The sequence below is a fragment of the Rhodococcus sp. SJ-3 genome (genome assembly GCF_051918125.1).
Classification (GTDB): Bacteria; Actinomycetota; Actinomycetes; order Mycobacteriales; family Mycobacteriaceae; genus Rhodococcus.
The window spans coordinates 1432117-1893489 of record NZ_CM123306.1 but is presented as its reverse complement, the minus strand read 5'-3'; the positions used below and the strand labels follow the sequence as shown (position 1 = coordinate 1893489).

The following is a 461373-nucleotide window of genomic DNA, read 5'->3' as shown; positions in this document are numbered from 1 at the left end:
CCCGTTCTGGTAACTCTCCCTGCAGGCGCCGAGCTGTGGCGGATACACCACAACAAGTACGCGGCGAATGCGATGAATCCGACTCCGCAGCCCACAATTCCTGGCGGGGCCCGATTCGACAGCCTCGCCGGTGACTACGCTTATACCTACGTCGGCGATTCACCGGAGGCTGCCGTTGCGGAGACACTGTGTAGGGGCTTGGCAGTGACGGCCCGTCCCAGACTGGTACCGCGGGTCCAGATTTCAGGCCGTGTCTTGAGTCGGCTCACCGTAACGACCGACCTCACCGTGATAGCCTTGTACGGCCCGCACCTGTCCGCCGTCGGTCAGGACACCTGGCTCACCAAATCAGACCCCTCCGATTACGTGCAGACCCGAACGTGGGCACGAGCACTGCTGACAGCAGCGCCCTCGGCCGGCGGTCTGACATACCGGTGCCGCCACAACGAAGACCGCTTCGCATGGATGCTTACTGCAGACCCTTCCCATGCCCACCATCCCGAACTTGCCGTCGACAGCAAAGACTCACTCCGTCTCGATAGCCCGTCCGGCCTGGTGCTCGTTGAACGAATGCTCGCGCGTTACAACGCCGTTCTGTCATCGACGATGTGATCAGATCCTGCCCACATGTTCATAGGCATTGCTGATGGGTTGAATCGGCGATGTGTCTTTGCGTCATGGTGCCGTGAGGTGTTGAACTGCCTGAATCCTCAGGTTCGCGAAACTCGGACCCGTTCTCGACACCGGGTCGTTCGATTGGAGTACTGCCGATGCGCATCGGAACGATGATCACCTACAGCGGTGGGTTCGCCGAGACCGTCGAGGAGGCAGCTGATCTCGAACTCGCCGGACTCGACATCATCTTCATGGCCGAGGCGTACTCGTTCGACGCCGTCAGCCAGCTCGGCTACCTCGCAGCGAAGACCAAGACGGTGCAGCTGGCGTCCGGAATCTTCCAGATCTACACACGCACCCCGTCGCTGATGGCGATGACGGCGGCGGGCCTCGACTACGTGTCGGACGGCCGGTTCGTGCTCGGCATCGGCGCATCAGGTCCGCAGGTGATCGAAGGCTTTCACGGCGTGCCGTACGACTCGCCGCTGGGCCGCACACGCGAACTCGTCGACATCTGCAGGCAGGTGTGGCGACGTGAACCCGTCCGCCACGACGGCAAGCACTACCAGATTCCGCTTCCTCCGGAGAAGGGCACCGGCCTCGGTAAGCCGTTGAAGCTCATCAACCATCCGGTGCGCGAGCGCATCCCGATCGTCATTGCCGCACTGGGACCCAAGAACGTGGCGTTGACGGCAGAGATCGCGGAGGGCTGGCAGCCGATCTTCTACCACCCCGAACGGGCACACGATGTGTGGGGCGAGTCGTTGGCGAAGGGTGCGGCGCGTCGCGATCCGTCTCTCGGTGATCTCGAGGTCTACGCCGGACCGGCGCTCGCAATCGGAGACGACGTCGATCACCTGCTCGACGTCGTCAAACCGCACCTGGCGCTGTACATCGGCGGAATGGGTGCGCGAGGCAAGAACTTCTACAACGACCTCGCGTGCCGATACGGATACGAAGCGGAAGCCAAGACCATCCAGGATCTGTACCTGGACGGGAAGAAGGAGGAAGCTGCCGCGGCCGTGCCCGACGACCTGGTGCGCGCGATCTCGCTGATCGGGCCCGAAGGCTACGTGCGCGAACGGGTCGCGGCGTTCAAGGAGTCGGGTGCGACGACGCTGAACGTCAGAGCTCTCGCCCCCGACGCGGCGGGACGTGTCGCGCAGATCGAGAAGCTGCGCGCCATCGTGGATGCGTGACGGGTAGGCAGATTATCTTCCGAGTAGCTGGGCGATCATGTGGTGCCCCTCGGCCTCGAAGGCCTCGTCGCCCACTTGAAATGCCCACACTGCATTTCCAATGGCGGCGCGAATACGTTGCCGGAACCAGGCGTTCGGCTCGCGTGGGTCCGTTCCGTAGCCGCCCAGGAATGCAACTTCGGCTCCTGGGATACGGACGAACTCCCGCGCCGCCAATCTGTCGAAGTCTTCGATAGCGGGTCGACGATCCGCTCGCCCGAAGTCGATCACCCGGACGGTCCCGTCGTCGATGATCCAATTTCGGCTGTGCCAGTCGCCGTGTGTCGGTACCAGCGTCGCGGCAGGGGTCGGCCACGCCCGGATCATCGCGCGCAGACGTTCGGCGACGTCGGGTTCGATGCGGTGAGGCGCTGCGAGCCAGCGCAACGATTTGTCGTTGGCGCGCCGCTCGTACCCGTCGTCCTCGACGCTTTCCTGTGCATGAAACGCAGCGAGGATCCGGCCCGCCTGCGCGTACGTGTCGAGGCTCGACATCGCGGCGTCGTCCTGGACGAGCCGTCCCGGTAGGAACTCGGTCACCACGAGCTTGGCGTCGCGATCCGAGTGGACCATCCGAACAGCATGGCCGGTCGCGACCCACTGGCCCGTCCAGGTTTCGTGAGCCCGAATCTCGCGGGCGATGTGATGATCGGCAGCGCCGCCGGCCTTGACGACGAACCGCCCCTCGGGCGTGGCGATCCGCAGAACGGTGGTCTCGACGAGATTCCAGCTCATGTCGGCGACCACGTCGAACTGGGGTAATCGGCCACGCAGTGTTGCCTGTTGCGACTGGGTCAGGCGGTCGAGTGCGGAGGGCATGTGCATCCACTCTACGGAACTCGCAGACTGCAGGACCGCAGCGTCAGGTGATGGCGTAGCCGAGCTGATGGGCCGCGCTGTCGATCGGCCCGGACAACCCGGGATGTGACAACGGGAGCGACACCGCTGGCAGCGCGGGGAACGCATCGGCGGCCGGTTCGGTGATAGCGATGCAGATACTCCCGGCGCACCGACCGCGATAGACGATGCCGTCGAGATCGTCGTGGGCGCGGTGAATGGTGCGGGCCCAGTGCTGGGTTCGGCCGTGCGCTGCGGAGTCGAGGGCATGGTTACCGCCGACCCGGGTCGCCCACGTCCCCTCGCCGATGCCGGACACATCGAGCAGGCTCAGCGGGCGGGTGAATCGCAGCCCGGTCAGATACGGGCCGCCGCGGTGGCGGTCGATGACACGGGAGCTTTGGAACGCCTCGGCCAGCCCGCCGCGAGGACTGGAGGCGCCGTACCAGACGCCGTAGCCGGGATGTTCGGCGCGCGGGGGCGGGTGGTGGTCGAACCTCAGGATCGGGCCGAACGTGCGCATGCTATTCCACGGCAGCACATTGGTTCCGGTGGTGCGATGCACCCGCCACACGATTTCGGTCGGTTGCCAGGCGAACACTTCCTCGGGGCGCACGCCCGCACCACGAAGGTCCGCAACAGTCGGTGGTGCGGGCAGCATCGACCCCATCTATGCCGATTCCCATTCGGCGGCGGTGATCACGCCTCGAGCCTGTTCGATATCGGCGGCAGCTCCGGCGCTGCCGGACAGCCATGCCGCGATCGACGCCGGCCGGCCCTCCACGGTCAGGGACGGTTGGGGGAGGGTCAGCAACGCCTGCACGGTCAGCGGGTGCAGATCCTTCGCCAGCAACGGCACCACCTGGTCGAGGTACGGCACCGCCCCGGTGTCAGTGAACTGGGCGGGCGGCAGCAATCGGTTACGGCCCGACGTAAACGCCCACAGGGTGCCGTCTCCGAGGCGTTGCCGGATCCGGGCCGCGGTCACCCCGAGACGGTCCGCCGCCTCAGCGATCGACAGTGAATTGCGGATCAGTTCCTGCATGCGAATGTCGCGACCCACCCGTACGGTCGCCGCCGCGGCCGGGTCTTCGACGAATCCGGCCTGATCGAGCAGGGCCGCGTCGTGGTCGGACAGCGGCGGTGCTGCCGGGTTCCGGTCGGACAGGTTGTGCAGGATCTGGGCGAAGAACTTCCGACCGACATCGGTGCCGGTCACCTCTCGCAGCGCATCCTCGAAACCGAGATCACCGCGCAGGTAGCGGGCTTCGGTGCTGGCATCCGCGGCTTCGTTCATCACACCCACTCTCGCTTTCGCTAATTATCAGGAACAAATTCATGATAGCGCGAAGCTGGGGGGACGCTACCGTGCTGGTGCCGCCGAACCGTAACCGGCCATCAGGCGTAGCACCGATGCGGGGAGTGGCGCGTCGTCGGATATCCACGGAGCCGGCACCGGGCGCTCGGCGACGGTGCGTAGCGGTACCACCCCGGCCCACGGCCCCGGCGCGTCGGTTCGGGTCGGCGGCGCATTTCGTTCCTTCACGGTCCATTGGCCGGGCCGGATCGTCAGCGCCAGCGCCGAGGTGCCCGCGAGTTGCTTGCCGGTCGGGCCGGGAACCTCGGTGCTGCGGTCGGGAATCAAATTGTCGGACAGGATGTTCAGGGCATCGAGCGCCTCGTTCCCGCTGAGTTGCTCGATGGTGCCGCGGACCACAGCCGAGCGGTAGTTGGCCGACGAGTGATACAGATCCTCGGCGACGACGATGCCGTCGAGAAGCATCACGCTCACCGCACCGGGCGACCCGGCCGCGACGTGGCGCAGCGCGCCGGCCCCGGTTGAGCCGTGCAGCAGAATCCGGTCGCCGTCCCGGGCGTAGAACATCGGCACCAGCCACGGCTGTCCGTCGAGCACAGTGGCGAACGTGCAGGTCGTCGCGGCATCGAGCACTCGATCGAGGTCTTCGCGGTCGGTGCGGGCGCGGTCGGGGTAGCGAGTCAGCGTGTCCATGACATCAACCCTGCCGGCTATCTGGACCGGAGAACAGATCCGCATTCCAGCAATACTGGCAGACCAGTATTCTGGCAGCCGTGCCACGCGTATCCCCTCCTGTCCACCTGCCGTTGGCAGTGCCCGACGGGAAGGCGCCGCTGCGACACCGCATTGCCGAAGTGATCGTCGAGCAGATCCGACTCGGCCACTTACGGGTCGGCGATGCCCTCCCGTCGTCGAGGGTGCTTGCCGCCGAGTTGGGAGTGGCGCGAGGTGGAGTTGTCGAGGCATACGACGAGCTTGCCGCTTCAGGATTCGTTGTTGCAGTGCCCGGATCTGCTACCCGGATTGCCCCCGGGGCCGACATCGCTGCCCGCGCGCACACGCGACCCCATCCGGTCGCGCCCGACGCCGCACCGGTACCGCCGGCCCGAACCCGCCCCGCTCCGGCAGTCGTCGACCTCCGCCCCGGACTCCCCGACACGGCACTCATCGCCGAACCGTCGTGGCGGCGGGCTTGGCGCCGAGCTGCGAGTGCACCTCGGGCCACGGGTAGCGTCGACCCGCTGGACCACCCCGAACTTCGGCGTTCACTCGCCGTGCACCTGCGCCGTACCCGCGGAATCGCGGTGAATCCAGATGATCTCGTGATACTTCCCGGCGTTGCCGCGGCTACGCGTGTCCTTGCGGTGGCTGCCGGACTCGGCGCACGTGACGTCGCCTTCGAAGAACCCGGATACCATCGGGCCCGTCGCGCGCTGATCACCGAAGGTGCTCGTATCCGACCGGTTCCTGTCGACGACGACGGACTGCCTCCGCAACTCCTCGCCGACACCGATGCCGCCGTCTACTGCACACCCGCACACCAGTATCCGCTGGGATCGCGCATGCCCGTCGCGCGTCGCGCCGAGCTGGTGGACCGAGCGACAGCTACCGGAATGCTCGTGATCGAAGACGACTACGACGGCGAATTCCGGTACGACGTGTCGGCTCTGCCTGCTCTGCGCAGCGTCGACGGCGGACGCGACTGTGTCGCCTATCTCGGGACCGCGTCGAAGATCCTGTCGCCGACGTTACGGCTCTCCTGGCTGATACCGCCGGAGCCACTGCGCGCCAACATTTCCGAGGCGGTATCCGTGTGCGGTGAGGGGGCGAACGCGATGTCGGCACTCGCACTGTCCGCATTTATCGACGACGGATCCCTGACCCGGCATCTCGCGCGAACGGCGCGCACGTACCGGGCTCGCCGCGCCGCATTCGTGGACGCGCTCCGACGACGGACCGGCGACTTGGAGGGGGTGCGTGTGGTGGGCATCGATGCAGGACTGCACGTGGTGTTGCGCCTGCCCGATGGCCTCGACGACGTGGCGGTCGCGGTAACTGCCGAGCAACTCGGGGTCCGTACGACCCCGGTGTCGGTGCAGCTCGCCGGTGAGCAGGGACCGCGCGGACTGGTGTGCGGTTATGCCTGCCTACCCGAATCCGCAGCTGAGGAGGTTGCGACGGCCATCGCGACCGCGGTGCGGCAGACAATCGCCGGATAGGGAGACCACGCTGGTCCGATGAGGGTGTCGACCCGTGAGCAGGACCGGGCAGATGTGACGACGTCGTGGGTAACGGCGTGGTGATCGGACTCGATTTCCTCTGCGAGGCCGCGCCGACCATGTGCGTGTGGCCCGGGTAGTCGGAGGAGCACACTTGAAGCCCTACCTGAGGGTTCTTGCGGGGATGTTCGCGGGCATCACGCTGTGGCTGGCGATCGTGGAATTGATCCATGGCAATGCCGGGCCTACCCTCGTCCAGCTGATGTTCACTGTCGGTCTCGCTTACCTCGCTGTCGGCAAGCTGATACGAGAGCATCACTCGCGGGTCGAGGCCGAGCGCGACGCGCTCGCTGCCCGAGCAGAGGCAGGGCACCGCGCGTTCTTGGCTGGGCATCCGGCCGCATTCGCGCCCCCGCCTCCACTACCGCCTCCGTCGAAAGCGCGTCGCGGTGTCGTGATCGCCGTGGTTGTGGCAGCGTTCTTCGTGCTCATCGGGATCATCAGCGACATCTCCGACGGGCTCGATGCGCCATCCGAGGAGGGCGCGGTCACGACGCCGCAGTCGTCGGCTCGTGCAACCGCATCAGCTCCGCTGACGGTTCCGATGTCGACGGAGGCGGCGACGACGGCGCGCACTGTAGCGCCGGCGAGCACGGTCGCTGCCACGGCGAAACCTGCGAGCGCGTCGACCGCGATCATGCCGAACGTGATGTGCATGGACCTCCAGGCAGCGCAGGACGCGATTCAGGCTGCGGGCGTGTTCTATTCGAGAAGTATCGATGCCACGGGTGAGGGTCGAGCGCAGGTGTGGGATCGGAGCTGGATCGTGATCGAACAGGCGCCGGTGTCGGGTGCGGTGGTCGGTGAGGCGGATGCGGTGCTGTCGGTCGTGAAAGACGGCGAGTACAGCGGGTGCCGCTAGATCACGATCCGGAGATGCGCCGGATCTGACGTTGTGAATCTCCTGCCGATATTCGCCCGGAACGGGTGAGTCGGTGGTCGCTCGCCCCGGTTACGGTCACTGATTGGCGACCGCGTCCGATCCACGTCGATCGCGACCTAGCAGAGGAGTGCTGATGCCCGCTGATTTCTCTGACCGCACCGACTTCGACAATGCCGGTCGGGGCCTGGTTGCGGTGTTGGATCCCGCTCAGGTCCGTGCCGACGATGGTCGTGTGGTCTATGACGCCCAAGGGTTCGCCGCCGCCACCACAGGGGACTGCCCCGACACGGTGAACCCGAGTTTGTGGCGCCAGGCGCAGCTCACCGCCATCCACGGATTGTTCAAGGTCACTGAGGGTATCTATCAGATCCGCGGCTACGATCTGTCGAATATGACTCTCGTCGAGGGTGATACCGGTGTGATCGTGATCGATCCGCTGGTCTCTGCCGAGTGCGCCGCTGCAGGTCTGGCGCTGTACCGCGAGCATCGAGGTGACCGTGCGGTCACTGCCGTCGTCTACACGCATTCGCATATCGATCATTTCGGTGGCGTGCTCGGTGTTGTCACTGCTGACACGACTGTGCCGATAATTGCGCCGGAGCACTTCCTCGAGCACGCAGTTTCGGAGAACGTCTATGCCGGTGGTGCAATGCTGCGACGCGGGATGTACCACACCGGGATCGTCCTCCCGGTTGGCGCGACCGGCACCCTGGGCGCGGGACTCGGGCCGAGCACGTCCAGCGGAACTGTCGGGCTTCTCGCACCCACGTTGGACATCACCCACACCGGGCAGGAAGAGACGTTCGACGGCGTGCGGATGGTTTTCCAGGTCACTCCCGGCACCGAGGCGCCGTCGGAGATGAACTTCTATTTCCCCGACCGTCGCGCGCTGTGCTTGGCAGAGAACGCAACGCACAACCTGCACAATCTGCTCACCCTACGAGGCGCAGAGGTGCGCGATGCCCGTAACTGGTCGCGATATCTCGCCGAGGCGATCGAGATGTTCGCTCACGACTCCGATGTCGGATTTGCCTCGCACCACTGGCCCACTTGGGGCACCGAGAATCTGGTCGGGTACCTCAACGAGCAGCGTGACCTCTACGCTTACCTTCACGATCAGACACTGCGTCAACTCAACCAGGGGCTCGTCGGCAGCGAGATCGCCGAGAACTTCGAGATGCCGCCCGCACTGGACGCCGCCTGGCATACCCATGGATACTACGGTTCGGTCAGCCACAACGTGAAGGCCATCTACCAGCGCTATCTCGGGTGGTACGACGGCAATCCGGCGCACCTGTGGCAGCACCCGCCGGAAGAGGCCGCCACCCGCTATGTCCGCACGATCGGCGGCGTCGACGTCACTGTGGCGAAGGCGAAGGAGTTCGCCGACGAGGGCGACCTCCGGTTCGCCGCAGAGCTCGCAAGCCACGCGGTCTTCGCCGAACCCGACCATGCCGGCGCGAAACAGGTGCTCGTTGATGTTCTGACACGACTCGGCTACGGCTCCGAATGTGCAACGTGGCGCAACAACTATCTCGTTGGGGCAAGTGAAGTCACCGGTCCTGCACACCCTGCCGAGGTCAGCGCGGCAGGCATGGCTGCCGCACTCACCATCACCCAAGTCTTCGACAGTGTCGCCATTTGTATCGACGGTCCTCGGGCGTGGGATGTGAATGCAACGATCCGCTGGCATTTCACCGATCTCGATGAGACGTATCGGATGGAGTTGTCGAACGGCGTGCTGATCCACTACCCCACACGCCGGTCCGACCCTGCGGAGTTGGTGGTGACCCTCACCAAGCCCCAGTTGCTCGGACTTCTGGCCGGCGTCGACACTGACGGTGTCGTGATGGACGGCGACTCCACGGTCATCGCCAGGATCGTCGCGCTGACCGATCGAGCCGATCCCGGATTCTCGATCGTTACCCCGTAACGGACGCAGGACATGTGACGGTTCAGTATGTGTGGGAAATCGAACTGCGATGATTGCGCTGCTGTCACAGCGTCGCTACCGGATAATGACCTTCGTGAAGGCTGGTACATCTGACGTGACCGAGGGACGAAATCCAATTCCCGCGGTGCGCGCGTTCGTGGTGGCGGCGATCGTTGCTGCGATCGCCGTGTTGTCGAGTCCGGCTCTTGGCTCGGCGGATCCGAATATCCGCTACGTCGCGCTCGGCGACTCGAGAGCGGCCGGACCGTATCTCGACGCTGCAGCCCACGCCAACGGGTGCTCGCGGTCGAACCTCGGATACCCCGCGGTCGTGGCGCAGATACTCCATCCGGAATCGTTCACGAACGTGTCGTGCACCGGGGCTCGGACCGAGCACGTCACGTCGGTGCCGCAGCCGACGTCGGCCGGTCCGGTACCGCCGCAGCTCGAATCGCTTGCGCCGGACACCACGTTGGTCACCGTCAGCATCGGTGGAAACGACATTGCCTGGCCCAACCTGGTTTCCGCGTGCTACACCGATGCACCCGGCGTCGACGCGAACTGCAGGAACGATCCGGCAGTGGCCTCTCGCATGGACGCCGCGCTCGGCGCGCTCGGCCCGAAAGTGACCGCCACCCTCGGGGCGGTTTCCAGGAAGGCGCCGAATGCCCGAGTTCTTCTCGTCGGGCACGGCGGCATATTCGGCACCCGCGGATGCTGGCCCAACATCCCCACGAGCGACCCCGACGCCGCGTTCGTCAACGGTTTCTTCACCAGGATGAATCGTGTGCTGGCGGGCGCTGCTTCGGGTGCCGGAGCCCAGTTCGTCGATGTCACTGTCGGGGCAGAGGGGCACGACGCATGTGCCCTGCCCGGTTCCAGCTTCTTCGAAGGACGGTACTCGTTGTCGCTCGCTCGGCAACTGCATCCCACCGAAGCGGGAATGCGGCACATGGCCCGGCGGGTGGTGGATGTCCTGCACCGGGCCGGGTAAGGGGTACGGCGCGACCTGATGCGGGAAGGCGTTGTTACGGTGCGCCGTAGCCGTAGGTGTATTCACCGCTGGTCCAGTTCATCGTCGCGTGATACGTGCGACCGCGCATGCGACCGTCGCCGAGGTCTTCGGTGCCCACGAAGCACTCGAAAACGGTAGTGGTTTCACTCAGGTTGTCGGTTGAGCCCCCGTTCACCGGTGAACAGTTCACCGACAGAATCGGGCCGTCGTACATCCCATCGTTCACGTGCTCGACGGCCATTTCCTCGACGCTCGATTCGATGCTCGTCACACTCACCGAACGTGAGAGACGCTCGGCTGCATCAGCGGCTTCCTGCGTGGCCTTCTCCTGCGCGATACGCGCGGCTTCACGCTCTGCGGCTTCCTCTGCGGCGGCCACCTGAGCGGCGACCTGGGCGTCGTGATCGACCTTCCATGCAACCGTCCCACCCACGGCCGCGAGGACGACGATGACAAAGGCCACTAAGATCGGCTTCTTGCGAATCTTCCGTCTCGGCTTGTCGCTCGAATCAGGGTCGGGCAGGTCGAGCCAGGTGCTTCCGTCCCAGTAGCGCTGCCCGCCAACGGGATTCGGGTACCATCCGGCGGGAGTCGAGGAGTTCTTGATGGGCATCGGCGTGTTCCTTTCAGAAAACCTGTGGGGTGCGCCGGTGCGCCCGACCCCTCGTCGGGCGCACCAGCAGGGAATGGCGGAGTTACCTCAGCGAAACGGTCACTCCACCGGAGAACATGGAGTCGTGCAATTCGACCGCCGTGGGAACCGCCCCGACGGGCATGTCGAATACGAGGGGCATCGTGACGGTGTTGCCGGGGTTGATTTCATCCCAGAACGTCACGTCCGAATCGAGATTCAACGCAGCAGCCGTGTCGGGGCTGAAGGTGCGGCCCTGGTCGTCGATCAGCTCCTGGTCACTCGGGCTCAGACCCTTGGGCGCATCGGAGATGTTGCTGACCGTCATCGTGACGATCACGAACTGTCCCTGTGCTTCTTCGGCAAGAAACGGGTTGTCGCCCAGAGATGTCAGGCCGGCCTCGACTCCTGTGACCACGAACTCGAACTTGCCATCGCGCACCGGCATGTTCATGGAGGCCGCGGACTCCTCAACAGCGGTGGGTGACTCCACCTCCGGGGCAACGCCGGCAGGGGCACCGGCTTGCGGTGCCGAGGATGCGGGATCGGCAGCGCCGGTGGGTTCGTCGTCGCCGCCGCCCGATACCGAGACGATGACTGCGAACGCGACGAACGCCCCGACGATCCACGGCCACTTCTTTTTCTTCTTCGGTTGCGGAGCCGGTGCGAATCCGCCGGACTGTTGCCACCCGGTGGGTTGCGGGGAGTACTGCTGGGTGGGCGGCTGGATCCGCGGATCAGGCTGGTTCGGCATCGTCATGACAGGCCTCGTTTCATAGGGGGGCGAAATGTGGATCAGTGGCCGAGAGTGAGGTGCACTCCGGATTCGGCATCGGATTCGTCGTACGAGACGGATCCGCGATGCGAGATCTCCACGTCGTAGTACGACGCACCGCGTGGTACGTCGGAGACGGTGAAGAAGAACGTGCAGAAGTCGCCTTCGCTCACGCTGTAGGTCAGTGCTCCCGTTGCAAGCAGTGCGCCGGCGTCGTCGGAGACCCGCACTGCAGTGGAAGGCGAGATGTCGTCGTAGCCGTGGTCGCCTTCGCACTCGAATCCCGGCACAGTGCTGTCGGCGGCACCATCGATGAGCGTGACGGTGCCGCCGATCTCGAACAGGGGCGCGTCCGACGCGCGATCCGCAATGAGGGAACCGGTCGCGAGAAGAGCGCCGGTCATCGCCGCGGCGCACAGACCCACCGAGAAGCCCGGCCAGAACCGAGTGCCGGCTCCGCTGGCCTCGGTGAGAGGATCGGAATCGGCGGTCGGGGGAGCGAACTGAATGGTCACGGCGATCTCCTGATCGAGCAATCGGAACGCTCGAATCGTGCGTCCGAACCGAACCCGTGAACCACTTTCCTTCCGATAACCCGTATTATCGGCAGTCTGCCTCGCTCGTATCTGCGCGAGCTTCTAAATTGTGTGCATGGCAGACATTCTGGATTTCCCCGGCCGTCTCAACGAATCGGCATGGGAGCAGATGGCACTCGAGACGCTGGGCGAGCTCGGATGGCGATACATCCACGGCGGCGACATCGCTCCCGGATCCGGAGAGCGCACTTCGTGGGACGACCTCCTCGTGCCCTCACGCTTGCGATCCGCCATCGTCACACTGAACCCGCATGTACCTGCCAGCGCTGTGGACGATGCCGTCGCGCTCGTGGCAACAGCAGGCTCGACCGACGCCATCGCGGAGAACCGGGCCATCCACGAGTACCTCACCGACGGTTTGCGCAAGATCTCCTACACCGACGACGCCGGCGTCGAGGTCACGCCCACCATCCGTCTCGTCTCCGTCGACCCCGACGACAACGACTGGTTCGTCGCCAACCAGGTCACCGTGATCCGCGGAGACTACGAGCGCCGCTTCGATCTCGTGCTGTACATGAACGGAATGCCGGTCGCTGTCGTCGAACTGAAGAATGCCGGTAGCGAGTACGCAAGCCTGACCGATGCACATGCTCAACTGCAGACGTATCTGCGCGAATTCCCGCTCGCGTTCCGATACGCGGTGATGGCATTGGTATCGGACGGCGTCACCGCGTCCTACGGCACTCCGTTCACGCCCTTCGAGCACTTCTCCCCGTGGAACGTCGACGACGACGGCGCGCCCGTCGAACCCAGTGGCGAGCATCATCCACTCGACACCGCACTGTTCGGCCTGTTCAACCAGGAGCGCTTCCTGCAACTGCTCCGCAACTACACAGCATTCGACGAGAGTGAGAACGGCCTCGTCAAGCGAATCGCGAAACCTCACCAATACTTCGCGGTCACCAAGGCCGTGGGGTCGACCGTCGTTGCCGTCGGCTCCGGGGGTAAAGCCGGAGTGGTCTGGCATACGCAGGGATCCGGCAAGTCCATGGAGATGGAGCTCTACGCGAACCAGGTCATTCGCCATCCTCAGCTTGCGAACCCGACGATCGTGGTGATCACCGATCGCAACGAGCTCGACGGCCAGCTCTACGAAACCTTCGCGCGGTCGCAATTGCTCCCGGAGCATCCCAAGCAGATTCGACGGCGGGAAGAACTGCGCCAGGAATTGTCCGGTCGCACTACCGGCGGCATCTATTTCACGACGCTGCAGAAGTTCGGGAAGAGCCGCGAGGAACGCGAGGCAGGGCTCGGTCACCCCGAGCTGTCCGCTCGTCGCAACATCATCGTCGTGGTCGACGAAGCTCACCGGAGTCATTACGACGACCTCGACGGATACGCCCGCCACCTGCGTGATGCGCTCCCGAACGCAACGCTCATCGCATTCACCGGAACCCCGATCTCGTTCGACGACCGCAACACCCGGGCGGTCTTCGGCGACTACATCGACATCTACGACCTCACCCGCGCGGTCGACGACGGAGCCACCGTCCCCGTCCATTTCGAGAGCCGTCTGGTGAAGGTCGCGTTCGCCGGAGAGATCACCGAAGAGCAGATCGACGCCTCCGCAGACGAACTCACCGTCGGCCTTGACGACACCGAACGAACCCGCATCGAAAAGTCCGTCGCAGTGATCAACGCCGTCTACGGCACGCCAGCACGATTGCAGATGCTCGCGGAAGACCTTGTCGCACACTGGGAGAAGCGACGCTCCCAGATGGCGAAGTTCGTAGGCTCGGAAGAGAATCCGACCGCACCCGGTAAAGCGATGATCGTGTGCGCGACACGTGAGATCTGCGCCAACCTCTACAGCGAAATCGTCGCACTCCGCCCCGGCTGGCACTCCGACGATCTCTCGTCCGGGCGTATCAAGGTGGTGTACTCCGGAGACGCGACAGACCAGCCGCCGATCAGCGACCATGTGCGCCGTGATTCCGAGAACGCCGCAATCAAGAAGCGGATCAAGGATATCGACGACGAACTCGAACTCGTGATCGTCAAGGACATGATGCTCACAGGTTTCGATGCGCCGCCCCTGCACACCCTGTATCTCGACCGACCGCTCAAGGGTGCCTTGCTGATGCAGACGCTCGCCCGTGTCAACCGCACCTTCCGGGGGAAGAGCGACGGTCTGCTGGTTGCATATGCACCCGTGGCGGAGAATCTGGCCGATGCGCTGGCCGAGTACACGGCCTCCGACCGAACTACCAAGCCGCTCGGGCGACCGGTCGACGAAGCCGTCGACGCCGTCAAGAACTGCATGACGATCCTCGACAACATGCTGCACGGATTCGATTGGAGGGCGCACCGCAATGCTCCGGGGCGGCGTGCCTGGCTCGACGCGGTCCTCGCGACCGTCAACTTCGTGCGGGACAAGCAGAACCCACAGAACAAGGTGTCAGAAGGGGAGAAGACCCTCGCTGCTCGTTATCGCGAGCACGCGTCGCAGCTGTCGCGGGTGTGGGCGATCTGCAGTACCCACGAGGACGTTCAACCCCTGGCCCGCGACGCACGCTTCTTCGAAGAGGTCCGGGTGTATGTAGCGAAGTTCGATGCTGCCGAACGGCAAGCGAACGGTGTCGCAGTACCCGAGGACGTCAAGCGCGCATTGCGCGCCCTCATGGCTGCGTCAGTGGAATCCGGTGAGGTGCTGGACATCTACGACGCAGCAGGCATGCCCAAGCCGTCACTGGCCGATCTCAACGCGGACTTCCTCGAGCGCACGCTGCAGGCGAAGAACCCGGCCTTGGCGATCGAGGCGCTGCGCAAACTGGTATCGGAGGAATCCCGCAAGGTGTCGCGCCACAATTTGGTGCGGCAGCGCGCGTTTTCCCAGAAGCTCCAGGATCTGATGATCAAATACACCAACAGCCAGCTCACCTCGGCCGAGGTGATTGCGGCACTCGTCGAGGTCGCGAAGGAGGTGCAGGCCGAAGCGCAGCGTGGGCAGCGATTCGATCCGCCCCTGGGTGATCACGAGTTGTCCTTCTACGACGCGGTTTCCCAGAACGAGTCGGCGTTGGATGGGATGGGAGAAGACGTTCTCGCCCAGATTGCCCGGGAACTCGTCGGTGTCATGCGGCGCGATGTCAAGACCGACTGGAAGGTGCGTGAAGACGTCAAAGCCAAGTTGCGGTCGCAGGTGAAGCGTCTGCTGACTCGCTACAAGTACCCGCCGGACCGGCAGACCGGAGCGATCAAGTTGGTGCTCGTGCAGATGGAGGCGATCGCCCCGACGATGGCTGCGTGACCGGGCTCCGCTGCCCCGCAAGGCGGTTGGTCGGCACTTCAGGATCCGAGCATGTCCTGCAGGTCGTCGAACACCAGCATCGCGCCGGTGGGGCCGAGGCCGAGGAACCAGGTTTCGTCGCTGACCCGCTCCACTCGACCGTCCTTGACGGCCTCGATCTGGTTCCAGAGCGGCCCCGAGACGACGGTGGCCTCGTCGGTGCTTTCGGGCCGGCCGTAACTCGTGTAGAAGATCTGGTCTCCGTCGGCTTCCATGATCGTCTCGGGGCTCAGCTCCACCGCGAGCTCGTCGATGTCCTGGATTGCAGGTCGGGGGAGTCCGGCATCCTGCAGAATCACGCCGATGAACGACAAGTTCCCGTACAGACGGATCTTTCCCGACATGAACCGAACGAGTGAGATCGTGGGGTCACCATCGATCGATGCGCGGACCTCGTCGGCGCGCGCCTGGTAGTTGTTGAGAACTTCCATGGCCTCGTTCTCGTCGCCCACGGAATCTGCAACAAGCAGGAAGTTCTCCTTCCACGGAAATCCGGGCCTGATGCTGAACACGGTCGGTGCAATCGACGAGAGCTGCGGGTAGAGCTTGTCTGCGCGCAGCTGGCTGCCGAGAATCAGGTCTGGTTGAAGGGCGCTGATCGCTTCGAGGTTGAGGTTGTTGATCGTTCCGACATCGGCGACGCCGTCGAGCTTGTCGGCCAGGTAGGACGGCTGTCCGGAAGCGCTTTCCGGGCTGGCCAGGCCGACCGGCGTGATGCCGAGCGACAGGACGTCGTCGAGCTCACCGCTGTCGAGCACGATCACCCGTTCGGGTTTGCTCTCGATGACGGTCTCGCCGAGAGCATGAGTGACGGTGCGCGGAAACACTCCGGGTTCGGCGTCGCTGCCGAGCCTCGCCGTTTCGGTGTCTGCCGTGCTGAACCGTTCCCCGCCGGTCGCGACATCGGCATTTCCTGCAGCTTGCCCGGCAGTATCGTTCGAGCCGCAGGAAGCGAGCAACACAACTGTGAGCGCTGCGACGCCGACGCGAGACCAGGATCTGAGCATGTAGGTGAGGCTAACTTATAGCTTTCGATCTTGGTGGGGTGAGTCACGGTGTGCGAAACCAATTTGCCGTGCGAGGGAACCAAAACACGATTCGACGCATCCAAGTATGTGACGGGGGCGGTGTGCCTCCGCGCTAGTAGACGCACACGGAGGCACGATGACCCAGCAGTTCGCGCAGGCAGGTTTCCAGTACGGCCCGGCAGCCGCTCCCTCGCGACCGGCGCCGCCCGCGCAGAACACAGGTTGGGCGGTTGCCGCACTCCTCTTCTTCTGGCCGCTCGCATTCTCGGCGTTCGACAACTCCTCCAAGGTTTTCCCACTGTGGATGATGGGTGACTACGAGGGTGCCGACCGTGCGTCGGCGCAGGCGAAGAAACTCGGCAAGATCGCGCTGCTCGTCTGGGCAATATTCATGGTTTTGCTCATCGTGCTCTACGTCGTCATTTTCGCTGTGGCGATGGCCGGCGTCGAGGCAGTGACGGAGTATCCGTCGTATCGGTGAGTTGTTCGGCCCGGACCGTGATGTGGTGTGACAGCACGGCCATGCTGAACAGGCCGACCGCGAGGTTGGGCAGCGCACCGAATCCTGAGGTGGCGAACTCGGCCAGCGCGTTGAGAGCAGTGAAGATCAGCGCCGCGGTGCGCAGGGCGCGAAGCCCGCGCAGTGAGTCGGTGCGATGCACCGCGATCATGGCGGGTAGTGCCATTGCCAGCGTGATCGTCGCACTTGCGAACAGGATGCCGCTGGTGATGCTCATCCTGTCGATGTCGATCCGGGTGTCGGCGGTCCCGAGATGTACTCCGCCCGTCACGATCTGCACGACGCCGAGTGCCACGCCCGCAGCGGCGGCCAGCACCATGAGCCATCCGACGACCGGAACCCAGCGTGGGCTACGGAACAGCTTCGGGATCATGCGGCCCGCCAACCGCTGACCTGCTTCGAGACGATCATCGCGGTGTTCTGCTGAGTCGAGTACCGCGCGCACACCCTCGATCGTGTGCGTGTCGCCACCGAGCATTCGTGCTTGATCGAGCATGAGTGCGGCGGCCTCGCGTCGGTGCGGTGGGATGCCACCGGCGAGTCCGTCGGCGGCGATGGCAGCAGCGTTGGCGAGGTATTCCTGTGCAGTCGGAGCGCGGGCGATCCGAACCAGTCGGTTCGCCACGAGGACGACGACGATGAGTACGTACATGATTTCTGCGGACGGACCGTAGAAATAGTCGTTGTCTTTCGTGACGAACTTGCCGATCTCGTCGAGAAACAGGCCGAAGCCGATGCCGCCGACGACAACTGCGAGCAGTCGTGGCCCGAACCCGAGGAAGAGCCAGCCGATCAGAAGTGCCGTCATCATTGCAGCCCCGCCGTAGAGCGCGTGTGCGATGTGCAGTGTCTCACCGCCCACCTGCGGGTAGCCGGTCAGTTCCAGGTAGAGGCGGGTGACGAGAATCGTGATGATGGCGATGACGAGAAAGGCCTCTGCGTAAGTGCTGCCGTAGGCGGTGCGCAGCACGTGCCGCTTCGCGTTCCCGGATCCGTCCGTCACGGAATCTGATTCAACCGGATCGGCGGCGTTTCAGCCGGAGAACTGGCGTCGGTAGGAGCTGGGTGTGGTTCCGAAGGCCGACGCGAAGTTCTGCCGGAACGTCACAGTGCTCCCGAAGCCGCACGTGGACGCGACAGCGTCGATGCCCCAGTCGGTGGTTTCGAGCAGGACTCGCGACTCGTGCAGGCGACGCTCGAGTACCCATTGTGCGGGGGTCGTGCCGGTGGTGCGCTGAAAGTGGCGCACGAAGCTGCGCCGGCTCATCTTGGCGTGTTCGGCGAGTCGTTCGACGGTGAGCGGCTCGTCGAGGTGGGTTTGTGCCCAGTCCATGGTGTCGGTGATCGCGGTGTCGCCCGCAGGCCGGCGGAGGGGGCGCTCGATGTACTGGGCTTGCCCGCCTTCGCGGTGCGGAGCGACGACGAGGCTGCGTGCCACTCGTGTGGCGACCGCCGATCCGAGATGTTTGCGCACCAGATGCAGGCACGCATCGATCGACGAGGCGGTGCCCGCCGACGTGATGACGTCGCCGTGGTCGATGTACAGCACGGATGCGTCGACTTCGGTACCGGGATGTCGTTCGGCGAGCTGGGGCATCATCGTCCAGTGGGTGACGGCTGGGCGGCCGTCCAGGAGTCCGGCTTCGGTGACGGCGAACGCGCCGAGGCACAGTCCCGCGATCGTCGCGCCACGCTCGTGTGCGTCCCGCAGCGCCGATGACAGTGCGGTGCTCACCGGTATGAGCGACTGAGGCCAGGACGGAATGATGACGATGTCGGCCCAGTCGACGGTCTCCGGGCCAGCGAGTTCACCCACCGGGTATCCCTCGACGGTGCGAATCGATTCCGAGTGATCGGACCAGAGCCGGGTCTCCCAGTCGGAGGCGAGACCGAGTCGTCCGAGCTCGCCGAACACCATCAGCGGGGCCGCGAGGTGGAACATCGTGATGCCGTCGAACGTGTAGATCGCGATCTTCATTGGATCTCCAAGGCTGGCCCGAACTCATCGGAAGTCGGCATATGTGCCACTCGTGGACAGCGTAGACCTATCGAACAATCGATGGGCAGGCGCACATCCGGAGCGCACCACACAACCCGAGGAGCCCATCGTGACCACACCCCGCCGTGCACTCGTCGTCGTCGACGTCCAGCAGGAATACTTCGACGGCCCGCTCGAAATCCAGTACCCGCCACGTGACGAATCGTTGGCCAACATCCTCAGCGCGATGGATGCCGCGTCCGCGGGTGGTGTGCCCGTGATCGTCGTGCAGCACCGAATGCCCGAGGGTGCCCCCGTATTCGTCGAAGGTTCGAAGGGCTGGGCCCTTCATCCGGAGATCGAACAGCGTGCAGGCACGGCGACGAAGCGGGTGCACAAGGATTACGGAAGCGTATTCGCCGGAACCGACGTGGCGGAATGGTTGCGCGCACGCGACATCGACACGATCACGATCGTCGGATACATGACGAACAATTGCGACCTCGCCACCGCTGTCGAAGCCGAAGGATTGGGCTTCGCCGCCGAGATCCTCTCCGATGCCACCGGCGCGATTCATCTGGCCAATGAGGCCGGAAGCGTGTCGGCCGAGTCTCTCCACAGCGCACTGATGGTCTTGCTGCAATCGAACTTCGCTGCCGTAGCGACGACCGGGGACTGGGCCAAGGCGGTGGAGTCCGGCGCGTCACTGCACAAGAGCAACCTGGTCGAGTCCGCCCTGCAGGGGCGCTCGGCGGCAGGCTCCGCCTGACCGCGGATTCCGGGTCCGATGGCGTGAGATGCGCCTCATGCGCTTTCCTGGATTCGGGGATGGCCTCGTCCGCTTCCTACTCTGAACAGTTGTGGCGAACGGAGCGGATGGTCAGCAGGCGGTGGCCACTGATCTCCCCATCCCCGCTCCGGGCTCGCTGCGGACGGCGATGCTGGCAGTGCCGCCTCACGGGCGGCGCTGGCCGGGTGCGGCACGTGCCGCACTGACGGTTGCATTACCGGGGTTCATCGGTGTCGCGATGGGGTTGGGTTCGGTTGCGGCAGTCGCCACCCTCGGCGCATTTGCCGTCGTCTACGGCGAAGGAAGGCCCTACCGGAAACGGTGGCGAGTCATCGCGATCGTCGGGCTGGTTCTCGTCGCGTTGGCAGGGGTCGGCGCAGCCATCGGGTCGGAGGTCCATCGTGTCGTGAGCGCGGGGGGATCCGCGTGGTGCACGATGGCGGTGGTACTCGCGATGACGGTAGTGGTGGCGGTATGCGCATTCGTCGTCGATGCGCTGCGTCTCGGCGCGCCCGGAGCGTTCCTGCTGCTGTTCACCCTGGAAATCGCATCCTTCCTGCCTGCCTCAGGTGTGTCCGTCGCGTCGGTCGTCACGTGGACTGCGATCGGCGCGGGCACGGCGCTCGTAGTCGGGATGTCCGGCGTGCTGGTCCGGCCGCGCACCCCGGAACGTATCGCGGTCGCTGCCGCGGTTGCCGCTGTCGACGCCGTGATGGCGGAGAACTCGGCGATGCGTCGCCGCACCGCGGTCCACGATCTGCACGCCGCGTGGCAATGCCTGCACGATGCGGGGCTCGCCGAATCGGCGGGAAACGCCGATGCGGAGACCTTCCCGGACCATCCGCTGACACAAGAGTTGTATGCCGCCCATCTGCGCTGTACCGCAGTTCTCCATGCGGGCCACCACGATGAAGCCACCCCTGCGGACCACCTCAGGCCGCAGATCCCGCTGCGCAGGCCCTCGGTGCGTTACCGGCTTGCTCGTGCGGCGCACCTTCGAGCACGGTCGACGACCATTGTGGTGCGGCTGCTTGTCGCATGCCCGGCGGCCGGGGCGATCGCCGTCGCGCTGGGAGTCGGCAGGTCGGATTGGGCGGTCATCACGGCTGCGATGATCCTGCACCAGGGACCGGACCGGATCCTCGGCACGTACCGGGCAGTTCACCGGTTCGTCGGCACGGTGCTCGGTCTCTCATTGCTCGCCGGACTGGTGTGGTTCGATCTGCACGGCGCTGCGCTCGTGGCCGTCCTGGCTTTGGCGATGGCCGGGACGGAGAACTTCCTGGTGCGCAACTACGGACTGGCGATGGTGTTCATCACCCCGCTCGCGATGATCCTCGGTGTACTCGGAACGCCGGGCGATCTGGCAACGGTTGCTCAGGACCGATTCCTCGAAACGGTGGTCGGGGTGACTGTGGCGGTGGTTGTCATGTGGTGTGTGCTGCCGCGCGCGCATCGCAGGCACCTCACATTCGCGGATGCGCGGATCCGTGACCGCATCTCGGAAATGACAATCGCGACCGACGGCGAGGACCTTCCCGAGCTGCGTCGCGACCTCGAGTTCGACCTGCACGCCTCCACCGCCGCAGCCATCACGGCCGCTCACACCGAACCTGTATGGGCCCGCGATCATTGGCCGGAGCACCGTCGTCTGCACGAACTCGGCTACCGGATTCTGACGTCCTCCGGTGGTCTCTGTCGCGGATGAAGGCCGGGGGCCGGTAAATGGCTGGTGGGACGCTGCCGTCGGGTGTTAAAGTCGTGCGTCCGAGTTCGACGTGGTTCTAGAGATCGGGAGGTGAGTTGATGATTGCGGCGAAGACCGCTGCGCTGTGCAGCGCCCGGATCATCCTTACTTCCTGGGCTCCGGTCTGATCGATTCCCATCGTCGATAGCGGCGCGAACCGTATCGGCTTGTAGCCTCGATGGTTTCGGTGCTCGAGCGGGGCCCCTCACCCAAGGGTCTCACCATGTATTCATCTCGACCTTCCTCGTCCCCGTCTCCGCTGTCCGCACTCGGCTGGGACGACTCGTTCGAAGCGCTGTTCGCTGAATATGCGGCCGCTGGTCTGGTTCCGGCTCGCGTCGTGCGGGTCGACCGCGGGCGCTGCGACACCTTGACCGCATCGGGTCCTGTCCGCGCAGCCAGCGTTGCGGTCGCCTCCCTCGACCCCGTCCTGTCCGTATGCACGGGCGACTGGGCAGCGCTGCGCCCAGGTCCGGAACCGGAACTGGTGGCACTGCTGCCACGGCGCAGCGCAATCACCAGGGCATCATCGGATCGCACATCCCACCAGCAGGTTCTGGCAGCGAATGTCGATTCCGTCGTCATCGCGGTATCGCTCGCGGCACCGCCCAATGAGGGCCGGATCGAACGCCTCCTCGCGCTGGCCTGGGACAGCGGCGCCAAGCCCGTCATCGTTCTCACGAAAGCCGATGTCGCCGACGACCCGGGAGCAGCGCGGGCCGGCGTCACTGCCTTGGCTCCCGGCGTGGACATCGTCTCCACCAGTTCCACCACAGGTGCTGGTCTGGACGTCCTGTCGGAGGTGCTGACCGGGACCACGGTCCTCCTCGGCCCGTCAGGAGCAGGGAAATCCACCCTCGCCAACGCGCTCCTCGGAAGTGAGCAGATGGGCACCGGCGAAGTGCGGGCCGGCGACGGCAAGGGCCGGCACACCACCGTGCACCGCGAGTTGCTGCCGTTGCGGGGCAGCGGAGTGCTCATCGATACCCCGGGTCTGCGAGGTATCGGATTGCACGATGCCGCAGGCGGGGTCGAGCGGGTGTTCTCCGAGATCGAGGCCTACGCGCACGACTGCGCTTTCCGTGATTGCCAACATCGCAGTGAACCCGGCTGCGCCGTGCAGGAAGCCATAGTCGACGGCAGGTTGGATGTAGGCCGACTCGATCGATACCGCAAGTTGTTACGCGAAAGCGAGCGGGCCGCCACCCGAGGCAACGCCGCTCGTGCGGCGAGCAAGAGAAGCAAAATCCAGAAGCAGATCACGCGCGACCTTCGCGCGACCTATCGATTCCGCGACCGCCAGCGATAACCCCGACCGTGACGCTATCGCTGTGCCACTTACCATCTCGAACGGAGACGAACGCTTTGAGCACTCATACCGACTGGATTTCTCGCGCCGAGACCGACGCCGAGATCCCTGCAATCCGCGAGATCAACCTCGCAGCATTCGATACCGCAGAGGAAGCTGACCTTGTCGACGCCCTACGCGCCGATCCTGCCTGGATAGACGGCCTGTCCATCGTCAGTGCGGGACCCGACGGCAAGCCCGTCGGGTACGCGCTGCTGACTCGCTGTCACGTCGACGATACCCAGGCACTGTGCCTGGGGCCGTGCGCGGTCCTGCCCGAACACCAGAACACCGGGGCGGGTGCCGCTGCGATCCGTGCTGCTCTCGAGGCCGCGGAGCAGGCGGGTGAGAATTTCGTGATCGTTCTCGGACATCCGAACTACTACCCGCGGTTCGGGTTCACCCGCGCTTCCGAATACGGCATCCGGCTCAGTATCGATGTCCCGGACGAGGCATTGATGGCGTTGAGCCTCAGCGCCGAACCGCTGCCCAGCGGCACGGTCCGCTACGCAGCTCCCTTCGGCATATAACCGGAGCCGGAAATGCTCCGCGGACGGACGGAATCTGACGATAACAAATATTGTTATCATGGAATTCGTGACCGCAACATTCAGCGACTTCCTACGAGCTCGCAGGGGCATTCTGGGTCTTACCCAGCGTGATCTTGCGACTCGTTCCGGCGTCAAACAGCCATTGATCGCCGCGTTCGAGACCGGGCGGCGCGTGCCGTCCGAAGCGGCACGGACGGCGTTGATGGACGCGCTTGTCCTGCGACCGTCAGTAGCGTTGGAGATGCGGCGTGACGAGGTGAAGAAGCTCTTCGCGCGGGCGAATCTACCCGAGCCACAGATATTCGGGTCAGTGGCTCGGGGCGACGACGAACCGTCGTCCGACCTGGACCTGATCGTGGACTTCACCGATGGGCATGACATTGTTGATCTGCTGGCGCTTCAGGGCGATCTCGAAGACCTGCTGACGGTGCGTGTGGAGGTCATCGACGGCAGGAGCGCCGGGAAGGTCATCGGAAGTGCGCGAGCGGAATCTGTTGCGCTGTGAATGAACCCGAATCAGGGCGCAACGCACGTGTGTGCCGCCGACTGGAGGATCTCTCGGAAATCGCAGCTGATGCCGCCTATACCGTCGGCCTCGGATTGGATGCGTATCTGGAGGACAGTGCGCCGGGGAGAGTTCTCCGCAACAACGGTCGGCATATCCTGATTCAGGTGGCCACCGTCGTCGAGAAACTGCCGGACGCATACAAAGCAGCACACCCCGATATCGAGTGGGTGGCGATCGGCCGGATGCGGAACCTCATTGCTCATCACTACGACAAGGTCAACGATCGTCTCATCTTCACTACCTTGGCGACACGGATACCTGATCTCGTCGGAAAACTCGGTCTGGTCGACTGAATGGGACGACCCGGCTGCCCCGAGCGAAGCCTCCACTGAGGTCTTCCTCGGGGCCACCGGGCGCCTGTGCCACTCCGCCGACCGACGAATGTGGTCGCTGTGAGCTTCATGGTCTCCCCTTCCGAAGGTGTCTTCAAGGGGGCAGACCTGCCGGCTATCGGAGACTCATGGCCTTGGTGCTGCGACGGTGGAGAACCGTGCACGCACCGGCAATGGCAGCCGTGAGGGCGCCGGTCGCGAGCAACTGGGTGCGGGCGGCGCTGTCGAAAAGCGCCAGCGCCACGATGCCGGCGAGCAGGCCGAGCGTCGCGTACGACAGGTATGGAAAGCCCCACATCTTCAGCGGCAGAGCATCTTCGGTGCCGTTGCGTCGAGCGCGACGTCGCAACACCATGTGCGACACCGCAACGAACGTCCACAGCACCAGGATCGTGGAACCGACCGCGTTGAGCAGCAGCGGGAGAACCTTGTCGGGGTAGGCGTAGTTCAGTCCGACGGTGACGAACCCGAACGCGACCGACGCGAGCACCGCGTTGCGGGGCACCCCGTTCTTCGAGGTGCGCCCGAATGCGGGGTGCGCCGACCCTCGGTGCGACAGCGAGAAGATCATCCGCGACGCGCTGAAGAGCATTGCGTTGAGTGACGACAGCAGGGCCACCACCACGATCACGGTCATCACCGCGGCTGCACCCGGCACGGCACCGGCCTGCAGCACCGCGACGAACGGTCCTGTGGCGAGGTCTTCCGACGTCCACGGCAGGATCGTCACCATCACCAGTACGGAGCCGATGTAGAACAAGAGGATTCGCCAGACCAGGGTACGTACCGCACGGCCGACATTGCGTCGCGGATCGGATGTTTCCGCGGCGGCGATCGCGATGATCTCGGTGCCACCGAAGGCGAAGACGACGATCAGCAGTCCCGCGGCGATGCCGGCGATTCCGGTGGGCGCGAAACCGCCGTGTGCTGTGAGGTTCGCGAACCCGGTGGTGTCGAACGTGGGTACCCAACCCGCGATCATGGCGATCCCGATCGCGAGGAACGCGACGATCGCGGTGATCTTGATTGCGGCAAACCAGAATTCGACCTCACCGAAACGCTTCACGCCCACGAGGTTCACGCCCGTGAGGACGATCATGTAGAACAGGGCCGACGCCCACTGCGGGATGCCGGGAAGCGCCACCGCGGTGATCGCTGCTGCACCAGTCGCTTCGGCGGCGATCACGATGATCACCTGCACCCAGTACAGCCACCCGATCGTGCGTCCGGCGACCGGGCCGAGCGCGGCCTCGGTATGGGTGGAGAACGCGCCGCTGGCCGGGTTCGCGGCTGCCATCTCGCCCATCATCCGCATGATGAACACGACGAGCACTGCCGCAACCAGGAACGAGATCAAGATGGCCGGGCCCGCGACCGCAATTCCCGCGCCGGACCCGACGAACAGTCCGGCACCGATCGCGCCGCCGAGGCTCATCATCACGAGCTGGCGCGGCTTCATCGCGCGATGCAGCCCGGCCGGTTCGGCGGTCGTGGTGGGCGCCGCGACGAGAGTGTCAGTCATCGATGCGCTCCCCGGCGGGAACAAGCTGGTCGAGCGCGATCTCGAAGGCGGTCGCGGCGAGGCCGGTGTGCTCGGCCGAGCGATCGTGGCAGCGTCGCAGCGCGGCTTCGATCGTGCCGGACACATCGCCGAAGATCGCGGCGTCGGACACCTCTGTCTCGCCTTCCATGAGCTGAGCGAACGCGCGGGCCATACCGCAGTTGGCGATGAAATCCGGGATGACGGATAACGATTTGTCGGCGTGCTCGTAGGTCGGGCCGTAGAAGATCTCGTCATCGGCGAACGGAACATTCGCGCCGCTCGCAATCACCTCGAGTCCTGCGGCGGCCATCCGGTCGACCTGCTCTCGGGTGACAAGACGGCTTGCGGCGCACGGGAGGAAGATTTCGGCGCCCAGATCCCAGATCTTCTCGTTCACCTCGGCAAAGGGCTGCATGCGGTCGCTGTTCAAGGCGTTGCCGTTGCGGGTGAGCAACAGGGTGCGGATCTCGTCGAACGACAAGCCTTCGGGCTCGAGGATTCCGCCGTCGCGGTCGATGATGCCCACGATCCGGGCACCGGCCTGCGCGAGATAATAGGCGGCAGCGGCACCGACGTTGCCCCATCCCTGCACGATGACGCGCTTCCCCGCAAGATCATCACCGGGATACAGGCGCTGGTGGTGGCGTACCGATTCGGCGACACCCCATCCGGTGATCAGATCGGCCACGGTGTATTTCGCGTCGAGCGCCGGTGTGAATCGCGGATCCTCCACAACCTTCGCGACGCCGAGCCGCAGCTGCCCGACGCGCTGAATGCGCTGGCGCTCGTCGTTGCCGAAATGCCCTGTGACAACGCCTTCCTGGGGGTGCCAGAGGCCGTTGGCCTCGGTGATCGGGACGACCTCGGCCATCTCGTCGACGTTGAGGTCCCCTCCGGTGCCGTAGTAGGCGCGCAGCAGCGGTGCGACGGCGGCGAACCAGCGTCGCAGGACGCCGTCCTTGCGGGGATCTGACGGGTCGAAATCGATGCCGGACTTCGCGCCACCGATCGCCGGGCCCGACACGGTGAACTTGATCTCCATGGTCTTCGCGAGCGACTCGACTTCGCGGCGATCCAGTCCGCGCCGCATACGGGTGCCGCCGCCGGCGGCCCCGCCGCGCAGTGAGTTGATGACGACCCAGCCGCGGGCGGTGGTGTCGGTGTCGTGCCATTCGAAGACGATTTCGGGGGCTTTGTCTTCGAATTTCGTCAGCAGGTTCTTCATAGCGAAGAACTGTGACGGCAGTAACAATCAGCCCGCAACTGCGGCTCAGGCAACTGTGCACGGTGCGGAGGTCCGGAGCTGCCCCGGCCGGATTTTCTGTGCAATCCGCACAGTTGTATCGATTCCTGCTGGTGAATCAGGTCAACGACGGTATGCCGGCGCCTTCGCCGATCGTTCGGGCTCGAGTGTTCGCAGCAGTGGCATCGCGCGGTAATGCACCACTTCGGACAGCACCATCACGCTGGTCGACCGAGCGACGATCGACGACCTGTTCAATTCGATGAGAGTCTGCTGTAGCCCGATGTGTGAATCGGCACCGATGCGGCACAGAATGTCGCCTGCTCCCGTCGTAGCGAATGCTTCGAGCACTCCGGGAATCGCCTCCAGTACTTCGGTGACCGCCTCGAGTGCGCCTTGAACGATCTCCATCGTCACGAAGGCCTGAACTTCGAATCCTGCTGCAGCCAGGTTGATTCGGGGCTCGTATCCGGCGATGACGCCGGTGTCCTCCAGTCGCTTGAGGCGTGCAGAGACCGTCGCGCGCGCGACCGTCAGGCGACGTGACAATTCGAGTGCACCGATCTTCGGATCGGCGTGCAGCGCGTCGAGCAGCGCAAAATCCAACTCGTCCAGTTGTACGGGCTCGCGCATGGCGGGTCCTTCCCATCGAGCCGCAAATTCTATGCCGATTGTATAGCTGTACGTCCACTCTCCTGTGGATTCGAGCCAACACGACCAGTTGGGAAAGGGGACGTTGCGCGACCCCGTTCGATGGGTTTCTCCTGGTGATACACGACACATCGACCGGTGCCGCAGACGGCGGCAGGAGGTTCACGACATGACGCTCGAATACACCCTCACCGACAGCGAGAAGCTCGCTCACCTCGACGCCGACGAGCTGCATCGACTCGTCGGGCTCGTCGAATACGACAGCGACAGTGACCCGTTCCCCGTGAGCGGCTGGGATGCGGTGGTGTGGGTGGTCGGTAATGCCACCCAGACCGCGCACTACTTCCAGTCCGTCTACGGAATGGAACTCGTCGCCTATTCCGGTCCGAACACCGGAAACCGTGACCATCACGCATACGTATTGCGCAGCGGGGCTGTGCGATTCGTGGTCAAGGGCGCGGTCGACCCGGGCAGCGCGCTGATCGAGCATCATCGACGCCACGGCGACGGTGTCGTCGACATCGCGCTGCAGGTGCCCGACGTCGACAAGTGCGTCGAACATGCCCGCCTGCAGGGCGCGACGATCATCGAGGAGCCCCGAGACATCGCCGACGAGCACGGCACCGTGCGTACCGCGGCGATCGCGACGTACGGCGACACCCGCCACACCCTCGTCGACCGGTCACGCTACAACGGGCCGTACCTGCCCGGGTACGTCGAGCGCACCTCCACCTTCCGCAAGCGTGACGGTGCCCCGAAGCGGCTGTTCCAGGCCCTCGATCACGTGGTCGGCAATGTCGAGCTGGGCCGGATGGACGAGTGGGTCGATTTCTACAACCGGGTCATGGGATTCACGAACATGGCGGAGTTCGTCGGAGACGACATCGCCACCGATTATTCGGCGCTCATGAGCAAGGTCGTGTGCAACGGCAACCACCGCGTCAAGTTCCCGCTCAACGAGCCGGCGATCGCCAAGAAGCGTTCGCAGATCGACGAGTATCTCGACTTCTATCAGGGCCCGGGCGCGCAGCATCTCGCACTCGCCACGAACGACATTCTCACCACAGTGGATTGGTTGCGGGCCGAAGGCGTCGAATTCCTCGCGACCCCCGACGCGTACTACGAGGACCCCGAACTGCGCGCGCGGATCGGTGAGGTGCGGGTCCCGATCGAGGAACTCCAGAAGCGCGGGATTCTCGTCGATCGGGACGAGGACGGGTATCTGCTCCAGATCTTCACGAAGCCGATCGGTGACCGCCCGACAGTGTTCTTCGAACTCATCGAACGCCACGGGTCGCTGGGATTCGGTAAGGGGAACTTCAAAGCACTGTTCGAGGCGATCGAGCGAGAGCAGGCTGCGCGAGGCAACTTCTGATCGTGTTCTGATCGCGCGATGAGTTCCTCACCTCGGGCCGGTCTGCACTGGCAGAAACTCCGAGTGAAGGGACCGGCCGATGCCGAAGTCTGCACATCCGTATGTTGCCGGGGAACGGCGAGACCTCCTCGAGGTACTCGACCGACTCGACGAGCAGCAGTGGGCCACTGCGTCGCTGTGTGAAGGGTGGCGGATTCGAGAAGTGCTCGCGCACACCACCGCAGCGTTTCGCTACAGCATTCCGAAGCTCGTTTTCGCGATGGTGAAGGCGCGAGGTGACGTCAACCGCGCGTCCGACGCGTGTGCCCGTGCCGACACTCGTGCATTGTCGGACGCAGAACTACTCGACAGTCTGCGGATGAACATCGAGCATCCGTGGCATCCTCCGGGAGATGGGCCGGAGGCAACACTGTTCCACGAAGTGATTCATGGTCTCGACATGACCGTCGCGCTCGGCATCGACCGAACGGTGCCGAGCGAGCGCATCGAGATGATGACCGGATCACTGAAGCCCAAGGCCATCGACTTCTTCGGCGCCGATCTGACCGGTGTCCGATTGGAGGCCGACGATCACGACTGGTCGTTCGGCGCTGGCTCTACGGTCACCGGATCGGCTCAGCATCTCCTGCTGGTCCTGACCGGCCGGACGCTTCCGCCGGGTCTGTTGTCAGGGGAGCAGAGCGGACGGTTCACCGCAGGGGTGTGAACCTGTTCGCGGGGTGTCAGGCGAGTTGCGTGAGACGGGTGCGCAGCGCCTGCTCGGTCTGTCGTACGGCCGTGCCCACGATCGGCTCGATGAGTTTGCCGAGGGCGCGGCCGGCGAGGCCCCCGGGAAGTTCGTAGCCGAAGATGACGTCCAGGCGGGCTTGCCCGCCGTCGAGTTCGGTGAACTTCCACGACGATGACGTCCGGAAACCCGAGACCGACGACAACACGATGACCTTGCTGTGTTCCCATTCGACGATCTCGACGCGGGAATCGAGGTTCTTCGGGCCGACCCGCATGGTGGCGTCGAACATCGCGCCGAGGCCCTGGATCTGTGCTCCGACCGGTTCGAATCGGACGACGCCGAACATCCACTCGGGGACGGTGCGATGGTCGTCGACGTAGTCGAACGCGACGTCGACAGGAACATTCGCGACGGCGCTGTGGCGGACCTCGATCATGGTGAGTAGATCCCTTCGACACTTGTTTCTGTTACGTAGGGTAGCTATTACTTTTCGGTGCGGGAAGAGGCGCGTCCGAAGTTCTCTCCCGAAATGCCGGAAAACCTGTTTCACTCTGCGGTAGATCGCGTGGTTCCCATCGCATAGGAGGCTTCGGTGAAGGTCAAGGCGGCAGTGGTCAAGGGCGTGAACCAGCAGTGGGAGATCGAGGAGATCGATCTCGGCGACCCGGTGGCGGGTGAGGTGCAGGTCAAGCTCGCGGCGTCCGGGTTGTGCCACTCCGATGAACATCTGCGTACCGGAGCGTCACCACTCCCGTCGTTCCCTGCGCTCGGTGGTCACGAGGGTGCGGGCGTCGTCACCAAGGTCGGTCCGGGCGTGACCTCGGTGGCGGAGGGCGACCACGTCGTACTCGCGTTCATCCCGGCATGCGGACGGTGTCGCTCGTGCGCGAAGGGACTGCAGAACATCTGCGACGAGGGCGCCGGACTCCTCACCGGAAAGGCGATTTCCGACAAGACCAACCGGGTGACGCTGGACGGCGAGCCGGTCATCCAGATGTGCCTGCTCGGTACTTTCGCCCCGTATGTCACGGTCAACGAGGCCTCGGTCATCAAGATCGAGAAGGATATCCCGCTCGAGAAGGCTGCGCTTCTCGGTTGCGGTGTCGCGACCGGCTGGGGATCGGCGACGGCAATCGGCGGCACCAAGGTCGGTGATGCGGTGGTCGTGATCGGCGTCGGTGGCGTCGGTATCAACTCCGTGCAGGGCGCGGCCCACGCCGGTGCGCGCTTCGTGATCGCGATCGATCCTGTCGAATTCAAGCGGGACAAGGCCAAGGAATTCGGTGCGACGCACACCTTCGCGTCGCTCGAGGAGGCCGCGCCGGTGATAGGTGAGATCACCTGGGGCGCAATGGCAGACGTCACGATCATCACCGTCGGTGAGATTCACGGCGACATGATCGCGCCTGCGCTCGCGGTGACCGCGAAGGGCGGCCAAGTCGTGGTCGTCGGTATGGGTGACGCGCGGGATACCGAGGTCACCATGAGTCTGTTCGAGCTCACGCTGCTGCAGAAGCGGGTGCAGGGCGCGATCTTCGGCGGTGTCGGGCCGCGTTCGCAGATCCCGAAGCTGCTCGAGTTGTACCGCAACAATCAACTCGAACTCGATGGTCTCGTCACCAAGACCTACAAGCTCGAAGACATCAACGAGGGCTATGCCGACATGCTCGCAGGCAAGAACCTGCGCGGGGTCATCGTCTACGGCGACGACGACTACTGAGTCTGTATGGGATGGCCGTCCTTTACCGTGATGTCCATGGACACGCGTGAGGATCAGGTCTCCGGCGACACCGGGTCGTGGCGAGATTACGGCCCGGTGTCGTTACCGAAACCTCTGGCTGCCGCACTCGACGCGTTCGCCGAGCGAGGCTACGACGGCACCTCCATCCGGGAGATCGCCGCGCGCGCGGAACTCTCCGTCCCCGGTCTCTATCACCATTACCCGTCGAAGCAGGCGCTCCTGGTGTCGCTGACGACGGCCGTGATGAACGAGTTGCTGGACCGCAGCCGTCGTGCCCTCGCAGAGGCCGGACCGACGCCGTCCGAGCGGTTCGACGCGGTGGTCGAGTCGCTGTTGCGGTTCCACATGTTCCGCCGCGACCAGGCATTCGTCGCTTCCACGGAGATGCGCAGCATGGAGGCCGAAAGTCGCGAGGCATACGTCGCGCTGCGCGACGAGCAGCAGCGCATGATCGACGACATCATCGAAGCGGGAGTCGAGTCGGGGGAGTTCACGACGCCGTTTCCCAAGGATGCGGGACGCGCGGTGGCGACGATGTGCATCGGGGTGGCCGATTGGTATCGCCCGGATGGCGCGCTCACCCCCGATGAGCTCGTCCGGCGGAATCTCGCCATTGCGCGCAGTGCTGTAGGGGCGCGCTGAGCTTCCGCTCGTCTTGACCGGACCGGCGCGGATATGTCACGGTATCCGTAACCGAGCGATCGATCGGTCGGTGTGGAGAGGGAGTGATCATGGCAGTCGATCTGTCGTATTCGGATCAGGTAACCGGCCTGGTCACGAAGACCGAAACATTCATCCGCGACCACGTGTTGCCCATCGAGGACGCCAACGGTGGTGACATCACCGCTGCGGGCGGCGACGCCATCCGTGCGGACCTGCAGAAGGCCGCGAAGGATGCGGGAGTCTTTGCACCCCACGCCCCCGTCGAGTACGGCGGACACGGTCTCGGCATGTCCGACCGCGCACCCGTCTTCGAAGCGGCGGGCTACTCGCTGTTCGGACCTACCGCACTGAACATCGCCGCGCCCGACGAGGGCAACGTGCACATGCTGGCGCACATCGCGAGCGACGAACAAAAACAGCAGTTCCTCGCCCCGCTCGCGGCGGGCGATGTCCGCTCCGCGTTCGCGATGACCGAACCCGCCCCGGGCGCAGGTGCCGATCCCAACGCGCTCAACACCCGCGCCGAGAAGGTCTCGGGTGGATGGAAAATCAACGGCCGCAAGCACTTCATCACCGGAGCCGATGGTGCCGGATTCTTCATCATCATGGCGCGCACGTCCGGTGAACCCGGCCAGCGCGGCGGCGCCACCATGTTTCTGGCCCCGGCGGACACCCCGGGCCTGACGGTCGGCAGGCACATCGGCACCCTCGACAAGTCCATGCTCGGCGGTCACTGCGAGGTGACGTTCGAGGATCTGTTCGTCCCGGACTCCGCCGTGCTCGGTGAAGCCGACCAGGGCTTCGCCTACGCGCAGGTCCGGCTGGGCCCGGCGCGCATGACCCACGTGATGCGCTGGCTCGGTGCTGCCCGCCGTGGTCACGACGTCGCCGTCGGATACGTCTCCGAGCGTGAAGGCTTCGGCTCGAAGCTCGGCGATCTCGGCATGATCCAGAAGATGGTCGCCGACAACGAGATCGACATCGCCGCCACCCGTGCTCTGCTCACGCAGGCATGTTGGGAGCTCGACCAGCGCTCCCACGCCGCCAACGCCACCTCCATCGCCAAGACCTTCGCGGCCGAGGCGATCTTCCGGATCGTCGACCGCTCGGTGCAGATGTGCGGCGGTCTCGGCGTATCGGAAGATCTGCCGCTCGCCCGTCTCTCGCGTGAAGTCCGTCCCTTCCGGGTGTACGACGGGCCGTCCGAGGTGCACCGTTGGGCCATCGCGAAGCGCACCGTCGGGGCCGCCCGTAAGGCTGCCGCTGCGAAGGCAGCCACGTCATGACCACGGTGCACCACGAAGGCCTCGATCTTCCTGCCCTCCAACGATTCCTGTCGGAATCCGGGGTAGGCGTCGAAGGTGAACTGCGTGCGGAACTCATCGCAGGCGGCAAATCCAACCTCACCTACGGCATCTTCGACGACACATCGAAGTGGGTACTCCGCCGTCCTCCCACCGCCGGTCTGACACCCTCTGCGCACGACGTGGCCCGTGAATTCCGCATCACGTCCGCGCTGCAGGACAGCGGAGTGCCGGTAGCGCGGACGATCGCGTTGTGCGAGGACGACGCAGTGATGGGCGCACCGTTCACTGTTGTCGAGCATGTCGACGGACGCGTCATCCGCAGCAAGGACGACCTCGACACTCTGACCGACGACGAGATCGCACGCTGCACCGACGAACTCGTCCGCGTCATCGCAGCCTTGCACAATGTCGACTTCCGTGCCGTCGGCCTGGGCGAACTCGGCCGCCCCGATGGGTACGTCACCCGGCAGGTGAAACTGTGGGCGAGCCAGTGGGGCCGGGTCAAGACACGTGAACTTCCGGACCTCGAACGTCTGCATGCGTCACTCACCGATTCGATTCCCGAATCGCCTGCACCGTCGATCGTGCACGGCGACTACCGCATCGACAACACCATCCTCGACCGGAACGATGTCGGAACAATTGCGGCAGTGGTGGACTGGGAACTGTCGACACTCGGCGACCCGCTCACCGATCTCGCGCTGATGTGCGTGTATCGGCATCCGGCACTCGACGATGTGCTCGGATTCCCTGCCGCGTGGACGAGTCCGCGCCTGGCTGCCAATGACGATCTGGTCCAGCGATACGCGGTGGCCTCGGGTCGCGACATCGCGCACTGGGACTTCTACATGGGGCTCGCGTACTTCAAGCTCGCCGTGATCGCCGAAGGCATCAACCACCGGTGGCGAGTCGGCGCGACCATCGGAGACGGGTTCGACAAGGCAGGCGAAGCAGTTCCCGCCCTTGTCGCAGCCGGTCTCGACGCAATGAAGGGAGCAGACTCGTGACGGCGAGTGCACTGGTGACCGGGGCGTCACGCGGCATCGGGTTCGGTGTCGCGGTGAGGCTCGCCGAGCAGGGATATGCCCTCACGATCTCGGCACGCGACGAGGAGCGGCTCGAGAAGGCCGCCGGTCGACTGCGTGAGGCGGGTGCCGCAGAAGTACGCGCGGTCGCCGCCGATCTCGCCGATCCCGAAGTGGCGGCACGGGTGGTCGGTGCGCACGAGGAATCGTTCGGCACGATGCGGGCCCTGATCCTCAACGCCGGTGTCGGCACCGCGGGCGCGATCGCAGAATTCCCGGCACGGCGCTTCAACAAGACACTCGCGGTGAACCTCGCCGCACCGTTCGCGTTGCTCCAGGCATCGCTGCCGCTGTTGCGGGCAGCTGCTGCAGCAGACCCTGCCCGAGGCGCGAAAGTGGTGGCCTTGTCATCCATCACCGGCGTGTATGCCGAAGCCGGGCTTGCGGCCTACGGCGCGACGAAGGCCGCGTTGATCTCTCTGATCGAGACCCTCAATCTCGAAGAATCCGGCAACGGAGTCTCCGCGTCGGCGATTGCGCCGGCCTATGTCGACACCGACATGTCGGACTGGATCAAGGAGAAGATCCCCGCGGAGACGATGCTCGAGGTCAACGACGTCGTGGAACTGGTCGACGCGCTGCTCAAGTTGTCGTCGCGCGCGGTGCTGCCGCGGCTGGTGCTCAGTCGTGCCGGCTCGAGCATGTACGAGGCGTGACGGCCCCTGCGGTTGTGGCCGAACGTCACCTTCATGCAGTTCAACGGCATGAAGGTGACGTTCGGTCAATGAGGCGTCAGTCGTTCTGGGGCTTGTCCTCGCCGCGGCGGAACAGGAAATTGAAGCCGGGCATTCCGGTGATGGCCTGACGCACGTCCTTGGCGACCTCGAGCAGTTCGTGAAGTTCCGGCCCGACGGTCTCGAGGGTCGCCAGGACCGGCATCAGGCCGACCATTCGCTGGGAGAGTTCCGGGAACTGATCGAGCATCAGAATCGCCGCGTGCACTTCGTCGGGCGACAGTTCGTCGAGGAATTGCGACGCCAGCGGTGCTGCCTGCTTCGCGAGCGGCGCGTAGGTATCGAGCAGTTCACCGGCGACGTCGGTGCTGGCACCCGCCGACTCGATGACCTGCTTCGCGTGGGCAGCGGTACCCGCAGCTTCCTCGACGACCAGCGTGGTCGCCTCGATCACCGCGGCTGCGCGTGCAACGGCTGCGGCAGCGTCGGTGACGACACCGTCGACACGTGCGACGAGCGATTCGCTGGTGTCGAGCAGTACTTCGACGCGAGCGGGAATCGTTGCGGCGAAAACAGCCGTGGCGACCGTGCCCTCGACGAGGGTGCGTGCTGCACCGGTGATCGATCCGACGAGGGGCAGCGGTGGCAGCGAGATCATCTGCCCATAGTGCCCGAACCGGGCACCTCACGTTTTCGCCGCCCCGTGCGTCTACCCAATGTAGACCTTGCACCGGATGGAAGGATCGAAGCCGTGACCGCATCACGTACCCATACTGTGATCGGCTCGCCGATCGGCGAGCTGACCCTCGTGAACACCGACGGAGTGCTGTCGGGCCTCTACATGCCCGATCACCACCCTGCCCCGGATCGCGACGGCTTCGGACCACAGAGCACTGCCGGGTTCGAGGTCGCCACCGCCCAACTCCGCGAGTACTTCGACGGCACACGCACGACCTTCACGATCCCGCTCGCGCCGGCGGGTACCGAGTTCCAGCACACAGTGTGGGCAGCGCTTCGAGCCATCGAATTCGGCACCACCTCGACCTACGGGGAAGTGGCAGCCGCGATCGGTCGCCCCACCGCGGTTCGGGCGGTCGCGGCGGCCAATGCACGGAACCCACTGAGCATCGTCGTTCCGTGCCACCGCGTCATCGGCAGCAGCGGCAAACTCACCGGATACGCCGGGGGAGTAGAGCGCAAACTGTTCCTCCTCGAGCAGGAGAAGCGGATAGCCCATGCCCCCACACCGGCCTGAGACACATCTGCCACCGTTCGAACGGGTCGTGGCCGAGCACGGTCCGACGGTGCTCCGGGTGTGCCGCGCCATGCTCAGCGCCGCCGATGCCGACGACGCGTGGTCGGAGACGTTCCTCGCGGCACTGCGTGCGTACCCGGATCTGAAGCCGGACGCCAACCTCGAGGCGTGGCTCGTGACCATCGCGCATCGAAAGGCCATCGACGTCCACCGCGTGCACGGGCGCACACCGATACCTACCGAGGTGCTACCCGAGCGGGCATCGACCACCGACCTTCCCGGCGCCGGCGACGACGAACTGTGGGGCGAGGTTGCGGCCCTCCCGTTCACCCAGCGCGCCGCGCTGGTCTACCACTACATCGGCGGACTGCGGTACGCGGAAATCGGTGAACTGCTGGGCAACACCGCAGAAGCTGCACGTCGTGCCGCATCCGACGGCCGTGCAGCATTGCGTCGTCACTACAGCACCGAGACAGGGAGCGTGTCATGACCTTTCCGACGCCACCGGTCGCGAAGTCCGATCTTGCGTGGCTGCATCGACAACTCACGATCGATGCCGAAGCCGCCGGCCTCCTCGACGTCGCCTACCGGACCGTCGACACCACGGTCGGTCCTCTGCTGCTCGCTGCGACCGACGCCGGACTCGTTCGCGTCGCGTACGTCGCCGACGGACAGGACGACGTGCTGGACGACCTCGCGGCGCGGATCAGCCCTCGCATCCTCGAAGCGCCGCGCCGACTCGACATCGTGGCGACGCAGCTCGACGAGTACTTCGAGGGCAATCGCGCATCGTTCGATCTGCCGCTCGACCTCCGGCTCGCCACCGGGTTCCGGCGCGATGTGATCACGCACCTCCCCGACATCGCTTACGGGCACACCGCCAGCTACGCCGAAGTCGCGGCGGCGGCAGGCAGCCCGAGGGCTGTGCGTGCAGTTGGTACTGCCTGTGCGAAGAACCCTCTGCCCGTGATCGTTCCCTGCCATCGGGTGGTGCGCAGCGACGGCGGGATCGGGCAGTACGTCGGGGGTATCGAGGCGAAACAAACTCTGCTGAGCCTCGAGACCGCGGCATGACGATCCTGCAACTGCCAGTGACACCGCCGTTCGCTGCGTCCGCGATGCTCGATGCACTGCGGAGCCACACGGTCGCGGGTTATGAGCGGCACGACGCACAGACCCGCACGCACAGCCGCGCGGTCCGGGCTCGCGGTGGCCCCGCGGTGGTGTCGGTGACGTTCGCGAGCGATTCCGAAGCCTTTCATGTCACTGCACGGATCGACGCCGCCGACGATCGCGACGTGCCCGAACTCGAACAGCGCATCCGCACCTGGCTGGACCTCGACGCCGAATCGACCGTGATCGACGCGGCGCTGGGAGCAGACCCGATCCTCGCACCCCTCGTATCGGGAAGGCCTGGCCTGCGCGTGCTCGGCGCCACCGACTGGTTCTCCACCGCTGTGCAGACAGTGCTCGGGCAGCAAGTGAGTCTTGCGGCGGGCGCGACGTTCACGGCGAGACTCGTTGCAGCATACGGAGAACCCGATTTCGACGGGTTGCGATGTTTCCCGACGCCGCAGCGTCTCAAGGGTATCGATCCGGACGAACTGAAGACGACGGTTCGAATCACTGGGGCGCGCTCACGTACGGTGTATGCGCTGGCGAACGCTGCAGCCGACGGACTCGACCCGGCATCGAGCTCCGAGTTTCGTGACGACCTACTCGTGCTGCCGGGAATCGGACCGTGGACCGTCGACTACCTGTCGTTGAGGGCCCTCGGCGACCGCGACGCCTTTCCCTCCGGCGACCTCGTGCTGCGCCGAGCATTGGGAGGCATCACTGCCGGTGAAACGACCACGCGCGCAGAATCATGGCGGCCGTGGCGCGCCTACGCCGTATCTCACCTGTGGACACACGCCGCCTACCGTGTGGCAGGTGGCCGACCTGATCGCGGACAGTAGGTTCACCGGCGCACTGGGGTACGGGATTTCTCCTCGGCTGCATCGAGCGCCGGCGCCAGGAGGGAAAGTGCCGCACGGAGCTCGTCGGCAAGTGCACCGGACACCATGATCAGGCCGGTGCCGGCGAGGGGCTCGGTGGCCGGTCGCAGCCACCGGTCGAGCGCGATACGGACCGCGGCCGTCACGCTGGCAGCGAGTACGCGGGCTGCGCGCTCGTCGGTGTCTTCGAGGCGGTCGGCGATTGCGTCGGCCAGGGGGTGCTCCATCGCGCTCGTGGAGCCGAGGAACACCTCTCGAAGGGCCGGGTGGGTGGTGATCAGCAGCAGTGCGTCGCGGTGATGTTCGCTCGGGGCCGTGTACTGCTCGACGATCGCATCGGTGATGGCATCGACAAGCCGGGTGGCCGACGGGTGCGCTGCAATTGCTGCCGCGACCTGGGCCTCCCGCTCGGCGGTGACGGCGGCCACGATCGCGTGCTCGCGACTGGGGAAATAGTTGTTGTAGGTCCTGGGTGAGACACCGGCCGCCTCGGCGATCTCTTCGACGCGCACGTTCTCGGGTCCGCGTTCGCGCGCGAGCTGTAGTGCTGATTCGCGTAGTGCTCGGCGTGTGGCCTGTTTCTTTTTCTCTCGCCATCCCTGTGTCGTCGTCACGACACCAGCATGACACTGTAGGTGCGTGCACGCAATATTGCGTGCACGCATGTTGATGCCTACTGTGGGCGATCGAAGCAGCCAGCGGACGAAAGGGACGGGTAGATGCGCGGCAAGGGCATGACATACGACACCGGCTTCGTCCGGAACGGCAAGACCTCACGTGAGGAGTTCGCCCCCGAGGTGGTCAGGCGCGAACTTGCCATCATCCGGAACGATTTGCACTGCACCGCAGTCCAGATCACCGGCGGTGACCCCGCTCGACTCGAACTCGCCGGCCGTTATGCCGCGGAGTTGGGGTTGGAGGTCTGGTTTTCCCCCTATCCACTGGAACTGACTCCCGGCGAGATCGTGACCTTGTTCGCCGACTGCGCCGAGCGAGCCGAACGGATACGACGCTCGGGCGCCGAGGTCGTATTCGTCGCCGGTGTCGAGCTGAGTATCATGAACCGCGGATTCACCTCTGGTGAAAGCACTTCCGAGCGTCTGGACCACCTACTCGGAGACCCTGAATTCCGGTCTGCCCGGTTCGCCGAGGTGAGCACCCGTCTCAACGACTTCTTCTGTGAGGCACTGCCGATCGTTCGCGCACACTTCCGGGGCAAAGTCACATACGCATGCATACAGTTCGAGCACGTCGATTGGGCGCCGTTCGACTATCTGTCGATCGAGCTGATTCGCTCGGCAGAGGTGGCCGACCGTTTTCGTGAGGGTGTGCGCACGCTGGTCGCACAAAGAAAGCCGGTGGCCGTCACCGGATTCGGAACAGCAACGTGGCACGGAGCCGGCGACATGGCGCCGCGCAGCATGGATATCGTCGAGTACGACGAGCACGGTGACCCGATCCGGTTGCAGGGGCACTACAGACGTGACGAGGCAGGCCAGGCCGACTATCTGCGCGAGCTGTTGGAGATCTTCGACACCGAGGGCGTCGACGGCACCTTCGTGTTCCTCTTCGCGCTGTACAACCACCCCCATCGCCCGGACGGCGACCCGCGTGATGATCTGGATCTCGCCAGCTTCGGGATCGTCAAGGTTCTCGAGAATCACCGCGGGCAGACGTACCCCGATATGGCGTGGGAGCCGAAAGAGTCGTTCACTGCGGTGGCCGAGCACTACCGACGCTGATGCCCGCCGCCTGGTCGAACGCGCACATCGACAGCGTCGGCGACGGTACGGCCCTCATTCGTGCAGGCCGTCCTGATCTCGGATTCCACGCCATGTGCGCAGGTGGGAACGCGCCGGGTTACTGCTGAGGATTTCGTTCTCGGCGATGAGGACGGCGAGTTGGTCGTGCAGGATGCCCCATCGCGTGCGCTTGCTCGACGGTGAAGGTCTCGCCCTGCAGGCAGGTGCGGGAGGCCACGGGCTGTCCCCACGCGTAGGTGAGCGGCACGGTGTGACGCGGATACGTGAACAGTCGAACCGCTGGTCAGCGGGGTGTGTTCGTCTTGTCGGGTGGCCTGCGGTCGGCGCCTTCGAGCACATTGACTTCACGTTTGTGGCTACCCGGCCCGACATGCGCCTCCGCGCGCATCCGCTCCGACATGTGCGGGTAGTGCAGCTCGAACGCGGGCCGTTCGGAGCGGATGCGCGGCAGTTCGGTGAAGTTGTGGCGCGGCGGCGGGCAGGTGGTGGCCCATTCGAGTGAATTGCCGTAACCCCACGGGTCGTCGACGGTGACGACCTGCCCGTAGCGGTAGCTCTTGAACACGTTCCACACGAACGGCAGCGTCGAGGCCCCCACGATGAACGCCCCGATCGTGGAGATTGCATTGAGCGTGGTGAACCCGTCGGACGGCAGATAGTCCGCATAGCGACGCGGCATGCCCTCGTTTCCCAGCCAGTGCTGCACCAGGAACGTGGTGTGGAACCCGACGAATGTCAGCCAGAAATGCCACTTACCGAGCCGCTCGTCCATCATCCGGCCTGTCATCTTCGGGAACCAGAAATAGATGCCGGAATACGTCGCGAAGACGATGGTGCCGAACAGCACGTAGTGGAAGTGCGCCACCACGAAGTAGGTGTCGTGAACGTGGAAATCCAGTGACGGGCTCGCGAGGATGATCCCGGTCAGTCCGCCGAACAGGAAGGTGATGAGAAAGCCGAGGGCGAACAGCATCGGCGTCTCGAACGTGATCTGCCCTCGCCACAACGTGCCGATCCAGTTGAAGAACTTCACCCCGGTCGGTACCGCGATGAGGAAGGTCATGAACGCGAAGTACGGCAGTAGCACCGCTCCGGTCGCATACATGTGGTGCGCCCACACCGCGACCGACAGAGCGGCGATCGCGATGGTCGCGTACACCAGGCCGGTGTACCCGAAGATCGGTTTGCGGCTGAAGACCGGGAAGACCTCGGTCACGATTCCGAAGAACGGTAAGGCGACGACGTAGACCTCGGGGTGCCCGAAGAACCAGAACAGGTGCTGGTAGAGCAGCACACCACCGGTCGCGGGGTCGTAGATGTGTCCGCCGAGGACCCGATCGACGAACGCGCCCATGAACGCCGCGGTCAGGAGGGGAAACACGAGCAGGACCAGGATCATGGTGATGAAGATGTTCCAGGTGAAGATCGGCATCCGGAACATGGTCATGCCCGGGGCGCGCATGCACACGACGGTGGTGATCATGTTGACGCCGCCGAGGATCGTGCCGAGGCCGGTGACCGCCAAGCCGAGAAACCACAGGTTCGCGCCGACGCCGGGTGTGTGGATAGCGTTGGCGAGCGGCATGTAGGAGGTCCAGCCGAAGTCCGGCCCACCACCGGGGGTGATCAGGCTGGACAGCACCACCACGGCACCGAACAGGAACAGCCAGTAGCTGAATGCGTTCAATCGTGGAAATGCGACGTCGGGTGCGCCGATCTGCAGCGGGAGGATGTAGTTGGCGAAGCCGAACACGATGGGTGTCGCATAGAGCAGCAGCATGATGCCGCCGTGCATGGTGAACAGCTGGTTGTACTGCTCGTTCGACAGGAATTGCAGTCCCGGCACGGCGAGTTCGGTGCGCATCAACAGTGCCATCAGACCACCGGCAAGGAAGAAGCCGAAGGCGGTGACGATGTACATGATCCCGAGCGTTTTGGGATCGGTGGTGGTGATCAGCCGGTACAGCACCGACCCTTTGGGGGCGTACCGCTGCGGATACGGTCTCGTCGCTTGCGCTTCTACTATCACCGGTTCCATGGGATCTCCTCGGAGGAGCTGTGCTTTCACCAGTGGATGGCCTGTGGTGCACAGGTGATCGTTGCCGGAATCCACCAGTGTTCCGAGCGTAAGCCGCGGGTCGTTCGGCCACTGCGGATCTACTGAATTCAGACCTCAGGTACGCGTTGGTGGAGGGTCATGAGCAGATGATCGAAGGTGCTGCGACTTATGGCCTCTGTCGCGGAACCGCTGGTGACTTCCCGCACGAGTTGTTCTGCGAGTGCGCGCAATTTGATGTTGGTCTCCTGTGATCGCCACGCGAGCACCTCGAAGGCGCGTTGCGCCGAGATGGCATAGACCGCCATCAGCATCCCCTTGGCCTGGTCGATGACGGCTCGGGTTTCGGCGAGTGCCGCCACCGCGTCGTCTACGCCGCCTCGGACCTCGTCCTCGATCTCGTCGGTCACGTCGAGATAGAACCCGGTTGTGCCCAGTATCTCGCCGTGGTCGCCCCGCAATTGGCTGCCGACCACCGCAACGTGCTTGACGGTGCCCTTCGTGTCGATGATGCGGTGCCGGCTGCTGAACGGTGCGCCCGACATCCGCACCGCGGTGAACAGTTTCGCGAGCTGTTCCTTGTCGTCGGGGTGCTTGTGCTGCAACATCAACTCGACGGTGGGATGGACCGTGCCCGGTTCGTAGCCGTGCAGGATCGCCACCGCGTCGGACCATTCCCATGTGTCGTCGGCGAGCAGGTACCGAAAGCTCCCGATGTGGTCCCACGACCGGTGGGCGACCAGATCGATCTGTTCGGGTGCGTCGCCGGCACCTGAAGCGTGGTCCGTCATACGAGCGATTATGCGACAGTTCTCGACGAAGGCGACGCAAGCCGTAGAGTCCTTCTCAGGCCATCGCCATCGGGTGTTGTCAGCTGGGTCACGCCGATCACGTCGACACCGGCCGACCTGTACACCGTTGAGGTCGACTACGCCCGCAGCAGCACTACCACCCACGCCGAAGCCCATTTTCATGCGCCGCGTCCGGCTGCGCTGTCTGGCCAATCCTGTCGGACTGTTCGTCGCCGACTCTCGCGGCCACAGCCCCCGGAAGAACCGCGCCGGTCACGTTCGGCACGTGTAGGGCCGGTCGCCAGGTACGTGCAACAGAAATCGGCGTCATCCGGTCCCCGCTGACCGAACCTGCCAGACTGACGAAGATGGACACGCCCTCTCCCCGTAAAGCGGCAACAGACCAGGACCTCGGCGGGGAAAGTATGCGCACCGTGCTCATCGCATTCGGCGCGAACTTTGCCGTCGCACTGGCCAAGACGGCCGCTGCATTGTTCACCGGATCTGCCTCCATGGTCGCCGAAGCCGCACACTCCTGGGCCGACACGGGCAATCAGATCTTCCTTCTGATCGCCAACCGTAGAAGCGCACGTGCTGCCGACACGAACCATCCACTCGGCTATGGCCGAGAAGCGTACGTGTGGTCACTGTTGGCTGCGGTCGGCCTTTTCGTCGCCGGCTCTGCGGTGTCGGTTTGGCACGGCATCACCGAACTGATCCACGAGAGCGCGGGCGGTGAAAACTATGCGATCGGCTACATCGTGCTGGCCGTCGCGTTCGTCCTGGAAGGCATCTCGCTGCTGCAGGCCACCCGCCAGCTCGGCGGTGAGGCCGACCGCGCAGACCGGGACATTCTGGATTACGTGCTCGAGACGTCGGATCCCACATTGCGGGCGGTATTCGCCGAGGACAGCGCTGCGCTGATCGGAATCGGCATTGCCTTCGTCGGAATGGCGTTGCACCAACTCACCGGCAACGCGCTGTGGGACGCCATCGGATCGATACTCGTCGGCGTACTGCTCGGCGTGATCGCGGTGATTCTCATCGATCGCAACCGGCGGTTTCTGACGGGCGAGCCGGCCTCTGACGCGTTGCATACCGCGGCTGTGGCACGCATCGAGAACATGCCCGAGGTTGCGGCGGTGCGGTTCGTCCGCCTCGAATACGTCGGGCCGAAACAGGTGTTCCTCGTCGCCAGTGTCGATCTGATGGGAGACTACGCCGAGTCGCGTATCGCCCCCACCCTGCGCAAGCTCGAACGAGACCTCGAACGCAATACGCACGTCGTCGACGCAGTACTGACGGTCTCGATGCCCGACGCCGAATAACCGCCACGCGGTACCGATGTCGTTTGGGCCGTGCCCTGCAGTGGAATGCGAGACCACATCACACCGCTCCGACAAGGGGACCAATTGGTGAACTCGACCTGAGTGGTATCGAGTGGCCGTGCGGGCGCGAGGACACCCTCGGCCCGGTCGTCGAAGCTGCCCACAAGGAAGGACATAGGGCAATGCTGCTCGACTCGCCTGCCGAATGGTGGCAGCTGCTTGTCCTGCTGAGTGTGGCGTTGGTGCTCTCCACCGCGGTCGGTGTGGAACGTGAAATCAAGCAGAAGTCGGCCGGCATGCGCACCCACACTCTCGTCGGACTCGGTGCTGCGCTGTTCATGGTGATCAGCAAGTACGGGTTCGACGACGTCGCCGAGGAAGGGCTGGTCACCCTCGACCCGTCCCGGGTGGCTGCACAGATCGTCTCCGGGATCGGTTTCATCGGCGCCGGCCTGGTGTTCGTACGTCGCAACAAGGTCCGGGGACTGACCACGGCCGCGTCGATCTGGCTGACTGCCGCCATTGGATCTGCTGCCGGAGCAGGCCTGGTGGTGCCGGCAATATTTGTCACCGTCAGCCATTTCCTGATCGCGTACCTGTATCCGGCCATCGTCCGGCTCACCGGTATGAGGCGTTCGCAGCAGAACATCGTGCGGGTGCGTTATCTGGACGGGACCGGAGCGTTGCGTGGAATTCTGCACACCTGCACCGAGCAGGGTTTTGCAGTGGACGGTTTCTCCACCCGCGGATCAGTAGCCGAGCATGGCGGTCTGCTGGGTCGGCTGGCCGACGGTCTCGATCCCGCCACCCTTCCCGCCGCTCAGGTGGAGGTGGAACTCGAAGTCGAGGGGGCTGGACCGCTATCGACCTTGGTGACCCGGTTGTCGGAGTTGGCGGACGTGACCCGCGTTCAACTCGATGATCCCGTCGAATAGCCGGTAGCCGCGTCTTGCTGCTCGGACACCACCGGGGGAGCATCGACGCCGATATGTGGCCAACACGGGGCCCCGCGCAGCCGTGATCGCTGCACAAGAGCACATACGTTTACCTTCGTCGACGGCGGGCACCCGAATCACAACCGCGACACATCGAGAGGGGAAGCCGTGCATGCCGACCGTTTCGCAGAGTTCACCACCGAGAAGGGGCCGTTCGCTTCGGTGTACTACGAGGATTCACACGCATCGGAGGACGCGGCGCAGATCGCGGAACTGACATGGCGTTCGATCCGCGAGCAACTCGAACAACTCGAGGCCCCGCCGCCGGTACTCGACAACATCGAACGCGCGTTGGCGGAGGCGCCGACAGCGATCGGCCGCGGTGGACGCGCGATCGTGGCCAACGGGGCAAGGTGCTCGTGCACGAGCGGCTCGTCCGTCCGCCGCTGCGCACTGAAGTGAGGGTTTCCGAGCTGCCCTACCTCCTGCCGTTGGTGGAACACGGCGCGAGCGGCCGGCCGTATCTCGTGGTCGCCGTCGACCACACCGGCGGTGATCTGACGGTCTACGACCAGCAGGGCACTGCGCTCGATGAAGAGACAGTCGCCGGGGAGGGTTATCCGATCCACAAGGCCTCCGGTGCACAGACGCCCGGCTATGGAGACCCCGAACCTCGCGTCGAGGAGCAGCGGCACCGCAACATCGCCGCCCTCGCCGACCGCCTCACCGAGCTCGCCGACGAGCACCGGTGTGAGCCGGTGTTCGTGATCGGTGAAATTCGCTCTCGCAGTGATTTGGTGGAGGCGTTGCCGCAGCGCATCAAGGAGGTGTCGATGCAGCTGCAGACAGGCTCTCGGGGTGAGGGTAGCGACCGGGAACGCACCGGTGAGCACATCGAGCAGGCACTGGCGCAGCAACGTCTGACTGAAATGGACGAGACGGCGGAGCGTTATCGCGCCGGAGCCGGCACAGGACTGGCCGTCGAGGGATTGAGCGAGGTGACAGCAGCGTTGCGTCAACGCCGCGTCGACATGTTGATCCTGGGGGATCTCGGCGACGTCACGGTGTTGGTGGGTGACGATCCTTCCCTTGTCGCCGCCGATTCGGGTGCGCTGTCGGAGATGGGTTCGGGCAGTGAGCGGATCCATCGTGCGGATGAAGCCCTGCCGTTCGCGGCGGTGACCAGCGGCGCAGCCATGCTGCGGATGGACGAACGGTTGACCCCGGCGGATGGGGTGGCCGCATTGCTGCGCTACTGAGCGCACCGTGTTCGTCCACAAGGTGTCGAGGAGCACGCCTCTACCGAGCAACCTCCGTGTCTGGACTCGCGTGACGATGATCGACCGGCGACTTCGGGGTACTCGCCCTGCCGAACACGGGCCATCAGTTGATCCAGATGTTCTCGGGAAGCGGTGACCCCAGGGTGTAGAGGACCACACCCTTGACGGTATCGCCGTAGATAACCGATGGGACGGCCCGTGTGTAGAAGATGCCTGGCGTGAGTGCGACGAGGCGCTCTTGAACAATGTTGTAGGCCTCTTTGCGCGCTTCCAGCGATATCTCGAGACGACCGGCGTCGAGTGCTGCGTCGAGTTCGGGGTCATTGGTGCCGACGAAGTTTCCTTTCGATTCGGAGTGGAATGCATTCCACAACGGATAGTCGGGGTCCTGGATGACCGCTGACGAGATGATCATGTCGAAATCGCGGTCGGTTGCCCGCGCGCCTGCAGCAGTGGCATCGACCACCTCGACATTCACATCGACGTTGTCGAAGGCACTGAGTTGAGTCTGGACTGCTTCCGCAAGAGTGCGGCTCTCGGTCGTGGGATAGGAAACGAAGTTGAAGTTGACGGGTTTCCCTTCTTGCGCAAGCTCGTTGAAAAGCTGTTGGGCTTGCTCTGCGTCGGTCTCGTTCAACGGGACGTCTGTATAGAAGGGACTTTGCTGGTCGAACAGTGTATTAGGGAAGATATTCTCGCCTTCATACACGATGCTGTTGATGATAGCGAGGTCAAGCGCCAAAGAAACTGCCCTGCGGGCTCGTTCGTCGTCGAACGGTGCTCTACGTTGGTTCATGGCCATCATCTGTCCACCTCCGGTGGGCACGATTTCGCCTATGAGCCCGGCAGCCTCCGCTTTTCGGATGCTTGCCATGTTGGTCTCCGAGGCCAGATCGGCTCCGCCGGTAATCATGGAGTTGAGCCGGGTATTGCTGTCGGCGACAACCTGGATGGTCAGGCCGTCCAGATAGGGCTTGGGGGCCTCGTAGTACCCGGGATTCTTCGTCAGCTCCATCTTTGCCTGCCTGGTCCAGCTCACCAGAGTGAACGGTCCTGCCCCCACGGGCGCTTGATCGAACGATTCGCGACCCTTCTCCAAGGCCGTGGGAGACGCGATCCAATTCAGGGCACTGGAGAACACCGAAACACCGTAATGCGGGTTGGGGGCAATCAAAGTGATTCTCAGTGTGGTGGGGTCGATTACTTCGGTGTGGGCGATCTGGGAGGCTTGGCGGATCGAGGACGAGCCGAGGGCAGGGTCTTTGAGACGGTCCCAGTTGAACTTGACCGCTGCAGCGTCCAGCGAGGTGCCGTCCGTGAACGTGAGCCCGGGCTGGAGCGTGAGGGTAAATGTTGTGCCGTCGTCTTCGGTCGAGAAACCGGTGGCCATCTTGTATTCGGTCTCGAGGGTGTCGACGTTGTTGATCATCAGAGTGCCGTAGAGGGCATTGCCGAGTACGGGGTGGTGTGCCCAGGTGTTCGACAGAGCTGCCGGATCGAGCGAACGTGGCTCAGCAGTCTGCAGCACTCGGGCAATTCCGCCGGGTACCGGGTCACCTTCGTCCCTCGGTGCACCGTCGCTCGCGGTGTTGTTCCCGCTGCCGCATGCGGCGACCGTCAACAGCAGTACGACCGAGAAGGCGACTGCCAACGCCTTGGGAAGGTACTTGTGTCGGATCATGATGGGCCCTTTCGGTCCGAGGCTCGATTTGGCAACTGAAGGCAGCGGTGTCCCAACTCGTCGAACTGGCGTGTTCGCCGGCGGCATGGGTGAGGAGGTCACCGATCTCACAGAACTGACACCGAATTGGTGGAGTGAACATTTGAGCGCACGGGCTGTGACGGAGACTTGTGTTCGGGAAGGAGAACACGCGTCGAATCTATTTCCGCTGGACCGGAAAAGTTCTCTCCTCGAATTATCGGCCTCGACGAGTCCTGACGGATCCGCGTGGCAGGCTACGCCAGGTGACTACCGGCGGACATCGAGGTGATGTCCCCACGTAGCCAGCCCTGGAACATGTCGATGAAGGCACCCGGATACTCGGCAGGCATCTCGCTGAGGCGGTCCAGTCGTTCGACGATCTCGACGGGTAGATCGAGGCCGAGGGCAGAGAGGTTGTCGTCGAGCTGTTCTGGCGTCCGTGCGCCGAGAATCGTCGACGTGATCGGACGGGTCCGCTGCCATGACAACGCCAACCTCGCGGGACTGCAACCGAGTTCGGTAGCGATCGCACGAACTTCGGCCGTGATTCGGAAGCCGCGCTCATTCTTGACCAGCTTGTCGACAGTCACCTCTCGTTGTCCCAATCGGGTACCGGCGTTGCCCGCGTCGGGGGTGACCTTTCCGGTGAGCATCCCGGCGGCCAGCGGACTCCAGCCGACGAAGCCGAGACCTTCCTCGCTCAGCAGTCCGAAGTGCTCCCGTTCGAGCGTCCGCGTGATCAGGTTGTACTGCCCTTGGAAGGCGACGAACCGTTGCGCGCCGATCCGGTCTGCGATCGCGAGCGCCTTCATCAACCGGTAGGCGCGCATGTTCGACGCTGCGACGTAACGAATCTTACCGGCGTGAACGAGATCATCAAGTGCGGAGACGGTTTCTTCGAGGGGCGTGGCCTCGTCGTCGAGATGCAGCCAGTAGACGTCGATGTAATCGGTGCCCAGCCGCCGCAGGCTCCGCTCGCATGCGGAAACAAGGTGCAGGCGACTGGTACCGCGGTCGTGTGGGCCGCGGCCTGTCGGCAGCCCAGCTTTGGTCCCGAGCACGACCTGTGAGCGTTTGCCCTTGATCGCACGCCCGACGATTTCCTCCGAACTACCGTAGGCATCCGCGGTGTCGAGGAAGTTTCCACCGGCATCCAGGTATCGATCTACCAGATCGATGGCGGTCTGCTCGTCGCAGCCCCAATCCTTCATCCCGAAGGTCATGGCTCCCAAGGCAAATTCGGATACGACCAGCCCGCTGCGTCCGAGTCGGCGCAGTTGCATCGAACTCATCGTAGGTCTACCGATTGGTCGATCACCCAACGCACGGACCGGCGCAGCGGCTCGGTGCCGTCGTGGGGCAGGCGGCTGGTCTGCTCGGGATCAGAACTTGCCTGTGCCTTGAGGTCTACGCCGAGCGGCAGGGTGCGTTGGACACCGTGGAGGGCGAGGTCGTCGCGCAATTGTTCACGCAAGGTTTCCGGATAGATCCCCACAGTCTGAGTTGCTTCACTGACCCAACGGGGGACACGAGTGATATCGGCGATCGGGACGAGATTGACTACTCGATTGGTGAGACTATCGGCAAACTCCACCGGTTCGTCGGTGCGCGAGACGACGACACCTGCCGAGGAGGTATCACCGATGACTCGGTAGAACTCATCGTCGAGCGCGACGGCGCGTAGTTCGTCCTCGAGCTCCGGCGCCGGTGATTTGGGGGCGGTCGACTCGTGCTCGGGCAGACCTAGAAATGCCTGATGGACCGCCTGGCCGAACTGTTCGAGAAGGGTGAGGTCGTCCTCGTCGGTGGTGCACTGGACGTAGACCACGCGAGTGCTCGAGCAAGCGGTCTGGTTCATCCGTCCGGCCATCAACGCGACTCCGAGCGCGGCCTCCTGCATCGCCTCGGCGGTTTCAAGTGCTTCGTGACCGACAATCGAGATCGACAATTTGGGGTTCATCGCGATCAGCTCGATACCCGGCACCAGGTACTTCTGGATGTGGGTCATCGACGACATGCCGCCCCAGGCGGTGAGCTTCTCGATCCGGGACGGCCGGTAGACCTGTCGCTCGATCTGGGTGTCGCCGCCTTTCCAGTACGCCACCGCAAAATGTTTGGCGACTGGATGGTCGGGGTCGATCTCGATCATGGTGCGTACGATCGCTGCGGCGGTGAACGGATCGTTGGAGGGGGTCTTGATCAGGCAGTCGCTCTTGGTGAATGCCGCATTCAGTACGGTCAGTGCCGCGGTGATGGGCACGTTGCCCGCGATGATGTGCATCTGCCGGGTACCGATGGCCCGCATCCGCATGGTGGACGCGCCGGGACTGCCCAGTTCGACCCACCCATCGAGGTAGGCCTTGCCCAGCTTCCCCTCTACCTGGCGGCTCATCCGGTCACGGTCGAACATGGCCGGCATCTGATCGTAGATCGGCCGTAGTACCGGCGGTGTGAGCTCCCCAGCATCCAGGCACAGGTCGAATGCTGTTTGCATCAGTGGATTCCGGTCCATTGCCAGGCGGGGTCCGAGCTCGGCGAGAAAGTCGAGGATCTCGTCGATCGGCGTGTTGTGCAGGTCAGTGAGGTCGCTCGCGTCTCGCAGAACCAGGTCCGCGGCGTACGCGCGCGCGTCGGGTGTCCGGAATCGTGCGCCAGTGCGTCCACCGAACTCGATCGAGTTGTTCTCATCGGGTTCGATGATGCGTCCGCGCAGGACCAGCGGGATGTCCAGCACGGTGGTCTCGGCCGGAGAGGTAGTGAGTGTCATGTCAGCCCTCGCTCACGTAATCCATGAAGTCGTTGTACGCCTGGGCCGTACCGGCGCAGGTGATCTTGTCGTCGCCGCCCTCCATCTCGCCGAAGCGTACGATGTTGCGATCGATACGGGGTCCACCCCAGCCGCATTCGCACGTCAGGTCCCAGTGGATCGTGACCTGGTCTCCGGAAATGAAACCACCCCAGTATGTTTCGGCCAGCAGATCGAACAGGGCAAATCGTCCGGTCTGTATGCCTCGGCGTGGCAGCGGTCTAGCGTCCTCGTCGAGCACGAGCGGAATCGTGAACGGAAGGAAATGGAAGTACCCGGCACTGCACAGGGGTGCCGTACCCATGCATTCCGACATTCCGTACATGCTGCGGATCCGGTCGATGCCGAAGAAGCTTTTCAGTAGGTCTTCCCAGTCAGGGGGCGCGTCCCTGAAACCCTTCATGCCGCCACCGGCCATGAGAATCGAGTCCGGTGCGAAGGAGCATTGCACGCCGGTTTCACGGCCCTTGAGGGCGATACGGACCAGGTCGGCAGAGGTTCCACCGATACGTACCCGCTCTCCACGGAAGTCTTCGGCGAGCGCAGCGAACCACTTCTGGAGGTCGTCGTCGCGGTGCCGATTCGCTTCGATCAGGGCCCTGCGTTCTTCGAGCAGTTTGGGATCGAACTCGAGTGTGTCCAGCTCGCCGCTCTCCTCGGCTGCCTGGAGCCGGCCTGCAAGGGACAGCAGATCCGAGGACAGTGGGTAGTCGTAGAGCATGTGGCGTGCTGTCTCGCCTCCGGCGGATGCCTCGGCGAACAGCTTGCCCATCTTGGTCATCATCTGGTGCCCGGCACGGTAGCCGGCAGAGAATGTCGGGATTTGCACGGCCTTGGTGTCGAAGCCGACTGCGGCCCGCATCGCTTCGAAATAGGCGTTCTGCCAGGCCGGCCATTCGTTGCGGGACCGTGGAATGAAGCTGAGCTTGCCGGTGGTCCCTGTGGAGTGCCCGATGATCATCCCGTGTTCATCGAGCCGGTCGAGCCATGCATCCACCGAATGGAGGCCCTCTAGCGGGATGGTCGTCAGATCATGAGTGGTCAACCGGTCCAGCCAGGCGGTCAGGCGGTCGAAGCGTCGCTTCTCGATCAAGCTCAGCGGATAGCTCTTGTAGACCCGATGATCGAATAGCAGTGGTACGACGTCGTCGATGCTGTCGACGTTCTCGATCTCCTGCCGAGTGGCGAGCTTGTCCAGTGCGGAGATCTGCGGCCTCAACGTCTTGAATCGGTCGATCAATGCCGACCGTTGTGCTTCTTCGACTTCGGAATACGGCAGCGCCAGCAGTTCCTCGAAGGGCTTCTGCGTCCAGGAAACGATAGAGCTGGGATCGAGGACGCTTGTGGTGGTTTCAGTCATGTTGTCCATTCCCCGAGATACGGAAGACGTACAGAAAGTAACCTCATTGGTATACTTAGATGTGGAATGTAGTCCCGTCCGTATACTTCTGTCAATGACGACTACGCCTAAAACTTCGCGGACACGGACCGGGCGCCCGACGCAGGCCGAAGCTGCTCAACTCAGTGAACGGATGCGAGAGGCTGCGCTCGGAGTATTCCTCGATCGTGGTTTCGATCGGACCACGATGGAAGCGGTGGCAAAGGCCGCGGGAGTCACCAAACGTACTGTGTATGCGCGATATCCGGACAAGAATGCTTTGTTTGCCGGAGTCGTCACGTGGGCGTTGTCTCGGTGGAACGAACCATTGCCGGACGTCGCCACAGACGACCTCGAGCAGGGCTTGCTGGCCCTCGGTCGGCCGATGCTGGCGAGGGCGGTGGACCCCGACATCGTCAAGCTCAATCGGATTGCAATGGCCGAGGCGGAGAGGTTCCCCGAGTTCGCTCGCAATACCCAGTCGCTGACCTGGTCGCCACGCATGCAGGCGGTGATGGAGTTGCTCGAACGTCACATGAACGCAGGCACGTTACGTATCGATGACGTGGAATGTGCTGCAGAGGATTTCCTTGCTCTGGTGACGCTCATGCCGGCACGGCTGGCGATGTTCGGTATTACTCGATCACCCGAGCGCGAGGAGGCCCATCTGCGCCACGCGGTGTCGTTGTTCCTGCATGGCGCACTCTCTCGTGGTGCCGACCAATCGTAGAACTGGCCGGGCTCTCAGTGAGGATTGCATGGGCCCGTCGTAGATCTATAGCGTCGATTCTGTCATGACGAGGGAACGGACCCAGGAGCCCCAGTGGTGGATACGTTGCCACATCAGTTCCCGAGTTCCGGCGAAGTTGTGCATGTGTGCCATTCGCGGGCAGACGAACAGATCTACTGAACTCGACGATACGTAGGCGCGTGCTTCCCCTTTCGGGTCTACTACAGTGTCCCGTTCGCCCATGGCAACCAGCACCGGTGTGGTCACTGCCGCCGCCTCCGGTGCCACGACGCCCGGGGTCAGCACCGATGCGGTGACACCTCGCGGATACGTTGTCGAGCGCCATCCGTCGTTCTCGATCGCCGCAGGATCGACGTCGTCGTAGTGGAAGAACCACTGATTCGTCTTCGAGGAAATCTCCAACGGCCGTGCGCTGTGCAGATGCATCTCGATGCGAGTCCGGTTGAGGACCACCTCCCGTTCGTGGGCGGATGGGTCACGTAACCGCCAGGGGTGGACGATCGGATCAGTGCCCGGCGGTGCTACCGGATGGGAGTGCACCGCGCTGTAGCCGAGCACTGCCAAGCCGTGGTAGTCGTGATACCGCCCCTGTTGAGTGATGGCAAGCGCACCACCCATCGAATGCCCGATGCCGAGCAATACTGGATCATTCAGTTTCGGATACCCGTGCAGCACAGTACCTTCGACAAGCATGCGGGTCACAGCCTGCTCGGCTGCATGGTTGGCCGCACTCACTACTCCGAAGTTCAGGAGCATGTCGTCATGATGCGTGGTGCTCGCCCCGGCCCCGAGGTGGTCGAGTGCAACGAATACCCAACCTCGCGCGGCGTGCCATTCCGCCTGGCTTACGGACTCGGCTCCGGATGAAGAGCGGAAGTAGTAGCCGCGGGTGGCGCCGGCCCCAGGCTTCGCGAAGCAGATTACCGGAACCGCGCCCAGCAGTTCCGGTAGCGGTAGTTGGATGGTGACGGCAATCTCGGCATGTTCGCCCAAGCTTGCCGCATCGGTGACATCGATACGTAGTCCGATCGACTCCATTGATCACTCCTCGCGGTGAGTGCATGGCGGCAGCACTTGTGAGCCATAGGGCAACACATTACTCAGTAAGTGACCACGCAAGTATACTTAACGATGAATATCCGGTTCACTGCGCCTTTGTCAATATCTGATCTACAACCCGGACGGGTCCTATGCCCGGATGCGTCGAGGCTCGTCCTCCCCCGTATTCACGAGTGCATGGTCGTGCGAGGTTCACGGGTAGGCGAAATCTGTTGGAGCGCAGCATATCCCTGGGATGGGATTCAATTGGTTCGGAACGCGGTAGGGCATTTGCAGAGGTGAAATCGTACTCGGACCGATGTGGTGTCAGCTCGCGGTGGCAGGCCGACGCGAGGGTGTTTCGTTCCCCTTCGGTGCTCTGCCGGACCGTTTGGTCCCGCCGGGGGCGCCTGGGGCGGCGGGGGCGATCGCACGCAAAAACAGCTTCACTGCGTATTGCAGGTGACGTTCCGCTTGTTCTTCGCTACGGAAGACGCCGAACTCGGCTAGTCGAGTGGGGAGTGCTTCGACGAGAGCCAGGAAGTGTTCGGCTGCGAGTTCGAGTTCGTCATCGTCGATTTCGATCTCACCTAGGTCTATGTGCCGCTGTAGCAGCTCCATCACCGCGCGTAAACGTGCCGACCACAGCATCGTTTCGCCGCTAACGGCGAACTCGGGGAACCGTGCGGATTCGTTCATCGCGATCCGCTGCAAGCGCACAGTTTGCGGATCGGTGCTCCAGGCCAGTGCCTTGCGCGCGACATCGATGAGCGATTCGCGTAAGTCGCCGCTGTCCGTCCGGGGCAGGGTGTCGCCGGGATCGTGACGCGACATGGCCCAGGGGATCACATCTGCGAAGAGTGCGCGCTTGTCGGGGTAGCGCGAATATAGAGTTTGCTTCGTGATGTGGGCGGCCTTGGCGACGGCCTCCATCGACGTTCCGTCGTAACCGTGTTCGAGAAATGTCGCCACGGCAACATCCCGCAATTGCTCGTCGAGCTGTGCAATCTCGGCTCGAGTGGGCCGTCCGGGCCGTCGGTTCGTGGTCGCCATGGTGCTTCAGTGTATCGAAATGGGCAGGTCTGCACGGAGCCTGTCCAGCGTGCGCTGGGGCGGCACGAATGTGCGTCAGCGGGCAGGGGCGGCACCGTCGAGAGTCGGGGGCGGCGCCGACGGGACCCAGTGTGGTAGCACGCCCATTGACACAACGATACGGACGCGTTTACTTTTAATTCTACGTGTCCGTATGATTCTGGGATCCGCTGACGGGAGGCGCGCCGTGGCAACAGTGCGGCCCGATTCGCTGGGTGGCGCCCCGGTTATCCGACCGCGGTGATCGCCGCGCCGCACCGAGCCCTGGTTGCACGCGCAACCCATATCTGCAGGAGGAATCCATGTCTGAGCTTTCGGGGGACAAGGTCGCTGTCGTTACCGGGGCCGCGTCCGGCATCGGTCTGGGTATTGCTCAACGTTTGGCCGCGGACGGTGCCAAGGTTGCGATATTCGATCTGAACACTGCCGCGGCGGAAGAGGCGGCGGCAAAGATCAGTGCCACCGGCGCGACCTCAATCGGGATCGGAGTCGATGTATCGGACCGAGACCAGATCCAAGCCGGTATCGATATTGTGCATGAGGTGTTCGGACCGGTCGCGATCCTGGTCAACAATGCCGGAATGGAAGGGTTCCGTCCCTTCCTCAAGATCACCCCGGATGTGTGGAACAGACTGCTGGCGGTCAACCTCACCGGTACCTTCCACTGCTGTCAGCTCCTCATCCCCGACATGATGGACGTTGGCTGGGGCCGGATCGTCAATATTTCTTCATCCAGCACCCACAGCGGACAACCCTTCATGACCCATTACGTGGCCTCCAAAACCGGCGTGGTCGGACTGACCAAATCGCTCGCTCTGGAGTTCGGGGAGCACGGCATCACCGTCAACACCATCCCGCCGGGCTTTATCGACACCCCGATGACCCGGCGCAACGAAGCCAAGGGTCGTCTCGGTGGCAGCGTCGAATCGCACGCTGAACGGACCCCGGTACGGCGCCCCGGCCGACCCGAGGACATCGCCGCAGCCTGTGCCTTCCTGGTCTCCGATGAAGCCGGATACATCACCGGCCAGATCCTCGGCGTCAACGGCGGACGCAACACATAAGCAACCTGTTGCACCCACCACTACCTCGACCGTGGTGGGAAGCATTCACACCTCTCACCGTCGGAAGGGACAACCACGATGGCAGTAGCTACGGCGCTCCGCCCCGCTTTCGGGGCGGAGCTGACGATATCCAGCGTCGATGATCTGCGTGACCCCACTGTTGTGAGTCAGTGCCGAGAAGCATTGCGCTGGCGCGGTGTGGTGTTGGTGCGCAACGCCCATCTCGACGACGATGCACAGGTCGAACTGAGCGAGGCGTTCGGGTCGGTCCTCGCCCCAGGCGGGCAACAGATCTTCCCGGTCACACTCGACCCCAAGAAGAATCGCTCCGCCCAGTACCTGAAGGGCACGTTCAACTGGCATATCGACGACACCACCAGTGCGGTGCCGGCCAAGGCCACGATGCTCACGGCCCGGCACGTGGCGATGATCGGTGGTGGCACCGAATTCGCCAGCACCTATGCCGCATACGAGAATCTGCCTGAGAGCGAACGTGAACGCTGTGAGGGTCTCCGAGTGGTGCACAGCTTCGAAGCTTCTATGCGCCTGATCCACACCGATCCGACAGACGAGGAAGTGGCCAGTTGGCGCCGACTGCCCACCCAAGAGACCTCACTGGTGTGGGAGCGCCGCGATGGGCGTCGCTCGTTGGTCGTCGGCGCCACTGCCGACCACATCGTCGGGATGCCGAAAGCGGAGAGCCGCGCATTACTCGATGAACTCCAGTCCTGGACCACCCAGCAACGCTTCACCTACACCCACGAGTGGCAGGTCGGTGATCTGGTCATGTGGGACAACACCGGGATCCTGCACCGAGCGTTGCCGTACGAGGAGTCCTCGGGACGCACCATGCACCGCACCACCATCCAAGGTGAAGAACCCTGGAATGACCGCTGACCGCATAGCCTCATGACATAGGCAGGCAATCGATGGACCAACACACATACGACACCGGGCAAGCGATCCGCACCATGGTGCTCGGCCAGTCACACGTCACCACTGCCAACGCGAACGCATTCTCGAAACCCATGCAGGATTTGGCCACCGAATATTGTTGGGGCGCAGTGTGGGGGCGCGAAGTGTTGACCAATGCAACGCGGAGCATGCTCAACCTGGCCATGCTCTCGATCCTCGACCGGCCCCGAGAACTGCGGACCCACCTCAAAGGAGCGCTCAACAACGGCGTCAGCCGCGACGAGATCTGCGAAGTCTTCCTGCAGGTCGCGGTGTATGCCGGCGTGCCGGCCGGGATGAACGCATTCCGCGTCGCTGAGGAAACCTTTGCCGAACTCGATGCTGCAGCAGAGCGGTAGGCGATCATGGACATCGGATTCATCGGCCTGGGACAAATTGGCTTTCCTATCGCAAGGCGCTTACTCGAGGCCGGCCACACTGTCGTCGCATACGACACTCGACCCGAGGCGCAACAACGGTTGGTTGCCCTGGGCGCACGTCCGGAGACAAGTCCCCGCCGGATCGCGGACAGGGTCGAGACCGTGTTCACCAGCCTCCCCTCCCCGCAGGCATGTCTGGAGGTCGCACTCGGAGCTGGGGGGCTCGTCCACGGTTCCGCCATCAGCACCCTGGTGGATCTGTCGTCTTCGGGACAGCAGGTCGCCCGCCGCATTCATGCGGTACTCGCCGAACGGCAGATCGCGTTGATCGACAGCCCGGTCAGCGGCGGAGTCGTCGGCGCGGAAAAGGGTTCGCTCGCGGTGATGGTGTCCGGCCTCCACGAGCGCGTGCAGGCAGTGCTCCCAGCACTCGAGGTGCTGGGAAGAACCTTCTATCTCGGCGAGATCCCCGGCGCAGCGCAGACCATGAAACTGATCAACAATATGCTTTCCGCGACGGCACTGGCCGCAACAGCCGAAGCCCTCGCGCTCGGGGTCAAATCCGGACTCGACGCACAAAACATGATCGACGTCCTCAACGCCGGCTCGGGTGCCACTACCGCCAGCCTCGACAAGTTTCCCCGATCGGTGCTCACGGGCACCTTCGATTACGGATTCGCTACTGGGCTGATGGTGAAGGACCTCCGGTTGTATCTCGAGGAGGCGCACGAGTTGCACATGACGTTGTCTGTGTCGGAATCCGTTGAACAGCAATGGGGTAAGACGCTCGACCGGGAGGGCGCAGAGTCCGACTTCACGTGCATCGTCAAACCCATCGAGGACGCGGCCGGCGTGAAAATTCGAGCACAGGGGCTTGGTCGATAGTTGGCGCAGTTGCTGCACCGCGGCGAGCTCAGTGCTGTGGAGTCGCCAGTTCTTGGGCATCCTCCACCTGGGCGGGCGCGTCGGCGTCTGTGGGAGATGCAGGCTCGATCTTGGATCGACGCGGGATAAGCAGGGCAGTAACGGAGGCAGCGAAGCCGCACCCACGCCGATCAGGAAGCAAGCGTGGAACGAGCCATGACTCGGAATGCTGTACTCGCTTCCCGAAACTGCGGAAGTCTGGCTGGTGACGACGATTGGCCATGACAGCACCGGCCACCGTAGGTCCCATCGATCGCGAGGCCGATTGCCCCAACGGCATCGTGTCGAGCCGGGCGTGCATCGAGCAGGAGGGGAGAGTAGTCGCGGTCAACGCTGTCATGACTGCGGGTCAGTGCGACAGAGGCCCAGAACAACACGTGCCAGTTGTAGCTCTCGGCGATCCATGCGGCGAGTGGCGGGCCGAGTGCGCCGTCCACGCCGAGTGTGGCACTGATGCCAGCCGTCGCACTGCTGACCATTTCGACGGGGCGACCTCGCCGCAACCTCTGCGGTAGCGCTCGAAGCCCAGGGCTGAGTTGCGTCCGTCCCGTGCCGCCGCAGCGCTGTTGGAGTTCGAAGTGCTCGCGCCCCTCGTGGAGATGAAGCCCGGCGTCAGTTCTGAACTGCTGTTTCGCGTGCATCGGATTGCATCGCGCATAGGTTCCAGGACGCCGAAACATTCTGGCGCGTGGATGAGTTGACTGCCGTTCCGGATTTTCGGTGACTGCGTGTAAGTGAACTCGACAGTTGACCACACGGTCATCGTTGACAAAATCATACGGCTCCGTGTAATAATTAAATACACGCCGTCGTCTAGTTAAAGGGATGGCGTCGCATCGACTCGACCCATCGGCCACGCACGGCACACCTTCTCAGGGGACTCCACAAGAAAGGTTGACTCTGTTGACAACTCACTTCGCCAAACCCGATGCCGGGAGTTGGACCCAGCATTGGCCCGAACTGGGCACAGCGCCGGTCGACTACACCGACTCGATCGACCCGCAGTTCTACAAGGATGAGCAGGAAGCCATCTTCAAGAAGAAGTGGCTCAACGTCGGCAGGGTGGACAAGGTGCCCAAGAAGGGCAGCTACTTCACCAAGGAGATCGCCGCGGCGGGCGAGGGCACGTCGGTGATCGTCGTTCGGACCGACGACCAAACGGTCAAGGCCTACCACAACGTATGCCGCCATCGCGGAAACAAGCTGATCTGGAATGACTTTCCCAATGAAGAAGTTTCGGGCAGCTGCAAGCAATTCACCTGCAAGTACCATGCGTGGCGCTACAGCCTCGATGGCGATCTCACGTTTATTCAGCAAGAACACGAGTTCTTCGACGTCGACAAGGATCAGTACGGACTCCTGCCGGTGCGCTGCGAATTGTGGCGCGGTTTCATCTTCATCAACTTCGACAACGATGCCGCACCGCTCCAGGACTTCTTGGGTCGGCTGCCGAAGTCCATCGAGGACTACCCCTTCGAAGAGATGACCGAGGTCTGGTCGTACCGCTCGGAGATCAATGCGAACTGGAAGCTGTTCATCGACTCGTTCGCCGAGTTCTACCACGCACCGATCCTGCACGCGAAGCAGTCGGTGAAGGAAGAATCCGAAAAGCTCATCCAGTACGGATTCGAGGCACTGCATTACGACATCGACACCCCGCATTCGCTGATCACGTCGTGGGGTGGGATGAGCCCACCGAAGGATCCGAACATGGTCAAGCCGATCGAGCGGATCCTGCGTGCCGGGCTGTTCGGGCCGTGGGACAAGCCCGACATCGAGGGCATCAACCCGCCGCCGGCGGGTGTCAATCCGTCGCAGCACAAGCAGTGGGGCTGCTCGTCGTTCGAATTCTTCCCCAACATGACGCTGCTGATCTGGGAGCCCGGGTGGTTCTTGACGTACCACTACTGGCCCACGGCGGTGGACAAGCACATCTTCGAGTGCAATCTCTACTTGGTCCCGGCCAAGACCTGCTCGCAGCGGCTCCGGCACGAGATGACCGGCCTTGCGTTCAAGGAATACGCACTGCAGGACGCCAATACCCTCGAGGCGACCCAGACCATGATCGGCACCCAGGTGGTGACCGAATTCCCGTTGTGCGACCAGGAAATTCTGCTCCGGCACCTGCACAAGGCTGTCGGCGATATCGTGGAGGAGTACCGCAATGGCTCACACTGATAAGCTTCCCGCCGAATTCGCTGAGCTGGAACGGTTCCTCGATTGGGACCTGGCGACCGAAGGAGAGCGCTACGCGAAGCGACTGGCGTCGGGGATGCCTGAGATGCAGGCGCTCTACGACGCTGCGTTGCCCCGGCTCGCCGACGCGATGGTCTACTGCGACAAGTTCCCGTTGGACGATCTGCCCGAGGACGTGCGGTCGTTGATGCACATCATGCAGTCGCTGATCACCATCTCGTTTGCCATCGAGGTCTGGAAGCAGGCCAGGGTGCCCGACAGCGGCGCGTCCTACGTCGAGTGCATCAAGGAGCCGGTGGTCTGAGTCGTGGTCACCCTCAGAGCTGCCGGTTTGCTCGACATCGACACCGGCGACATCATCCGTCCCGGCGTAATCACCGTCGACCGGGACCGCATCGTCGGAGTCGGCCAGCAGCAGGTGCAGCAGGGACAGGTCATCGATCTCGGTGATCTGGTCCTGCTGCCCGGTCTGATGGACATGGAAGTCAACCTGCTGATGGGCGGCCGCGGGGACACCGGCGGTATGTCCAGTGTTCAGGATGACCCCCCGACCCGGTTGTTGCGTGCGGTCGGTAATGCCCGCCGTACGCTGCGTGCGGGCTTCACTACCGTGCGTAACCTCGGGCTGTTCATCAAGACGGGTGGCTACCTGCTCGATGCGTCACTGGGGAAGGCGGTCGACGCGGGATGGGTCGATGGGCCCCGCATCGAGCCTGCCGGGCATGCGATCACACCGACCGGCGGGCACCTCGATCCCACGATGTTCGTCGGACTCGCACCGCACGTACTTCCTGTGACGGTCGAGGAAGGTGTCGCCGACGGGGTGGCAGAGGCGCGCAAAGCGGTGCGCTACCAGATCAAGCACGGAGCCAAGCTCATCAAGGTGAGCGCCTCCGGCGGTGTGATGTCTCTGTCGGGAGACCCCGGCGCACAACACTATTCCGACGAAGAGCTATGTGCCATCGTGGGCGAGGCCCATCGGCGCGGACTGCGCGTCGCTGCACATTGTCTCGGCGCCTCGGCCGTCAAGCACGCCATCGCGGCGGGCGTCGACTGTATCGAACACGGCTTCCTGGTCGACGACGAGGCCATCGCCATGATGGTCGAACACCGAACCTTCCTCGTTACCACACAGAGCCTGGTCGACGGCATGGACGTATCCAAAGCTGCGCCCGAACTGCAGGCCAAGGCAGCGGTCATCTTCCCGCAGGCACGTGAGGCGATCGTGCGCATGCACGAGGCGGGCGTGAAAATCGCCATCGGCAGCGACGCCCCGGCGATCCCCCACGGCAAGAACGCCAACGAACTGGTCACTCTGGTCCAGCGCGGATTGCCGCCGATCACGGTGCTGCGCGCGGCGACGGTCAATGCCGCCGAACTGATCAACGCACCCGACCGAGGGCGGCTGGCAGCCGGCCACCTCGCCGACATCATCGCCGTACCCGGCAACCCTCTCGACGACATCACCGTCACTCAGAACGTCCAATTCGTGATGAAGGGAGGAAAGATCGTTGTCCACCGATGAAGCGAACGAACTGTTGTTCATCAACGGCTCCTGGATGCCTGCTGAGAGCGGGGCATTGTTCGCAGTCACCTCGCCGCACACTGAGAAGGTCATCGCGAGGGTGGCTGCCGCCGGCCCTGAAGACATCGATCGTGCTGTCGGTGCTGCCCGCACTGCGTTCGACAGTGGACCGTGGCCGAAAATGACGCCGGCCGAACGCGCCGCAGTCCTGATCCGATTCGTCGAACTCTACAAGCAGCATCGCGGGGGGATGGCCTCACTGATCTCAGCGGAAATGGGTGCGCCCATCACCTTCGCCACACGAGCGCATGTCCGAATTCCGATGATGATGACATCGGCGTTCTGCACGATAGCCGCCCGGTACCCGTTCGCCGAATTACGACCCGGACTGTACGGCAACGACATCGAGGTCCGGAGGGAACCGGTCGGGGTCGTTGCCGCGATCGTGCCATGGAACATGCCACAATTCCTGATCACTGCGAAAGTTGTACCCGCCCTGCTCGCAGGGTGCACTGTCGTCCTGAAATCGGCGCCTGAAACGCCTATGGATGCATTGTTGTTTGCTGAACTGATGCAGGAAGCAGGTCTGCCCGCCGGCGTCCTCAATGTCGTATCGGGCGGAGCCGAGGCCGGGGATGCCCTCGTACGCAACGGCAACGTCGACAAAGTCACCTTCACCGGCTCGACTGCTGTGGGACGCCGGATCGCCGAGGCGTGCGGGCGCGATCTCAGACCTGTCAGCCTCGAGCTCGGCGGGAAATCGGCGGCCATCGTGCTCGACGATGCCGACCCGGTAGCCGTGGCATCCGCAATTGTCACCGCAAGCCTCGCCAACAGCGGCCAGGTCTGCAACGCGCTGACACGCATCCTGGTACCTGCGCGTCGTAGTGCCGAATTCGTCGATGCCCTCGTCGCCGCGATCAACTCCCTTCGCATCGGAGACCCGGCTGATCCTGCAACCGATATCGGGCCGCTGGTAACCCGAAAGCAGCAAGAACGCGTTGCCGGCTATATCGGCCTCGGCCGACGCGAGGGCGCCCGCATCGTGACAGGCGGTGCAACGCCGCCGAAGGGGTTGGCCAGAGGTTGGTACGTTCAGCCGACGCTGTTCACCAAAGCCACCAACGCGATGCGCATCGCCCGTGAGGAGATTTTCGGCCCGGTACTCACCGTCATCGACTACCGCGACGAGGAGGAGGCCATCGCGATTGCCAACGACTCCGACTACGGGTTGGCCGGATCGGTGTTCACCGGCGATCTCGACCGTGCAGCTGTTGTCGCGTCGGACGTTCGGACGGGGACCTTCGGCATCAACCACGGCTACGTCATGGACCCGCTTGCTCCATTCGGCGGTGTCAAATGTAGTGGATACGGTAGAGAGCTCGGCCGCGAGGGAATTGTAGCCTACACGACTACCAAATCCATCTCCAGGGCCTGATACGACAGCGTAATAGTTCGCTGTGCAGCGATCGATTCCAGCCCGTTGTTCTGAGTGCACCCCCGAGTTCATCGGTCGAGTCAGCGTGAGATCGATCAGGGTCCTACGGCGCCGTCGGCGCGGCGTCGAGCCGGTTCCGTAGACACGCACACCTTGCGCACAATTGTGACGGCCCCGACGAGAGTTTGACACCAGAGCTTGGTGCCCAATAGTTTTCGATCGCTGCGACCTGACACCACTGAGCGTTCTTCGACGATTTCGTGGCATACGGTGTAGTGCGTATCGGTAGGTGCATGACACTCGCCGACCTCTGGACCGTCTGAAAAGTAGAAGATTCTATCTTTGTCGCGGCATTTACCGAGCATCGCGTTCATGTGTCGGGCCATCGAGGTTCGACACTGATGCGATCACAGTCAAGGAGATCCTCAATGTTGTTCCACGTTCGTATCGATGTGCACATCCCGCCCGATGTTTCCTCCGAAGCCAGAGGAAAGCTCGTATCCGAGGAGAAGGCATACAGCCAGAGGTTGCAACGCGCAGGAAAATGGCTGTACCTATGGCGGATCGTGGGCGAGTACTCCAGTTATTCGATCTTCGATGTCGAGTCCAACGAAGAGCTGCACCAGCTTCTGTCGGAGCTACCGCTGTTTCCCTACATGGCCATCAACGTCACACCACTGGCACCTCACCCTTCGCGTATCGAGGTTGTCTCAGAGTGATTCTGGACAGCGAGTCGCGGAGAGGACATCGCTGCTGCGTGATCGTCACCACCTGGACACTTGCCTTCGACCCGAAGCTCACAATTCGGGAGCGTCGCGCTCGTCGGCGTAGCAGTTCCGGATCGACGTCGACATGGGGAATCGAACTTCGGTGTCGCCGAACATCAACCGAGTCGCTGCCTCGACCGAAGCTTCGATGTGCGCGGCCGCAGCATCGGGGTTCCGGGTGTGTACCACCACCTCATCGTGCTGGAAGAACACCAGCTCGCCGTCGCGACCATCCGGAGCCGCTGCGAGCCGGCGACGAAGCTCCGCCAGCACGCACAGCGCCCATTCCGCCGCCGTGGCCTGGACGACGAAGTTTCGGGTGAATCGTCCGCGTGCGCGCACATCCCCCTGCGAGAGAAAGCCGGGTTCGGATGGGGGACAGGCACGCCCGAGCCACGACTGCACCACCTCTCCGCGTTCCCCGGTGCGGGCTGCGCGTTCGACGAACTCCACCGCATCGGGAAAACTCTTGCGCAGCACCGCCAGCAGCGCGCGGGAATCTCCGGAGGTCGCGCCGTACAGGACGCCGAGCACCGCGACCTTCGCCTTCGCGCGGTCGCCGCCGAATGCTGTTGCCGCCACCGGGGCGTACAGGTCATCGCTCCCTGCGGCCCCGACCATGCGGGGATCTCCCGACATGGCGGCGAGGATGCGGGGTTCGAGCTGCCCGGCGTCGGCGATGACGAAAGTATGCCCGGGGTCGGCGATCACGCTCGACCGCAATGCCTTGGGGATCTGCAATGCACCACCGCCGCGGCTCGCCCACCGTCCGGAGACCACTGCTCCCGGCACGTAGATGGGACGGAAGCGGTTGTCGTGCACCCAGGTGTCGAGCCAACTCCACCCGTTGGTGCTGTAGAGCTTCGACAGGTCGCGGTGTCGCAGCAGCAACGGCACCGCGGGATGGTCGAGTTCGCGCAGCACGTACTTGCGGGTCGACGTGAGCTCGATGCCCTCGCGGCGGAAGGCGTCGAGCACCTCGACGTGCGACGCCGGATTCACGGGCCGACCGAACACGAGCTGGATCTCCGCGACCACCTCGGCGATCCGCGAGGGAAGTTCGTAACCGAGTGGACGTCGACCGAGGGTGCGCTCGAGCAGTGCGCGGTGCGCTTCGGCGGAGAAAGGCAACCCATCGAAGCTCATTTCGGCGGCGGTGAGCGTGCCTGCGGATTCGGCTGCCACGAGCAGGTCGAGGCGACGATCGACGGCGGTACGTCGTCGCTGCTCGACGAATCGCTCGATCACGGCGGCGATGTCGGTGGCGGGCGCCGCGTCGAACAGTCCCGGCCGTTCATCGGCCGGTTCTTCGATGGGTTCTGGTGGGATGCCGTCGCGCGTGTTCAGGATCGCGGCGGTGGTCGCGAGGTCGTGACACCGCTGTACCCGAACACCGGCGCGCAGCAGACCGGGGTACACGGTGGCAGTGGAGGTCCACACCCAGCGCGGGCTGCGGGCCGATTCGATTTCCGCGACGGTCGCGGCCAGATCGCGACAGTCTCGCGCGTCGCTCACCGGGGTGCCCGCGTCGTCGACCAGGGCGATGGTGCCGCCGCGTACACCCCCGATCTCGGAGGCATGGGGAACGACGACGGCACGCACCGACCTAGTCTGCTCTATCGGCCGAAGACGCGGTGCTGCCCGCCAGCAGTTCGATGGAGCGGTGGAATCCTCGACGGTCGTACAGCCACGTCACGATTCCGCCGAGCGCCACGCCGACACCGAGCCCGACGAACGTCATCGCGACTCCGTGCGTCAATCCCGCAGCTCCGTGGCCGTCGAAGTAGAGGATCGCGCGGGTCGCGATGTAGATCTGATGCATCGGCTCGAACGTCGACAGCCACTCGAACAACTTGGGCATCGCTTCGATCGGGACCGTGCCGCCGGACGAGGGCAACCCGAGCACGATGAAGATGAACAGGTTCACGAGCAGACCTGCGGATCCGAACACGGACATCACCGACACCGAGGTGATGCCGACCGCGCTGATCGCGAGCGCCCCGTACTCCCACATCAGCAGGGCGCGCGCCACCGGCATGCCGAGTGCCGTGCCGATCCACAGATACAGTGCGGACACGATCAGGGACAGGACGACGATGATTCCCCACTTGATGAACAACACAGTCAAACGGGACATCCGGGTGGTCTCTCTGTTGATGTAGAGCGGTCCGTATTCGGTGGGGATGAACCCGAGAGCGGTGTCGACGAGGGTGTTGACGATCGTGGCGCCGGTGAACCCCGCGAGGATCAGCAGCAATGTGAAGTAGAACGCGGACAGACCGGCGCCGGTGCCGTCGGGCAGCGGTTTGTGTTCGACGTTCAGGACGTTGATCGGATCTTGGAGGGTGAGGAGGCTTCCGCCCGACAACTGCAGGTCGGGTGCGGTTTCGGCGAGGGTGCTCGTGACCTGCGTGGTGAGTTGCTCCCCCACCGTTTCGTTGACCTGGGTCATGGCGGTGTCGCCGATGATGCCGACGATGCCGGTCGAGAACGTCCCGGTCCGGGGATTCGAGTAGACCGTGATGACGGGCTTTTCGATGTCGCCGGGCACGACGCTGCCCTGCGCGAGAATCGATGTGCGTTTGGTGAAGTCGCTGGGGATCACGATCGCGCCGTACAAAGACCCGTTGTCGAGGCCGGAGTTGGCTGCGGAGATACCCATCTCCTGCATGTCGATCTCTTCCGGATCCAGGCCGTCCAGGATCGCCGCGGTGATCTCGTTTCCGAGGTTCCGCGGTTCTTCGTCGCCGGGCATCACGTCCCCGACGTCCTGGTTGACGATCGCCATGGGGAACTCGCGCAGGTTCTCCGATGGATTGACCATGCTCGCGAGGTAGAAGTAGCCGAGCGCGGACATCACTGCGGTGACGACGACGAGCGGTGCGAGCCAGAATCGGGGGCTCCGCAGCGTCTTGCGGTGGGGATCGGTCACGGTACCTGTTGAACTCACCCATTGATTGTGCACACGCGTGTGCGAATTTGTGTCCGATGAATGGGACGAAGTGCTCGAGGGCACGACGACGGGACGGCTGGGTCGGGGCTCACGTCGGCCGGTAGGGTCGAGCAACGGAACTGCTGTCGACCTGGGGTACTCGATGACCGAAGTCCTGCTTGTCCTGCTGATCGTTGCCCTCGTCGTGGCCGTTGTCGTCGTGGTGATCCGCACCCGTAAGCCGTCTGCACCTGCAGCGCGGGTGGATCCGCTCACCGACTACCCGGAAGTGTGGGATCCCTACGCGATCGGTGTCGGCGACATCATCACGTATGCGGGTATCGACCACGTGGTGCGCGGCACACTGACCCTCGACGAGGAGGGCTATCGCTGGCACGAGCACCTGCTCGACGGTTCGACCGGTCGCCGCTGGCTCACCGTCGAGAACGACGAGGGCGAACTCGAGATGACCTTGTGGATGCGACGTGAGGGCACCGGCCTCGAGCCCGGAGGAGATGTCGTCCTCGACGACCGCGTCCACCGTCAGCTCGAAGCGGGCACCGCCCGATTCACTGCGGAAGGAACGACCGGCACGGCGCCGAGCGGCACCATGGACTACGCGGATTATGCAACCGCAGACAGCACCGGCCTGATCGCGTTCGAGCGGTGGTCTCGCGGCGGGTCGTGGGAGGTGTCCACGGGACGTACGGTCACGCGCAGTGAGCTGACCGTCATCCACGCGGGCCCCGCCCGATGAGCCACCACATGCTGGATATCGCTCCGCGTGACGTGTCCGCCGCGGCGCTGGGACTTGTCCTCGATGCGCCCGTGCCCACGCCGTTGGTGTCCGAGCAGCTGACCGATTCTGCCGCGGGCACACTCACTCTCGGCGTACTGGGGGCATCGCACGTGGTCACTGCTGTATCGGGCGAACACATGCTCACCGAGCAGGTTTCATGCGATGCCGTAGATTCGGGGGGCCGCCTGCTCCCCGATCGTGAGGATCGCGGAGGTTACCGCTTCCGGAGCCGGGCAATCACGGTGCGGCGCGACGAATTGGCCCGGCGAGCCGAGGAACTCCGCGACGCGGCGTCGTCGGGGCAGGGCTGGTTGTGTGCGGGATTCCCGGGGGACGGCGACGCGCTCACCGTGCTCACCGGTGCCGCCGATTCGGGCGAATGGCATTGGTGCACCTGGCATCTCTACCCCCACGCCGACTCGAGTGTGATCGTCGAAACCGAAAGCCGGTGGCGGCCGTGAGACGGATGGCAGCCGGATTCGCGCTCGTTGTCGCTGTGCTCGCGACCGCGGGGTGCGGCAGTCAGGTGCACGATTACATTGCCGACACCTACGAGCACCGTGGCAGATCAGGGGATGTCGACACCTACTACTCGCCCGATCCGGTGGGAACCACGGTCTCCGATATCGTCGCGAACGACGATCCCGCGGCGCGGAAGGCGGACGGTGGCAACGAGTATCTCCGGTACAACGACGACATCGTCACCGTCGGCGCTGCGTCCGGGGGAGGCAGCACCATCACTGTCGAGGATCTCGACGGCCGCTACAGCAGCGGCGGATTCGTGTTCCTCGGGCCGGGTTTCACGCCCGGTTCACCGGCGGCAGGAAACACCTCCGGTGGATCGGGGAGCGCGAAATGACGAACGAACTCAGCAGATCGGAACCTTGACGATATGAGAGTCACCTTGCTGGCGGCCGACCTCGAACTCGGCACCGTCGACCCGTCCCTGCTTGTGCAGGGGGTGGTCGGGACGCTGATCTACTTCATCATCGGCGTGGGTGTTCTGGCGCTCGGATTCACCGTGCTTGACGGTCTGACCCCTGGGAACCTGCGTCATCAGGTGTATGTGGACCGCAATCCCAACGCCGCATTGCTGCTCGGCGCAAACCATCTGGCACTGGCCATCATCGTGGTGACCGCGATCGCCACCAGTGCCGACGGGTTCGCGCAAGGGATCACCGACTCGCTCGTCTACGGCCTGGTGGGTGTGCTGTTGCAGGCGGCGGCGTTGCTCATCATGAACCGTGTGCTGCCGGGGAGGATCACGGCACTCGTCGCCGAGCCGCACATGAGCGGTGCCGCGTGGGCTGTGGCGATCACGTTGCTGTCGGTGGGGCTGGTCAACGCGGTCGCGCTGTCGTGAACCGGTGGCTACTCGTGATCCTGCAGCCGAGGTGACCACTGTCGCCGTGGATTCGAGCGGCCCGGCCCTTGGTCGCCGGACCCGCGTGATACTGCTCGTGGCGGTGGCCGCATGTGCCGCGTGCGGTCTGGTGTACGAGCTTGCACTGCTTACCCTCTCGGTGAGTTTGACCGGCGGCGGCATCACCCAGACTTCCCTGATCGTGGCGGGATTCGTCGCTGCCCTCGGATTGGGTGCGCTCGCCGCCAAACCGTTGTTGCCGCACGCCGCACCGGCATTCATCGGAGTGGAAGTCGCGCTCGGCCTGATCGGCGGACTGAGCGCAACTGTGCTGTACGTGGCGTTCACGTTCGTCGGGTCGTCGACGTGGGTGCTCGTCGTCGCAACAGCGGCGATCGGAATGCTCGTGGGCGCCGAAGTGCCCCTGCTCATGACCTTGATGCAGACCGGCCGTACTGCAGATGCTCGCGACACCGGGAAGGTGCTTGCGAATCTCAACGCGGCAGACTACGCGGGCGCGCTGATCGGTGGCCTGGCGTGGCCACTGTTGTTGCTACCCGCGGCCGGGATGATCCGCGGTGCAGCGCTGACCGGGATGGTGAATCTGGCTGCGGCGGCCGTCGCGGCGTTGTTCCTCCTGCGGGGGCACCTGCGACCGGTGACCCGGGCGTTGTCGTTGGTGGTGCTGCTGCTCGCCGCCACCGTGCTGGCGATCCTGCTGCTGCGCTCGTCCGATATCGAGACCACATCGCGGCAACGGCTCTACCCTGATCCGGTGGTGTATGCGCAGCGCTCGCAGTATCAGGAGATCGTGCTGACCGAGCGCGGCAACGATGTGCGCCTGTATCTCGATGGTGATCTGCAGTTTTCGAGCCGCGACGAGCATCGCTACACGGAGACCCTGGTGTATCCGGCGCTCGCACGCGACCCCGCCCGTGTCCTCGTTCTCGGGGGCGGCGACGGTCTCGCCGCGCGGGAGATCCTGCGCCATCCGCATGTGCAGGAGGTCGTGCAGGTGGAACTCGATCCGACGGTCCTCGACCTCGCGAACACCCGGCTGGTCGCGCTCAACGGTGGGGCGCTGCTGGATGACCGGGTGGAGGTGGTCGTCGACGATGCGTTCCGGTGGTTGCGCGAGTACACCGGTCCCGGCTTCGACGCGATCGTCGTCGATATGCCCGACCCGGACACTCCCGCGCTGGGGCGTCTGTACTCGATGGAGTTCTACGGACTGGTGGCGTCGGCGCTGAACCCCGACGGCTTGATGACGGTGCAGTCGGGGAGTCCGTTCTCGACTCCGCACGCCTACTGGAGGACGGTCTCGACGGTGAGATCGGCGGGTCTGGGCACCACCCCCTATCACGTGCACGTGCCGAGTTTCGGTGACTGGGGATTCGTCGTCGCTCAGGCCGGTCCACCTCCGATACCGGCGCTGTCGGCGAATGCTGCGCCGCGGAGGTTCCTCGACTCCGCGACCCTCGCGGCGGCGTCGGCGTTCCCGCTCGATCGACAACCTCGCGAGATGGAGCCGTCGACGTTGGATCGGCCGCGGATCGTCGACGACGTCCGCCTCGGATACCAGTTCTGAGGAATGCCTTTCCGGGTCGGGGTCTGTGTCCGTTGCGATAGTGTGCGACACACACTATCGTGTGACGTGTGATCGACCCCGAGATCTCCACCGGCCACAGCCAAGAAGTGCGACGAGGTTCCGTCGTCGTCGCGAGCCTTCTGATGTTGCGCACCCCCGGCTACGGCTACGGCCTGCTCGAAGCGCTGGCCGCTGCGGGCGTCGCCGTCGATGCCAACACCCTCTATCCGTTGTTGCGGCGCCTCGAGAAGCAGGGCCTTCTCGTCAGCGAGTGGAACACCGATGAGGCGCGTCCACGCAAGTTCTATCGGACCTCCGAGGCAGGGGGGCGGCTTGCGGGGGTTCTGCTCGACGAGTGGACCGCTCTCGGGCGCAGCCTGAGGACGATCGATTCCCACACCGAAGGAGATGCGCGATGACACTCACCGATCGTTATGTCGCTACGACGTTGCGCAGAATCCCCGCCGGCAAGCGCGACGACATCGATCGTGAACTGCGCGGTTCTATCGCCGATGCTGTCGATGCGCGGGTCGAATCCGGCGCCGACCCGGTGGACGCCGAGACCGAGGTGCTCACCGAACTCGGCGATCCCGACCGGTTGGCGGCCGAATACCTCGAGCGCCCGCTGTATCTGATCGGGCCCGGTCTCTACCTCGACTGGAGACGGCTGCTCTCGGTTCTGCTGTGGATCGCGCCGATTCCCGGTGTCGTCGTGCTGGTCCTCGACCTACTCGACGGCGCATCCCCGGGGGAGGCGATTGCATCGGGTATCTGGACAGCCGCGGTGGTTGCGCTGCAGATCGTGTTCTGGACGACGCTGGTCTTCGCCGTCCTGGAGCGCAACGGTCATCGACGCGGACACCTCACCGGCGAATGGACGGTCGAGAGGCTTCCGGAGACGGACACGAACCGTGGCGTGTCTCTCGGCGACACCGTGTGGACGATTGCGTTTCTCGTCGTCGGGCTCGCGGTAGTGTTCCTGCAGCGCAACTTCTCGGCCTACAGGTACGCCGACGGATCCTCGATCCCGATCCTCGACCCCGATCTATGGTCGTTCTGGCTACCCGCGCTTATCGCGGTGCTCGTGCTCAGCGCCGTGTTCGAGGTCGTCAAGTATGCAGTGGGGCACTGGACCGTCACGCTCGCTGTCGTCAACACCGTGCTCAACCTGCTGTTCACCATCCCGCTGGTCTGGCTGGCGTCGGTCGACCGGCTGTTCCAGCCGGACTACTTCGAGGCGGCGTTCGGCGACACCGGCGACTCGATGCGCGCAGCGAACACCATCGTCATCGTCGTTGCCATCGGGGTGGCGGTGTGGGAGATCGGCGACGGTTGGTGGAAGGTTCTCCGCTCTCGCTGATCGCTCATTCCTCGACGGCAGGGACGACGGTCGCGGGATCGTCGTCGGTCGCCGCTACGAGCGACGGGAGTACTGCGTCGATCAGGTACGGCAGACTGAGTGGGCTCGCGAATCCGAGCGCCGCAGGCGCGGTGGTACCGAACTCGCCGAGGTAGACGGTACGGTCGGAACTCACCACGTCCAGCGATCGGAAGAGTTCGTCGTCTGCCAGCGTTTCGGCCGTCGCGCCCACGACGATGAGGTTTTCCTGGTCGAGCAGGTCGTAGCGTTCGGGGCCGACTTCGCCGGTGACCGCTGGGGTCGCGAAACCGAGATCGGAGAAGAACCGATTGCGCGGGTCCCCGGCCTCGAGGATGTAGAACGATCCGTCGTCCATGTGCAGCGCAACAGCGGCAGTACGACCCTCGAACCGGGGGTTGGCTTCCACCGCGTCTCTGAAATCCTGTTCGACGTCGGCGCGGAGTTGCTCGGCTTCTCCACGCGCGCCCATCGCGTCGCCGATCGCCGCGAGTTGTTCCTGCCACGACGGAGTGGAGGTGCCGTCGCTGGCTTCGAGATCGCCCACCATCGGTGCGATCTGGGACAGCGTGTCGTACTGGTCCGGTTCGAGCACCGAGTAGGTGCCGAGGATCAGGTCGGGATCGAGCGCGGCCACCTGCTCGGCGTTGACCTCGAGCCCGCCGACCTCGGGAATCTCCTGCCCGTCGAGCTGCTCCTGAGCCCACGGGCGGTTCTGATAGTCGAATCCCATGTATTCGCGGGTGCCCACCGGCACCTGGCCGAGTGCGAGGACGAAGTCTTGGTCGTTGAAGCCCACCGTCACGATCCGTTCGGGCTGTTCCTCGATGGTGACGGTGCCGTATTTGTCGGTGACCTCGACAGGAAAGGCGCCCTCCGCGCCGTTGCCCGACTCGGGGCCGGTCGATTCGTCCGAGGTTCCGCAGGCGGTCAGAACCAGTGCGGCAGCAGTGGTGAGTACGAGTGCGACGCGCATGCGCGATATCCCTTCGTCCGCAGATCGCGACATCATTCCGGATACGGGCAGCGTACTCATCGTGTCTCAGTGCAGGAGCTCTCCGAGAGATCTCGCTGATGCCGCCACCGCGGCACCGATCCGTGCTTCGTCGGTGGCATCGAAGACCGAGACACCTACCGCTGCCTGTGCCCCGCCGACGCGGCGAGGGACACCGGCGGAGATGCCGATGGTGGTGGAGACGACCTCGACGGATTCACCGCCGCCGCGGCCGAACGGATCACGGCCGCGCCGGTAGCGCACTTCGACGAGACCGGATTCCGCGCCGCCGGCAGGCTGCACTGGCTGCATTCGGCCTCGACGTCGTTGTTCACCCTGATGACCTGCCACCGTCGGCGCGGCCGCGAGGCGATGGACGCTACCGGGGTCCTGCCCGCGTTCACCGATGTCGCCGTGCACGACGCGTTGGCCTCGTACACACCTACCCGCAGTTCACTTCCGTCGCACCAGCGCACGCGTCGTGACCAGCAGGCCGAGCGCCGTCCAAAGCGCCAGAACAAGGAGGTCGCGTCCCTCGGCCGTGAAGACTTCGGACGCAATCCCGGCCCGCAAGAGATTTGCGGCGGGCTGGATGGGCAGGATGACGTGCAACGTTTGGAACCAGTCCGGCAGCTGGCTTGCCGGGAATGTGATCGGCGAGAACAGCAGGACGAAGAACACCAGCACCTGTGAAACGAGTTGAGCCAGCATCGAAGGCAAGGTCACCGCGATCGCGTGCCCCACGGCGGTGGCCATCGTCGTCACCAACAGCGAGGCAAGGATGAGCAACGGCCAGTCGAAGGAGAAGGTCAGGTCGTAGCGCACTGACGCTACGAGGAGCCCGATCGCTACCCCGGGTAGCGCGATGAGCGTCCACACCGTGAGGTCGACAATCAGCAGCAGCGGCCGCGAAACCGGTAGTGCGCGTTGATAGTCCAACGCGCCGGTAGCCCTGGCGCGGGAGACTCCCTGCGGAACGATGACCAGACCGATGGTCAGCAGCAGAATCGTCGGCGCGCCGGAGGACAGGAAAAGTGCGCTGTCGGGAGAGATGTCGGGAATCAGGAAGCCGAACCCGACGACGATCCCGGCGGCAAGCATGGATTGGATGATGACGATGAGCGGCAGCATCGCTCCGATCGATGCCAGTGACCAGCGCATCATGGTGCGAAAACTGTTCCACAGGCTCACCTGGACCGGAGCGATCGGCCCGAGTTGCAGATCGGGGGCCATCGTTGGGGCGGCGGTTGTCTCATGCATCGGTTGCCTCCTGGCCGGTCGGTGTGGCATTGGGGATGGTGTCGGTTGCACGGCCAGGTTGTGCTGTGAGGGCCAGGTACGCGTCCTCGAGTGTCGCCGGCGCGAGCGAGAAACCCTCGATCCGGTCGTTGGCGCGTTGGGCGGTGGCCCATGCGACGGCATTCGCCGCCTCGTCTGCAGCAACGGTGAGCAGTATGCGCCGTCCGGTTCTGACCCGGCGCAGCACCGGCAGGGGCAGGTCCTTCTCGGTCGGGTCCGTTCCGTCAGGCGTCAGCTGCAGTTCCAGGCGCAGGTCGCTGTCCTGGGTTCCCCTCAGACGCCCGGGCGATCCGTCGGCGACCAGCCGGCCTCGATTGAGGATGACCAGCTCGTCCACGATCCGCTCGGCCTCGGCGACGTTGTGAGTGACCAGCAGGACGCCGCTGCCAAGATCGCCGCGGCGGCGCACTGCATCCCAGAGCAGGCGCCGCCGGGAAGCGTCGATGTCATTGGTGGGTTCATCCAGGATGAGGAGCGGGGTGGGTTTCGCCACGGCCATGGCGAAACCCGTCAGTCGCCGGATCCCGCCGGACAGGCCGCCACCCTCGGGCAGGGCACGCTGGTCCAGCCAGGGGCCGATATCGAGCTCCTCGGCCAGGTCGGTGGCGACCGCACGGGCATCGCGGGATGAGAGCCCGCGGATGCGGCCTGCGATTTCGATCGCCGAACGCGGGGTGAGTCCGTCGATGGGTGCTTGTGCCTGCGGTTGCAGGGCCACGTGCCTGCGTGCGGCGCCCGGATTCTGCACAGCGTCGGTGTGTCCCACCCGGATCTCGCCGACGTCGGGTTTCAGCAGACCGACCACCTGGGAGACCAGCGTGGTCTTGCCCGCGCCGTTGTGGCCCAGCAGGCCCACGACTTCCCCGGAGCGGATGCGAAGTGAGATGTCGTCGTTCGCGGCGATGTGTCCATAGCGTCGCGTGAGACCGGTGATGCGCAATACGTCGGCATTCATACAGCTCCTCGGATACCGTCGGAATATCAATACTGACGGTATTGGGATACTGATGGTATGTCAATCGTGTCCGCGTTCTACTCTTGGAGGCATGACACAACTTCGCGTCCCACTCTCTCGGCGGGATCGACAGCAGCAGACGCGCGAGGCGCTGATCTTCGCGGCGCGCGGGGTGTTCGCAGAGGACGGCTATCACGCGGCGAGCCTGGATCGGATCGCGCGCGAGGCCGGGTTCTCGAAAGGCGCCGTGTACTCGAACTTCGACGGCAAGTCCGCCCTGTTCCTGGCAGTCATGGATCAGAACCTGGAGCTGGCAGGAGCCGACTCGAGAAATCCGTTCGAACAGCCGACCAACCCGGCCTCGACCGGCATGGAGCTGGCGGAACGAGAGGGCTACCCATTGCAGGCAACGCAGGGTTTCGCGCTGGCCACGCTGGAGTTCATCGCCAGCGCCGCCCGTGACGAGGCGCTCGCTCCGCAGCTGCATCAGCGCCTCACGGCAGTCCTCGGCCACTACGATGCGATTGCTCAGGAGGCCCGTCCCGAGGGAGAGGCGCTTGCTGTCTCGGATGTCGGCAAGCTACTGGCTGCGCTGGATCAAGGCGCCGGTCTGCTCCTGCTTGCCGGAGACCTCATGCCGGATGCCGCAGTTTTCAATGCAGGAATGCGCCGCCTGGTCGATCCGGCACGAGCCGCTACCGAGGGCGACTCGGAGGCGTGACGCTGGGCCATGCGGGGCACGCGTGCCCCGCAGCCCGACCGACAGTCGGACATCGCTGATGGTGGATACAGCTCAGCGCAGGATGTCCCCGAGTGATTTCGCTGCCGCCGCCACCGCTGCGCCGATCCGCTTCTCGTCGGCCGCGGTGAACACCGAGACGCCGACCGCGGCCTGCGCCCCTCCGGGGCGACCCCGTACGCCGGCGGAGATACCGATGGTGGTGGAGACGACCTCGCCCGCCGAGACCGCATAACCGAGCCGGCGTGCCTGCTCGACCTCAGGGCGCTCGTCCGGGGCAGGCGGTAGCGATGCCAGGATCGCAAGGCCTGCGGATCCGCGATCGACAGGATGGACCTGTCCGGGTCGAAAAGCGATGTGGACCTGTGATCGTCGCGGCTCGATCACCATCATTGCTCGGACGGTGGTATCCGATTCGCGGACGACGAGGTGCGCGGTGGCCTCCACGGTGTCGGCGAGATCCTCGAGGATCGGACGTGCGAGCGTGCGGAGATCCTGCTCGACGGATTCGGAGAGCGTGACCAATCCGGCTCCCAGTGAGATCCGCTTGTAATCGTCGCGTCGGCACAGCCGATGAGCCTCGAGGGTTCGGATCAATCGGTGGGCGACGGTTCGGTGGACACCGATGCCCTCGGCGATCTCGCTGACCGACAACCCGTTCGGGTGCGCTGCCAGCAGTTCGAGGATTTCGAGCCCGTTGTGCAAGGTCTTCGACATGCCCGAATCGGGTTCGACTCGCGGCAAGTCGATCCCTCGTGTAGGCGCAGCCTCATCCTGCATTTGGGTCATCTTTCCCGGTACCTCCTTGACGTCTGTGAACTGTAACACCTAGCATTACCATTAATCGCACATTGAGTGCGATTATCGCACAGATACGAATGGGTTCCCACTACATGACACGCATTGACAACGGTGTCGACGCGGCGCTGCTCGCGCAGATCCACCAGCTCTACGGACGGCAGAGCCATCTCATCGACGGTGGCTCGGCGCGGGCGTGGGCGGAGACGTTCACACCCGACGGTGAGTTCTGCTCGCCGAGCTATCCGGCACCCGTCTGCGGCACGGACGACCTCGAAGCATTCGCCGGCCGCTTCTACGTCACGGCTGCCGAGGCCGGCGAGGTGCATCGCCACGTCGTCACCAACGTGGCCGTCGACCGAGTCGACGACGACACCCTGCGTGCCCGGGCGTACCTGCAGATCGTCGCCACCGCGCGCGGCGGACAATCGCGGCTCGTTCGATTCACCACGATCGACGACCTGCTCGTACAACTCGAGGGCTCGTGGCTCATCCACCGCCGCACCGTTACTCGCGACGACGCCTGAGTCACTGCGTCGCCGGCACCGTTTTCAGATTCGCACCAACGGAGGAATTCCCTTATGTCCGCTGATACCCAGAACCCGGGTCGCACCGTCACCGCGCAGATCGTCGCGCAGTACCCGGAAATGGCAGGCAAGGTCGCTGTCGTCACCGGTGCCGCACGCGGAATGGGCGCGCAGTTCGCCCGCGGACTCGCGTCGCGCGGCGTCAACGTCGTCGGCGGCGACATAAACGACGTCCAGATGAAGGAGACCGCCGAGCAGATCAATGCCGAACTCGCAGCCGAGTCCCTCGCCGCGACCCCCGGCATCGTGGTCGGTGCGCGCATCGACGTCACCGACCCGGCCGAGCACGAGGCGCTCGCTCAGGTTGCGCTGCAGGAATTCGGCTGGATCGACTTCTGGATCAACAACGCGGGCATCTTCCCGTTCGCGCTCGCCGACGAGATCTCGAAGGAGCAGATCTCGGCAACGCTCGACGTCAACGTCGAGGGTGTGCTCTTCGGTGCGCAGGCCGCGGCGCGGCACATGCAGCCGGGCAGCGCGATCGTCAACATGTCGTCGGTGTCGGCGTTGCGCGTGCGCAAGGGTCGCGGTGCCTACTGCGCGTCGAAGGCTGCCGTCGCGCACCTCACCGAGTCGCTCGCAGTCGAATTCGGCGACAAGGGAATTCGTGTCAACTCGATCGCTCCGGGCTACATCGACACCGAGATGACCCGCTGGGTGCAGGAGGATCCGGCAGCGCTGAAGCACGCACTCGACGTCGTGCCGCTGCACCGTCTGGGCTCGCCGGAAGAGGTCTTCGGGCCGCTGCTGTTCCTGCTGTCCGACAGCGCCCGCTACGTCACGGGCCACTCGATCGCGGTCGACGGTGGCTCACGCCATGTCTGATCCGGTCCTGGAAACCGTGACGTACCCGTCGGTCGTCCTCATCACCGGAGCAGCTGCGGGCATGGGTGCCAACCACTCCCGTGTGCTCGCGGCTCGCGGCGCCCATGTGTGCCTGGCCGACGTGGCGGATACCTCGGCGGTCGTCGAGGAGATCGAAACTGCGGGAGGCTCGGCGTCGGCCCACACACTCGACGTCGCCGACCCGGCATCGTGGGCCCGGGTGGTGGACGAGATCCGTTCACGCAAGGGCACACTCGACGGACTGGTCAACAACGCGGGGATCTCGCGGCGGCTCGAGTTCATGGACACCCCGGACGACGTCTGGGAAGCCACGATGCGCATCAATCTGTTCGGTCCCTTCTACGGGATGAAGGCTGTAGCACCCCTCATGCGCGACAGCGGCGGTGGATCCATCGTCAACATCTCCTCGATTTCCGGGCAGATCGGTTACTTCTCCCCGGCCTACTCTTCGAGCAAATGGGGAGTGCGGGGCCTGTCCAAATCGGCCGCAGGCAACTTCGCGAAGTGGGGAATCCGAGTGAACTCGGTGCATCCAGGGCTCGTCGGAACGTCGCTGCTGGGAGGTGCCGACGCGTTCGTCGGCGCCGCGCTGGATAGCGTTCCGTTCGGGCGGATGGCGACGGTCGACGAGGTCACCGACGCTGTCATGTTCCTGCTGTCCGACCGGTCCACCTACATGACCGGCAGTGAAGTCACCGTCGACGGCGGAATGACCTCCAACGGCCTCTACCACCGCATCATCGCGGAGACGGGAGATCAACTGTCATGAGCGACGACATCATCGACGTCGTGGTGATCGGCGGCGGCGGGGCAGGGCTCGCAGCGGCGGTATCTGCCGCCGAGGCAGGGGCGAGTGTTCTGCTGTTCGAATCCGAAACCGAACTGGGCGGGTCGACGCAGTTGTCGGCCGGGCTCTTCACGGCGGCGGGAACCAGCGTGCAGGCCGGTCTCGGCATCGAGGACTCCGCCGACAAGTTCTTCCAGCATTACATGGATCTCAACCACTGGATCCTCGCGCCGGGCCTGGTTCGGGCGTTCTGCGAGAACGCAGGCCCCACCCTCGAGTGGCTCCTGGAACTCGGGGTGGAGATCCCTGCGCGGGTGTCGTCGAATGCGCACATGCCGGGTCTGTGCCAGGCCGGTGTGGAGGACGTGTGGCGCGGCCATGTGCCGAAGGACCAGGGATACGGGCTTGTGCAGACACTCGATCGAGCGCGTCGCTCGCACGGGGTCGAGGCGATCCTCGGCACCCGGGTGCAGCGTCTGCTCGTCGAGGACGGCCGGGTCGTCGGTGTTGTCGCCGACGACATCGAGGTACGGGCCCACGCGGTCGTCGTCGCCTCGGGAGGATTTGCGCAGAACCCGGAATTGCTCGAGCAGTACTATCCGTATCCTCTCGCCGCACGCGATTCGTTGTTCGTCGTCGCCGCGGCCGGCAGCCGAGGCGATCACTTCGGGTTCGGCGAGCAGGTCGACTCCGCGGTTGTCGGCGAGAACTGGGGCTTGACCATGCCCACCGCCTATTTCCAGCGTTACCACCACTGGCAGGCGGGTTTCCCGCCCAAGTCGCGGATCTACGTCAACAAGGCGGGGCGCCGGTTCATGGACGAGGACGCGTCCTATGCCGTGTCCGGCGGCCTGATGGACGCGCAGGACGGGCCCGTGTGGGCGATCTTCGATGAGAAGGCGCGCACCGAGCTTCCCGCCGGTTACGCGGACTGGGATGCCGACCGCATCGCAGCGGAAGCCGACGCGGGGCGTACTGTGCGCGCCGACACCCTCGAGGGCCTCGCAAAGCTGATCGACGTACCTGGTGCTGCGTTGGTGGCCACGGTGGACCGGTGGAACGCCCAGCTTCCCCACGGTGTGGACGACGATTTCCTTCGTCACCGGACACTTGCGAACAAGGGCTCGACCTCCGCCCCCGACCCGGTCGCTCGCGGACCGTTCTACGCGGTGCGTATGCTGCCCGCCGAACTGGTCTGTACGCACGCGGGGCTCGAGATCAATCAGAACGCCGAAGTTCTCGACACGATCGGGAACGTCGTCCCCGGCCTGTATGCGGCCGGAGAAGCGGGAGCCGGGATCCTCGGCCTCCGCTATGTGGGTGGCGGAAACGCCGTCGCCAACGCATTGACCATGGGGCGCATCGCCGGCCGCAACGCGGCACGGGCGTCCTCCGTCGGCTCCACGCCGCCGTCTGAACTCGGGACAGCCGGCGTCTGACGCCCGCCTGTCCCCCCGAACCACTAAGGACACACCATGCTTGGATCCGACGCGGCAACGGCCGCGGAAAGGCCGCCGCACGCAGACCCCGCACCGAAGACGCAGTCGACGGCCACGGTCATCCGCGCGGCGGTCGTGGGCACCATCGTCGAGTACTACGACTTCGGTATCTACGGCTACATGGCAACGATGGTTGCCACGCTGTTCTTCGTCTCGGAGAACGACACGGCCGCTCTGCTGGGGACCTTCGCAGCCTTCGCGGTGGCCTTCTTCCTGCGGGTGCCCGGCGGCATCGTCTTCGGTCACATCGGCGACAGGTACGGACGTAAGACCGCCCTGTCGTGGACCATCCTGCTGATGGTGGTGGCGACGGCGGCCATGGGCCTGATGCCCACCTACGCCACCCTCGGCGTGTGGGCAACCGTCCTGCTCGTACTGGCCCGCTGTCTGCAGGGCTTCGCAGCGGGTGGTGAGCTCGGAGGTGCCAACGCGTTCGTGTCCGAGTCCGCGCCGGCACGGTGGCGTGCGACGCAGACCTCGATGGTCAACTCCGGCACGTACCTCGGTTCACTGATGGCATCTCTCGTCGCACTCGGTATCACGTCGACCTTCTCGGAGGAGCAGATCCTCGAGTGGGCTTGGCGCATCCCGTTCCTGCTCAGTGTCGTGATCGGTGTCATCGGTGTCTGGATCCGTAATCACCTCGAGGACACCCCGCAGTTCGAGGAGATGGCGGAGAATGGCGAAACGAAGAAGCTGCCCGTCGTGGAACTCCTGAAGACGTCGGGCGGAAGCGTCGTCAAGATCATCATGCTCGGGGCACTCATCGTCGGCGGCTATTACGTCGCGTCTGTCTACGCGGCGACGTACTTGCAGACCGAAGGTGGACAGACGTCGTCGGCGGCGTTCCTGTCGACGTCCCTCGCGCTGGTCCTGGGCGTGATCACCCTGCCGATCTCCGGTTACATGGCCGACAAGTACGGACGTAAGCCGGTGTTGTTCGCCGGTAGCCTCGCTGCGGCGGTGCTCGGCGTCCCGATGTTCATGCTGATGGCGGGCGGAACCCTGTGGCAGGCCGTTCTCGGTCAGTCGGTGTTGTTCATCTGTGTGTCGGTCGTCAACGGCGCCTCCTTCGTCGTCTATGTCGAGATGCTGAAGGCGTCGGTGCGGTACAGCGGTATCGCACTCGGTAACAACGTCACGAACATGTGCCTGGGCGGCACCGCACCGTTCATCGCCACGTGGCTGATCGATGTCACCGGGAACTCGCTGGCTCCGGCCGGGTACTTCGTGTTCACGGCGCTACTGACCTTGGTGGCGGTCTTCCTCATCAAGGAGACCAAGGGCATCGAGTTGCCGACCGACTGACGTCGGACATGTTCCGAGCGAGCGCCGGCACCCGATGTGGGTGTCGGCGCTCGTTGTTCAGCAGATGATAAATGTGTGAACAAGCTCGCGGTCTGCGGTACTGTGGCCGCATGTCCGCACCCCGCGACCTCGACTACTGGTCCTTCGTCGAACTCGCGCAGGAGCGTCTGAACAGCAAGTTCGGCGACCATCACCGCAGCGCGACCGAAGTGTTGCTCACGTTGAACCGGGCGTCGGACATCGTCACCTACGACCTCGAATCGAGCGTGCACCGCCCGCGCGGACGCTCGTGGTCGGCGTATCGCCTGATGTTCGTGATCTGGCTGGCCGGTCCCATCGAGCCGAACGTGGCGGCGAGGCTGACCGGGATGAGTCGTGCGGCCGTGTCGAATCTCGCTAAACCACTGGTCGAAGCCAATGTTCTGGAGAAGACGCCCGTCAGCCACGATGCGCGTTCGGTGCAGCTGTCGCTGACCAAGGCCGGCGAGAAGGAAATCGTCGAGGCCTTCGGTGCGCAGAACGAGCGCGAACTCGCGTGGGTGGACGTCCTCAGCGACGCTGAGCAGCAGATTCTCGTGATGCTGCTGAACAAGCTCATCACCAACCGGAGCCAGTTCGACGTGCGCGGACGCAACTGATTCACGACAACTCGATCCCTGTGGTTGCGCTCACGCTCTCCAATTAGTTAATGTATTTACTAACCCCGGCGGCGGCAGAGACCCCGCGCAGCCCGATTCATCATTTCCGAGGAGCTGAACTATGGCTTTCTACCGACAGCTCGGCGTCATCCCGCCCAAGCGTCACACCCAGCACCGCGACGACAACGGCAACCTCTACTACGAGGAGCTGATGGGTGAGGAAGGTTTCTCGTCGGACTCCGCGCTGCTGTACCACAAGTACATTCCGTCGGCGATCGTGGACGCCACCGAGTGGAAGGTCCCGGACCAGACCACGACGCCGAACCATCCGCTCAAGCCGCGGCACCTGAAGCTGCACGATCTGTTCCCGGAGAGCGTCTGGAACGACACCGATGTCGTCACCGGCCGCCGCATGATCCTCGGCAACTCCGACGTGCGCATCTCGTACGCCGTGTCCAAGAAGCCGTCGCCGCTCTACCGCAACGTGGTGGGTGACGAAATGGTCTACGTCGAGTCGGGCACCGCGAACGTCGAAACCGTGTTCGGCACGCTCGAGGCCGAGCCCGGCGACTACGTGCTGCTGCCCATGGCCACCACGCACCGCTGGGTACCGACGGGCGACGAGCCACTGCGCGCCTACACGATCGAGGCAAACAGCCACATCGTGCCGCCGAAGCGCTACCTGTCGAAGTTCGGCCAGTTCCTCGAGAATGCCCCCTTCTGCGAACGCGACCTGCACGGCCCCACCGAGCCGCTGATCGTCGAGGAGGAAAATGTCGAGGTGCTCGTCAAGCACCGCACCTCCCACGGCATCGTCGGTACCCGCTACCTCATGCCGAACCATCCGTTCGACGTCGTCGGATGGGATGGCTGCCTGTACCCGTACACGTTCTCGATCCACGACTACGAGCCGATCACCGGCCGGGTGCACCAGCCGCCGCCGGCGCACCAGTCGTTCGAGGGCAACAACTTCGTGATCTGCAACTTCGTTCCCCGCAAGGTGGATTACCACCCGCTGTCGATCCCGGTGCCCTACTACCACTCGAACGTCGACTCCGACGAGGTCATGTTCTACGTGGGTGGCGACTACGAGGCCCGTAAGGGTTCGGGTATCGGACAGGGTTCCATCTCGGTCCATCCCGGCGGCCACGCTCACGGCCCGCAGCCCGGTGCGTACGAACGCAGCATCGGGGCCGAGTTCTTCGACGAACTCGCTGTCATGGTCGACACCTTCCGCCCCCTCGAACTCGGCGAAGGCGCCCTCGCGTGCGAGGACGCCGCGTATGCCGGCAGCTGGAACCGCAACAGGGAGGCATCCAAGTGACAACATTCGGCCCTCTGCTCACGCAGTTGTGTGACGACGCCGCACTCTTCCCACCTGGAAATGCCCCGATCGCGGACGCGGTCCCTGCGCACGCCGTCCACACTGCTGCCGATCACGCGCCGCTCGTCGGGTCGTTCGTGTTCCCCGCCGGGCGTCTCGGTGAGCTCGCCGAGCTGCTCGCGCAGGAGCCGTATACCGGAGAGCTCGAGCTGAGCCTGACGGTGCCCGCCGGCACCGATGCGGTCGCACCCGCCCTGGCGAAGGCCGCGACACTCGATTCCGTGTCTGTCACTGCTCTCGAGATCGCCGTCCCCGCTGAACAGACGGTCGACGAACTCTTTGCCGCGCTCGGCGAGATCTCTTCGGCCAACCCGGAACTCAGCGTATTCGTCGAGGTGCCCCGCGACGAGCGTCGCCCGGACATCCTGGCTCGCCTCGCACAGACGCCGTACTCGGCGAAGTTCCGTACCGGAGGCATCGTTGCCGAGGCATACCCGGACGAAGCGGAATTGGCCGACGCGATCCGCACGGTTGTGTCCTCGGGTGTGCCGTTCAAGGCCACCGCGGGACTGCATCACGCGGTGCGCAACACCGACCCCGAAACCGGTTTCGAGCAGCACGGCTTCCTGAACATCCTTGCTGCGGTCGCCGTAGCGCTGGGCGGCGGAGACAACGCAGCCATCGCCGAGGTGCTCGCCGACCGTGACGGTGCCGCGCTTGCGTCACGCCTGAAGAACCTGTCCGAGGAGCGCGCCGCCGAGGTACGCAGCATGTTCCGCTCGTACGGAACCTGCAGTATCGCCGACCCGCTCACCGACCTGCTCGACCTCGGCCTCGCACCGTCGACCGTATCCCCGATCAGCGAAGGAACGCACGAATGACCACCATTGCAATCCCGGACGACTCGCTCTTCGGACCCGACAACCTGCCCTACGGCATCTTCTCCACCGCTGATTCGGAGCCGCGTGTCGGTGTGCGCGTGGGGGATTCGGTTCTCGACCTGAGTCGCGTGTTCGAAGACGATGTTGTCTTCGCCGAGCCGACCCTCAACGCCTTCATGGCACAGGGACGTGCGCGCTGGGACGAGGTGCGCGCCACCATCAAGCAGACGATCGCCGGCGATATTGCCGACGACGCCGTCTTCCCGGTTACCGACGTCACGCTGCACATGCCGATCGAGGTCGCCGACTACGTCGATTTCTATGCGTCGGAGAATCACGCATCGAACCTGGGCCGGTTGTTCCGTCCCCAGAACCCCGACCCGCTCATGCCGAACTGGAAGCACCTGCCGGTCGGCTACCACGGTCGCTCGTCGACCGTCGTGACCTCGGGTGTCGATATCGTGCGTCCGTGCGGTCAGCGCAAGGGCCCGAATGACGAAGCGCCCGTGTACGGCCCGTCGATCCGGCTCGACATCGAAGCCGAGATGGGCTTCATCGTCGGTACAGGCTCGAAGATGGGCGAACAGATCGCTCCCGACGACTTCGCCGAGCATTGCTTCGGTGCCGTGATCCTCAACGACTGGTCGGCACGCGACATCCAGGCATGGGAGTACGTGCCGCTCGGACCGAACCTCGGCAAGTCGTTCGCGACGTCGATCTCACCGTGGGTCGTGCCGATCGCCGCGCTCGAGGCCGCGCGCATCGACACCCCGGTTCAGGACCCCGAACCGCTGCCGTACCTGAAAGGCGCCGAGAAGTGGGGGCTGGACATCGATCTCGCGGTCGAGTGGAACGGACACATCGTGTCGCGGCCGCCGTATGCGCAGATGTACTGGTCGCCCGCGCAGATGCTTGCGCACACCGCGGTCAACGGTGCCGCGACCCGCACCGGCGACCTGTTCGGCTCCGGCACCATCTCCGGCACGGAGAAGGATCAACGCGGTGCGTTCATCGAACTCACCTGGGGCGGAGCAGAACCCGTCCAGGTCGGTGACGAGACTCGCACCTTCCTCGAGGATGGCGACGAAATCTCCATCTCCGCTACCGCTCCTGGACCGAACGGTTCGCGTATCGGTTTCGGTGAGGTGCGCAACCGCATCCTGCCCGCCACAGGGGACAGCAAGTGAGCAAGGTTTTCGCTACCGCGGACGACGCGGTCGCCGATATCCCCTCGGGTGCGTCGCTCGCCGTCGGCGGCTTCGGTTTGTCGGGTATCCCCGATGAGCTGATCAAGGCGATCGCTGCGGGTGACGCCACCGACTTCGAGGTGTTCTCCAACAACTGCGGCGTCGACGGGCACGGACTCGGAATTCTTCTCGGCGAGAAGCGGATCAGCCGGGTCACCGCGTCGTACGTCGGTGAGAACAAGGAGTTCGCGCGGCAGTATCTCTCGGGTGAGCTCGAGGTCGAGCTGACACCGCAAGGCACCCTGGCCGAGAAGCTCCGTGCCGGTGGTGCCGGGATTCCGGCGTTCTTCACTCCCGCGGGGGTCGGCACGCCGATCTCCGAGGGTGGTCTGCCGTGGCGGTACGCGGCCGACGGCTCCGTGGAGATTGCGTCGCCCGCGAAGGAGATCCGCGAGTTCCGCGGCAAGCGGTACGTGCTCGAAGAGTCGATCAACGCGGATTATTCGCTGGTGCACGCGCTCAAGGGCGACACCGAGGGCAACCTGGTGTTCAACAAGGCTGCGATGAACTTCAATCCGCTGGCGGCGATGGCGGGCAAGGTGTGCATCGTGCAGGTCGAGGAGCTCGTCGAACCGGGTGAGATCGATCCGGCGCAGGTGCATCTTCCGGGGGTCTTCGTCAGCCGCATCGTCCATACGGGTATGCAGGACAAGCAGATCGAGAAGCGCACCGTCAGCGCCGGAAAGGTGGTCTGAGCATGACTGCTGTTGTGGAGACGCTCGGCTGGTCGCGTACCGAGATGGCGGCGCGTGCAGCGCAAGAACTGTCGCCGGGCGAGTACGTCAACCTCGGTATCGGCCTGCCGACCCTGATCCCGAATTACCTGCCCGAAGGTGTGCGGGTGACTCTGCATTCGGAGAACGGGATTTTGGGCACCGGCCGGTATCCGACCGAGGACGAGATCGACCCGGATCTGATCAATGCGGGCAAGGAGACCGTGACGGTCAACCCTGGTGCCGCGTTCTTCGATTCGTCGTTGAGCTTCGGCATGATCCGTGGCGGCCACATCGACACTGCCGTGCTCGGTGGTATGCAGGTCTCGGCCACCGGTGATCTGGCGAACTGGATGGTGCCGGGCAAGATGGTCAAGGGCATGGGCGGTGCGATGGATCTGGTGCACGGTGCCCGCAAGGTGATCGTGCTGATGGAGCACACCGACAAGCAGGGTAATCCGAAGCTCGTCGAGAAGTGCTCGCTTCCGCTGACGGGTGAGGGTGTGGTGCAGCGGATCATCACCAATCTTGCCGTCATCGACGTGACAGACAATGGTCTGGCCCTGCGTGAGTGCGCGCCGGGCGTGACCGAAGAGCAGGTCCGTGCAGCAACAGGAGCGCCCCTGGCTTGATAGCCGGACCACGCAGCGATGCCCGGGACCCACAAGGTCCCGGGCATCGCCGTGTGTACGTCACTCGACCGAAAGTAGCTCTCCCACAGAACAGTTCAGAACCCTGCAGAGTGCGGTGAGAGTCGAGAAGCGAATGGCGCGCGCCCGCCCGTTCTTGAGCACAGAGAGATTGACGACGCTCACCCCCACCTCGTCGGCCAACTGCGCCAACGTCATACCTCGGTCGGCGAGCAGTGTGTCGAGGTGGCAGCGGACGGCATGCTCTGTTTCGGGGGGCATCAGATGAGGCCCTCGTTGTCCCGGGCCATGCGGCTTCCGATGCGCAGCGCGATGGCCACTGCCGAGAGCGCCATGCAAAACACGTAGCCGTACCAGAATTCAGGCCCGAGCCCTGCGAAGTCGAGCATGTCCCGAGCCTCCACATCGCGCAGCAACATGTTGGTGCCGAGAGTCCGGGGCATCTGAGGAACGAGGATCGCGGCGATTCCGGTGAGGGACGCGATCCAGACGAGTCGAACTGCGAGACGGTCGAACATCCGGCCCCGCACGAACCGCGCCACCATCCAGCTCAGAAGCGCCAGTATGGCCAGATAGCCGAGCGTCTGCAGTCCCTCTGCACTGCGGAGGAAGCCCACGGTGACGGGGGAGAGCGCGTCGGTCGGCACTTCGAGGGTGGACGGGGACCCCAGTTGCATCGCGACACCCCCTAGCGATGTGAGGGTCTGGGGTTCATCGAACTCGACACGCGCTGTGACGATCCCGGCGTTCAGTTCGTGGAGTAGCCGGGTGACGTAGGTGTAGAGGACGACGCCGCCGGTGAGGGCGAAGACCGCGATCGACGCCCACAGGTCGCGGCGATCCTTCTTCGACGTGTCGGTGGGGGTGATCGGTCCGGTGTCGGTCGTGTCCATGTCGTCTCCCATGCCTCTCGGCGGACGTATCGATAAACGATGTATCGATAATCGTTATACCCATCGACAAACGATATGTCCAGCCTCGTGGTTCACCACTGCGACATCTGCAGACAGAAACAACCCGGCCGTCGGCGGTTTCTGTCTCGAAAATGCGCGCCTGGGCTCAGGCGGCCGTAATCTCCACCGGATCGCCGCAGCGCACGGTGCCCGTCTCGCGGACCTGCGCATACACGCCGATGCACGGCGCTTCCTTGCCGCCTTCGCGGGTCATTACGCGATTGCGTGACATGACGGTGCGCAGCATCTCGCGCCGAGCCGGGATCTCCTGATGGTCCAGGGTCACCATCACGCACCGATCCGTACGCTTGTTCGGTTCGATGACGACGTCACCGAGCGCGAGCCGAACAGCCAGCCAGTCGTTCTCGACGAACCCGTCCATGCCTTCGGTGTCGACGACGATCGTGGGACGGAACCGGCGGACTGCGACATCGAACGGGTCGCCGGTCTCCAGCGCGTCGACCGACGACGTCGTGAGCACATGAAGATGGGCCGCGTCGTAGGTACGGGCTCTGCCTTCGAGCCGGACGGCGTGCCCCGTCAGATCCGACAACATAACATCGACGCCCTGGTCGTCGCCGCTCACCACGGTGCCGTCGGGGAAGGTCAGCTCCAGCGACGCCGGGTCGCGCGGCTCGGTGTCGTCCGTCAGCCGTGCGCCGCACGTCAGCAGCACCCCGAACCGACGGAACTTCTTCGCAGTCGCCACTGCTCCGGACTCGGCGTCGACGACCGCCCACACGTGATCGCCGCGCAGGCCGTCGGCTTCGATGGTCGCCGCTGCCAGCTGTTCGCCGCCGAACGACTTGACCGGATACCGCCACAGCTGACCGATACGCACAAATCCCCAGCATACGGATGCGGTGTGACCCGCGGGAACGTGCTCTAGGGTGACGGCCATGACGGATACCGAGCAAGCGAACGAAGCGACGGGACGTGCCACACGACGGTGGGGGCTGACAGTTCCCCTCGACGGCATCCCCCTGGCCGATCAGCGCAGTCTCATCGAAGAACTTCCCGACCTCGGCTACACCGACGTGTGGTCGTCCGAAGCGAATGTGGCCGACGCGTTCACGCCGCTCGCACTTGCGAGTGCGTGGGCGCCCACGTTGCGGCTCGGTACCGCCATCGTTCCCGTCTACACCCGAGGCCCGGCCACACTCGCGATGTCGGCCGCGACCCTGGCTTCCGCTGCTCCGGGCCGGTTCGTGCTCGGCGTCGGCACGTCGTCGAACGTCATCGTCGAGAAATGGAACGGCATCCCCTTCGACGAGCCCTACAAGCGCGCCCGCGACACACTGCGTTTCTTGAAGTCGGCATTGGCCGGTGACAAGGTGACCCAGCAATACGACACCTTCTCTGTCGACGGGTTCCGCGCCGGTATGGTCGCGGACCCCGCTCCGCCCGTGCTGCTCGCGGCACTGCGACCGGGAATGCTGCGGCTCGCCGGACGGGAAGCCGACGGGGCGATCGTCAACTGGCTGTCGGCGGACGACGTCCGCACTGTCGCGCCTTACGTCCACGAAGGCGGTGAGGGCAAGGAGATCGTCGCCCGGATCTTCGTGCTCCCCGGATACGACACCGACACCGCCCGTGCGATGGGCCGGCGCATGATCGCCGCATACATGAACGTGCCCGTCTACCGGGCGTTCCACGAATTCCTCGGACGGTCCGACGAGTTCGAAGGCATGTGGAGGTTGTGGGCGGAAGGCGATCGTAAGGCCGCGCTCGACGCGATCCCCGACAGCGTCGTCGACGATCTCATCGTGCATGGACATCCGGATGCATGCCGTGAGCACATCGAGCGGTACACGGAGGCGGGGGTGACCACGCCGGCGATCCTGCTCGTCGCGCCCGGTGATCCGACACCGATGGTGAGGGCGCTCGCACCGCGCTGACGTCCTTGCGAGTAGTCACGATCCGGTTGCGGCGGTTAACGGAAGGGAACGCGGAGACGAATAATCGGGCAGGTCTCTGCAAGGAGTGTTCATGCCCGATTCACCTTCCCGGTTCACCGTCGCGGCCGACGACGGTGTGCCGCTCGTCGCGTATGTGGATGGTCCGGCCGATGCCGAGCTCACGGTTGTGTTCGTTCACGGCCATTGCCAGGACTCGTCGTGCTGGGACGGTGTCGGAAACCGATTGGGTGCGCCCGGGATCCGGACGGTGAGCTACGACCAGCGTGGCCACGGCCGCTCCGGGATCGGCGACGTCGAGTCGTTCACCTTCGACCAGTTGGCGCGCGACCTCGACTCGGTGCTTCGTGCGCTGGTGCCGCGTGGTCCCGTGGTATTGGCCGGATACTCGATGGGCGGCATGGTGTCGCTGGCCTACGCCCGGCTGCACCCAGGTTCGATCGGAACCCGGATCGCGGGTTTCGCATTGGTGTCGACCGCCGCGGGTGGACTTACCGACGGAGGCGTCGGCCGGTACCTGACGCATCCTGCCGCGTCTTTCCTGCATCGCGCGGTACTGCGCGCGCCACGAACCATGGAACGGTCGAAGCGCGCAGGCGGCGCGGTGTGCACGATGCTCGGGCGTCGCCGTCCGGCGGAATCGTGGCTGCGCATGCTCGGAATGGTGCTGGCGAACGAGACATCGGTCGTCACCTGGTCGCGGCTGTTGGCGGCGTTCGCGGTGCTCGACGAATTCGATGCAATCGGTGCACTCACCGGCGTCCCCGTCGTGGTGGCGGCGGGGACGGCGGATCGGTTCGTGCCCATCGCACATTCGGAAATGATCGCCTCACACCTGCCCGGAGCCGAGTTGGTCCGGATCCCAGGCGCGGGACACCGCGTGCTTTCCGAGAGCGCCGGCATGGTCGCCGGGGCTCTCGACAGCCTGCTCGAGCGGGTTCGCAACGCTACGCTCTTTGCTACAGGTTGACGTGGATGACCCGCACCCCGACCGGGTTCATCGCCGGGATCGGCTACGGACAGCGATGTGTTCGACGCCGCGCTCCTACCTATCGGGAGGAGGAGTTCACGTCCGTGCTTCGATGGGCGATCCCGTTGCGGCATGTATCCGCCCTATGGCCAGGCCCGCACACATCAACGCGGCAACTGCAGCGAAGCACACACCGAATCCCAGGTGCGGGGCAGCGAGCGAGATGACGAACGGCACCGCGAAACCGAGATAGATCAGGCAGTAGAAGACCGCCACGCTCTGCGCCAGCTCGTCGGCCGGAGCGATGTGCTCCACCGCGACGAGACCTGAGATGAGCAGGATGCCGTAGCCCGCACCGAGGAGAACAGCTGCGACGACGATCACGACGACCGCCCACAGCCCACTCGCATATGCGGTACCGGCACCCGCGGCGAACCCGAGGACTCCGATCCCGATCCCGATCCGCACCCCGAGACTCTCGTCGTGCCGGGCGATGCGTCGCGCCAAGGGCTGGATCAATGCGCCGGTGAGCAGAGTGAGCGCGGCGATCGTGCCGGTGAACGCAATGGATACTTCGCTCACCGTATCGGACACGAGCGGCGGAAGCGTCACGAAGGAGACCGTGGCACACCCGAACACCCACGGAGCCCACGGCACCACACCCCACCGGAACCGCGGGTTCGACAAGATGGACAACCGCCACGAACCCTGCACCGTGCGCGGCACGTGGTCGTCGGGCACCGACCACACCAGCACCAGGGCCACTGCCATGAGCACGATGTGCACGACATAAGCCAGCAATTCGGGCGCGGGCAGCCATTGCGCGATGAGCCCGGCGAACAGCGCTCCGCAGCCGAAGCCTGCCGACAGCGATACCGCGGCGCGACGTGCTCCCACCCCCGCACCTGCGTCAGCGCTGAGCTCCTTCATCCAGGCGGTGCCTGCGCCGAACGCCATCCCCGACGCCAGGCCCGCGAGGACCCGGCCCAGATACAGCAACCCGGGTAGCTCGGCGCCGAGGAGCAGCACCACCGACGACGCGATGCTCACCGGGACCATCGCGAGGATCACCGGACGTCGGCCGATCCGATCGGCGACCCGGCCGAAGTACAGCAGCGCGGGAATCAGCCCCAGGATGTAGGAGCCCAGCATGGCGGTGAACGACCCACTGCCCAGACCCAGATGCTCGCGGTAGACGAGCTGCATCGGAGCGAACTGATTGGCGCCCCAGCTCACCGCGAACACGGCGAACGACAGACGAGCCCACGGCGCAAACATGGACCGATCCTGTCAGGTGTCTCCCCGCGCTGACGTATCAACTGTTCACAGTGCGACCGCCGCGATCCTGTGGACACTGGACGTTGGCGGCCCGGCCCACCCGCACCTAGCGTTCACGTCCATCGGAACGAAGGAGGATGCGTGGAGACGAGCGGTCGTGTGGCGGCGGGTACCTGGGTCGGAGCGGACGCCCACACGATTGCCTGTGCGGTGCGCCGGCGAGAGACCTCGGCGCGTGCAGTCGTCGAGGAACATCTCGCGCACATCGAGGACCGCAATCCGAGGCTGAACGCACTTGTCACCGTCGCGGCCGGGCAGGCCCGGCGCGACGCGGATGTGCTCGACGACCGGATCGCGCGCGGTGAGCGGACCGGCCCGCTGTCCGGGGTCCCATTCACCGCGAAAGATCTGATCACCACAGCCGGGGTCCGCACCACGGCAGGGTCGCGCGCTCTCGCACAGAATGTGCCCTGCGCCGACGCGCCGGCTGTCGCGGCGATGAAGGCGGCGGGGGCCGTTCTGGTCGGGAAGACCAACACCCCCGAGTTCGGTACGTCCGGTCTCACCGACAACGAGCTGTTCGGACCGACGGTGAATCCTTTGGGAACCGCTGATCTGCCGCGTTCCCCGGGCGGGTCGAGTGGCGGGGAAGCGGCAGCGATCGCCTCGGACATGAGCGTGCTCGGACTGGGTACGGATTTCGGTGGATCGGTACGGTGGCCCGCGCACTGCACAGGGCTGACCTCGATCCGCCCGACCGCAGGCCGGGTATCCGGGGACGGTCAGTACCCCGGTGTGCGGTCCGGCGATCATGTGCTGGCGAATCCCCACACGGTCCACGGGCTACTCCAGACCATCGGCCCGATGGCGCGCAGCCTGAACGACGCTGCCCTCGTGCTGCGGACGGTGTCGGCGCCGCACGTCGCGTGGCTCGATCCCGCGACGGTCGACGTCGGCGAACTCGACATCACCTGGGCGCCGGGGGAGGGCACCGTGCCGGTCGCCGCAGACATCGTGGCGGCAGTGGTGGAGACGGCAGGCCGACTCCGTGCTCGTCGCTACCGCGGGTCGGCGCTGAGCGAAGGCAACGCCCTGTTCGGGAGGTTGCGTGCGACGCAGACGCACACCGACATCACGGCCCTCGCTGCTCCGGGCGAGTTCGGCGCATGTATCCAGGAGATATTGTTCGCCAAAGTATCTCCGCGCAGCATCGATGTCGAAGACCTGTGGGCTGCGCGTACCCGGCTCGTGCACAGGTTGCTCGCCGAGATGGGCGATCTGCTCGTGCTTCCGGTCGCGTCGATCGGTGCTCCCCTCCTCGGCCGTGACCGGTTCGACGTCGACGGTCGTTCCCTCACGTGGCAGGAGGCGCTGGCGAGCTGCCGCACGATCAGCGTCGTAGGCTTCCCGTCGGTGGTGGTGCCGGTGGGACAGACGAGCGACGGCATGCCGATCGGTGTGCAGCTCGTCGCCCGCCCTTTCCACGAACACATTGCGCTGGCAGCGGCAGCGACACTGTGAGGAGGCTCCGGATCAGATGACCCCGGATCGGTGAAGGGATTCGAGCTGGTCACCGGAGACCCCGAACTCGGCGAGCACCGCGTCGGTGTCTTGCCCCAGGATCATCGGCGGGGCGTTCCGAATCGGCAGCGTTTCGGAATCGACCCAGAACGGTCCGCGCATCAGGGGCAGTTCCTTACCGTCGGGCGTAGACACGTTCTGAACCATGTTCAGAGCCTGCACTTGCGGATCTGCGAACGCCTGATCGACGGAATGAACGGGACCACAGGGTATTCCGGCATCCCGCATGGCCGATACCCAGTCGGCTGCCGATCTGTGTGTCAGTAGTTCGTGAAGTTCCTTCGTGAGCCTGTCGCGGTGCTCGAGGCGGGACTTGCCGGTGGCGTACTCGGGGCGCGCCGCGAGATCGGGGTCGCCGAGTACCGAGCAGAGAGCTTCCCAATGCTTGTCGGAACCGGTTGCGATGATGATCGGATAGTCGGCGGTGTCGAAGCAGCCGTACGGGGTGATGGTCGGGTGGGTATTGCCGTTGGCTTCGGAAACCCTTCCCGTGCTGAGATAGTCCTGCGCCTGGAAGGTCATGATCGACAATGCCGATTCGATCAGTGAGGTCTGCACATGGTGGCCCTCGCCGTCGCGCGACCGAGCGACGAGCGCGGCTGTGATACCCAGTGCCGCATAGATTCCCGACACCGTATCGATGATGGGTATGCCCACTCGCATGGGTGTGTTGTCACCTGCGCCGGTGACGGACATGAGTCCTGACATGCCCTGCGCGACCTGATCGAGTCCCGGCGCGAACTGGTCGGGTCCGGTGGGCCCGAAGCCGCTGACGCTCATCACGATCACGCCGGGGTTGTCGCGTCGAAGTGATTCCTGGTCGAGCCCCATCGCGGCAAGGACTCCGGGCCGGAAGTTCTCGACGACCACATCGACCTCAGAAGCCATACGGCGAAGCAGTTCACGCCCTTCGTCGGACCGCATGTCGAGCGCGACAGAGCGTTTGCTCCGGTTCACCGATGCGAAGTACAGGCTGTCGGATCCGTCGAACGGAGGCCATTGGCGCGAACTGTCGCCCCCGCTGATGGATTCGACCTTGATGATGTCGGCGCCGAAGTCGGCGAGCAGTGACGTGCACAGGGGGCCGGCGAGGGCTCGGGACAGATCGAGAACGCGGACGCCGTGGAGTAGAGGCTTCATCGTCACGACGATGGTCGAGAGGGATGCCTCACCGCGACGGCGACAATGTACAAGTGGGTGCGTACGATTTCGGCGCAATCTGTGGCTGGTGTTCCGAAGGTCGGCGTCTAACGTCGAGGATCGACCACGCTCTTGTCGGGTGTCGGTGTTGACGGCTCCGTCCCGGGGAATCTATGGTCATGGTCTCGCGCCCGGCGGGATGGACGACTGGCAGGTGAGCGGGTGTTGCTGTGATGGTGCGGAAGACGAATGCCTCCCAGAACGGCGACTCCGGCGCCCATCGGACGACCGTCGACTCCCCTTCGTTCGCCGACGTCGTTGCATCGGGACTACTGGTCGACCCGACGGTGATCGCGGGCGACCCGGCGACCGCACGCGACATCACCGCCGTCGCCGTGATGATGCTTCCGGAGATCGGGCCGTGGTTGCGTCCGAACCAGCTTCTCGTCACCTCGACCACGGTGCTCGCGCGCCTCTCAGGAACGATCGGCGATTTCACGGCGCGGTTGGGTCGGAACAAGATCGCAGGCCTCGTGGTTCGGCTCGACGAAGGCTGTGAGCTTCCGGGCGGCATCGCGGATGAGGTCGCCTTTCCGATCGTGACGACCTCCGATGACATCGTCGCCGGACACGAGTTCGCTCAGGGCCTCGCGGAGATGGCGAAAACGCAGGTCGATTCCGTCCTGAGAGCCGATCATCTGCGCCGAGGGCTCCTCGAGATCGTGATGGCGGGCGGGGGATACAAGGCGCTTGCCGACGCTGTCGCGCAGAGGCTCGGCGGTGCGGTACTGATCACCACGCCGGACGGCCGCCAGACCTGTCGTGCCGGAGCCGACGCGGACTTCTGCTGGCTGGCGTCGACCGCTGCCCTGGACTCGACGGGCCGGGTCCGCACGGATGCCCTCGACGGCGGGCTCGGGTTGCACCGCTTCGACGACGAGTACGTGGCGATCGCAGCGATTTCGGCGAACGGCATCGACCACGGCCGTCTCGTACTGTTCTGTCCGGGAAGCACTCTCGCGTGTGAGGATCTGTACCTCGTCGAGCAGGCCGCGACGGTATGTGCGCTTGTGGTGAGCAGGGAACTGGCGGTCTCCGCAGTCGAGGAGAAACACCGCGCCAACTTCGTCCGCGACTTGTTGCGCGGGCGCGGTGGCGACCCCGAGCAGGTCATCGTGCACGCGCAGATGTTCGGCTGGAATCTCGACCGGAACATCGTGGTGGTCGCGGTCGAACCGGACGTCCTGGACGACGATGCGCCGACTGCGCCCGCGCGCCTGCCTGTCATCGAGCGGCAGGCGAGGGCCTTCGTCGGCGCTGTCGCCGGACGTGATCCAGGAGCGGCCGTGACCGCGCTCGCGACGGAGATCGTGATCGTCATGGGCGAAAGCAGCGACACCATGACGCTCGTCCACGAACTCGTCGCCCAGGTGCGCGGCGCCGGAGGCGGTGGTCGTCTGCCGTTCGGAGTGGGGGTCTCGCGGGCGGCGTCGTCGACCGTCGACCTGCCCGCGCTCTACAGCCAGGCCAGGACCGCGCTCGAGGTGGGGCGCAAGATAACCGGGGCGTGGGCCGTCACCCACTTCGACGATCTCGGTGTGTATCGGCTGCTCAGTCTCGTCGAGGACACCGACGAACTCGAGTCGTTCGCGCGGGAGACGCTCAAAGACCTCACCGACGAAACCGCAGAAGCGCAGGACATGCGTCGCACCCTCGAAGTGTTGCTCGCGACGAACATCAACATCGCAGAAACCGCGCGCCAGTTACATTTTCATTACAACACGTTACGCTATCGGGTCGCGAAGCTCGAGAAGATGTTGGGCCCGTTCACCGCGCATCCCGAGCTGCGTCTCGACCTCTCGCTCGCCCTCAAGATCATCGCGATGCGCGGGATCAATTCCTGATATTGCCAATATCTGCCGTCCCGCACTGGCAGATTGTTCCCATCCTCGAACGTCCCCACTCAATTAACGTTTGCGCCTATCCGGGTGCATGTGTGAGCGGCAACACAACCGTAACAATCCACGTCGACTCTCTTGGCACCACACTCTGCCTGAAAGGTCCGCCATGGCCATATGGACGTTGCACGGAGACGGAAAGACCATCGAACCGGGAGGGGTGGTCGCACCGAACGAAAGGCTGAGCTGGGGCCGCACCATCGGGCTCGGCGGTCAGCACGTGGTGTCGATGTTCGGTGCCACCTTCGTCTTCCCGATCATCATGGGCCTCAATCCGCAGCTTGCGGTGATGCTTTCAGGGTTCTGTACGTTGTTCTTCCTGCTCGTCGTCAAGGGCCGCATCCCCAGCTATCTCGGGACCTCGGCGGCATTCGTCGGCGGCATCGCGGCGATCCACGCGCAGGGCGGCACCAGTGCGGAAGTCACGGGCGCGATCATGGTGTCGGGTCTGGTGCTCGCGGCGATCGGCGTCGCGATCCACTTCCTCGGTGGTTCGGTGGTGTTCAAGGTTCTGCCGCCGGTCGTCACCGGCGCGGTCGTCATGCTCATCGGATTCAATCTGGCTCCGGTCGTGGCGGGCACTTATTGGCCGCAGGATCAGTGGGTGGCGCTGATCGTGATGATCGTGCTCGTCATTTCCAGCGTCGTCCTCCGCGGTTTCCTCGGCCGGGTCGCGATCTTCCTGTCGTTGCTGTTCGGCTACGCGCTGTCGTGGGTGCTCGACCTGGTCACCGGACCGATCACCTCGTACGACGCGACTGCTGACGCGGTGACCGAGCACTTCCGGGTCAACTGGGACGGTGTCGCGTCGGCATCGTGGTTCGGGCTGCCGCCGTTCACCGACGAAGCGAACGGCATCGTCGGCATCCACGCGCCGTCGTTCAGCCTCACGTTCATCGTGCTCGTCCTGCCCGGGGTGATCGCCCTGATCGCGGAGAACGCCGGCCACGTCAAGGCCGTCGCGGAGATCACGAAGACCGACCTCGATCCGATGATGGGGCGCGCGCTCGCCGCGGACGGCCTCGCCACCGCCATGGCCACGGGCGTCGGCGGCTCGCCGACCACCACCTATGCGGAGAACATCGGTGTCATGGCAGCGACGAGGGTGTACTCGACCGCCGCCTACGCCGCGGCAGGCGTGATCGCGCTGCTGCTCGGGTTCTCCCCGAAGTTCGGTGCCGTCATCTCGGCGACACCGGGTGGAGTACTGGGCGGTATCACCGTCGTTCTCTACGGCATCATCGGCCTGCTCGGCGCCAAGATCTGGAAGGAGAACGGCGTGGACTTCGGTAATCCGATCAACCTCATGCCCGTCGCCGCGGGCCTGATCATCGCGATCGGCGACACGTCACTGCAGTTCACCGACACCTTCTCGCTCAGCGGCATCGCGCTCGGCACCATCGTCGTCATCGTGCTCTACCACGTGTGCCGCGCGATCGCGCCGAAGGACAACCCGGATGACACCGATGACGGTATGGGCCTGCATCGCGAACCGGACGCAGATCCGGACGGCGGCACCGCGAGGAGCCGAGTCGAACAGCCGGCGTGACCACTATTACTTTTGACAGAGCGAGAGCGTGAGCGTTGTCACTTCTTCACGACACACCGATCACACGATGCGGGCAGGATCTACAGAATGAAACCGTCGCCACTCACTTATCACCGGCCCCGGTCGATCGACGAGGCCTGCGAAATCCTTGCGCGGGTTGCCCCTGAGGGCAAGGTGCTCGCCGGTGGTCAGTCGCTGGTTCCGCTGCTGTCGATGCGGCTCGCCGCGCCCGCACACGTCGTGGACATCGGGTCCATACCGCGCTTCGCCGCGGTGACGGCTTCGCCGGAGCTCGGTGTCACGTTCGACGCCCTGGCGACACACAGCGTGCTCGAATCCGACCCGGGGGCGGCGGCAGTCCAGCCGCTCCTCGGCCGGGCACTGCGGCTGGTTGCGCACCCGACCATCCGTAACCGCGGCACCACGGTGGGGTCCATCGTCCACGCCGATCCTTCCGCGGAGATGCCGGCCGTGCTGGCGTTGCTGGGTGGCACACTCACGGCACGATCGGTGCGCGGGGTCCGGGAGATCGAGGCCGACGCCCTGTTCGCCGGTCCGCTCGAATCCACTCTCGAGCCCGACGAGATCGCGACAAGCGTCACGGTGCCATCTGCCCGCCCCGGCGTCGGCACCGCGATCGACGAGATCGCCCGCCGCCACGGCGATTACGCCCTCGTCGGGGTGGTGGCACAGGTGAAGGTCGAAGACGGCCTCGTCGTGGGCGCTCGGATGACCTATGTGTCCGCCGGGGAACTCGGGCAGGTCGTCGACTACAGCGACGCCCTGAGCGGAGCATCGGCAACGGACGACCGCGATCCCCAGTGGCAGCAACTCGCGGAGGTCGCACGCGAGAACGTCGAGACCGACGCCGATATCCACGCGACCGCCCGCTACCGGTCGCAGCTGGTCGCGGCACTGACCGCACGAGTCGGCTTCGCCGCCGCACAGGACGCCGCACACGACGGGATCAGAATGCCGATGCCGACAGGAGGAATGTCATGACGAGCACGATGCCGCGTGGAAGCCGAGGCCGCGCGCCGGAACGCACACTCGACGAACAGGTGAGCGAGCTGGAGGCCGAGACCGGCGAACAACACGTCGCGGTGACGTTCACGCTGAACTCGGTGACACAGACGGTGGTGCTGCCGTCACGGACGCTCGCCTCCGACGCGATCCGGCACCACCTGCGCCAGACCGGCACCCACGTCGGATGCGAGCACGGCGTGTGCGGAGCGTGCACGGTCCTGCTCGACGGCAAGCCCGTGCGCTCGTGCCTCGTGTTCGCGGCGAGCCTCGAAGGGCGTTCGGTGACGACGGTCGAAGGACTCGTCGAACCCGACGGCACGCTGCACCCCGTGCAACAGGCATTCATCGACTGCCACGGTCTGCAATGCGGCTTCTGCACACCGGGTTTCGTCACCACCATCGCCGCGTACCTCGAGGAGAATCCCTCGCCCACCCGGGAAGAGGCGACCGAGGCGATCGCGGGCAACCTCTGCCGGTGCACGGGATACCAGAACATTCGGGCAGCGGTGCTGCGCGCCGCGGAGATCACCAGGGAACGCGCAGGCGGCTCACCGCTCGGACCCGACGACGACGCGGCGCGCGCGTCACTCGACGACAAGGTCCGCGGCACCACCGGCCCGGTAGGTGGAAAGGCAGGACGAGCATGACGAGCACCACCGACGCTTCGACCGGCACGGCCCCGGAGCTGGCGCCGCACGGCGTCGACAGTGTCGGGGAGTCGGGTAGGTCGTTCGGCACCCCGATCCCGCGCAGCGAGGACCGCAGACTGCTCAGCGGCGAGGGCCGGTACCTCGACGACCTGGGGCGAGGCGCCCTCATCGCAGCGTTCGTCAGATCACCGCACGCCCATGCCCGTATCACCGGCATCGACATCGACGCAGCCCTCGAGGTGCCCGGGGTGCACGCTATCTACACATACGACGATCTCGTCGACGACGGACCGCAGATGGCGGAGAATCTGCCGCTGCTGATTCCGCATCCGGCGATCACCGCCCCTCGCAACGGGTATCCGCTCGCGAAGGACGAAGTCAATCATGTCGGCGAAGCCATCGCCATGGTGGTCGCCGACAACCGATACATCGCAGAGGACGCGTGCGCCCTCATCGACGTCACCTACGAGACACTGCCCGAGGTCGTGGGCATCGACGTGTCCCGCCGCGCTGAGCGCAGCGTCCACCCCGATGTGCCCGACAACGTCGCCGCACACCTGCAACACGGATTCGGCGACGTCGACGCAGAACTCGCGGCCGCACCGCACCGTCTGACGCTGAACCTCGAGATCGAGCGGTCCGCCTCGATGCCCATGGAAGGCAAAGGTGTCTACGCGCGCTGGGACGACGACGAGAAGGCCCTGACCTTCTGGACTTCCACACAGACTTCGACTTCCGCACGCGCCGCGATCGCCGCGCGGCTCGGCATGGCGCACAACAAGGTGCATTGCATCGCCCCCGACGTCGGCGGCGGCTTCGGCGTGAAGATCGTGCACCCGTGGCCCGAAGAAGTGATGGTGACGTGGGCTGCTCGCAGGCTCGGCCAGGCAGGCATCTCCAACGAGGTGAAATGGGTCGAAGACCGTCGTGAACACTTCATCTCGAGCGCGCACGAGCGCGGACAGCTGCACGAGGTCACCGTCGGGTTCGATGACGAGGGACGGCTGCTGGCCTTCGATTTCTCCATCTGGCACGACAACGGCGCCTACCTGCCGTACGGCATCATCGTGATCCTCAACACCTCCACTCAGGTGCTCGGCCCGTACAAGCCGAAATCGTTCCGGGTGGATGCCTATTCGCTGTACACCAATACCGTCATCGTCACTCCGTATCGAGGTGCAGGCCGGCCGCAGGGTGTGTTCGCGATGGAACGATCGATGGATGCGATCGCGAAGTACCTGGGCAAGGACGTCATCGCGGTGCGGGAGGCCAACCTCATCCGGCCCGAGGAGATGCCGTACGACTTCCACCTCACCTTCCAGGACGGTCGCCCGCTCATCTACGACACCGGCAACTACCAGGCCGGCATCGACAAGCTCAAGGAACTCATCGACTGGGACGGTTTCGCCGAGTACAAATTGCAGGCGAAGGCCGAAGGACGCACCGTCGGAATCGGTATCGGCGCCTACGTCGAAGGAACCGGCCCCGGGCCGTACGAGGGCGCGCATGTGCTCGTCGAGACGTCGGGCAAGGTGAAGGCTGCGACCGGCCTGACCACCCAAGGCCAGGGTCACCAGACGTCGTTCGCGCAGATCGTCGCCGACGATCTCGGCGTTGCCGTGTCGGATGTCGAGATCGTGACCGGTGATACTCGCCGGTTCGGATATGCGGTAGGCACTTTCGCGTCGCGCGGCGCGGTGATGTCCGGCTCGGCGTTCCACGTGGCGGCACAGATGGTTGCCGAGAAGGCGAAGAAGATCGCCGCCGAGCACTTGCACATCGACCCTGCGAATCTCGAGCTGCGCGGCGGGCACGTGTGCGTCCTCGGCACCGAACCCGGGGCGGAGGGCACATCGATCCCGCTCGGAGTCGTCGCGGTGCTGTCCAATCCGTTGCGTTACGCGTTCGACGACGCCTCCCGGCAGGCAACAGGTTTCGCCAAGGCCGATACCGATATGACGGTGCCACCCGTCCGCGAAGGAGAGCAGCCCGGACTCGAGGCCACCGGATACTATTCGCCGCCCACCTCGACGTTCGCGTCGGGTATACACGCGGCGATCGTCGAAACCGACCCCGTCACCGCGGAGATCCATGTGCGGAAGTATGCGGTGGTGCACGACTGCGGCAACGTGATCAACCCGCGGATCGTCGAAGGCCAGGTGATCGGTGCAGTGGCCCAGGGCATCGGCGGCGCACTGTACGAGCGGATCGTCTACGACGAGCACGGCCAGATGCTCAACGCGTCCTACATGGACTTCCTGATGCCGTTCGTCACCGAGATGCCGGACTCACTCGAGATGGATCACACGGTGACTCCGTCCGCACTCAACCCCCTCGGAATGAAGGGCGCGGGGGAAGCGGGCGTGATCCCGACGTCGGCCGTCATCGCCGCCGCGATCGAGGACGCGGAGGGCATCCCGATCACGTCCATGCCGATTTCCCCCTCGGAGTTGTTCGAGCTGCGTCTGACTCACGCGGCAACCCGGAGCAAGGAGAACGAATGAGAATCGCCGGTACCGCGCAACTGCTGGCACCGCCGGAGGTCGTGTACGACAGCCTGCAGGACGGCCGTGTTCTCGCGGCCACCATCCCCGGTGTGCAGTCGCTCGAACAGGTCAGCGACAACCACTACAAGCTGTCCATCACCGCGGGGGTGGCGTCGATCAAAGGCACCTACGACGGTGAAGTCGTTCTTTCCCAGCAGAACAGGCCCGACTCGTTCGTGATGACCGCATCGGGTTCGGGTGCGCCGGGAACGGTCAAGGCCGATGTGACGGTCAGACTCGAAGAGCGTGACGGCGGCACCGTCCTGAGTTACGACGCCGATGCAGTCGTGGGCGGCATGGTCGGTGGCGTGGGCCAGCGGATGATCACCGGTGTCGCGAAGAAGATGGCGGGGGTGTTCTTCAACGGCATCGACGGAGTGATCGCCAACGGCATCCCGGAACCCGCAGCGGGCGGATCCGTTGCCGATACCGCGCCCGCCGGAACCGTGAGCGCAGGCGCCGAGAGCGTAGGAGCGGTGGTTGCCGCGGCCGGGGGCGCCCCGATGCCGGTGGCTGCCGCGTCGCAGCACACGGCTGCCGGTATGCCGGTTGCCACTGTCCTGGTCTCGGCCGCGGTGGGTGCGGGTATCGCGCTCGCCGGTGTCGTGCTGGGCGGGATTCTCGCCCGAAGGTAGGGCTGCGCGACACGAACGGAAATCGGCACCCCGGGCCTGCTGGCCCGGGGTGCCGTCGTCTGTACAGCGGCCGATGCAGAACCCCCAACAATCCGGAGAGAGTTCGGCGAAATGTGACAAAGAAACAGCGTCGCGCAGCGGGTGGAATGGCAACAAGCGTCAGGGAAGAACCGGCGAGACGAACCCAGGAGGAAGCGTGGGATCCAGGAAGATTCGGGTCGGTATCGATACCGGCGGAACATTCACCGACATCGTGGCAGTGGACGACGAGTCCGGTGCGATCGTCACGACGAAAACCCCGTCGACCCCGGCAGACCCGGCGGTGGGATTTCTCGCCGGCATCGAGAAGGTGCTCGCGAAACTCGGTGAGACCGGCGACGCGATCGGAGCCGTCAGCCACGGCACCACCGTTGCGACCAACAAGCTGCTCGAAGGCAAGGTCGGCCACCTCGGATTCATCACTACCGAGGGCTACGAACACGTACTCGAGATCGCCCGCCAGTCCGTCCCCGACGGCTACGGCAACTCCTATTTCTGGGTCAAGCCCGACCGCATCGTGCCTGCCGACCGGGTCAAGACCGTCGGAGGTCGACTCAACTTCGAAGGCAAGGAGATCCGCCCGCTCGACGAGGACGATGTCCGTGCCGCCGCCCGGTTCTTCCGGGAGAGCGATGTGCGCACCATCGGCGTGTGCCTGATGCACTCGTACGCGAACCCGGACCACGAGCGCCGCGTTCAGGAAATTCTGCTCGACGAGTATCCCGAGGCGACGGTGAGCATCTCGAGCGAGGTGCTGCGCGAGTACCGTGAGTACGAGCGGTCCATCACGACGCTTGTCGATGCCTCCGTCAAGCCCAATATCCGCAGCTACGTCGGCAACATCGCGAATCGCCTGCGCGAGTTCTCCTCGCTCGACGGCGAATCACGCGACATTCCGTTCTACGTGATGAAGTCGAATGGCGGTGTGCTGTCGGCGAAAGAGGTTGTGAATCAGCCGATCACAACCGTCCTGTCCGGTCCCGCTGCCGGTGCGCTCGGAGCGGCGCTCATCGCGGGTGTCGCGGGAGTCGATCAGGTGCTCACATGCGATGGCGGCGGCACCTCCACCGACGTCACCGTGGTGGTCGGCGGCGAGCCCGCTCTGACCACCGAGGGCCGGGTCGGCGTGTACCCGTCGAAGATCCCGATGATCGACGTGGTCACCGTCGGTGCCGGTGGCGGTTCGATCGCGTGGATGACTCCGGAAGGCACCCTCCGTGTGGGCCCGCAGTCGGCAGGCGCCGATCCCGGCCCGTTGTGCTACGGAAAAGGTGGCGACGAGCCGACCATCACCGACGCGCACGTGCTGCTCGGCCGCATTCCGCCCCACCTGCTCGGCGGCGAGATCCCCCTCGACACCGAACTCGCCCGCAAGGGTGTCGAAGAGCTCGCCCACCGGCTTGGGCTCGAATTCGAAGCCTGCGCCACGGGCATCCTCGAAGTATCGGCGTGGAACCAGGCCAATGCGTTGCGGCAGGTCACCGTCAAGCGGGGGCTCGACGTCCGAGACTTCACGCTCGTCACCTTCGGCGGTTCCGGCTCGTTGCTCGCGTGCCGGCTCATCGACATCCTCGGTCTCAAGGATGTCCTGGTCCCGCTCAATCCCGGCAACGTCTCGGCGTTCGGCCTGCTCACTGTCGACGTCCGCAACGACTACGTGCAGACGCACGTGAGCAGGCACGACCGGTTGCAGGTCGCCGAGCTGCAGACCGGACTCGACGCGCTCGCGGTGGAAGCCGAGCGCGCGCTCGCCGATGAAGGTTTCGCTCCCGACGAGCGTCGCTACGCACGCTCGGCAGACCTCCGGTACCTCGGACAGGCCTTCGAGGTGCGAGTACCGCTCGGCGACGGGCCGGTCACCCAGGAGCTGATGGACGAGGCAGCCGCACGGTTCCACGAGGCCCACCGGGAACTCTACGGATACGACTTCTGTGGCGATCCGCACCAGCATGTGGAGTGGGTCAATCTCCGGGTCAGTGGTATCGGGCCCATCAAGCGTCCCGAATTGAAGGAGATCGCCGCAGGCCGCGGCGCCCACGTCGCGATCACCGGCACCCGCGAGGCGTACTTCGACGAGTGGGTCACCACCGAGGTGTACGACCGGACCCTGCTCGGTGCAGGCGACGAGCTGGACGGGCCCGCCGTGATCGAGGAGTTCAGCTCCACCATTCCCGTCCACCCCGGATTCCGCGCGCGCGTCGACGCGTTCGGGAACATCCGCATCACCAAGACGTCCGACTCGAACGGAGCGAACCGATGACCGCGATCCTCGATTCCGCCGCAGCCCAGGCGGCGAAACCCTATCGGCTGACCGACGCCGGGGGAGCAGCACCCGATCCGGTGCTCGTGGAGATCGTCGCCGGCTACCTCGCGAGTGTCGAGATGGAAGTGGAGACCTCCATCTCGCGGACCTCACGGTCGCCGATGATCCGCGACGCCCACGATTTCCGCGCAGGAATCCACGACCGGAACCTCCGCAAGCTCACCGGCCGTTCGTATTCGGCGCTCGTGCACCCCGTCGCGCGCGACTTCCCGCTCGACACCATGAAGCCCGGCGACGTGTTCTTCCACAACGACGTCTACCTGTCCGAAGGTGGCATCGGCCATCTGCCGGACCTGTGCGTCACGGTGCCGGTGTTCGCAACCCGCCCCGGTGAAACGGAACCGACGGTCGTTGCGTTCGTGCAGGCGTTCGGCCACCACGACGACATCGGTGGTTGCTGCCCGGGATCGATGCCGTCGGGTGCGACCACGGTGTTCGAAGAGGGCCTGATGGTTCCGCCGATCAAGTTGTGGGACCAGGGTGTTCCCAACGAGGCAGCGCTGCGCATCATGACCCGCAACTCGCGGACACCCGACGCGCTGGCCGCGGACCTCGACGCCGAATGCTCCGCGTGCCTCATGGGTGCGCGGCGTCTCACGGAACTGTTCGAGCGGTACGGCGTGGAGACCGTCGAGTCCTGCTTCGACGCGATGATGGACGCCACTACGGAGACCTACCGTCGCGAGATCCTCAGCAAGATCCCGAAGGGTGAATACACCTGGGAGGACTACGCCGAGCATGACGGCGTGGACGAGCCGATGCTGCACGTTCAGCGGATCACCCTGACGAAGACGGGGCCGGAGGACGAGGGCGGGGAACGCCTGATCCTCGACTTCAACGGCACCGGTCCACAGGCGAAGGGACCGATCAACCACTGCGGCGACTACGCCGACGGCAACTTCCTCATCAAGTGGCTGGCCCCGATCCTCCGCAATCTGGCGGACACCCCGGAACGCATGGCCGAACTCGACGTCAATGAGGGCGTCGTGCCGTTGATCGAGATGAAGTTCCCCGAAAAGGGCACGCTCATCACGCCGATCTTCCCGGCGCCTACCAATGCCCGCACATTCGTGATCCTGCGTCTGCTCGGTGTGCTGGCCGGTGTGGTTGCGAAGGCCGTCGACGGCAACATGCCCGCCGACCAGGAGACCATCCGATACACCGGTGTGTACGGCGAGGACTTCGAGGGCCACTCGTACCTCATGCGTGAGGTACTGGGCGGTGGCTCCGGTGGACGCAACTACGCGGACGGCGAGGACACCATCCATGTGGTTCCCGACTCGCGCAATCTGCCGACGGAGTTCACCGAGAGCCGGTTCCCATTCATCGTCGAAAAGCTGGGTCTGGCCGTCGATTCCGGTGGAGCGGGTCGGTACCGCGGCGGCCTGGGATACGAGAAGCACATCCGGATGCTCAAGGACGCGCACTTCATGTCCATCGCCGACCGATCGATTCTGTCGTGCTGGGGAGTCAAGGGCGGTAAGGCGGGGCGACCGTTCTCGGTGGTGCTGAATCCTGGCGCCCCCGACGAACGCGAATTCGACGCGCTCACCGACGCCGAGCCCATCAAGGCAGGCGAAGTGGTCCGGATTCGCACCACTGGTGGCGGCGGTTGGGGCGACCCGCTCGACCGGCCCGTTGACGAGGTGGTACGAGATGTGCTGTGGCGCAAGGTGTCGGTAGACGGAGCGCGTGCCGATTACGGTGTCGTCCTGAAGGATGCCCCCGTCGACGCGCCGGTCGCGGACATCTCGGCAACCGAGGCATTGCGCGAGCAGATGCGCTCGGAGCGCGCTGCGGAGGAGCCGTTCTTCGATCGTGGTCCCGGTTACGAAAGGCTCTCCGGGGGAGCCAAGTTCGCCGAGTACGACTTCATCGGGAACTGACTCGTGGTTGCCTTCATGTCCGGCGGCGCTGATCTTGCAGTGATCGGCGCCGCCGGGAAGACGGGAGCCGCCGTCGTGGCGGCACTCGAGGGGAAGGCTTCTGTTCGCCGGGTGGTGCATACCGCCCGGCGGGCGGGCGATCGGGCCGTCGACCTCGAGACCGGAGCCGGTCTCGGCGAGGCCCTTTCGGGATGCAGTGGTGTGTATTTCATCGCCCCCAACGTGCATCCCGATGAGCCGGCGTTGTTGCGCCGGGCGCTCGCGGCTGCTGTGGAGGAGGGTGTCGACCACGTCGTCTATCACTCCGTTGCGTGGCCGTATTCGCCCGGGATGCCGCACCATCTGGACAAGGCACGATGCGAGGACGAACTGCATACGTTCGGCGGCGTGCGGTGGACGGTGTTGCAACCGTGCGCGTACGCGGAGAACTTCGCCGCGGTGCTCGAAGGGTCGGTGCGCACACTCGAGGTGCCGTACGACCCGGATGCACGGTTCTCGTTCGTCGCACTCGCAGACGTCGCATCGGTTGCCGCCCGTGTCCTCGGCGAGGGCGCCGACGTCCACCACGGTGCTACCTATGAGCTCGGTGGTCCGGAGTCGCTCAGCGTTCGGCAGTTGTGTCGTCGAGCGCGTGGGCCGGTGATGGTCTCGCAGGTGCCGGTGGCCGAATGGATGGAGCGGCACGGGCGCGGACTCACAGACGACGCACGTGCACGCCTGGCCGCGATGTTCGACTTCTACGACCGGCACGGATTCGTTGCCGGTAGCGCGCAGTTACACGGGCTTCTGGGTCGTCCACCTGCCCGGATCGGCGCGGTGGTGTAGTAAGGGGACTGTGACGGATCACCACGCGAACGGCCGCTCCGCCGACGAGTCCATGCCCGCGTCCGTGCTCATCGCGGTCGACGAAACCGCCGAGATCGGTGTGCTCACCCTCAACCGGCCCGACCAGCGCAATCCATTGTCGGTCGCTGTCATGCGGGAGGTGACGCTGGGGCTGAAGGCGCTGTCCGCGGAGCCCGCGGTCCGGGTGATCGTGATCCGGGCGGAGGGGCCGGTGTTCTCGGCCGGACACAACCTGCGCGAGATGATCGGCCGCACCCTCGACGAGGAGCGGGCCGTGTTCGATACCTGCACCGAGATGATGCAGACGGTGCAGGCGATCCCGCAGCCCGTGATCGCCTCGGTGCAGGGCACGGCGGTCGCGGCGGGGTGTCAGCTGGTAGCGGCATGCGATCTCGCAATTGCGTCGTCCGCCGCGGTGTTCGGTACGCCGGGTGTGAAGATCGGACTCTTCTGCTCGACGCCGATGGTGGCGGTGAGCCGCGCGATCGGGCGCAAGCGTGCGCTGCAGATGTTGCTTACGGGCGAAACGATCAATGCGCACACCGCCGCAGACTGGGGTCTGGTGAACTTCGTCGTCGACCCGGAAGAACTGGAGATCGAGACGGCGACGTTGGCGGCGAAGATCGTCGGTGCCTCTCCCGCGACGGTCAAGATCGGCAAGGAGGCGTTCTATCGCCAGATCGATCTGCCCCAGGACGAAGCGTACGAGGCGATGGGCGAGACGATGGCCCAGAACGCGATGATCTGCGATGCGCAGGAAGGCATGACTGCCTTCGTGGAGAAGCGGACCCCGGTGTGGCAGGGCCGTTGAGAGGCTTCGGCACCCGGTCGATCCTGGGTCTGGACCGATTGTTGGACGCCCTATAACCTCGTCGATATGAGTCCCGATCCTCGCTCGAGCACTGTCGATGCCATCGTCCGCCGCTCTGCCGGACGCTTCCCCGATCGTGTCGCATTGCGGTTCGAGGCCCGCACCGTCACCTACCGCGAACTCGACGACGCAGTGTCCCGCGCTGCTGCACACCTGCTGTCGCTCGGTCTCGGCCCGGGCGATCGGGTTGCTGCATACGGCACCAATTCCGACGCCTACGTCATCGGGTACCTCGCCGTCGCGCGTGCAGGGCTCGTGCACGTGCCGATCAACTACGCGCTCCGCGGTGAAGAGCTGGTCTATCTGCTCGGGCAGTCGGGTGCGCGGGCGATACTCGTCGACCCGGCGCTCCGGGAGAACATCGACGCGGTGCGCTCGGATGTGCCTGCCGAGATCGTCCTGCCCCTGCGCGACGAAGACGGGTCACTCCTCGCCATCGCTGAAACCGGCGACGTCCCCGCTGTCGATTCTGCCGCGACCGACACCGATCTCGTGCAGCTCCTCTACACCTCGGGCACCACATCGAAGCCCAAGGGCGCCATGATGACTCATCGCGCGCTCGTGTTCGAATACACCTCGTCGATCGTCGCGCTCGATCTCGCAGCCGACGACAATCCGCTCATCTGCATGCCGCTCTACCATTCGGCGGCGATGCACGTGTTCATGCTCCCGTATCTCGCGATCGGCGCAACGATCCGCTTGTTGCCTGCCCCCGACATTCCGCAGGTGCTGCGCCTGGTGGAGGAAGAATCGATCGGGTCGCTGTTCCTCGCACCGACCGTGTGGGTGCCGCTCGCCAACCACCCCGACCTCGATACCCGCGACCTGTCGTCGCTGCGCAAGGCTCAGTACGGTGCGTCGATCATGCCTGTCACGGTGCTCAACCGATTGCGCGAGCGCTATCCGGACCTGGATTTCTACAACTGCTTCGGCCAATCCGAGATCGGTCCGCTTGCGTGCGTGCTGCGCCCCGAGGAGCACGAGGAGCGTCCGTCGTCGTGCGGAAAGGCGATCCTGTTCGTCGAGACCCGCGTGGTCGATGCCGAGGGCCACGATGTTCCCGACGGGGAATCGGGTGAGGTGTTGTACCGGTCGCCGCAACTGTGCATCGGCTACTGGGACAATCCCGAGGCGACGGCAGAAGCGTTCCGCGACGGATGGTTCCACTCCGGCGACCTCGTCACGCGCGACGCCGAAGGATTCATCACGGTGGTCGACCGCATCAAGGATGTCATCAACACCGGCGGCATTCTGGTTGCCTCGCGCGAGGTCGAAGACGCGATCTACACGCACAACGCGGTCGCCGAAGTTGCAGTGATCGGAATGCCGGACGAGAAGTGGATCGAGGCCGTGACCGCGGTGGTCGTGCTCAAGGACGGCGAGACCGTCACCGAGAGTGAACTCGTCGATCACGTGAAGCAGCGTCTGGCGCCGTTCAAGGTTCCCAAAGCGGTTCGGTTCGTCGAAACCCTGCCGCGAAACCAGAGCGGCAAGCTCCTCAAGCGGGAGCTGCGTTCGGAATAGTCCATCGCCCTTGCCTGATTGGCCGAATGTCACCTTCGGTCACTTCAACTAACCGAAGGTGACATTCGGCCACAACGATCGGAACAGTCCATGGTGAACAAGCACGTCCCCGCATGGTACGACGACGAAGTGAGCGCCGTGCGCGACCTCGCGAACGACTTCTTCGCGCGCGAAGTCATGGCTCATGCCGAGAAGTGGGACGCTCAACGGCGCATCGACCGTGAGGTGTGGTTCAAGGCGGGCAAGCTGGGGCTGTTGCTGTGCTCGGTGCCCGAAGAATACGGCGGCGGCGGAGGGACATTCGCGCACGACCTTGCAGTATTCGAAGCTCAGGGCTATTCCGGCGATCTCGCATTCGGAGTCTCGGTGCACAGCGGCATCGTCGCGCATTACATCCTCGAATACGGCACCGAAGAACAGAAGAAGACGTGGCTGCCGGGAATGGCCACCGGTGAGATCCTCGGCGCGATCGGCATGACCGAGCCGACCGCTGGATCCGACCTCAAGGCGATCAAGACCAGTGCGATCCGCGACGGCGACCACTACGTCGTCAACGGCAGCAAGACGTTCATCACGAACGGCTCCTCGGCGGACGTGATCGTCCTCGCCGTCAAAACCGATCCGAAAGCAGGCGCCAAAGGCGTCTCGCTGCTCATAGTCGACCTGCGTGACACTCCGGGGTTCACGGTGGGCCGCGTGCTCGACAAGGTCGGCCAGCACGCGGCCGACACCTCTGAGTTGTCGTTCGTCGATGTACGAGTGCCGGTATCGAACCTGCTCGGTGAGTCCGAAGGTCTCGGATTCGGCCAGCTCATGGCGCAACTCGTGCAGGAGCGGCTCATCATCGGCGCGCAGGCCGCAGGCGCGATGGAACGTGCGGTCGAGGAGACCGTCCGCTACACCAAGTCACGGGAGGCCTTCGGGCACAGTCTGTTCGAGTTCCAGAACACCGCATTCGAACTCGCCGAGTGTCAGACCATCGCGCGCACCAGCCGGGTGTTCCTCGACTACTGCATCGAGAAGCACTTGCGATCGGAGCTGGATGCGTCCGACGCCGCGATGGTCAAGTACTGGCTCACCGACAAGCAGTGCGAAGTGATCGACCGGTGCGTGCAGCTGCACGGTGGCTACGGGTACATGCGCGAGTATCTGATCGCGCGGATGTACGAGGACGCACGCGTCCAGCGGATCTACGCAGGTGCGAACGAAGTAATGAAGTCACTCATCGCGCGGTCGTTGTAGAGGTTGCCGAGGTCGAACGATTCAGTCGTTGCGGGTGTGATGCCCCACCAGCTTGGTGAGCATCGCAGCCAGCTGGGCGCGTTCGTCCGCATCGAGTGGGGCGAACGCCACGTCCTGTACTGCGGTGAGCGTGAGCTGGAGGTCGAAGTGCCGGTTCCGCCCTCGACGGGTGAGACTGATGATGTTCCGGCGTCCGTCGCTCGGATCGGGAGCACGTTCGACGAAATGACGATCGACCAGTTCGTCGAGAACGGACACGACGTCGCTGCGATCCAGACCGCACCGGCGTCCCAACTCGACCTGGCTGGACGGCCCGTACTCGTCGAGCGCGGCGAGGACGCGGTAGTGGTGTCCGCGAGCATCGGAGGCGTCGAGCCGGTCGAACACGACGCGGTGGACGTGTCGCGCAGCCTGACTGAGAAGGAAGCTCGGAAGGAGCTCGAGTCGGGCCGGACCGGTTGGGGCATCGGTGGCGGGCATGCGACGGAGTCTACGTTCGGCCATGTCCGTGAAGCGAGTTTCGTGCGGTGCGCCACGCTCAGCGTCCGCGGTGATCGGTGATCGCCGTTCTGGGTCCGCGTTTCGGGATTCGGGAGTACCCGCCGGATTCGGTGATCAAGCGCACCGCTCGATAGCGATGAGGGCGTAGCGGTTCGAGATATTCGACCATTCCCGCGTCGTCGAGAGGTTCTCCGAGCAGCGACCAGCCGATGACGTTCGACAGGTGATAGTCACCCACGGAGAGGGCGTCTGCGTCGCCGAATGCGCGCTGCGCGATCTCGGCAGCAGTCCACACCCCGATCCCCGGAAGCGTCCGTAGTTTCTGCTGAGCTCGGTCCGGCGCGTCGTCGCACAGGCGTTCCAGGCGGTCGGCGAGCTGCGCGCACCGCACGATCGTGCGGGCCCGGGCCGGGTCGACGTTTGCCTTGTGGAACTCCCACGATGGGACGCGGCGCCACACCTGCGCGCTCGGTGGCACGCGCATACCCGCCGGTGCGGGGCCCGGTGCCTGGTCGCCGAAACGGGTGACGAGACGACGCCACGATGCGAACGCGGCTACGCCGTGCACTCGTTGTTCGAGGACGGCAGGGACGAGCGCTTCGAGGACGCGTCCGGTGCGTGTGATCCGCAGTGCGGGGAGTCGCCGGTGGGCTTCGACGAGCGCGGGATGCTCGGGTGCGAAGCCGGACGGGTCGTCGTGCGCACCGAGCAGGGCGGGGAGTTGTTCCTGCAGTTCGGCCGAACCCGGTCCCCACAGTTGGGCGCGTGCTCCGTTCGGGCCGTCCTGGGTCAGGCGGTAGGTCACCGGCCCGGATTCCATTCGCGACACCCGCCACACCGCGGTGCCGTCGGTGCGGTGACATGGATCCCACGCGCCACGCTGGAGAGGTCGGAGGGTCGACACGAGGTCGACCGGCCATGGCACTCTTATACGGGTGTCCATGGTGAACGTGGACGCGGGCACCGAATCACCGTACGCCCGTGAACGAAACTCGGGTTTAGACGGTGTCGGAGGGAAAGGCTATGGTTCGCGCATGATCATCGTGAGCACCGACGGATCCTGCTTGCGCAATCCCGGTGGCGCTATCGGGTGGGCGTGGGTCAATCACGAAGGCCCCAGCGCGTCGGGTGGTGATCGCTCCGGTACCAATCAGATCGCGGAGCTGCGGGCGCTGCTCGAAGCGCTCCGTGCTCATCCAGGACCGGACCCGTTGCTCATCGAATCCGATTCCCAGTACGCGATCAAGTGCGCGTCCGAGTGGCTGCCCGGCTGGAAGCGCAAGGGCTGGAAGACAGCAGCCGGCGCCCCGGTGAAGAACCTCGACCTGGTTCGCGACATCGACCGGGAGATCTCCGAGCGTAAGGGTCCGGTGCGCTTCCGTTGGGTGCGTGGGCACGTCGGCAACCACTTCAACGAGGTCGCCGACAAGCTTGCCGGTGAGGCTGCGCGAGAGGCCGCGGCCCGACCGGGCCCGATCGAGGTGCCGACGGTCGCGCCTGCCGTGGTCAAGCCCAAGAAGACGGCCCCCGCCGCCGACGTCGAGATGACGCTGTTCTGAGTCGGTGAACCGCTCGGATCAGTAGTACACGGCGAGGCGGCCGTTCGGCCCGTCGACACAGGTGACGGGGGTGTCGAACACACCGGTGAGGACCTCGTCCACCAGGATCTCGTCGGGGGTTCCGAACTCGACGACCTTGCCGTCCTTCATGGCGCAGATCCGGTCGGCGTAGTGGCCGGCGAAGTTGATGTCGTGGAGCACGATGACCACGGTGCGCCCGAGCTCGACTGCGACTTTGTGGAGGTGCTGCATCATCTGGACCGAGTGCTTCATATCCAGGTTGTTCAGCGGTTCGTCGAGCAGGATGTAGTCGGTGTCCTGGCACAGCACCATGGCCACGTAGGCGCGCTGCCGCTGCCCGCCGGAGAGCTGATCCAGGTAGCGGTGTTCGAGGTCGGTGAGTCCGAAGAACTCGATGGCCTGGGTGATGGCCTCCTCGTCCTTGCGGGTGAGGCGGCCCTTCGAATGCGGGAAGCGACCGAAGCCGACGAGCTGACGAACCGTCAACCGGGTGACGAAATGGTTCTCCTGGCGGAGCACCGAGACGATCTTCGCGAGGTCTTTCGACTTGGTGCTCGAAACGTCGTAACCGGCGATCTCGATGGTTCCGGCGTCGGCACCGAGCAACCGTCCCACGATCGTCAGCATCGTCGACTTGCCTGCGCCATTGGGCCCGACCAGGGCGGTGATGCCGCCTTTGGGGATTGTGAGGTCGATCTCGCCGATCGTGACCGTGCTGCTGTACTCCTTACGGAGTCCCTTGATCTCGATCACAATCTGCCCTTCCGGAGGATCACGTAGAGGAAGGCCGAACCGCCGACGGCCTCGATGATGATGGACACGGCGCCCTCGGCGTAGAAGATGTTCTTGAGCACGAAATAGGCACCGCCGAGGATGACGAACCCGGTCAGGATCGCCACCGGGAACACGTAGCGATGCTCGTGAGTGGTCGCGAACTGATAGGCCAGGGTGGCGACGAGGAACCCGAGGAATGTCAGGGGACCGACCAGCGCGGTTGTGGTTGCCATGAGCACCGACACGAGAAACAGGATGAGGATGATCTCGCGGCGATGGTTCAGGCCGAGGTTCGTGGTCACGTCCTTGCCCAACGCGATGATGTCGAGCCTGCGCGCACGCCACCACAGGATCGCTGCCGACACGACGCACAGCGGGACCGCCAGAGGGAGGTAGGACGAATCCGCATTGGACACCGACCCGAACAGTTTGGCGGTGAGGATGTCGAACTCGCTGGGGGTGAGCATGCGTTGCATGAACGTCGCCACGGAGCCGAGACCGCCACCGAGGACAATGCCGACGAGCAGCATCACCTGCAGGTTTGCGTACTTACCGGACAGCAGCCAGCCGTAGAGCATCAGGGAGAAGCCCACCATGAGCACCACCATCAGGGCGAACTGCGCGACCCCCTGGAACAGCGTCACCCCTACCGCGCCGAGGAAGAAGACGGCGGCGGTCTGGATCGCGACGTAGAGGGCTTCGAACCCCATGATCGACGGCGTGATGATGCGGTTGTTGGTGGCAGATTGGAACGACACCGTCGCGACGGCCTGACACACGACGACGAGCGCGATCACGAGGAGGCTGCCCGCACGCATCTGCGTGATCCGCCAGTATCCGGCGGTCCCGAACGGAACAGGGTTGTTCCAGGTCACGATGCCCACGGCGATCAGAACCGAGAGAATTGCGAGGGCGCCTATGAGAATCCAGTAGCGACGTTGCTGCCGCGCGGTCGCGAATGCTCCGGAACCGGTGTGCCCGGACTCGACCGAGGGGACGGGGGCGGTGACAGGAGCGATCGATTCGACGGTTGTCTCAGGCATTGCGGCGGCTCCGGAGAAGCAGAGAGATGAAGACGACGGAACCGACGACGCCGAGGATCAAAGACACGGGGATCTCGAACGGCATGATGATCGTGCGCCCGATCAGGTCGCACACGGTGACGATGGCGATGCCGAGCAGGCACACCCAGGGGAGGTTGCTGCGCAGGTCGTCGCCGCGGAACATCGAGACGATGTTGGGGACGATGAGCCCGAGGAACGGAAGGGCACCCACCACGACCGTCACGACTGCGGTGGCGATGGCGATGAGCCCTGTTCCCAGCAGGATGATGCGGTTGTAGTTCAGTCCGACGTTCGTGGCCACGTCCTCACCGAGACCGGCGACGGTGAACCGATCGGCTACGACGAACACGAGCAGCGCGACGATGGCGACGATCCAGAGCACTTCGTACTGGCCCTTGATGATGGACGTGAAACTCCCGGCGAACCAGATGCCCAGGCTCTGAAGTTTGTCGGTGGCGAGGGCGATGTAGGTGGTGATGGACCCGACGACAGCACCGAGCATGATGCCGACGATGGGGACGATCAGCGACGACGACAATTGCACCCGCCGCAGGAACAGGAAGAAGACCATCGTTCCGATGAAGGCGGCGACGATGGCGCCGATCATCCTGGGCATGAGGCCCGCGGTGGGGAAGACGATGAGCATGATCAACAGGCCCAGGCTCGCCCACTCGGTGGTGCCGGTGGTGGTCGGTTCGACGAAGCGGTTCTGAGTGAGCAGCTGCATGACGAGGCCGGACATCGCCATCGCCGCACCGGCCAGTACCAGCGCTATCGTGCGGGGGATCCGGGTGATGCTGAACATCTCCCAGCCGAAGTCGCCGCCGAAGATGTCGAACACACCGGTGAACAGCGACGCGATCAGCAGGACGCCGACCCCGAGGAAGCCCAGGAGGAGTTTCCAGTCGAAGAGCGTGTCCCGAGTCCGGGCGAGTGGAGCTTGCGTGGTCATGTCGTTCTCTGCTCTGTAATCACGTCGGCCGTGTGCCCGGCCGCGGGCCGGGCACACGGCGTTCGACGCTGTGACTCAGTTGTTCTCTGTGCTCGGTGCCGCGTTCTTCTCGAGCAGGTCCGCAAGCGAGTTGAAGAATTCCGTGTACGTCTGGATGCTCTCGTTGGTGTAGGTGTCGGCGGGCAGGTAGATGATGTTGCCTTCCTGGACCGCAGGCACGTTCTGCAGTGCGGGGGAGTTCTCGAGCACGGTCGCGGCGGGCTGGTAGCCGGCCTCATCCGAGGCGACAGCGGCGTCGCGATCCATGACGATGATCAGGCCCGGGTTGGAGGCGGCGATGGCCTCCACGGAGATGTCGTCGCCCTGGTGGTCGTCGGTTCCTTCGGGAACTTCGAGCGCAGGGGTGAGACCGAAGATGTCGAACATGGGACCGATGGTGCGGCCGGTGCTCGGGGCGACATAACCGATTTCGCCGCCGGAGACGATCAGGCCCATGACGCTCTGCTCGGGAGAGTAGGCGGCCTTGACCCGCGCGATCGACTCGTCGAACGCATCGCTCAGTGCCTGTGCCTCGTCCTGCTTCGAGAAGATCTCACCGAGGACCGTGACGCCGCGCTTGAGCTCGGTGTCGAACGCCTCATCGTCGCGAGGAGCGACCTCGACGATGGTCGCGTCCGGTGCGAGTTCCTGGAACTTCTCGCGGTACTGCCCGTAGCGGCCGCCGTTGATGATCAGGTCGGGTTCGACGGCGACGACGGCTTCGAGGTTGGGCTCCCGGTGGGAGCCGAGATCGATGATGCTCTCGTCCTCCGTGTAGGAGATCGTGTCCGGCATCAGGGTGACTGCGCCTGCGGTGAGAGGGATGCCCCACGTGTCGAGGGTCTCGAACGTGCTGTTGTCGGTGGCGACCACGGACTGCGGGGGCACGGTGACCGTCTGTGTGCCGAAGTTGTCCTCCACCGTGATGGTGGTTGCGGCATCGTCGGTGGTCTCGGTGGCGGGATCACTCGAACATGCAGTCAGGGCCAGGGCAGCCAGTGTGCCGAGGACGGCACCTCGGTACAGGCGGGATGCGTTCATCAAACTTCCTTGCTGCTTGCTTACAAAGGGTTGGGTAAGGCCTTTGGGACACCTTATAAAACGGTTAGCATAACCTAACCCAGAAACTTTGCTAGTCCGGCTTCGGATCCGCCCCTGAACTCGTGCTTTCGGCCGGTGGTGGGTGCGCGGGCGGAAGCCTCAACCACCGCGGTACGGTCGCTGAGTGAACGAGGTCGAGGAAATTGCGCAGTTCCGTCGGCGGCACGGCATCGATGAGCTCATCGATGTCCACACGCACTTCATGCCGAAGAACGTGATGGACAAGGTCTGGGAGTACTTCGACACGGCAGGGCCGCTCGTCGGACGGACCTGGCCCATCACCTACCGGCACACCGAGGAGGAGCGCGTCGAGCGACTGCGCGCGTTCGGTGTCCGGTACTTCACGTCGATGCTCTACCCGCATCGGCCGGAGATGGCGGCGTGGCTCAATGCGTGGTCAGCCGATTTCGCCGCCCGCACCCCGGACTGCCTGCACACCGCAACGTTCTATCCCGAGGACGGCGCGGCATCCTATGTTGCCGATGCGATCTCGTCGGGTGCGGTCGTGTTCAAATCCCACATCCAGGTCGGCGACTACACACCACTAGATCCGCAGCTGGAGGACGTGTGGGGCCTGCTCGAGGACGAAGGGCTACCGATCGTGGTGCATTGCGGGTCGGGGCCGGCGCCCGGCACCCACACCGGACCGGGACCGATGGCCGAACTGATGCGCCGATACCCGAACCTGGCAGTGATCATCGCCCACATGGGGATGCCGGAGTACGAGGCATTTCTCGACCTCGCGGACGAATACCCGCGCGTGTACCTCGACACGACGATGGCGTTCACGGACTTCGTGGAAGCCGACATGCCGTTTCCGGAGGCGGCACTGCCCAGGCTCGATGCCTTGCGGTCGCGGATTCTTCTCGGCACCGACTTCCCCAACATTCCGTACGGCTACCTCCACCAACTCGAGGTGATCGAGCGGTTCGCGCCGGATTCCGCGTGGGTACGTCAGGTGTGCCACGACAACGCCGCCGCACTGTTCGGCCTGGGATAGCAGCGCCCGCCCGATACAACGGGAAAAGGCAGATACAGACCTTCCGGAGTTCTGTATCTGCCTTTTTCTCTTGTGAAGACGTTCGGTGGTGCGACCCGACCGATTTCAGACGCTGAGGTCGCGCCGAATGATCTTTCCGGTTGCGTTACGCGGCAGCAGATCTTGTGTGACCCTCCAGGTCTTCGGGACCTTGAAGTAGGCCAGACGTTCCTTCAGGAAGTCCCGAAGATCGTCTTCGGTGGCATCGCTGCCTGCGTGAAGTACAACCACCGCACCGACCTCCTGTCCGAGGTCGTTGTCGTCGACACCGATGACCGCGCATTCCTGGACATCGGGATGCTCGTCGAGGGCCTGCTCGATCTCGGTCGGGTACACGTTCTCGCCGCCACGCAGGATCAGATCCGAGCGTCGGCCGGTCAACCGGAGACGGCCGTTCTCCAGCGTTCCGAAGTCGCCGGTGCGCAGCCAGCCATCGGCAGTGATTGCGGACGCGGTGGCGGCGTCGTTGTCCCAGTAGCCGAGCATCACGAACGGGCTGCGGACACAGATCTCACCCTCGACACCCTCGTCGACCTTCTCGCCGAACGGGTCGCGGATCTCCATGCTCACCGTGAGGATCGGACTGCCGAGCGTGCCGGGAAACGCTTCGATCTCGGGTGCGGTTGCCACTGCGATGGCGGTGCTGCACTCGGTCAGGCCGTAGCTGTCCACCAGTGCTTGCTGAGCGAAGGGGAACTTCTCCTGCAGCCGCTTCTTGAAGGCAGGCGACGACGGCGCCGATGCCAGCGCGAATGCACTCAGTGACGACAGGTCGTACTTGTCGGTGTTCTCATGGTCGAGCATGCGTGACGCCATGGTCGGGACGGCGCCCCAGTTGGTGACCTTTTCGCGTTCGATCAGGGAGAAGACCTTGTCGACGTCGAAGGCGCCCTCGGTCATGACGAGAGCGCTACCCGTGGCGAGCCGGGGAACAGCGAGATTGTGGAGGCTCGCGATGTGGAACAGCGGCGAGGTCAGAAGGTAGCGGAGGTCGCTCGGCGTGGAATCGTCGTACGGGCGCCCGTACATGGCCGACATCATCGCATCGTTGAAACGGTGGTAGTCGATGACGGCGAGCAGATTCCGCTGGGAGTGCACGGCGCCCTTGGGCCGGCCGCTCGTGCCGCTGGTGAACAGAATGACGGCGGGATCGTCTTCGGCGACGTCGGCTGCCGGGAGTTCGGCGCCGGATGCCGCGGCGACGATGCGAGGCACGTCCTCTTCCATCGAGAGCAGCTCGAACCCGGACACTTCCGCCTTGGCGAGCAACGCGGCGCGTTTGGCGTCGGCGACGATCACCTTCGGTTTCACGAGGTCGACACCGTAGGCGATCTCGGCGGGCACCCACCACGAGTTGAGCCCGACAGAGATCGCGCCGAGGGCCTGTGCCGCCCAGAACGCGACGATCCACTCGGGAGAATTGGCTCCGAGGAGTGCGACACGATCGCCCTTGCCCACGCCGTAGTCGTCGCGCAGGGTTGTGGCCAGCGCAGCGACCGCGTCGGCGTGCTGCGCGAAGGTCATGCGTCGATCTGCCGTGACGATGTAGTCGCGGTCGCCCCACTCCTTCGACTTCGCGATCACATCGCTGATGCGCCGGTCGCGATTGACCATCACCGGGATGCGATTACCACGAACTTCCTCCACAGCGATCTCGAACCGTCCGCCCGGTCCTGTCAGCTGGGATACGACCTTCTGCAGCATCTGTTGGACGTCCGCTGGTGCTGTCACTTCGATCGCCTTTCGTTGGTGTCGCCGTGGGGGTTGAGCAACTTTTGCGGAGCGACGATCTCACGCTCGGTGTCCAGTATGGCGTGATCGCTACCACTGACCGGGAGTGGGCTGTGGTGACGATCACTTCGGAGTCTCACTCACCGGGAGTCCGGGATGTCCGTTGCATGACGCTGGTTACTTTCGCCGCACCGACATGCCGCCGCGAGGTCCCGATCCTCGCCATTCTCGGCGCGCGCCCCGGACGAAGGAGCTCCACATCGTGAAACGAAGTACTGCGGCCAAACTGGTGGCAGGTTTGGCCGCCACCATGGCGGTGACCTCGGCCTGTGCGTCGGATCGAGGGACGGATCCGGCTGCTGCCGGCATGGCCCCGGTCGCCGCTGCGGAAGCGGCGTCCGCGCCGTCGGAAGTGAAGTTCGGAACTCTCGAGTCCCCCTGTGGTGCAGGAGATGCCGCCGGATCGACCGATCAGGGCGTCACCGACACGGAAATCCGTATCGGCTACGGCGACGACAGCGGCTACACCAAGAGCCCGGGCCTGAACAAGGAGATGGGCGACGCTGTTTCCGCGATGATCGACTGGTGCAACGAGCAGGGCGGCATCAACGGTCGGCAAATCGTGGGCACCTACTACGACGGCGCGATGACTCAGGCGAACGCCGTCATGCAGAACGCCTGCGGCGCCGAGTTCATGCTGGTCGGGCACGGTTTCGCTATGGATCAGACGTCCGAGCAGACCCGTGTCGCCTGCAACCTTGCGGCGGTCCCGGCGTTCACTGTCTCGCCGGATGCGGCGAACGGGCCGATGACCTTCCAAGGTGTGCCGTTCCCTGTGGACTTCGCCAACGGGTCGCAGTGGTTCCAGATGGCCGAAATGCACCCCGACATGCTGAACGACTTCGACGTCATCAATTCCACGATGCCGACGATCATCACCTCGACCACCAAGACCCGCTCGATCGCGGAGGCGGCGGGCTTCCGCCTGAAGGACTGCGGCGTGACCCTCAACTACGAGGGTGAGTCCAGCTACGTCCCGTTCGCCGAGAAGTACAAGGAATGCGGCGTCAAGGGCCTGTGGACGTCGAGGTCGCCGGTGCCCGCCGAATTCAACTTCGTCAAGGCTCTCGACCAGGTCGGAATCGATCCCATTCTCATGGGTGAGGCCACCTGGTACGGCGACGCTGCGCGCGAGTGGAACGGTGCGAACGGCGGTCTGCTCGACAACCTCAATGCCGGTATGACCTTCCAGATGATCGAGTCCGCCGACACTGTTCCTGCTGTGAAGGACTACGTCGACATCATCAGTGAGAAGGGCGGTAAGACCGCGCTGCTCGGCATGCAGGCGACCTCGTCGTTCCTGCTGTGGGCGACCGCCGCGGAAGAATGCGGCTCGGACCTGACTCGCCAGTGCATGGTCGACGAACTGTCGAAGATCCACGAGTGGGACGGCGGCGGACTGCACGCGGTGACCGATCCGGGTGCCAACATGCCGGCCAAGTGCGGCCTGGTCACCACGATGACAGGTGCGGAGTTCTCGCAGGCGTTCCCTGCGGAGGCGGGCACCTTCAAGTGCGACGACCGTTACCTGGTTGCCACCGACGCGAGCACGTGGGGAACCGAGCTCGGCCCCGACCGCATCGCAACGAAGTACCTGAATCCCAACATCATCAGGCCGGTTTCCTGATCCGATGACGACCGGTGCCGGCGGCGTACGCGCTGCCGGCACCGACGAGCAGAGGTTTTCGTATGGACACCTTCTTGACCTTCACAGTTCTGGGATTGGTGCTCGGATCGGTATATGCGATCGCAGCATCGGGCCTTGTTCTCACCTACAACACATCGGGCATCTTCAACTTCGCGCACGGCGCGCAGGCGATGCTCGGGGCCTTCGCCTATTGGCAGTTCAAAGTCGGCTGGGGCCTTCCCACCCCCGTCGCACTACTCATCGTGCTCGGCCTCCTCGGCCCGCTCATGGGCCTGTTCCTCTACACGGTCATCATGCGCGGAATGCGTGACACGGCCGAGGTGACGAAGATCGTCGTCACCGTCTCGATCCTTCTCGGCATGGTCTCCATCTCGCACTGGTTCTGGCATCCGGAAGAACCGCGCACCATGGCGATGTTCTTCGGTGACCAGAGCGGAATCGAGATCCTCGGCGTCGGCATCCGCTACCACGAACTGATCTGCATCGCCGTCGCAATTCTCATCGCAGTGGGCTTGCGCATCATGTTCACCCGGACCCGTACGGGCGTGGCGATGCGTGGCGTCGTCGACGATCCGGATCTGTTGCGGCTCAACGGACACGACCCTGATCGTCTCGCCGCGCTGTCGTGGGTGTTGGGATCGACTCTCGCGGTACTCGCCGGCATCCTGATCACCCCCATCAATGGCGGCACTCTCGAAGCGAACATGCTGACGCTGCTCGTCATCGACGCTTTCGCCGCAGCGATGTTCGGTCGCCTGCGCAGTATTCCTCGGACGTTCGCCGGAGCGATCTTCCTGGGTCTGGCGGCCACCTACGTACTCGCGTACTTCCCGACCTCCTGGAACTGGACGTCGAATTTCCGTGTATCACTGCCGATGATCGCGCTGTTCGTGGTGCTGATCGTGCTGCCTCAGGATCGTCTGCGCGGCGCGGTCACCCGAACCCGCGAGCGCTACCACGTGCCGTCGGTACGGAAGGCGGTGGCGTGGGCTGTGGCGCTGGTAATCATCGTCTACGCGATCCGCCTGCTCATGGTGACTTCGGCGGTGACGACGATGACGATCGGTATGACATTCGCGATCATCGCGCTGTCGTTGACGCTTCTCACCGGATACGCAGGCGAGATGAACCTCGCGCCGGTGTCGTTCGGCGCGATCTCCACGATCGTCGCGTTCCACTTCGGTATATCGGGTGCCGGACTCGCCGCCCACCTCAATTTATGGGGCGTGGCGCTCGGCGTCGCCGCGGCGGCGGTGATCGGTGGTTTGATCGCGTTGCCTGCGCTGCGGCTCCGCGGCCTGTATCTGGCATTGGCGACCATGGCATTCGGTGTGTTCCTGTCGAACATGGTGCTGCGCGACACCACCCAGCGTGAACTCTTCGGTGTCCAGTTCTCGATCTTCACCGACGGCAACATCGCGATCCCGCCATTGAAGGTCGGACCACTCGATCTGCGCAACGAGACCGTGTTCCTCATGACCATGACGGTCCTCTTCGCCGTGCTCGGCGTGGGCGTGATCGCCCTGCGCAACAGTGGCTACGGCCGGCGTCTGGCCGCGATGAAGGACAGCCCCGCGGCGTCCGCGATGCTCGGGCAGAGCCTCGTCCGGCTCAAACTCGGCGTCTTTGCGCTGTCGTCCGGCATCGCCGGTCTCGGAGGACTCTTCATGGCGAGCGCGATGGGGTCGGTGTCGAACGAGAGCTTCTCGATCATGGTGAGCCTGTCGTTGTTGATGCTCACCGTCGTGGCGGGCATCGGCTACGTCTCGGGCGCCTTGTTCGGCGGCCTGATGTCGGGTATCGGTTTCGCGGTCATCATGACCACCTTCGCGAACCTCGCGACGGCGCAGCCCGGGCACGCCGACATGTGGACGTTCTTCGGCAACGTTGCCGCGGTGAGCCCGGCGCTGATCGGTATCGGCGTTGCGCTCAACCCCAGCGGTAGTGTGCACCAGGTGATCGAGGGGTACCGCACCCTCGCGAACGCGAAGCCGGTACTGGCCGGTGGAGCGGCCGTGGTACTGGTCTCGTATCTCCTTGCGCTCGTCGGTGTGTTGGACAACTGGTGGTTTGCGTCGATCACCATCGCGACGGTGTTCATGCTCCCTGTCGTCGGGCAATGGCTGATGCCCGAGGCCGTACTCGGAGCAGAGGAAGCGAAGCGCCGTGAGCCACTGGTACCGGAGCGTGTGGGTGTGGACGAGCCCTACAGCGAGCAGGTGCGCGACGAGATCGACCACGAACTCGGCATCGCGGAGTACCTGTCGACGCCTCCCACACGGAGCGATAAGGAGCTGGTCACCAATGGCTGACACGCCGATCCTCGAAACACGAGGTGTCACTGTTCAATTCGGTGGTCACAAAGCAGTCAAAGATGTGAGCATCCAGATTTCGAACGGGACGATCACCGGACTGATCGGCCCGAACGGTGCTGGCAAGACCACGTTGTTCAACACCATCACGGGGCTACAGAAGCCGACGGCAGGCAAGGTGTTCCTCGATGGCCGCGACATCACCTCCGCGCCGCCGTACAAGCGCGCCAGGCAGGGCCTTGCCCGCACCTTCCAGCGACTCGAACTGTTCGTGTCGCTGTCGGTGCGGGACAACCTGCGCGTGGCAGGCGACATCCACAACGCCAATTCCCGGACGCGTATCGATGTGGAATCCGAGACGGACCGGCTTCTCGAGCTCACCGGACTCGCCGATATTGCAGACAAGGATGTCTCCGACATCCCCACCGGACGTGCTCGCGTGGTGGAGGTGGCGCGAGCGCTGATGACGTCCCCACGGGTTCTGTTGCTCGACGAGCCCGCATCCGGCCAGACGGAGCAGGAAACTGACCAGTTCGCCGACCTGCTCACCGGTCTTGCAGAGCAAGGCCTTTCGATCTGCCTCGTCGAACACGACATCCCTCTGGTGATGAAGCTGTGCTCGACGATCCACGTGCTCGACTACGGCGCGATTCTGGCCAGCGGCGACCCGGACGAGATCAAGAACGATCAGGCAGTGATCAACGCGTACATCGGAACCGAGGAGGAGGCGGTATGAGCACCGAACCGTTGCTCGAACTCGTCGATGTGCGAGCGGCGTACGGATCGATCGAGGTTCTCCACGGCGTCGACATAGTCGTGGAACCGGGAGCTGTCGTCGCGCTGCTCGGGCCCAACGGCGGTGGTAAGACGACAACGCTGAAGGTGTGCTCCGGAATTCATCCGGTGGGTTCGGGAGAGTTCCGGCTGGCCGGAAGCGTTGTCAACGGCGCGTCCGCGGCAGAATTGGCACGCCTGGGAGTCTGCTCGATCCCGGAAGGGAGAGGGGTCTTTCCGAACCTGACGGTGCGGGAGAACCTGTGGATCGCTACCGGAACCGGTGTTTCGCTCCCCGATCTCGAAGAGGTTGCGTACACCCGATTCCCGATTCTCGGTGAGCGGAGAACCCAGCTCGCGGGCTCGATGTCGGGTGGCGAGCAGCAAATGCTCGCTCTGTCGCGCGCGTTGGGAACCAACCCGACCGTGCTGCTGCTCGACGAACTGTCGATGGGCCTTGCCCCTCGAATCGTCTCGCAGATCTACGACATCGTCGGTGAGCTCGCAGCCGAAGGTGTTTCGATTCTCGTCGCGGAGCAGTTTGCGCGGGCAGTGCTTCCCATCGCGACCAGTGCCGCACTGATGCTGCAGGGTCGAGTGGTTCGCACCGGTGATCCGGCGGAGATCGAAGAAGCACTGTCTACCAGTTATCTAGGAGGATGACCATGACTCTCGTCGACGAACGGCGTGAACAGTTCAAGAAGGATGTTTCGTCGCTGGGTCTTGATTCGGCCGGCGCCGGATCAGGTGGGGCGAAGAGCAAGTACATCGGCCTGGCGCTGATGATCATCGGTGCGGTGGCCACCTTCATCGTGTACATCGCGTCGCTGACGCTGTCGGATTCGCGCGACCTGCTCTCGTACCAGCTGTTGAGCATCGGTTTCGTGACGATCACATTGATCGGTATGGCGGTGTACCTCGCGGCGGCGGTCACCCGCGTACTGAGCCTGTGGCTCGTCCGGCAGCTGCTCGAAAGCAACGCTCAAGCGGAGAGGATGGCGGAGGCGCTCGCGCCCAAGACATCTTGACGGCGTGACGGCGATGCCGGTCAGCCCGGGTCCTCGACGTGTTGCGCTTGTGGTTCTGCAGCATCGTCGGGGTCCCCGGGCTTTTCGGATCTGTCCGGGTCGGACGTGTCGGGGTCCGGCTCGGGTTCGGAGGCGTCGGACGAATCGCCGATCAGCGCATCGACCCATCGCGTGGACTGGTCGATATCGATGAGCAGGGCCTTCACCAGCAGCGTCAACGGCACCGCCAGAAGTGCTCCGAGTGCCCCCAGTACCCACGACCAGAACACCAGTGACAGGAATGTCACTGTCACGCTCAACCCGACGGCGTCGCCGACGAACTTCGGTTGGATGATCGACTGGATCACGAAGTTGATGACGCTGTAGACCACGATCACCCACAACATGAGTTCCGGCCCGCCCTCGAGCAATGCCAGAAGCGCGGGAGGAACGAGTCCGATGATGAAGCCGATGTTCGGGATGTAGTTGGTGATGAACGACAACAGCGCCCAGAGGATGGGCAGTGGCACACCCAGCAGCCACAGCGCGGCACCGTCGAACACCGCCACGATGAGACCGAAGACCGTGGACACGATCAGGTACTTGCGCGTGCCGCCGACGAAAGCAGAGAGCGCGTAGGAGATGTCGGGACGCATCCGGTCGACGACGCGCATGCGGCGCCCGATGGTACTGCCATCGATGGCCATGAACAGCAGCAGAGCCATGATGAAGACGACGTTCGACACGACTCCGAGGAGTCCTGCCAGCAGGTCGTCGAGCAATCCGACGAGTTTCCCGAGATCGAGACTGCTCAGCGCGCTGGCGATGCGGTCGTCGTCGACTCCGGCATTGCTCAACTGCGCATGTGCCCCGTCGAGCAAGTTGTTCAGGCTGTCGGTGTACTGCGGCAGCTCTGTGGCAAGTTGGGCAACGGACAGGAGGAGTGCGCCGATCAAACCGAGCAGGATGGCGTACACGGATGCCAACGCGGCCAGCATCCCTGCCCATACGGGAATCCCCCGTCGCGCGGCCCATGTCTGGATCGGCTGCACCGCAATGGTGAGCATCAGCGCCAGGAACAGCGGAGCGAGCAGGCCTGACAGTGCTCTTGCCCCGGCAACCGCAACGACGGTGGCTGCCAGGGCAAGGAGAACGATCAACCCCCGAGGAATCGTCCAGGGCAGCGGTGCCGATTCTGTGTTCACAGGTGTGTATCGGGAGCCCATCCGGATTCCTCCTGGTCGACGCTGTGTTACTCGGCGAAGACTTCGCGCAGGGCTGCTTCCTGATCATGGGACAGGTTCGTCGAGATCAATTCGGCCTTCTGCCCCTTGAACTCGTCGTGAACTCGATCGAGGGTCGCGTCGGAGGTCAAGACGAACAGGGCAGACGTGCCCGGAGTGATCTTCTCCTTCAACTGCTTGATGAAGCTGTCGTCGATTCCGACATCGGTCAGAGAACCGCTCAAGGCTCCGATCCCAGCTCCGACTGCAGCACCGATGAGAGGAATGAAGAAAAGAATTCCGAACAGCAGCCCCCAGAAGGCGCCGCCCAGAGCGCCGATCCCGGCGAGGTTGTTCAGCTGTCGTGTCTTCGGCTTCTTCGCTCCTTCGGCCCAGCTGACCACGGCGGCATCGTGCACGGTGATGAGTTCCTGACGCTGCAGGTCTTTCAATGTCTCGACGGCAGTGTCGGCGCCGGTTTCGGTATCGAACTTCCATACGGTCAGGGTTCCGGCCATGGGTTTCCTCGATTCGGTGACGTGGTGATTCTGTCGGACTCGACGCTATGGGGCCGCGGGCATCGGGTCTTCATACGGCGAGGGTGAGATCCTGCGGGACTGGTCAGTCCGTGTCGGTAATCGGGTCTGCGCCGGCAACGGCGGCACGGACGGTCGGATAGACCGCGATCGGTGTGACCTCCGAATTCGAGTGGGCCAGCACATCACCGAATTGTCCGATGTCGCGTGCGATACGCAGCGTGATGCAATTGCCGGCGAGCGTGTCGCGTAGTTCGTACAGCATCTGTGCGGCGCTGACGTCGATGAACGGGGACGTTTCGGCATCCAGCACGACGATCCGGGTCTCGGCGGTGCAGCGGGCCTCGATCTGCTGGTGCACGTAGTCGGAATTCGCGAAATAGAGGCCGGACTCGACCCGGAGCACGAGAACGTCGAACCTTCTGGCGGCATGGCCGCTCGATGGGAGCGCGGTGGCATCCACCCACCGGTCGCCCTCACGAACCAATGACGCAACGTGCGGTCGTGATGATCGATACAGCAGCAACAACATCGACACGCCGATGCCGATCACGAGTCCGGGGAGAGTATCGAACAGCAGCACGCCGAGCATCGCGGCGATCGCCGCAGCGAAATCTTCTCGCGCGGCAAGGCCGTAGATGCTGCCGAGCCGGTCGGTCCACACCCGGTAGAGGCGCCGCAGTGCAGCGAAATCGACGAGTTCGATGACTGCGGCGATCACGATCGCGGCGAGCGCCGCGTCGGGCAGTTGTTCGAACAACCCTGTGAGGAACAGCAATGTCAGCACGACAAGCGCGGCGACGACGAGGCCGCTGACCTGGGTCTTGGCGCCGGCCCCGCCGTTGACCGCGGTCTTGGACAGGCTGCCGTTGACCACCATGCCCGACCCGAATCCGGACCCGAGATTGGCGAGCCCGAGCCCCAGCAGTTCGCGATTTGGGTCGACGGTATACCCCTGTTTGACCGCGTACGTCTTTGCGGCGCCCAGTCCTTCGGCAAACCCGATCAGAAGGACACCGACGGCAGGTCCGAGAAGGTCGATGTAGTCGTGAAACCCGATCCCGGCAGGGAGACCGACGCTCGGTAGACCGGAATCGATGTGCCCGACGATGGCCACGTCCTTGTCGGCGAGATCGAAGACGATGACGGCGAGGATGCCGACAACCACCGCGATGAGCGCGCCGGGAATCAGTGGGAGCCAACGCTTGAAACCCAGCACGACCATGAGACAGACGGCTCCGACAGCCAGCGTGCGCCAGTCGGTGTCGCCGAGACTCCGGATCACGCCCCAGGCCTGGACGAAGAAGTTCCCATCGGTCTTCTCGATTCCGAAGAGCTTCGGCACCTGGCCGATGATGATGGTCAACGCGAGGCCGACGATGAAACCTTTGAGCACAGGCTCGGAGATGAACGATGCGACGAATCCGAGGCGGGCGAACCCGGCGATCAGGCCGACAATTCCGGTGGCGATTGCCAGCGCTGCCGACAACGCCACGAACTTGCCGTCGTCGGTACCTGCGATCGGTGCGATGATCGCAGCAGATAGTGCAGCGGTGGCCGACATCGGACCGACCACGAGGTGTCTCGAACTTCCGGCTGCCGCATACAGAATCAGGGACGGTATTGCCGCGTAGAGGCCGATCACCGGCGGCACCCCCGCGATCGTCGCGTAGGCCAATGCCTCCGGTACGAGTACCGCCCAAACAGTCAGCCCGGCAACTATGTCGGGACGGAGCCACGACCTGCGATAACCCTGCAGGGAGCCGAAGAGAGGCCAGGCAGTGCCGGCCGGGTGGTTCATCACAGTCCGCCGAGGCCTTTGCCGACGACGGTCACGCCCATGATCAGCAGCACAATGGCCATCACCATGTGGTTGTTGGCCTGCAGCCAGTTCTTGGCGGAGTCGAGTGCCCCGCTCAACTGTTGCGCCGCCACTGCAAAGCCGATGACGGGCACCAGGACCGAGCAGGCCGCAAGGATCGTGAAGACCAGCCACACGACCATCGCGTTACCGGAAGATAGACCGGCAGTTCCGATTGCCACACCTGCCGACACGCACAGCAGCAGGTTCTTGGGATTCACCGCAGACAAGAGGAGCCCGAGACCGGCAGCCTTGGCGAACGTGAACTCGTCGATGGCCTGCATCCACTTGGGTGGGGTGGTGTCGGCGCGGGATTGCCACTGCTTGACAGCAAGGACGATCAGGAGGATGCCGAGGACCACCTTGACCCAGCCGGTGGACGATCCGCCTTCGTCGTCCGGTGTGATCGAACCGGCCAGGAGAATGACGATACCGGTGACCACAAGGATCCCGGCAATCCAGCCGAGACCGAATCCCGCGCTGGTCGCCCGCGCATTGCGCGACAACAACATCAGGATCACGGCCACGATGGGTATCGGTGATATCGCTACACCCACGGCCAAGGGAAGAACTTCTCCGATTGTGGCGCCCATGACGGTAAGTCAATCAGTGCTGTGACGCGGCCCGGATCACCTGTATCGGATGAATCTCATCCGAGCAGTTGCTTTTTGGCTGCAGCGAACTCGTCATCGGACAAGACACCGGCGGTGTGGAGTTCGCCGAGTTGCTTCAGTTTCGAGACCAGATCGTCCGACGATGCGGGCGGAGCGGGAGGAGCCGGGGCAGGATAGTCCTGTGGTGGGGGAGGTGCCTGCTGCTCTGTGTAGGCCTGCTTCTCGGCTGCGCGCTGCTGACCGCGCCGGTTGATGGCGTTGGATGTGGCGGTGGCGGTGCCCGAGATGACTGCGGTGCGCGCGACGGTGCCGAGAAGACCCGGACGACCGACCCGTCCTCTGCGGAAGACCATGGGATTGCCTTTCTCTACGTTGCCGACAATGCGGCCTCGACCGCATCCCTCGGTACCTGGACATGCAGTTCGACCTCGCCCCCGGCCTTGCGGACCTCGCCGGCCAGTTTGCGTGCCCACGTCTCCTCGTACACGATGACCACCGCCGACGTGCCGGGCTCCATCGAAGAGCGGACGACGTCGAGGTCTTCATCGCTGACCAGACCGAGCGGGTCGACGGTGAGACCGTCGAGTCCGGTCTCGGAGAGGGGCTCGTCGATCTCGATCTGGGTGATCGAGCCGTCGTCGTCCTTGGCCAGATAGATGAGGTCGAGCACCGTGGCATATCCGCGGTCGACCACTTCGGTGAACGCTGCGGTCACTGCGGTATCGATCCGCGTTCCGGGGAACGACAGGACGACCATTTCGACGGGTCCGATGGCGGCTGGCTGCGTCATGAAATCGATGGTCCCGCGGATATCCACGCCGCGCTTCACCCGATCCGGATGAGGTTCTACCGCCGGGTGATCATGGGCGGAATCCAAGCTCCGTCGGTGATCGCTACCTTGCCGCCGTAGGCCCGCAAACAAGCGAGAACGCGTCCGGTGGTGCAGGCAGCCAGTTGCTCTGCAGTTCCACGTGTTCTTGGTGCCGAGTGAGTAGGCGTCGCAGATCATTGGGGTGGAAGCGGTGGGTCTCGTTGGGGCGGTTCTCGAACACGCTGGGTGTCGATGTCGCGGTCCGGCTCTCTTACGGTGTCACGATGGCAAAGTCCGGATCGGGTGAATCGAGATATCCGACCAGTTCGGACAATGCGACGACATTGCCGTCGGCCACGACCGACCCGTCATCGATCATGGCACTCAGATCCGTGCCGCCGAGCAGTGCTTCGTGCAGTGCACGACTCGTGAGGGTGAAGGTGGCATCCGGTGCCGGGAGATCGGCGTCCCCGACATCGAAGTGGACGAGCAGCCCGTTTCGCAGCTGAGTCCGATGGATGGCCGATTGATCGCTCACTCGCCAGTCGATGGTGATCTTCGCATCCCACGCCCGGGGGCCGTCGACCCGCAGTGCCAGTGCATCGAAGAGTTGTTCGACGGTGAGGGCGCTGGAGATGTCGGTAGACGCAGTGACCGTTGGTGTGCCGATACCTCCGTTGCGGAGTTCGTATGCGCCCATCAGGAAGAAGTTCCTCCAGGTGCCGTTCTCGGAACCGTAGCCGAGTTGCTCGAGGGTGTCGGCTTGCAGTGCCTTCGCCTCGGTGTTGTCGGGGTCGGCGAAGATGACATAGTTCAGTACCTGTGCTACCCAGCGGAAATCACCCTCATCGTACGAGCGGCGTGCTTTGGCGATGACTTCCTGCGCGCCGCCCATGAACTCGACGTGTCTCTTCGCGGACGCGACCGGCGGATGCTCCCACAGATTCGCCGGGTTCCCGTTGAACCAACCCATGTAGCGCTGATAGATGGCCTTGACGTTGTGGCTGACCGAACCGTAGTAGCCGTGTGTGTGCCAAGCCTTCTCGATCGCCGGTGGCAAATCGATGTCCTCCGCGATCTCGATACCGACGGAGCCCTTGTTCATGGCTCGAAGAGTCTGGTCGTGTAGGTATCCGTAGAGGTCGCGCTGAACCGACAGGAAATCGGTGATGCGTGGGGTGTCCCACGTGGGCCAGTGATGCGACGCGAACAGCACATCGGTGCGGGATGCGTATCTGTTGATGGATTCGGTCAGGTACTTCGACCACACGTGCGGGTCGCGGACCAGGGCCCCGCGCAGTGTCAGGAGGTTGTGCAGCGTATGGGTCGCGTTCTCGGCCATGCACAACGCGCGTTTGTCAGGGAAGTAGAAATTCATCTCCGCGGGTGCTTCGGTGCCCGGCGTGAGCTGGAATTCGATCCGGACTCCGTCGACCACCTCCGACTGTCCGGTGTGGTCGATATGGACCGTCGGGGGGATGAGAGTCGGCGTGCCGGTCGACGTGGTGGCGCCGAGACCTGCGCCGATGGAGCCCTGCGCGCCGCGCGGAAGCGCAGCCCCGTACATGTAGGCCGCACGCCGTGCCATCGCGGTCCCCGCATACACGTTCTCTGCCACCGCGTGTTCGACGAATCCGGTGGGTGCCAGCACAGGACAACGCCCGGCCGCGACGTCCGCTTCGGTGGTGACGCCTTTGACGCCTCCGAAGTGGTCGATGTGGCAGTGCGAGTAGATGACACCGACGACGGGCCGTTCGCCTCGGTGCGCGCGGTAGAGACCCAATCCTGCGGAAGCAGTTTCCGACGAAATGAGTGGATCGATGATGATGACGCCGGTGTCGCCTTCGACGATGGTCATGTTCGACAGATCGAGCCCGCGGATCTGATAGATACCGTCGGTGACCTCGTAGAGCCCCTGTATCGCACAGAGTCTCGATTGACGCCACAGGCTGGGGTGAACTGTGGGCGGGCATTCCTCGTCGAGGAAGGCAAAGGCGTCGCTGTCCCACACGATGTTTCCGGACGCGTCCTTGACCACGCCGGGCTGGAGTGAGGCGATGAACCCGCGCTCGGCGTCGGAGAAATCCTGAGTGTCCGAGAACGGAAGGGTTCGCTGTGTTTCCGAATTCTTGTTCGACACAGTGGTGGTGGCGTCCTGCTGTTGCGTCATGAATTGATCGTGCGGGTGGCTCGATGCGGGTGCCATCACCTATAGCAGGTGAATTCGCCTTTGCCTCTCATCGACCGATAGGTCGAGAAATCGTCGCCGACCGTGCGACACCCGACAGCAGCGACACGATTGCGGTGCCGACGACGAGGTAGAGCACGGCGCTGCACACCTTCGAGGCCAGGGTCGCGTCGAACATGAAGGGCCACAGCGCCACGGCGACGGTCGCGAGAGTGCAGATCCAGCCGAAGAAGCTCGTGGCACGCGGAGTCGACACAATGAGCAGGTGTAACAACCCTGTCGCGATCAGAGCCGCAACAGCCGCGAACACCGCAAGATTGGCGGCCTGGGATCGACCGAACAGTATTTCCGGCGTGATCACCGGGACGTCGAGCAGTTCACGAGCTACGAGTAGCCCCACTACGGCGGCGAGTGCGGCAACGACGGCGGTCGCAAGGCCACCCGACCACAACTTCCTGGCATCCACCGTGATTGTCGCAGGCTCCGGGTTGTACTGGGTCATCCAGAATCCTTTCTCGATCAGTCGGGAAGACGGCTCATTTCGATGAGCGTGAGGCCCAGGGCATCGAATCGTGCCAGTACCCCACGTAGCTCGGTCTGACTCGCGATCGAGCCGTAGAGCATGGTGTATGCACCGGGAATGTCGGACACCTTCAGTTCCGGAAACGCTGTGAGTGCGCGTTCGGACAGCGTACCGGCGACGGTGAACGAGTATCGCACGCCCTTCGGCCACGAATCTGGCTGCATCGCCGCTCCTCTCGTGGTGCACACCAGGATGTCGCACTGATTGACGATGCGCTTCACCCGTACGCGGTGAACTTCGAGAGATCACCTCTGATGGGCGATGTGGGATTACTCGGGAACCGCGTGCAATAGAGCGTGCCGGACCGTGTCCGGGTCCGCATCACACATGAAGGGAATCGGTTATGTCTTCGTCCGGTGGAGGCGTCAAACAAGGTTTTGCGGCAGGTACATCGATCGCGGCTGCGCTCATCCTGCTCGTCGTCGGCGTGGTGTCGATCCTGCAGGGGATCTCTGCCATCGCCACCGACGAACTGTTCGTGGTCGGCGCCGAGTACATATTCGAGCTGAATACGACAACGTGGGGCTGGATCCACCTGATTGTGGGCATTCTCGTGGTGATCACGGCCTTTGCGCTGATATCGGGGGCCACATGGGCACGCTTCACGGCGATCGTCCTGGCCTGTCTGTCGATCGTCGCCAACTTCCTGTGGCTGCCGTACTACCCGATGTGGTCCATCCTCATCATCGCCTTGGACATCGTCGTGATCTGGGCAGTGGCGACGTGGGATCCCGACCGCTGATCTCCTGTCCGGTGTCTCGGGCTGACCGGTAGGGCTGTACTACTAGAGCAGGCCGGTCAGCCGAGCGGCTGTGATGGCATCTCCCCGAGACGACACGCCCAGCTTCCCGTACACGCCTCTCAGATGTGTCTTGATGGTGTTGACGGATAGCGCCAGCGCGTGCGCGATTTCCTGAGTGGTCTGGGGAGAAGGTAGCTGCTTGAGCACGCGCACTTCGGCGGGTGTGAGGACGACGTGCGTCGAGGCGTGCGGCGCGTCGGGGTGCGTCCGGATGCTCTCGACGAACGGATCCAGCCGGCCGAACCGTCCGCTGTGAGTATCGAGCAGTGCCATTGCCCCACCGATGGTGAGGAACGGCCGGACCAGATGCTCGGGCTCGGCGAGGGCGAGCGCAGCCTCGAGGTCGTCGTATGCTCCGAATTCGTGGTCGGACGCTGCACGGAGGACCGCTCGCAGTAGATGGGCTTCGACCTGGGCGACCCCGGGAACGGGTCGATCCCCCAGGGCGGAATCCAGAAGTTCCCGGGCACGCGCAGAGCGTCCACGAGCGTGTTCGACCGTTGCCGCGGCGAGATCGAAAAGGGGGTGCCGGCCCAGAACTCTTGTTGCCCCCTCGATGATCCGCTGGGCCTGATCGAGTTCGTGGAAGGCCACGAATGACTGAGCTGCGAACGGGATGATCGGCGCCGATCTGGCACCCATCCGGGAATCGGTCAGAGCGGTAAGGACCACGTCGGTGATCTCGCGGGCAGCTGCCGTCTTGTCTGCGGTCCGGTGAAAGGCAATGAGCTGAGAGATCGCGTAGCTGTCCCAGCCGGCGTAGGGCGACGAAAGTCCATCGATGCCGACGGACATTGCGAGCGGCCGATCGATCCCTTCCGGCGGTTGCGTTCCACAAAGAAAATGGTGGTAGCGGCACATCACCGCACACCGGTCGGCATCCCCTGACCCCGAAAGCCCTACTTCCCGCGCGTATTCGACGCCTATCAGAGCGCGCGCGTTCATCGCCGACAGGCGCCCGCGAACCCCTTCGTTCAATGCGAGCAGCATCAGAGCTTCCAGATGGGGGCGGACACTGTCGGCGTGCTCGGCAAGGCTGACGGCGGCCAGAAGACGATCGGCAGTACCTCGATGACCGGCCGTCATTTGGCACTTGGCTTGCTGGACCGCGATGTAGGACTCGATATCGCGATGGTCTCCGGAGGCTGCCGGTACAGATACCTTGTCGATTTCTTCTCCGAGTGCGCTACGGACATCGATTTCGACAGCGTGATGAAAACGATCGAACGTTACTGCAGGACATATGGAAGACGAGCGGGCAGATGCGGCACGGAGAAACGTATCGGCTTCGACCGGAACACCGAGAGCCAGCGCGTGCACGCTGCGCAAGAGGTGGACGAACGGGTCGTCGGCGATGTCGGAGGGCGCGGAATCGAGGACTTTCAGAAAGCCAGCACCGTGTATTCCGAACACTGCTTTCGGACCTAGGTCGAGGACGCATTTCGACAGTGCATATCGATTGTCCGCGGCGCTGAGATAGCGGGCGGCCTGTACCGGGTCCCCGCTCCTCGAATACCAGCCACCGACCTCGAGCTCGAGCCTGCGCACCCCGTCGCGACCGAGCATCCGGTCGAGCTCGGCCTTGAGATGTGAACGCATGAGCGGGTGGTAACTGTAGATTTCCGCCCCGGTGGCTCCCGTGTGAGATATCGGGAAATACGCGGCGACGATCTCCGCGAGTACTCGTGCTGCTTCAGGTCCCGCGAGTTCGGTGGCAAGATCTACATCGAACGACTCGGTGACCGCGGTCCGTATCAAGAATTCGCGCTGTTCCGTGCTGATGCTGTCGAGTAGTTCACCCACCAGAAAATCGGATATCGCCGGATGTTCCGATGCGGTGGCCGATGCGAGGATCTCTCTGCTGTTGCCGCGGGCCGACAACACGAGCGTGATGAACCGGACCATGGCGACCCACCCGTCGGTGAGCGCGACGACCGCGTCGAGTTCGTCCTCGGTGACCGCCACATTGCCCGCACTGAGCACCTGGCGGGTCTCTTCCCGGCCGAACGCCAGGTCGACCCCGTCGAGTCGTACCAGGGCTCCGGTCAGGTCCAGTTGGTGCCACGGTATCGGGGGTGGGAATCTGGAGGTCGACACCACGGTGACGTGGTCGGGCAGAATCTCGAGAAGGTGCGCCAACCCGGACAGGGTCAGCGGGTCGTGGATTACATGAGCGTGGTCGAGAATGAGGACGGCAGGATCCTCGATCGTGTCGAGCCACCGCACGAACATCTCTGCCCGCGTCCTCGGCGCCTGCTCGCCGTGGCAGGGCGGGGAATCGCCGAACGACCGATGCAGTTCGTCCCAGAACGCTCGGGGATTGTTGTGCTCCTCGGAGAGCGTCGTCCACGCCACCTGAGCGGGTGAGGCGGGCAGACGAGTGCAGCGCAGCCACTCGGTGACCGCTACGGTCTTGCCGGTTCCGGCCATGCCGCACACGAGCGCGACACCTCCGCCGAGCTGCCGGGCCCGTTCGAAGTGGCCGCACAATTGATGTCGGTGTACGGGCTCGGTTGCGAGGCGGGGAATCGACCGAGCGCCTCGTCCGGCCGTCCTGGTGGAACTGTCGTCGCCGTTGATGAGCAGCACCGCGGCTCCCATTCAAGAAACTGTCAGATGTGTTCTCCTAGGCTCTGCCCCCCGCGGACGAATTTATCGCAATCGAGCTGACCTCGGGGGATGAACGGGACGAGCCCACACGTTGCAGCCAGGATTCGCAACGTACGTTTTCATCCGCGCCGGGTGAGCCGCGACGAGCATCACCGTCTCTACAGTTGTGTTCGGTGCCATTTTCGCGATCGATGCGACTTATCCGAAGGATCTCGCGCTCGAGATCGGGCTGTTCGTGGTCAATCCGGTCGATCTGTCTCATGATTCGAGGGGAGGGACCCACAGGCCACTGATGCGACTACGTATGTGGATTGCAATGCATACGAGGCTTGTCAATGTCGCTCTGCTCGTGCTGCTCGCAGTGATGCAGTTCGATAAGGCGTTGAACACCTTGTGAATTCGTCATCCCAAGAGAGCGGGACTCGGCCATGAACATTCTGGTTCCGGACAGTCAGCGGCGGGCGCTCGACGAACTCGTCGACCGCCTCGATCTCAGTGCGGGGGAGTCTGCATCGAAACGATCGGCCTTCTGGATCATGCTGACATTGTCCGCGGTGATCGCTGCGTCGGGTGTAGCGGGTGATTCGACCGCGACGGTGATCGGCGCCATGATCGTTGCACCGCTGTCGGTGCCGATCCTCGGTGTGGGACTCGGAGTCGCGACGGGCCGTGGAGAGCTTATCGTGCGGAGCCTGCTGCTGGTTCTCGCGGGAATCGTGCTGGTGGTGGCAGTGGGATTCCTGGTGTCGCAGTTACTTCCCAATCCGACGAATGTGTTGTCGAACTCGCAGGTGGTCGGCCGAACGTCCCCGAAACTGATGGACCTCACCGCCGCGCTGGCAACCGGGCTGGTGGGCGTCGTTGCTATCACGCGGCGCGACGTCGGCGACGTGCTCCCGGGTGTGGCAATCGCGATCTCGTTGGTGCCGCCGCTTGCGGTGGTGGGCGTCTGTCTCGGCTCGGGGGCACCGGGGCTCGCGTTCGGTGCGTTCGTGCTGTTTGCTTCCAACATGGTGGCCATGATCGTCACCGCGACAGTGGTGCTCGTCATCGTAGGGTATGCCAGGGAAGCCGGGGCAGGTGAAGCACGACGCGGGCGCGCGTACGCCGTCCTTGCCGTCGCACTGATCATCGTCGCCATTCCGATGGTGGTGAATTCGCTGTCGTCGCTCTGGGCAGGCCAGATCGCGGAGGCCACCGAGATCTGGCTCGGGGACGACGAGAATTCTCAGGTCACCGACGTTTCCCTGCAGCAGAATACGGCGACGATTCATGTCCTGGCACCCGACGGGCTACCTCCGGTGGACGAACTCCAGCAGACAGTTGACACCCTCGTCCCGTGGCATCTCGATGTCGTCGTCGTGCATACGGTCGGTGGCCGGGTCACGCCGTGACGAACGGGGCCGGGGACGGACGCTCGGTGCGTGCCCTCCCCGGCCCGTGTGCACGAGTCTGCCGGATCAGCTTCCTGCGGCCTCGAGACCGACGGTGATATCGGCGAGGATGTCGTCGATGTGCTCGATTCCGACGGCGAGGCGGACGAGTCCGGGAGTGACGCCGGCTGCCAGCTGTTCCTCGGCGGACAACTGCGAGTGTGTGGTGGATGCCGGATGGATCACCAGTGACCGCACGTCGCCGATGTTGGCCACGTGGCTGTGCAGCGTCAGCGCGTTGACGAACTTCTTACCGGCGTCGATGCCGCCTGCGAGTTCGAACACCACGATCGCGCCGGCACCCTTGGGAGCCAATTGCTGGGCGCGGTCGTACCAGGGCGACGACTTCAGGCCGGGATAGGCGACAGAGCTGACCTCGGGACGCTGCTCCAGGAACTCCGCGACCTTCTGAGTGTTGGCGACGTGGCGCTCCATTCGCAGGCTCAGGGTTTCGAGCCCCTGCGAGATGAGGAAGGCATTGAACGGTGATACCGCGGAGCCGAGGTCGCGCAGGAGTTGGACACGCGCCTTGAGGGCGAACGCGGGTGCGCCGAGGTCGGCGTAGACCACACCGTGGTAGCTGGGGTCGGGGGTGGTGAATCCCTCGTGGCGACCCTGTGTCCAGTCGAACGTGCCACCGTCGACGATGACGCCGGCGATCGCCGTGCCGTGTCCGCCGAGGTACTTGGTGGCCGAGTGGACGACGATGTCGGCGCCGTGCTCGAGCGGGCGGATCAGGTACGGGGTGGCGACGGTGTTGTCGACGATCAGCGGCAGGCCGCTGTCATGCGCGACACCGGAGATGCCGGGGATGTCGAGGATGTGGTTCTTCGGGTTGGCGATGGTCTCGGCGAAGAACGCCCGGGTGTTGGGGCGGATGGCTGCGCGCCACTGCTCGAGATCGTCCGGATCCTCGACGAAGGTTGTCTCGATGCCGAGTTTGGTGAGCGTGTAGTGCAGCAGGTTGTAGGTGCCGCCGTACAGGTAGGGGCTCGCGACGATGTGGTCGCCTGCCTGGGCCACGTTGAGGATCGCGAAGGTCTCGGCGGCCTGACCTGAGGAGAGCAGCAGCGCAGCGACGCCACCTTCGAGGGCGGCGATGCGCTGTTCGACCGCATCCTGTGTGGGATTCATGATGCGGGTGTAGATGTTCCCGGTCTCGGCGAGGCCGAACAGCGCGGCAGCGTGGTCGGTGTTGTCGAAGGTGTAGCTTGTGGTCTGGTAGATCGGAAGCGCCCGGGCTTTGGTGTCGCCACCTGCGGGCTGTCCTACGTGGATCTGCTTCGTCTCGAAGTTCCAGTCGGCGGCCGGATCGACAGCGTCGGGCGTGGTGTCACTCATGGGTTTCGGGCTCCGGTTTTCTCGGGTGGTTCTGAAGGCTCGTGATTTCAGAGGATGTGCCGACCTTGCGGTCCGCGACCCTGCGCAGCGATCTTCGAGCCGGCCGGGTCGTGGGACCGGAGGGTGTGGGTGCGGGCGGTCAGCGGGCCTGGCACCCGCAGATACACAGTTTCCGGGCATGGACATGCGCCGACGGATGTCCCGGCGACTGTTCGTACGTCCTGCTCACGATCGTGACGATAGTCGTAATCGACGACCTCTACCAGTGCGCAGGCAAACGCCCTGCGACGCGCCGATGTATTTGCATCCGTAGCGCACATACACTCTGTGTGCTCTACTTCTCGTCAGGGGGCGATCCTTGCGTCTATCGTGCAGTAACCAATTTCAGTTCTGCTCGTGTTCCGCACCCCACCACTAGCAATGGAGGGCACGTTGACTGTCATCGATTCGGAATTCGCGCAGACCGACGCAACGATGCTGCGCACCCCACCACCCTCGATGGTCGAGCGGATGACACGCATCCTGGAGGCCTTCGACGCAAGCATTGCGCGGCTCACCCTCGAAGAGGTGACCTTCCGATCAGGACTTCCCCGATCGACCGTGCACCGAATCCTCGAACAGCTCGTCCGCCTCGACTGGCTCGAACACAGTGCACTCGGCTACGGACTCGGCTCCCGCGCACTCGGCCTCGGCGGCGACATCGACCGCGACCGCCTCCGCGAATGCGCGGCACCGCACCTCCACGAACTGGCTATGCAAACCGGTGGTGTCGTGCATCTCGACGTTCTGGACGGGGGACAGGTGTACTGCCTCGACAAGGTCGGTGGGGCGGGCGCTGCCGGGATGCCGACGCGGGTGGGTGGCCGTACGGCGGCGTATGCCACAGCAGGCGGCAAGGCCATGCTCGCGACGCTCGACCCGGAACAGGTCGACAGCCTGTATCCCTCCCGACTTGCCCCCGCCACGCACCACACGATCACCGACCGGGTGATCCTCCACCAGGAGCTGAATCGGGTCCGTAAGCGCCACGGCATTGCGTTCGACCGCGAAGAATCGATCGTCGGAATCGGTAGTGTCGGCGCGCCCCTGCGCGGCACCGGCGGAATCATCGCGAGTGTGTCGCTGGCCGGTGGCGTGCGCGCGATCCAGCTCGAATGGATGGCACCGTTGGTCGCTGACTTCGCCCGGAAGATCTCCAGCGCGCTTGCGTGCGGGGGTGAGGATCAGCGGACCAGGTGGGCGTAAGCGTCGCGGCGTTCGGCAGGCAGAATCGTATTGAGCACGAAACGGATCTGCAGGCGGATGTATTCGTCCAAGGAGTAGAGAGCACCGAAGTGCCAATGCTTGAGAGCCCATCCGTGTGCAAGAAGCAGTAGGTCGAACACCATGAGGTCGACGTCGACGTCATTCAGCAGGCCTGAGGCAATGCCGTCTTCGAGAACGTCACGTAGTGGCGCCGACGTCGACACCTCGAGTTCCTTGATGCGGTCGCGTCCGGCGCGATCGAGTGTGCGGCTCTCCCGGTAGGTCAACGTCACCGCATCGATGTTCTCGTCGACGATTTCGATGTACCGCCGCATGCCTGCGACGAGCCGCTCGACGGGATCGTCACCCGCGGTGTCCATTGCGGGTGCCAGCTGGTCGCGGAACGATTCCAGAATGCTGATTATCGTCGCGAGGAGGACGTCCTCCTTGCCGCCGAAATACTTGTAGATCAGGCCCACGCTGACACCCGCCTCGTCGGCGAGTGCCTGCATGGACATCTGATGGAATCCGGTCCGCTGCATGACCGTCGCGGCGGCGCGAAGGACCTGACGTCGCCGGGAATCCGTCCGTACTGCCCGCACCGCGTCGTGGACGGACAGTTCGTCCTGGTCGTTGGTCATGCTGCTGCTCCTGTCGCGCCGCCGTTCTCGTCAGATTCCGAGATCCTTGGCGATGATCGTCTTCATGATCTCGGTGGTACCGCCGTAGATCGTCTGGATGCGGGCATCGACGAATGCCCGCGACACGGCGTATTCACGCATGTAACCGTAGCCGCCGTGCAATTGGAGGCATCGGTCGGCGACTCGTACCTGCAGTTCGGTGGTCCACCACTTGAGCCGTGCGGCGCGGGCGGCAGTGAGCCTGCCGCCGACGTGCTCGGCGATGCAGTCGTCGAGGAATGTGCGTGCGATATCGAGTTCGGTGGACAGTTCGGCGAGTACGAACTGGGTGTTCTGGAATCCGGACACCGAGGTGCCGAAGGCCTTGCGTTCCCGCACATAGGCGAGTGTCGCCTCGAAGACGCCTTCGGCTGCGGCGACGGCTCCCACCGCGAGCGACAAGCGTTCCTGGGGCAAGTTGTGGACGAGTTGGTAGAAACCCTGCCCCTCGTCGCCCAGGCGATTCGCGACGGGCACACGCATATCGGTGAACATCAACTCGCTGGTGTCCTGTGCGTGCAGACCGATCTTCTCCAGGTTGCGACCGCGCGAGAAGCCCGGGGTGTCGGCCTCGACCACCAGCAACGTCAGGCCCTTGTGCGGGTCGTCGGAGGTGCGGGTCGCGACAACGAACAGGTCACCGTTCTGTCCGTTGGAGATGAACGTCTTCGAGCCGTTGACGATGTAGTGGTCGCCGTCGCGGGCCGCCGACGTGCGGATGCCCGTCAGGTCGCTGCCCGTTCCGGGTTCGGTCATCGCAATGCCGAGGACTGTCTCGCCGCTGACGACGCCCGGCAGCCAGCGTGCCTTCTGCTCGTCGGTGGTCATGTCGGTGAGATAGGGCAGCACTACATCGTTCTGCAGCGAGAACGCGATACCGGCAGCGGCATGACCGGCCCGGTTGACCTCGTCGATCAAGATGGCGTTGTACCGGAAGTCGTCGACACCCGGCCCGCCGTACTCGTCGGGGACCGAGAAGCCCAGCAGGCCGAGCTTGCCTGCCTCGGTGAACAGGGAGCGATCGAGGCAGCTCGCGCGCTCCCAGTCCTCGTGGACGGGTGTGATCTTCTCGCGTACGAAGTCTCGTGCGACCTCGCGGAACTGGAGATGTTCGGATTCGTGGATCAGTGCGGTGTTCATCGGATCATCCCGGTAGCGGTAGGGGTGGCGAAGTGGCCGTCGGTGAATTCGTTCGCTGCCGCCGCGGTCGCCTTGTAGTGCAGCTTCTTTCCCGTTGCCGAAACCGGGAGGGAGTCGACGAACCGGTATGCTCGCGGTCGTTTGAACGAGGACAGCAGGTCGTGAGCGCGACAGTGCGCGTCGAGCGCGTCGACGGTCAGATCGGGGTCGGACGCGACGACATAGGCGACGACGATGCGCCCCCACCGTTGGTCCGGCACACCGACGACCAGGGAGTCCTGCACGCCCGGGTGCTGATTGAGTGCTTCTTCGACCTGGACGGGATGTACGTTCTCTCCGCCGGAGACGAGCATGTCGTCCTTGCGGCCGACGATCGTGACGAATTCGTCGGCATCCCAGGTCGCCAGGTCTCCGATGTGTAACCAGCCGTTCCGGAACTTGGCCTTCTCCTGGTCCGGAGAATCGAAGTAGGCATTGGAACACTTCGGTGACCGGACGATGACCTCGCCTACCTCGTCGCCGTCGCGTGCGACCACGTCATCAGGATCGGCGAGCCGGTCCGGATACACGTGCACGACGCGAACGTCGTCGTCGGTGCAGGCGCGGCCCGCGGTCCCGGCGTGCTCGGGGAGATCGGACGGACGGAGGAAGGTGTTCCAGAACCCCTCGGTGCTGCCGTACCCGTTGAAGATTCGCGGGTTGAGCACCTTCTGGTAGCGGAGCGCGGCGTCGCGCTCGAGGGGAGCGCCCATAGTGACGATGCCGCGGAGTGTCGACAGGTCGCGGGCACGTTGCTCCTGCGCGGTGGCGAGCATCGCGAGGTTCGTGGGTGCGCCGATGAGGAAGGTCAGGCCCAGCTCCTCGACGAGATCGAGTACCCGATCGGGATCGAAGGTGCGTAGCGGCACGACCTGCCCGCCGATGTAGAACGTCGGGTTCGGTCCACCGGAGTACAGGCCACCGCGGTGGAACCACGGGGTCATGTTCAGCGTCTTGTCTTCGGGGCCGAGGGGGAAGTGCATGATCACGTCGTGCGCGCTGAGGACCTCGATCATGCTGTTGAGAGGGACGCCCTTGGGCATGCCGGTGGTGCCCGACGTGTACAGGCGGGTGGTCTCGTCCCAGACGGTCCGGTGCAGCGGCGGCAAAGCGACCCGGTCGGCCGGGAGATCCCGATAGCGCATGGCGGTGGCACCCGGGACCGAGACGGTCTCGCCGTCGCCGACCGCGATCATCACACCGGGTGTATGCGACGAGTGTTCGAGTGCCCCCTGCACAGTCGCAGTGAGTTCGGTGTCGTAGACGAACACCTTCGGTGTGCTGGTGTCGAGCACGAGCGCGGTCTCTCCCGCGGCAAGACGGAAATTGACGGGTGAGCCGACAGCGCCGACGGCCTGCACCGCGAGGTACAGCTCGGCGAACTCGATTCCGTTGAACAGCTGGTATGCAACGACGTCGCCGCTCCGGACGCCTGCGTCGGCGAGGCCGGTCGCGATCCGGTCGACTCGTTCACCGAGCTGCCGGTAGGTCCACTGCCGCCCGGAGGTGGGGTCGGTGAGGGCGATCCGGTGCGCGTAACGCCCGGTGTTGCGCCGGAACCCGTTGAGATACGTGAAGTCGTTCTCGAAGTACTCCCGGTATGCCCGGGCGTTGTACGACGCGGTCATGGTTCTCGTCCTGTCCTGGTGGGTGAGTGCTCAGCCGGCCATGGTGAGGCCGCCGCTGACGCTGATCACCTGTCCGGTGATGAACGATGCCGAACCGGAAGCGAAGAACAGAACCGGAGCGGCAACCTCGTCGGGGCGAGCGAGCCTGCGAAACGGAATCGCTTTGATCAGTGCTGCTTTGAGCTTCTCGTCCTGGGCCTGGAACAGTGGCGTGTCGGTGGGACCGGGGCACACGCAATTGACGCTGATGCCGTGCCTGGCCATCTCTCGCGCAAGCGATTTGGTGAGCGCAATGACACCGCCCTTGGCTCCGGCGTAGATGGATTCACCCGAGCTGCCGACGCGACCGGCATCGCTGGCGAGGTTGATCACCCGGCCGCCTTCCCCTGCCTCGATGATGCCGGGCAGGAAGGCGCTGCAGATGTTCACCGGACCGAGGTAATTGATCGCAACGACCTTCTGCGCAAATTCCGGTGTGGCATTGAGGAACTGATCGGTCCTGTCCCATCCGGCAGCGTTGACGAGGATGTTGGGGACGCCGACCCGCGCGCGAGTGTGTTCGCGGAGGGCGTCGACCTGGGCGCGGTCGGAGATATCCACGGGCAGCGCGGTGATCAGGTCCGGATGCTCCTTCGCGGTGGCCTCAGCGGCCGCGAGATCGAGATCGGCGGCGATCACCTTGTCGCCCTGCGCAGCGAAGGCCAACGCAATGGATTTACCGATACCGGAACCGGCTCCCGTGACGAGTGCGATGTTGCTCATGCGAAGTGTCCTCTCGACGTGAAAGTTGCGGTCAGGCCCTGACGTACTTGGCGAATTCGGCAGGCCGCTTCTCTGCGAACGCTTTCGCTCCCTCGAGGCCTTCGTCGGACTTGCCGAACAGGTCGAGTGCAGACATTGCGAGGTTGCTCAGGCCTGCCTGATGGTCGGTGTCGGCGTTGAACGACTGCTTGAGGAATCGGATCGCGGTGGGGCTCTTCTCTGCGATCTCGGCGACCACGGCCTTGGCCTCATCGAGCAATTTGTCCTGAGGGACAACCCAGTTCACGAGACCCCAGCGCTCGGCGGTGGGGGCGTCGTACTGCCGGCACAGGTACCAGATCTCGCGGGCGCGTTTCTCGCCGACGATGCGGGCGAGGAAGGCAGAGCCGAAGCCGGCGTCGAACGATCCGACGCGGGGCCCGGCCTGGCCGAACTTCGCGTTCTCCGAAGCGATGGTGAGGTCGCACAGGACGTGCAGGACGTGCCCGCCGCCGACGGCGATTCCGTTCACGGCAGCGATGACGGGCTTGGGAACGTCCCGGATCAGCTTGTGCAGGTTGCCGATCTCGAACATGCCGCTCTCGGTGGGGCCGTAGTCGCCCGTCTCGGCGCGCTGCTTGACGTCGCCGCCGGTGCAGAATGCCTTCTCTCCGGCTCCGGTGAGGATGATGCCCGAGACGCGGGTGTCCGCCCATGCGGAGCGGAAGGCCTTGATCAGTTCCTCGACGGTCTTGCCCCGAAATGCGTTGTAGCGCTGGGGGCGATTGATCGTGATGATCGCGGCGGCGCCGTCGATCTCGTAGGTGATGTCCTCGAAGTCGGTCATGGTGACTCCCTTGTCGAAGTGTGAGAATGAATACTCATTCACTGAGCCTGAAGGTACATTCACCATAATCGAGTGTCAAGGGTCACAGTCTTCGAGGTGTGCAGCCGAAAACGCCCCCGGGCTGCGTAGCGCCGGGGGCGGGGTCTCGGTATCGGGAGTTGTTACTAGGGATTCAGTGCCATGAAGCGCGCGGGCACCTCGCCCCCGCCGTGGACGGCGAGATCGGCGCCGTTGACGTAGGACGCAAGCGGCCCGGCCAGGTACACGCAGGCTCCCGCGATGTCGGAGGGCACGGCCATCCGCTGCATGGGCAGGGTCTTCGTCACCGCTGCTCCGCCGTCCTCGCCGTATACGTGAGCTGCGGCTTCGGTGCGGATCAGACCGGTGGTGATGTGATTGACCCGCACGGCCGGTGCCCACTCGAGCGCGAGCGCCTTGGTAAGGGCGAGGAGGCCGGCCTTCGCTGCGGTGTACGCGGCGGTGCCGGGCTGCGGATCGTGTGCAGACACGCTCCCGATGTTGATGATCGACCCGCCGGTGGGCTGGGTGCTCATGACCCGGTTTGCAGCCTGTGCCACATAGAAAGGTGCAGAAAGGTTGAGCGAGACGATCCGGTCGAAGAAGCGTGTCGAGACCGTCGCGGCGTCCGCGTCGGGGGAACCGCCCGCGTTGTTGACCAGCACGTCGAGGCGGCCGAACCGCGTTGCCGCCGCATCGACGACCGCTGCGGCCTGGTCGGCGTCACGGATGTCGGCAGCGAAGAACGAGGCCGTTCGACCGTCGGCTGCCGGGAGGACGTCGGGTTCGGACCGTCCGCATACGAGGACGTCGGCGCCGGCCGCGAGGAAGGTCTCGGCGATGGTGAAACCGATGCCCTTCGTGCCGCCGGTGACGACGACTGCCTGTCCTGTGAAGTCGGCCGGGTTCGGGATGCTCATGGAATCGGAGAGTAACGGCGCGGCCGATGGCTCGGACGCGCCGTTCCGCTCAGTGGATCCGTCTCGCGTTCCGCTCGGTGGATCCGGCTTGCGATCAGAGCAGATGAACCTTCTTGTAGAGGATCTTCGACGGCCCGCCGACCAGCCCGACGTTGTCGAGGAACGTCATGAGCTTGGCACCGGACTTGCGCACCTTGTCGTGATGGTGCTTGTTGTTCTCGGCCTCCGCGAGCGCGCGATCGCGGTCGAGTCCGGCGTTGGAGTACACCCTCGGGTGAACCATGCTCTTCATGACGAAGTACACGACCGCTGCTGTCTGGAAGCGCTCGAATGCCAGACGCGCACGGCTCGCACCGGTGAGTCGCCGAGTAACTTCTTCGCGAGCGAATCGGATGTGCCGGGCCTCCTCGAGCACGTGAATCTTGCTCACTGCGCGGGTTACGGGCTGTACGCGCTCGTCCCGCATGAAGTCGCGCTGCATCATGTCGAGGATTTCCTCGGCTGCCATCACCGAAGCGTAGGCATTGGCGCCGCGGAAGTAATGGCCCCACAGCCGTCCGAGTTGATGGATGTACCGCGGAGGTCCGTAACTGGGCATCCCGAGGCGCTCGCCCGCTCGCGCGAACATCACAGAGTGCCTGCATTCGTCGGCGACTTCGGTGAGCGCGAACTGCACGTGCTTCGAATGCTTGTCGCGGTCGTAGACATCGCGCAGCAGCATCTGCATGAGCAGGACCTCGAACCACAGGCCCACTCCCGACACGCTCGCGGCCTCATGCTTCGTCAGTGAGATGCGCTGCTCGTCGCTGAGCTCGTCCCAGAGGGCGGTGCCGTAGAGCGTGCTCCATTCCGGCGTCATGCCGAACTTGTCGTCGGGGATCGGTGCGTCCCAGTCGACCTCGATCACCGGGTCGTACGACTTGCGGGCGGACGATGCGAGCAGGCGTCGCGCGGTGTCCTCGCGGTCGGAGATCGGGAGTCCTGGAACGAAACCCTTGCTGTTCTCGCGGGTGAGCGATGCGGTCATGTCTCCACCTTTAAGTGTGACGATGGGTAACTGTTAATCGAAGGCTACAGTGATCGCGCCCACGACACAATGCCCACCGCCGAATCGGCGATGGGCATTGTGGGCTCAGGAGAAGAGCGAGCTCAGGTGCGCGGAGGTGCCCAGAAGACCGCGCCGACTGCGCCTACCAGCAGAATTGCCGCCAGCGCGAACGAGGCGTGCTGCATGCCTTCGAGGAAGGCATCCTTGGCGAGTGTGGCGAGTTGTTCGCCCTGGGTACCGGCCTTCTCCGCGACCTGAAGGGCAGCGGCAAGCGAATCTTCCACCGCCCCGCGCGCCGGTTCCGGGATCGTCTCCGCAGTCGGGGCGATCCGGTTGCCGTAGGCGGCGGCAAGAACACTGCCCGCTGCAGCGACGCCGATCGCCGCTCCGATCTCGCGCGTCGCGTCGTTCACGGCCGATGCGACACCCTGCTGGTCCTCCGGGGTGTTCGTGACGATCGCGTGCGTTGCGGGTGCCGTGCAGAGTCCGAACCCGATGCCGGTGAGCAGCATCGTCAACGCGGCATCGAGATACGACGACTCTGCGTCGAGGATGCCGATGAGGATCAGCGACACCCCGATCAGGCCCAGTCCGAGACTGATCAGCACGCGCAGGCTGATCCAGCGCAGTAGGGCGGGCACCGTGAAGGACAGGACCATCACGACCGCGAAGATGGGTGTCAGGGCGACCGAAGCCATCAGAGGTGAATAACCGAGGATGAGCTGGAAATACTGCACGATCAGGAAGAACATGCCGAACCCCGCGAGGAACTGAAGGTTCAGGCAGGCCGCGCCGACACCGAATGCGCGGTTCGTGAACAAGCGCATGTCGAGCAGTGGTTCGGCGGCACGCAATTCGGTGAACACGAAGCCGGCGGCGGCCACGAGGCCTATCGTCACGGCGCTCAGGGTGAGAGGGTCGAGCCAGCCTCGGTGAGGACCTTCCATAACCCCGAGGACGAACAATCCGATGGCTGCGATCGCCAGAATGCTGCCACCGAAATCGAAGCGCCCAGGATTCTCTGCCCGCGACGATGGAATCGTCAGTGCGATCGCGACCAGTGCGACGGACGCGATCGCGAATCCGCCGAAGATCAGCTTCCAGGATGCGTATTCGAGGATGACCCCGGAGACGATCATGCCGACGACTGCACCCGAAGCGGCCACCCCGGCCCAGATGCCGATCGCTCGTGCACGGTGCTCCGGCGGGAAGCCCGTCGTGATCAGCGACAGCGTGGCAGGCATGACGAGGGCTGCCCCGACGCCGGCGACGCCGCGGGACACGATCACCCACGTAGGCCCATCGGTGAGCAGCGGCAGCGCAGATCCGAGCCCGAAGACGACCAGGCCGACGACGAGGATTCCGCGCCGGCCGAACCGGTCGCCGAGTGCGCCGGCCGGAAGTAGTAGCGCGGCGAGCGCGAGTGTGTAGCCGTCGACGATCCAGGTCAGTTCGCTCTGTGTCGCCCCGGTGTCGACGGCGATATCGGGCAACGCCGTGTTGAGCGCCGCCATCGCCGCGATCACCGCGGACACCGAAGCGCACGCCACGACGAGCAGCCACAGTTGGGACCGGGTCATGCGCGCGGTGGGGATCTCGGACTTCGGAGGTGCTGAGGCTTCGGGCACGGTTGCCTTCCGAACGTGACGGTGGTTTGCCTGAACTGCAATGATTCGGGTGAACGACTAACGAGACTGCCGGTATCGTAGCGGAACCGATAGTTCCATAACTAGGTCCTGACCGAGACGAGAGAAACTGTGGGTGTGAACGCGCGCGAAGATGTCCGTACATCCAGAGAACCCGATCCCCGCAAAGTGCGGTCCCGGGCACGGCTGCTCGACGCGGCCACCGAGCTGCTCGCCACGGGCGGCGCCGACGCCGTCACGATCGATGCGGTGACCACTCGCGCCGGGGTGGGCCGGGCAACGCTGTACCGGCATTTCGCAAACGGCACAGAACTCGTTGCCGCGGCCTTCGCGCGGTTGATCCCGCCTGCGCCGCCCGTGCCGGAGAGCGTCGGCCTGCGCGAACAACTCGTCGAACTACTCATCGGTCAGGCGCGGATCGTCGAGGACGTGCCGATTCCTCTTGCCGCGATGTGCTGGCTCGGAATGGGTCCGGAGCTCGTCCACGCCAGCCGGCCGGCCGACCCGGAGGCGCAGGAACGCCCCGAACTACAGTCGCTGCGCGAGCAGCTCGTCGAGCGCTACCGTTCGTCGTTCGACCGCGTACTCGGCGCGGAATCCACACGCGAGGAACTCGGCGAGTTCGACTACGACCTCGCACTCATCCAGCTGGTCGGGCCGGTTGTGTTCAACCGCCTCGTCACCCTGCCGCCCATCGATCGCCCGGCATGCGAACAGATCGTCGACGATTTCCTCGCGGCTCGTCGTGCAGCAAAACGACAGTAACGCGGGAGCACTGGTCAGAGCGTCCAGCGCCGTCGGTCCGGTGCTCGCAGGACGAACGGCCGCGACCGGCGGAAGTCTTTGACCCTGAGCCTGCGCAGCGGCTGGATCCGGAACTCGTCCGGATCCAGTTCGGCGGCGAGCTTCTCGTCCACCAGGATCGAACCGGGCCGCGCTGCGCCGGTGAGACGGGCGGCATTGTTGACCACGGAGCCGAACAGGTCGCCGAAGCGTGCCAGCACCGGCCCCCACGCCAGGCCTACCCGGAGCTCCGGGGTGTCCTTGCTCGCGCCGAAGGTCTCCTGCAGCTCGAGCGCGATACGTGCGCCGTCGGCCGGATCCTCGGCCGCGAACATCACCTCGTCGCCCACGGTCTTGATGATCCACCCGTGGTGACCGGCAATGGCCGCGGTGACCTCGGATTCGAAGTACTCGAGCAATTCGTTGAGTTCGCCGGCGTCGATTCGACGGGTGAGCTGGGTGTAGCCGACCATGTCGGCGAACCCGACCACGACCTCGCGCAGGGGCGCGTCCCCCTCGGGGCGCCAGACGGAACGTTCCGTAGTGCTGACGATGTGACGCCGCCAGATGTGGCTCTGCAGGGTCTCGGCCCGCATCGACAGCTGCTGTACGAGCGCATCGATGAGATCGGGCATCTCCTGCGCCGACACATCGGAATGCTCTTCGACGAGGTTGTCGAAGAGGTGAGTGTTGAACAGGGTCAGTTCCCACTCGGCGAGTCGTGAGATCGATTGGCCGAGCGATCGGGCCGCAGAGAGCTCGAGGTTCTCGTCGATCACGCCGCTACCGACGATCGCTGCGATATCGCGGAGCGCACCGACGTCGCCGTCGGTGAACATCTCTGCGTCCGGCTCGGGGTCGACGGTGAATCCCAATGCCTGCCAGAGCCGCCGAACCCGCGCGGGAGACATGCCTGCCATCGTGGCGACCTCGTCGACCGTGTAGCGACGTTCGCCCCCGAGCAGGCTGCGTTCGAGTTCCCGCTGAATGGCGGCGAGCATGTCGGGGCCGGGCTGCGGTCGTTGCTCCGGCGAGTTCACATACGTCATCCTTCCTTGTCGTGGTGGGGAGCACACGCCGGGCTCCCCGGTGGCATACAGCCAGGGTGTGTCCGGACGGACAGAGTGTCGTACAGGTGTGCGACAGTGGGCGCCGTCGATCGCACCGTAGAGCTGAGAAAGGACGTGGCATGCCGCCCCGTAGACGTGCGGACCATCTGACCGAGGAGCAACTCACGGAATTGAGCTCCGCCCTCGCGGAGGGGCGCCGCGCCACGGTATATCTCGTCGAGGGGATTTCCAGCCTGGGGATCGAACCGGGTACGTCGGCGCGTGTCATCTCGATCGACGGGACCACGGTCACTGTCCGCCCCAAGGGGGTCAACGACGAGCTTCCCTTCGAAACCGACGAGCTGCGTTTCACCCGGGACGTAGCGACGAAGACGCCGTCGAAACCGGCCGCTGTGAAGCCGCCCGCTGCGACGAGAGCTCCGGCCCCGAAGCCTTCGACGACGCAAACTCCCGCAGCAACCACTTCGGTTGCGAAAACAGAACCCGCCCGGCCCGCTCCCCGGCCGGCAGTCAAGGAGAAGACCACAGTGAGCTCCCCTTCCGCGAATCCGCCGTCCGCGGCGGCCGCAGAGCCTGCGAAGCCCAAGGCCCCCGCCAAGCGCAGCGCCAAGAAGCCCGCCGCCCTCAGCATCACCGTCACGATCGACCCCGAGAACGACTGGACGGTCGCGGTCGCGCAAGGCACGCGGAAGATCGGGAAGCCCGCCGTGGTCGCACCCGACGCCGTCGAACGCGCCGTCAAGGAGCTCGGCGACGAGACTGCGATCGAGGCCGTGCACTCGGTGATCGACGAGGCACGCCGAACCGTGGAGGAACGCGTCGCGCAGTTGAGCCGCGAACTCGAAGAGGCGCGGAAAGCGCTCGAAAGTCTCGGTTCCAACCCCGCATAGTGCGTAATCCTCTAGTACTGTGACGGCGCTCTAGTACGCTGACCGCGGAAGCGGTCGGGACAGACCGCGTTGGAGGGGCATGATGTTCAGAAAACTTGCTGTGGTATTCGCAACCGCGATTGCCCTGGTCGGCAGCGGTGCGGCGGTTGCCACGGCAGCCCCTTCCGTGGTCCTCGGCGGCGGATCGGGCATCACGCTCGGCAACGGCGACGAGAGCATGTACGACTGCACTCTCACCACGATCGGACACGATGCGGCCGGTCGGCTCGTCGGACTCACAGCCGCGCACTGCGGCGACCCCGGCATGACGGTCAAGTCCGAGCACAACATGGGCGCCGGAACACTGGGTCACATCGTCTCGACCAACGAGACCCTCGATTACGCGGTCATCGAGTTCTACGGCGACAGGGTCACCCCGGTCAACCGCATCGGCAACGTGACCATCACCGGACTCGGGACCCCCGCCGGGTTCCCGAACATCGCCTGCAAGGAAGGCCGCACCACCGGCAACACGTGCGGCATTGTGTGGGGCGACGTCTTCGGTGCGCAGGAAACATGGACCCAGGTCTGTGTCATCGAGGGCGATTCGGGTGCGCCGCTCGTCGTCGGAACCACCCTGGTCGCGATGGTCAACGCCTACTTGCTGGCACCGTGCGTCGGTCCCGAGGTCGGCACGAACATCGATGTGATCATGGCCGACATCAATGCGCGCGGCGGCGCAGGAGCAGGGTTCCGGCCGATCTGACCGGAGGTCATCCGCACACAGCGCCCTGTGATGCGGACCCGACGAGTTTCGTGTACTTCGCCAGCACCCCCTTGGTGTAGCGCGGCGGCAGTGGCTTCCAGCCCTGCCGCCGTTCCGCTATTTCAGCGTCGTCGACGAGGACATCGAGCAGGCCGTTCGCCACATCCAGCTTGATCCGGTCGCCGTCGCGCACGAACGCGATGGGGCCGCCGTCGACGGCCTCCGGCGCGACATGCCCGACGCACAGGCCCGTGGTGCCGCCCGAGAACCGGCCGTCGGTGAGCAGCAGGACGTCCTTGCCGAGACCTGCGCCCTTGATGGCACCGGTGATCGCGAGCATCTCGCGCATCCCCGGACCGCCCTTGGGGCCCTCGTACCGGATGACCACGACGTCGCCCGACGTGATCGTGCCGTCCTCTAGGGCGTCCATCGCTGCGCGTTCGCGTTCGAAGACCCTCGCGGTGCCTTCGAAAACGGACTCGTCGAAACCCGCAGACTTCACCACTGCGCCTCCCGGCGCGAGGGATCCGCGCAGGATCGTGATGCCACCGGTGGGATGGATGGGATCGCTCAGCGCACGCAGCACCTTCCCATCGGGATCGGGCGGGTCGATCCCCGCAAGATTCTCCGCGACGGTCGCGCCGGTGACGGTGAGGCAGTCGCCGTGCAGAAGACCGGCGTCGAGCAGAGCTTTCATGATGACCGGAACGCCACCGATGTGGTCGACGTCCTTCATGACGTGCCGACCGAAGGGTTTGACGTCGGCGAGGTGGGGGACGCGCGCGCCGACCCGCACGAAATCGTCGAGCGTGAGATCGACGTCGGCTTCGTGGGCGATCGCCAGCAGATGCAGCACCGCATTGGTGGATCCGCCGAACGCCATCACCACCGCGATCGCGTTCTCGAAGGCTTCCTTGGTGAGGATGTCGGATGCGGTGATACCGCGGCGCAGCATCTCGACGACGGCTTGTCCGCTGCGTCGTGCGAATCCGTCGCGACGGCGGTCGGTGGCCGGTGGCGACGCGCTACCGGGCAGCGACATACCGAGCGCTTCCGCGGCGCTGGCCATGGTGTTGGCCGTGTACATACCGCCGCACGCGCCCTCGCCGGGGCAGATCGCGCGCTCGATCGCACCGAGATCCTCTTCGGACATCAGTCCGCGCGCGCACGCTCCGACGGCTTCGAACGCGTCGATGATCGTCACGTCGCGTTCTGTGCCGTCGGACAGTTTCGCGATGCCGGGGAGGATCGATCCCGCATACAGGAACACCGAGGCGAGGTCGAGCCGCGCGGCAGCCATGAGCATTCCGGGCAGCGACTTGTCGCACCCGGCGAGCAGCACCGATCCGTCGAGTCGCTCGGCCTGCATGACCGTCTCCACGCTGTCGGCGATGACCTCGCGGGAGACGAGGGAGAAATGCATGCCCTCGTGACCCATCGAGATGCCATCGGAGACAGAGATGGTTCCGAACTCGAGCGGATACCCGCCGGCCGCGTGCACCCCGTCCTTCACAGACTGTGCGAGACGGTCCAGCGACAGGTTGCAGGGTGTGATCTCGTTCCACGACGACGCGACCCCGATCTGGGGTTTGGCCCAGTCGTCGTCGCCCATCCCGACGGCACGCAGCATTCCGCGTGACGCGGTCTTCTCCATGCCGTCGGTGACGTCGCGGCTGCGGGGTTTGATGTCGATGTCGGCAGGCCGGTCGTTCATGACGCTCCTCCGGTCCTGGGATCGCGGCCGGTGAGGGCGATCAGCCGGTCCTGCACGGGGGCGTCGTCGGGAATCTGCACGGGTGGCTCGAACAATCCGCTCGATGCGAGCATGTCGCGCTGAGATTGCAGGTCGGTCCACACGGCGTCCACCAATCCGGGGTGCAGGCGGTCGCCGTCGCCGACGGCACGCGCCAGATCCCAGGTGTGTACTGCGATGTCACCGACCTGTTGTTTGAGATAGTCGAGACACGACACGGTGCCGTACGAGAGGTGCACGGGCTTGTCGAGCGGGGTGGCAGCCCACGCTGCGGTGGCCTCTTCAGCGTAGCGGTGCCATTCCGCGGCGAGGTCGTCGCGGATCGGTTCGAGCGTGGCTTCCGCATCTGCGACGGTGTGCCCTTCCAGGATGGGCGCGACCCAACGCTGTTCGTCGACCATGTGTCGCACGAGGTCGGCGACATTCCACTCCGTGTCGGGCGTGGGCGCCGTCCAGTCTGTGATGTGGGCGAGGCGCGTGTCGAATTCTCGTCGGGCAGTGAGCTGAAGGTCGAGCCAGTCGATCGCCATGGGGACCAGCGTAGGCGCGGCACAGTTGCGATCATGGTGATTCGGAATCCTGCGGTGCGCGGCAATGTGCGGAAGGATCGATCGGCGTGCCGTGCGCGAAGGCACGAGTGCCGCCGACCTGAGGAGAATCCGCCGATGACCGTTCCCGCCGTCGAACTCGCCCCCGGGCTCACCGTCAGTGCGCAGGGCTACGGAGCGATGTCCGTCGCTCCCGTGTACGGGAAGGTCGATCCTGACGACGCACTCGCGACGCTTCATCACGCGGTCGACATCGGAGTCACCTTCATCGACACCGCCAATATCTACGGCAACGGGCTGAGTGAGCAGGTAGTCGGGAAGTTGCTGGGTACGCGTCGCACCGAGGTGCAATTGGCCACGAAGTTCGGACTCGTCGGAAACCCGGCGACCGGAAATCGGGGGATCAACGGGCACCCCGATCATGTGCACGAGGCCATCGATGAATCGCTGCAGCGGCTCGGTGTGGACGTGGTGGATCTGTACTACCTGCACCGCGTCGACCCCGAGGTCCCGATCGAGGAAACGGTGGGCGCGATGGCCGAGCTCGTGAAAGCCGGGAAAGTGCGCCACCTCGGCCTGTCCGAAGCGACCGGTGACGAGCTGCGACGTGCGCACGCTGTGCATCCGATCGCCGCGATCCAGTCGGAGTGGAGCATCGTCTCGCGCGATGTGGAACGCAATGTGGTGCCGACTGCTGCTGAGCTCGGTATCGGTTTTGTTCCGTTCTCCCCGGTCAGTCGCGGTTTGCTGACCGACGCGTTCGCGCCGGGGCAGCTCGGAGACGGCGATCTTCGTCATCGGTTCCCGCGTTTCGACGCAGAGGCGCTTCCGAAGAATCTCGAGTTGCGTGCGAAGGTACGCGCCGTCGCCGATGAAGCAGGCGCCACCGTCGCGCAGGTTGCTCTGGCGTGGCTCGACGCGAAGGCTCGTGTTTTCGGTCTGCCGTCGGTCCCGATTCCCGGTACCCGTCTTGCTGCGCGCGTCACAGAGAACGCGGGCGCTGTGGACGTGGTGCTGTCGGACGAGCAGGTCGGACGCCTCGACGCACTTGCCGGTGAGGTGGTCGGTGAGCGGGCTTCCGACCCGACGTGGGTGTCGCTCGGGCGCGAGTAGTTACCTGATCTAACGAGCTGCGGCGTATCGTGTGTATCTCATGAGGTCATGGCTGGTCTGGGGTGTCGGTGTCCTCGCCTACATGGTTGCCGTCCTGCATCGCACTACCTTCGGGGTATCGGGCCTGGCTGCGACCGAGCGTTTCGACATCTCCCCGTCCGTGTTGTCCGGGTTCGTGGTGTTGCAGCTCATTGTCTACGCGGGCATGCAGATTCCCGCCGGAGTTCTGCTGGACCGATTCGGGTCGCGCAAGATCATCGCGTTGGGTGCCGCCGTCATGGCGGTGGCCCAGTTGGTCCTCGCAGTCACCGACTCGCTGCCGATCGCCTACGCGGGCCGCGTGTTCGTCGGCGTGGGTGATGCGCTGACGTTCATCTCCGTGCTCAGGCTGGTTCCGGTGTGGTTCGCGCCGCGCCGCGTTCCTGTGGTGTCGCAGCTGACCGGCATCCTCGGCCAGCTCGGACAGGTGCTGTCGGCCGTTCCGTTCGTGCTGATCCTGTCCGATCAGGGATGGACGGCAGCGTACGGCAGTGCCGCGGCACTGGGGCTGCTCGCGTGCGTCCTGGTGGTTGCGGTCGTCCGTGATGCACCGTCAGGGGAGCGACTGGAGGTCCCGCCCACGGGCCTGCGCAACGTGCTCGCCCAGATCGGTGGAGTGTGGCGCCGGCCCGGCACGCGGCTGGGGTTCTTCACTCATATGGGGACCCAGTTCTCGGTGACCACGTTCGCGTTGATGTGGGGCGTCCCATACCTCGAATCCGCGCAAGGGCTCTCGCCCGCGGCCGCCGGTTCGATGCTCACGGTGTCGGTGGCCACCGCGATCGCGGCAGGCCCGATCCTCGGCATCCTCACGGGGCGTTACCCGAATCATCGCTCGTGGCTCGTGCTGTCGATCATCGCCGCGTGCGCAACTGCCTGGACCGTCGTGCTTGCGTTGCCCGGGCCTGCGCCGATCTGGCTGCTGGTGCTGCTCATCGTCGTCATCTCGGTCGGTGGCCCCGGTTCGATGGTCGGCTTCGACTATGCGCGCACCTTCAACCCGTCGACCGCGCTCGGTACAGCTCAGGGCATCGTCAACATCGGTGGTTTCCTGGCGACGCTGCTCGTCGTCCAGACGATGGGTGTACTGCTCGAAGCGTTCGGCGGATACGGCTTCGATTCGTTCCGGGTCGCGTGGCTCGCGCAATACCCGATCTGGGTGCTCGCCCTCGTAGGTGTGCTGATCACCCGCAAGAAGGCGAGACGTGAAACAGGTGTGTATCCGCGCACGTTGCGGCAGATATTGCGAGCGAGAACCGAGCCCCGACGTGAGGAACTGGCAGACTCGGTAACGGAACACATCGAGGAGGAACCGAGTGACAACGACGGTGGACGGTCCTGAACAGGGCGTGCCCCTACCCGACGAGCCGGAGGATGCTTCCGCTCGGCCGCCGGTATCGCTGCAGGACCTGAAGAGCGAGCTCACTCGGTTTCTCATGGTGTACAAGTTCGGCATCGACGAGATGATGACCAAGATCAATATCTTGCGCGACGAGTTCACCTACGCCCGCGACTACAACCCGATCGAGCACGTCAAGTCGCGACTCAAATCGCCCGAGTCGATCATTGCGAAGGCACGCCGCAAGGGTGCTCCTCAGACTCTCGAAGGCGTGCGTGAGCACGTCCGGGACATCGCCGGCATTCGCATCACGTGCAGCTTCACCTCCGACGTCTACCGCATCATGGACATGATCACGCGACAGGGGGACGTCGGTGTGGTCGAGATCGAGGACTACATCGCCCGGCCCAAGCCGAACGGCTATCGCAGTGTCCACGTGATCGTCGAGATCCCCGTGTTCATGTCCGACCGCATGGAGTCGGTCTACGTCGAACTCCAGATCCGAACGGTCGCGATGGACTTCTGGGCAAGTCTCGAGCACAAGATCTACTACAAGCACGACCGCGCGGTGCCGGATGCACTGCGTGAGGAACTCCGTGTTGCTGCTGAAACCGCCCGTGACCTCGACGTGAAGATGGAGGCGCTGCACGACCGGGTACATGGGGAGACCGGCAGCTGATCAGTCCTCTGCCGATGAGTCGCCGTCGGGATCTTGCTGCTCGTCTCCACCGGTGACCGTCTCGAGCACCAGACCATCAGAACCGGTGTCGACTCGCACCGTGTCTCCCGCGCCGAGCGTTCCCGCAAGCAGCAGGTTCGACAGTCTGTTGTCGAGTTGCTTCTGGACGGTCCGCCGCAACGGGCGAGCACCGAACTCCGGTGCGAACCCCCTGTCCACCAGCCAGTCGACCGCGCTCTCGGTGATGTCCAGATCGACGTCCTGGGCTCGCAATCGCCGCCGGGTCCCGTTGAGGATCAGGTCGACTATCTCGCGCAGCTGTGCCTTGTCGAGTCGGTGGAACACCACCGTCTCATCGATACGGTTGAGGAACTCGGGCCGGAAATGGGAGTGCAGTCGCTCCATCAGCTTCGGGGTCAGGGTCTCGATGTCGCCGCTGGTGTCGGCCAGGATGAGGTCGGACCCGATGTTGCTGGTGAGAATGACGATGGTGTTCTTGAAATCTACTATGCGGCCTTGTGCGTCGGTGACATGGCCGTCGTCGAGGAGCTGGAGAAGCACATTGAACACATCGGTGTGCGCCTTCTCGATCTCGTCGAACAGGACCACCGAGTACGGCTGACGGCGAACCTTGTCCGTGAGTTGCCCTGCCTCCTCGTACCCGACATAGCCAGGGGGAGCACCGACCAGACGGGAGACGGTGTGCTTCTCCTGGAATTCGCTCATATCGAAGCGAATCATCCGGTCTTCGTCACCGAACACGGCAGCGGCGAGCGCCTTTGCGAGCTCTGTCTTACCGACCCCGGTGGGGCCGAGAAACAGGAACGACCCGATCGGCCTGTTCGGGTCGGACAGGCCCGCGCGCGCCCTCCGCACAGCTTCGGCCACCGCTGAGACTGCTTGGTCCTGCCCGACCACGCGAGCATGGAGCATATCCTCGAGGTCGAGGAGTCGTTGGCGTTCTTCTGCCGTCAGTTCGGCGACCGGGATGCCGGTCTGCCTGGAGATCACCTCGGCAATGTCGACGACCTCGACCTGCGGCGTCGATGCTGAGCCGCTCGAACCGATGCGCTCTTCGAGGGCTGCTATCTCGTCTTTCAACTCACCGGCCTTGGCGTAGTCCTCGGCCGCGACCGCGGTGTCCTTCTCGCGTTCGAGGCGTGCCAGTTCGTCTTCCTGCGAACGAGCATCCGCGTCCGGAGTCTTGGTACGCAGCCGTACACGTGCGCCCGCCTGGTCGACCAGGTCGATCGCCTTGTCGGGCATGAACCTGTCCGTGATGTACCGATCGGACAGCTCGGCTGCCGCCACCAGCGCTTCGTCCGTGTAGTGAACTTGATGGTGTTCCTCGTAGACATCGATCAGTCCGCGCAGAATCTCGATGGTGTCGTCGACCGAAGGCTCGGACACCATCACCGGCTGGAATCGCCGTTCGAGCGCCGCGTCCTTCTCGATGTAGCGGCGGTACTCGTCGATTGTGGTCGCGCCCACCGCATGCAACTCTCCGCGTGCGAGGGCCGGCTTGAGCAGATTGCCGGCATCCATCGAACCTTCGCCGCCACTGCCCGCTCCGACGATCGTGTGCAACTCGTCGATGAAGAGAACCAGTTCGTCGGAGTGTTCGCGGACCTCGTCGAGGATCTTCGTCAACCGCTCCTCGAACTCGCCGCGATATTTGCTACCGGCGACCAGCGAACCGACGTCGAGAGCGACGACGCGTCGATCGGCCAGCGTCGACGGTACGTCTCCGTTGACGATTCGCTGCGCCAAGCCCTCGACGATCGCGGTTTTGCCCACGCCGGGATCACCGATCAGGACGGGATTGTTCTTACGACGACGGGAGAGGATCTCGATGGTCTGCGCGATCTCGTCGGCTCGCCCGACCACGGGGTCGACGTTGCCCGCGCGCGCCTCGGCGGTCAGGTCTCTGCCGTACTCGTCGAGTGTGGGCGTCGTGCTCTCTGATGTGTCGCGCCGACCTCCGGAATCGAGTTTGGCGCCGGCCAGCGCATGAGCAGCCGGGTTCTCGCTGTTCGCGGCAATCCCGTAGAGGATGTGCTCGGGACCGATGTAGCTGATACCCGACTGCCCTGCCTGCTGCTGGGCAACCCGTAGTGCACGCTTGGTCGCAGGACTGAGCGTCACCTGCTCGCCCTCGTTGCCTTCGCCACCGGCAAGGGAGCGCATCTGCTCGGCGACCGCATCAGGATCCAGACCCAGGCCGTTGATCACACCGCGGGTCGGGTCGTTGAGCGTGGCGGCATACAAGAGATGTTCTGGGGTCAGCTCCGCGCTACCCCACTCCGTGGCTGCCTTCCTGGCCTCGGCGACGAGCTGCTTCGCGTCGTCATTGAGTAGCCGACTCAGGTCCACGCGCTGTACCTGCGGTTGACGGAGTCCGCCGGAGCTGAAGAATCGGTCGAAGATGTCGTCGAACGGGTCGCGGGAAAGCCAGCTGTCGGTCATTGTCACTCCACGGTCTCGACCTGAATCTCGGTTTCCACAGGAAGTGCCGCGTGCACTTTCTTTGCAGCACAGCTCTATGGCAGAGGCAGACTCCGCTACGCCGACAACAGGTGCGTGCCGACCAATGAGTTCGATCGTAGTAGCCGACATACGATTTGTGTGCGGGTCGGCGGATTCGGAACAAATGCGAAGGAGAATCCGGATCGGACTCGAACGCCACGACTGACCCCGACGCAATCTCCCGAAGCGTCCGGAGGCAGCAATAGATGGGCTATGTTGTTCCAGGTGCGGCTGATCATGCACCGTTGCAACAGCTTCGGCGGAAGTTGTCAACCTGTCTGAGGCAGAGCAGGCGTGTTGATTCCCGTCGGTTTCGGTAACGCCGCTCGGTTTCGGTAACGCCGCGACCGGCCGATGCCGGAACCGACGCGGATGCTTCTCATGAATTCGGTGGAGCCGTTCCTGCCTGCGTCGGTGTTCCTGGTCACCGCCGAGCACGAGCGATATCGTCGAACCTGGCGGGACACGTCAGCGCGTACGTGATGGTCTCGAACAGTGACTCCGAGAGCGGATTGTCGTCACTGACCCGCCGCAGCGAGGCATCGAGCAACAGCCCGAACGCGGTGAACGCGTCGGTGAACATCTCCACCGCCTCGACCTTCTCCTCGTTGTATTCGATGCGCCAGACCACCGGGAACCGGGCGATCCCCACCAGCGTGCAGCCCCGGGTGACGGGCATCCCCGCTTTGGTCAGGTTGGTGACGATGTCTGTCAGGACAACGCCGTGCGCTCGAGCCACAGCGCGTACTCGCGTGCACTCATAAACGCCTGCGGGATCTCCTGTAAGTGCCCCGCATCGCGGGCTTTGATCCAGGCGCGGACCATGGTGCTGGTGAGGTTGTTCTCGCGGAGTTGTCGGGATTTCGCGCTGCGTTCGATGCAGGCGTCCCAGCGGCGGAGGAACTCGATTTTGTAGGCCATGGAGAACGCGCGGTGGCCTTGTTGGGTGCGTCTTATGGGGACGGTGATGAGGTCGGACATTGTTGCTCCGATCCCCGCGTTGGCTGTCAGGGTGTCTGACGATCATCCTGACAACCAACGTCCTTCAGGTTGTTCCTGTCCGTGAGAGGTGTTGCCGCCCGGAAAGGAGTGCGACTCGGTCGTTCACCACGGCGTCTTGACTCCTCTTGCGGCACGGAACCGTTCGCGTAGCGGAGGCGGCCGGAGAAGTTCGAGGGCATCGGACTGCGCCACAAGATGGCGATCCTCGAGGCGGGCGTGCAAGCGGCGCATCAGGTCGATGAGTGTATTGGGTTCGGCGGCAAGAACGTACGCCGTGATCGCCACATCGTCCGCGGTGTCGAACGGTACGGTACCCGCAGTGACGACCGGGCCTGGAACACGGAGGCGGATGAGCGGATTGTGAACATCGGGGCCGCGGGTGCCAACCGTGTATACATCGGCGGCGACTTCGTCGATGTCGTCCCACCGCACGAACGTGTCGTGCCTGTGCACTCGGAGCCGACGAAATGCGACGTGGCGGTGGACACCGTCCCGGTGCAGTCGCAGCACCGTGCGCCCGCGAAATACGACGGGTAACGCTCCTACCAGGAGGGCGGCGACGACGGTGAGAATGAGAAACGGGATGGCCTCGCGTAGTGAGGTCGCGCGATCAGCACCTTGTCCGCGTGGGTGGCAACGACGTAGATGAACAGCGCCGAGCCCGAGTCATGGCCGCGCACGTCATTGCAACCGCGACGAAGAGCGATATTGCTGTGGAGATCTCTATTCCGGGGCCGTGTTCGTCCGAGAAACATCGCGTGATTCGGCGGCTGCGCCCGATCGAGCGCAAGCCCGAACGCTCGAACCACCAGTACGTCCCTGGGGCGATCATGACGATGATGGTGAACCCCAGCCACATGATGCCGACGTCGTCGTCCGCAAGCATGCTGTCGATTCTGCTGATGAGCCAGGCCAGCAGGAACATGAACGCGATTCCCACAGCGAATGATCCGGGCCGGAACGGCTGTGGCCATGTGGGCACTGGTGCGGACTCTGTGTGCGTCCGGTCGTCGTGTCTCACCGAGGCTCGCTGTCTCGGGTGGCGGACTCGACCGCCAGTCCGCTGTGAATGGTGGCCGCGTCGGCAGCGAGTGCGCTGTGCGGATGTCTGGGTGTCGTCACGGTCAATTGCGTCAGGTAGCGGTCGTACTCGTGGTCGACTACGAGATAGCGGGTTGCTGCTTCGTACTCCATGCCGTCCACGCAATACCCACCGTGGATGAACACCGAACGATGACCGGCGAAATCATTGTGGCTCGAACGTAACTCGACCCATTCGGGGAGCGTTTGCGCTCCGGATGTTGCTGTCTCGATGAGTTCATCGGTGGGACGCCACCGAGACAAGCGGCCGTGGAGGAGTACCGCGTTGGGTGTCCACTCGTGCTCTGCGTATGCGGGTGCGATGAGGACCGAATATGCGTGGGGGAACATCTCGTCGGGCACGGTGACCCACCCGTCGGGGATTGGGATTGTGATAAACGGGTCTCCAGGCTCGTGGGACGAACAGGGAATGAGTTCGACGTCGTGGCGTTCCAGATAGGCGCGCAAGGTGGCAGGAATCGGGTTCTGAGAGTTCATGCCTTCGCCTTCTGATCGCGCGCAGCTCGGAAGCGTTGGCGCAGGGTAGGAGGTCGCAGTAGTTCTGCGGCGTCGGCTTCACTGACGAGTGCTCGGTCGTCCGGGTTCGCGTGGAGACGTTTCAGCAGCGCGAAGAGTGTGTTCGGTTCGGTCACGAGTACGTATGCCAAAACTGTTACTTCGTGCTCTGTGTCGTGCGGTGTTCGTTGGCTCCTGGGAAGTTCGGAGGCGATGCAAAGCTTTATTACAGGATGATGCGCAAGGCTATCGGCGCTGATGTGCTCGATTTGATCCCACGTGAGAAAGGTTCGGTATCGTCTTGCGAAGCAGAAGAATTGACGAAGTGAAGTACGTTCGACCCCATCCTGGTAGATGGTCGCGGCAGTGTCGATCCGGATGGCCACCAATAGTAGTGCGATCATCGTGGATCCGACCGAGCACAGCGCCATGAATGTTGCCCCGCCATCTGTGTTGCGCCCGGAGGGCAGGAGTGACTCCTCCATACCGAGAAACCAGCTGAGCGAAGCAGCTCCTGTGTAGAACGCGCAGCCGACCAGTACTGCTGCACAGAGCGGGGTCAAGACCCGGGTGGCGGGGATCCTCATTCCATAGCCGTGTACCGGATCATGTTGTCGGCGTACTCCTCGAGGTAGACCAACTCTCCGAAATCCGGCTTCTTGCAGCCCATATACGGCCCCTAGCATCGCCATGGCGGTGCCGGCCGAAAACGCCACGCTTGTGTTGGTCGCGCCGCGAATGAAACCTTCGATCGCAAGGTGGATAGCAATGAAAGCAATCATCAACATCGCTATCGTGGCAATCAAGACGAGTGGACGGAATGGCTGGATCCAAGCCTGGCCACGACCATCATCGAAGGTGGTGCTACTTGGTTCTGGTGATCCCGGTCTCGGGTTCCGTGTGTGCATGGTGCCGCGCCTTCCCGATGCTTCGACGATGCAATGTTGGGTCAATTCCATATGGACTGAAGCGACTTGGACGTCAGGTATGTGAACGCTCCGCCAACAAGGGCCCCAGCGACTATTCCTACGGCGGTACCGGCGCCCGGTGCGATCATGGTGCCGAGTGCTCCCCCAGCCTTTGCTCCACCCATCGCGGTCAAGAGCCCAACTGCGGATCCCGCACTTTCTGTGACTATTGCCTGTGTGGGGTCCATTCCGCCGTCGATGTCGTTCGCGATTGCGGGAATGGTCCCCAGTACTGCAGCGGCAGGGCTGATTCCTCTCGATAGTCCGCGCGCTAGGTCATCACCTGTGGACAGAGCTGCATTCTTCAGGCCTTCTTTCGTCGAATCGGCCATCAGGCCGATCGTGGACGCGGCGACGGTGGCGGGCACGTCCGGAACCCAGGAGTGCTCGCCGGTATCGGACTTGACGACTTCCCCCGGCGTCGCCGCCTTTGCCGCGTCTTCCAGTACGGCTACGGCGGTGTTGATGCGACTCATCGCGTCGCCTGCGGCTGCCGCAGCCTGTTGGAGTGCATCGACCAACGCGACACTGAGCTCGGCGGCCTGGCGTTCGAGCTGGAGGGACGCGGTGTCGTAGGTCGCGCCCGGTGGCAGCAGAGCGCGAAGAAGTGAGATCTGGTTTGCTGCGTCGACGATGCCGTTGTCGTGCACGGTGAACGATTGATGTTCGGCAGCCCGCACTAGTCCGAGTACGTGCATCCGGGCACCTTCGACGATCGGTGCCCCGGTGCGATAGGCGCCGGCGACCTGCAGGAGGGCCCCGGCGATAGCGCTACCGAGTGAACGTTCCCGGACCAGACGGAGGGCGGCGGCATTCGCGGCGTCGCCTTTCCACTGCTCGGCGAGGGCGTCCTGATCGTGGAGGAGGCCCTTCATGCGATCGTCGAGTTTGTCGACGAGCGTATCGAGCCCGTCAGCGGTTGCGCGGAGGGCGTCAGGGTTCCAGGATTCGACGGCGGAGACGCCGGGACTCACTCGGGTAGGTCCATCGCGGTGAGCGCCGCGACGAAGTCGGCTTCGGCGATCTCGTAGTCGTCGGCGGCGCCGTTCGAGATGTCGGTGACTTCGAGGAGGCGTTGGCGGATGTTGGCCAGTGCCTGTGCGGTCGCGAGGTGCCCGCGCGCATCGGTGTCGCTGAATCCGGTTCCGGGAAGTGCTGATCGCGAGTGTTTGTAGGGTGCGGCGATATCCCATTCCCCGATGGCGTCGGCTGCACCACTGACGGATGCGGCGAACGCACGAAGCGCCTGCGGATCTACTTTCAACGTCACGACTGTCCCCCCGACAGAATCCCCCGATGTGTCGGGCGTGACGATAGCAGAGCGGGCAGTGGAAGCGATTTCAGGCCCCGGTTGCGGGGTGCCGCAACAACTTCGGACAGGTGCAACCTTTCGTTCGGGTTGTATGTGTCCGTGCAGGTGGATTCGACCGTGAGACATGAAGGAGTGGAACAAATGCGAGTCCTGCCGGTCCGGAGTGGACCGACAGGACTCGACAGATGCCGCTGGGGGACTACTTGTAGCTGTAGAAGCCCTCACCGGTCTTGCGGCCCAAACGGCCCGCTTCGACCATGCGGCGCAGAAGTGCCGGTGGCGCGTAGTTCGGCTGAGCGAACTCGTCGTACAGCGACTGCGCGGCGTTGAGGGCGATGTCGAGGCCCACGGTGTCGAGCAGCGTCAGCGGACCCATGGGGTAACCGCAACCGCCCTTCATCGCGGCGTCGATGTCTTCCTTCGTTGCGTAACCCGACTCGAGCATCCGCACCGCGTCGCACAGGTACGGGATGAGCAGTGCGTTGACGATGAAGCCCGCGCGATCGCCGGCGCGCACCGCAGTCTTGCCGAGGGTGTTCTTCGCGTAGTCGAACACCGTGTCGGCTGCGGCCTCGTCGGTGGTCAGTGCGGAGATGACCTCGACGAGAGGCATCACCGGCACCGGGTTGAAGAAGTGCACGCCGACGACCTTGCCGGGACGCTGCGTCGCCTGCGCCATCTTGATGACGGGGATCGACGACGTGTTGGTCGCGAGGATGCCCTCGGGCTTGACGACCTTGTCGAGCTCGGCGAAGATCTCGGCCTTCAGCGACTCGATCTCGGGTGCGGCCTCGATGACGAGGTCGCGGTCGGCGAACTCGCTCATGTCGAGCGTGACCTTGATGCGGGCGAGGATCGCGTCGGCGTCCTCCTGGGTGACCTTGCCGGACTTGACGCCGCGGCCGATCGACTTCGTGAGACGCTCACGCGCGGCTTCGGCGAACTGTTCGGTCGTCTCTTTGACGAGCACGTCGCTGCCGGCCTTGGCGCAGACCTCTGCGATGCCGGCACCCATGGTGCCGCCGCCGATAATGCCTACCTTTTCGATTGCCACTACACAAACTCCTGATCGATGAGGGATTCTCGACTAAGACCGTATCCGAGCGTGATCAGCGAAGCAGAGCTCGCGACATGACGACGCGCTGGATCTGGTTGGTGCCCTCGTAGATCTGGGTGATCTTGGCGTCGCGCATCATTCGCTCGACCGGGAAGTCCGTGGTGTAGCCGGCGCCACCGAACAGCTGCACCGCATCGGTGGTGACCTCCATGGCGACATCCGACGCGAAGCACTTGGCGGCGGCCGAGATGAAGCCGAGGTTGCCTTCGCCGCGCTCGGCGCGAGCGGCCGAGGTGTAGACCATCAGACGGGCGGCCTCGACCTTCATGGCCATGTCGGCGAGCATGAACTGCACACCCTGGTTGTCGGAGATCGGACGGCCGAACTGCTTACGATCCTTGACGTAGGTGATCGCGGCGTCGAGCGCACCCTGGGCGAGCCCGACAGCCTGTGCGCCGATGGTGGGACGCGTGTGGTCGAGGGTCGCGAGCGCCGTCTTGAAGCCGGTGCCGGGCTCGCCGACGATGCGATCGCCGGGGATGCGGCAGTTCTCGAAGTACAGCTCGGCGGTGGGCGAGCCCTTGATTCCGAGCTTCTTTTCCTTGGGCCCGACGACGAAGCCTTCGTCGTCCTTGTGGACCATGAACGACGAGATGCCGTTGGCGCCCTTGTCGGGGTCGGTGACGGCCATGACCGTGTACCACGTGGACTTGCCGCCGTTGGTGATCCAGCACTTGGAGCCGTTGAGGATCCAGTCGTCGCCGTCGGCCTTCGCGCGGGTGCGCATCGATGCGGCGTCGGAGCCTGCCTCACGCTCCGACAGCGCATACGACGCCATAGCGCCGTTCACGATGTCGGGAAGGACCTTGGCCTTGAGTTCGTCGGAGCCGCGCAGGATCAGACCCATTGTGCCGAGCTTGTTGACGGCCGGGATCAGCGACGAGGAGCCACACACGCGAGCGACTTCCTCGATCACGATGCACGCGGCAATGGAGTCGGCGCCCTGACCCTCGAATTGCTCGGGCACGTGGATGGCGTTGAAGCCGGACTTGTTGAGGGCGTCGAGTGCCTCCTGCGGGAAGCGGGAGTCCTCGTCGACCTCCTTCGCGTACGGTGCGATCTCTTTCTCGGAGAGTGCGCGGATGGCCTCGCGCAGGGCGTCGTGCTCTTCGCTGAGCTTGAACAGATCGAAATCGGCGTTGAGGGCCATGAGGGCGGAACTCCAATCGGCACGCGGTGCCATTCCAGAGGGTGGATCTGCGCCCACAATAGCGAGCCATGGGGGCGCAACGTCGCGGAATCGTCCAATTCTAACCACGGCACTGAGTGCCAGGTCAATGCACGTGGTGGGGCCTGCTGCAGCGAGCGGGCACTATCCGCCGAGGGTGCGTCGCACTTCTTCCGCTACTGCGGAGGGCGAGGTTCCCGCGGGATACGTCACCACTGTCACGGCACGCGGTGCCTCGGGGGCGGAGGAGGGCTCGGCACCCGGCACCACCCCGAAGGTGCGTCTGATCTCGTACAACTCCCGATCGAGGACCTCCGCGGTCGCGGTGTCGTCACCGCGAATCATTGCCCGCAACAGGAAATTGTGTGCTGACGTCATCGCCGCCGCGAAGCTCACGATCCGGATCGGTTTCTCACCTGGTACGGCCTGACGGAGGAATTCTGTGAACAGTCGCTCGTATCGGTAGGTCGTCACGAGCTCCCGATCGCGCAGGGCCGGCACCCGCTGCACGATCCGGTACCGCCAGACCGAGAGGTCGCGCCGGTCGCGGAAATGGCCGAAGACGAGTTGTGCCGCGTCGCCGCAGGCGGCCCACGGATCGTCGAATTCGCGCGACAGGTACTCCGACACCTGCTCGAGGAGCGACTCGTGATCGGCAAAGATCACGTCCTCCTTCGAGCGAAACTGCCGGAAGAACGTGCGACGGGACACTCCCGCTGCCGCCGCGATCTGCTCGACGGTCGTCGACTCGTAGCCGTATTGCGAGAACAGTCGGATGGCCTGGGTGACGACATGCACCCGGAACTGTGTGGGATCCGGCCCCGCCGAATCGGGACGGCGGCCGGGGACTGTTCCGTGTGACATGACGTCGAGTATCCCGCCTCGCGGGGATTGCTACGTCAGGACCGCGGGGTTTCCGCTGAGCGAAGCTCGAACTTGAGGATCTTGCCTGTCGATGTTCGCGGCAGTTCGAGCGGAAAGACGATGTCGCGGGGGACCTTGTAGCCTGCCAGCAAGCGGCGGGTGTGGGCGATGAGGTCGTCCGCCGTGACCGACTGTGACTCCTTCAGGATGACGAAGGCCTTCGGCCGCTCCCCCCACTTCTCGTCGGGAACACCGACCACCGCGACATCGATCACCGCGGGGTGCGCCATGATCGCCTGCTCCACCTCGACCGTCGAGATGTTCTCGCCACCGGAGATGATGATGTCCTTGGCACGGTCCTTGAGCTGGATATATCCGTCCGGGTGCATGACACCGAGGTCGCCGGTGTGGAACCAGCCACCGGCGAACGCCTCGGCGGTGGCGTCGGGATCCTTGTAGTAGCCGAGCATGACGTTGTTGCCGCGCAGCACTATCTCACCCATGGTCTCGGCGTCGGCCGGAACATCGTTCATGTTGTCGTCGACGATGCGGGCCGTTTCGGCCTGCAGCATGCCGACACCCTGCCGGGACAACAGTGCGGCGCGTTCGTCACCTGTCTTGTCGTCCCACGAATCCTGGTACTCGCAGATCGTGTACGGGCCGTACACCTCGGTCAGACCGTAGACGTGCACGACGGTGATGCCCATCTGTTCGAGTTGCGCGATCACGGTCGGGGACGGTGGTGCTCCCGCGGTGGTGATGTGCAGGGGCCGGTCGAGCGTGTGTGCCTGTTCGGCGTTCGCGATGGTCGAGCACACCGCGGGCGCGCCGCACAGGTTGGTCACGCCCAGGTTGTCGATGGCATCCCAGATGGCGTCGGCGCGCACCGCCCGCAGGCAGATGTGAGTGCCACCCGCCGCGGTGACCGCCCACGGAGTGCACCAGCCGTTGCAGTGGAACATCGGCAGCGTCCACAGGTATTTGCTCTGCCCCGTGAATCCGTTGTGGAAAGTCTCGCCCAGCGAATTGAGATACGCACCGCGATGCGAGTACATGACGCCCTTCGGCTTGCCGGTGGTGCCCGAGGTGTAGTTGAGGGAGATGACGCCGAGTTCGTCTTCGACGCTCCAAGGCAACGGGGATGCGTCGAGCGAATCGGCGAGTGCGAGGAACTCGTCGTAGCGCGCGGTAACCACGCCAGCGGGAAATTCTGGCGCCGATACCGTCGAATCGGGGACTTCGACGATATCGGTGAGTGTCGGGACGTCGACGCCCGCGAGCGAGCCGACGAATTCGGAGTCGACGAACAGCAGCGACGCCTCGGCGTGGTTCAGGATGTAGTCGAGCTCCGGACCTGCGAGCCGTGAGTTCAGTGCGATAAGCACCCCGCCTGCCAGCGGCACCGCGAAATGCGCGATGAGAGTCTCGGGCACGTTGGGAGTCAGGTAGGCCACCCGGTCGCCGGGCTTGATCCGGCTTTTCAGGACCCGGGCGAGACGCTGGGTCTCCTCGGCGAACTCCGCATATGTGTACCGACGGTCGCCGTAGACGATCGCGGTGCGATCGGGGAACACCGACGCCGACCGCTCGAGGAAGCGCAGCGGGCTGAGCTGACTGTGGTTGGCAGACGCGGCAGAGCGGTCGAGTGCGCTGGACACGGAAACCTCCGGGATCATCGGGAAAGTCGGCGTCACGTGTGATCGTCGCAACACCGGGTTCGGTCGAGGCTACGAATCTCCGAATCGGCGCCGCTACCCTAGAAAGAGGGTGTTAGGAGGAAGCCGCTCAGTGAGTGCTTTGAACCGTGCTGATCTGCTTCGGCCGAGTGACGTCGACACGCTTCGTGCCGAATTGCGGTCGCTCGAGCAGACGACAGGCCTTCCCATTCTGTTCGGAGGCACCGTGCACGGCGCCGATCTGGTGTTGTCCGGTTACGTCGGAACTCGTGGTCGATTCCTCCGCAATCTCGTGATCAGTTCCGAACGTGGGCTCGGCGGACGGGCGATCGCCGAGCAGCGCCCCCGTTCGGTCTCCGACTACTTCACGTCGCGACACATCACCCACGATTACGACAGGCCCGTCGGCGGCGAGGGTATCGAGTCGTTGCTGGCTGTCCCCGTCGTTGTGCGGGGGCGGACCCGTGCGGCGATGTACGGCGGTCTCCGAACGCCACTGCCCATCGGCGACACCGTCACCGAACAACTCGCGCAGTCCGCGCGAGCGTTGGCACGGGAGATCGAGATCCGCGACGAGGTGGATCGTCGGGTGGCACTGCTCGACAACGTCGGAGCGTGCAGCCCGATGGGAAACGGTGAGCGGCTCCCGCGGGCGGTGTCCGACACGATCACCGAAAGCTACCTGGAGTTACGTGAGCTCGCGGCCGGAGCGAACGACCCGGACCTGGAATCTCGGCTGAAGGGGGTCGAGGACAAACTGCGGGCGCTCGGGGGCTCCGGGTCGCAGGTGCCGACAGCGCACCTGACCCCGCGCGAACAGGACGTGCTCGGATATGTGGCCTTGGGCTGCCGCAACGCCGAGATCGCCGAACGCCTGGCCCTGAGTCTCGAAACCGTCAAGAGCTACGTGCGCAATATTCTGGCGAAGCTCGAGGTGCACAGTCGTCACGAAGCGGTGGTGGAGGCGCGTCGGCAGGGTCTATTGCTCTGAGTCGATCCGTCAGGCCGGCTCGGGAAGTTCGGCCTCCGGGCCGGGGACGCCACCGACAGCCGCGACGAGGCGTTCGCGCGCTCGTCCGAGGTGGTCGGCGAGGATCGAGACCGCGAGCTCTCCGTTTCCCGACGCCACCGCATCGAGTATCTGCCGGTGTTCGGTAGCGATGCTCGCCGTGGTCAGCAGATGCTGGCCCTGAACCTGGACCATGCACAATCGCACCTCGGAGACGAGCGAACCGAACATCCTGCTCGTCCGAGGACTTCCCATCGCGTCCACCAGTGAGGTGTGGAAGCGCATGTCTGGTTCGACGATCGCGAGCGGTGCGTTGTCTGTCATGGCGAAGATCTCACCGTTGGCGGTGACGGCAGAGTTGGGAATGTGTGGGCTCTGCGCCAGGTAGCGCAGTGCTGTGGACTCGAGGTGCGCGCGGGTGCGGTAGATGTCGCGGATGTCGTCGGGCCCCAGTTTGGGTACGCGGGCGGTCTTGTGGGCGCTGCGCTGAAGGAGGCCCTCGCCGACGAGTTTTTCGATGGCTGCTTTCGCCGTCGGTCGTGCGACCTCGTAGACCCGCGCGACTTCGGCTTCGGTGAGTGCATCGTCGTGTGCGAGTTCGCCGGAGAACAACCGTCCCCGCAGTTCCTCGGTCAGGGCATCGATGATCGACAGAGTTCTGACACGTCCCGCCATCTCCGGCTCCTTCACTCCACTGTCGAACCGGTGCGCGATTCTTTCACGCTGCGGCTTCACAATCCTTGACTGTCCAGTGTACTTGTCTGACAATCTAGGAATGCCTGGTTCCGCGAACATCGAAGACCTGCACAGCGCACTCAGCAACGATCTGAGCGACCCGCTCGGCGACGCACTCGTCACCGATCCGGATCGGATGTTCGCGTACCGGCGCGACCAGTCGCTGCTGACCGAGGCCGGAATCCCACTGGCACTCGTGCGGGCCCGCGACACCGACGACGTGGTCGAAACGATGAAATGGGCCCACCGGCACGGCGTGCCGGTGGTGACACGCGGCGCGGGCACCGGGTTGGCAGGCGCCGCGAATGCGCTCGACGGCTGCATCGTGCTCAGCGTCGAGAAACTGAACGAGATTCTCCACATCGACACGGCCGCGCGGACCGCGACCGTGCAGCCGGGCGTGATCAACGGCGATCTGGCAGCCGCAGTCGCCGAACGCGGACTCTGGTACGTGCCAGACCCCGGAAGCCGGGCGATCTCGACCATCGGTGGCAATCTCGCAACGAACGCGGGCGGCACGTGCTGCGCGAAGTACGGCGTCACCGCCGATCACGTGGCCAGAATAAAAGCGGTACTCGCCGACGGACGCATCATCCATACCGGTGCAGTGACCAGGAAAAATGTCGCTGGGCTCAACCTGACCCAGCTGCTCGTCGGGTCGGAGGGGACACTCGCCGTCATCGTCGAGGCCACCATGCGGCTCAGGGCGGCGCCGACCGCGGCGTCGACGGTCGTGGCCGCATTTCCGTCCACGGCGCAGGCCATCGAAGCGGTGCTTGCAATCCGCAACCGCGCCGAGCCGTGTCTGCTCGAGCTGATGGACCGCACGACGATCACCGCAGTCAACGAGATGACGCACATGGGACTCGACGAATCAGCGGGCGCACTCCTGCTCATTCAGTGCGACGGCAGAGAAGCCGGTGCCGAGGCCCAGACGTGTGCCACCGTGTGCACGGAGATCGGCGCAACCGAGGTGTACGACACCGACGACCCGGTCGAGGGTGAGGAGTTCATGCAGGCGCGCCGGGTCGCGTTGACCGCCCTCGAACGCCAGGGCAGTACCTTGCTCGACGATCTCGCGGTTCCGGTCCCACGGTTGCCCGAGATGCTGTCGGCGATCGAGCGGATCGCTCAGAAACACAGCCTCGTGATCGGTACGTTCGGACATGCCGCAGACGGCAATCTGCACCCCACCATCGTGTTCGACGCAGCCGACGACGACCACACGCGCCGCGCACGGCTGGCATTCGACGACATGGTGGCGGAATGCCTGGAACTCGGTGGATCGATCAGCGGCGAGCACGGCATCGGAGTCCTCAAGGAGCCGTACCTCGAGCAGATGGTCGGGTCGGTGGAGCGCGAACTGATGAGCAAGGTGAAGGCCGCGTTCGACCCCACCTCGATCCTCAACCCGGGACGAGGGATCTAGCCGGAAGCCCCTACGTGCGACGAAACCGCTCGAAGAACGCCCGGGCCCGTCGCCGAAGTCGCGTCGTCCACGGCTCGGCGACGGTGCTCGCGGGGCGTTCGAGCAGGTCGACGCTGGACGCGCCGCGTAACGGCCAACCGCCGTCGACATCGGTGGAGTCGCGGCCGAGGCCTTCCAGATACACGGCGAAATTCCGTTGCCGCTCGGCGTGCCACGCGGCCTGATCGGCCATGATGTCGAGGTCTGCCAGCTGCGGAAAACGGGCGACGAGCGCGCGCACGAGGTGACCGGCGGCGAGTGCATCGGCCTCGGCTTCGTGCGCGCACGACAACGTCACCCCGTATGCGTCGCACACCGCCGCGAGCGTGCGTTTTCCCGACCGACCGCGGTCCATTTCCCGGTCGATGACGTACGGATCGGCGACGAGCCCGAACCCGAGGGCGGGTAGTCCGAGGCGCGTCCCTTCGGCGTCCATCACCGTCAAGTCGTAGCTCGCGTTGAATGCGACGACGATGTGCCCCCGGCGCCACGCCTCCAGCAGCGCCTCGCGGATCTCGAGATAGCCGGCCCGGTAGTCCATACCTTCGGCGCGGGCGCGTTCGTCGGTGATGCCGTGGATGGCGATGGTCTCGGCGGGAATAGGGATGCCGGGATCGAGCAGCCACGTGCGGGAGTGGATGCGTTCCCCGTCGAACGTCGCGACACACGCGCTGACGATGCGGGCCGTCCTCGGGTCGCGATCGGTCGTCTCGAGGTCGAACGCGCAAAGGGGTAGGTCGGGCCAGGGCGTCACAGGCAGTTCCCCTATCCGTTCGATGGACATGGTCGGTGGTTCATCCGGCATTGTGTCTGCCGGCACCGACAAGTCCGGCCGCGGTCGAGTCGGGACTGCTGGTGGACGACTCGGAACGAGTCTGCCGGGAACGACTCAGAACGAGTCTGCGCACACGACCATCTCGCGCTCCTCGTAGACGAAGCCGCTGTCGGAGATGGAGCAGTCGTTGACGTCGGTGGTGCCTTCGAGGATCTCGGTGACCCTCTCGCCCTCGATGGCTGTCTCCGAACAGTCGATCCGTTTCGGGTCTTCACCGCCGAGATCCATACAATCGTCGACCTGCCAGTCGATATCGAGACACAGCGCGCCGAGTTCGTTGCCGCGGATGGACTCGTAGTAGGACTGGTCGGAATTGCACTCGTCGCTCGTCGTCACGATGTCGACGACGAGGTAGTTGGAGTCGTCGCTGCCGCAGGTTGCTTCCTCGATCGTGGCGTCGTCGACGGTGCCGCCGAGCAGGACGCAGTCGCCGATTTCGGCGTCGACCTCCAGATCGAGATCGGACGCAGACGGGCTGTCCGAGGTGGTCGGAGCCGAAGTTGTCGTGCGCGAGGAACTGGGCGAGGCCGACGATTCCGTCGCCGACGAGCCGGCTTCGGGCACGGCCCGGAGCTCCACATCGTCGGAACAGCCGGCGACCAACGACACTGCGGCAACGGCTGCGACAGCAAGGCCGGCCGCACGGCGAAGAGTGATCATGGCTGCACAGAGTACGGAACTGGATTGTTCGCTTCGCGCGATGGTTGCTGAACACCCTCTCCGACCTCACGAAACAGCATCGGTGTGATCGAGTTCATGGGCCTTCTGTCGCCGTTGTGAATGGGTCGGCGAAGAGGTCGATCGGTTGCAACCGGCACGCGCAGCGCATCCGGATGCAACGATGAGAATCATGGATCTGCCCGTCGTACCGCCGATAGCGCCCATGCTGGCGAAGGCCTCATCGAAGGTGCCGGAACAACCGGATTCCGGTGCGGCGCAGTGGTCGTACGAGCCGAAGTGGGACGGCTTCCGCGCGATAGTGTTCCGGGATGCAGACGAGGTCGTGTTCGCGTCGCGTGGTGGTAAGGACCTCGCCAGATATTTCCCGGAGCTCGTCGAACGGGTGCGCGCCGAACTTCCCGAGCGCTGTGTGGTGGACGGCGAGATCGTCGTACCGCGTGAACGCGACGGGCACACTCGCTTGGACTGGCAGGCGCTCTCGGAAAGGATCCATCCGGCAGCGAGCCGTGTCGCGATGCTCGCAGAGCACACTCCCTCGCAGTTCATCGGGTTCGACGTGCTGGCTCTCGGCGACGACAATCTCATGGAAGAACCGTTCGCCGAACGCCGTGTGCGGCTGCAGCGGGCCGTCGGTGGCGGCCCGAGCTGCCATGTGACTGCTGCGACCACTGACGCGGAGACTGCGATGCGATGGTTCGAACAATTCGAAGGCGCAGGCCTCGACGGTGTGGTCGCGAAGCAGCTCCACGGGGCATACCGTCCCGACAAGCGCGACATGATCAAGCTCAAACATGCCCGGACCGCCGACTGCGTGCTCATCGGTTACCGCAAGCACAAGAGCGTCGACGGGGTGGGCTCACTGTTGCTGGGGCTCTACCACGACGGTGAACTCGTGATGGTCGGGGGCGCCTCCGCATTCACCACTGTCAGGCGTCAGGAGTTGCTCGCCGAGTTGCAACCGCTACGGGTGGGCGACGATGTGGTCGCGGACGGTGAGCAGACGAGGTGGCGCTCAGCGGCCGACCGCAGCTGGGTCCCCCTGCGTCCGGAACGGGTGCTCGAAGTCGCGTACGACCAGATGGAGGGAACTCCGGAGACCGCAATGCGTTTCCGGCACGCGGCCAGATTCCTCCGCTGGCGACCCGATCGGGACCCGCAGAGTTGCACGTACGACCAACTCGAGGTGCCCGTGCGTTACGACCTTGCCGATGTACTGGACCGGACGGAGAACTGACGGTGGCGACGGGGAAACGATCACCTGCGGAAGAACTCGACGTCGACGGTGTGCCCGTGCGGCTGTCGAACCCGGACAAGATCTACTTTCCCAGGCTCGGCGCGGAGGGTGGCACCAAACGCCACCTCGTCGAGTACTACCGGGCGATCACGACGACCATGGGCGCACCGCTCCTCGACGCGCTCCGGGACCGACCCACCCATCTGCAGCGCTTTCCCGACGGTGTGGAGGGTGAGGAGATCTATCAGAAGCGTGCACCCGCGAAGCGGCCCGACCACGTCGCGACGTGTGAGATCACCTTTCCGTCCGGGCGTAAGGCCGATGCTCTGCGAGTGCGTTCCGCCGCGGATGTGGTGTGGGCGGCCAATCTGGGGTGCGTGACATTCCATCCCTGGGCTGTGCGCTGCGGCGACACGGACAGGCCCGATGAACTCCGGATCGATCTCGACCCGCAACCGGGGACGGATTTCGGTGACGCGCGTACGGTCGCGCTCGACGTGGTCCGGCCGCTGCTCGACGAACTGGGGTTGACGGGTTTCCCGAAGACGTCGGGTGGCCGCGGCATCCACGTCTATCTGCGGATCGTCCCCGAGTGGGACTTCGTCGGGGTGCGTCGTGCCGGGATCGCGCTGATGCGCGAGGTGGAGCGGCGCAGTGGTGACCGCGCGACGACCGCATGGTGGAAGGAAGAGCGCGGCGAGCGGATCTTTCTCGACTTCAACCAGAATGCGCGCGACAAGACCATCGCGTCGGCATATTCGGTGCGGCGAACACCGATTGCGACGGTGTCGACGCCGCTGACGTGGGACGAACTCGCCGATGCGGAACCGGACGATTTCACGATCGCGACGGTGCCCGAGCTGCTGGCGAGGCGACCCGATCCGATGTCGGGTCTCGATGCCGCCGCGCAGTCGATCGATGTTCTGCTCGAGATGGCCGACCGTGACGAGGCTGCTGGACTCGGTGACCTGCCCTATCCGCCGAACCATCCCAAGATGCCGGGCGAACCGAAGCGCGTGCAGCCCAGTCGTGACCGGGAGCTGAACAGTGGGAAGAGCGCCGGGAACAACACCTGACCGAGATTCTGCTGTTATCTCACTGTGGAGCGTGACAGAGCATGTCTCCCTAAACTGTTACCCGAGGGTAGTTGTTCGGATCGTTTGGAGGGCCGCAGGCGTGACCTGGATGAAGATGTCGGGCCGATTGTCGGTGGTCGGCGCGGCGTTGGCTGCGGCACTCGGCGGTGCTCTGCTGGCTGCGGCGCCTGCACAATCGCTGACCTGTTCTGCGCCTCCCGGTGCCCCGACGGAATCCAGTGCGATCCTCGGAACCGAAGCGTGTGGCGCGAACACCGAGGGCCCCGGAGGTGCGTGGAGTTACGGAAGCGGCGGAGTGGGATTTGCCGATTCCCGCGGGGACTCGAGGGTCGGAGCGCTCGGTCTCGACGGTGGGGTCGGAGCTGCCGAGAGTGCCGGAGGACTGCTTGCTGCCGTCGGGGTCGGCGCCGAGTCGCTCGCACTCGGTGTGCTCGATCAGCCGGGTACCGCTGTGGTGGCGACAGGTCCGGGTTCGCAGGCATTCATCGGCGACGTGACCGACCCGGTCCTGTGCGTGGGCGAGATGGCGCTTGCGGCGAACCTCACGACCGGCCAGGGTTGCTTCGTGTACGGGTCCTTGCGGTACACGACGATGCCGTAGTCGCGGAGGACTCGTCTGCTCCGGCAATGCGTACGTGCCGGCATCGCGTATGTGCCGGCAATGAGTATGTAAGGCCTTCCCCGGACTCGCGCCGACACGTAGCGTGTCGGAAACATCCGAGCGGAGGTGCCCATGAGCGTCCGGACGATCGACCGGGGCCAGGTTTCACGAGAGCAGGGTGTCCGAGAACTGCCCCCGACCGCCATGCACGTCGACCCGAGGTTCCTCCCGCTCGCCGACCGATTCTTCGCTCTCTACAAGGAACCGCAACACGGCGGCGGAGCCCTCACCGCATATCTGCACGGCGAGAAGGTGCTCGACATCTGGGCGGGTTGGGCCGAGCGCAACCGGCGGTGGAGCCGCGACACGATGACGCTGTCGTTCTCCACAGGTAAAGGCGTGGCCTCGACCGTCGTGCACAGACTCGCCGAGCGCGGGCTGATCGACTACTTCGCCCCGGTAGTGCAGTACTGGCCGGAGTTCGCGGCAGGCGGCAAGGGCTCGATCACCGTCGCCGACGTGATGACCCACAGCGCTGGTCTGCACCGTGTACGCGGGCTCGTACCGGGCAGCCACGGAATCCTCGACTACGACCGGACGGTCGCCGCGCTCGCGGCGGCACGCCCGGACAAGCGTCGTCATCGCGGTTCGGGCTACCACGCCGTCACCTACGGCTGGCTGGTCGCGGAGATCGCTGCGCGGGTCACCGGGAAGCCGTTCGTCGACGTGGTCGAAACCGAGATTGCCGAACCGCTGGGTATCGGCGACTTCTGGTATCGGGTTCCCGCCGGCGAACGACACCGCATCGCACCGCTGTTTCCACGGATCAGTCCGATGGGACTGAACTGGGGTATGAGCGCTTCGGTGTTGTCGAGGATCGGACCTACGCGCGGGCTCGCGGAAGCGGCGATGCCCGACGGATTCGACGAACTCGTCCGTGACCCGGCGGTCCACGATTCCGTCATGCCAGGCTGGAACGGCGTGTTCACGGCGCGTGCGCTTGCACGGATGTACGGGGCGATTGCCGCCGGTGGCGTACTCGACGGCAGGCGATTCCTCGATCCCGGGACGATCGCCGAGATGAACAAGGTGCGCCGCCGCGGCCACGACTACGTCCTCGGTGTCCCGATGGCGTGGCGACTCGGATACCACCAACCCGTGTTCGCGAGCACCGAGCGTCCGCGAGGTGCACTCGGGCATTACGGAGTGGGTGGTTCGGGAGCGTTCGCCGACCTCGACTCGGGTCTGTCGCTCGCGTTCACCACCAACCGTCTCGGCGCCGGGGCGATCCCGCTCGGTGACCTGCGTCTGGCCCGGCTCGGAGCGCTGGCACGCGAACTTGCAAGGAAGGCGTGAGCGTAATTCGCTCGGGTGGTGGAGATTGCCGTTCCGGCACGAAGCCGGGGCGAGGCGGGCAGTATCCGGAGCAGAACATTGCATGTCCTGTGCCGATACGTGAGGAGCGCGCCATGAGTCATGTGTACCGAGTGATCGAGGTGGTGGGGTCATCGACGACCGGGGTGGACGACGCGATCGCCAAGGCTGTCGCGCGGGCCGGGGAGACGACGCGCCACCTGGAATGGTTCGAAGTAGTCAACACGCGTGGTCACATCGATGATGGTGCTGTCGCGCACACGCAAGTTACGCTCAAGATCGGATTCCGGATCGAGTCCGGCGACGAATTGTCTGAATAGTGCATTCTCGCTACCGGCAATCGCCTGGTACGATTTGGGTAATGTGATTCTCGACCAAATCTGTAACGTGTTATAGTCTGGGGTTTCGACGACCCCACCCGGCACTCTCAGGCAGGTAGCGAAGTGGCTTATGTGATCACCCAGGCATGTTGCAACGACGTCTCATGCGTCGAAGTCTGCCCGGTCAACTGCATACACCCGACACCCGACGAGGCGCCGTTCGCAACGACGGAGATGCTCTACATCGACCCGGAGACCTGCATCGATTGCGGCGCCTGTGTCGACGAATGCCCGGTCGATGCGATCTTTGCGGACAACGAGATCACCCCCGAACAGGAGCCGTACCTCGAGATCAACGCCGCGTACTACGAGCGGTACCCGATCGGACCCGACTGGCCGGAGCTGCGCAGCCGCAAGAAGATCCCGGCAGATCTCGGAACGCTGCGCGTCGCGATCGTCGGCTCCGGTCCGGCCGCGTGCTACGCGGCGCAGGAACTCGTCTCGCACTCGAGTGTCCGGGTCGACATGTTCGACCGCCTGCCCACCCCGTACGGCCTGGTTCGTGCCGGGGTCGCGCCGGATCACCAGACCACCAAGGGAGTCGGCGACGTCTTCCGCAGCGCCATCGGTCACAAGAACACCCAGTGCTGGTTCAACGTCGAGGTCGGCACGCATATCACCCACGATGAGCTGCTTGCGCACCACCATGCTGTGATCTACGCGGTCGGTGCATCGAGCGACCGTCACCTCGGTGTGCCCGGCGAAGACCTCCCGGGCTCGCACGCCGCCACCGAGTTCGTCGCCTGGTACAACGGCCATCCCGACTACGCAGGCAGGCAGTTCGACCTCTCCGGCGAACGCGCCGTGATCATCGGCAACGGCAACGTCGCACTCGACGTCGCCCGCGCCCTGGTGATGAACCCCGATGAGCTCGCTCGCACCGACATGGCCGAGCACGCCGTCGAGGCACTGCGGAAGTCGAACATCGAAGAGGTCGTCGTCGTCGGACGACGCGGCCCGGCGCAGGCCGCGTACACCAACCCCGAGCTGCTCGCCCTCGGTCAGCTCGAGGGAATCGACGTCATCGTCGACCCCAACGAGATCCAACTCGATTCGGCCAGCCAGGCCATCCTCGACGATCCCGAGGTGGAGCCGCGGATCGCACTCAAGATGCGCCAGGTCGAGGGGTACGCGCAGAACAGCCCGAACCCCGGCAACAAGCGCATCGTGCTGCGGTACCTCGCGTCGCCGGTCGAGATCGCAGGCGAAGGCAGGGTCGAGTCGATCACCCTCGAGCGCAACGAACTCGTCGAATCCGACGGACGGCTGGACGCCCGCCCCACCGGCGAGACCGAGACGCTCACGACCGGTCTCGTGCTCCGCTCGATCGGATATCGCGGCACTGCCGTCGACAGTCTCCCGTTCGACGAGAAGAAGGGCGTCATCCCGAACGAGTCGGGCAAGGTCATCGACCCCGACACCGGCGACCCGGTCACCGGGGTCTACACGGCAGGCTGGATCAAGCGGGGCCCGAGCGGTGTGATCGGCACCAACAAGCAGTGCTCGGCCGAGACCGTCGCGCAGCTCGTCGACGACTTCATCGCAGGGCGTCTCGCCGAACCCGTGGCGGATCGGGAGAAGCTCGACACCCTGGTAGCCGAACGCCGCCCCGAGTACGTCGATTACAAGGGCTGGCAAGCCATCGACAAGCAGGAACGCGCACGTGGCAAGGCATCGGGAAGATCGCGTCTGAAGTTCGTCTCGATCGAGGAAATGCTCGCGGCGTCGAGGCCCGAAGCCTGACGTTCACTGCCTCCACCTCTACTGCCCGAATTGCTCGACGACGGGTCGGTGTGTGTAATGACGAGGTACGCCAGCGCCGCGGTCGGGGATGTGAAAACGCGACGCACCGTCGAACGATGGGTAATTTGTCGATGTCTGTGAAGCAGTCCATGCCCAAGAGTCGCCACCGTGCCACGCGCCGGGTCGGTCGCTTCGTCGCCGCCCTCACCGGCGCCGGCGCGGTCGCTCTCGCATTGGTCGGCCCTGCGGCCGCCGCACCGCTGTGGCCGGGTGGGCCGGAGGTGCCGAGTGTCGAAGACCTGATCGAGGGTCTCGCACCGGCGATCCCGGGTGCACCGCAACTCCCGGCGCCTCAGGCTCCGGCGGCGCCGTTCTCGGATCCGTCGCTGAATCCGTCTTCCGGTGAAACGGTCGGTGTCGCGCAACCCATCATCATCCGGTTCAACGAGCCCGTCGGCGACCGTGCCGCCGCCGAACGCGCAATCGAGATCACGTCGGAGCCGGCAGTCGGCGGCCATTTCTACTGGGCGTCGGATCAGCAGGTGCGATGGAAGCCGTTCGAGTTCTGGCCCGCGCACACCACCGTCGATGTCCGGGCGGGCGGCTCGCACTCGTCGTTCACCATCGGCGACGCCCTCGTGACGGTGGCCGACGACAACACCAAGACGATCACCGTCACCCGCAACGGCGAGGTGGTCCGGACCATGCCCACCTCCTTCGGAAAGCCCGGTTACGAAACCCCGAACGGCACATACATCGTCGGCGACAAGTTCCGCGACATGTACATGGACTCGTCCACGTACGGCGTGCCTGTCGACGACCCTGAGGGCTACCGCACGTACGTCGAATACGCGACGCGGATGTCCAACAGCGGCATCTTCATCCATGCAGCCCCGTGGTCCGAATGGGCGCAGGGCAACACAAACACCAGTCACGGCTGCCTCAACGTGAGTACCGCGGACGGTCAGTGGTTCTTCGAGAACGCCCGCAAGGGCGACCCGGTGATCGTGCAGAACACCGCGGGCGGCGTCCTGAACGGCTGGGACGGACTCGGAGACTGGAACCTCTGATACGCGCTGAGTTTCCGCCCCCTACCCGGTCGGGCGAGTGAATCATCGGTTCGATCCATCGAAACGCACGATACATTCGCTCGGAAAGGTAGGGGGCGTCTTCTTGTTGTAACCACTTGTTCGCCGATGACGGCCAAACTGCCTCGGTGTCATCGAGTCCGGAACGAACACTGCCGCAGACGAGTCGTGGACTCCGCGGCCGTCCCTGGACCGACTATGCGCTGTTCACGGTGCTTGTCGGGCCGAACCTCGCGCTGCTGATCCTGTTCACCTATCGACCCCTGGTGGACAACATCCGGCTGTCGTTCTTCGAATGGAACATCGCCAGTCCCACTGCGACGTTCATCGGATTCGGAAACTACCGCGAATGGTTCGGCAGGACCGATACCTGGCAGATCGTGGGAAACACGATTTTCTTCACCGCGGCTGCCGTCATCGGCTCGATGGTGGCCGGGCTGGGTCTCGCCCTGCTCCTCGACCGAAAACTGATCGGCCGCAACCTCGTCCGCTCCGCGCTGTTCGCACCGTTCGTCATCTCCGGCGCCGCTGTCGGTGTCGCCTTCCAGTTCGTATTCGATCCGAACTTCGGTCTCGTCCAAGATGTTCTGGCCCGGATCGGAATCGAATCGCCCAACTTCTACCAGGATCCCACCTGGGCGCTGGTGATGGTGACACTGACCTATCTGTGGAAGAACCTCGGCTATACCTTCGTCATCTATCTCGCCGCGTTGCAGGGACTGCGCCCCGAACTGAGTGAGGCCGCAGCGATCGACGGGGCATCCGGGTGGACCACTTTCCGCAGGGTCGTGCTACCGCAGCTTCGCCCGACCACATACTTCCTGTCGATCACAGTGCTGCTAAATTCGTTCCAGGTGTTCGACATCATCAACGTGATGACGCGCGGGGGCCCACTCGGCACCGGGACCACCACGATGGTGTTCCAGATCTACGACGAATCCTTCCGCAACTTCCGCGCCGGATACGGAGCAACTGTCGCCACCATCATGTTCATGGTGCTGCTTGCGGTGACCGTATACCAGGTGCGCATCATGGATCGAGGAGATCAGAAGTGACTGCTCTCGCCGACCGTCCTACCCTCCACGCCGAACCCGAGCCGGTGGATGCCGCTACCCACGTGCGACGCGAACGTCTCGTGAAGGTGTTCGGCTATGCCGCCATGCTGTGTGTTCTGATCATCGTGGGGTTGCCGCTGTACTGGATCGTCATGACTTCGTTCAAGGAGCGGCCGGACATCTACACGATCCCGGTGACGTGGTGGCCGGCCACGTTCCATCCTCAGAACTACTCCGAGGCTGTGCAATCCGTCGAGTTCTTTGCATTCCTCCGCAACTCGGTGATCATCACCTCGGTCCTCGCGGGCGTCAAATTCGTGCTCGGTGTACTCAGCGCGTACGGGCTGGTCTTCCTTCGTTTCCCCGGCAAGAACATCGTGTTCCTCGGTATCATCGCAGCGCTCATGGTGCCCAACCAGATCACCGTCATCTCCAACTACGCATTGATCGCGGAATGGGGGTGGCGCAACACCTTCCAGGGCATCATCGTTCCACTCGCGGGCGTCGCCTTCGGCACCTTCCTGATGCGAAATCACTTCCTGTCGATTCCGGCCGAGATCATCGAAGCCGCAAGGATGGACGGGGCCGGCCCGGTGCGGCTGCTGTGGCGGGTAGTGCTTCCGGTATCGGGGCCGACGATGGTCGCATTCGCGATCATCACCGTGGTGAACGAGTGGAACGAGTATCTGTGGCCATTTCTCATGGCGGACGACGCATCCGTAGCGCCACTGCCGATCGGGCTGACGCTGCTCCAGAACAACGACGGCGTCACCAATTGGGGTCCGGTCATGGCGGGCACTGTGCTCGCGATGCTCCCGATCCTCGTGGTTTTTCTTCTCCTGCAACGACACATGATCAAGGGCCTCACCTCCGGTGCGGTCAAGGGCTGAACACTCAGGGAGCTGGTAATGGGTATCGACATCAGGCAATTGAACAGGCGCGGCTTCCTTGGGCTGACGGGTCTCCTTGCGACGAGTGCGGCTCTGGCCGCGTGCGCAGGAACCGGCGACGGCTCGACCGGCTCGTCCGGCGCATCGGGGTCGGTAGGGTCCGGCGACGCCACCACGATCAACTTCTGGTCCAACCACCCCGGCAAGTCGATCGAGATCGAGAAAGAACTGATCGGCCGCTTCCAGGCGCAGAACCCCGGTCTGACGGTCAACCTGATCGACGGTGGCAAGAATTACGAAGAGGTGTCGCAGAAGTTCAACGCCGCGCTGACCGGTGGTGACCTGCCGGACGTCGTCGTCCTGTCCGACGTGTGGTGGTTCAACTACGCGATCACCGGTGCCATCACGCCGCTCGACGACCTGTTCGCGAGCGTCGGCGTCGACACCGACGATTACGTCGACTCGCTTCTCGCCGACTACCGGTACGACGGAATCCATTTCGCGCTTCCCTATGCGCGGTCGACGCCGCTGTTCTACTACAACAAGGACGTGTGGAATCAGGCCGGGCTGCCCGACCGCGGCCCCGAGTCGTGGGCGGAGTTCGACGAGTGGGGACCGCGCATTCAAGAGGTCGTCGGTGGTGGCAAGTGGGCGCATGGCTGGGGTAATGCCGCGGACTACCTCGGCTGGACGTTCGAGGGGCCGATCTGGACATTCGGCGGGGCCTACTCCGACGGCTGGGATCTGAAGTTCACCGACCCGAAGACCATCGAGGCAGGCAAGTTCCTCGAGGGCATGATCCACACCAAGAAGTACGCGTCCGTCTCGAACGACATCGCCAACGACTTCTCGGCCGGCCTCCTCGCGTCCACGATCGCGTCCACCGGTGACCTGTCCGGCATCACCAGCAACGCGGCCTTCGACTTCGGCACCGCATTCCTGCCCGCGCCGGACGGCCCCGGCTGCCCGACCGGTGGTGCAGGCCTTGCAATCCCATCCGGCATCTCCGACGAACGCAAAGCCAACGCGCTGAAGTTCATCGACTTCGTCACCAGCGGTGACAACACGGCGTATTTCTCTCAGAACACCGGGTACATGCCGGTCCGGAAGTCCGCGGTCGAGAACGACGACATGAAGAAGTACCTCGACCAGAACCCCAACGCGCGCACCGCCGTCGACCAGCTCGCAGTCACTCGGTCCCAGGACTACGCCCGCGTGTTCGTTCCTGGTGCCGACCAGGTGATCGGAACCGGTCTCGAGAAGATCGCGCTGCAGAACGCCGACGTCGCTGTGACATTCGCAGAGATTCAGGATCAGCTGCAGCAGATCATCGATCGCCAGATCACCCCGAACCTGTAAGCACACATTCACAGATAGAGGTACGGACCCAGTGGCCCAGATCAGTTTCCGGAATGTCACGCATCGCTACCCCGGTTCGGAGCGCCCGGCGGTCGATTCGCTCGACCTCGAGATCGCGAACGGCGAGTTCTTGGTGCTGGTGGGCCCATCCGGGTGCGGAAAGTCGACGAGTCTGCGCATGCTTGCCGGTCTCGAGGCGGTCGATTCCGGCCGCGTCGAGATCGGTGGACGCGACGTGACGGGATTGCCACCCAAGGCTCGTGATGTGGCGATGGTGTTCCAGAATTACGCGCTGTACCCGAACATGACCGTGGCCGAGAACATGGCTTTCGCGTTGCAGAACGGCGGGATGAAGAAACCCGAGCGTACGAAGCGTGTGCTCGAGGCTGCGAGAATGCTCGAACTCGAACAGCTGCTCGACCGCAAACCGGGCAAACTCTCGGGTGGACAGCGCCAACGAGTGGCCATGGGAAGAGCCATCGTTCGTCACCCGGCGGTGTTCTGTATGGACGAACCGCTGTCGAACCTCGACGCGAAACTACGGGTGAGTACCCGGGCCCAGATCGCCGAGCTCCAGCGCAGACTGGAGACCACGACGGTGTATGTCACCCACGATCAGGTCGAGGCAATGACGATGGGGGACCGGGTCGCAGTGCTCGATGGTGGCCGGTTGCAGCAGGTCGCCGCCCCGCGGACACTCTACGACGACCCCGTCAACACTTTCGTGGCCGGATTCGTCGGGTCGCCAGGAATGAACCTCGTCGAGGTGCCGGTGCAGGACGGGTCGGCGAAGCTCGGCGCGCTGCAGATTTCGGCGCCCCGGTCCATCGACGCCGGTCGCGTGGTGCTGGGAGTGCGGCCGGAATCGTGGACGCCGGTCGGAGCATGGCGAAACGATTCGTGGACATTGCGGACGGTACTCGTCGAGGAACTCGGTGCCGAATCGTTCGTTCACGCGGTATCGGCGGACCCGGCCGACGGTGTCGGGAAGATCGTGGTGCGGTGGGATCGGCGAACCCCCATCGCGAACGGTGACGAAATCTACTTGATTCCGAAATCCGGTGAGGTCTGCTTCTTTTCGGCCGAAACCGGCAGACGCATCAGGTCATGACGCGGGGGGTACGTCGGCAATCATCAAGGCATCGCCGTAGAGTTCGCGTTGGTCGCCGTCGAGCCCGGAGTCGGTGACAATCGTGTTCACCTCATCGAGGGCAGCCACCTTTGCGAGGGCTCGCCGCCCGAACTTGGCGTGGTCGGCGACGACCACCGTGTGTGCGGCCGCGGCGATCAGGGCGCGTTTGATGGGAACCTCGAGCGTGTTGTTGTTGGTGATTCCGGCGGCAGGATCGATCGCGTCTGCCCCGAGGAACGCCCAATCGGCCGAATAGTGCGACATGAACCGGACGGCATGGTCGCCGATCAGCGTGTAGACGGAGCCGAGCAACTCGCCCCCGGATACCAGCAGCCGTACGTCGGGGAACGACGCGACGAACTTCGCGATACGGAGATCGTTGGTGAGCACGGTCAGCGACGATTTCTCACGGAGCGCGACCGCCACCTCATAGGTGGTGGAGCCGCTGTCGAGAATGACACTGTCGCCGTCGGACACGAGGGCGGCACCGACCGACGCGATCGCCGATTTCTCGGCGCGGCGTACGTCCTGTTTGAGCGCGTACGGGACTTCGAACGACGCGCCATCGATCGCCTTGGCGCCCCCGTGAGTACGTTCGACCCTGCCGTCGCGGGCCAGTGCGTCGAGGTCGCGCCGGATGGTGGAGGAGTCGACGCCGAGGGCCGCCGACAGTGTCTTCGCGTCGACATATCCGTCGGCGAGTACTCGAGTGAAGATCTCACGTCGTCGTGCGCTCGCGGACACGAATGCTCCTCGGATCGGTGCGTGGGTATTGGGCGGTCGAGATCGAGAGTCTGCTCGATTGGTGACGACCATAGCGCACCGACACGCAGAACGCGCGTAGATGTTGACACTCCTGCGCGAAACTGTGCATTATTTCGAGCAGAACGTGCACGTTCTCGCGCAGAACTCGCGAAGTTGTCACGAACCTGAAGTTTACCGAGAAGAGAAGTTCGCCCAGAACACCGGAACCGCCGAGGTTCCTCGACTTACGGACCTCGGTCGACCGCATACGACGTCGTCTTTCGGAGGTCACACGTAATGCTCAAGTTGGGATACAAGGCATCGGCCGAGCAGTTCGGTCCGCGTGAACTGGTCGAGCTCGGTGTGCTCGCCGAGGCGCATGGGATGGATTCGGCGACGGTGTCGGATCATTTCCAGCCGTGGCGGCACAACGGTGGGCATGCGCCGTTCTCGTTGGCGTGGATGACGGCGGTGGGGGAACGTACCGAGCGGTTGCAGTTGGGGACGTCGGTGCTCACGCCGACGTTCCGGTACAACCCGGCGGTGATCGCGCAGGCGTTCGCGACGATGGGGTGTTTGTATCCGGGGCGGGTGATGCTGGGTGTGGGGACCGGTGAGGCGCTCAATGAGATCGCGACGGGGTACAGCGATGCGTGGCCGGAGTTCAAGGAGCGGTTTGCTCGTCTTCGGGAGTCGGTGCGGTTGATGCGGGCGTTGTGGACCGGTGATCGTGTGGATTTCGAGGGGGAGTTCTACCGGACGGTGGGGGCGTCGATCTATGACGTGCCCGACGGTGGTGTTCCGGTGTATGTCGCGGCGGGTGGTCCGGTGGTGGCGCGGTATGCGGGTCGGGCGGGTGATGGGTTCATCTGTACCTCGGGTAAGGGGATGGAGTTGTACACCGACAAGTTGTTGCCTGCGGTGGCCGAGGGTGCGGCAAAGGCCGAGCGTGAGGTGGCGGGGATCGACAAGATGATCGAGATCAAGATTTCGTATGACACGGATCCGGAGTTGGCGCTGGAGAATACGCGGTTCTGGGCGCCGTTGTCGTTGACGCCGGAGCAGAAGCATTCGATCGAGGATCCGGTGGAGATGGAGGCGGCTGCCGACGCTCTGCCGATCGAGCACGTGGCGAAGCGGTGGATTGTGGCGTCGGATCCGGATGCCGCGGTCGAACAGGTCAGGGCGTATATCGATGCCGGTCTCAACCATTTGGTCTTTCACGCGCCGGGTCATGATCAGAGGCGTTTTCTGGAGTTGTTCGAGCGGGATCTGGCTCCGCGTCTGCGCGCCCTCGCGTGAACGGACGGACGACGAGATGACTTCGGTTGCACAGAATGTGACCACCCTTCCGCAGTGGAAGGCGCTCGACGCCCATCGCGCCGATGTCGAGTCGTTGCACTTGCGCGAATTGTTCACGGCAGATCCTGCCCGGACCACGGCGATGACAGTCACCGCCGCGGATCTGGAGATCGACTACAGCAAACACCGGATCACCACCCACACGAGGGATCTGCTCCTCGACCTCGCTCGCGCGACGGGGGTCGAGGCCTCACGCGACCGGATGTTCGCCGGTGAGCACATCAACGTCACCGAGGACCGAGCGGTCCTGCACACCGCGCTGCGGCTGCCGTCGACCGCACAGTTGCGGATCGACAGTGAGAATGTGGTAGCCCACGTGCACGAGGTGCTCGAGGCGATGGGTGAGTTCACCGACCGCGTCCGCGACGGCCGGTGGCGCGGAGCGACCGGCGAGAAGATCGCGACGGTGGTCAACATCGGGATCGGTGGATCGGACCTGGGACCGGTGATGGTGACGCGTGCCCTGCGGCACTACCACGACGGTCCGCAGGTGCGATTCGTGTCGAATGTCGATCCGGCCGATCTCACGGCGGCCCTCCACGGTCTGAATCCGGCGACGACATTGTTCATCGTGGCCTCCAAGACGTTCTCGACGGTCGAGACCCTGACGAACGCGACCTCTGCGAGACGCTGGCTTGTCGCGACGCTCGGAGATGACGCGGTCGCGGCGCATTTCGTGGCGGTGTCCACACACGCACAGCGGGTCGAAGAGTTCGGGATCGACCCGGCCAACATGTTCGGCTTCTGGGACTGGGTCGGCGGACGGTACTCGGTGGGGTCTGCGATCGGGCTGTCGGTGATGTGTGCGGTCGGTCGAGAGCGATTCGCCGAACTGCTCGAAGGGTTCCACCGCGTCGACACCCACTTCCGAACGGCGCCCCTCGAGAAGAACACTCCGGTCCTGCTCGGCCTGCTCGGCGTGTGGTACACGAGTTTCCTGGGTGCGCAATCGCGTGCTGTGCTGCCGTACTCCAACGACCTCGTACGTTTTCCCGCCTACCTGCAGCAGCTGACCATGGAGTCGAACGGCAAATCGATACGCGCCGACGGAACTCCGGTGGGATGCGCGACCGGCGAGATCTTCTGGGGCGAGCCGGGAACGAACGGACAGCATGCGTTCTATCAGTTACTTCATCAGGGAACGCACCTGGTACCTGCCGATTTCATCGGATTCGCCACGTCGACGGACGACCTTCCCACTGCCGACGGAACCGGAAGTATGCACGATGTGCTCATGGCGAACTGCTTCGCGCAGTCGAAGGTGATGGCATTCGGCCGCACTGCAAACCAAGTGCGGGCCGACGGCACGCCCGAAGAGTTGGTGGCACACAAAGTGATGCCGGGTAATCAGCCGTCGACGACCATCCTTGCACCGAAACTGACCCCGTCGACACTCGGGCAGCTCATCGCGCTGTACGAGCATCAGGTGTTTGTTCAGGGCGTCGTGTGGGGGATCGACTCGTTCGACCAGTGGGGTGTGGAACTGGGGAAGGTGCAGGCAACGCAACTGCAGGCGGCGTTGACCGAAGGCAGCGATCCTGCGACCGGTGATGCGTCCACCGACGCCCTCATCCGAATCTATCGAGAGATGTCGAAGGGAGAGTGACCCATGCCCGCTCTGAAACTGCTCAAACTTCCTCCGCCGGTCGCGGAGTCGTGGGACTGGCAGATGGACGCCGCATGCCGCGACGTCGACGGCGCGATCTTCTTCCACCCCGACAACGAGCGCGGCGAACCGCGAGAGGAGCGAATCGAGGCTGCGAAGCGGATCTGCCACTCGTGCCCGGTGAGTATGCAATGCCTTCGCTACGCTCTGGAATCCGGTGAGCGATACGGGGTATGGGGCGGTATGACCGAGGAGGAACGACAGGCTGCACGCAGGCGGCGTGTGGTCCGATAGCGCGCCGATGCACAACGGCACCGAGTGAATGCACTCGGTGCCGTTGTGCGTGTGCGATTTTCAGGCGTCGAGGAACAGATCCCGTTGCGGGTTGTCGCCACCACCGTAACGCGAGAGATCGGTGATACCCGCCGCAGTGAGCACGTCGGCGTCGATATAGCACTTTCCGCTGGTGGTCTTCGCAGGACTCGACAGGATTGCCACCGCGGCGTCGGCCATGATCTCGGGGCTGCGCGACGAGGACAGCAGGTTATCGCCGTCCTGCATGTTCGCGACCGCTGAGGTGGCGATATAGGTCTCCGGCCACAGGCAGTTAGCGGCGATTCCTGCCTCGGCGTACTCTGCCGCGAACCCCAGTGTCAGCAGCGACATTCCGTACTTGGACAGCGTGTACGCGGGATGCGCGCCCAGCCAGTACGGGTTCATGTTGATCGGCGGGGCGATCGTGAGGATGTGTCCGTTCTCGGACTTGCGTAGATGCGGCAGGGCTGCCTTCGTGAGGAGGAAGGTACCCCGGCAGTTGATCTCCTGCATCAGGTCGTATTTCTTCGCGGACAGATGCTCGGTCGGTTCGGTACCGATCGCGCTCGCGTTGTTGACGCACATGTCGATGCCGCCGAATCGTTCGACGGCGGTGTCGACGGCGCGCTGTACGTCCTCCTCCTTGCGTACGTCGCCGACGATCGCGACGGCTTTTCCGCCGGCCGCTTCGATGTCGGCGACAGCCGTGTGCACGGTGCCCTTCAACTTCGGGTGGGGTTCGCCGGTCTTGGCCAGGAGCACTACGTTCGCGCCCTGCGCTGCGGCTGCGACGGCGATCGCAAGTCCGATGCCGCGGCTGGCGCCGGACACAACCATCGTGCGGTCGCGAAGTGCATGCTGGCTCGTCATCGTTCTCCCTACTCGGATTTCATACCACTGACTCGTTCTCACCGATGATATTGGCATTCTCATTTTCTGCAAGTAAGGTATCCGGCGTGAGCGATATCGTGGAAACCTCGTCCGGGATCCCGCTCGATCCGGTTTACGGGTCGGGGGACCGAGAGCGTGAACTACCCCTGCCCGGAAAATTCCCCTTCACCCGTGGGAACTTCGCTTCCGGTTATCGGGGACGGCTGTGGACCTTCCGTCAGTACTCGGGCTTCGGCACCGCCGAGGAATCCAACCGTCGCTACAGATACCTGCTCGAACAGGGCGGGACCGGGCTCTCGGTCGCGCTGGACCTGCCCACCCAGTGCGGTTACGACTCCGATGACCCCGAGGTCACCGAGGAGGTGGGGCGCGTCGGCGTCGCCGTCGACACCCTCGCCGACGCCGAGATCCTCTTCGACGGCATCCCCCTCGACAAGATCAGCACCAGCTTCACGATCAACGGCACCGCCGCGATTCTGCTTGCCTTCTATGTGGCTGCTGCCGAACGCAAGGGTGTGTCGCGAGAGAAGCTCACCGGCACCATCCAGAACGACATCCTCAAAGAGTATGCGTCCAGGGGCACCTGGATCTGGCCGCCCGAGCCATCCTTGCGACTGATTGCCGACACGATCGAATTCTGTGCCGCAGAAGTTCCGCGTTTCAATGCGATCTCGGTGGCAGGCGCACACTTCCGCGATGCGGGAGCCAACGCGGTCCAGGAGATGGCCTTCACCCTTGCCGACGGGGTCACGTACTGCGACACCGTGATCGAACGCGGCCGCATGACCATCGACCAGTTCGCGCCGCAGATCTCGTTCTTCTTCTACACACACGGCGACTTCTTCGAGGAAATCGCCAAATATCGTGCAGGACGGCGTCGTTGGGCGACGATCGTCCGCGAGCGTTACGGTGCCACCACCGACAAGGCATCGATGTTCCGGTTCGGTTGTGTCGCGGGTGGAGCTTCGCTCTACGCGCCGCAGGCGCAGAACAATCTCGTCCGTGTGGCCTACGAATCCATGGCCTCTGTGCTCGGCGGCGTTCAGTCGATGTTCACTGCGGCATGGGACGAACCGTTCGCACTGCCGAGCGAGGAATCCGCGACGCTCGCACTACGCACCCAGCAGGTGCTCGCCTACGAGACCGGCGTGACCCGAGTGGCCGATCCGCTCGGAGGGTCCTATTTCGTCGAGGCACTCACCGACCGCACAGAAGAACGCATCATCGAGATCATGACCGACCTCGAGCAACACGGCGGCATGGTCCGCGCTATCGAGGACGGGTACCTCCAGGGCCTCATCGCCGACGAGGCGTACAAGCTCCACCAGGAGATCGAAGGCGGCGAGCGTCCCGTCGTCGGAGTCAACAAATTCGTCTCCGACGAGCCCGCGCCGGAGATCTCCACCTACGAACTCGATGCCGAAGGCCGTGAGATGCAGCTGAAGCGCCTCGCGAAAGTGAAGGCCGAGCGTGATCCCGAGGCCGTGCGCAGCACCCTCGCCGCACTGTCCCGCGCCGCGGAAGGAACCGACAATCTGATGCACTCCCTGATCGACTGCGCCAACGCCTACTGCACGGTCGGCGAAATGGTGTCCGCGCTGAAGTCCGTATGGGGCGAGTTCCAGCAGCCGGTGGTGTTCTGATGACCGCCCGCGTTCTCGTCGCAAAGCCCGGACTCGACGGCCACGATCGTGGCGCCAAGATCGTGGCGCGCGCTCTGCGCGACGCCGGCTTCGAGGTGATCTACACCGGAATCCGCCAGAAGGTCGAGGACATCGTGTCCATCGCCATCCAAGAGGACGTCGCGGTGGTGGGTCTGAGCATTCTCTCGGGTGCGCACGTCGCATTGACGACGAAGGTCGTCGAGGCTTTGCGTGCTGCAGACGCAGGTGACATCGACGTGATCGTCGGAGGCACCATTCCTCAGTCCGACGTTCCCAAACTTCTCGCAGCGGGCGCTGCCGCAGTGTTCCCCACCAGCACGCCACTCGACGAATTGGTAGCGGGAGTGCGCAAGCTGACCGAGAACACACGCTGAGCGGAATCAAGTCCAGATGTAGTCACTTTCGAGCCCGGCCCACCGAGCGCGCCACCGGGCCGCGCAGACAACGAACTCGAATGCTGGAGGAATCGTGCGGATCGGAGTGATGGTCGGACCCGAGCAAGGGGACACCAACCGCAAGGTCGACCGGATGTTGAAGGACGTCGAATGGGCGGAGGCCGCCGGATTCGACACCGTGTGGGTCCCGCAGATCCCCACCGACTTCGACGCATTGACTGCCATCGCCCTCATGAGCACGAGGACGAGCCGAATCGAGATCGGGACCGCAGTGGTGCCACTGCAGGCGCAGCATCCCGTGCATCTCGTGCGCCAGGCGCTGTCCACGCATGCCGCGCTCGATGGTCGACTCGCTCTGGGGGTCGGTCCGTCGCACCACTGGATCGTGCAGGACATGCTCGGCCTGCCCTACGACAAGCCCGCCAAGTTCACCCGGGACTACCTCGACGTGCTCGGCGGCATCAAGGATCTGCCCGGCTCGATCGATGTCGAGAACGACACGTTCACCGTGCACAACCCGCTCGACATCGGACCTGTGGCACCGATGCCCCTCCTGGTTGCCGCGTTGGGCCCCGTCATGCTGAAGATCGCCGGTGAACGGGCCGACGGAACGATCCTGTGGATGGCCGACGAGCGCGCGATCGGAGAGCACATCGTTCCGCGCATCACCAAGGCCGCCGCAGACGCGGGACGACCCGACCCGCGCATCGTCGCGGGTGTGCCCGTGTGTCTGTGCGCACCGGGCGAAGAGGACGTCGCGCGTGAACGCGCCAACCGCATCCTCGCCGAGGCCGAGATCTCGCCGAACTACCAGCGTCTGCTCGAGCAGGGCGAGGCAAAGGACATCGGTCAGATGGCCATCGTCGGCGACGAGGACTCGATCCTCGCCGGGTTCAAGCGGTACCGCGACGCAGGCGTGACCGATCTGTCGATGCGCCTGCTTCCCATCGGAAACAACCGCGACGAACTGGTCGCGTCGAAGTACCGCACACGTGAGGTCGTCGCCGAGCTTGCGAAGGAACTGCGGTGACCGGTCCCCTCGCAGGTATCCGGATCCTCGAGGTCGGCCATATTCTTGCCGGACCGTACGCAACGATGATGCTCGCGGATCTCGGGGCCGAGGTCACGAAGATCGAACCACCGACAGGGGATCTGTCACGGCAGGTCAGCGACGCGTACTTCGCGAGTCTCAACCGGGGCAAGCGGAGCATCTGTCTCGACCTGACCACCGATGAGGGCCAGCGTCGGCTCGGTGAGCTTGCCGCCGAATCACACGCTCTGCTGGTCAATCTCAAGCCGTCGGCGATCCGGAAGTACGGTTTGACCTACGACGCATTGCGACGGTTCAACGACAAGATCGTGTGTGTCGCGCTCACGGGATACGGCCTCGACGAGGGCGACGACCCCGCATTCGATTACGTCATCCAGGCAGTGACGGGCGTCGCCGACCTCACCGGCGATCCCGCCGGGCCACCGACACTTCCCGGGTATTCGGCGGCCGACAATTCGACCGGCCTGACGGCCGCGCTCGGCCTGCTCGCCCAGATCGTGTCGGGTCGTGGCGGCCAGGTGGAAGTCTCGTTGCGCGACGTCATGCTCTCGCAGCTCAATTACCGGGCGTCGGCATATCTCAACGAGGGCACCCCACCGCGCCGTATGCCGAGCGGTGCGCATTCGTACTATGTTCCCGCGCAGTTGTTCCCGACATCGGACGGGACGCTGGCGTTGTTCATCACCCACGACGGTTTCTGGCGCACGTTCGCCGCCGAAGCGGGTATCGAGGGCTTCACGACGATGGCCGAGCGCGCGGCACAGCGAGACGAGGTGCTTCGCGTCGTCGCCGAAGTACTCGCCGGTGACACCGCGGCCGGGTGGGAATCGCGATTGCGTCCGCTGGGTGTTCCCGCTGCCGCGGTCCGGTCGCTGCCGGACGCGCTGGAGGCCACACCGTCCATGGTTGTGGAGGCCGGTGACTTCCGGCTCGTCGGAAGTCCCATCCGCATCGACGGCTATGAGCCCGAATACGGAGCGCCGCCGAAGCTGGGCGAGCACGGCACGCTTCCAGTCGGTTGAACCTTCTGGTCCGCTGTTGCGAACACAAGCCCGGGCACATCGATGGCCTCCAACGAAATCTCGTTGGAGGCCATCGATGTGTTGCACGTCCTACTCGTATCGCACCTTGATGGAGCAGTCCGGTACAGCCTGGCAGGTGAGGGTGTAGCCGTCGGCGATCTCGTCGTCGCTGAGTGCATCGTTGACGCGCATGGTGGCACTGCCGTCGGTGATCTTCGCGATGCAGGTCGCGCAGTTACCGGCCTCGCACGAGAACGGAGGTGCCAGACCTGCTCGCCGCGCGCTTTCGAGAAGTGTCTCGCCCGCCTGCAGTGGCACAGACACGCGCTGGCTGCCCAGCCGGATCGACACGGTGCCCTCGACCGGCGCGGCCGGCGCCGGAGGCTCTGCTTCTGCAGCTTTCACGGGTTCCGCGGCGGCACCGAAACGTTCGCTGTACACCGTGCCGGGGCCGGGGAGGGCGGACTCGATCATGTCCATGAACGCCTCGGGGCCGCACAGGTATGCGTCGGACGCGGTGTCGCCGCCGATGAAGTCCAGCGCACCAGCGGGGGTGAGCAGGCCGGAGTCGTCGTCGAAGTGACGAACGACGGTGAGGCGTCCGCCGTACTGCTCGACGAGCTGGTCGGTCATGGCGTCGAAGATCGCAGCGTTTCGGTCGCGGTCTGCGATGAGTAGGCGGACGTCCCTGTCGGTGGTGGCGAGCGCACTCTTCGCGATGGACAGTAGGGGGGTGATGCCGCTGCCGCCGGCGAATCCGATGACCGGCCCTGCCCCTTCGCGCAGCAGGAAGGTGCCTGCGGGTCGGGTGATCTCCACCTGATCGCCCTCGGCCACGTTGTCGTGCAGCCAGTTGGAGACCTTGCCGCCGGGAACTCTCTTGATGGTGGTCATCATCTCGGTGTCGGTCTCGGGGGCACTCGACATCGAGTACGACCGGTAGAGGTCTGTGCCGTCGACATTGACCTTGAAAGTGCAGAACTGACCTGCCTGGTAGGTGAACGGCCCCTCCACGGGGGTGAGCACGTAGGTGCGGGCGTCGTCGGTCTCCTTCACGATCCGGGTAACGGTCGCGCGCTGGAACAAAGGTGGTCTCGCCATGGACCGTCTCCTCCTGGTATCGATATTCTGCTACTAGGAGAGTACTATTCTCGTCAATGAGAGCGAAAGCTCCCGATGAAGTTCTTCCCAGGATGAGACGGGATCGTAAGGAACGAGGACATGGCCGACCGCACCGTGCTGGCCTACGACCAGCAGGAATACAGCCGCACGCAACTCGACGCACTGGCTGCCGGTATGGCTGCGTCCCTCGAGCGTCGCGGTGTCGGCCCTGGCGACCGTGTGGCGCTCATGTCGTCGAATCGGCCCGAGTTCGTCATCGCAGTGCTGGCGATCTGGCAGCTCGGCGCAGTCGTCGTCCTGATCAGTCCGGCATGGAAACGCGCCGAAGTCGCGCACGCGCTCGATGTCAGCGAGGCCACCCACGCTGTCGGCGACAGTTCGGTACTCGCCGACCTGATGCCCATGCTCTGCCTCGACGAGCAGATCGAAGAGGGATTCCGTCCGCCCACACCGGCCGACGCGGATGCCGACGCCGTGCTCGTGTTCAGTTCGGGCACCACCGGCCTTCCGAAGGCCGTCCGCCACACCCACGCATCGTTCGCCGCTGCGGTCGGGCACTGGCGGGACGCCCTGAAACTCACCGCGAGCGATCGCATCCAGATCGTCACGCCCCCATCGCATATCCTCGGCTTGCTCAACATCGTCACCGCACTCGATGCAGGCACCTGGATGCGGCTGCATCGCCGATTCGACCTCGACGCGATGCTGCGCCACATCGAAAGCAACCGCATCACCGTCGAAATGGCGGTGGCGCCGATTGCATTGGCTATCGCGTCGCACCCGGATCTCGAGTCCTTCGACCTGACGTCGCTGCGCTACATCATGTGGGGCGCCACACCCGTTACGCCGAGTGTCGCCGAGACCGTCACCCGCCGGACCGGAGTGTCGTGGGTCCCGGCGTACGGGGCGAGCGAGATCCCGGTGATCGCCTGCAGCCCGATCGAGGGTGCGCGCCTGGACAGCGTGGGTCGCGTCGTACCCGGTGTCGAGATGCGCGTCGTGTCGCTCGAGACGGGCGAGACGCTAGAGCCGGGCGACACGGGTGAGATCCAGGTGCGGTCGGCGTCCATGATGGCCGGATACCTACCCGGCGACACGACCGCCGACGCATTCGCCGACGGCTGGTACCGCACCGGCGACGTCGGCAGTGTCGACGCCGACGGCTGGGTGCGCATCACCGACAGGTCCAAGGACATGATCAAGGTCAAGGGTTTCCAGGTGGCGCCCGCCGAGATCGAAGCCGTCCTGTTCACTCACCCCGACATCGCCGACTGCGCGGTGTTCGGGGTCGACGACGCTTCCACCGGTGAAGCCGTCGTCGCTGCGGTCACTACAACCGCACCGATCGAAGCCGGCGAGATCATCGATCTCGTCGGGAACACCCTCGCCTCGTACAAGCGTCCGAGTCGAGTGGTCTTCGTGCCCGAAATCCCGCGCCTGCCCTCCGGCAAGGTGTTGCGCCGAATACTCGAGGAGCGCCATGGACGTACGTCTGACCAATGAACAGCAGCAATTACGCGACGCAGCCGCAAAACTCGCCGACGACCTGGGGCCGGGTTCGGTTCAGGACCTCGACGACGCGACACGAGTCGCACGGCTGGAGAAGACGGTGGCCGCGGCAGGCTGGCGCGAACTTCGTTCCGACGGCGCCTCCGGCGTCGAGGTTGCGATTGTTGCCGAAGAATTCGGCCGAGGACTCGTGGATGTCCCCTTCCTCGGTCCGGTTCTCGCCGACGATTTGCGACGTCACCTCGCCGACGACCCGCAGACCTGGGCCATCGCCGTCGGCGACGACGCTTTCGATGCGTCGGGTCTCACCCACGCACTTGTGGTGCGCGACAGCAGTATTCTCGTGGCCGAGATCGGCGACCCCGCAGAGGGAGCCGACTTCACCCGCGCATTCGCGACGTTGGTCCGGCCGTACGAGCAGATCGGCGAACTGTCACCCGAACAGGTCGAGCGCGGCTACGCGCTGGCGTTGGTCGTGACGTGCGCCGACCTCGTGGGAACCTCGCGCGGCGCCCAGGCGGCCGCGGTCGACTACGCCAAGATCCGCGAGCAGTACGGCAGCACCATCGGCTCGTACCAGGCCGTCGCGCACCTGCTCGCCGAAAGCGAAGCACTCATCGAAGGATCCATCAGCGTGCTGCGTCACGCGGCGTGGGCAGTCGACGAACTGACACCCGCCGAAGCGGTGCGCGCCGCGAGGATCGCGAAGATCTACTGTGCCCGTGCCGCACGCACGGTGTGCGAAACGGCCATCCAGGTGCACGGCGGCATCGGAAACACCTGGGAATGCATCGAACACGTCTATCTTCGGCGGGCGCTGACGTCCACCGAACTGTTCCCCGTGAGCCTGGAGGAGATCGACCTTGGACTTTCGTGACTCGCCGGACGAAGCCGCGTTCCGTACGCGGCTGCGCACCTGGCTCGCAGAGATAGCAGGAACATTCCCCACATCGGGCGACGAGTACTGGGCAAAACAGGGGGAATGGCATCAAGCCCTCTACGGGGCGGGATTCTTCGGCCTGTCGTGGCCGAAGGAGTACGGCGGACAGGAACTCCCGCCGGTCTTCGATGTGATCCTCGACGAGGAACTCGCGATCGCCGGTGCGCCGCCGCGGCCGAGCCTCGGCTACCTCGTGGTGGGGCTCGGGCATCACGGAAGCAAGGAACTGCAGCAGCGGTTCCTGCCGGGGATGATCAACGGCACGCAGCGGTGGTGTCAGGGCTTCAGCGAACCCGGTGCGGGCTCGGACCTGGCATCGCTGACCACCACCGCGATCCGCGACGGCGACGAATACGTCATCCACGGGCACAAGATCTGGACGAGCTATTCCGATGTTGCGGATTGGTGCTTGCTTCTCGCGCGCACCGATCCGGATGCGCCGCGGCATCGCGGTATCTCGGCATTCATCGTTCCGATGAAGCAGGAGGGTATCGAGCAGCGTCCGCTCAAGATGATCAGCGGTGTCACGAAGGAGTTCGGGCAGGTTCTGTTCGACGGTGCACGAGTGCCCGCGGACCAGATGGTCGGCGAACCCGGCGACGGCTGGCGTGTCGCGATGACTGTGGTCGGGCACGAGCGGGAGCCGTCGACGCTCGGATTCGCTGCGCGCTACGGCAAACTCGTTCGTCAGCTCGCTGCCCGCACCGAAGGACGGCCACCCGAGGACCTGGCGTGGGCGGCGGTGCAATCCGAGATGTTGCGCCTGCACGTGCGCCGCCGGCTCTCGGAGCAGCTCGACGGTGTGAATCACGGATCCGAAGGCTCACTCGACAAGCTGCTCATGACCTGGGTGGATCAGTCGGTCGGACACGCCGCACTTGCTGTGGCAGGCACCCGCGACACCGAGCTGCTCGGCTCGTACATGTACAGCCGCGCGCAGTCGGTCATGGGCGGTACGTCACAGATCCAGAAGAACATCATCGCTTCACGAATCCTCGGATTGGGGGTCTGACATGTACGACATGCCCGACGAAATCGACGTCCAGGCCGACGGCCCGCTTCGGATCATCACCCTCAACCGTCCCGACGATCTCAACGCCGTCAACGATCCCCTGCACGAAGGCCTTGCGCGGCTGTGGCCGCAGTTGAGCGCCGACCGTAGCGCCCGCGTTGCTGTGATCACGGGTGCCGGACGGGCGTTCTCGGCCGGTGGTGACTTCGGCTATCTCGCCCAACTTGCGGAGGACCCCGACCTGCGCTCGAAGTCGATCGCCGACGGCCGCGAGCTCGTACTCGGAATGACGCGATGCCGAATTCCGGTGATTGCGGCAGTGAACGGTCCGGCAGTCGGACTCGGCTGCAGCATCGTGGCACTGAGCGACATGGTCTACATGGGTGAGAAGACCTACCTCGCTGACCCCCACGTGCAGGTCGGCCTGGTTGCAGCCGACGGCGGTGCGCTCACCTGGCCGCTGCAGATCAGTCTGTTGCAGGCGAAGGAGTTCGCGTTCACGGGACAGCGGATCTCCGCGCAACGAGCGCTCGAGCTGGGTCTTGCCAATCACGTGGTCGAAGATCCGCTGAGCGAGGCACTCGCAGCGGCCAAGAACATCCTGGACCAGCCGCAGAAGGCGATCGAGGCGACCAAACGCCTGATCAACATCCAACTCGAACGCACGGTTCTCGCCGCAATCGACTACGCTCTGAGCGCCGAGGAAATGACCTTCCAGAGCGACGATTTCCGGGCGAACATCGCACGCCTCACCGCAGGCAAGAGCTGACGGAGAAACGGACAGGGGGCACGGGCCATGCTGAGCCGCGTGAGGTCTTTGCCGCACTTCCATCCTGATCTGCGCGTCGCGGCGCTGGTGGCACCGCGACGCGCAGTGACACCGAGAACACTCGGGGTGCTGCGTACCCTCACGGCGCGGATCAAAGGGGCAGACCCGGACATCCACGTCCTGGAACCCGGCGTGGCGGTGAGGTTCTTCCGTCCGCGCGTGCCTGCAGGTGATGCGCCGCGTCCCGCGCTGTTGTGGATCCACGGCGGTGGTTACGTGTTCGGCCGGGCTGCGCAGGACGATGCACTGTGTCAGCGCTTCGCCGATCGGCTCGGTGCGGTCGTCGCATCGGTCGATTACCGGCTGTCGCCTGAATACTCGTACCCGATCCCTGTGGAGGACTGTCTCCATGCCTATCGGTGGCTCGTCCACCGGGAGGAGGTGGACCCGTCGAAGGTCGTGATCGGCGGTGCCAGCGCAGGTGGGGGTCTTGCAGCGGCGCTCGCGTTCGCGATACGCGACAGCGATCTGACCGAGCCCGTGTTCCAGCTCCTGGTCTATCCGATGCTCGACGACCGGACTGTCTCCGGGCCCGAGCACATGCGCATGTGGGACGGGGAGTGCAACCGCTTCGGTTGGACGAGCTTCCTCGGGGATGCCGACGCGTCGATTGCGGCTCCGGGCCGCCGCACCGATCTGGCGGGACTTCCGCCGGCCTGGATCGGTGTCGGGGCCAACGATTTGTTCGCGCGTGAGGATCGCGAGTACGCGGACCGTCTCGTCGAAGCCGGAGTGCCGTGCGAATTCCACTCGGTATCGGGGGCTTTCCACGGTTTCGATCTCGTCTCCTCGCGCAGCGGTGTCGCGCGGGAGTTCTTCGGCGAACAGTGCGCCGCGGTGAGCAAGGCGCTGAAAGTCTGACCGACCCGACAGAACGACGGTGCGTCCGAACTCCGCAGAGTTCGGACGCACCGTCGTGTCGGTTTACGAGTGAGCGAGTTCGTAGCGCCGGCGGTATTCCTGCTTGGACGTTTCGCTGATGTCGACGTCCTGTGCGCGTGCCCGCAGCGCGCCGACGGTGGCCTGCTCACGGGGCGTGTGCTCGAACGGATCCCAGCCGAAGAACTTCGTGGCGTTCTCGAAGGTGACCTTGTCGATTTCTTCGTCGGTGAGCTCGGCGGCGACGAGTTCCTCCATGAGCATCTCGGGGGAGCGCGGCCACGTGGAATCCGAATGCGGGTAGTCGCATTCCCAGGCGATGGTGTCGATACCGAGTCGCTCTCGATTGTTCAGGCCGCTGGGCTCGGTGATGTAGCACGCGAGGAAGTTCTTCTTCCACACGTCGGTGGGCGACATGCCCTTCGGCAGGAAGCTCGCACCGGTCCAGGACTGGTTGACGATGTGGCGTTCGAGTCGGTCGAGCCAGGGTGCGACCCAGCCGACGCCACCTTCACTCATCGCGACCTTGAGGTCGGGGAATTTCTGGAACGCGCCGCTGAGCATCATGTCGGTCGCGGCGATCGTCGAGATCAACGGGGTGAGCACCAGCATGTCGTCGAGGTTGAACGCTTCGGGACGCTTGACCAGGCTCATGCCGCCGCCGATGTGCAGGCTGACCACGATGTTGTGGTCGACGCAGGCCTTGAAGATCGGATCCCAGTGTCCCGACTTGAAGTCGGGATAGCCGTCGCCGACACCGTAGGGGGTTTCCGGGAGAGAGATGGAGCGACACCCCATCGCGGCGAGCCGGTGGATTTCCTTGACGGATTCGTCGGCGTCGTAGAACGGGACGATGCCGAGGGGGATGAAGCGTCCGGGGTGGTCGCCGGGGACTTCCCCGACCACCCAGTCGTTGAAGGCTTTGAGGGCTGCAAGGGAGAGTTTCTTGTCGGGCAGGGTGGCGAGGTGGGTGCCTGCGAAGCCCGGGAAGGTGGCGAACAGGGTGGCGGCGAGGGTGCCGTTGGCGTCCATGTCGCGCACGCGCATGTCCATGTCGTAGACGCCGGGCCGCATCTCGGCGTAGCCGGTGGGGTCCATGCCCCATTCTTCCTTGGGCCAGGAAACGACGGCGTTGAGGCCGGAGCTGCCGACAACCTGGCCTTGGAATTGCCAGGCCTGGACGGCGGGGTTGCGGGGATTGGCGGTGAGTTTGGGAGCGTGATCGCGGAGCGATTTCGGGAAGTGTTTGTCGAACAAGTCGGCCGGCTCGACCACGTGGTCGTCGATGCTGACCATCACCATGTCATCGATATTCATCGAAAATCCTTACTGTCGCGCAGTTACCGGCGCGGCGAGTTCCCGTTCGTCGATCATGAGTTGGAGTTCGGCCAGAGTCTCGTCGAGACCCGCGCCGAGGCGTGGGCCCGGAGTGAAGTCGGCCGGAAGTTGTCGCATTCCCTGGATGACTCCGATGGAGTCGTAGTGCACCGCGCCTGCGGGGTCGCAGTGGAAGTCAGGCATACGGTCGAGCACCGCCACCAGCATTCGCTTGAACACCGTTCGCGCCAGGTTGGATCCTATGCAGCGGTGGACCCCCAGACCGAAACTGAAGTGCCTGTTGCCCTTGCGTTCGAGGTCGACGGTGTTGGGGTCGGTGAACAACGCGGGGTCGCGGTTGGCCATGGCCCAGGAAAGCCACACACGTTCGCCCTCTTTCGCTTCGACGCCGTCGATCTCCATGTCCGCGGAGAATGTGCGTCCGTCGCCCGCGGATGGGCAGAAGAAGCGCAGGAACTCCTCGGTGGCCGAGTCGAGCAGCGTGTCGCGTTCGGTGCTGAGGGTTTCGCGCTGATCGGGATTCTGCGACAACCATTCGAGTGCGTGGGAGGTGAGCGCTGTCGTCGTATCGAAGCCGCCGCCGATGAGCAGGCTGAGGACCCCGAGAAGTTCTGCGTCGTCGGGTTGCTCGCCATCGACGGTAGCCTTGGCAATCGCATCGACCATGCCCGGGCGGGGATTCTCTCGGATTTCGTGAAGGCTGGAGAGCAGATCCAGCCCCATGCGCCGGTGTAGTTCCGCGACCCGGGTGACGTCGGGTGAATCCGGGGGCGTGTACATCGCCGCATGCACGGGTTCGCAGTACACGTTCCATTTGGCGACCGGGATGCCCAGCATCGCGAGTGTGATCACCGCAGGGACGATGTTGACGAGGTCGTCGATGAAATCGATCTGCCCGGTCTCGATCTTCTCGTCGAGGCAAGCGCGGATCACCTCGTCGATGACGGGAACCCATTTCTTGACCGCGGCGGGCGACAGGTAGGGATTGAGGACCGCGCGGAACTCGCGATGCTCGGGGTCGTCCATTTCGAGGATCCCGCCGCGTACGCCGGATGCCCTGACCGCAGACGGGATCATTATCCCCTTGTATCCGCGGCGAACTCCCTTGACATCGTGATCATTCGAGATGTCCGCGGAGCGGGCGAGAGCGAATACTTCGTCACTACCGGAGGCGACCCAGTGGCCACCGTGGGTATCGGACCAAGCGAACGGGCACGTGGACTGCAATTCCTCGGTGATGTCCAGGAACTTGTCGCGATAGTCGGGAGCGTGCCTGTCGAACTGAAACACAGGTTGCCTGCGGCCGACGTCGGATACAGCGTCATCAACACTCATGGCTCTGCTCTCTGGTGTCTGTGGTGGGGAACGCGGAACGTCGGATGACGTCTGACCGAACGGTCCCCCGTCGCGTAGTCTGTAATTCAAGAATGTCCTTCCGAATGTGGAGAACCATAATCTCGAGCGGGTGTTTCCGCAAGGTTCCTACCGCGGTGTCGACGTTCGATTCCAAGGCCGGCGGCAGTCCGGTCTGCGACGAAGGGGAGCAACTTGAAGGCATGGCAGTTCGAAGGAGCCGGGAAGCCGATCTCACTGAACGAGGTGCCGGAACCGGTGCCCGGCCCCGGGGAGGTCATCGTCGATGTCAGAGCCGCCGGGTTGTGTCACAGCGACATCATGTACATGGAGGTCGGCGAGGTGAGCATGCCGTTCCTGCCCATGACCCAGGGGCACGAGAATGCAGGCGTCATCAGCGCTCTGGGCGACGGGGTCGACGGTTGGGCACTCGGTGACATCGTCGGTGTATGTACGTCCGGCTTCCGTCCACCGGCCGGAATGTTCACCCCCGGCGGCTTTGCCGACAAGTTCCTCGCCGATGCCCGCGACCTCGCGCGCGTACCCGAGGGGCTCGACCTGTCGCTGGCGGCGCTCGCCACTGACGCGGGTATGACCTCGTACCACGCGATCATCAAAGAGGGCGGGGCCACGGCCGGGATGAAGGTCGGTGTCATCGGATACGGGGGACTCGGTCAATTCGGCACGCGCGCAGCGGTGCTCGCGGGCGCCGAGGTGCATGTCGCGGAAACGAAAGAATCCGTGTGGGGTCTTGCCCGAGCGGCCGGGGTGGTCGATGTCGTGCGCGATGCGTCGGAGTGGGCAGGCCAAGGGTTCGACCTCGTGGTCGACTACGCGGGCTTCGACACCACTGGTAAGGCGCTCGACGCCATCAAGCGCGGCGGCAAGGTTGTCCAGGTCGGTTTGGGAAGGCCGACGTTCACCGTCAATACCCCGACGATCCTCGGCAGGACGCTTGTGGGCTCCTTGGGCGGAACGGTGCAGGACATCGAAGAGGTCTACGAACTGCTGCTCGCCCGGGAGATCGAACCCGAATTCACGGAGATCGGTTTCGACGAGATCGGCGAGGGGCTGGAACGCCTGCGCCGCAACGAGGTCACGGGACGACTGGTCGCGCGCTTCGGGAATTGACCGGTGACAGCGGGGGCCCGGTCATCGAGACGATGGCCGGGCCCCCGACGAATATCTACCGTTGTTGCGGCACCAGTGTTTCCGACCGCTGGATGGTTCCCGTGATTCCGGAGGCATCCTGCTGTCCGAGCAGCACGGCTGCAGCACCCATCGTTTCCGGCGGTTCGATCGCCTCGGGTGGAATCTTCTGTCCGCTGCCACCGGCCAGCCATCCCTCGGTGAGTACGACCCGCGATGGCGACAGGCAGTTCACCGCGATGTTGTCGGACTGCAGATCGGCCGCGAGACCGGTGTAGAGGCGCTCCACGCCGGCTTTCGACACCCAGTAGGCATTCGATCCACGATCGATCATCGTGACTCCGGTCGTGGTCACCGCGATCATCGAACCGCCGCCTCGCGCCCGGAGGTGCGGGATGGCGGCCTTGGTCACGTTGAACACGCCGGTCAAGTTCACGTCGAGACACAACTGCCACCGCTTGAGCGGTGTCGACTCGATCGGTCCCATCCACAGCACGCCCGCGTTGGCGACGAGGATGTCCAGGCCCCCGAATTCACCGACCGTCGTGGTGATCGCGGCGTCGACGGACGCCTCGTCCGTGACATTGCACTGGACCGGGATCGCCTTGCCACCTGCGGAACCGATCCGCTCGGCGACCGCACCGATGGTGCCCGGGATCTTGCCTTCCTGTTCGGTCCGCGCGGCAACGGCCACCGCAGCCCCCGCTTCCGCGAGGGCGACCGCTATCGCAGCCCCGATCCCACGGCTGGCACCCGCGACGAACGCGACTTTTCCCTCGAGGGGCATCACTTCGGCGGGAACCTCAACGCTCCGTCGAGACGGATGGTCTCGCCGTTGAGGTAGTCGTTCTCGACGATCGACGCGACGAGCGTCGCGTACTCGACCGGGCGGCCCATGCGCTTGGGATGCGGGACCTGCGGGCCCCAGTACGCCTCGAGCTGATCGCTCGCCTTGCCGTAGGCAGGGGTCAAGATGGTGCCGGGGGCGATGGTGTTGACGCGGATGCCCAGCGGAGACAGGTCGCGTGCGGCGACGAGCGTCATGCCGAGGATGCCGCCCTTCGCGGCAGAGTAGGGAAGCTGGCCGATCTGACCTTCCATGCCCGCGATCGACGCGGTCTGGACGATGACACCGCGCGAGCCCTCGTCATTGAACGGGTCCTGCTTGGCGATGGCCGCCGCGGCCAGTCGCATGACGTTGAACGACGAGGTCAAGTACGACTGGATGGTCTTGGTGAAGCCTTCGAGCGACATGGGGCTGCCGTCCTTGCCGACGAGACGGCCGCCGCCGGCGGGACCGCCGTGGCAGTCCACCGACACGCGCAGCGGTCCGAGCGACTCGGCTTCGGCGATGGCTGCGAGGACCGACTCCTCGCTACCTGCGTCGGTGTTGACGTAGCGCACGCCCAGCTCGTCTTCGAGAGCTTTGCCCGCTTCGTCGTTGACGTCTGCGACGACAACCTTGGCTCCACCCTCATGGAGGCGGCGAACGGTGGCCTGCCCGAGGCCTCCGGTGCCTCCGACGACGATGGCTGAGATACCTGAGATCTGCATTCCGATTTCCCTTCTTGCAACTAAAGCTCTCGTGCTGCGAGAATAATGTTCTCATGAACCTAAGCATGATTCTAGAAATGGTGGCAAACAACGGCGAGCGCGCAGTTGCGACCGTCGGCGATCGCTCGTTGACTGCCACGGACCTCGACACACACGCGCGACACCTCGCCGCCCGGGTGCGTGGCAGCTCTGCGGTGCTCTACCTGGGAACGAATCACCTCGCCTATCCGGTGGCCCTGTTCGGTGCGGCACTCGCGGGGGTACCGTTCGTTCCGCTCAACTATCGCCTCGGGGATCAGCAACTGTCGGCGCTGCTCGATCGACATCCCGGCGCGACGATCCTGCGCCAGGACGATCTCGACGCGCTGCTCGACCATGCACCGGACGACGCAGAGCCCGCCGAACTCGAACCGCAGTGGGACGGCGACGCGATTGCCGCGATCATCTACACCAGCGGCACGACGTCGGATCCCAAGCCCGCCGTCCTGCGTCACCGGCATGTGATCGCGTACGTCCTCAATACGATGGAGTTCGCATCCGCAGAGGAAACCGATGCGTCACTGGTGTCCGTACCGCCCTACCACATTGCGGGTCTGACGAACCTCATCTCCAACCTCTACAGCGGCCGCAGGATCGTGTACCTGTCGGCGTTCGAACCCGCTACCTGGCTCGAAACCGTACGCCGTGAGAAGGTCGTGCACGCGATGCTCGTGCCAACGATGCTCGCCCGGATCGTGGCCCACCTCGGCGAAGACAGCGCAAACGTTCCGACGCTCGAGACCCTAGCCTACGGAGGATCCCGCACTCCGCGGCCCGTCCTCGAGCATGCGCTGCGCGCGTTCCCCACCACCGGATTCGTCAACGCGTACGGCCTCACCGAAACAGCCTCTTCGGTCGCGGTCCTCGGGCCGGACGACCACCGCGAGGCGATCTCCTCCGACGACCCCGCCGTGCGCGACCGGCTCGGTTCGGTCGGCAGGCCCCTGCCGGGCATCGAGATCGAGATCCGGACCGAGAGCGACGAACCGGTTGCCACCGGCGAGACCGGGCTGATCTTCGTGCGCGGTGAGCAGATCTCCGGCGAATACGGTGGACGCAGCGTGCTCGACGCCGAAGGGTGGTTCTCCACCCGCGACCTCGGGCATCTCGACGCCGACGGCTACGTGTATGTCGAGGGCCGCTCCGACGACACGATCATCCGCGGCGGCGAGAACATCGCGCCCGCCGAGATCGAGGACGTCCTGCTGGCCCATCCCGCGATCGTCGAAGCCGCCGTGATCGGTGTGTCCGACGCCGAATGGGGGCAGCGCATCGTGGCCGTCCTCGTCGGCGACGCCGACCCGGACGAGGTGCGACAGTGGGTCAAGGACCGCTTGCGCTCGTCGAAGACCCCCGACACCATCGTCTTCCGACACGAACTCCCGAAGACCGAAACCGGAAAGCTTCTGCGCCGCACCCTACTCGCCGAACTGGAGAACCAAAATGCCTGAAGCCGTCATCGTTTCCGCGCTGCGGACGCCCGTCGGGACCGCCCGCAAGGGTACGCTCCGCGACACCACCGCCTTCGATCTCGCCGACCACATCGTCACCGCGGCAGCGAAAGGCCACGACGCGGCCGACATCGACGACGTCATCCTCGGTGAGGGCCTGTACGGCGGCGGTGTGATCGCCCGCCACGCTGCGATCACAGCCGGCCTGACCACTGTGCCGGGCATGGCCACCAACCGCCACTGTGCCGCGAGCCTGGCCGCGGTGCAGAATGCGGCGGCGAGCATCATGGCAGGCATGGACCGGCTCGTGATCGCCGGTGGCGTCAACTCGGCCTCCACGTCCCCGCAGTCGCTCATGCGCAACGGAGAGAACTGGGAGCCGTGGCTGTCGCCGACCCACCCGAATCGGGAGGACGCACCCAACAAGGACATGTCCATCACCGTCGGCTGGAACGCCGCGGTGAAGGCCGGCGTGTCGCGTGAAGAGATGGACGCCTGGGCCTTGCGCTCCCATCAGGTCGCGATCAAGGCCATCGACGAGGGCAAGTTCGTCGACGAGATCGTTCCGATCGAGACCCCGCACGGTCTGTTCTCGGTCGATGAACACCCGCGTCGTGACACCAGCATGGAAAAGCTTGCGTCGCTGAAGGTTCTCCACCCGGAGATCGAAGGATTCAGTATCACCGCAGGCAACGCCAGCGGTGGCAACGATGCCGCGGCCGCCCTGACGATCGCGAGCAGCGACCTGGGTCTTCCTGCGCTCGGCACCGTCAAGGCGTGGGCGTCCACTGGCATCGATCCCGCGCTCACGGGGCTTTCGCCTGTCGATGCGATTCCGAAGGCACTGGCTCGCGCCGGTATGTCGATCTCCGACGTCGACTTGTTCGAGATCAACGAGGCGTTCGCGGCGCAGTGTGTCGCCGTGATCAAGATGCTCGAGCTCGACGCCGATCGCGTGAACGTGCACGGAAGCGGTTGCTCACTCGGGCATCCTGTCGCCGCAACCGGCGCGCGCATGCTCACCACCCTCGTCCACGAGCTGCGTCGTCGCGGCGGTGGCGTCGGTGTGGCCTCGATGTGTGCGGGCGGAGGAATCGGCTCGGCAGTGGTGATCGAGGTGCCTGCGCCGTGACAACCGAACTTCCGGCACCGTTGCCGAACTCGGGCGCGGCGTGAACGTCGTCGAACTCGTCGAAGCGGCTCGTCGCGGCTCGCAGCGCGCGACGGGCCGCTTGCTCACGTTGGTCGAAGGGGATCGCCGCGACGAGGTTCTCGAACTGATCGATACCTCATCTTCGGGTGCTCGCGGCACTGCACCCGTACGTGTTGTCGGAATCACGGGGCCTCCGGGCGCCGGGAAGTCGACGACGGTCGGTGTGCTCACCGGCGGCTACCGCGCGCGGGGCTTCCGTGTCGCGGTGCTCGCCGTCGATCCTTCCTCGCCGTACAGCGGAGGAGCTCTGCTCGGCGACCGCATCCGGATGGCCGCGCACGTCAACGATCCGGATGTGTTGATCCGGTCGGTGGCGTCGCGCGGTCATCTCGGGGGCCTGGCCGCGGTGGTCCCGGCGGCGATCAAGCTGCTCGGTGCGCTGGCCTACGACGTGATTCTGCTCGAGACAGTCGGGGTGGGCCAGTCGGAGGTCGAGATCGCTGCGGTCGCAGATCCGACCGTCGTCATTCTCAATCCTGGTGCGGGAGACGCCGTTCAGGCAGCGAAGGCGGGTCTGCTCGAGGTGGCCGACATCCTCGTCGTCAACAAGGCAGATCGGGAAGGTGCCGCCGCGACGGTGCGCGACCTTCGGGTGGAAACCGGCATGACGATTCTTCAGCTGATCGCGTCGACTGGCGACGGAGTGGACAAATTGATCGAGGCTATCGAGGCGCATCAGCGCGCCGATACCCCCGAACGTCGTACTGCGCGAGCACGTGCGCAGATCTTGTCGCTCGCCACTACGCGGCTGCGTACCCACCCCGGCCTCGATGATCTCGCCGCCGCCGTCGCGGACGGGCGCAGCGACCCGTACACCGCTGCCGCCGGCCTCCTCGGTCGGTAGAACCGGGGGCAGACGGCAGGCGGAGGGGTCAGTTCAGGACCGGCACGATCAGCGGCAGATCGAGAGTCGTGCGAATTCCTGGTGCTGCTGCATGCACCGCGTGCACGGCGTTGACAGCACGGTTCGCAGTGTAGTTCGGGGCCGTCTCGCTCATCCGCTCCAGCGGAACCGGGAAGCGCATCTCGATGTCGAGCGGGGCGTCCCCGTCGATCGAGATGTGCCAACCGGTCGCGTGCATGTCCCAGTCGACGTCGATCTCGGTGGTGCAGTACCACGTTGGGCGGAAACGCATCAGCTCCCGGCCGTCGCGAATTCCGGAGATCGTGATGCGCTGTGCTGCTACCGTTCCTGCCGCAATCGTTCCTGCCGCGATCGAGACGTCGTCCCGAGCCACAGCCAATTCGCCGCTGGCCTCGACGGAATCGAGCGGTAGGCCGAGCGCGTCGGCCAGCACTTGGAGCGAAGGCCCGAAGTTGGACTTCACGTGGTCGAGCCGTGCCTTCGCGAACTCACCGGGGGACTGACCGAAGCCCATCACCTCGAAGAGGATGCCGGGTGAATCCCGCTGCGACAGGTCGGCGTACTCGTCGATGGCGAGATGGTCGAGCTTACGCTGGATCGAGGACAACACCAGAGGCACTGCCTCGCTGATGAATCCGGGGCTGCTCCCCGTACTGTGGACGGAAGTGCCGCCCGAGGCGCAGGCGGCTTCGACGGCGTTGCGCACCGCTGAAGGCATGCTCGGTGGGTGGTGGAACTCGCCTCGGGTGGTGACGATGTTCGTGCCAGAGGAGAGTATGCGGCAGACTTCATCCAGATCGAACTGCAGCGGCATGTAGAGGACGCAATCCGCACCGAGATCGATGATCTCGTCGATACTGCGGGTTGCCTTCACCCCTGTGGTATCTCGATCGCACAGGGCACCTGCGTCGAGGCCTTCCTTGGCGTCGCTGTGGACATAAAGCCCGGCCAATGTGAGGTCGGGATGGTCGATCACGGCCCGGAGTGCTCGGGTGCCGATATTGCCGGTGGCCCACTGGACGACGCGTAGTGCTTTCTGGGACATATCAAGACACCTCGGGAGGAAGGCGCAGGAGTGCTTCCTGAGCGAAGGAGGCGACGAGGTCGCCCTGTTCGGTGAAGACATCGCCGCGGCCGAAGCAGCGACCGTTGGCGATGAGAGGGCTGTTGTGGCGCAACAGAAGCCAATCATCGGTGCGGAAGGGGCGGTGAAACCAGAGATTGTGTGAGGTCACCGCCGAGGTGAAGGCCGTGCCGTTGCCGGTCTGGCAGTAGCCGTCGACGGCCAGGAGTGCGGTGCCGATGAGGTGGAGGTCGGTCGCATACGAGGTGAGTGCGGGTGCCAGCGTTTCGTCGACGGTGGGCGTGCGCATCCACATGTCGAATTCGGGTGTGGCAGTTCCGAGATCATTGAGGTCCGAAGACGCGCGAGTCTCCCAGGGTATGAGAGAGAAGTCGACCCGGCTCTCTTCCGCGAGTAGCGAAGGCACCGGCGGGAAGGATTGTCGCTCGGGGCCGTTCTCCGGAGCGTGCATGGAGACCGATGCAGTGGCCAGCACACCCTTGGTCTGGCGCGCGACGATGGTCAGGGTGCCGAAGGACCGGCCTTCGTGCTGGCGCGTCACCTCGTATCGGACCGCCTCATCGGCGCGCCCTTCGCGGGCGAACACGGTGTGTAGCGATTTGATGGCCTTTTCCGGGCAGGTCAGCTGAGCTGCCCGGACGAACTGTCCGAGCAGCTGGCCGCCGAAGAGCCGGTGGTATTCCAGGCGCTGGTTTGCGCCTTCGAAAACCGTCTTGCTCGACGGGGCATCAGCGGAAGCAGGGGGCGTATCGGCTGCCGGAGTGAGGTCGAGGCACGTCAGGAGGTCATTCCAAAGCTCGGTCACAAGCCGAGTGTAAATGACCCGCTCTCAAATGAGAACAGCATTCTTCCTATTTGGTAGCGAATCCGAGTGAGCAGAATGTCCACACCTCGTCGGCGGTGATCGGCCGCGCGGTGGCGTCGGCGTCGCCGCTCGACTGGGCGATGAACATCACGGTCTGCATGGTCATTGCCGCGGCACGTCGCGCGTTGAAATCGCTGCGCAACTGGCCCGAAGCCGCGACCTTCTCCATCAGTTCGGTGAACAAGGCCAGCATCGATGCGTGGGCAACCTTGACCTCGGCCGGATGTGTGAGCAGCAACTGAGGAGCGAAATCGGTGAACAGGGGGCGTTGAGCAACCGGGTCCGGACGCGACGATTCGAACAGGAGCTCGACCGCCACGCGGAGCTGATCCATCGGATCGTGCTCGCCCGCCGCGGCCGCGCGAATCTGGTCGGCGGAGCGACCCAGAGCGTCCTCGAACAGGGCGAGCAGCAGCTCGTGCTTGCCGTCGAATTGCAGGTAGAAGCTACGTAGTGATTGCTTCGAGCGGTCGACGACCTCCTGCACCGTGAAGTCGGTACTGCCCTTCTCGGTGATGATGGCCTGGGCGGCGTCGAGAAAGCGCTGCACGCGCTGTTCGGCCCGCAGTTTCGCGGTCCGGATGGACCGCTCGACCGCGCGCTGCTTCCATGCGGGTTCTTCGCTCGGGCCGGTCACTGCGCGCACTGCCCATTGTTGCGTGAGGCAAACATGTGAGCACTGTACCGGAGAGCGTGCTCTTTTCCGCAAGGTTACCCAAGAGTCAGATGCGCCGAATGAGACCATTACTTTCTTGTATAGAGAATGATATTCTCATATGGCTGTGCACCGCAGCTCTGTCAGAGAGGTATGTCGGAATGCTTTTCGAGTTCGACTCCGATCAGCGACTGTGGCAGGACACCGTCCGTGACGTCACGGCGAAGGAATGTCCGTCCACGCTGATCCGCAATATCGTCGACAACGGCGCAGACCCAGGGCCGCTGTGGAAAGCCCTCGTGGGACTCGGCTGGACCGAGCTCACGGATCCCGAGGCGGCTGTCGAGCTCGGGATCGTCCTGGAGGAGCTGGGGCGGGCCACGGATCCCACGCCCTATCTGGCGACGATGACGCAGTTCGCGCAGCTCGCACCCGGTGTGGCCGAACCCGATCAGGCCGGCGCAGCGGTGTACAGCGGTGTCCATGCGCATCGCGACGCCGACGGGTGGGTGCTCCACGGCACGGCCGCGCAGGTTCTCGACGGGGACCGCGCCGACCTTCTGGCAGTGGTCACCGACGCGGGCGTCTTCGTCGTCACCTCCGACAAGGTCACCGCGACCCGCAGTCCGGTGTTCGACCCCGCCCTGCACATCGCTGAGGTTCGGTTCGAGCACGTTCGGGTCGAGGGCGATCCGCGTTCCGACGCCGATCCGGCCCGGGCCCGCCACATGGCGCTCGCAGGGCTTGCGCTCACGACTGTCGGTGCGTGCCAACGGGTTCTCGATCTCGCGCTCGACCATGTGAAGAACCGGCAGCAGTTCGGTGTCACGATCGGGTCGTTCCAGGCCGTCCAGCACAAGGCCACCGACATGCACATCGCGATCGAACGCGCCCGCGCACTGGCGTACTTCGCGGCGCTCACCATCGCCGAGGACGACCCGCGCAGGAATCTCGCCGCGTCGATGGCCAAGGCCGCAGCCGGTGAATGCCAATCGCTCGTCTTCCGTCACGGATTGCAGTTGTTCGGCGCCATGGGCTTCACCTGGGAGAACGATCTGCAGTTCGCGCTCAAACGTGCCCGCGCCTGTGAGCATCTGCTCGGTAGTGCCGCCGAGCATCGGGCACTGATCACCGAGGAGTACCGTGCAACTCTCGTATGACGACGACGTCGAGGCGTTCCGCGCCGAGTTCGTGGCCTTCCTCGAGGCGAACCTGCCCGACGAGGCGGACGCCACAGAACGATCCACCTCGAGCGCCGACATGCCCGAATGGGCACGCCGCTGGCAGCGACTCCAATTCGACAACGGCTGGCTTCTTCCGGGGAATCCGCCTGAATTCGGTGGCCGCAACGCGACATTGATACAGCAGGCCGTCCATCTCGAAGAGCTGTCCAAACGCCGGATCTACCACAGCTTCAATCCTCAGGGACTCGGCATCATTGCGGCGTCCATCCTCTCGTTCGGTACCGAGGAGCAGAAGCAGAAGTGGGCCGCGCGCATCCTGCGCGCGGAGATCACCGCAGCACTGGGAATGAGCGAACCCGGCGCAGGCTCCGACCTCGCAGGTCTTCGCACGCGCGCTGTGCTCGACGGCGACCACTTCGTCGTCAACGGACAGAAGGTATGGACCTCCGGCGCTCACCACGCCGATGTGCTCCTCACCTTTGTTCGCACCGATCCGAATGCGCCCAAGCACAAGGGCATCAGCGTGCTGCTGATCCCCACCGACACACCGGGTGTGGTCCGGCGTCCGTTCGCGTCCATCGCCGACAAGGACGATCGCGACTTCAACGAGGTGTTCTTCGAGGACGTCCGGGTCCCGGCGGAAAACCTCATCGGCGAGCTCAACCGGGGCTGGAGCGTTGCCAACGGCTCGCTCGGACACGAGCGCACCCTCCTGTGGCTCAGCTTCGCAGACCGATTGGAAGATCTCGTCGTAGACTTCGAGCCGCGCACGGTCATCGATCGCGACCGGTATGCAACGCTGGTGATGGACCTGCAAGCGCTGCGTCTGCTCGGATCTGCCGCCCTGGCACGCGAGTCACGCGGCGAGCAAGATGTCGCCTCCCTCTCGGTACTGAAACTGCTCGGATCCGAAGCGATTCAGCGCTCGGCCGAGCACGCACTCGATGCCGAAGGAGCGCAAGGGCTCGTGCACCCTGCATCGACCGCGCCGTACACGCCATGGAATCTCGACAATTTCTCGTCGAGTTGGTTCGAACGCTTCGCCCGCAGTTTTGCAGGCACCATCGCGGGCGGGACCTCCGAGATCCAAAGGAACATCGTCGCCCAGCGAGTGCTCGGGCTACCACGCGGCTGAGGAGCGTAACTTGTACATTCTCTACGAGGTAGCGGACAGGATCGCCACGATCACGTTGAACCGGCCGGATGCTGCGAATGCTCAGAACGCAGCTCTGCTCGACGAACTCGACGCGGCATGGTCCCGTGCGGGCGACGACCCGGACGTATCGGTGATTGTGCTGCGCGCGGAAGGCAAACACTTCTCCGCGGGGCACGACATGACCGGCGGCGGCGGACCGGTGCCCGACAAGATCACGCTCGACATGATCTACACCACCGAATCCCGTCGCTATCTCGAGTACTCGATGCGTTGGCGCAACATCCCCAAGCCTTCGATTGCGGCGGTGCAGGGGCGTTGTATCGCCGGCGGTCTGCTGCTGTGCTGGCCGTGCGACCTGATCATCGCGGCCGAGGACGCGAAATTCTCCGATCCGGTTGTCATGATGGGTATCGGTGGCGTCGAGTACCACGGTCACACCTGGGAACTCGGTCCGCGCAAGGCCAAGGAGATCCTGTTCACCGGTAGGCCGGTCACAGCAGAAGAGGCCGAGAAGACCGGTATGGTCAACAAGGTCGTGCCCCGCGATGAGCTCGACACCGAAACGCGAGCACTCGCCGAACAGATCGCGAAGATGCCGCCGTTCGGTCTGCGGCAGGCCAAACGGGCGGTCAATCAGACACTCGACGTCCAGGGCTTCTACGCGGCGATCCAGTCGGTGTTCGACGTACACCAGACCGGCCACGGCAATGCCCTGAGCGTCGGTGGATGGCCGGTATTGATGAAGCTCGACGAGATGAAGCAGAATATCAAGTAGAACAATATGATTCGGGCGCCTCCGCGAAGTGCGGAGGCGCCCGAATCAGCTTCGGATGCTCACGGCTTGACGTATTCCGAGTACACGCTCATGATGCGCATCTTCGGGACCGGACCGAAGCTCAGGGAATCCGACATGTCGAACTGCTTCGCTGCTGCGGCAGCGTGCACATTGTGCAGCGCCTTCTCCGGGTCACCCTCGATCTCGTAGAGGGTGACGAACGAGCCGCCGGCAGCGTCGGCCGGGGCCAGACGGGTGGCCTTGAGGAAACCGTCACATGCGACGACCTCGCGGATGTGCGTCGTCTCGTACCATTCGTTGAACTCGTCGACCCGTTCCGGGTGGGACGGGTATGCCTCGACCATCAGGTAATGCTTCATGCTTCGCCCTTTCACGTGTGGATGGGGGTCAGACTCGAACGATCCAGCCGCCGTCGATGTTCAAGGTGTGGCCTGTCACCCAATCGCTGCCGGACGAAACCAGATACAGCAGACCTGGAATCAGCTCCTCGGGTTCACCGAAGGGGAACGGGATCGCGTGCTTGACCATCTCCTTCAGCTCGGGCGGCGATGCGATGTCGCCCGCCTCGGTGTTCACCATGCCCGGCGCGATGGCGTTGACGCGGATCCCGAACGGCGCGAGCTCCCGTGATAGCGACACCGTCATGCTCACCAGGCCGAGCTTGGTGATTCCGTAGGCCTGGGCGGCCATGAAGGCGCCGCTGGACGATTGGTTGACGATCTTTCCGTAACCGCGCTCTTTCATGTACGGGACGACGGCGCGGGTGCACAGGAGCGGGCCGGTGAGATTGACCGCGAGCGTGTTGGTCCACAGGTCCAACGACATGGAGGTGAGACCGCCCTTGCCGACGACCTCTGCCATCAGGCCTGCGTTGTTGACGAGAATGTCGACGGATCCGAACTCTGCGGCAGCTGAGGCGGCCATGTCCGACGTGCTCTTCTCGTCCCTCACATCGACCCGGACGGCGAGCGCCCGATATCCGTCGGCCTTCAGTTCGTCGGCTGTGGCGGTCGCGGTGTCGAGGTCGATGTCGGCAACGACCACTGCGGCGCCAGCCTCGGCGAGACCTCGGGAGTAGGTGCGGCCGATCCCGCCGCCCGCTCCTGTGACGATGGCGACCTTGTCTGCAAGTTGCTTCGAATCCGTCATAGGTGCCTTTCTCGAAATGTGTGGATTGCCGCGGGCTCAGACCTTCTTGGTGACTCCGCCGTCCACGCGGATGATGGCCCCGGTGGTGAAACTCGAAGCGTCACTGGCGAGATGCAGCGCGAGCGGAGCCACTTCTTCGGGTCGCCCCATGCGCCCCAGCGGGACAAACGGTGCTTCTTCGCCTTCCGGCGGCGCCCATGCCTTCGAAAGGTCGGTCCTGAACGGTCCGGGCAGGATCGCATTGACACGGACGGTGGGTGCGTACGCGTCTGCAAGACCGACCGTCAGGGCATTGAGACCCGACTTGGCGCACGCGTAGGGGAGTTCGCGCACGCTCGCAGTCAGGGAGCCCGCCGTGCCGACGTTGATGATCGACCCGCCGCCGTTGGCGGCCATGTGAGCACCTGCGCGAACGGCAAGGCGGAACGGTCCTTTGAGATTGACGTTGAGGGTCTTGTCGTAGAGATCCTCGGTGATCGATTCGAGATTCTCGTACAGCGGTGACATTCCGGCGTTGTTGACCAGGACGTCGAGGCGGCCGAAGTGCTCGAGGGTGCGGTCGACCAACGCGTCGCAGTCGTCCCAGTTACCCACATGGCACGCGACGGCGAGCACGCGACGTCCGGTCGATGCCTCGATTTCCTTCGCGGCGAGCTCGCAGCCGTCGAGCTTGCGGGACGCTATGACGACGTCGGCCCCTGCCTCGGCGAGTATCTGGGCGATTGCGCGGCCGATTCCCCGTGAGCCACCGGTGACGATGGCGGTCTTCCCTGTGAGGTCGTGCAGTGAATCCAATGGCGTCATGCACCGATTGTTACGCAGAATCTGGAATTTGGAAAGCATATTCTTATCGGAAAGAATACGATTTCGAGAAGGGAGAGTAGCGCTCGGAGCGGGTGGGTGCCCAGGGCCGTCTGTGTGTGGGATGGAAAAATACGGCAGATCCGACATCGAAAAGCAAAGGACAACAATGACACTGCAGCGACTCCAGGACCGGCTCGACATCGCCGACCTGCTGTACAAGTACGCGACTTCGGTCGACACGAAGAACTGGGAAGCGCTGGCGTCGATCTTCACCGACGACGCAGCTCTCGACTACACATCGGTCGGCTACCCGGCGGGCACACGCGACCAGGTGATCGCCATGCTGAGCCGCGGGCTCGACCAGTGCCCCATGACCCAGCACTTCGTCACCAACATCGCGATCACGTTCGTCGATGACGACACCGCTGAGGTCTCGGCGATGTTCTACAACCCGATGCAGCTTCCGGGTGTCGACGGCCTGACATACTGCGGCGGCAACTACCACCACGAGGTCGTGCGCACAGCCGATGGATGGAAGAGCCGCAAGGCCGTAGAGGAGAACCTCTGGTTCTCGAACCACCCCGATCCCTCCAAGAACGGCGCGGCAGCGTCGTAGTCGATCCAGGGGATGTACGAGTAGAGGCCACCGTCGTTGACGGTGGCCTCTACTGGTTCAGGTGATTGCTACAGGTTGGCGATGCGCGGAGCGGACCCCGACGCGCGGATGGCCGCCCCTGCTTCTCGTGTCAATTCCTTGGCGCTACCGAGCAATCCGTCGAGGAACAATCCGCGGCGAATATGACGATGCAGATCGTGTTCGTCGGTGAATCCGATCCCGCCGAGCACCTGCTGACAGTGCCGCGCGGCGGTCACCGCCGCCTTACCTGCGGCGGCCTTGGCCAAGAGCGAGCTGAACTCGTCGTCCGCGACGAGGAGCGCCGCTTCGGCCCCCTCGATTGCCACGAACGTCTCGGCGAGCTTGTGACGCACGGCCTGGAAGCCGGAGATGGGCTTGCCGAACTGCGTGCGATCGAGCGCATGAGTACGGGCGAGATCGAGCATGGTGCGGCTCGTGCCCACCAGCCACCACCCGAGCGCGCGACGGCCCGCAGCGAGCGGTACCGGATTCCCGGATTCGACCACCTCGACGGTGAGCTCCTTGTCGAGCGCCTCGGTACTCCGCTCGGTGCGGTGCCACACGAGCCACGAGCCCCCCGCGTATGGGAGCGGCACTGTGCCTCCGGGTTCGGCGCCGGCCTCGGCCAGGATCACGTCGTTGATCACCGGTGCGTGCGCGCCGGTCTCGCCCAGCAGCCGGAACACCAGAGAGATTGCGACATCAGGCATCTCGCTGAGCATGTCGTGCCAGCCGAGTTCGACGAGCGCCGAGTCGAGTGCGACACCCGAGTTGGCCTCCATGGTCTTGCGAAGTGCGTCCTCGAGGAGTGCCAGTTCCGAATCGACCGCCGGTGCAGTGCTGTTCGTGGTCTTCACTCTTTCCCCAGTTGCAGTAGACGGCGAGCGATGATGTTGCGCTGGATTTCCGCGGTACCGCCGTATATCGACGCGGCCCGCGAATACAGGAACTCGGTCCGCAGCTCGGTGTCGAACAGTTCGATCCTTCCCGGAATCAGATCCCGCGCGGTGTCGAACAGTTGCTGCTCGGCGGTCGCGAGCAGGACCTTGTCGACCGAGGTCTCCGGCCCCAACGGCAATCCGGCCTGGAGCCGCTTCTGCGTGCTGTACGAGCGGCACCGCACCGTGTGCAGCGCGAGGTACGCATCGCCGAGCTCCCGATCGTCGGCAGGATCGGACACGGCAGCCACCTGGTCGAGACGAGTGAACAAGTAGGCGATCCGGTGCCAGAAACACGACGAACGCTCGTGTGGCAGCAGATCCATCGCGAGTTTCCAGCCGTCGCCCGGATTTCCGAGCATCCGATCGGCAGGCACCACGACATCGTCGAAGTAGACCTCGCAGAACTCGTCGCGGTCGTGCATCGTCGTCAGTGGACGAACCGTGATACCCGGGGTATCCATGTCGAGGAAGAATGCCGTGATGCCGTCGTGCCCGGGGCCCGTGCGGGTGAGAAGCACACATCGGGTGGCGAACTGCGCCAGCGAGGTCCACACCTTCTGCCCGTTGATCACCCACGTGTCGCCGCGCTGCTCGGCGCGGGTCGACAACGATGCCAGGTCGCTGCCAGAGCCGGGCTCGGAGAACCCCTGGCACCACTGTTCGCTGCCGTCGAGCAGACGGGGCACCATCTCGGCCGCCAGTTCCGGCCTCGCGTACTTGATCATGGTGGGCGCGAGGACTTCGATCATCGAGTAGATGCCCGGTTCGGCGAGGTCGCGTGTCGCGACCTCTTCACCGAGTACCGCCCGCAGCATCGCGGGACCACCGAGGCCTCCGACCTCGGCCGGCCATCCGTAGCGCATCCAGCCGGCATCGTAGAGAGCGCGCCGGACCCGGCCCAGCTGCTCGACGTGTTCGTCGAACGTCAGGTCGGGTCCGGGGGTGAGATCGTTCTCGTCGAGCCAGGCGCCAACTGCTGTCCTGAACTCCGCGACACTCCCCGTCGCTTCGCTCGCCTGGACACTCCCCGTCGCTTCGCTCGCCTGGACACCTCCCGTCGCTTCGCTCGCCCCAGTGAAGTTCATGCCGTCGGTGCCTCGAATGCGTGCGGAATTCCCGAGTCGTGCACACCGCTGCGACGGATGAACGTCATCTTGCGGGTCTTCAGCCGCCACCCGGCCTCGGTCCGGAGGTAGGTGTCGTTGTAGTACCCGATGCGCATGTCGTGTGCCGAATGCTCGACGAAGCACAGCGGCTGTGTACCCGTCGCAGTGTCGCCGTCGAGTGCGATCAACGAGGTACCGGTCATGAAGAGACCTTGCGGTGCCGCCGCAACCAACTGAGGGAACTGATCGAGGGTGAACTCGTCACCGAACGCACTGTAGGTGCCGTCGGGAGTGAACACGGCCATGACACCGTCGACGTCACCCTTGGTCATGTTCACGGCGTAACGCGCGAGGAGTTGATTGATCTCGACCAGGTCGTCACTTGTTGACATAGACCTTTCCGCCTTTCATCACGAACCGCACGTCCTGCGTGACGGTGATGTCTTCGGTGGGATCGCCGGGCACTGCGATGATGTCGGCGAGCAGGCCCTCGGTGAGGCGGCCACGGTCGTCGACGCCGATCAGCTCGGCTGCGTTGATCGTCGCGGCCTGGATGACCGCCAGAGGGGGAAGTCCCCGGTCGACGAGCGCGACGATCTCGTCGGCGTTCTTGCCGTGCGGAATTGCCGGAGCGTCGGTCCCGACCGCGATCTTGACACCGGCCTTGTACGCCGCGAGCACGGAAGTGCGTGCCTTCGGGAACATCTCGGCCGCCTTGGCCTGGAGTTCGGGCGGGGCGTGTGAGGTGTCCATGGCGTCGGCCAGGCGTGTCGTGGGGACGAGCCAGGTGCCGTTCTCCACCATCTGATCGATCGCGTCGTCGTCGATGAGGAAACCGTGCTCGATGCAGTCGATACCCGCTGCAACCGCGTGGCGCACCGCCTCGGCGCCGTGGGTGTGGGATGCGACCTTCAAACCGCGCCGGTGTGCCTCGTCGACGATCGCGCGCAGTTCTTCGTCGGAATAATGCTGGGCGCCTGCGGATCCGGTCATCGACATCACGCCGCCGGAGACGCACACCTTGATGAGCTGGGCGCCGTGCTTGATCTGGTATCGGACGGCCTTGCGAACTTCGTCGACACCGTTGGCGATACCTTCCTCGATGGTCAGATCGAGGACGCCGGGGGCAAAGGCCGCGAACATCGTCGGATCCAGGTGGCCACCGGTCGGGGTGATCGCGTGACCTGCGGGCACGATGCGGGGACCGTCGACCCATCCGGCGTCGATCGCCTTGCCGAGAGCGACGTCGAGCAGATAGCCGCCGGTCTTGACGAACAGCCCCAGATTTCGGACCGTTGTGAAGCCCGCACGCAGCGTGCGGCGGGAATTGCCCACCGCACGCAGCATGCGTATCGGAGGATCGTCCTGAACCGTGGAGAAGACGGGCTTTTCGCCACGCCCACCCATGAGCAGGTTCACCTCCATGTCCATCAACCCCGGCATGAGGATCTGATCACCGAGATCGATCACCTCTCCGCGGGGTTCGCCGCCGACGCCCGCAATACGTTCGCCGTCGATGTGAATGATGCCCGGTCGGATGATCTCGCCGGTCTCGACATCGAGGAGTCCGGCTGCTTTGAGCGTCAGCATGCGGTTACACCACCGGTTCTTTGGTGATTTCGCACCATGCGGCGCCGCTGTCGGGGACGCGGGGCTGCTTCCAGACCTCGACGGGGAAGGAGACCATGACCAGTGACTGCATCAGGTGCATGACGGTGCGGGCATCGTCGGGCAGGTCGTCGAGGTCGAACTTGTCGCAGAAGGCGATGGCGTCTTCGAGGCGGGGGAATGCGGCGTTGTAGAAGTCCTGCATTTCCGGCATCGTCGAGGCGAGTCGCTTGGCGTAGCGTTCGGGCTCGGTGGCCAGATCCCAGCCGATGTAGGGCTCGAGGTCGGCGAATTCAGTTGGCAGAGGCATCGCGGTACTCCTTGACGTAGTCTCCGACGGTCTTGTGGAGGTGACGCAGGAGAAGCTCCTGGTCGCAGAGGGGGAAGTCGGTCACCGTGCGGGTGCCGATCATCGTTTGGGTGGCTTCGAGGGTGTTGGCGTCCTGGAGGGCGTATTCCTTGAAGGTCACTGCGGCGAGTTCCTGTGCGAGGCGCTCGCGGGCGTTCTTCGGGGGCACGAAGTAGAGGCTGGCCTCGAAGATGTGCTTGTCGACGGCGGTGGGCCAGTAGGTGTAGGTCAGGTACCAGCCCGGCTTCCAGATGAGCAGGGTCATGTTGGGGAAGAACTCGAAGGAGTCCTGGCCCCAGCTGTGGAAGCCGGTGGGGTTCAGTGCGGTGGGTAGCTGGTCGTCGGCGAGGCCGTCGATGTCGGGCTGGTCCCAGGGACCGAACAATCCGGAGCGCAGGACGCGTTCGATGGGCTTGACCATGTTGAGGTCCTTGGGCGGTGCCATGCCGCCCCAGGAGGAGATCATCGAGTGCGGGGGCTGCAGGTCGTAGTGCAGTGCTTCGTAGCCGTAGCCGGCGAGTTTGTCTGCTTCGTCCTTGACGGCCTGCTTCATGTGCAGGATCGGTGCGTGGTAGAACTCGGCGAATGCGTCGATGAACAGCTTCCAGTTGGCGCCGATTTCGGCGCGGTAGCTGTAGACCTCGGTCATGTCACCGAAGGGGTAGCCTTCGAGGCCCTTGGCGAAGGTGCCGAGGTAGTCGACGAGGGGGACGGCGTTGGGGTCGAGGTTGATGTAGATGAACCCTTCCCACGTTTCGCAGCGTACGTCCTTGAGGCCGTAGTCGCCCTTGTCGAGGTCGAAGAATTCGCCTTCCTGCTGGACGAAGGTGAGTTCGCCTTCGAGGCTGTAGCGCCAGGCGTGGTACTTGCAGGTGAATTGTTTGCAGCTGCCTGCGGTTTCCTCGCCGGGGAAGTCGTTCCAGACGAGTTTGTTGCCGCGGTGGCGGCAGACGTTGTGGAAGGCGCGGATCTTGCTGTCGTTGCCTTTGACGATGACCAGGGAGGTGCCGGGTCCGGCGGAGGGGAGTTCTTTGGTGAAGTAGGCGCCGACGCGGGGGAGTTGTTCGACGCGGCCGACGTAGAGCCAGGTGCGTTTGAAGATTGCTTCGCGTTCGGCTTCGAAGAAGGCGGGGTCGATGGAGTCGGTGTAGTCGACCGGGGCGGTGCCGAGTTCTGGGTAGTTCTCGGTCCAGCTTCCTGCGGCCGGTTTGGTGAAGTGTGGCAAGGCTCTACCTTTCGTTCGAGAGCACTCTCTCTAGTGAGAATGACGCTCTCACTGTTGAAACTTAGGTTTCCATAGAACCGGACCGGCGTCAATCGTCGAGTTGGACAAGGTATGAAAAAGGCGCCGACCCGGACCGAAGTCCCAGGTCGACGCCGAGAAGCTGCACGATGACAGACGCCCGCCCCCACGGTCGGAACCGTGAGGGCGGGCGCGGTGTTCGGGGTGAAGTCGGGCTACGAGATCGAGATTGCGCGCTCGGGGCAGCTCGCGGCGGCTTCGCGAACATTGTCCTCGTGCTCGGCCGGAACGTCGGACACGAGCGTCACGGCGTAGCCGCCGTCGCTCAGCTCGAAGACCTCCGGGCAGATCGCGAGGCAGACGCCGTGGCCACGGCACGCATCGTCGTCGACATGAACCTTCACTTGCTGTCACCCTCTGCGAGCGTGTACTCCAGATTGAGGTTCAGCAGGCCGCGAAGGATGAAGGTGGGCAGGTAGTCGAACTTCCGATCGCCCTCCGGTCCGTGCACCTCCTCCGAAAGCTTGATGTCGATGGTCCGCTCGAGGAGACGCTGGATACCCACGCGACCTTCGGTACGGGCGAGGGGAGCGCCGGGGCATGCGTGGACGCCACGCCCGAATGCGATGTGGGTACGCGCGTTACGGCGATCGAGATCGAACTCTGCCGGGTCGGCGAACTGCCGGGAGTCGCGATTGGCCGCGCCGTTGAGGAGCATCAGGATGGTGCCGGCCGGAACGTCGACACCGCCCACTTCGGTCGGAATCTTGGAGAGCCGGAAGTCGCCCTTGATCGGGCTCTCCATCCGCAGCGTCTCTTCGATGAAGTTGGGGATCTTCTCCGGGTCCTCGCGGAGGGCCTGCTGGATCTCGGGATTCTCGGCGATGATCCGGAGCCCGGAACTCAGCAACCGCACCGTGGTCTCCTGGCCGGCGGAGAAGACGTTTGCCGCGATGCGGAGGACATCGTCGACCGGGGGGAGTGTGCCGTCGGGGAACGTTGCGCTCGCGAGCCCGGTCAGGACATCGTCGGTGGGATTCGCGCGACGATCCTCGATGTACTCGCCGAACTTCTTGTAGAGGAACTCGAGCGGGTTCAGTTTCAGCGACTCTCCCTCGGTGCTGCCGAGAGTGAAGCCACCTTCCGTCGCAAGGTTGAGGCCCGCGATGAACTCCGCATGGTCGCTTTCCGGGACGCCGAGGAGGTCGGCGATGACGAGCATTGCGAAGGGACCTGCGAATTCGCTGATGTAGTCACCCTCGCCCTTGGCCAGGATGTTGTCGAGGAGCTGGTCGGCCAAGCGGTAGATGAACTCTTCGTTCTCCTTGAGGCGCTTGGGGGTGATCAGGCGCATCAACAGGCCGCGATGATCCGCGTGCTGGGGCGGGTCCATCGTGGGCAGCTGATCGTTCATCGGCAGCGAGGGGCGGCGCTCCTCGATGAGGTCGGAGATGTCGTCGCTCTCGGCGGGGAGCGGGAAGCCCGAGAAGGGGCCGGTCACCGAGATGCACGAGGAGTAGGACTTCTCATCGCTGAGGACCTGGATCGCTTCCTCGTACCCGGTCACCATCATGACGTTCATGTGCGGCTCGCGCTTGACGGGGCAACTCGCGCGCATCCCGTCGTAGTACGGGTTGGGGTCGCCGACGAATTCAGGGTCGGTGAAAAAGTTCTTCGTCTCGATGTCGGTCATCATTTCCTCTCGAGAAACAAGCTGCGGGCTGTAGCCGAGCGCGGCCCCGAGTCGCGGTCCGTGCCGCGCCGACGCCGAGTCTCGTCGCACATCAAATCATGATCATCCGTATGTCTCATCCAGGGATGTTTCGTACATATCGGACTTGTGATGCTGAACAGGAAAAACGGTCCCGGGGTGTTGTTGATCTTGGTGATGCCACTCTCGATCGTGGCAACCTTATGACTGGCATCACAAGTGTAGGGGCTGGAAATGCAGGTGTGCCCGTGTCCGAGCGACGACCGTCGCTCGGACACGGGCACGACTTGCGGGTGCAACTGCTATCTCGCAGGCATTGTTCGCACCGGGGCCACGCGGATCAGACCACCGGTTCTTTGGTGATTTCGGCCCAGGCGGCGCCGCTGTCGGGGACGCGGGGCTGTTTCCAGACTTCGACGGGGAAGGAGACCATGACCAGTGACTGCATCAGGTGCATGACGGTGCGTGCGTCGTCGGGCAGGTCGTCGAGGTCGAACTTGTCGCAGAAGGCGATGGCGTCTTCGAGGCGGGGGAATGCGGCGTTGTAGAACTCCTGCATTTCCGGCATCGTCGAGGCGAGTCGCTTGGCGTAGCGTTCGGGTTCGGTGGCCAGGTCCCAGCCGATGTAGGGCTCGAGGTCGGCGAATTCAGTTGGCAGCGGCATCGCGGTACTCCTTGACGTAGTCTCCGACGGTCTTGTGGAGGTGACGCAGGAGAAGCTCCTGGTCGCAGAGGGGGAAGTCGGTCACCGTGCGGGTGCCGATCATCGTTTGGGTGGCTTCGAGGGTGTTGGCGTCCTGGAGGGCGTATTCCTTGAAGGTCACTGCGGCGAGTTCCTGTGCGAGGCGCTCGCGGGCGTTCTTCGGGGGCACGAAGTAGAGGCTGGCCTCGAAGATGTGCTTGTCGACGGCGGTGGGCCAGTAGGTGTAGGTCAGGTACCAGCCCGGCTTCCAGATGAGCAGGGTCATGTTGGGGAAGAACTCGAAGGAGTCCTGGCCCCAGCTGTGGAAGCCGGTGGGGTTCAGTGCGGTGGGTAGCTGGTCGTCGGCGAGGCCGTCGATGTCGGGCTGGTCCCAGGGACCGAACAGTCCGGAGCGCAGGACGCGTTCGATGGGCTTGACCATGTTGAGGTCCTTGGGCGGTGCCATGCCGCCCCAGGAGGAGATCATCGAGTGCGGGGGCTGCAGGTCGTAGTGCAGTGCTTCGTAGCCGTAGCCGGCAAGCTTGTCTGCTTCGTCCTTGACGGCCTGCTTCATGTGCAGGATCGGTGCGTGGTAGAACTCGGCGAATGCGTCGATGAACAGCTTCCAGTTGGCGCCGATTTCGGCGCGGTAGCTGTAGACCTCGGTCATGTCACCGAAGGGGTAGCCTTCGAGGCCCTTGGCGAAGGTGCCGAGGTAGTCGACGAGGGGGACGGCGTTGGGGTCGAGGTTGATGTAGATGAACCCTTCCCACGTTTCGCAGCGTACGTCCTTGAGGCCGTAGTCGCCCTTGTCGAGGTCGAAGAATTCGCCTTCCTGCTGGACGAAGGTGAGTTCGCCTTCGAGGCTGTAGCGCCAGGCGTGGTACTTGCAGGTGAATTGTTTGCAGCTGCCTGCGGTTTCCTCGCCGGGGAAGTCGTTCCAGACGAGTTTGTTGCCGCGGTGGCGGCAGACGTTGTGGAAGGCGCGGATCTTGCTGTCGTTGCCTTTGACGATGACCAGGGAGGTGCCGGGTCCGGCGGAGGGGAGTTCTTTGGTGAAGTAGGCGCCGACGCGGGGGAGTTGTTCGACGCGGCCGACGTAGAGCCAGGTGCGTTTGAAGATTGCTTCGCGTTCGGCTTCGAAGAAGGCGGGGTCGATGGAGTCGGTGTAGTCGACCGGGGCGGTGCCGAGTTCTGGGTAGTTCTCGGTCCAGCTTCCTGCGGCCGGTTTGGTGAAGTGTGGCAAGGCTCTACCTTTCGCTTTCGAACTCGATGCCGAATGTGTTGTAGGCCATGGCCATCAGGCCGTAACCGCCTACGGTGAAGATGAAGTCCATCCGCTGCTGTTCGCTGAGGTGTTCCCCGAGTGCAGTCCATGTCTGCTCGGACAGGGCGGAGTTCTCGACGAGTTCGTCGACCGCTGCGAGGAGCCGGTTCTCGAACTCGTCCACGGCGGTGCCGGCAAGTGCGGCCTCGATCTCCGGTCGGGACAGCCCTGCCTCGTCCTCGGCCATCTGGATGTGGTGGCCGCGCTCGTAGTCGCAGCTGTACAACTCCGCTACGCGAAGGATCGTCAGCTCGCGCAGCCGCGGCGACAGTGTCGACCGGAACAACAGATGAACGCTGAACCCGAGGAACGCCTTGGTCAGGTCCGGGTGCCGGACGAGCGTCGACATTGCAGCGCCGGCCTGCTCCGGATTCCGCATGTGCCGGGGCATCAGCCCCTTCAATGCGAAGTCGACGCGCTCGTCCCATTGATCTGCGGGCAGCGGGGGCACCAAAGGCATGCCGAACTCCTCACTCTGAGAATCACATTCTCGTTTACGGATGCTAGATTCTCACGACTCCGTCGGATAGTCAACAAGCGGTGGCGTGACCGCGGAACTTCCTGGTGACGGGCATGTTTCGAGTCGCTTTGCGCGCCGTATCGCGTGTGGGGCCGAGCGGGTCGGTCGCCCGTGGACGGGATGCCTGTTTGCAGGGGGCATATTGATTCTCCGGATTAGAGAAGATAGTTTCCTTATGGAGAGAGCACTGTGTGACCGTCGGTGACCCGACGCGCGCAGACCGCCTGCCGAAAGAGAGGTTTCCCGTGACTGCAACCCTGCGCCCTGGTGGGCAACTCGCCAGCACCGTCTGCACCACCCGGGTGGTGGTCGTGCGTGCACCCGCGGATGGTGTACAGGAGATCGCCTGCGGTGGAAGCCCGATGATCGCGGCGCCTCCCGGCAAGCCGGAGTCCAAGCCCGCCGGCGATGTGGTCACCCTTCTGGGTAAGCGCTACGTCGACGCAGACGGGTCGATCGAGGTGCTGTGCACGTCACCCGGCACCGGTGAACTGTCGTACGGCGGCGCCCCGATGAGCATCAAGGCCGCCAAGGCATTGCCCGCCTCCGATTGATTCGCTCGATCCCGAACTGAAGATAGGCCGGACGTACTGCTGCAGTTGCGCAGTTCGCGGCCCCGCGACGACGGCATGAGGTGTCGATTATGGGTGGAATGAGCTTCGCGCTGAGTGAGGATCAGGAACTGATCCGCAAGTCCGTTGCCGAGCTGATGAAGAACTTCGACGACCAGTACTGGATGGAGAAGGATCTCGCTCACGAGTTCCCGACGGAGTTCTACAAGATGCTCGCCGATGGCGGCTGGATGGGCATCACGATGCCCGAGGAGTACGGCGGTCACGGTCTCGGCATCACGGAGGCGACGATTCTCCTCGAAGAGATCGCTCGCTCCGGCGGCGCAATGAATGCCGCGAGCGCGATCCACCTCAACATCTTCGGCATGCAGCCCGTCGTCAAGCACGGCTCGGACGAAATGAAGGCGCGCACGCTGCCCCGCATCGTCAACGGCGATCTGCACGTGTGCTTCGGCGTGACCGAACCGGGTGCAGGCCTCGACACATCTCGGATCACCACCTTCGCGAAACGCGAAGGCGACAGCTATGTCGTCAATGGCAGGAAGGTGTGGATCTCCAAGGCCGTCGAGTCGGAGAAGATCCTCCTGCTGACCCGCACGCAGCGCTACGACGAGGTCGAGAAGAAGACCGACGGCATGACGCTGTTCCTCACCGATCTCGACCGCAGCAAGATCGATATTCGTCCGATCCGGAAAATGGGACGCAACGCGGTCACCTCCAACGAGCTGTTCATCGACAACCTCCGGATCCCCGTCGAGGACCGTATCGGTGAAGAGGGGCAGGGATTCAAGCTACTGCTCGACGGTCTCAACCCCGAGCGCATGCTGATCGCGTCCGAAGCTCTCGGCATCGGCCGTGTCGCGCTGGACAAGGCCGTGAAATACGGCAAGGAACGTGTTGTGTTCGATCGCCCCATCGGCATGAACCAGGGTATTCAGTTCCCACTCGCAGATGCACTTGCGCACCTCGATGCGGCGGAACTCGTCCTGCGCAAGGCAACCTGGCTCTACGACAACGGCAAGCCGTGTGGCCGCGAGGCGAACACCGCCAAATACCTCTGTGCCGAAGCAGGTTTCGCTGCGGCCGATCGTGCACTGCAGACCCATGGCGGAATGGGCTACTCGGAGGAATACAACGTCTCGCGGTACTTCCGCGAGGCGCGGGTGATGCGCATCGCCCCGGTCAGCCAGGAGATGATCCTGAACTACCTGGCCTCCCACACGCTCGGACTGCCGAGGAGCTACTGATGGATGCCCCGCTCGCCGGGATCACCGTGGTGACCCTCGAACAAGCGGTCTCCGCGCCGATGTGCACGCGGGTCCTCGCCGACTTCGGTGCGCGCGTGATCAAGGTCGAGAACCCGAAGGGCGGCGATTTCGCCCGCGACTACGACGACGTCGTCAACGGAATGGCCGCGCACTTCGTCTGGGCCAACCGCGGCAAGGAATCGATCGCCCTCGACCTGAAGACCGAGGGCGGACTCGGGGCCCTCCACACCTTGCTGGCTCGGGCCGATGCTCTCGTATCGAACCTCGCACCCGGCGCCACTGCGCGGCTGGGACTGTCCCAAGCGGATCTGGCCGAGCGTTATCCGGACTTGATCGCGGTCGAGATCGACGGGTACGGCCCCGACGGGCCGCTGTCGCACAAGCGCGCGTACGACCTGCTGATCCAGGCCGAGTCGGGGGCTTGCTCCGTCACCGGCTTCCCCGGACAGCCCGCGAAGCCCGGCCCGCCGGTCGCAGACATCAGCACCGGACTGTATTCGGCGTTGTCGATCCTCGCGTTGCTGTGTGGACGGGAACGTAACCGGGGCCGCGGCGGTGGGCTGTCGAAGGTGTCGGTGAGTCTGTTCGACACGATGGCAGACATCATGGGCTATCCGCTGACATACACCCGCTATTCGGGCGTCGAGCAGCAACCGCTCGGCATGAGTTCGCCTGCGGTCGCGCCGTACGGTTCGTATCGCACCGCCGACGACCGGATCGTCGTGCTCGGTACCACCAACGACCGCGAATGGCAGCGTCTGGCACGCGAGATCATCGAACGCCACGACCTCGCCGACGACGAGCGGTTCTCGACCAACGCGGCGCGGTGCGAGCACCGCGCCGAGCTCGACGAGGCCATCGCCGCGTGGTGCGCACAGCACCCGCTCGACCACGTACAGAAGATCGCCGACGACGCGGGTATCGGCAATTCCCGCTACAACACGCCGCGCGATGTCATCGATCACCCACAACTGGCCGCCCGCAATCGCTGGCGGACGGTTGCGAGTCCGAACGGCCCCGTCGAATCGATTCTGCCGCCCCCCGTGATCGAGGGCTACGAGCCGCCGATGGCGCCGGTACCCGGCTTGGGCGAGCACACGGACACCATTCTCGCGGACTTCGGTGTCCGCCCCGACGAGATCGATCGTCTGCGTGCACAGGGCGCGATCGGACCGGCGCAGTGACGAAGCGCGACCGGACCGGCGCAGTGACGACGCGCGACCGGACCGGCGCAGTGACGATCGTTATGCGGCGGATGAACATCGAACACACATGGACCCAGGAGAATTCGAATGCGTGAAGTGGTCATCGCTGCAGCCGTGCGGACCCCGGTAGGCAAGCGCAACGGTGGGCTGGCCGGAGTGCACCCGGCAGACCTGTCGGCGCTCGTACTCGAGGCACTGGTCGACCGCACGGGCCTCGATCCCGAGATCGTCGACGACGTCATCTGGGGTTGCGTGTCGCAGGTGGGCGACCAGTCGAGCAATATCGGCCGATACTCGGTGCTCGCCGCCGGATGGCCGGAATCCATCCCGGGGACCACGATCAACCGGGCGTGCGGGTCGAGTCAGCAGGCGATCGATTTCGCCGCTCAGGCGGTGATGTCAGGGCAACAGGATGTGGTCGTCGCCGGTGGTGTCGAGGTCATGAGCCGGGTGCCGCTCGGCTCGGCGCGTGCGTCCGGTCAGCCGTACGGCCCCCGAGCGCTCGCACGCTACGACGGGTTCGCCTTCAACCAGGGAATCTCCGCCGAGAAGATCGCCCAGAAGTGGGGATTCTCGCGCACTCGACTCGACGAATACTCCACGACCTCGCACGAGCGGGCTGCCGCAGCGCAGGACCGTGGGGCATTCGAGACGCAGATCGTTCCGGTGGTCACCGACGAGGGCACGGTCGGCGCCGACGAGGGCATCCGCCGCGGCACCACGGTCGAGAAGCTCGCCGGCCTCAAGCCTGCGTTCGCCGACGACGGCGTGATCCACGCCGGAAACTCGTCGCAGATTTCCGACGGTGCGGCCGCGCTGTTGGTGACCACCCCGGAGAAGGCGCGTGAGCTGGGCCTGACCCCGCTCGTCCGTTACCGGGCGGGTGCGGTGGCGGGTGCCGATCCGGTGCTCATGCTCACCGGCCCGATCCCGGCCACCGAGAAGGCTCTCGGGAAGGCAGGTATCGGCCTGAAGGATGTCGGAGTCTTCGAGGTCAACGAAGCGTTCGCGTCGGTTCCGCTGGCGTGGCTCGCCGAGACCGGCGCCGACCCGGAGCTGGTCAACCCTCTCGGAGGGGCGATCGCGCTCGGGCACCCGCTCGGGGGCTCGGGTGCCGTTCTGATGACCCGCATGATTCATCACATGCGCGACAACGGAATTCGGTACGGGCTCCAGACCATGTGTGAAGGCGGCGGGACCGCGAACGCCACCGTCGTCGAACTACTCGATACATAGATTCACACCTAGTGTGATTCGGTCCGAAAAATTCTCGTGCTGAGACTCTTGTCACAGGAGTAGAACCGACCTAATGTGTGTTCAGTAGGTTGGGGGACGTGAAGGAGAGGGGCAGCGTGCACAGGGCGTACGACACGCTTCTCGCCAAGGGTGAGGACCGCAGGGAGCTGATTCTCAGCGCAGCTCAGCGGTTGTTGGCGAGGAACGGGTGGCGCAGCACAAGCCTCGCTCAGATCGCACGGGCCGCGGGCATCACTCCCGCCGGCCTGTTGCATCACTTCCAGTCCAAAGACCAATTGCTGCATGCCGTGCTCGATGCACGGGATGCAGACGATGATGCACGTGCTGATCGTTCGGGAGATCCGATCGAGCAGATCAGAGGACTCTACTTGCGTTTCGAGAAGTCCCCTGACCTGGTCGGGATGTTTGCTGTACTCCTGATCGAGAACCTGGAGCCGGATGCTCCACTGCACGATCGCCTACTCGCTCGACACCGGGCCGCCGTCGACACAATCGAGGCGGGAATCCGACGTGGTCAACACGCCGGCCGGTATCGGACGGATGTGAACCCAGCCGTCAAAGCGGTGGAAATCGTCGCTTTTCTCAACGGAATGGAAACCTCATGGCTGCTCGATCGTTCGCTCCCGTTAGCCGAGATCTTCGAGGACTTCACACAGTCGCTCGAGCAACAGCTCATGCCCACCAGCACAATTTGAGGCACCGCATCGTCATCGTCGCTCCGCGTGTGGTCGATACGGTGCGCCATGTGGGTGGGTGGCTCTACGACCAGGTTCTCGCCGGATGGGAGGTCACTGTCCTGACGCGAGAGCATCAGGATATTCGTCCCCTCGAGATTCTCGGAGCCCGGGTCGTCGATCTGGACTCGGCCGTGTCGACCGAAAACGGTCTCGTTCCCGAGGCATTGGTGGCGTCGGCCGAGCTCTACTCGACCGACGAACGCATCCGAGCCGGGTTGAACCGGCTTCTCGAGCAAGGCACCACAAAATTCAGCATGTGGGGTGACGGGATCCCGGCAGACCTCGATGGCAGGTTCTCGTCGTCGGAATACTGTATGAGCCGGGCGGCGCAGGTATTCAAGCGGCATGCGCTCATCGCGGCAGCGGTCCCCGAGCCCGTGATCACGCCTACCGAATCCTTCCGGACCTCCGGATTCACTGCACCGCAGTCGGGTCACCTCACGTCGGTCTGAGGTAGACCGGATTGCACAAGGCACACCGGTGCAAAGACACCGCAGTGCAAAGACACGGCAGTGCCTGGACAGTTCGACAGCCCATAAATGACCAACGTCCCGGCTCTCGGATGAGTGCCGGGACGTCGTGTGCGGTCGGTCAGGTCTGCTGAAGGTCGATGACGACCTTGCCGATTGCCCGCCCGTTGCCGACCAGTTGCAGGGCATCGACTGTGCCCTCGAGCGAATACACCGCACCGATATGTGGCACGGCACGGCCCGAGACGAGGAGTTCGACCAGTTCGTCCTCACCACGCCGGTACTCGTCCGGGTCGAGATCCTGGAACTGGAACCCCTGAATCCGAATGCCTTTCACCAGAACGAGGTTGAGTGGTATTCGAGGGATGTTTCCGGATGCGTACCCGACGGTGATGAAACGCCCGCCGCGGCGCAGCGATCTCAACGCCGGCTCCGACAGGTCGCCGCCGACGGGATCGACGACGACGTCGGCGCCTTCAGGAACGACGTCTTTCAAGAGCGCACGTAGATCACCCGCCCGATGGTCGACGAGATGTTTCGCACCGTACGACGCAGCGGCCTCGAGCTTGTCGGACGATGAGGCCACCGCGACCACCGTTGCGCCGAGGACGGCCCCGAGCTGAACCGCCGCGAGTCCGACGCCGCCGCCCGCGCCGAGCACGACGAGGATTTCACCCGGCTGGAGCCGAGCCACCGACCGGAGCGTGTGGTACGCGGTGCGATGTGCCACACCGAATGCGGCAGCGGTGCGGTGATCGACGCCGTCGGGTATCCGCTTCAGCGACGCGGCCTTTGCCGCGACCTCCTCGGCGAACGCGCCGACGATCCCGGTGCCGCTGACCCGATCGCCCACGGCGAGGTCGCCGACATCGCCGGCGACCTCCTCCACGACCCCGGCGAATTCACTGCCGGGTACGAAGGGTGTCGGCACGCTGACCTGGTATTTGTCAGCGACGACCAGAACATCGGGGAAGTTGACCGCGGCAGCACCGACCCGCACTCGCACCTGCCCCGGTTCGAGAGTGGGGGAGGGGCGTTCGTCGATCCGGACGACCTCGGGTTTCCCGTACTCGGAACAGACCGCTGCGCGCATGCCGTTACCGCCCCTGCCAGACCGGTGCGCGCTTCTCGACGAACGCGGCCGCACCTTCCTTGGCGTCGTCGCTGGAGAAGACGAGGCTCTGCCAGTGTCCGAGACGCTCGTCCGCGCGCGCGGGATCCACCTGGGCGAGACGCACGAGTTCCTTGACCGCGGAGAGACCCAGTGGGGCGTTCGCCGCGATGCGATCGGCGAATGCCAGCGCGGCCGACTGCACATCTTCCGGTTCGACAACCTGGTTGATCAGGCCGAGTTCGTATCCGCGCTGCGCGGTGATCAGGTCACCGGTCAACGTCAGCTCCATGGCAGCGGCCCGCGGGATTCGCGTCCCGAGATTCGTTCCGCCACCGGCGGGGAACAGGCCCCGCTTCACCTCGGGAAGACCGAACTTCGCCGCAGAGGAGGCAACGATGATGTCGGACCCGAGAAGAAGTTCGAGCCCGCCGCCGATCGCGGTGCCGTTGGCGGCGCCGATCACAGGAATATCGGTTTCACCCCTGGCCAACCGCGCGTACGCGGCACCGGGGCCGGAGTCCAGTCCGATCTTCTCGCCGCTTGCGAATGCTCGTAGATCCATGCCCGAGCAGAACGCGCGGTCGCCGGTGCCGATGAGAACGATCGCCCGGATCTGGGGATCTGCCTCCGCGTTCTCGACGGCTGCGCCGATCCCGTTGATCACGGCGCCGGTCAGCGCATTGCGTGCCTCGGGGCGGTTCAGCCGAAGCAGGAGAACCGCACCGTGTTGTTCTTGTACGAGTCCTTCCACCGGTTCGCTCATCCCTGGTAGTCCGTCGATTCGGCGAGGTCGGCGGCCGACTTCATGAGGTTGGTGATGACCGGACCGTACGACTGCAGCTTCACGTCGTCACCGGCGCGCTGGAAGCCCTGCTCGAGGACGATGGCGAGCTTCCACTTGGCGAGGACGAGGTAGTAGTCGATGTCGTCGACCTGACGACCGGAGACCTCGGAGTAGTGGGCGAGCATCTGTGACCGGTTCGGCATGCCGCTCAGGTCGACGTAGCTGACCGCGCTTTCTCCGGGAGCGTCCATGTCCTCGGGCCAGTTCATGAGCATCCAGCCGAGGTCGAGCTTCGGATCGCCGACGGTGCCCATTTCCCAGTCGACGAGCGCTGCGAGCTTCGCGGGCGCGCCGTTCTGGTACATCACGTTGGCGAACTGGTAGTCGCCGTGCATCAGGCCCGGGATGTAGTCGAGCGGGCGGTGATTCTGCAGCCACTTGGTGGCGACGTCCATGCCCTCGATCTCGCGGGCCTTGATCCGCTCGAAGAATCGGGTCCAGCGGTCGACCTGTCGATCGTGGAAACCTTCCGGCCGTCCGAGGCCCTCGAGGCCCTGAGCCTTCCAATCGACCTTCGACAGCAGGCCGATGCCTTCCGCGAGCTGGTAGGCGAGACCGGCACGTGCCTCGGGATCGTTGTCGAACGGAGCGGGCCAGCCGTCGCGATGATCCATGGGGGACCAGCCGTCGACGAATCCCATGAGGTAGAACGCGCGGCCGAGCACCGAGGTGTCCTCGCATGCGGCGATGGCGGCGGTGTGGGGCACGTCGGTGCCGTCGAGGCCCTCGATGATTCTCCACTCGCGCATGATTCCGCTGTCGCGGTCGGCGGGCGCGGCCTTCGGCGGAATCCGGATGACGCTCGTGAAGTCGTCGCGGACCAGCTTGTAGATCTCGTTCTGCGTGCCGCCGGAGAGGTAGGTGGCTTCGAGCGGGGCGCCCTTACCGGGCAGTCCGCGCTCGTCCATCCACTCGGCGAGTCGTTTCGTGTCGATCACAGGTTCCCCACTTCCAGTTCGAGGTATTCGGCGTACTTGGCGCGGGCTTCGTCCTGCTTGCGCGGGAGCCACTCCGAGGGCCACAGATCGTCGGTGGCGCTGTAGTCACGCAGGACCTGCTTGGCGACGGTCGTCTTGTGGACCTCGGTCGGGCCGTCGGCCAGGCCCATCACGGCTGCGCCGTGGATCATCTTGAAGAACGGCATCTCGTTGGTGACGCCGAGCGCTCCGTGCACCTGCATTGCACGCCAGGCGATGTCGTGGAGGACGGTGGGCATCACGATCTTGGCGGTCGCAATGTCCTTGCGGAGCTTCTTGTAGTCGTTGTACTTGTCGATCTTCCACGCGGTGTGCAGCACGAACAGACGGAACTGCGTCAGCTGAGCGTAGGAGTCGGCGATGTAGCCCTGGACCGTCTGTTTGTCGGCGAGGCGGCTGCCTGCGGTCTCGCGGCTCAGCGCACGCTCGCACATCATGTCGAGGGCCTTCTGTGCCAGGCCGATCGTGCGCATCGCGTGGTGGATGCGACCGCCGCCGAGCCGGGTCTGGGCGACAGCGAATGCCTGCCCTTCGCCACCGAGGAGAGCTTCGGCGGGGACCCGCACATTCTCGTAGTGAATGAGCGCGTGGCTGCCGCCGTTCATCGGCTCGCCGTAAAGGCCGACGTTGCGCACGATGTTGATGCCCGGCGTGTCGGAGGGCACGAGGAACATCGACATGCCCTTGTGTACAGGAACATCGGTATCCGTCACGGCCATCACGATCAGGAACGAGGCCGTCTTGGCGTTGGACGAGAAATACTTCCAGCCGTTGATGACCCACTCATCGCCGTCCTTGACCGCCTGGGTCTTGAACTGCGCGACGTCGGCGCCGCCCTGGGGTTCGGTCATCGAGTACGTCGAGAACAGTTCACCGTCGAGCAGCGGCTGCAGGTACTTCTTCTTCTGCTCGGGAGTGCCGTAGTGCGCGATGATCTCGGCGTTTCCGGTGTCGGGCGCCTGGCACCCGAAGACGATCGGTGCCCACGACGAGCGACCGAGGATCTCGTTGAGCAGTGCGAGTTTGAGCTGTCCGTAGCCCTGTCCGCCGAGTTCCGGCCCGAGGTGTGTGGCCCACAGGCCCTGTTCACGAACCCGCTGTTTGAGCGGATCGATGGCCTTGCGTCGAAGTCCGTCGAGGGGTACGAACTGCTCGTGCTCCCACACCAGGTCCAGGGGCTCGACCTCGTCGCGCACGAACGCGTCGGCCCAGTCCAGTTTCTCCTGGTATTCGGGGTCGGTTTCGAAGTCCCACGCCATTGCCCCGGCTCCTCTCTGATCCAAAGAATAACGATACCGTCTTTTCAGAATGCTATTCTTACACGACTGAAGGCAGTTTGGAACAGTCCGCTATCGAAAGGGGACGAGTTGAAATCCGAAGACCTTTTCCATATGGGTGTCGTGACAGACGATCTGACCACGACGAAGTCCGAGTTCTCGCAGCTCTTCGGGTACGAGTGGGGGCCGGAGGTCGGCGGTGAGGTGGCGGTGACGCTTCCGACAGGTGATCAGGTGGTCGACCTGTTGTGTTCGTTCTCGATCACCGAGCCGCGCATCGAACTCGTCCGGAGCGCACCGGTGCCGCTGTGGGAGTCGGTCCCTGGAATTCACCATCTCGGCTACTGGTCCGACGACGTCGACGCGGATCGCGACGAGTTCGCCGGCCAGGGTTACAGCACCGAAGCAACGCGCCGCGCGCCCGACGGCAGCCTCTTCTTCGCCTTCATGCGCAGCCCCTCCGGGCTGCTTCTCGAGTTCGTCACCCGCGCGGCGGAACCGGGCATGTCGCAGTGCTGGGCAGCGCCGCAGTAGAAGCCGGATCAAGAGCGTTACTCACCGCACCGTATCGAGCCGAAAGGGAGAGAATGGGAAACGTCGGAATCGTGACCGGTGGAGGTCGCGGGATGGGGTTGTCGTGTGCGGAGCGGATGGTAGGCACCGTCGACACGCTGCTGCTCGTCGACATCGATGAAACCTCTGCGAAAGAGGCCGCGGCGCAGTTGTCGTCGGGCCGGACCGTGGTCGAGTCGTTCGTCGCCGACGTCGGTGACGCAGATGCACTCGGCCGGCTCGCGGACCGCGCGGCCGAACTCGGGACGTTGCGTTCCGTCGCTCACGCTGCCGGAATCTCTCCGACCATGGCCGACTGGCGCAGGATCGTGTCGGTAGACCTGGTCGGTACCGCGCTACTCGCGCACGCGCTTCGGCCGCTTGCGACCGCAGGCACCGCGATGGTCTATTTCGCCTCCATGGCGCCGTTGATCGGCCGGATGGACCCGGGCCCGGAGCTGGGTGCTGTCCTGGATGATCCGCTCGACGAGCATTTCCTGGACAAGCTCCGCGAGATCGTGGGGGAATCGATCGAACAACCGGGCATCGCATACTCGTGGGCGAAGCACGGTGTGCAGCGATTCGCGCGCGCGGAAGCCATCCGTCTCGGCGCCGCGGGAGCACGTGCGAACTCTGTGTCGCCGGGGCTGATCGATACTCCGCAGGGCAGACAGGAGGCGGCGAGCAATCCGCACATCGCCGACATGCAGCGCGCGACGCCGCTCGGGCGACTCGGGCAGGCCGACGAGCTCGCCAAGGTCGTGGCGTTCCTGCTGTCCGATGGTGCGAGCTTCGTCAACGGCATCGACATCCTCGTCGACGGCGGTGTCATGGCGGCGATCGACGCGCAACGCGGGAAGCTCGCGTCATGACCGGCTCCATGAGCGTCGGAGTGCATTACGGCGGGACCGACACATCCATGCCGCTGGTAGACCTCGCACGGGCCGCGGAGGCGCGAGGCTTCGAATCGCTGTTCGTGCCGGAGCACTCGCACATTCCGAGTGCCCGCCGGACGCCTTTCCCCGGTGGCGGGGTTCTGCCCGACGGCTACTACCGCCTGTGGGATCCGCTCGTGAGCTTGTCGTTCGTCGCTGCAGCGACCGGCCTGACCGTCGGAACCTGCACGGCACTTCCCGGTGGACACGACCCGATTTCGTACGCGAAGGCCGTGTCCACGCTCGATGTCATGTCGGGTGGACGTCTCGTGCTGGGCGTCGGTTTCGGCTGGAACAACGACGAATTCGAAGATCACGGGTTCGACGCCCGCGACAAGTACGCGGTGGTCGAGGAGAAAATCGCGCTGATGAAGAGCCTCTGGACCGAGGGGGAAGCGGCGTACGACGGCAAGCACGTCCGGCTGTCGCCCAGCAAGGTGTGGCCGAAACCTCTGCAGCGTCCCCATCCTCCGCTCCTGCTGGGAGCGCGGTCCGGTCCGATCGGATTCCGCAGGATCGCGAAGTGGGCGGATGGCTGGATACCCATGGGACACCATCCGGTCGACACCCTCGAAGCAGATCTGTCGCAACTCGCCGTCGAATTCGAGCGGGTGGACCGGGATCCGGAAAGTATCCGGGTGACGGTCCTGCAGGGCCTTCGCCCCGACCTCGCAGATGTACTGGACAGGTTTCGGCAGATGCCCGTCGAACGGGTGATCGTCGACGTCCCGACAGCGGACGACGATGTCGTGTTGCCGATCCTGGACGAGATCGCGGCATTCTTGTAGGACTGCCTTGTAAGGCTCTGCCTTGTAGGACTCGGGCGTCCGGCCGCCTGCCTACGGGCGCAGACTGCGCAGGAACAGGGACACTGCGGCGTGGATGTGCTCGTCGAGATTGTCGCGGATGATCCCGAACGACGCGAGGCGCGCCGGTGCGCCGGCGGCCATGCCGAGAAACAGTTCGGCGAGAGTGTCGGGGTCGTCGGCCACGATGGCGCCGGTGGCCGCGTGCCGACGGAGGAGTTCGGCGACCTGTTTCGTGCGCGGCCAATATCCGGAACCGAGTGCCTTGCGGGCAATATCGGGGTAGCGGGAGGCGTAGGCGACGGAGACCTGTTGGAGTTTGATCATCGAGGGGTCGAGGGCGCGGCGGACCGCGGTGCCTGCGATCGCGGTCAGCGCCTTCTCCAGGTCGTCGAAATCCGGGAGCTCGGGCTCGGGCCATGGCCAGTCGCTGCGCGACATCGCCCACCCGAGTACCGACCGGAAGACGTCTTCCTTGGTGGGAAAGCGTGCGTACAGGGACGGTTTCGTCGTTCCCGCTGCCGCTGCGATTGCATTCATCGTCGTGCCTTCGTAGCCATTCTCGAGGAACAGTCGGAGCGCGGATTCACGAACGGCTGCGTCGAGTTTGCCGGCTTCCTCCTTGGTCGGTCGGCCCCCTCGGCGCCGACCGATGCTCTGGGCCTGCGGCAGATCGTTCACCGGTGTCATAGGTGACGAGTGTGCCAAACAAAATTGCCTCTGGACATGAATCTTTCCTCCTGAGTATGGTTATTCGTAATCGCTAACTATACCCACAAGTCTAGTTATCTCGGATTTCCCGAAACTCAACGGCCGGAGGGCACAGTGACAGAAGCGACGATGCAGAAGGACGTCATCGGAACGCTGAATGCGTACTTCCAGGAACGGCGGGCGCAGGTCCCCGTCCTGACACAGCGAGCGGACGATCAGGGCATCACCGAAATCACTTCGCGAGAAGACATCGTTCCTTTACTCTTCCCCCACACCACCTACAAGAGCTACCCGGAAACGCTTATCGCCAAAGGTAAGTGGGAACAGATGAACCGCTGGCTCGGTTCTCTGTCCACCCGTCGGCTCGACGACGTCGACGTATCCGGCGTGACAGATGTGGACGGCTGGATCGCCGCGCTGGAGAAGGCCGGCCACATGGTGTCGAGTTCGAGCGGAACCAGCGGCAAGGGTTCGTTCCTCAACAAGTCCTACCGCGACTTCGAGGTCAACAAGCAGAACCTGCTCGACTGCTTCGACTCGCTGGGAATGCCGCCCGAAAGGGCATGGCACGTCATCCCGGTCGGACCGGACACCGGACAGACCCAGCACGCAGCCGTACGAGATCTGATCATCAATTCGTTCTCCAAGCCCGGTGCGCTCCCGCTGTTCGACGGACCCGCACCGGAAGGGTTCCACCGCTACCTGTCCCGGCTGTCGGCGATGCGTCGCGCTATGGCTGATGGCTCGGCGGCTCCCGACGACATTGCATCGTTCGAGGCGGAGGCCGCGGAGCGCGCGGCACTCCAGGAGCAGAAACTGAGCCACTACGCCGACCAGATCATGGCTCGTCGTGACGAGAACATCCTCTTCAGTTCTCAATTCCCGCAGCTGTTCCGCCTGGTCGAGGTCCTTCGTGAGCGGGGTGTCAAGGATGGCGACATCACAGGAATCAACGGACTCACCAGCGGTGGTGGCCTGAAGGGCACCAACCTGCCCGATGACTACCAGGAACAGATCTACCGGATGCTCAACATCGCTCCGGAGCGTTTCCTGCACTACTACTCCATGCAGGAACTCAACAACCGCATGTTCAAGTGCCCGGAAGAGGGCCGATACCACGTGCCCGAGGAAGTCGTTCTCCTCGTCCTGAACAAGGACGGCGACGCACTCGCTGAGGCGTCGGGAAATCTCGTCGAAGGCCGTGCCGCATTCGTCGACACCACCGTCGACGGTCGCTGGGGCGGCACCATCTCCGGCGACAAGATCACGGTTGATCAGGGGCGCTGCCCGTGCGGGCGCGAGGGCGAGACCGTCCTGCCGAACATCGTGCGGTACTCCGACCTCGGAGACGATGACAAGATCACCTGTGCCGGAACCATGGACGCATACGTCCGCGGAATCGTAGGGGAGTAGACACCATGACTGCACCCGCACCCGCGCGTACCAAGATCCGGGTACCGCATTTCGTCCGAGGCAAGCTGGTCTGGGGCGAGGACAACGAATACCTCTCCCGAGACTTCGGCGTCCCCTTCGTCACGCCCAAGATCGAATACAACGAGCTGTTCGTACCGCGCACTCGGCCCGGACCGGCGTTCGACGTGCCCGTTTCCGAGATCATCGACTTCCTCGTCGAGACCGCCGGTCAGCTCAGCCTGGAAAAGAACCCCTACCTCCAGGAATCGCTGGAGATGACGCTGCAGGTCAGCGCACTGCCCCGGCGGATCATCGAGAACACCTTCCGGCGGCCGGGCCAGTTCCTGACGAAGCAGGCCCTCGAATACCGGCTCCAACGCACCTTCGGAAGCATCGACGTCCTCGACGGATGGGTCGAGAACACCGACCCCAACGGCAGCGTCAGCAAGATCCGCGCATTCCCGCCGCGACTCGTCCACATGCTCGCGGGTAACTCGCCGAGCGCGGCCATGACATCGATCGCCGACGCAGCTCTTCTCAAGGCCGTCAACGTGTTCAAGATGCCGTCGGCGGACCCGTTCACCACCGTTGCCGTGCTACGGACGATGGCCGACATCGCACCCGACCACCCTGTTCTGCAGTCGATCTCCGCCGTCTACTGGCGCGGCGGCGACGAGTCGGTCGAAAGCGTTCTCTACCGCTCGCAGTACTTCGACAAGCTCGTGGCGTGGGGCGGCGGTGCCGCGATCGAGAACGCGGCGAAGTACGCGGGGCCGGGCTTCGGCCTGATCTCGTTCGACCCGAAGGTCTCCATGGCGATCGTCGGCCGCGAGGCGTTCGAATCGGAAGAGACACTGCGGGAGGTTGCCGAGCTTGCGGCCGCGGACGCCACGATCTTCAACCAGGACGCATGCCTCGCAGCGCGTCACATCTGTGTCGAAGGTGACGTCGAGCAGGTCGACCGCTTCTGTGCGCTGCTGCACGAGCGCCTCGGTGTGGATCGGGATTTCGCGTCTGCACTGGGCCCGAAGCCCGACTCCGAAATCCGCGAGGCAGTCGAAGGAATGCGTTACCTGGAGCCGGACTACCGGGTGTGGGGCAAGTTCGACGGCTCCGGGCTCGTCGTCCGCTCGCCGGAGATGGTCGACTTCCACCCCAATTTCAAGACCGTGAACGTCATTCCGATCGCGCAACTGCGTGACGCTGCGTCCTATGCAACGGTGGCTACACAGACGGTCGGCGTCTACCCGGCGCACCGCAAGGCCGAGATCCGCGATCACCTCGCGACCGCCGGCGTGCAACGGGTCGTCAAGCTCGGCGGAGCCCTTCGCGGCAGCATGGGCGGCCCGCACGACGGCATGTACCCACTGCACCGCATGGTGAACTGGGTGGTGGACGACGATGCCTGAAAATGCCATTCCGATGCGGGTGCTCGGCCGTTCCGGTATCCGGGTCAGCGACCTGTGCCTCGGCACGATGACCTTCGGCACCGAATGGGGTTTCGGCACCGACGAATCGACCAGCCGGAAGATCTACGAGACGTACCGGGAAGCCGGCGGCAACTACGTCGACACCGCGAACAACTACACGAACGGGTCGAGCGAGGAAATCCTCGGGCGGCTCGTGGCGCCGGAACGCGATTCGGTCGTCGTCAGCACCAAGTATTCCTTCCCCACCGACCCCGCCGATCCCAACACGGGCGGGAACCATCGGAAGAGCCTGCGCCGCAGCGTCGAAACGAGCCTGCGCAGGCTCGGCACCGACTACATCGATCTGCTGTGGGTCCATGCGTGGGATCAGTGCACACCGGTGGACGAAACGCTGCGGGCTCTCGACGACCTGGTGCGCTCGGGCAAGGTGCTCGCGATCGGCGTGTCGAACACCCCTGCCTGGGTTGTATCGCAGTCCGTCGCCATCGCCGAACTGCGCGGATGGAACTCGTACTGCACGATGCAGGTGGAATATGCGCTCACGGCACGCACTGCGGAGCGCGACCTCCTGCCGATGGCACGAGCACTGGGTATCGAGGTCTCCGCATGGAGTCCGCTCGGACGCGGCACCCTGGCCCGCACCATGTCCGACGAGAACTTCGCGAAGCTCCCCGTACCCGTACAGCGGGTCCTGACCACCACGCGGGAGGTTGCAGGCGAGCTCGGTGTCTCACCCGCGCGGGTCGCGCTCGCATGGGTACGCAGGCAAGGGCTTATGCTGTCGATCGGTGCACGCACTGTCGACCAGATCAACGACAATCTGGCGGCACTGGACGTAGAACTCGACGACTCGCACTTGGCGCGGCTCGATGAGGCATCGAAGATCCGCCTCGGCTATCCGCACGAATTCCTGCACGAGCGCCGGGCGATGTTCACACCGGACGCTCTTCGGGCCTGAGCCCGCCGGTAGCTCGCGACTGAGGAAGGCACACACGATGGAGACCCTCGAACACTGGATCGACGGAGCTGCCGCAGCGCCCCACAGCGGTGGCTACCTTCCGGTGACCGATCCCGCGACCGGTCGCACCGTGCGACAGATCGCGGACGGCGACAGCGACGACATCGACACCGCGGTTGCCGCTGCGTCGAGGGCGACATCGGAATGGTTGAAGATCCCGGCCCTGGCACGTGGGCGCCTGATCACCGACCTCGGCCGGGCAATTCGAGCGAACAAGTCCGAATTGGCCGAGCTGGAGGTGAGTGAGACGGGTAAGCCGCTCGCCGTCGCGTCAGGTGAAATCGAGAACTCCGCCGTGTATTTCGAGTTCTACGGTGGACTTGTCGGGATGCCCGTCGGGGAGACCCTCGACGTGGCACCCGACCAGCATGTGTTCACCAAGCGCGAGCCGTACGGTGTCATCGGCGTCATCACGCCGTGGAATGTGCCGCTCAATCAGGCGTCGCGGGCCTGTGCACCCGCGCTCGCCGCAGGCAACACGGTGGTCCTGAAGCCGTCCGAGAACACCTCGGCGACCAGCGTGCGGCTCGCGGAACTCGCCACGGAGGTCGGGATTCCCGACGGTGTGGTCAACATCGTGCTCGGAAACGGACGCGACGCGGGTGCTGCGCTCGCACAGCACCCGGCGGTCGCGAAGGTTGCGTTCACCGGATCGGTGCCGACGGGCCGCGCTGTCGCGGGTATCGCGGCAGAACGGATCATTCCGGTGACCCTCGAACTCGGCGGTAAGTCGGCGAACATCATCTTCGCCGACGCCGATCTCGATACCGCCGTTGCCGGGGCACTGGCGGCGTTCACCGGCAATGCGGGGCAGGTGTGCTCCGCCGGTACCCGCCTGCTCGTGCAACGCGAGGTCCACGACGAAGTCGTACGCCGATTGGTCGACGCTGTCGCTGCGATCCAGGTGGGACGCGACATGGGTCCGATCATCACGCGCGAACAGTTCGGACGCGTCCAGGAATACTTCAAGGTCGCCGAATCGGAGGGCGTTCGGGCCGAGACCGGTGGCACTGTCTCGACACTGGCCGAGGAGACCGGCGGCTTCTACATCGACCCCACCGTGTACACCGGGGTGGACAACTCGATGCGCATTGCGCGCGAAGAGATCTTCGGCCCGATCGTCGTGGTGATCCCGTTCGACACCGACGACGACGCGGTCGCGATCGCCGACGACTCGGAGTACGGTTTGATCGCCGGTGTGTGGACCAGGGACGTATCCCGGGCCCTCGCTGTCAGCGACCGCTTGCGCACCGGCCAGGTTTTCGTCAACACGTGGTCGACGGCATCGGTGCAGACCCCGTTCGGTGGATGGAAGAACAGTGGCTACGGGCGCGAGAAGGGCGTCGAAGCGCTGCACCACTACGGGCAGGTCAAGTGCGTCACCGTCAAGCTCTGACCAACGCACGCGGGTGCTGACGCTCATTCTCGGAAGGAACTTTTCATGACCCAGGACTCAGTGACGACCCAGAAAGCAGGGGTGAGCGGAGTGTCCGTCGACGACGCACACCGCGCCCTCTTCGACGCCGGCCTCACGGTCCGCAGGGAAGTGCTCGGCGACGCGTACGTCGATGCCGCCCTCGAACGCAACGCAGGCTCGGACGGGGAGGCGTTGCAGGAGTATGTCAGCGAATTCGTCTGGGGCGGTGTGTGGACACGCGACGGGCTCGAACGCCGCGACCGCTCGCTCGCGACGATCAGCATCCTCATTGCGCTGGGACAGCACCAGGAACTGGCGACGCACATTCGCGCGGGGCTCGGCAACGGTCTCACCCGCAAGGAGATCACCGAGACGGTCGTCCACGCGACCGCCTATGTGGGCTGCCCCGCAGGTATTTCGGCGATGCGGGTGGTCCAGGAAGTGCTCGTGACCGAACTCGGCCCGCTCACCGCCGAGGACAACGCATGACCGCCGGCCCGGAGACGGCAACGATCAAGATCGTGCCGTTGCCCGGCAAGACGGTCGGCCACATCGGACTCGGCGCGATGGGACGGCCCATTGCACAGAATTTCGTCGCCAGCGGGCAGTCCACGGTGGTGTTCGACGCCGATCCGGCTTCTCAGGAACGGTTCCTCGACGGCCACACCGGTATCCGCGGTGCAGCGGGTCCGGCCGACTTCGCGGACTGCGACGTCGTGGTCCTGGTGCTCCCGACGAGCGACATCGTCGACAGCGTCGTCCTCTCGGACGACGGCCTGCTGAAGCACCTTCGGCCGGGTAGCACGATCATCGACATGGGGTCGAGCATCCCCACGCGCACACAGGCACTCGCCGCAGCGGCGGCAGAGAAGGGGATCGCGGTCGTCGACGCCCCGGTCAGTGGCGGTGTCGCGCGTGCCCGGCAGGCCGCGCTCGCCGTGATGGTCGGCGGAGACGCGGCCGCGGTCGATTCGGTGGTTCCCCTGCTGAAGGCGACGGGCAGCGAAGTCATCCACGTCGGTCCGGTCGGATCCGGTCACGCGGCGAAGGCCCTCAACAACCTGATGGCCGCGAACAACGTGCTCATCGCGGCGGAAGCGCTTCTCGTCGGCCGCAAGTTCGGGATCGATCCCGCCACGTTGCTCGGCGTGCTCAATGCGAGCAGTGGACGAAATCAGGCGACCGAGACGAAGTTCGAGAAGTTCGTGTTGTCCCGGTCGTTCGACTCCGGGTTCGCTGCGCGCCTGATGCGCAAGGACATCGGAATCGCACTCGACCTCGCGCACGATCAGGAGATCTCACCGCTCCTCGGGGAGGCAGTGGGACGGTTGTGGAACGCGGCGGTCGACGAACTCGATCCGGCCGCAGACCAGACGGATGTGGTGCGGTACTTGGAGGAACTCCATCACGTGTCGCTGGGAGATCCGGCCGACCACTGAGAAAACAAAGCCTCGCTCCCCAGGGAGCGAGGCTTTTCTCATCGGTAGCTCAGCGCAGAACGGTTCCACCGTCCACATTGACCACCTGACCGGTGATCCACGATCCTTCGTCCGACATCAGGTATGCCACCATGCTCGACACGTCGCGCGGTTCGCCGTGGCGCGTGGTCCGGTTACGTGCCATTCCCCGTTCGAGGATCTCGGCGGGCGCACCGTCGCGGATCTCGGGTGTCACGATCAGACCGGGCGTGATCGCGTTGGCACGGATACCTTCTTTGCCCCACCGTGACGCCACGTGTCGGGCGAGGGCGTTGATGCCGGCCTTGGTGGCGGAGTAGGCGGGGCGGGCTGCCTCTCCCGTGAACGACGCGATCGACGACGTGTAGACGACCGCTCCGCCGCCACGCTCGAGAAGTTTCGGAACGGTATGTCGGGTGACCAGCATGTGGCCGCGCAGGTTCACCGCCACGGTGCGATCCCAGACATCGAGGTCGATGTCGACGACGTCGCTGTCCTTGCTGACCGACCCCATATCGCCCGCATTGATATGAACGGCATCGAGTCCGCCGTATGCGTCGATGGTCGCCGCGACAAGAGCTTGTACGGATGCGTCGTCGGAGATGTCGACGTGGGCGGCGATCGCGGTGCCGCCGTTCTCGGTGATCGTCTCCGCGGTGTGCCCGGCGCCCTGCAGGTCGATGTCGCCGACGACGACCTTCGCTCCCTCACGGGCCAGACGCGCGGCCGAATCGGCTCCCAGGCCTGTCGCAGCTCCGGCGACCAGGATGACTTTGTCCTTCAAACCTTCCACAGGTGCCCCTACGAGAATTGTGCTTCTGAAATACGGAATGACGTTCTACAGTTGAGAGTATCCGACCTGACCGATGCCGTCGAACTGCCACTTGAGAGCGAGAATCTGTGACAGAGACCGATATTCGACTGACTCCGACCGCACATGCCCACGAGCGTCCGGATGCGCCCGCGATCGTGATGGGCGCAAGTGGCGAGACGGTGACCTATGCGCAACTCGAGGAACGCTCGGCGCGTTTCGCCCGTGCACTCCGGGCCCGCGGGGTCGAGCCCGGAGACCATATTGCGATCCTCATGGAGAACAACCGGCCTTTCCTCGAAATCTGCTGGGCCGCTCAGCGCTCCGGCCTGTACTACACCGCGATCAACCGGCATTTCAAGACCGGAGAGGTCCAGCATGTACTCGACGACTGCGGCGCCACCGCCCTGATCACCAGCGACACGGTGCGCGACACCGTCGAACAACTCGACCTCTCCGAGATCTCCGTTCGGGTGGCCGTCTCCGGCGACATGCCGGGCTTCGAACGCTACGACGAGGTGCTCGCCGGCGAGACCGTCGAGCCCATCGACGAATCCGAGGGCCGCGAGATGCTCTACTCGGGTGGCACCACCGGATTTCCCAAAGGTGTGCGTAAGCCACTGCCGCGAACTGCGTTCGGCGACCCGTCGTCGGCCCCCGTGCAGATCGCCAAGGGGCTGGTCATGAATGGTCCGCAATCGGACGTGGTCTATCTGTCCCCGGCGCCGCTGTATCACGCGTCGCCGCTGGTCTTCTCGATGTCGTGGCACCGGCTCGGCGGCACCGTCGTGGTCATGGAGAGCTTCGATCCTCAGCGGTGCCTCGAGCTCATCGAGACACATCGGGTCACCCACGCCCAGTTCGTTCCGACCATGTTCGTCCGCATGCTCAAACTTCCGGAATCCGAACGTTCGCGGTACGACATGTCGAGCCTGCGCTCGGTCGTCCACGCCTCGGCGCCGTGTCCGATACCGGTGAAGCGGCAGATGCTCGAATGGTGGGGTCCGATCATCGACGAATACTATTCGGGAACAGAAGATGTCGGGACCTCGGTGATCACCGCCGCGGAGTGGTTGGAGCATCCTGGATCGGTCGGGCGGCCCATGCAGGAATGTCACATCGTCGGTGAGGACGGCGAAGAGCTTCCCGACGGCGAGATCGGGTCGATCTACTTCGCAGGAGGTCGACGGTTCGAATACCACAACGATCCGGAGAAGACCGCATCCGTCACGAACGACAAGGGGTGGCGAACTCTCGGTGACATGGGATATCGCGACGAGGACGGGTATCTCTACCTCACCGACCGGGTCGCATTCATGATCATTTCGGGCGGTGTGAACATCTACCCGCAGGAAACCGAGAACCTGCTCATCACGCACCCCGCCGTAGCTGACGCCGCGGTGATCGGGGTGCCCGACGACGAGATGGGCGAGTCGGTCAAAGCGGTGATCCAGCTACTGGATCCGTCGGCAGCCGGTGCACACCTGGCAGCCGAACTGATCTCCTTCTGCCGCGCCGAACTCGCGTCCTACAAGTGCCCTCGCAGCATCGATTTCGTCGACGAGCTCCCCCGCGACCCCAACGGAAAGCTGTACAAGCGCCGAGTGCGCGACCGGTACTGGGCCGGTCACGACACCCGGGTCATCTGAAACGTATCGGTCAGGTTCGTGCGCTGATCGCGGTGTCCAGGACACCGAGGTCGGCGCCGAGCTCGGCAACGGTGTTGCGCACCACCGAGACATCCTTCGAGATGAACTCACCGACCGAGCTGCGGAATGCCTCGACGGAGCCACGCATCGCGACGTTGCCCATGATCTTGCACGCCGCACTGCCGTGCGGAAGAGCCTCGAACAACGTCTCCGGCGCGACACCGAGTTGCCGTCCGAGCTCTTCGGCCTCCGCAAGAAGCCCGATCTGCGCGGCGAACAAGGCGTTGTTCACCAGCTTGACACGAAGGCCGCTTCCGCTCGGACCGACATGAAGCAGCGGATTGCCGTAGCTCTTCAACATCGGGCCGACGTGTGCGACCGCGTCCTCGGTACCGCCCACGAAAAGCGCGAGATCTCCTGCCGCGATGTCGTGCGGACCCCCGCTCACCGCCGCATCGACAACCGCGATGCCAAGCGGCTCGGCCACCGCGACGAGATCGTCGATGGTCGCCGGACTGATCGTCGTGTGTACCACGAGGGTGGAACCTCTCGGCATCGCCTGCAGCAGGCCACGTTCGAGACACACCTCGCGCACCTGTGCGTCAGTGAAGACGCACACCGTCACGAGGTCGGCGTCGACGCCCACCTCGGCGACGTCGGAGACGGCTTTCGCCCCCACACGTTCGATGTCGGCTCGTTTGTCGTCGGTGCGGCCGAGCACACGAACCTCATGGCCCGCACCGAGGTGGCGTTCGACCATGGGCATGCCCATGCGACCTGCTCCGATGAATCCGATGCGGCTCATCGCTGGTACCCCATCATGTCGAGTGTGGCGTCTGCTGTGGTCAGAGAAATTCCTGCGGAGGCTCCTGCGTTGTCGGCGAGGTTCGCGACGAGGGTGACGTCCTTGCGCAGAAGCTCACCGGCATGACCTGCGATCCGTTCGAGGCCACCGGCGGAGACGACACGACCCAGCGCGAAGCTGTTCGCCGTACCGTGCGAGACGACCTCGCCGAGCTTGGCAGGATCGACGCCGAGCGACTTGCCCAGCTCCAGCGTGCTCGCCGCGGTGGACAGGTTGGCGGTGAAGAGCAGGTTGTTGAGCAGCTTCGCGACCTGCCCCGATCCCAGATCACCGAGGTGGACGACGGGGCTTCCGTACGTCTCGAACACAGGCCGGGCCGCCTCGACGACCTTGTCGTCGCCACCGACCATGACGAGCAACGTTCCCGCGGTTGCGCCCATGCCACCGCCGCTGACCGGTGCATCGATGATCGACACACCCTTCGCGCGGGCCACCTCCGCGAGTTCCTTGCAGGTGTCGGGATGGACGGTGCTGTGGATCGCGATGATGCCGCCGTCACGCAGTCCTTCGAGGATGCCGTTCTCGCCGGTGATCACCGCGCGGACGTCGTCGTCACTCACGACGCACAGGCATACGAGGTCGCTGACCTCCGCGAGCGTCGCAGGGGTGTCGGCATACTGTGCAGCGGTGTCGGAGTAAGGCTCCAACGACTCCTTCCGCCGAGCCCACAGCGTCACGTCGTAGCCCGCTTCGATGATGCGGCGCGCCATGGGGCCGCCTTGACTACCGAGTCCGATGAATCCGACGCGCATCATTCGTCCTTATCTTGGTGTGCTCGCTCGACGAGGGAGTCGATGAAGTTCATGACCGTGTGGTGATACTCGGGTGCGACGTTGCAGATGCTGAGGTTGTGGCCGCCCCTCATGATCCGGTCGGTGGCGACACGAGGGGAGGCGGTGAACATCGCGGCGACATCGTCGAGTGCCTGTGGGTCGCTGCGCCACACCTTCTCGTACTCACCGGCCGTGTAGTGGACGGGGACACGCACCCGCTCTGCAAGCGGGGGGAAGGTCTCGGTGGGCCATATCGCCGTCACATCGGCCTCGTAATCCGGTGTACGAGAACCGATTGCTGCACCGCCCACGACGTCGGGAGGATAGAGGTCGGTGGGAGTCCAGATCAGCTCACCCACACCCTTCGCCTGAGCGTAACGCTCACGCGTACCGAGGATTCCTGCCGCGAGCGCGTGGTGTTCGCGACCGGTGCCGGAAATCTCGAGTCCGAGCAGTTCGTGGCCGTGATCGTCGGTAGCCATCCGTACCGCCAGTTCGCTGCCGACCGAATGTCCCCACAAGAACAGACCGGTCCTGCAGGCGCTCGGGCCGAGAACAGCGTCCACTGCCGCGTAGGTGAGGTCGGCCCGACGCTGCGCATCGCGGAGCTCCTCGGCGAACGGCCTCGAGGCGCCGTAGCCGGGACGGTCGAGAGCGAGCACCGTGTAACCGCGCAGGGCAGCGGCACGCATCATCGACAGTTCAGGATGGCCCGGGCAGTCCCAATAGGCGGAGAACGCGGCACCTCCGTGCAGTGCAACGATCACTGCGCGCGGTTCGGGGGCCTCGAGGAGGAGTCCCGAGATCGGGATGCCCTCGATATCGACGACGCGGGAGACGGGTGAGGAACTCCACGCGTCGCCGACACCGGCCTCCTCGATCGCTGAGGATTGTGGGGAAGTGAAAGTCATGAGTCCATCCGCAGAAGCATCGCGCCGCCCGGGGAGAGCCCGCCGGTCGCGGCCACCGCGACACGTGCGCCTGCGACCTGCCGAGCACCGGCTTCCCCGCGCAACTGTGTCACGGCCTCGTGGATCAGGCCCATGCCGTGAGTGCGGCCGTGGGACAGCTGACCACCGTGCGTGTTGAGGGGGAGGATCCCGTCGCGGGCGATGTTCTTGCCGCCGGCGAGGAAGTCCTTCGCTTCGCCGATACCGCAGAAGCCGAGGCCTTCGAGCCACGACAGGCAGTTGAAGCTGAAGCCGTCGTAGAGTTCCGCCACGTCGACATCTTCGGGCTTCATGGATGTGCGCGACCACATGTGCGCCGACGGTCCGAGCGAATGCGGTTCGTGGGTCAGCGTGCTCTGATCCCAATCCATTCGTTCGATGATCTGAGTGCCGACGGCCTCGACGAGCACCGGAGGCTTCGGGAGGTCTTGTGCCGCATCGACGGCCGAGACGATCACGGCGATCGAACCGTCGCACGGGACATCGCAGTCGTAGAGCCCGAAAGGCGTGGTGATCGGCCGGGCAGACATGTAGTCGTCCATCGTCATGGGATCGCGGTAGATCGCGGTCGGGTTCAGTGCCGCATTGGCTCGCTGGTTGAGGGCGATCCAACCGAGTGTCTCGCGGTCGGTTCCGTAGCGATGGAAATGTCGCTGTGCGTTCTGCGCGAGGGTGTGCGCGGCGGACGTGGCACCGAACGGCATGAACCAGTTGGGGGTACGGCCGCCGGACGGTGGAGCGATCTCCCCGCGCTTCATCAATTCGCTGTAGGTGGCTTCCCACAGTGTGCGGTAACACAACACGTGCCGCGCGGCGCCGCTGGCGACCGCGATCATCGCGGCGATCACCGATCCACCTGGGCCGAACGTCTCGATGCCGCCGTTATGCCACGTCGGCCGCAAGCCCAGCGCGGCCTCGACCTGCGTGATGCCGCCCTCGCCGAACCCGCCGACGTTTCCGCCGCCGGGGTAGCTTGCGATGCCGTCGATGTCGTCCATCGTCAGACCTGCATCGGCGACAGCACGTTCGCATGCCTCGATGGTCAGGTCGATGGGCGAACGCATCAGCCGGCGACCGATTTCGGACATGCCGATGCCCGTGAGCGCGACCTTGTCCTCGTACTTGTCCTGCGTGGCCGGGGGGCGCACATGGAACCGGAACTGATCGGGCTCGATCTCTTCCGCAGGCAATGGAGAGAGTTCGCCCTGCTCCAGTGCGGGTCGGAAGAGCGGAAGCCACACGTCGGCATCCTGCTGGAAGACGACTTCCATGCGCATGCCGAGTTCGAGCTTTTCGGGATCGCACTCGACGATGTTGGTCGTCAGTCGCACCCGGGGATCTTCCTCGATCGCAACTTGCGCAACGACATACTGCGCAGGCAGGCCGGGCACAGAGAAACGGTGGTTGACCGTGAACCCCGCCAGGGTTGCAAAACCGGATACCTCGCGGACCCTCATCCGGTGCTCCCTGCAGTACCGGCAGATCGGTTGTGGCGGATGAATGAGAGCCGAGCACGACTCGCATTCCTGAATCCGCAACACACCGTCGGCGCCGGCTGTCCAGAAGAATCGGTTCTGTGAGGTGAGTTGGGGTAGGGGACGGCCCGAGGCTTTCGCCACGGGAGTGTCTCCGGTCTGGTCGATCACCGCTGTCTCGGCCACGTGCGTCGAATTCCTTACTGTCCGTGCCGGGGACGCCGCTGCGTATCAGCAGCAGCGCCCCCGGGCGAAAACGGTTGCTGTCGGCTCAGTTACCGACGTCCGCCGAATTCTTCTTGCGAGTGATCGGATCTGCGAGACGCTGCTCGTCGCAGATCTTCTGCAGCTTCTTCAGCGTGTCCTCGAGATTGTCGCCGAGACGCGGTCCGGGAGTGAACGTCGCGGGCAGGTGCCGCATCCCCTGGATCACGCCGATGGTGTCGTAATGCACCGTTCCCTCGACGTCGACGGTGTAGTCCGGCATGCGATCGAGAACGGCGAGCAGCATCCGCTTGAACACCATGCGCGCCATGTTGGAGCCGACACACCGATGGATTCCGAGCCCGAAGCTGAAGTGGCGGTTTCCTCGTCGCTCGAGATCGATGTTGTTCGGATCGTCGAACAGCTCGGGGTCGCGGTTGGCCATCGCCCACGACAACCACAGCCGATCGCCTTCCTTGAACTCGGTACCGTCGAGTTCGTAGTCGGCGGCGAAGGTACGGCCGTCGCCCGGTGCCGGCGTGAAGTAGCGCAGGAACTCCTCGGTGGCGGGGTTGAGGAGCGTGTCGCGCTCCTCGCTCAGACGAGTCCGCTCCTCGGGGTTGAGACCCAGCCATTCGAGTGAATGAGCGGTGAGTGCGGTCGTCGTGTCGAAGCCACCGCCGATCAGGAGACTGAGGATGCCCAACAGCTCCATGTCGTCGGGCTTCTCACCGAGAACCTCGACGTTGGCAATCGCGTTGATCAGGCCCGGGCGAGGATTCTCCCGGATCTCGAACAGGCTCGTGAGGAGATCGAGACCCATGGTGCGGTGCATCTCGTTGATACGCGGGATGTCCGGAGAGTCCGGCGGGGTGTAGACCGCGGCATGCACGGGCTCGTTGTAGATCACCCATTTCTCGATGGGGATCCCCATCATGGCCAGAGTCAGAACTGCAGGCACGATGTTCGCGAGATCGTCGACGAAATCGATCTTCCCGCTTTCGATCTTCTCGTCGATGGCCGCCCGGACGACCTCGTCGACGAAGGGAATCCACCGTTCGACGGCAGCGGGGGAGAGGTAGGGGTTGAGCAGGCCCCGGAACTCGTGGTGCTCGGGATCGTCCATTTCGAGGATGCCACCGCGGACACCGGACGCGCGTTCCATCGACGGAATCGCGATTCCCTTGTAACCCTTGCGCTTGTTGTGGAGGTCGTGGTCGGTGGATACGTCAGCAGAGCGGGCGAGGTCGAAGACCTGGCTGCTACCCGCGGCGACCCAGTGGCCGCCGTGGGTGTCGGACCAAGCCATCGGGCACTTCGACTGCATCTCCTCGGTGACATCGAGGAAACGGTCCCGGTAATCCGCTGCGTGCCGGTCGAAGTCGAACTTGGGAGTCTTGCGGGCTGCGTCGGCAACTGGGTCGACACTCATGACTGTCCTCTCGGGAATCAGAGAATGGTGATCGCTTGCTCAGGACACGAGCGCACGGCCTCGCGGACGTTCTCCTCGAGGGTTTCGGGAATTTCGGTGTCGATGGCCGTGGCGTGGCCGTCGATCTCGCTCAGTTCGAAGACATCCGGTGCTGCCATGGCGCACAACGTGTGTCCCTGGCAGCGGTCGGGGTCGACTCGCACCTTCATGGCGTTCCTCCCGTTCGAATGGGTAGTGTTGATGGGCTGTACATTTCGGGGAGTCGGGTCCCGGCCCGAAGGCCGGGGCCGGTGATCACAGGTGGTGGTCGTACCACTTGAGGTAGCCGCCGCCATCGACACGCATCTGCATGCCTGTGACATAGCGGGACTCCTCGGAGGCGAGGAAGAGCACCATGTTGCTGCTGTCGTCGACCTCGATGTAAGGAATCTTCATCGCCTGCTGGACGCTGAACACGGGCTCTGCGTCCTCGCGGGTCGGGTGCTCGAGATCAGGACGGAACGACTTGTACATCGTTTCGCTCTGCAGCATGTCGGTGTTGCAGTTGGTGGGATGCAGCACGTTCGCGCGAATACCACGCGGGGCGAGGTGGGTCGCCAGATCGTGGATGAAATGCGTCAGAGCGCGCTTGGAGAACACGTAGGCGGCGCCGCCGAGGTCCTTGCCGGGCTCATCCTTCTTCGATACATCCATGAGTGCGGCGGTCGAGCCGGTCGCGATGATCGAGGCGCCCTCGTTGAGATACGGGAGGGCAGCCTGTACGGCGTTGATGGTGCCGACCAGGTTGATGTCGACGGTGTCGGCCCATGCCGCCACCTGCGGTTCTCCGCGCATGCCTGCGACGCCCGCCTGCGCCACGACGATGTCGATCTTGCCGAGTTCGTCGACGCCCTGCTTGGCTGCTGCGCGCATCTGTTCGGCGATGCGGACGTCGGCCTGCACACTGACGATGCGGCGGCCTTCCTTCTCGACGAGGCGTGCGGTCTCCTCGAGGTCTTCAGGGGTAGCCATCGCATAGGTGATGCTGTCGATGTTGCGGCACAGATCGACCGCGATGATGTCGGCGCCCTCGGATGCGAGTTTGACGGCATGGCTGCGGCCCTGCCCTCGTGCCGCTCCGGTGATGAATGCGACCTTGCCTTCTACGCGTCCCACTGTTCGTCCTTTCGATCGAGTGTGTGGTTTTCACAGGCCCGATGGTGGGCCGGCAGTGTAATCACGTCCTGCGGTTCTCACGTACTGCGGTTACCACGTATTGCGTTTACCTACTGCGTTTTACGTACTGCTCTCAGGTGTTGCGGCCGCCGTTGACGCCGAGGATCTGTCCGGTGATGTAACCCGCTTCTTCGGAGATGAGGAATGCACAGGCGGCGGCGATGTCTTCCGGCCGGCCCGCCCGGCGGACGGGTGTGCGCTGGATGTGGTCTTCGATGGTGCCGCCCAGCAGACCCTTGCTCTCGGAGCGGCGAAGCATGGGAGTGTCCACGAATCCGGGCGGTACCGCGTTGACAGTGATGCCATCCGGTCCGTACTCGAGTGCGAGCGACTTCGTGAGTCCGTTGACTGCGGCCTTGGCAGAGACATATGCGGACATGAACTGCTGGCCCGACTGCGCACTCGACGAGGAGATGTTCACGATGCGGCCCCAGCCGGCGTCGACCATGTCGGGCAGTGCGGACTGGACGCAGTGGAACACGCCACCGAGGTTGACGTCGACGACCTTCTGCCAGGTGTCGTAATCGATGTTCTTGAATCGCTTGTACAACTCGAGACCGGCACCGTTGACGAGGATCGTGACGGGACCGAGTTCCGCGCGGACCTGCGCGAAGGCTGCTGCGACCTGCTCTCGGTCCGAGACGTCAACCTTGTATTCGAGTTCTCCGCCCGAGGGGTTCAGGTCGAAGACGGCGACCTGGTGGCCGTCCTTACGCAGACGTTCCGCGATTGCCTTGCCGATTCCTGAGCTTCCGCCGGTGACGACGGCTGTCTTCACGCCCATGCTTCGGCACCCACGATCGTGGTGCGGCGCATGAGGCGCTCGGACGACGGATCGTACGGAAGCGCCCGGTGGAGCATTCCGGTGTTGTCCCAGACGACGAGGTCTCCGACCGTCCACTCGTGCGAGTAGACGAAGCGCTCCTGCGTGGTCCACGTGAGGAGCTCGTCGAGCAGCTCGCGGCTCTCGTCGGGGCGCATGCCCACGATACGATCGGCCGTTGCTCCGATGGCGAGAGAACGTCGGCCGTCGAGGCGATCCCACACGAGCGAGGTCTCGTGTTCGGGAAGCCTGCGCCATCCCTCGACCTGTTCGTCGGTGGGGTCCGGGTACACCAGGCGCTGCGCGGCCTCGAAGCTGTGGACCACTCGGAGTCCCTCGTAGCGCTTCTTCTCATGGTCGGGCAGGTTTTCGTACGCCGCGTAGGTATTGGCGAACTCGGTTCCGCCACCGATCATCGCGACGTGTCGCGCAGTGAGCGTCGTGGCCTTGGCCGGGACGTCGTTGGTGGTGTCGTCGATGTGCCAGCAGAAAGTACCTTTGAGGTACTCGGCCGTCGGTGTCTTCGCGGGATCGAGTGAGACAGTGAAGATTTCCTGGCCCGGTGCCGGCTGCACCACCTTTCCGAGCCGACGGCTGAAGGCCAGCTGGGCCTCGTCGTCGAGGTTCAGGCCGCGGATGAGCAGCACCCCCCGCCATTTGAGCGCCTCGACGAGTTGTGCCACCACCGCGTCGTTGTCGAGGTCGTCGAGCCCGGTGACTTCTACACCGAGCGAAGGACTGAGGGCTGTTGTCTCAATCACAAGAATCTCCCTTCCGGATGTGAGAACCATACTCTCGTCTGCTTGCGGGTTGCAAGACCGGATTTGTCCGGGTTCGGCGGGTTTAGTCAACCTCTGCCGTGGTGGCACGAATCACGTTCTGGGGTAGGCGTGAGGCAGTTGACTTGGTACAGTCGCGTCCAATAGATCTCTGATTCTCAGATGCGAGAATATTATTTCCACCAGTGTGAGGAGACGGAATGTCACCGCAGGACAACGGGTCGACCGCAGTAGTCGACGGCGCTACATCGACGGGTGTGACGAAACCCCTGCTCATCGACGGCGAACTGGTCACTCTCGACAAGACCTTCCCGTCCTACAATCCTGCGACCGGCGAACTGTACGGACACGCCCCGGATGCCGGGGTCGAGCAAGCCGAAGCTGCCGTCGCCGCTGCTCGCCGTGCATTCGATACGACCACCTGGTCGACCGACGTCGAATTCCGCATCAAGTGCCTGGATCAGCTGCATCGGGCGTTCCAGGACCACAAGGAAGAGATCCGGGAGATTCTGATCGCGGAGGTCGGCGCGACTTTCGTGTCCACCCACGCCAATCAGCTCGAAGCTCCCATCGGGATCATCAAGTACTACGCCGATCTCCTGCGTGAGTACTCCTTCGAGGAAGACAAGGGTGAGATCGAGATCCGCGGTCAGAAGCACCGCCGCTGGGTCGGAAAGGAAGCGGCGGGAGTCGTCGCCGCCATCACCGCATACAACTACCCGGTGCAGCTGGGCCTGGCCAAGCTGGCACCGTCCCTCGCTGCCGGGTGCACCGTGGTCCTCAAGGGAGCTCCCGACACTCCGATCATCACCAACGCCATCGGCGAGCTCATCCAGAAGTACACCGACATCCCCGCGGGCGTCGTGAACATATTGTCGTCGTCGGGAATCCCCGTCGGGGAGATCCTGACCACCCACCCCGAAGTCGACGTCGTCACGTTCACCGGCTCCACACCGGTCGGTGCGCAGATCATGGCCGCGGCTGCACCCACGATGAAGAAGGTGTTCACCGAGCTCGGTGGCAAGTCGGCTCTGATCGTGCTCGAGGACGCGGACCTGGCCACTGTCGCCCAGTTCGCCGCCTTCAGTATCTGCTCGCATGCCGGCCAGGGTTGCGCGCTGACCACGCGCCTTCTGGTGCCGCGCGAGAAGCACGACGAGATCGTCCAGGCCGTCGCAACGATGATGGCCAACGTGCCGTTCGGCGATCCGACGAACCCCAAGATGTACATGGGTCCGCTCATCAGCGCGAAGCAGCGCGACAAGGTCGACGGACTCGTGCAGCGCGCGATCGAGGCCGGTGCCACGCTGGCGGCCGGCGGCAAGGCCGTCTCTCCCGGCTATTTCTACGAGCCGACCCTGGTCGCGAACGTCGACCCGTCGAGCGAGATCGCCCAGGAAGAGGCGTTCGGCCCGGTCCTCGCTGTGATCCCGTTCGACGACGAAGAGGACGCCGTCCGAATCGCCAACCATTCGAAGTACGGTCTGTCGGGCGGTATTCTCACCGCCGACGACGAGCGCGGCATCGCGATCGCACGCCGCATCCGGACCGGCAGCTTCGGTATCAACGGCGGCAACTACTTCAGCCCCGATATGCCCTTCGGTGGATACAAGCAGTCGGGCATCGGCCGCGAAATGGGCCAGGAAGGTCTGGAGGAGTTCCTCGAGACCAAGTCGTACGCGCTGGCGGTCAAGGCGTGAGGCCGCTGGACGGGATTCGCGTCCTCGAGGTCGCGATGTACGGGTTCGTTCCCTCGGCGGGCGCGGTGCTCGCCGAGTGGGGCGCCGACGTCATCAAGGTCGAGCACGCCGTCACCGGTGATCCGCAGCGTGGCCTTCGCCAGATCGGCCACATGCGCGTCGAGGGCGACCCGAATCCCAATGTCGAACATGCGAATCGCGGGAAGCGCAGCATCGGCGTCGATATGAGCACGCCCGAGGGCAAGGAACTTCTCCACGATCTCGCTCGCAACTGCGACGTGTTCCTGACGAGTTTTCTCCCGCAGGCCCGGACGAAGTTCGGTATCGACGTCGACGACATTCGGGCCGTGAACCCGAAGGTGATCTACGCGCGCGGAAGCGCGCTCGGTCCACGCGGCGAAGAGTCGGACAAGGGCGGCTACGACATGACCGCCTTCTGGGCGCGAGGGGGAATCGCTGCCACTCTCACCCCGCCGGGGACCGAAGGCATGATCACCCCTCCGGGGCCGGCGTTCGGCGACACCATCTCCGGGACGAACCTCGCGGGCGGTATTGCGGCAGCACTGTTCAAGCGTGAACGTACCGGCGAGCCGTCGATCGTCGACGTGTCGTTGCTCAGCAGTGGTGTGTGGGCGATGGGCCACGGGATCGCGTTGTCGGTGCACATGAACGACCACATGGTGGCGCCGGTACCCGGCGGACACGGCGCAGTGACCAACCCGCTGTCCGGGTTGTACGAGACGGCGGACGGACGATTCTTGTCGTTCGTGATGCTGCAGCCGACGAAGTACTGGGCCGAGGTGTGCACGCTCATCGAGCGCCCCGAACTGATCGACGATCCCCGCTTCGCCGATGCGGAGCAGATTGCTGCACACACCGCAGAGGCCGTCGAACTCCTTCGTGAGGCCATCCGCACCCGCACGCTCCCCGAATGGACCGAGCGTTTCGGAAGCCTCTCCGGTCCGTGGGCGCCCGTGCAGGACTCTCTGCAGGTGGCGAGCGACCCCCAGGTTCGGGCGAACGAGTACATCATCAAGGCCGGTGAGCTCGAATTGGTCAGTAACCCCGTCCAATTCGATGTCACCGCCCCGTCGTCGGGAGCGGCTCCCGAATTCGCTGCTCAGACAGAGGAGGTCCTACTCGAGCTCGGTCTCGACTGGGATCGGATCATCGCCCTCAAGGCTGCCGGCGCAGTTACCTAGTTCGGCAGTCATCCAGTTCGTCGGGAGAGCCCATGCCATACATCGCTTCGATCGGTACGTACCTGCCATGCTGGGGTACACCTGACTCCCGGGTTCCGGGAGACGACGAGGACGCGATCACGCTTGCTGTCGAAGCAGGTCGCGCCGCACTCGAATCCGGAGGTTCGGTCGAGTACGTCGTACTCGTGAGTCGCGACCTTCCGCTCACGGAGAGCAGCAATGCCGCGGTGCTCCTCGCAGGACTCGGCCTCGATCCCGAGCTCGAGGTCATCGAGCGATTGGGTGGGGCTCCCGCGACACTGGACGCACTCGGTTCCGCCAGACCTCGAACACTCGTGATCGGGGTCGACATCGACGCTGCCGGCGCGGCGGCTGCGCTCACTGCAGAACGCGGACTGCAGGTGCGCACTGCCGCGCGGGTATCTCGGAGCCTGCCGGTCCGCACCCGGAACAGTTCGGGAGACGTCCACGACTACGGCGATCCGCGGCTGTTGAAGAAGCGCGGTTACCTTGCGTCCCTCGCGACGGCGTGGGTGGATACACCCGTGGTCGTGGCGGGTATGGGGCCCAAGGACGCAGCACCGCTCGCCGGCGACCCGGTGACGCTTCCCACCACTGGCGCGAGCTCCAGTCTGTTCGCGTTGGCGGCCATGGCGGAAGCAGGCACGACCGGCCCACTGGTGGGGATCGAGCAGGCGAGTCTGTCGGGGATCACGGTCGCGGACGGCTCGGCTTCGGTTCAGCGTCGGGAGCGGGCTGCGCAGCTTCTGCCCACGTCCGTGGAACTCGCGGAAGGCGAGATTCCCATCTCTCTCGCCGCATACGAGCGGGCTTTCGAAGCGAAGGTCCGATGGGAAGCGGGAAAGTTCTCCGACAGCGACGAACTGGACTTCCCGCCCCGATACCGGGTGGACCACGACGGAACGCTGAAGACCGACTACAACTTCGTCGAACTTCCGCGGACCGGCGCCGTCTACACCGAGGTGACCGTGCACGTACCGGTGCCCGGCCTGAAGACTCCGTACACACTCGTGATCGTCGAACTCGACGATGTGGGAGTGCGGGCGCTGGTACGGGTCACCGGCGTCGAAGCGGGCACGGTCGACATCGGCGACCGCGGCAGGCTGGTGCTCAGACGTGTGGCCGTCCGCTCGGGTGTACCCGATTACGGCTATGCATTCGAGCCCGACATCGCGGGCACGGCAGGCGCAGGAACGGAGGAGGCGGCATGAGGAACGTAGCGATTGTCGGTGCAGGCATGACACCATTCGCGGAACATTTCGCGCTGGGTATCAGAGATCTGCTGCCGATGGCGTTCTCCGAGTGTGCTGCGAGCATCGACAAGGGGCTCGACCTCTCGGATCTGCAGGCGGCCTGGTTCGGCTCGATGGGTACCTCCGACGGCTTCCCGTCGGGCATTCTCGCCGACACTCTGGGCCTGCGCGACATTCCTGTCACCCGAGTCGAGAATTCGTGCGCAACCGGACACGATGCGATACGAAATGCCATGTTCGGCATAGCGTCCGGAGCCTACGACGTAGCGCTCGTCATGGGGGCCGACAAGCTGCGTGAGACGGCGTCGAAGGGCATGCTGTGGGAATGGGAGGCGATGTCCCGCGACATGGCCTGGGATTACCCCCTCGGGCTCGCGCAGGCGGGATTCGCGCTGCACGTGCGCAGATACCTGCACGAATCGCCGGCGACTCGCGAACACATGGCGATGGTCGCGGTGAAGAACCACCACAATGCGATGAACAACCCCAAGGCGTGTCGACGATTCGAGCTCACCGTCGAAGAGGCGCTCGCCGCGGACACCGTCGTCACGCCTTTCGGAGTCTACGACTGCGCGCCACAGAGTGACGGCGCCGCTGCGCTGGTCCTGGTCGCCGAGGATGTGGCCGACAGATTCACCGACCGTCCGGTGTGGATACGTGGCAGCGGCGTAGGACTCGATTCCGTTATGCACCAGCATAAACGCGACATGACGTCCTTCCCGGCGACTGTACGCGCGGCCAAGCAGGCGTTTGCGATGGCCGGCCTGACTCCGTCCGACATCGACGTGGCGGAGGTGCACGACTACTTCACGGGTATCGAGTTGATCAGCTACGAAGATCTCGGGTTCGCCGAGAAGTTCGAGGCATTCAAACTCATCGAGTCCGGTGGTTCGGGTGTCGGAGGATCGCTGCCCGTCAATCCCAGTGGAGGGCTCAACACGAAGGGCCACCCTCCGGGCGCCACCGGAGTCGCTCAGTGCGTCGAACTGTTCGAGCAGCTACGCGGTGACGCCGTCAACCAGGTGGACGGAGCTCGGTTCGGGCTGGCGCACAATGTGGGAGGGCCTACTGCCGTTGCGGCCGTGACGATCCTGGAGGCGGCAGCAGGCTGATAGTCGGCACGGGAACCCGCGTACAGGCAACTGTGACGCGGGTTTTCGTCGTGCCGTGACCCCCCTTCGTGATGCCCGTTCTGTCGGGATCTGCCAAAAGTTGCCGGGGTGCAAGATTGCCGTTCTGTAAATTGAACAAATGGGTTCTGTTTTATGTGAACTGATATTGCCGTCAGCGCGAGAACGTCCTACTGTGGGAGCCGTCACAAGTACTTCGTCTCTTGTTCTGGGCGGCACGATTCCGGTATCGCGATGAAAGTTGAGTTCGGATGATTTCCACGGTTTCCAAACGGGTGGGGCGCAGCATTCTGGTTGTCCTGCTGGTCACGATTGCGGTCGTCGCCCTGCTCAGTTTCGCACCGGGATCGGTTGCCCAGGTGATTCTGGGCGAGAACGCCACGCCCGAAGCGGTCGCACAGATGAACTCCGAACTCGGCCTGGACCAACCGTTCTGGGTGCGGTACATCGAGTGGCTCGGCAACGCCGTCCGCGGCGATCTCGGTACCTCCCCACTCACGGGGCAGTCGGTGAGCGAGGCGATCGTCGAGCGCCTGCCCGTCACGCTCCAACTCGCGGCCATGGGCCTGATCATCGCGTTGGTCGTGTCCCTCGTGATGGGAATCGTCTCGGCATCGCGACCGGGAAGCAAAGTCGACCGGGGTATCAACGCCCTGTCTGCCGTATTCCTCTCGGTGCCTGCCTTCATTGCCGGCCCGGTGCTGATCTACTTTCTCGCCATCCAATTGCAGATCTTCCCCGTGATGGGCTGGTCGCGGATGAGTGAAGGTCTCGGCGACAACCTGCGCGGTGCGTTCCTCCCGGCGATCGCGATCGCGCTCACCGAGATTGCCGCATTCCACCGACTGCTGCGTACCGACCTCATCGGTACGCTTCGCGAAGACTTCGTGGCGTCGGCGCGAGCCAAGGGGATGCCTTCCTGGTACGTGATGCTCCGGCACGCGCTGCGGCCGTCGTCCTTCTCGCTCATCACGGTCGCGGGTATCAACCTCGGACGACTGATCGGCGGCACCGTGATCGTCGAAACACTCTTCGGTCTACCGGGATTGGGGCAGTTGGTTGCCTCGTCCATTACATCACGTGACGTCATCATGGTGCAGGGCATCGTCGTCTTCATCGCGGTCGTGTACGTCGGTATCAACACCCTCGTCGACCTCAGCTACCAAGTCATCGACCCGCGGGTCAGGAAGGTGGTCGGAGCATGACGCAGGTCGCGCTCGAGAAGCGCGGGGGCGACATCCCCGCAGGAAGCACCGCCGCGGCGTTACCAGACGTCCCGGTCGTCAAGAAGCAGCGTTCGATCCTGGTCTACCTGTCGATCGTCTGGCTCGTGGTCATCATCGGTGCCGCGATCTTCGCGGGCCTGCTTCCCATTGCGCCATACGACGTTCCGATCGGATCGCCTCGGCTGTCTCCGTCGTTCGAATCGTTCGACCTACTCCTGGGAACCGACACGCTCGGTCGATCGATGCTGTCGCGCATCATCTACGGTGCGCAGGTCTCGCTGGTCATCGGTGCAGTCGCCGGCTTGACCGGATTCGTGATCGGCTCCTTCTTCGGTCTGATCTCCGGCTACTTCGGCAAGAAGCTCGACTCGGTGATCACCCTGATCACCGATGCCATGCTCGCGTTCCCCCCGCTGATCCTGCTCCTCGCGCTGGCATCCATCCTCACCCCGAGCGTGCCGACCATGCTGTTGGGGCTGGGCCTGATGGCCGTTCCGTCGTTCATCAGATTGTCGCGTGCGAATACGCTCGCCTGGTCGTCTCGTGAATTCGTCAGGGCTGCAAAGAACATGGGTGCCGGTAACGGCCGCATCCTGTTCAGGGAGATCACGCCGAACGTGATCGCGCCCCTCGCGTCCTACCTGCCCATCGTGATGGCGGCGCTGATCGTCGCGGAAGGCTCGCTCAGCTTCCTCGGCCTCGGCATTCCGCCGCCGCAGCCGAGCTGGGGCGGAATGATCAACGATGGCAAGGACGCGCTGTCCACGTCACCTCACCTGGTGATGGTTCCCTCGGTCGTCATCTTCCTCACGGTATTCGGCCTCAATCAGGTAGGCGATTTCCTCCGCACCAAGTACGACCGCACGTTGCACGACTGAGATCACCTCAGCGCGCCCGGTCGTAGTTCCGTAGTACATGAAAGCATGAGAGGTCGAGAATGATCCGACACAGACGCATAGCGGCCGTATTCGCGGCGGCGTGCTCCGCAGCACTGGTTCTGGGTGCATGCGGTTCCGGAGGAGACTCCGGGTCCGAGAACAATTCAACCGCTGCCACAGTAGAAGCGGGTGAGCCCGTTGCCGGCGGCACCGCACGTGTCCTGCAGATGGGTGAACCGCGGTCTCTCGACCCCGCGGCCCTGTCCAACACGTGGGCGCACCAGCCCCTGCTCGGAAACGCGCTCTACGGCACCTTGATGATCACGAACAACGACACGTTCGAGATCGAATACAAGATGGCCACGGACTTCTCGAGCGACGACGGTGGCAAGACATTCAGCCTCACCCTCCAGCCCGATCTGGTCTTCAGTGACGGCACACCTCTCGATGCCGCCGCAGTGAAGTACAACTGGGACCGGCTCAAGGACCCGGCCCTGGGTTCCACGACCATTCGCCAGGCAGTGGAGGTGGAATCCACCGAGGTGGTCGATCCGGTGACGTTGCGCATCACGATGGTCGAGCCGAACCCACAGTTCGGCCAGGCTCTCGTCGCGGGAGCCCTCAACTGGGTTGCCTCGCCTGCGGCGCTCGAACAGGGACGTGAAGCGTTCGATCGGAACCCGATCGGTGCCGGCCCGTTCACTCTGGTCAACTGGGCGCGCCAGGATGTGATCGAACTGGAGAAGAACCCCCAGTATTGGGACGCGCCCAAGCCGTACCTCGACAGTCTGACAGTTCGCACGGTGGCCGATGCCAGCCAGAGGTCGAACACGATGACCACCGGGGGCGCCGATCTGACCGCAGAAACGAGTTGGAGCAACGTCAACAAAGCAGACGCCGCGGGACTCCAGTACGTCGTGACCTCCACCGGTGGAGGTCAGTTCGCAGGCATGAACCAGCGGCGTGCACCGTTCGACGATGAGCGCGCACGCCGGGCGGTCTCATTGGCTGTCGATCTCGATGCTGTGAACACCGTGGTCTACAACGGTGAGGGAGAGGTCCCCGCCACGTTGTTCCCGGAGGATTCTCCGTTCTACGCCGATGTTCCTCTCGGTGAGACGAACGTCGAAGAGGCACAGTCCCTGTTCGACGAACTCGCAGCAGAGGGCAAGCCGGTCAACTTCACCTTCCTGTCGTACCCGACGACGGAAAGCCGTGTACTCGCAGAGTCCATCCAGGCTCAGCTCAGCGCCTTCGAGAATGTCGAGATGAACGTCGAGGTCACCGACTTCGCCGCGGTGACCGCGCGAGCGGGCGCACGCGATTTCGACATGCTCATTTCGTCTGCGGTCACTCAGGATCCGGATTACGCACTGTCGATGGCGTTCACATCGGACTCCACCGGAAACTTCATGGGCGTCAACAATCCGGAACTCGATGCTGCGCTCGAACGCGGCCGGTTCGGCGCGACCCAGGAAGAACGCAAGGCGGCCTACGACGAGGTGCAGCAGATCCTTGCAGACACCGTGGTGGGTCTCTGGTACACCCGGGCGTTGCCGTCGGTGACGTTCAGCGAGGACACGCACGGGGTGCAGCTTTTCAGCCTCGGCGCGACCCTGCCCGAAGAGCTCTGGATCAGTAACTAGCCGACACGACCGAAAGGGCCGGCTCACCGTGAATGCTCAGCCGCTTCTCGAAGTGAGAAATCTACGTGCCTACATCGGCACGCCGCGAGGCACCGTCCGTGCTGTGGACGATGTGTCGCTGACCCTGGACTCCGGACAGGCGCTGGGTATCGTCGGTGAGTCCGGCTCCGGCAAGTCGGTCATGGCCCGCGCGATCATGGGCCTGATGCCACCGCGCTCGGGCCGCTCGGGTGAGGTCACGTTCCAGGGACGTGATCTGTTGTCGCTGAGCAAGAAGGAGAAACTGGAGATCTGGGGAAACCAGATTGCCATGGTCTTCCAGGATCCGGGACGCTCCCTCAATCCTGTTGTGCGGGTAGAACGTCAGCTCACCGAGGGAATGCGGCGACACCTCGGCGTGAGCAAGTCCGAGGCCCATGATCGCGCACTGAAACTCCTGGACGAAGTGGGTGTACCCGATCCGGAGCGTCGCCTGACGAACTATCCACACGAGATGTCGGGCGGCATGCGACAGCGTGTGATGCTCGCGATCGCCTTGGCGTGTGAGCCGGATCTTCTGATCGCGGACGAACCGACCACGGCCTTGGACGTGACCGTGCAGCGTCAGATCCTCGACCTGCTCCGCCGCGTCCAACGCGATCGGAACATGGCGATGATGCTCATCAGCCACGACCTCGCCGTCGTCGCCGGACGTACCGATCGGGTGGCGGTCATGTACTCGGGTCGTCTCGCGGAGATCGGCTCCACTCGCGAAGTCTTCGACGCGCCTATGCATCGCTACACACACGCGCTTCTGGGCGCGACACCGTCGATCGATCACGAGAGACATTCCCCTCTGCGTCTGATCGAAGGGTCGCTTCCCGATCCGACGTCGCCCCCCGAGGGGTGCAGGTTTGCTCCTCGCTGTGCGCACGCAGAGGACGCATGCTCGTCTGCGCCGATCGAGCTCGAATCCTTCGGCGTCGATCACGACGTCGCGTGCGTGAACCCCGTCAAGGTTCCGGTGGGGTCTGTATCCGGAGGTGAATCACATGGCAGGTAGTGGTACCGCGCATCTGCGCGGCGACGAAGCATTGCTCTCGGTGCAGGATCTCGTCGTCGAGTACCCGTCGAAGGCCGGCACGGTGCAGGCGGTGTCGAAGATCAGTTTCGATCTGCTTCCCGGCGAGACGCTGGGCATCGTCGGCGAATCAGGGTGTGGGAAGTCGACCACCGGCCGTGCCGTCCTCCGGCTCGATCGGGTGACGGCGGGCCGGATCAGGTTCGGCGAGGAGTGGATCGAGGATGTGAGCGAGAAGCACATGCGCTCGCTACGCCGCGACATGCAGATGATCTTCCAGGATCCGGTGTCGTCGCTCAATCCGCGTCGCGCTGTCAAGGACATCGTCGTCGAAGGCATGACCGTCGCCGGAGCGGATGCCGCTGAGCGCGAGAAGAAGTCCGCATCGATGCTCGAGCAGGTCGGACTTCCCGGCGACCGGTTCGCGGAGATACTGCCGCGGCAGTTGTCCGGTGGTCAGGCACAGCGTGTCGCGATCGCGCGTGCACTCGCGCTCGGGCCACGCCTGTTGATCTGTGACGAACCGGTTTCGGCACTGGACGTTTCGGTGCAGGCCCAGATCCTCAACCTCATCGAAGAACTCAAGGCGGAGTTCGATCTGACGGTGGTGTTCATCGCCCACGACCTCGGTGTGGTTCGCACCGTGAGTGACAACGTGATGGTGATGTATCTCGGCAAGGTCTGCGAGTTCGGCGACTCCATCGAGCTCTACGACGACCCTGCGCATCCCTACACCCGCGCACTGCTGGACTCTGTGCCGCTGACCGATCCGGACAAGGCTTTCGCAGGGCCGGCGCTGGCAGGAGATGTGCCGTCGCCGCTCGCCCCGCCGACGGGATGTCGTTTCCGGACGCGCTGCCCGCACGCGCAGGAGCGGTGCGAGACGGAAGAACCGGAAATGCGGGAGGTGCGACCGGGACAGTACGCGGCATGTCACTTCCCGCTGCCGTCCGTCATGGGGCGCGAGAATCTTTTCGAGGTCGAGACGATCGACCTCGAGGAGGCCGAAGCGTCGTAGCAGCCGATCAAGGAAACCGTAGGCCCTGAGAGTATTTCGGGGCCTACGGTTGTTCGCGAACGTACCGCAACACCAGGCTCCCGGACATGTCACGGGCCGAGCAGTATTGGAGACCGATATGGGCGAACAACGACGAGGCACCGCGATCGCGATGTCCGACGGCGAGCGCGACGAGTTCCTGCAGAATCAGCCGGTGTGCCGGGTGGCGACCGTCGGCACGGGCGGGCCCCATCTGAGTGCACTGTGGTACGTCTGGGACGGAAAGGCGTTGTGGCTCAACTCCCTGGTCCGTAGCCAACGTTGGACCGATATCGATCGCGATGCGCGGCTCGCTGTGATCGTCGACGACGGAGGTGCCGACTTCATGAGCCTTCGAGGTGTGGAACTGCGCGGGCGAGCAGTGAGAGTCGGAGAGGCTCCACGGCGCGGCGACGATGTCGACGAACTCATCGAACCGGAAAGGCTTTTCGCCGGCAAGTATGCGGGCGGACGCGACTTCTCCTACGACGGCAGGCACGCGTGGTGCAAGCTCGAACCGACGAAGATCGTGAGCTGGGATTTCAGCAAAATGCGTAAGTGACGGTCGTACTGGCGTTGCCCCGGCACGGGAGGACCGTGCCGGAGCAACGTGTCAGGCAGAGAGTTTGCTGAGCGGGTGCTGTGGCGAGACGAACTTCGCCCGATCGCGGTCGGCGACCGATCGGATGTCGATCGCGCCGATGCGCTCGTCGCAGACCTTGACGAGGTTGTCGAGGATCTCCGGGTCGAGCCGATTCCACCGGTCCCGTGTCAGGAGCACTCGTAGCCTGTGGAAGAACTCCGGTGGGGTGATGCCGAACTCGACGAAGATGTCTTCGTCGGGCCCGCCGTTCCAATGCCTCCACTTCAAGGCGAAGGCCAGCATTGCAGCTTCGTCTCTCATCGTGCCTCCTCCTGTAATGCGGTGGTGATTCGACCTACCGCAGTTGGTCTTTCATGACTTTTCCGGTGGCGCCGAGTGGTAGCGCATCGAGGTATTCGACGAATCGAGGTGCCTTGAACCCCGCCATGCGTTCGCGGCTCCAGGCGATCAGATCGGCAGCAGGCACCGGATCGCTCGAGACGACGAATGCCTTGCCTACCTGGCCGAGCCGGTCGTCGGGGACGCCGATGACGGCAACCTGGTCGACGGCGGGGTGCTCGAGCAGGAAACCTTCGATCTCCGCGGGGTAGGCGTTGAAACCCCCGACGATGAACATGTCCTTCTTACGTCCGACGATGCGGAGGCGCCCTTCCGGGTCGAGCGCGCCGAGGTCGCCGGTGTGCAGCCAGCCGTTGTCGTCGATCGCCTCGGCGGTGCCCTTCGGATCGTCGAGATAGCCTTGCATGACGTTGTAGCCGCGGATGAGTACTTCGCTGTCGTCGGCGATACGGATCTCGATGCCGTCGCACGGCTTTCCGACCGTGGTGGCAATCTGCTCGAACGTGTCGCCGGAGCGTGATGCGGTGGCAGTTCCGCCTTCGCTCAATCCGTACCCCGTCATGATTGTCTCGAAGGGCAGTTCGTTCTTGATACGCCGAATGAGGTCGACCGGAATGTCTGCGGAACCTGTCACGGCGGCGCGCAGCGACGAGATGTCTCGCGCGGTGGAAGTGTTCAGCAGCGATTGGTAGAGGGTCGGGGGGCCCGGCAGCATCGTGACCTTCTCGCGTTCGACGAGTTCGAGCACCCCGTCGACGTCGAGGACAGGTACCGGCAGGACCGTGGCGCCGCGGATCATCGATGCGATCAGACCGGCCTTGTAACCGAACATGTGGAAGAACGGATTGACGATCATGTAGCGGTCGCCCTGGCGCAGATCGGCGAGATCGCACCATTCCGAAAACATCCGCAAGGTCTGCCTGTGGTTCATCATGACGCCCTTGGGGCGACCGGTGGTCCCCGAGGTGTACATGATGTCGGCGATGTCGTCGCCGCGCACCTTCACCTCGAACGGTTCTCCGCTGGAGAGGAAGTCGGACTTCAGATCGAACACCGGGACGGTTTCGGTGACCGTGAAGTCCTGTCCGAGGAAGCCCTTCTGGACAAGTACGGCCTTCGCCCCGCTCCGGCGGATGATGTCGGCGGCTTCGTCCTCCCGATAGCGGGTGTTGATCGGGACTAGGACACCGCCTGCGGTGAGCAGGCCGAACGCGGCGATCGCCCATTCGGCAGAGTTGGGACCCCAGATCGCCACCCGATCGCCCTTGCGGATGCCGGCGTCGGCGAAGGCACCGGCGGCTCGACGGATCCGGTCGGTGAGATCGGTGAAGGTGATCCGGAGGTCCCCGTCGACGACCGCTTCGGCAGTGCCGAAGCGGTCGCCCGAACTCAGGACCATCTCGGGGATGGTCTGCCAGCTCATACCTTCAGGAGCCTCGCAAGGTTGCCACCCATGACGAGCTTCTGGTCTTCCAGCGGAAGATGCTCGACGTGCTTGATGTAGGTGGTGGGCTCGGCGAGGCCCTCCGGATGCGGGTAGTCGGAACCGAACAGCACGCGCTCCGCGCCGATGAGGGCGGTCAGCTTGCTGAAGTCCTCCTCCCAGAACGGGCTCACGTGGATGCTCTTCTTGATGGCAGCGACCGGGTCCTGCATGCCGAAGCCCTCGGGCGCCTTCTTGTAGGTCTCTTCGAGGGTCTGCAGTACATGCGGCAGCCAGGAGGCGCCGTTCTCGATGACCGCGATCCGCAGTTCGGGGAAGCGGAAGAGCGCACCGTGGCACACCCAGGAAGCGACCGCGTCCTGGATCGGGCGCCATTCGCTGACCATACGGAACGCGTTGGTCACGAACGGGAGCATCTCGGCGCCCGTGCCGTCCCACTCCTGGTTGTAACGGGCGTAGCCACTGTCGGAGGAGTGCTGGGTGACCAGTACGTCGAGCTCGACGACGCGCTTCCAGAACGGGTCGAACTCGGGGAGTGCGAACGACCGCGGTCCCTTGAATCCGGGTACCGGTGCGGGACGCACGAGGATGGCCTTCGCGCCGCGCTCGACACACCACTCGAGCTCTTCGATCGCCTTCTCGACGATGGGCAGGCTGATGACAGGAACGGTGTAGATGCGGTCCTTGTAGTTGAATCCCCAGGTCTCGTACAGCCACTGGTTGAGTGCGTGGACGACCGCGTGGATCAGGTCCGGATCGTCGCGCATGCGCTCTTCGACGAGGCTCGCGAGCGTCGGGAACATGAGGGTGCGCTCGATCTGGAGCTCATCCATCAGCTCGAGACGTGCGGCCGGGTCGCGGAAGGCCGGGATCGACTTCATCGGCTTGCCGAAGATCTCCCGCTTGCTCTTACCTTCGGGATTGCCGTTCTTGAAGTAATCCTCCATCGCACCGGGCCGGGCGACGACCTCGAAGGTGGGGTTGGGGATGTACTCGCTGATCTGATTTTTGATCGCGATCTTCGTTCGGCCGTCGACCTGGACGTACTTGATCGCACCCTTGTACTTCTCCGGGAGGAACTTCGTCAGCGCCTCTTCGGTCTCGTACAGGTGGTTGTCCGCGTCGAACAGCTGGTACGGCAACTCTTTCGCTGTCATCAGAAATGCTCCTTCTCTCGTTGTGAGAATACTATTCTCTTACGATGCGTGCCGCAATATCCTTTCGGACCAAGAACTTCTGGATCTTGCCGCTTGCGGTGCGCGGGAAGTCTGCGATCTCGTGCAGTTCCTCCGGCCATTTCTGCTTCGCGATTCCCGCCTGCGCGAAGTGCGTCCTCATGTCGTCGAGGGTGGGCAGGGTGTGCCCCGGATGCAGCCTCAGGACCGCTGCGGCATGTTCGCCGAGGCGTTCGTCGGGGGCCGAGACGACCGCGGCCTCCGCCACCGACGGGAGGGTGAGCAGTACCTCCTCCACCTCGAGGGCGCTGATGTTCTCGCCACCACGGATGATGAAGTCGGCCTTGCGGTCGGTGATGGTGAGATAGCCGTCGTCGTCGAGTACTCCGATGTCGCCGGTGTGGTACCAGCCCTCGTCGTCGAACGCTTTCGCGGTGAGTGCCGGGTCGGTGTACCCGGCGCACAGATCCGGTCCGCGGCTGAGGATCTCTCCTTCGTCGGTCAGCCGGATCTCCACACCCGGTGCAGGGTTGCCGTCGGTGTAGAGCCGTTTGTCCTCCGGGGCTGTCGGCAGTGAGCTCGTGATGGACGGGTGTTCGGTGCTGCCGTAGGCGCGGAAAACCGTGATGCCGTAGTCGGCGAGCCGGCGTGTCACCGCTGCCGGAACTGTGGATCCGCCGAGGCCCGCGTACTTCATGAACGGGATGTGCCGCTCAGGGGAGAAATCGGGATGATCGACGAGGCTCGTCATGAAGTAGGTGGCGCCACCGCCGACCACGAGCGCGTCGCTTTCCATGAGTTCGAGTGCTCGCTCGGGATTCCACACGTCCAGCAGGTTGATAGGGCTGCCGTCGAGGATCGGGATGAGGAAGGCATTGACCATGCCGATGAAATGGCCGACCGGCGCGGCGGTCAACTGCTTGCCGCGGTCGGCAGGGTAGCGCGCGGAGAGTTGCCGGGTCTCGCATCCGATACTCCGATGGCTGTGGATCACACCCTTGGGATTGCTCGTGGTGCCGGACGTGAACGCGAACAGTGCGGGGCCTGCCGTGTCGGTGGGCAACACGCCCTCGAACGGTTCGTCGTCGAGCAGGTCTTCGAACGAATCCTGGCCCACGACGCCGACGATCGGGATGTCGGAGCACAGGTCGGGTTGGAACTCCATGCTGCCGAAGCGCTCCGCGCTCACGAACGCCTTGGGCTTCGCCTCGCCCAGAATGTAGGCAAGTTCCTTGCGCCCGTAGAAGTGGACGATCGGCACGATCGCGGCGCCGAGGAACGACGATGCCCAGAAGACCGCCGCGGCCTCCATCCAGTTGGGGAGCTGGAATGCGACCGTGTCGCCGGGGCCGACGCCGCGTTTGTGCAGGCCGGACGCGAGCCGCCGCGCCATGAGGTCGACGTCGGCGAACGTTCCCTCCCAGGGGCGTACGTCGGAGAAGACTCGGAATTCGGTGTCCGGGGCCGCTTTCAGGCCGCGGGCAAGGAGGTCGCCGAGTGTGTCGCGCGTCCACCATCCTTCGTTTTCGTAGCGTTCGACGAGCTCGGGAGGTATCTGCCGCATCTGTTGCGCTCCAGGTGGTTGCGGAGCGTGTCGCTCCTGGTGGTTGCGGAGCCGCGCCGAGGTACACCGCGGCGTCGGCGGAGTTCCTGCCGGCCTTCACCGGCATGTGAGCATGTTATTCTCCATAAGTAAGAATTCCAATATCACCTGGGAGAATTGCCCTATGGTCGAGCTCGAACTGGACGACGGATTGGCGGTCCTCACGATCGATCGTCCGCAGGCGCGCAATGCGATCTCGCTCGAAACGATGGACCGGCTCGATGAGACGCTCGACAAGGTGGGCGACGCCCGCGTGCTGGTCATCACCGGCGCCGGCGACCGCGCTTTCGTCTCGGGAGGCGACCTCAAGGAACTGGCCAAGCTGCGGACGGTGGAAGAGGCTGCGGGCATGGCGCGGCGCATGCGCACGATCTGTGACAGGATCGCCGCTTTTCCGGGTCCGGTGGTGGCAGCGCTCAACGGCCATGCGCTCGGAGGCGGCGCGGAGTTCGCCGTGTCGGCCGATATCCGCGTCGCTGCTCACGACATCAAGATCGGGTTCAATCAGGTCTCGCTCGCGATCATGCCCGCGTGGGGCGGGGCCGAGCGGCTCGCCGCGCTCGTGGGTCGAGGCAAGGCACTCATGCTTGCGGGGTCCGGCGTGATCCTCGGGGCCGAGGATGCTCATCGCATCGGTCTCGTCGATCGAGTGTTGCCGCGAGAGTCGTTCGACGAGGGCTGGCGCTCGCTCGCACGCTCGCTTGTCAACGAATCCTCGGGTTCGATCAAGCGCGTCATCTCCGGCGCGACGCCGGACGAGGCGATCGATGCGTTTGCTCAATTGTGGGTCGCCGAGGCTCATTGGGAAGCCGCAGACAAGGTGATGAACCGCGGAAAATAACCCCCGGGCTGCGTGAGGCCGCACACATTTTCGATGTCATGGGTGAGCGTACATGTTGTATGTGTGACTCATGTGGGGAAATTTCGGACATTTCGTTGAATAGTGAACCGACTGGCGTCAAACCGACACGCCGCTGATGAACGCAAGACACGTACTCTGTGATGGATTCGTAACCCTTTCGTTACCGAGAGGCCGCTCAGAGGAACGCTGTTTTGTCTTTCACTGCCGAAAATCTTGCTCCGACCGTGACATCCCGACGCCGACCCGCTGCCGTGCGCATGGGGAGGTGGATATCGGTGGTCCTCGTTACCGGGGCCGTGACGGCGGCCGGAACGACGGCTGCCGGCGCCACTGACACGACCGTCACTGGCACGACTGCCCGCGCGCAGGCCGGGCTCTCGTGGACGGGGAGCAGTGAGTCGCTGTCCACGGCTCCGCAGGTGCTGTCCATCCCGGGCGTCGATGCGTCGAGCTACACGGAGAAACTGCGCAAGGCCACGGAACGCGAACAGCAGCGCATCGCAGAGGCGGCCGCGGCTCATCAGGCCGAACTGGATCGCATCGCGCGTGAGGCGGCGGAGCAGGCTGCTCGCGAAGAAGCTGCGCGGCGTCCCGCATCGGTGTTCCCGGCCGCAGGCGTCTTCACCTCCGGTTACGGTGCCCGGTGGGGCACCAACCACAACGGCATCGACATCGCAGGTCCTATCGGAACACCGATCCTCGCCGTCACCAATGGTCACGTGATCGAGACCGGACCGGCCTCGGGATTCGGGCTCTGGGTCCGCGTGCAGCAGGACGACGGCACCGTCGGCGTCTACGGCCACATCGATCAGTCGCTGGTCTCCGTCGGCCAGCCGGTCAGCGCCGGCGACCAGATCGCCACGATGGGCAACCGCGGACAATCCACCGGACCGCACCTGCACTACGAGGTCCACCTCGCCGACGGAACCAAGATCGATCCGGCTCCGTGGCTCGCGAGCCGTGGCATCCCGGTCCCCGGCGCGCACCTGTCGTAGTCGGTTCGGCCGGAGACGAAAGGGCCACGCGTACCCGTCGGGGGTGCGCGTGGCCCTTTCGTCATACGGTCACCAGATCTTCACCCGCTCCTCGGGTTCGAGGTAGAGCGCATCACCCGGCTTCACATCGAAGGCGGTGTGGAACGCATCGATGTTGCGCACGACGCCGTTGCACCGGAACTCCGGCGGTGAATGCGGGTCGACGGCGAGCCTGCGCGTCGCCTCCTCGTCGCGCACCTTTGTGCGCCACACCTGCGCCCACCCGAAGAACACCCGCTGCAGTCCGGTCAGCCCGTCGATGACCGGGGACTCCTCGCCACCGAGAGCGATCTCGTAGGCCTTCAACGCGATCGACAGTCCGCCCAGATCGCCGATGTTCTCCCCGATCGTGAAGCTGCCGTTGACGCGCTTGCCGGGAAGTGCCTTCGGTTCGAACTCGTCGTACTGGGCGATGAGAGCTGCAGTGCGCTTGCCGAATTCGCTACGGTCCGAGTCGGTCCACCAGTTCTCGAGGTTCCCGTCGCCGTCGTACTTGGCGCCCTGGTCGTCGAAGCCGTGACCGATCTCGTGCCCGATGACCGCGCCGATCCCGCCATAGTTCGCGGCATCGTCGGCATGCAGATCGAAGAACGGCGGCTGCAGGATCGCCGCGGGGAAGACGATCTCGTTCATGCCCGGGTTGTAGTAGGCGTTGACCGTCTGCGGAGTCATGAACCACTCGTCCCGGTCGACGGGGCCGCCGAGCTTGGCGAGTTCGCGGTCGTACTCGGCCGCGTAACCGCTGCGGTAGTTGCCCACCACATCGCGGGGGGTGATCGTCACCGCCGAGTAGTCCCGCCACTTGTCGGGGTAGCCGACCTTCGGGGTGAACTTGCCGAGCTTGCGGAGCGCCGCCTGCCGGGTGTCGGGGCTCATCCACTCCAGATCGATGATGCTCTGCCGGTACGCCTCGGTGAGATTCTCGACGAGCACCTGCATGCGGGTCTTCGCTTCGGCCGGGAAGTGACGTTCGACGTAGAGCTTGCCGACCGATTCGCCGAGGAGGTCCTGCACCAGCGACACGCCGCGCTTCCAACGTTCACGAATCTCCTCGGCGCCGGTGAGCGTGCGACCGTAGAACGCGAAGTTCTCGTCGACGAACGCGTCGGTCAGGTACGGGGCACGCGCGCGCAGCACCCGCCACGACGCCCACGCCTTCCAGTCGTCGAGCGACTCACCCGCCCACACCTGCGTGAACACCTCGAGGAAGCTCGGCTGCCGCACCACGATCTCGGCCCACTGCTCTGCGGTGGCACCTGTCGCGGTAATCCAGCCGATCCAGTCGAAATCGGGGAGATCGGTGAGCACCGAATCGAGGGTCACGAGGTTGTACGTCAGGTCGGCGTCGCGCCGCTTGACGACGTCCCAGTGCCCAGCGGCCAGTTTCGACTCGAGCGCCAGCACCCGCTGCGGATCATGATCGATGCCGGCGAGCGCGAACATCCGGCCGATGTGCGCGACGTACTCGTCGCGAATCTCGGCGTACTGGTCCTCGCGGTAGTAGGACTCGTCGGGCAGGCCGATACCGCCCTGCGCGACGTGCATGAGGTAGCGCTGGGAGTTCTTCGAATCGGTGTCGACGTAGTGGCCGAAGGAGCCGCCGACGCCCACCCGCTGCAACCGTCCGAGCACGGCTGCGAGTGCGGCGCGGTCGGCTGCACCCGCGACCGACGACAGTTCGTCGGTGATGGGCCCGAGCCCGGCAGCCTCGATCGTGGCGGTGTCCATGAAGCTCGTGAACAGGTCGCCGATCCTCTGCGCGTCCGTTCCGGGCGCGGCATCGGAATCGGCTGCCTCCCCGATGATCGTTCGCACATCGACCTCGGCCTTGTCGGCGAGGGTGCGGAAGGCGCCGTCGAGGGCGCGGTCGGCCGGGATCTCGTGTTCGGTGAGCCAACGGCCGTTGACGTGCTCGAACAGGTCGTCCTGGGCGCGGGTGCCCTCGTCGACGTGGTCGAGATCGATTCCGGATCGGGTCTCCGAGTGCGCAGTGGTCATGCCAACCATCCTTACACCCGTAACAGTCCGGATGCAGTAAGTGCTCGAACGCCGGAGAACCTGCGCACGTCGTCCGGCCGATCCCTACCATCGGGTCCGGAACCTACGGAGGGGAGATGAACACGGTGGCCAGCGGTGACGAACCGGTGTCGAAGGCGGCGATGCGCACGGAGATGGTCGTCGACGAGCGATTCCTACCCGTCGCCGACCTCTTCTTCCGGATGTTCGAGAAACCGGGTCAGGGAGGCGGCGCGATCGCCGCGTACCTGCACGGCGAACCGGTTCTCGATATCTGGGCCGGGTGGGCCGACAAGCAGCGTCGCTGGGCAAGCGACACGATCGTGCTGTCCTTCTCCACCGGAAAAGGTGTCGCCAGCACGGTGCTGCACCGTCTCGCCGAGCGCGACCTGGTGTCGTACGACGCACCGGTCGCGCAGTACTGGCCGGAGTTCGGCGAAGCCGGGAAAGAGAGCATCACCGTCCGCGAACTCATGTCGCATCGCGCGGGCCTCCACAAAGCGCGCGGGCTCGTCCCGGGACGCTTCGGACTCCTCGACTCGGAGAAGGTCGCTGCGGCACTCGCGGCATCGCCCCCGGATCCGCGTCGGCTGACAGGACCGGGCTATCACGCCGTGACCTACGGGAACCTCGTCGCGGAGGTCGCCGCTCGGGTCTCGGGTGTGCCGTTCCAGGATCTCGTTCGGCAGGAGATCGCCGAGCCGCTCGGCGCGGAGGAGTTCGGGGCGGCGGAGTTCTGGTATCGCGTGCCTCCCGAGCAGAGGCACCGCATCGCGCGAGTGTTTCCCAAGGTCAACTTCCTGCCCGCGCCGTGGGCGACCGCGGGCGCGGTGATGTCGCGGATGCCGGGTATCAAGGGCCTCGCCGAAGCGGGGATGGCGGAAGGATTCGACGAGGTGATGCGCAGTCCCCGGGCCCACGACGCCGTGATGCCAGGCTGGAACGGCGTATTCACCGCGCGTTCTCTGGCTCGGATGTACGGCGCGCTCGCGAACGGGGGTGCGCTCGACGATGCGCCCCGGAACGGTAGCGGTGGCCACCGGCTGCTGAAGGAGGAGACCGTCGAGCAGTTGCTCGAGGTACAGACACGTCGTCGCGACTACGTTCTCGGTTTCCGTCCCAACTGGCGACTCGGCTACCACCCCGCTTGGGTGGCGGTGCGGCAGCAGCCGCTCAGGTCCATCGGCCACTACGGTTTCGGGGGTTCCGGCGCATTCGCCGATCCCGAGACCGGACTGTCGTTCGCGTTCGTGACCAACCGGATGGGCAACGCCTACACGACGATCTCCGACGGACGATTCCCGCGGCTCGGGGCGGCAGCCGTCACTGCTGCCCGGCAGGCGTAGAGAACAGCTGCACGCTCGCGTACGCCCGCACATACACCGTGCCGTCCTCCCCGGTCAGCAGCGTTTCCAGTGACGCGAGACGTCGCCCGGCCCGCACCACGTCGGACTGCACCTGCACGACCGGTCCGGGCACCGCGGGAGAACGTAGGTAGTCGAGGGTGATCTGAAGCATCCGATACTGCCCGCCCACGTCGGTGAGGGTCTGCGCCGCGAGTCCGGTGACGATCTCGGCGATCGAGAGAAGCACGCCGCCCTGGATCGAGCCGATGAAGTTCGTCATCCACTGGCTCGGTGCGACGGTGGCGTGCACCGCACCGCGTTCGACGTTGTGCACCCGAAGGTCGTGCATCCCGGCGAGCGGACCTCTCGGCAGAGTGCCGGCCGCGATGCCGCTGACAATGTCGAGCCCGGACGTGGAGGCGAGGACATCGCCGTCGATCCATGGCTCGTGCTCGTCCGGGGCGGTGGGGAAGGCCTCGGTCTGCGCGCCGCCGCCGTCGACGGGCGTGCGTCCGACGACGATGGTTCGTCCGGTCAGGTGCATGACGAGGTTGCCGTGCTCATCGACGATCTCTGCCGACGACAGACCCGAGGTGTCGTCGAAATGCATGCTGCGTCCGACCCCGGAGACCTGGCCGGCATGCGGGAACGGATGTGCGGTCGACGCTGTGAGCTGTGCGAGCACGCCTTGCGCACGGAGTCCGGTGGCGTACTCCCTGGCGACACCGGCGGGGGCTGCTCCGACGATGTCGGACAAAGCGCCGAGGGCCGAGATCGTGACCTGCCCGCGGTGGTCGAAGAAGGTGGGGCCGACCCTCTGCGTCACCGAGACCGAGTCGGGCGGGCCCACGCTCACCCCGACCCCCGTGTAGGTGGTGGGTCGGTCGATCGGGAACGTGGAAGTATCGAGCGTCATGCCTCGATTGTCGCTCAGGCAGTGGTGGAGGACTCAGCGGGACTCGTGCGCGAGGATCGCGGCCTGGATCCGTGATTGCAGATCCAGCTTGTGCAGAACCCGCGCGACATGCGTCTTGACGGTGGTCTCGCTGACGCCGAGGCGGGTGGCGATCTGTCTGTTGGACAGGCCCTCGCCGATGAGATCGAACACCTCGCGTTCCCTGCCGGTGAGGGTATCGAGGGCGGGGACCGGCACGGGTGTGCGCTCGCACACGGCTGCGAATGCATCGATCACCGTTCGGGTGACCTCCGGCGCGAGTACCCCGTCGCCCGCGTGCACCGACCGGATCGCGTGCAGCAGAGCATCGGCGGATGCAGTTTTGAGGAGGTAACCGCCCGCACCGGCCCGCAAGCTGTCGAATACGTACTCGTCGACCTCGAAGCTGGTGAGTACGAGCACCCGGCTGCCGGTTTCCGAGGTGATGATGCGCGTGGCGGCGATGCCGTCGGTTCCCGGCATCCGGATATCCATCAGCACCACATCGGGTTGCAGTGCGTGTACCTGCGACACGGCGACGGCGCCGTCTGCGGCTTCGCCGACCACCTCGATGTCGGGGTCGGACTCGAGGATCATCCGCAGGCCGCTGCGGATCGCGGTGTGATCGTCGGCCAGCAGGATTGTGATGGTCACCGGGTCGCTCCGTTTCGCAAGGGCAGCTGTACTTCCGTTTGCCACTGATTGTCGACGATCCGGGAGCGGGCACCACCACCGATCGCGGCGGCGCGTTCCGCGATATTGCGCAGCCCCTGCCGTTCCGCCCTCTCGCAAGCTGTATCACGGCCGGGAGCTACCTCGACAGGTCTGGTGTTCGCGAGCCCGAGCGGGTTCGAGATCCGGATGGTCAGTTCGCGACGGTCGGCCGCGAGGCACACGAGTACGGGCTGCCCGGGCGCGTGCTTGGTGGCATTCGTCAGGGCTTCTTGGATGATGCGGTAGGCGGTCACGTCGACTTCGGCGTCGAATTCGGGAAGCCCGCGCGCATCGATTGTGACGGTGCTGCCGCTCGCCTCGGCCGATGAGACAAGGCCGGACAGGTCGGCGAGACGTCCGGCGGTGGCGGCGTCGTCGCGCGCGTCCTCGCTGCGCAGCAATGTCACCATCGACTGCATCTCCCTGAGCGCTTCGACGCTGTTGGTGCGAACCGACTCGAGGACCGTCATCGCTTTCTGCGGATCGCGTTCGCGCAGCCGCAGCGCCGCTTCGCTCTGGATCGCGATCGCCGACAGGTGCCCGGCGACGATGTCGTGCAGGTCGCGCGCGAGATGCTGCCGTTCAGCGGTGATTGCGGCGGCGCGGTCGAGTTCGGAGACCTGGGCGAGTGCCTGCGCCTTGACGCGCTCGGCCTCGGCGGCGTCGCGGTGGGTGCGCACCGATCGGGCCCACCACACAGGCAGTGAGATGAGGAGCACGCCCATCGCCGCGACGAACACCGCCGGTCTCAGCTCGCCGGTGTAAATTCCGGCGCCGACCGCGAGTATCGCGATCGGCGCGATCGGTGCCCGCTCGAGAAACACACTCGTCCGGGCAGTGCCGTACAACGCGGCTGCGAACAGCAGATCGCCGTACGCGAGCCACACCGGCAGAGACAGGCCGAGTGCGAAGTCGACAGCGACCGGAATCGAGGCCAGCGCCAGTCCGAGCAGCGGGCGCGACCGGCGCAGGAGGATCGGCACGCACACGGCGGCGAGGACGAGCAGGCGCACGCCCGTCGACGTTCCGTCTTCGGCAACCAGAGCGCCCAGGTCCAGCAGATACAGCACCGCGCCGCACGCGAAGTAGGCGAGTGCGATGAGCGTGGGTGCGTAACGGTCGATCACGCTGCCATTCGATCACAGCGATCAGGCCGATTCGGCGGTCGTCATCCGAAGTGATGACGACCCGCGACCCGATCGGCGGACGCGGCGGTGCACCTCCCGGCGCGATGCTCGATCCATGTTCACCAGCCACATCACCGCATTCATCATCGCCAGCGAGATCGGGTTCTGGGTTGTTCTCGCACTCGGCCTCGTGCTCCGATATCTGCTGCGTCTACCGAAGGTCGGCGCAGTTGCGCTCGCACTGATCCCGGTGATCGACGTGGTATTGCTCGCCGCGGTGGCACTCGATCTGCGGAACGGCACGGAAGTCGGCTACATCCACCGAATCGCCGGAATCTACCTGGGGGTGAGCGTCGCGTTCGGACCCAGCATCGTCCGCTGGGCCGATGGTCGCTTCTCCTATCTGTTCGCCGGTGGTGAGAAGCCCGCGCCGCCGCCGAAGGAAGGGGCGGAAGCGTTCCGGCACGAGTGCGCGAGCTTCGGACGCTGGCTCATCGCGGCCGGGATCAGTGGCGCCGCGATCCTGGGACTCGGTGCGACCGTCGCGACCGACGCGCAGAGCGCTGCCCTCAATGCCGTGTTCCCGACTCTCGGCATCATCACCGTGATCTGGCTGATCACCGGACCGGTGTGGGTCCTGAGCAAAACATGACCGTACGCGATGAGTTTTCCATCGGGCGCGTGTCTGTCTATTCCGAATGCTCCACTCGGACCGATTCAAGGAGATACCGATGTCCCGCATGCTCTTCGCCAACCTTGCAGTCGAGAACGCCGCCGCGACTCGCGCTTTCTTCGACAAGCTCGGATTCACTTTCAACGACATGTTCTGTGACGAGGGCTCGGCGTGCCTGGAGATCAACGAACAGACCTTCGTGATGCTGATCGAGAAGCCGCGATTCCGGGAATTCATCAACGACGACATCTGTGACACGTCCACTGCGCGCGAGGTGCTGATGTGCGTCTCCGCTGACAGTCGCGAGGCGGTGGACCAGTTGGTCGACAGTGCGATCGCCGCAGGCGGCAGCGAATGGGTCACGCCCGGTGGGCAGCAGGGCAACGAGGAGATGGCCGGCTATTCACACAGTCGCGCGTTCCGCGACCTCGACAACCACGTGTGGGAGGTCATGTGGATGGATGTCGAGGCCGCTGCTGCGCAGTGGGCGCCCGAGGGTGACGGTGCGGCTCAGGCGTGAGCCGGTAGCCCGAAGCGCGCGAACAATCCGACGATGTCGTCGCTGAAGAAGACCGTCGCGTGCGCGACCTTCCCGTCGACGATGTCGAGGACTTGGAGTTGAAACGGGCGATGCTGCCCGTCGTCACCACGCATATAGAGTCCGAGGGCCGGCTGTCCGTTCGCCACCGTGGGGAGCAGGATCTGATCGCCCGGACCTTCCGCCGGGCAATTGCACTTGATCAGAGTCACGATGGCGTCGGCGCCTTGATACCAGCCGTCGAACGGCGGCATTTCCCAGATGGCGTCCTCCGTGAGCATCGTGACGAGCGAATCGATGTCGTACTTCTCGAACCCCTCGACCCATCGCTTCACGAGCGCGCGGGTTTCAGCGCTGTCGGGTTCGCTGAGTTCGACGTTCGAAGCCTGGGAGTCGCGCAGTTGCGCGCGGGCGCGTTGCAGCAGGCTGTTCACGGCGGCGGTGGTGGTGTCGAGTGCGGCGGCGACTTCGCTTGCCCGCCACTGCAGTACATCGCGCAGCAGGAGTACTGCGCGTTGCCGTGCAGACAGGTGCTGGAGCGCGGCGACGAACGCGAGCCGGATCGAGTCGCGTGAGGCGACGATCGTTGCGGGATCGCTCGGGTCGTCGGTGTGCCCGTCGGCGGTGTAGCCACCGGGGATCGGCTCGAGCCAGGGGACTTCCTGACGCGTCACGAGGTCGTCCGTCGGATCGGAACTCGGCGCGCCCAGCCCGGTGGGCAAGGGTCTGCGCTTGCGTCCCTCGAGCGCCGTGAGGCACACGTTGGTGGCGATGCGATGCAGCCACGTGCGCAACGACGAGCGTCCGCCGAAGTTATCGTATCCGCGCCATGCCCGCAGATAGGTCTCCTGCACGAGGTCTTCCGCGTCGTGCAGGGAACCGCTCATGCGGTAGCAATGCGCGAGCAGTTCGCGCCGGTACGGTTCGGCGGCGTCCATGAATGCGGCATCGCCGAGGCCACTCGATGTGGTGTCTAGGAGCTGTTCTGTCATGGGTCCCCGCCCTCGTCCGACTGCCTGAACAACTACGTGCCCGAGAGTAGTCCGGGGGACCGACAGGCAACAGTCTGCACAGGTGCTTCCCGCGGTGGTCACGAACGCTTCGATCAGGCCCGTTATCCGGGTAGCGTGACGAAGCCGTGTCCTGGTGAGGGCACGGAGGAACGATTGGGGGCCGGTGTTGCAGGAACACTTCGGGCGGAACGATGCGTCGGATGGGGCGGGCCCCGTGGGTCCGTTCGCGGGTGGGCCGCCACTCGATGCATTGCACGTCGAGACTCCGCCGCTCGACAGGTTCGGGATCGCCGAACTCGGTCGCGCCGTTGTCGTCGCCTTCGCGCTCGTCGCATTCGTGACGTGGGCAGTGGTGCGATGGGCTGCGACGAGCCTCGTCGGGCGTGCGCCTCGTCGCAGTGTCGTCGATGCGGCCGCGCACGGCACCGTCGACGCATTCGAACACCTCGGCCCCACGTTCGTGAAACTCGGTCAGCTCGTCGCGTCGTCGCCGGGACTGTTCCCGGCTCCGCTCGCCGACGCCTGCCTGCGCATGCTCGACGACGTGCCCACCTTTCCGTCCGAGCAGGCCCGCCTGGTCATCGAGGAGGACCTCGGGCACCGGATCGACGAGATGTTCTCCTCGTTCGAGGATGTGCCGCTCGCGGCGGCCTCGGTCGCGCAGGTTCACGGGTGTGTGCTCCGAGACGGGCGTGAAGCCGTGATCAAGGTGCAACGACCCGGGATCGCACGGCGGATGCTCGTCGATCTGCGCGCTGCGTACGTCGGCGCCAAGATGCTGCAGATCTTCGAGTTCTTCCGGATCGCCAACACTCCCGCGATCATCCGCGACCTCTACAACGCGACGATGACCGAACTCAACGCTGCGGTCGAAGGCGATCGGCAGGACCGCTTCCGCAGCAACATCGGGGCATTCGGTGACAACCGATTCGTCACCGTGCCCGAGGTGTACTGGGAGTGGTGCGGGCCGCGGGTGATCTGTATGGAACGTCTCACGGGCACGCCCCTCGACCGTGTCGTGCCGGGGGAGGAGGGGCTCGACACCGCACTGCTCGTTCGGCGCGGTGTGAAGGTGTGGATCGAAGCGGTACTGCTGCACGGCCCGTTCCACGGCGATGTGCATGCCGGGAATCTGTGGCACCTCGACGACGGCCGTGTCGCGTTGCTCGACTTCGGGATCGTCGGTGAACTCCCCGAGCAGTGGCGGACGGTGCTGCGAGAATTGTTCCGCTCGGCGTTGCTCGACGGCGACTTCTCCTCGGTTGCGCGCAGTATCCGTGAACTCGGGGTCGCGGAGGATCTCGACGTCGACGATGCGGAGGTCGGCAGGCAGGTCGCGGAGACCTTCGCCCCGCTGCTCGGACGTGATCTCTCGGAACTGCGGCTCAGCGCGTTGATCGGTGCGCTCGTGTCGCTCGGACGCCGATGGAACACCACGAGTCCGGAGGAGCTGGTGTTGTTCGGCAAGCAGGTCGGCTATTTCGAACGGTATGCGACGGCGCTTGCGCCCGGGTGGGTGCTGGGCCGCGACCCGTTCGTGTTCTGCAATGTCTTTCCTGAGGAAGTAGCCATAAGAATCGCCGAATCGGGTGTGAGCCTGCCCGACTGACCGAACGAGCGGGAGGTCTTTACAACCTGTGGTGCGCACCGTAGTTTAACGATCGTTCGACCTAACATCGTTGCTACGGAAGGAACACGACTTCATGGGTGCATCGCAGGACGTCGTACTCGCCGAACGGGACGGCCACGTCGTCACGTGGACGATCAACCTTCCCGAAGCGCGGAACCCGATCTCCGGAGACGACGTCGTCGAACGCCTCGTCGAACTCGTCGACCAGGCGAACGACGACGTCGAGACCCGCGTCGTGATCCTCACCGGCGCAGGCTCGGCCTTCTCCGCGGGCGGCAACGTCAAGGACATGGTCGATCGCACCGGCATGTTCGCCGGTGCACCGCACGCCCTCCGAGACGGCTACCGGCGCGGAATCCAGCGACTGCCCAAAGCGATCTTCCACTGCGAGGTGCCGATCATCGCGGCCGTCAACGGCCCCGCTGTCGGCGCGGGCTGCGACCTGGCGATGATGTGCGACATGCGGGTCGCGTCGACCAAGGCATTCTTCGCGGAGAGTTTCGTGAAACTCGGCATCATCCCCGGTGACGGCGGCGCGTGGCTGCTGCCGCGCGCGATCGGCGCCGCCCGCGCCGCCGAGATGGCGTTCACCGGTGATCGCGTCGACGCCGCCACCGCCCTCGACTGGGGCATGGTGTCGCAGGTGGTCGCGCCCGAGGAGCTGCTCGAGACCGCACGCGCGCTCGCTGAACGTGTCGCCGTCAACCCGCCGCACGCGCTGCGCATGACCAAGAAGCTGCTCCGCGAAGGACAGCGCGTCGACCTCGACACCCTCCTCGAGCTGTCCGCGTCGCTTCAGGCGCTCTCGCACCACACCGAAGACCATCGAGAAGCACTCGCGGCGTTCATGGACCGCCGCCCGGGCAACTTCACCGGCAAGTAACCCAGAGCAGAAGGAATTCATATCGTGAAGAGGACGATCCTCACCGAAGAGCACGACGCGTTCCGCCAGATGGTGCGGGATTTCATCGAGCGCGACGTTGCACCGCATCGTGAGGAGTGGGACGAGCTCGGACACCCGCCGCGTGAGTTCTTCCGCCGGCTCGGTGAACTCGGCATCCTCGGCATCCAGGTGCCCGAAGAGTTCGGCGGCGGCGGCGAATCCAGCTTCATCTACAACACGATCGTGTTCGAAGAGGTCGCGCGCGCCGGTGTGTCCTTCGGCGGTTACACCGTCCACGCCTGCCTGATCCTGCCCTACCTGCTCGAGTACGCCACCGAGGAGCAGCGGAAGCGCTGGCTCCCGGGCTTCGCGGACGGCTCGATGATGACCGCCATCGCCATGACCGAGCCGGGCACCGGTTCCGACCTCGCGAACATCGCGACCACCGCGAAGCTGTCGGAAGACGGCTCGCACTACATCGTCAACGGCGCCAAGACCTTCATCACCGGTGGCGCCACCGCTGATCTGATCCTCACGGTGTGCCGCACCTCGCCGTTCGATCCGGAGGACCGGCGTGGTGGTCTGTCGATCATCGCCGTCCCCACCGCGACCGAGGGCTTCGCCGTCGGCCGCAAGCTCAACAAGATCGGCCTGCATCAGCAGGACACCGCCGAGCTGTCCTACAGCGATGTCAAGGTTCCGGTCGAGAATCTCCTCGGTGAAGAAGGCGCCGGCTTCGGATACCTCGCGCACAACCTGCCGCAGGAACGTCTTGCCATCGCGCTGAACCAGGTGGGCTTCGCCGAGGCTGCGATCTCGCACGCGATCGCATACACCCAGGACCGCAAGGTGTTCGGGAAGCCGGTCGCCTCGTTCCAGAATTCGAAGTTCGTGCTAGCCGAGTGCTCCGCCGAAACGCAGGCGGCGCGTGTCTACGTCGACCACTGCCTCGAACTGCTCGACCGCAAGGAACTGTCGGTCGCCGACGCCGCGCGCGCCAAGCTGTTCTGCACGGAGGTCGCAGGCCGGGTCATCGACAAGTGCCTGCAGTTGCACGGCGGCTACGGCTACATCACCGAGTACCCGATCGCACGTCTCTACGCCGACACGCGTGTCACGCGGATCTACGGTGGCACCAGCGAAGTCATGAAGACGATCATCTCCAAGGATCTGGGGCTGTAGAGATGTACCCGGGCCGTTACGCTGCAACACACCCGGATCGGCCCGCCGTGCACGAGGCCGCGACCGGGCGGACGATCACCTACCGAGAACTCGAAGAGGCGTCCGTCCGGTTCACGCACTGGTTACGCGCGCACGATGTGAGTGCCGGTGATCATGTCGCAGTCATCACCGTCAACGATGCAACTGTGTACGAATTATATTGGGGCGCGTTGCGTTCCGGTGTGTACATCACCTTCGTCAATTCGCATCTCGCGGCTGCGGAGGCCGCGTACATCGTGGACGATTGCGACGCGACGATCCTGCTGGTGTCGGCACCTCTCACCTCGCTCGCGGAGGAGGTCGCTGCACTGACACCGAAGGTGCGGCATCGCGTCTCTTTCGGTGGTTCGATCCCGGGCCACCTCGACTACGAGACCGAGGTCGCCGGGCTGTCCACGGTGCCGCCGGCCGATCAGCCGCGGGGCAGCGACATGCTGTACTCCTCGGGAACCACGGGTCGTCCAAAAGGAATCAAGCCCCGGCTCAGTGGTGTGCAGATCGACGAAGACCCAGGCATTCCCCTCATCGACATGCTGCGGCACCTCGGGTTCGATGAGGACACCGTGTACCTCTCGCCTGCACCCATCTACCACTCGGCGCCGCTGCGGTACAGCGTGCTCACGCAGGGGATGGGCGGCACCGTTGTACTCATGGAACGCTTCGACGCGGAACTGTCGCTGGAGCTGATCGAGCATCATCGCGTCACGCACAGTCAATGGGTTCCCACGCATTTCGTGCGACTGCTCCGACTCCCCGAAGAGATACGGGACAAGTACGACCTGTCGTCGCTGCGCTGCGCGATCCACTCGGCGGCGCCGTGTCCCGTCGAGGTCAAGGCGCGCCTCATCGAGTGGTGGGGTGAGATCGTGTACGAGTACTACTCGGCCACCGAGGCGGTCGGCAGCACTGTCATCACACCGCAGGAGTGGCTCCGCAAGCCCGGAAGTGTGGGCCGCACAGGCGGGCCCGGAAGCAGCGGGATCGCGCACATCTGTGCGGACAACGGTAGTGAACTGCCTGCGGGGCAGGCGGGGACCGTCTACTTCGAGAAACCCGTACAGAACGTCGAGTACCACAAGGATCCGGTCAAGACCGAGTCTGCGCGACATCCGTTCGAGAAGAACTGGGCGACCAACGGCGACCTCGGTTACCTCGACGAGGACGGCTATCTGTACCTCACCGGCCGCGACAAGTTCACGATCATCTCCGGTGGTGTGAACATCTACCCGCAGGAGATCGAGAACATCCTCGCCCTGCACCCGGCGGTCGGCGACGTCGCGGTGGTGGGGGTTCCGGACGCGGACCGCGGTGAACGCGTCGAAGCGTTCGTGCGACCCGCCGACGGCACTGTGCCGAGCGACGATCTCGAACGCGAGATCATCGACTTCTGTCACGAGCGACTGTCGAAGTTCAAGTGCCCACGCAGAGTTCGATTCGTCGATGCTCTGCCGCGTACCGCGACCGGCAAGATGGTCAAGGGTGCTCTGCGGGACCTCATCGACATGTATGCCGATGCGGGGTGACGTGATGGCCCCGTCTCCCAAACAACGACTGTTCATCGATGTCGGGCGTCAAGAGTTCGTGCGCAACGGATACGGCGCCTCGTCGATCCGGACCATCGCGCAGGAAGCAGGCGTGAGTCTGTCCGCGCTGTACTACCACTACAAGAACAAGCAGGATCTGCTGCTCGCAATTCTGCTGGACGGTGTCGATACGTACGATGCGGTGTGCGACGCCGAGCTCGCCGATGCGGGAGACGATCCGGTCGCGCAGTTGCGCGCGTTCGTGCGGGGGAACGTCAAGTTCCGGACCCAGTACCCCCTGCAGGGGCAGCTGATCGCGACCGAGGTGCGCAATCTGGAGCCCGACGGGGCACGCCAGTACGACGAGCGTCGACGCGCGGGACGCAAACGGATGCGCGACATCATCGACGAGGGTGTCCGCCAGGAACTGTTCACCACGAAGTATCCCGACGACTGCCGCCGATCGATCCTGGCGATGGTGTCGGCGATCGCCAACTGGTACGACCCCGCCGGACCCGACGCGCCGGACGAGATCGCCGAACGCTACGCCGACATGGCAATGGATTTGTTGTGCCCGAGCGGGGCGAATGCTGCTTCGCAGGACGGAAGAGAATCACGATGAGTACACGACTGGTCCCGCAGGCCGGGAGACCCGATCCGGCGCTCGCCGAACTGCGCATGCAGGTCAGAGCGTTCCTGAAGGAGCAGATCGCGTCCGGGGTGTTCACCCCCGGTATCGACACCTGGCTGACCCGATGGAACATCGACTTCACCCGGGCACTTGCTGCCGAGGGCTGGGTCGGCATGACGATCCCCACCGAATACGGCGGCCACGGACGCACGTTCATGGAGCGATTCGTCGTCACTGAAGAGCTCCTTGCGGTGGGTGCTCCCGTCGCGGCGCAGTGGGTCGCGGACCGGCAGGCCGCACCGTCTCTTCTGAAGTACGGCACCGAAGCGCAGAAGCAGAGGTTCCTCCCGGGCATCGCCGCGGGCGAGATCTGCTGGGCCATCGGCATGTCCGAGCCCGACTCCGGTTCAGATCTGGCCAGCGTCAAGACTCGGGCCGTCCAGGTCGAGGGCGGGTGGAAGATCACGGGAACCAAGCTGTGGACCTCGGGTGCGCATCACGCCGACGCATTCTTCGGTCTCGCCCGCTCCGCGCCGCTCGACCCTGCGCACCGCCACGACGGCCTGAGCCAGTTCATCGTGCTGCTCGACTCGCCCGGTGTGACCATCCGTCCGGTCCTGTCGATGTCCGGCGACCACCACTTCAACGAGGTACTGCTCGAGGACGTGTTCGTCCCCGACGATCTCGTCCTCGGTGCGATCGGGTCGGGCTGGGAGCAGGTCACGAGCGAACTCGGCTTCGAACGCAGCGGTCCCGAACGATTCCTGTCGACGTTCGGTGTCCTCGAGGGCCTGGTCCGCGGTGTCGGGGCGGGCACCGTCGAATCCGACACGCGGATCGGCGCGACCATCGGCCGGATGGCCGGGCTGCACCGGATGTCCACGGCCGTCTCCGAATCGCTCGAACGCGGGGAGAACGCGGAACTTGCCGCGTCGGTGGTGAAGGTGCTCGGCACGAAGACCGAGGGCGACCTCGCCGATCTGGCGGACGAGATCGCAGGCTACGGAACCTCCGACGAGCATCTTGCGCAACTGATTCGGGCGGGCGTCATGCAGCGCCCGGGTTTCACATTGCGCGGCGGAACCAGCGAGATCCTGCGCGGGGTCATTGCACGAGGATTGGGACTACGATGACCGACAACACGGCAACGGGCAATACCGAATTGCGCGACTTCGAGCGGATGCTCGCCGAAGTCTTCACCTCCGGCGACGACCACCGCATCGGTGACGTCATCGAATTCGACCGCAGTCTGTGGACCACGCTGAGCGAGTTGGGCCTCGCACGCCTGACCGGCGACGAATCGGCCGGTGGTAGCGGCGCAGGCTGGACCGAGGCGGCGCTGCTTCTCACCGCAGCCGGTGCGGGCGCTGCGGCGGTGCCGGTCGCGGAGAACGACCTGCTCGCCGGGTGGCTGCTCACGACCGCGGGACTCGAGAGCCGCGACGGTGTGCGCACCGCGGCCGTACTCGATGCCGACGGCGGCGCCCGCTTCGTGCCGTGGGCACGCGACGTCGACGCGATCGTCGTCCTGTGGCAGGACGCGGAAAGCACCTGGAGGGTCGCAGAGATCTCGAAGACTCAGGTCGAACTCACGGAGGCCGTGAATCTCGCGTCGGAGCCGCGCGACCACATCCGCGTCGACGTCTCGGCGCTCTCGGGCGCCGAGGTGCCCGCGTCGGTGGCCGAGGAGTTCCGTTATCGGGGTGCGCTTGCGCGGACACTCTCCTCGGTGGGAGCAATGGATCGCATTCTGGAGCTTGTCGTCGAACATGTCACGGCGCGTGTCCAGTTCGGTCGGCCGCTCGGAAAGTTCCAGGCCGTCCAGGCGCTCGTATCCGATATCGCCGCCGAGTCGGCCCTCGCGCGGGCGGCAACGGACGCAGCGGTGACGGCCGCGGTCGACAACGGATTCGGCAGTAGCGTCACCCGCTTCGCGGTCGCTGCGGCAGCATCGTGCACCGGTCACGCGGCGGCGGTGGTCACCCGTAATGCGCATCAGGCACTCGGTGCGATCGGCTTCACGATGGAGCACGAACTGCATCGGCACGCGAATCGCATCCTGTCGTGGCGCAACGAGTTCGGCACTGTTGCGTCGTGGGATGCGGAACTTCTCGCTGCGGCGGTAGCGGCGGGGGATGTGTGGTCTGTGGTCACCGAGTGATGTAGGTAACAATCCTCTGGTGCGGTCGGTGTGGCACCGTCAGGGCATCCGTCACGAGCGGCCATGTCCAGGAACGGAGCTGAAGTGGATACGATCGACACCGGACTGCTGGTACTTCGCGTGCTGCTGGGGCTGACGATGGCAGCGCACGGGTACGGCAAGCTCTTCCGGGGTGGCCGCATTCCGGGTACGGCCGGTTGGTTCGACGGCATGGGCATGCGTCCCGGCAGAATTCATGCGTGGCTTGCGGCTCTCACCGAGGTCGGCGCAGGTATTGCGCTTGCACTGGGTCTTCTCACCCCGTTCGCTGCCGCCGGGTTCGTCTCGCTGATGTTCGTCGCCGCATGGACGGTGCATCGGGGCAGCGGCTTCTTCGTGACCGCCAACGGCTGGGAATACAACCTCGTGCTCGCCGGGGGAGCCGTTGCCGTCGCGATCATGGGTGCGGGCAGCGCCAGCCTCGATCACCTGATCTTCGGCGACAACCTGCTCGACGGGTGGGCCGGCGTCCTCATCGCCCTGGTCGGCGGGCTCGCCGCTGCCGGTGCGTTGCTGGGTGCGTGCTACCGGCCCTCGCCGAAGCAGGACGACGAATCCGTGTCGGTGTCCTGACGCGACTGCTCACCGCAGTTGCTAGTCACCGCAAGTAGAGGCGCACCTTGTCGATCTCGTTGCGCAGCAGGTCGATCTCGTGTGCGGTCGGCGGTTCGGTCACGGTCAGCTCGGGGGAGACGCGCAGATCCCATCCCGTTGCCGCGCGCACCTCGTCGACGGTGACACCGGCGTGGACGCTGGTGAGCTCGAGTTCGTCGAACGGACCGCTGCGCGAGAGCACACCGAGGCTGGTGAACACCTTGGTGACGCCGCGTCCTCGGGGCATGATGCCGACGCCTGCCTCGCGGGCCCGTACGGGGCTCGGGGACGTGCAGAAGTCGAGTTCGGCGGGGAACGCGCTCGGGTCGTGCCTGCGCATGACGACGAAGACCTCGCCGGCATTCGGCATGATCTCCACAGCGCCACCCGCACCCGGAAGCCGCACGGTGGGCTTGTCCCAGTCGCCGATGAAGCTGGTGTTCAGGCTTCCGTAGCGGTCTATCTGGCCTGCGCCGAGGAACCCGACGTCGACATTGCCGCCCTGCAGCACGTACCCGAACAGCGATGCCATGGAGACGACGGATTCGGCGCCGGAGACCACGACCGAATCGGCGATACCTTCGGCCATCGCCTCGGGGTGCGCACCGCACACGCCGGACTCGTAGATGAGTTCGATGTCCGGGTTCGAGGTGCGGCAGGCGAGGTCCACCGCGAGAGTCGGCAGACCGACGCCGGCGAAGACGCGGTCTTTACCGGCGAGCGCCCGGGCAGCGACCGACACGATCAGCTCGGTAGTGGTGAACGGCTCGGTAGTGGTCATTTTCTGCTCCCGTAGTTGACCGCTTCGGAGTATCGCGGCGCGACCTCGAGATCGCTCCAGTAGTCGTCGCCGAGCTTGGCGAGATATCCGTCGTGGTCGGCGGTTTCGTACACCCAGTCCTTCAGCCACGTGCGAAGTGCCTGGGGGTCCTTGCTGATCTCGGTCCAGCGCCGGTAGAAGGCGCAGTCGCGGTCGTAGTAACCCTGTGCGTACGACGGGTGTGCACCGCGAGGCGACACGACCACGGCGTCGACGGCGTGCGACGGGATGAGGGTGCGGCTGGGGTCGGAGCGCACGGTGTCGTCGTCGACGATCTCCTCGACCACGACGATCGCGTGCTTCGCCGCATACACGGCTTCCTGCTGAACCCCGGCGATGCCCCAGATCTGGATGTTGCCTGCCCGATCGGCGCGCTGCGCATGGATGATCGTGACGTCCGGGTTCAGCGGCGGAACCACATAGGTGCTGCCGTTGCCGTACGGATCGTCGACGAGTTTGATCTTCGGGTTCAGCGTCGGCAGGTCGCTTCCGGCATACGAGCGCAGAGGGAAGAACGGCAGGCCGGCCGCGCCCGCCTGGTAGCGGCACACCATGCCGTAGTGGCTGTATTCCTCGACGTCGAGTTTCACCGGGTCGTGCTTCTCGATGCGTCGGCGGATCTCGTACAGCGACCCGGCGGATCCGCTCGCGAAGAACGATGCGACGAGCGTCGAGACGCAATCGGCGGCGATGAGTTGATCGGAGATGATGTCCGGTGTCATCCGGCACAGCGTCAGGTTCTTGCGGCCCTGGCGGATGATCTCGTGGGCTGCAGCGAACGGAATCAGGTGCGAAAAGCCCTCGAGGGCGATCGTCATGCCGTCCTGGACGTGCGTCGCGATGGCATCGCGCATGGTCATCACTTTGTCTGCTGGCATACCGGTCTCCTGGCGCGTCTGTCGTTGTTGTCGACTGTGGCAGGCGCCATAGATATAGTCCAATACAAAGTGTTGCCTGCATTATTACGTATTGAGTAATAATAGCCGGGTGGAGATACATCAGATCCGGGCGTTTCTGGCCGTGGCGGAAGAACTGCACTTCGGTCGGGCGGCGCAGCGTCTGCATGTGGCTCAGCCCCCGCTGAGCAGGACGATCAAGCAACTCGAGAAGCAACTCGGAATGGTCCTCTTCGAACGCAGTACCCGCAGCGTCCAGCTGACGGAGGCCGGGCAGGCGCTCGTCGAGCCGGCCCGAGCTGTCCTCGATGCGGTCCGCCTGGCCGAGATGGCGGTCACTGCTGCAGGTCGTGGCCGGACGGGCCGCGTGCGAATCGGATTCGCCGGCTCCTCGTCGCACCACCTGGTCGGGCAGTGGGCGAAGCTCGTGCGTCGTACACACCCGGGTATCGAGTTCGTGCTCGCGAGTTCGGCCTACGCGAGCGAAGTGCTGAACCGGCTCTCGGAGGGCACGCTCGACATCGGTATCGTCCGGCTGCTGTTCTTTCCTCCGGGAATCGCGTCGCGGGTGATCGCGCGCGAAGATCTCGTCGTCGGATTGCCGAGAGAGCATCGGCTGGCGGGGGAGCCGGTGGTGCAGCTGGCCGACCTGGCGGGCGAAGCGTGGGTGATGTTGCCTTCCGAGCCGGGGTCGATGCTGCGCGAGCTCCTGCTCCGGCTTGCACACGACGACGGCTTCACTCCGAGAATTGTGCAGAGCGCACCTGATTCGCTGTCGCTGGTGGCGCTCGTGTCGGCGGGAGTGGGTTGTACGTTGACGGTGTCGTCGGTGGCTCGGCACGTCGTCAATCCGGAAGTCGTGTTCGTGCCGCTTGCCGAGCAGAGCCCGCTCGATGTGCGTCTCGTGTGGCGTGAGGGCGACACCAGTGCGGCGCTCGCGGAGGTGCTCCGGCTGTCGGAGGAGGCGCTGCCCACACCGAACGAGTGAGCGGTGCCGGCGATCGCGAGGACCGGCCGGCACCGCTCACCGCGGATGCTCGAATTATGTGGTAGCGCGTACAGTTTCGGATGCTGCACCCGGGACGGCATCGACCCGGTTCGGGACGGCGTCTGCTTCTGCCGGGCCCTCGAGTTCGAGTTCGTCCTCGTCGGCTTGCTCCGCGTGCGACAGCGCCTTCGGGTCGTAGCCGGTGCGATTGAGCAGCATGAGCGTGCACACCAGAGATACCGCCGCGTATGAGGCCGCCGCGATCGCAACACCGGTGACATTGCCCGACGAATTGAGGATCCACTGTGCGAGCACCGGGGTGCCACCGCCGACGATGAGCGAGCACAACTGGTATGCCGCAGACAGTCCCGAGTAGCGGATGTTCGCGGGGAATGCCCTGGCGAGGATGCCGGCGATAGCGCCGTAGAACATCGAGTGCGGGATCGTGGCGATACACATACCGATCGCCGCGATCGCGAAGGTCTCGGTGCGGATCGCGTAGAACATCGCGGGCATCAGGAACAGTTCGGGCACCACCATCAGGCAGACGGCCTTGCGCATGTCGATCCGCGACACGAGGAGCGCGCCGAACGGTTGCACGATGAACTGGACGACGAGCGCGATGGCGATGATCGCGAGGAACGTCCCTCGCTCGTATCCGAGTTCGTTTGTTGCCCAGGACAATGCGAACGTGTTCTTGAAATAGGTGACCTGAACGAGGGGGAGGGCGCCGGCGCCGAGCAGAACCAGGACCCAATGCTTGCGCAGTACTTCGCCGATCGGGAGCTTGACGACCTTCTTCTTGGCGAGGACGGCCTTCATGGCGTCCGACTCTTCGAGCTTGAGCCGGATGATCATGCCCACGATGACGAGCAGCGCAGAGACGAGGAACGGAATACGCCAGCCGTAGAGCAGGAATTCGGGTGTGGGCATCGCGGCAAGGAAGAAGAATGCCATGGTCGCGAGCAAGTTTCCGGCCGGAGACCCCTGCTGTGCGAACGCGGAGTAGAGGATGCCCTTGCCCTTGGGTGCGTTCTCGGACGCGATGAGAACTGCGCCACCCCACTCGCCACCCACGGCCACACCCTGCAGCACGCGGAGTGCGACGAGCAGGATGGGCGCCCATATTCCGATCTGGGCGTAGGTCGGAAGCAGGCCGATGCCGACGGTCGCGATGCCCATCATGATCAGGGTGATGACCAGTGTGTTCTTGCGGCCGATGCGATCGCCGAGGTGGCCGAAGAGAACACCGCCGATGGGGCGTGCGAGGAAGCCGGCCCACAAGGTCACGAACGCGAGCAGGGTGCCGACGCCCGAGGGAAGGTCGTCGGAGAAGAAGATCTCCCCGAAGACGAGAGCCGCCGCCGTTCCGTAGATGTAGAAGTCGTACCACTCGATGGTCGTACCGATGAAGGACGCGATACCGGCTTTGCGTGCCTTCTTCGTGATCTCTTGGTCGGTGGGTGTCGACGGTGCCATGCGACTCCGCTCTCTTTCGGTCGAATTCGGCTGCTCGACTACTGCGCTGTGTCGTGCGTCTCAACGAGGTTGACAGCTTGGAAGTAGCTGCGTCCGATACCTAATCGCGAGCGCATTGTTTCGAAATATGTATGAATCGAAGACCATTTATGCATATGAATAACATAGTCACGGAGCTTGGTGGGTGTTCCTCTGGTGGTAGACATAGCCGACCGCAGTTCGAAGGAAGGCACACACGTGACAGGCGAGACGGATACGTCAGGCGGCGCAACCAACAGGGACGGTTCGGGCAGAGGGGAGTTGCCTCTCGAAGGCACCACCGTGGTGAGCCTCGAACAGGCGGTCGCGGCACCTCTGGCGACTCGGCATCTCGCTGATCTGGGCGCGCGTGTCGTCAAGGTCGAGCGGGTCGGCGACGGCGACTTCGCCCGCGACTACGACAGCGCGGTCCTCGGCCTCGCTGCGCATTTCGTGTGGCTCAATCGTGGTAAGGAATCGTTCGCGGTCGACCTCAAGGCTCCCGCCGGTGTCGACGCGGTGAAGTCGCTCATCGCAGGCGCCGACGTGTTCCTGCAGAATCTCGCTCCCGGCGCCGTCGACCGGCTCGGGCTCGGCGCCGACGACTTGCGGGCCGATCATCCGGAGCTGATCGTCGTCAATATGTCCGGGTACGGGACCGATGGCCCGATGCGCGACAGGAAGGCCTACGACCTGCTGGTTCAGTCGGAATCCGGACTGTGCTCGATCACCGGTACACCCGAGACCGCGGTCAAGACGGGCATTCCCACCTCCGACATCGCCGCAGGCATGTACGCGCTGACCTCGATCCAGGCGGCGCTGCTGCGGCGATACCGCACGGGAGTGGGCGCGACGATCGACGTGTCCATGTTCGACGCGACCGCCGAGTGGCTCGGATATCCGATGTACCTGCAGATGTATCAGGATCGGCAGGTCCCGCGGATGGGCCTCGCGCACACGTCGATCACCCCGTACGACAAGTACCCGACCGCCGACGGTGAGATTCTCATCGGTGTGCAGAACGACCGCGGATGGCGGACGCTCACCGAGGTGCTCGGAATGCCGGAGCTCGCGACCGACCCTCGGTATGCGACCAACGTCGAACGGGTCGCGCGGCGCGAGGAGGTCGACAAGCTCGTCGGCGATGCGACCAGTACATACGGTAGTGCCGAGCTGGATGACAAGCTCGCCGCGGCCGGCATCCCGGCGGCACGTCTGCGCGACCTGAAGGGGCTGATCGAGCATCCGCAGCTCGGGGAGCGCGATCGATGGCGTGAGGTGCAGACCGAATCGGGTGCAGTGCGCGCCATTCTTCCGCCGATGAACTTCCGCGACGTCGAACTGCCCATGGGTCCGGTGCCTTCACTCGGGCAACACACCGACGCCGTTCTCGCTCGCCTCGGGTTGACCGACGAGCAGGTCGCGGGACTACGCGAGGCCGGCATCGTCGGATGATCCAGGAAGAAATATCCGGCCATATAGGAATCGAGAGCTGTTCGTATCGGTGATTCGGATTGAAACCGCAGTACCCAGCGATTGACGTCAGTTGCGTACATATTCGAAAATGGCCGTACAAATAGTCGTTCCCTGAGGAGTAGGCCATGACCCGTGCGGCACTCGTCGCCCCCGTTCGTACCGCCGTCGGCCGATTCGGTGGGTCGCTGAAGGACGTCTCGGCGGTGACCCTCGCGACGACGGTGATCAAAGAGGCCGTCGCTCGCTCGGGTATCGACCCGGATCTCATCGAAGAAGTCGCGATGGGTCAGTCCTATGCGAGTTCGGAGGCGCCGTGCATCGGTCGGTGGGCCGCGCTCGACGCGGGCCTGCCGATCTCGGTGGCGGGCATCCAGACCGACCGTCGTTGCGGCACCGGCCTGCAGGCGCTGGTGACCGCCGCGATGATGGTGCAGACGGGCGCCGCGAACGTCGTGGTTGCCGGTGGCGTCGAGTCGATGAGCAACATCGAGCACTACACGACGGGCGCCCGCTGGGGAGCACGGTCGGGTGGCCTGAACCTGTACGACCGCCTCGATCGCGGCCGCGAACGGTCGCAGCCCGAATGGCGGTTCGGCAAGATCAGCGGCATGATCGAGACGGCCGAGAACGTCGCGGAGCAGTGCGGAATCACACGCGAGGACTCTGACGCACTCGCCGCGGAGAGTCATCGTCGCGCCCACGCGGCCTGGGAGGCCGGGCGTTTCGACGACGAGGTCGTCGGGGTCGAGGTCAAGGACCGGAAGGGTAACGTCACCGTGGTCGCGCGGGACGAGGGTATCCGTCCGGACAGCACTCCCGAATCCCTTGCCAAGCTGCGATCCGTGACGCCGGGTGGTGTGGTCACCGCGGGTAACGCCAGTCAGCAGAACGATGCGGCTGCAGCGCTTCTCGTGGTTGCGGAGGACAAGCTCGACGAGTACGGACTCGAGCCGATCGGTTTCCTCGAAGGATGGACCGCGGCAGGATGCGATCCCGCCACCATGGGACTCGGTCCGGTGGCCGCCACCCGAAAGCTGTTCGACCGCACGGGCCTCGGATTCGACGATTTCGACCTCGTCGAACTCAACGAAGCCTTCGCCTGCCAGGTCCTCGGCGTGCTGTCGCAGTGGGGCTGGGACGATCGGGACAAGCTCAATGTCAACGGCTCCGGGATCTCCCTCGGCCACCCCATCGGGGCGACCGGTGTCCGGATGGCGACAACGGCTCTGCACGAACTGAAGCGTCGCGGCGGTGGTCGTGCGCTCGTGACGATGTGCATCGGCGGTGGCCAGGGTATGGCCGCGTCGATCACCACGGCCTGAGGGGACCGGTATGAGCGGGCTCGACGACAGGGAATGGATGCTCGCCGCGCGCTGCCGCGGGTTCGAGACTTCCGTCTTCTTTCCGCAGAAGGAATCGGGTCTCGGCCCGGTGGCCGGTGCCGAGCGTGATGCGAAGAAGATCTGCCGCACGTGCCCGGTGATCATCGAGTGCCGCGACCACGCGCTGGCCAACGATGAGTCGCACGGTATCTGGGGTGGGATGAACTACTCCGAGCGCCGCGCGGTGGCGCGGGCGAAGAAACTGGGCCGTCTCCTGCCCACCTGATGACTTGCTCGTTCAGTGTGCCCCCCAGTGCGGTTGTTGCCTACAAAGTGGATTCGAGCGAGTATTCACACAGGATGGCGCGTGCCTCTGTGCATCGGGCGACAGGACGTCCCACCGATGCGGCCAGATCAACTGCTGCTTCGACCATCTCGCGGTTGGATGCGTCGGACAATCCGGCTGCGTCCTGGGCGCCGACACGCAGATGGCCGCCGCGTTCGAGCGCATACCGCGCGAGCGGGGTGTCGATGAGCACGCCGCCGACGACTGCGACGCTCCACGGAATCGATGTGCCGCGCAGCATCGACAGGTAGGCGTCGAGTGCCTCCACGGTCGGGGGGAGGCCGAAATTGAGGGCAGGCCGACCGACGTCGTAGGCGCTGTAGTCGCCGGCAAAGTAGAGCTTCACCATGGATCCGGCCGGTAACCTGCCTGCGCGCGCATAGGCGAGCGCGAATCGTAGATTGCCGGGCTCGTGCACACCGATGGTCATGGGAATTCCGGTTGCGTCGGCGAGCCGTACGACACGCTGCGCGTCGTCGAACGTGACTCCGAATCGCTCGGTTGTGATCGGCAGACCTCGAGTGTCGTAGCTACCGATCATCGTCGACCCAGGATCCACCGGAAGCATGCCGATCGCCCCGGTGGTGGCCAGCGGGCGGAAATGGGCAACTCGGTCGGGGAATGACGGGCCGGACAGATAGTCGGGGTAGACGATCGCAGACGGTTGCTGGGCCAGAACGGCGTGGCCCACTTGCTGCATCTCTTCGACGGCTTCGTCGGGATCCAGACGTGAGTCGTGGCGATAGTGAATGATCGAGGCCCCTGCTGTGAGACATTCGAGCGCCTCGGTCGCCGTGCTTGCGACGCCTGCGATCGAAGTACCTCGCCGGAACGGTGTGATCGCCGACTCGATGACGACGGGCTGCTCGGACAGGCTGCTGGAACCGCTATCGGTCATGTCGCGATGCTCTCTGGTCACAGGTGCGAACGGATCGGTGATATCGCGAGTGTTGCCTATCATCTGACGCTTAGTCAACCATGTGATTCGTTCTGGCTGCGTCGCCATGGAGATTCACCAGTACATATGTTGGAATAGTGCCGGAATCCGGAGGTACAGTGGAGTTACTCCATGTCAGATTCGTGGGCATCCGAGGGGCCGAGTCGAGGGCGGGTTCATACAGTGGGCGAGTCGGTGAGGCGTAGCGGATATGGTCCTGTTGCCACGATCGTCGGCGAGCGGGGAGAGCGCACTCGCGAACAGATCCTGACGGTGGCGTTGAACCAATTCTTGCTGCGCGGCAGCAGCGAGGTGTCGATCCAGGAAATAGCTGAGGGGGTCGGTGTCTCCCGAGCCACCTTCTACCAGTACTTTTCCGGAAAAGACCAGCTTATCCTCGAGCTGACGGACCTGAGTGGGACCGCAGTGGGCGAGTTGATAACCACGCTGAACGGACTCGGTCCGACGGATGAGGGCTTTGTTGCACTGCGTCAGTGGATCGAGGGCTGGGCTGATGTGTACGACCGTTATCTACCGATCTTCGCCGAGTGGCCGAGCGTGTCCGCTGATGGGCAGCAGGGTAACTCCCTGATCGTCGGTACTATTACCGCGTTGCACCGGCAGCTCGCGGCGGTTCTGAAGAGCGAAGGCGTCGTTGCGCTGGATCCGATGCATGCATCGATCTTGCTGACGAATCTGATTCTGCGGTTCAACTTCACGCTGCATCGGTCGGGAGCGGTCCGGACCAGGACGGAATTGACCTATTTCCTGACGGTCCTGGCACAGCTTCTGTTGTTTCCTGACACTCCGCCGGAGGCTACCCGCCCGCGCTCGGACGAACCACCGGAGTGGGCTACTCGCAGCGTCTCGCCGCCTGCTGATCGACAGCGTGGCCCCGGAGGGTTCGAAACTCGATTCGGTGGGTTGTCTGCGCGGGCGGCGGGCACAGTGCGAGCACTGATGAGTTCGGCGCTGCGTGCAGTGACAGAATGCGGCTACCACCGTGCGCAGGTGGACGATATTGCGGCCGACGCCGAGGTCACCCGCACCACGTTCTACAGGTACTTCGACGACAAACTCGATCTCCTGCTTGCACTCTCGGACGAATGTTGTTACGAATTCGCGGCGGATGCCCGACGTTTCGGGCGACTCGGCCCATCGGTGGACCTCGACGGAGCGCAGCTGCGAAGGTGGGTGCGGGAATCGATTGCTCTGCACGACCGATATCGGGCGGTCTATCGCACGTGGATAGACCGATCACCTGCGAACAAGGAACTGGATGCGATGCGTCGGCGGGTTGTCGACGATATGCAGTGGGCGTTGCATACTGCACTCAGCGGCTTGCCTCGCTGTCATCCGATCGATGTGCGTGTGGCGCACATCCTCCTGGTCACGCTCATGGAGGAGGTGCCACCCGGGTTCGCGGTGAACGGCCTTCCCGTCGATCGGGAGCAGCAGACCGAATTGTTCTCGGTGATGATCGAACGCGCACTCTTCCTGCAGCCCGACCGGGCTGGCAGTGTCCGGTTGTCTCACGTCCAAGGCGCACGCGAGGGTCGTTTCGACCTCTCAGGTGACGACGCGTGCCTGGACGAGAGTCCGATGGCGCAGTGAGGTGAACTGCATTCCGACGGTCGGACGTAAGGGATCAGTCTTCGGGATCAGATGGAATCCGACCATATGAAGTCCTCACTGGATCACTTTGCTCGCGTAGCGCATATCGAAGAGGGACTGGAAGTGGCTGGTGCACTTCCGAGTTGACACGGGGAATTTCGAAGGGCGACAGGGTGCAGTTGGTTGTTTCCTTGGCTCGGACCGCCATACCGGGGCCATCGAAGACCGGCTCCGTGCCGGGTCGCTCGTGATGGAATGCCTCATCGCGCGCTGCAAAGCAGGCCTCGCACGATGCGCGGTGGGGTTGGGTAGCCCTCTGCGGTCGAACGGTGCTCGCGTCAGGAGGCTCGAGGCCGTATCAACCGCGGCGTTCACCGCTCGATCGCAAGGATAAAGGAACACGCTATGGGCAAGGTCTGAAACTCACAGCGGTCACCGCCACTGGCGTTTGCTGTCGTATCGTGTGGTAGCGCATCCGGATCCGGCGTTGACGCGCCTCGTTCGACCGAGATCGACCGCGACGCGACACTTGTGCTCGCGTCACCGACACCACTGACGTTCACGCGCTGTCCGCTACACCGGCACAGTGGGCGAGTGAAGTCTTCTCAAGAGCTCGACGTGACGCCCGAATCAATCTAACGTTGGTGTCATGTTTGGGGGTCTGACTGTGGGCCTCCTCCGTGGATCAAGGGGATTGCAGATGACGAAACGCGACAGGCTCGTAGTGTGTGCGAGTCACAGTCCGGGCATGGAAAGAGATGTGGAGAAGGTGTTCGGGTCCGCATTCCGGGATGGTCTGGCTCAGGCCGCTGCTCGAGTGCAGGAATTCGACCCCGAGTACATCGTGCTGTTCGGCGGGGACCATCGCCGCGCATTCCGTCACGTCGTTCCCACGTTCGGTGTGGGCTTGTCCGCTGGAATCATCGCAGAGGGCGGACACCCTTCGGGTGCGTTGACGGTTCCGCAAGGCAAGGCCCGCGCGCTCGCCGAGTATCTCCTGGAGTCTCATTTCGACGTCGGTGTCTGCCGCGACATCGAACTCGATCACGCGTTCGCGCAGCCGCTACGCGACCTGACCGGTGCCCTCGATCGATACCCGGTGATCCCAGTGCCTGTGAACTGCGCGACCGCACCGCTACCGCATGCCGGCCGGGTGCTCGAGTTCGGTGACGCGGTGTGCCGCTACCTCGATGAGCAGGGCGATCGTGTGCTCGTCATCGGCACCGGAGGGCTGTCGCACTCACCGCCGAGCCTCGAACTGGATGCGTACGAGATCGATGACGAGGAACGCGCCCGGGTGATTGCCGAGGGGCTCCCAGGCGCACGTAAGAAGATCAAGCCGGATTGGGACAAGAGGTTGCTCGACGCGTTCGCTGCTGCCGACCGTTCCGCGCTGGTCGAAATGGCCGACTCTGCACACGCGAGCGCCGGCGCGGGCGCGAACGAAGTGCGCACGTGGCTGGCAGCGTCCGCGGCGGGTGGTGGTGGGCCGCTCGATGCGTTGGTCTACGAGCCGGTCGAGGAGTGGATTACCGGGATGGCCATCTCTGTCTCCCACTGAATCTCAATGTGCTCGGGCGTGCGCGGGGGCCCCAGTACGAAGCGCGTACCACGGGAGAGGGTTCCATGATCGAATCATTAGACCTCGGCGTCTCGGATAGCACGCGAGCCACGCCCTCGTCGCTGTGGGGGCTGGTGTAGCAACGTGCCGACGAGACCCCGGATGCTCTGCTCGTCGTCGACGAACACAAGCGGTGAATGATATTCGGGCAGTTCCGCATCACCGTCGAGCAAGTATCCGCAGCTCTGGCCTCGAAAAGTGTCGGAGCGGGCACTGTGGTGTCCTGGCAACTGCCGAGCCGGATCGGAACGATGGTCCTCACTGCGGCGCTGGCGCGGCTCGGAGCGATACAGAATCTGCTCATCATGATGCTGAGGGAACCCGACGGGTCGGCTCCCAGCTGCTCATCATTCCCGAGGAGTTCCGTGGATACCGGCACGGCGCGATGGCCCATGCGATCGCAGCATGTCTCGACGGTCTCGAGGTGATGGTCGTGAATGGCCCGCTACCCGAAGCCGACTTGGCGAAGCTCCCCGCAGAACCTGCAGGGCCGCAGGTGCGCTGGGCCTTCTACACATCCGGAACCACGTCGGAACCCGAGGGCGCGAAGCATACCGACGCCGGGCTGCTGGCCGCTGCGGCTCGCCGATGTGTGCACGCACCTTCTCGGACGGGGGCTGAACACACGGAAATTGCCCGTTCAGCTCGCGGTCGTCGTAGAGATCCCACGCAATGCGATGGGTAAGGTCGTCTAGGAGGATCCGATCCGACGATTCGCGGGATAGTGCAGTCGCGGAACGGAACTGCACACCGCGACCGCACGCCCGCTCGGGACACCTACATCGGAGATACCGGCCTTGTCAGCCGACGTTGGTCACCGGGATCGAACCACCGGTGATCGATGCCCCGTTGTCGGAAAGCAGATAGTCGATGACCTTCGCGATGTCGGCCGGTTGAGACCATGACCGGCGATCCGAGTCGGGCATCGCGGCCCGGTTGCCGGGTGTGTCGATCACGAACGGCATCAAGGCGTTCACTCGAATGTGGTCATCGATGTATTCGAGTGCGAGCGTCTCGACCAGTGCGACGACCGCAGCCTTGGATGCGATGTACGGCGCCGCGCCGGCGAACGGTCTGCGGGTCGCAGCCGCCGACATGCAGATCACAGACCCGCCGCCATTTCGGATCAGGTGCGGCAACGCGGCCTGTGTGACCGCGTAGGCGGTCCGCAGATTCAGATGGAACTGGGAGTCGAGGAGTTCTATCGGCGCGTCGTGCACGCGCTGTCCGGACGCGAACCCACCGACCAGGTTCACCAAGCCGAACAGTGGAGCTTCCGGATCGGAGGCAGCAACGGTCATCACCGCGTGGAGGTCACGCTCGTCGGACAAGTCCGTCTCGACCAGGCGCAGATTCGGATGCTCGCCGACACGTTCGAGTTCCTCACGGACGAGCCACGGCACAACGACCCGCCAACCGGTGTCGAGGAGGTGCTTCGTGACTGCGGAGCCGAGTCCCCCGGTGCCACCGGTGACCAGAACAGTTCGATTCACCTGCTTACCGCCCGGTCCACACGGGGGCACGCTTCTCGGCGAACGCGCGCGGCCCCTCTTTCGCGTCTTCGGACGATGCGATCGCGGGCAGCACTTCCGACGTCATCTCCCAGCCGGATGCCTCGTCGGAGACCCATTGCCCCATGGCGATTCGCTTGTGTGCCTGTACCGCGAGGGGTGCGTTCGCGGCGATCACTCCCGCGAGATCGAGTGCCGTGGCCACCACATCGGATGCCGGCACAACGCGGTTGACGAGGTGCAGCTCGAGTGCGCGTTGAGCACTGATGGACTCGCCGGTCATCAACAGTTCCATCGCCACGATCGGGGGAAGCTTGGCGGCCAGGCGGAACGCGCCACCTGCGCCGGCGATCAGACCGCGCTTGACCTCGGGTAGCCCGAAGACAGCCGTATCCGCAGCGACGACGAGGTCGCTGGCCAGGACGAGCTCTGTGCCGCCGCCCAGCGCGGGACCGTTCACCGCGGCGATCGTCGGCTTGCTGATGCGATGGCCGACATACCCCGCCAGCCCCCACTCTTCGCGTCCTTCCGGAATGACGCGTTCGCCGCGTGTGATCGCCTTGAGGTCGGCTCCCGCACAGAACGCTTTGTCGCCGGCACCGGTCAGGACGACCGCGCGAATTTCTGGGTCGCGATCGGCTTCCTCGAGCGCGTCGCCGACGACGAGACACATCTCCGCGTTGACGGCATTGCGGGCGTCGGGTCGGTTGAGGGTGATGAGCAATACGTTGCCGCGGCGCTCGACCAGCGCGGGGGGAGCGGTGGTCGTCGAGTCGGTCGTAGTCATTGAGGGTCCTCTCGAGATTCGGATTGTTCGGGATCGTGCTCGCACCACACCTGTCGGGGCGTAACCGCGGTGCGAGGAGGAGCGCTGGGCGTGGGTGCCGGAGTTCGAGAGAAGCGGGTCGCCGGCAGCGGTTGGATGACGCCATCGACCTCGGAGAAGGAGCCGCGCGCAGTGAAATGGTGATCGCCGGGGGCTTCGCTGAACGTGAGGACGGGAGTGACACACGCGTCGACGACGTCGAACACTTCGGTCCATTCGTCGCGAGTTCGAGTGCGGAACCGCGACGCGAGTACATCGCGGAGAGCGGGCCAATTCTCGCGGTCGCCGCGATCGGGCACCGTGGCTTCGTCGAGTCCGAGGACGTCGAGCATTCGTGCATAGAACTTCTTCTCGAACGCACCCACCGCCATGTATCGGCCATCGGCGCACTCGTAGGTGTCCAGGTAGGGGCAACTGCCGTCGACGAGATTTTCACCCCGGTTGTCGGACCACGCACCGCTGCCGCGCATAGACCAATTGAATTGGGCCAGCAGCGCCGCACCGTCGGCCGCCGCGACATCGAGAACCTGACCGCGTCCGGATGCCGCACGTTCCCACAGTGCCGACAGTATGCCGACAACGAGAAACATCGAACCACCCGCGAACCCGCCGATCAGGTTGAGGGGCGGAATAGGTCGATCGTCGGGACGCCCCATCGCGTGCAAGATGCCAGTGGGTGCGAGGAAATTTATGTCGTGCCCGGCATGCGCCGACCGAGGGCCGTACTGTCCCCAGCCGGTCACACGCGCGTAGATGAGCTGAGGATTGCGGACGAGCGCGACGTCGGGTCCGAGACCGAGTCGTTCCGCGACGCCCGGACGGAACCCCTCGACGAGCACGTCTGCGCGAGCGATGAGATCGAGTACGTCCGTCACGGAGTCGGGATCGCTGAGGTCGGCAGCCACGATTGTGCGCCCCCGCCGGATCTGGTCGTCGGCGCTTGGCGGCAGGCCCGGTCGCTGCACACAGACAACGTCTGCGCCGAGGTCGGACAGCACCATGGCCGCGTATCCGCTGGGTCCCGCGTTGGCCAACTCCACGACCCGCAGGCCGGAGAGGGGGCCACGCATATCACGTGCCGGCGCAGGAGTCGATTCGTCGAAGGCGCTTGCATCTGCGGTGTGTCTCACCGGTTCACCGCCAGATCTGTTCGGGGGCAACAGGGACACGCGGTGGGGCGAGTGGCCGGCCTGCGGGGGTGCGAGAGAACGCAGGTGCGGGTGCCGGCTGTACGACACCGTCGATCTCGGTAAAGACTTCACGATCGATCAGATGTGGGTCTGCCGAAGCCTCTTCGAAGTCGAGAACCGGTGTGACACAGGCATCGATGCCGTTGAATGCAGCTGCCCATTCGTCGCGGGTACGGCCGAGGAAGACATCGGTGAACGCCTTGCGCATTCCCGGCCATCCGGCTGGGTCGCGCTGGGGACCGAGATCGTCGGCATCGAGGTCCAGGACCCGCAACATCTCGGCATAGAACTGTGGCTCGAGTGCCCCTACTGCAACGTAGCGACCATCGGCGCACTCGTAGGTGTCGTAGAACGGAGCCGACCCGTCGAAGATGTTGGTGCCACGTTCGTCCGACCATTTTCCGGTGCCCCGCATAGACCACAACAGGTGCCCGAGAAGCGGTGCGCCGTTGACCATTGCGGCATCGATGACCTGTCCGTGGCCGGAGCCCTGACGTTCTACGAGTGCCGCGAGTACACCCACGACGAGAAACATCGAACCACCGCCGAAATCACCGAACAGGTTGAGCGGCGGCACCGGACGCTCTCCGGCACGGCCCACAGCGTGCAGAAGACCGGTGAGAGAGATGTAGTTCAGATCGTGTCCGGCTTCGAGAGCCCGTGGCCCCGTCTGTCCCCACCCGGTCACCCGTGCATAGATCAACCGGGGGTTCCGTGAGAGAGCGTCGCCAGGCCCCAAGCCGAGACGTTCGGTTACGCCGGGGCGGAACCCCTCGACCAGAACATCGGCGCGTTCGACCAGGTCGAGGACGATTGCGATGTCGTCCGGATTCTTCAGATCCGCTTCGAGGATCGTCCGGCCGCGTAGTTGCTGATCCATCGGACGATCGTCGACGGGCAGTGTGCCGGGTCGTTGGACCCGGACGACGTCGGCGCCGAGATCCGCCAGGAGCATGGCACCGTGGGGACCCGGCCCCATCCCTGCGAGTTCCAAGACGCGGATGCCGGCGAGGGGGCCGGTGCGCGGTGCTTCGGGGTCCGTCACGCGTATACCTCGTGTCTGGGCGAATCGGTTCGTTCGGATCGATGTGTCGGTCAGTCGCTCGAAGGCAGCGGCTTGGCCGTCTTCAGCTCGAGTAGTTGATCGCCGAGCGCGGGGCTACCACTGCCGGGCTTCGTCACGAGAATCTCGATGGTGCCCCCCTCGTCGTGATAACGTTTGCCGAGGGTGCTGCCGCCGGCGAAGGCGGTGACGATCGTGAGCCCGTCGGCGACAGGCTTCCCGATTTCGATCATCGGATGACCCCCGCACTTGAGCTCCGCCGGCGGGTTGTCGGCACGCACGACGATGACTTCGGTAGTACAGACCTGGCTGCGCAGGCGTGCTCCGGTCTTCAACATGTGTCGGGTCCTTCCTGAGAATGCGGATAAGGGTCTGTTCAGACGGGGGCGACAGCTGTGCTCTCGGCGAGGATGTCGGCGATGATGTTTCTGCGCAGTATTTTTCCGGTCGCGGTGGACGGGAGGTCGGACCGGTAGACGATCACGTCGGGGGTCCGTGACCCGCGAAGGCGGTCACGGACGTACTGTCGCAGTTCTTCCGGGTCGGGCTTGTCGCCCGGCTCGGGTACGACAGTGGCCGCGATAGCCTGGCCCCAATGGTCGTCGGGGATTCCGACGACCGCGACGGACCGCACTTTCGGATGATGTATGAGGACGTCCTCTATCTCGGCGGGCGCGATGTTCTCGCCGCCGCGGATGATGGTGTCGTCGTTTCGCCCGACGACAAACAGGAATCCGTCCGAATCTTGGTATGCAAGGTCCCGCGTCGGGAACCATCCTTCGTCGTCGAGCGACGATCCCGTTCCCATGTATTCACCGGACACTTGCGGACCTCGCACCCACAGTTCGCCCTGCTCGCCGACATCGACGGGATTGTCGTCGGCATCGCGGATGACGACCTCGATCCCGGGAACCGGACGCCCGATGGAGCCGAGGCGAGCCCGGACGTCCGGATCGTCGCTGGCGAGTGCATCCCTGTGGTCGTCGGGTCCGAGTAGCGCGATCGTGGAACTGGTCTCGGTGAGGCCGTAGGCGTTGACGAAACCGACTCCGGGAAATGCCCGTAATGCGGCTTCGAGGGTGGGGAGGGGCATGCGGGCGCCGCCGTAGGACAGCGACTTCAACGTGGGGACATCAGCTTCGGCCCCGTCAAGGCTGTCGACGATCATGTCCAGCATCGTAGGCACCACCATCGCTGAGGTGGCACCGGTGCTGCGCGCGACGTCGAGCCATCGCTGTGCGTCGAAATGCGGGAGGTACATGATGCGGCGGCCGGCGTAGAGGTTCGTCAGGATGGTTCCCATACCGGCGATGTGATACGGCGGCACACTGACGAGTGCTCCGTCGGTCTCCTCCGCGGCGCCGTATTCGACGGTGCCCATGACGTAGCTGAGCAGATGGCTGTGGCGCAGGACCACGCCCTTTGGGGCCGAGGTCGTCCCACTGGTGAACAGCACGATGGCCGTGTCTTCTGCGTCCACAATGGCAGGCTCGGCAACTGTGACGGTTTCAGTGCGGGCCCGGAAGTCTTCCACGGCGACAATCTCGCCGTCAGCACCGGCCACGGCGTCGAGATAGCGTCGTTCGACGATGACAAGGGGCCGTGACAATCGGCCGATGAGTTGTTCGAGCTGCTCGGTCGAGAGCCGGTAATTTACTGGGGCGAACGGCACACCGGCGTAGGCCGAGGCGAACAGCAGGGTGGGCAGATCCAGCCCAGAACCCCCGAGATACACGACGGTGTCGACGTCTGCCGAGCGGATTACCGAGCCCGCTGCCGTCACACGGTCTGCGAACTGCTGGTACGTCACAGTCGTGTCGTCGACGACGAGTGCGGTGCGGTCGGGGTTGCCCGACACTGCCATCTCGAGGAGAAGGGAAATACTCATTGTCCGTTCCGATCGGTCGTCGGGTCCGGCGAGGCCGGCTCAGCTCTGGTTCATCGGGGTCAGGTTCTTGATGGAAGGGGGATCGTTCTCGGTACGACCGACCTTCGCGGCCCCTCCGGGGGAACCGAGGTCGACGAAGAAGTCCGCGTTGCTCGCGATGTAACCGCTCCATTCCTCGGGAACGTCGTCGTCGAAGAAGATCGCCTCGATGGGGCACACGGGCTCACATGCTCCGCAGTCGACGCATTCGTCGGGATGGATGTAGAGCATGCGTGAGCCTTCATAGATGCAGTCGACCGGACATTCTTCGATGCAGGATTTGTCCATCACATCTACGCAGGGTTCGGCGATAACGTACGGCACGGCGGGCGATGCTCCTCGTTCGGATTGTGACCCAGATCAAGTCACCAACTAGATTAGGGGAAGTTCTGACAGTTTGTCTATATCCGATCTCGTTGGCCTTCGCGTTCGGGTGCTGCGCGTCGGATCTAGCACGGGAGCGGGGGATCTGCATTCAGCCAATGAGCCCGTGTTCGAATCCGAACACCGCCCTGTTGCAAGCCACGCAGTTTCGATACGCTGCTATCTGACAGGTAAGTCATTAGTTTCGGCCAGTTCTACCAGGCCGCCGCGGCGCCCTGGGGCCCGCTCGATCGAAAGGTACGACGCCATGGCATTGGCGATCTCCGAGGACCACAAGGAACTGGCGGCTGTCGCGGCGGCCCACCTGGCGCGGAACAAGGCCCGAGCAGCCGCTCGCGACACGTTGGACGGCGCGGTGGACACAACGACGTTGTGGTCTTCGACGGCAGAGCTCGGCTGGCTGGGACTGCACGTCTCCGAGGAATTCGGAGGATCCGGCTTCGGTCTGCCGGAACTCACGGTCGCCCTCGAAGCTGTCGGTCGCGAACTGGCTCCTATCCCGATCTTGCCCACTGTGACCGCTGCGGCGATCCTCGCTCACTCGGCTCCCGACGAGCTGCGATCCACCCTCTTGCCCGGACTTACCGACGGTTCTTCGATCGGTGCGGTCGGGATCTCGCCCGGCCTTCGACTGGACTCGACCGGTTCTCTCACCGGCGAGAGCCGTGCGGTTCTCGGCGCTCCGGACGCGGGCATCCTGCTCCTGGTGGCGGAGGACGATGTGGTTGTCTTGGACAAGGACTCGGCCGGCCTGACCGTCACGTCGTTGGGTGGCCTGGACACCACCCGAAGCATCGGGACTGTCGCGGCACAAGATGTGGCTGTGCCCGCAGGCCGCGTGTTGCGAGGAGCAGCCGCCGCGGCCGTTTCCCTGTATCGCATCCTCACGGCAGCCGAGGCTGTCGGAAGTGCCTTCACGTGTCTCGAGACCGCAACGGAGTACGTCAAGACTCGCGAGCAGTTCGGCCGGCCGGTCGGTACCTTCCAGGCGGTCAAGCACCACCTCTCGAACATGCTCATCGACATAGAGCTCGCCGTCGCAGCAACGTGGGACGCGGCTCGGTCCGTCGATCTCGACAGGGCCGGCTTCGCCGCCGCGGTGGCCGCAGCCAACGCCACTCGCGCCCAGGTCAACGCTGCGCGACTGAACATCCAATTGCACGGCGGCATCGGCTTCACCTGGGAGCACGACGCACATCTGTACCTGCGCCGAGCCGATACGGTGGCTGCGTTGCTCAACGACGGGCGTCGTCCCCTCAGCGATATCGTGGCGGCATACCGCGCTGGTCAGGCACACGGTGCCGAGCTCGAACTACCGCCCGAGGCCGAAGGATTCCGGGAGCAGGCCCGCGCAGCAGCGCAACACCTCGCGACGCTGCCAGAGGCCGAACGACGGGACTACCTCGTCGACAGCGGATACCTGGTGCCTCACTGGCGCAAGCCGTGGGGCCGTGAGGCCGGAGCAATCGAACAACTGGTCATCGAGCAGGAGTTCGAGAGGGTCGACCTCCCCGAGTTGGGTATCGCCGGCTGGGTGGCTCTCACTCTGTCTCAGGTCGGTTCGGAAGAACAGAAAAATCGTTGGGTAGATCCGGTATTGCGGGGAACGAACAGCTGGTGCCAATTGTTCAGCGAGCCGGGCGCAGGTTCGGATGCTGCCGCCGTGCGAACGTCCGCGACTCGCGTCGACGGAGGCTGGCGCATCAATGGCCAGAAAGTCTGGACGAGCGCTGCGATCGGATGCCAGTGGGGCTTGGCGACCGTTCGCACCGACCCCGACGCACCCAAACACGCGGGCGTTACCATGATGGCGATCGACCTCACCTCGCCGAAGGTCGAGATCCGCCCGCTCCGTGAAATCACCGGAGACGCTTTGTTCAACGAGGTGTTTTTCGACGACGTTTTCGTTCCCGACTCCGATGTGGTCGGGGGAGTGGGCGAGGGATGGAAGGTCGCCCGCGCCACGCTCGGCAATGAGCGGGTATCGATCGGTGGCGGCTCGGGCTCGATTCCGTTCACAGGCTCTGAACTGGTCAAGCTTCTCGACAGTGCCGTCGATGCCGATACGGGTGTCGAACGTGAAGTCGGCGAGGTGCTGGCAGAGGAGCACACTTTGCGCCTGCTCAACATGCGTCAAGCGGTCCGAGCAATCATCGGCGCAGGACCCGGTCCCGAAGCCAACGTCACGAAGCTGGTGAGAGCCGAGCACTCGCAGCGCATCACCGACCTGGGGCTCACGCTCGCTGGAACCGCGGCGGTCACCGGTCAGGAACCTGACGTCACCTACCCGTACCTGTTCTCCCGGTGCCTGACCATCGCAGGAGGAACCTCCGAAATCATGCGCAATACCATCGCAGAGCGGATCATCGGCTTGCCCCGCGATCCACTGGTTCACTGAATCGCATTCGAGTACAGGAGAATTAACGATGACCGATCTGCCACTGGCGGGGATCACCGTCGTCAGTCTCGAGCAGGCGGTGGCAGCTCCGTACGCAACCCGTCAGCTCGCTGACCTCGGGGCGCGCGTGATCAAGGTCGAGCGCCCGGACGGCGGTGACTTCGCACGAGGCTACGACGAAACGGTGCACGGGCAATCCAGCTACTTTGTGTGGCTCAACCGCTCGAAGGAGTCGATCACACTCGACCTGAAGTCGACGGAGGGATTGGCGGTACTTCGGGAATTGGTCGGTCGCGCCGACGTGTTCGTCCAGAATCTGGGGCCCGGTGCAACCGAGCGGATGGGCTTCGGCGCGGATGTGCTGTCGAACGCTCATCCAGGGTTGGTCGTGTGTGAGATCTCCGGATACGGCTCGGATGGGCCGTGGCGGACCCGCAAAGCATACGACCTCCTCGTCCAGGCAGAAGCAGGGCTGCTGTCGATCACTGGATCGCCGGGAGATGTTGCAAAGGCAGGAATTTCGGTGGCAGACATTGCGGCTGGCAGCTTCGCTTATTCCGGGATCCTTGCCGCACTGTTCGCTCGCGCGACCACTGGTCGAGGCCGTACTGTGCGGGTGTCATTGTTCGAGGCCCTGACCGAGTGGATGGGTTCACCCGCCTACTATGCGGTTTATGGTGGGCGTAGTCCTCAGCGCACCGGTGCTCGGCACGCCACCATTGCTCCGTACGGTCCGTTTACTGCGGGGGATGGTGGGGCGGTGCTCTTGGCGGTGCAGAACCAACGCGAGTGGGGCCGATTGTGTGCTGATGTGCTCGATCGTGCCGACTTGATCGACGACCCGCGTTTCGCGCGCAATCCCGATCGGGTCGCGAACCGTGACGAACTCGAGAAGATCATCGCCGATTCTGTGCAGCGCCACACCGCGGACGAGCTTGCGAAACAACTCGATATGGCATCAATCGCCAACGCGCGGATGAATTCCATGGACAAATTGTGGGAGCATCCGGTTCTCGCGGAACGTGAGAGGTGGCGGGACGTGTCTACTCCCGGTGGGCAAATACGTGCACTGCGTCCACCGGCCGACCTCGATGGACTCGAGCCGCGGATGGACGCGGTGCCGTCGCTCGGCGAACACACCGACGGGATCCTTGCGGAACTAGGTCGGGGTAGGGACGATGTCGACCGTCTTCGGAGTACCGGAGTCGTCTGAGTTGTCTATGTTGGGTGTCCTGGGCAGGGAAGTCGGCGAGAGTTCTTGCTGTCCACGTTGACAGTCAAAGTTCAGGCGATTTGACATCTTCGGATTCCAACTTGGTGCGTGTATCAACGAGCCCGGAATACGGGAGTCGAAGAAATGGCACAGACGGATTTCCAGGGCATCTACGACCCTCGATATCTGGGGAAGACGAAGTGACACACAGCCGGAAACGATGAGTATTACTTCCGTGTGCTGCTGAACACGCCCCGGCCCCAGTCTCGTGCCACCTCGGCGAATGCGGATGTCGCCGAGGTGAGCAGACCGGGGCGTGTGACGATGCCGACCTCGCTGGTTTCCGTGGGGACGAGGCGCTTCTGCACTACGCCAGGGATCATGATCTCAGATGCCTGGGAAGCGAGGAACGCGGCGACTCCGGAGCGGACCATATCGACCGACATTCCACGATTTTCATTCTCCAAGAACGTATTCACCGTGATTCCGATCTGAGCGGAGAAGCGCTCGAGTCGGCGCCGTGATGCTGATCCGGCTGTAGGCACGATGAGTGGTACATCGGACAGGTCGACCCACGGCATGTCAGTCCTGTTCGGTTCACTGTCCCACGATTGCGGGAGCAGAAGGACAAGCGTCTCGGTCGCGATCGCCTCGGTGTCGACTCCCGGCAGTGCCTCGTCGATACGTGCCAATCCGATGTCGCACACACCGGTTTCGACGAGATGGAAGATTTCTGCGTCGTCGCGTGGAGCTGAGATCTGCATACGAATCCCAGGGAATTGCCGCGCGAACTCGGCGATGATATCTCCTGTCGGAACCGAGATTGTTTGTGAGTAAACAAGTCTGAGATGCCCCAGGATGATTCCCTGGATATCGGATACCGATTCGGCAAACAAATCGAAATCCTGCAGGATGCGGCGAGCCGGAACGAGTAGTGTCTCTCCGTCGGAGGTCAACACGACTCCATGTCGCGTCCGATGAAAAAGCCGCAGCCCGATCTCCGCCTCGAGTTTGGCGATCGAATGTGACAGAGACGACTGCGTGACGTGTAGGACGGCCGCTGCTTTGGTGAAGGATCGATGCTCAGCGACAGTCACTAGGCTTCGAACCTGCTGCAGTTCCACCCGACCAGTGTAGGCGCAGTGGGATTCTTGCCACGCCGATCGAGGGCACCGGTGTGCTCCACACACCGGTGCGCCCCAATTCGAGCGAAACGTCGAGGTTCTGTCAGGCAGGAACCCCGATGGCCTTGGTCTCGAGGAATTCCTCGAATCCTTCGATACCGTGCTCACGACCGAGGCCGCTCTGGCGGTATCCTCCGAACGGCACGTCGTCGCTCATGAACGCGGCCCCGTTGACCGCGATCGTGCCGGTACGGATGCGACGAGCGACGTCGACAGCATGTGTGACATCGGCACCGAACACCGAACCTGACAGGCCGTACAGGGAGTTGTTGGCGATCTCGATCGCCTGCTCCTCGGTGTCGTATGGAATCGCAACGAGCACGGGACCGAAAATCTCTTCCTGCGCGATTCTGGCACCGGGATCCACATCGGCGATCAACATGGGGTTGACGAAGAAGCCGCGCTCGTGGCGATCGGAACGGCCGCCACCGAACACCACACGCCCCTCGGTGCGGCCGAGGTCCATGTACGACAGCACTCGCTCGAACTGGGACCGGTTGACTACAGGTCCGATCAACGTCGTCGGATCGGCCGGGTCACCGGGTACCAGGTGCTCCATGACCGCCTTGGCCAGCTGCAGGCCTTCCTTGTAGCGCGACCGTGGCAGCAACAGGCGGGTGGTCAGGGCACAACCCTGCCCCGCATGCGAGCACACCGAACCTACAATGTACGGAAGAGCCGCCTGCATGTCGGCGTCCGGCAACACGATTGCCGCAGACTTGCCACCGAGTTCGAGCAGGGTTCGCTTCACCGTCGGTGCGACTGCGGTCAGAATTCGTCGGCCTGTCGCTGTGGAACCAGTGAAGGTGACAACGTCGACTCGTGTGTCGGTGGTCAGGGCTTCACCGACAGCATGGTCGGCGGACGTGAGGATGTTGAGTACACCGGCGGGGATGTCGGTGTGTTCGACTGCGAGTTTGCCGATCATTGTCGCGGACCACGGTGTGTCCGGTGCGGGCTTGAGTACCACAGTGCAGCCCGCGGCGAGTGCCGGAGCAATCTTGGTCATGTTCAGGTAGAAAGGATAATTCCACGGGGTGATGGCCGCCACCACACCTGCGGATTCCTTCCGGACGATCGGGCGGGTCTCGGTCCCGAGGGCGGACCGCGCCGGGAACTGCCGCTCGTACTCGTACGTGGTAGCGAGGTCTGCTGCCCAGCGCAGAGCCGAGATGCCAGGACCGATCTGCATGTGGTCGTGCAGTGCAATCGGGGCTCCCGCTTCAGCGGTGACCACTGCGCCGAGGTCGTCGGCGTGCTTTTCCATCGCATCGGCGAGCTGGTGAAGGACGCGTCGGCGCAGTTGAGCGTCGGTCGACCAATTCGTCGAATCGAAGGCGCGGCGGGCGGCCCCGATCGCCGCGTCTGCGTCCTCGATTGCCGCGTTTGCGGTGACTCCGATGACCTCTTCTGTCGCGGGGTCGATGTTCTCGAATACTCGCCCCGAGATAGCGTCGACGAGATGCCCGTCGATCAACATCCGGGACTCGCGCAACACGAGATGCGGAATTCGCGAATGCGTTTCGGTGGTGTCTGCCACTGGGTGTCCTTTCATCGAGTGCGACGGTGCGGTCAGAGACCGAGGTTGAGGCCGGCGCCCGCGTCGATACGGATCTCCTGCCCGGTGAAGTAGCGGGATTCGTCAGATGCGAGGTACACGACAGCGCTCGAGATGTCGGACGGTTCGACCCACGGTGTGGGGATCGCCTGCATACTGGCGAAGCCCTCCTTGACGTCATCGAGAGTGGGGTTGTCCAGGTCGTCTCTGAACATCCGGTACATCGGCGCGCTGTGCAGCATATCGGTGTTGCAGTTCGTGGGGTGGATGGTGTTCGCTCGAATTCCCTTGGCGGCGAGTAGGTGGGCGACGCTTCGTATGTAATTGGGGATCATGCGTTTCGCCAGTCCGTATCCCATCCCGCCGGGCGTCGACAACCCCACGGGCATCAATGCGGCCAGCGAACCTGTTGCGATGATGGATCCACCGTCGCCGAGGTGCGGTATAGCAGCGTGAAGTGTATTGACGACCCCGAGAAAGTCGACGTCGAAGGCATCGATGAAGGCCTGAACCGGCAGCTCATCTCCAAGCGGACAGATTCCGGCGTTGGCGACCACAATGTCGAGTCGGCCGAGTTTCTCGACGGCAGAAGACAACTCCCGTTCGAGGCCGACACGGTCGCGCACATCGACTTTCGCAGAAACGATGCGGCGTCCCTCGGCTTCAACCAGCTCGACCGTATGTGCTAGGTCTTCCTCGGTGGCCAGTGCGTATTGGTTCGTCGAGATGTCGGCGCACAGGTCGAAAGCGATGATGTCGGCGCCTTCCTCGGCCAGGTGCACGGCGTGGCTGCGACCTTGGCCGCGCGCTGCTCCACTGACGAAGGCGACTTTGCCCTGAGTTCTGTTCAACTTCGTTCTTCCTATCGGTCATCCATGAAAGGTCGGCATAGGGATTCTCGAGGAGCTGTGCGTCTCCTGTTACTCGGATCGGTCGAGGCTGTGAAGGCGCGGGATGGCTCGGTTCGAACCTAGGTGATTCACATCACGATGGGAAGGGGGATTGCACCGTTCGGCATGGTATTAATTCACGCCGCACATGAATACCTTTCATACTTGCGTCGGTCGCGGGCTGTTAGCGTGGCGACTGGCGACGGGCTCCAACGGACTTCGAAAGGATCACTGTGATAATAGGATTCGTTGGAACGGGCCAGATGGGTGAACCGATGGTGATGCGATTGCTGGCAGCGGGGCACAGGGTGCGCGTATTCGTCCGCAGGGATGAGATCGCCGATCGACTGCGTGAGCAGGGTGCTGTGGTCGTGGCGTCGCTTGCGGATCTCGGCCGTGACTGCGACATCGTCATCTGTTGCACGTTCTCCGATACGCAACTGGCAGAGGTCGCATTGGGTCCGGGCGGTATTGCCGAGCATATGCAACCGGGTTCGGTCTTCGTTTCGCACACCACGGGACGGGTCGACACACTGATGCGGATTTCCGAATCCGGGCCGACTCGCGACGTGGCGGTCGTGGACGCTCCGGTCAGCGGCACGGCTGCCGAGATCGCAGAGGGGCAGCTGACGATCTTGCTCGGAGGTAGCGCCGAGGCTGTCGACCGGGTTGCTCCTGTTCTCGCCTGCTACGGTGAAAACCTGGTTCGTACTGGGAAATCCGGGTCTGCGCTGACGATCAAGATCGTCAACAACCTTCTCTTCGCCGCGAACCTTCAACTCGTTGCGGAAGCTGTCCGGCTGGGCGCGGTGATGGAGATAGAACCGGACGTGCTCCAGCGCGCGTTGACCTACTGCAGTGGATCGAGTCAGGCCGCGGAACGGGCGGTGTCGGCCGGCGGTGTAGAGGCGTTCGGGCAGATCGCAATGCCGTTCCTCCGCAAGGATGTGTCGGTATGCCTGGAATCGGCAGGCGCTCGGGGCGCGGACCTCGGTCTGCTCGGCGAGGTTGTGCGCGGCGGGTCTCTCGTTTTCACCTCAGCAGACGGCTCTTCGGATGCGGTGCATTCGGCTGCGACCTGATGGAGGAAACGCCGAAAACCACGGTCCGACGAGACGTCGGGCCGTGGTTTTCTATCTTGGTGTACTGGTCGGGTCTACTTGGGCTGGAACCGCAGTGCGCCGTCGATCCGGATGACTTCGCCGTTGAGGTAGTTGTTCTCGGCGATGTGCTGCACAAGCGCGGCGTACTCGGATGGGCTGCCCATGCGATTGGGGAACGGAACGGCCGATCCCCACTTCTGGTCGGCCTCTTCGCGTTCCATCTTGAACGCGGGCGTGAAGAACGTACCCGGTGCGATGGCCATGACGCGAACGCCCTGCTTGGTGAGATCGCGAGCAGCCGGAAGGGTCAATCCCACGACGCCGCCCTTTGCCGCGGAATACGCCGTCTGACCGATCTGGCCCTCGAATGCTGCGATGCTCGCGGTGTTGATGACGACACCCCGAGCGCCGTCCTCGTCTGCGGTGTTCTTGGCCATTGCGGCGGCTCCGAGTCGCAGGACGTTGAAGGTTCCGTTGAGGAAAAGGTTGACGTACCACTGAAATTGGTCAAACGAAGCGGGCTCGCCGTCGCGGCCGACGACGCGCGCCGCACCCGCGCTCCCGCCATGAGCGTTCACAACAATCTTGAGTGGTGCGAGTTCTTCGGCGACGGCGATGGCGGCGTTGACGCTGGCCTCATCGAGTACGTCGGTGGCGACATATCGGACCCGCTCGCCGAGTTCGGCCTCGATAGCCTTGCCCTTCTCGTCGTTGAGGTCGGCGATGACAACGGCGGTCCCGGCAGCAACGAGCTGACGCACTGTTGCCTCACCGAGACCACCGGCTCCACCGGTGACGAGCGCGGACGCAGTCGTGATGTCCATGGGTTTGGGCCTTCCTATCAGCTTGGTGCAGGCGATGTTTGAATCCTATGTCCAAAATGACATAAGCGTCAGAAATATTCAAGACCCCTTGTGTACTGCGCGCACCTGATGGGTACCTCGGGCGCAGCGAAATGCCCGTTGCGGTATCCGGGCCGGGCATGCCATGAAGGGCGGTGTGCTCAATGCGTGAGTTCGGTCAGTCCTCGACGGCGGTGAAGAACCCGCGCTGGATGGCGGTCAACGTGAGATCGATCGACTCGTCGAGAGTGAGCGGGGGTTCCATTTCCCGTGCTGCCTCGGGGAGGCGCACGACGATTGCACGCAGAATGAGGGCTGACAGTATGGGGTCGAACGGGTAATTACGAGGGTGGGGCGACAGTACTGTCAGCAACGACGCGTCCAAGGAAGCCTGTCCATGGGCGCCCAGTCCGTGCACAATCTTACTGTCGGCAGTTCGTTCGGTCCACGCGTCGATGGAGCCCGCGTAGTGCTCCATATACGCCACGAAGGCCTTCAGCCATTGACGTGATCCCGTATCGTCGGGGTCGGCGAAGTTGATCTTACGAAGATCCTGTGCCAGCTCGAGTGCGCAGTTCGCCGATTCGATGCACAGTGTTGTGAGTAGATCCTGCTTCTCGCTGAAGTACTTGTAAAATGTACCGCGAGCGAACCCGGCAGCATCGACGATATCGTCCACGCTCGTCCGATGGTATCCCTTCGCGCGGAACTGTTGCGCACCCGCTTCTACCAGGGCACGGACGGTGTTGGTCGCGCGTTTGGTGAGTTCATCAGTGCGATCGGCAAGGCTCAGCCCCTCGGTGGAAGGCCGGTCCGGCAGGGTGATGACGCCTGTGCCTACGGTACGCAACTTCAGGCTGTGCAGCACAGACGCGGGAGTTTCGGGAAACAGGAACAACTGGAGAAATACCGACAGGGCGTCCACGATCGATTGCGTCTCGCGGCCGTATACCCGGTCTGTGTGGATGAAGAGGTTGACGCGGTGCACCAGCGCTGTCATCGTCATGGCCGCAAGTCGAGGTTCGATTCCCGCGAGCTTCGACTCTTCGAGCCGCCTCGAAACCCGCTCGTTGTAGTTCGCGACGAAGCGGTTGATCTCGGGCTTTACCGTCGACTCCGATGTGGCGACCACGGCCCACTGTACGAACATCGTCGAGTATTTCTCGAACACCCAACTCCACTCGCCCAACCACCAGTTCAGGTTGTCGAACCCGACCTCGGTCGGCCCCAGCGGACCGATGCGCCGAGCGACACGAAACAGGGCGCGCCCACACTCGTCTAGTAGTTCGAGGAAGATCTCGTCTTTTCCCGGAAAGTACTGATAGAGCGTGGCGCGGGACATATCTGCGGCCTTCGCGATGGCGTCCACCGACGTACCGAAGAAGCCGTGCTCTGCGAACAGCTCCAGAGAGACTTCGATGATTCGCCGACGCGTGGATGCGCCCCGTGTGCCTACTTCGGGGCTCGACGGGCCATAACTTGCGCGACGGTAGATCGGATTTTCTGACATCAGTGCACAGCCTAGGTGATCGGTGTCGTTTGCCGCGAGGGCTTGGCGCGATTGTGGTCAGTATCCTACTGGTCGGTAAGAACCAGGAAGTCTGCCGTCCCGCTGATCGCGACGCCACCGGTCTGCCGCGTGCACGTGAGTGAGACAGTAACGAGCCGCCCTCCGTCCACATCCGCTGTGGCGGTGACCTCGCCGGTACAGGAGAGGACATCGTCCGGCCACACCTGCTCGCGAAAGCGAACTCCGAACCTGCGTACGTTCTCGGCGCCGAGCCAATCGGTCGCGAAGGTCGCAAGTAGAGCCGATTGATGCATCCCCTGCGAGAACACGGATGGGTTGCCGGCAGCGCGGGCCATGTTGTCGTCGTAGTGCATCGGGTTCAGATCGCCCGATGCTCCGGAGTATCGGACGAACATTTGTCTCGTGAGAGGGCCGAACGTGCGGGGCTCGGCGGTGGTACCTACCTCGAGTTCGGTGGTGGGCGCGCTCATTTTGTTGCCTCCTTGGCTGCGGTCTCGATGAAGGTCCCGCGTGATTCCGCTACCAGTTCGCCTGCCGAGTTGTGGAACTCGGTCACGACGACGGCGAAGCGCATCTGTCCCCCTTTCTTGCCGGGTTTTTCGAACCGCTCGACCAGTCGCTCTCGGGCCAGAAGACGGTCACCTACTTTCGGAAGACCGCGATGGAAAACGAACTCCTGTTCACCGTGAAGGAGTCGCTTGCGGTCGAAACCGACGTTCACCCGGGCACCAGGAGGCGCCCACTGGTTTGCACTGATCAAGAACGTGGGCGGGATTATCGCGTCATCCCCCTGGAAGGCAGGGTTGTCGGACTGCATCGCGGCTGCGAACTCGCGGATCTTTCCGCGCTCGACGAAGACTTCCCATTCTTTGCCTGTCGTGCCCACCTGTGACGGCTCGGCGATGGGTGTGGTCATGCTGATTTCTCCTTCATGAAGTGAACTCGTCGAGATAGTGTCTGACAAGTGCCACCGCGCTCTCCGGGTAGCTGCGTGCGGTCTTCTCGTCGAGGCCGCCCTCGACGAGAAGGAGGGCGAGTCGGTTGGTGATCAGACTGAGGACGAACGCTGCGAGAATTGTGTAGTAGCGCAAGTCGGCGTCGATGTGGCCGCCGAGTTCCTGGTAGCGACGCACGATGGCATCGTCGTCGGGTACGCCGTCCATACGGGTGAACCCGAGGGATTCGCACAGAAATCGCTCGAACATCAGCCACCACCCGAGATCGATCTCCGCGGGTCCCGTGCTTGCGGTCTCCCAGTCGAACAGGGCGGCAACGCCCAGATCTTCGGCGAAGGACATATTGCCGACTCGTGCATCGCCCCACACAACCGTTTCCGCATCGGTATCGGGAACGGACGACGACAGCACGGTCCACGCCTCGGCCAGTACGTCTTCGCCGACGACGAGTTCGGAGCGCCGCACTTCGTACCAATCGCGTAGACGGGCCAGATACTGCTGCAGCGCAGTGACGTTCGGCTGCTGCGCAGGGTCACGTAGGACCGCGAGAGTCTGTTCGTCGTCCACAGCATGGACCGCAACAAGGGCGCGCAGTGCGTTGTCGTACATCTGTCGACGTTGGTCTGTGTCGAGCTCGACGGTCCAGCCTCTCTTGTGCCAGCTGGGTATGTCGGATGGTACCCGGCCGTGGACACGGGTCATCAAGTAGAAGGGCGCCCCGAGTATCGACGGATCCGCCTCGGTGAGCACGATGGAGGGAGTTACGACACCTGGGTGGCCACCGAGCGCCTGCATGATCGCGGCCTGTCGCAAAGCGTCGGGTTCTGTGAACAGCTGATGGTCGGCCGACTGCATGCGCAGGACGAGTTCACGGGATTCCCGTGTGCCCTCGGCAGTGGTCCAGCTTGCGGTGAACAATACTGTCTGCCCGGAGAATCCGGCATCCGGGGCGTCGAGATGGTGGATGGCGAAGTCGCTGTGCGCGCCTGGAGCGAGCCTGCCGGGCAACCACTGTCGCAAGGTCTCGCCGAGGTGCTCCTCGTGGTGAAGCTGGGTTGCGGCGCGTGCCATCGGCTACCTTCTCTCGCTATACGGAGGCCGGGGTCTCCGCGTGTTTGAAGGAATCGGATTCCTATTTGTGACCAATACTGTCAGAATACGGGTATGAGTGATCAAAAATCCAGTCCATCCGACGCCGTGCGAGACTGCGGGTCGGTGGTCCCGTTGGGGGCGTACGCGCTGCCGGGTCGCGTCCCGGATCCGAAGCCAGGTATCGAGCAGGCGGTCGAGGCCGAGCGCCTCGGATTGAACACTCTCTGGCTGAGCGAGCGATGGGGCACCAAAGATTTCGGCGTTCTGGCAGGGGCATTCGGTCAGGTCACTTCCCGGGTCAACATCGCGGCAGGCGTGACCCACTTCCAGTCCCGCCACCCTGCGATGCTGGCATCGATGGCGATGACAGCTCAGGCGCTCACGGACGGTCGGATCGTTCTCGGTGTCGGACGATCCGTCGACGCAATGTGGGATGCGGTGGGGCTGCCACGGGCCACCAACCAGTCGATCGTTGACTCCGCCGACATCTTCCGCCGCCTCTGCCGCGGCGAGAAGGTCAAATACGACGGTCCTGCTGGTTGGTTCCCATCCCTGCGGCTCAACGATGTTCCCGATGTGCCGGTACCTCCATTGGTCTTTGCCGCCCTCGGCCCGAAGGGGCTTACTCTGGCAGGGAAGCACTTCGACGGTGTTCTACTCCATCCCTTCCTGACCCCAGAGGCGGTGCGCCGCTCGGCCGCGACCGTTCGTGCCGCTGCAAGCGAAGCTGGACGAAACCCGGCAGATGTGCGGATCTATGTGACCGTCGTGGTGGCCTCCGGCCTCGAACCGGAAGAAGAGGCTGCGGTCGTCGGCGGGCGAGCAGTGACCTACTATCAGATACCCGGTTTCGGGGAGCAGCTTGCGCGGGTCAACGAGTGGGATCCCGCGGCACTCGACGTGCTGCGGAGCCACCCGCATCTCGTCGGCCTCAAAGGTGCAGCCGACTCGGTCCGTACCCGCGACCAGCTTGTCGAGGCGTCGTCTGCACTGCCGCCCGAGTGGATCACCGGGGCGGCCGCGCTCGGATCTCCGGCAGCGTGTCATGAGACATTCGCTCGCTATCGTGAGGCAGGCGCCGACGAGTTGGTCCTGCACGGCAGTACGCCCGATCAGCTGGGCTCCGTCGTCGACGGGTTGGCGATGGCAAATAAGTGACGTGGCTGCCAGAAAATTGGATCACTGTGGCATCCGGATCGGTCCGGGCTGGATGGCCAGGCGTGATCCAGTATCCAGGAGGCCAGTCGGCGCGTTTCATTCCGAAAGCAGTGTGTCCGCTCGCTGCTGAACAGCGGTGCTGGTGCGAAGCGGACGGTTCGGTAGAAGCACGGTAGCCACGAAAGCAACGGCCGCCAGCGGAACACACCAGAGGAACAGGTCTCCGATGACGTCGGCATACAGGGTCTGAACTGCTTGGCGGACGGGCTCGGACAGTTCTGCGACATCGGGCACCGTATCCCGACCGGAACCGGCGGTCCCCGAAGTCGCGGACACACGAGTGGCGATCACGGCGCCGAGAACACCGACCGCGAGCGTCCCGGCGAGTTGGCGGAAGAATGCAGGCAATGCGGTGGCAGCACCGAGCTTCTCCGGAGGAGCGCTGTTCTGCGCAAGAATCTGCATATTCGACATCAGTATGCCGACGGCGATACCGACGCCGGCAAGATATCCACCGACCAATACGAGTGGCGTGGTACTCGTGAGGGTGGCGAGCCCGACGGTGGCCGACAGTAGGAATGCTGCCCCCACGATGACCCACGGCTTCCAGCGCCCGGTACGACTGATCACCTGACCTAGCACAGTGGAAGCAATGAAAGTCGACGCCGACATGGCCAAAATCATGCTGCCGGACGCCGAGGGACTCATGCCGCGTGCAATCTGAAAATACTGGCTCATGAAAGCCGGAACTGACAACATCGTCACTCCGAGCGAGACGCTCGTGATCACGACCCGCGAAATCGTCGGATCGGTGAAGAGTCCGAGCGGTATGAGCGGTTCGGCGACCTTGCGCTCGACGACGATCGTTGCAATCGCACACCCGAGCGAGGTCGTCACCATCGCCACGGATTGCCATGACCACCACGGAAACATGTCACCGGCGACGGATACCCAGGCCATGGCCAGACCCGCGCTCGCGGTGACAAGAACGAATCCGGCCCAGTCGATCCGCGTGGACCCGCGGGGGGAAGGTAAATCGAGCGTTCGATGTAGAAGAATCACCGATGCGACGGCGAACGGTATCCCGAGATAGAAGTTCCACCGCCAGCCCAAGCCGTCGGTGATCAAGCCACCCAGGACAGGCCCGCCCATAGTGCCGACGCCGATGACTCCGCCGACAATCCCCGCATACTTTCCGCGTTCCCGCGGACTGACCAGATCGGCGAGCAGCACGGTGCCCACCGAGATGAGTCCGCCTGCGCCGACCCCTTGTACTGCACGGAATCCGATCAGGGCTTCAGCAGTGGGAGAAAGCCCAGCACACAGTGAGGCCGCGGTGAACAATCCGATCGCGGCAAACATCAGCCGGGTATGCGAGAACAAATCGCACAGCTTGCCCCAGATCGCCAAGCTCACGGTGGTGGTGAGCAGATTCGCTGTGATGACCCAGGTGTAGGCGGTCTGCCCTGCGCCGAGCTCGTTCATCATCACGGGAAGCGATGTGAGGATTGTCGTGGAGGCTAGTGCGGAGAGAACGAGGCCGAGCAACGTCCCCACCATCGCGGTCAACATGCGTCGCCGAGGCATCTCAGTGGAATCGACGCTGTCGGGCCGGGCGGCAGAAGGCTCCTGTCGGATGCTCATGGCTGCCTTTCGGGGCATGGCGATGTGGTTGAGGGCCCCCGCGTATAGCGCGGGGGCCCTCAACCACGGTCACCGAAGTCGGGAGATCAGAGAACTGCTCCGCTGATCTTGTACTCGAGGATCTCCTCCATCGTCAAACCGAGTTCCTGCAGAACCTCATCGGTATGCTCACCATGGTCCGGCGCTCGCCGGACGTCGCCCGGCCGCTCGTTGAACTGCACCGGTGCAGACACCAGCTTGAAAGCAGTGCCGGCGGAGTCGTCGAGATCGGCAATATACGAGTTCGCTTCGACCTGGGGATCGGTGACCACTTCGCGCGGGCGCTGAACCGGTGCCCACACTCCGTTGATGTCCTTGAGCGCAATCTTCCATTCTTCGAGAGTCTTCTTTGCGAAGCCGGAGCCGATTGCAGCCACGCATTCGACGTTGTTCTCGGCGCGTTTGGCGTGACTGTCGAAACGCGGATCCGTGATCAGCTCGGGGCTCTCGAGCACAGTCATCAGTTCGGGCCAGAATCGATCCGATTCGAGCATCACGATGCTGATGTGGCGTCCATCCTTGGTCCCGTACGTGTTGACCAAGGGGTTCGCTGCCTGGTCGGGCGTCTTCTTTGGGTACCCATCCAGGTTGAACGCGTGCGCACCGGCGATCGTCGGACCCATTGCCCAGGCACCGAGCGCCAGCAACGAGCTGTCGACGACCGTTGCCTCGCCGGTTCGCTCGCGGTGGAACAATGCGGATGAGATCGCGCCCGCGATAGTGAGCCCGCCGAGCACGTCTCCGAAGGCGGGGCCGGGCATGTTGACTGGATATCCTAGTGACTCGGGGCTGACGTTGTCGGCCGCGCCGCTGCGTGACCAGAACGAGGACATGTCGTAGCCCCCACGCTCGGCTTCGGGGCCGGCCTGTCCGGCTGCCGAGCCGCGGACATAGATGATCTTGTCATTGTGGGCTCGGACATCCTCGACATCGATGCCGAGTTTCTTGCGCGCGGAGGGACGGAAGTTCGTGAGGAAGACGTCCGCTGTTTCCACAAGTTTCATGAGCAGTTCGCGTCCTTCCTGGGATTTGAGATCCAGTGCGACACTGCGCTTACCACGATTCGGAAGCTCGAACATGTGATTGACCGCGCCTGCGGGAATCAGGCCGGAAGTCACCAGGCCGCGCTGTGGATCGCCCGACTCGGGGTGCTCGATCTTGAGAACGTCGGCACCCCATTCGGTGAGGATGGCGCCAGCCACCGGGACGTACGTCCAAGCGGCCACCTCGACGACTCTGATTCCACTCATCACACCGACCACGACGTGGGTCCTTTCTGGGGTTCGACTGTCATGGTGCGGGCGCGGGTGCGGGATCGATTGATCCGGCCGGCGTTCCTTCACCATGAAAAAGAAGAGGGGCTCTGAAATCTGACTCAGTGTACATAAAATTATTGCAGGTGTGTGGTGGCTATCACAAGCCCCCTTGGCGCCTGCCGTTGCAGCTCTCCGTGGGAGCTTCAGTAGGTCACCCCCGGCGGCGCGGGAGATTTCCGCCCGCAAGCCTCACGTTCCCTTCGGTGTTTACCGAACATCACTGTCAGAGTGATCCGTGATCTTCTGCTCGATGCAGCCCTCGGGCCGTGCCTTGTGCGGAACTGCAGCGCTTCCCGCAATTGGTGAGGTGCCTGCCTTGGCGAAGGCTTCCTGTCGACTCGGCATGGGAAGGCGCAAAGCAGTGAGCGGATCGCACTTTATGCAGGTTGAGATGCTTGAGCGGCGATATCCGAAGTGGTCGGTCGTGTCGCGCATTCCATCGAAGGACGCTACGTTTCGTCCGGATGGTCCGGTTGGTGCGCGTCTGGATTCGCTGTGCGCGCCATGCCTCGGGGCTGGCCGGTTCGGATATTGGGTATTTCGTGACACCACCATCAGATGTTAGTGTTCCGGCAAGCGTGACCCGTATCACTGCTTGCGGCGGCGCGGAACGAAACTTTCAGGCGAGCCGATCGCACCGTGACGTTCTTGGAGGAGCTCAATGTCCACAACAGCGGGACGGATCCTGCCGGAGGTCACCGCGGAGTCGCGGGACTTCTGGACCGGGGGATTCGACAACGAATTGCGCATCTATCGATGCCGTTCATGTAGTGGGTGGATCCATCCGCCGGTCGGGGCCTGCTGGCGGTGCCGGAGTCGGGACGTCGGTCCCGACGTCGTCTCGGGCCGGGCAACAGTTGCGGCCTTCACCGTGAACCATCACCCTTGGTTCCCCGCATTTCCGCCACCGTATGTCATTGCGGCAGTCGAACTCGAAGAGCAGCCGGATGTGCGTTTGACCACGTGCCTCGTCGACGTCGAGGTCGACGACGTCGAGGTCGGCATGCAGGTCGAGGTCGTATTCGAGAAGCATGACGACGTAGCTCTTCCCTACTTCAGGCCGGTGACCGCATGACCTTCGTTGACGACCGTGCTGTGATCACTGGTGTAGGACAGTCTCAGATCGGCCGACGGATCGGCCGTACGGGGATCGATCTCGCCCTCGAAGCTGCTGAGCGTGCGGTTGCTCATGCAGGCCTGTCGTTCGACGACATCGACGGCGTCGCAAGTTATCCCGGACCCGTGCACGCGGAAGGCGGGTTCGTCGGCGCCACCACCCACGACGTTCGCGACGCCTTCGGGTTGAAGACCCGTTGGCACGTCAGCGGTGTGGAAACCTCCGGCCAGGCCGGAACTCTCCTGGACGCGGCCGCAGCCGTTGCCACCGGCCGCGCAACCCATGTGCTGTGCTTCCGCTCGGTATGGGAAGCGACCGCGCAGGCCTCGGGCCGCGCCGCCGCCCTGACCTCCAAGTCGACTCGTGCCGGAGGCCACGCGGAGTTCCGTCTGCCGTTCGGCGCGGCATCGCCGGCGAACTGGATCGGTATGTATGCCCAGCGCTACATGCACGATTACGGCTTGACGCGTGAGCAGGTCGGTAAGCTCGTCATCAATGCCCGACGGAACGCGGGTCTCAATCCCGATGCGATCTACCGGGATGCGATGACAATGGACGACTACCTCGGCGCACGTCTCGTGTCGTGGCCGCTCGGACTGTACGACTGTGACGTGCCGTGTGACGGCGCGACCGCGATCGTTGTGTCGCGGAAGGAAGCGGCCACCGGCTTGGCGAACACTCCGCTTCACATCGAGGCCGCGGGATCGGCGCTATATCAACGGCACACGTGGGATCAGCGGCAAGATCTGACCACTATGGCCGCGCATGATGTCGCCACCGAGATGTGGTCCACCACGTCGCTCACCCCGAAAGACGTAGACTTCGCGACGCTCTACGACGGATTCAGCTACCTGTGCACTCAATGGATCGAGGCACTCGGGTTCTGCGAACACGGCAAGGTCGGGCAGTTCCTGGACAACGACGACTATTACCGCCTGGAAGGCGAACTGCCGATCAACCCGCACGGTGGTCAGCTTTCCGCCGGACGTCTCCACGGGTACGGATTCCTTCACGAAGCCTGTGTACAGCTATGGGGTGAAGCCGGCGATCGCCAGATTCCCAAAGACGTCGAGATTGCCGCAGTCGGCATCGGTGGGGGCCCGGAAGCCGGATGCATACTGCTTCGCCGCGAGGCGTGACGAAGACGAAGACAATTTTCGCGCCCCGGCGCATCGCTCTACTCAGGAGACCGGAAATGTCGATATCCGAACCAATCCCCGCAGGTGCGATACCACCGCCGCCGGTTGCGGTGAAGGAACCGCGCGGCAAGCGTTTCCGAGGGGGCCGCAAGTGGCGTGCGCTTCGTACGAATCGGGCTGCGATGGTGTCGCTGGCCTTCCTGGTTCTACTGGTCCTCGTAGCGGTCTTCGGTTCACTACTGATGACGCACGACCCCAACGCGCAGGCTCTGGGAGATCGGTTGCAGGGCCCTACCGGAGAACACTGGCTCGGCACCGACGGCTACGGGCGGGACGTATACAGCCGCCTGATCGATGCAACGCAGGTCGTGGTCCTGGCTATTGTGCAGGCGATGGCGCTCGCTGCCGTTGTCGGCATTCCGCTGGGTTTGCTGGCAGGGTTGGTCGGTGGGCCGGTCGATGCGGTTCTCAGCCGCATTGCGGAGGCCCTGCTCGCACTGCCTCCGTTGATCCTGGCGTTAGCGGTCGTCGGTGTGCTCGGGCCCGGCTTGACCAACGCGATGATCGCGGTCGGTATGCTCCTCGCACCCCGACTGTTCCGAATCTCTCGATCCGAAGCGCAAGCGGTGAGCGGAGAGTCCTATATCGAGGCATGCCGAAGCGTGGGGTGCTCGAACTTCCGGCTCCTCTGGCGACATGTACTGCCGAATGCCAGTTCCGCGCTGATGATTCAGGTAACCTTCGGCGCCGGTATCATCATCATCGTCGAAGCGAGCCTGAGCTTCCTAGGACTGGGCGTCGAGTCTCCGCAGGCCAGCTGGGGTTCCATGCTGCAGGACGCATTCCAGAACGTCAGCGTCTCGCCGAGCTTCATGATCGTGCCCACAATGGCGATCGTACTGACCGTCCTCGCGTTGTCGACCTTCGGCGACGGCATGCGAGACGCCTTCGAAGGACGTGGAGCCAATGGCTGATCAGACGAAAGATACAGGCAACACCGCCCTGCTCGATGCGGCAGAAGGCGCCGCGGGGAACATCGGACTCGGGGACACTGTCCTCGAGGTACGAGATCTTTGCGTCGACTTCAACACTCCCCATGGCTGGTCCAGGGTTGTCGACAATGTGAATTTGACGCTCAATCGCGGGGAAACCTTGGGCCTCGTCGGAGAGTCGGGCTCAGGAAAGACCGTTACCTCGCTCGCGGTGATGGGGCTGCTCACCGGTCCTCGGGTGAAGGTCACGGGTTCCGTCAAGCTCGCGGGTCAGGAGTTGGTCGGTCTGCCCGCACGAGAAATGAACCGACTGCGCGGCAAGTCGATCGGAATGATCTTCCAGGAACCTCGTCGGTGCCTCAACCCCGCCTTCACGGTGGGCGACCAGATCGCCGAGGTCGTGCGGAGACATCGTACCGATTCCTCCCGTAAGGAGGCGTGGGCACGTGCGGTCGAAATGCTGGACTTGGTGGGAATCCGGCAACCGGACAAGCGCGCAGACGATTATCCTCACCAGTTCAGCGGCGGTATGTGCCAGCGTGTCATGCTCGCGATGGCATTGGCATGTGAGCCCGTAGTCCTGATCGCGGACGAACCGACCACTGCGCTCGACGTCACTGTGCAGGCACAGGTTCTCGCGCTCCTCACTGAGCTCCAGGACCGGATGGGACTCGGCGTCCTGTTCATCACCCACGATCTGGGAGTGGTCGCCGAGACCTGCGATCGTGTCGCGGTGCTCTACGGCGGCCAGGTGATGGAGATGACCGACGCGGAAGGGCTCTTCTACGATCCACAGCACCCGTATACCGAGGGACTTCTAGCGTCTACGCCCGATGCGCAGATTCGTGCAGAACGACTGCATGCAATTCCAGGAACCGTGCCTGCACCGTGGGATTGGCCAAGCGGGTGCCGCTTCCATCCGCGTTGCAGCTACGCACAGGATGGCAGGTGTGATCAGGGCCAGGTTGCACTCGGCGGTCCCGGTGATCACTTGGTGCGGTGTGTTCGCGCCGACGAGCTGAGTCTGGAAGGAATCGTGGAATGAATCCGATCCTCGAAGTCGAGGGGCTGATGAAGTCCTTCGTCAAGAAACGCAACATCTTCGGCTTGCCAGCGGAGCGGACGCATGCCGTCAAGGATGTGTCGTTCACCTTGGAGAAGGGCCGCACCCGAGCCATTGTCGGTGAATCCGGCGCGGGCAAGTCCACCGTCGGACGCATGGTGTTGCGACTCGCTGTCCCCGACGAAGGATCGATACGCCTGTTCGGTGACAACATACTGGAAATTTCTGCAGCACAAGCGCGGAAGCTCCGCCGTCGCGCAACCATGATCTTCCAGGACCCGTTCAACTCGCTCGATCCACGCATGTTGATCGGTGAGTCGGTTGCTGAGCCGCTGGTCCTGCACACCTCTCTCAACCGTGGTGAACGTGAGCAGAAAGTGGCAGAGTTGCTCGAACGCGTAGGTCTGCGTCAGGACCAGATCGAGAAGTATCCGCACGAGTTCTCCGGCGGCCAATTGCAACGAATCGCGATCGCGCGTGCGCTCGCAACCGAGCCCGAGCTCATTGTGTGCGACGAACCGGTCGCGGCCCTTGATGTATCCATCCAGGCCCAGGTTCTGAACCTCCTGCAGGATCTTCAGTCGGAGCGCGAGATCAGCTATCTGTTCATCTCCCACGACCTCGCTCTGGTAAAGATGTTCGCTCACGACGTGACGGTGATGCGCCGTGGTGAGATTGTCGAATCAGGGCCTACTGAGCAGATTTTCGACGACCCCCGAGAGACATATACCAAGGAACTGTTGTCCGCGATGCCCGTCATGAATCCCCGTCGGCGAGCGACTCGCAAGGCGGTCGCCACGCCGAGTGCCTGAGCCGACTGATCTACCTATGAGGCGTGGTGTGTCGGGCGCAAAACGAGCACTATCGAATCGAAACGAATGAAAGTGTCAACGGTGCACATCGTTGGTCTTGGTACGTCGGCAAAACCGGCGCCTGACATACCTTCCCAATCCCGAGGAGTCCGGTCGTGTTGAAACTCGTCGTCAGTCGAATCTTTGCAGCGATTCCGCTGCTCCTGCTTGTCGCATTTCTGTCATTCGTTCTACTCGAATTCGCGAACCGCGGGACCGACCCTGCCGCGCGTATCGCCGGCGAGGGTGCGAGCCCGGAGCAGATCGCAATGGTCCGGGAGAACCTGAATCTCGATTCGCCCATGATCGTCCGTTACGTGGATTGGGTCTTGGATGCGGTGACCGGCGATCTCGGAACTTCGCTCTACAGTGGACAGGCCGTAACAGACGCTCTGATGGAACGGATCTGGCCGACGGCATCCCTGGCGCTGTGGGCGATCGTGTTGACGATTGTCATCGGTATTCCGTTGGGGGTGTGGGCGGCGGTACGTCAGGGTTCGTTGGTGGACCGCTTCGTCACGACCCTGGCTTCCCTGTTGATGTCCGTGCCACCCTTCGTGCTGGGGTTGGTCCTGGTGATCACGTTCGCGATCACCCGAGCATGGTTGCCCGCTACCGGATACGTGTCCTTGGCCGAAGGTGGATTCATTGAGTGGTCGCGTCATCTGATCCTCCCCGGACTTGCGTTGGCGGCGGTCTCGGCCGCTGAAATGGCCCGTCAGACCCGGGGATCGATCGTCGATACGCTGTCCAAGGACTATGTTCGGACGGCCCGAGCCAAGGGCTTGGGCGAACAGTCGGTGTTGTGGAAACACACCATGAAGAATTCTGCGGTGTCCATCGTGACCGTTCTCGGGCTGCAGATGGGGCGCATACTCGGTGGCGCCGTGACAGTCGAATTTGTCTTTGCGATCTCGGGACTGGGGATGCTTGGCTACACCGCTGTGATCCAGCGAGACCTGCCGATGGTGCAGGGTGTGGTGATTGTGAGCGCGATTGTCGTGCTCGTCTGTAACTTGCTCGTCGATATGTCCTACGGATACTTGAATCCTAAGATTCGCACCTAGTTCGGATCCGGGTCGCCGAGATCTTATCAGGTCCGTGCATTTCCGTATTCGACTCTTGACCGGGCACGGAGCAACGCTGTACCCGAGTTATTAATTGCGTTATTGATTCTGCGTAGTCTTTTCGCACCACCATCGTTGGGATGTGCGCGCGATCGGGTTGTCCGGTCGCTCGGGGACTCGTACCCTTGCCGCGCAATCGAAGTCCGACGCCCTGTTCATCGAAAGAGAGACCTGTGGACATGAGAATCCGAAATGGATTGTCTGCTAGGGCGAAAGCGCTTGTCGGCGCAGTCGCTTTGGCCGTGACAGTTACCGCCTGCGGTGGAAGTGGAGAGACCACTTCGACAGCATCGGCCGGCGACCTTGATCGCAATGCGACCCTGCGGATGGCATGGACGCTGGCTCCGGGCAACCTGGATCCACACCAATCCGGGAACTACCAAGTTGATTTCAACTATCTGTCTCCTGTGTACGACCGCTTGACCGTTGTGGTCGCGGGTCCCTCGGTGGAGCCGATGCTGGCAGAGTCGTGGGAGTACTCGGCGGATGGTACTTCCGTCGACTTCACTCTGCGCACCGATGCGACCTTCCATGATGGCACTCCGGTGAATGCTGCTGCGGTGGTCAAGAGCCTGAGCAGAGCCCGTGATCCGCAGCAGGCCAAATCGGCCAACACCCTGGCGATGGTGACTGACGTTCAAGAAATCGATGATCGAACTGTTCGGGTGGTGGCCAATCGCCCCGCAGTCGATCTGCCCGCAGTCCTGTCCAGTACCACGGCCGCGATCATCAATCCTGTCGCATTGGACAATGAGGTCGATCTTTCGGTCGAGATGGCGGGTTCGGGTCCGTATGTCCCGGAACAGATCCGGCGCGGCGACCGTATCGTCTTCAAACGCTACGACGGATACTGGGATCCGGAAGCGCAGAAAGCCGCAACGCTGGAGATTATCGGCATCGGTGACGACAACGCGCGTCTGAATGCGTTCCGGAGTGGTCAGATCGATGTGATGCTCGCCAAGGCGGGCCAGACCGACGACCTGCAACCGCTGATCTCGCAGTCCCAGTACGACATGTACGCGTACCCGGTCTCGCAATTTTATGCGGTCCAGCTCGACATCGGTCAGCCGGAACTGCAGGATCCGAAGGTTCGACGGGCGCTGAACTTTGCGATCGACCGCGAGGGCATCAACGCCGGACTGTTGAACGGCCAATGCGCTCCGGTCTACCAGCCGATTCCGGAAGGCGTGGACGGTCACAACGGGTCGTTGGGCGAGGCATACGCCTACGATCCGACGGAGGCTCGTCGACTGCTCGAGGAGGCAGGCGCAGACGACATCACCCTCCGGTTGATCACGGTGGCGGGTCTGTCGCCGCAGCAGGAGATGGCCACGGCTATCCAGGCACAGCTCGCGGAGGTTGGGGCGAAGGTTGAGATCGTGCCCCTGCCGACCGCCGACGCACAGCTTCGCATGGGCGAGGGCGGTTACGCGCTCCTCAACCCGCGGTTGGCGTATCCCACGCCGGCTCAGACTCTTCAGACGAACTACCTGACGGAACTGCGTTTCCCGACACCGCCGTCGCAGGAGTTCCAGGATGCCGTCGTCAAGTCGTTCGATCCGAATATCAGCGATGCCGAGCGGACCGAGCTGTATTCCACGGCCTCCACCATCGCCTCCGAAGACGCCTACGATCTGTTCGTGTGTGGTGTCCCGACTCAGGTGGCCTTCACGAATAAGGTCGTCGGAGTGGAGGAGGGCGGGCAGGCCGACTTCGTCGGCATCGTCGATCCCCGTTATATGGGAATCGCTTCCTGACCGAGAATTGACGGGGACCCGGATGCGTACAGGCGCGGCCGGGTCCCAGCTTCTGTCTAGAGATCTCGATCATCGGATGGGTGCATCGGTGATCTGCGGGTTGTCGAGTCGCGAGACTGGGAGCGCGGCAAGCACCCGGTCGAAATGGCTTGTCGTGAGTAATTACATTACTAGTCTTGCGTCATGTGATTGTGATCACTAATGTTGTTGCAGCGCGGTCGATCGGGTCCTTCAGCAGAGCTGGGACTCTGCATCCTGGGATAGCGCTTCTCGACACCACCCAGTTCGCCGAGAGAGAGACGTGTGGAATGAGAATCCGGAATGGATTGTCTGTCAGAGTAATAGCCTTAGCCAGCGCGTTGACTGTGGCTGTGGTCGCTACCGCGTGCGGGGGCAGTGGCGCGGCCGGTTCGGACGCCTCGACCGGCGCGATCGACCGCAACGCAACTCTGCGGATGGCATGGACGGTGGCACCTGCGAATCTGGACCCCCATCAGTCAAGCAATTACCAGGTCGATTTCAACTATCTGGCGCCCGTGTACGACCGATTGACGGTGATTGTCTCAGGCCCCGAAGTTGCGCCGATGTTGGCCGAGTCGTGGGAGTACTCGGAGGACGGGACTTCTGTCGACTTCACTCTGCGCACCGATGCGACTTTCCACGATGGCACTCGGGTGAATGCTGCTGCGGTGGTCAAGAGCCTGAACAGGGCCCGTGATCCGCAGCAGGCCAGGTCCGCGCCGTCCTTGGTGATGGTGACCGACGTTCAAGAAATCGATGATCGAACTGTTCGGGTGGTAGCCAATCGCCCCGCAGTCGATCTGCCCGCAGTCCTGTCCAGCACCACGGCCGCGATCATCAATCCTGTCGCATTGGACAATGAGGTCGATCTTTCGGTCGAGATGGCGGGTTCGGGTCCGTATGTCCCGGAACAGATCCGGCGTGGCGACCGTATCGTCTACAAGCGCTACGACGGATACTGGGATCCGGAAGCGCAGAAAGCCGCAACGCTGGAGATCATGGGACTAACAGACGACAACGCGCGCCTGAATGCGTTCCGGAGTGGTCAGGTCGATGTGATGCTCGCCAAGGCGGGCCAGACCGACGACCTGCAACCGCTGCTCTCGCAGCCCCAGTACGACATGCACACCTACCCGGTCGCCCAGTTCTACGCGGTCCAGATCGACATCGGCCAGCCAGAACTGCAGGATCCGAAAGTTCGAAGGGCGCTGAACTTTGCCATCGACCGTGAAGGCATCAACTCGGCCCTGTTACAGAACCAGTGCCAGCCCGTCTATCAGCCGATTCCGGAAGGCGTCGACGGTCACAGCGAATCTCTTCAGGACGCATACACTTTCGATCCGGAGGAGACGCGCCGGCTGCTCGAAGAGGCCGGCGCGAAGGATATAACCCTCCGGTTGATCACGGTGTCGGGTCTGTCGCCGCAGGCGGAAATGGCCACCGCGATCCAGGCACAGCTCGCGGAGGTCGGTGTGAAGGTCGAGATCATTCCGCTGCCGAATGAGGAGGCACAGATTCGTATGGGTGAGGGCGGCTACGCGCTGATCAATCCACGGCTGGCCTACCCGACCCCGGCTCAGACTCTGCAGACGAACTATCTGACGAAAGTTCGTTTCCCGACACCACCTTCGCAAGAGTTCCAGGATACGGTTGACAAGGCGTTCGATCCGAACATCGGTGACGCAGAGCGGACCGAACTGTATACCATGGCATCCACGATTGCTTCCGAGGAAGCCTACGATCTGTTCGTGTGCGGTATCCCGACTCAGGTAGCTTTCACGGACAAGGTCGTCGGAGCGGACGAAGGTGCCCAGGCAGACTTTGTCGGCATCGTCGACACCCGGTACATGGGTATCACTTCCTGACCGACAGGCGAGGGTTGTCCGCCGGCGCACGCGTGGACGGACTACCGCGTAGTCGAAATCGGTTCCCGACTCGGAGGTTCAGGCTTATGCCGCTGTTCGCTCGCAAGACCGGATTCGGCACCGGAGCACCCGGTGTTTCGGTCCTCACTGCACTGATCGCTGCAATGCTTTTGCTGGCTGCATGCGGTACATCTGCCCAGGATATTGGTTCGCGGGAGGTGAACCGAGAGGGAACTCTTCGGGTGGCGGGGAACGTCGTGCCGAATAATCTGGATCCGCACCAATCAGGCAACTACACAGTCGACTACCCATTTCTTTCGCCGGTCTACGACCGCCTCACTCAGGTGATTTCCGGTCCGGAGATCGTGCCGATGCTGGCGGAGGAATGGACTTTCGCGGAGGACGGCCGGTCGGTGGACTTCCGGCTCAGAGACGATGCCGTCTTTCACTCGGGTAACCCCGTCGATGCAGATGCAGTTGTCGGGAGCCTCGAGCGCGCGCGTGATCCACAACAGTCGAGGGTTGCCGGTCGCTTCGACATGGTGGAATCCGTACAGGTAGTCGACGACCGTACCGTGCGCATCACAACGAGTCGTCCAGCGTTGGACTTGTTGTCGGTTCTCGCGACCACGGAGTCGGCAATTGTCGATGTGGACGCGATGGCGAGCGGACTGGACATCTCGAAGGAGAGCGCGGGGTCGGGACCATACGAGTTCGACCAGGTGCGGCCAGGTGACCGGATCACCTATGTGCGCCACGAAGGGTACTGGGACTCGGAGGCGCAGAAGCCCGTCAGATTGGAATTGATAGGCCTACCCGACGACAACTCCCGTCTGAATGCGTTCCGATCGGGCCAGGTCGACGCGATCAAGGTCGATCCGGATCAATACGACGAGTTGCAGTCGGTGGTTACGCAACCGGGCTTCGAATTACACGAGTACCCGATCGTCCAGTCGTATGTGCTGTATCTCGACATCGGTATCCCGGGTCTCGAAGACAAGAGGGTGCGTCAGGCGTTGAACTATGCGATCGATCGTGAGTCCATCAACAATGCCCTGCTGAACGACAGGTGCCCACCGCTCACCCAACCGCTCCCGGTGGGTCTCGACGGCCACGACGCCGGCGCGGCGAACCTGTATCCGTACGATCCGGAGCGCGCCCGGCAACTGCTCGAGGAATCGGGGGCGCGCGACAACCTGCCGATCCGCATCATCTACGTGGCCGGTGCCTCGCCGCAACAGGAGATGGCGACGGCTGTGCAGGCTCAGTTGCGTGACGTCGGAGTGGACGTGCAGCTGGCTCCGATCCCGGCCGTGGACGCGCAGGCAACTTTCCGAACCGGTGGCTACGGACTGCTGAACATCTTTCTGTCGGCGCCGACTCCCGGCCAGACTCTGCTGACGAACTATTTGGCGGACTTCCGATTCCCGACCCCGCCATCGCAGGATTTCGCCGACACGGTGGTGCGGTCGTTGGATCCGTCGTTGTCGGATGACGAGCGTACCGCGCTCTACGAGACCGCTTCGGGAACGGCTGCGGAAGAGGCGTACAGCGTCTTTCTGTGCGGTTCACCGACGATGGTCGCCTACACGTCAGACACAGTCGGGATGGACTCACTCGGCCACGCCGATTTCACGAGTATCTTCGACGTCCGGTACGCCGGCGTGACGTCGTGAGCAGTGGTCGGGAGACCCGTATGCGCGTGATCCCGGTCGACGATCACCTGAGCGAACCGCCCGACGTGTGGACGAATCGCCTGCATAGCAGCTGACCGTCCACCCTGATGGGACAGTGCCCGCCCCCCTCCGGGCGGGCACTGTGCGTTCGGTGTCGTTACGCGGGCAGGGCCTGCATCATTCCACCGTCCAGCTCATAGGTGCTTCCGGTGATGAACGAAGCCTCGTCCGACAGCAGGAATGTCACGAGATCGGCGACTTCTCGGGGCGTACCCATCCGTCCCATGGGGATGAGCGAGGCCCACTGTGCCTGTAATTCGGTGGGGTACGACAGGATCTTGGGTGTTGCGATCGTTGCAGGCGCGACGGAGTTTATCCGTATTCCTTCGCTCGCGTAGTCGATTGCAGCAGTACGCGTCAGTCCGATGACTCCGTGCTTCGATGCGGAATAGCCGGCCATCCGGGTTGCCGATTTCAGGCCGGAGCAGGAACTGACGTTGACGATTGCGCCTGTTCCGTGTTCGACAAAGTGCCCGAGTTCTGCGCGCATGCAGAGAAAAGTACCTCGCAGGGTGACATTCGCCGCTGTATCGAAATCCGCGGGGGCAATCTCGTGCAGCCGTGCCTGCGGGTGCGAGAATCCGGCGTTGTTGACGGCGAGATGCAGCCCGCCGAACGAGTCGATCGCGACGCGGATCATGTTTGCGACATCGGATTCCTCGGATACGTCTGTGTGGCAGAAGACCGCCCGGCCTCCTGCTCCCGTGATCTCGTCCGCTACTCGATTGCCGCCCGGTTCGGAGACGTCCGCGATCACCACCGCTGCTCCCTGGGCGGCGAGCGTCTGTGCACAGGCCTCGCCGATGCCGCTTCCCGCGCCCGTGACGATCGCTACCTTGCCTTCGAATCGCATCATTTCTCCTCGGCGGTCTGCTACGTATATGTAGCTCACATCGACACTTTGCCCGGATCGCGGCAGTCGGTGACCGAGCTACCTTCGGCGCGCCCCAGCTTCAATGCAGGGTCGCTGATGCCACTGTCCGCGAACGGCGGGATGGGAGGGCGGGGGAGGTCCTCGCTGACAGCACCTTTCTTCTCCAGAAGCTTGTGCCAGCCTTCGAGGTCGCCGCCGAAGAACTTGCCGGTGCCCATGATGACGCAGTAGAGAACAGCGCCCTCGGCACCTGCCTCCCATGGCCCGAACATGTCGCCCCAGTCCAGCATCATGTGGGTGCCGGTGCCGTAGCGATTTCCGTCGCCGTCGATCAGTTCGCCCTTCAAGACGAAGATCGTATGATCACCATGATGCCCATGGTACGGCGCGAGCGCTCCGGGTTCCCAAACGTTGTAGAACACCAAGTATCTGGGTGTGTACTCGATCCACTTCTCCCAGATCGATGCAGTGTGGCCGTCGTCGAAACGGAGTCGCATGGCTTCGAACCACGGCACGTCGTCGAGATGTTTGATCAAAGGTCCGCCGCGCATGATTGTCCTCCTGGATGTGGTGTGCTGACTCGCGATCGGTTCCTCGTGAACCTCGGCTGATACCGAGACGCTGTGCACGGATTCGTGATGCTTACCATGATCGATCTCGTGGGGTCAACGAAAATGATTGCAGGAGAGTGCTGTTTAGGAATCTCCCTCGGCTCGGTGCGGTTCCGACGAGATGACCTCGATGACGGTTTTCCCGACCGACTGCCGGCTTGCCACCGCGGCCATCGCCGCGGCGGTGTCGTCCAACGGGTATCGAGCATGGATGTGGGGCCGGATCCGGCCTGCGCTCCAGAGTTCGGTGAACTCGGCGCGGTCCCGGGCAGCGCTTACGGGATCGTGCTGGGCGAAAGTTCTGATTTCGAGGCCTTTGATCACTGCACCTTTGAGGAGCACGAGATTCAGTGGAATGGAGGGAATCTCGCCGCTCGCATATCCGAGCGTGACGTACGTGCCTCCCCAGGCGAGCTCGCGGAGTGCGGGTTCTGCACACGGGCCGCCAACCGGGTCGACCACCACCTGGAGCGCTCCCGGGCCCACGGCCGCGCGGATGCCTTCCCTCACATCACCTCCGGCGTAGTCCACAACATACCGAGCTCCGCGGGCACGGGCGGCGTCCAACTTCTCGATGGTAGATGCGGCCGCGATTACGGTGGCACCGAGGGCAACCGCAAGTTCGACTGCGGCAAGACCGATGCCCCCGCCCGCTCCGAGAACGAGGACCAGGTCGCCGGATCGGACCTGAGCGATCGACCGTAAGGCATGGTATGCGGTGAGGTGGCAGACCCATGTGGCCGCCGCTTCGGCGGAGGTTACCCCGGCTGGGACCGGAATTGCGGAGGATTCCGGTACAACGACGTATTCCGCAAAGGCACCCGGTGCGAGTGCGGCGACTCGGTCACCCGGGAAGAATCCGGTTACGTCGGCACCGACGGCGGTGACGACCCCTGCGCACTCGTGCCCGGGTACGAATGGCAACGGTGTCGTCGTCTGATACCGCCCGGCGATCATGAGGGTGTCGGGAAAGTTGACGGCCGCGGCCTCGACCGACACGAGCAGTTCGTGTGCGGCCGGCGACGGTCTCGCGACTGTGTCGATCGTGACGGCATCGGGGCTGCCGAGCTCGTGGATCCGTGCGGCACGCATCATCGGGCTCATTCGCGTACTCACTATCTGCCTCCTTGGTTCCGGTGCGTACCTGTCCGTGCGCTCCGACCTGCGCATTCGGCATCCAAAACTCGCTAGTAATTGTGTTTCGTCATTTGAGTAATTAGATTACTCGATATGACCCAGGACACGCACACCACTTCAGGGGGCGCGCTGGCGCCCACTTCCCTCGACGTCGAGGCACTCAGCCGCTGGATGGACCGGGAAGGTCTGCCTGGGCACGGGGAGCTCGCACAGGCCCGCACGCTGTCCGGCGGATCGCAGAACGAACTGTTCGAGGTCGTCCGCGGCGGCGAAAAGATGGCACTGCGTCGACCCCCCGGCTACGCAGTCGAGGGTCGCGCCAAGGTACTCATGCGCGAAGCTCGGCTTCTGAAGGCACTGGCGGGCACCGATGTTCCCCATGCCGCACTCCGCGGGGCGACCGCCGATACTTCGGTGATCGGCACCCCGTTCTACATGATGGATCTCGTCGATGGGTGGAGCCCCATGGGCGGCGGCTGGGCCCCGCCCTTCGACACCGATCTCGAAGCAAAGGGCCAGCTCGGCCTCGAACTGGTCGACGGCGCTGCCCGTATGGCTCGGGTCGACTGGAAGGCACAGGGCCTCGAAGACTTCGGCAAGCCCGAGGGCTTCCTCGATCGCCAGGTCGATCGTTGGCTGTCACACCTGTCGGGATTCAAGTTCCGCGAAATTCCCGGCCTCGAAGAGACCGCCGCATGGCTGCGCAAAAACCAGCCGACCAGCTTCCGCCCCGGAATCATGCACGGCGATTACCAGTTCGCCAACGTGATGTTCCGCCACGGGAAGCCCGCAAAGCTGGCAGCGATCATCGACTGGGAGATGGCCACGATCGGCGACCCGCTGCTCGACCTCGGCTGGGTTCTCGTCTCCTGGGGGCCCGAGGGCGACGCGATGAAGCACGCCCGCTACCTCAACTACGAGGGCATGCCCTCCCGTGACACGATGCTCGAGCACTACGCCACTGTCAGCGGTCTCGATGTCTCCGATGTGGACTACTACGTGATCCTGGCGCGGTTCAAGCTCGCGCTCGTCCTCGAAGCGAGCGTGGCTCGCCACGCAAAGGGTGAAGCCGACGACCGGGTCGCCCGATTCGGCCCCATCGTGCTCGAACTCATGGAGTTTGCGGCGTCGCTGTCCCGGCAGGTCACCCTGCGCTGACCGTCCATCCATACATTCAACCTCTAGGAGCCGTCATGGCGTGGGATTTCGACACCGACCCCGAGTTTCAGCAGAAGCTGGACTGGGTGGCTCAATTCGTTCGTGACGAGGTCGAGCCGCTCGACCTCGTCTGGCCGTACGACAACTACAAACCGCTCGACGACGAGCACCGCAGGATCGTCGACCCGCTCAAGCAGCGCGTACGCGAGCAGGGACTGTGGGCCTGTCACCTCGAACCGGCGCTCGGCGGTCAGGGATACGGGCAGCTGAAGCTTGCGCTGCTGAACGAAATTCTGGGTCGCTCCACATGGGCACCGACAATCTTCGGAACACAGGCACCCGACACGGGCAACGCCGAGATCATCGCGCATTTCGGTACGGAAGAGCAGAAGGCGCAGTATCTTCAACCGCTGCTCGACGGTGAGATCTTCTCCTGCTACTCGATGACAGAGCCCCAGGGTGGCGCGGACGTGGCCGGCTTCCAGACCACCGCGGTCCGTGACGGCGACGAATGGGTCATCAACGGACGGAAGTTCTTCTCGTCGAACGCCCGCTACGCCACTTTCTGCATCGTGATGGCCTACACCGACAAGGAAGCCGGCCCGCACAAGGGTATGTCGATGTTCCTCGTACCCACCGATACACCGGGTCTGACCATCGAGCGGAACTTCGCGCTGATCCACGAACCGGAAGAAGAGGGGTCGGAGGCGCTCATCGACTATGCCGACGTGCGCGTGCCGTCCACCGCGTTGCTCGGTGACGAGGGTCGTGCCTTCGAGGTCGCACAGGTGCGCCTCGGAGGCGGACGTGTGCACCACGCCATGCGCACCGTCGGCCTGGCCCAGCGAGCTCTCGACATGATGTGCGAACGCGCGCTGAGCCGCACGACTCGCGGCAAACCGCTGGCCGATCGCGAAACCGTGCAGACCTACATCGCGGAGTCCTACGCCCAGCTGAAGCAGTTCCGCCTGTTCGTCCTGCAGACAGCCTGGCTGATCGACAAGACCAAGGACTACTCGCAGTGCCGCACCGACATCAGTGCGATCAAGTTCCTGACACCGAAGGTGTTGCACGACATCGTCCAACGGTCGATTCAGGTTCACGGAGCACTCGGCGTCACCCGCGCTACACCGCTGCACAAGATGTGGGTTACCGCGCCGGCTATGGGACTCGTCGATGGTCCGACTGAAGTGCACCTGCGACAGGTGGCCCGTGGTGTGCTCAAGGGACAACAGGGTACGGACGGCGCGTGGCCCACCGAGTTCCTGCTCGACAAGGTAGAGGCCGCGAAACGCAAGCTCGGATTGGTGTGACGTCGATCCGAATCAGCATCGTCCCGGCGGACGACGCCGCCCCAAAGGTTGAACCACAGTGGAAGAATGAGACTGGAGGAGGCCCAATGCCGAGGATCGAACCGATTCCGTTCGACGAGCTCGATCCGGATCTGCGCAGTCGATATGCTTCCGGTCTCGAAGCGGGCCGCTACACGACGGATGTTCCGCTGCGGATCTACGCTTATGCAAAGACATACGCGGTGGCGAGCGATGAGCGCTACCGGCTGACCTTCCGGCAGGGGCTACTCGATGTGCGCTTGGAGGAACTCCTGCGTATCCGAAGCGCACAGATCAACGGGTGCGGAGCGTGCTCGGCGTCCCGCAAGAATGCGTCGATCTCCGATGAAGACGTTACCTGTATGGCCGGGCCGCTGGAGTCTGCGGGATACTCCGAACGGGAGAGACGCGCTCTGAAGTTCTTGGATGCGTTCAACCGCGATCATCATGCGATCGGTGATCACGACCTGCTCGAGTTGGCCGAAGTGTTCACAACAGCTGAAATCGTCGAACTGGGACAGATGTGCGCCACCTTCATCGGTACGCATCGGTGGACACATATTCTCGACGTGTTGGACGATTCGGAACCTGTACTGAAATTCGACCCGTCCGAGATCGATCGCCCAATTACTCACCGTGTGCGGCAGCAGTATTCGGAGCATTGACGATTGCTGCGCGTTCCGCCTAATCTGACGGCAGTGTCGTACATGGTAATCCGTGTGAAGCGTTTTGGGACAGAAGGATACGTATGAGCACAGGAATCGTGCTGGTGCACGGTGGACAACACACCGGCCGTTGCTGGTCGCGGACAGTGGATGAACTGAAGATGCTGCAGCCGGATCTACCTGTGCTGGCGGTCGACCTGCCGGGCCGTGCGACCAACCCTGCGGATCTCGCCGAAGTGGGCATTGCCGAATGCGTCGCGTCTGTTCTCGAGGACATTCACGAAGCGGAGTTCGACGACGTTGTCTTGGTTGCCCATTCGATGGGCGGTGTCACAATTCCCGGTGTAGCGGCCGAACTCGGATCCGAACGGGTGCGCAGCATGGTCTTCATTGCCGCCGCCGTTCCACCGAACCGATGGTCGATCCTCGAGAATCTTCAGGGCAGCTTGCAGGGCCAGGTAGGGGAGCGGGTGACGTCCAGGGTGACCGAACCCTTTCCCCGCGAAATGGCAACAGAACTATTCTGCAACGGGATGACCGACGAGCAAACCGAATTCACGCTGTCGGAGTTGTGTGCGGAAAGCTCACGGCTCGCTACGGAACGCGTCGACAGAAGCGCGATGCCGCAGGGAGTCCCTCGGGTGTGGGTGCTCACCGGACACGATCGTGCGATGCCGCCGGCACAACAACGCCAGCACATCGACAATCTCGGTGGTGTCTCCGAAGTCGTGGAGATCGAAAGCTGCCACGACGTGATGATCAGCGAACCTGCCGCGCTGGCCCGGGTAGTGCTCGAGTGCGTCGAGCACTACCCGGCGCCGTCCGGTAAACGGGATTCCCAGACCTGAACCGGATTTACGACTCCGACTAGATCCACAGCGGTGTGCCTCCGCTTACCTTGAAGGTCTCGCCGGTGACGAACGATGACTCGTCCGAGCACAGGTAGAGCATCATGGCGACGATGTCCTCGGTCCGGCCGAGACGATGCACGAGCTGCCGGTCTTCGACGATGGAGTCGACAAATGGCTGAGGGAGATCGGCCAGAGCGCTGTCCGTCCCGATCAGGCCAGGGGCGATAGCATTGCATCGGATACCCGCGGAGGCGAAGTCGTGGGCCAGCGCGATCGTGAGGGCACGAACTGTCAGCTTGGACACGCCGTACGCGGTAATCGGGTTGTATGCTGCCATCGACGAAATATTGACGACCGTGCCGCCCCCCCTCGACCGCATGGCTTCGAGGCATGCGATCGAGGTGTTGACGATGCCGAACACGTTGACGTCGAACAGAGCTCGTACGTCCTCGCGGCTCATTGTCGAGAAGGGCCGGCTGTAGCGGGTCAGGTGCAGACCGGCGTTGTTGATGAGAATGTCGATCCCACCGAACGCTTCCGTTGCTCGTGCCACGGCACGCGCAACGGTTTTCTCGTCGGCCACATCGCAATGGACCGCCAGTGCTTCGAAGCCGGCTTCTTTCAGTTCCTCGGCTGTATTCTCGGCGCGGGTTCCATCGATGTCTGCGACCACCACCGCCGCGCCTTCGGCCGCGAGCGATCGGCAGAATGCTGCGCCGAAGCCCTGTGCGCCGCCGGTGACGAAGGCGACCTTGGCGTCGAATCTTCTCATCGGAAGTCCGTCCTTCCGTCGATGTGTACGGTCTGCCGGATCGTGAAGTGCGGGGCGATTACGCCGGATCCAGGAAACGGGGCACCGTGTAGTCGTGTTCGAGATTGGGGCGGGGAGAGAACTTGCCGGAGAACGGCACCTGCCCCCGGCCGAACACCTGGAACCGACGGCGCGTGAACCGCCACCCTTCGTCCAACCGGACGAGGGTGTCCTCGTACACACCGAAGTTGCAGTTGAGCTTGTCTCCGTCGTCGACTGCCAGCCATTCAGACACGGACCAACTTGCCACGGCGGTGTCGCCCGCGACCTCGACGATGCCGTTCGTGCACGTGAGAATCATGAATTTCAGCGGGGCCAGCGTACTGTCGAGGATCGACCCGATCCTGTCTCGTCCGACGACATCCGGCGCGTTGTATGCGGAGAGGATTCCGTTCTCGGAATAACATGCCGCGGCTGCAGATCCGTCGCCCCGCATGACGGCGTGGCTGTAGGCGTCGGTCAGCTTGCGGATGGCAAGTTCGTCGAGAAGTGACCTGTCGCGGTCGGTCACGGGATGCCGCCGTCCGAGCGGACGATGGCGCCGGTGGTGTAACTCGATGCGGCGCTTGCGAGAAACAGTGCTGCGCCGACAATTTCGTGTGGATTTCCGATGCGCTTGAGGTGCAGGCGCTCGGACATCCGGTTGGTGTGGTCCATGTCCCATGCCGCGGCGATATCGGTGAGGTACTGCCCCGGCATGAGGGTGTTGACCCGGACTTCGGGCCCCAGGAGCTGGGCGAAGCCCTCGGTCATCGCATTGAGGCCGTTCTTTGCGGCGGCGTAAGGGATGATCGACCCCATCGGTCGCAGCGAACCGGTGCTGCTGACGTTGATGACCGAGCCGGAACCTTGCGCTTTCATTCGCGTTCCGACCAGCTGGGTGAGCCGGAACGGGCCTTTGAGGTTCAGATTCAGGACGCTGTCGTACATCTTCTCGGTCACGTCGGTGACGTCGTCGTAGACCGGTGACATGCCGGCATTGTTGACGAGGATGTCGATGCGCCCGAACCGCTCGTATGCGGCGTCGACCAGGCCTTCGATCTCATCCCATCGGCCCATGTGACATCCGTAGGCCAGGGCGTTGCGGCCGGTGGTCTGTTCGATCTCGGCGGCCACGGCTTCGCAGTTCTCGAGTTTGCGGCTGGCGACGACGACGTCGGCGCCGGCCCGCGCGAAGGCGAGTGCCATTTCCTTGCCCATCCCGCGACTGCCACCGGTGATGAGTGCGACCTTGCCGGTGAGGCTGAACAGATCGAAGGGCGACTGCGGATCCGACGCCATGTGTTGGGCGTCGTCCTTCATACTGGGAGTCATAAATATCCTCGGATCAGAATCGGATTACCCACTGTGAAGAAAGATACATCAGAATTACAGTCATCGGCAGTCTCCCGTAGAGTCGCGCAGGCGGCCGAGCGTCGGACGGCACGGCAACGGAAGTCCGCGGAGGACGAGATCCAGCGGATCCTTGCGGTAACACTCGAACTCATCGAGAAGTCCGCACCCGCAATCCCTTCCGTCTCGGAGATCGTGGCGGCAGCGGGTATTTCGAATCAGACGTTGTACCGCTCGTTCCCGAGTAAAGATGATCTCCTGCTCGCAGTGCTGGAGCAGGGAACGCTGCGGGTCACGAATTACCTGCGCGAACGCATGTCGCGGGCGAAGGACCCCCGCGAGCAGATTCTCGTGTGGACGCGTGGCGTGCTGCGCCAGGTCACCGCCACCGAAGCCGCGCAGACGAGCCGGGCGGTGCTCGAACCCCTCAAGAAGTCCGGCGATTCGGGCTCGGGCAATACGCCGGACGAGCTGCTCTACCCCCTCCGCGAGCTGCTCTCGGAACCCTTGGCGAAACTGGGGGCCGATCCCAGGCTCGACGGTGACTGCATCGCAGATCTCGTTCTGGGCGCCATGCGCCGTCACCTGTGGAACGGGACGGCCCCGACCCGTTCGGAAGTCGAGTGGACGGGTCGGTTCGTGCTCGGCGGGCTCGACGCCCGCGCCGAGAGCAAGTCCGACCGGGCCTGAAGCAACAGTCCGGCAATGACAATCCGAAGGGAATGCAAATGGCACGAGGAATCGGTGACCTGGCAGGCGCCGTCTGTGTCGTGACGGGAGGTGCGTCGGGAATCGGACTTGCCGTGGCTCGTGCGCTGCGTGACCGCGGGACGACCGTCGTCATCTCCGACGTCGAGCAGTCGGCGCTCTTGGATGCGGCAGCCGACCTTGGTGTCCTGGGCATCCGGGCTGATGTGAGCCGGTGTGAGGATGTCGAACGACTGGCCGAGGAGACTCTCACTCGGCACGGCCGGATCGACGTGATAATCAACAACGCCGGGGTCGCCCGAGTGGCCCCGTTCGAGGAGTTGACCGACGAGGATTTTCATTGGCTGGTGGACGTCAATCTGTGGGGCGTGGTGAACGGCGTACGGACGTTCCTGCCGATCATCGAGCGCACGTCACGTGCAGGATTCGTCGTCAACACTGCGTCGATGGCCGGACTCCGCGCCGCGCCTCGTCTGACTGCGTACGCGGCGACGAAGTTCGCGGTGGTGGGTTTGACCGAGGCGCTCGACGAGGAACTCGCAGCCCGCGGATCTCACGTCGGGGTGGGGGTTGTCGTTCCGGGGCAAGTCCGGTCGCGTATCGGCGCCAGTGAACGAAACCGGCCCGGCGGACCGGGCGGTCCGATCGCGCAGCAGGCCGGATCGCAGTCGCTTCTCGAGGCGGAGGTGGTGGGTGAAACGGTAGCCGACGCCATCGAGCGCGGTGATTTGTACATCGTGACCCACCCGGAGCGCCTCGGGTCGGTCAGGCAGCGGCATCGCAGGATCGAAGCAGCCTTCGAGGCCGCGGACAGCGTCATGGGCAGGGCCCGCCCGATAAGTGACTAAGCGTCAGATAACTTCTCGTCTCGACCGCGAAGTGCTCATAGCTTCTTGCCCGGTAAGCACTGAAGAGGAGGTTAAGTCACTGGAGGGTTGACGCTTGTGATGACGATCACTAGAATACGACGTGTCAGATACGCGGTGGGATTCGTTCCGGATCTGCCCATCCTTTTCACGTCCCAGCTCGACCCTCGAAGGAGTCGCTGTGCCGCTTCAGGACCATATGCACTTGATTTCGGTGGACGATCATTTGATCGAACCGCCGAACGTGTGGTCGGACCGCTTGCCGAAGAAGTTCCTCGACGAGGGTCCGCGCATCATCGAAAAAGACATGAGCACCGAGCATGGCGACGAGGGTCTGTCGGCGCTCCTGCTCGACGCCGCTCGCCACGGCAAGAAGGCTGCTGCACCGAAACTTGCGGAGGTCTGGCAGTACGAGGGCCGCGTCTATCCGAACATCGGCCTGAACGCCGTCGCAGGTAAGAAGCCCCAGGAATATGGCATGGACCCGACTCGGTACTCGGATATGCTTCCCGGTTGTTATGACGTGAACGCCCGCGTACAGGATATGGACATCGACGGGGTACAAGCCGCGCTGTGTTTCCCGTCCTTTCCCCGGTTCGCCGGCACGGTCTTCCTTGAAGGCAAGGACAAAGAACTCGCCCTGCTGTCGGTGAAGGCGTGGAACGACTTCCACCTCGACGAGTGGGCCGGAGCCCACCCGGACCGGTTCATCCCACTGATAATCGTGCCGTTGTGGGATCCCGCCGAGGCGGCGAAGGAGATCTACCGCTGCGCCGCCAAGGGCGCCAGGGCGATCACGTTCCCCGAGAACACTGTCGGCTTGGGGTTGCCCTCGTTCTACACCGACCATTGGGATCCGGTCTTCCGCGCCGCGGAGGAGACCGGTATGCCGCTGTGCATGCACTTCGGCTCCTCGGGCAGGGCCCCGATTACGTCTCCCGAAGCCCCGATGGCAGTGATGATCTCGCTGTTCGGTACGAACTCGATGGATGCGACGGCAGATTTGCTGTTCTCTCCGGTGTTCTACAAGTTCCCGAATCTGAAGGTCGCGTTGTCCGAGGGGGGTATCGGCTGGATGCCGTACCTGCTCGAGCGCATCGACCTGACCTGGGAGAAGCATCGCTGGTACCAGAACGTAAACAAGGACGTTCGGCCGTCCGATTTGTTCCGTGAGCACATGTACGGATGCTTCATCGACGACTTCGAAGGTGTTGCCCGGCGCGATCGGATCGGGATCGACAACATCACGTGGGAGTGCGATTATCCGCATTCGGATTCGAACTGGCCCAACAGCCGCCAGTACACGGCAAAGCTCCTGCAGGACGTGCCGGACGAGGATGCACACAAGATCGTCGAACTCAACGCTCGTAAGCTTTACAACTTCCCTCGTACCGACGGACAGTAGCAGGTACGAAAAATGGCTCACGAGAAGGAAATCGACGCTTCCGATTGGACCGATCAGGACCTGCTCACCAAGGACGAGGCAGGGGAACGGCTCGACGACGAAATCGAGTCGACACGCGCCCGCCTGAACGAACTCGAGACACAGGATGCTGCCGGCAAAAACGTAGCTGCCTCGCTCGGTCTTGTTCGGCGCCGATTGACCGCGATGGAGAGATTGCGCGGCACCTTGTGAACTCCGGCCGGGCCGCCTTCCTGCGATGCGGGAAGGCGGCCCGGCCTGCTTTGCGTATGCAGCGTTGTCCGAGCTTGTTATATCCCTTGATGAAAGGCAACACTATGAGTGATCGACTGAAGGGCAAGACCGTACTGGTAACGGGTTCCACCCGCGGCATCGGAAGATCCATGGCGGAACACTTCGCCGCGGAGGGCGCACGTGTCGCAGTCACCGGACGTACGGTGGAGCGCGGGCAGAAGGTCGTCGACAGGATCCGGGCGGCGGGTGGAGAAGCCGAGTTCTTCTCTCTCGATGTGACGTCGGAAGCGAGCATCCGAGAGGTCGTCGAGGCAGTCGTCGCACGGTTCGGAGGACTGTCGACCCTGGTGAACAATGCGGCCCCCACCGACGCGGTAGCCGGCACTATGAAGCCCCTCCACGAGTACGACACTGCGGAGTGGGAACGAATCATGACCGGAACTCTGACCGGAAATGTTTTCTGGGCAACAAAATACGCGTGGCCGCATCTTGTCCGGGCAGAAGGGGCATCCATCCTCAACATCTCATCCGGTCAATCGCTATCCGGGTTCAAGGGTTTCGCGGCGTACGGCGCGGCGAAGGCCGGAGTCAACAGCCTGACACGATCTCTCGCGGTCGAGGGCAGTGCGGATGGAATCCGGGCCAACTGCATTCTCGTCGGCCGTGTGGTCGCGTCGAAAGGCGACTCCGGCCACCACACTGGGGGCGGCCGCCTGACACGTATCGGCAACCCGATGGACATCGCCTACGCTGCCACCTGGCTGGTATCCGATGAGGCCGAGTTCGCAACCGGGTCGATGGTTACAGTCGACGGTGGCTTCTCGATCAACGGTGATGCTGTCTCCGACGCGGAAAGCCTTTCCATGCAAGCAGTCTGACTATCGATTCTTCGGCAGGCGCGCCACGATATCGTCGGAGGGCATGATGCGGGCCAGTGCCCCGATCAGGTTCTCCAACATCGCGGCGTGTGCCTGTGGAGACGTTCCTGCAGTGCAGTCCTCGGCGAGCACCACGTGATAACCACGGTTCACCGCCTCGCTCGCCAGGCCGGGGATCGCTACGTTGGTCGAGACGCCGGCCAGGACGATGGTGCGAACGCCTTCGAGGCGGAGCATCGCGTCGAGGTCGGTGCCGTAGAAGGCGGTTATACCGGTTGCGCGACTGCTCACGATGTCGTCAGGCTCGGGTCCGAGTTCGGATGGAATCTCCACATCCGGCGTGCCGGCGATCAAGCTGCGGGTGCGCAGCGCCATCGTGCCGAGGTACGAGTTCGGAAGCATCCCGCGCTGGTCGGCGCGATGCTCGATGATGCAGTGCACCACGGGTAGTCCACGATCGCGGAACTGCCTTGCGAGCGACGCGGTGCGGCTGACGATGCTTCGCTCGGCGGCCTCGCGTGCGAGCCCGGAAGATACGGATGACGTCGGGTCGAGGATGCCGCGCTGGCATTCGCTGATCACCAGCGCGGGGGCGGGGAAGTGGTCCGGCATGCGTGGTCTCCAAATTGTGACGGGTAAGCCAGTTCATGGAATCGTATCTCATGAACCATCGGCAAAAACCCTGTTCATGGCTGTTGTGTAATAGTGACATTACTGCCAGAATCAAGGAAATAACCGCGGCGGCACGGGGTCGTGTCCGCGAGAAATTCGAGGCAGGTTGTGATGGTGGGGACCGAGTCGGTGGCGTCGCTCTTGATGGACCTGGATTGGTGGCAGTACCGTTCCGCCGAGCGTGACGACTTCTTCGCGTCGTTGCGCCGAGAAAACCCGCGAGCGTTCGTTCCGGTTGGTACGCGAGGGTTCTGGGCGTTGACGCGGCACGCGGATGTTCTGGAAGTATCGCGACGCCCGGAGGACTTCTGCTCGGGTGAGGGTACGCAGATCTTCGACCAGCCGGCGAAACTTCGTGAATACCGGGGTTCGTTCATCGACATGGACAACCCTGAGCATGCGCGATTGCGGAAGATCGTGTCTCGTGGGTTCACAAACAAGGCATTGTCGTCGATCCGCGAAGATATCGAAGCGACCGTCTCCGAGATCCTCGACGGGATGCCGAGTGATGGTTGTGATTTCGTCTCCGAATTTGCCGCGCTGGTGCCGCTGCGGATCATCGACAATTTGCTCGGCATTCCAAGGTCGCACGAGGCGTTCATCCTCGAGGCGACCAATGTCCTGCTCGGCGCGGTGGACCCGGAGTACGTGCCGGATCAGAGCTCCGAAGGGCTCGCCTCGGCAATGACAGCGGCAAGCAAGAGGCTGATCGCGATCCTGAACGACCTCGCCGAGGAGCGGATCGCCGAGCCGCAGGACGATCTCATCACGAGGCTGGTCGCCGCCAACGACGCGGAGAATCTCACGCCGCAGGAAATGGCGAAGTTCTTTATTCTTCTGGTCGGCGCCGGGAACGAGACTACCCGCAACGCCATCTCACACGGCCTGCATCTGCTCACGAAATACCCGGAACAGCGCGACAAGTGGCTGTCCGATTACGATCGATACGCCCCCACGGCGATCGAGGAGATCCTCCGCATTGCCAGTCCTGTGGTGCACATGCGCCGCACCGTCACCCACGACGGCGTCCGACTGGGCGACCAGGAATTCAACAAGGGCGACAAGGTGGTGCTCTGGTATGGCTCGGCGAATCGCGACGAGTCGGTCTTCGAGAACCCGTATGACTTCGACATCACCCGCGATCCGAATCCGCACCTGGCCTTCGGCGCTCCCGGCCCGCATTTCTGCCTGGGCGCTCACCTAGCCCGCTTGGAAATGCACGTTGCGTTCCGGATGCTCTTCGAGCGCTTCCCGGATATCCACACCATCGGTGAGCCGGATGTGCTGCGCGCCAATTTCCTGAACGGGATCAAGCATCTTCGAGTCGAGTACACGGCGCCCTGACGACAGAACAGCTTACGACAGACCATGGGTCGAGGAGGATTCGGTGACCGACGTCATTGACGGACAGACACAGCGTACGGAGAGCGTGCTTCGGCAGCTGGAGGGCGGGATCTTGACGATTTCGCTCAACCGGCCGGATGCCGCGAACGCCCTGCGGCCCGATGATCGCAACGAGTTGATCCGCCTCTTCGAGGAAGCTGGGGGAGACCCCGACGTGCGCGTCGTCGTATTGCGTGCGAACGGCAGGCATTTCTGCGCGGGTGCGGATGTGGTCAGGCTGTCGGGTGATCGTGCGACCAAGGTCAAGAAGGTCACCGGAGCGATGCACACCATCATGACCGGTGCGCAGCGTCTGATCGCGTCGGTCCTCGACTGCCCCAAGCCGGTCGTTGCGGTCGTGCAGGGTGCAGCTGCCGGCATAGGCGCGCATCTGGCATATGCATCGGACCTGGTAGTGGCTTCCGAGGGCGCATACTTCGCGGAGTCGTTCGTCAAGCGTGGTCTTGTCGTCGACGGAGGCGGTGCCTACCTGCTGCCCCGCCGCATCGGGGTGCAGCGTGCCAAGGAGATGGTCTTCTTCGGGGACAAGTTGTCGGCACGTGACGCTCTCGAACTGGGATTGGTGAACCGCGTCGTTCCGGCCGAAGAACTGGACTCAACCACCAATGAATTCACCTTTCGGTTGGCTGTCGCGCCCACCAGCGCGATCGCCCTGACGAAGCGGTTGTTCAACGATTCCCCCGACGTCGACCGCACGCAGTCCTTCGTCGCGGAAGCGATGGCGCAGGAGATTCAGGGCTATTCGCAGGACAGCAAAGAAGGCGTGCAAGCTTTCGTAGAGAAGCGCGACGCCGACTACGTGGGTTGGTGAGGGACGATGACCGAGAAGACCGCATCCGAGAAGACTGCTGGACCGGAAAAGCCGCGCGCGGACATTCCGACCGTCGACGAGGCGACCGCTCCCTACTGGGACGCGGCCAAGCAAGGAAAGCTGCTGATCGCGAAGTGCGGTGAGTGCGACAAGGTGCACCACTACCCGCGACCGTTCTGCCCGTTCTGTTGGAGTGAGGACGTAACCGCAGTCGAAGCCAGCGGACGCGGCACGTTGTACACGTATTCGACCGTGTATGTGAACGACCTTCACCCGTTCAAGTCACGGTTGCCGTATGTGGCGGCTCTCGTGGAACTCGAAGAAGGTCCGCGCGTGATGACCAATATCGAAGGGTGCGAACCCGACGAGCTGGAGGTCGGGATGGCAGTAGAGGTTGCGTTCCGGTCGTTGACCTACGAGCTCGACGCGACGATCTTCCGTCCTGTTGCAGCAACCGATCGGTAAAAGCGAATCTTCCAGTAGAAGGAGACATTTCATGGGCAAGTTGCTCGAGGGTAAGGTCGCGCTGGTTACGGGCGCCGGTCACGGTATCGGTCGCGCACATGCGTTGGAGTTGGCCGGTCATGGCGCGACCGTGATCGTCAATGATCTGGGGACTTCGGTCAGCGGCGAGGGCACCGGCAAGGTTGCCGACGAGGTGGTGCAGGTCATCGAGGATCGCGGTGGCCGGGCGATCTCGGATTTCAGTGACGTCGGTGACGAGCAGCAGGTGGATCTGCTGGTGGAACGGGCGTATTCGCAGCTAGGCCGTCTCGACATCGTGGTCAACAATGCCGGGATCGTGCGGGACCGGGCGATCTGGAACATGAGCGCCGAGGATTTCGACCTGGTTATGCGGGTGCATGTGCGGGGTTCGTGGTTGACCAGTCGTGCGGTGGCACGTAAGTGGCGTGAGGAGTCGAAGGCATCCGGCGGCAAGGTGTACGGCCGAATCATCAACACCACGTCGGGCGCCGGGCTGCAGGGGCATTTCGGTCAGACGAATTACGCTCCGGCGAAGGCCGCGATCGCGGGGTTGACCCAGACACTGAGTCTGGAGCTGGCATCGATCGGTGCCACAGTCAATGCGATCAGTCCGGGTGGTCTCACTCGGATGTCGGCGACGATGCCGGGTCGCGCGGAGGCGGTCGAGCCCGATCAGCGTACCGATGACGTGTTCGATCCGAAGGATCCGTCGTTGGGGTCGCCGGTCGTGGCGTGGTTGGCGAGTCCGGAGGCCGGGCATGTCAGCGGTCAGGTGATCAAGGCGCTGGGTGAGAACATTTCGTGGTTGCGGAGCTGGACGCCGATTGCGACGGTGTCGAACAACGGAAAGCGTTGGGAAGCAGAAAAACTCGGTGCAGTGTTCGCTACCGATGTGTTCGGTACGCGTGCTGCCGGTTTGCGTTTGGGCGGCTGATTGGGGATGGCCGGCGGGCGCACCGCCCGGCGGCTCCCTCGGGGCGGGCATGCCCGGTCCTTATCCCAATAGAAAATAGAATATAGATTTCTGAATTCAGTGACGCTACTTCACTCTGGCCACGATGCGGATTGTGAAGCGCGACTGCATCCATTCACAGTGCGAGACAAGTACTTCGATCCCCCTATGCCGGCCCATCGCGGGAGCGATCTTTCTCGCTCGGCCGCTGCGCTCGCCACTGGTGGGACGACATCACGAGCAGAAAGGCGGCGTCGATGGACGCGACGTTCGATGTGATTGCAATCGGTGGGGGCCTCGCGGGATTGGCTGCGATGACCGCTGCCAAAGAACGCGGTCTTTCGGCTCTGCTGATCGAGAAGACCGACACTCTCGGTGGGGTGACTGCGTATTCCGCCGGTCAGCTCTGGGTGGCGGGCTCGTTCCTCGAGCGTGCAGCGGGGATCGAGGACTCGGCCGAAGCCGGTGCGGCGTATCTGCGCCGCCTCGGCATGGGTTTCGCGGACGAGGAACACGTGCGCTTCTATGCGGACAACGCGAACCCGACACTCGAGTACTTCACCGAACTCCTGGATGCCAAGTTCCGGATCGTCGACGACCTGCCGGACTACTACTACGGTGAGTTTCCCGATGCGCGCAGGGAAGGACGGCTTCTCGAAGTCGACCCGTACCCGGGTGCGTTGTTGGGCCAGTGGCGGAAGCTCCTGAGGGTCTCTCCGCATGTCCAGTATCGGCTCACGCACGAAGACATGTGGAAACTCGGCGGGATCGCACGTAGCCACACGTGGGATCGGTCGTTGCTCGACCAGCGTGAAGCCGACGACGAACTGTGCATGGGCACAGGTCTCGCGGCGCTGTTCCTCCGCGGTGCTATCGAAGCGCGATCGGAGATCATGACGTCGACCTCGGTGTCGGAACTCGTCGCCGAAGACGGACGTGTGACGGGCGTGCGCATAGACGACGGGCGGAGCTTCGGGGCCCGCTTCGGCGTCCTCATCGCAACCGGGGCGTACGACTGGGACCCCAGGGCGATGATGGGCTTCGAGGGAATCCCCGACGTGGCCTCGGCTACGCCCCCTTCGGTCGTCGGCGATCATTTCCGACTGACCGCGCCGTTGGGCGCTCGCGTCGTGAGCGAACCCAAGCCGATGCGGCTCGGGTACCCCATCCCCGGTCGGAAAGACGACGGACAGGCGATGACCGGCATCTTCCGCGCCGTCTCCTACCCGTACTCGATTCTCGTGAACGGTGACGGTCGGCGCTTCTGTGACGAATCGTTCTATCCCGCAATCGGACATGCGCTCAAGACGATCGACGGCCGGCGACAGGCATTCGCGAACTGGCCGTGCTGGTGGGTGTTCGACACCAAGTTCCGAAGCGAGTACTCGTTCTCCTCGATTTCCCCGGGAACGGATTTCCCGCCGGAATGGGATGTCGTCTCCGCCGACTCGATCGAAGGGCTCGCAGAAAAGATGGGTGTCGACGTTGATGCCTTCTCCGACCAGGTCCGTCGATTCAACGCCGACTGCGCAGACGGAGTGGATCGCGAATTCGGCCGAGGCGAGCGGATGTACTCCCAGGTCTCTTACGGAGACCACCAGGCCGGCCAGCACCCGAACCTCGGTCCGGTAGCCGTCGGACCGTTCTACGCAATGCGACCGGTCCTCGTCGGCACCGGAATCCCTACCACCGGGCTCGATACCGATGCGGTGGGACGAGTTCTCGACTACGACGGCCGGCCGATCGAAGGGCTGTACGCTGCCGGCAACTCGTCGGCGATGCTCGAGGTCGGCGGCGGATACCAGAGCGGGGTCGCCAATATGCGATCGCTGATCACCGCGCGTTCGAGCATGTTCGACGCAGCCCCCAAGAAATGACCCCAGCGGCCGCCTACACCTGCGAGACCGCACACCCGGACGTCGAGGTGTCAAGGGCCGAGCCGCCGAGCGCAAGGGAAGATTCATGAAGATACTCGGAAAGCAAGATCTCTCGGACCGATACGACGTCGTAGTGGTCGGATCGGGCGCCGGCGGCCTCGTCGCCGCGCTCACTGCAGCGTCCGCAGACCAGTCCGTTCTCGTGCTGGAGAAGTCGAGTCAGATCGGCGGAACGTCTGCCGTGTCCGCCGGCACGATCTGGATCCCCGCCAACGACGGGATGACAGAAGGTGGGATCGACGACGACATCGAGAGCGCACGTACGTATCTCACCGAGACGGTCGGCGGCGGAGAGGTCGTCGATGCGTTTCTCGACCACGCGAACGACATGCTGTCGTTCCTGCGTGAACGGACCTCACTCGAACTGGTGGCTTCCCTCGGGTATCCCGACTACAAACTGGGCCTCGCGGGATCGCGCTACGGTCGCGCGATGCAGCCGACCACGTACGATTCTCGTCAGCTCGGTGAGTGGAAGGATATTCTCCGCCGCGACGAGAACCTGCTCCAGTACTCGATGATCGAGTTCAAACAGTGGGGTTCGTGGGCGAACTTCCCCTGGGACGAACTGCGAGAGCGCACAGCGAAGGGCATCGTGGCGCGCGGTGCGGCACTGGTAGGCCCGATTTTCCAGGCGTGCCTGGAAGCCGGTGTCGACTTCGCAGTGAATGCCCCGGCACAGGAATTGGTCGACGAGGGCGGCTCTGTCCGCGGAGTGTCGGTCGACAGCCGGCAGATCGCCGCGACCGGCGGTGTAGTGCTCGCCTGTGGTGGCTTCGAGTGGAATCCCGAGATGATGGAAGAGCATCTGCCGATGCCGATTCCGATCCGCTGCAGCCCGCCCCACAACACGGGTGACGGACACCGCATGGCCGAGCGCATCGACGTTCGTCTCGACCACATGGACGAGGCGTGGTGGGCGCCCATGGTGTCGGTGCCGGGGCAGGAGGTCGATGGGCAGCGGGTGGGCCGACACATCCGCTCCGAGCGGCAGTCTCCCGGCGTCATCATCGTGGACAGCACAGGCGAGCGCATCGTGAACGAGGCACAGGACTACAACAGCCTGATTCGATCCGCGCTGGAAGCTTCACGCAGTAAGGGCATTCCGCTGCGTATGTTCGTCGTCTTCGATCATCGCTTCCTCGAGCGGTACGGCTTCCTCACGTATGCCGCGGGCGACGAACTCCCCGGATGGATCACTACCGGTGCGAGCCTCACGGAGGTCGCCGAGTCGCTCGGACTCGAGGCGCAGGCGCTCACCGCCACCGTCGAGCGTTTCAACAAGTTCGCCGAGGCAGGAGTGGACGAGGACTTCCATCGCGGCGACAGTCCTTACGATCAGTACAGCGGAGATGCCACCAACCCCTACCCGAACTCGAACCTCGCGCCCGTGGAGATCGGACCGTTCTACGGCATGGAGTTCTTGCCGGGCGCGTTCGGCACCGCGGGTGGTGTTGCGACCGATGCCCGCGGACGTGCGTTACGCACCGACGGTTCCGTCGTGCCGGGCCTGTTCGCAGTGGGCAATGTGTCTGCCCATCCACTCTCTACGGGCTACCCCGGTGCAGGCTCGACGCTCGGACCCGCCATGACTCTCGGATATGTGGCCGGCACCGAACTTGCGGACACTCGCACGGCTGCGGAAGTTGGAGGAACGCAATGATCGATATCGGAAACGCGTTGGCAGGTCGCACGGTTGTCGAGATCTGCAATTACGTCAGCGGTCCGATGGTCGGCCGGAACCTGGCGGCGCTGGGCGCCAACGTCCTGAAAATCGAGAGGCCCGGCACCGGCGATGACGGACGCCACTCGTACCCTGCGTTCGACGGGGACGGCTTGTTCTTCACGGAAACCGCATACGGCAAGAAGTCCGTAGTCCTGGATCTGAAATCCGAGGCCGGACTGGCAACGGCCGTGGACATGATCGACAAAGCGGACATCCTGATCGAGAACATGCGCCCGTCCGTCATGTCGCGTATCGGTCTCGACCCCGCGATGCTCGTCTCACGTAATCCGAAGCTCGTCGTGGGCTCGGTGAATGCCTTCGGCACCACCGGTCCGCGCGCCGACGACCCGGCCTACGATCCGGTCATCCAGGCGGCGACCGGCATCATGTACACCACCGGCTTCAAGGGCGATCCGCCCAAGCGGATCGGAGCGTCGATCGTCGACAAGACCGCAGCCCTGTGGGGGACGATCGAGGTTCTAGCGGCTGTCCTCGAGGTCGACCGCACGGGCGAGGGCGGCCACTTCTCGGTGTCGCTGCTGTCGTCTGCAGTTCATCTCATGGGCGCGGACGTCCTGCGCTTCCTGGCGACCGGGGAGGACAGTGCCCCCTCGCAGCCGCGTGCCGGCGGCGCCGGCGCCTCGCACGGGGCCTACCGGACGGCCGACCATCGGTGGATTCAGGTGGCGATCGGAAACGATCGGATGTTCGAGAGGTTGTGCCAGGCCGCGGGCCGTCCCGAGATCCTCGAAGACCCCCGCTTCGCGACACACCTGCTTCGAGGGGAAAATCGTTACGACGAGCAGGAAGTCATGGAGCGGGTCTTCGCCGAACGGGACAGCGCCGAGTGGGTGAAGATTCTGCACGAGGTCCGGATCCCGTATGCCCTCGTCAACCGGATCCCCGAGTTCATCGCCGACAACGAGTTGTCCGCACCGTTCATGGGTGTCGCGACACGCACGGACGGAACCGAGATACCTTTGGTCCGAGGGCCTTTGGATCCGGAGTCGGCAACCGGTGAAAGCCGTCGTGTGCCTCGCCTGGGTGAGGACACCGTATCGGTGCTCCGATCGCATCTGAACCTGTCGGACGATGCCATTCGGGATCTCGCAACACGCGGAGCATTCGGGGCCGATCCCGCACTCGTTCTGTGACCCGCGCACGCCCCATCGCCGATGGGAACCACGAAATCGAAGAACAGGAGACGCGAACATGACGGGACCACTCGCAGGGCTGCGTGTCCTCGAAATGGCAGGGATGGGCCCGGGCCCCTTCGCTGCGATGCTTCTGGCCGATATGGGTGCCGACGTCGTCCGTATCGACCGCGCGGACCGCCAAGCGCGGGTCGGGCCCACCGGCCGGGGACGTAGCCGAATCGCTGTCGACCTGAAACAGCCGTCGGGGGTGGAACGGGTCCTGCAGCTGGTGACGGGCGCCGACGTGCTGATCGAGGGGTACAGGCCGGGCACGATGGAACGACTCGGCCTGGGACCGGACGAATGCCTGCGTCGCAACGAGAAGCTGATCTACGCGCGAATGACCGGATGGGGCCAGTCGGGGCCCCTCGCGCAGTCGGCCGGGCACGACATCAACTACATCTCGATCGCCGGCGCGCTCGGTGCGATCGGTCGGAGCGATGAACCCCCGACGGTGCCGCTGAACCTGGTGGGCGACTACGGCGGGGGATCGATGTATCTGCTGTACGGCATCATGTGTGCCGTGTTCGAGCGTTCCCACTCGGGCAAGGGCCAGGTTGTCGACGCCGCGATGGTCGACGGCGCAGCCAATCTGATGACGACCTTCCACTGGAACCGTTCGGTCGGGCAGCACTCCGATCGCCGAGGCACGAACCGGCTGGACTCGGGCGCCTTCTTCTACGACGTCTACGAAACGGCCGATGGCGGTTTCATGGCGGTTGGATGTATCGAGCCGCAGTTCTACCGGGCATTCCGGGAGGTGCTAGGGCTTGACGGTCCGGAATGGGACAACGCTCAGGCGGACGTCGAGTCGTGGCCCCAGCGCAAGAAGGACATCGCGGCGCTCTTCCGGACCCGGACTCGGGAGCACTGGTGCGCAGCGTTCGACGGTGTCGACGCGTGCGTCACGCCGGTGTTGTCGCTGGACGAAGTTGCCGGGCACGAACACAACCGTCAACGAGAGCTCATCCAGGAGTTCGCGGGCGGTCGCGTACCGGGCGTCGCCCCGAGGCTGTCGCGCACTCCCGGTGCGATCGCGGACCGAGAACCAGGTGAGCTCGATGACGTGCTCGCACGCTGGGGAACTACCTGAACGAGTTGTGCTCGAACGAATAACGAGTCATCCCAACCGGAATGTGGTTGATCGTTGCGTGCAGCGCTGTGCCGACCGGCCACAAGGAGGATGTTGTGGAACTGAAAGAGAAATACGCAGGGCTGGCAGACCAGCTGGCTCCGTACATCGGTGAGTACGCCCCCCGCGTGTGGTCGGCGTATCCGCTCGAGACAACCGCGATCCAGCAGTTCTGCGGGATGGTGGAGGATGCCAATCCCGTCTACTGGCAGCCCGAGGTGGCGAAGACGTCCCGCTTCGGTCGCGTCATTGCGCCGCCGCAGGGTCTGATGGCGTTCAATATCGATGCGTGGTGGCTGCCGGAGTATCTTCGCGGCCAAGTGGAGCAAGCTAGAACGTCGACGCCCGAAGGAAAGATCCGCGAGATCCTTGCGAGTTACGGGTTCACCACGGTGACAGTGGTGGAACGTGAGGAGGAGTACCTCGAGCCGTTCGGACCAGAGGACGGACACATTGGCAGGGATCGCCGTGTGACGGCGGTCAGCCCAGTCAAGCAGACGAAGGTCGGACCCGGTGTATTCATGACCTACGAAATCGAATACCACACGCAGCACAACGAGCGTCTTGTCGCGATCGCGCGGAACGTCACGCTGCTGTACGACGGAACGGGAGCGAAGCCATGACAGCCCGACCGCGCATTCCCTGGGACGAGGTCGTCGTGGGGAACAAGCTCGAGCCCTTCACCTTTGATGTCACCTACTCGACACTCGCGAAGGACGTCGTCGGGACACGGGATCTGTATCGGATCCACCATGATCCGCCGTTCGCACAGGAGAACGGCGCACCGAACATCTTCCTGAACACCATGTGGTACCAGGGGTTGATCGGCAGGATCGTCACCGAATGGGGTGGGTACGAGTCGTTCCTGCGAAAGATGAGCATCAAGATCAACTCGCATGGCTGTCCCGGCGACACCCTCACGGTGGGTGCCACGGTCGTCGGTCGCGAACAAGTCGAGGACCGACTGCTCGTCGCCCTCGATCTGACCATCGACAACGGTCGTCGCGCCGACGCCGTCGTCAGTTCCGTGAAGGTGGAGCTGGTATGAGTACGCAAGCGGAAAAGCAGGACGCGACACCGGTATCGCAGCGGAAGCGCTCGTGGCCGGCGATCAGCGAAGACACCGAATACTTCTGGAACGGTGTACGCGACGGCGAACTACGTGTCCAGCAATGTTCGGATTGCTCCGCGCTGAGCCATCCTCCCAAGCCGATCTGCTCGGTGTGCGGGTCGTTCGAACTCGGACACCTCGTCGCCTCGGGAGCGGGCACGGTCTATTCACATGTCACGTTCCACAAGCCACTGTCACCGGGATTCGACGAGCCCTACAACGTGTCGGTGATCGAACTGGTCGAAGGGGTGCGCCTCGTGTCGCAGGTCGTCGGAGTGCAACCGAGCGACGTCTCGATCGGAATGCCGGTCGAAGTCGAGTTCACCGAGGTCGAACCCGGCCTCGTACTGCCCCTGTTCCACCCGGTTGCCGAGACCGGCGGAAAGGACGTTTCCCATGGATAGCCAGTGGAGCAACAAGACCGCGATCGTCGGCATCGGGCAGACCGAATTCTCCAAGAAATCCGGTCGCAGCGAGCTGAAACTGGCTGTGGAAGCGGTCAAATCCGCGATCGACGATGCCGGACTCCGCCCTGAAGACATCGACGGCCTGGCGACCATCTCGATGGACACCAGCGCAGAAACCGATATCGCCCGGGCCCTCGGCATGGGTGACGTGACGTACTTCTCCCGCGTGCACTTCGGTGGCGGCGCCGCTTGCGGTGTCGTACTGCAGGCCGTGCTGGCGGTCGCGACCGGCGCCGCCCGCAACGTCGTCGTCTACCGGGCGTTCAACGAGCGGTCGGGCAAGCGATTCGGCACGGCCAATCGGGGCCAGCCTGTAGGCGCCGGCTCCGAGCAGGTCTCTGCAGGCTGGACGAATCCCTTCGGCTTGTTGACACCTGCGAGCAAGGTCGCGATGTTCGCCCAGCGCTACATGCACACCTTCGGTGCGACCAGTGAGGATTTCGGCCGCATCAGTGTGGTGGACCGCAAACATGCTGCCACGAATCCCAATGCGTGGTTCTACGAGCAGCCGATCACCCTCGAACAACATCAGCAGTCGCCGTGGATCGTCGAACCGCTGCACCTGCTCGACTGCTGCCAGGAAAGTGACGGCGGTGTCGCGCTGGTCGTGACGAGCAGTGAGCGCGCTGCGGATCTTGCTCAGCGCCCGGTGTCGATTGCCGCCGCCGCACAGGGCATCGCCGACGACCAGCATTCGATGACGAGTTACTACCGACCCGACAGCGACTTCGTGGGTCTTCCCGAGATGTCTCTCGTCGCTCGGCAACTGTACAAAACAAGTGGCCTGACACCGGACGACATCGGTGGTGCGATCATCTACGACCACTTCACACCCCTGGTGTTGCCACAGCTCGAGGCTTTCGGATTCTGCCCGGTGGGCGAAGCCAAGGATTTTATCCGGGACGGAAATCTGGAGCTCGATGGCAGGCTGCCGCTCAACACACACGGTGGCCAGCTGGGTGAGGCCTATATCCACGGCATGAACGGCATTCTCGAAGCCGTCAGGCAGCTACGGGATCAATCCTGCAACCCCATCGACGGGGTCGATCACATGCTTGTCACCGCTGGAACGAGCGTCCCGACGAGCGGGTTGCTGCTGTCGCGTAGCTGACCGCCCGGAGTTTTCACACGAACCAGGAGACGAAAAATGGAAGCCCTCGACCGCGACGTAGCGATCATCGGTGCCGGGCCCGCAGGCGTGACGCTGGCAAATCTGCTGGCGCAGTACGGAGTATCGACGACGCTGATAGATCGCGAAGCGGAGATTCTCGAGGAGCCCCGCGCGGTCGGAATCGACGACGAGGCCCTGCGCACCTTGCAGGGTTTCGGTATGGCGGAGGAGGTACTGGGGAACGCAGTGCGTAACGCGCCGATCCGCTACTACGACTCGCGCAAGCGCGTTCTCGCTCACGTGGCTCCGAGCGGCCGGCCCTACGGCTGGCCACGCCGAAACCTGTTCTTCCAGCCGAACCTCGAAGCGGTACTGCGGAAGAGCCTGGGGCGCTTCGGCACTGTAGAACTACGCACCGCGTGCGAGGCTGTCGGCCTGGTGCAGGATGCAGACGGAGTGACCGTCACGGCCCGGCAGGACGGTGAAACTGTCACCATCCGCGCCCGCTACGTGATCGGCGCGGACGGCGGCCGCAGCTTCGTTCGGGACGTCATGAATATCGAACTCGAGGGCGACACTGCGCCCATGAAGTGGCTCGTCGTCGACGTGAAGGACGACACGTGGGACGCGCCCTACTCGGCGGTGTACACGTCGCCACGGCGGCCGTCGATGACCATTCCTCTCCCGTTCGGATACCGGCGTTTCGAGTTCAAGGTGCTCGACGGTGAGGACCCGGATCAGATGGCCGAACCCGAGACGGTCGCCGAGTTGATGAAGCAGTTCTATCCGGACGGAGAAGTACCGGAACCGGTCCGTCGCAGGATCTACTGGCACCATTCGCGCACCGCGGCCAGATTCCAGAAGGGCCGCGTGTTCCTGGTCGGCGATGCCGCGCACCTCCAGCCCCCGTTCTTCGGACAAGGTATGAACTCCGGTATGCGGGATGTTTCGAACCTCGCGTGGAAGCTCGGAATGGTCCTGTCCGGATCCGCGTCTCCGAGGTTGCTCGAAACATACGATTCGGAACGACGGGAGGCTGCACGCGAAATGGTGCAGTTCGCCACCGGCGTGGGGCGTCTCTACCACCCCGCCAATCGAGGAACGGAATGGTTCCGCAATCTGTTCTTCCGGGGTGTTCAGCGGGTTCCCGGCGGGCGCGACTACATCCTCCAGATGAAGTACAAACCGGTGCCGCGTTACGAGGACGGCTTCGTACTGCGCGACGGGGCCGGCCGGTCCTCTCTGGTCGGCCGAGCGTTCCCTCAGCCCATGGTGGAGAAGCTCGACGGCACGAGGCTGCGCCTGGACGACGTGCTCGGTACCCGGATCACGCTGGTGGGAGTTGTCGAAGGTGTTGCAGAGGCACTGTCTCCCCGGACAGCGGCTCTCCTTGCCGCTCACAACGGTTCCGTCGTGCAGTCGCACGTTCCTTCGGCATACCGCCGGAACGGGCAGTTCGACCCTTCGACCCGGGACACGGCTGCCGAGATTCCTGTTGTGGACGTTTACGACCTCGAAGGTGGTCTGCGGGATCTCTACCTCGAGCATCCGGAATCGGAGGTCTACATCGTCCGGCCGGATAGATACGTCGCCGCGGTCAGCTCGATTGCGGACTTGAACTCGACGGTCGAGTCCTTGCTGGAGCTGCTCGGCGACCCCGGGGCTGGAAGCGTCGGTGACGGCACGGCAGTGCACGAGGGTGCTCGCGATGTCAGGTCGGGCTGACCGCAGTGGATGAGAGGGCGCGGCGAAAGCGACCGGGTCGTGGACGCCTGACCGGGTGGTTTCGATCACTCCGGGCAGCGTCCGGAACCGATGAGACGGAGAGCCGGCGCATCACGCTGGGTGCACTGATACAGCTCCTCACTTCGTGACCGTGACCGGTTACAGCGGTCGATCGCCTAGGCGATTCGGGTCGCTCGATGCTGTATCTCCGTATCCGGCACCACCGGCGGCGGCGGACAGGGATGACCAAGGAGTGCGCACCACATGACTATCGAAACCCCCCGTACCCGCCGGCCGCTCGGCGAGGAAGCCGTTGTGTACGTGCGGGACAAGATCATTTCAGGTGCCTTTGCCCCCGGTACACGGGTGCGTCCCGAGGCGGTCGCCAGTGAACTCGGAATCTCGCCTACTCCGGCGCGTGAGGCGCTCAAGGCGCTGGAGGTGGAGGGCTTCCTCAATCTCGAACCCCGCCGCGGTTTTACAGTCGCCACGGTGACCGGAGACGATATCCGGGATATCTTCCTGGTTCAATCCGCTGTGGCCGGAGAGCTCGCGGCGAGGGCTACTGCACGAATGACCGCAGCACAGTGCGCCCGTCTCGAAGAGATACACGCATCGCTCGTGGCCGCTTCGGAGCGGCACGATCTCGACGCTGTGGAGGAGGCGAACCATCGGTTCCATCGAGAAATCAATCTTGCTGCGGGAGCGCCCAAACTGGGTTGGGTGATCCAGATCCTCTCTCGCTACACGCCGCGGCGGTTCTATACGACCAAGGGTTGTACATGCTCCGCGGACTGGCCTGTGACCACAGTGAACGACCACACCGAGATCCTCGCAAAGATCGGGGGGCGAGATGCCCAAGGCGTCAGGGCTGCGACGCTCGAACACGTGCAACGCGCAGGCGAACAACTTGCGCGTCATATCGACGCCCGTCTGAACGGCGAGGACTGCAGTGTGTGAAGCAGGCGACTCCTCAGTGGTTGAATTCAAGTGACGTTGTTGTCAGAATCAGGCGATGCTGTTCTTCGCGCGTAACGCAAGAACGATCTGCTTCCCGTCGAGTTCATGGTTGCCCCGAATGACGTGTAACCAGCTACGGATTCGACTCACAGGCGTAGAGGAGAACTTGATGGGGCGAGTCGCTCGAGGAGACTCCAGAAAATCTGATGCGGTGATCGGTATCGACATGTTCGGTCCGCGTGCTGCAGATTTGCGCGTGGGTAGGTGATCGGGATGGCCGACGGTGAATTCATGTCCCACGATGACCCGAACTTCGACGAACAGCTCCGCAGCGCGGTGCACGTTGCGGAGCTGCCCTCTCTGCTGCCCGCGGTCGCATACCTGACCGGAGACCACACGCTCCTCCGAGAGGATCTACGGCCGGGTGTGCACCCGACACCGCTCGGGCTCGAACCGCAGGGTGGCCTCTCGAGCGAACAGCAGGAATTGGGACGTACTCTTGCGATGCGAGCTTTGCGTGACTGGCATCGGGCCGGTCGTCCTGCAGCGCCCGACTATCGTCCGGAAGACTTACGCGTTCTGATGGAGTTCGTTACCGGACCCGTCGACACCGACTACCTGTCGTTGTTTCTGGGACAGCTCGGCGTCGATGTGAACGGCCCGGATTGGACGCTCGAGGATGTGCGCCCCGATCGGGAATTCCGTGTCGTCGTGATCGGAGCCGGCATGTCGGGACTGGCCGCGGCGCACCGGCTCGACGAAGCAGGGGTCCCGTTCACGGTCCTCGAACGAAACGCCGACGTCGGCGGTGTCTGGCTCGAAAATGACTATCCAGGTTGCCAACTCGATACCAGCAATTTCTGCTACAGCTATTCATTCGCGCAGCACGCAGGGTGGCGATACCAGTACTCGCGGCGTGATTCCATCCTCGAATACTTCCGAGACTTCGCTGAGGCACAATCGCTTCGGCACCACATCCGATTCGGATCCGAGGTCTCTGCTGCGAGGTTCGACGAAGACGCCAGGATCTGGCGGCTCACCGTTCGCGATACCGCCGACGGGAGCGTGAGCACGATCGAGGCGCACGCCGTGATCAGTGCGGTCGGCCAGTTGAACCGCCCTGCTTTCCCCGCTACGCCCGGACTCGAATCGTTCACCGGCGACGCCTGGCATACCGCCCGCTGGAACCACGATGTCGACCTGAACGGAAAACGGGTCGCCGTCGTCGGTACCGGCGCCAGCTCCTTCCAGGTCGTCCCCGAAATCGCCGAAGCAGCAGAGGCAGTTGTGCTCTTCCAGCGAACTCCGCCGTGGATCATGCCCACCCCGAACTATCACGCCGAGCTTGCACCGGGCCTGCGATGGCTGCTCCGGGAAATCCCCGGCTATCACCGGTGGTTCAGATTCCTGCAGTTCTGGGTCGGCGTCGAAGGCCGTCGCCGATATGCCCTCGTCGACCCGGCGTGGGACAAGCCCGGATCGGTGTCCGAGGACAACCATGCCCTGCGTTGTGCGCTCGAGGAGTACCTCGAGCGTGAGTTCGCCGACCGCCCCGACCTCCTCGCGCACGTCGTCCCCGACTACCCGCCGTATGCGAAACGGATGCTCCGTGACGACGGCCGGTGGGCGTCCACCCTCAAACGCGACGACGTCGAGCTGGTGACGGAATCGATCACCGCGATCACTCCGCAGGGTTTGGTTACCGCGAACGGAAGCCACCACGAGGTCGACGTGATCATCTACGGAACAGGATTCCGCGCGTCCGAGTTCCTCGTGCCCATGGACGTGGTCGGCCGCGGCGGGGCGAACCTGCACGACGTCTGGGGCGGCGAAGCTCGGGCGAACGTCGGTGTCACAGTTCCCGGATTCCCGAATTTCTTCCTGCTGTACGGTCCCAACACGAATCTGGTGGTCAACGGCAGCATCGTGCTGTTCTCCGAGGCTGAGGTCGACTATGTGATGGCGTGCCTGCGAACGCTGTTCGATGCCGACGCACGTACGATCGACTGTCGGCCCGAAGCGCTCGAGCGCTTCTACGAGAGAGTCGACGCGGCGAGTGCGGCAATGGCATTCGGTGTGGAGGGTGTGCACAGTTGGTACAAGAGCTCGTCCGGTCGGGTATCGCAGAACTGGCCGCTGAGCACCCTCGAGTTCTGGCAGCGCACCCGGGGGCCGGACCCGTCCGAGTACGTCCTCGACCGCACCGTATGACGGGCTATCGATTCGATCCCGAACTCGTCGACGCGGCCGGACGGATTCGGGCCCCGGATCTGACCGACCTCGCGTCGGCCAGGTCTTCCGGTGCGCAACGCGCAGAGCCCGTTGCGTCGCACCCGTCTGTATGCGACGAGGAGTTCGGGATCGACCACGGCACGGGATACCCGGTTCTGCGCGTGCGCGTCTACCGGCCGCGTGACACCGATGAACTGTTGCCGGTGGTGCTGCACCTGCATTCCGGCGGCTACGTCATGGGGTCGATCGACGCCGCGCACGCACGCAATCAGCAACTTTCGCGCGAGGTCGGGGCCGTAGTGGTCGCAGTCGACTACCGGCTCGCCCCTGAGCATCCGTACCCGGCTGCACTCGACGACGCGGTCGCGGCGTTCACGTGGCTGGTGGCGGAATCGGAGTCTTTACGCGTCGACCCGAGCCGGATTGCGCTGCACGGGCGCAGCGCGGGTGGGGGGCTGGCTGAAGCACTCGCGTTGAAACTTCGCGACATGCGGCGGGGAGACAATGCACAGGGGCCGAGGCTCCCCGAACCGTGCTTCCAGTACCTCGCCGCACCTCAACTCGATGACCGGATCTCCACGCCCAGCATGCGTCGGTTCGTCGACACCCCGATGTGGTCACGCCGAGCGGCAGAAACGAGTTGGGCGTACTACCTTGGCGCCGGGGTGCCCGGGACGGTCCATGTACCCGCCTATGCGGCTCCGGCGCGTGCAACGGACCTGTCGGGCCTTCCTCCGGCCTATATCGCGGCGATGGAGTTCGATCCGATGCGGGACGAGGCATTGAACTACTCGCGTGCACTCTCGGAGGCCGGAATTCCGGTGGAGACCCATCTGTTTCCCGGCACGTTCCATTGTTCGGCGGTGCTGGTGGATGCAGCGGTATCGCGCCGGGAACTCGAGGAGGAACGTGCAGTGCTGCACGCAGCACTGCGCCTTGTCTGATTGAACTGCTGTGGAGTGCATATCATTCGGTGTCGAGCGAGCCGCACTACTCAGTTCTGCTCGTGGCTCGGTCATCTTGCAGATCAGCTGGTAGGAGACCGGTGTCGGACCCGACAAAGGAGCAGGTATGACCGCCCGAACGAGCGCGACGCCCCGATGAAGCGGACCAAAGACGCCGCCCGCACCGTGAAGTATGCACCCGATCGTCTCTGCGCCCGAGTTCGAGCGGACCAACTGGGCGTCGACATCGACCATCTTGACAGATCACTTGACGAGCCGGCTCGTCGAGAGTTTCGGTGGGCCGGACGCTTCATCCGGTCCATGGTCGACTCCCTGTTCTCACTCGAGCAGACCGGTGAAAGGCTCGCGACGGTTGCGCATCGGCGCGCTGCGGGCAAGACAATCATTCAGGTGGCGTGATGGAGATCCAACAGTTGCGGTATGTGCTCGCGGTGGCTGAGCACCGCTCATTCACCCACGCCGCGACCGCGGTGCACGCCACGCAGCCAACGCTCTCCCATGCCGTCGCGAAGCTCGAGTCGGAACTCGGGCTCAAGCTGTTCCACCGGTCGGCACGCGGCGTAACACCGACGCCGGCAGGTGATGTCGTGGTAGATCACGCCCGTCGCGTGGTCGCCGAGCTGGACGATCTGAGCACAACGGTTGCCGCGCTGCACGGGATCACGGCCGGTCACCTCCGTATCGTCAGTTCCCACTCGTTCACGAGCCCTATCGGGCACGTCATGGCGGCCTTCAGGCGGCGCTATCCCGACGTGAAGATGACAGTGCTTCACCCTCGCTCGAACGCAGCTGTCTACACGCTCGTCGCCGGCGGCGGATGTGAACTGGCGTTCGCCCGGATCAATCGAGCACCATCCGATGTCCACACCGTCGAGCTCGGGGCCGAACCGCTGGCGGTACTACTGCCACCCGGAACAGAGCCCCGTCCGAATCAGGCTCATCTGACGCCTGAACAGGTCTGCGAACTTCCGCTCATCTTGCCGAGCGCGGGGAACCCGACCCGCATCGCGCTCGATCGGTTCTTCACTACGCACGGCGCGCACCTGTCCGCGACCGTTGAGAACGATGACTACGAGTCAACCCTCGAGCTGGTGAGGTGCGGTGTAGGAGCCTGCCTGACGACGCTCTCTGCGGAGAGAATACCAGCGGGAACGCGCGTCAAGGCCATCTCCCCAACCCATACGACCAAGATAGGCCTGGTCTACCAGCATGGAAAACTCGATCCGGCCCCGGTCGCTTTTCTGCGGCTCACGCTGGCGGAATTCACCGGGCATTGACGTCCGCTATACATCGCATCGACAGAATTCTTTGGACTCTGCGAAGGCCGGCCGGTGAACTGGATCTCACAGACCAACTCCGACGGAGGAAAGCAAATGATCGATTTTCATCCACTCACATCTCGTATCGGTTGCGAGGTGCGCGGTATCGAACTGTCCGGCTCGGTGCCGACCGACACGGTTGCTGAGATCCGTAAGGCACTGGTCGAACACAAGGTGCTGTTCTTTCGGGACCAGCACCAGCTCACGGCCGCCGAGCACGTCGCGTTCGGCAGACTCTTCGGCGAGCTCGAAATCCATCCCTTCATCGGAGCGAACCGGGACCACCCCGAATTGATAGTTCTCAATCGATCTCCCGGCACCGAATCCGCGCGGTCACTGAGTCCGTACGGCGAGGATTTCTGGCACTCTGATGTGAGCTGGCGTGCCGAGCCGTCATTTGGATCCATCCTGCGCGCAAAGCAACTCCCACCGGTCGGCGGCGACACGCTATGGGCAGACATGGAGGCAGCGTTTCATGGTCTCAGCCCGGAGCTGCAGAATGCGGTGAGACCGCTGCGAGCGATCCATGACTTCGACAAGGCATTCGGCGCAGGCGTGACCGCAGATCGGAAAGCGGCGATGGCGCAGAAATATCCACCCGTGGAGCACCCGGTGGTGCGTACACATCCAGACACCGGCGCCCCGATCCTCTACGTAAACGAGCCCTTCACCTCGCGCATCGTGGGCATGGACATCTGCGAGAGCGACGCCCTCCTCAACCTGCTGTATCGCCAGGCGAGCAAGCCCGAATACCAATGCCGCCTCAGCTGGCGACCCGGCACGGTCGCCTTCTGGGACAACCGATCCACTCAGCACTATGCCTGCAATGACATAGGGGAGGGCACCCGTATCATGGAGCGGGTCACAATCGTTGGTAATCGGCCGTACTGACGGACGGACTCCGGTCGGCGACGCTTCCTGATGTCTGCATCGCCGGCGGGAGTCCGGTCAGGTGATGCCGCCTGCTCGGCGACTCGGTCCGGTGATCGAAAGTTCGGGAACAACGACCGACCGTCGGGATCACGGGTGGAGGGTTCGCGCCGTGTTCCGCAGCGTATGTGCGGAGTGCGCAGCAGCCTTCTCGTTTCGTGTTGTTGCAGGGAGATGCTCTGGTCCAGCGAACTGCTATCGGGTGCCGTCGGTCGGTGCCCACCGTGCCGCGACGAGCCGGTTCTGCTTGCGGCTCTCGGCCATTCCGGCCTTCAGCAGTTCCACCATCTCGTCGAGACGGTCGATGACGCTGCCGTGGGCAGGTGCTACGAGCGTGGGACGGTACCGTTCGAACAGGGCCTCGAGGTCCGGTTCGCTGTGCCCGGAATCGACGTGCCGAGTCCAGAACAGTGCCCGCTCGTTGAGGAACACCGTCTGCTCGAGGTCCGGGGCCTGCGGCAACTCCGAAGAATACAAGCGGCATTCACCGTGGAGATGGTGGTGCGAATACGAGAATCCGTCCGCCACGAACATCACTCCGCTACCGGAATCGAAGGCCCACACCGTATTCGGCAGGTCGCGCCAGATCGCAGGCAGCAGGTGGATCTCGCGTCCACCGAGATCGATGCGGTCCCCGACCGGGGTGGGCGCGAGCCGATCGGCCAGTTGTGGGTAGTACAGGTGGTAGTCGCGAGTGTCGCCGACCACGGTGAGTCCGGGATACTTGCGTGCCAGATGGGGAAGATTTCCGGCATGGGGCATCTCCGGGTGGGTGGGCAGAACGAGGTCGAGGGGACGATCGCCGAGCAGCTCGTCGAGTGCGGACTCGACGACGCCCCAGTGGGCGGGGTGACCGGTGTCGAGCAGCAACGTCCGGTCGTCGCCGACCACCAGGTACGTGGAGACGTGACCGTGCCAGATCTCGTCTCCGTACTCGAACTTCAGGCAGTCGCCCAGCCAGAACAGGCCCGGGGCGATCTCGCGAAACGGCTCAGCCATGAACGGGAACCTCTCCTGTGGAGTGAGCTCGACCGCAGGTCAGCAGAAGCTCGCGGGTCAGCTCGTAGTAGGAACGGACGGTCTCACGCCCGACGATGATCCGACCGTGACCAGGAGCTATCGCACGGATGTCGTAGGTGTCGAAGAGCCGGTCCAGTTCTTCGACGAACGGTGCCGGATCGGCGAGCAGCAACCAGTCGATCTTCGTGAACAGGCGGCGTGCCGCGGCGCTGCGGTCGAACGTGTCCGGGGTCGTGTGACGAACCAGATCGGATCGATCCGCATGATCGAGTCCCTCATATGCGAAGAAATCCGAGGTGAACAGGGTGCCCGTGCGCTCGTCGTACAGCCAGAACGTGGTCAGGACGCGGAGTGAGGTCGAGAGCAGGTCGACGCTGCGTCCCGGGCCGACCTCGATGGTGTCTCCGGCCTTCTTGCGAAGGATCTCGATGTGGTGGTCGGTGCGGATCTGTTCCTGCGGGCTGACGTCCTCGAAGAAGTCGAAGGGATTGCTCACACCGCCGCCGAAGATGCTCACGACGTTGAAATCGCGAATGACCGGACCGAGTGCGGTCACACAGTCACCTTCGAATCGCGTGCAGAACACCGACAATTTCGTTTCGGGCCCGAGGATCTCGCCCAGTTGGCCGAGCATCGTGCTTTCATGCGCCGCGACACCGGGATCGATGAGGAGGGCGTGCCCGTCTTCGACGAGGAGAAAAGAGTTGACGGGCTCGAACGCCGACGTGCCGGGAGAGGCCCAGGACAGGCGTCCGTCGTTCGGTGCCGCGTCGCCGACTGCGTACAGCGCATCGGGCACGAGCTCTACAGGCTGGGAAGTCATGGACAACTCCTGATCCGTTCGGGCGATGGCCGGCATAGCCGATGTGTGCCTCAGATAATCGAGATACGTTGCTGTGCAAGTATTTTTATCGAAAATGTGCACTTCCGACCATGATATCCCGGATCTGACGACAGTGTACATTATCGGCAAGGGTAGAGCGATGCGGAGGAAAGCTGTGGGCGAGAACTCGTGGGTACTGCGGAGAGGGGTGCACAATCCGACCGATTCCACTCCGGCGCGATTGCCGTATTCCGTGCGGCGCACGACCGCGGTCACCATCCTCCGCCCCGACGGTCGCGAGGGTCAGTTGCTGTTGCACGGCAGCGGAAGGGATCTCGGCACTCATGGTGACGGCTCGCCGGTGCAGTTCGACACCGTGCACAGCGCTGTGGAGATCGACTTCATTGGTGGTCGGACTGTGATGTCCGCAGATGCGGGGCAGGCGGGTCCGGATCTGACCGCATTGGTGGGCGTTCGTGCCGGGTCGGGGTTCCGGTCCGCACTCGCGGCAGCGCTCCCGAACGGTGCTCGGGAGCACTCGCTGCTCCACCGCGTACTTGACGACGTACCCGTGGCGACGGTGATATCCGGTTACGCACTCACTCGTGAGGATCCCGCCGTCACCGCTGTACCGGTTCCACGGACGAGTGCCCTTCCCCGCGCGGACTATTGTGCCGGATTCGCCACCGGTGGAGTGTTCATCGGCGGTATCGAAACCAACGGCACTGCGCCCGTGGTGATCGGTCCGCCCGCGCCGGACCTCGTTCGCGGGCCCGACCCGCTCGCGTGGCATCACCTGGACGCCTTGCCTGCGAAAGGTATGCGGCGGTTGCGGCGGATCGATGTCCGCAGAGAAGGGGACCTCGTCGTAGACGCGATGTTCCGCGATAGCTACGTGGACGAGCACTGCGTCGAGACGGTGGTGCACGAGTACCACCTGGACCTGACTGTCAGGGCCGACACGCTCGAGATCGTCCGTGCGGTGGCGACCCCGCGTGTGCTGCCCTGGCCGGAATGCTCGGGTGCTGTGGTCGCAGTGGACCGGCTGATCGGCAGGACCGTGCTCGATGTTGCACCCCTTGTGGTAGGCGAATTCAGGGGTGTCGGGTCGTGTACTCATCTCAATGACCTGCTGCGGTCCGTGGCAGACGTCGCGGAGCTGCCGATGAAGCTGGCGGCCTTGCACTGATGTCGCGCATCCCGACCGAGTCGGAGGTAGGTCAGGCCAGAGCCAAAGTCGTGAGGATGTCGGCAGAGAATGCATCGGAAGGCGCGTTCCATGGACCGGAATGCACGACTCCGAGCGCTGCGCCGAGTTCGGGATTCTCCCTGAGCGCACTGCGCATACGTGACCGCCTGGCAGCGCGGTCGGGCGAACCGAAGCCGGCGAGCAAGTCCGACAATGCGCTGGCGAACCGCAATCTCGCCATGCGTCTCTGACGCTCCTCGGCGTATCCGGCGAGGGTCTGTGGGGTCCATTCGTTGTGATCCAGGAGCGCCTCGGCCAGCACGCGCGCGTCGCGCAAGGTCACGCTGAGTCCCTGCGCAGTCACCGGATTGCTCCACCCGGCGGCGTCGCCGATCAATACTGCACCGGGAACAACGGTTTCGCTCGTCCACGCATCGTTCATCGGGAAGGTGGCACACGGACCGATGGGTGTCGACTCCGCAAGTGTCTGGGGGTCCGGGAAGATGGGCGTGCGGTACGACTCGAGGAACTCGGGGATCGCGGTGCGTCCCTTGATCGGGGTAGGATCGCTCGTGCGGCGTCCGACGTACAGCCGCAGTCGGTTGTCCTGTCTCGGGATGACTATGAACTGGTTGCGTCCGTCGATGGCAATCGTGGTCACGGAGCGGTCCCACACCCCGCCGTCGTCGACGAGCATGCCGGAGAGCTTGACCCTCGCATGGGTTGCGAACAATGTGACCCCGAGTGCAGCCCGGGTAGTGGAGGTCTTGCCGTCCGCGCCGACCACCAGTCGGCAACGCAGTGAATGGTTTTCACCGTCCATCTCGTAGGTCACAAGTGGCTCCGGCCCCACTTCGATTGCAGTTCGGTGCACGCCGCGAATGAGGACCGCCCCCGCTTCGGTTGCTGCTGCGGCAAGTGCTTCGCGTAGTTCGGGATGTCCGACGCCGATCACTCCGGGGGATCCGGGCACGACCGAGGACAGGTCGCTCGAGAGACGCTGTGCCGTCTCGACGGAGGATGCTTCGTCGTACGGAACCATCCGGGTGATCACCGACATTCCGTCGGCTGCGAGGAGCGTGTCTGCGACACCCAGTTCCACAGCCTCCAGATAGCCCCATGGCATGAGGGCCTCACCCCGGACCATGTCCCTGTAGACGGGTTCCCGCTCGAGTACGGTCACTTCCAGGCCGGCTGTGGCCAGACGGACCGCTAGTGCGCATCCACCGATGCCTCCACCGACGATCACGACGTCGCAGTCCATCCCACTACCTCCGATGCCGCCAAGAGTCATTTACCCACTGTAAATCAACCCATTTATTGTGACATAATGGCGTGTGCGTCGGCTAGACCGAATTCGAACGATCGAGGAGGTGCCGGATGGCTCGCCGCCGTGGTGGAACGCAGCCCAAGCCCATATCCGAGACAGATGTGGTGCAGGCAGGCCTGCGCGTCGTTGAACGTTCGTCCCTCGAACGGCTGACGGTGCGGGCGGTGGCCGAAGAACTCGGAGTCACCGCACCTGCTGTCCACTACCACCTGCGCGACACGGACGGACTCGTCAGTCGAGTCGTCGAAGCAGTGGCCGCACAGGTCGACATCACAGTGGACGCCGATGCCCCGTGGATCGAGCAATACATGGATATGGTCACCGCGATGGACCGGACCTTCCTGCGGTACCCGGGTACCGGCGTGTATGCGTTGACGGTCACCCGGCCCTCGCCCGCAGCCGGCCGCCTCACCGATACCGCGCTCGGGATCCTGCGGAAAGCGGGCTTCAGCGACGAGGAAGCGCGCGAATTGTTTACCGCGACTTATCTGATGTTCGTCGGCTGGCTCGCTACACGCGGGCTCGCCGAAAAGGGTGCGACGCATCCCGCACTTGCCGTGGCGGTCGGAAACCGCCTCGGGAACAACCGCACCGAACCGCTCGACGCAGCGCTGCGTCGCTTACTCACAGCGGGTCCGACAACGAATGGAGAACGGTCTTGACCGACAACGGCTGGATGAAGAGCTACTATGCAGCATGGGATTCCGCCGATGCGGACGAAATCTGCGCTTGGTTCGACGACGATATCGTGGTCGAAGATGTCCCTACCGGGCACGTTGCAGTAGGGGCTGTGGAGGCGCGCGCGTTCGTCGAGCGAGCTCTCGAGCTTACGCCCGGGACCACCTACGAGGTCGTGACAACCATCGCCGACGGCGACGAGTTCGCAGCCGAGTGGATCATGCGGCCCGCTGGAATACGTGGGACCTCGATCGGAACCCTGCGCAACGGCAAGGTTGCCACCAATCGCGACTATTGGAGTTCTGCGCGCGAGAAGAAAGAACACTGAACGCGCTCGAGGGGGAGTGATGTTCCGGCCACGGGGCCGTCAGCCGAGTGGTCCACCGGCTCCGTGGCCCTATTCCTCCAGTTCGAGCGCCATCACTCGAGGTCAGTGCTGAACCTTGATCGCTCCCATCGGGCACGCCATCGCGCCGGATTCGGCCGAACTCTCTGATCCCGGCGGAACCTCGAAGTCCGTCGGCGTCGCGAAGCCGTCGTCGTTGAGATCGTAAAGGTCCGGCGCTGTTGCAGCGCACATGCCGTGTCCTTCGCACTGCAGAGCGTCGATATGAATTCGCATGGAGGTACTCCGTTTCGGTGGGTGACTGCTGTTCGGTTCGGTACGAAAGTTGAAGTTGCTACGCGCGAATTCGCTCACGCCACTTGTGCAGATCGATATCGCGCGCCCCGTGGTCCCGGAGCCACCCTCCCGGCCCTCCCGGTGCGGTGGCGATCCGTTCGACGACCGCGGCGATTGCCGGTTCGGGCGTTTCGAACCAGTGGGCGCCGAGGAGTGGACGGGTCGAGCGCGACTGAACGGAGGCCCACCGCTGTCGCAGTGCGGGCATGTTCGGCGCGGTGGCGAGATAGTCCGCGATCACTGCTTCGGGACGAACTCCGGCGGCGAGCAGTAGCGCGGCAATTGCGACGCCGGTGCGATCTTTGCCCACCGCGCAATGGACGAGTACGGGCCCGTCCGCGTGGGCCACCAATGGGACGAGTGCGGCGATGCGTGCAGCGCCGGAGTCGAGGATGAGATCGTAGAGTTCCGGTAGATCTCCTGGCGGGGTAACCCCAGGTGCAGCGGCGTCGTGTAGCGGATGGTGATGCACGGTGGTCTGGTGGGGCCACTCGCATCGTGAACGCTGCACCTCACGATGCGATCGAAGATCGACCACGACACGCGGCGGCCAGGACGAAACGTGTGCCGGTACTGCGTCGTCCGTTCGGGGTGCGTCGCTCCGGTACAGCACTCCGGAGCGGGTTGTGCCGCCGTCCCCCATCGGTAGTCCGGCTACGTCGCGCAGATTGGCCAGGGTGGTGATGGTGTGTGCGGCAGTGCCGGATTCGATCACATCTGCTTCCTTCTGCGGGTCATGGTGGGGCGTGGGTGACGGCTTTGGGGTTGTCGTCCGCGCCGGTCCACCGAGTCTAAGTGACATCATCGTCAGATCCAAGGATTCGACGGTGTGCGATGGCAATCGAGCAACGAGCGATCCTCCCGTCTCGGCCGCCGGGCTGCAGTAACCCTGTTGACCGCGATGAGTAATCGGATTACCGTCTCGATCGGTGGTGATGTGCTTCACAGTTCGTTACTGCCGGCGATACGCCGCGACGCGTTGATCCGAGGTGAATACCCGCTCCGGCCGGTGACGGACCCGGCTCTCTCGACGAGAAGTCTCCTCTACGAAAGGTGTCCGATCATGGCAAACCGCCACGGAGTCGTGAGCGCGGACGCAATTGCCAGTGTTTCGCAGCCGCAGCCGCAGCCGCAGCCGCAGTCTCGGTCTGACCCGGGTGTTCAGACGCTCGGCGTGCGGGTGGCGGGCGATGAAACAGAACTTTCTCGACACGGAACGACTCCCCTCGACCGGTTCGTCGAAGTCGAAGCGCGACGCCAACTGGAGTTTTTCACCGGAGATGCGAGGGCCGCTACTTTGCGGCGCCATGCACGGCAACGAAAGCGATTGACCCGACCGAATACAGCATCGAATTGAGGCAGGAAAATGACCAGCCCTTCCGCGTCGCACGAAGGCGGCAGTGATTGTCCATTGAGCGGCATCCGTGTCCTGGAGGTGTCGACGACACGGGCCGCACGAATCGCCGGACAGCTCCTCGCCGACCTCGGGGCCGACGTCGTGCGGGCAGTCGACGTCCTGCCGGACCCGGCCATACCGGCGAATCCCGGTGAAGTGTGGTGGGACCGAGGAAAACGACTCGTGCCCTTGGGGGCCGAGGAGATTCAAAATGCGATCGGGGGAGCCGACGTCCTGTTCGTCGACCACACACCGGCCGGGCTCACGGCATCGCACTTACGCGCGGAGGAAATCCAGGCCAGGAATCCCGGACTGACACACGTGTGGATGCCCCCGTATGCAGCGTCGGGCAGGTGGGCGGAACTCGACGAGGACCCCTTGCTGCTGGATGCCGTCGGCGGCGTCGCAGGCCGGTACCCCTGTGTCGAAGATCGGCCGGTGGCGCCAGTCGTCGCAACCACCTCGCTTCTTCACGGTGCACTCGGGGCAGGGGCCGCTGTCGCCGGATTGGTGGGCCGCACCAGAACGGGAGCAGGGCACACCGCCGTTGTCAGCGGTGTGCACGCCGCTGCAACACAGATGGCGACGATGATGATCGAGGGAGTCGACCAACCCGTCTTCAGCCCCGGCCGCTCGGTGCGCTCGTTGCCCTTCTGGCGCATGTACCAGGCATCGGACGGGCAATGGTTCTTCCTTGCCACGCTGACCCCGGATCTGTTCTTCCGTGCCCTCGATGCACTCGATCGGATGGACATCCTGGTGCTTCCGGAGGTCGGCGGAGAGTTCACCAACCTGATGGTCGTCGGCAGCCCGGGAGTGCAAGCGGTCGAACACGAACTCGAGTCGCTGTTCGCGACGGAGCCCTGTAGTCACTGGATCAGCACCTTCGCTGCTGCAGACGTGCCGTGCGCGCCCGTCCGGACGAGGGCCGAGTGGGCAGTGAGCGACATCGTCGCGGCCAATCACGGCATGACCACGATCGAACACGACGTGCTGGGCGAAGTCACCATGCCCGACGTGCCGATCGCATTCTCCCGCAGTCGAGTGCAGACCCCCCGCGCTGCCGTTGTGGAGAGGTCGCGGACACCGGAGATCTGGCCGCGCCGCACCAGGACCATGGACGCCGCGGCTCCGTCGGGACAGCGTCCCCTCGAGGGTATCCGGGTGATCGACGCCGCTACGTTCCTCGCAGCTCCTCTGGTCGCGTCGCTGCTCGCGGATCACGGCGCAGAGGTGATCAAGGTCGAACCGCGGGACGGGGATCCCTACCGCGCGTTCACCCTGTCGTTCATCTCCGTGAATCAGTGCAAACGCGGGGTGGTGCTGGATCTGGGCACCGAGCCGGGACGCGACGCGCTGCTGAATCTCGTTCGCAGAGCAGATGTCCTGGTCGAGAATCTGCGCCCGGGCCGTCTGGACAAGCTCGGCGTCGGCCCGGAAGTGTTGCAACGTGAGCGTCCCGAGTTGGTGCAGTGCACGGTGTCCGCCTATGGTCGTGCCGGCGATTACGCGACAGCGCCGGGATTCGACCCGGTGTTTCAGTCGCTGAGCGGCATGGCGGCCGCGCAAGGCGGTGACGCCCAACCTCTCGCGGCCCCGATGCCCGCGCACGACACCTGCACGGGCGCCCTCGGGGCCCTCGGTGTACTTGCAGCACTGTACGAGCGTGGCACTACCGGCGTCGGACAACAGGTATGGGCGTCGCTCGCGAGCACGTCGATATTTCTCCAAGGCAGCGAACTGACGGCATATGCGGGTCGCCCCGAACCGCAGCGCGGTGGAGTGGACCATCCGGGTCCCGCGGACGGCCACCGGTTCTACGCCTGCACCGACGGATGGATTGCCGTCGCCGCTGTCGGGGCCGATCGAACGACGGCTCTTCTCCGGGCACTCGGGATCGGTGACCTCGCCGAAATCGAATCGGTACTGACAACGCGCACGGTCGAGGAAGCGCTAGCCCTCCTCGCCAAGCACGGCGTGCCGGCGTGCCGTGTCCTCGAGCAGCAGGGTGCGCTCGAGGACCCGTTCCTCCAGGAAAACCGGTTCTCGCACGTCGTCACCGATCCGCAGTTCGGGAGGTTGCGCATGGTCCGCACCTTCGTGGAGTGGGGGAATGACGACAAAGACTCTCCGGGAAGGTCTTTCACGGTCGGCGAGGACACCCGAGAGGTGCTCGCGGGCGTGGGGTACCCGAATGCCCGGATCGACGAGGTCCTGGGAGGCCGTCGAACGGTACAGGAACAGGAGACGAGTGTCCGTACCTCGTGATGTGGCAGGAGGCGGGCCGCTTGCCGGTGTGCGAGTCGTCGAACTTGCGGGGATCGGGCCGGGACCGCACGCAGCCATGATACTGGCGGACCTCGGTGCCGAGGTCGCGTGTGTCCGGCGCCCCGATTACAATTTCGGTCCTGTCGGCCCGCGGAATCCGCAGTTCCGCGGTCGAATTCTTGTAGAAGCAGATCTCAAGGACCCCGAAAGCAAGGAATCGATTCTCGCGCTGATCGACCGTGCCGACATCCTGATCGAGGGATTTCGACCGGGTGTAGCCGAACGGCTCGGTCTCGGACCCGACGATGTCCTGGCACGCAACCCGCGAATGATCTACGGCCGGATGACCGGATGGGGACAGGACGGCCCGCTGAGCCTCCGAGCCGGGCACGACATCAACTACATCGCCCTCACCGGACTGCTCCACGCAGTCGGACGGGCCGGCGAGCGCCCGCTACCGCCGCTCAACCTGCTGGGCGATTTCGGTGGCGGATCGATGTTCCTGGTCGTCGGGATCCTTGCGGCACTACACGAACGAAACAGATCCGGTCACGGGCAGGTGATCGATGCGGCAATGGTCGACGGTGCCCCGATGCTGGGTCATCTGCTGTGGGCGTTGCGTTCTGCGGGTCAGTGGTCGGACGAGCGGGGCACGAACCTGCTCGACGGCGGAGCGCCGTTCTACGACACGTACGCGTGCGCCGACGGGAAATACGTTGCGGTCGGTGCGCTCGAGGCCGAGTTCTACCACCAGATGGTCACGGGCCTCGGGTTACCGGCGGCGTCGCTCCCGGAACAGCATGACAGGTCGCGGTGGGCCGAGTTGCGCACCGTGTTCGAGGAGAGGTTCGCGACGAAGACACGCGACGAATGGACGGCCGTCTTCGACGGAACCGACGCATGCGTTACTCCGGTCCTCGACTTCGCCGAGGCGCCCGAGCATCCACATATGGCGAGTCGCAGAGTGTTTCAGGAACTTGCCGGTGTCGTGCAGCCGGCACCGGCGCCGAGATTCTCCCGCACACCGGCAGAACCCCCGGCTCCGCCTCCGATGCAGGCGACCACCGCATCCGAACTATGGAAGAACCCATCGTCTGTGACGGCGAGTCCCGGAAGTTATCAGAGGAGTGTCGAATGAGGCGAACAACCCGACTGTGTGTGGCGATATCGGTAGCGGCCCTGGTGCTTGCGGGGTGCGGGGGCAGCGACGGGGATTCCGATGCGGCAGAACGCCTGCGCATCGCCTCGATTCTCGCGCCCACCACGTTCGATCCGCATCTCGCGCGGAGTCCGCTCGCGATGGAGCCGTACATTTTCCCGATCTACGACCAGTTGATTCGGGTGGACAAGACGGACGACGCTACGACGCTGCAGCCGATGGTCGCCGAGACGTGGTCGTACAGCCCGGACATGCGGTCCATCACGTTCGAGCTTCGCGACGACGTGACGTTCCACGATGGCACCCCCGTGACGTCTACGGCGGTCAAAGCGAGCATCGAACGCGCGCGAACGCTTCCTGGATCGACCGTGACGGAGTATTTCTCCTTCGTCGACGGTATCGAGACACCGGACGATCGGACCGTCGTTGTCGCATTGAACGCGCCGCGTGCCGACGCGATCTTCGCATTCGCGACCACACCCGCGAGCATCATCAATCCGGCGTTGATGAACCACGATTTGAGTCAGCTCGATGCCGGGTCAGGCCCATACCGGCTCGTATCGGTCCGGCCGAATGACCGTGCAGAGTACGAGAAGAACGCCGACTACTGGGACACGGAACTGTCGGCGTTCGACACTCTCGAAATTCTTGGTATCCCGGATGACAACGCCCGCTTCAACGCGCAGCGCAGCGGTCAGGTCGAGGCGTCCATGGTCCGGCTGCCACAGCTTCGCGATGCTCGGGCCCTCGTCGATTCCGGAGGGTACGAGCTCACCGAGATCGATCATGCGACGTGGTGGGCCATGTACCTGAACAGTACCCGTGGACCACTGGACAACCCCGATGTCCGGCGGGCGATGAACTACGCGATCGACCGGGACGCGATCAACGAGGGCTTGCTCGACAGCCGTTGCGCGCCGACCGGGCAGCCGCTCCAGGCAGGTATCGCCGGGCACGTGGACGATCCTTCTGTGAAGTACACATACGACCCCGCGAAAGCACGGCAACTCCTGCAGGCCGCGGGGTACGGCGACGGATTCCGGCTGAAGGTCGTGACGGGGGGCAGCCTCGTACCTGTGACGGCCGCGATGCAGGATCAGCTCGCTCAGGTCGGCATCGAACTCGACGTTCAGGCCGCAGACCTGAACGACGCTCTGGCGCAGTGGCAAGGTGGGACGGCAGATGCGTTCTCCTATTCTCGAGGGGCTTCGTCCGATCCTGTGATCACCCTGCGGGACAATTTCTTGACGTCACGATTTCAGGGGCAGCTACCTGCTGGGGTGCGGGAAACCCTCGACCGACTGGTGACGCAGCAGCACTCCGACGAAGAGCGCGTTGCGTTGCTGGAGGACGTTTCGCGTACGGTCTCGAGCGAAGCGTTGGAGTTGTTCATCTGTGCCCCACCCACTACGTATGTGCATACCGACTCGGTCGGTGGATTCGACACGATGGGCGTCGTCACCCACGGTGGCCCGTTCAATGTGCGCGATCTGTATCCGCGTCCGTGAGCGATGCCGGGGATCTGTAGTCGCCGGGACGGGATCGATCTTCAGGAGTCCTGTTCATGACGTCAGCGTCAGAGGAGCTGTGCTCCAGTATCCGGAATCAACCGGGAGCAAGGGATGGAACCCTCGGTATCGACCTCTTGCCGAAAAGTGACATGACTGCCAGAATCAATGAAGACCATGGCAGGCGGTACAACCGCACCACGTGGCTGCGGAGCGGATCCACGCTCCCGGTCGAAAGGAGTCCGATGCGGACGTTCGATGGAATCTACGTAGCCGGTGCGTGGCATCCCGGCCGGGGCGAACGTATCGAGGTGGCCTCACCTGCGACGGGAGAGGTACTGGGATACGTCTCGGAAGCCACTCCGGAAGAGGTGGGGCAGGCGGTCGACGCAGCCCGCGCAGCGCTGCACGGTGAGTGGGCGTCGTACAGCCCTGCGGACCGCGCCGCTGCACTCGGCCGGCTCGCGGACGGCCTCGAGGCACGGAAGAACGATTTCGCCGAGCTGTTCTCGGCCGAGGTCGGAACACCCCGCCGCGCATCGACATTCGTCCATATCATGAGCACCCTCGGCGTGCTTCGAGCCTACGAGAAGATCGGGACCGACTATCCGTTCGACGAGGTGCGCCCGTCGATGACCGGAGGAGAAGTCCACGTCCGCGGGCTGCCGGTCGGCGTCGTCGGTGCCATCCTGCCGTGGAATGCGCCACTGTTCACCGCCTGTCTCAAGCTCGCCCCGGCCCTCGCCGCCGGATGCACGATCGTGTTCAAGCCGGCCCCGGACGCTCCTCTGGCAGTCTCGCTCTTTACCGAGATCATCGAGCAGGCCGACCTGCCTCCGGGCGTCGTGAACATCGTGTCGGGCCACGCCGCGACCGGCGAGGCACTCGTGACGCACCCCGGTGTGGACAAGATCAGTTTCACCGGTTCGACCGCGGTCGGTGCTCACATCGGCGCGTTGTGCGCCGCGGACATCCGCCGGTGCAGTCTCGAGCTCGGTGGCAAATCAGCAGCGATTCTCCTCGACGATGTCGTACTCGACCATACGACGATCGCCGGATTGGTCGGCGGCGTGATGGGCAACAACGGCCAGGTATGCGTATCCCGCAGCAGGATCCTGGCACCCCGATCACGCTATGACGAGGTGGTCGCGGCACTCGGCGACGCCGTCGGTGCCCTGACCGTGGGAGATCCCTCGGACCGCGCCACGGACGTCGGCCCGCTCATCAACGCCACCGCGCGCGACCGCGTCGAAGGCTACGTCGCACAGGCGGTGGACGAGGGCGCACGGATTGTCGTCGGTGGTGCGCGACCCGAGGGCCTCGACACCGGATGGTATGTGGCCCCGACGGTTCTCGCGGACGTCGACAACAGCATGACCATCGCCCGTGACGAGCTGTTCGGTCCCGTCGTCGTGGTCATACCCTACGAGGGCGACGACGACGCCGTCGCTCTGGCCAACGACTCGGAATACGGCCTGGGAGGAGGGGTCTGGTCGCCAGACACGTTGCGGGCGAATCGTATTGCGGTACAGCTCCGCGTCGGCGCGGTGTCGATCAACTCGGCTCCGTCCCTGGACTGCGGCGCTCCCTTCGGTGGATTCAAGAAGTCCGGCCTCGGTCGGGAAGGTGGACCGGAAGGCCTCGCCGAGTACCTCGAATTCCAGTCGATCATCCGCTGACCCCGATCGACCGTCCAACGCGTAACCAACTCTCACCGGCGCCGAGGCGCCGACATGCACGGAAGGATTCACATGGAGACTCAGGCCGCGATCCTCTGGGAGCACAACGCGCCGTGGTCCGTGGAGACGATCGAGCTCGATCCACCGAAAGCCGGGGAAGTGCTCGTCGAGCTGCACGCGTCGGGGATGTGTCATACCGAGGAACACATCCTGCTGGGAGACATGCCGTTCCAGATCCCGTTCGTCGGCGGGCACGAGGGTGCCGGTGTGGTCAAGCAGGTCGGCGAGCACGTGTCCTGGCTGCAGCCCGGCGATCACGTCGTCTTCAGCTTCGTCCCCGCGTGCGGTCGCTGCCCGTCCTGCTCGACCGGGCACCAGAACCTGTGTGATCTCGGCGCCCTGATCGGTCGCGGTCGGCAGATCCTCGACGGCGGCAGCCGGCACCACGCACGCGGCCAGGACCTGTCGATCTCGTCGGCGCTCGGAACGTTCGCGCATCACACCGTCGTCAACGAGGCCAGCTGCGTCAAGATCGAACCCCACCATGCTCTCGACCGGGCCTGCCTCCTCGGATGCGGATTCGTGACGGGGTGGGGTGCGTCCGTCTACGCCGCGGAGATCGAACCGGGCCACAATGTGGTCGTTGCGGGTCTCGGCGGCATCGGTGCGGCAGCGCTTCAAGGTGCGAAATTATCCGGTGCGCGCACCATCACGGTGATCGACCCGAGCGAGTTCAAGCGCGAGAAGGCGATCGAGCTGGGTGCAACCCACGTCGCTGCCTCCTGGGAGGAGGCAGCGGAAGTGGTGAAGGAAGCCACCTGGAACCGGGGCGCCGACCGATTCATCTGTGCCATGGGCGTCGGTGAGGGCAAGCTCATCGCCAAGGCACTGAGGATGGTCGCGAAGCGGGGCTGGCTCGTGGTGGCCAACATGCACCGTCTCGTCGAAAAGGAGGTGTCCATCAGCATGATGGATCTGGCTCTGATGGAGAAGCGCATCGTCGGGACCCTCTACGGGTCGGGCAATCCACGCTCCGATATTCCGAAGATGCTGGAGCTGTGGAGCTCGGGGTCGGTCGATCTCGATGCGATGGTGACCCGGACGTATCCTCTGGAAAAAATCAACGACGGATTCGACGACATGCGCGCAGCACGAAATATCCGTGGCGTACTTCGGTACCCGGCGGCCGAGGCAGCCGGCGCCTGATCCGGCGGGTTCCCTCTACGACACTGCCCCTGCCGGTCATCGACCGGCAGGGGCAGTGTCGTAGAGGTCTCGGATCGGTGAGCTCAGCGCCGCCGAACCGCAGGGGTGCGAGAAAGATGTTCCTGGGCAAGGGAACGCAGGGCAACACGATCGATCTTCGCCATGGCGTTGAGAGGAATCGCGTCGACGACGATCATGTGGTCGGGTGCCTTGTAATCGGCGAGCCGCGCACGCGACCACGTGCGCAGATCCTCGAGCGAGGGTGGGCTTTCGGGATCCTCGGGAACGACGAATGCCACACCGATCTCACCGATGACCGGGGCCGGGTGACCGACCACAGCGGCCTGTCGCACGTCCGGGTGCTCACCGATGGTGTGTTCCACCTCGATCGGATGCACATTGAAACCACCGCGGATGTACATGTCGCCGACTCGTCCGGCCAACGCCAGGTTGCCTTCGCCGGTGAAATATCCGAGGTCGCCGCTGACGAAGAAGCCGTCCCGGTCGAAGCTGTCGGCGGTGAGCGTGTCGTTGTTCCAGTAACCCCGGGTCACACAGCCTCCACGAATGCGGATCCGGCCGACCTCACCGCGGGGCAGCTCCCGGCCGTCGTCGTCGGTGACCCGGACCGTCATGCCGTGCTGGGGCCGGCCCACCGTCCGGAACTGGATCTCTCTCGCATCGTCCGGTTCGGTGCCGCTGACTGTGGGGGATTCGGTCATTGCGTACCGCACGACCAGTGGCACTCCGATCAGGTCGCGGACACGCGAGACGAGTGCGGGTGAGGCCGGCGCGCTGGCGACCACGCCGACGCGCAGGTGCACAAAAGCGGAGCGATCGAGGCCCGGTAGTTCGAGCAGTTTCTCCCACTGGGTGGGGACGCCGCCGCCAACCGTGACGCGTTCGTCGCGGAGCACCGCGTACATCCCCGCTGCCGACCACGGAACCGGGCCCGTGACTACCGCGGTGCCCCAGATCAACTGGTCCCACAGCTTGGACATGTAACCGGCGTGGGGAAACGGAGTGCCCGTCAGTCGACGGTCGTACGGGGCGCTCATGACGCCGGCCGCGGCGGCGGATGCGGCAAGGTTGTCGGCGTCGAACCAGGCCCCCTTGGGCAGGCCTGTGGTGCCGCTGGTGAAGACGATGGTGACCGGATCCGAGCGCGTGACTGCTACCGAGGGCGTCACTCCAAGCCCCGCCATTGCTGCAGCGACCGCGTCCGCGCGGGACATCACCGGATAACCTGCGGGCACCTCGCGCAGACCCGCATCGGGGTCACGGATAGCGAGCACTGGGCGCGACTGTTCGAAGATCGCCTCCGTCTCGCGTGGGCCCAGCCTCGGATTGACGCCGGTGGTGACCGCACCGAGTATCGAAATCGCGGCGAAGCACACTGCGTAGTCGATGCCTGACGGCAGTATCAGAGCGACGACGTCGCCCTTTCCGACGCCATGTTCGGACAGGTGCGCCGCGAGCGAACGTGACCGGAAAACCCACTTCGCGAACGAGATCCGCGCCGTACCTGGCTCGACGTACGCGTCGCGGTCGCCGTGGACGCGTGCCGCGGCGTCGAGCAGGTCGCCGGTGTTCGCGAACTCCTCCGCGCGCAGCGGGGGAGAGGTCTCGAGCGCGGTCACGGTTCTTCGGAACCCAGGAGCACGGTGCCGCTGGAGCAGAACCAGCCGCCGGTACCACTCACGCATGCGATTTTCGCGTCCGGGACCTGCCGCGGTCCGCTTTCCCCGCGCAATTGCCGCGCGGCCTCGACGATGAGGAACAGTCCGCGCTGGCCCGGGTGACACGCCGACAGTCCGCCACCATCGGTGTTGGTGGGCAGCGAGCCGCCGAGTCGCAGTGCTCCGGACTCGACGAACTTGCCACCTTCGCCCTTCTCGCAGAAGCCGAGATCCTCCATGGTGAGCAGTAACATGTAGGTGAAGGCGTCGTAGATCTCGGCGACGTCCACGTCGGACGGCATCACCCCGGCCCGCGAGAAAGCGAGCGGACCGGTGACCGAAGCCGGACCCACGGTGACGTCGTCCCACTGACTGGTCAGCATGTGCGAGGTCGCTTCGCCGGTACCCAGTACCCAGACCGGGTCCGACTTGAGGTCCTTCACACGGTCCTCGGCCACGAGCACTGCAGCGGCGCCACCGTCCGATCGGATGCAGCAGTGCAGCTTCGTGAACGGATCGGCGATCATCGGCCCCGACACCACGTCCTCGATGGTGATCGGATCGCGGTAGTACGCCTCCGGGTTGTCCTTGGCGTTGAATCGTGCGGACACCGCGACCTCGGCGAGCTGCTCGATGGTCGTGCCGTACTGGTACATGTGACGACGCGCAGCCATGGCGTACTTCGAGATGAGGGTGTGTCCGTACGGGGCGTCCCACTGCAGGGGGCCGCGCGATCCCCAGTTGACGTTCGCTGTCCGTAGACCCTTGCGGAGGTCGGCGCGGGCCGTGGAGCCGTAGGTGAGTAGGATGACGTCGGCATGGCCGGCCGCGATGGCATCGGTGGCGTGCGCGAGCATGACCTCCCAGGACGCACCGCCGACGGTGGTCGAGTCGATCCACCGAGGCTTCAGGCCCAGATATTCACCGACGTCGGTGGGGGGCAGCGTGCCCTGGCCGGTGGAGGCAAGGCCGTCCACATCGGAGGGGGACAGTCCGGCATCCGCGAGCGCCCGACGGCTCGCCTGGGCCATGAGTTCGTAGGCGTTCTTGTTGTCGACCCGACCGACATCGGACAGTGCGACTCCGGCGACAGCTACTTTGCGGCTCACTGGGGGGCTCCCTGCTCGAGGAATTCGGCGAGAGCGGCGGTGGGCTCTTCGACGAGGTGGGACAGGACATGTGCGCGTTTGAGGAAGAGATGGGCATTGTGTTCGTAGGTGTACCCCATCCCGCCCTGGATCTGAATGTTGGCGGCGCCGTTGTCGATTGCGGCACGCGAGGAAGAAATTCTTGCCGCAAGAACCTGGAAGTCGGAGTCTCTGCGGCCGGCTTGGAGGGCCGCGGCAGCAAAGTAGACCTGGGAGCGTGCGGCGTCGGCCCGCACGGCCATGTCGGTGCAGGCGTGCTTGACGGCCTGATGCACGCCGATGGGCCGTCCGAACTGCACCCGGGTCTTCGCGTGCTCGGTGGCCATGTCGGCGGCCGCCTGCGCGACTCCGGCGAGGCCCGCCGCCGACAGCAACAGTGCCCGCGTCCGGATCGGATCCGCACTGGCGGAGACCCAGTGCAGAATACGACCCGATGTGACGGTGGCGGTGGCCAACCGGGTCCCGGGGTCGATGGATTCGAGGGTTTTGACGCCGGTGAATTCGGTGGCTTCGACCAGTGCGGCTCCGTCCTCGGCGATAACGAGCAGGTGGCCGGCGCCCGCCGCGTCGATGAGATCGAATGTGCCCTTGAAGCCGTCCGGACCGACGGCACCGTCGTTACGCAGTTCGGCGAGACCGACCAGGGTACGGCCATCGGTGATTTTCGTGATGAGGTCGGTGTCTCCGCAGTGCGCGGCGATCCTCGCTCCGAGGGAGGTGGCGAGGAACGGGCCGGTGGCCAGGTGTTGTCCGAGCGTTGCGAACAGCAGCGCTTCGTCGTCGAGTCCGCGTCCGGAGCCGCCGTGTTCCTCGGGAAGCCCGAGCGTGGTCAGGCCGAGCTCAGCGCCTTCGCGCCAGATATCGATGTCGACGGACATCGGTTCGTCGATACGCCGCCGGATATTCTCGACAGGCATCCGCGCGGCGATGAAATTTTCAGCAGCGGAGATGATCTCGCGTTGCTCGTCTGAAGGTAGGAGATCCATGATCAGTCGCTTTCTGTCACCGCGGAAGACCGAGGACGCGCTCCCCGATGATGTTCCGCTGTATTTCGGAGGTGCCGCCGCCGATGGACTGGGAGAAGGAGTGCAGGTAGGTTCCTACCCACCCGTCCGTGTCCCATCGTGAATTTCCGCGCAAGGCATCCGGCCCGAGGATGTCCATTGCCAGAGCAGCGACTTCCTTGGTGACATCGGAGTACAGCAGCTTGAGCATCGAACCCTTGGGGCCGGGAGTATCGGACTTCATGTTCTCGCAGATGCCGACGTAGGTCATCGCGCGCAGGGAGGCGACGGATGCGCGCGCGCGGGCGAGTCGGCGGGCGAATTCGTCGTCGGCGATGGCCGGGCGCCGGCCGTCGGGTCCGACGTGGTCGTGTGCGTAGTCGATCAGCTTTTCCACGATGCGGGCCAGTCGAACCTGGTTGGCGGTGAATGCGGTACCGCGTTCGAAGGACAGGGTCGACATCGCCACGCTCCAGCCGTTGCCGATCTCGCCGACGACATTGCTGATCGGGACTCGCACGTCGTCGTAGAAGACCTCGCAGAATTCGGCTCCACCCTCCATCGTCTCGATCGGTCGGGTGGTGATTCCGGGGGTTTTCATGTCGCAGATGACCCAGGTGATGCCCTTGTGCTTCGAGTTTCCGTTTTCGGTGCGGACGAGCAGTTCCTGATAGTCGCCGATATCGGCGTAGCTTGTCCAGATCTTCTGCCCGGAGACGATCAGATGGTCGCCGTCCAGAATTGCCTGGGTCTTGAGCGATGCGAGGTCCGAACCTGCCTCGGGTTCGGAAAATCCTTGGCACCACAGTGATTCGCCGCGGAGGATCCGGGGGAGGTGGAACGACTTCTGCGCCTCCGATGCCCTTGTGATCAGAGTCGGCCCGGCATGGTTGAGGCCCACGAAGTTGGCGTCGATGCCGGGGAAGCCCTGGGCGGCATACTCTTCGTACCAGATCAGCTGCTGGAGCAGCGTGAGTCCGCGGCCGCCGTATTCGGTCGGCCATGCGATGCCTGCCCAGCCGCCCTCCCATTGGGCGTGTTGCCAGGCCAGATCGTAGTCGCGGATCTCGGCGTTGTTCCGGGGGCGTGGTTCGGTCGGTTTGTTCTCGACCAGCCAAGTGCGTACTTGATCCCGGAACTCCACCTGTTCCTTCGTGAAGTCCAAATCCATGGGAGACCTTCCTTGGGGCGGATCCGCGGATCCGCGATCGTCACTCCGAGTGTAAGTGACAAGAGCGTCAGATTGAAGTGCTAATTCTGCCGTGTTCGGCAGCCGTACCGAGCGGCGAGAGCTTCGCTACCGCGGGCCAGCAACGTCACGTCCGCGCCGACGAGAACGAAGCGAGCGCCCGCGTCCACGTAGCGGCGCGCGAGCTTCTCGTCGAATGCGTTGACTCCTGCAGACTTACCGCACCCGGAAATGGTCTGCAGCGCTTTTTCTATGGTCTCGACGACTTCTGGTGCGTCGGGGCGACCCAGATATCCCATCGATGCGGCCAGGTCGGCGGGCCCGATGAAGACGGCGTCGACGCCATCCACGGCGGTGATGTCGGGCAGGGCCGCGAGCCCCTCGACGGACTCCACCTGAACCGTGACGGTCAGTCCCTGGTCGGCGATGATGAGATAGTCAGAAGTTCGATTCCATCGGGAGGCGCGCGCGAGTGCGCTACCAACCCCGCGGACACCCTCGGGGGGATATCGGGTGGCTGCGACGAGAGCCCGCGCAGCGTCGGCAGACTCGATCATCGGCACGATCAGGTTGGTCACACCGATGTCGAGTAGCTGCTTGATGGACACCGGATCTGCGGATGCCGGCCGCACCAGCACCTCGATGGGATACGCCGCCACCGCCTGGAGCTGCGCGAGCGTCGATCGGATGTCGTTGGGTACGTGCTCCTGGTCGAGCATCAGCCAATCCAGCCCGGAGCCGGCGCAGATCTCTGCGCTGTAGGCGTTGCCCGAAGCGATCCACATGCCGTACTGCGCCCGGTCCCCACGCAGCACCTCCGCCCATCGATTACGCGTCATCGGCTCTGCTCCTCGCCGCGCTCGAAAGTGATCGACACAGTGCCCAGCGGGCCGTAGTCGGCGACGAAGGAATCGCCGGGCTCAGCGAAGATCGGTGTGGTGAAGGACCCGGCGAGGATCACCTCGCCGGCTTCCAGTCCGACGCCGTGCGGGGCGAGCCGGTTCGCCAACCATGCGACACCGTTGGCCGGATGGTTCAGAACTGCTGCAGCAACACCGGATTCCTCGATGACGCCGTTTCGGAGAAGCAGAGCCGACACCCACCGCAGGTCGATGTCCATCGGTTTGACCACCCGACCACCGAGCACCAGCCCAGCGTCGGCGGCGTTGTCGGCGATGGTGTCGACGATCGTGCGCAGGTGCCCGGTGTCCGGGTCGCTCATCTGCACCCGCGCGTCGAGAATCTCGAGCGCCGGCGTCACATACTCGGCTGCGCGCAGCACGTCGAACAGTGTCACGCCAGGGCCTTTCAGCGGTTCACCCAGTACGAACGCGAGCTCGACCTCGATGCGTGGCCGGATAAACCGCCCGGCGGGCACCGAGCCACCGTCGTCGAAGAACATGTCGTCGAAGATCGCGCCGTAGTCGGGTTCGGTGATCGACACCGCGCGCTGCATCACCCGGGAAGTGAGCCCGATCTTGCGGCCGCGCACCACCCGGCCGTCGGCGACCTCGAGTTCCACGAGGCGCCGCTGGACGGCGTATGCGTCCTCGATGGTCATCTCCGGGTATTGCAGCGACAACTGCCGGATCGGGATTCGGGTTCTTTTCGCCTCGTAGAGACGGCGCGCGGCGTCGTCGAGTGCGGCGTCGTCAGGGGCGCCCTCGGCGGGTTGTCCACTCATCGGTTGTCCATCCATCCATCGTCTCGTGTGTTCACTCACGGTCTGTTCATCGCCGTAGTGGTCACCGCGTGAGGAAGGCGACCGCTGCCGGGTTGAAGCTCTCGGGATCTTCGAAGTGTGGCCAGTGGCGCACCTCCGCCATCTCGAACACCTCCGAGTTCGGGATGACCCGCGCGACGGTGCGTGCCGTCGACTGGTATTCGCCGTGGTCCTTACCGGAGGCGACGACCATCGTCGGGGCGGTGATGGTCGCCCATTTCTCCTCAGGGATGAGGTTGCGGTCGCGGGCCTCGGCATCCTGCAGGATCAGCAGGTGGTCGATGCTCTCGCGTGTGTCGTCGCGCTGGTAGATGGCCTGGCGTAGCGCGATGAGGTCGGGCAGGCGATTGCTTTCGTCGGCGATGAGATGCTCGAAGACCTTGTGGATCGATTCCCAACTCGGGTTGTTGACAGCCTCGGTGCGCTCGGCGCGGATTCGGGCCATGTTCGACGCTGTGGCGATCAGCCCGGCGGGGGACATGAGGATCAGTTTGGTCACGCGATCGGGGTGTTCAACCGCGACGGCTGCAGACACCCAGGCGCCCAGCGACATGCCGACGAAGTGGGCCCTGTCCATGCCGAAGTGGTTCATGACAGCGAGAATCTGCCGGACGTACACCGCAATCTCGTAGTCGTAGTCGGGCTTTTCCGAGAAGCCGTTACCGACCATGTCGATTGCGACGCAATGGAAGTGCTTGCTCAGTTCGGCGAGATTGGGGGCGAAGGTCTCCCAGTGTCCGCCGGTGCCGTGCAACAGGATCGCATGCGGCTTGTCGGGCGAGCCGACTTCGGCAAAGCGGGTGCGGACACCGGCCACCTCGACGAAGCCCTGACGGAACTCGAGCTCTCGGAGATAACCCCAGATACTGCGGTAATTCTCCGTGTCGATGGTGGGCGCCGAGGTGGCGATCGTTGTCTCGGTCATGTGCGGACCTTTCCAGGGTGGGTTACCGAGGCGGGCTCGACGAGGAGGCCGCCCGAAACGAGTATCTAATCAGGGTGTGCATCTTTGCTTACTGCACATTAATACGCTCTGATCTGCATCATTCGCGAATAATCCCATTGGGGCCATTCGGCCTCTTCCATTGTTTCTGACAGTTGCATACGATATGACTATGGAGGGTCTTCGCAAGATGAGCAAGCCCCGCCGACTCGGTCTCACGTGTCGGTGACGTCAACAGCTAAGGGTGTCGAGCGCAATGTCTGCATCTGCCCAAACCGGGCCTGCACAGAACGGCGGTCACCACGCAGTCAAGCGCCGGCTCCTGGCGGAGCTGGTCAACGAGTTCGCTGCCGTCGGGATCAGCCTCGATACCAGCGGTAACGGACCCAGGCTGCTGGTCGAGGATCTGGAGTCGGGAGAGCACATCTTTCTGAGCCCACTCGAGCTCGCAAGCCTGTGTCTTGCCTCCGATGAAGACCGCGAGGACTGGATCCGGGTCGGCAACTACCGCGAATCCCGAGACCCATCCTTCGGTCGAGGTCCCCACGGTAACGGGGTTCGCTCGTGACCATGCAGACGGCCCTGGTCGGGTTGGGTATGACTCCCATGTCCCTGAAGCCGGGCGATACACCGCTACAACTTGCGTGCGAAGCCACCCGGTTGGCCCTGGCCGACGCCGGTCTGGCCCACTCCGATGTCGACGGACTGCTCGTGGGTTCGAGTCAGGGGGTGCGCCCCGACCGCCTCGGAGTCGCATTCGCGGCACAGGGAGGTTTCTCCGATCTGCGGCTGCTCGAGCACGTAGAAATCAAGGGCGCGACGACTATTGCGATGATCCAGCGTGCGCAGCTCGCCCTCGACACCGGCGCCGCCCGCACGGTCGTGTGCGTGTTTTCCGATGCGCCGCTGGTCGCGGGAAAGGGCGCCGGATCGACGTATGCGCACAGTGGAGGGCGGACCGGGGCCCGAGGTCTGGAACGGGCATCAGGCCTGCTGGGTTCCGTGCCCACCTACGCACTTCTCGCCAACCGGTGGATGCATCTCTACGGCGGTACTGCAGAGGACCTGTGCGCAGTCACTACAGTCACCCGAGACTGGGCGCTGGGAAACCCGGACGCCGTGGTGCGCACTCCCCTCGATGCCGACGGTTACTTCGCAAGCCCGATGATCGCGGAACCGTTGCGACGACTCGACTGTGCGCGCCCGGTCAACGGAGCGGTCGCGGTCGTGGTCTCCAGCGATCCGGCAGTGGGTCACAAGGCCCGCCTCGCGGTTCGTGGCATCGGACGCGACCATCCGGTGCGTCGCCGCCGTGCCGGTCGTGAGTCGTGGTTCGGCGGCGGCCGCCGCGCGGTCGACGATGCGCTGGCCACGGCGGGGATGGCCCGCAGCGACCTCGACACCGCCCAGCTGTACGACCCGTTCTCCGTCGTGACCCTGCTGCTCCTCGACGAGTACGACCTCACAGGCGGAGCGCCGGCGGGCGAATTCGTCCGGGCAGGAGGCACCGCGAAGGGGGGTGCCTTGCCCACCAATACCGGAGGAGGTCAATTGTCCGGTTTCTACCTTCAAGGAATGACCCCGCTCGCCGAGGCGATGATCCAGTTACGCGACCAGGGCGGCGACCGGCAGGTGGCCGGCGCGACCACTGCACTGGTCGGCGGTATCGGCGGTCGCATCGACCACCATGCCGCGATGATTCTGGAGCGGACGGCATGACCGCCGTGCAGAAAGCGCCGGACTGGCTGCTCGACGACGGGCTCGCACCCGATGTGGACAACGACCTGCTCGCCCCGCTGTACGAGGGCAGCGCCCGCGGAGAACTGGTCCTGCCCTTCTGCGGATCGTGCCGCCGTCCGCTGGACCTCGAGCAACCGGTCTGCGACGGATGCGGATCCTTGGAACGTGATTGGCTTGCAGTAGAACCGGTAGGAACGGTGCATTCGGCTACGGTTATGCACCGCGCCGAACCGGGCCTCGTTCACGCCGACGGGCCGTATCCGATCGTCGACGTGGACCTCACCAGCGGCCACCGGCTCATCATGACCACGCTCGAACCGACACGGATCCCACCGCCCATCGGCGCACCGGTCCACGTTGCGTTCCGATTTCTCGGAGGGGTCGCGATCCCCGCAGCCCAACCCACAGCCCCATCAGAGACGGAGGCCACTTCATGACCACCACCGAATCGACGCCGACCCACTCGGACGAATTCGACGTCACCCGCATCGTGCAGGAAGACCGCGTGCACGGTTCGGTCTACACCTCTCCGGAGATCTTCCAGCGCGAGTTGGACACCATCTTCCGCACCGGATGGGTCTACGTTGCGCACGAGAGCGAGGTCGCTGAGCTTGGAGATTACGTCACCCGGGTGATCGGCAAGGACCCGGTCGTCGTCTCGCGCGGCAAGGACGGTGAGATCCGCGTTCTGCTCAACCGGTGCACGCACCGGGCCAACAAGTTGTGCAACGCGGAGAAAGGCAACGCCAACTCCTACCGGTGCCCTTATCACGGCTGGACCTTCAGTAACGACGGTTCCCTCACCGCAGTACCCATGAGAAACGGCTACGGTGAAGCCTTCCAGAAGGTCAAGTCGGAATTGGGTCTGGCCCAAGCGCCTCGCGTCGACAACTACCGCGGTTTCATCTTCGCCTCGCTCGCAGCCGACGGCATCTCGCTGCTCGAGCACCTGGGGCGTTCGACCAAGGCGATCGACCGGCTGCTGGCGCTGTCGCCGACCGGCACGATCGACCTGCGTGCCAATTGGATGAAGCACCACCATCGCGCCAACTGGAAGATGGTCGTCGAGAACAACGTCGACGGTTACCATGCCCTGTTCACCCACGCGTCGGTCTACGACGCCGTGCGGCCCGCGAAAGTCTCGCATGTGCCGTCCAAAGTAGACGTCGTCGTCCGCGACCTTCTCGATGGGCATTCCGAAATCGACTACTCGGCCGAATATCGCAAGCTCGACGAGGAATTCATCTGGTACGGCCGCACGAAGCGCGAGAAGCTCCCAGAGTACGTGGCGGCCATGGAAGAGACGAACTCCGAGGACGAACTGCACGACGCACTCGTTGTGGGTCCGCCGCACACCCTCATCTGGCCGAACCTGTTCCTTGCCGAGATGAACATCATGTTCGTCGAGCCGATCGCCGTGAACGAGACCATCGCCTACACCACCGCTGCACTGTTCCCCGGTCAGGACCGGATGAACCAGAAGACGCTGCGTCGCGCCGAAGGTGCAATGGGTCCGGCCGGCTTCCTCATCGCAGACGACGGAGAGATCGGCATGCGCAACCAGGCGGGCCTCGCTGCCGAAGAACCCGAATGGCTCGTTCTCGCACGCGGCCTCGAAACCGATATCGAAGACGAGACCGGAATCGTCAACAGCGACAAGAGTGCAGAGACCCCGCAGCGCGGCTTCTATCGCCAGTGGGCCAAGGTCGTCGGACAGGAGAACTGAACACATATGACCACCATCGAATCGCCGCTCACGACCGGATCGCCGCGTAGCGACGCGCCGAAGGCGCTTCCGGCTCCGGACGCGGACATCATCGCGTTCCTGAATCTCGAAGCCCGTCTCGCGGACGAAGCCCGGTACTCCGAGTGGGAACTGCTCTGGGACGACGACGCCCTGTACTGGGTGCCGATGCATCCGGAGGACGACCCTGCTACCAGCCTGTCGTACATCTACGACAACCGGCGACGCATCAAGAGCCGTGTCGCCCAGCTCAATACCGGTAATCGGCACTCGCAGACACCGCCGTCCGTGATGCGCCGCATCCTCGGCAACCACGAGGTCGTCGCGTCCGACACCGACACCGTGACGGTCGAGTCCAACTTCGCCCTGTTCGAATACCGTTACACGCAGCGGATCTGGGCAGGACGCGTCGTTCACAAGGTACGTCGCACCGGCGACGGGCTGCGGCTCGCGTCCAAGACGGTCCACCTGATCAGCGCAGGCGGACCCGTCGAGACGCTGGCCTTCCTCATCTGACAAGCAAGCGCGACGAACAGGATCCGGGGCATCCGGATCCTGTTCGCACCGGAACCGATGCTCTGAAACATGATTGCGAGAAGCCCGTGCTCGTTGGAGATATCCCACGCAACAACGCCCGCCGCTACCCGGCGAAACCCGCTGTGATCGAGGGCGGGCGGACTCACACCTGGTCCGAAGTTGATGAACGGGCGACTCGCCTGGCCAACCATTTTCTGGCCGCCGGCCTGGTCAAGGGCGACCGGATCCTGGTTATCGCGCGCAACTGCATCGAATGGCCGGAGATTACGTTCGCATTCGCGAAGGCCGGTCTTGTCACCGTTCCGGTGAACATCCGTCTCGCGCCTGATGAGATGGCGCACGTCAGAGACGATTCCGGGGCACGCGCGGCGGTGGTCCATTCCGCTCAGGTCGAACGCTTCGGCATCGAACTGAATGAGCTCGACGCCGTGGTCCAGATCGGCGGCGACGCCGTCGGCGTCGAATACGAAACCGCACTGCGTGCCGCATCGTCGATCGACCCGGCCCCCGCGGACCTGACACCGAACGACATCCAATTCATTCTGTACACCAGCGGAACCACCGGCCGAGCCAAAGGCGTGGTGCACGCGCATCGCGGCATGCTCGCCCAGGCGGTCGACACCAACCTCGTCACCGAAGGCAACCGCTCGGACGTCTTCCTCGCCACTACACCGTTTTTCACCGCCGGCGGTATGGTGCGCACCCTGGCATGGACGTACCTGGGCCAAACCATGGTGATTCATCAGCGATTCGATCCTCAAGCAGTGATCGACGAAATCGAACGCAGTAGAATCACTTTCACGACCTTCATTCCGACAATGCTGCAGCGCACGCTGAAGATCCTCGAAGAAGGTCCGGCGCGGGATGTAACCAGTCTCCGGCGGATCAGTTACGGCTCGGCGCCGGTTCCGCCCGGCCTGGCGAAGAAAGCCATGGACATGCTCGGGTGCGACCTGCAGCAGCGGTACGGACTGACCGAATGTGGTGGCCAAGCCACGATTCTCACACCGCAGGACCACCGGGACATGGTGGCGGGCAAGGATTCGATCCGCACGTCGTGCGGGCAGGAGACACCGATGTGCTCGATCCGAATCGTCGATGCGGACGGCAGTGAACTGCCCGCCGGCGAGATCGGCGAGATCGTCATCGTCAGCGAGGCGAACGCAATCGGGTACTGGAACCGTCCGCAGCAGACCGCCGAGACGTTCCGTCCGACGGGTCTGTGGTCCGGCGACCTCGGATTCCTCGACGGCGAGCGGTACCTGCACATCACCGGCCGCAAGACCGACATGATCATCTCCGGCGGTTTCAACGTCTATCCGGCCGAGATCGAACGAGTCATCGGCCACCACGAGAACGTGGACCTGGTCGCTGTGGTCGGAGTGCTGGACGCAGAGTGGGGAGAGACGCCGGTCGCCGTGGTCGTGCCCCGCGCCGGTGTCGACACCGAGAGCCTCGCTACCGAACTCACCAGCTTGTGCCGCGCTGAACTGGCCGGTTACAAGCAGCCGCGCCGCTTCGAGTTCCGCAGCGAACTGCCCCTCGGGCCGGCCGGGAAGATCCTCAAACGTGTCGTCGCAGACGACCTTATCGCCGTGGGAGCGAAACGTTGACAACCTCCACATCCACCCGCCTGCGTACCGAAACGATCTGGGAGCTCGTCGAGGCCCGCGCCGAATCGACGCCGGGCGCGGAGTTCGCGGTCGACGAACACCGCCGCTCCTTCACGTTCGCCGAATTCCGCGATCTCGCCGAATGTATCGCCGCTGCCCTTTACGAGCGCGGTGTTCGCGCCGGCGATGTCGTGTCCTGGCAGTTGCCGACCACGGTCGAATCCATGGCCCTTGCAGTGGCCCTCACCCGACTTGGAGCGGTGCAGAATCCGCTGGTGATGATGCTGCGGGACAAGGAAGTCAAGTTCATCACCGACCAACTCGAGACGTCCCTGCTGATCGTCCGATCGGAATTCCGTGGATTCGACCACGCCGGCATGGCCGCGCGGCTGGCCACCGCCAGGCCCGGGATGGACGTCCTCGTCGTCGATGCTTCGATGCCGGCGAGTACCCCGGCGATCCTGCCGCCGCGCGCGTCGATGCCCTCCGAAACACGATTCGGTCCGGATATCTCGTGGATTCTCTATACATCCGGTACGACGTCTGCACCGAAGGGCGTCAAGCACACCGACCGTACCCTGCTCGCTGCCGCCGCAACGTTCACCGACAATGTGCAGACGACACCGCAGGACCGGTGCGCAGCGCTCATCCCGGTCGGACACGTCGGTGGTCTCGGCCACCTGCTGCACGCGCTGGAAATGGGACATACCTTGCTCGTCGGCGCAACGTTCGTGCCGGAAGAGACCACCGACTTCCTCATCGAACAGGGCGTGACACTCGTCGGTTCCGGCCTCCCCTTCACCAACGAGTACCTGCGGATCTCCCGTGAGAGGGGCATCGCACCCCTGTTCCCGCAGGCACGCGCCGTGCTGATGGGCGGATCCGGACGTCCGCGAACCCTTCACTTGGATGCGAAGAACAGACTCGGTGGCGTCGGGATCATCTCCGGCTACGGAATGACCGAATGCCCGTACGCGACATGGGGTCGACCCGACAACACCGACCTTCAGCACGCAGAGTTCGAAGGTGTACCCGGCAGCGGCGGCGAGATCCGAGTCGTCGATTCGGACGGCAGACAGCTTCCCGCCGGTGAAATCGGTGAGATCCGGTTACGCGCAGCACAGATGTTCAAGGGTTACGTCGACTCCTCCCTCGATGCCGATGCGTTCGACGACGATGGGTTCTTCCGGACCGGCGACCTCGGTTTCCTCGACGCCGATGGCTGTGTCTCGGTGACCGGACGGATCAAGGACATCATCGTCCGCAAGATGGAGAACGTCTCGGCCTGCGAGGTCGAGGAGGTCCTGATCGGTGATCCGACCATCGCGGACGTCACAGTTATCGGCCTTCCCGACCCGGTATCGGGTGAACGAGTGTGTGCCATCGTGGTTCCGGTCGATCCCGATACACCGCCGACGCTCGAATCCGTCCGCGATTACCTGCGGACCACGGAATTGAACGTGCGGAAGTTTCCCGAGCAGATCGAGATCCTCGACACGATTCCCCGCAACCCGCTGGGCAAGATCGCCAAGCACGAACTACGGAAGCAATTCATCGACCCCGACGGACAGGTGGCGCCCGCCAACAGTGACGCACCCGGAACGACCCCCGCCACCGAGGTGGTCGAGTTCGAGACGATCGAATTCGAGGTCGCCGACCACATCGCAACCATCACGTTGAATCGGCCCGAGCGGCTCAACTGCTTCAACGAGACGATGGCCCATGATATGGCCGCTGCGTGGGCCCGGGTACGCGATGACGACAACATCCACGTCGCGGTTCTGCGCGCCAACGGTGAACGGGCGTTCTGCACCGGTGTCGACCTCAGCGAAGGAGCGTGGTGGACGCACCTCAACAGGTGGAACCAAGAGGATCCGGGTATCGACCTCGGACCCAAACAGCACCGTGTCTGGAAGCCGGTAGTGTGCGCCGTGAACGGTATGGCCGCCGGTGGCGCAATGTATTTCATCAACGAGTCCGACATCGTGATCTGCTCGGAGGACGCCACGTTCTTCGATCCGCACGCCAACGGCGGAATGGTCTCGGCGGTCGAACCGATCGGCATGCTCGCCCGCGGAATCCCCGTCGGTGAGGTGTTGAGGTGGGCACTGCTCGGCAGCGACGAACGCATGACCGCGGAAACGGCGCTGCGCGCGGGCATCGTCACCGAGGTGACACCCACCGCGGAGTTGCGGGGGCGAGCACATCAATTGGCCACGGAGATTGCCGGTCGCCGGCCCGAGGCGATCCAGGGCACGGTCCGCGCGATCTGGGAAGCCCTCGACATGAACCCGACGACGGCCCTGCGGAACGGATTGTCGTACACGCAGATCGGAAACCAGGGCGAGGGTCGATCCGATTCCCGCAAGAACAAGCGCACCCCGCGCTTCCGCTGACCGCGCTCCCACAACGCGCTAGAACAGGAGTACACATGAGCAGCAGCGTCGAAGCAGACCGGCTCCTCCGATTCGGCCAGGTGATCGGTGGTGCCGAGGTCCAGGCAGCTTCCGGCAAGACCTACCGGAGCCTCGATCCGTATACCGGGAAGCCATGGGCAGAAGTACCGGACGGAAGCAAGGAGGACATCGACCGCGCCGTCGAGGCGGCACGCGAAGCGCTGAACGGCGAATGGGGCCGGCTCACGGCCACTGCTCGCGGCAAGCTGCTGCGCAAGGTCGGCGACATCATCGCGCGCGAGGCCGACAACCTCGCCGAACTCGAAGTGCGCGACGGCGGCAAGTTGATGCGCGAAATGTCGGGGCAGATGAAGGGCCTGCCCGAGTACTACTACTACTACGCCGGGCTTGCAGACAAGCTCGAGGGCAGTGTGGTTCCGACCGACAAGTCGAACTTCCTCGTGTACACCACGCACGAACCGGTGGGTGTCGTCGGCGCGATTACACCGTGGAATTCACCGCTGCTGCTGCTCACCTGGAAGCTGGCGGCGGGCCTCGCTGCCGGATGCACATTCGTGATCAAGCCGAGCGATCACACTCCGGCATCGACGTTGGCCTTCGGACGACTGTTCGAGGAAGCGGGATTTCCGCCCGGTGTCGTCAACGTGGTAACCGGCTGGGGACCCGAGACCGGCGCCGCGCTGGCGTCGCATCCAGGCGTCGACAAGATCGCTTTTACCGGGTCCACCGGGACCGGGATCAAGGTCGGGCAGGCCGCGCTCGAGAACATGACCCGCTTCACCCTCGAGCTCGGCGGTAAGTCGGCGCAGGTTGTTTTCCCCGACGCAGATCTCGATGCCGCGGCCAACGGTGTCGTTGCGGGGATCTTCGCGGCCACCGGACAGACATGCTTGGCCGGTTCGCGGCTGCTGGTGCATGAGTCGGTGGCCGACGAACTGGTCGCGAGGGTGGTCGACCGTGCGTCGCGGATCGTGATCGGTGACCCGAAGGATCCGAAGACCGAGATGGGGCCGGTTTCCAACGAACCGCAGTTCCAGAAGGTCCTTTCGCACTTCGCATCTGCTCGGGAGCAGGGTGCCACGATCGCTTACGGTGGTGAACCCGTAGAGGAGCTGGGTGGATTCTTCGTCAAGCCCACCGTGCTCACGAACGTGACGCCCGAGATGAGGGCTGTGGCCGAAGAGGTTTTCGGTCCCGTGCTCGCGGTATCGACCTTCACCGACGAGGACGAGGCGATCGCGGCGGCGAACAGTACGGAGTTCGGGCTCGCGGGATCTGTGTGGACGAAGGACGTCTACCGTGCGCACCGCGTGGCGGGACAGCTCCGCGCGGGCACGGTGTGGGTCAACGCCTACCGGGCAGTGTCTCCGCATGTTCCCTTCGGTGGCATGGGCGCAAGCGGTATCGGCCGTGAGAACGGCATCGATGCCATCAAGGACTTCACCGAGACCAAGGCTGTGTGGGTGGAACTGAGCGGCCAGACGCGCGACCCCTTCACCCTCGGCTGACCGAACACTCCGGAATCGTAAGGAAGAATATGACCGACAACGGAAAAATCGACGCCGTCATCGTGGCAGGGGCTCGCACCCCGATCGGGACCGCGTTCAAGGGCACCCTGAAAGAGACCACCGCGATGGAACTCGCGCAGGTGGTGGTGGAAGAGGTGCAACGTCGCTCCGGCCTCGACGCGTCGCAGATCGACGACATCATCCTCGCCGAGTCCAACTACGGCGGCGGTGACATCGCGCGGCACGCGGCAGTCGTGGCCGGAATGCTGCAGGTGCCGGGACAATCCGTGAATCGGCACTGCGCGGGGAGCCTCACCGCGATCGGTAACGCTGCGGCGACGATCATCGCGGGAGCCGAAAAGGCCATCATCGCCGGCGGTACCAACTCGTCGTCGACCGCGCCGTGGCAGAAGTTCCGAACCCCGGGCACAGTCGACGAATTCACCGAGAAGTGGATGCCGCCGTCGCACCCGGACACTGCCGAGGCCCCCAACATGGACATGTCCATCACCGTTGGGTGGAACACGGCCGAAGAAGTCGGCATCACCCGCGAAGAAATGGATGCGTGGGCCGTTCGCTCGCACCAGCGGGCTATCGCTGCGATCGAAGCAGGCGCCTTCAAGGAAGAGATCGTGCCCGTCCAGGCTTTGCAGGCGGACGGTAGTCGTGTGGAGTTCACGACCGACGAACACCCGAGGCGGGACAGCACGCTCGAGAAGCTCTCGGGCCTGAAGCTGCTGCACCCCGAGATCGAGGGATTCTCCGTGACCGCGGGAAGTGCAAGCGGCATCAACGACGCGGCCGCCGCGGTGGCGATAGTCGGCAGTGAATTCGCGGCGGAACAGGGGCTGACTCCCCTTGCGACAGTGCGGGCGTGGGCGGCGTCGGCGGTGGACCCGGCCCGGACGGGCCTGGCCGTACTCGATGTCATCCCCAAGGTGCTCGACCGCGCAGGCGTCGGAATCGGCGACGTCGCACTGTGGGAGATCAACGAGGCGTTCGCATCGGTGCCGATCGCGGCCTGCAAGAAGCTCGGCATCGATGAGAACCTCGTCAACGTACTGGGTAGTGGTTGCAGCCTCGGACATCCGGTGGCGGCCTCCGGTGCACGCATGGTGATCTCCCTTATCCATGAGCTGCGCCGTCGTGGTGGAGGTATCGGTGTCGCGGCAATGTGTGCGGGCGGTGGACAGGCCGGTGCGGTGGTAATCGAAGTTCCGACAGATTCCCACTAGAAATGAACAGAACTGTCAGATAGTCTGGGCTCAGGCGCCCCGAACGGGTGGATGAAACCCCGCTCGGGGCGCCTGACGACTTGCACGAGGTTCGACGTTTCGGTGAGGGAGGTGCAGCGAATGCAGTCGACACCGCGTCGCGCAACGTTCGAGGGTGCAGGGGTCGCCCTGGTGGGGGACCTGTGGCCGGCTGGGGACGACAACACCCCTGTACGCGGGATCGCGCTCTTCCTGCACGGTGTGGCGCAGACCCGGCACTCCTGGCGTCGCACGGCGGCGCGCCTCGCGCAGACCGGATGGGTGGCCTATGCGATCGATCTGCGAGGGCACGGTGACAGCGAGTGGGCAGTCGACGGCAGCTACGGTGTCTCGGCCCATCTGGCGGATCTCCACAAAATTGTTCAAACCGTCAGAAATGAACATCCGGGACTGCCGGTTGCCATCATCGGGGCCTCTCTCGGCGGCAAGGTTGCACTGATCGGTCTCGGGGAGGCCCCCGATCTCGCCGAGATCCTCGTCCTGGTGGACATCGCCGTTACGGTCGAGATGGGTGGCGGTCACAGGGTGCGCGAGTTCATGAAAAGCGCACCGGCCGGATTCGCGTCCCTCGAGGAGGCCGCCGAGGCGGTCTCTGTCTACAAAGCCGGGGCGCCGCGCGCAGGCAACGTCGACGGCCTCCGGAAGAATCTGCGCCTGCGTGACGGCCGCTGGTACTGGCACTGGGATCCGGCCATGCTCGCCCCTCAGGACTCGACGGATCCGGACGCACCTGTCAGTGAGGAAATCCGCCAGCGCGCATCGGAGGCAGCACGGAGGATCACTCGTCCCGTGCTGCTCGTCCGCGGACAGGCATCGGACGTGGTGTCCGAGGCCGGTGTCGACGAGATGCGCTCTCTGATAACACATCTGGAGGTGATCGATGTGCGTGAAGCAGGGCACATGGTCACCGGAGACGACAACGACATGTTCACCGCCGGTCTCGGCGACTTCCTGACGCGAACTGCGTCGGACCACGGTGCTTTTCCGAAGGGAACGGGATAGAACGATGAGTTCCGAGACAATGGCTCCGGATTCGGAGCAACGGTCGTCCGAAGGGGCGACCAAGCTCGAACAGGTGGTGATCCGCATTGCGGGTGACTCCGGGGACGGTATGCAGCTCGCAGGTGACCAATTCACAGCCGAGGCTGCCGCCTTCGGTAACGACCTGGCAACTCAGCCGAATTACCCCGCCGAGATCCGGGCGCCTCAGGGAACTCTGCACGGTGTGTCGAGCTTCCAGATCCAGATTGCCGAGTACGACATCCTCACCGCCGGCGACCGGCCGGACGTGCTGGTCGCGATGAATCCTGCGGCGCTTAAGGCGAACATCTCCGATCTGCCGCGCGGCGGCACATTGATCGTCAACACCGACGATTTCACCAAACGCAATCTGGCGAAGGTGGGGTACGACAGTAATCCCCTCGAATCCGACGCCTTCGAGGAGTACCACGTACACGCCATTCCGATGGCGACGCTGACGATCGGCGCGGTCGAATCCGTCGGCATCGGCAAGAAGGACGCCGAACGGTCCAAGAACATGTTCGCTCTCGGTGTCCTGTCCTGGATGTACGGGCGACCGCTGGCAGCGATCGAAGAGTTCCTGGAACAGAAGTTCGCGAAGAAACCGGATATCGCGAAAGCCAACATGCTCGCACTGAGGGCCGGGTGGAACTACGGCGAGACCACCGAGTCGTTCGCCACGACCTACGAGGTCGCTCCGGCGAAACTCCCCGCCGGCACCTACCGCCAGATCACCGGCAACACCGCCCTGGCCTACGGCCTGGTCGCGGCGGGGCAGAGGGCCGGTATGGACGTGTTCCTCGGCACCTACCCGATCACCCCCGCGTCGGACATCCTGCACGAGTTGAGCAAGCTCAAGCAATTCGGTGTGGTGACGTTCCAGGCCGAGGACGAGATCGCCGGCATCGGCGCAGCGATCGGGGCATCCTACGGTGGAGCCCTGGGAGTGACCAGCACATCCGGGCCGGGTGTCGCGCTCAAATCCGAAGCGATCGGCCTCGCGGTGATGACAGAACTCCCGCTCATCATCGTCGACGTCCAGCGCGGAGGCCCGTCCACAGGCCTGCCCACCAAGACCGAACAGGCCGACCTGCTGCAGGCGATGTTCGGGCGCAACGGTGAGTCCCCGGTCGCGATCGTCGCGCCGCAGTCGCCCGCCGATTGCTTCGACGCAGCGGTGGAAGCCGCACGGATCGCCGTGACCTACCGGACGCCGGTGATGTTGCTGTCCGACGGTGCGATCGCCAACGGCTCGGAACCGTGGTCCATCCCGGACATCGGTTCCCTGCCCACCATCGAATCCGACCTCGCCGTTGCGCCGCACGATGCGGAGCAGCCCGGAACACATCTGCCCTACGCGCGCGATCCCGAGACCCTGGCACGAGACTGGGCCGTGCCCGGCACTGCGGGACTCGAACATCGAATCGGCGGGCTCGAAAAGGCCAACGGGACCGGCGATATCTCCTACACCCACGACAACCACGAACTGATGACCCGGGTGCGCGGTGCGCGGATCGCCGGTATCGAGGTGCCGGATCTGATCGTCGACGATCCGGGCGCAGATGCCGACATCCTGGTGCTGGGATGGGGATCGTCGTTCGGGCCGATCGGCGAAGCCGTGCGCCGGGTGCGTAGCTCCGGCCATACCATCGCTCGCGCACACCTGAGGCACCTGAACCCGATGCCCGCCAACCTCGGGAAAGTCCTCGGAAAGTACCGGCGCGTGGTGGTACCGGAAATGAACCTCGGCCAATTGTCGATGCTGCTGAAGGCTCGCTTCGACGCCGACATCCAGCCCGTGACCAAGGTGTCCGGAATGGCGTTCCTCGCCGAGGAGCTGCACGAGGCGCTCCTCGCGGAGTTCGCCGGAACCCTGACCGCCATCGAAGCAGCGAAGACACCCGCCGCCGTTGCCGCTGTCGTCACCCGTTGACGACGCGCACCGATTTGGAGAACACCATGACCAGTGTCATCTCGAACGGAATCGATTCGAGCACCCGTATCGGCGTCGACCTGGGCCTGAGCGCCCTCGCCGACGTACCACACACCGACGTGCCGCAGAAGGCGAAGGATTTCACGTCTTCGCAGGAAGTGCGCTGGTGCCCGGGATGTGGCGACTACGTCATCCTCGCCACGGTTCGCAGCATGCTCCCGCAGCTGGGTCTCAAGCGCGAGAACATCGTGTTCGTGTCGGGCATCGGCTGCTCCTCGCGGTTCCCGTACTACCTCGAGACCTACGGCGTGCACTCGATCCACGGCCGTGCCCCGACCCTGGCAACCGGATTGGCCGTCACCCGACCGGATCTGTCGGTGTGGGTCGTCACCGGTGACGGCGACTCGTTGTCCATCGGTGGCAATCACCTGATCCACGCGCTGCGACGCAACGTAAACATGCGAATCCTCATGTTCAACAACCGGATCTACGGGTTGACCAAGGGACAGTATTCGCCCACCTCGGAAGTCGGCAAGGTCACCAAGTCGACGCCCATGGGATCGATCGACGCACCGTTCAACACGATGTCGCTGGCGATCGGCGCAGAAGCGACCTTCGTGGGACGCGCACTCGACTCGGACCGCGCCGGGTTGACCGAGGTTCTGCTCGCGGCCGCCCAGCACCGTGGTTCCGCATTCGTCGAGATCCTGCAGGACTGCCCGATCTTCAATGACGGGTCGTTCGACGCTCTCCGCAAGGATGGGGCCGAGTCACGACTGATCCACGTGCAGCACGGCGAGCCCGTGGTGTTCGGCGCCGAAGGAGAACTCTGCCTGGTGCGCAAGGGTTTCGGTTTGAGCGTCGCCCGTACGAGTGACGTCGAGCCAGGCCGCATCGTCGTCCACGATGCGCACACCGACGACCCCGAATACGCCTACGCGCTGTCGCGGTTGTCGGACCAGGGACTCAACTACACCGTGACCGGAATCGTGCGTCAGGTTGCACGCCCCACCTACGACGACGGCGTCCGCGAGCAGGTCGTCCGCGCAAAGGAGACCGAGACGGCGGATCTGCAGCAAGTTCTCCATGGCAACAACACCTGGACCGTTTCCTAGCCCCTGTATCCGCCCCGGTCCCAACGCTACGTCCCATCCGTTTCCGACAGTGAAATGAGAATCCGATGACCTTCGACACCGATGCCGCGAACCGCGCTCTTGCCGGCTTGCGTCCGTTCCCGGTTGCCATCACCACCATCCACGGCGGCTTCGCCAACGGCCTTATGTCGCTGTCCGCGGGGTCGGCCAGCATCATTCCCGAGGCCCCTCGCGCCACCATCAGTCTCACCAAATACAACAAGACGCACGACATGGTGCTCGAGTCCGGCATCTTCGTCATGCACATGCTCAGTGCCGAGGACGACCAGATCGAGAAGTCCCTCGAGATCCTCATGACCCTGGGCGGCAGCTCCGGCCGCGACGGCGACAAGATCTCGAAGCTGCGGACCAAGACGGGTGTCACCGGAGCACCCATCCTTCTCGATGCCCACAGTTACGTCGAGGCCCGCGTCACCGGGTCGCTCGACGTGCAGGAGAGCACCATCTTCGTCGGTGACGTCGTCGGCGCCGAGATCCTCCACGACGGGGGGCGCCTGCGTATCGGAGAGGCATGGAGCAAGCTCCCGCAGGACTGGATCGAACAGTACGACGCGAACCACGAACCGCAGCTCGCGAACGCCCGCGCTCGCCGCTTCGGCTCGACCGTCTAGAAGGAGTCTCGTGACCACCGTCGAAGACACGTCGATCACCGGTGCTTGGGAGCTGCCCGAGGAGTTCCGCATGCTGCGCGACACCGTGCGCCGGTTCATGGCGGCCGAGGTGCACCCGCTCGAGGACACCCTCCCGCACGATGCCGCAGGCCTGCCTCGCGAACAGTTGCTACTCCTTCAGGAAAAAGCGCGCCGGCTCGACCTGTGGGCCATGCAAACCCCGGCCGAGTACGGCGGCGCGGGCCTGAGCGTCCTCGGCCAGGTCATCGTCGCCGAAGAAGCCGCCAAATGCCGTATGGGAGCCTTTTTTCCGGCGCTCGGCGCCTTCGGCGGCAACCCCCCCAACGTGATGTTCAAAGCATCGCCCGAGCAGTTCGCGAAGTTTGCCCAGCCGATCATCGACGGCACGGCGACCAAGGCCTATACCTCGATCAGCGAGGCGTCCGGCGGCTCCGACCCGGCGCGCGCTATCCAGCTCAAGGCGGTCCGCGACGGCGACCACTACGTGCTCAACGGCAGCAAGATGTGGACGAGTCACGCGGAGAATGCGGACTGGGGCGTCGTGTACGCACGTACCGGCGAAGGCCGCGGCGGGATCTCGTGCTTCATCGTCGAAAAAGAAACCCCCGGAGTATCTTTCCGTCGCATCAACGTCATGGCGTCGTTCGCTCCGTACGAGGTGCACTTCGACGACGCGCGGATTCCGGTCGGCAACCTCATCGGGGAAGAGGGCAAGGGCTTTTCTCTGGCCAGCGACTTTCTCGTCTACGGCCGAATCATGTATGCCGCAGGACCGATCGGAATCGCACAGCAAGCCCTCGACATGGCATGCCGGTGGGCCAAAGATCGCGACGTGTTCGGTGGCAAGCTCGCCGACAAGCAGGGCATCCAGTGGATGCTCGTCGAGTGTGAGGTGGAACTGCGCGCGGCACGGTTGCTGATGTACCAAGCAGCGTGGAATGCCGACCTCGGCAAGGACGTCAAGGTCGATGCGTCGGTGTCGAAAATGTACGGCACCGAAGCCGCCTTCAAGATCCTCGATCGGTGCATCCAGATTCATGGTGCTCTCGGTCTGTCCGACGAACTGCCGCTCGAGCGCTGGTACCGCGACCTGCGCGTCAAACGTCTCGGCGAGGGCGCCACCGAGGTGCAGCGCGTCGTCATCGCCCGCGAATTGCTGCGCTGACAGGAAGAGACACACTATGACGCTGAAATTCAATCTGATGTTCCCGATGCGCGCGGTCAAACACTATCCCCAGTGGATCGGGGACGGCAGTCTCGGAAAGGCCGCCCGAGTCATCGAGGACGCCGGCTTCGACGGCTTCTCGATGAGCGAGCATCCCTACCCGGACAAGGACTGGCTGGCCGACGGAGGACATCACGCCTTCGATCCCTTCGTCTCCCTGAGCATGGCCGCGGAGGCGACCCAGCGGATTCGCCTCATCACCTACGTGATGGTCGCCGGATATCGCAGCCCCTACCTCGGTGCAAAATCGGCGTCGAGCCTCGACGTCCTGTCCGGCGGTCGCCTGACCCTCGGAATGGCTGCCGGCTATCTGAAGCCGGAATTCGATGCGCTCGGAGCCGATTTCGCGCGTCGCGGCAAACTGCTGGACGAGGCTATCGCCGCGATGCGGGCCACGTGGGTAGGAGCCGAGCACACGGGCTCGGAATTTGCCGTGAGCAACCATATTTCGCTTCCGCTGCCCACGCAGGCCGGTGGCCCGCCCATCTGGATCGGGGGCAACAGCAAGGCGGCGCAACGCCGTGCCGTCGAGTCCGGGGACGGATGGATGCCCATGGCGCAGAACACGCGCACGGCCGAAATCACCCGCACTCCGGCGCTCGAGAACATCGACACGCTTCGTTCTCTGATCACGGCGCAGAACAAGCGTCGCGCCGAGATGGGCAAGCCGGACATGGACGTGAGCTTCGTTCCGTTCGAGAAGGACCTGCTCCGCACCGCGAACACCGCCACATTTTGTACCGAACTGGTGCCGCGACTGGACGAGTATCGCGAGGCCGGCATCACCTGGATCACGATCGAGCCATCGAGCCGCAGCTATGACGATTTCGTGGGCGACATCGAGTTGATGAGTGAGACGCTGATTCGCCGTTAGCGCGGGAATGGAGGTTGCGATGTACATCGCTTTCACCGAAAGCATGCTGGCGCTCCGGGGCGAGTTGCGCGCCTATTTCGCGGAGTTGGTGACTGCCGAAGAACGCTCCAGCAAAGAGATCTTCAGCCGGGACCGGCTGATGGAGATCTCCGGACAACTCGGCAGGGATGGTTGGCTCGGAATCGGATGGCCGGTCGAGTACGGCGGCCAAGGTCGCTCCGAACTCGAACAGTTCGTGTTCTTCGACGAAGCCAAACGCGCCGGCGTACCCATTCCGATGCTCGCGCTGAACACCGTCGGACCGACCCTGATGACGTTCGGAACCGAGGAGCAGAAAAAACGGTACCTACCGGCGATCCTGAGTGGCGAGATCGATTTCGCGGTCGGGTACACCGAGCCCGCCTCCGGCACGGACCTCGCGTCGTTGCAGACCCGGGCCGTGCGCGACGGCGACGAGTACGTCATCGACGGCAACAAGATCTTCACCACCGGTGGCGCGGTGTCCGACTACATCTGGCTTGCCGCCCGCACCGATCCGGCCGCACCCAAGCACAAGGGCCTGTCGATCTTCATTGTGCCCACCGACAGTCCCGGGTTCGAGGTCACACCGCTACCGACGATCGCCGAGGACGGCGTGCGGGCGACGACATCGACGTACTACTCGAACCTGCGCGTCCCGGTGGCGAATCGTGTTGGGGACGAGAACGACGGTTGGAGGTTGATCACCACCCAGCTCAACCATGAGCGTGTCGCGCTCGCGGCGTCGCGTGGTTGGATTCTCGGCCTCGCCGAAGAGGTCGGGGAGTGGGCCGTTGCGGCCGAGACGCCGGGCGGTGGCCGCCTGATCGACACGCCGTGGGTACGTCACCTGCTCGCACGGATCGACGCGCGGCTCGAGGCGATGAAACTCTTCAACTGGCGCATGGTTGCACTGGCCAACGGCGGCGGTGCGCTCACCCCGCACGACGCGGCAGTATCGAAGGTGTACGGCACCGAGATGCTCATCGAGGCAACTGCCGACCTGCTCGAGGTGCTCGGTCATGCAGGATCCCTGCGAAACGGATCTCCGGCCGCTGTGCTGCACGGACGAGTCGAGACCGCGTATCGCGGCGCGGTCGTGGGCACATTCGGTGGCGGTAACAACGACATGCTGCTGGAGATGATCTCGACATCGGCGCTGGGCATGGTTCGCACGAAGCGATGAGTATCCGTCGCAGTAGATCGATTACATCGGAAGACGAGGACTGACCATGGATTTCGCGCCCACCGAGGAACAGGTTGCGGTACGCGAGTTGACCGCCACAGTGGTCGCATCACGGGATGCGTCTGCCCCGAAATGGCCGGACACACAGTTGTGGACCGCCCTCGCCGACGCGAGTCTGCTCGGTATTGCATTACCGGAGGACGTCGGCGGCAGCGGGCTGGGTCTCGTCGAGTTCGGCTTCGTGCTTGCCGAATGCGGTCGCGGACTCGCCCGCGTGCCGGTGCTGTATTCGACGGTTGCGGCGCTTGCGGTCGATCGTTTCGGCTCCGAGACCCAACGCCGAACGTGGCTGCCCGGCCTGGTCGACGGCTCCCGGATCCTGACTGTCGGTATCGACCTCACCGAGCGCAGTTCCCACCCCACAGCCCGCCGCGACGGCGAGGGCTGGATCCTCGACGGAGCGCTCCCGTCGGTCCCGTGGGCGGAGCAGTCCGACCGGATCCTGGTCGCCGCGGACGCAGCCGACGGCACAGTCCTGGTGCTTGTCGATCCGCATGCCGAAGGCGTAGCGACGACCGCGCAGGACACCACCAACGGAGAACCCGACGCCACAGTTACCCTTACCGGGGTCGTGGTGGCTCCCGATGAGGTGATTTCCGGTCTGGACCCGAACCATTCTGCGTTGCAGTGGGTCTGGCAAAGACTTGTCGCGGGATCCTCAGCTCTACTGCTCGGAGTGTGTGAGGGTGCGCTCCGTCTGACTGCGGACTACACCAACGAGCGTGAGCAATTCGGACGGGTGATCGCGACGTTCCAGGCGGTCAAGGTCCATGCGGGAGAAGCGTTCATCGATACGGAAGCCATCCGCGTGACGACGTTTCAGGCGCTGTGGCGGCTGGACCGTGGATTGCCGGCCGAGCGAGAAGTCTCCATCGCCAAGTTCTGGGCGTCGGAGGGCTCGGCCCGGGTCACCGGTACTGCTCAACGACTGCACGGAGGAATCGGGGTTGCGCTGGACTACCCGGTGCACCGGTATCTGTTGTGGGCAAAAAATACCGAACTTCGGCTCGGCTCCGCGCAATGGCATCTGGGCCGTCTCGGCGAGTTGCTGGAAGCGTCGTCGTGAGTGTCGGAGCGCTCGACGGTCTGCGCGTCGTCGAGCTCGCCACCGGCATCGCCGCGCCCTTCGCGGCGCGACTGCTCGCCGACCTCGGAGCCGATGTCGTCAAGGTGGAAGACCCGCAGGGTGATCCTCTTCGCCGGGAAGGCCCGTTCCGCTCCGACGACTCCGCGCACACCGACGGCGGTGTGTTCGGGTACGTCTCGGCCAACAAACGCGGCATCGTGCTCGACCCGTCCGAGATCGACCGGGTCCGCGAACTCGTCACGGGCGCCGACATTCTGGTCGAGAATTTCGGCCCTGGCGGACTCGAGGAACGTGGCTTGGCGCCTGCACTGCTGCGCGAGAACAATCCGGCCCTGGTGATCGCTCGGCTCTCGGACTTCGGCCAGGACGGCCCGGATGCGAACCTGCCCGCCTCCACCTTGACCCTTCAGGCCCGGGCGGGCTGGGTCTCTGCCCGCGGCGGCGCGTCCTCGCCGCCTACCCAGGTCGGCGGCGCCTACCTGGACTTCATCGCGGGCACCTACCTGGCGGTGGGAATCCTCACCGCGGTCGAGACCGCCCGCGTCACCGGTCGCGGGAGCGATGTGGACACCTCGCTTCTCGAGTGCGCGCATTCCACGACGTCGTTCCCGGTCCTCACCAATGGTGTCCTGTCCAGGATGGGTCGAGGTCCGAACAGCCCCGGCCATGTGCTCCTCGGTGTCAAACCGTGCGCCGACGGGTGGGTCGGCATCAACGTTCTCACCGGACAGCAGTGGCGTGACGTGTGCTCGCTCGTCGACGCGGAGGAGTACGCCGACAAGCAGGACGCGCTGCGTACCGGGGGGCCGGACCGCGTGGGCTTCGAGGCCCGTGTCGACGCGTGGCTTGCAGACCAGCGTGCCGAGGATGTCGTCGAACTGTGTCAGGCCTTGCGTATCCCTGCCGTCCCGGTTTACGACGGTGCATCCATCGTGCGGAGCGCGCAGTGGACCGAACGCGAGTTCTTTACCCGTGCCGGCTCCCGGCACGGGGAGTTTCTTCACCCGTCCTTCCCGTGGCGACTGTCCGGGAGTCCCGCACAGTGGCACCGGCCCGCGCCGCGGCTGGGTGAGCACACCGCCGAGGTGCTCGCCGCGCCTTGGCCGCGTCGCCTGCCGCGCGCAGTCACACCGGGAGCCGACCCGCAGCGTCCGCTGGCAGGAGTGCGAGTCCTGGACCTGGGCACCTTCTGGGCTGGTGGCGCGTGTGGCACGTACCTCGGTGCGATGGGCGCAGACGTCGTCAAGATCGAATCCCTGCAGCGGCCGGACGGTTTCCGATTCAACATGTCCGGGCCCGCGCTCGGTCCCCGATGGTTCGAATTCGGCCGCTTCCGTGCGGTCAATCTCAACAAACGATCACTCACTCTCGACCTCGGCCGTGAGGAGGGTCGGGACCTGCTCGAGCAGCTCCTCGCCTCCGCGGACATACTGCTGGAGAACTACTCGGCGCGTGTGATCGAGACGTTGGGCTTCGGCTGGGACCGTGTACGGGAGATGAACCCGAATATCGTCATGGTTCGCATGCCGGGGTACGGCCTCGAAGGGCCCTGGCGCGACTACGTCGGCTGGGGCAATGCCTTCGAACAGGTAGCCGGACAGTCGTACATCGGTGGCTCTCCCGAGGGGAGACCGCAGACCCCCGGCGGTTACACAGACCCGCTCGTTGCGATGCACGGCGTTGTCGCGACGCTCGCTGCGCTGCAACATCGGCGTCGAGGTGGTGGTGGGCAGTTGGTCGAGGTGTGCCAGATCGAGGTTGGAGCAACTGCGTGCCCGGAACCGGTCATTCAACATTCGATGACGGGAGAGATTCGACAACGCATCGGAAATCGGAGTGTCTCGGCTGCGCCGCAAGGCGTGTACCCCGCGGCTGACGGCTGGATCGCCCTGTCGGTGCGTGACAATGCGGAGTGGACCGCATTACTCCAGGCATTCGGCAACCCGGGCCACCTCGAGGATTCGGCCTTCTCCACACCGGAAGGTCGTCATGTAGCACATGATCGGCTCGACGAACTGTTGGCCGACACCACATCGTTGCACGAGGTCGCCTATCTGACGAAGCTCTTGTCGAATAGCGGTGTTCCCGCAGCCAAGGTCGCCGGAAGCAGTGATTACCTGCATGACCCCCAACTGTCGCATCGGAAGTACTACGAAAACCTCGATCACGATGACGCAGGACCCGACTGGTACCAAGGTTGGCCCATGCGTTTTTCCGTCGGGCCCGAGCGTTCCCACCGCAGCGGTGCGCCCACACTCGGACGGCACAGCCGAGAGATTCTTGTCGGCGAACTCGGACTCGACGACGCCGATCTGGCAGCACTCGAACAGACGGGAATCGTCGGAACCGTGCCGACAGGACTGCAACTGCCGGCTTCGAGTACGGCGGATAAGCCATGACCGAACAAGTCGAGGCCCGTGCCGCCGTCAGCAAGGGCGGAGTCGAATTCGAGTCTCTGATCGGCGAATTCCGTCGGATGCATGCTGCTCTGTGCGCCGCGGCCCCGGACCGGAAATTGATGGCGACGCTGCAGCGCGAGTTCCGTGATGCCGCGGATCGACTCGAGTCCTCCCGGCAGCTGGTGGAGGATGATCGTGCGTCTCGTCGGATAGGGATGAGCTCGCGTGGCCATCCCACCCTCGTGCCGTTCGATGTCGAATACCTCGACGAGCACACCTTCCGCGCTACCGTTGAGTTCAGCGACGTACACCTCGGAGGCAACGGTGCGGTTCACGGCGGTATGATACCGCTGCTGTTCGATGACTTTCTCGGTATGTTCGTCAGCGAGAAGGGGCAATCACACTCGCGCACAGCCTTTCTGAAGGTCAACTACCGCAAGATCACCCCTGTCTACAGGCCACTGCTGGTGGAAGGGACAATCGATCGGATAGAGGGCCGCAAGACCTGGGTATCCGGCCGCTTGTACCACGGCCCCGATGTGACGGCCGATGCCGAAGCTCTGTTCGTCCGATTGCTTCCCGGTCAGCCGTAACCCATTCCGCCGCACGACTTGCGGATGTCGGTCTTCAGAACGCGACGAGAAAAGGAGAGTCTGTGGTGTCAATACAATTCGGCGTCTTCGTACCCCAGTTCCGGATCGATGTCAGAGGCATGCAGGCTCGTGCAGTTGCTGCCGAACACGCCGGATTCGATTCCTTCTGGCTTATGGATCATCTCTACTCGCCCGGAGGAAGGCCTACGGACAGCCTCGAAAGCTGGACATTGCTGACCATGCTCGCCGGTGCCACCTCCACGATCCGACTCGGTCATCTTGTGGGCTGCAACCCGCTTCGTCATCCTGCACTGCTGTCGAAGATGGCGGCAACTGTCGACAACATCAGTGGAGGGCGACTCGACCTGGGACTCGGGTGGGGGTCGGTCGAGGCGGAATTCGACATGTTCGGCATCCCGGTGGGATCACGTCGTGAACGCGCGGAGGCCTTGGGGGAGACCATCGAGATCTTCCGGAAGATGTGCAACGGGGAACCGTTCGACTACGACGGCCGCCATTTTCGGCTTCGTGGCGCGTACGGATTACCGGCCCCAGTGCAAAGCCGCATTCCGATCCATATCGGCGGTGGTGGGAAGCAACTGACGATGCCGCTTGTGGCGGAACACGCCGACTGGTGGAACTGTCTGGGGAGTGCCCGGCACCGGATCGACGAGTTGGCGCCACTGCGCGGGCAGGCACGGATCTCTGCGCAGTACGCAGTGGGGTTCGCGCAGAGTAGGGAGCAGATTCCGGACGTGGCGGCCGCGACGGCACGTCGGATGCCCGACCAGAGTTGGGGTGCACCACTTGTAGGAACGGCGGATATGCTGATCGACCAGTTGAACGAGGAACGTCAGCGCGGTGTGGAACTGTTCGTTCTCCGGTTCCACGATTTCGCCGCACCGGAGACTCTCGAACGGTTCGGTCGCGACGTGATCGCAAAGTTGTCGTGAATCGCCTTGGCCGGTGAGGGTTCTTCCCTGCCGCCCCCCGAAATCAGGAGACTCGAATGTCGGAAACTTTGAAGGATAGGCGCATCATCGTCACCGGAGGCGCGAGCGGGATGGGTGAGGGCCTCATCCGGGGACTCCCCGGTCTCGGCGCCGACGTCGTGTCGCTCGACGTCTCCGAACGGGAAGGGCGTGAGATCGCTGAGGCGAGCAAGGCGGGGTTCGTGCAATGCGATGTTGCGGACCAGGGCTCGGTCGAGGCAGCGTTCACTCGAGCGGTTGAGATCCTGGGCGGTCTCGATGTGCTGATTCACGCTGCGGGTATCGCTCCGGGAGGAGCGGCCGAGGACATTCCCCTCGACACGTGGAATCGGGTCATGAGCATCAATGCGACGGGCACGTTTCTTACGAATCAGGCGGCCTTTCGCCACCTGAAGGACAATGGCGGGCAGGTAATCAACTTTGCATCCGCCGCGGGCGTCCAGGGTTTGAAGAACAAGGCTGCATACTCGGCGAGCAAGGGTGCAGTAGTCGCCTGGACCCGCACTGCGGCTCAGGAGTGGGGCAAGTACGGCATCACGGTCAACGCTATTGCCCCTGCCATCTGGACCCCCATGTACGACAAGACCCGCGCAGCGATGACATCGGAGCAGGTGGCAGCCCACGACGCCCACATGGCCACCGCGGTACCGCTTGGAGGAAAGCTTGGTGATGTCGAGAAGGATTTCCTTCCGGTGCTTGCCTTCCTTTCCAGCCCAGGAGCTCGGTTCATGACAGGCCAGGTGTTCCCCGTCGATGGCGGTACCTTGATGATGCGGTAATCGAAACTGCGGGCGGTGACCTCAATGAGTTCGGGCGCACCCCCGACATCACTCTTCATCCAGATGGGGACGAGGTTCGTATTTCGCTACGGTGCTGGAGATAGTCAGGCGAGAGTTTCGGCGGCGGCATTCCCAGTCTCATCGCCAGCATCTGCATCACGACGTTTTCCCATGCCATCGTTGAGGTGGGAGGGAGGGTGCCACGAGCGATGCGCATATCCGCTTGGCGGATGAGGGCGGTCGCCAGGAAGAAGCATTGCAGGATCTCGAAGTAGTGCAGGTGGGAGAGGGACCAACCGGCGGAACGTTCATAGGAGGAGATGACCTCGTCTCTCGAACGGTTCGGTCGCGAAGTGCTCGCACAGCTTTCATGAAGTTCTGAGTATCCATCACGGAAGGAGTCGGACATGATCGGGAGCGTCGAGGATCTCTTGGCACGCGAGTCGATTCGGCACACGATCGCGAGCTACAACTTCGCTGGTGACAGCGGTCGGATCGGTGAGCTGGCCGAAACTTTCACTCCCGACGGAGTGCTGGAACTGCGTCGTGCCGACGATCCCGACAACGTGGATCGGGCGGTGGGTCGATCCGCGATCGTGGAGATGCTGGAGGCCTTCGTGGCGACCGGCTCGACGCAACGAAACACAGTTCCCGGCGCCGCGCGCTACGTCCGACACTTCGTGACCGGCACGCACATCACGCTCGGCCCTGACCATGCACAGGCGGCGTCTTACTTCGCGGTGCTCACCGGCCACGGTCTGGACCATTGGGGGCGGTATCGGGATGTGCTGGTGCCGTTCGAGGGGCAGTGGCTCCTGGCAGAGCGAAGCGTGCGGGTGGACAGGCAAGACGGCTGAACCTCGAGGTCGGACGAACCTGTTCACGGAGGACGCCCTGTATCGCGGACCGCTAATACGTCCCCGACACGAATAGCCGCGCGCCGCGCAGACTGATCACCGAAGCAGACGCCGGTGTATCTGTCTGGCACGGCCGCGGCCAGGTCTGAGTCAGTTCTGGTCGGCTGCGAGTTTCTCGAGCAGCGACAGATTTGCCGTCATGCCGCCTCGCCACACACCCAGGCGGTGGGCCACGATGGCACTCTCTTTGTCGGGGTGCTGCTCGATGAAATCGGAGAGCGGCGACCTACCGAGGCACATCTTGGCCCACTGCCTGACGATGGCGCCGTCTTCGGCCGGGTCGACCTCGAAACCCCAGAGCGCGATCGGTGTTTCGACCGGACCGACGCACCACACCCAACGGCGACCGTCCTCGACTTCGACGACCTCCGGTTCGGTGTGCCACTGACCCATCTGGTCGCTCTGGTTGTGCCCGCGGAACCGGGCGCCGACGGATACTCCGGATGCTCCGTCCAGCCACTCCACTCGCTGCAGCTCACCGTCTGCACGGGTGGGCAGCTCGATGTCGGTGACCAAGGCCCAGGCACGTTCCGGTGTGCAGGGCAGAGTGCCGGTCACTTCGACGGTCGGGGTGTCGCGCAGACGCATTGATACTCCTCGGTTCTCGAATCGATCTTCGGCGGTGACGCCGCGTCGATGCTATTCGAGACCCCGACCTTCCGGCTCAGCCGACGTTCGTCACCGGGATCAATCCGCCGGTGATGGGCGACCCCGCGTCGGACAGCAGAAACTCGATCACCTTCGCGACCTCGGCAGGCTGCGACCACCGGCTGGTGTCGGCGTCGGGCATCGCCGCGCGGTTGGCGGGGGTGTCGATGACGACGGGGAGCAGTGCGTTGACGCGGATGTGGTCGTCGCGGTACTCGACGGCCATGGTCTCGACGAGCGCCGAGACCGCAGCCTTGGATGCGATGTACGAGGCGCCGCCCGAGAACGGATTGTGAGTCGCGGCGGCGGAGATGCAGACGATCGATCCACCGCCGCGACGGATCAGGTGGGGCAGCGCGGCCTGGCTGACGGAGTAGGCCGTGCGTACGTTGAGGTCGAACTGGGAATCGAGCACGCCGATCGGTGTCTCGTGGACACGTGGACCGGAAGAGAAGCCGCCGACCAGATTGACGACACCGAACAGGGGTGCGCCGGGGTCGTCGGCCGCGACCGCCAGGACATCCTCGAGTTGCTGTTCGTCGGAGAGGTCGGCCTTGACGAGATGCAGATTCGGGTGGGTGCCGACGCGTTCGAGTTCTTCGGGAGCCACCCACGGGACGACGACACGCCAGCCGGTGTCGAGAAGATGTGCGGTCACAGCGGCTCCGAGTCCGCCGGTGCCGCCGCTGACGAGTGCGGTGCGAGTCATGGCCACCGTCCTTCCGAGTGTTGTCGAGGTCTCGCGTGTTGATCCGGTCCTGTCCGGGGCGGGACTGATAACGACCCTATCGCATAGGGAAATGACATTCTCGACAATCTCACAAAGTGGGAATAGGGTGTCCTTTGCTCCGTGATCGGCATGATGAGCGGCAGATTCATCGCCGAAGGGACATCACGTGACAGACATCGAAGCGGAATTCGTCGAGATCGGGGAACTTCGGGCATTTCTCGCTCGCCCCCTCGGTGGCAGCAGCGGCGGAATGCTGCTGCTTCCCATGATCACCGGCATCAACGACCAGGTCCGCGAGTACGCCGAGGACATTGCGGGCACCGGCGTGACCGCGCTCGTGTGGGATCCGTGGCACGGACACAGCGCCGACGACACCCCGCAGAAACAACTGGTGGAGTGGATGGGCGACCTTCAGGACGACGCCGTCCTCGCCGAGATGAGCACCCTGCTCGAGCATGCTTTCGGTGAACTCGGGCTGTCGAAGGTGGGAGTGATCGGGTGGTGCCTCGGCGGCCGGCTGGCACTGATCCTCGGCGGCGGCGACCCGAGAGTCGCGAATGTGGTCGCCTACCACCCGTCGATCTTCGCGCCGGCACCGCCGAACCACACCGTCGACGCGGTCGAGTCGGCAACACGCATCGCCGCACCGGTGATGATCCTCCACGCGGGCGCCGACACGATCATGTCTGCGGAGACCTTCGTCGAACTGCAGGCGGCGCTTCAGAGCCGTACCGCGGGCGCGAGCATCATCTCGGTCTTCCCCGGCGCCGAGCACGCATTCAGTAGCCGGGCCCGGCACACGAATCCGATCAACGCCGACGCGTACGCAGTGTCCTGGCCGCAGGTACTGCGCTTCATCGGCGACACCGTGCAGGGCTCCTGACCGGGAAAATCCACAGAAACTGAAGGAACCGGTTGCACGCGCGCCATAGAAGACGACTATGGAGCGCAGGCGCCGGACTGCGCAGGCCCGGGGGAAGCGAGGCAGGTATGGAGTCGAAGGACACCCGCACGTCACACGTGACCGAGCCCGACCAGCACGTGACCACACACGTGACCAAGCTGGATCGGGTCGTCATCCGCATCGCCGGAGACTCCGGCGACGGCATGCAGCTTGCCGGAGACCGATTCACCGCCGAAGCCGCAGCCTTCGGAAACGATCTCGCCACGCAACCGAATTTCCCCGCGGAGATCCGCGCACCGCAGGGCACCCTGCCTGGGGTATCGAGTTTCCAGATCCAGATCGCCGACCACGACATCCTCACCGCCGGTGACCGGCCCGACGTGCTGGTGGCGATGAATCCGGCAGCGCTGAAATCGAATGTCGGCGACCTGCCCGACGGCGGCATCCTCATCGTCAACAGCGACGAATTCAGCAAGCGCAACCTCTCGAAGGCCGGGTACGACAGCAACCCGCTCGAATCGGACGGATTCGAGCACCTCCAGGTGCACACCGTCCCCATGAGCACCATGACGCTCGGCGCGGTCGAGCCCTCCGGAGTGGGCAAGAAGGAAGCCCACCGCGCGAAGAACATGTTCGCGCTCGGCCTCCTGTCGTGGATGTACGGTCGCGCGATCGCTGCGGTCGAGACATTCCTCGAAACCAAGTTCGCCTCGCAACCCGACATCGTCCGCGCCAACATCCTTGCTCTGCACTCGGGTTGGAATTACGGGGAGACGACCGAGTCCTTCGCGTCGACCTACGAGGTGGACCGGGCAGACCTACCACCGGGCACCTACCGGCAGATCACGGGCAACACTGCGCTCGCCTACGGACTGGTCGCTGCGGGCAGGGCCGCAGGTATGGACGTGTTCCTCGGCAGCTACCCGATCACGCCCGCGTCGGACATTCTCCACGAATTGAGCAAGCTCAAACGGTTCGGTGTGCACACGTTCCAGGCGGAGGACGAGATCGCAGGCATCGGTGCGGCGGTCGGGGCGTCGTACGGCGGCGCTCTGGGAGTCACCAGTACATCCGGGCCGGGGGTCGCGCTGAAATCGGAAGCCATCGGGCTGGCCGTGATGACCGAACTGCCGCTCGTCGTCGTCGACGTCCAGCGCGGCGGGCCATCCACCGGCCTGCCCACCAAGACCGAACAGGCCGACCTGCTGCAGGCGATGTTCGGTCGTAACGGCGAGTCGCCGGTCGCGATCGTTGCGCCGCAATCGCCGGCCGACTGCTTCGATGCGGCACTCGAAGCGGCCCGCATCGCCGTGACGTACCGGACCCCGGTGATGCTCCTGTCCGACGGCGCGATCGCCAACGGATCGGAACCGTGGCGCATTCCCGAGGTCGACACCCTCGCCCCGATCGAACCCGCCTTCGCCACACCGCCGGGCGACAGCGATCCCGGCTACCAGCCGTACGCACGCGACCCCGCGACACTTGCGCGCGACTGGGCGATCCCCGGCACCCCGGGGCGAGAACACCGCATCGGCGGGTTGGAGAAAGCCAATGGCACCGGCGACATCTCGTACCACCACGCGAATCACGAGGTGATGACCCGTGTGCGCGCAGCGCGTATCGCCGGCATCGACGTCCCCGACCTCGAAGTGGACGATCCCACGGGCGACGCAGAGATCCTCGTCCTGGGATGGGGTTCGTCGTACGGGCCGATCGGCGAGGCGGTGCGGCGCGCACGGCGCGGCGGCCATGCAGTCGCCCGAGCTCACCTTCGGCACCTCAATCCGATGCCGAAGAACCTCTGCGATGTGCTCGAAAGCTATCGGCGCGTGCTGGTTCCGGAAATGAACCTCGGCCAGCTGTCGCTGCTGCTGAAGGCGCGGTCCGATGCGGACATCCAACCCGTCACCAAGGTTGCGGGCATGGCGTTCCGCGCGGACGAACTGCACGAAGCGCTCCTCGAAGAATTCGACGGCACCCTGCGCGACTCCGAGAGCGCGAAGACCCCCGCCGCTGCCGCTGCGGCCGTGCCGATCCAGCGGGGTGATCGATGATGGGAGAACCGATGACGAACGGTACCGTGCACAACGGCAGCACCCACACGCTTGCCGGAACCGACCTCGGGATCAGCGCTCTCGACGGGGTGCCGCGCACCGATCTTCCGCAGAAGGCGAAGGATTTCACTTCGGATCAGGAAGTGCGGTGGTGCCCGGGGTGCGGCGACTACGTCATTCTCGCCACGGTCCGCACCGTGCTGCCGCAGCTGGGCCGCAAGCGCGAGAACATCGTCTTCGTCTCGGGAATAGGTTGCTCATCGCGGTTCCCGTACTACCTCGACACGTACGGCGTGCACTCGATCCACGGCCGCGCCCCGACCTTCGCGACGGGCCTGGCAATTACCAGGCCCGACCTGTCGATATGGGTGGTGACCGGCGACGGCGACGCGTTGTCGATCGGCGGAAATCACCTGATCCACTCCCTGCGGCGCAATGTGAACATGCGGATCCTGCTGTTCAACAACCGTATCTACGGTCTGACCAAGGGGCAGTACTCACCCACGTCGGAGACCGGCAAAGTCACAAAGTCGACACCGATGGGGTCGATCGACGCACCGTTCAACACGATGTCGCTTGCGATCGGCGCCGAGGCGAGTTTCGTGGCGCGTGTGCTCGATTCCGATCGTGCAGGACTCGCCGAGGTCCTGCTCGCGGCAGCCGAACATCGTGGGGCCGCATTCGTCGAGATCCTGCAGGACTGCCCGATCTTCAACGACGGCTCGTTCGATGCGCTCCGCAAGGACAATGCCGAGGACCGCCTCATCCACGTCCGGCACGGTGAGCCGATCATCTTCGGAACCGACGACGAACTCTGTATCGTACGCAGAGGATTCGGGCTCCGCGTGGCACGTATCGTCGACGTCGACCGAGACGACATCGTCGTACACGACGCGCACAGCGACGATCCCGAATACGCCTATGCGCTCTCGCGTCTGTCGGCGCAGGACCTCACCTACACCGTCACGGGAATCGTACGCTCGGTGTCGCGGCCCACGTACGACGACCAGGCGCGCGCCCAGGTCGCAGCTGCCAAGGCTCAGACGCCTGCCGATCTGCAGTCGTTGCTGAGCGGCCCCAGCACCTGGACGGTATCGTGACGCCCGCCCCGTCGATCGTGGAGAATGTTCAGTGACAATACAATTCGGTGTGTTCGTTCCGCAGTTCCGTCTCGGCGTCGACGAGGTGAAAGCTCAGGCGAAAGCAGCGGAACAGGCCGGATTCGATTCGTTCTGGCTCATGGACCATCTGTATTCCCCGGGCGGCAGGCCGACGGATTCACTCGAAAGCTGGACGCTGCTCACCGCGCTCGCCGGCGCCACCTCGACCATTCGACTCGGACACCTCGTGGGATGCGCGCCGTTCCGGCATCCGGCACTGCTGGCGAAGATGGCTGCCACCGTCGACCACATCAGCGGCGGCAGGCTCGAACTCGGCCTCGGCTGGGGCTCGGTGGAGGCGGAGTTCGAGACCTTCGGCATCCCGGTCGGGTCGCGGCGGGAACGTGCCGAGGCGCTCGACGAAACCCTCGAAATCTTCCGCCTGATGTGCACGGGCGAGCAGTTCGACTACGACGGAAAGCATTTCCGGATGCGCGGCGCGTACGGTCTGCCGACCCCCGTGCAAGATCGGATTCCGGTGCACATCGGCGGTGCGGGCAAGATATTGACGATGCCGCTCGTCGCACGTCATGCGCAGTGGTGGAACTGTGTGGGGCACGCGCGAAATCAGCTCGAGGAGCTTGCGCCACTGAAGGGGGATGCCCGGATCTCGGTGCAGTACGCGGTCGGTTTCGCAGAAAAGGCTGCGGACATCCCGGAGGTGACGGCATCGGTGGCGCGCAGGCTCCCGGAAAGTGGCTGGGGCGCACCGCTGATCGGTACAGGAGACGACTTGATCGAACAGATCGTTCTCGAACGCAAGCGTGGTGTCGAGCTGTTCGTTCTCCGCTTCCACGACTTCGCGCCGCCGGAGACACTCGAGCGGTTCGGCCGCGAGGTCATCGCACAGGTGCGCGATCAATCCCTCGCGTAGACGCAGCGACCGCTGATCCAGGTGGCCCGCACGCTGGCTGCGTCGAGATCGCCGACCGCGTCCGCGACCGGACGGTCCAGCAGGACGAGGTCGGCATCGGCGCCGACCGTCAGCCGTCGCGCGCGTCCGCCGGGGTCGTCGAGAGGCGCGAGACAGCGGTCGAGCGCTTCGGCCGGCGTGATCCGTTCTGCTGCACCGACGATGCCGCCGGTGCGGCAACGTCGAGTCACGGCTGCAGACATGACCTGCCACGGGTCCACCGGACCGTACGGTGCGTCGCTCGACAATGCCAGCGGCACCCCACCGTCGAGGAGACTTCTGCACCGGTAGAGATCGGGGACGTCCTGGGGGTCGACGTCGCGCAGATACGCGTCGCCGCGATCGGCGAGGAAACCGGGTTGTGTCACCACATGGATACCGCGTCGCCGCAGGTCGTCGATGGATTCGGCCGGGACGAGCGCGCCGTGTTCGATCCGGTCGCCGGGGTGCGCGCCGACCTCCTCGAGGACGGCGAGGAGAATCACGAACGCTTCGCGGCTCACGCAGTGGACGGCCACAGCGCGGCCCGCCGCGTGAGCCCCGCGGATGGTGGCGGCGAGAACGTCGATGTCGGGGAGGTCGGAATCGGCGATGACGATTTTGTACGGACCGACGCTGCATCCCGGCGTAGCCGGGGAGAAGTGGTGTGGCGCGCCGAGCAGGTGCAGGCGCTGGGGGAGGGCGCCGGTGGCGTGCGCATCGACGAGCGCAGCGACCGTGCTCGGCGTGAGATCGGGCGTCGCATCGGTGACTCCGGTGACGCCGTAACGTGCGAGTTCTGCGCCGATCGCATCCAGCGCAGGGGGCGCGGTCGCGGGAAGACGCTCGCGCAACCACGTATCGGCGCGCCAGACCCGTCCGGTGGGGCGTCCGTCGTCGTCGCGCTCGACCCCGGGGTGATCGGCCGTGTCGAGCCGGGCGAGCCGGACGGCCAGGGAATTCAGTGCCCACATGGCGCCACTGCGGTGCTGGATACGCACGGGTCGCCGGTCGTGTACGCGATCCAGGACATCGGAATCGAGCATGCCCGCGACGGATTCGAAGTAGGCGACCCCGCGAATCCAACCGTCACCCGGAGCGGCGTCGAGAGCGCGAGCGAGGTCCTCCGCCGACGTGACGTCGGGTGGTCCGCACTGCACGGACACGCGATCGGCCGCCAGAGCGTGCAGGTGGATGTGGTGATCGTGAAGGCCGGGGATCAGTGCGCCGCCGCGACCGTCGACGACCTCGCATCTCTCGGATACCTCGATGCCTCTGCGGAGCTGCGAGATCGCACCGTCGCGGACGAGAACGTCGAGGCCCGGAATGCCGTCGACCTCCACATCACGCAGGAGCAGAAGGGTCATCGGATCCCCAGCTCGGACAGAACCTTCGAGGTGTCGCGACCGGATTCGGCGACCTCACCTACCGGTTCGCGGCGCTTCGGCTCGGCGAGTGCGACGGTGCCGGACGGTGCGTCGACCCACCAGCGCCCTCGGAGCGAATGGCACGTTGTGTCGGGTGAAGGAGACGAACGATACATTCGCTCGGAATCGTGTGGGTCGTGTGCCAGCGTCGACGAAACGACGGCCGACATCGACACGTCCCACAGGATTCCGCTGCCGTCTGCCGGTTCGGACAGTGCGAGAGCAGCGGCTGTGACGCCGGTGAGTGGATCGGCCAGGGCATCGCCGACGAACACAGGACCCTGGGTGTCGTGAGCGACCAGTCCGGAAGAGGCTGCTATGTCGTCGCCGAAGCCGATGCGGAACGAATCGCGGCCGTGCGCGGTGATCGACACCCAGGTGCCGCCGCTCGCGACGAAATGCTCGGCGTCGAGACCGAATCCGGAAAGGGCCCGCGGGCGCGATGCTTCGATGACGATGTCGGCGGCGTTCACCAACTCCGAGAGTTCCCGGCGCTGTATGTCATCGCCGGGATCGAGCACGACGGATTCGTGTCCTCCGTGCAACAGCCGGTAGAAGTCGGCATTGCCGCGGCGTGCGCCGTCGGGGCGGGCCGGGGTCTCGACCTTGACCACCCGGGCGCCGGCGAGGCCGAGAATGTGAGAGCACAGCGGTCCGGCCCACAGTGAGCTGAAATCGACGACCAGCAACCCGTCGACCGGCCGGGGGATGAGCGGTTGTGGCGTCGTCGCGGGGACACGTGTGATCGGGCCCGCGGCGATGCCGAGTGGTTCGGCGAGTTCGAGCAGGTCGTGGCCGGTGTGCTCGGCGAGCCACGAGGTGACGGCGGGCCACGGATCGTCGCCGACGTCGGCGCCGACCAATGCGCCGAGCAGGAGCGGGTCGTCGGGGCGGGCACACGACACCGCGGCCCAGCCGTCGGCGGTGGGCAGCAACCTGCACGAGCCACCCGCGGAGATGGCACCGGCACGGCGGTGACCGGTAAAGGCGGCGCGTTCGGACAGCAGCCGTGCGCCGTCGAGCCGTACCGTCCCGTTCGTCGCGGACTCGATCCACGTTGTTGCCGCCCGTGCGACGGACGCGGCGCGACCGGGTGGGATCAGGGGCGGGCCGTCGGGCCTGCCGGTCAGGCAAGCGATTCCGCTCTCGGCCCAGTCGCGTGTGGAGTCCGCGGACAGGGATTCGAACACGTTTGTGATGCTACATTGCCGGGATAGGCAGGCAGCGAGCACAAGGACGGAACTGATGGCCACGAAGACGATCTCCGTCGTGGAGCTTGCGGACGGCATTGCCGATGTACCGGTGCTCGGTGACGATGGTGCGGTTGTGCATCCATTGCTGATCGTCGACCTCGACGATGCACCGCACTCGGTGCTCGAGCGCGCAGCCGAACATGCGAGGGCGAGCGATCATCTGCTCGTCGGCAGGTTCACCGGTGGGGCGATCGACGAGTCCGCGCTTGCTCCTTTACTGGAGGCCCTCGATCTGACTTACGCCGCAGGGGCGGATCCGCGGTCGTCGACCGTGGTCGGCACCGACGACCTCGATGCGAGTCTGTCGGCATTCTCGGATGCCGTCGCGCAGAACCCGCACGCGTCGCTGGTCGTGCGGCACGTGCTTCGTGCCGCCGACACCGTGGGAGTCGCTGCTGCGATCGACATCGAGTCGCTCGGGTACTCGACATTGCAGGGCGGCCCCGAATTCCTGCGCTGGCTGGACGAGCGTGGATCCCGCCCTCTGCCACCACCGGCGCCCGCCGACCCTGTGCTCCTCACGCGGGACGGGCAGACCCTGCGCATCACGCTCAACCGGCCCGAGCGTCGCAATGCCTACGGCACGCAGTTGCGCGACGCGCTGGTCGAGGCGCTGCGACTTGCGGAGCTTGACGACAGTATCGAGCATGTAGTGGTCGATGGGGCGGGTCCGTCGTTCTGCGCGGGCGGCGACCTCGACGAATTCGGCCGCACACCTGATACGGCCATCGCTCACATGATCCGCACCCGTGGTGGGGCCGGACGACTGGTGGCCCGTCTCGCGGATCGGATCGAGGTGCGCGTGCACGGACACTGCGTGGGCGCGGGGATCGAGATACCGGCATTCGCGAATCGGGTGGTCGCGGCATCCGGCACGGTCTTCCGGCTCCCCGAAGTATCGATGGGCCTGATACCGGGCGCGGGCGGCACTGCAAGCGTTCCGCGGCGGATCGGGAGGTGGCGGGCGATGCACTTGTTCGTGACTGCAAGTCCGCTGGAAGTGGACCGCGCGCTCGGATGGGGTCTGGTCGACGAGGTGACGGAGCCCGGGTCCTAGCTGCGTGCTGAATGAATGTTCAAGAAAACGTTGTCACAGGAACCTTATAGTGTAAAGATTGTCATAGATTTTATCTGGGGTACTCGGTCCGGGAACCCGGGGGAGTTCGGACGGCGGAGGTTCATCGATGGGACGAGCAGGGCTGCGGCCGCAGAAGACGGCGATGCTGGTGGCGCAGCGGATCGTTCAGGATATCAATCGGCGAGGCAACACGATCGGCGATCGGCTGCCGCCGGAGCGCGTCATGCTCGACGAATACGACGTCGGCCGCGGCACCTTGCGCGAGTCCTTGCGGTTTCTCGAACTGCAAGGTGTGATCTCGCTGAAGCCTGGCCCCGGAGGCGGACCGATCGTCCAGCAGCCCGACAGTGAAGGCTTGGCGACTTCGATCACGCTCCTGTTGCAGTTCGAGAACGCACCGTTCCGGACCATCGTCGAGGCGAGGACCGCGCTGGAGCCGATGATGGCGAGGCTGGCCGCGGAGCGCATCAACGAGCAGCAGTTGGCCGACCTGAAGTATTCCGTCGACCACATGCGAGAGAACCTCGACGACGATGAGATCTTCCTCGAGATGAGCCGAGTCTTCCACGACACCGTCGCGAAGGGGTCGGGAAACGCACTGTTCGGCTACCTCATTCACGCGTTGCTCGACATGCTGGACGGATCGGCGATGGGCATGGAGTACTCGGAGCGGCATCGTCGCGCCACCCTCGACATCCACGCGAAGATCTACGAAGCCGTTGCCGCTCACGACCCGGACGCTGCGCTCACCGCGATGGAGGAGCACATCGCCGGTATCTGGCGTTACGAGGAGAAACATTATCCGGAGGCGCTCGAGACGCCCATAGCCTGGGGAGCTGTCCGCTGACGGCTGCACGGCCGCTGATCCGGCGGGGCGACCTTCATGGTCGTCCCGCCGTTCTTTTTCCTTGGGTACCCGTGACCTGGATCATGAATAAGTGTTGACAATGGAATTAATCATGCGCATGATAGTCGTGATTTGCATCACGGATGCGTGATCGTGCTACGCACCCCAAGAGACGGAGCAGCGCATGACCCTTTCTCGCACTACCCGCTCGAGGTCGCTCGGCAACTTGGCTCGCTCCAAGTCGCTCGGCAACCTGGCTCGCACCAAGTCGCTCGGTGGCTCGGCCGTCGCTCTGGCCCTCGCCTCGGTACTTGTCGCGGGATGTGCCGAATCGGCATCTGCCGGTGGTGGCGGCGGAGGCGGTGACGGCATCGAGTACGGCGCCACCAAGGACGACTACGTCGCGGCCTTCGAGAACGTCGACCCGATTCAGCTGTACACCCAGTCGCCCGCTCCCAAGGGATCGGCCACCGGCGTTCCCGTCGAGAAATACCTCGACCGGATCACCGAGTGGTCCGGCGGCAAAATCACATTCGATGTCGCCTACTCGAATGCTGTTGCGCCCCCGGCGGAGATCGACAACGCGTTGATCGACGGCCGCCTCGACCTCGGACACGTGATCCCGCAGTACGAACCGTCGGAGTATCCGGCGACGTCCGCGCTGATCGATTCGAGCTTCGTCTCGCTCCAGACGCCCGTACTCGGACCACTGCAGTCCAACGCCTGGGCCAACGAGGTGGCGTTCGAGACGCCGGAACTGATCGCGGAATACGAGGACAAGGGCCTGAAGTTGCTCTTGCCCGCGTACAACTCCGGCTCCAACGGGCTGTTCTGTGCCACCGAACGACGCGATCTCGCCGCCACCAAGGGTGCCCAGGTCACTGCGTCGGGCCTGTCGATCAATTCCGAGGTCGCGTCGCTCGGAGCGACCCCCGTTTCGATCGCATACACCGAGCTGTTCGAAGCCCTCGAGCGCGGCATCGCCGACTGCTCGGTCACGTCCTTCACCGTCGGTATGCTCGGCGGATTCCTCGGGCAGACGCCGCAGGTGGTGATCGACCCGGATGCCGGCGTCGCCGTCGGATGGGGTGGAATGGCCATGAGCACCGGTGTCTGGGAAGAGCTTCCGCTCGTCGCGCAGCAGCTGATCTGGGACAGCCTCAGTGTGTACGTCGAGTCGAACATCGAAGACAAGATCCTGCCCAACACCGCCGAGGGGATGAAGGAAGTCCTCGCGGCGAACGGCACAGTGGGCCCGTACGCAGAAGACGCCCGCAACGCACTCGCCACCGAGAACGCACGCCTTCTCGATGCGCAGCGCACCAATAGCGCTTTCGACGACGGCAACGCGTTCGTCGACCGGATCAGCGCATCGACCGAGAAGTGGGAATCCACTCTGTCCGAGCTCGGATACGAGGATGTCACCTACGACGAGTTCGCCGCCTGGTACAGCCCGGATGTGCTCGATCTCGAGGATTACAGCGCGAAGGTCTACGAGGAGATCTTCCTGCCTCACCGCCCGTCCTGACCGCCATCGGAGGAAACAGATGACCCACGCAACGGGCTGCCCCGTCAGCCACACCGATTACACCAAAGAGTCCGAAATCTACGGCCACTACGCTCTTCTCGACGAAGAGCGTGAAGCCTCACGGTTTCACTTCAACGACACGACCGAGCGCGGCTTCTGGATGCTGACCCGCTACGAAGATGTCCTCGCAGGATTTCAGAATCACAAGAACTGGACGACGGACGTTCGAACGGCGTTGTTCCCCGAAAGCAAGATTCCGCTGCTTCCTCAGGATCTCAACGGCGAGGAGCATCAGAAGTTCCGCCGGATCATCAATCCTTTCTTCGCGCCCGCCGCGGTACGGCGCATGGAGGAACTGGCACACACCCGCTGTGTGGAACTGCTGGAAGAGTTGCAACCCAAAGGGCACTGCAACTTCGTTGCCGAGTTCGCCATCCGGTACCCCACGGATCTGTTCCTGGTACTGATGGGCCTGCCCGTCGAGGACGGTGACTTCTTCCTGCCGTGGACCGAAGAGATGTTCAACTGCATGCTCCAAGGCGATCTCGACGGTGCCGAAGCCCCGAAGAACAAGATCCTGGACTACTTCACGCGGGCCATCGAGGAGCGTCGCGAGAATCCGCTGGATCCGGCAGAAGACATGGTCACACGTCTCGTGCAGGCTGAGCTCGATGGCGAACCGCTCTCGCACGACACGATTCTCACCACCTGCATGTCGATCATGCTCGCGGGCCTCGACACCACTCGGTCGGCGCTCGGATACATCTTCACCCACCTCGCGACCCACGACGAGGATCGCCGGATGTTGATCGAGGAACCCGAGTCGACCCGCGACGCCGTCGAGGAGTTCATCCGGATGTATCCGCTGGTGATCCAGGCGGGGCGGGAGGTGCAGGAGAGCTGTGAGTTCGAGGACATCGATATGGCCGCGAAAGACGTGATCTGGCTCGGAATCGGCTCCGCGAACAGAGATCCCCGCAAGTACGACGATCCGGACAAGTTCATCCTCGGCCGCCCCGGGATCAACCAGCACCTCGCGTTCGGGGCCGGGCCGCATCGATGCCTAGGTATGCACCTTGCACGGCTCGAACTGGCCGTGGTGCTCGAAGAGTGGCACAAGCTGATTCCGGAGTACCGGATCAAGGACGGTGCCGGCCTGGTCGAGCGCGGTTCTCAGCTGACCCTGAAGGAACTCGAATTGGAATGGGAGGTCTGACATGGCCGGAACATCCGGAACGACGATGTCGATCACACGCGAGAAGTGCATGGGACACGGGCGCTGCTACTCCGTCGCCCCCGACCTCTTGAGCGACGACGAAGAGGGTTTCGTCGCGCAGGCCGGCGAGGACTTCACGGTTCCTGAGGAACTCGTCGGCCAGGCCGAGGCGTCGGTGGACGCGTGCCCTGAACACGCGATCACCGTCACCCGGTAGATCAGCGAGCCCAGCCTCGCGCGAGATCGGTTCCGATGTGTACATCGATCGTCAACGTCTCGAACAGTGCTTCGCCCGAGGAGGTGAGGATATCGGCTGTGTATGTACCCCAGCCGATTCCCGACCCTTCTCGGGCGCGGGCCGTGTAACCGAAATAGCACTCCAGACGCACACGCTCGGGGGTGTGCGCGCGGAGTTCCGGCTGGCAGATGAAGTGGCGTTTGTCGGAATCGTCTCCCGCGCGGGCCGACCGGAAGAACTCGGCGATCTCGCCGCGTCCGCGATGAGTTCCTCGACCGGTCACCAACGCGCCGTCGCCGGTGAACAACGACGCGAGCGACTCCGGGGAGGGGCGGTCGAGCAGTGCTGCGTATCGGTGCATCAGACCGCTCGCGGTCCGCTCCGATTCGAGCGTGGTGACCCTGGAGATGAGATCGTCGAGCAGAGCCTGCAATCGTGGATCGGTGGACATGGTTCCTCCTGGGTTAGGACGAGCGGGGATCGACGGGTCGACTATAGGTGAGTGAAAGTCCTATGAACAGACAGAAATTCGTGAAGAGCATCTAGAAGATATTGAAGGACAGGGAGAGTCGATCGTGACCAGAAGCGACATCCGATTCGAGGGCCGCGTTGCGGTCGTCACCGGCGGAGCGAGCGGCATCGGCGAAGCCGTGGTGCGGGCGTTGCATGCGGAGGGCGCCTCGGTCGTCGTGGCCGACGTGCAGGAGACCGGCCGTGCCCTTGCCGCGGAACTCGGCGAGCGAGTTCGCTTCGCGCGCACCGATGTCACCGTCGAATCGGATATCGCGGCAGCCGTGGATCTCGCGGTCGAGTGCTTCGGCCGGCTCGACGTGATGTTCAACAATGCCGGCGTGATGGGCACGCTGGGGCCGATCGACCGGACACCGATGGACGAGGCCGACGTGACGCTCGCCGTGAACCTGCGCGGAGTGCTCTGCGGATTCAAACATGCTGCCCGCGTGATGAAGCCGCAAGGATCGGGGGTCATTCTGTCGACGTCCAGCCCGGCCGGGGTTCTCGGTGGCGTCGGGCCGCACGTGTACAGCGCGGCGAAAGCCGCAGTGGTGGGCCTGTCGAAGTCGGTGGCGGCCGAGTTGAGACCGTTCGGGGTGAGGGTCAACACCGTGATTCCCGGAGCCGTCGTCTCACCCATGACCGCAGCCGTCGTCGCGGACGGGGCCGACGACCTCGCCGGTGCCACCACGGCGCTCGGGGGCAGCGCGCTGATGGACCGCGCGCTCACACCGGAGGACGTCGCTGCCGGTGTGCTCTTCCTGGCGAGCGACGAAGCCGCCTATGTCACGGGAGTGACGTTCCCGATCGATGCCGGGATGACGGGTATCGCGGGACGGTCGCCGTACACCAGCGGCCGATACGAGCAACCCGTGACGTTGCTCGAAGCCGGGCGCACCGCATAACCGCGATCCGGTCCTGATGGAGATGTTGTCGACGCAGTCGGCGAAGAAGGGAAATTACACCATGTTGACAGGTAAGCGGACGCTGGTCACCGGAGCAGCCCAGGGTATGGGGCGCGATATCGCGCTCGAGTACGCCAGGCGCGGTGCCGAGTTCGTCGGTGTCGCCGACCTCAACGGTGACGGCGCGAAAGAAGTGGCTACCGAGATCGAAGCGATGGGCGTCGCCGCAGCGGCGATCACTGTGGATCTCGCGGACAGCGCCGCTATCGCCGGCATGATAGACACCGTCGTGTCCGCGGCCGGTGGTCTCGACACGCTCGTCAACAATGCCGGTGTCATGGAGAACGCGTTCACCGAGCACACGACCTTCGAGGAACTTCCCGAGGACGTCTGGGACAAGGTGTATGCGATCAACGTCAAGTCGGTGTGGCTCGCCACGAAACTCGCGGCACCGCACCTCCGCGCCTCTGGTCGCGGACCCTCGGTGATCAACGCCGCCTCCGTCGCCGGCATGGTGGGCTACGTCAGCACCGCGTATCCGTCGAGCAAGGCCGCGGTCATTCAGCTCACCCGGACCTCTGCCATCGCGCTGTCGCCGGAGGTTCGCGTCAACGCCTTTGCGCCGGGTTCCATCGAGACGCCGATGAGCCGTGCCTTCCTCGACGCTGCAGAATCCGACGAGGCCCGCGAAACCAGGAAGCGTGGGATGGTGGGAGCCCACCTCATCCCCCGTTTCGGCACCGGCGACGAGATCGCGAAGGTGGCCGCATTCCTCGCATCCGACGATTCGTCGTTCCTCACCGGAATCGTGGTCCCCGTCGACGGCGGTACGACGGCATGGCGCGGGTTGCGCGCATGAGCGTGGGAGTGTCCGCTGCGGCGATCGTGGGGGCCGGCGAATCGCAGTTCGGCCGATCCGTGGACCGTCCGATCGCGGCGCTCGTCCTCGACGCGTGCCGCAACGCACTCAGTGACGCGGGGCTGACCCCGTCGGACGTCGACGGTGTGGTCGCGGCAGGTGCGTATCCCGGACCGGATGAGGTGTCGGTGGCGCTCGGCATCGATCGCATGTACACGGCGTCCCCCGGGATCCCTGCCGGTGCCGGCCCGCTGGCCGCCGTCGAAACCGCCCGTGCAGCAGTGGAATCGGGACGTGCGCACACCGTACTCGTGTACTACGGCTACGCGGGATCGAAGCCCGGGGGGCCCTACGGCTTCCACGCGCAAGATCCGGTGAAGGCGAGCCTGGAGATGCCCTTCGGCTGGTACGGGCAACCCGTGTACTTCGCAGCGTGGGCGCAGCGCTACTGCCACACCTACGGAATCGACCCCGATGCACTCGGCTCGATCGCTGTCTCGAACCGGGTCTGGGCGACGATGACCCCGAACGCGCAGCGCCCGAAGCCGCTCACCGAGGACGACTACCTGGCCTCGCCCATGATCGCCTCGCCGCTGCGGGCAGCGGACTGCTGCCTGATCTCCGACGGTGCGGGCGCGCTCGTCATCACCACGACGGAACGTGCGCGCGACCTCGCGGGAGCGCCCGTCGTCGTGGCCGGATCGTCGACCGTGGCGGTCGGTCCGTCCATGACCTCGTACTTCACCCAGGCCGAGGACATGTGCTCGTTCGGTTCCGCCGTGTCCGGGCCGCGCGCATTCGCTGACGCCGGACTCACCCCGGCTGACGTCGATGTCGCCGAGATCTACGATTGTTTCTCGATCTCGCAAGCGATCCAGATGGAAGACCTCGGGCTCTGCGGTCGCGGTGAAGCCGTGGAGTTTCACCGGGACGGGCACACCCGGCCGGGCGGCTCGCTCCCGGTCAACACCCACGGTGGGCATCTCGCATATGCCTACATTCCCGGGATCGTCCACGTGATCGAAGCCGTGCGCCAGGTTCGTGGCACACGTGGACAGGCGCAGGTACCCGATGCGTCGACCGCACTGGTCGCTGCGCTCGCAGGCGGCGAGCACACGACCTTGATCCTGACGAAGGACCGGTGAGAAACGTGACCGAGAAAGAACTGTCCGCGGATGATCCTGCAACCGTGGCGGCATCGGTACCGGATTTCGCGCCGCCGTCCGATGTTCCCGAACTGGCGCCGTTCTGGGAAGCAGTGAGCCGCGGTGAACTCGCGTTCCCGCGGTGTCGCGCGTGCCGGCGGTGGCATTGGTACCCGGGGCCGGGTTGCCCGTGCGGCCACGACGAGGCATTCGAATGGTCGGGTGTCGCGGGCAGGGGAGTGATCTACTCGTTCACCACCGTGCACCGTGCATTCCTGCCGTCCGGATCCACGCCCCCGTACACGGTGGCGCTCGTGGAGTTCGAGGACGCGCCGGGTGTGCGCCTCGTGACCGACCTCGTCGGAGACGGCGCCGACACTCCACGCATCGGCGACCGGGTGGTCCTGTCTCCGACCGTTTTCGATACCCACACCTTGCCGACCTTCGCGCTCGAGCGGGACCGGCCGGAACGAGAAAGGCACTCGCGATGAGACTGTCACTGCGTTACGACATGCGTGCACCGGCAATCGGAGCTCCGGCCGTCGATCTCTACCAGGCCGCGGTCGAGCAGACCGGCTGGGCGGATTCGCTCGGGTTCGAGACCGTGTACATCGCCGAGCACCACGGAGCCGAGGACGGCTACTGTGCCTCCCCGATGATCCTGGGTGCCGCGATGCTCGGGCGCACCGAGCAGATCCACGTCCATTTCTCGGCGCTCGTGGCGGTGCTGCACCATCCGTTGCGGCTCGCCGAAGACCTCGCGACGCTCGACCTGGTGGGTGGTGGCGGTCGCGTCGAGATGACGATGGGGATCGGCTACCGGCCCGACGAGTTCGAGATGTTCGACGTGCCCATGAAGCGCCGTGTCCGGATTCTCGAGGAGATCGTCGAGGTCCTCGACCAGGCGTGGACAGGTGAGCAGTTCGAATTCCGGGGGAAGACGGTGCGGGTGCGGCCGACACCCGCAGGCCCCTCACGCCCCCCGATCTACATCGGAGGCTCGGCAGATGCATCCGCGGCGCGTGCAGCACGGCTCGGCGACAACTACATGCCCGCCGGGTCGGAGAAGGAACGGCTGTACGAACTGTACGACGCCGAGCGTGTCCGGTTGGGGCTGCCGATTCCGCCGCGTCCCGCTCCGGCAGGGCCGCTCTTCCTGCATGTGACGGACGATCCCGACCGTGATTGGGAACTGCTCGCGCCGCACCTGAAATACACCACCAACATGAATGCGCAGTGGGCCAAGGAACGCGGTGTCGGGACGACGGGGTACACGCACGTCGAGACCGTCGACGATCTGAAGAAGCAGCCGCAGTTCGTGGTACTCACACCCGAACAGTGCGTGGAGTTCGCGCAGGAACGGGGCAACGACTCGGAGCTGATGTTCCAGCCGCTGATGGGTGGTCTCCATCCCGAAATCGGTTGGCGCAGCCTCGAACTGTTCGCCTCTGACGTTCTTCCCGCGCTCGAGAAGCTCGGTCTGCGCGACCCGGTCGCGTCGCGGTCGAGCTCGGCCTCGGCATAATCAGCGGGAACCATCAGGAAACGAGGGAGTCGATCATGAGGTTTCGATCGGTTGCGTGTGCGATCGCAGGTGTCACTGCGGGCGCGACGGTGTTGACGGCCTGTGCTGAATCGACGGGCGCGGGCGGACAGGGCGGTGGCGCCGGTGTCGACTACGGGGCGAGCATCGAGGAGTACCAGGAGGCGTTCGAGTCCGTCGACCCGATCGTCATTCACACTCAGTCGCCTGCCGCGAAAGGTGCGTCGGGCGGCCAGCACATCGAGAACTACGCTGAAGCTGTGTCCGAGTGGTCGGGCGGCAAGATCACCTTCGACGTCGTGTACTCGAACGGTGTGGCGTCACCGACCGAATCGGACAACGCGGTGCAGGACGGCCGGCTCGACCTTGCCCAGGTCATGGGTGCGTACGAACCGCAGGAGTACCCGGTCACCTTTGCGCTCAACAACGCAAGTGTGTTGTCGGACAACAGCGTGGTCGTCGGGAGCCTGTCGTCCAATGCGTGGCCGGTCGATGTGGCGTTCTCGACACCGGAGTTCTTGGCCGAGTACGAGGACCACGACATGAAGGTACTCTTGCCGTCGTTCAACTCGGGTTCGATCGCCCTGATCTGTGGGCAGGCCCGAAACGACCTGGCCGAGTTGAAGGGCCAGTCGATCGCGTCCGGTTCGGCGACCCTCGGTACACAGGTCACCGCCCTCGGCGGCAATCCCGTGTCGATCGGATACACCGAGTACTACGAGAGTCTCCAGCGCGGAGTCGCGGCGTGCGCGGCCACCACGCTCACCGCAGGCATGATCGCGGGCATCATGGAGGTCGCGCCCCACGTCGTGATCGATTCCGAGGCGGGATTCGTGAACACCTCGGGTGCACTCGCGATGAACATCGATGTGTGGGAAGAACTTCCGCTCGTGGCGCAGCAGCTGATGTGGGATCGTCTCGACACGTTCGTCGAGGGCAGCATGAACAAGATCTGGGAGGGCACTGTCGATGCATCGGCGACCATCGCCCAGTTCGACGGTTCGGCCGAATCGTTCGCCGACGACGCCCGCGACGCATTGATCGAGAAGAACGAGGCGATCGTGGACGGGCTTGCGCAGACGGCTCCCGGCGGCGACGAATTCGTGTCGCGGGTGCGCGACGCCGCAGCGAAGTGGAAGACGACGGTGACCGATCTGGGTTACGACGACGCTGTCGACTACGCGGGATTCGCCGAGTGGTACAGCCCTGAGAAGCTCGATACCACGGCATTCGTCGACACCCTGTTCGACGAGGTGCTGCTCGAACACCGTCCGTCCTGAGCGCCATGCGATGAGCCGTGAACATCATGTGCGAAACATTTAGTTGACAACATGATGTTCACGGCTCACGCTGTGTATATGACAGACGACGAATTCACCCCACCGAACCCCAGTCGCGACCGAGCTCACCGCGAGTACGCCGGCCTGTTCCGGATCGCCGAACGTCACGGCGCCACCGCGGAACAGCGTGCGCGTCAATCTCATCCGGAGATGCTCGATCCGCTCGGCGCGATCCGCATCGTCGCCGCACTCGCCGGCGGCGTCCACCAGCCGGGGCCCGAAGAACCCGAAGTGGATGCCGCCGACATCACGGCCGCTCTGGGGCTCATCCCGAAGGCCAGGGTCGAGATGGACCAGCTGGAGGCGCTGGTTCTCGGCATCGCCCGTGAACGGGGGATGACCTGGCAGGAAATCGCCTTCGGACTCGGGTTGGGAAGTACGCAGGCAGCCCGACAACGCTACGAGCGACTGGTGAAACGCACCGAATCCTGATCTGCGTCAGGGAGTGTGCGGATCCGCCCGCTTGATCGGCGGTGCCGTCTTCCAGTCGGGCATCCCGAGTTCCGGAGTCCCCACCACTGCCTTGCCGCCGGACAGGTGGGTCCACTGGGCGTGGTTGAGTTGATGGATGGTGAAGCAGGCGTCGAGCGCGTTGGAGAAGCCCATCGCGTCCTGACTCTGGTTGACCGACTCCTTCACGAGTAGCGCTGCCATCGTGGGCACCTGGGCGATGCGGCGAGCGAACTCGAGGGTCTTCGCAGTCAGATCCTCCGCGGGGAAGACCTTGCTGACCATGCCGAGCGCACGTGCATCCTCGGCGTCGAGGCTGTCGCCGGTGAGGAGCAGTTCCTTGGCCTTCCGTGGGCCGAATTCCCAAGGATGACCGAAGTATTCGACACCGCACATACCCAGTCGTGTTGCGACGACGTCGGCGAACTGCGTGTTCTCGGCAGCGACGATGAGGTCACAGGCCCACGTGAGCATCAGCGCGGCGGAGAAGACGTTTCCGTGCACCTCGGCAATGGTGATCTTGCGGAGATCCCTCCAGCGGCGGGTGTTCTCGTAGAAGTAGTGCCACTCCTGGTGGAACCGCGACTCGACGGCGTCCTTCGTGCCACCGGTGCAGGCGTACGACCAGTGTTGGTCGGGCCCGGGGTTCCGCTCGGCAAGGTAGTCCGGGCTGCCGAGATCGTGCCCGGAGGAGAAGACCGGGCCGTTGCCGGCGAGGATCACCACGCGCACGTCGTCGTCGGCCTCAGCACGGAGAAATGCTGCCGTGAGCTCGACGAGGAGCCCGCGGTTCTGGGCATTGCGGTACTTGACGCGGTCGAGGACGATGCGGGCGATGGTGCCCTCGTCGTGGGTCTCGTACTGCAGGTACTTGTACTCGGTGGTTGCCCGAGGATCAGTGGTCACGGGGAGTCCTTCCTGGGACAGGCTCAGACGGCCTGAGGTGAGGTGGAGACGAGTGCGTGTGCTTGGTCGAGCAGGGCCTGGGACACGCTGTGGAAGCGCTTACCGAGTTCTTCGTCGACCTTGCCTGCGCACGCGCGGGCGTGGGTGCCCTCGAGGATGATGGCGAGTCGGTAGCAGGCCAGAACCTGGTACCAGTCGAATCCGGTCATGTCGCGGCCGCTCGTCTCGCCGTACCGTGCGATGAGCTCGTTTCGGGACGGCAGTCCGTCAAGTCGGCGGGCCAGGCCTTTCGTGCGGGGCTCGTCCGGGTCCGGCCACGTCGCGAGCAGGTGCCCGAGGTCGAGAAGGGGATCGCCGATCGTCGCGAGCTCCCAGTCGACGACAGCGGCGACCTCGGGGCTCTCGTGCCGGAACATGACGTTGCCGAAGTGGAAATCGCCGTGAATGATGCCCTTGCTCCACTCGGCGGGGCGGTGTTCGTCGAGCCACGCGCCGAGTTCGTCGACCCCGTCGAGATCGGGTCCGGGCCAGCCGTCCAGCTCGTGATACGAGTCGAGCTGCTTGCGCCAGCGTCCGACCTGTCGGCCGATCCAGCCGTCGGCGCGATCGACCTGTGCTTGTCCGAGCGCTGTGGGATCGACGCGACCGAGTGCTGCCGCGGCGTCGACCATGGCCAGGCCCATCGCGTGCTGCAACTCCACCGACGACGCGTGCGGTTCCGGCACGTCGGTGGTGGCGGTGAAACCGCTGATTGCATCCATGACGAAGAAGGTGAAGCCCATGACGTCCGGATCGTCACATGCGGCGACGAGCCGGGGGTGGGGGACGTCGGTGCCGCCGAGGGCGGTGAGGATCCGCGCTTCCCGGCGCATGGTTTCGTCGCTGTTGCTGCGTTTGTGCAGCGGTGGCCTGCGGAACACGTACTCGCGGCCGTCCCTGACGAAGCGGACCAGGATGTTCTGGGTTCCGCCGGTCAGAGGGACGGTATCGGTGATCGGCCCGGTGCCGACGCCCTTACTGTCGAGCCAGGACGTCAGGGTGCCGACGTCCAGCATCTCCCGATCGCTCATCGGGTTCACCTCGTCTTCGATCATGGTCCGGGGCGCGGGCCCGCCGCGGAGCGGATGTACAGGTAGGTGACCGGGGCCACTCTTCACCGCACTCTACACATTCGTGCAAACCATTGTCATGATTAGCTTCACATTCAGGCGCATGATTGTTAGAGTCCGAGGACGGCGCCCGGCTGCTGCGGAAGTGGACCGGCGAGGGCTCGGACAACCCCGGATCGTTCAATTCAGGTGGTGCAATGGGTATCGAAATGGTTCTCGACATGGCGACCTCGGTCGTCCCGGACCGCGTGGCCATCGGCCGCCGCGAGTCGGGGCTGACCTATGCTCAGCTCGACGACGTGGCGTCGGGGGGCGCGACCGTCCTGAAAGAACGAGGCGCAGCGCACCTCGTCTTCGTGGGCATCAACGGGCCGATCCTGCCCGTCCTCACATTCGCGGCGGCGAAAGCGGGAATCCCGATCGCGCCCCTGAACTACCGGCTCGCGACCGAGCAGCTGCGCGACCTCGTCGCTCAGCTGGACACGCCGCTGATCGTCGCGGACCCCGCCTACAGGGACAAGCTCGAGGGCGCCGCCGAACACCTGCTGACCAGCGACGAATTCTTCGCCGCCGCACGCGCGGCCGGACCGTCCGATCACCTGCCCGCCGACGACGATGCCGCCGCGGTCGTGCTGTTCACCTCCGGCACCACTTCCGCGCCCAAGGGCGTGTTGCTCCGTCATCACCACCTCACGTCGTACCTGTTCAACACCGTCGAATTCGGTTCTGCCGGTGAGGAACAGGCGACGCTGATCAGCACACCGCCCTACCACATCGCGGGAATGGGTGCGGTCCTGAGCAACATCTACGCGGGTCGCCGCATGGTGTATCTGCCCGACTTCGCGCCGCAGCGATGGCTCGATCTCGTACGTCAGGAAGAGGTCACGAGCGCGATGGTGGTGCCCACGATGCTCGCCCGCGTCGTCGAACATCTCGGCGGAGAATCTGCGGGCGCTCCGAAGCTCGCGTCGCTCGCGTACGGCGGAGCCCGGATGGCCCAGCCCGTCCTCGAACGAGCTCTCGTCGCATTCCCCGACACCGGTTTCGTCAACGCCTACGGACTGACCGAGACCAGTTCGACGATCGCTGTGCTCGGACCCGATGATCATCGCGAGGCACTCTCCGATCCCGCCCTGCGTCATCGTCTGTCCTCCGTCGGACGGATCGTGCCCGGCATGGAGGCGCAGATCCGCGCAGAGGACGACATCACCGTGCTGGCCGACGGCGACACCGGGCTCCTGTGGGTCCGCGGCGCGCAGGTCAGCGGCGAATATATGGGCAAGGGCTCGGTACTCGACGCCGACGGCTGGTTCCCCACCCGCGACCGCGCCCGGATCGACGACGAGTTCCTGTTCATCGGTGGTCGCGCGGACGACACGATCATCCGCGGTGGCGAGAACATCGCACCCGCCGAGATCGAGGACGTCCTCGTCCGCCATGACGATGTCCGCGAGGTCGCCGTGGTCGGTATCCCCGACGACGAATGGGGCGAACGGATCTGCGCCGTCATCGTGCCGGTCGGCGACACCCATGCCGAGCCGGAAGAGGTGCGCACGTGGTGCCGCGAGCGACTGCGTGGATCCCGCACCCCGGACGACGTGGTCTTCGTCGACGAACTCCCCAAGACCGCTACCGGCAAGCTGGTGCGCCGCGACCTGGTCGCGCAGGTCACCGCCGAATCCGTCTGAGATCGAGGTCCTGTGTCTACTGTTCCCAGCCGCCAGTGGGTACTGCGTTCCCGGCCGTCGGGTCGCCCGAGCGCATCCGATGTGGAGCTCGTCGATATTGTTGTCGGCTCTCCCGAGCCGGGGTTCGTGCGGGTGGAGAACCTCGTGATGTCCGTCGAGCCGTACATGCGCGGCAGGATCGGCGGGGAGGTCAACTACGCCGAGCCGTATCCGCTGGACGAGCCGATGCTCGCCCCCGTGATCGGCCGCGTCACGGACTCTGCCGACGAGTCGGTTCCCGCCGGCTCGCTCGTGAAGCACGAGTACGGCTGGCGTGAACACTCTCTCGTGCCGGCAGGCGAGTGCACCGTGCTGGCGCACGACGATCTGGCGCCCGCCGACCATCTCGGACCCATGGGGATCCCCGGAATGACAGCGTGGGTGGGGTGCGAGCGAATCGCACGTATCGAGGCGGGCGACGTGGTGTTCGTGTCGTCCGCGGCCGGGGCCGTCGGGTCCACCGTCGTGCAGATAGCAAAACTGCGGGGCGCCACCGTGATCGGCAGTGCAGGCAGCGCCGAGAAGGTCGCTCTGGTCCGTGAACTCGGGGCCGATGCCGCGTTCGACTACCACGACGGTTCCGTCAAGGATCTCCTGCGCGTGGCGATGGCCAAGGTAGGAGCAACCGGACTCGACGTCTACTTCGACAACGTCGGAGGTGAGCATCTCGAGGCCGCGATCCGAGTGATCAACGACCACGCGCGGATCGCTCTGTGCGGGATGATCAGCATCTACAACTCCGCAACCCCGCAGCCCGGGCCGAACAACCTCATCAAACTCGTCTGGCGCCGGGCACGGATGGAGGGCTTCCTCCTCCGCGACCACCTCGATGCGCGTGAGGAGTTCGAGGAGCGGATGGCCGAGTGGCTGCGCATCGGCGCGGTCCGCGGTGTCCACACGGAGTTCCGCGGCGGTGTCGAGGGTGCGTGGGATGCGTTCCTCGGCATGCTCGACGGCACCGCGACCGGCAAGGCAGTAGTACCACTCACCGCTGATCCTGCCGACCAGGACCGCAAGACACGCGAATCCGGCGGGATCATCTCGTCCTACAAGGAGGCAACACGATGACCGACCAGGCACTGCCACTGGAAGGCAAAGTCGCACTCGTCACCGGCGGAAGCCGGGGCCTGGGGCGCGAGATGGTGCTGGCGTTCGCGAAAGCCGGTGCCGACACCGTCATCGTCAGCCGCAAGATCGACAGCTGCGAGAAGCTCGCCGCCGAGGTCACCGAGACCACCGGACGTAAAGCCCTTCCGATCGCATGCCATGTCGGGGACTGGGATGCACAGGAAGCTCTCGTCGAGCAGGTGTACGCGGAATTCGGCAAGATCGACATCCTCGTCAACAACGCGGGCATGTCGCCGCTCTACGACTCCCTCGGCAGCATCACGGAAGCATTGTTCGACAAGGTCTTCGACGTGAACCTCAAGGGCGCGTTCCGTCTGACGACCCTGGTCGCCCCGCGCATGGTCGAGGCAGGCGGAGGCTCCGTGATCAACATCAGTTCCATCGCGTCGGAACGACCCACGCCGAGCGACCTGCCGTACGCGGCGGCCAAGTCTGCACTGAACATCATCACCAAGGGCTTCGCGCAGGAGTACGGGCCGACTGTGCGCGTCAACGCGATCATGGCCGGTCCGTTCCTGACCGATATCAGTAAGTCGTGGGACATGGACGTCGTCGCGGAGAAGTTCAAGACACTTCCGCTGCAGCGCGCAGGCAACCCCGACGAGATCATCGGCGCCGCGCTCTACCTCGCCGGCCCCGGCTCCACCTTCACCAGCGGCGCGATCATCCCGGTCGACGGCGGCCGCACCGCGATGCGCTGAACCGCACGCACCGAATACTTTTCGAGAAAGGAACGCGCATGAGCTGGGGTTTCGAGACAGATCCTGAGTACCAAGAGGTCCTCGACTGGGCCGAGGAATTCGTGAAGAGCGAAGTCGAGCCCGTCGACAAGGTGATCACCCACGCGTGGGACCTGAAGGACCCGCTGCGTCAGAAGCTGATCCCGCCACTGCAGGAGAAGGTGCGGGAGAAGGGCCTGTGGGCGACGCACCTCGGACCGGAACTCGGCGGCCAGGGATTCGGGCAGCTCAAGCTTGCGCTGCTCAACGAGATCGTGGGGCGCACCCACTCGGGTCCGATCGTGTTCGGTGCGCAGGCACCGGATTCGGGTAACACCGAGATCCTCGCCCACTACGGCACGCCTGAACTCAAAGAGCGGTACCTGAAGCCGCTGATCAACAACGAGATCGTCTCGTGCTACGCGATGACCGAACCCCAGGGCGGGTCGAACCCGGTCGAGTTCGAGACCAACGCCGTCCTCGACGGTGACGAATGGGTCATCAACGGCGAGAAGTGGTTCGGAAGCAACGCCCGCTTCGCTTCGTTCTACATCATCATGGCGGTCACCGACCCTGAGGCCGAGCCGCACAAGCGCTTGTCGCAGTTCATCGTGCCGGCAGACACTCCCGGGCTCGAGATCGTCCGGAACACCGGCGTGTGGGGTCACGACTACGAGGTCGGAACCCACGCCTACACGCGGTGGACCGATGTGCGGATCCCGAAGGACCACATCCTCGGCGGCGTCGGCCAGGGATTCGAGGTCGCGCAGACCCGCCTCGGCGGCGGGCGCATCCACCACGCGATGCGCACGGTGGGCCTGGTCCAGGCAACACTCGACATGATGCTCGAGCGCGCCGTGTCGCGTACGACGCGTGGCAAGCGTCTCGGCGACCAGCAGATGGTCCAGGAGATGATCGCCGATTCGTGGTTGCAGCTCGAGCAGTTCCGGCTGCTGGTGCTGCGCACCGCGTGGCGCATCGACCGGTACAAGGACTACCGCAAGGTCATCAAGGACATCGCCGCGGTCAAGGCCGCAATGCCGAAGGTGCTGCTCGACGTCACCTCCCGCGCGGTGCAACTGCACGGGTCGCTGGGTGTGTCGAAGGAACTTCCGTTGGGCAAATGGCTGTTCGAGAGCTACCACATGGGTCTCGCCGACGGCGCGACCGAGATCCACAAGGTCGGTCTGGCCCGGCAGCTGTTGCGCGACGCCACACCGCACGACGGTCTGTTCCCGAGCTACCACCTGCCCGAGCTCGAGGAGCTCGCGCGTCGCAAGTTCGCGGCGCAGTTGGCGGGTCTCGAAGACTGATGCGGTAGAAAGGGGCCGGAGCGTGAACGCTCCGGCCCCTTTCCGGTTCAGTTGTCCGACGAGATGACGAACGCCGTCGACCCTGCCAATCCGTTGGAGACGGTGACGACGGACCGTTTCGCGCCCGGAATCTGTCGTTCCCCGGCCCGACCGGTCACCTGGTAGGCCGCTTCGGTCAGCTGTGTCATGCCGTGAAGTCTGCCCTCGGCGAGGCACCCACCGCCCGTGTTGAGCGGCAGTGACCCGGTGGGGCGGGCGTTGCCGTCGTCGATGAACGAGGCGGCCTCTCCGCGGCCGCAGAAACCCATCCCTTCGAGCCATGTGTACGTGAAGATCGAGAATCCGTCGTACAACTGCGCGATGTCGATTTCGTCGCGGCCGATTCCGGCTGCACTCCACAACCGGTCGCCGGTGGTTTCGGATCCTGCGAGGATGTCTTCGAGGGTCATGGGTACCCCGGTGGCCCCGATATGGTTGCTCGCGGCGTACCCCGAGATCAATGCCGGGGGATTGGGTAGGTCGCGGGCGCGGTCGGCGCGAGTGAGGACGATCGCGACGGCGCCGTCGACTGGCAGGTCGCAGTCCAGCATGGTGATGGGGTCGGCGATCATTCGCGACGACAGGTATTCGTCCGTCGTCAGAGTCTTGCCGCGGAAGAACGCGTTCGGGTTCAGGTGAGCGCGTTCACGGTTGTCGACGACGAAGCGCGCGAACGATTCTCGCGTTGCACCTGCGAGGTCGAGGTAGCGGCGGGCGGCCGTGGCTGCCCAGCCGGCAGGCATCGAGAAGCCGTACGGCGCGAAGAACTGGTCCTTGCCGCCTGCCCGCGCGGAGGCGAAGTTCGAGTACCTGCCCTGCGGCATGTGCAGGGCCCGGTAGAGGACGACGTGCGTGCAGGTCCCGGCGACGAGTGCGTTGATTGCATCGATGGCCGCGTGGGTGACCATCGGCATGGTGTTGCCGAGCCACGTGATGTTGTCTCGGATCCTCAGCGCTCCGGCGAGGTGCCCCGGGGTGACGACGTCGATCCCGTCGCGGTTGCCCTTCTCGCCCCCGTAGACCGGCATGGTCGGGGTGGTTGCGAGTCCGTCGACGTCCGCGCGGGTCAGGCCGGCATCTGTGAGGGCTGCGTCGGTGGCTTCGACCGTCAACGACAGGAGACTTCGTGGATTGCGTCGGATGAGTTCGGTGTAGCCGATGCCGGCGATCGCGACCTGGTCACGGTATTCCCACATGTCAGGCACTCCTCGGTTGGGATGCGGGTCGGAACTGGGGCACGACGTCGCCGGGTGCGAGTTCTTCGAACGTCACTTCCAAGGGCAGCCCGATCCGCAGGTCATCGGCGTCGGCGTCGACGAGGTTGGTGGTGATCAGCAGATTCGCCTGCTCTTCGAGTTCGGCGACCGCGACGATGTACGGCAGGTGATCGGCGAAGCCGGGAGCCGGGGCGTCGTGCATCACCGTGTAGGAGTAGAGCGTCGCGCGACCCGACATGCCCGCCCATGACAGCTCGGAGGCGCCGCAGGCTGTGCACGCGTCTGCCGGAAGATGCTGGTAGCGGGCGCAGGAGTCGCAATGTTGCACCACCAGGCGCCGCTCGCGGGCGGCGTCCCAATAGGGTGCTGTCGTCTCATCGGCGAGTGGTAGGGGTTTGGGTGGGGTCTCGGTGGGAGTCATCGGTCCTCGGTTCGACATTGACATCTATTGCAGATAATGGTGATCATCTATTGTGATTGTGTGATGCCGATCTCGGCCCGTCAAGCTCCATCGCTTCGAAGGTGGGGCCGCTGGATATGCAGTACAGGCAAATCATTCGCATGAAAGCTTGACTCTCGACGAATCTAGGCGAATGATATGACACATCAAGTGATGTGGATCACGACAGGTAGGCGAAACCATGATGCATTGCAGCGTCGAGTCCGAGGTCGGGATCGAAGACATCGACCTCGGTCGAGTCGGCGAAGTACTCACCGCACTTGTCCAGATGCTTACGACATGACCTTCGGGCGTCCCCGCACGCCTGCCCCCTCACATCAGCGGAGTTGACATGAGCGCATCCCCGAGCGCTTCCAGCAAGCCGAGCAGTCGGCTACTGCTGCTCATCGAGATACCTGCAGTCATCGTGCTGTTCGTGATGATGCTCCACGTGACGGCGAACGCGCTCATGCGAGCGCTCGCGTCGTCGCCCATCCCGAACACGCTCGAAGTTACCCAGTACATCTATGTCCCGATCATCGCCCTGCTCGGCTTCATGGCCGCACAGGCGAGGGGAGAGCACATCGTCGCGGACCTCGTGGCGCACTACTTCCCCACGCGGATCAGACGAGCAGTGCTGTTCTTCGGATACATGCTCGGTGTCGTGGTCTTCTTCGGATTTGCGTGGTTCGGCCTCGAAGAAGCCCTCCACTCCCGCGACATCGGAAAGACTGCAGGCGTTTCGACCGTCGTGGCGTGGCCCGTGTACTTCCTCGTTCCCATCGCCTTCGGTGTCCTGTGCGTGCAGTTCGCCCTTGCAGGGGTGCGTGCCCTCCGCGGAGGGGAGGACTCGGTCGACGCGACCGACGCCGAGGTAGCCCGCATCACCGACGAGATCGATGAAGAAGCCGGTGTATCCGCCGCTTCTGCAACCGCGCCGAATGCAACCGCGCCGAATTCGGAGAGCAAATGACTACCACTACCACTGCCGAAGCGCGGGACTCGAGCCCCACTCCACCGGTTGTCGGTCCCAGCAAGAAGTTCTCGACCCGATCATGGGTGTTGTTCGGTGCTCTGATGGTGCTGCTACTGGGGTCGACTGCCGCGATCTTCATGCCGCTGACTCCGGTCGCGATCGGCTGCGCAGCGCTGGTGATGATGATTACGCTGCTGTGCCTGCGGGTTCCGGTGGCACTGACGATGATCGTCCCGTCGTTCGCCGGCCTCTACGCGATGCGTGGCGAGCGGACGGTGACAAGTGCGCTCACGTCTCTTCCCTACGACGAGGTGGCGAGCTGGACCCTCAGCGTCGTGCCGATGTTCGTGCTCATGGGCCTGTTGCTGTGGCGCTCCGGCATGACCGATTCGCTCTATACCGCTGCTCGTCAGTGGTTGGGCTGGCTTCCGGGCGGTCTCGCGGTGGGCACCAACATCGCCGGCTCCGGTCTCGCTGCGGTCAGTGGGTCCACGACCGGAACCACCTATGCTCTCGGCCGCATCGGCATTCCCGAGATGCTCAAGGCCGGATACGACCGACGACTCGCGGTCGGCGCGGTGTTGGTCGCAGGCCTACCCGGTCAGCTGATCCCGCCGAGCATCCTGCTCGTTCTGTACGCGGGCATCGCCGAGGTCCCCGTCGGTAAGGCGCTGCTCGCCGGTATCGGCCCCGGCATCCTCGTCTCGCTCATGTTCACGATGGCGATCATCCTGATTGCCGTCTTCGCCAAGGACGTCGCGGGGACGAAGGAAAGCCGGATCGAGGCATCGAGCGTCTCGTGGAGCACGCGATTCAAGAGCCTCGTGTCGATCTGGCCCATTCCGGTCCTGGTGATGGTGATCATCGGTGGAATGTTCTCGGGCATCTTCACCGCCACCGAGGCCGGCGCGGTTGCCGCGCTCTGCTCGGTCGGTGTCGTCTTCATCTGGAAGCGCAAGACCGGCGGCGCGAGTCGCGCGCTCCTCGACGGTTCGATCGGTACCGTCTCGACGGTCGGTGCGGTCTTCCTCCTGCTCGTCGGCGTCGAGGCGCTTTCCCGCATGATGACCTTGACCGGCATCAGCAACGGATTCGCCGATCTGATCACCGATATGAACCTCGGGCGGGTCGAATTCCTCCTGCTGATGATGGTGGTCTACCTGATCCTCGGCGCCTTCATGGATCCGCTGCCGATGATGGTGCTCACCGTGCCGATCCTGATCCCGACGCTCGAGAGTCTCGACATCTCGATGCTGTGGTTCGGTGCGTTCGTCGTCTTCATGGGTGAGCTCGCGATCCTCTCGCCGCCGGTCGGCATCCTGGCGATGATCGTCCATTCGATCGTGAAGGATCCGAAGGTGAACCTGGGCAAGGATATTCCGCTCAAGGATGTGTTCGTCGCCGCTGCATGGTTCCTGCCGATGGCGATCGTCGTCGTCCTGATCCTGATCTTCTTCCCGGAGATCTCGACGTTCCTGCCCGATCATTCGAGTGGCGGCTGAGCGTCGTCCTGACACTGGGTGTGTCGACGCCCTCGCGCTGGTGGCCCTGTAGGGGCGCGGTGGCGGGGGCGTCGTCGTCGGTTCGGGAAAGTACTCACCGCGAACACTTGCCCTAATCTATGAGCATCATTATAGTGAACTAGGTAACGTTCACCCGGGGATGCAGGCGCACATTTGCCGCCCCGAACCATCACACGGCGAAGGAGTGGACATGAGTGCAGGGAACACCGAGGGAACTGAAGCTGCGAACGGCAACCGTCTGCGTTGCAACAACTGCGGCTCGGAAGCCATCGTCACCAAGGCAGGCGGCTCGTCGCTGACCTGCTGCGGCGCAGCCCTCGAGATCACGTTCGGCCGATAGCCGACCCCGTCTCGGTCGTCATCACCACACCCCCAGGAGTTCACATGAACGAGGTCGGCAAGCGCTACACGTGCGCCACCTGCGAAACCCAGATCATCTGCGTCAAGAAGGGCGAGGGTCAGTTCACCTGCCACGGGACGCCCATGGAGCTCGTCACGGCGAAGCCACTGCCTTCGTCCGACTAGCTGACACCGAAGAAACATGGCTGCGTCAGACGCGGCATCGTACGAGAAGAAGGAGCGCGCAATGGCTGGTCCACTCGACGGACTCGTAGTGATCGACGCGAGCTGGGGCATGCCGGCTGCAATCTCGACGATGATGCTGGCCGACTACGGAGCCCGCGTCATCAAGATCGAGCGCCCCGGCGGGGGTCCCGACGCGGGGGCGAACGTGCGCAAATCGACCGACCGCGGTAAGTGGAGTGTCGAAGCAGATCCGCATACCGACGAGGGACGCGCAATGATTCGCGGTCTCGCCGCGAACGCCGATGTGTTCGTCGAATCGTTCGGTGTCGGCAAGGCCGACGCGCTGGGGCTCGGCTACGACGAGCTGCACGCGGAATTCCCCGAACTCGTCTACGTGTCGGTCACCGGATACGGCACCACCGGACCCCACGCCGACCGGCCCGGCTACGAGGCGCTGCTCAATGCGCGCCTCGGGCAGATGGCCGAGCAGACCGGGCACCGCGAGGGCCCCATCTTCATGGGCCACCCGACCGTGTCGTACGGCACCGCGTTCATCACGACGATCGGCATCCTGTCGGCGTTGCGAGCCCGAAAGATCAACGGCACCGGCCAGAAACTCGACACTTCCCTGCTCGACGGCATGCTCTCGATCGCGTCGATGAACTGGTGGTGGAACGAGAAGGACATCTCGTACCTCGCCCGCAGCGGTACGCAAAAGGGCTTCGGCAACAAACGCCTCATCACCGACCCGTTCAAGTGCGCCGACGGCAAGTGGCTCATCGTTCATACCGGCGGTCCCGGCGCGTACAAGCGCACGATGGACATCCTCGGATTCGGTGACCGGACCCAGACCATCGACGGACCCGAGATGGCAGTGCCGCTCGACGACGTCGAACTCGATATCGCCCGCAACCAGGTTCCCGAGACGTTCGCGCAGCGGAACCGCGACGAATGGCTCGAACTGCTGCACGCGGCGGATATCGCTGCGCTGCCGCTCAATCACCCCGAGGACGTCTTCGAGGACGACCAGGTGACGTTCGCAGGTGTACCGATCGAGCTGCCCGACGACGAACACGGCACGATCAAGCAGATCGGCCCGGTGATCCGCTTCGAGAAGACGAAGCCCGCGACCCCGGCACCCGCGCCGAAGGTCGGTGAGCACAACTCCCGCACGGCCGAGATCGTTCGATCCGATGTCTGGGCACCCCTGTCGGACAAGCCTGCTCCGGTGACACGGCCGCTGCAGGGCGTGAGGATCCTCGATTTCAGCTCCTACTTCGCCACCGGATTCGGCGCTCGCCTGCTGTCCGATCTCGGTGCCGACGTCGTCAAGATCGAGCCGCTCATCGGCGACCAGATGCGCCCGCTCGGCGACCTGTTCGAAGGCGCCAACCGCGGCAAGCGCAACATCGCCCTGGATCTGAGATCGCCCGAAGGACAGGAGATCGCGCATCGCCTCGTCGCCGACGCCGACGTGGTGATGCACAACTACCGGCCCGGAAAAGCGGAGAAGATCGCGCTCGGCTACGAGACGCTGAAGGCGATCAACCCCGACATCATCTACGCGTACCTTCCCGGATTCGGTTCGGCCGGACCGAAGTCGAGCCTCAAGTCGTTCGCGCCGATGGTGTCCGGCATGGTCGGCCTCAACTTCGAGGGCTCCGGCAAGGGCAACCTGCCGATCCGCCGCGTCATCGGCAACGAAGACCTCTACAACGGATTCCTCGGTGCGGTCACGGTTCTGCTCGCCCTCAACCACCGTCTCAACACGGGCGAGACGCAGTCCGTCGAGAGCCCACAGCTGCACTCGAGTCTGTTCGTCGTCAGTGAGCACTCCGTGACACTCGACGGAAAGGCGCTTCCCGCGCACGAACTCGATGCCGACCAGACCGGATGGTCGCCGCTCTACCGCCTGTACCGAACGGCGGACGGGTGGATCGCGATCGCTGTGTTCGGCGACGCGGCGTTCACGCGTCTCGCCGGCGCGCTCGGCAATCCGCAGCTTGCGACGGATGCGCGCTTCGCGACGAACGCCGCCCGTGCGGCCAACGCCGACGCACTCGCCGAGGCCCTGACCACCCTGTTCGCCGCCCTCGGCAGCGAGGACGCGTTCAAGGCTCTCGACAGCAACAACGTACCTGCAGAAATCCCGCTCGACTACCCGATCATGCCCGAGTTGCTCTGGGAAGAATGGGCTCTCGACTCGAACCGAGTTGTCGAGCACCACCATCCCGAGTACGGCTGGTGCCGCGAGGTCGGCATGGTCATGCACCTGTCCGACACCCCCGGAGCGTTCAAGGGCGGCGCGCCGGTGCTGGGTGAGCACTCGCAGGAGATTCTCACCGAACTCGGCTACACCTCCGACGAGGTGACCTCACTCATGGCATCCGTGTGTGCACTGCCGTCCGATCGTGCACTGCCCACGGCAGCAGCGAAGGAAGACTGACCATGGACATCACCTATCCGCCGGAGGCGGAGCAGTATCGCGCATCGCTT

At 64.3% G+C, this 461373-nt stretch carries 444 protein-coding genes and 2 pseudogenes (2 of these 446 cut by a window edge); 267 read left to right on the top strand and 179 right to left on the bottom strand.

The genetic code is table 11. From position 1 onward, the window contains the following. Together ACTDXD_RS08575 and ACTDXD_RS08570 are read left to right on the top strand one after the other, a co-directional pair. Positions 1–612, top strand: partial view of an RES family NAD+ phosphorylase gene (locus ACTDXD_RS08575; protein ID WP_440126642.1) — the 3' portion only. 39 nt of this gene lie to the left of the window's left edge; only the last 612 of its 651 coding nucleotides appear in the window; its start codon lies off the left edge, out of view; it ends in the stop codon at positions 610–612. A gap of 158 nt (positions 613–770) precedes the next feature. Then, on the top strand, positions 771–1814 hold the full coding sequence (locus tag ACTDXD_RS08570) for an LLM class F420-dependent oxidoreductase (protein WP_440126641.1): 1044 nt from the start codon (positions 771–773) through the stop codon (positions 1812–1814). Positions 1815–1826: 12 nt separating this feature from the next. Here the strand turns inward: ACTDXD_RS08570 and ACTDXD_RS08565 are convergent, their stop codons facing one another. From ACTDXD_RS08565 to ACTDXD_RS08550, 4 genes are all read right to left on the bottom strand, one after another. Then, positions 1827–2672, bottom strand: coding sequence for a phosphotransferase (locus tag ACTDXD_RS08565; RefSeq protein WP_440126640.1), 846 nt, complete (start codon positions 2670–2672; stop codon positions 1827–1829). A 43-nt stretch (positions 2673–2715) separates the two neighbouring features. Then, positions 2716–3360, bottom strand: a complete 645-nt coding sequence (locus ACTDXD_RS08560) for an RES family NAD+ phosphorylase (protein ID WP_440126639.1) — start codon at positions 3358–3360, stop codon at positions 2716–2718. Then, a complete protein-coding gene (locus ACTDXD_RS08555) occupies positions 3361–3987 on the bottom strand; it encodes a hypothetical protein (RefSeq protein ID WP_440126638.1) in 627 nt (208 codons plus the stop codon). It lies immediately after the preceding gene. Between the two features lie 66 nt (positions 3988–4053). Further along, on the bottom strand, positions 4054–4701 hold the full coding sequence (locus tag ACTDXD_RS08550; protein WP_440126637.1) for a pyridoxamine 5'-phosphate oxidase family protein: 648 nt from the start codon (positions 4699–4701) through the stop codon (positions 4054–4056). Between the two features lie 80 nt (positions 4702–4781). Here ACTDXD_RS08550 and pdxR point away from each other — a divergent pair, with 80 nt between their 5' ends. The 4 genes from pdxR (at position 4782) to ACTDXD_RS08530 (ending at position 10097) form a co-directional block, all read left to right on the top strand. Then, a complete protein-coding gene (gene pdxR, locus ACTDXD_RS08545; RefSeq protein ID WP_440126636.1) occupies positions 4782–6227 on the top strand; it encodes a MocR-like pyridoxine biosynthesis transcription factor PdxR in 1446 nt (481 codons plus the stop codon). A 154-nt stretch (positions 6228–6381) separates the two neighbouring features. After that, entirely contained in the window at positions 6382–7149 is a 768-nt protein-coding gene (locus ACTDXD_RS08540) for a hypothetical protein (protein ID WP_440126635.1), read from the top strand. A 154-nt stretch (positions 7150–7303) separates the two neighbouring features. Then, the gene (locus ACTDXD_RS08535; RefSeq protein ID WP_440126634.1) at positions 7304–9103 is read left to right on the top strand and encodes an alkyl/aryl-sulfatase; all 1800 of its coding nucleotides are present in this window, start codon (positions 7304–7306) and stop codon (positions 9101–9103) included. A 115-nt stretch (positions 9104–9218) separates the two neighbouring features. After that, entirely contained in the window at positions 9219–10097 is an 879-nt protein-coding gene (locus ACTDXD_RS08530) for an SGNH/GDSL hydrolase family protein (protein ID WP_440126633.1), read from the top strand. A 34-nt stretch (positions 10098–10131) separates the two neighbouring features. Here ACTDXD_RS08530 and ACTDXD_RS08525 read toward each other — a convergent pair whose 3' ends face one another. The 3 genes from ACTDXD_RS08525 to ACTDXD_RS08515 form a co-directional block, all read right to left on the bottom strand. Then, positions 10132–10731: a DUF2510 domain-containing protein gene (locus tag ACTDXD_RS08525; protein WP_440126632.1), complete on the bottom strand. Its 600-nt coding sequence runs from the start codon at positions 10729–10731 to the stop codon at positions 10132–10134. Between the two features lie 82 nt (positions 10732–10813). Further along, the gene (locus tag ACTDXD_RS08520) at positions 10814–11509 is read right to left on the bottom strand and encodes a DUF4352 domain-containing protein (RefSeq protein ID WP_440126631.1); all 696 of its coding nucleotides are present in this window, start codon (positions 11507–11509) and stop codon (positions 10814–10816) included. A gap of 35 nt (positions 11510–11544) precedes the next feature. Then, positions 11545–12039 (bottom strand): hypothetical protein, encoded by a 495-nt coding sequence (locus ACTDXD_RS08515; protein WP_440126630.1) that lies wholly within the window; start codon positions 12037–12039, stop codon positions 11545–11547. 136 nt (positions 12040–12175) lie between these two features. On the opposite strand from ACTDXD_RS08515, the gene ACTDXD_RS08510 reads away from it, so the two are divergent. Then, a complete protein-coding gene (locus ACTDXD_RS08510; protein WP_440126629.1) occupies positions 12176–15370 on the top strand; it encodes a type I restriction endonuclease subunit R in 3195 nt (1064 codons plus the stop codon). A gap of 38 nt (positions 15371–15408) precedes the next feature. Here ACTDXD_RS08510 and ACTDXD_RS08505 read toward each other — a convergent pair whose 3' ends face one another. Further along, entirely contained in the window at positions 15409–16416 is a 1008-nt protein-coding gene (locus tag ACTDXD_RS08505) for an ABC transporter substrate-binding protein (RefSeq protein ID WP_440126628.1), read from the bottom strand. A 157-nt stretch (positions 16417–16573) separates the two neighbouring features. Between ACTDXD_RS08505 and ACTDXD_RS08500 the strand changes: the two genes are divergently transcribed. Next, positions 16574–16918 (top strand): CD225/dispanin family protein, encoded by a 345-nt coding sequence (locus ACTDXD_RS08500; RefSeq protein WP_440126627.1) that lies wholly within the window; start codon positions 16574–16576, stop codon positions 16916–16918. Here ACTDXD_RS08500 and ACTDXD_RS08495 read toward each other — a convergent pair. Then, positions 16857–17960, bottom strand: coding sequence for a hypothetical protein (locus tag ACTDXD_RS08495; RefSeq protein ID WP_440126626.1), 1104 nt, complete (start codon positions 17958–17960; stop codon positions 16857–16859). The two genes, ACTDXD_RS08500 and ACTDXD_RS08495, sit on opposite strands and share 62 nt — an antisense overlap. A 30-nt stretch (positions 17961–17990) precedes the next feature. Continuing rightward, positions 17991–18935 (bottom strand): GlxA family transcriptional regulator, encoded by a 945-nt coding sequence (locus ACTDXD_RS08490; RefSeq protein ID WP_440126625.1) that lies wholly within the window; start codon positions 18933–18935, stop codon positions 17991–17993. A 130-nt stretch (positions 18936–19065) separates the two neighbouring features. Between ACTDXD_RS08490 and ACTDXD_RS08485 the strand changes: the two genes are divergently transcribed. The 6 genes from ACTDXD_RS08485 (at position 19066) to ACTDXD_RS08460 (ending at position 24232) form a co-directional block, all read left to right on the top strand. After that, on the top strand, positions 19066–19704 hold the full coding sequence (locus tag ACTDXD_RS08485; protein WP_440126624.1) for a cysteine hydrolase family protein: 639 nt from the start codon (positions 19066–19068) through the stop codon (positions 19702–19704). 169 nt (positions 19705–19873) lie between these two features. Next, a complete protein-coding gene (locus ACTDXD_RS08480; protein ID WP_440127589.1) occupies positions 19874–21433 on the top strand; it encodes an FUSC family protein in 1560 nt (519 codons plus the stop codon). Between the two features lie 262 nt (positions 21434–21695). After that, positions 21696–22781, top strand: a complete 1086-nt coding sequence (gene rsgA / locus ACTDXD_RS08475) for a ribosome small subunit-dependent GTPase A (RefSeq protein WP_440126623.1) — start codon at positions 21696–21698, stop codon at positions 22779–22781. A 56-nt stretch (positions 22782–22837) separates the two neighbouring features. After that, positions 22838–23350 carry a GNAT family N-acetyltransferase gene (locus ACTDXD_RS08470; protein WP_440126622.1) on the top strand — a complete coding sequence of 171 codons (513 nt, stop codon included), beginning with the start codon at positions 22838–22840 and terminating at the stop codon, positions 23348–23350. Between the two features lie 67 nt (positions 23351–23417). Then, positions 23418–23876: a helix-turn-helix domain-containing protein gene (locus ACTDXD_RS08465; protein ID WP_440126621.1), complete on the top strand. Its 459-nt coding sequence runs from the start codon at positions 23418–23420 to the stop codon at positions 23874–23876. Beyond that, positions 23873–24232, top strand: coding sequence for a HepT-like ribonuclease domain-containing protein (locus ACTDXD_RS08460; protein ID WP_440126620.1), 360 nt, complete (start codon positions 23873–23875; stop codon positions 24230–24232). Before ACTDXD_RS08465 ends, ACTDXD_RS08460 begins: the two co-directional genes overlap by 4 nt. Before the next feature lie 154 nt (positions 24233–24386). Here the strand turns inward: ACTDXD_RS08460 and ACTDXD_RS08455 are convergent, their stop codons facing one another. The 3 genes from ACTDXD_RS08455 to ACTDXD_RS08445 all read right to left on the bottom strand — a co-directional run bounded on the left by ACTDXD_RS08455 (position 24387) and on the right by ACTDXD_RS08445 (position 27690). After that, entirely contained in the window at positions 24387–25793 is a 1407-nt protein-coding gene (locus ACTDXD_RS08455) for an amino acid permease (protein ID WP_440126619.1), read from the bottom strand. Next, complete coding sequence (locus tag ACTDXD_RS08450) at positions 25786–27039, bottom strand: Glu/Leu/Phe/Val dehydrogenase dimerization domain-containing protein (RefSeq protein ID WP_440126618.1); 1254 nt, start codon at positions 27037–27039, stop codon at positions 25786–25788. The genes ACTDXD_RS08455 and ACTDXD_RS08450 overlap by 8 nt, the downstream gene beginning before the upstream one ends. 141 nt (positions 27040–27180) lie before the next feature. Beyond that, entirely contained in the window at positions 27181–27690 is a 510-nt protein-coding gene (locus tag ACTDXD_RS08445; protein WP_440126617.1) for an Lrp/AsnC family transcriptional regulator, read from the bottom strand. 187 nt (positions 27691–27877) lie between these two features. Between ACTDXD_RS08445 and hppD the strand changes: the two genes are divergently transcribed. Together hppD and ACTDXD_RS08435 are read left to right on the top strand one after the other, a co-directional pair. Next, on the top strand, positions 27878–29083 hold the full coding sequence (gene hppD / locus ACTDXD_RS08440; RefSeq protein ID WP_440126616.1) for a 4-hydroxyphenylpyruvate dioxygenase: 1206 nt from the start codon (positions 27878–27880) through the stop codon (positions 29081–29083). Positions 29084–29162: 79 nt separating this feature from the next. After that, a complete protein-coding gene (locus ACTDXD_RS08435) occupies positions 29163–29789 on the top strand; it encodes a maleylpyruvate isomerase family mycothiol-dependent enzyme (protein WP_440126615.1) in 627 nt (208 codons plus the stop codon). A gap of 16 nt (positions 29790–29805) precedes the next feature. Here the strand turns inward: ACTDXD_RS08435 and ACTDXD_RS08430 are convergent, their stop codons facing one another. Next, complete coding sequence (locus tag ACTDXD_RS08430) at positions 29806–30249, bottom strand: SRPBCC family protein (protein ID WP_440126614.1); 444 nt, start codon at positions 30247–30249, stop codon at positions 29806–29808. A gap of 156 nt (positions 30250–30405) precedes the next feature. On the opposite strand from ACTDXD_RS08430, the gene ACTDXD_RS08425 reads away from it, so the two are divergent. From ACTDXD_RS08425 to ACTDXD_RS08405, 5 genes are all read left to right on the top strand, one after another. Then, positions 30406–31533, top strand: coding sequence for an NDMA-dependent alcohol dehydrogenase (locus tag ACTDXD_RS08425; RefSeq protein WP_440126613.1), 1128 nt, complete (start codon positions 30406–30408; stop codon positions 31531–31533). 36 nt (positions 31534–31569) lie between these two features. Next, complete coding sequence (locus ACTDXD_RS08420; protein WP_440126612.1) at positions 31570–32196, top strand: TetR family transcriptional regulator; 627 nt, start codon at positions 31570–31572, stop codon at positions 32194–32196. 89 nt (positions 32197–32285) lie between these two features. Continuing rightward, positions 32286–33503 (top strand): acyl-CoA dehydrogenase family protein, encoded by a 1218-nt coding sequence (locus tag ACTDXD_RS08415; protein ID WP_440126611.1) that lies wholly within the window; start codon positions 32286–32288, stop codon positions 33501–33503. Continuing rightward, positions 33500–34531, top strand: coding sequence for a phosphotransferase family protein (locus ACTDXD_RS08410; RefSeq protein ID WP_440126610.1), 1032 nt, complete (start codon positions 33500–33502; stop codon positions 34529–34531). The genes ACTDXD_RS08415 and ACTDXD_RS08410 overlap by 4 nt, the downstream gene beginning before the upstream one ends. Continuing rightward, on the top strand, positions 34528–35265 hold the full coding sequence (locus ACTDXD_RS08405; RefSeq protein WP_440126609.1) for an SDR family NAD(P)-dependent oxidoreductase: 738 nt from the start codon (positions 34528–34530) through the stop codon (positions 35263–35265). The genes ACTDXD_RS08410 and ACTDXD_RS08405 overlap by 4 nt, the downstream gene beginning before the upstream one ends. A gap of 76 nt (positions 35266–35341) precedes the next feature. Here ACTDXD_RS08405 and ACTDXD_RS08400 read toward each other — a convergent pair whose 3' ends face one another. Next, complete coding sequence (locus ACTDXD_RS08400; protein ID WP_440126608.1) at positions 35342–35941, bottom strand: ribulose 1,5-bisphosphate carboxylase large subunit; 600 nt, start codon at positions 35939–35941, stop codon at positions 35342–35344. Positions 35942–36034: 93 nt separating this feature from the next. Here ACTDXD_RS08400 and ACTDXD_RS08395 point away from each other — a divergent pair, with 93 nt between their 5' ends. Genes ACTDXD_RS08395 through ACTDXD_RS08380 form a run of 4 tightly spaced genes read left to right on the top strand, consistent with a single transcriptional unit; the run spans position 36035 to position 38496 of the window. Further along, positions 36035–36538 (top strand): methylated-DNA--[protein]-cysteine S-methyltransferase, encoded by a 504-nt coding sequence (locus ACTDXD_RS08395; RefSeq protein ID WP_440126607.1) that lies wholly within the window; start codon positions 36035–36037, stop codon positions 36536–36538. Beyond that, a complete protein-coding gene (locus ACTDXD_RS08390) occupies positions 36519–37028 on the top strand; it encodes an RNA polymerase sigma factor (RefSeq protein WP_440126606.1) in 510 nt (169 codons plus the stop codon). The genes ACTDXD_RS08395 and ACTDXD_RS08390 overlap by 20 nt, the downstream gene beginning before the upstream one ends. Beyond that, a complete protein-coding gene (locus ACTDXD_RS08385; RefSeq protein ID WP_440126605.1) occupies positions 37025–37612 on the top strand; it encodes a methylated-DNA--[protein]-cysteine S-methyltransferase in 588 nt (195 codons plus the stop codon). Before ACTDXD_RS08390 ends, ACTDXD_RS08385 begins: the two co-directional genes overlap by 4 nt. Next, entirely contained in the window at positions 37609–38496 is an 888-nt protein-coding gene (locus tag ACTDXD_RS08380; protein WP_440126604.1) for a DNA-3-methyladenine glycosylase family protein, read from the top strand. The genes ACTDXD_RS08385 and ACTDXD_RS08380 overlap by 4 nt, the downstream gene beginning before the upstream one ends. A gap of 2 nt (positions 38497–38498) precedes the next feature. Here the strand turns inward: ACTDXD_RS08380 and ACTDXD_RS08375 are convergent, their stop codons facing one another. Beyond that, complete coding sequence (locus tag ACTDXD_RS08375) at positions 38499–39149, bottom strand: TetR/AcrR family transcriptional regulator (protein ID WP_440126603.1); 651 nt, start codon at positions 39147–39149, stop codon at positions 38499–38501. A 105-nt stretch (positions 39150–39254) separates the two neighbouring features. Between ACTDXD_RS08375 and ACTDXD_RS08370 the strand changes: the two genes are divergently transcribed. Continuing rightward, entirely contained in the window at positions 39255–40277 is a 1023-nt protein-coding gene (locus tag ACTDXD_RS08370; protein WP_440126602.1) for a hypothetical protein, read from the top strand. A gap of 304 nt (positions 40278–40581) precedes the next feature. On the opposite strand, the gene ctaD is transcribed toward ACTDXD_RS08370, so the two are convergent. Together ctaD and ACTDXD_RS08360 are read right to left on the bottom strand one after the other, a co-directional pair. Next, positions 40582–42336, bottom strand: coding sequence for an aa3-type cytochrome oxidase subunit I (ctaD, locus tag ACTDXD_RS08365; protein ID WP_440126601.1), 1755 nt, complete (start codon positions 42334–42336; stop codon positions 40582–40584). Positions 42337–42464: 128 nt separating this feature from the next. Beyond that, on the bottom strand, positions 42465–43145 hold the full coding sequence (locus tag ACTDXD_RS08360; RefSeq protein ID WP_440126600.1) for a PAS and ANTAR domain-containing protein: 681 nt from the start codon (positions 43143–43145) through the stop codon (positions 42465–42467). A gap of 368 nt (positions 43146–43513) precedes the next feature. On the opposite strand from ACTDXD_RS08360, the gene ACTDXD_RS08355 reads away from it, so the two are divergent. From ACTDXD_RS08355 to ACTDXD_RS08340, 4 genes are all read left to right on the top strand, one after another. Then, positions 43514–44473: a cation diffusion facilitator family transporter gene (locus ACTDXD_RS08355; RefSeq protein ID WP_440126599.1), complete on the top strand. Its 960-nt coding sequence runs from the start codon at positions 43514–43516 to the stop codon at positions 44471–44473. A gap of 182 nt (positions 44474–44655) precedes the next feature. Next, positions 44656–45408 (top strand): MgtC/SapB family protein, encoded by a 753-nt coding sequence (locus ACTDXD_RS08350; protein WP_440126598.1) that lies wholly within the window; start codon positions 44656–44658, stop codon positions 45406–45408. A gap of 168 nt (positions 45409–45576) precedes the next feature. Continuing rightward, positions 45577–45870, top strand: a complete 294-nt coding sequence (locus ACTDXD_RS08345) for a hypothetical protein (RefSeq protein ID WP_440126597.1) — start codon at positions 45577–45579, stop codon at positions 45868–45870. Next, positions 45828–46667: an Rv2629 family ribosome hibernation factor gene (locus ACTDXD_RS08340; protein ID WP_440126596.1), complete on the top strand. Its 840-nt coding sequence runs from the start codon at positions 45828–45830 to the stop codon at positions 46665–46667. The genes ACTDXD_RS08345 and ACTDXD_RS08340 overlap by 43 nt, the downstream gene beginning before the upstream one ends. 124 nt (positions 46668–46791) lie before the next feature. Here the strand turns inward: ACTDXD_RS08340 and ACTDXD_RS08335 are convergent, their stop codons facing one another. The 4 genes from ACTDXD_RS08335 to ACTDXD_RS08320 all read right to left on the bottom strand — a co-directional run bounded on the left by ACTDXD_RS08335 (position 46792) and on the right by ACTDXD_RS08320 (position 52556). Next, on the bottom strand, positions 46792–48216 hold the full coding sequence (locus tag ACTDXD_RS08335; protein ID WP_440126595.1) for an ABC transporter substrate-binding protein: 1425 nt from the start codon (positions 48214–48216) through the stop codon (positions 46792–46794). Positions 48217–48644: 428 nt separating this feature from the next. Continuing rightward, entirely contained in the window at positions 48645–49673 is a 1029-nt protein-coding gene (locus ACTDXD_RS08330; RefSeq protein ID WP_440126594.1) for an aldo/keto reductase, read from the bottom strand. A gap of 5 nt (positions 49674–49678) precedes the next feature. Continuing rightward, the gene (locus tag ACTDXD_RS08325; RefSeq protein WP_440126593.1) at positions 49679–51157 is read right to left on the bottom strand and encodes an acyl-CoA reductase; all 1479 of its coding nucleotides are present in this window, start codon (positions 51155–51157) and stop codon (positions 49679–49681) included. Between the two features lies 1 nt (position 51158). After that, a complete protein-coding gene (locus ACTDXD_RS08320) occupies positions 51159–52556 on the bottom strand; it encodes a hypothetical protein (RefSeq protein WP_440126592.1) in 1398 nt (465 codons plus the stop codon). A 94-nt stretch (positions 52557–52650) separates the two neighbouring features. On the opposite strand from ACTDXD_RS08320, the gene ACTDXD_RS08315 reads away from it, so the two are divergent. After that, on the top strand, positions 52651–53304 hold the full coding sequence (locus ACTDXD_RS08315) for a TetR/AcrR family transcriptional regulator (RefSeq protein ID WP_440126591.1): 654 nt from the start codon (positions 52651–52653) through the stop codon (positions 53302–53304). A gap of 45 nt (positions 53305–53349) precedes the next feature. Here ACTDXD_RS08315 and ACTDXD_RS08310 read toward each other — a convergent pair whose 3' ends face one another. Beyond that, positions 53350–54363, bottom strand: a complete 1014-nt coding sequence (locus ACTDXD_RS08310) for an alpha/beta hydrolase (RefSeq protein ID WP_440126590.1) — start codon at positions 54361–54363, stop codon at positions 53350–53352. Positions 54364–54690: 327 nt separating this feature from the next. After that, a complete protein-coding gene (locus ACTDXD_RS08305; RefSeq protein WP_440126589.1) occupies positions 54691–55416 on the bottom strand; it encodes a TetR/AcrR family transcriptional regulator in 726 nt (241 codons plus the stop codon). Positions 55417–55757: 341 nt separating this feature from the next. Here ACTDXD_RS08305 and ACTDXD_RS08300 point away from each other — a divergent pair, with 341 nt between their 5' ends. The 9 genes from ACTDXD_RS08300 (at position 55758) to catC (ending at position 64655) form a co-directional block, all read left to right on the top strand. Further along, positions 55758–56519 carry an SDR family NAD(P)-dependent oxidoreductase gene (locus ACTDXD_RS08300; RefSeq protein WP_440126588.1) on the top strand — a complete coding sequence of 254 codons (762 nt, stop codon included), beginning with the start codon at positions 55758–55760 and terminating at the stop codon, positions 56517–56519. 78 nt (positions 56520–56597) lie between these two features. Further along, a complete protein-coding gene (locus tag ACTDXD_RS08295; RefSeq protein ID WP_440126587.1) occupies positions 56598–57416 on the top strand; it encodes a TauD/TfdA dioxygenase family protein in 819 nt (272 codons plus the stop codon). Positions 57417–57448: 32 nt separating this feature from the next. Beyond that, positions 57449–57832 carry a carboxymuconolactone decarboxylase family protein gene (locus ACTDXD_RS08290; protein WP_440126586.1) on the top strand — a complete coding sequence of 128 codons (384 nt, stop codon included), beginning with the start codon at positions 57449–57451 and terminating at the stop codon, positions 57830–57832. A gap of 6 nt (positions 57833–57838) precedes the next feature. Further along, complete coding sequence (locus tag ACTDXD_RS08285; RefSeq protein WP_440126585.1) at positions 57839–58738, top strand: NAD(P)-dependent oxidoreductase; 900 nt, start codon at positions 57839–57841, stop codon at positions 58736–58738. A gap of 942 nt (positions 58739–59680) precedes the next feature. Then, positions 59681–60955, top strand: coding sequence for an SRPBCC family protein (locus ACTDXD_RS08280; RefSeq protein WP_440126584.1), 1275 nt, complete (start codon positions 59681–59683; stop codon positions 60953–60955). Next, positions 60942–61277, top strand: a complete 336-nt coding sequence (locus tag ACTDXD_RS08275) for a hypothetical protein (RefSeq protein WP_440126583.1) — start codon at positions 60942–60944, stop codon at positions 61275–61277. The genes ACTDXD_RS08280 and ACTDXD_RS08275 overlap by 14 nt, the downstream gene beginning before the upstream one ends. A gap of 3 nt (positions 61278–61280) precedes the next feature. Further along, positions 61281–62498: a metal-dependent hydrolase family protein gene (locus tag ACTDXD_RS08270; RefSeq protein ID WP_440126582.1), complete on the top strand. Its 1218-nt coding sequence runs from the start codon at positions 61281–61283 to the stop codon at positions 62496–62498. Positions 62499–62532: 34 nt separating this feature from the next. Beyond that, a complete protein-coding gene (locus tag ACTDXD_RS08265; RefSeq protein ID WP_440127588.1) occupies positions 62533–63936 on the top strand; it encodes an aldehyde dehydrogenase in 1404 nt (467 codons plus the stop codon). 428 nt (positions 63937–64364) lie between these two features. Beyond that, positions 64365–64655, top strand: a complete 291-nt coding sequence (gene catC, locus ACTDXD_RS08260; protein ID WP_440126581.1) for a muconolactone Delta-isomerase — start codon at positions 64365–64367, stop codon at positions 64653–64655. A gap of 78 nt (positions 64656–64733) precedes the next feature. Here catC and ACTDXD_RS08255 read toward each other — a convergent pair whose 3' ends face one another. Further along, a complete protein-coding gene (locus tag ACTDXD_RS08255; RefSeq protein WP_440126580.1) occupies positions 64734–66305 on the bottom strand; it encodes a bifunctional 3'-5' exonuclease/DNA polymerase in 1572 nt (523 codons plus the stop codon). 4 nt (positions 66306–66309) lie between these two features. After that, positions 66310–67653 (bottom strand): YhgE/Pip domain-containing protein, encoded by a 1344-nt coding sequence (locus ACTDXD_RS08250; RefSeq protein WP_440126579.1) that lies wholly within the window; start codon positions 67651–67653, stop codon positions 66310–66312. Positions 67654–67798: 145 nt separating this feature from the next. Between ACTDXD_RS08250 and ACTDXD_RS08245 the strand changes: the two genes are divergently transcribed. The 7 genes from ACTDXD_RS08245 to ACTDXD_RS08215 all read left to right on the top strand — a co-directional run bounded on the left by ACTDXD_RS08245 (position 67799) and on the right by ACTDXD_RS08215 (position 72745). Beyond that, entirely contained in the window at positions 67799–68392 is a 594-nt protein-coding gene (locus ACTDXD_RS08245; protein ID WP_440126578.1) for a DUF4178 domain-containing protein, read from the top strand. After that, positions 68389–68895 carry a DUF2617 family protein gene (locus tag ACTDXD_RS08240; protein WP_440126577.1) on the top strand — a complete coding sequence of 169 codons (507 nt, stop codon included), beginning with the start codon at positions 68389–68391 and terminating at the stop codon, positions 68893–68895. The genes ACTDXD_RS08245 and ACTDXD_RS08240 overlap by 4 nt, the downstream gene beginning before the upstream one ends. Further along, positions 68883–69293, top strand: coding sequence for a DUF4247 domain-containing protein (locus ACTDXD_RS08235; RefSeq protein WP_440126576.1), 411 nt, complete (start codon positions 68883–68885; stop codon positions 69291–69293). The genes ACTDXD_RS08240 and ACTDXD_RS08235 overlap by 13 nt, the downstream gene beginning before the upstream one ends. Before the next feature lie 33 nt (positions 69294–69326). After that, the gene (locus ACTDXD_RS08230; RefSeq protein ID WP_440126575.1) at positions 69327–69797 is read left to right on the top strand and encodes a DUF350 domain-containing protein; all 471 of its coding nucleotides are present in this window, start codon (positions 69327–69329) and stop codon (positions 69795–69797) included. 31 nt (positions 69798–69828) lie between these two features. Further along, positions 69829–71385 carry a polyamine aminopropyltransferase gene (locus tag ACTDXD_RS08225; RefSeq protein WP_440127587.1) on the top strand — a complete coding sequence of 519 codons (1557 nt, stop codon included), beginning with the start codon at positions 69829–69831 and terminating at the stop codon, positions 71383–71385. Between the two features lie 68 nt (positions 71386–71453). Further along, positions 71454–71804, top strand: coding sequence for a PadR family transcriptional regulator (locus tag ACTDXD_RS08220; protein ID WP_440126574.1), 351 nt, complete (start codon positions 71454–71456; stop codon positions 71802–71804). Then, on the top strand, positions 71801–72745 hold the full coding sequence (locus ACTDXD_RS08215; protein WP_440126573.1) for a permease prefix domain 1-containing protein: 945 nt from the start codon (positions 71801–71803) through the stop codon (positions 72743–72745). Before ACTDXD_RS08220 ends, ACTDXD_RS08215 begins: the two co-directional genes overlap by 4 nt. Before the next feature lie 4 nt (positions 72746–72749). On the opposite strand, the gene ACTDXD_RS08210 is transcribed toward ACTDXD_RS08215, so the two are convergent. Both ACTDXD_RS08210 and ACTDXD_RS08205 read right to left on the bottom strand, forming a co-directional pair. After that, the gene (locus ACTDXD_RS08210) at positions 72750–73739 is read right to left on the bottom strand and encodes an ABC transporter substrate-binding protein (RefSeq protein WP_440126572.1); all 990 of its coding nucleotides are present in this window, start codon (positions 73737–73739) and stop codon (positions 72750–72752) included. 66 nt (positions 73740–73805) lie between these two features. Further along, positions 73806–74069, bottom strand: a complete 264-nt coding sequence (locus ACTDXD_RS08205; protein ID WP_440126571.1) for a hypothetical protein — start codon at positions 74067–74069, stop codon at positions 73806–73808. Between ACTDXD_RS08205 and ACTDXD_RS08200 the strand changes: the two are divergent. Then, positions 73998–74141, top strand: a pseudogene (locus ACTDXD_RS08200) (hypothetical protein); the annotation flags it as partial. The gene ACTDXD_RS08205 and the pseudogene ACTDXD_RS08200 sit on opposite strands and share 72 nt — an antisense overlap. A 69-nt stretch (positions 74142–74210) precedes the next feature. On the opposite strand, the gene ACTDXD_RS08195 reads toward ACTDXD_RS08200, so the two are convergent. Together ACTDXD_RS08195 and ACTDXD_RS08190 are read right to left on the bottom strand one after the other, a co-directional pair. Continuing rightward, a complete protein-coding gene (locus ACTDXD_RS08195; protein WP_440126570.1) occupies positions 74211–74990 on the bottom strand; it encodes an ABC transporter permease in 780 nt (259 codons plus the stop codon). A 19-nt stretch (positions 74991–75009) separates the two neighbouring features. After that, on the bottom strand, positions 75010–76011 hold the full coding sequence (locus tag ACTDXD_RS08190) for an ABC transporter ATP-binding protein (RefSeq protein ID WP_440126569.1): 1002 nt from the start codon (positions 76009–76011) through the stop codon (positions 75010–75012). A gap of 91 nt (positions 76012–76102) precedes the next feature. Between ACTDXD_RS08190 and ACTDXD_RS08185 the strand changes: the two genes are divergently transcribed. Then, entirely contained in the window at positions 76103–76732 is a 630-nt protein-coding gene (locus ACTDXD_RS08185; protein WP_440126568.1) for a TetR/AcrR family transcriptional regulator, read from the top strand. Between the two features lie 72 nt (positions 76733–76804). Here ACTDXD_RS08185 and ACTDXD_RS08180 read toward each other — a convergent pair whose 3' ends face one another. After that, positions 76805–77467, bottom strand: a complete 663-nt coding sequence (locus tag ACTDXD_RS08180; RefSeq protein WP_440127586.1) for an IclR family transcriptional regulator — start codon at positions 77465–77467, stop codon at positions 76805–76807. 176 nt (positions 77468–77643) lie between these two features. Here ACTDXD_RS08180 and ACTDXD_RS08175 point away from each other — a divergent pair, with 176 nt between their 5' ends. From ACTDXD_RS08175 to ACTDXD_RS08125, 11 genes are all read left to right on the top strand, one after another. Further along, positions 77644–78075 (top strand): nuclear transport factor 2 family protein, encoded by a 432-nt coding sequence (locus tag ACTDXD_RS08175; protein WP_440126567.1) that lies wholly within the window; start codon positions 77644–77646, stop codon positions 78073–78075. A 54-nt stretch (positions 78076–78129) separates the two neighbouring features. Next, positions 78130–78960, top strand: a complete 831-nt coding sequence (locus tag ACTDXD_RS08170) for an SDR family NAD(P)-dependent oxidoreductase (protein WP_169690911.1) — start codon at positions 78130–78132, stop codon at positions 78958–78960. Then, positions 78953–79750 (top strand): SDR family NAD(P)-dependent oxidoreductase, encoded by a 798-nt coding sequence (locus ACTDXD_RS08165; RefSeq protein ID WP_440126566.1) that lies wholly within the window; start codon positions 78953–78955, stop codon positions 79748–79750. The genes ACTDXD_RS08170 and ACTDXD_RS08165 overlap by 8 nt, the downstream gene beginning before the upstream one ends. Further along, complete coding sequence (locus ACTDXD_RS08160) at positions 79747–81207, top strand: FAD-dependent oxidoreductase (protein WP_440126565.1); 1461 nt, start codon at positions 79747–79749, stop codon at positions 81205–81207. Before ACTDXD_RS08165 ends, ACTDXD_RS08160 begins: the two co-directional genes overlap by 4 nt. A gap of 36 nt (positions 81208–81243) precedes the next feature. After that, positions 81244–82575 (top strand): MFS transporter, encoded by a 1332-nt coding sequence (locus ACTDXD_RS08155; RefSeq protein WP_440126564.1) that lies wholly within the window; start codon positions 81244–81246, stop codon positions 82573–82575. A 110-nt stretch (positions 82576–82685) separates the two neighbouring features. Continuing rightward, complete coding sequence (locus ACTDXD_RS08150) at positions 82686–83213, top strand: MarR family winged helix-turn-helix transcriptional regulator (protein WP_440126563.1); 528 nt, start codon at positions 82686–82688, stop codon at positions 83211–83213. A gap of 121 nt (positions 83214–83334) precedes the next feature. Continuing rightward, complete coding sequence (locus tag ACTDXD_RS08145; RefSeq protein WP_440126562.1) at positions 83335–84537, top strand: homogentisate 1,2-dioxygenase; 1203 nt, start codon at positions 83335–83337, stop codon at positions 84535–84537. Next, positions 84534–85418, top strand: coding sequence for a hypothetical protein (locus tag ACTDXD_RS08140; protein WP_440126561.1), 885 nt, complete (start codon positions 84534–84536; stop codon positions 85416–85418). The genes ACTDXD_RS08145 and ACTDXD_RS08140 overlap by 4 nt, the downstream gene beginning before the upstream one ends. Beyond that, the gene (gene fahA, locus ACTDXD_RS08135; RefSeq protein ID WP_440126560.1) at positions 85415–86605 is read left to right on the top strand and encodes a fumarylacetoacetase; all 1191 of its coding nucleotides are present in this window, start codon (positions 85415–85417) and stop codon (positions 86603–86605) included. The genes ACTDXD_RS08140 and fahA overlap by 4 nt, the downstream gene beginning before the upstream one ends. Then, complete coding sequence (locus ACTDXD_RS08130) at positions 86602–87360, top strand: CoA transferase subunit A (protein ID WP_440126559.1); 759 nt, start codon at positions 86602–86604, stop codon at positions 87358–87360. Before fahA ends, ACTDXD_RS08130 begins: the two co-directional genes overlap by 4 nt. A gap of 2 nt (positions 87361–87362) precedes the next feature. Beyond that, positions 87363–88010, top strand: coding sequence for a CoA transferase subunit B (locus tag ACTDXD_RS08125; RefSeq protein WP_440126558.1), 648 nt, complete (start codon positions 87363–87365; stop codon positions 88008–88010). 60 nt (positions 88011–88070) lie between these two features. Here ACTDXD_RS08125 and ACTDXD_RS08120 read toward each other — a convergent pair whose 3' ends face one another. The 3 genes from ACTDXD_RS08120 to ACTDXD_RS08110 all read right to left on the bottom strand — a co-directional run bounded on the left by ACTDXD_RS08120 (position 88071) and on the right by ACTDXD_RS08110 (position 89882). Continuing rightward, positions 88071–88289: a helix-turn-helix domain-containing protein gene (locus ACTDXD_RS08120; RefSeq protein WP_440126557.1), complete on the bottom strand. Its 219-nt coding sequence runs from the start codon at positions 88287–88289 to the stop codon at positions 88071–88073. Then, complete coding sequence (locus ACTDXD_RS08115; protein WP_440126556.1) at positions 88289–88921, bottom strand: hypothetical protein; 633 nt, start codon at positions 88919–88921, stop codon at positions 88289–88291. Before ACTDXD_RS08115 ends, ACTDXD_RS08120 begins: the two co-directional genes overlap by 1 nt. 166 nt (positions 88922–89087) lie before the next feature. Beyond that, positions 89088–89882, bottom strand: coding sequence for an MOSC domain-containing protein (locus ACTDXD_RS08110; RefSeq protein ID WP_440126555.1), 795 nt, complete (start codon positions 89880–89882; stop codon positions 89088–89090). Between ACTDXD_RS08110 and ACTDXD_RS08105 the strand changes: the two genes are divergently transcribed. Together ACTDXD_RS08105 and ACTDXD_RS08100 are read left to right on the top strand one after the other, a co-directional pair. After that, complete coding sequence (locus ACTDXD_RS08105) at positions 89881–90879, top strand: LLM class F420-dependent oxidoreductase (RefSeq protein ID WP_440126554.1); 999 nt, start codon at positions 89881–89883, stop codon at positions 90877–90879. The two genes, ACTDXD_RS08110 and ACTDXD_RS08105, sit on opposite strands and share 2 nt — an antisense overlap. 91 nt (positions 90880–90970) lie before the next feature. Then, positions 90971–91867, top strand: a complete 897-nt coding sequence (locus tag ACTDXD_RS08100) for an alpha/beta fold hydrolase (protein WP_440126553.1) — start codon at positions 90971–90973, stop codon at positions 91865–91867. Positions 91868–91963: 96 nt separating this feature from the next. Here the strand turns inward: ACTDXD_RS08100 and ACTDXD_RS08095 are convergent, their stop codons facing one another. Next, on the bottom strand, positions 91964–93145 hold the full coding sequence (locus tag ACTDXD_RS08095; protein ID WP_440126552.1) for an MFS transporter: 1182 nt from the start codon (positions 93143–93145) through the stop codon (positions 91964–91966). 159 nt (positions 93146–93304) lie between these two features. Between ACTDXD_RS08095 and ACTDXD_RS08090 the strand changes: the two genes are divergently transcribed. After that, on the top strand, positions 93305–94666 hold the full coding sequence (locus ACTDXD_RS08090; protein WP_440127585.1) for an amidase: 1362 nt from the start codon (positions 93305–93307) through the stop codon (positions 94664–94666). A gap of 12 nt (positions 94667–94678) precedes the next feature. Here the strand turns inward: ACTDXD_RS08090 and ACTDXD_RS08085 are convergent, their stop codons facing one another. Continuing rightward, entirely contained in the window at positions 94679–95866 is a 1188-nt protein-coding gene (locus ACTDXD_RS08085) for a CaiB/BaiF CoA transferase family protein (protein WP_440126551.1), read from the bottom strand. A gap of 233 nt (positions 95867–96099) precedes the next feature. Here ACTDXD_RS08085 and ACTDXD_RS08080 point away from each other — a divergent pair, with 233 nt between their 5' ends. From ACTDXD_RS08080 to ACTDXD_RS08025, 12 genes are all read left to right on the top strand, one after another. Beyond that, positions 96100–97770, top strand: a complete 1671-nt coding sequence (locus ACTDXD_RS08080) for a helix-turn-helix domain-containing protein (RefSeq protein ID WP_440126550.1) — start codon at positions 96100–96102, stop codon at positions 97768–97770. Positions 97771–97933: 163 nt separating this feature from the next. Next, positions 97934–99373 (top strand): uracil-xanthine permease family protein, encoded by a 1440-nt coding sequence (locus ACTDXD_RS08075; RefSeq protein WP_440126549.1) that lies wholly within the window; start codon positions 97934–97936, stop codon positions 99371–99373. Between the two features lie 87 nt (positions 99374–99460). Then, the gene (locus ACTDXD_RS08070; protein ID WP_440126548.1) at positions 99461–100375 is read left to right on the top strand and encodes an FAD binding domain-containing protein; all 915 of its coding nucleotides are present in this window, start codon (positions 99461–99463) and stop codon (positions 100373–100375) included. Continuing rightward, positions 100372–101046: a (2Fe-2S)-binding protein gene (locus tag ACTDXD_RS08065; protein ID WP_440126547.1), complete on the top strand. Its 675-nt coding sequence runs from the start codon at positions 100372–100374 to the stop codon at positions 101044–101046. The genes ACTDXD_RS08070 and ACTDXD_RS08065 overlap by 4 nt, the downstream gene beginning before the upstream one ends. Further along, positions 101043–103553: an aerobic carbon-monoxide dehydrogenase large subunit gene (gene cutA / locus ACTDXD_RS08060; RefSeq protein ID WP_440126546.1), complete on the top strand. Its 2511-nt coding sequence runs from the start codon at positions 101043–101045 to the stop codon at positions 103551–103553. Before ACTDXD_RS08065 ends, cutA begins: the two co-directional genes overlap by 4 nt. Next, positions 103550–104230, top strand: a complete 681-nt coding sequence (locus ACTDXD_RS08055) for an SRPBCC family protein (protein WP_440126545.1) — start codon at positions 103550–103552, stop codon at positions 104228–104230. The genes cutA and ACTDXD_RS08055 overlap by 4 nt, the downstream gene beginning before the upstream one ends. Positions 104231–104426: 196 nt before the next feature. Next, entirely contained in the window at positions 104427–106529 is a 2103-nt protein-coding gene (locus ACTDXD_RS08050) for a hydantoinase/oxoprolinase family protein (protein WP_440126544.1), read from the top strand. Beyond that, complete coding sequence (locus ACTDXD_RS08045; RefSeq protein WP_440126543.1) at positions 106526–108478, top strand: hydantoinase B/oxoprolinase family protein; 1953 nt, start codon at positions 106526–106528, stop codon at positions 108476–108478. Before ACTDXD_RS08050 ends, ACTDXD_RS08045 begins: the two co-directional genes overlap by 4 nt. A gap of 15 nt (positions 108479–108493) precedes the next feature. Next, on the top strand, positions 108494–109303 hold the full coding sequence (locus ACTDXD_RS08040) for an NmrA family NAD(P)-binding protein (RefSeq protein WP_440127584.1): 810 nt from the start codon (positions 108494–108496) through the stop codon (positions 109301–109303). 52 nt (positions 109304–109355) lie between these two features. Next, positions 109356–110135: an enoyl-CoA hydratase gene (locus tag ACTDXD_RS08035; protein WP_440127583.1), complete on the top strand. Its 780-nt coding sequence runs from the start codon at positions 109356–109358 to the stop codon at positions 110133–110135. 66 nt (positions 110136–110201) lie between these two features. Then, entirely contained in the window at positions 110202–111719 is a 1518-nt protein-coding gene (locus ACTDXD_RS08030) for an acyl-CoA synthetase (protein ID WP_440126542.1), read from the top strand. Positions 111720–111809: 90 nt separating this feature from the next. After that, positions 111810–112961: an acyl-CoA dehydrogenase family protein gene (locus ACTDXD_RS08025; protein ID WP_440126541.1), complete on the top strand. Its 1152-nt coding sequence runs from the start codon at positions 111810–111812 to the stop codon at positions 112959–112961. A 21-nt stretch (positions 112962–112982) separates the two neighbouring features. Here ACTDXD_RS08025 and ACTDXD_RS08020 read toward each other — a convergent pair whose 3' ends face one another. Both ACTDXD_RS08020 and ACTDXD_RS08015 read right to left on the bottom strand, forming a co-directional pair. Then, positions 112983–113441: a MarR family winged helix-turn-helix transcriptional regulator gene (locus ACTDXD_RS08020; RefSeq protein ID WP_440126540.1), complete on the bottom strand. Its 459-nt coding sequence runs from the start codon at positions 113439–113441 to the stop codon at positions 112983–112985. Positions 113442–113499: 58 nt separating this feature from the next. After that, positions 113500–114405, bottom strand: coding sequence for a DNA-3-methyladenine glycosylase family protein (locus ACTDXD_RS08015; RefSeq protein WP_440127582.1), 906 nt, complete (start codon positions 114403–114405; stop codon positions 113500–113502). A 91-nt stretch (positions 114406–114496) separates the two neighbouring features. On the opposite strand from ACTDXD_RS08015, the gene ACTDXD_RS08010 reads away from it, so the two are divergent. Next, complete coding sequence (locus tag ACTDXD_RS08010; RefSeq protein WP_440126539.1) at positions 114497–115021, top strand: ribonuclease H family protein; 525 nt, start codon at positions 114497–114499, stop codon at positions 115019–115021. Positions 115022–115039: 18 nt separating this feature from the next. On the opposite strand, the gene ACTDXD_RS08005 is transcribed toward ACTDXD_RS08010, so the two are convergent. The 4 genes from ACTDXD_RS08005 to ACTDXD_RS07990 all read right to left on the bottom strand — a co-directional run bounded on the left by ACTDXD_RS08005 (position 115040) and on the right by ACTDXD_RS07990 (position 118912). Further along, entirely contained in the window at positions 115040–115795 is a 756-nt protein-coding gene (locus ACTDXD_RS08005) for an iron ABC transporter ATP-binding protein (RefSeq protein ID WP_440126538.1), read from the bottom strand. Continuing rightward, on the bottom strand, positions 115792–116859 hold the full coding sequence (locus tag ACTDXD_RS08000) for an iron chelate uptake ABC transporter family permease subunit (RefSeq protein WP_440126537.1): 1068 nt from the start codon (positions 116857–116859) through the stop codon (positions 115792–115794). The genes ACTDXD_RS08005 and ACTDXD_RS08000 overlap by 4 nt, the downstream gene beginning before the upstream one ends. Continuing rightward, a complete protein-coding gene (locus tag ACTDXD_RS07995; protein ID WP_440126536.1) occupies positions 116852–117832 on the bottom strand; it encodes an ABC transporter permease in 981 nt (326 codons plus the stop codon). The genes ACTDXD_RS08000 and ACTDXD_RS07995 overlap by 8 nt, the downstream gene beginning before the upstream one ends. A 75-nt stretch (positions 117833–117907) precedes the next feature. Beyond that, positions 117908–118912 (bottom strand): siderophore ABC transporter substrate-binding protein, encoded by a 1005-nt coding sequence (locus ACTDXD_RS07990; protein ID WP_440126535.1) that lies wholly within the window; start codon positions 118910–118912, stop codon positions 117908–117910. Positions 118913–119096: 184 nt separating this feature from the next. On the opposite strand from ACTDXD_RS07990, the gene ACTDXD_RS07985 reads away from it, so the two are divergent. Next, positions 119097–119972: an amidohydrolase family protein gene (locus ACTDXD_RS07985; RefSeq protein WP_440126534.1), complete on the top strand. Its 876-nt coding sequence runs from the start codon at positions 119097–119099 to the stop codon at positions 119970–119972. 105 nt (positions 119973–120077) lie between these two features. Here the strand turns inward: ACTDXD_RS07985 and ACTDXD_RS07980 are convergent, their stop codons facing one another. Continuing rightward, positions 120078–121742: a class I adenylate-forming enzyme family protein gene (locus tag ACTDXD_RS07980; RefSeq protein WP_440126533.1), complete on the bottom strand. Its 1665-nt coding sequence runs from the start codon at positions 121740–121742 to the stop codon at positions 120078–120080. A gap of 262 nt (positions 121743–122004) precedes the next feature. Here ACTDXD_RS07980 and ACTDXD_RS07975 point away from each other — a divergent pair, with 262 nt between their 5' ends. The 5 genes from ACTDXD_RS07975 (at position 122005) to ACTDXD_RS07955 (ending at position 127564) form a co-directional block, all read left to right on the top strand. Beyond that, complete coding sequence (locus ACTDXD_RS07975; protein ID WP_440126532.1) at positions 122005–123429, top strand: ABC transporter substrate-binding protein; 1425 nt, start codon at positions 122005–122007, stop codon at positions 123427–123429. A 62-nt stretch (positions 123430–123491) separates the two neighbouring features. Beyond that, positions 123492–125762 carry an ABC transporter permease gene (locus ACTDXD_RS07970; RefSeq protein WP_440126531.1) on the top strand — a complete coding sequence of 757 codons (2271 nt, stop codon included), beginning with the start codon at positions 123492–123494 and terminating at the stop codon, positions 125760–125762. Next, entirely contained in the window at positions 125755–126498 is a 744-nt protein-coding gene (locus tag ACTDXD_RS07965; RefSeq protein WP_440126530.1) for an ABC transporter ATP-binding protein, read from the top strand. Before ACTDXD_RS07970 ends, ACTDXD_RS07965 begins: the two co-directional genes overlap by 8 nt. Then, positions 126495–127199: an ABC transporter ATP-binding protein gene (locus tag ACTDXD_RS07960; protein ID WP_440126529.1), complete on the top strand. Its 705-nt coding sequence runs from the start codon at positions 126495–126497 to the stop codon at positions 127197–127199. The genes ACTDXD_RS07965 and ACTDXD_RS07960 overlap by 4 nt, the downstream gene beginning before the upstream one ends. A 2-nt stretch (positions 127200–127201) precedes the next feature. Next, a complete protein-coding gene (locus ACTDXD_RS07955) occupies positions 127202–127564 on the top strand; it encodes a hypothetical protein (protein ID WP_374229866.1) in 363 nt (120 codons plus the stop codon). A 20-nt stretch (positions 127565–127584) separates the two neighbouring features. Here ACTDXD_RS07955 and ACTDXD_RS07950 read toward each other — a convergent pair whose 3' ends face one another. The 9 genes from ACTDXD_RS07950 to ACTDXD_RS07910 all read right to left on the bottom strand — a co-directional run bounded on the left by ACTDXD_RS07950 (position 127585) and on the right by ACTDXD_RS07910 (position 135523). Next, the gene (locus ACTDXD_RS07950; RefSeq protein WP_440126528.1) at positions 127585–128769 is read right to left on the bottom strand and encodes an AI-2E family transporter; all 1185 of its coding nucleotides are present in this window, start codon (positions 128767–128769) and stop codon (positions 127585–127587) included. A 26-nt stretch (positions 128770–128795) separates the two neighbouring features. Beyond that, complete coding sequence (locus ACTDXD_RS07945; RefSeq protein WP_054712398.1) at positions 128796–129284, bottom strand: DUF1269 domain-containing protein; 489 nt, start codon at positions 129282–129284, stop codon at positions 128796–128798. A 103-nt stretch (positions 129285–129387) separates the two neighbouring features. Then, a complete protein-coding gene (locus tag ACTDXD_RS07940) occupies positions 129388–131103 on the bottom strand; it encodes a SulP family inorganic anion transporter (RefSeq protein WP_440126527.1) in 1716 nt (571 codons plus the stop codon). After that, on the bottom strand, positions 131103–131756 hold the full coding sequence (locus ACTDXD_RS07935) for a GAP family protein (protein ID WP_440126526.1): 654 nt from the start codon (positions 131754–131756) through the stop codon (positions 131103–131105). Before ACTDXD_RS07935 ends, ACTDXD_RS07940 begins: the two co-directional genes overlap by 1 nt. A 56-nt stretch (positions 131757–131812) precedes the next feature. Beyond that, positions 131813–132130, bottom strand: a complete 318-nt coding sequence (locus tag ACTDXD_RS07930; protein WP_440126525.1) for an SHOCT domain-containing protein — start codon at positions 132128–132130, stop codon at positions 131813–131815. Between the two features lie 14 nt (positions 132131–132144). Continuing rightward, entirely contained in the window at positions 132145–132567 is a 423-nt protein-coding gene (locus tag ACTDXD_RS07925) for a DUF6325 family protein (protein ID WP_440126524.1), read from the bottom strand. 292 nt (positions 132568–132859) lie between these two features. Continuing rightward, positions 132860–134758: an alkyl/aryl-sulfatase gene (locus ACTDXD_RS07920; protein WP_440126523.1), complete on the bottom strand. Its 1899-nt coding sequence runs from the start codon at positions 134756–134758 to the stop codon at positions 132860–132862. A 67-nt stretch (positions 134759–134825) separates the two neighbouring features. Then, positions 134826–135278: a DUF6069 family protein gene (locus tag ACTDXD_RS07915; protein ID WP_440126522.1), complete on the bottom strand. Its 453-nt coding sequence runs from the start codon at positions 135276–135278 to the stop codon at positions 134826–134828. A 17-nt stretch (positions 135279–135295) separates the two neighbouring features. Further along, positions 135296–135523, bottom strand: a complete 228-nt coding sequence (locus ACTDXD_RS07910; protein WP_440126521.1) for a hypothetical protein — start codon at positions 135521–135523, stop codon at positions 135296–135298. A gap of 179 nt (positions 135524–135702) precedes the next feature. On the opposite strand from ACTDXD_RS07910, the gene ACTDXD_RS07905 reads away from it, so the two are divergent. Continuing rightward, positions 135703–136101, top strand: coding sequence for a DUF7144 family membrane protein (locus ACTDXD_RS07905; protein WP_440126520.1), 399 nt, complete (start codon positions 135703–135705; stop codon positions 136099–136101). 42 nt (positions 136102–136143) lie between these two features. Here ACTDXD_RS07905 and ACTDXD_RS07900 read toward each other — a convergent pair whose 3' ends face one another. Beyond that, on the bottom strand, positions 136144–138762 hold the full coding sequence (locus ACTDXD_RS07900; RefSeq protein ID WP_440126519.1) for a LuxR C-terminal-related transcriptional regulator: 2619 nt from the start codon (positions 138760–138762) through the stop codon (positions 136144–136146). A 437-nt stretch (positions 138763–139199) separates the two neighbouring features. Here ACTDXD_RS07900 and ACTDXD_RS07895 point away from each other — a divergent pair, with 437 nt between their 5' ends. Continuing rightward, positions 139200–140165, top strand: a complete 966-nt coding sequence (locus ACTDXD_RS07895; RefSeq protein ID WP_440126518.1) for a TIGR00341 family protein — start codon at positions 139200–139202, stop codon at positions 140163–140165. A 66-nt stretch (positions 140166–140231) separates the two neighbouring features. Here ACTDXD_RS07895 and ACTDXD_RS07890 read toward each other — a convergent pair whose 3' ends face one another. Beyond that, the gene (locus ACTDXD_RS07890; protein ID WP_440126517.1) at positions 140232–141545 is read right to left on the bottom strand and encodes a bifunctional o-acetylhomoserine/o-acetylserine sulfhydrylase; all 1314 of its coding nucleotides are present in this window, start codon (positions 141543–141545) and stop codon (positions 140232–140234) included. Positions 141546–141977: 432 nt separating this feature from the next. Between ACTDXD_RS07890 and ACTDXD_RS07885 the strand changes: the two genes are divergently transcribed. Next, a complete protein-coding gene (locus ACTDXD_RS07885; RefSeq protein WP_440126516.1) occupies positions 141978–142790 on the top strand; it encodes an IclR family transcriptional regulator in 813 nt (270 codons plus the stop codon). Here the strand turns inward: ACTDXD_RS07885 and ACTDXD_RS07880 are convergent. The 8 genes from ACTDXD_RS07880 to ACTDXD_RS07845 form a co-directional block, all read right to left on the bottom strand. Beyond that, positions 142769–143431, bottom strand: coding sequence for a TetR/AcrR family transcriptional regulator (locus tag ACTDXD_RS07880; RefSeq protein WP_440126515.1), 663 nt, complete (start codon positions 143429–143431; stop codon positions 142769–142771). The genes ACTDXD_RS07885 and ACTDXD_RS07880 overlap by 22 nt on opposite strands. A gap of 30 nt (positions 143432–143461) precedes the next feature. Then, entirely contained in the window at positions 143462–144610 is a 1149-nt protein-coding gene (locus ACTDXD_RS07875) for an acyl-CoA dehydrogenase family protein (RefSeq protein ID WP_440126514.1), read from the bottom strand. After that, on the bottom strand, positions 144607–146277 hold the full coding sequence (locus tag ACTDXD_RS07870; protein ID WP_440126513.1) for a class I adenylate-forming enzyme family protein: 1671 nt from the start codon (positions 146275–146277) through the stop codon (positions 144607–144609). The genes ACTDXD_RS07875 and ACTDXD_RS07870 overlap by 4 nt, the downstream gene beginning before the upstream one ends. A gap of 30 nt (positions 146278–146307) precedes the next feature. Continuing rightward, positions 146308–147039 (bottom strand): SDR family NAD(P)-dependent oxidoreductase, encoded by a 732-nt coding sequence (locus ACTDXD_RS07865; RefSeq protein ID WP_440126512.1) that lies wholly within the window; start codon positions 147037–147039, stop codon positions 146308–146310. A 31-nt stretch (positions 147040–147070) separates the two neighbouring features. Beyond that, positions 147071–147865, bottom strand: a complete 795-nt coding sequence (locus ACTDXD_RS07860) for an enoyl-CoA hydratase-related protein (RefSeq protein WP_169690843.1) — start codon at positions 147863–147865, stop codon at positions 147071–147073. 164 nt (positions 147866–148029) lie between these two features. Further along, entirely contained in the window at positions 148030–148803 is a 774-nt protein-coding gene (locus ACTDXD_RS07855; protein ID WP_440126511.1) for an SDR family oxidoreductase, read from the bottom strand. Between the two features lie 94 nt (positions 148804–148897). Continuing rightward, positions 148898–149830 carry an AurF N-oxygenase family protein gene (locus tag ACTDXD_RS07850; RefSeq protein WP_440126510.1) on the bottom strand — a complete coding sequence of 311 codons (933 nt, stop codon included), beginning with the start codon at positions 149828–149830 and terminating at the stop codon, positions 148898–148900. Between the two features lie 122 nt (positions 149831–149952). Then, the gene (locus ACTDXD_RS07845) at positions 149953–151431 is read right to left on the bottom strand and encodes an MFS transporter (RefSeq protein WP_440127581.1); all 1479 of its coding nucleotides are present in this window, start codon (positions 151429–151431) and stop codon (positions 149953–149955) included. Positions 151432–151614: 183 nt separating this feature from the next. Between ACTDXD_RS07845 and ACTDXD_RS07840 the strand changes: the two genes are divergently transcribed. After that, the gene (locus tag ACTDXD_RS07840; protein ID WP_440126509.1) at positions 151615–152262 is read left to right on the top strand and encodes a TetR/AcrR family transcriptional regulator; all 648 of its coding nucleotides are present in this window, start codon (positions 151615–151617) and stop codon (positions 152260–152262) included. Positions 152263–152276: 14 nt separating this feature from the next. On the opposite strand, the gene ACTDXD_RS07835 is transcribed toward ACTDXD_RS07840, so the two are convergent. After that, entirely contained in the window at positions 152277–153329 is a 1053-nt protein-coding gene (locus ACTDXD_RS07835) for an adenylate/guanylate cyclase domain-containing protein (protein ID WP_440126508.1), read from the bottom strand. Between the two features lie 140 nt (positions 153330–153469). Between ACTDXD_RS07835 and ACTDXD_RS07830 the strand changes: the two genes are divergently transcribed. Further along, positions 153470–154240, top strand: coding sequence for a DUF6319 family protein (locus ACTDXD_RS07830; protein WP_440126507.1), 771 nt, complete (start codon positions 153470–153472; stop codon positions 154238–154240). Between the two features lie 79 nt (positions 154241–154319). Next, positions 154320–154985: a serine protease gene (locus tag ACTDXD_RS07825; RefSeq protein ID WP_440126506.1), complete on the top strand. Its 666-nt coding sequence runs from the start codon at positions 154320–154322 to the stop codon at positions 154983–154985. A 7-nt stretch (positions 154986–154992) separates the two neighbouring features. On the opposite strand, the gene ilvD is transcribed toward ACTDXD_RS07825, so the two are convergent. Continuing rightward, positions 154993–156699 (bottom strand): dihydroxy-acid dehydratase, encoded by a 1707-nt coding sequence (ilvD, locus tag ACTDXD_RS07820; protein ID WP_440126505.1) that lies wholly within the window; start codon positions 156697–156699, stop codon positions 154993–154995. Continuing rightward, on the bottom strand, positions 156696–157268 hold the full coding sequence (locus ACTDXD_RS07815; protein WP_440126504.1) for a TIGR03086 family metal-binding protein: 573 nt from the start codon (positions 157266–157268) through the stop codon (positions 156696–156698). Before ACTDXD_RS07815 ends, ilvD begins: the two co-directional genes overlap by 4 nt. A gap of 135 nt (positions 157269–157403) precedes the next feature. Between ACTDXD_RS07815 and ACTDXD_RS07810 the strand changes: the two genes are divergently transcribed. Genes ACTDXD_RS07810 through ACTDXD_RS07800 form a run of 3 tightly spaced genes read left to right on the top strand, consistent with a single transcriptional unit; the run spans position 157404 to position 160456 of the window. Beyond that, positions 157404–158399, top strand: coding sequence for an aldo/keto reductase (locus ACTDXD_RS07810; RefSeq protein WP_440126503.1), 996 nt, complete (start codon positions 157404–157406; stop codon positions 158397–158399). A 40-nt stretch (positions 158400–158439) separates the two neighbouring features. After that, positions 158440–159780: an MFS transporter gene (locus tag ACTDXD_RS07805; RefSeq protein WP_440126502.1), complete on the top strand. Its 1341-nt coding sequence runs from the start codon at positions 158440–158442 to the stop codon at positions 159778–159780. Continuing rightward, a complete protein-coding gene (locus ACTDXD_RS07800; protein WP_440126501.1) occupies positions 159755–160456 on the top strand; it encodes a GTP pyrophosphokinase in 702 nt (233 codons plus the stop codon). The genes ACTDXD_RS07805 and ACTDXD_RS07800 overlap by 26 nt, the downstream gene beginning before the upstream one ends. On the opposite strand, the gene ACTDXD_RS07795 is transcribed toward ACTDXD_RS07800, so the two are convergent. From ACTDXD_RS07795 to ACTDXD_RS07735, 13 genes are all read right to left on the bottom strand, one after another. Beyond that, positions 160457–162922, bottom strand: coding sequence for an ATP-dependent Clp protease ATP-binding subunit (locus ACTDXD_RS07795; protein WP_440126500.1), 2466 nt, complete (start codon positions 162920–162922; stop codon positions 160457–160459). 484 nt (positions 162923–163406) lie between these two features. Further along, positions 163407–163721 (bottom strand): hypothetical protein, encoded by a 315-nt coding sequence (locus tag ACTDXD_RS07790; RefSeq protein WP_440126499.1) that lies wholly within the window; start codon positions 163719–163721, stop codon positions 163407–163409. Continuing rightward, a complete protein-coding gene (locus ACTDXD_RS07785) occupies positions 163694–163963 on the bottom strand; it encodes a hypothetical protein (RefSeq protein WP_440126498.1) in 270 nt (89 codons plus the stop codon). Before ACTDXD_RS07785 ends, ACTDXD_RS07790 begins: the two co-directional genes overlap by 28 nt. A 123-nt stretch (positions 163964–164086) precedes the next feature. After that, complete coding sequence (locus ACTDXD_RS07780; protein ID WP_440126497.1) at positions 164087–164437, bottom strand: hypothetical protein; 351 nt, start codon at positions 164435–164437, stop codon at positions 164087–164089. A gap of 157 nt (positions 164438–164594) precedes the next feature. After that, positions 164595–164966 carry a hypothetical protein gene (locus ACTDXD_RS07775; RefSeq protein ID WP_440126496.1) on the bottom strand — a complete coding sequence of 124 codons (372 nt, stop codon included), beginning with the start codon at positions 164964–164966 and terminating at the stop codon, positions 164595–164597. A gap of 35 nt (positions 164967–165001) precedes the next feature. Further along, the gene (locus tag ACTDXD_RS07770; RefSeq protein ID WP_440126495.1) at positions 165002–165562 is read right to left on the bottom strand and encodes an LpqN/LpqT family lipoprotein; all 561 of its coding nucleotides are present in this window, start codon (positions 165560–165562) and stop codon (positions 165002–165004) included. After that, positions 165559–166539 carry a hypothetical protein gene (locus ACTDXD_RS07765; protein ID WP_440126494.1) on the bottom strand — a complete coding sequence of 327 codons (981 nt, stop codon included), beginning with the start codon at positions 166537–166539 and terminating at the stop codon, positions 165559–165561. Before ACTDXD_RS07765 ends, ACTDXD_RS07770 begins: the two co-directional genes overlap by 4 nt. Then, on the bottom strand, positions 166530–167522 hold the full coding sequence (locus tag ACTDXD_RS07760) for a hypothetical protein (RefSeq protein ID WP_440126493.1): 993 nt from the start codon (positions 167520–167522) through the stop codon (positions 166530–166532). The genes ACTDXD_RS07765 and ACTDXD_RS07760 overlap by 10 nt, the downstream gene beginning before the upstream one ends. Next, the gene (locus ACTDXD_RS07755) at positions 167519–167818 is read right to left on the bottom strand and encodes a hypothetical protein (protein WP_440126492.1); all 300 of its coding nucleotides are present in this window, start codon (positions 167816–167818) and stop codon (positions 167519–167521) included. Before ACTDXD_RS07755 ends, ACTDXD_RS07760 begins: the two co-directional genes overlap by 4 nt. 241 nt (positions 167819–168059) lie before the next feature. After that, on the bottom strand, positions 168060–168908 hold the full coding sequence (locus ACTDXD_RS07750; RefSeq protein WP_440127580.1) for a 3-hydroxybutyryl-CoA dehydrogenase: 849 nt from the start codon (positions 168906–168908) through the stop codon (positions 168060–168062). A gap of 61 nt (positions 168909–168969) precedes the next feature. Further along, a complete protein-coding gene (locus ACTDXD_RS07745; RefSeq protein ID WP_440126491.1) occupies positions 168970–170127 on the bottom strand; it encodes an acyl-CoA dehydrogenase in 1158 nt (385 codons plus the stop codon). A gap of 162 nt (positions 170128–170289) precedes the next feature. Beyond that, on the bottom strand, positions 170290–171009 hold the full coding sequence (locus ACTDXD_RS07740; protein ID WP_440126490.1) for a TetR family transcriptional regulator: 720 nt from the start codon (positions 171007–171009) through the stop codon (positions 170290–170292). A 35-nt stretch (positions 171010–171044) separates the two neighbouring features. Beyond that, a complete protein-coding gene (locus tag ACTDXD_RS07735) occupies positions 171045–172685 on the bottom strand; it encodes an acyl--CoA ligase family protein (protein ID WP_440127579.1) in 1641 nt (546 codons plus the stop codon). A gap of 112 nt (positions 172686–172797) precedes the next feature. Between ACTDXD_RS07735 and ACTDXD_RS07730 the strand changes: the two genes are divergently transcribed. Then, positions 172798–173676: a LuxR C-terminal-related transcriptional regulator gene (locus ACTDXD_RS07730; protein WP_440126489.1), complete on the top strand. Its 879-nt coding sequence runs from the start codon at positions 172798–172800 to the stop codon at positions 173674–173676. Between the two features lie 9 nt (positions 173677–173685). On the opposite strand, the gene ACTDXD_RS07725 is transcribed toward ACTDXD_RS07730, so the two are convergent. Next, positions 173686–174369, bottom strand: a complete 684-nt coding sequence (locus ACTDXD_RS07725) for a GntR family transcriptional regulator (RefSeq protein ID WP_440126488.1) — start codon at positions 174367–174369, stop codon at positions 173686–173688. A gap of 100 nt (positions 174370–174469) precedes the next feature. Here ACTDXD_RS07725 and ACTDXD_RS07720 point away from each other — a divergent pair, with 100 nt between their 5' ends. Further along, positions 174470–175858, top strand: coding sequence for an FAD-binding oxidoreductase (locus ACTDXD_RS07720; RefSeq protein ID WP_440126487.1), 1389 nt, complete (start codon positions 174470–174472; stop codon positions 175856–175858). Positions 175859–175868: 10 nt separating this feature from the next. On the opposite strand, the gene ACTDXD_RS07715 is transcribed toward ACTDXD_RS07720, so the two are convergent. Further along, positions 175869–176651, bottom strand: coding sequence for a 3'-5' exonuclease (locus ACTDXD_RS07715; protein ID WP_440126486.1), 783 nt, complete (start codon positions 176649–176651; stop codon positions 175869–175871). A gap of 135 nt (positions 176652–176786) precedes the next feature. Continuing rightward, a complete protein-coding gene (lppU, locus tag ACTDXD_RS07710) occupies positions 176787–177392 on the bottom strand; it encodes an LppU family putative lipoprotein (RefSeq protein WP_440126485.1) in 606 nt (201 codons plus the stop codon). A 190-nt stretch (positions 177393–177582) separates the two neighbouring features. Between lppU and ACTDXD_RS07705 the strand changes: the two genes are divergently transcribed. From ACTDXD_RS07705 to ACTDXD_RS07655, 11 genes are all read left to right on the top strand, one after another. Then, positions 177583–178647, top strand: a complete 1065-nt coding sequence (locus ACTDXD_RS07705; protein ID WP_440126484.1) for an ATP-dependent DNA ligase — start codon at positions 177583–177585, stop codon at positions 178645–178647. 2 nt (positions 178648–178649) lie between these two features. Then, complete coding sequence (locus tag ACTDXD_RS07700) at positions 178650–179723, top strand: DNA polymerase domain-containing protein (RefSeq protein ID WP_440126483.1); 1074 nt, start codon at positions 178650–178652, stop codon at positions 179721–179723. A gap of 109 nt (positions 179724–179832) precedes the next feature. Continuing rightward, a complete protein-coding gene (locus tag ACTDXD_RS07695) occupies positions 179833–180345 on the top strand; it encodes a DUF6764 family protein (protein WP_440127578.1) in 513 nt (170 codons plus the stop codon). A gap of 132 nt (positions 180346–180477) precedes the next feature. Next, the gene (locus tag ACTDXD_RS07690; protein WP_440126482.1) at positions 180478–181701 is read left to right on the top strand and encodes a serine hydrolase domain-containing protein; all 1224 of its coding nucleotides are present in this window, start codon (positions 180478–180480) and stop codon (positions 181699–181701) included. Positions 181702–181814: 113 nt separating this feature from the next. After that, a complete protein-coding gene (locus ACTDXD_RS07685; protein WP_169690943.1) occupies positions 181815–182039 on the top strand; it encodes a dodecin in 225 nt (74 codons plus the stop codon). A 123-nt stretch (positions 182040–182162) separates the two neighbouring features. Beyond that, entirely contained in the window at positions 182163–183842 is a 1680-nt protein-coding gene (locus ACTDXD_RS07680; protein WP_440126481.1) for an FAD-dependent oxidoreductase, read from the top strand. Positions 183843–183991: 149 nt separating this feature from the next. After that, the gene (locus ACTDXD_RS07675; protein ID WP_440127577.1) at positions 183992–184912 is read left to right on the top strand and encodes a L,D-transpeptidase; all 921 of its coding nucleotides are present in this window, start codon (positions 183992–183994) and stop codon (positions 184910–184912) included. A gap of 146 nt (positions 184913–185058) precedes the next feature. Continuing rightward, entirely contained in the window at positions 185059–185985 is a 927-nt protein-coding gene (locus ACTDXD_RS07670; protein ID WP_440126480.1) for a carbohydrate ABC transporter permease, read from the top strand. Then, entirely contained in the window at positions 185982–186875 is an 894-nt protein-coding gene (locus ACTDXD_RS07665; protein ID WP_440126479.1) for a carbohydrate ABC transporter permease, read from the top strand. The genes ACTDXD_RS07670 and ACTDXD_RS07665 overlap by 4 nt, the downstream gene beginning before the upstream one ends. A 30-nt stretch (positions 186876–186905) precedes the next feature. Then, complete coding sequence (locus ACTDXD_RS07660) at positions 186906–188234, top strand: ABC transporter substrate-binding protein (protein WP_440127576.1); 1329 nt, start codon at positions 186906–186908, stop codon at positions 188232–188234. A 31-nt stretch (positions 188235–188265) separates the two neighbouring features. After that, entirely contained in the window at positions 188266–189345 is a 1080-nt protein-coding gene (locus tag ACTDXD_RS07655) for an ABC transporter ATP-binding protein (protein WP_440126478.1), read from the top strand. Here the strand turns inward: ACTDXD_RS07655 and ACTDXD_RS07650 are convergent. Next, entirely contained in the window at positions 189340–190110 is a 771-nt protein-coding gene (locus ACTDXD_RS07650; protein WP_440126477.1) for a DeoR/GlpR family DNA-binding transcription regulator, read from the bottom strand. The genes ACTDXD_RS07655 and ACTDXD_RS07650 overlap by 6 nt on opposite strands. A gap of 297 nt (positions 190111–190407) precedes the next feature. Here ACTDXD_RS07650 and fgd point away from each other — a divergent pair, with 297 nt between their 5' ends. Genes fgd through ACTDXD_RS07635 form a run of 3 tightly spaced genes read left to right on the top strand, consistent with a single transcriptional unit; the run spans position 190408 to position 193372 of the window. Next, positions 190408–191412: a glucose-6-phosphate dehydrogenase (coenzyme-F420) gene (gene fgd / locus ACTDXD_RS07645; RefSeq protein ID WP_440126476.1), complete on the top strand. Its 1005-nt coding sequence runs from the start codon at positions 190408–190410 to the stop codon at positions 191410–191412. A gap of 16 nt (positions 191413–191428) precedes the next feature. After that, positions 191429–193078, top strand: coding sequence for a glucose-6-phosphate isomerase (gene pgi, locus ACTDXD_RS07640; protein WP_440126475.1), 1650 nt, complete (start codon positions 191429–191431; stop codon positions 193076–193078). Between the two features lie 3 nt (positions 193079–193081). Next, positions 193082–193372, top strand: coding sequence for a WhiB family transcriptional regulator (locus tag ACTDXD_RS07635; RefSeq protein WP_440126474.1), 291 nt, complete (start codon positions 193082–193084; stop codon positions 193370–193372). A 60-nt stretch (positions 193373–193432) separates the two neighbouring features. Here the strand turns inward: ACTDXD_RS07635 and ACTDXD_RS07630 are convergent, their stop codons facing one another. Then, on the bottom strand, positions 193433–194263 hold the full coding sequence (locus ACTDXD_RS07630) for an SDR family oxidoreductase (RefSeq protein WP_440126473.1): 831 nt from the start codon (positions 194261–194263) through the stop codon (positions 193433–193435). An 86-nt stretch (positions 194264–194349) separates the two neighbouring features. Here ACTDXD_RS07630 and ACTDXD_RS07625 point away from each other — a divergent pair, with 86 nt between their 5' ends. The 4 genes from ACTDXD_RS07625 (at position 194350) to ACTDXD_RS07610 (ending at position 198416) form a co-directional block, all read left to right on the top strand. Next, positions 194350–195927 (top strand): methylmalonyl-CoA mutase family protein, encoded by a 1578-nt coding sequence (locus tag ACTDXD_RS07625; protein WP_440126472.1) that lies wholly within the window; start codon positions 194350–194352, stop codon positions 195925–195927. Next, complete coding sequence (locus ACTDXD_RS07620) at positions 195927–196322, top strand: cobalamin B12-binding domain-containing protein (RefSeq protein ID WP_440126471.1); 396 nt, start codon at positions 195927–195929, stop codon at positions 196320–196322. The genes ACTDXD_RS07625 and ACTDXD_RS07620 overlap by 1 nt, the downstream gene beginning before the upstream one ends. A 94-nt stretch (positions 196323–196416) precedes the next feature. After that, complete coding sequence (locus ACTDXD_RS07615) at positions 196417–197373, top strand: LLM class F420-dependent oxidoreductase (RefSeq protein WP_440126470.1); 957 nt, start codon at positions 196417–196419, stop codon at positions 197371–197373. Then, on the top strand, positions 197370–198416 hold the full coding sequence (locus tag ACTDXD_RS07610) for a CaiB/BaiF CoA transferase family protein (protein ID WP_440126469.1): 1047 nt from the start codon (positions 197370–197372) through the stop codon (positions 198414–198416). Before ACTDXD_RS07615 ends, ACTDXD_RS07610 begins: the two co-directional genes overlap by 4 nt. Positions 198417–198506: 90 nt before the next feature. Here ACTDXD_RS07610 and ACTDXD_RS07605 read toward each other — a convergent pair whose 3' ends face one another. Continuing rightward, positions 198507–199517: a 2Fe-2S iron-sulfur cluster-binding protein gene (locus ACTDXD_RS07605; RefSeq protein WP_440126468.1), complete on the bottom strand. Its 1011-nt coding sequence runs from the start codon at positions 199515–199517 to the stop codon at positions 198507–198509. Between the two features lie 120 nt (positions 199518–199637). Between ACTDXD_RS07605 and ACTDXD_RS07600 the strand changes: the two genes are divergently transcribed. Genes ACTDXD_RS07600 through ACTDXD_RS07580 form a run of 5 tightly spaced genes read left to right on the top strand, consistent with a single transcriptional unit; the run spans position 199638 to position 204689 of the window. Continuing rightward, on the top strand, positions 199638–201041 hold the full coding sequence (locus ACTDXD_RS07600; protein ID WP_440126467.1) for a class I adenylate-forming enzyme family protein: 1404 nt from the start codon (positions 199638–199640) through the stop codon (positions 201039–201041). After that, the gene (locus ACTDXD_RS07595) at positions 201019–201924 is read left to right on the top strand and encodes an acyl-CoA dehydrogenase family protein (RefSeq protein ID WP_440126466.1); all 906 of its coding nucleotides are present in this window, start codon (positions 201019–201021) and stop codon (positions 201922–201924) included. The genes ACTDXD_RS07600 and ACTDXD_RS07595 overlap by 23 nt, the downstream gene beginning before the upstream one ends. Continuing rightward, positions 201911–202999, top strand: a complete 1089-nt coding sequence (locus ACTDXD_RS07590; RefSeq protein WP_440126465.1) for an acyl-CoA dehydrogenase family protein — start codon at positions 201911–201913, stop codon at positions 202997–202999. The genes ACTDXD_RS07595 and ACTDXD_RS07590 overlap by 14 nt, the downstream gene beginning before the upstream one ends. Before the next feature lies 1 nt (position 203000). Beyond that, on the top strand, positions 203001–203768 hold the full coding sequence (locus ACTDXD_RS07585; protein WP_440126464.1) for an enoyl-CoA hydratase/isomerase family protein: 768 nt from the start codon (positions 203001–203003) through the stop codon (positions 203766–203768). A 27-nt stretch (positions 203769–203795) separates the two neighbouring features. After that, positions 203796–204689, top strand: coding sequence for an alpha/beta hydrolase (locus tag ACTDXD_RS07580; RefSeq protein ID WP_440126463.1), 894 nt, complete (start codon positions 203796–203798; stop codon positions 204687–204689). A gap of 63 nt (positions 204690–204752) precedes the next feature. Here ACTDXD_RS07580 and ACTDXD_RS07575 read toward each other — a convergent pair whose 3' ends face one another. Together ACTDXD_RS07575 and ACTDXD_RS07570 are read right to left on the bottom strand one after the other, a co-directional pair. Next, positions 204753–206024 (bottom strand): amidohydrolase family protein, encoded by a 1272-nt coding sequence (locus tag ACTDXD_RS07575; RefSeq protein ID WP_440126462.1) that lies wholly within the window; start codon positions 206022–206024, stop codon positions 204753–204755. Between the two features lie 9 nt (positions 206025–206033). Continuing rightward, a complete protein-coding gene (locus tag ACTDXD_RS07570; protein ID WP_440126461.1) occupies positions 206034–207380 on the bottom strand; it encodes a cytochrome P450 in 1347 nt (448 codons plus the stop codon). A gap of 213 nt (positions 207381–207593) precedes the next feature. Here ACTDXD_RS07570 and ACTDXD_RS07565 point away from each other — a divergent pair, with 213 nt between their 5' ends. After that, entirely contained in the window at positions 207594–208529 is a 936-nt protein-coding gene (locus ACTDXD_RS07565) for a zinc-binding dehydrogenase (protein ID WP_440126460.1), read from the top strand. Positions 208530–208584: 55 nt separating this feature from the next. Here the strand turns inward: ACTDXD_RS07565 and ACTDXD_RS07560 are convergent, their stop codons facing one another. Together ACTDXD_RS07560 and ACTDXD_RS07555 are read right to left on the bottom strand one after the other, a co-directional pair. Continuing rightward, positions 208585–209334, bottom strand: a complete 750-nt coding sequence (locus ACTDXD_RS07560) for an SDR family NAD(P)-dependent oxidoreductase (RefSeq protein ID WP_440127575.1) — start codon at positions 209332–209334, stop codon at positions 208585–208587. After that, positions 209334–210101 carry an SDR family oxidoreductase gene (locus ACTDXD_RS07555; protein WP_440126459.1) on the bottom strand — a complete coding sequence of 256 codons (768 nt, stop codon included), beginning with the start codon at positions 210099–210101 and terminating at the stop codon, positions 209334–209336. Before ACTDXD_RS07555 ends, ACTDXD_RS07560 begins: the two co-directional genes overlap by 1 nt. A gap of 53 nt (positions 210102–210154) precedes the next feature. Between ACTDXD_RS07555 and ACTDXD_RS07550 the strand changes: the two genes are divergently transcribed. Genes ACTDXD_RS07550 through meaB form a run of 3 tightly spaced genes read left to right on the top strand, consistent with a single transcriptional unit; the run spans position 210155 to position 213648 of the window. Beyond that, positions 210155–211591 (top strand): class I adenylate-forming enzyme family protein, encoded by a 1437-nt coding sequence (locus ACTDXD_RS07550; RefSeq protein WP_440126458.1) that lies wholly within the window; start codon positions 210155–210157, stop codon positions 211589–211591. Next, positions 211584–212723 carry a thiolase family protein gene (locus tag ACTDXD_RS07545; RefSeq protein ID WP_440126457.1) on the top strand — a complete coding sequence of 380 codons (1140 nt, stop codon included), beginning with the start codon at positions 211584–211586 and terminating at the stop codon, positions 212721–212723. The genes ACTDXD_RS07550 and ACTDXD_RS07545 overlap by 8 nt, the downstream gene beginning before the upstream one ends. Positions 212724–212763: 40 nt before the next feature. Then, the gene (gene meaB / locus ACTDXD_RS07540) at positions 212764–213648 is read left to right on the top strand and encodes a methylmalonyl Co-A mutase-associated GTPase MeaB (RefSeq protein ID WP_440126456.1); all 885 of its coding nucleotides are present in this window, start codon (positions 212764–212766) and stop codon (positions 213646–213648) included. 28 nt (positions 213649–213676) lie between these two features. On the opposite strand, the gene ACTDXD_RS07535 is transcribed toward meaB, so the two are convergent. The 3 genes from ACTDXD_RS07535 to ACTDXD_RS07525 are packed head-to-tail and all read right to left on the bottom strand — an operon-like array spanning position 213677 to position 216255. Beyond that, positions 213677–214714, bottom strand: a complete 1038-nt coding sequence (locus ACTDXD_RS07535; RefSeq protein ID WP_440126455.1) for an NAD(P)H-dependent amine dehydrogenase family protein — start codon at positions 214712–214714, stop codon at positions 213677–213679. 1 nt (position 214715) lies between these two features. Continuing rightward, positions 214716–215558 carry an acyl-CoA thioesterase gene (locus ACTDXD_RS07530; protein ID WP_440126454.1) on the bottom strand — a complete coding sequence of 281 codons (843 nt, stop codon included), beginning with the start codon at positions 215556–215558 and terminating at the stop codon, positions 214716–214718. 46 nt (positions 215559–215604) lie between these two features. Continuing rightward, the gene (locus ACTDXD_RS07525; RefSeq protein ID WP_440127574.1) at positions 215605–216255 is read right to left on the bottom strand and encodes a TetR/AcrR family transcriptional regulator; all 651 of its coding nucleotides are present in this window, start codon (positions 216253–216255) and stop codon (positions 215605–215607) included. A gap of 179 nt (positions 216256–216434) precedes the next feature. On the opposite strand from ACTDXD_RS07525, the gene ACTDXD_RS07520 reads away from it, so the two are divergent. The 3 genes from ACTDXD_RS07520 to ACTDXD_RS07510 are packed head-to-tail and all read left to right on the top strand — an operon-like array spanning position 216435 to position 219388. Then, positions 216435–217433: an acyl-CoA dehydrogenase family protein gene (locus ACTDXD_RS07520; protein ID WP_440126453.1), complete on the top strand. Its 999-nt coding sequence runs from the start codon at positions 216435–216437 to the stop codon at positions 217431–217433. Then, on the top strand, positions 217417–218592 hold the full coding sequence (locus ACTDXD_RS07515; protein ID WP_440126452.1) for an acyl-CoA dehydrogenase family protein: 1176 nt from the start codon (positions 217417–217419) through the stop codon (positions 218590–218592). The genes ACTDXD_RS07520 and ACTDXD_RS07515 overlap by 17 nt, the downstream gene beginning before the upstream one ends. A 10-nt stretch (positions 218593–218602) precedes the next feature. Further along, positions 218603–219388 carry an enoyl-CoA hydratase gene (locus tag ACTDXD_RS07510; protein ID WP_440126451.1) on the top strand — a complete coding sequence of 262 codons (786 nt, stop codon included), beginning with the start codon at positions 218603–218605 and terminating at the stop codon, positions 219386–219388. 59 nt (positions 219389–219447) lie between these two features. On the opposite strand, the gene ACTDXD_RS07505 is transcribed toward ACTDXD_RS07510, so the two are convergent. Genes ACTDXD_RS07505 through ACTDXD_RS07495 form a run of 3 tightly spaced genes read right to left on the bottom strand, consistent with a single transcriptional unit; the run spans position 219448 to position 221362 of the window. Beyond that, the gene (locus tag ACTDXD_RS07505) at positions 219448–219768 is read right to left on the bottom strand and encodes a hypothetical protein (RefSeq protein WP_440126450.1); all 321 of its coding nucleotides are present in this window, start codon (positions 219766–219768) and stop codon (positions 219448–219450) included. 28 nt (positions 219769–219796) lie between these two features. Continuing rightward, positions 219797–220558, bottom strand: coding sequence for an SDR family oxidoreductase (locus ACTDXD_RS07500; protein ID WP_440126449.1), 762 nt, complete (start codon positions 220556–220558; stop codon positions 219797–219799). 36 nt (positions 220559–220594) lie between these two features. Continuing rightward, positions 220595–221362, bottom strand: coding sequence for an SDR family NAD(P)-dependent oxidoreductase (locus tag ACTDXD_RS07495; protein ID WP_440126448.1), 768 nt, complete (start codon positions 221360–221362; stop codon positions 220595–220597). A 166-nt stretch (positions 221363–221528) separates the two neighbouring features. Here ACTDXD_RS07495 and ACTDXD_RS07490 point away from each other — a divergent pair, with 166 nt between their 5' ends. Next, positions 221529–221978 (top strand): nuclear transport factor 2 family protein, encoded by a 450-nt coding sequence (locus tag ACTDXD_RS07490; RefSeq protein ID WP_440126447.1) that lies wholly within the window; start codon positions 221529–221531, stop codon positions 221976–221978. A 68-nt stretch (positions 221979–222046) separates the two neighbouring features. Here the strand turns inward: ACTDXD_RS07490 and ACTDXD_RS07485 are convergent, their stop codons facing one another. From ACTDXD_RS07485 to ACTDXD_RS07435, 11 genes are all read right to left on the bottom strand, one after another. Continuing rightward, positions 222047–222781 (bottom strand): acyl-CoA dehydrogenase family protein, encoded by a 735-nt coding sequence (locus ACTDXD_RS07485; RefSeq protein ID WP_440127573.1) that lies wholly within the window; start codon positions 222779–222781, stop codon positions 222047–222049. Between the two features lie 71 nt (positions 222782–222852). After that, a complete protein-coding gene (locus ACTDXD_RS07480) occupies positions 222853–224025 on the bottom strand; it encodes an acyl-CoA dehydrogenase family protein (RefSeq protein ID WP_440126446.1) in 1173 nt (390 codons plus the stop codon). After that, complete coding sequence (locus tag ACTDXD_RS07475; protein WP_440126445.1) at positions 224022–224438, bottom strand: nuclear transport factor 2 family protein; 417 nt, start codon at positions 224436–224438, stop codon at positions 224022–224024. The genes ACTDXD_RS07480 and ACTDXD_RS07475 overlap by 4 nt, the downstream gene beginning before the upstream one ends. Beyond that, positions 224425–225636 carry an amidohydrolase family protein gene (locus ACTDXD_RS07470; RefSeq protein WP_440126444.1) on the bottom strand — a complete coding sequence of 404 codons (1212 nt, stop codon included), beginning with the start codon at positions 225634–225636 and terminating at the stop codon, positions 224425–224427. The genes ACTDXD_RS07475 and ACTDXD_RS07470 overlap by 14 nt, the downstream gene beginning before the upstream one ends. Before the next feature lie 4 nt (positions 225637–225640). Continuing rightward, on the bottom strand, positions 225641–225964 hold the full coding sequence (locus tag ACTDXD_RS07465) for a hypothetical protein (protein WP_440126443.1): 324 nt from the start codon (positions 225962–225964) through the stop codon (positions 225641–225643). Beyond that, positions 225948–227228, bottom strand: a complete 1281-nt coding sequence (locus tag ACTDXD_RS07460; protein ID WP_440126442.1) for an aromatic ring-hydroxylating oxygenase subunit alpha — start codon at positions 227226–227228, stop codon at positions 225948–225950. The genes ACTDXD_RS07465 and ACTDXD_RS07460 overlap by 17 nt, the downstream gene beginning before the upstream one ends. A gap of 233 nt (positions 227229–227461) precedes the next feature. Then, positions 227462–227650: a ferredoxin gene (locus tag ACTDXD_RS07455; RefSeq protein ID WP_440126441.1), complete on the bottom strand. Its 189-nt coding sequence runs from the start codon at positions 227648–227650 to the stop codon at positions 227462–227464. Further along, entirely contained in the window at positions 227647–228942 is a 1296-nt protein-coding gene (locus tag ACTDXD_RS07450; RefSeq protein ID WP_440127572.1) for a cytochrome P450, read from the bottom strand. Before ACTDXD_RS07450 ends, ACTDXD_RS07455 begins: the two co-directional genes overlap by 4 nt. A 355-nt stretch (positions 228943–229297) precedes the next feature. Beyond that, positions 229298–229621, bottom strand: a complete 324-nt coding sequence (locus ACTDXD_RS07445) for a hypothetical protein (protein WP_054807988.1) — start codon at positions 229619–229621, stop codon at positions 229298–229300. Continuing rightward, positions 229605–230885, bottom strand: a complete 1281-nt coding sequence (locus tag ACTDXD_RS07440) for an aromatic ring-hydroxylating oxygenase subunit alpha (protein ID WP_440126440.1) — start codon at positions 230883–230885, stop codon at positions 229605–229607. The genes ACTDXD_RS07445 and ACTDXD_RS07440 overlap by 17 nt, the downstream gene beginning before the upstream one ends. Before the next feature lie 4 nt (positions 230886–230889). Further along, on the bottom strand, positions 230890–231426 hold the full coding sequence (locus ACTDXD_RS07435) for a carboxymuconolactone decarboxylase family protein (protein ID WP_440126439.1): 537 nt from the start codon (positions 231424–231426) through the stop codon (positions 230890–230892). Positions 231427–231731: 305 nt separating this feature from the next. On the opposite strand from ACTDXD_RS07435, the gene ACTDXD_RS07430 reads away from it, so the two are divergent. The 6 genes from ACTDXD_RS07430 (at position 231732) to ACTDXD_RS07405 (ending at position 236977) form a co-directional block, all read left to right on the top strand. After that, a complete protein-coding gene (locus ACTDXD_RS07430; RefSeq protein ID WP_440126438.1) occupies positions 231732–232040 on the top strand; it encodes a hypothetical protein in 309 nt (102 codons plus the stop codon). Between the two features lie 98 nt (positions 232041–232138). Further along, the gene (locus tag ACTDXD_RS07425; RefSeq protein WP_440127571.1) at positions 232139–233305 is read left to right on the top strand and encodes an acyl-CoA dehydrogenase family protein; all 1167 of its coding nucleotides are present in this window, start codon (positions 232139–232141) and stop codon (positions 233303–233305) included. After that, a complete protein-coding gene (locus tag ACTDXD_RS07420; protein WP_440126437.1) occupies positions 233305–234510 on the top strand; it encodes a CaiB/BaiF CoA transferase family protein in 1206 nt (401 codons plus the stop codon). Before ACTDXD_RS07425 ends, ACTDXD_RS07420 begins: the two co-directional genes overlap by 1 nt. 108 nt (positions 234511–234618) lie before the next feature. Beyond that, positions 234619–235767 (top strand): thiolase family protein, encoded by a 1149-nt coding sequence (locus ACTDXD_RS07415; protein ID WP_440126436.1) that lies wholly within the window; start codon positions 234619–234621, stop codon positions 235765–235767. Positions 235768–235883: 116 nt separating this feature from the next. Continuing rightward, a complete protein-coding gene (locus ACTDXD_RS07410) occupies positions 235884–236483 on the top strand; it encodes a TetR/AcrR family transcriptional regulator (RefSeq protein ID WP_440126435.1) in 600 nt (199 codons plus the stop codon). 50 nt (positions 236484–236533) lie between these two features. Continuing rightward, positions 236534–236977, top strand: a complete 444-nt coding sequence (locus ACTDXD_RS07405; RefSeq protein WP_440126434.1) for a hypothetical protein — start codon at positions 236534–236536, stop codon at positions 236975–236977. Positions 236978–237116: 139 nt separating this feature from the next. Here the strand turns inward: ACTDXD_RS07405 and ACTDXD_RS07400 are convergent, their stop codons facing one another. From ACTDXD_RS07400 to ACTDXD_RS07385, 4 genes are read right to left on the bottom strand one after another with little or no spacing between them, the layout of a single operon-like run. Further along, positions 237117–238088: an NADPH:quinone oxidoreductase family protein gene (locus ACTDXD_RS07400; RefSeq protein WP_440126433.1), complete on the bottom strand. Its 972-nt coding sequence runs from the start codon at positions 238086–238088 to the stop codon at positions 237117–237119. A 4-nt stretch (positions 238089–238092) separates the two neighbouring features. Continuing rightward, positions 238093–238872: an enoyl-CoA hydratase-related protein gene (locus tag ACTDXD_RS07395; RefSeq protein ID WP_440126432.1), complete on the bottom strand. Its 780-nt coding sequence runs from the start codon at positions 238870–238872 to the stop codon at positions 238093–238095. Continuing rightward, positions 238869–239861: a phosphotransferase family protein gene (locus tag ACTDXD_RS07390; protein ID WP_440127570.1), complete on the bottom strand. Its 993-nt coding sequence runs from the start codon at positions 239859–239861 to the stop codon at positions 238869–238871. The genes ACTDXD_RS07395 and ACTDXD_RS07390 overlap by 4 nt, the downstream gene beginning before the upstream one ends. Before the next feature lie 26 nt (positions 239862–239887). Next, positions 239888–241189 carry an acyl-CoA dehydrogenase family protein gene (locus ACTDXD_RS07385; protein ID WP_440126431.1) on the bottom strand — a complete coding sequence of 434 codons (1302 nt, stop codon included), beginning with the start codon at positions 241187–241189 and terminating at the stop codon, positions 239888–239890. Between the two features lie 132 nt (positions 241190–241321). On the opposite strand from ACTDXD_RS07385, the gene ACTDXD_RS07380 reads away from it, so the two are divergent. Genes ACTDXD_RS07380 through ACTDXD_RS07370 form a run of 3 tightly spaced genes read left to right on the top strand, consistent with a single transcriptional unit; the run spans position 241322 to position 243482 of the window. Beyond that, complete coding sequence (locus tag ACTDXD_RS07380) at positions 241322–241741, top strand: VOC family protein (RefSeq protein ID WP_440126430.1); 420 nt, start codon at positions 241322–241324, stop codon at positions 241739–241741. Positions 241742–241794: 53 nt separating this feature from the next. Continuing rightward, positions 241795–242631: an SDR family oxidoreductase gene (locus ACTDXD_RS07375; RefSeq protein ID WP_440126429.1), complete on the top strand. Its 837-nt coding sequence runs from the start codon at positions 241795–241797 to the stop codon at positions 242629–242631. Beyond that, on the top strand, positions 242628–243482 hold the full coding sequence (locus ACTDXD_RS07370; RefSeq protein WP_440126428.1) for an LLM class F420-dependent oxidoreductase: 855 nt from the start codon (positions 242628–242630) through the stop codon (positions 243480–243482). Before ACTDXD_RS07375 ends, ACTDXD_RS07370 begins: the two co-directional genes overlap by 4 nt. Positions 243483–243533: 51 nt before the next feature. Here the strand turns inward: ACTDXD_RS07370 and ACTDXD_RS07365 are convergent, their stop codons facing one another. After that, a complete protein-coding gene (locus ACTDXD_RS07365; protein WP_440126427.1) occupies positions 243534–244190 on the bottom strand; it encodes a TetR/AcrR family transcriptional regulator in 657 nt (218 codons plus the stop codon). Positions 244191–244325: 135 nt separating this feature from the next. Here ACTDXD_RS07365 and ACTDXD_RS07360 point away from each other — a divergent pair, with 135 nt between their 5' ends. From ACTDXD_RS07360 to ACTDXD_RS07335, 6 genes are read left to right on the top strand one after another with little or no spacing between them, the layout of a single operon-like run. After that, positions 244326–245624, top strand: coding sequence for a hypothetical protein (locus ACTDXD_RS07360; protein ID WP_440126426.1), 1299 nt, complete (start codon positions 244326–244328; stop codon positions 245622–245624). Between the two features lie 5 nt (positions 245625–245629). Then, positions 245630–247033, top strand: a complete 1404-nt coding sequence (locus ACTDXD_RS07355; protein WP_440126425.1) for an acyl-CoA reductase — start codon at positions 245630–245632, stop codon at positions 247031–247033. Beyond that, complete coding sequence (locus ACTDXD_RS07350; RefSeq protein ID WP_440126424.1) at positions 247026–248012, top strand: aldo/keto reductase; 987 nt, start codon at positions 247026–247028, stop codon at positions 248010–248012. The genes ACTDXD_RS07355 and ACTDXD_RS07350 overlap by 8 nt, the downstream gene beginning before the upstream one ends. 37 nt (positions 248013–248049) lie before the next feature. Further along, positions 248050–249468 carry an aldehyde dehydrogenase family protein gene (locus ACTDXD_RS07345; protein ID WP_440126423.1) on the top strand — a complete coding sequence of 473 codons (1419 nt, stop codon included), beginning with the start codon at positions 248050–248052 and terminating at the stop codon, positions 249466–249468. Positions 249469–249513: 45 nt separating this feature from the next. Beyond that, complete coding sequence (locus ACTDXD_RS07340) at positions 249514–249978, top strand: carboxymuconolactone decarboxylase family protein (RefSeq protein WP_440126422.1); 465 nt, start codon at positions 249514–249516, stop codon at positions 249976–249978. Beyond that, positions 249975–250928 (top strand): NAD(P)-dependent oxidoreductase, encoded by a 954-nt coding sequence (locus ACTDXD_RS07335; RefSeq protein WP_440126421.1) that lies wholly within the window; start codon positions 249975–249977, stop codon positions 250926–250928. The genes ACTDXD_RS07340 and ACTDXD_RS07335 overlap by 4 nt, the downstream gene beginning before the upstream one ends. Before the next feature lie 49 nt (positions 250929–250977). On the opposite strand, the gene ACTDXD_RS07330 is transcribed toward ACTDXD_RS07335, so the two are convergent. Beyond that, positions 250978–251739, bottom strand: a complete 762-nt coding sequence (locus tag ACTDXD_RS07330) for an SDR family NAD(P)-dependent oxidoreductase (protein WP_440126420.1) — start codon at positions 251737–251739, stop codon at positions 250978–250980. Between the two features lie 128 nt (positions 251740–251867). On the opposite strand from ACTDXD_RS07330, the gene ACTDXD_RS07325 reads away from it, so the two are divergent. Then, on the top strand, positions 251868–253406 hold the full coding sequence (locus ACTDXD_RS07325) for an acyl-CoA synthetase (RefSeq protein WP_440127569.1): 1539 nt from the start codon (positions 251868–251870) through the stop codon (positions 253404–253406). A gap of 10 nt (positions 253407–253416) precedes the next feature. Here ACTDXD_RS07325 and ACTDXD_RS07320 read toward each other — a convergent pair whose 3' ends face one another. From ACTDXD_RS07320 to ACTDXD_RS07280, 9 genes are all read right to left on the bottom strand, one after another. After that, positions 253417–254211, bottom strand: a complete 795-nt coding sequence (locus ACTDXD_RS07320) for an NAD(P)-dependent oxidoreductase (RefSeq protein ID WP_440126419.1) — start codon at positions 254209–254211, stop codon at positions 253417–253419. Further along, the gene (locus ACTDXD_RS07315) at positions 254208–255023 is read right to left on the bottom strand and encodes an NAD(P)-dependent oxidoreductase (RefSeq protein WP_440127568.1); all 816 of its coding nucleotides are present in this window, start codon (positions 255021–255023) and stop codon (positions 254208–254210) included. The genes ACTDXD_RS07320 and ACTDXD_RS07315 overlap by 4 nt, the downstream gene beginning before the upstream one ends. Continuing rightward, the gene (locus ACTDXD_RS07310; protein WP_440126418.1) at positions 255023–255955 is read right to left on the bottom strand and encodes an alpha/beta hydrolase; all 933 of its coding nucleotides are present in this window, start codon (positions 255953–255955) and stop codon (positions 255023–255025) included. Before ACTDXD_RS07310 ends, ACTDXD_RS07315 begins: the two co-directional genes overlap by 1 nt. Beyond that, entirely contained in the window at positions 255952–257613 is a 1662-nt protein-coding gene (locus ACTDXD_RS07305; protein WP_440127567.1) for a thiolase C-terminal domain-containing protein, read from the bottom strand. Before ACTDXD_RS07305 ends, ACTDXD_RS07310 begins: the two co-directional genes overlap by 4 nt. A 127-nt stretch (positions 257614–257740) precedes the next feature. Further along, entirely contained in the window at positions 257741–259105 is a 1365-nt protein-coding gene (locus tag ACTDXD_RS07300) for a cytochrome P450 (protein WP_440126417.1), read from the bottom strand. A 17-nt stretch (positions 259106–259122) separates the two neighbouring features. Further along, complete coding sequence (locus ACTDXD_RS07295; RefSeq protein ID WP_440126416.1) at positions 259123–259314, bottom strand: ferredoxin; 192 nt, start codon at positions 259312–259314, stop codon at positions 259123–259125. Positions 259315–259399: 85 nt separating this feature from the next. Then, positions 259400–260260: a mycofactocin-coupled SDR family oxidoreductase gene (locus ACTDXD_RS07290; protein WP_440126415.1), complete on the bottom strand. Its 861-nt coding sequence runs from the start codon at positions 260258–260260 to the stop codon at positions 259400–259402. A 133-nt stretch (positions 260261–260393) separates the two neighbouring features. After that, positions 260394–261098: an SDR family NAD(P)-dependent oxidoreductase gene (locus tag ACTDXD_RS07285; RefSeq protein WP_440127566.1), complete on the bottom strand. Its 705-nt coding sequence runs from the start codon at positions 261096–261098 to the stop codon at positions 260394–260396. Further along, positions 261095–261904, bottom strand: a complete 810-nt coding sequence (locus ACTDXD_RS07280; protein WP_440126414.1) for a TauD/TfdA dioxygenase family protein — start codon at positions 261902–261904, stop codon at positions 261095–261097. The genes ACTDXD_RS07285 and ACTDXD_RS07280 overlap by 4 nt, the downstream gene beginning before the upstream one ends. Before the next feature lie 218 nt (positions 261905–262122). On the opposite strand from ACTDXD_RS07280, the gene ACTDXD_RS07275 reads away from it, so the two are divergent. The 10 genes from ACTDXD_RS07275 (at position 262123) to ACTDXD_RS07230 (ending at position 273636) form a co-directional block, all read left to right on the top strand. After that, positions 262123–263622, top strand: a complete 1500-nt coding sequence (locus ACTDXD_RS07275; protein ID WP_440126413.1) for an aldehyde dehydrogenase family protein — start codon at positions 262123–262125, stop codon at positions 263620–263622. Continuing rightward, the gene (locus tag ACTDXD_RS07270; RefSeq protein ID WP_440126412.1) at positions 263619–264824 is read left to right on the top strand and encodes a CaiB/BaiF CoA transferase family protein; all 1206 of its coding nucleotides are present in this window, start codon (positions 263619–263621) and stop codon (positions 264822–264824) included. The genes ACTDXD_RS07275 and ACTDXD_RS07270 overlap by 4 nt, the downstream gene beginning before the upstream one ends. 32 nt (positions 264825–264856) lie before the next feature. Then, on the top strand, positions 264857–266056 hold the full coding sequence (locus ACTDXD_RS07265) for an OB-fold domain-containing protein (protein ID WP_440126411.1): 1200 nt from the start codon (positions 264857–264859) through the stop codon (positions 266054–266056). Further along, entirely contained in the window at positions 266053–267210 is a 1158-nt protein-coding gene (locus ACTDXD_RS07260; RefSeq protein ID WP_440126410.1) for a thiolase C-terminal domain-containing protein, read from the top strand. The genes ACTDXD_RS07265 and ACTDXD_RS07260 overlap by 4 nt, the downstream gene beginning before the upstream one ends. Before the next feature lie 269 nt (positions 267211–267479). Then, on the top strand, positions 267480–268433 hold the full coding sequence (locus ACTDXD_RS07255; RefSeq protein WP_440126409.1) for an ABC transporter permease: 954 nt from the start codon (positions 267480–267482) through the stop codon (positions 268431–268433). Further along, positions 268430–269332, top strand: coding sequence for an ABC transporter permease (locus ACTDXD_RS07250; RefSeq protein WP_440126408.1), 903 nt, complete (start codon positions 268430–268432; stop codon positions 269330–269332). The genes ACTDXD_RS07255 and ACTDXD_RS07250 overlap by 4 nt, the downstream gene beginning before the upstream one ends. 59 nt (positions 269333–269391) lie before the next feature. Continuing rightward, the gene (locus tag ACTDXD_RS07245) at positions 269392–270978 is read left to right on the top strand and encodes an ABC transporter substrate-binding protein (protein WP_440126407.1); all 1587 of its coding nucleotides are present in this window, start codon (positions 269392–269394) and stop codon (positions 270976–270978) included. Positions 270979–271081: 103 nt separating this feature from the next. Then, positions 271082–272020, top strand: a complete 939-nt coding sequence (locus tag ACTDXD_RS07240) for an ABC transporter ATP-binding protein (protein WP_440126406.1) — start codon at positions 271082–271084, stop codon at positions 272018–272020. Then, positions 272010–273056 carry an ABC transporter ATP-binding protein gene (locus tag ACTDXD_RS07235; protein ID WP_440126405.1) on the top strand — a complete coding sequence of 349 codons (1047 nt, stop codon included), beginning with the start codon at positions 272010–272012 and terminating at the stop codon, positions 273054–273056. The genes ACTDXD_RS07240 and ACTDXD_RS07235 overlap by 11 nt, the downstream gene beginning before the upstream one ends. A gap of 118 nt (positions 273057–273174) precedes the next feature. After that, a complete protein-coding gene (locus ACTDXD_RS07230) occupies positions 273175–273636 on the top strand; it encodes a pyridoxamine 5'-phosphate oxidase family protein (RefSeq protein ID WP_440126404.1) in 462 nt (153 codons plus the stop codon). A 51-nt stretch (positions 273637–273687) separates the two neighbouring features. Here the strand turns inward: ACTDXD_RS07230 and ACTDXD_RS07225 are convergent, their stop codons facing one another. From ACTDXD_RS07225 to ACTDXD_RS07210, 4 genes are read right to left on the bottom strand one after another with little or no spacing between them, the layout of a single operon-like run. Then, entirely contained in the window at positions 273688–273978 is a 291-nt protein-coding gene (locus tag ACTDXD_RS07225) for a DUF3263 domain-containing protein (protein ID WP_440126403.1), read from the bottom strand. A 34-nt stretch (positions 273979–274012) separates the two neighbouring features. Then, the gene (locus ACTDXD_RS07220; RefSeq protein ID WP_440126402.1) at positions 274013–275440 is read right to left on the bottom strand and encodes a FadD3 family acyl-CoA ligase; all 1428 of its coding nucleotides are present in this window, start codon (positions 275438–275440) and stop codon (positions 274013–274015) included. Beyond that, positions 275437–276618 (bottom strand): amidohydrolase family protein, encoded by a 1182-nt coding sequence (locus tag ACTDXD_RS07215; protein WP_440126401.1) that lies wholly within the window; start codon positions 276616–276618, stop codon positions 275437–275439. The genes ACTDXD_RS07220 and ACTDXD_RS07215 overlap by 4 nt, the downstream gene beginning before the upstream one ends. Positions 276619–276649: 31 nt before the next feature. Next, the gene (locus ACTDXD_RS07210) at positions 276650–278200 is read right to left on the bottom strand and encodes an AMP-binding protein (protein ID WP_440126400.1); all 1551 of its coding nucleotides are present in this window, start codon (positions 278198–278200) and stop codon (positions 276650–276652) included. A gap of 163 nt (positions 278201–278363) precedes the next feature. Here ACTDXD_RS07210 and ACTDXD_RS07205 point away from each other — a divergent pair, with 163 nt between their 5' ends. Both ACTDXD_RS07205 and ACTDXD_RS07200 read left to right on the top strand, forming a co-directional pair. Next, positions 278364–279080: an enoyl-CoA hydratase/isomerase family protein gene (locus tag ACTDXD_RS07205; protein ID WP_440126399.1), complete on the top strand. Its 717-nt coding sequence runs from the start codon at positions 278364–278366 to the stop codon at positions 279078–279080. Between the two features lie 278 nt (positions 279081–279358). After that, positions 279359–280096 carry a M23 family metallopeptidase gene (locus tag ACTDXD_RS07200; protein ID WP_440127565.1) on the top strand — a complete coding sequence of 246 codons (738 nt, stop codon included), beginning with the start codon at positions 279359–279361 and terminating at the stop codon, positions 280094–280096. Between the two features lie 69 nt (positions 280097–280165). Here ACTDXD_RS07200 and ACTDXD_RS07195 read toward each other — a convergent pair whose 3' ends face one another. Continuing rightward, positions 280166–282133: a M13 family metallopeptidase gene (locus tag ACTDXD_RS07195; protein WP_440126398.1), complete on the bottom strand. Its 1968-nt coding sequence runs from the start codon at positions 282131–282133 to the stop codon at positions 280166–280168. Between the two features lie 116 nt (positions 282134–282249). On the opposite strand from ACTDXD_RS07195, the gene ACTDXD_RS07190 reads away from it, so the two are divergent. Further along, the gene (locus tag ACTDXD_RS07190) at positions 282250–283497 is read left to right on the top strand and encodes a serine hydrolase domain-containing protein (protein WP_440126397.1); all 1248 of its coding nucleotides are present in this window, start codon (positions 282250–282252) and stop codon (positions 283495–283497) included. Here ACTDXD_RS07190 and ACTDXD_RS07185 read toward each other — a convergent pair. Genes ACTDXD_RS07185 through ACTDXD_RS07175 form a run of 3 tightly spaced genes read right to left on the bottom strand, consistent with a single transcriptional unit; the run spans position 283475 to position 286272 of the window. Continuing rightward, on the bottom strand, positions 283475–284413 hold the full coding sequence (locus ACTDXD_RS07185; RefSeq protein WP_440126396.1) for a PaaI family thioesterase: 939 nt from the start codon (positions 284411–284413) through the stop codon (positions 283475–283477). The genes ACTDXD_RS07190 and ACTDXD_RS07185 overlap by 23 nt on opposite strands. A gap of 33 nt (positions 284414–284446) precedes the next feature. Beyond that, on the bottom strand, positions 284447–285085 hold the full coding sequence (locus ACTDXD_RS07180) for a response regulator (protein WP_440126395.1): 639 nt from the start codon (positions 285083–285085) through the stop codon (positions 284447–284449). Further along, positions 285082–286272, bottom strand: coding sequence for a sensor histidine kinase (locus tag ACTDXD_RS07175; RefSeq protein ID WP_440126394.1), 1191 nt, complete (start codon positions 286270–286272; stop codon positions 285082–285084). The genes ACTDXD_RS07180 and ACTDXD_RS07175 overlap by 4 nt, the downstream gene beginning before the upstream one ends. Positions 286273–286387: 115 nt before the next feature. Between ACTDXD_RS07175 and ACTDXD_RS07170 the strand changes: the two genes are divergently transcribed. Together ACTDXD_RS07170 and ACTDXD_RS07165 are read left to right on the top strand one after the other, a co-directional pair. Next, positions 286388–286924, top strand: a complete 537-nt coding sequence (locus ACTDXD_RS07170; protein WP_440126393.1) for a hypothetical protein — start codon at positions 286388–286390, stop codon at positions 286922–286924. Positions 286925–287003: 79 nt separating this feature from the next. Further along, on the top strand, positions 287004–287465 hold the full coding sequence (locus ACTDXD_RS07165) for a VOC family protein (RefSeq protein ID WP_440126392.1): 462 nt from the start codon (positions 287004–287006) through the stop codon (positions 287463–287465). On the opposite strand, the gene ACTDXD_RS07160 is transcribed toward ACTDXD_RS07165, so the two are convergent. Further along, positions 287456–288475 (bottom strand): sigma-70 family RNA polymerase sigma factor, encoded by a 1020-nt coding sequence (locus ACTDXD_RS07160; RefSeq protein ID WP_440126391.1) that lies wholly within the window; start codon positions 288473–288475, stop codon positions 287456–287458. The genes ACTDXD_RS07165 and ACTDXD_RS07160 overlap by 10 nt on opposite strands. A gap of 235 nt (positions 288476–288710) precedes the next feature. Here ACTDXD_RS07160 and ACTDXD_RS07155 point away from each other — a divergent pair, with 235 nt between their 5' ends. The 8 genes from ACTDXD_RS07155 to ACTDXD_RS07120 all read left to right on the top strand — a co-directional run bounded on the left by ACTDXD_RS07155 (position 288711) and on the right by ACTDXD_RS07120 (position 297157). Then, positions 288711–290105, top strand: coding sequence for an ABC1 kinase family protein (locus ACTDXD_RS07155; RefSeq protein ID WP_440126390.1), 1395 nt, complete (start codon positions 288711–288713; stop codon positions 290103–290105). A 94-nt stretch (positions 290106–290199) separates the two neighbouring features. Continuing rightward, positions 290200–291009: a crotonase/enoyl-CoA hydratase family protein gene (locus tag ACTDXD_RS07150; RefSeq protein ID WP_440126389.1), complete on the top strand. Its 810-nt coding sequence runs from the start codon at positions 290200–290202 to the stop codon at positions 291007–291009. Between the two features lie 24 nt (positions 291010–291033). Continuing rightward, complete coding sequence (locus tag ACTDXD_RS07145) at positions 291034–292191, top strand: acyl-CoA dehydrogenase family protein (protein WP_440126388.1); 1158 nt, start codon at positions 291034–291036, stop codon at positions 292189–292191. Positions 292192–292193: 2 nt separating this feature from the next. Next, complete coding sequence (locus ACTDXD_RS07140; protein WP_440126387.1) at positions 292194–293753, top strand: acyl-CoA synthetase; 1560 nt, start codon at positions 292194–292196, stop codon at positions 293751–293753. Positions 293754–293757: 4 nt separating this feature from the next. After that, positions 293758–294375, top strand: coding sequence for a TetR/AcrR family transcriptional regulator (locus tag ACTDXD_RS07135; RefSeq protein WP_440126386.1), 618 nt, complete (start codon positions 293758–293760; stop codon positions 294373–294375). Then, positions 294372–295517, top strand: a complete 1146-nt coding sequence (locus ACTDXD_RS07130; RefSeq protein WP_440126385.1) for an acyl-CoA dehydrogenase family protein — start codon at positions 294372–294374, stop codon at positions 295515–295517. Before ACTDXD_RS07135 ends, ACTDXD_RS07130 begins: the two co-directional genes overlap by 4 nt. Continuing rightward, positions 295514–296545 (top strand): acyl-CoA dehydrogenase family protein, encoded by a 1032-nt coding sequence (locus ACTDXD_RS07125; RefSeq protein ID WP_440126384.1) that lies wholly within the window; start codon positions 295514–295516, stop codon positions 296543–296545. Before ACTDXD_RS07130 ends, ACTDXD_RS07125 begins: the two co-directional genes overlap by 4 nt. Before the next feature lie 63 nt (positions 296546–296608). Beyond that, positions 296609–297157, top strand: a complete 549-nt coding sequence (locus ACTDXD_RS07120; protein WP_440126383.1) for a DoxX family protein — start codon at positions 296609–296611, stop codon at positions 297155–297157. A 25-nt stretch (positions 297158–297182) separates the two neighbouring features. Here the strand turns inward: ACTDXD_RS07120 and ACTDXD_RS07115 are convergent, their stop codons facing one another. Beyond that, positions 297183–297959: a CoA-transferase subunit beta gene (locus tag ACTDXD_RS07115; protein WP_440126382.1), complete on the bottom strand. Its 777-nt coding sequence runs from the start codon at positions 297957–297959 to the stop codon at positions 297183–297185. After that, positions 297956–298876, bottom strand: a complete 921-nt coding sequence (locus tag ACTDXD_RS07110) for a CoA transferase subunit A (protein ID WP_440126381.1) — start codon at positions 298874–298876, stop codon at positions 297956–297958. The genes ACTDXD_RS07115 and ACTDXD_RS07110 overlap by 4 nt, the downstream gene beginning before the upstream one ends. A 109-nt stretch (positions 298877–298985) precedes the next feature. Between ACTDXD_RS07110 and ACTDXD_RS07105 the strand changes: the two genes are divergently transcribed. Beyond that, positions 298986–299882, top strand: a complete 897-nt coding sequence (locus ACTDXD_RS07105; protein ID WP_440127564.1) for a LysR substrate-binding domain-containing protein — start codon at positions 298986–298988, stop codon at positions 299880–299882. Positions 299883–299936: 54 nt separating this feature from the next. On the opposite strand, the gene ACTDXD_RS07100 is transcribed toward ACTDXD_RS07105, so the two are convergent. Then, positions 299937–301361 carry an MFS transporter gene (locus ACTDXD_RS07100; RefSeq protein WP_440126380.1) on the bottom strand — a complete coding sequence of 475 codons (1425 nt, stop codon included), beginning with the start codon at positions 301359–301361 and terminating at the stop codon, positions 299937–299939. Between the two features lie 300 nt (positions 301362–301661). Here ACTDXD_RS07100 and ACTDXD_RS07095 point away from each other — a divergent pair, with 300 nt between their 5' ends. The 3 genes from ACTDXD_RS07095 (at position 301662) to ACTDXD_RS07085 (ending at position 304463) form a co-directional block, all read left to right on the top strand. Then, positions 301662–302834: a CaiB/BaiF CoA transferase family protein gene (locus tag ACTDXD_RS07095; protein ID WP_440127563.1), complete on the top strand. Its 1173-nt coding sequence runs from the start codon at positions 301662–301664 to the stop codon at positions 302832–302834. 146 nt (positions 302835–302980) lie between these two features. Beyond that, entirely contained in the window at positions 302981–304177 is a 1197-nt protein-coding gene (locus ACTDXD_RS07090) for an acetyl-CoA C-acetyltransferase (protein WP_378562857.1), read from the top strand. 10 nt (positions 304178–304187) lie between these two features. Next, positions 304188–304463 carry a WhiB family transcriptional regulator gene (locus tag ACTDXD_RS07085; protein WP_440126379.1) on the top strand — a complete coding sequence of 92 codons (276 nt, stop codon included), beginning with the start codon at positions 304188–304190 and terminating at the stop codon, positions 304461–304463. Positions 304464–304503: 40 nt separating this feature from the next. On the opposite strand, the gene ACTDXD_RS07080 is transcribed toward ACTDXD_RS07085, so the two are convergent. After that, complete coding sequence (locus ACTDXD_RS07080) at positions 304504–305421, bottom strand: 3-keto-5-aminohexanoate cleavage protein (protein ID WP_440126378.1); 918 nt, start codon at positions 305419–305421, stop codon at positions 304504–304506. A 234-nt stretch (positions 305422–305655) separates the two neighbouring features. Between ACTDXD_RS07080 and ACTDXD_RS07075 the strand changes: the two genes are divergently transcribed. Continuing rightward, complete coding sequence (locus ACTDXD_RS07075; RefSeq protein WP_440126377.1) at positions 305656–307074, top strand: TetR/AcrR family transcriptional regulator; 1419 nt, start codon at positions 305656–305658, stop codon at positions 307072–307074. A gap of 700 nt (positions 307075–307774) precedes the next feature. Next, positions 307775–308635 carry a 3-carboxyethylcatechol 2,3-dioxygenase gene (locus ACTDXD_RS07070; RefSeq protein ID WP_440126376.1) on the top strand — a complete coding sequence of 287 codons (861 nt, stop codon included), beginning with the start codon at positions 307775–307777 and terminating at the stop codon, positions 308633–308635. Between the two features lie 860 nt (positions 308636–309495). Here ACTDXD_RS07070 and ACTDXD_RS07065 read toward each other — a convergent pair. The 7 genes from ACTDXD_RS07065 to fdxA all read right to left on the bottom strand — a co-directional run bounded on the left by ACTDXD_RS07065 (position 309496) and on the right by fdxA (position 315536). Next, entirely contained in the window at positions 309496–310188 is a 693-nt protein-coding gene (locus tag ACTDXD_RS07065) for an SDR family NAD(P)-dependent oxidoreductase (protein WP_440126375.1), read from the bottom strand. A gap of 4 nt (positions 310189–310192) precedes the next feature. Then, positions 310193–310993: a crotonase/enoyl-CoA hydratase family protein gene (locus tag ACTDXD_RS07060; protein ID WP_440126374.1), complete on the bottom strand. Its 801-nt coding sequence runs from the start codon at positions 310991–310993 to the stop codon at positions 310193–310195. Further along, positions 310990–312102, bottom strand: a complete 1113-nt coding sequence (locus tag ACTDXD_RS07055; RefSeq protein WP_440127562.1) for a CaiB/BaiF CoA transferase family protein — start codon at positions 312100–312102, stop codon at positions 310990–310992. The genes ACTDXD_RS07060 and ACTDXD_RS07055 overlap by 4 nt, the downstream gene beginning before the upstream one ends. 64 nt (positions 312103–312166) lie before the next feature. Then, a complete protein-coding gene (locus ACTDXD_RS07050; protein ID WP_440126373.1) occupies positions 312167–313267 on the bottom strand; it encodes a CaiB/BaiF CoA transferase family protein in 1101 nt (366 codons plus the stop codon). Positions 313268–313317: 50 nt separating this feature from the next. Continuing rightward, complete coding sequence (locus tag ACTDXD_RS07045; RefSeq protein WP_440126372.1) at positions 313318–313623, bottom strand: hypothetical protein; 306 nt, start codon at positions 313621–313623, stop codon at positions 313318–313320. Positions 313624–313661: 38 nt separating this feature from the next. Continuing rightward, entirely contained in the window at positions 313662–315173 is a 1512-nt protein-coding gene (locus ACTDXD_RS07040) for a class I adenylate-forming enzyme family protein (protein ID WP_440126371.1), read from the bottom strand. 39 nt (positions 315174–315212) lie between these two features. Next, positions 315213–315536 (bottom strand): ferredoxin, encoded by a 324-nt coding sequence (fdxA, locus tag ACTDXD_RS07035; protein WP_440126370.1) that lies wholly within the window; start codon positions 315534–315536, stop codon positions 315213–315215. A 307-nt stretch (positions 315537–315843) separates the two neighbouring features. Between fdxA and ACTDXD_RS07030 the strand changes: the two genes are divergently transcribed. Further along, a complete protein-coding gene (locus ACTDXD_RS07030) occupies positions 315844–317994 on the top strand; it encodes an acyl-CoA dehydrogenase (protein WP_440126369.1) in 2151 nt (716 codons plus the stop codon). 28 nt (positions 317995–318022) lie between these two features. Further along, positions 318023–319207 (top strand): CaiB/BaiF CoA transferase family protein, encoded by a 1185-nt coding sequence (locus ACTDXD_RS07025; RefSeq protein WP_440126368.1) that lies wholly within the window; start codon positions 318023–318025, stop codon positions 319205–319207. A 227-nt stretch (positions 319208–319434) separates the two neighbouring features. Here ACTDXD_RS07025 and ACTDXD_RS07020 read toward each other — a convergent pair whose 3' ends face one another. The 3 genes from ACTDXD_RS07020 to ACTDXD_RS07010 all read right to left on the bottom strand — a co-directional run bounded on the left by ACTDXD_RS07020 (position 319435) and on the right by ACTDXD_RS07010 (position 322800). Beyond that, a complete protein-coding gene (locus ACTDXD_RS07020) occupies positions 319435–320331 on the bottom strand; it encodes a LysR family transcriptional regulator (protein ID WP_440126367.1) in 897 nt (298 codons plus the stop codon). Between the two features lie 103 nt (positions 320332–320434). Then, the gene (locus tag ACTDXD_RS07015) at positions 320435–321871 is read right to left on the bottom strand and encodes an aldehyde dehydrogenase family protein (protein WP_440127561.1); all 1437 of its coding nucleotides are present in this window, start codon (positions 321869–321871) and stop codon (positions 320435–320437) included. 92 nt (positions 321872–321963) lie between these two features. Next, entirely contained in the window at positions 321964–322800 is an 837-nt protein-coding gene (locus ACTDXD_RS07010) for a mycofactocin-coupled SDR family oxidoreductase (protein WP_440126366.1), read from the bottom strand. Between the two features lie 272 nt (positions 322801–323072). Between ACTDXD_RS07010 and ACTDXD_RS07005 the strand changes: the two genes are divergently transcribed. Then, positions 323073–323921: an NAD(P)-dependent oxidoreductase gene (locus ACTDXD_RS07005; protein WP_440126365.1), complete on the top strand. Its 849-nt coding sequence runs from the start codon at positions 323073–323075 to the stop codon at positions 323919–323921. Positions 323922–323995: 74 nt separating this feature from the next. Here the strand turns inward: ACTDXD_RS07005 and ACTDXD_RS07000 are convergent, their stop codons facing one another. The 5 genes from ACTDXD_RS07000 to ACTDXD_RS06980 form a co-directional block, all read right to left on the bottom strand. Further along, positions 323996–324766, bottom strand: coding sequence for an SDR family NAD(P)-dependent oxidoreductase (locus tag ACTDXD_RS07000; protein WP_440126364.1), 771 nt, complete (start codon positions 324764–324766; stop codon positions 323996–323998). A gap of 196 nt (positions 324767–324962) precedes the next feature. Then, entirely contained in the window at positions 324963–326294 is a 1332-nt protein-coding gene (locus ACTDXD_RS06995) for a TetR/AcrR family transcriptional regulator (RefSeq protein WP_440126363.1), read from the bottom strand. A 65-nt stretch (positions 326295–326359) separates the two neighbouring features. Continuing rightward, complete coding sequence (locus tag ACTDXD_RS06990; protein WP_132472067.1) at positions 326360–326785, bottom strand: MaoC/PaaZ C-terminal domain-containing protein; 426 nt, start codon at positions 326783–326785, stop codon at positions 326360–326362. Next, complete coding sequence (locus tag ACTDXD_RS06985; protein WP_440126362.1) at positions 326782–327231, bottom strand: FAS1-like dehydratase domain-containing protein; 450 nt, start codon at positions 327229–327231, stop codon at positions 326782–326784. The genes ACTDXD_RS06990 and ACTDXD_RS06985 overlap by 4 nt, the downstream gene beginning before the upstream one ends. Positions 327232–327244: 13 nt before the next feature. Further along, complete coding sequence (locus tag ACTDXD_RS06980) at positions 327245–328342, bottom strand: phosphotransferase family protein (RefSeq protein ID WP_440126361.1); 1098 nt, start codon at positions 328340–328342, stop codon at positions 327245–327247. 93 nt (positions 328343–328435) lie between these two features. On the opposite strand from ACTDXD_RS06980, the gene ACTDXD_RS06975 reads away from it, so the two are divergent. Next, positions 328436–329521, top strand: a complete 1086-nt coding sequence (locus ACTDXD_RS06975) for a TIGR03857 family LLM class F420-dependent oxidoreductase (protein ID WP_440126360.1) — start codon at positions 328436–328438, stop codon at positions 329519–329521. Positions 329522–329617: 96 nt separating this feature from the next. On the opposite strand, the gene ACTDXD_RS06970 is transcribed toward ACTDXD_RS06975, so the two are convergent. Together ACTDXD_RS06970 and ACTDXD_RS06965 are read right to left on the bottom strand one after the other, a co-directional pair. After that, on the bottom strand, positions 329618–331165 hold the full coding sequence (locus tag ACTDXD_RS06970) for an MFS transporter (protein ID WP_241997150.1): 1548 nt from the start codon (positions 331163–331165) through the stop codon (positions 329618–329620). Positions 331166–331251: 86 nt separating this feature from the next. Continuing rightward, positions 331252–332454 (bottom strand): CaiB/BaiF CoA transferase family protein, encoded by a 1203-nt coding sequence (locus ACTDXD_RS06965; protein WP_132472071.1) that lies wholly within the window; start codon positions 332452–332454, stop codon positions 331252–331254. 727 nt (positions 332455–333181) lie between these two features. On the opposite strand from ACTDXD_RS06965, the gene ACTDXD_RS06960 reads away from it, so the two are divergent. The 9 genes from ACTDXD_RS06960 (at position 333182) to ACTDXD_RS06920 (ending at position 344128) form a co-directional block, all read left to right on the top strand. Beyond that, on the top strand, positions 333182–333595 hold the full coding sequence (locus ACTDXD_RS06960; protein ID WP_132472072.1) for a Zn-ribbon domain-containing OB-fold protein: 414 nt from the start codon (positions 333182–333184) through the stop codon (positions 333593–333595). After that, positions 333592–334776 (top strand): thiolase family protein, encoded by a 1185-nt coding sequence (locus tag ACTDXD_RS06955; RefSeq protein WP_132472073.1) that lies wholly within the window; start codon positions 333592–333594, stop codon positions 334774–334776. Before ACTDXD_RS06960 ends, ACTDXD_RS06955 begins: the two co-directional genes overlap by 4 nt. A 56-nt stretch (positions 334777–334832) precedes the next feature. Beyond that, complete coding sequence (locus ACTDXD_RS06950; protein ID WP_241997152.1) at positions 334833–335750, top strand: ABC transporter permease; 918 nt, start codon at positions 334833–334835, stop codon at positions 335748–335750. Continuing rightward, positions 335743–336813, top strand: coding sequence for an ABC transporter ATP-binding protein (locus ACTDXD_RS06945; protein ID WP_132472074.1), 1071 nt, complete (start codon positions 335743–335745; stop codon positions 336811–336813). Before ACTDXD_RS06950 ends, ACTDXD_RS06945 begins: the two co-directional genes overlap by 8 nt. After that, positions 336810–337643 (top strand): ATP-binding cassette domain-containing protein, encoded by an 834-nt coding sequence (locus ACTDXD_RS06940; RefSeq protein WP_440126359.1) that lies wholly within the window; start codon positions 336810–336812, stop codon positions 337641–337643. The genes ACTDXD_RS06945 and ACTDXD_RS06940 overlap by 4 nt, the downstream gene beginning before the upstream one ends. 155 nt (positions 337644–337798) lie before the next feature. Further along, on the top strand, positions 337799–338749 hold the full coding sequence (locus ACTDXD_RS06935) for an ABC transporter permease (RefSeq protein WP_132472076.1): 951 nt from the start codon (positions 337799–337801) through the stop codon (positions 338747–338749). A gap of 386 nt (positions 338750–339135) precedes the next feature. Continuing rightward, positions 339136–340566, top strand: coding sequence for an ABC transporter substrate-binding protein (locus ACTDXD_RS06930; RefSeq protein ID WP_440126358.1), 1431 nt, complete (start codon positions 339136–339138; stop codon positions 340564–340566). Positions 340567–340751: 185 nt separating this feature from the next. After that, the gene (locus ACTDXD_RS06925) at positions 340752–342452 is read left to right on the top strand and encodes an ABC transporter substrate-binding protein (protein ID WP_440126357.1); all 1701 of its coding nucleotides are present in this window, start codon (positions 340752–340754) and stop codon (positions 342450–342452) included. 257 nt (positions 342453–342709) lie between these two features. Beyond that, positions 342710–344128, top strand: coding sequence for an ABC transporter substrate-binding protein (locus ACTDXD_RS06920; protein ID WP_440126356.1), 1419 nt, complete (start codon positions 342710–342712; stop codon positions 344126–344128). 157 nt (positions 344129–344285) lie between these two features. On the opposite strand, the gene ACTDXD_RS06915 is transcribed toward ACTDXD_RS06920, so the two are convergent. The 3 genes from ACTDXD_RS06915 to ACTDXD_RS06905 form a co-directional block, all read right to left on the bottom strand. Continuing rightward, a complete protein-coding gene (locus tag ACTDXD_RS06915; RefSeq protein ID WP_440126355.1) occupies positions 344286–345044 on the bottom strand; it encodes an SDR family NAD(P)-dependent oxidoreductase in 759 nt (252 codons plus the stop codon). Positions 345045–345076: 32 nt separating this feature from the next. Further along, positions 345077–345613: a cupin domain-containing protein gene (locus tag ACTDXD_RS06910; protein ID WP_199233232.1), complete on the bottom strand. Its 537-nt coding sequence runs from the start codon at positions 345611–345613 to the stop codon at positions 345077–345079. A 144-nt stretch (positions 345614–345757) separates the two neighbouring features. Then, on the bottom strand, positions 345758–346765 hold the full coding sequence (locus ACTDXD_RS06905; protein ID WP_440127560.1) for an NADPH:quinone oxidoreductase family protein: 1008 nt from the start codon (positions 346763–346765) through the stop codon (positions 345758–345760). A 138-nt stretch (positions 346766–346903) separates the two neighbouring features. Between ACTDXD_RS06905 and ACTDXD_RS06900 the strand changes: the two genes are divergently transcribed. The 4 genes from ACTDXD_RS06900 to ACTDXD_RS06885 all read left to right on the top strand — a co-directional run bounded on the left by ACTDXD_RS06900 (position 346904) and on the right by ACTDXD_RS06885 (position 350812). Further along, positions 346904–347968, top strand: a complete 1065-nt coding sequence (locus ACTDXD_RS06900) for a phosphotransferase family protein (RefSeq protein WP_132472079.1) — start codon at positions 346904–346906, stop codon at positions 347966–347968. Between the two features lie 35 nt (positions 347969–348003). Then, positions 348004–349281, top strand: coding sequence for an acyl-CoA dehydrogenase family protein (locus ACTDXD_RS06895; protein WP_330150278.1), 1278 nt, complete (start codon positions 348004–348006; stop codon positions 349279–349281). A gap of 86 nt (positions 349282–349367) precedes the next feature. Continuing rightward, positions 349368–349964, top strand: coding sequence for a carboxymuconolactone decarboxylase family protein (locus tag ACTDXD_RS06890; RefSeq protein WP_330150277.1), 597 nt, complete (start codon positions 349368–349370; stop codon positions 349962–349964). 83 nt (positions 349965–350047) lie between these two features. Continuing rightward, positions 350048–350812: an alpha/beta fold hydrolase gene (locus ACTDXD_RS06885; protein ID WP_330150276.1), complete on the top strand. Its 765-nt coding sequence runs from the start codon at positions 350048–350050 to the stop codon at positions 350810–350812. A 19-nt stretch (positions 350813–350831) separates the two neighbouring features. On the opposite strand, the gene ACTDXD_RS06880 is transcribed toward ACTDXD_RS06885, so the two are convergent. The 3 genes from ACTDXD_RS06880 to ACTDXD_RS06870 are packed head-to-tail and all read right to left on the bottom strand — an operon-like array spanning position 350832 to position 352907. Then, positions 350832–351587 carry an SDR family NAD(P)-dependent oxidoreductase gene (locus ACTDXD_RS06880; protein ID WP_330150275.1) on the bottom strand — a complete coding sequence of 252 codons (756 nt, stop codon included), beginning with the start codon at positions 351585–351587 and terminating at the stop codon, positions 350832–350834. A gap of 58 nt (positions 351588–351645) precedes the next feature. Further along, positions 351646–352137 carry a nuclear transport factor 2 family protein gene (locus ACTDXD_RS06875; RefSeq protein ID WP_158289162.1) on the bottom strand — a complete coding sequence of 164 codons (492 nt, stop codon included), beginning with the start codon at positions 352135–352137 and terminating at the stop codon, positions 351646–351648. Then, positions 352134–352907: an SDR family NAD(P)-dependent oxidoreductase gene (locus ACTDXD_RS06870; RefSeq protein ID WP_132472178.1), complete on the bottom strand. Its 774-nt coding sequence runs from the start codon at positions 352905–352907 to the stop codon at positions 352134–352136. The genes ACTDXD_RS06875 and ACTDXD_RS06870 overlap by 4 nt, the downstream gene beginning before the upstream one ends. Positions 352908–352973: 66 nt before the next feature. Between ACTDXD_RS06870 and ACTDXD_RS06865 the strand changes: the two genes are divergently transcribed. The 5 genes from ACTDXD_RS06865 to ACTDXD_RS06845 all read left to right on the top strand — a co-directional run bounded on the left by ACTDXD_RS06865 (position 352974) and on the right by ACTDXD_RS06845 (position 357067). Then, the gene (locus tag ACTDXD_RS06865) at positions 352974–353648 is read left to right on the top strand and encodes a TetR/AcrR family transcriptional regulator (protein WP_132472085.1); all 675 of its coding nucleotides are present in this window, start codon (positions 352974–352976) and stop codon (positions 353646–353648) included. A gap of 38 nt (positions 353649–353686) precedes the next feature. Then, positions 353687–354514 (top strand): SDR family NAD(P)-dependent oxidoreductase, encoded by an 828-nt coding sequence (locus tag ACTDXD_RS06860; RefSeq protein WP_132472086.1) that lies wholly within the window; start codon positions 353687–353689, stop codon positions 354512–354514. 199 nt (positions 354515–354713) lie between these two features. Next, positions 354714–355937, top strand: a complete 1224-nt coding sequence (locus ACTDXD_RS06855; protein ID WP_347238234.1) for an amidohydrolase family protein — start codon at positions 354714–354716, stop codon at positions 355935–355937. Positions 355938–355949: 12 nt separating this feature from the next. After that, positions 355950–356168, top strand: coding sequence for a hypothetical protein (locus tag ACTDXD_RS06850; protein WP_132472087.1), 219 nt, complete (start codon positions 355950–355952; stop codon positions 356166–356168). 104 nt (positions 356169–356272) lie between these two features. Further along, on the top strand, positions 356273–357067 hold the full coding sequence (locus ACTDXD_RS06845) for an SDR family NAD(P)-dependent oxidoreductase (protein ID WP_132472088.1): 795 nt from the start codon (positions 356273–356275) through the stop codon (positions 357065–357067). Here the strand turns inward: ACTDXD_RS06845 and ACTDXD_RS06840 are convergent, their stop codons facing one another. Next, positions 357068–357679: a cysteine hydrolase family protein gene (locus ACTDXD_RS06840; protein WP_330150272.1), complete on the bottom strand. Its 612-nt coding sequence runs from the start codon at positions 357677–357679 to the stop codon at positions 357068–357070. It lies immediately after the preceding gene. A gap of 171 nt (positions 357680–357850) precedes the next feature. Here ACTDXD_RS06840 and ACTDXD_RS06835 point away from each other — a divergent pair, with 171 nt between their 5' ends. The 19 genes from ACTDXD_RS06835 to ACTDXD_RS06745 all read left to right on the top strand — a co-directional run bounded on the left by ACTDXD_RS06835 (position 357851) and on the right by ACTDXD_RS06745 (position 378161). Further along, positions 357851–359083, top strand: a complete 1233-nt coding sequence (locus tag ACTDXD_RS06835) for a cytochrome P450 (protein WP_330150271.1) — start codon at positions 357851–357853, stop codon at positions 359081–359083. 43 nt (positions 359084–359126) lie between these two features. Beyond that, entirely contained in the window at positions 359127–359954 is an 828-nt protein-coding gene (locus tag ACTDXD_RS06830; RefSeq protein WP_330150270.1) for an enoyl-CoA hydratase/isomerase family protein, read from the top strand. 6 nt (positions 359955–359960) lie between these two features. Then, on the top strand, positions 359961–360419 hold the full coding sequence (locus tag ACTDXD_RS06825) for a Zn-ribbon domain-containing OB-fold protein (protein ID WP_132472091.1): 459 nt from the start codon (positions 359961–359963) through the stop codon (positions 360417–360419). Positions 360420–360450: 31 nt separating this feature from the next. Further along, on the top strand, positions 360451–361374 hold the full coding sequence (locus ACTDXD_RS06820) for an SDR family NAD(P)-dependent oxidoreductase (RefSeq protein ID WP_132472092.1): 924 nt from the start codon (positions 360451–360453) through the stop codon (positions 361372–361374). A gap of 275 nt (positions 361375–361649) precedes the next feature. Continuing rightward, positions 361650–363269, top strand: a complete 1620-nt coding sequence (locus ACTDXD_RS06815; protein WP_440126354.1) for an FAD-dependent oxidoreductase — start codon at positions 361650–361652, stop codon at positions 363267–363269. Positions 363270–363354: 85 nt separating this feature from the next. Continuing rightward, positions 363355–364989 carry an FAD-dependent oxidoreductase gene (locus ACTDXD_RS06810; RefSeq protein WP_132472094.1) on the top strand — a complete coding sequence of 545 codons (1635 nt, stop codon included), beginning with the start codon at positions 363355–363357 and terminating at the stop codon, positions 364987–364989. After that, the gene (locus tag ACTDXD_RS06805) at positions 364986–366206 is read left to right on the top strand and encodes a CaiB/BaiF CoA transferase family protein (protein ID WP_132472095.1); all 1221 of its coding nucleotides are present in this window, start codon (positions 364986–364988) and stop codon (positions 366204–366206) included. The genes ACTDXD_RS06810 and ACTDXD_RS06805 overlap by 4 nt, the downstream gene beginning before the upstream one ends. 58 nt (positions 366207–366264) lie before the next feature. Further along, positions 366265–367341, top strand: a complete 1077-nt coding sequence (locus ACTDXD_RS06800) for a CaiB/BaiF CoA transferase family protein (RefSeq protein WP_330153634.1) — start codon at positions 366265–366267, stop codon at positions 367339–367341. A gap of 95 nt (positions 367342–367436) precedes the next feature. After that, on the top strand, positions 367437–368003 hold the full coding sequence (locus ACTDXD_RS06795) for an FAS1-like dehydratase domain-containing protein (RefSeq protein WP_440126353.1): 567 nt from the start codon (positions 367437–367439) through the stop codon (positions 368001–368003). Beyond that, positions 368000–368428: a hypothetical protein gene (locus tag ACTDXD_RS06790; protein ID WP_330153632.1), complete on the top strand. Its 429-nt coding sequence runs from the start codon at positions 368000–368002 to the stop codon at positions 368426–368428. The genes ACTDXD_RS06795 and ACTDXD_RS06790 overlap by 4 nt, the downstream gene beginning before the upstream one ends. After that, positions 368425–368895, top strand: coding sequence for a Zn-ribbon domain-containing OB-fold protein (locus ACTDXD_RS06785; RefSeq protein WP_132472099.1), 471 nt, complete (start codon positions 368425–368427; stop codon positions 368893–368895). Before ACTDXD_RS06790 ends, ACTDXD_RS06785 begins: the two co-directional genes overlap by 4 nt. Next, the gene (locus ACTDXD_RS06780) at positions 368888–370069 is read left to right on the top strand and encodes a lipid-transfer protein (RefSeq protein ID WP_330153630.1); all 1182 of its coding nucleotides are present in this window, start codon (positions 368888–368890) and stop codon (positions 370067–370069) included. Before ACTDXD_RS06785 ends, ACTDXD_RS06780 begins: the two co-directional genes overlap by 8 nt. 36 nt (positions 370070–370105) lie before the next feature. Continuing rightward, complete coding sequence (locus ACTDXD_RS06775) at positions 370106–371794, top strand: bifunctional 3-(3-hydroxy-phenyl)propionate/3-hydroxycinnamic acid hydroxylase (protein WP_440126352.1); 1689 nt, start codon at positions 370106–370108, stop codon at positions 371792–371794. A 264-nt stretch (positions 371795–372058) separates the two neighbouring features. Next, positions 372059–372754, top strand: coding sequence for a GntR family transcriptional regulator (locus ACTDXD_RS06770; protein WP_440126351.1), 696 nt, complete (start codon positions 372059–372061; stop codon positions 372752–372754). A 291-nt stretch (positions 372755–373045) separates the two neighbouring features. Next, positions 373046–374965, top strand: coding sequence for a flavin-containing monooxygenase (locus ACTDXD_RS06765; protein WP_330153627.1), 1920 nt, complete (start codon positions 373046–373048; stop codon positions 374963–374965). Continuing rightward, positions 374962–375930, top strand: coding sequence for an alpha/beta hydrolase (locus tag ACTDXD_RS06760; protein ID WP_440126350.1), 969 nt, complete (start codon positions 374962–374964; stop codon positions 375928–375930). Before ACTDXD_RS06765 ends, ACTDXD_RS06760 begins: the two co-directional genes overlap by 4 nt. Positions 375931–376086: 156 nt before the next feature. After that, a complete protein-coding gene (locus ACTDXD_RS06755) occupies positions 376087–376350 on the top strand; it encodes a hypothetical protein (protein ID WP_440126349.1) in 264 nt (87 codons plus the stop codon). Next, positions 376350–377228: a LysR family transcriptional regulator gene (locus ACTDXD_RS06750; protein WP_330153625.1), complete on the top strand. Its 879-nt coding sequence runs from the start codon at positions 376350–376352 to the stop codon at positions 377226–377228. Before ACTDXD_RS06755 ends, ACTDXD_RS06750 begins: the two co-directional genes overlap by 1 nt. A gap of 96 nt (positions 377229–377324) precedes the next feature. Next, the gene (locus ACTDXD_RS06745) at positions 377325–378161 is read left to right on the top strand and encodes a TauD/TfdA dioxygenase family protein (RefSeq protein WP_330153624.1); all 837 of its coding nucleotides are present in this window, start codon (positions 377325–377327) and stop codon (positions 378159–378161) included. Positions 378162–378395: 234 nt separating this feature from the next. Here ACTDXD_RS06745 and ACTDXD_RS06740 read toward each other — a convergent pair whose 3' ends face one another. Both ACTDXD_RS06740 and ACTDXD_RS06735 read right to left on the bottom strand, forming a co-directional pair. Continuing rightward, positions 378396–379199: an MBL fold metallo-hydrolase gene (locus ACTDXD_RS06740; protein ID WP_440126348.1), complete on the bottom strand. Its 804-nt coding sequence runs from the start codon at positions 379197–379199 to the stop codon at positions 378396–378398. Further along, positions 379192–380043: a hypothetical protein gene (locus ACTDXD_RS06735; RefSeq protein ID WP_330150903.1), complete on the bottom strand. Its 852-nt coding sequence runs from the start codon at positions 380041–380043 to the stop codon at positions 379192–379194. The genes ACTDXD_RS06740 and ACTDXD_RS06735 overlap by 8 nt, the downstream gene beginning before the upstream one ends. A 175-nt stretch (positions 380044–380218) precedes the next feature. On the opposite strand from ACTDXD_RS06735, the gene ACTDXD_RS06730 reads away from it, so the two are divergent. Next, positions 380219–381232 (top strand): DUF2889 domain-containing protein, encoded by a 1014-nt coding sequence (locus ACTDXD_RS06730; RefSeq protein WP_440126347.1) that lies wholly within the window; start codon positions 380219–380221, stop codon positions 381230–381232. A gap of 31 nt (positions 381233–381263) precedes the next feature. On the opposite strand, the gene ACTDXD_RS06725 is transcribed toward ACTDXD_RS06730, so the two are convergent. Next, the gene (locus tag ACTDXD_RS06725; RefSeq protein ID WP_330150901.1) at positions 381264–382526 is read right to left on the bottom strand and encodes an FAD-dependent oxidoreductase; all 1263 of its coding nucleotides are present in this window, start codon (positions 382524–382526) and stop codon (positions 381264–381266) included. A gap of 86 nt (positions 382527–382612) precedes the next feature. Here ACTDXD_RS06725 and ACTDXD_RS06720 point away from each other — a divergent pair, with 86 nt between their 5' ends. Further along, positions 382613–383224 (top strand): TetR/AcrR family transcriptional regulator, encoded by a 612-nt coding sequence (locus tag ACTDXD_RS06720; RefSeq protein ID WP_330150900.1) that lies wholly within the window; start codon positions 382613–382615, stop codon positions 383222–383224. Beyond that, entirely contained in the window at positions 383221–383568 is a 348-nt protein-coding gene (locus tag ACTDXD_RS06715; protein WP_330150899.1) for a nuclear transport factor 2 family protein, read from the top strand. The genes ACTDXD_RS06720 and ACTDXD_RS06715 overlap by 4 nt, the downstream gene beginning before the upstream one ends. A 102-nt stretch (positions 383569–383670) precedes the next feature. Here the strand turns inward: ACTDXD_RS06715 and ACTDXD_RS06710 are convergent, their stop codons facing one another. Together ACTDXD_RS06710 and ACTDXD_RS06705 are read right to left on the bottom strand one after the other, a co-directional pair. Further along, a complete protein-coding gene (locus ACTDXD_RS06710; RefSeq protein WP_330150898.1) occupies positions 383671–383862 on the bottom strand; it encodes a ferredoxin in 192 nt (63 codons plus the stop codon). 58 nt (positions 383863–383920) lie between these two features. Further along, on the bottom strand, positions 383921–384637 hold the full coding sequence (locus ACTDXD_RS06705) for a tyrosine-protein phosphatase (RefSeq protein ID WP_440126346.1): 717 nt from the start codon (positions 384635–384637) through the stop codon (positions 383921–383923). Positions 384638–385288: 651 nt separating this feature from the next. On the opposite strand from ACTDXD_RS06705, the gene ACTDXD_RS06700 reads away from it, so the two are divergent. The 5 genes from ACTDXD_RS06700 (at position 385289) to ACTDXD_RS06680 (ending at position 393138) form a co-directional block, all read left to right on the top strand. Next, on the top strand, positions 385289–387586 hold the full coding sequence (locus ACTDXD_RS06700) for a CoA transferase (RefSeq protein ID WP_440126345.1): 2298 nt from the start codon (positions 385289–385291) through the stop codon (positions 387584–387586). After that, positions 387570–388724, top strand: a complete 1155-nt coding sequence (locus ACTDXD_RS06695; protein ID WP_440126344.1) for a CaiB/BaiF CoA transferase family protein — start codon at positions 387570–387572, stop codon at positions 388722–388724. The genes ACTDXD_RS06700 and ACTDXD_RS06695 overlap by 17 nt, the downstream gene beginning before the upstream one ends. Beyond that, entirely contained in the window at positions 388721–390253 is a 1533-nt protein-coding gene (locus ACTDXD_RS06690) for an ABC transporter substrate-binding protein (RefSeq protein ID WP_330150894.1), read from the top strand. The genes ACTDXD_RS06695 and ACTDXD_RS06690 overlap by 4 nt, the downstream gene beginning before the upstream one ends. Positions 390254–390498: 245 nt before the next feature. Continuing rightward, a complete protein-coding gene (locus tag ACTDXD_RS06685) occupies positions 390499–391932 on the top strand; it encodes an aldehyde dehydrogenase (RefSeq protein WP_330150893.1) in 1434 nt (477 codons plus the stop codon). Between the two features lie 72 nt (positions 391933–392004). Continuing rightward, entirely contained in the window at positions 392005–393138 is a 1134-nt protein-coding gene (locus ACTDXD_RS06680) for an NDMA-dependent alcohol dehydrogenase (RefSeq protein WP_330150892.1), read from the top strand. 83 nt (positions 393139–393221) lie between these two features. Here the strand turns inward: ACTDXD_RS06680 and ACTDXD_RS06675 are convergent, their stop codons facing one another. The 7 genes from ACTDXD_RS06675 to ACTDXD_RS06645 form a co-directional block, all read right to left on the bottom strand. Further along, the gene (locus ACTDXD_RS06675) at positions 393222–394778 is read right to left on the bottom strand and encodes a class I adenylate-forming enzyme family protein (protein WP_330150891.1); all 1557 of its coding nucleotides are present in this window, start codon (positions 394776–394778) and stop codon (positions 393222–393224) included. Then, the gene (locus tag ACTDXD_RS06670) at positions 394775–395926 is read right to left on the bottom strand and encodes an acetyl-CoA acetyltransferase (RefSeq protein ID WP_440126343.1); all 1152 of its coding nucleotides are present in this window, start codon (positions 395924–395926) and stop codon (positions 394775–394777) included. Before ACTDXD_RS06670 ends, ACTDXD_RS06675 begins: the two co-directional genes overlap by 4 nt. Then, complete coding sequence (locus ACTDXD_RS06665; RefSeq protein ID WP_330150889.1) at positions 395923–396951, bottom strand: acyl-CoA dehydrogenase family protein; 1029 nt, start codon at positions 396949–396951, stop codon at positions 395923–395925. Before ACTDXD_RS06665 ends, ACTDXD_RS06670 begins: the two co-directional genes overlap by 4 nt. A gap of 16 nt (positions 396952–396967) precedes the next feature. Further along, entirely contained in the window at positions 396968–398140 is a 1173-nt protein-coding gene (locus tag ACTDXD_RS06660) for an acyl-CoA dehydrogenase family protein (RefSeq protein ID WP_330150888.1), read from the bottom strand. 80 nt (positions 398141–398220) lie between these two features. Then, entirely contained in the window at positions 398221–398997 is a 777-nt protein-coding gene (locus ACTDXD_RS06655) for an aldolase/citrate lyase family protein (protein WP_330150887.1), read from the bottom strand. Next, the gene (gene hpaH, locus ACTDXD_RS06650) at positions 398994–399842 is read right to left on the bottom strand and encodes a 2-oxo-hept-4-ene-1,7-dioate hydratase (protein WP_330150886.1); all 849 of its coding nucleotides are present in this window, start codon (positions 399840–399842) and stop codon (positions 398994–398996) included. Before hpaH ends, ACTDXD_RS06655 begins: the two co-directional genes overlap by 4 nt. A gap of 61 nt (positions 399843–399903) precedes the next feature. Further along, a complete protein-coding gene (locus ACTDXD_RS06645; RefSeq protein ID WP_330150885.1) occupies positions 399904–400806 on the bottom strand; it encodes an alpha/beta fold hydrolase in 903 nt (300 codons plus the stop codon). Between the two features lie 274 nt (positions 400807–401080). Between ACTDXD_RS06645 and ACTDXD_RS06640 the strand changes: the two genes are divergently transcribed. The 22 genes and pseudogenes from ACTDXD_RS06640 to ACTDXD_RS06535 all read left to right on the top strand — a co-directional run bounded on the left by ACTDXD_RS06640 (position 401081) and on the right by ACTDXD_RS06535 (position 425609). Then, positions 401081–401392, top strand: a complete 312-nt coding sequence (locus ACTDXD_RS06640; RefSeq protein WP_330150884.1) for a hypothetical protein — start codon at positions 401081–401083, stop codon at positions 401390–401392. A gap of 2 nt (positions 401393–401394) precedes the next feature. After that, positions 401395–402543 carry a thiolase family protein gene (locus ACTDXD_RS06635; protein WP_330150906.1) on the top strand — a complete coding sequence of 383 codons (1149 nt, stop codon included), beginning with the start codon at positions 401395–401397 and terminating at the stop codon, positions 402541–402543. After that, positions 402540–403001, top strand: a complete 462-nt coding sequence (locus tag ACTDXD_RS06630) for a Zn-ribbon domain-containing OB-fold protein (RefSeq protein ID WP_330150883.1) — start codon at positions 402540–402542, stop codon at positions 402999–403001. The genes ACTDXD_RS06635 and ACTDXD_RS06630 overlap by 4 nt, the downstream gene beginning before the upstream one ends. Next, positions 402998–404290: an aromatic ring-hydroxylating oxygenase subunit alpha gene (locus ACTDXD_RS06625; RefSeq protein WP_330150882.1), complete on the top strand. Its 1293-nt coding sequence runs from the start codon at positions 402998–403000 to the stop codon at positions 404288–404290. Before ACTDXD_RS06630 ends, ACTDXD_RS06625 begins: the two co-directional genes overlap by 4 nt. 6 nt (positions 404291–404296) lie before the next feature. Then, a complete protein-coding gene (locus ACTDXD_RS06620) occupies positions 404297–404824 on the top strand; it encodes an aromatic-ring-hydroxylating dioxygenase subunit beta (protein ID WP_330150881.1) in 528 nt (175 codons plus the stop codon). An 86-nt stretch (positions 404825–404910) separates the two neighbouring features. Continuing rightward, positions 404911–406458, top strand: coding sequence for a class I adenylate-forming enzyme family protein (locus ACTDXD_RS06615; RefSeq protein ID WP_330150880.1), 1548 nt, complete (start codon positions 404911–404913; stop codon positions 406456–406458). Then, positions 406455–407921, top strand: a pseudogene (locus ACTDXD_RS06610) (AMP-binding protein); the annotation flags it as partial. The gene ACTDXD_RS06615 and the pseudogene ACTDXD_RS06610, both read left to right, overlap by 4 nt. Before the next feature lie 156 nt (positions 407922–408077). Further along, entirely contained in the window at positions 408078–408854 is a 777-nt protein-coding gene (locus tag ACTDXD_RS06605; protein ID WP_330150905.1) for an enoyl-CoA hydratase/isomerase family protein, read from the top strand. Between the two features lie 35 nt (positions 408855–408889). After that, complete coding sequence (locus ACTDXD_RS06600) at positions 408890–410383, top strand: aldehyde dehydrogenase (protein WP_440126342.1); 1494 nt, start codon at positions 408890–408892, stop codon at positions 410381–410383. 29 nt (positions 410384–410412) lie between these two features. Continuing rightward, a complete protein-coding gene (locus ACTDXD_RS06595; RefSeq protein ID WP_330150878.1) occupies positions 410413–411618 on the top strand; it encodes a thiolase family protein in 1206 nt (401 codons plus the stop codon). A 120-nt stretch (positions 411619–411738) separates the two neighbouring features. Then, entirely contained in the window at positions 411739–412659 is a 921-nt protein-coding gene (locus tag ACTDXD_RS06590; protein WP_440126341.1) for an alpha/beta fold hydrolase, read from the top strand. A gap of 4 nt (positions 412660–412663) precedes the next feature. Beyond that, the gene (locus ACTDXD_RS06585; RefSeq protein ID WP_330150876.1) at positions 412664–414610 is read left to right on the top strand and encodes a 2-oxoacid:acceptor oxidoreductase subunit alpha; all 1947 of its coding nucleotides are present in this window, start codon (positions 412664–412666) and stop codon (positions 414608–414610) included. A 26-nt stretch (positions 414611–414636) separates the two neighbouring features. Continuing rightward, on the top strand, positions 414637–415725 hold the full coding sequence (locus tag ACTDXD_RS06580) for a 2-oxoacid:ferredoxin oxidoreductase subunit beta (RefSeq protein WP_440126340.1): 1089 nt from the start codon (positions 414637–414639) through the stop codon (positions 415723–415725). Positions 415726–415790: 65 nt separating this feature from the next. Beyond that, entirely contained in the window at positions 415791–416375 is a 585-nt protein-coding gene (locus tag ACTDXD_RS06575; protein ID WP_440126339.1) for a flavin reductase family protein, read from the top strand. A gap of 70 nt (positions 416376–416445) precedes the next feature. Beyond that, the gene (locus ACTDXD_RS06570) at positions 416446–417561 is read left to right on the top strand and encodes an acyl-CoA dehydrogenase family protein (protein ID WP_440127559.1); all 1116 of its coding nucleotides are present in this window, start codon (positions 416446–416448) and stop codon (positions 417559–417561) included. A gap of 16 nt (positions 417562–417577) precedes the next feature. After that, a complete protein-coding gene (locus tag ACTDXD_RS06565) occupies positions 417578–418495 on the top strand; it encodes an LLM class F420-dependent oxidoreductase (protein WP_440126338.1) in 918 nt (305 codons plus the stop codon). A 19-nt stretch (positions 418496–418514) separates the two neighbouring features. Next, complete coding sequence (locus ACTDXD_RS06560) at positions 418515–419699, top strand: acyl-CoA dehydrogenase family protein (RefSeq protein WP_440126337.1); 1185 nt, start codon at positions 418515–418517, stop codon at positions 419697–419699. A gap of 46 nt (positions 419700–419745) precedes the next feature. Beyond that, a complete protein-coding gene (locus tag ACTDXD_RS06555; protein WP_440126336.1) occupies positions 419746–420825 on the top strand; it encodes an acyl-CoA dehydrogenase family protein in 1080 nt (359 codons plus the stop codon). After that, positions 420822–423245: a CaiB/BaiF CoA transferase family protein gene (locus ACTDXD_RS06550; RefSeq protein WP_440126335.1), complete on the top strand. Its 2424-nt coding sequence runs from the start codon at positions 420822–420824 to the stop codon at positions 423243–423245. Before ACTDXD_RS06555 ends, ACTDXD_RS06550 begins: the two co-directional genes overlap by 4 nt. After that, entirely contained in the window at positions 423242–423838 is a 597-nt protein-coding gene (locus ACTDXD_RS06545) for a PaaI family thioesterase (protein WP_440126334.1), read from the top strand. Before ACTDXD_RS06550 ends, ACTDXD_RS06545 begins: the two co-directional genes overlap by 4 nt. A gap of 65 nt (positions 423839–423903) precedes the next feature. Beyond that, positions 423904–424791: an LLM class flavin-dependent oxidoreductase gene (locus tag ACTDXD_RS06540; RefSeq protein ID WP_440126333.1), complete on the top strand. Its 888-nt coding sequence runs from the start codon at positions 423904–423906 to the stop codon at positions 424789–424791. Between the two features lie 56 nt (positions 424792–424847). Next, positions 424848–425609, top strand: coding sequence for an SDR family NAD(P)-dependent oxidoreductase (locus ACTDXD_RS06535; protein WP_440126332.1), 762 nt, complete (start codon positions 424848–424850; stop codon positions 425607–425609). A 55-nt stretch (positions 425610–425664) separates the two neighbouring features. On the opposite strand, the gene ACTDXD_RS06530 is transcribed toward ACTDXD_RS06535, so the two are convergent. Beyond that, entirely contained in the window at positions 425665–426018 is a 354-nt protein-coding gene (locus tag ACTDXD_RS06530) for a hypothetical protein (protein WP_440126331.1), read from the bottom strand. Here ACTDXD_RS06530 and ACTDXD_RS06525 point away from each other — a divergent pair. Continuing rightward, positions 426017–426466, top strand: a complete 450-nt coding sequence (locus ACTDXD_RS06525; protein WP_440126330.1) for a nuclear transport factor 2 family protein — start codon at positions 426017–426019, stop codon at positions 426464–426466. The genes ACTDXD_RS06530 and ACTDXD_RS06525 overlap by 2 nt on opposite strands. Positions 426467–426616: 150 nt before the next feature. On the opposite strand, the gene ACTDXD_RS06520 is transcribed toward ACTDXD_RS06525, so the two are convergent. After that, a complete protein-coding gene (locus ACTDXD_RS06520; protein WP_440126329.1) occupies positions 426617–427114 on the bottom strand; it encodes an SRPBCC family protein in 498 nt (165 codons plus the stop codon). 76 nt (positions 427115–427190) lie between these two features. Continuing rightward, on the bottom strand, positions 427191–427883 hold the full coding sequence (locus tag ACTDXD_RS06515; protein WP_440126328.1) for an SDR family NAD(P)-dependent oxidoreductase: 693 nt from the start codon (positions 427881–427883) through the stop codon (positions 427191–427193). A gap of 187 nt (positions 427884–428070) precedes the next feature. On the opposite strand from ACTDXD_RS06515, the gene ACTDXD_RS06510 reads away from it, so the two are divergent. The 4 genes from ACTDXD_RS06510 (at position 428071) to ACTDXD_RS06495 (ending at position 432896) form a co-directional block, all read left to right on the top strand. After that, positions 428071–428787, top strand: a complete 717-nt coding sequence (locus ACTDXD_RS06510) for a dienelactone hydrolase family protein (RefSeq protein ID WP_440126327.1) — start codon at positions 428071–428073, stop codon at positions 428785–428787. 107 nt (positions 428788–428894) lie between these two features. Continuing rightward, the gene (locus tag ACTDXD_RS06505) at positions 428895–430862 is read left to right on the top strand and encodes a 2-oxoacid:acceptor oxidoreductase subunit alpha (RefSeq protein ID WP_440126326.1); all 1968 of its coding nucleotides are present in this window, start codon (positions 428895–428897) and stop codon (positions 430860–430862) included. 11 nt (positions 430863–430873) lie between these two features. Continuing rightward, positions 430874–431962 (top strand): 2-oxoacid:ferredoxin oxidoreductase subunit beta, encoded by a 1089-nt coding sequence (locus ACTDXD_RS06500; protein ID WP_440126325.1) that lies wholly within the window; start codon positions 430874–430876, stop codon positions 431960–431962. A 31-nt stretch (positions 431963–431993) separates the two neighbouring features. Then, positions 431994–432896, top strand: coding sequence for an LLM class flavin-dependent oxidoreductase (locus ACTDXD_RS06495; RefSeq protein ID WP_440126324.1), 903 nt, complete (start codon positions 431994–431996; stop codon positions 432894–432896). Here the strand turns inward: ACTDXD_RS06495 and ACTDXD_RS06490 are convergent. Continuing rightward, positions 432881–434281 (bottom strand): amidohydrolase, encoded by a 1401-nt coding sequence (locus tag ACTDXD_RS06490; protein WP_440126323.1) that lies wholly within the window; start codon positions 434279–434281, stop codon positions 432881–432883. The genes ACTDXD_RS06495 and ACTDXD_RS06490 overlap by 16 nt on opposite strands. Continuing rightward, complete coding sequence (locus ACTDXD_RS06485; protein WP_440126322.1) at positions 434278–435531, bottom strand: CoA transferase; 1254 nt, start codon at positions 435529–435531, stop codon at positions 434278–434280. The genes ACTDXD_RS06490 and ACTDXD_RS06485 overlap by 4 nt, the downstream gene beginning before the upstream one ends. Positions 435532–435586: 55 nt before the next feature. Between ACTDXD_RS06485 and ACTDXD_RS06480 the strand changes: the two genes are divergently transcribed. From ACTDXD_RS06480 to ACTDXD_RS06460, 5 genes are all read left to right on the top strand, one after another. Beyond that, complete coding sequence (locus ACTDXD_RS06480) at positions 435587–436651, top strand: enoyl-CoA hydratase/isomerase family protein (protein WP_440126321.1); 1065 nt, start codon at positions 435587–435589, stop codon at positions 436649–436651. A 127-nt stretch (positions 436652–436778) separates the two neighbouring features. Beyond that, the gene (locus tag ACTDXD_RS06475) at positions 436779–437519 is read left to right on the top strand and encodes a FadR/GntR family transcriptional regulator (protein WP_378562885.1); all 741 of its coding nucleotides are present in this window, start codon (positions 436779–436781) and stop codon (positions 437517–437519) included. A gap of 184 nt (positions 437520–437703) precedes the next feature. Then, positions 437704–439047 (top strand): C4-dicarboxylate ABC transporter substrate-binding protein, encoded by a 1344-nt coding sequence (locus tag ACTDXD_RS06470; protein ID WP_440126320.1) that lies wholly within the window; start codon positions 437704–437706, stop codon positions 439045–439047. Between the two features lie 19 nt (positions 439048–439066). After that, a complete protein-coding gene (locus ACTDXD_RS06465) occupies positions 439067–440263 on the top strand; it encodes a cytochrome P450 (RefSeq protein ID WP_378562889.1) in 1197 nt (398 codons plus the stop codon). A 1-nt stretch (position 440264) separates the two neighbouring features. After that, complete coding sequence (locus tag ACTDXD_RS06460; RefSeq protein WP_378562891.1) at positions 440265–440480, top strand: ferredoxin; 216 nt, start codon at positions 440265–440267, stop codon at positions 440478–440480. Position 440481: 1 nt separating this feature from the next. On the opposite strand, the gene ACTDXD_RS06455 is transcribed toward ACTDXD_RS06460, so the two are convergent. Continuing rightward, positions 440482–440952: a nuclear transport factor 2 family protein gene (locus ACTDXD_RS06455; RefSeq protein WP_378562894.1), complete on the bottom strand. Its 471-nt coding sequence runs from the start codon at positions 440950–440952 to the stop codon at positions 440482–440484. Between the two features lie 124 nt (positions 440953–441076). Between ACTDXD_RS06455 and ACTDXD_RS06450 the strand changes: the two genes are divergently transcribed. The 7 genes from ACTDXD_RS06450 to ACTDXD_RS06420 all read left to right on the top strand — a co-directional run bounded on the left by ACTDXD_RS06450 (position 441077) and on the right by ACTDXD_RS06420 (position 447238). Then, positions 441077–441919: an SDR family oxidoreductase gene (locus tag ACTDXD_RS06450; RefSeq protein ID WP_378562896.1), complete on the top strand. Its 843-nt coding sequence runs from the start codon at positions 441077–441079 to the stop codon at positions 441917–441919. 61 nt (positions 441920–441980) lie between these two features. Next, positions 441981–442778 carry an SDR family NAD(P)-dependent oxidoreductase gene (locus ACTDXD_RS06445; RefSeq protein ID WP_378562899.1) on the top strand — a complete coding sequence of 266 codons (798 nt, stop codon included), beginning with the start codon at positions 441981–441983 and terminating at the stop codon, positions 442776–442778. Then, positions 442775–443923, top strand: a complete 1149-nt coding sequence (locus tag ACTDXD_RS06440; RefSeq protein WP_440126319.1) for a thiolase family protein — start codon at positions 442775–442777, stop codon at positions 443921–443923. The genes ACTDXD_RS06445 and ACTDXD_RS06440 overlap by 4 nt, the downstream gene beginning before the upstream one ends. A gap of 5 nt (positions 443924–443928) precedes the next feature. Beyond that, complete coding sequence (locus ACTDXD_RS06435) at positions 443929–444414, top strand: Zn-ribbon domain-containing OB-fold protein (protein WP_378562903.1); 486 nt, start codon at positions 443929–443931, stop codon at positions 444412–444414. Then, complete coding sequence (locus tag ACTDXD_RS06430) at positions 444411–445448, top strand: LLM class flavin-dependent oxidoreductase (RefSeq protein WP_378562906.1); 1038 nt, start codon at positions 444411–444413, stop codon at positions 445446–445448. The genes ACTDXD_RS06435 and ACTDXD_RS06430 overlap by 4 nt, the downstream gene beginning before the upstream one ends. 35 nt (positions 445449–445483) lie before the next feature. After that, positions 445484–446746: a TRAP transporter substrate-binding protein DctP gene (gene dctP, locus ACTDXD_RS06425; RefSeq protein WP_440126318.1), complete on the top strand. Its 1263-nt coding sequence runs from the start codon at positions 445484–445486 to the stop codon at positions 446744–446746. Positions 446747–446824: 78 nt separating this feature from the next. Next, the gene (locus ACTDXD_RS06420) at positions 446825–447238 is read left to right on the top strand and encodes a DNA-binding protein (RefSeq protein WP_378562911.1); all 414 of its coding nucleotides are present in this window, start codon (positions 446825–446827) and stop codon (positions 447236–447238) included. 6 nt (positions 447239–447244) lie between these two features. Here ACTDXD_RS06420 and ACTDXD_RS06415 read toward each other — a convergent pair whose 3' ends face one another. Both ACTDXD_RS06415 and ACTDXD_RS06410 read right to left on the bottom strand, forming a co-directional pair. Then, the gene (locus ACTDXD_RS06415) at positions 447245–448162 is read right to left on the bottom strand and encodes an enoyl-CoA hydratase (protein WP_378488392.1); all 918 of its coding nucleotides are present in this window, start codon (positions 448160–448162) and stop codon (positions 447245–447247) included. A gap of 23 nt (positions 448163–448185) precedes the next feature. Beyond that, on the bottom strand, positions 448186–449232 hold the full coding sequence (locus ACTDXD_RS06410) for a phosphotransferase family protein (RefSeq protein ID WP_440126317.1): 1047 nt from the start codon (positions 449230–449232) through the stop codon (positions 448186–448188). Positions 449233–449468: 236 nt separating this feature from the next. Between ACTDXD_RS06410 and ACTDXD_RS06405 the strand changes: the two genes are divergently transcribed. The 4 genes from ACTDXD_RS06405 to ACTDXD_RS06390 are packed head-to-tail and all read left to right on the top strand — an operon-like array spanning position 449469 to position 454158. After that, entirely contained in the window at positions 449469–450959 is a 1491-nt protein-coding gene (locus tag ACTDXD_RS06405) for a class I adenylate-forming enzyme family protein (RefSeq protein WP_440127558.1), read from the top strand. Positions 450960–450971: 12 nt separating this feature from the next. Further along, on the top strand, positions 450972–452066 hold the full coding sequence (locus tag ACTDXD_RS06400) for an NADP-dependent oxidoreductase (protein WP_440126316.1): 1095 nt from the start codon (positions 450972–450974) through the stop codon (positions 452064–452066). Beyond that, positions 452063–452827: an SDR family NAD(P)-dependent oxidoreductase gene (locus ACTDXD_RS06395; RefSeq protein WP_378562922.1), complete on the top strand. Its 765-nt coding sequence runs from the start codon at positions 452063–452065 to the stop codon at positions 452825–452827. The genes ACTDXD_RS06400 and ACTDXD_RS06395 overlap by 4 nt, the downstream gene beginning before the upstream one ends. Before the next feature lie 38 nt (positions 452828–452865). Further along, positions 452866–454158 (top strand): acyl-CoA dehydrogenase family protein, encoded by a 1293-nt coding sequence (locus ACTDXD_RS06390; RefSeq protein WP_378562925.1) that lies wholly within the window; start codon positions 452866–452868, stop codon positions 454156–454158. A 47-nt stretch (positions 454159–454205) separates the two neighbouring features. On the opposite strand, the gene ACTDXD_RS06385 is transcribed toward ACTDXD_RS06390, so the two are convergent. Beyond that, on the bottom strand, positions 454206–455393 hold the full coding sequence (locus tag ACTDXD_RS06385) for a thiolase C-terminal domain-containing protein (RefSeq protein WP_440126315.1): 1188 nt from the start codon (positions 455391–455393) through the stop codon (positions 454206–454208). Position 455394: 1 nt separating this feature from the next. Beyond that, entirely contained in the window at positions 455395–455835 is a 441-nt protein-coding gene (locus ACTDXD_RS06380; RefSeq protein WP_440126314.1) for a Zn-ribbon domain-containing OB-fold protein, read from the bottom strand. Between the two features lie 370 nt (positions 455836–456205). Here ACTDXD_RS06380 and ACTDXD_RS06375 point away from each other — a divergent pair, with 370 nt between their 5' ends. The 6 genes from ACTDXD_RS06375 to ACTDXD_RS06350 all read left to right on the top strand — a co-directional run. Then, positions 456206–456826, top strand: a complete 621-nt coding sequence (locus ACTDXD_RS06375; RefSeq protein ID WP_440126313.1) for a TRAP transporter small permease — start codon at positions 456206–456208, stop codon at positions 456824–456826. Next, a complete protein-coding gene (locus tag ACTDXD_RS06370; RefSeq protein WP_378488384.1) occupies positions 456823–458331 on the top strand; it encodes a TRAP transporter large permease in 1509 nt (502 codons plus the stop codon). The genes ACTDXD_RS06375 and ACTDXD_RS06370 overlap by 4 nt, the downstream gene beginning before the upstream one ends. Positions 458332–458542: 211 nt before the next feature. Continuing rightward, positions 458543–458692: a hypothetical protein gene (locus ACTDXD_RS06365; protein WP_378488383.1), complete on the top strand. Its 150-nt coding sequence runs from the start codon at positions 458543–458545 to the stop codon at positions 458690–458692. 44 nt (positions 458693–458736) lie between these two features. Beyond that, positions 458737–458877: a hypothetical protein gene (locus tag ACTDXD_RS06360; RefSeq protein ID WP_378562937.1), complete on the top strand. Its 141-nt coding sequence runs from the start codon at positions 458737–458739 to the stop codon at positions 458875–458877. A 61-nt stretch (positions 458878–458938) separates the two neighbouring features. Further along, positions 458939–461323 (top strand): CaiB/BaiF CoA transferase family protein, encoded by a 2385-nt coding sequence (locus ACTDXD_RS06355; RefSeq protein WP_440126312.1) that lies wholly within the window; start codon positions 458939–458941, stop codon positions 461321–461323. 2 nt (positions 461324–461325) lie between these two features. Next, a protein-coding gene (locus ACTDXD_RS06350) for an acyl-CoA dehydrogenase family protein (RefSeq protein ID WP_378562943.1) crosses the window boundary here: on the top strand, positions 461326–461373 show its beginning. The gene runs 1212 nt beyond the window's last position; the window shows 48 of its 1260 coding nt (coding positions 1–48); it begins with the start codon at positions 461326–461328; the stop codon falls past the right edge of the window.

Coding starts and splice junctions, on each gene's coding strand:
- ACTDXD_RS07705 (WP_440126484.1), top strand. CDS start 177,583: ATGGATCTGCCCGTCGTACCGCCGATAGCGCCCATGCTGGCGAAGGCC.
- ACTDXD_RS07490 (WP_440126447.1), top strand. CDS start 221,529: ATGACACTGCAGCGACTCCAGGACCGGCTCGACATCGCCGACCTGCTG.
- ACTDXD_RS08525 (WP_440126632.1), bottom strand. CDS start 10,731: ATGCCCATCAAGAACTCCTCGACTCCCGCCGGATGGTACCCGAATCCC.
- ACTDXD_RS06365 (WP_378488383.1), top strand. CDS start 458,543: ATGAGTGCAGGGAACACCGAGGGAACTGAAGCTGCGAACGGCAACCGT.
- ACTDXD_RS06660 (WP_330150888.1), bottom strand. CDS start 398,140: ATGGATTTGGACTTCACGAAGGAACAGGTGGAGTTCCGGGATCAAGTA.
- ACTDXD_RS07485 (WP_440127573.1), bottom strand. CDS start 222,781: ATGGAGGCCAACTCGGGTGTCGCACTCGACTCGGCGCTCGTCGAACTC.
- ACTDXD_RS07770 (WP_440126495.1), bottom strand. CDS start 165,562: ATGAACTCTCAGAACCCGATTCCTGCCACCTTGCGCGCCTATCTGGAA.
- ACTDXD_RS07945 (WP_054712398.1), bottom strand. CDS start 129,284: ATGGCCGGAACCCTGACCGTATGGAAGTTCGATACCGAAACCGGCGCC.
- ACTDXD_RS07470 (WP_440126444.1), bottom strand. CDS start 225,636: ATGCTGACGCTCAAAGCAGCCGGACTCCTCGATGTCGAGACCGGCGAG.
- ACTDXD_RS07620 (WP_440126471.1), top strand. CDS start 195,927: ATGACCGCCCGCGTTCTCGTCGCAAAGCCCGGACTCGACGGCCACGAT.
- ACTDXD_RS07695 (WP_440127578.1), top strand. CDS start 179,833: ATGAAGATGTCGGGCCGATTGTCGGTGGTCGGCGCGGCGTTGGCTGCG.
- ACTDXD_RS08385 (WP_440126605.1), top strand. CDS start 37,025: ATGACCTTTCCGACGCCACCGGTCGCGAAGTCCGATCTTGCGTGGCTG.
- ACTDXD_RS08535 (WP_440126634.1), top strand. CDS start 7,304: ATGCCCGCTGATTTCTCTGACCGCACCGACTTCGACAATGCCGGTCGG.
- ACTDXD_RS06710 (WP_330150898.1), bottom strand. CDS start 383,862: ATGCGAATTCATATCGACGCTCTGCAGTGCGAAGGACACGGCATGTGC.
- ACTDXD_RS08315 (WP_440126591.1), top strand. CDS start 52,651: ATGACGACTACGCCTAAAACTTCGCGGACACGGACCGGGCGCCCGACG.
- ACTDXD_RS08380 (WP_440126604.1), top strand. CDS start 37,609: ATGACGATCCTGCAACTGCCAGTGACACCGCCGTTCGCTGCGTCCGCG.
- ACTDXD_RS07860 (WP_169690843.1), bottom strand. CDS start 147,865: ATGACCGACTTCGAGGACATCACCTACGAGATCGACGGCGCCGCCGCG.
- ACTDXD_RS08265 (WP_440127588.1), top strand. CDS start 62,533: ATGCCTGCTGAGAGCGGGGCATTGTTCGCAGTCACCTCGCCGCACACT.
- ACTDXD_RS07940 (WP_440126527.1), bottom strand. CDS start 131,103: ATGAACCACCCGGCCGGCACTGCCTGGCCTCTCTTCGGCTCCCTGCAG.
- ACTDXD_RS06975 (WP_440126360.1), top strand. CDS start 328,436: ATGAGTGATCAAAAATCCAGTCCATCCGACGCCGTGCGAGACTGCGGG.
- ACTDXD_RS06765 (WP_330153627.1), top strand. CDS start 373,046: ATGTCCCACGATGACCCGAACTTCGACGAACAGCTCCGCAGCGCGGTG.
- ACTDXD_RS08215 (WP_440126573.1), top strand. CDS start 71,801: ATGACACTCACCGATCGTTATGTCGCTACGACGTTGCGCAGAATCCCC.
- ACTDXD_RS06385 (WP_440126315.1), bottom strand. CDS start 455,393: ATGTGGGAATACCGTGACCAGGTCGCGATCGCCGGCATCGGCTACACC.
- ACTDXD_RS07160 (WP_440126391.1), bottom strand. CDS start 288,475: ATGACAGAACAGCTCCTAGACACCACATCGAGTGGCCTCGGCGATGCC.
- ACTDXD_RS06640 (WP_330150884.1), top strand. CDS start 401,081: ATGTCTGCATCTGCCCAAACCGGGCCTGCACAGAACGGCGGTCACCAC.
- ACTDXD_RS07910 (WP_440126521.1), bottom strand. CDS start 135,523: ATGCAGCCAGATTCGTGGCCGAAGGGCGTGCGATACTCGTTCACCGTC.
- pgi (WP_440126475.1), top strand. CDS start 191,429: ATGACTTCGGTTGCACAGAATGTGACCACCCTTCCGCAGTGGAAGGCG.
- ACTDXD_RS08360 (WP_440126600.1), bottom strand. CDS start 43,145: ATGACGGACCACGCTTCAGGTGCCGGCGACGCACCCGAACAGATCGAT.
- ACTDXD_RS07955 (WP_374229866.1), top strand. CDS start 127,202: ATGACTCTCGTCGACGAACGGCGTGAACAGTTCAAGAAGGATGTTTCG.
- ACTDXD_RS08400 (WP_440126608.1), bottom strand. CDS start 35,941: ATGATCTCGCTGCCACCGCTGCCCCTCGTCGGATCGATCACCGGTGCA.
- ACTDXD_RS07260 (WP_440126410.1), top strand. CDS start 266,053: ATGAGGAACGTAGCGATTGTCGGTGCAGGCATGACACCATTCGCGGAA.
- ACTDXD_RS07335 (WP_440126421.1), top strand. CDS start 249,975: ATGACCGCCGGCCCGGAGACGGCAACGATCAAGATCGTGCCGTTGCCC.
- ACTDXD_RS06785 (WP_132472099.1), top strand. CDS start 368,425: ATGAGTACGCAAGCGGAAAAGCAGGACGCGACACCGGTATCGCAGCGG.
- ACTDXD_RS07055 (WP_440127562.1), bottom strand. CDS start 312,102: ATGCGTGGCCCCCTCTCCGGCCTGCGGGTCGTGGAGTTGGCCAACGCG.
- ACTDXD_RS07685 (WP_169690943.1), top strand. CDS start 181,815: ATGAGTCATGTGTACCGAGTGATCGAGGTGGTGGGGTCATCGACGACC.
- ACTDXD_RS08435 (WP_440126615.1), top strand. CDS start 29,163: ATGCCGAAGTCTGCACATCCGTATGTTGCCGGGGAACGGCGAGACCTC.
- ACTDXD_RS07345 (WP_440126423.1), top strand. CDS start 248,050: ATGGAGACCCTCGAACACTGGATCGACGGAGCTGCCGCAGCGCCCCAC.
- ACTDXD_RS07380 (WP_440126430.1), top strand. CDS start 241,322: ATGGGTGTCGTGACAGACGATCTGACCACGACGAAGTCCGAGTTCTCG.
- ACTDXD_RS07580 (WP_440126463.1), top strand. CDS start 203,796: ATGCTGAGCCGCGTGAGGTCTTTGCCGCACTTCCATCCTGATCTGCGC.
- ACTDXD_RS07635 (WP_440126474.1), top strand. CDS start 193,082: ATGCCCGCTCTGAAACTGCTCAAACTTCCTCCGCCGGTCGCGGAGTCG.
- ACTDXD_RS08095 (WP_440126552.1), bottom strand. CDS start 93,145: ATGTTTGCGCCGTGGGCTCGTCTGTCGTTCGCCGTGTTCGCGGTGAGC.
- ACTDXD_RS08175 (WP_440126567.1), top strand. CDS start 77,644: ATGACACGCATTGACAACGGTGTCGACGCGGCGCTGCTCGCGCAGATC.
- ACTDXD_RS06595 (WP_330150878.1), top strand. CDS start 410,413: ATGACCGACAACGGAAAAATCGACGCCGTCATCGTGGCAGGGGCTCGC.
- ACTDXD_RS07595 (WP_440126466.1), top strand. CDS start 201,019: ATGGACGTACGTCTGACCAATGAACAGCAGCAATTACGCGACGCAGCC.
- ACTDXD_RS07320 (WP_440126419.1), bottom strand. CDS start 254,211: ATGAGCCGCATCGGATTCATCGGAGCAGGTCGCATGGGCATGCCCATG.
- ACTDXD_RS07245 (WP_440126407.1), top strand. CDS start 269,392: ATGATCCGACACAGACGCATAGCGGCCGTATTCGCGGCGGCGTGCTCC.
- ACTDXD_RS07875 (WP_440126514.1), bottom strand. CDS start 144,610: ATGAACACCGCACTGATCCACGAATCCGAACATCTCCAGTTCCGCGAG.
- ACTDXD_RS08190 (WP_440126569.1), bottom strand. CDS start 76,011: ATGAATGCCGACGTATTGCGCATCACCGGTCTCACGCGACGCTATGGA.
- ACTDXD_RS06915 (WP_440126355.1), bottom strand. CDS start 345,044: ATGATGCGATTCGAAGGCAAGGTAGCGATCGTCACGGGCGCGGGAAGC.
- ACTDXD_RS07850 (WP_440126510.1), bottom strand. CDS start 149,830: ATGACCGCATCGCTCACCCGCGAGAACAGCAAGGGTTTCGTTCCAGGA.
- ACTDXD_RS07930 (WP_440126525.1), bottom strand. CDS start 132,130: ATGGTCTTCCGCAGAGGACGGGTCGGTCGTCCGGGTCTTCTCGGCACC.
- ACTDXD_RS06725 (WP_330150901.1), bottom strand. CDS start 382,526: ATGACTCTTGGCGGCATCGGAGGTAGTGGGATGGACTGCGACGTCGTG.
- ACTDXD_RS07275 (WP_440126413.1), top strand. CDS start 262,123: ATGTCACCGCAGGACAACGGGTCGACCGCAGTAGTCGACGGCGCTACA.
- ACTDXD_RS08170 (WP_169690911.1), top strand. CDS start 78,130: ATGTCCGCTGATACCCAGAACCCGGGTCGCACCGTCACCGCGCAGATC.
- ACTDXD_RS06990 (WP_132472067.1), bottom strand. CDS start 326,785: ATGAGCGCGCCCACCACCGAACTCGAGGTAGGTACCACCGCCGAGCCC.
- ACTDXD_RS06770 (WP_440126351.1), top strand. CDS start 372,059: ATGACTATCGAAACCCCCCGTACCCGCCGGCCGCTCGGCGAGGAAGCC.
- ACTDXD_RS08355 (WP_440126599.1), top strand. CDS start 43,514: ATGGACACGCCCTCTCCCCGTAAAGCGGCAACAGACCAGGACCTCGGC.
- ACTDXD_RS07415 (WP_440126436.1), top strand. CDS start 234,619: ATGCGTGAAGTGGTCATCGCTGCAGCCGTGCGGACCCCGGTAGGCAAG.
- ACTDXD_RS06900 (WP_132472079.1), top strand. CDS start 346,904: ATGACCCAGGACACGCACACCACTTCAGGGGGCGCGCTGGCGCCCACT.
- ACTDXD_RS06590 (WP_440126341.1), top strand. CDS start 411,739: ATGCAGTCGACACCGCGTCGCGCAACGTTCGAGGGTGCAGGGGTCGCC.
- ACTDXD_RS07465 (WP_440126443.1), bottom strand. CDS start 225,964: ATGCCTCTGCCAACTGAATTCGCCGACCTCGAGCCCTACATCGGCTGG.
- ACTDXD_RS06905 (WP_440127560.1), bottom strand. CDS start 346,765: ATGCGTGCCGCACGGATCCACGAGCTCGGCAGCCCCGATGCCGTCACG.
- ACTDXD_RS07960 (WP_440126529.1), top strand. CDS start 126,495: ATGAGCACCGAACCGTTGCTCGAACTCGTCGATGTGCGAGCGGCGTAC.
- ACTDXD_RS07190 (WP_440126397.1), top strand. CDS start 282,250: ATGAACACGGTGGCCAGCGGTGACGAACCGGTGTCGAAGGCGGCGATG.
- ACTDXD_RS07195 (WP_440126398.1), bottom strand. CDS start 282,133: ATGACCACTGCGCACTCGGAGACCCGATCCGGAATCGATCTCGACCAC.
- ACTDXD_RS07865 (WP_440126512.1), bottom strand. CDS start 147,039: ATGAGCAACATCGCACTCGTCACGGGAGCCGGTTCCGGTATCGGTAAA.
- ACTDXD_RS06845 (WP_132472088.1), top strand. CDS start 356,273: ATGAGTGATCGACTGAAGGGCAAGACCGTACTGGTAACGGGTTCCACC.
- ACTDXD_RS06745 (WP_330153624.1), top strand. CDS start 377,325: ATGATCGATTTTCATCCACTCACATCTCGTATCGGTTGCGAGGTGCGC.
- ACTDXD_RS06655 (WP_330150887.1), bottom strand. CDS start 398,997: ATGACGCGTAATCGATGGGCGGAGGTGCTGCGTGGGGACCGGGCGCAG.
- ACTDXD_RS08305 (WP_440126589.1), bottom strand. CDS start 55,416: ATGGCGACCACGAACCGACGGCCCGGACGGCCCACTCGAGCCGAGATT.
- ACTDXD_RS06835 (WP_330150271.1), top strand. CDS start 357,851: ATGGTGGGGACCGAGTCGGTGGCGTCGCTCTTGATGGACCTGGATTGG.
- ACTDXD_RS07225 (WP_440126403.1), bottom strand. CDS start 273,978: ATGAGAGACGAAGCTGCAATGCTGGCCTTCGCCTTGAAGTGGAGGCAT.
- ACTDXD_RS06480 (WP_440126321.1), top strand. CDS start 435,587: ATGGCCACGAAGACGATCTCCGTCGTGGAGCTTGCGGACGGCATTGCC.
- ACTDXD_RS08195 (WP_440126570.1), bottom strand. CDS start 74,990: ATGGCCCCCGATCTGCAACTCGGGCCGATCGCTCCGGTCCAGGTGAGC.
- ACTDXD_RS08285 (WP_440126585.1), top strand. CDS start 57,839: ATGGACATCGGATTCATCGGCCTGGGACAAATTGGCTTTCCTATCGCA.
- ACTDXD_RS08310 (WP_440126590.1), bottom strand. CDS start 54,363: ATGGAGTCGATCGGACTACGTATCGATGTCACCGATGCGGCAAGCTTG.
- ACTDXD_RS06945 (WP_132472074.1), top strand. CDS start 335,743: ATGGCTGATCAGACGAAAGATACAGGCAACACCGCCCTGCTCGATGCG.
- ACTDXD_RS07900 (WP_440126519.1), bottom strand. CDS start 138,762: ATGGGAGCCGCGGTGCTGCTCATCAACGGCGACGACAGTTCCACCAGG.
- ACTDXD_RS07545 (WP_440126457.1), top strand. CDS start 211,584: ATGCCTGAAGCCGTCATCGTTTCCGCGCTGCGGACGCCCGTCGGGACC.
- ACTDXD_RS07630 (WP_440126473.1), bottom strand. CDS start 194,263: ATGACGAGCCAGCATGCACTTCGCGACCGCACGATGGTTGTGTCCGGC.
- ACTDXD_RS08105 (WP_440126554.1), top strand. CDS start 89,881: ATGACGGATACCGAGCAAGCGAACGAAGCGACGGGACGTGCCACACGA.
- ACTDXD_RS07500 (WP_440126449.1), bottom strand. CDS start 220,558: ATGACGGATTCGAAGCAACTTGCAGACAAGGTCGCCATCGTCACAGGA.
- ACTDXD_RS08065 (WP_440126547.1), top strand. CDS start 100,372: ATGACGAGCACGATGCCGCGTGGAAGCCGAGGCCGCGCGCCGGAACGC.
- ACTDXD_RS06585 (WP_330150876.1), top strand. CDS start 412,664: ATGAGTTCCGAGACAATGGCTCCGGATTCGGAGCAACGGTCGTCCGAA.
- ACTDXD_RS08295 (WP_440126587.1), top strand. CDS start 56,598: ATGGCAGTAGCTACGGCGCTCCGCCCCGCTTTCGGGGCGGAGCTGACG.
- ACTDXD_RS07835 (WP_440126508.1), bottom strand. CDS start 153,329: ATGACGTATGTGAACTCGCCGGAGCAACGACCGCAGCCCGGCCCCGAC.
- ACTDXD_RS08350 (WP_440126598.1), top strand. CDS start 44,656: ATGCTGCTCGACTCGCCTGCCGAATGGTGGCAGCTGCTTGTCCTGCTG.
- ACTDXD_RS06395 (WP_378562922.1), top strand. CDS start 452,063: ATGACCGACCAGGCACTGCCACTGGAAGGCAAAGTCGCACTCGTCACC.
- ACTDXD_RS07450 (WP_440127572.1), bottom strand. CDS start 228,942: ATGATGACCGACATCGAGACGAAGAACTTTTTCACCGACCCTGAATTC.
- ACTDXD_RS06500 (WP_440126325.1), top strand. CDS start 430,874: ATGACGAACGGTACCGTGCACAACGGCAGCACCCACACGCTTGCCGGA.
- ACTDXD_RS08300 (WP_440126588.1), top strand. CDS start 55,758: ATGTCTGAGCTTTCGGGGGACAAGGTCGCTGTCGTTACCGGGGCCGCG.
- ACTDXD_RS06880 (WP_330150275.1), bottom strand. CDS start 351,587: ATGAGAAGATTCGACGCCAAGGTCGCCTTCGTCACCGGCGGCGCACAG.
- ACTDXD_RS06895 (WP_330150278.1), top strand. CDS start 348,004: ATGGCGTGGGATTTCGACACCGACCCCGAGTTTCAGCAGAAGCTGGAC.
- ACTDXD_RS08100 (WP_440126553.1), top strand. CDS start 90,971: ATGCCCGATTCACCTTCCCGGTTCACCGTCGCGGCCGACGACGGTGTG.
- ACTDXD_RS08390 (WP_440126606.1), top strand. CDS start 36,519: ATGCCCCCACACCGGCCTGAGACACATCTGCCACCGTTCGAACGGGTC.
- cutA (WP_440126546.1), top strand. CDS start 101,043: ATGACGAGCACCACCGACGCTTCGACCGGCACGGCCCCGGAGCTGGCG.
- ACTDXD_RS08180 (WP_440127586.1), bottom strand. CDS start 77,467: ATGTCGAAGACCTTGCACAACGGGCTCGAAATCCTCGAACTGCTGGCA.
- ACTDXD_RS06445 (WP_378562899.1), top strand. CDS start 441,981: ATGTTGACAGGTAAGCGGACGCTGGTCACCGGAGCAGCCCAGGGTATG.
- ACTDXD_RS07740 (WP_440126490.1), bottom strand. CDS start 171,009: ATGTCACACGGAACAGTCCCCGGCCGCCGTCCCGATTCGGCGGGGCCG.
- ACTDXD_RS06620 (WP_330150881.1), top strand. CDS start 404,297: ATGACCACCATCGAATCGCCGCTCACGACCGGATCGCCGCGTAGCGAC.
- ACTDXD_RS07130 (WP_440126385.1), top strand. CDS start 294,372: ATGAGTACACGACTGGTCCCGCAGGCCGGGAGACCCGATCCGGCGCTC.
- ACTDXD_RS06780 (WP_330153630.1), top strand. CDS start 368,888: ATGGATAGCCAGTGGAGCAACAAGACCGCGATCGTCGGCATCGGGCAG.
- ACTDXD_RS08040 (WP_440127584.1), top strand. CDS start 108,494: ATGTCCGGCGGCGCTGATCTTGCAGTGATCGGCGCCGCCGGGAAGACG.
- ACTDXD_RS06355 (WP_440126312.1), top strand. CDS start 458,939: ATGGCTGGTCCACTCGACGGACTCGTAGTGATCGACGCGAGCTGGGGC.
- ACTDXD_RS07135 (WP_440126386.1), top strand. CDS start 293,758: ATGGCCCCGTCTCCCAAACAACGACTGTTCATCGATGTCGGGCGTCAA.
- ACTDXD_RS08125 (WP_440126558.1), top strand. CDS start 87,363: ATGACTGCTGTTGTGGAGACGCTCGGCTGGTCGCGTACCGAGATGGCG.
- ACTDXD_RS08165 (WP_440126566.1), top strand. CDS start 78,953: ATGTCTGATCCGGTCCTGGAAACCGTGACGTACCCGTCGGTCGTCCTC.
- ACTDXD_RS07505 (WP_440126450.1), bottom strand. CDS start 219,768: ATGAAGCATTACCTGATGGTCGAGGCATACCCGTCCCACCCGGAACGG.
- ACTDXD_RS06910 (WP_199233232.1), bottom strand. CDS start 345,613: ATGCGCGGCGGACCTTTGATCAAACATCTCGACGACGTGCCGTGGTTC.
- ACTDXD_RS07220 (WP_440126402.1), bottom strand. CDS start 275,440: ATGAGCTGGCAGACCATCCCCGAGATGGTCCTGAGTTCGGGCGACCGC.
- ACTDXD_RS07970 (WP_440126531.1), top strand. CDS start 123,492: ATGGACACCTTCTTGACCTTCACAGTTCTGGGATTGGTGCTCGGATCG.
- ACTDXD_RS06870 (WP_132472178.1), bottom strand. CDS start 352,907: ATGGCGTCGGATCCGCAGTCGCCCTTCGATCTGTTCAGCCTCACCGGC.
- ACTDXD_RS07735 (WP_440127579.1), bottom strand. CDS start 172,685: ATGATCCCGGAGGTTTCCGTGTCCAGCGCACTCGACCGCTCTGCCGCG.
- ACTDXD_RS07395 (WP_440126432.1), bottom strand. CDS start 238,872: ATGAGCGAACCGGTGGAAGGACTCGTACAAGAACAACACGGTGCGGTT.
- ACTDXD_RS08000 (WP_440126537.1), bottom strand. CDS start 116,859: ATGCCTGAGACAACCGTCGAATCGATCGCTCCTGTCACCGCCCCCGTC.
- ACTDXD_RS06840 (WP_330150272.1), bottom strand. CDS start 357,679: ATGCCGGACCACTTCCCCGCCCCCGCGCTGGTGATCAGCGAATGCCAG.
- ACTDXD_RS07365 (WP_440126427.1), bottom strand. CDS start 244,190: ATGACACCGGTGAACGATCTGCCGCAGGCCCAGAGCATCGGTCGGCGC.
- ACTDXD_RS07030 (WP_440126369.1), top strand. CDS start 315,844: ATGGCATTGGCGATCTCCGAGGACCACAAGGAACTGGCGGCTGTCGCG.
- dctP (WP_440126318.1), top strand. CDS start 445,484: ATGAGGTTTCGATCGGTTGCGTGTGCGATCGCAGGTGTCACTGCGGGC.
- ACTDXD_RS06995 (WP_440126363.1), bottom strand. CDS start 326,294: ATGTCAGAAAATCCGATCTACCGTCGCGCAAGTTATGGCCCGTCGAGC.
- ACTDXD_RS07575 (WP_440126462.1), bottom strand. CDS start 206,024: ATGAATATCGATGACATGGTGATGGTCAGCATCGACGACCACGTGGTC.
- ACTDXD_RS06520 (WP_440126329.1), bottom strand. CDS start 427,114: ATGCGTCTGCGCGACACCCCGACCGTCGAAGTGACCGGCACTCTGCCC.
- ACTDXD_RS06985 (WP_440126362.1), bottom strand. CDS start 327,231: ATGACCACACCCATCGCCGAGCCGTCACAGGTGGGCACGACAGGCAAA.
- ACTDXD_RS07115 (WP_440126382.1), bottom strand. CDS start 297,959: ATGACCACTACCGAGCCGTTCACCACTACCGAGCTGATCGTGTCGGTC.
- ACTDXD_RS06560 (WP_440126337.1), top strand. CDS start 418,515: ATGTACATCGCTTTCACCGAAAGCATGCTGGCGCTCCGGGGCGAGTTG.
- ACTDXD_RS08430 (WP_440126614.1), bottom strand. CDS start 30,249: ATGATCGAGGTCCGCCACAGCGCCGTCGCGAATGTTCCTGTCGACGTC.
- ACTDXD_RS07795 (WP_440126500.1), bottom strand. CDS start 162,922: ATGACCGACAGCTGGCTTTCCCGCGACCCGTTCGACGACATCTTCGAC.
- ACTDXD_RS06775 (WP_440126352.1), top strand. CDS start 370,106: ATGGAAGCCCTCGACCGCGACGTAGCGATCATCGGTGCCGGGCCCGCA.
- ACTDXD_RS08055 (WP_440126545.1), top strand. CDS start 103,550: ATGAGAATCGCCGGTACCGCGCAACTGCTGGCACCGCCGGAGGTCGTG.
- ACTDXD_RS06720 (WP_330150900.1), top strand. CDS start 382,613: ATGGCTCGCCGCCGTGGTGGAACGCAGCCCAAGCCCATATCCGAGACA.
- catC (WP_440126581.1), top strand. CDS start 64,365: ATGTTGTTCCACGTTCGTATCGATGTGCACATCCCGCCCGATGTTTCC.
- ACTDXD_RS07085 (WP_440126379.1), top strand. CDS start 304,188: ATGAGCGGGCTCGACGACAGGGAATGGATGCTCGCCGCGCGCTGCCGC.
- ACTDXD_RS07745 (WP_440126491.1), bottom strand. CDS start 170,127: ATGGCCCTCAACGCCGATTTCGATCTGTTCAAGCTCAGCGAAGAGCAC.
- ACTDXD_RS07560 (WP_440127575.1), bottom strand. CDS start 209,334: ATGCCCCTCGAGGGAAAAGTCGCGTTCGTCGCGGGTGCCAGCCGTGGG.
- ACTDXD_RS07045 (WP_440126372.1), bottom strand. CDS start 313,623: ATGTTGAAGACCGGAGCACGCCTGCGCAGCCAGGTCTGTACTACCGAA.
- ACTDXD_RS08070 (WP_440126548.1), top strand. CDS start 99,461: ATGAAACCGTCGCCACTCACTTATCACCGGCCCCGGTCGATCGACGAG.
- ACTDXD_RS08275 (WP_440126583.1), top strand. CDS start 60,942: ATGGCTCACACTGATAAGCTTCCCGCCGAATTCGCTGAGCTGGAACGG.
- ACTDXD_RS06535 (WP_440126332.1), top strand. CDS start 424,848: ATGTCGGAAACTTTGAAGGATAGGCGCATCATCGTCACCGGAGGCGCG.
- ACTDXD_RS08245 (WP_440126578.1), top strand. CDS start 67,799: ATGACCGAAGTCCTGCTTGTCCTGCTGATCGTTGCCCTCGTCGTGGCC.
- ACTDXD_RS08490 (WP_440126625.1), bottom strand. CDS start 18,935: ATGAAGATCGCGATCTACACGTTCGACGGCATCACGATGTTCCACCTC.
- ACTDXD_RS08010 (WP_440126539.1), top strand. CDS start 114,497: ATGATCATCGTGAGCACCGACGGATCCTGCTTGCGCAATCCCGGTGGC.
- ACTDXD_RS08025 (WP_440126541.1), top strand. CDS start 111,810: ATGGTGAACAAGCACGTCCCCGCATGGTACGACGACGAAGTGAGCGCC.
- ACTDXD_RS08500 (WP_440126627.1), top strand. CDS start 16,574: ATGACCCAGCAGTTCGCGCAGGCAGGTTTCCAGTACGGCCCGGCAGCC.
- ACTDXD_RS06815 (WP_440126354.1), top strand. CDS start 361,650: ATGGACGCGACGTTCGATGTGATTGCAATCGGTGGGGGCCTCGCGGGA.
- ACTDXD_RS08185 (WP_440126568.1), top strand. CDS start 76,103: ATGACACAACTTCGCGTCCCACTCTCTCGGCGGGATCGACAGCAGCAG.
- ACTDXD_RS08445 (WP_440126617.1), bottom strand. CDS start 27,690: ATGCGCGAGCCCGTACAACTGGACGAGTTGGATTTTGCGCTGCTCGAC.
- ACTDXD_RS07310 (WP_440126418.1), bottom strand. CDS start 255,955: ATGACTTTCACTTCCCCACAATCCTCAGCGATCGAGGAGGCCGGTGTC.
- ACTDXD_RS06700 (WP_440126345.1), top strand. CDS start 385,289: ATGACCAGCCCTTCCGCGTCGCACGAAGGCGGCAGTGATTGTCCATTG.
- ACTDXD_RS07340 (WP_440126422.1), top strand. CDS start 249,514: ATGACCCAGGACTCAGTGACGACCCAGAAAGCAGGGGTGAGCGGAGTG.
- ACTDXD_RS08560 (WP_440126639.1), bottom strand. CDS start 3,360: ATGGGGTCGATGCTGCCCGCACCACCGACTGTTGCGGACCTTCGTGGT.
- ACTDXD_RS06515 (WP_440126328.1), bottom strand. CDS start 427,883: ATGACTCGCACCGCACTCGTCAGCGGCGGCACCGGCGGACTCGGAGCC.
- ACTDXD_RS07265 (WP_440126411.1), top strand. CDS start 264,857: ATGCCATACATCGCTTCGATCGGTACGTACCTGCCATGCTGGGGTACA.
- ACTDXD_RS08045 (WP_440126543.1), top strand. CDS start 106,526: ATGACCGCGATCCTCGATTCCGCCGCAGCCCAGGCGGCGAAACCCTAT.
- ACTDXD_RS06755 (WP_440126349.1), top strand. CDS start 376,087: ATGAAGCGGACCAAAGACGCCGCCCGCACCGTGAAGTATGCACCCGAT.
- ACTDXD_RS06410 (WP_440126317.1), bottom strand. CDS start 449,232: ATGAGCGATCGGGAGATGCTGGACGTCGGCACCCTGACGTCCTGGCTC.
- ACTDXD_RS08370 (WP_440126602.1), top strand. CDS start 39,255: ATGCGCGGCAAGGGCATGACATACGACACCGGCTTCGTCCGGAACGGC.
- ACTDXD_RS07805 (WP_440126502.1), top strand. CDS start 158,440: ATGAGGTCATGGCTGGTCTGGGGTGTCGGTGTCCTCGCCTACATGGTT.
- ACTDXD_RS08085 (WP_440126551.1), bottom strand. CDS start 95,866: ATGAAGCCTCTACTCCACGGCGTCCGCGTTCTCGATCTGTCCCGAGCC.
- ACTDXD_RS06735 (WP_330150903.1), bottom strand. CDS start 380,043: ATGACTTCCCAGCCTGTAGAGCTCGTGCCCGATGCGCTGTACGCAGTC.
- ACTDXD_RS07060 (WP_440126374.1), bottom strand. CDS start 310,993: ATGACTACGACCGACTCGACGACCACCGCTCCCCCCGCGCTGGTCGAG.
- ACTDXD_RS06810 (WP_132472094.1), top strand. CDS start 363,355: ATGAAGATACTCGGAAAGCAAGATCTCTCGGACCGATACGACGTCGTA.
- ACTDXD_RS07905 (WP_440126520.1), top strand. CDS start 135,703: ATGTCTTCGTCCGGTGGAGGCGTCAAACAAGGTTTTGCGGCAGGTACA.
- ACTDXD_RS07880 (WP_440126515.1), bottom strand. CDS start 143,431: ATGACCAACGACCAGGACGAACTGTCCGTCCACGACGCGGTGCGGGCA.
- ACTDXD_RS07550 (WP_440126458.1), top strand. CDS start 210,155: ATGAACCTAAGCATGATTCTAGAAATGGTGGCAAACAACGGCGAGCGC.
- ACTDXD_RS08205 (WP_440126571.1), bottom strand. CDS start 74,069: ATGCAGCCAGTGCAGCCTGCCGGCGGCGCGGAATCCGGTCTCGTCGAA.
- ACTDXD_RS07355 (WP_440126425.1), top strand. CDS start 245,630: ATGACTGCACCCGCACCCGCGCGTACCAAGATCCGGGTACCGCATTTC.
- ACTDXD_RS06360 (WP_378562937.1), top strand. CDS start 458,737: ATGAACGAGGTCGGCAAGCGCTACACGTGCGCCACCTGCGAAACCCAG.
- fgd (WP_440126476.1), top strand. CDS start 190,408: ATGCTCAAGTTGGGATACAAGGCATCGGCCGAGCAGTTCGGTCCGCGT.
- ACTDXD_RS07425 (WP_440127571.1), top strand. CDS start 232,139: ATGAGCTTCGCGCTGAGTGAGGATCAGGAACTGATCCGCAAGTCCGTT.
- ACTDXD_RS07950 (WP_440126528.1), bottom strand. CDS start 128,769: ATGGGCTCCCGATACACACCTGTGAACACAGAATCGGCACCGCTGCCC.
- ACTDXD_RS07025 (WP_440126368.1), top strand. CDS start 318,023: ATGACCGATCTGCCACTGGCGGGGATCACCGTCGTCAGTCTCGAGCAG.
- ACTDXD_RS08290 (WP_440126586.1), top strand. CDS start 57,449: ATGGACCAACACACATACGACACCGGGCAAGCGATCCGCACCATGGTG.
- ACTDXD_RS07825 (WP_440126506.1), top strand. CDS start 154,320: ATGATGTTCAGAAAACTTGCTGTGGTATTCGCAACCGCGATTGCCCTG.
- ACTDXD_RS07815 (WP_440126504.1), bottom strand. CDS start 157,268: ATGGCGATCGACTGGCTCGACCTTCAGCTCACTGCCCGACGAGAATTC.
- ACTDXD_RS06545 (WP_440126334.1), top strand. CDS start 423,242: ATGACCGAACAAGTCGAGGCCCGTGCCGCCGTCAGCAAGGGCGGAGTC.
- ACTDXD_RS08325 (WP_440126593.1), bottom strand. CDS start 51,157: ATGACACTCACTACCTCTCCGGCCGAGACCACCGTGCTGGACATCCCG.
- ACTDXD_RS06455 (WP_378562894.1), bottom strand. CDS start 440,952: ATGTCCACCGATCCACGATTGCAGGCTCTGCTCGACGATCTCATCTCC.
- ACTDXD_RS07965 (WP_440126530.1), top strand. CDS start 125,755: ATGGCTGACACGCCGATCCTCGAAACACGAGGTGTCACTGTTCAATTC.
- ACTDXD_RS06885 (WP_330150276.1), top strand. CDS start 350,048: ATGAGCACAGGAATCGTGCTGGTGCACGGTGGACAACACACCGGCCGT.
- ACTDXD_RS07215 (WP_440126401.1), bottom strand. CDS start 276,618: ATGACAGCGAAAGAGTTGCCGTACCAGCTGTTCGACGCGGACAACCAC.
- ACTDXD_RS07785 (WP_440126498.1), bottom strand. CDS start 163,963: ATGTCCGACCTCATCACCGTCCCCATAAGACGCACCCAACAAGGCCAC.
- ACTDXD_RS06505 (WP_440126326.1), top strand. CDS start 428,895: ATGGAGTCGAAGGACACCCGCACGTCACACGTGACCGAGCCCGACCAG.
- ACTDXD_RS06645 (WP_330150885.1), bottom strand. CDS start 400,806: ATGACCGAGACAACGATCGCCACCTCGGCGCCCACCATCGACACGGAG.
- ACTDXD_RS07080 (WP_440126378.1), bottom strand. CDS start 305,421: ATGACCGATAGCGGTTCCAGCAGCCTGTCCGAGCAGCCCGTCGTCATC.
- ACTDXD_RS08030 (WP_440126542.1), top strand. CDS start 110,202: ATGAGTCCCGATCCTCGCTCGAGCACTGTCGATGCCATCGTCCGCCGC.
- ACTDXD_RS07570 (WP_440126461.1), bottom strand. CDS start 207,380: ATGAGTGTTGATGACGCTGTATCCGACGTCGGCCGCAGGCAACCTGTG.
- ACTDXD_RS07535 (WP_440126455.1), bottom strand. CDS start 214,714: ATGTCCCAGAAAGCACTACGCGTCGTCCAGTGGGCCACCGGCAATATC.
- ACTDXD_RS06470 (WP_440126320.1), top strand. CDS start 437,704: ATGACCCTTTCTCGCACTACCCGCTCGAGGTCGCTCGGCAACTTGGCT.
- hppD (WP_440126616.1), top strand. CDS start 27,878: ATGACGCTCGAATACACCCTCACCGACAGCGAGAAGCTCGCTCACCTC.
- ACTDXD_RS07315 (WP_440127568.1), bottom strand. CDS start 255,023: ATGCGCGTCGGATTCATCGGACTCGGTAGTCAAGGCGGCCCCATGGCG.
- ACTDXD_RS08160 (WP_440126565.1), top strand. CDS start 79,747: ATGAGCGACGACATCATCGACGTCGTGGTGATCGGCGGCGGCGGGGCA.
- ACTDXD_RS08075 (WP_440126549.1), top strand. CDS start 97,934: ATGGCCATATGGACGTTGCACGGAGACGGAAAGACCATCGAACCGGGA.
- ACTDXD_RS08115 (WP_440126556.1), bottom strand. CDS start 88,921: ATGGACACGACCGACACCGGACCGATCACCCCCACCGACACGTCGAAG.
- ACTDXD_RS06740 (WP_440126348.1), bottom strand. CDS start 379,199: ATGGCTGAGCCGTTTCGCGAGATCGCCCCGGGCCTGTTCTGGCTGGGC.
- ACTDXD_RS07235 (WP_440126405.1), top strand. CDS start 272,010: ATGGCAGGTAGTGGTACCGCGCATCTGCGCGGCGACGAAGCATTGCTC.
- ACTDXD_RS08505 (WP_440126628.1), bottom strand. CDS start 16,416: ATGCTCAGATCCTGGTCTCGCGTCGGCGTCGCAGCGCTCACAGTTGTG.
- ACTDXD_RS07070 (WP_440126376.1), top strand. CDS start 307,775: ATGACGAAACGCGACAGGCTCGTAGTGTGTGCGAGTCACAGTCCGGGC.
- ACTDXD_RS06805 (WP_132472095.1), top strand. CDS start 364,986: ATGATCGATATCGGAAACGCGTTGGCAGGTCGCACGGTTGTCGAGATC.
- ACTDXD_RS06465 (WP_378562889.1), top strand. CDS start 439,067: ATGACCCACGCAACGGGCTGCCCCGTCAGCCACACCGATTACACCAAA.
- lppU (WP_440126485.1), bottom strand. CDS start 177,392: ATGATCACTCTTCGCCGTGCGGCCGGCCTTGCTGTCGCAGCCGTTGCC.
- ACTDXD_RS07185 (WP_440126396.1), bottom strand. CDS start 284,413: ATGACGCTCGATACTTCCACGTTCCCGATCGACCGACCCACCACCTAC.
- ACTDXD_RS06420 (WP_378562911.1), top strand. CDS start 446,825: ATGACAGACGACGAATTCACCCCACCGAACCCCAGTCGCGACCGAGCT.
- ACTDXD_RS07495 (WP_440126448.1), bottom strand. CDS start 221,362: ATGACGCCATTGGATTCACTGCACGACCTCACAGGGAAGACCGCCATC.
- ACTDXD_RS07675 (WP_440127577.1), top strand. CDS start 183,992: ATGCCCAAGAGTCGCCACCGTGCCACGCGCCGGGTCGGTCGCTTCGTC.
- ACTDXD_RS07205 (WP_440126399.1), top strand. CDS start 278,364: ATGGTCGAGCTCGAACTGGACGACGGATTGGCGGTCCTCACGATCGAT.
- ACTDXD_RS07605 (WP_440126468.1), bottom strand. CDS start 199,517: ATGGCGAGACCACCTTTGTTCCAGCGCGCGACCGTTACCCGGATCGTG.
- ACTDXD_RS07110 (WP_440126381.1), bottom strand. CDS start 298,876: ATGCCAGCAGACAAAGTGATGACCATGCGCGATGCCATCGCGACGCAC.
- ACTDXD_RS07810 (WP_440126503.1), top strand. CDS start 157,404: ATGACCGTTCCCGCCGTCGAACTCGCCCCCGGGCTCACCGTCAGTGCG.
- ACTDXD_RS07375 (WP_440126429.1), top strand. CDS start 241,795: ATGGGAAACGTCGGAATCGTGACCGGTGGAGGTCGCGGGATGGGGTTG.
- ACTDXD_RS08020 (WP_440126540.1), bottom strand. CDS start 113,441: ATGCCCGCCACCGATGCCCCAACCGGTCCGGCCCGACTCGAGCTCCTT.
- ACTDXD_RS06685 (WP_330150893.1), top strand. CDS start 390,499: ATGCGGACGTTCGATGGAATCTACGTAGCCGGTGCGTGGCATCCCGGC.
- ACTDXD_RS06565 (WP_440126338.1), top strand. CDS start 417,578: ATGACGCTGAAATTCAATCTGATGTTCCCGATGCGCGCGGTCAAACAC.
- ACTDXD_RS08035 (WP_440127583.1), top strand. CDS start 109,356: ATGCCCGCGTCCGTGCTCATCGCGGTCGACGAAACCGCCGAGATCGGT.
- ACTDXD_RS08120 (WP_440126557.1), bottom strand. CDS start 88,289: ATGCCCCCCGAAACAGAGCATGCCGTCCGCTGCCACCTCGACACACTG.
- ACTDXD_RS08015 (WP_440127582.1), bottom strand. CDS start 114,405: ATGGACACCCGTATAAGAGTGCCATGGCCGGTCGACCTCGTGTCGACC.
- ACTDXD_RS06380 (WP_440126314.1), bottom strand. CDS start 455,835: ATGACTCCCACCGAGACCCCACCCAAACCCCTACCACTCGCCGATGAG.
- ACTDXD_RS06965 (WP_132472071.1), bottom strand. CDS start 332,454: ATGAGTGGAATCAGAGTCGTCGAGGTGGCCGCTTGGACGTACGTCCCG.
- ACTDXD_RS07140 (WP_440126387.1), top strand. CDS start 292,194: ATGTACCCGGGCCGTTACGCTGCAACACACCCGGATCGGCCCGCCGTG.
- ACTDXD_RS07830 (WP_440126507.1), top strand. CDS start 153,470: ATGCCGCCCCGTAGACGTGCGGACCATCTGACCGAGGAGCAACTCACG.
- ACTDXD_RS07475 (WP_440126445.1), bottom strand. CDS start 224,438: ATGTCAACAAGTGACGACCTGGTCGAGATCAATCAACTCCTCGCGCGT.
- ACTDXD_RS07090 (WP_378562857.1), top strand. CDS start 302,981: ATGACCCGTGCGGCACTCGTCGCCCCCGTTCGTACCGCCGTCGGCCGA.
- ACTDXD_RS06635 (WP_330150906.1), top strand. CDS start 401,395: ATGCAGACGGCCCTGGTCGGGTTGGGTATGACTCCCATGTCCCTGAAG.
- ACTDXD_RS06530 (WP_440126331.1), bottom strand. CDS start 426,018: ATGTCCGACTCCTTCCGTGATGGATACTCAGAACTTCATGAAAGCTGT.
- ACTDXD_RS06460 (WP_378562891.1), top strand. CDS start 440,265: ATGGCCGGAACATCCGGAACGACGATGTCGATCACACGCGAGAAGTGC.
- ilvD (WP_440126505.1), bottom strand. CDS start 156,699: ATGAACGACCGGCCTGCCGACATCGACATCAAACCCCGCAGCCGCGAC.
- ACTDXD_RS07600 (WP_440126467.1), top strand. CDS start 199,638: ATGGCCGACCGCACCGTGCTGGCCTACGACCAGCAGGAATACAGCCGC.
- ACTDXD_RS08240 (WP_440126577.1), top strand. CDS start 68,389: ATGAGCCACCACATGCTGGATATCGCTCCGCGTGACGTGTCCGCCGCG.
- ACTDXD_RS06440 (WP_440126319.1), top strand. CDS start 442,775: ATGAGCGTGGGAGTGTCCGCTGCGGCGATCGTGGGGGCCGGCGAATCG.
- ACTDXD_RS07120 (WP_440126383.1), top strand. CDS start 296,609: ATGTCCAGGAACGGAGCTGAAGTGGATACGATCGACACCGGACTGCTG.
- ACTDXD_RS06390 (WP_378562925.1), top strand. CDS start 452,866: ATGAGCTGGGGTTTCGAGACAGATCCTGAGTACCAAGAGGTCCTCGAC.
- ACTDXD_RS07435 (WP_440126439.1), bottom strand. CDS start 231,426: ATGCCTTTGGTGCCCCCGCTGCCCGCAGATCAATGGGACGAGCGCGTC.
- ACTDXD_RS07870 (WP_440126513.1), bottom strand. CDS start 146,277: ATGACCGCGTCGTACAACGCCCGGGCATACCGGGAGTACTTCGAGAAC.
- ACTDXD_RS07855 (WP_440126511.1), bottom strand. CDS start 148,803: ATGAGCATCCCGAACCCGGCCGACTTCACAGGACAGGCAGTCGTCGTC.
- ACTDXD_RS07200 (WP_440127565.1), top strand. CDS start 279,359: ATGGGGAGGTGGATATCGGTGGTCCTCGTTACCGGGGCCGTGACGGCG.
- ACTDXD_RS06665 (WP_330150889.1), bottom strand. CDS start 396,951: ATGGATCTCCTACCTTCAGACGAGCAACGCGAGATCATCTCCGCTGCT.
- ACTDXD_RS06970 (WP_241997150.1), bottom strand. CDS start 331,165: ATGAGCATCCGACAGGAGCCTTCTGCCGCCCGGCCCGACAGCGTCGAT.
- ACTDXD_RS07400 (WP_440126433.1), bottom strand. CDS start 238,088: ATGCGCGCAGCGGTCTGTTCCGAGTACGGGAAACCCGAGGTCGTCCGG.
- ACTDXD_RS08155 (WP_440126564.1), top strand. CDS start 81,244: ATGCTTGGATCCGACGCGGCAACGGCCGCGGAAAGGCCGCCGCACGCA.
- rsgA (WP_440126623.1), top strand. CDS start 21,696: ATGTATTCATCTCGACCTTCCTCGTCCCCGTCTCCGCTGTCCGCACTC.
- ACTDXD_RS07015 (WP_440127561.1), bottom strand. CDS start 321,871: ATGTTGATCGACGGGCATCTCGTCGACGCTATCTCGGGGCGAGTATTC.
- ACTDXD_RS08565 (WP_440126640.1), bottom strand. CDS start 2,672: ATGCCCTCCGCACTCGACCGCCTGACCCAGTCGCAACAGGCAACACTG.
- ACTDXD_RS06820 (WP_132472092.1), top strand. CDS start 360,451: ATGGGCAAGTTGCTCGAGGGTAAGGTCGCGCTGGTTACGGGCGCCGGT.
- ACTDXD_RS07210 (WP_440126400.1), bottom strand. CDS start 278,200: ATGCGGCAGATACCTCCCGAGCTCGTCGAACGCTACGAAAACGAAGGA.
- ACTDXD_RS07350 (WP_440126424.1), top strand. CDS start 247,026: ATGCCTGAAAATGCCATTCCGATGCGGGTGCTCGGCCGTTCCGGTATC.
- ACTDXD_RS08410 (WP_440126610.1), top strand. CDS start 33,500: ATGACCACGGTGCACCACGAAGGCCTCGATCTTCCTGCCCTCCAACGA.
- ACTDXD_RS07300 (WP_440126417.1), bottom strand. CDS start 259,105: ATGAGTGTCGACCCAGTTGCCGACGCAGCCCGCAAGACTCCCAAGTTC.
- ACTDXD_RS07100 (WP_440126380.1), bottom strand. CDS start 301,361: ATGGCACCGTCGACACCCACCGACCAAGAGATCACGAAGAAGGCACGC.
- ACTDXD_RS07255 (WP_440126409.1), top strand. CDS start 267,480: ATGATTTCCACGGTTTCCAAACGGGTGGGGCGCAGCATTCTGGTTGTC.
- ACTDXD_RS07230 (WP_440126404.1), top strand. CDS start 273,175: ATGGGCGAACAACGACGAGGCACCGCGATCGCGATGTCCGACGGCGAG.
- ACTDXD_RS06680 (WP_330150892.1), top strand. CDS start 392,005: ATGGAGACTCAGGCCGCGATCCTCTGGGAGCACAACGCGCCGTGGTCC.
- ACTDXD_RS07000 (WP_440126364.1), bottom strand. CDS start 324,766: ATGGACATCACGACTGCGTCCGCGCTCGTCACCGGTGGAGCCGGTGGT.
- ACTDXD_RS07845 (WP_440127581.1), bottom strand. CDS start 151,431: ATGACCCGGTCCCAACTGTGGCTGCTCGTCGTGGCGTGCGCTTCGGTG.
- ACTDXD_RS06690 (WP_330150894.1), top strand. CDS start 388,721: ATGAGGCGAACAACCCGACTGTGTGTGGCGATATCGGTAGCGGCCCTG.
- ACTDXD_RS06555 (WP_440126336.1), top strand. CDS start 419,746: ATGGATTTCGCGCCCACCGAGGAACAGGTTGCGGTACGCGAGTTGACC.
- ACTDXD_RS06955 (WP_132472073.1), top strand. CDS start 333,592: ATGACCTTCGTTGACGACCGTGCTGTGATCACTGGTGTAGGACAGTCT.
- ACTDXD_RS06370 (WP_378488384.1), top strand. CDS start 456,823: ATGACTACCACTACCACTGCCGAAGCGCGGGACTCGAGCCCCACTCCA.
- ACTDXD_RS06950 (WP_241997152.1), top strand. CDS start 334,833: ATGTCGATATCCGAACCAATCCCCGCAGGTGCGATACCACCGCCGCCG.
- ACTDXD_RS08555 (WP_440126638.1), bottom strand. CDS start 3,987: ATGAACGAAGCCGCGGATGCCAGCACCGAAGCCCGCTACCTGCGCGGT.
- ACTDXD_RS06575 (WP_440126339.1), top strand. CDS start 415,791: ATGACCTTCGACACCGATGCCGCGAACCGCGCTCTTGCCGGCTTGCGT.
- ACTDXD_RS07890 (WP_440126517.1), bottom strand. CDS start 141,545: ATGAGTGACACCACGCCCGACGCTGTCGATCCGGCCGCCGACTGGAAC.
- ACTDXD_RS08550 (WP_440126637.1), bottom strand. CDS start 4,701: ATGGACACGCTGACTCGCTACCCCGACCGCGCCCGCACCGACCGCGAA.
- ACTDXD_RS06375 (WP_440126313.1), top strand. CDS start 456,206: ATGAGCGCATCCCCGAGCGCTTCCAGCAAGCCGAGCAGTCGGCTACTG.
- ACTDXD_RS06570 (WP_440127559.1), top strand. CDS start 416,446: ATGCTGCGCGACACCGTGCGCCGGTTCATGGCGGCCGAGGTGCACCCG.
- ACTDXD_RS06405 (WP_440127558.1), top strand. CDS start 449,469: ATGGGTATCGAAATGGTTCTCGACATGGCGACCTCGGTCGTCCCGGAC.
- ACTDXD_RS07935 (WP_440126526.1), bottom strand. CDS start 131,756: ATGGGCGCCACAATCGGAGAAGTTCTTCCCTTGGCCGTGGGTGTAGCG.
- ACTDXD_RS06760 (WP_440126350.1), top strand. CDS start 374,962: ATGACGGGCTATCGATTCGATCCCGAACTCGTCGACGCGGCCGGACGG.
- ACTDXD_RS07170 (WP_440126393.1), top strand. CDS start 286,388: ATGTTCACCAGCCACATCACCGCATTCATCATCGCCAGCGAGATCGGG.
- ACTDXD_RS07920 (WP_440126523.1), bottom strand. CDS start 134,758: ATGACGCAACAGCAGGACGCCACCACCACTGTGTCGAACAAGAATTCG.
- ACTDXD_RS07445 (WP_054807988.1), bottom strand. CDS start 229,621: ATGCCGCTGCCAACTGAATTCGCCGACCTCGAGCCCTACATCGGCTGG.
- fahA (WP_440126560.1), top strand. CDS start 85,415: ATGACCACCATTGCAATCCCGGACGACTCGCTCTTCGGACCCGACAAC.
- ACTDXD_RS07150 (WP_440126389.1), top strand. CDS start 290,200: ATGGGTGCATCGCAGGACGTCGTACTCGCCGAACGGGACGGCCACGTC.
- ACTDXD_RS07250 (WP_440126408.1), top strand. CDS start 268,430: ATGACGCAGGTCGCGCTCGAGAAGCGCGGGGGCGACATCCCCGCAGGA.
- ACTDXD_RS07480 (WP_440126446.1), bottom strand. CDS start 224,025: ATGAACTTCACTGGGGCGAGCGAAGCGACGGGAGGTGTCCAGGCGAGC.
- ACTDXD_RS08330 (WP_440126594.1), bottom strand. CDS start 49,673: ATGCAACTGCGCCGACTCGGACGCAGCGGGCTGGTCGTATCCGAATTT.
- ACTDXD_RS07895 (WP_440126518.1), top strand. CDS start 139,200: ATGAACATTCTGGTTCCGGACAGTCAGCGGCGGGCGCTCGACGAACTC.
- ACTDXD_RS07385 (WP_440126431.1), bottom strand. CDS start 241,189: ATGGCGTGGGACTTCGAAACCGACCCCGAATACCAGGAGAAACTGGAC.
- ACTDXD_RS07690 (WP_440126482.1), top strand. CDS start 180,478: ATGAGCGTCCGGACGATCGACCGGGGCCAGGTTTCACGAGAGCAGGGT.
- ACTDXD_RS08420 (WP_440126612.1), top strand. CDS start 31,570: ATGGACACGCGTGAGGATCAGGTCTCCGGCGACACCGGGTCGTGGCGA.
- ACTDXD_RS07370 (WP_440126428.1), top strand. CDS start 242,628: ATGACCGGCTCCATGAGCGTCGGAGTGCATTACGGCGGGACCGACACA.
- ACTDXD_RS06930 (WP_440126358.1), top strand. CDS start 339,136: ATGGCATGGACGCTGGCTCCGGGCAACCTGGATCCACACCAATCCGGG.
- ctaD (WP_440126601.1), bottom strand. CDS start 42,336: ATGGAACCGGTGATAGTAGAAGCGCAAGCGACGAGACCGTATCCGCAG.
- ACTDXD_RS08230 (WP_440126575.1), top strand. CDS start 69,327: ATGAGAGTCACCTTGCTGGCGGCCGACCTCGAACTCGGCACCGTCGAC.
- ACTDXD_RS08320 (WP_440126592.1), bottom strand. CDS start 52,556: ATGACTGAAACCACCACAAGCGTCCTCGATCCCAGCTCTATCGTTTCC.
- ACTDXD_RS06890 (WP_330150277.1), top strand. CDS start 349,368: ATGCCGAGGATCGAACCGATTCCGTTCGACGAGCTCGATCCGGATCTG.
- ACTDXD_RS07765 (WP_440126494.1), bottom strand. CDS start 166,539: ATGGAATTGACCCAACATTGCATCGTCGAAGCATCGGGAAGGCGCGGC.
- ACTDXD_RS08210 (WP_440126572.1), bottom strand. CDS start 73,739: ATGCGCGTCGCACTCGTACTCACCACTGCTGCCGCACTGGTTCTGACC.
- ACTDXD_RS08110 (WP_440126555.1), bottom strand. CDS start 89,882: ATGGCCGTCACCCTAGAGCACGTTCCCGCGGGTCACACCGCATCCGTA.
- ACTDXD_RS06580 (WP_440126340.1), top strand. CDS start 414,637: ATGACCAGTGTCATCTCGAACGGAATCGATTCGAGCACCCGTATCGGC.
- ACTDXD_RS08510 (WP_440126629.1), top strand. CDS start 12,176: ATGGCAGACATTCTGGATTTCCCCGGCCGTCTCAACGAATCGGCATGG.
- ACTDXD_RS08145 (WP_440126562.1), top strand. CDS start 83,335: ATGGCTTTCTACCGACAGCTCGGCGTCATCCCGCCCAAGCGTCACACC.
- ACTDXD_RS08450 (WP_440126618.1), bottom strand. CDS start 27,039: ATGAAGAACCTGCTGACGAAATTCGAAGACAAAGCCCCCGAAATCGTC.
- ACTDXD_RS08455 (WP_440126619.1), bottom strand. CDS start 25,793: ATGACTGACACTCTCGTCGCGGCGCCCACCACGACCGCCGAACCGGCC.
- ACTDXD_RS06800 (WP_330153634.1), top strand. CDS start 366,265: ATGACGGGACCACTCGCAGGGCTGCGTGTCCTCGAAATGGCAGGGATG.
- ACTDXD_RS08480 (WP_440127589.1), top strand. CDS start 19,874: ATGCTGGCAGTGCCGCCTCACGGGCGGCGCTGGCCGGGTGCGGCACGT.
- ACTDXD_RS07995 (WP_440126536.1), bottom strand. CDS start 117,832: ATGACCACGCAAGCTCCACTCGCCCGGACTCGGGACACGCTCTTCGAC.
- ACTDXD_RS06600 (WP_440126342.1), top strand. CDS start 408,890: ATGAGCAGCAGCGTCGAAGCAGACCGGCTCCTCCGATTCGGCCAGGTG.
- ACTDXD_RS07125 (WP_440126384.1), top strand. CDS start 295,514: ATGACCGACAACACGGCAACGGGCAATACCGAATTGCGCGACTTCGAG.
- ACTDXD_RS07420 (WP_440126437.1), top strand. CDS start 233,305: ATGGATGCCCCGCTCGCCGGGATCACCGTGGTGACCCTCGAACAAGCG.
- ACTDXD_RS08520 (WP_440126631.1), bottom strand. CDS start 11,509: ATGACGATGCCGAACCAGCCTGATCCGCGGATCCAGCCGCCCACCCAG.
- ACTDXD_RS06825 (WP_132472091.1), top strand. CDS start 359,961: ATGACCGAGAAGACCGCATCCGAGAAGACTGCTGGACCGGAAAAGCCG.
- ACTDXD_RS07390 (WP_440127570.1), bottom strand. CDS start 239,861: ATGGACGAGCGCGGACTGCCCGGTAAGGGCGCCCCGCTCGAAGCCACC.
- ACTDXD_RS06960 (WP_132472072.1), top strand. CDS start 333,182: ATGTCCACAACAGCGGGACGGATCCTGCCGGAGGTCACCGCGGAGTCG.
- ACTDXD_RS08080 (WP_440126550.1), top strand. CDS start 96,100: ATGGTGCGGAAGACGAATGCCTCCCAGAACGGCGACTCCGGCGCCCAT.
- ACTDXD_RS07585 (WP_440126464.1), top strand. CDS start 203,001: ATGTACGACATGCCCGACGAAATCGACGTCCAGGCCGACGGCCCGCTT.
- ACTDXD_RS08150 (WP_440126563.1), top strand. CDS start 82,686: ATGTCCGCACCCCGCGACCTCGACTACTGGTCCTTCGTCGAACTCGCG.
- ACTDXD_RS06430 (WP_378562906.1), top strand. CDS start 444,411: ATGAGACTGTCACTGCGTTACGACATGCGTGCACCGGCAATCGGAGCT.
- ACTDXD_RS07720 (WP_440126487.1), top strand. CDS start 174,470: ATGCCTGGTTCCGCGAACATCGAAGACCTGCACAGCGCACTCAGCAAC.
- ACTDXD_RS06750 (WP_330153625.1), top strand. CDS start 376,350: ATGGAGATCCAACAGTTGCGGTATGTGCTCGCGGTGGCTGAGCACCGC.
- ACTDXD_RS06625 (WP_330150882.1), top strand. CDS start 402,998: ATGACCACCACCGAATCGACGCCGACCCACTCGGACGAATTCGACGTC.
- ACTDXD_RS06860 (WP_132472086.1), top strand. CDS start 353,687: ATGGCACGAGGAATCGGTGACCTGGCAGGCGCCGTCTGTGTCGTGACG.
- ACTDXD_RS06490 (WP_440126323.1), bottom strand. CDS start 434,281: ATGACCCTTCTGCTCCTGCGTGATGTGGAGGTCGACGGCATTCCGGGC.
- ACTDXD_RS06630 (WP_330150883.1), top strand. CDS start 402,540: ATGACCGCCGTGCAGAAAGCGCCGGACTGGCTGCTCGACGACGGGCTC.
- ACTDXD_RS07725 (WP_440126488.1), bottom strand. CDS start 174,369: ATGGCGGGACGTGTCAGAACTCTGTCGATCATCGATGCCCTGACCGAG.
- ACTDXD_RS06940 (WP_440126359.1), top strand. CDS start 336,810: ATGAATCCGATCCTCGAAGTCGAGGGGCTGATGAAGTCCTTCGTCAAG.
- ACTDXD_RS07990 (WP_440126535.1), bottom strand. CDS start 118,912: ATGAACGCATCCCGCCTGTACCGAGGTGCCGTCCTCGGCACACTGGCT.
- ACTDXD_RS07040 (WP_440126371.1), bottom strand. CDS start 315,173: ATGAGTATTTCCCTTCTCCTCGAGATGGCAGTGTCGGGCAACCCCGAC.
- ACTDXD_RS06850 (WP_132472087.1), top strand. CDS start 355,950: ATGGCTCACGAGAAGGAAATCGACGCTTCCGATTGGACCGATCAGGAC.
- ACTDXD_RS07555 (WP_440126459.1), bottom strand. CDS start 210,101: ATGCAGATCTCAGGTATCTCAGCCATCGTCGTCGGAGGCACCGGAGGC.
- ACTDXD_RS06980 (WP_440126361.1), bottom strand. CDS start 328,342: ATGGCACGCGCCGCAACCCAGCTTCACCACGAGGAGCACCTCGGCGAG.
- ACTDXD_RS06525 (WP_440126330.1), top strand. CDS start 426,017: ATGATCGGGAGCGTCGAGGATCTCTTGGCACGCGAGTCGATTCGGCAC.
- ACTDXD_RS07925 (WP_440126524.1), bottom strand. CDS start 132,567: ATGACGCAGCCAGCCGCCATCGGACCCGTCGAAATGGTCGTCCTGTCG.
- ACTDXD_RS06790 (WP_330153632.1), top strand. CDS start 368,000: ATGACAGCCCGACCGCGCATTCCCTGGGACGAGGTCGTCGTGGGGAAC.
- hpaH (WP_330150886.1), bottom strand. CDS start 399,842: ATGAGTGGACAACCCGCCGAGGGCGCCCCTGACGACGCCGCACTCGAC.
- ACTDXD_RS06475 (WP_378562885.1), top strand. CDS start 436,779: ATGGGACGAGCAGGGCTGCGGCCGCAGAAGACGGCGATGCTGGTGGCG.
- ACTDXD_RS07295 (WP_440126416.1), bottom strand. CDS start 259,314: ATGAAGGTGCGAGTCGACCCCGACCGCTGCCAGGGACACACGTTGTGC.
- ACTDXD_RS08415 (WP_440126611.1), top strand. CDS start 32,286: ATGGCAGTCGATCTGTCGTATTCGGATCAGGTAACCGGCCTGGTCACG.
- ACTDXD_RS07165 (WP_440126392.1), top strand. CDS start 287,004: ATGTCCCGCATGCTCTTCGCCAACCTTGCAGTCGAGAACGCCGCCGCG.
- ACTDXD_RS08570 (WP_440126641.1), top strand. CDS start 771: ATGCGCATCGGAACGATGATCACCTACAGCGGTGGGTTCGCCGAGACC.
- ACTDXD_RS07915 (WP_440126522.1), bottom strand. CDS start 135,278: ATGACCCAGTACAACCCGGAGCCTGCGACAATCACGGTGGATGCCAGG.
- ACTDXD_RS07520 (WP_440126453.1), top strand. CDS start 216,435: ATGCTTTTCGAGTTCGACTCCGATCAGCGACTGTGGCAGGACACCGTC.